Source organism: Mycobacterium marinum (assembly GCF_003391395.1).
Lineage (GTDB): Bacteria > Actinomycetota > Actinomycetes > Mycobacteriales > Mycobacteriaceae > Mycobacterium > Mycobacterium marinum.
On the sequence record NZ_CP024190.1, the window covers coordinates 3,339,309 to 3,800,681 of the forward strand.

317 protein-coding genes, 1 tRNA gene, 20 pseudogenes and 1 riboswitch (1 of these 339 cut by a window edge) are annotated in these 461,373 nt (G+C 65.1%); of the genes and pseudogenes, 134 read left to right on the top strand and 204 right to left on the bottom strand.

Translation table 11 applies throughout. The features are described 5' to 3' along the window. Positions 1 to 321: 321 nt before the first annotated feature. From CCUG20998_RS14030 to CCUG20998_RS14080, 11 genes are all read left to right on the top strand, one after another. The gene (locus tag CCUG20998_RS14030; protein ID WP_085981917.1) at positions 322 to 1,155 is read left to right on the top strand and encodes an MlaE family ABC transporter permease; all 834 of its coding nucleotides are present in this window, start codon (positions 322 to 324) and stop codon (positions 1,153 to 1,155) included. Positions 1,156 to 1,164: 9 nt separating this feature from the next. Continuing rightward, positions 1,165 to 2,019 carry an ABC transporter permease gene (locus tag CCUG20998_RS14035; RefSeq protein ID WP_050674544.1) on the top strand — a complete coding sequence of 285 codons (855 nt, stop codon included), beginning with the start codon at positions 1,165 to 1,167 and terminating at the stop codon, positions 2,017 to 2,019. A 4-nt stretch (positions 2,020 to 2,023) separates the two neighbouring features. Next, positions 2,024 to 3,409 carry an MCE family protein gene (locus CCUG20998_RS14040; protein ID WP_036455686.1) on the top strand — a complete coding sequence of 462 codons (1,386 nt, stop codon included), beginning with the start codon at positions 2,024 to 2,026 and terminating at the stop codon, positions 3,407 to 3,409. 75 nt (positions 3,410 to 3,484) lie between these two features. After that, complete coding sequence (locus CCUG20998_RS14045; RefSeq protein WP_020729123.1) at positions 3,485 to 4,513, top strand: virulence factor Mce family protein; 1,029 nt, start codon at positions 3,485 to 3,487, stop codon at positions 4,511 to 4,513. Further along, on the top strand, positions 4,510 to 5,793 hold the full coding sequence (locus CCUG20998_RS14050; protein WP_012394583.1) for a virulence factor Mce family protein: 1,284 nt from the start codon (positions 4,510 to 4,512) through the stop codon (positions 5,791 to 5,793). The genes CCUG20998_RS14045 and CCUG20998_RS14050 overlap by 4 nt, the downstream gene beginning before the upstream one ends. Beyond that, positions 5,790 to 7,073 carry a virulence factor Mce family protein gene (locus tag CCUG20998_RS14055; RefSeq protein WP_020729124.1) on the top strand — a complete coding sequence of 428 codons (1,284 nt, stop codon included), beginning with the start codon at positions 5,790 to 5,792 and terminating at the stop codon, positions 7,071 to 7,073. Before CCUG20998_RS14050 ends, CCUG20998_RS14055 begins: the two co-directional genes overlap by 4 nt. Positions 7,074 to 7,129: 56 nt before the next feature. Next, complete coding sequence (locus CCUG20998_RS14060) at positions 7,130 to 8,242, top strand: virulence factor Mce family protein (RefSeq protein WP_373167509.1); 1,113 nt, start codon at positions 7,130 to 7,132, stop codon at positions 8,240 to 8,242. Beyond that, positions 8,243 to 9,706, top strand: coding sequence for an MCE family protein (locus CCUG20998_RS14065; RefSeq protein WP_020729126.1), 1,464 nt, complete (start codon positions 8,243 to 8,245; stop codon positions 9,704 to 9,706). A 43-nt stretch (positions 9,707 to 9,749) separates the two neighbouring features. Beyond that, positions 9,750 to 10,313, top strand: a complete 564-nt coding sequence (locus CCUG20998_RS14070; RefSeq protein WP_020729127.1) for a hypothetical protein — start codon at positions 9,750 to 9,752, stop codon at positions 10,311 to 10,313. A 74-nt stretch (positions 10,314 to 10,387) separates the two neighbouring features. Beyond that, a complete protein-coding gene (locus CCUG20998_RS14075) occupies positions 10,388 to 10,882 on the top strand; it encodes a hypothetical protein (RefSeq protein WP_373145616.1) in 495 nt (164 codons plus the stop codon). A gap of 61 nt (positions 10,883 to 10,943) precedes the next feature. After that, positions 10,944 to 11,609 (top strand): CAP domain-containing protein, encoded by a 666-nt coding sequence (locus CCUG20998_RS14080; protein ID WP_020729129.1) that lies wholly within the window; start codon positions 10,944 to 10,946, stop codon positions 11,607 to 11,609. 80 nt (positions 11,610 to 11,689) lie between these two features. Here the strand turns inward: CCUG20998_RS14080 and CCUG20998_RS14085 are convergent, their stop codons facing one another. The 4 genes from CCUG20998_RS14085 to CCUG20998_RS14100 all read right to left on the bottom strand — a co-directional run bounded on the left by CCUG20998_RS14085 (position 11,690) and on the right by CCUG20998_RS14100 (position 13,783). Then, entirely contained in the window at positions 11,690 to 12,058 is a 369-nt protein-coding gene (locus CCUG20998_RS14085) for a DUF732 domain-containing protein (RefSeq protein WP_020729130.1), read from the bottom strand. 92 nt (positions 12,059 to 12,150) lie between these two features. Continuing rightward, positions 12,151 to 12,561 carry an NYN domain-containing protein gene (locus tag CCUG20998_RS14090; protein WP_012394591.1) on the bottom strand — a complete coding sequence of 137 codons (411 nt, stop codon included), beginning with the start codon at positions 12,559 to 12,561 and terminating at the stop codon, positions 12,151 to 12,153. Between the two features lie 77 nt (positions 12,562 to 12,638). Beyond that, positions 12,639 to 12,917, bottom strand: coding sequence for a hypothetical protein (locus CCUG20998_RS14095; protein WP_020729132.1), 279 nt, complete (start codon positions 12,915 to 12,917; stop codon positions 12,639 to 12,641). 173 nt (positions 12,918 to 13,090) lie between these two features. Further along, on the bottom strand, positions 13,091 to 13,783 hold the full coding sequence (locus CCUG20998_RS14100; protein WP_012394593.1) for a type VII secretion system ESX-1 target, MMAR_2894 family: 693 nt from the start codon (positions 13,781 to 13,783) through the stop codon (positions 13,091 to 13,093). A gap of 1,172 nt (positions 13,784 to 14,955) precedes the next feature. Here CCUG20998_RS14100 and CCUG20998_RS14115 point away from each other — a divergent pair. Further along, entirely contained in the window at positions 14,956 to 15,267 is a 312-nt protein-coding gene (locus CCUG20998_RS14115) for a PPW family C-terminal domain-containing PPE protein (protein WP_036455688.1), read from the top strand. Between the two features lie 156 nt (positions 15,268 to 15,423). After that, positions 15,424 to 16,623, top strand: coding sequence for a PPE family protein (locus tag CCUG20998_RS14120; protein ID WP_231389681.1), 1,200 nt, complete (start codon positions 15,424 to 15,426; stop codon positions 16,621 to 16,623). 159 nt (positions 16,624 to 16,782) lie between these two features. On the opposite strand, the gene CCUG20998_RS14125 is transcribed toward CCUG20998_RS14120, so the two are convergent. After that, positions 16,783 to 17,010, bottom strand: a complete 228-nt coding sequence (locus tag CCUG20998_RS14125; protein WP_020729138.1) for a hypothetical protein — start codon at positions 17,008 to 17,010, stop codon at positions 16,783 to 16,785. Between the two features lie 193 nt (positions 17,011 to 17,203). Between CCUG20998_RS14125 and CCUG20998_RS14130 the strand changes: the two genes are divergently transcribed. From CCUG20998_RS14130 to CCUG20998_RS14140, 3 genes are all read left to right on the top strand, one after another. Continuing rightward, positions 17,204 to 18,106: an NAD-dependent epimerase/dehydratase family protein gene (locus tag CCUG20998_RS14130; RefSeq protein ID WP_020729139.1), complete on the top strand. Its 903-nt coding sequence runs from the start codon at positions 17,204 to 17,206 to the stop codon at positions 18,104 to 18,106. Positions 18,107 to 18,284: 178 nt separating this feature from the next. Beyond that, positions 18,285 to 19,103 (top strand): hypothetical protein, encoded by an 819-nt coding sequence (locus CCUG20998_RS14135; RefSeq protein ID WP_012394596.1) that lies wholly within the window; start codon positions 18,285 to 18,287, stop codon positions 19,101 to 19,103. After that, a complete protein-coding gene (locus CCUG20998_RS14140; protein ID WP_020729140.1) occupies positions 19,100 to 19,837 on the top strand; it encodes a hypothetical protein in 738 nt (245 codons plus the stop codon). Before CCUG20998_RS14135 ends, CCUG20998_RS14140 begins: the two co-directional genes overlap by 4 nt. 111 nt (positions 19,838 to 19,948) lie before the next feature. On the opposite strand, the gene CCUG20998_RS14145 is transcribed toward CCUG20998_RS14140, so the two are convergent. Together CCUG20998_RS14145 and CCUG20998_RS14150 are read right to left on the bottom strand one after the other, a co-directional pair. After that, positions 19,949 to 20,215 (bottom strand): hypothetical protein, encoded by a 267-nt coding sequence (locus CCUG20998_RS14145; RefSeq protein WP_012394598.1) that lies wholly within the window; start codon positions 20,213 to 20,215, stop codon positions 19,949 to 19,951. 159 nt (positions 20,216 to 20,374) lie between these two features. Beyond that, positions 20,375 to 20,644, bottom strand: a complete 270-nt coding sequence (locus tag CCUG20998_RS14150; RefSeq protein ID WP_011740756.1) for an EF-Tu/IF-2/RF-3 family GTPase — start codon at positions 20,642 to 20,644, stop codon at positions 20,375 to 20,377. 64 nt (positions 20,645 to 20,708) lie between these two features. Between CCUG20998_RS14150 and CCUG20998_RS14155 the strand changes: the two genes are divergently transcribed. Further along, the gene (locus CCUG20998_RS14155) at positions 20,709 to 21,077 is read left to right on the top strand and encodes a hypothetical protein (RefSeq protein ID WP_036455689.1); all 369 of its coding nucleotides are present in this window, start codon (positions 20,709 to 20,711) and stop codon (positions 21,075 to 21,077) included. A gap of 31 nt (positions 21,078 to 21,108) precedes the next feature. Here CCUG20998_RS14155 and CCUG20998_RS14160 read toward each other — a convergent pair whose 3' ends face one another. Then, positions 21,109 to 21,942 (bottom strand): glycoside hydrolase family 16 protein, encoded by an 834-nt coding sequence (locus CCUG20998_RS14160; RefSeq protein ID WP_036455690.1) that lies wholly within the window; start codon positions 21,940 to 21,942, stop codon positions 21,109 to 21,111. Between the two features lie 68 nt (positions 21,943 to 22,010). Further along, complete coding sequence (locus CCUG20998_RS14165) at positions 22,011 to 23,024, bottom strand: NADP-dependent oxidoreductase (RefSeq protein ID WP_012394602.1); 1,014 nt, start codon at positions 23,022 to 23,024, stop codon at positions 22,011 to 22,013. A 98-nt stretch (positions 23,025 to 23,122) separates the two neighbouring features. Between CCUG20998_RS14165 and CCUG20998_RS14170 the strand changes: the two genes are divergently transcribed. From CCUG20998_RS14170 to CCUG20998_RS14180, 3 genes are all read left to right on the top strand, one after another. Next, a complete protein-coding gene (locus CCUG20998_RS14170) occupies positions 23,123 to 23,980 on the top strand; it encodes a class I SAM-dependent methyltransferase (RefSeq protein ID WP_036455933.1) in 858 nt (285 codons plus the stop codon). 309 nt (positions 23,981 to 24,289) lie between these two features. Then, the gene (locus CCUG20998_RS14175) at positions 24,290 to 24,496 is read left to right on the top strand and encodes a hypothetical protein (protein ID WP_020725404.1); all 207 of its coding nucleotides are present in this window, start codon (positions 24,290 to 24,292) and stop codon (positions 24,494 to 24,496) included. A 102-nt stretch (positions 24,497 to 24,598) separates the two neighbouring features. Continuing rightward, on the top strand, positions 24,599 to 25,645 hold the full coding sequence (locus tag CCUG20998_RS14180) for a M48 family metallopeptidase (protein WP_020729144.1): 1,047 nt from the start codon (positions 24,599 to 24,601) through the stop codon (positions 25,643 to 25,645). Between the two features lie 9 nt (positions 25,646 to 25,654). Here CCUG20998_RS14180 and CCUG20998_RS14185 read toward each other — a convergent pair whose 3' ends face one another. Together CCUG20998_RS14185 and CCUG20998_RS14190 are read right to left on the bottom strand one after the other, a co-directional pair. Further along, on the bottom strand, positions 25,655 to 26,809 hold the full coding sequence (locus CCUG20998_RS14185) for a serpin family protein (RefSeq protein ID WP_020729145.1): 1,155 nt from the start codon (positions 26,807 to 26,809) through the stop codon (positions 25,655 to 25,657). Between the two features lie 12 nt (positions 26,810 to 26,821). Continuing rightward, the gene (locus CCUG20998_RS14190; protein ID WP_020729146.1) at positions 26,822 to 27,517 is read right to left on the bottom strand and encodes a cutinase family protein; all 696 of its coding nucleotides are present in this window, start codon (positions 27,515 to 27,517) and stop codon (positions 26,822 to 26,824) included. Positions 27,518 to 27,649: 132 nt separating this feature from the next. Here CCUG20998_RS14190 and CCUG20998_RS14195 point away from each other — a divergent pair, with 132 nt between their 5' ends. The 5 genes from CCUG20998_RS14195 to CCUG20998_RS14215 all read left to right on the top strand — a co-directional run bounded on the left by CCUG20998_RS14195 (position 27,650) and on the right by CCUG20998_RS14215 (position 31,903). Then, entirely contained in the window at positions 27,650 to 28,069 is a 420-nt protein-coding gene (locus tag CCUG20998_RS14195; RefSeq protein WP_020729147.1) for an LLM class flavin-dependent oxidoreductase, read from the top strand. A 37-nt stretch (positions 28,070 to 28,106) separates the two neighbouring features. Next, the gene (locus CCUG20998_RS14200) at positions 28,107 to 28,337 is read left to right on the top strand and encodes a DUF167 domain-containing protein (RefSeq protein WP_012394608.1); all 231 of its coding nucleotides are present in this window, start codon (positions 28,107 to 28,109) and stop codon (positions 28,335 to 28,337) included. 43 nt (positions 28,338 to 28,380) lie between these two features. After that, complete coding sequence (locus tag CCUG20998_RS14205) at positions 28,381 to 28,731, top strand: hypothetical protein (RefSeq protein ID WP_020729148.1); 351 nt, start codon at positions 28,381 to 28,383, stop codon at positions 28,729 to 28,731. Positions 28,732 to 28,883: 152 nt separating this feature from the next. Beyond that, positions 28,884 to 29,747, top strand: coding sequence for an alpha/beta fold hydrolase (locus CCUG20998_RS14210; protein ID WP_081651015.1), 864 nt, complete (start codon positions 28,884 to 28,886; stop codon positions 29,745 to 29,747). A 359-nt stretch (positions 29,748 to 30,106) separates the two neighbouring features. Next, positions 30,107 to 31,903, top strand: coding sequence for a BCCT family transporter (locus tag CCUG20998_RS14215; protein ID WP_020729150.1), 1,797 nt, complete (start codon positions 30,107 to 30,109; stop codon positions 31,901 to 31,903). A 94-nt stretch (positions 31,904 to 31,997) separates the two neighbouring features. On the opposite strand, the gene katG is transcribed toward CCUG20998_RS14215, so the two are convergent. Both katG and CCUG20998_RS14225 read right to left on the bottom strand, forming a co-directional pair. Next, complete coding sequence (gene katG / locus CCUG20998_RS14220; RefSeq protein WP_036455691.1) at positions 31,998 to 34,229, bottom strand: catalase/peroxidase HPI; 2,232 nt, start codon at positions 34,227 to 34,229, stop codon at positions 31,998 to 32,000. A gap of 36 nt (positions 34,230 to 34,265) precedes the next feature. Then, a complete protein-coding gene (locus tag CCUG20998_RS14225; RefSeq protein ID WP_036455692.1) occupies positions 34,266 to 34,718 on the bottom strand; it encodes a Fur family transcriptional regulator in 453 nt (150 codons plus the stop codon). A gap of 329 nt (positions 34,719 to 35,047) precedes the next feature. Here CCUG20998_RS14225 and CCUG20998_RS14235 point away from each other — a divergent pair, with 329 nt between their 5' ends. Continuing rightward, on the top strand, positions 35,048 to 35,497 hold the full coding sequence (locus tag CCUG20998_RS14235) for a nitroreductase family deazaflavin-dependent oxidoreductase (RefSeq protein ID WP_011740210.1): 450 nt from the start codon (positions 35,048 to 35,050) through the stop codon (positions 35,495 to 35,497). Between the two features lie 221 nt (positions 35,498 to 35,718). Next, positions 35,719 to 36,534, top strand: coding sequence for a DUF1906 domain-containing protein (locus tag CCUG20998_RS14240; RefSeq protein WP_050674685.1), 816 nt, complete (start codon positions 35,719 to 35,721; stop codon positions 36,532 to 36,534). A gap of 33 nt (positions 36,535 to 36,567) precedes the next feature. Here CCUG20998_RS14240 and CCUG20998_RS14245 read toward each other — a convergent pair whose 3' ends face one another. Both CCUG20998_RS14245 and CCUG20998_RS14250 read right to left on the bottom strand, forming a co-directional pair. After that, positions 36,568 to 37,422 carry a sulfurtransferase gene (locus CCUG20998_RS14245; RefSeq protein WP_036455694.1) on the bottom strand — a complete coding sequence of 285 codons (855 nt, stop codon included), beginning with the start codon at positions 37,420 to 37,422 and terminating at the stop codon, positions 36,568 to 36,570. A 123-nt stretch (positions 37,423 to 37,545) separates the two neighbouring features. After that, positions 37,546 to 38,241 carry a DUF899 domain-containing protein gene (locus CCUG20998_RS14250; protein ID WP_020729155.1) on the bottom strand — a complete coding sequence of 232 codons (696 nt, stop codon included), beginning with the start codon at positions 38,239 to 38,241 and terminating at the stop codon, positions 37,546 to 37,548. A gap of 246 nt (positions 38,242 to 38,487) precedes the next feature. Here CCUG20998_RS14250 and CCUG20998_RS14255 point away from each other — a divergent pair, with 246 nt between their 5' ends. The 3 genes from CCUG20998_RS14255 to CCUG20998_RS14270 all read left to right on the top strand — a co-directional run bounded on the left by CCUG20998_RS14255 (position 38,488) and on the right by CCUG20998_RS14270 (position 40,953). Next, complete coding sequence (locus CCUG20998_RS14255; protein ID WP_020729156.1) at positions 38,488 to 39,351, top strand: cyclopropane mycolic acid synthase family methyltransferase; 864 nt, start codon at positions 38,488 to 38,490, stop codon at positions 39,349 to 39,351. Positions 39,352 to 39,884: 533 nt separating this feature from the next. Further along, positions 39,885 to 40,163 (top strand): hypothetical protein, encoded by a 279-nt coding sequence (locus CCUG20998_RS14265; RefSeq protein WP_012394618.1) that lies wholly within the window; start codon positions 39,885 to 39,887, stop codon positions 40,161 to 40,163. Positions 40,164 to 40,269: 106 nt separating this feature from the next. Next, positions 40,270 to 40,953: a class I SAM-dependent methyltransferase gene (locus CCUG20998_RS14270; RefSeq protein ID WP_012394619.1), complete on the top strand. Its 684-nt coding sequence runs from the start codon at positions 40,270 to 40,272 to the stop codon at positions 40,951 to 40,953. Here CCUG20998_RS14270 and CCUG20998_RS14275 read toward each other — a convergent pair. The 5 genes from CCUG20998_RS14275 to CCUG20998_RS14295 form a co-directional block, all read right to left on the bottom strand. After that, positions 40,934 to 42,010, bottom strand: a complete 1,077-nt coding sequence (locus CCUG20998_RS14275; protein ID WP_036455696.1) for an MMP endo-(1,4)-3-O-methyl-alpha-D-mannosidase — start codon at positions 42,008 to 42,010, stop codon at positions 40,934 to 40,936. The genes CCUG20998_RS14270 and CCUG20998_RS14275 overlap by 20 nt on opposite strands. Then, positions 41,997 to 42,755, bottom strand: coding sequence for a class I SAM-dependent methyltransferase (locus tag CCUG20998_RS14280; protein ID WP_020729158.1), 759 nt, complete (start codon positions 42,753 to 42,755; stop codon positions 41,997 to 41,999). Before CCUG20998_RS14280 ends, CCUG20998_RS14275 begins: the two co-directional genes overlap by 14 nt. Continuing rightward, on the bottom strand, positions 42,749 to 44,008 hold the full coding sequence (locus CCUG20998_RS14285; RefSeq protein ID WP_020729159.1) for an MMP alpha-(1->4)-mannosyltransferase: 1,260 nt from the start codon (positions 44,006 to 44,008) through the stop codon (positions 42,749 to 42,751). The genes CCUG20998_RS14280 and CCUG20998_RS14285 overlap by 7 nt, the downstream gene beginning before the upstream one ends. A gap of 164 nt (positions 44,009 to 44,172) precedes the next feature. Continuing rightward, positions 44,173 to 45,273, bottom strand: a complete 1,101-nt coding sequence (locus tag CCUG20998_RS14290) for an NAD(P)/FAD-dependent oxidoreductase (protein ID WP_020729160.1) — start codon at positions 45,271 to 45,273, stop codon at positions 44,173 to 44,175. Positions 45,274 to 45,438: 165 nt separating this feature from the next. Further along, positions 45,439 to 45,852, bottom strand: coding sequence for a VOC family protein (locus CCUG20998_RS14295; protein WP_036449986.1), 414 nt, complete (start codon positions 45,850 to 45,852; stop codon positions 45,439 to 45,441). A gap of 227 nt (positions 45,853 to 46,079) precedes the next feature. On the opposite strand from CCUG20998_RS14295, the gene CCUG20998_RS14300 reads away from it, so the two are divergent. After that, positions 46,080 to 47,408 carry a PPE family protein, SVP subgroup gene (locus tag CCUG20998_RS14300; RefSeq protein WP_020729161.1) on the top strand — a complete coding sequence of 443 codons (1,329 nt, stop codon included), beginning with the start codon at positions 46,080 to 46,082 and terminating at the stop codon, positions 47,406 to 47,408. Positions 47,409 to 47,760: 352 nt separating this feature from the next. Next, positions 47,761 to 48,084 (top strand): DUF732 domain-containing protein, encoded by a 324-nt coding sequence (locus CCUG20998_RS14305; protein WP_020725423.1) that lies wholly within the window; start codon positions 47,761 to 47,763, stop codon positions 48,082 to 48,084. A gap of 114 nt (positions 48,085 to 48,198) precedes the next feature. Here CCUG20998_RS14305 and CCUG20998_RS14310 read toward each other — a convergent pair whose 3' ends face one another. The 3 genes from CCUG20998_RS14310 to CCUG20998_RS14320 are packed head-to-tail and all read right to left on the bottom strand — an operon-like array spanning position 48,199 to position 51,125. Further along, positions 48,199 to 49,467, bottom strand: coding sequence for a cytochrome P450 (locus CCUG20998_RS14310; RefSeq protein ID WP_231389682.1), 1,269 nt, complete (start codon positions 49,465 to 49,467; stop codon positions 48,199 to 48,201). 42 nt (positions 49,468 to 49,509) lie between these two features. Further along, the gene (locus CCUG20998_RS14315; RefSeq protein WP_020729163.1) at positions 49,510 to 50,913 is read right to left on the bottom strand and encodes an NAD(P)/FAD-dependent oxidoreductase; all 1,404 of its coding nucleotides are present in this window, start codon (positions 50,911 to 50,913) and stop codon (positions 49,510 to 49,512) included. Next, the gene (locus CCUG20998_RS14320) at positions 50,910 to 51,125 is read right to left on the bottom strand and encodes a ferredoxin (protein ID WP_015355775.1); all 216 of its coding nucleotides are present in this window, start codon (positions 51,123 to 51,125) and stop codon (positions 50,910 to 50,912) included. The genes CCUG20998_RS14315 and CCUG20998_RS14320 overlap by 4 nt, the downstream gene beginning before the upstream one ends. 258 nt (positions 51,126 to 51,383) lie before the next feature. Here CCUG20998_RS14320 and CCUG20998_RS14325 point away from each other — a divergent pair. Then, positions 51,384 to 53,049, top strand: a pseudogene (locus tag CCUG20998_RS14325) (PecA family PE domain-processing aspartic protease). Between the two features lie 26 nt (positions 53,050 to 53,075). Here the strand turns inward: CCUG20998_RS14325 and CCUG20998_RS14330 are convergent. Together CCUG20998_RS14330 and CCUG20998_RS14335 are read right to left on the bottom strand one after the other, a co-directional pair. Continuing rightward, on the bottom strand, positions 53,076 to 53,717 hold the full coding sequence (locus CCUG20998_RS14330; RefSeq protein WP_020729166.1) for a cutinase family protein: 642 nt from the start codon (positions 53,715 to 53,717) through the stop codon (positions 53,076 to 53,078). Positions 53,718 to 53,821: 104 nt separating this feature from the next. Beyond that, positions 53,822 to 55,090 (bottom strand): YcaO-like family protein, encoded by a 1,269-nt coding sequence (locus CCUG20998_RS14335; protein ID WP_020729167.1) that lies wholly within the window; start codon positions 55,088 to 55,090, stop codon positions 53,822 to 53,824. 345 nt (positions 55,091 to 55,435) lie between these two features. Between CCUG20998_RS14335 and car the strand changes: the two genes are divergently transcribed. Further along, a complete protein-coding gene (gene car, locus CCUG20998_RS14340) occupies positions 55,436 to 58,963 on the top strand; it encodes a carboxylic acid reductase (protein ID WP_406682418.1) in 3,528 nt (1,175 codons plus the stop codon). A gap of 39 nt (positions 58,964 to 59,002) precedes the next feature. Here car and CCUG20998_RS14345 read toward each other — a convergent pair whose 3' ends face one another. Then, on the bottom strand, positions 59,003 to 59,551 hold the full coding sequence (locus tag CCUG20998_RS14345; RefSeq protein ID WP_020725429.1) for a thioredoxin family protein: 549 nt from the start codon (positions 59,549 to 59,551) through the stop codon (positions 59,003 to 59,005). A gap of 109 nt (positions 59,552 to 59,660) precedes the next feature. After that, complete coding sequence (locus CCUG20998_RS14350) at positions 59,661 to 60,290, bottom strand: nitroreductase family protein (protein ID WP_012394634.1); 630 nt, start codon at positions 60,288 to 60,290, stop codon at positions 59,661 to 59,663. A gap of 123 nt (positions 60,291 to 60,413) precedes the next feature. Between CCUG20998_RS14350 and CCUG20998_RS14355 the strand changes: the two genes are divergently transcribed. The 3 genes from CCUG20998_RS14355 (at position 60,414) to CCUG20998_RS14365 (ending at position 64,227) form a co-directional block, all read left to right on the top strand. Next, on the top strand, positions 60,414 to 60,959 hold the full coding sequence (locus CCUG20998_RS14355; RefSeq protein ID WP_020729170.1) for a MarR family winged helix-turn-helix transcriptional regulator: 546 nt from the start codon (positions 60,414 to 60,416) through the stop codon (positions 60,957 to 60,959). After that, positions 60,956 to 62,122 (top strand): DUF3179 domain-containing protein, encoded by a 1,167-nt coding sequence (locus CCUG20998_RS14360; RefSeq protein ID WP_240642801.1) that lies wholly within the window; start codon positions 60,956 to 60,958, stop codon positions 62,120 to 62,122. The genes CCUG20998_RS14355 and CCUG20998_RS14360 overlap by 4 nt, the downstream gene beginning before the upstream one ends. A gap of 140 nt (positions 62,123 to 62,262) precedes the next feature. After that, positions 62,263 to 64,227 (top strand): serine/threonine-protein kinase, encoded by a 1,965-nt coding sequence (locus CCUG20998_RS14365; protein WP_020729172.1) that lies wholly within the window; start codon positions 62,263 to 62,265, stop codon positions 64,225 to 64,227. A 207-nt stretch (positions 64,228 to 64,434) separates the two neighbouring features. On the opposite strand, the gene CCUG20998_RS28125 is transcribed toward CCUG20998_RS14365, so the two are convergent. Next, the gene (locus CCUG20998_RS28125) at positions 64,435 to 64,857 is read right to left on the bottom strand and encodes a hypothetical protein (RefSeq protein WP_051173365.1); all 423 of its coding nucleotides are present in this window, start codon (positions 64,855 to 64,857) and stop codon (positions 64,435 to 64,437) included. 88 nt (positions 64,858 to 64,945) lie between these two features. Here CCUG20998_RS28125 and CCUG20998_RS14375 point away from each other — a divergent pair, with 88 nt between their 5' ends. Then, positions 64,946 to 65,524 (top strand): cyclic nucleotide-binding domain-containing protein, encoded by a 579-nt coding sequence (locus CCUG20998_RS14375; protein WP_020729174.1) that lies wholly within the window; start codon positions 64,946 to 64,948, stop codon positions 65,522 to 65,524. 25 nt (positions 65,525 to 65,549) lie between these two features. On the opposite strand, the gene CCUG20998_RS14380 is transcribed toward CCUG20998_RS14375, so the two are convergent. Next, positions 65,550 to 67,259 carry a PPE family protein gene (locus CCUG20998_RS14380; protein ID WP_020729175.1) on the bottom strand — a complete coding sequence of 570 codons (1,710 nt, stop codon included), beginning with the start codon at positions 67,257 to 67,259 and terminating at the stop codon, positions 65,550 to 65,552. Positions 67,260 to 67,481: 222 nt separating this feature from the next. Further along, positions 67,482 to 67,694, bottom strand: a riboswitch (cobalamin riboswitch). Positions 67,695 to 68,080: 386 nt separating this feature from the next. Between CCUG20998_RS14380 and CCUG20998_RS14385 the strand changes: the two genes are divergently transcribed. Beyond that, entirely contained in the window at positions 68,081 to 69,070 is a 990-nt protein-coding gene (locus CCUG20998_RS14385; protein WP_020729176.1) for a 1-aminocyclopropane-1-carboxylate deaminase/D-cysteine desulfhydrase, read from the top strand. 271 nt (positions 69,071 to 69,341) lie between these two features. On the opposite strand, the gene CCUG20998_RS14390 is transcribed toward CCUG20998_RS14385, so the two are convergent. Continuing rightward, a complete protein-coding gene (locus CCUG20998_RS14390) occupies positions 69,342 to 69,812 on the bottom strand; it encodes a DIP1984 family protein (protein WP_011740221.1) in 471 nt (156 codons plus the stop codon). 172 nt (positions 69,813 to 69,984) lie between these two features. Here CCUG20998_RS14390 and hrpA point away from each other — a divergent pair, with 172 nt between their 5' ends. Then, entirely contained in the window at positions 69,985 to 73,926 is a 3,942-nt protein-coding gene (gene hrpA / locus CCUG20998_RS14395; RefSeq protein ID WP_020729177.1) for an ATP-dependent RNA helicase HrpA, read from the top strand. Positions 73,927 to 74,044: 118 nt separating this feature from the next. Beyond that, entirely contained in the window at positions 74,045 to 76,636 is a 2,592-nt protein-coding gene (locus CCUG20998_RS14400) for a PE family protein (protein ID WP_116269113.1), read from the top strand. A 59-nt stretch (positions 76,637 to 76,695) separates the two neighbouring features. On the opposite strand, the gene CCUG20998_RS14405 is transcribed toward CCUG20998_RS14400, so the two are convergent. Then, entirely contained in the window at positions 76,696 to 77,262 is a 567-nt protein-coding gene (locus CCUG20998_RS14405) for an FKBP-type peptidyl-prolyl cis-trans isomerase (RefSeq protein WP_373145440.1), read from the bottom strand. A 102-nt stretch (positions 77,263 to 77,364) separates the two neighbouring features. Further along, positions 77,365 to 77,754, bottom strand: coding sequence for a hypothetical protein (locus CCUG20998_RS14410; RefSeq protein ID WP_231389683.1), 390 nt, complete (start codon positions 77,752 to 77,754; stop codon positions 77,365 to 77,367). Between the two features lie 91 nt (positions 77,755 to 77,845). Here CCUG20998_RS14410 and CCUG20998_RS14415 point away from each other — a divergent pair, with 91 nt between their 5' ends. From CCUG20998_RS14415 to CCUG20998_RS14425, 3 genes are all read left to right on the top strand, one after another. After that, positions 77,846 to 78,817 carry an NAD(P)-dependent alcohol dehydrogenase gene (locus tag CCUG20998_RS14415; protein WP_015355760.1) on the top strand — a complete coding sequence of 324 codons (972 nt, stop codon included), beginning with the start codon at positions 77,846 to 77,848 and terminating at the stop codon, positions 78,815 to 78,817. Between the two features lie 192 nt (positions 78,818 to 79,009). Beyond that, positions 79,010 to 79,438 (top strand): cellulose-binding domain-containing protein, encoded by a 429-nt coding sequence (locus CCUG20998_RS14420; RefSeq protein ID WP_012394646.1) that lies wholly within the window; start codon positions 79,010 to 79,012, stop codon positions 79,436 to 79,438. A 245-nt stretch (positions 79,439 to 79,683) separates the two neighbouring features. Next, positions 79,684 to 80,493: a ParA family protein gene (locus CCUG20998_RS14425; RefSeq protein WP_231389684.1), complete on the top strand. Its 810-nt coding sequence runs from the start codon at positions 79,684 to 79,686 to the stop codon at positions 80,491 to 80,493. Between the two features lie 92 nt (positions 80,494 to 80,585). On the opposite strand, the gene CCUG20998_RS14430 is transcribed toward CCUG20998_RS14425, so the two are convergent. From CCUG20998_RS14430 to CCUG20998_RS14440, 3 genes are all read right to left on the bottom strand, one after another. Then, entirely contained in the window at positions 80,586 to 81,413 is an 828-nt protein-coding gene (locus CCUG20998_RS14430) for a DUF1906 domain-containing protein (protein WP_020729183.1), read from the bottom strand. 327 nt (positions 81,414 to 81,740) lie between these two features. Next, complete coding sequence (locus tag CCUG20998_RS14435) at positions 81,741 to 83,426, bottom strand: GMC family oxidoreductase (protein WP_020729184.1); 1,686 nt, start codon at positions 83,424 to 83,426, stop codon at positions 81,741 to 81,743. 247 nt (positions 83,427 to 83,673) lie between these two features. Further along, a complete protein-coding gene (locus CCUG20998_RS14440) occupies positions 83,674 to 84,024 on the bottom strand; it encodes a cupin domain-containing protein (protein ID WP_020729185.1) in 351 nt (116 codons plus the stop codon). A 332-nt stretch (positions 84,025 to 84,356) separates the two neighbouring features. On the opposite strand from CCUG20998_RS14440, the gene CCUG20998_RS14445 reads away from it, so the two are divergent. From CCUG20998_RS14445 to CCUG20998_RS28130, 8 genes are all read left to right on the top strand, one after another. Next, positions 84,357 to 84,563 carry an antitoxin MazE-like protein gene (locus CCUG20998_RS14445; protein ID WP_036455700.1) on the top strand — a complete coding sequence of 69 codons (207 nt, stop codon included), beginning with the start codon at positions 84,357 to 84,359 and terminating at the stop codon, positions 84,561 to 84,563. Next, positions 84,560 to 84,892, top strand: coding sequence for a type II toxin-antitoxin system PemK/MazF family toxin (locus CCUG20998_RS14450; protein ID WP_036455701.1), 333 nt, complete (start codon positions 84,560 to 84,562; stop codon positions 84,890 to 84,892). Before CCUG20998_RS14445 ends, CCUG20998_RS14450 begins: the two co-directional genes overlap by 4 nt. A 489-nt stretch (positions 84,893 to 85,381) precedes the next feature. After that, positions 85,382 to 85,840, top strand: a complete 459-nt coding sequence (locus CCUG20998_RS28935; protein ID WP_258036781.1) for an antitoxin Xre/MbcA/ParS toxin-binding domain-containing protein — start codon at positions 85,382 to 85,384, stop codon at positions 85,838 to 85,840. Next, entirely contained in the window at positions 85,841 to 86,395 is a 555-nt protein-coding gene (locus CCUG20998_RS14460; RefSeq protein WP_020729188.1) for an RES domain-containing protein, read from the top strand. It abuts the gene before it with no gap. A gap of 278 nt (positions 86,396 to 86,673) precedes the next feature. Further along, positions 86,674 to 86,907 (top strand): hypothetical protein, encoded by a 234-nt coding sequence (locus CCUG20998_RS14465; RefSeq protein ID WP_020729189.1) that lies wholly within the window; start codon positions 86,674 to 86,676, stop codon positions 86,905 to 86,907. Next, positions 86,897 to 87,208, top strand: a complete 312-nt coding sequence (locus CCUG20998_RS14470; RefSeq protein WP_020729190.1) for a type II toxin-antitoxin system PemK/MazF family toxin — start codon at positions 86,897 to 86,899, stop codon at positions 87,206 to 87,208. The genes CCUG20998_RS14465 and CCUG20998_RS14470 overlap by 11 nt, the downstream gene beginning before the upstream one ends. Before the next feature lie 511 nt (positions 87,209 to 87,719). Then, positions 87,720 to 88,391: a hypothetical protein gene (locus CCUG20998_RS14475; protein WP_020729192.1), complete on the top strand. Its 672-nt coding sequence runs from the start codon at positions 87,720 to 87,722 to the stop codon at positions 88,389 to 88,391. Positions 88,392 to 88,429: 38 nt separating this feature from the next. Then, positions 88,430 to 89,113: a hypothetical protein gene (locus CCUG20998_RS28130; protein ID WP_020729193.1), complete on the top strand. Its 684-nt coding sequence runs from the start codon at positions 88,430 to 88,432 to the stop codon at positions 89,111 to 89,113. A gap of 545 nt (positions 89,114 to 89,658) precedes the next feature. Here the strand turns inward: CCUG20998_RS28130 and CCUG20998_RS14490 are convergent. Next, positions 89,659 to 90,444, bottom strand: a complete 786-nt coding sequence (locus tag CCUG20998_RS14490) for a hypothetical protein (RefSeq protein ID WP_020729194.1) — start codon at positions 90,442 to 90,444, stop codon at positions 89,659 to 89,661. Between the two features lie 231 nt (positions 90,445 to 90,675). Continuing rightward, entirely contained in the window at positions 90,676 to 92,067 is a 1,392-nt protein-coding gene (locus CCUG20998_RS14495) for a HEPN domain-containing protein (protein WP_036455702.1), read from the bottom strand. Positions 92,068 to 92,359: 292 nt separating this feature from the next. On the opposite strand from CCUG20998_RS14495, the gene CCUG20998_RS14500 reads away from it, so the two are divergent. Both CCUG20998_RS14500 and CCUG20998_RS14505 read left to right on the top strand, forming a co-directional pair. Further along, positions 92,360 to 95,716 carry an NACHT domain-containing protein gene (locus tag CCUG20998_RS14500; RefSeq protein WP_020729196.1) on the top strand — a complete coding sequence of 1,119 codons (3,357 nt, stop codon included), beginning with the start codon at positions 92,360 to 92,362 and terminating at the stop codon, positions 95,714 to 95,716. Positions 95,717 to 95,825: 109 nt separating this feature from the next. Next, positions 95,826 to 96,140: a type II toxin-antitoxin system Phd/YefM family antitoxin gene (locus CCUG20998_RS14505; RefSeq protein WP_081651017.1), complete on the top strand. Its 315-nt coding sequence runs from the start codon at positions 95,826 to 95,828 to the stop codon at positions 96,138 to 96,140. Between the two features lie 22 nt (positions 96,141 to 96,162). Here the strand turns inward: CCUG20998_RS14505 and CCUG20998_RS14510 are convergent, their stop codons facing one another. From CCUG20998_RS14510 to CCUG20998_RS14565, 12 genes are all read right to left on the bottom strand, one after another. After that, complete coding sequence (locus CCUG20998_RS14510; RefSeq protein WP_020729197.1) at positions 96,163 to 97,569, bottom strand: hypothetical protein; 1,407 nt, start codon at positions 97,567 to 97,569, stop codon at positions 96,163 to 96,165. 76 nt (positions 97,570 to 97,645) lie between these two features. Next, positions 97,646 to 97,993, bottom strand: coding sequence for a helix-turn-helix domain-containing protein (locus tag CCUG20998_RS14515; protein WP_020729198.1), 348 nt, complete (start codon positions 97,991 to 97,993; stop codon positions 97,646 to 97,648). Then, the gene (locus tag CCUG20998_RS14520; RefSeq protein WP_036455703.1) at positions 97,990 to 99,093 is read right to left on the bottom strand and encodes a tyrosine-type recombinase/integrase; all 1,104 of its coding nucleotides are present in this window, start codon (positions 99,091 to 99,093) and stop codon (positions 97,990 to 97,992) included. The genes CCUG20998_RS14515 and CCUG20998_RS14520 overlap by 4 nt, the downstream gene beginning before the upstream one ends. Before the next feature lie 697 nt (positions 99,094 to 99,790). Beyond that, the gene (locus CCUG20998_RS14525; protein ID WP_020729239.1) at positions 99,791 to 100,627 is read right to left on the bottom strand and encodes a DUF3097 domain-containing protein; all 837 of its coding nucleotides are present in this window, start codon (positions 100,625 to 100,627) and stop codon (positions 99,791 to 99,793) included. A gap of 206 nt (positions 100,628 to 100,833) precedes the next feature. Then, positions 100,834 to 102,711, bottom strand: coding sequence for a PE family protein (locus CCUG20998_RS14530; protein ID WP_373167308.1), 1,878 nt, complete (start codon positions 102,709 to 102,711; stop codon positions 100,834 to 100,836). A 204-nt stretch (positions 102,712 to 102,915) separates the two neighbouring features. Beyond that, entirely contained in the window at positions 102,916 to 103,890 is a 975-nt protein-coding gene (locus CCUG20998_RS14535; RefSeq protein ID WP_085979822.1) for a patatin-like phospholipase family protein, read from the bottom strand. Positions 103,891 to 103,983: 93 nt separating this feature from the next. Further along, positions 103,984 to 105,054: an ABC transporter ATP-binding protein gene (locus CCUG20998_RS14540; RefSeq protein ID WP_012394701.1), complete on the bottom strand. Its 1,071-nt coding sequence runs from the start codon at positions 105,052 to 105,054 to the stop codon at positions 103,984 to 103,986. Between the two features lie 5 nt (positions 105,055 to 105,059). Then, positions 105,060 to 105,902: a carbohydrate ABC transporter permease gene (locus CCUG20998_RS14545; protein WP_012394702.1), complete on the bottom strand. Its 843-nt coding sequence runs from the start codon at positions 105,900 to 105,902 to the stop codon at positions 105,060 to 105,062. After that, complete coding sequence (locus CCUG20998_RS14550; protein ID WP_036455708.1) at positions 105,889 to 106,842, bottom strand: carbohydrate ABC transporter permease; 954 nt, start codon at positions 106,840 to 106,842, stop codon at positions 105,889 to 105,891. The genes CCUG20998_RS14545 and CCUG20998_RS14550 overlap by 14 nt, the downstream gene beginning before the upstream one ends. Beyond that, positions 106,839 to 108,155, bottom strand: coding sequence for an ABC transporter substrate-binding protein (locus tag CCUG20998_RS14555; RefSeq protein WP_020729243.1), 1,317 nt, complete (start codon positions 108,153 to 108,155; stop codon positions 106,839 to 106,841). The genes CCUG20998_RS14550 and CCUG20998_RS14555 overlap by 4 nt, the downstream gene beginning before the upstream one ends. 81 nt (positions 108,156 to 108,236) lie before the next feature. Beyond that, entirely contained in the window at positions 108,237 to 109,034 is a 798-nt protein-coding gene (locus CCUG20998_RS14560) for a ketosteroid isomerase family protein (RefSeq protein WP_020729244.1), read from the bottom strand. Next, positions 109,034 to 109,594 carry an isochorismatase family protein gene (locus CCUG20998_RS14565; RefSeq protein ID WP_020729245.1) on the bottom strand — a complete coding sequence of 187 codons (561 nt, stop codon included), beginning with the start codon at positions 109,592 to 109,594 and terminating at the stop codon, positions 109,034 to 109,036. The genes CCUG20998_RS14560 and CCUG20998_RS14565 overlap by 1 nt, the downstream gene beginning before the upstream one ends. Positions 109,595 to 109,689: 95 nt before the next feature. Between CCUG20998_RS14565 and CCUG20998_RS14570 the strand changes: the two genes are divergently transcribed. Continuing rightward, on the top strand, positions 109,690 to 110,505 hold the full coding sequence (locus tag CCUG20998_RS14570; RefSeq protein ID WP_020729246.1) for a DoxX family protein: 816 nt from the start codon (positions 109,690 to 109,692) through the stop codon (positions 110,503 to 110,505). Here the strand turns inward: CCUG20998_RS14570 and CCUG20998_RS14575 are convergent. From CCUG20998_RS14575 to CCUG20998_RS14585, 3 genes are read right to left on the bottom strand one after another with little or no spacing between them, the layout of a single operon-like run. Further along, entirely contained in the window at positions 110,502 to 111,017 is a 516-nt protein-coding gene (locus tag CCUG20998_RS14575; RefSeq protein ID WP_020729247.1) for a gluconokinase, read from the bottom strand. The two genes, CCUG20998_RS14570 and CCUG20998_RS14575, sit on opposite strands and share 4 nt — an antisense overlap. Beyond that, positions 111,014 to 113,014 (bottom strand): DUF7064 domain-containing protein, encoded by a 2,001-nt coding sequence (locus tag CCUG20998_RS14580; RefSeq protein ID WP_020729248.1) that lies wholly within the window; start codon positions 113,012 to 113,014, stop codon positions 111,014 to 111,016. The genes CCUG20998_RS14575 and CCUG20998_RS14580 overlap by 4 nt, the downstream gene beginning before the upstream one ends. A gap of 5 nt (positions 113,015 to 113,019) precedes the next feature. Then, the gene (locus CCUG20998_RS14585; protein ID WP_020729249.1) at positions 113,020 to 114,525 is read right to left on the bottom strand and encodes a carboxylesterase/lipase family protein; all 1,506 of its coding nucleotides are present in this window, start codon (positions 114,523 to 114,525) and stop codon (positions 113,020 to 113,022) included. A gap of 78 nt (positions 114,526 to 114,603) precedes the next feature. Between CCUG20998_RS14585 and CCUG20998_RS14595 the strand changes: the two genes are divergently transcribed. The 3 genes and pseudogenes from CCUG20998_RS14595 to CCUG20998_RS29275 form a co-directional block, all read left to right on the top strand. Further along, positions 114,604 to 115,284, top strand: a complete 681-nt coding sequence (locus tag CCUG20998_RS14595) for a hypothetical protein (RefSeq protein WP_036455709.1) — start codon at positions 114,604 to 114,606, stop codon at positions 115,282 to 115,284. 549 nt (positions 115,285 to 115,833) lie between these two features. Continuing rightward, entirely contained in the window at positions 115,834 to 116,697 is an 864-nt protein-coding gene (locus tag CCUG20998_RS14605) for a bestrophin family protein (protein ID WP_020729253.1), read from the top strand. Then, positions 116,625 to 116,810 (top strand): annotated as a pseudogene (locus tag CCUG20998_RS29275) (hypothetical protein); the annotation flags it as partial. The gene CCUG20998_RS14605 and the pseudogene CCUG20998_RS29275, both read left to right, overlap by 73 nt. Before the next feature lie 29 nt (positions 116,811 to 116,839). On the opposite strand, the gene CCUG20998_RS14610 reads toward CCUG20998_RS29275, so the two are convergent. The 3 genes from CCUG20998_RS14610 to CCUG20998_RS14620 all read right to left on the bottom strand — a co-directional run bounded on the left by CCUG20998_RS14610 (position 116,840) and on the right by CCUG20998_RS14620 (position 132,826). Next, positions 116,840 to 119,500, bottom strand: coding sequence for a sugar epimerase family protein (locus tag CCUG20998_RS14610; protein WP_020729255.1), 2,661 nt, complete (start codon positions 119,498 to 119,500; stop codon positions 116,840 to 116,842). 72 nt (positions 119,501 to 119,572) lie between these two features. After that, on the bottom strand, positions 119,573 to 132,136 hold the full coding sequence (locus CCUG20998_RS14615) for a type I polyketide synthase (protein ID WP_116269114.1): 12,564 nt from the start codon (positions 132,134 to 132,136) through the stop codon (positions 119,573 to 119,575). Positions 132,137 to 132,466: 330 nt separating this feature from the next. Further along, positions 132,467 to 132,826: a hypothetical protein gene (locus tag CCUG20998_RS14620; protein ID WP_081651020.1), complete on the bottom strand. Its 360-nt coding sequence runs from the start codon at positions 132,824 to 132,826 to the stop codon at positions 132,467 to 132,469. A gap of 156 nt (positions 132,827 to 132,982) precedes the next feature. On the opposite strand from CCUG20998_RS14620, the gene rbpA reads away from it, so the two are divergent. Further along, a complete protein-coding gene (gene rbpA, locus CCUG20998_RS14625; protein WP_011740265.1) occupies positions 132,983 to 133,318 on the top strand; it encodes an RNA polymerase-binding protein RbpA in 336 nt (111 codons plus the stop codon). Here rbpA and lnt read toward each other — a convergent pair. The 3 genes and pseudogenes from lnt to CCUG20998_RS14645 form a co-directional block, all read right to left on the bottom strand. Continuing rightward, positions 133,301 to 135,970 (bottom strand): annotated as a pseudogene (lnt, locus tag CCUG20998_RS14635) (apolipoprotein N-acyltransferase); the annotation flags it as partial. The gene rbpA and the pseudogene lnt overlap by 18 nt on opposite strands. A 289-nt stretch (positions 135,971 to 136,259) precedes the next feature. Further along, positions 136,260 to 137,864 carry an amidohydrolase gene (locus CCUG20998_RS14640; protein WP_020729260.1) on the bottom strand — a complete coding sequence of 535 codons (1,605 nt, stop codon included), beginning with the start codon at positions 137,862 to 137,864 and terminating at the stop codon, positions 136,260 to 136,262. A 156-nt stretch (positions 137,865 to 138,020) separates the two neighbouring features. Further along, positions 138,021 to 138,527 (bottom strand): annotated as a pseudogene (locus tag CCUG20998_RS14645) (FxsA family protein); the annotation flags it as partial. Positions 138,528 to 138,599: 72 nt separating this feature from the next. Between CCUG20998_RS14645 and CCUG20998_RS14650 the strand changes: the two are divergent. Then, complete coding sequence (locus tag CCUG20998_RS14650) at positions 138,600 to 139,310, top strand: dienelactone hydrolase family protein (RefSeq protein ID WP_020729262.1); 711 nt, start codon at positions 138,600 to 138,602, stop codon at positions 139,308 to 139,310. A 217-nt stretch (positions 139,311 to 139,527) separates the two neighbouring features. After that, positions 139,528 to 141,153 carry a DUF389 domain-containing protein gene (locus tag CCUG20998_RS14655; RefSeq protein ID WP_020729263.1) on the top strand — a complete coding sequence of 542 codons (1,626 nt, stop codon included), beginning with the start codon at positions 139,528 to 139,530 and terminating at the stop codon, positions 141,151 to 141,153. A gap of 22 nt (positions 141,154 to 141,175) precedes the next feature. Here CCUG20998_RS14655 and CCUG20998_RS14660 read toward each other — a convergent pair whose 3' ends face one another. The 4 genes from CCUG20998_RS14660 to cobN all read right to left on the bottom strand — a co-directional run bounded on the left by CCUG20998_RS14660 (position 141,176) and on the right by cobN (position 147,869). Beyond that, a complete protein-coding gene (locus tag CCUG20998_RS14660; protein ID WP_020729264.1) occupies positions 141,176 to 142,867 on the bottom strand; it encodes a threonine/serine exporter family protein in 1,692 nt (563 codons plus the stop codon). A gap of 40 nt (positions 142,868 to 142,907) precedes the next feature. Beyond that, a complete protein-coding gene (locus CCUG20998_RS14665; protein ID WP_020729265.1) occupies positions 142,908 to 143,786 on the bottom strand; it encodes a type 1 glutamine amidotransferase domain-containing protein in 879 nt (292 codons plus the stop codon). 10 nt (positions 143,787 to 143,796) lie between these two features. Continuing rightward, a complete protein-coding gene (locus tag CCUG20998_RS14670; protein WP_020729266.1) occupies positions 143,797 to 144,186 on the bottom strand; it encodes a PPOX class F420-dependent oxidoreductase in 390 nt (129 codons plus the stop codon). Positions 144,187 to 144,296: 110 nt separating this feature from the next. After that, complete coding sequence (gene cobN / locus CCUG20998_RS14675; RefSeq protein WP_020729267.1) at positions 144,297 to 147,869, bottom strand: cobaltochelatase subunit CobN; 3,573 nt, start codon at positions 147,867 to 147,869, stop codon at positions 144,297 to 144,299. Positions 147,870 to 147,925: 56 nt separating this feature from the next. Between cobN and CCUG20998_RS14680 the strand changes: the two genes are divergently transcribed. Continuing rightward, positions 147,926 to 148,126 (top strand): hypothetical protein, encoded by a 201-nt coding sequence (locus CCUG20998_RS14680; protein ID WP_015355697.1) that lies wholly within the window; start codon positions 147,926 to 147,928, stop codon positions 148,124 to 148,126. Between the two features lie 3 nt (positions 148,127 to 148,129). Here CCUG20998_RS14680 and CCUG20998_RS14685 read toward each other — a convergent pair whose 3' ends face one another. Continuing rightward, positions 148,130 to 149,671, bottom strand: a complete 1,542-nt coding sequence (locus CCUG20998_RS14685) for a molybdopterin-dependent oxidoreductase (RefSeq protein WP_036455712.1) — start codon at positions 149,669 to 149,671, stop codon at positions 148,130 to 148,132. A gap of 161 nt (positions 149,672 to 149,832) precedes the next feature. Here CCUG20998_RS14685 and CCUG20998_RS14690 point away from each other — a divergent pair, with 161 nt between their 5' ends. Further along, on the top strand, positions 149,833 to 150,660 hold the full coding sequence (locus tag CCUG20998_RS14690; RefSeq protein WP_020729269.1) for an SDR family oxidoreductase: 828 nt from the start codon (positions 149,833 to 149,835) through the stop codon (positions 150,658 to 150,660). Beyond that, positions 150,657 to 151,553 (top strand): oxygenase MpaB family protein, encoded by an 897-nt coding sequence (locus CCUG20998_RS14695; RefSeq protein ID WP_020729270.1) that lies wholly within the window; start codon positions 150,657 to 150,659, stop codon positions 151,551 to 151,553. The genes CCUG20998_RS14690 and CCUG20998_RS14695 overlap by 4 nt, the downstream gene beginning before the upstream one ends. Before the next feature lie 86 nt (positions 151,554 to 151,639). Here the strand turns inward: CCUG20998_RS14695 and CCUG20998_RS14700 are convergent, their stop codons facing one another. Continuing rightward, positions 151,640 to 152,386 (bottom strand): adenylate/guanylate cyclase domain-containing protein, encoded by a 747-nt coding sequence (locus CCUG20998_RS14700; RefSeq protein WP_020729271.1) that lies wholly within the window; start codon positions 152,384 to 152,386, stop codon positions 151,640 to 151,642. Positions 152,387 to 152,512: 126 nt separating this feature from the next. Here CCUG20998_RS14700 and CCUG20998_RS14705 point away from each other — a divergent pair, with 126 nt between their 5' ends. The 4 genes from CCUG20998_RS14705 (at position 152,513) to CCUG20998_RS14720 (ending at position 159,027) form a co-directional block, all read left to right on the top strand. Next, positions 152,513 to 155,722, top strand: coding sequence for an AAA family ATPase (locus CCUG20998_RS14705; RefSeq protein WP_038579833.1), 3,210 nt, complete (start codon positions 152,513 to 152,515; stop codon positions 155,720 to 155,722). Between the two features lie 85 nt (positions 155,723 to 155,807). Then, positions 155,808 to 156,917, top strand: coding sequence for a precorrin-3B synthase (cobG, locus tag CCUG20998_RS14710; protein ID WP_020729274.1), 1,110 nt, complete (start codon positions 155,808 to 155,810; stop codon positions 156,915 to 156,917). A gap of 17 nt (positions 156,918 to 156,934) precedes the next feature. Beyond that, on the top strand, positions 156,935 to 157,561 hold the full coding sequence (locus tag CCUG20998_RS14715; protein ID WP_012394735.1) for a precorrin-8X methylmutase: 627 nt from the start codon (positions 156,935 to 156,937) through the stop codon (positions 157,559 to 157,561). After that, positions 157,558 to 159,027: a precorrin-2 C(20)-methyltransferase gene (locus tag CCUG20998_RS14720; RefSeq protein ID WP_020729275.1), complete on the top strand. Its 1,470-nt coding sequence runs from the start codon at positions 157,558 to 157,560 to the stop codon at positions 159,025 to 159,027. Before CCUG20998_RS14715 ends, CCUG20998_RS14720 begins: the two co-directional genes overlap by 4 nt. On the opposite strand, the gene CCUG20998_RS14725 is transcribed toward CCUG20998_RS14720, so the two are convergent. From CCUG20998_RS14725 to bla, 4 genes are all read right to left on the bottom strand, one after another. Next, positions 159,024 to 160,250 carry a class I SAM-dependent methyltransferase gene (locus CCUG20998_RS14725; protein ID WP_020729276.1) on the bottom strand — a complete coding sequence of 409 codons (1,227 nt, stop codon included), beginning with the start codon at positions 160,248 to 160,250 and terminating at the stop codon, positions 159,024 to 159,026. The two genes, CCUG20998_RS14720 and CCUG20998_RS14725, sit on opposite strands and share 4 nt — an antisense overlap. A gap of 32 nt (positions 160,251 to 160,282) precedes the next feature. Then, positions 160,283 to 163,279, bottom strand: a complete 2,997-nt coding sequence (locus CCUG20998_RS14730) for an MMPL/RND family transporter (RefSeq protein ID WP_020729277.1) — start codon at positions 163,277 to 163,279, stop codon at positions 160,283 to 160,285. Further along, positions 163,276 to 163,707, bottom strand: coding sequence for an MmpS family transport accessory protein (locus CCUG20998_RS14735; protein ID WP_020729278.1), 432 nt, complete (start codon positions 163,705 to 163,707; stop codon positions 163,276 to 163,278). Before CCUG20998_RS14735 ends, CCUG20998_RS14730 begins: the two co-directional genes overlap by 4 nt. Positions 163,708 to 164,058: 351 nt before the next feature. Continuing rightward, a complete protein-coding gene (bla, locus tag CCUG20998_RS14740; RefSeq protein ID WP_036455713.1) occupies positions 164,059 to 164,994 on the bottom strand; it encodes a class A beta-lactamase in 936 nt (311 codons plus the stop codon). Positions 164,995 to 165,129: 135 nt separating this feature from the next. Here bla and sigC point away from each other — a divergent pair, with 135 nt between their 5' ends. Beyond that, complete coding sequence (sigC, locus tag CCUG20998_RS14745) at positions 165,130 to 165,684, top strand: RNA polymerase sigma factor SigC (RefSeq protein WP_020729280.1); 555 nt, start codon at positions 165,130 to 165,132, stop codon at positions 165,682 to 165,684. Positions 165,685 to 165,689: 5 nt separating this feature from the next. Here the strand turns inward: sigC and CCUG20998_RS14750 are convergent, their stop codons facing one another. Genes CCUG20998_RS14750 through CCUG20998_RS14765 form a run of 4 tightly spaced genes read right to left on the bottom strand, consistent with a single transcriptional unit; the run spans position 165,690 to position 169,079 of the window. After that, the gene (locus CCUG20998_RS14750; RefSeq protein ID WP_036455714.1) at positions 165,690 to 166,418 is read right to left on the bottom strand and encodes a cobalt-precorrin-6A reductase; all 729 of its coding nucleotides are present in this window, start codon (positions 166,416 to 166,418) and stop codon (positions 165,690 to 165,692) included. Beyond that, a complete protein-coding gene (gene cobM, locus CCUG20998_RS14755) occupies positions 166,415 to 167,164 on the bottom strand; it encodes a precorrin-4 C(11)-methyltransferase (protein ID WP_020729282.1) in 750 nt (249 codons plus the stop codon). Before cobM ends, CCUG20998_RS14750 begins: the two co-directional genes overlap by 4 nt. Next, positions 167,161 to 168,333, bottom strand: coding sequence for a precorrin-6y C5,15-methyltransferase (decarboxylating) subunit CbiE (cbiE, locus tag CCUG20998_RS14760; protein WP_020729283.1), 1,173 nt, complete (start codon positions 168,331 to 168,333; stop codon positions 167,161 to 167,163). The genes cobM and cbiE overlap by 4 nt, the downstream gene beginning before the upstream one ends. Beyond that, positions 168,330 to 169,079: a decaprenylphospho-beta-D-erythro-pentofuranosid-2-ulose 2-reductase gene (locus CCUG20998_RS14765; protein ID WP_020729284.1), complete on the bottom strand. Its 750-nt coding sequence runs from the start codon at positions 169,077 to 169,079 to the stop codon at positions 168,330 to 168,332. The genes cbiE and CCUG20998_RS14765 overlap by 4 nt, the downstream gene beginning before the upstream one ends. A 35-nt stretch (positions 169,080 to 169,114) precedes the next feature. Between CCUG20998_RS14765 and CCUG20998_RS14770 the strand changes: the two genes are divergently transcribed. The 3 genes and pseudogenes from CCUG20998_RS14770 to CCUG20998_RS28505 all read left to right on the top strand — a co-directional run bounded on the left by CCUG20998_RS14770 (position 169,115) and on the right by CCUG20998_RS28505 (position 170,040). Next, positions 169,115 to 169,525 carry a F420-dependent biliverdin reductase gene (locus CCUG20998_RS14770; protein WP_012394745.1) on the top strand — a complete coding sequence of 137 codons (411 nt, stop codon included), beginning with the start codon at positions 169,115 to 169,117 and terminating at the stop codon, positions 169,523 to 169,525. A gap of 201 nt (positions 169,526 to 169,726) precedes the next feature. Further along, positions 169,727 to 169,858: pseudogene (locus tag CCUG20998_RS29405) on the top strand (PPE domain-containing protein); the annotation flags it as partial. Between the two features lie 23 nt (positions 169,859 to 169,881). Further along, positions 169,882 to 170,040: a hypothetical protein gene (locus tag CCUG20998_RS28505; protein ID WP_231389720.1), complete on the top strand. Its 159-nt coding sequence runs from the start codon at positions 169,882 to 169,884 to the stop codon at positions 170,038 to 170,040. A gap of 23 nt (positions 170,041 to 170,063) precedes the next feature. On the opposite strand, the gene CCUG20998_RS14780 is transcribed toward CCUG20998_RS28505, so the two are convergent. The 3 genes from CCUG20998_RS14780 to CCUG20998_RS14790 form a co-directional block, all read right to left on the bottom strand. Next, entirely contained in the window at positions 170,064 to 171,533 is a 1,470-nt protein-coding gene (locus CCUG20998_RS14780; RefSeq protein ID WP_036455715.1) for a phosphoinositide-specific phospholipase C-related protein, read from the bottom strand. 350 nt (positions 171,534 to 171,883) lie between these two features. Next, entirely contained in the window at positions 171,884 to 172,720 is an 837-nt protein-coding gene (locus tag CCUG20998_RS14785; protein WP_231389688.1) for a hypothetical protein, read from the bottom strand. Further along, positions 172,720 to 175,062 carry a putative alpha/beta hydrolase gene (locus CCUG20998_RS14790; protein WP_020729288.1) on the bottom strand — a complete coding sequence of 781 codons (2,343 nt, stop codon included), beginning with the start codon at positions 175,060 to 175,062 and terminating at the stop codon, positions 172,720 to 172,722. Before CCUG20998_RS14790 ends, CCUG20998_RS14785 begins: the two co-directional genes overlap by 1 nt. Before the next feature lie 569 nt (positions 175,063 to 175,631). Here CCUG20998_RS14790 and CCUG20998_RS14795 point away from each other — a divergent pair. From CCUG20998_RS14795 to CCUG20998_RS29280, 4 genes and pseudogenes are all read left to right on the top strand, one after another. Beyond that, positions 175,632 to 175,937 (top strand): annotated as a pseudogene (locus CCUG20998_RS14795) (integrase core domain-containing protein); the annotation flags it as partial. Positions 175,938 to 176,450: 513 nt separating this feature from the next. Beyond that, on the top strand, positions 176,451 to 176,729 hold the full coding sequence (locus CCUG20998_RS29170) for a hypothetical protein (protein WP_321572214.1): 279 nt from the start codon (positions 176,451 to 176,453) through the stop codon (positions 176,727 to 176,729). Further along, positions 176,719 to 178,881, top strand: a complete 2,163-nt coding sequence (locus tag CCUG20998_RS27660; RefSeq protein WP_020729291.1) for a DUF5631 domain-containing protein — start codon at positions 176,719 to 176,721, stop codon at positions 178,879 to 178,881. The genes CCUG20998_RS29170 and CCUG20998_RS27660 overlap by 11 nt, the downstream gene beginning before the upstream one ends. A gap of 176 nt (positions 178,882 to 179,057) precedes the next feature. Further along, positions 179,058 to 179,162: pseudogene (locus CCUG20998_RS29280) on the top strand (hypothetical protein); the annotation flags it as partial. Positions 179,163 to 179,942: 780 nt separating this feature from the next. Here the strand turns inward: CCUG20998_RS29280 and CCUG20998_RS14830 are convergent. From CCUG20998_RS14830 to CCUG20998_RS14860, 8 genes are all read right to left on the bottom strand, one after another. After that, a complete protein-coding gene (locus tag CCUG20998_RS14830) occupies positions 179,943 to 183,305 on the bottom strand; it encodes an ATP-binding protein (RefSeq protein ID WP_020729293.1) in 3,363 nt (1,120 codons plus the stop codon). Further along, on the bottom strand, positions 183,298 to 183,993 hold the full coding sequence (locus tag CCUG20998_RS14835) for a DUF4194 domain-containing protein (protein ID WP_015355679.1): 696 nt from the start codon (positions 183,991 to 183,993) through the stop codon (positions 183,298 to 183,300). Before CCUG20998_RS14835 ends, CCUG20998_RS14830 begins: the two co-directional genes overlap by 8 nt. Further along, positions 183,990 to 185,435, bottom strand: a complete 1,446-nt coding sequence (locus tag CCUG20998_RS14840; RefSeq protein WP_020729294.1) for a DUF3375 domain-containing protein — start codon at positions 185,433 to 185,435, stop codon at positions 183,990 to 183,992. The genes CCUG20998_RS14835 and CCUG20998_RS14840 overlap by 4 nt, the downstream gene beginning before the upstream one ends. A 345-nt stretch (positions 185,436 to 185,780) precedes the next feature. Further along, a complete protein-coding gene (locus CCUG20998_RS28945; protein WP_258035696.1) occupies positions 185,781 to 185,912 on the bottom strand; it encodes a hypothetical protein in 132 nt (43 codons plus the stop codon). Positions 185,913 to 186,135: 223 nt separating this feature from the next. Continuing rightward, a complete protein-coding gene (locus CCUG20998_RS14845; protein WP_036455717.1) occupies positions 186,136 to 186,399 on the bottom strand; it encodes a hypothetical protein in 264 nt (87 codons plus the stop codon). Positions 186,400 to 186,405: 6 nt separating this feature from the next. Continuing rightward, positions 186,406 to 188,982, bottom strand: a complete 2,577-nt coding sequence (locus CCUG20998_RS14850; protein ID WP_020729297.1) for a WXG100-like domain-containing protein — start codon at positions 188,980 to 188,982, stop codon at positions 186,406 to 186,408. Positions 188,983 to 189,196: 214 nt separating this feature from the next. Then, positions 189,197 to 191,440 carry an alpha/beta hydrolase-fold protein gene (locus tag CCUG20998_RS14855; protein WP_036455718.1) on the bottom strand — a complete coding sequence of 748 codons (2,244 nt, stop codon included), beginning with the start codon at positions 191,438 to 191,440 and terminating at the stop codon, positions 189,197 to 189,199. 36 nt (positions 191,441 to 191,476) lie between these two features. Beyond that, positions 191,477 to 192,604: a M24 family metallopeptidase gene (locus CCUG20998_RS14860; protein ID WP_020729300.1), complete on the bottom strand. Its 1,128-nt coding sequence runs from the start codon at positions 192,602 to 192,604 to the stop codon at positions 191,477 to 191,479. 123 nt (positions 192,605 to 192,727) lie between these two features. Here CCUG20998_RS14860 and CCUG20998_RS14865 point away from each other — a divergent pair, with 123 nt between their 5' ends. Beyond that, positions 192,728 to 193,684 carry a 5'-3' exonuclease gene (locus CCUG20998_RS14865; RefSeq protein WP_020729301.1) on the top strand — a complete coding sequence of 319 codons (957 nt, stop codon included), beginning with the start codon at positions 192,728 to 192,730 and terminating at the stop codon, positions 193,682 to 193,684. A 12-nt stretch (positions 193,685 to 193,696) separates the two neighbouring features. Here the strand turns inward: CCUG20998_RS14865 and CCUG20998_RS14870 are convergent, their stop codons facing one another. The 11 genes from CCUG20998_RS14870 to dop form a co-directional block, all read right to left on the bottom strand. Then, on the bottom strand, positions 193,697 to 194,470 hold the full coding sequence (locus CCUG20998_RS14870; RefSeq protein WP_020729302.1) for a DUF4333 domain-containing protein: 774 nt from the start codon (positions 194,468 to 194,470) through the stop codon (positions 193,697 to 193,699). 106 nt (positions 194,471 to 194,576) lie between these two features. Continuing rightward, entirely contained in the window at positions 194,577 to 197,333 is a 2,757-nt protein-coding gene (locus CCUG20998_RS14875) for a DEAD/DEAH box helicase (protein ID WP_103654056.1), read from the bottom strand. 87 nt (positions 197,334 to 197,420) lie between these two features. Further along, a complete protein-coding gene (gene tatC / locus CCUG20998_RS14880; protein ID WP_085979824.1) occupies positions 197,421 to 198,311 on the bottom strand; it encodes a twin-arginine translocase subunit TatC in 891 nt (296 codons plus the stop codon). A gap of 105 nt (positions 198,312 to 198,416) precedes the next feature. Next, the gene (tatA, locus tag CCUG20998_RS14885) at positions 198,417 to 198,683 is read right to left on the bottom strand and encodes a Sec-independent protein translocase subunit TatA (protein ID WP_036455719.1); all 267 of its coding nucleotides are present in this window, start codon (positions 198,681 to 198,683) and stop codon (positions 198,417 to 198,419) included. A gap of 126 nt (positions 198,684 to 198,809) precedes the next feature. Further along, positions 198,810 to 199,778: a helix-turn-helix transcriptional regulator gene (locus tag CCUG20998_RS14890; RefSeq protein ID WP_020729305.1), complete on the bottom strand. Its 969-nt coding sequence runs from the start codon at positions 199,776 to 199,778 to the stop codon at positions 198,810 to 198,812. Positions 199,779 to 199,827: 49 nt separating this feature from the next. Next, entirely contained in the window at positions 199,828 to 200,826 is a 999-nt protein-coding gene (locus tag CCUG20998_RS14895) for a helix-turn-helix transcriptional regulator (RefSeq protein WP_020729306.1), read from the bottom strand. Between the two features lie 53 nt (positions 200,827 to 200,879). Further along, positions 200,880 to 202,238: a Pup--protein ligase gene (pafA, locus tag CCUG20998_RS14900; RefSeq protein ID WP_011740316.1), complete on the bottom strand. Its 1,359-nt coding sequence runs from the start codon at positions 202,236 to 202,238 to the stop codon at positions 200,880 to 200,882. Positions 202,239 to 202,295: 57 nt separating this feature from the next. Further along, positions 202,296 to 203,099: a proteasome subunit alpha gene (prcA, locus tag CCUG20998_RS14905; RefSeq protein WP_020729307.1), complete on the bottom strand. Its 804-nt coding sequence runs from the start codon at positions 203,097 to 203,099 to the stop codon at positions 202,296 to 202,298. Beyond that, positions 203,096 to 203,965 (bottom strand): proteasome subunit beta, encoded by an 870-nt coding sequence (gene prcB, locus CCUG20998_RS14910; RefSeq protein ID WP_036455720.1) that lies wholly within the window; start codon positions 203,963 to 203,965, stop codon positions 203,096 to 203,098. Before prcB ends, prcA begins: the two co-directional genes overlap by 4 nt. Further along, the gene (locus CCUG20998_RS14915; RefSeq protein WP_012394770.1) at positions 203,962 to 204,156 is read right to left on the bottom strand and encodes a ubiquitin-like protein Pup; all 195 of its coding nucleotides are present in this window, start codon (positions 204,154 to 204,156) and stop codon (positions 203,962 to 203,964) included. Before CCUG20998_RS14915 ends, prcB begins: the two co-directional genes overlap by 4 nt. A 173-nt stretch (positions 204,157 to 204,329) precedes the next feature. Continuing rightward, the gene (gene dop, locus CCUG20998_RS14920; RefSeq protein WP_020729309.1) at positions 204,330 to 205,838 is read right to left on the bottom strand and encodes a pup deamidase/depupylase; all 1,509 of its coding nucleotides are present in this window, start codon (positions 205,836 to 205,838) and stop codon (positions 204,330 to 204,332) included. Between the two features lie 296 nt (positions 205,839 to 206,134). Here dop and CCUG20998_RS14925 point away from each other — a divergent pair, with 296 nt between their 5' ends. Genes CCUG20998_RS14925 through CCUG20998_RS14935 form a run of 3 tightly spaced genes read left to right on the top strand, consistent with a single transcriptional unit; the run spans position 206,135 to position 209,268 of the window. Beyond that, positions 206,135 to 207,409 carry a DUF2314 domain-containing protein gene (locus tag CCUG20998_RS14925; RefSeq protein ID WP_020729310.1) on the top strand — a complete coding sequence of 425 codons (1,275 nt, stop codon included), beginning with the start codon at positions 206,135 to 206,137 and terminating at the stop codon, positions 207,407 to 207,409. A gap of 40 nt (positions 207,410 to 207,449) precedes the next feature. Next, positions 207,450 to 208,634 (top strand): SH3 domain-containing protein, encoded by a 1,185-nt coding sequence (locus tag CCUG20998_RS14930; RefSeq protein ID WP_181005709.1) that lies wholly within the window; start codon positions 207,450 to 207,452, stop codon positions 208,632 to 208,634. A 10-nt stretch (positions 208,635 to 208,644) separates the two neighbouring features. Further along, positions 208,645 to 209,268, top strand: a complete 624-nt coding sequence (locus tag CCUG20998_RS14935; RefSeq protein ID WP_020729312.1) for a hypothetical protein — start codon at positions 208,645 to 208,647, stop codon at positions 209,266 to 209,268. A 22-nt stretch (positions 209,269 to 209,290) separates the two neighbouring features. Here CCUG20998_RS14935 and arc read toward each other — a convergent pair whose 3' ends face one another. After that, positions 209,291 to 211,120 (bottom strand): proteasome ATPase, encoded by a 1,830-nt coding sequence (gene arc, locus CCUG20998_RS14940; RefSeq protein ID WP_020729313.1) that lies wholly within the window; start codon positions 211,118 to 211,120, stop codon positions 209,291 to 209,293. A gap of 297 nt (positions 211,121 to 211,417) precedes the next feature. On the opposite strand from arc, the gene lppK reads away from it, so the two are divergent. Next, entirely contained in the window at positions 211,418 to 212,065 is a 648-nt protein-coding gene (gene lppK, locus CCUG20998_RS14945; RefSeq protein WP_020729314.1) for a lipoprotein LppK, read from the top strand. Positions 212,066 to 212,073: 8 nt separating this feature from the next. Continuing rightward, positions 212,074 to 212,376: a DUF503 domain-containing protein gene (locus CCUG20998_RS14950; protein WP_012394777.1), complete on the top strand. Its 303-nt coding sequence runs from the start codon at positions 212,074 to 212,076 to the stop codon at positions 212,374 to 212,376. A gap of 12 nt (positions 212,377 to 212,388) precedes the next feature. On the opposite strand, the gene trmI is transcribed toward CCUG20998_RS14950, so the two are convergent. Next, the gene (trmI, locus tag CCUG20998_RS14955; protein WP_036455946.1) at positions 212,389 to 213,231 is read right to left on the bottom strand and encodes a tRNA (adenine(58)-N(1))-methyltransferase TrmI; all 843 of its coding nucleotides are present in this window, start codon (positions 213,229 to 213,231) and stop codon (positions 212,389 to 212,391) included. 73 nt (positions 213,232 to 213,304) lie between these two features. On the opposite strand from trmI, the gene CCUG20998_RS14960 reads away from it, so the two are divergent. After that, complete coding sequence (locus tag CCUG20998_RS14960; RefSeq protein WP_036455721.1) at positions 213,305 to 214,186, top strand: RecB family exonuclease; 882 nt, start codon at positions 213,305 to 213,307, stop codon at positions 214,184 to 214,186. Further along, positions 214,183 to 214,962, top strand: coding sequence for a thioesterase family protein (locus CCUG20998_RS14965; RefSeq protein ID WP_020729317.1), 780 nt, complete (start codon positions 214,183 to 214,185; stop codon positions 214,960 to 214,962). Before CCUG20998_RS14960 ends, CCUG20998_RS14965 begins: the two co-directional genes overlap by 4 nt. Before the next feature lie 20 nt (positions 214,963 to 214,982). Here the strand turns inward: CCUG20998_RS14965 and CCUG20998_RS14970 are convergent, their stop codons facing one another. The 3 genes from CCUG20998_RS14970 to CCUG20998_RS14980 all read right to left on the bottom strand — a co-directional run bounded on the left by CCUG20998_RS14970 (position 214,983) and on the right by CCUG20998_RS14980 (position 248,375). Continuing rightward, entirely contained in the window at positions 214,983 to 231,764 is a 16,782-nt protein-coding gene (locus CCUG20998_RS14970) for a non-ribosomal peptide synthetase (protein ID WP_116269163.1), read from the bottom strand. 118 nt (positions 231,765 to 231,882) lie between these two features. Next, positions 231,883 to 239,883, bottom strand: a complete 8,001-nt coding sequence (locus CCUG20998_RS14975; RefSeq protein WP_116269115.1) for a type I polyketide synthase — start codon at positions 239,881 to 239,883, stop codon at positions 231,883 to 231,885. Further along, entirely contained in the window at positions 239,880 to 248,375 is an 8,496-nt protein-coding gene (locus tag CCUG20998_RS14980) for a type I polyketide synthase (protein WP_116269116.1), read from the bottom strand. The genes CCUG20998_RS14975 and CCUG20998_RS14980 overlap by 4 nt, the downstream gene beginning before the upstream one ends. A 425-nt stretch (positions 248,376 to 248,800) precedes the next feature. On the opposite strand from CCUG20998_RS14980, the gene CCUG20998_RS14985 reads away from it, so the two are divergent. Further along, positions 248,801 to 250,402 carry a DHA2 family efflux MFS transporter permease subunit gene (locus CCUG20998_RS14985; protein ID WP_020729320.1) on the top strand — a complete coding sequence of 534 codons (1,602 nt, stop codon included), beginning with the start codon at positions 248,801 to 248,803 and terminating at the stop codon, positions 250,400 to 250,402. Between the two features lie 39 nt (positions 250,403 to 250,441). On the opposite strand, the gene CCUG20998_RS14990 is transcribed toward CCUG20998_RS14985, so the two are convergent. From CCUG20998_RS14990 to CCUG20998_RS15010, 5 genes are all read right to left on the bottom strand, one after another. After that, on the bottom strand, positions 250,442 to 251,821 hold the full coding sequence (locus CCUG20998_RS14990) for an FAD-containing oxidoreductase (RefSeq protein ID WP_020729321.1): 1,380 nt from the start codon (positions 251,819 to 251,821) through the stop codon (positions 250,442 to 250,444). Continuing rightward, entirely contained in the window at positions 251,818 to 252,300 is a 483-nt protein-coding gene (locus CCUG20998_RS14995; RefSeq protein WP_020729322.1) for a glycine zipper 2TM domain-containing protein, read from the bottom strand. Before CCUG20998_RS14995 ends, CCUG20998_RS14990 begins: the two co-directional genes overlap by 4 nt. A 116-nt stretch (positions 252,301 to 252,416) precedes the next feature. Beyond that, positions 252,417 to 253,271 (bottom strand): ATP phosphoribosyltransferase, encoded by an 855-nt coding sequence (gene hisG / locus CCUG20998_RS15000; protein WP_015356102.1) that lies wholly within the window; start codon positions 253,269 to 253,271, stop codon positions 252,417 to 252,419. A 2-nt stretch (positions 253,272 to 253,273) separates the two neighbouring features. Next, on the bottom strand, positions 253,274 to 253,555 hold the full coding sequence (locus tag CCUG20998_RS15005; RefSeq protein WP_011740335.1) for a phosphoribosyl-ATP diphosphatase: 282 nt from the start codon (positions 253,553 to 253,555) through the stop codon (positions 253,274 to 253,276). A 118-nt stretch (positions 253,556 to 253,673) separates the two neighbouring features. Further along, positions 253,674 to 256,025: a PE family protein gene (locus tag CCUG20998_RS15010; protein WP_020729323.1), complete on the bottom strand. Its 2,352-nt coding sequence runs from the start codon at positions 256,023 to 256,025 to the stop codon at positions 253,674 to 253,676. A 393-nt stretch (positions 256,026 to 256,418) separates the two neighbouring features. Here CCUG20998_RS15010 and CCUG20998_RS15015 point away from each other — a divergent pair, with 393 nt between their 5' ends. Further along, positions 256,419 to 257,858 (top strand): PPE domain-containing protein, encoded by a 1,440-nt coding sequence (locus tag CCUG20998_RS15015; protein WP_020729324.1) that lies wholly within the window; start codon positions 256,419 to 256,421, stop codon positions 257,856 to 257,858. On the opposite strand, the pseudogene CCUG20998_RS15020 reads toward CCUG20998_RS15015, so the two are convergent. Beyond that, positions 257,855 to 258,064: pseudogene (locus CCUG20998_RS15020) on the bottom strand (vitamin B12 dependent-methionine synthase activation domain-containing protein); the annotation flags it as partial. The gene CCUG20998_RS15015 and the pseudogene CCUG20998_RS15020 sit on opposite strands and share 4 nt — an antisense overlap. Further along, the gene (locus CCUG20998_RS28135; protein WP_038579880.1) at positions 257,977 to 258,204 is read right to left on the bottom strand and encodes a homocysteine S-methyltransferase family protein; all 228 of its coding nucleotides are present in this window, start codon (positions 258,202 to 258,204) and stop codon (positions 257,977 to 257,979) included. The pseudogene CCUG20998_RS15020 and the gene CCUG20998_RS28135, both read right to left, overlap by 88 nt. A gap of 208 nt (positions 258,205 to 258,412) precedes the next feature. Here CCUG20998_RS28135 and CCUG20998_RS15030 point away from each other — a divergent pair, with 208 nt between their 5' ends. Further along, on the top strand, positions 258,413 to 259,291 hold the full coding sequence (locus CCUG20998_RS15030) for a PAC2 family protein (protein WP_011740337.1): 879 nt from the start codon (positions 258,413 to 258,415) through the stop codon (positions 259,289 to 259,291). Positions 259,292 to 259,340: 49 nt separating this feature from the next. Here CCUG20998_RS15030 and CCUG20998_RS15035 read toward each other — a convergent pair whose 3' ends face one another. Genes CCUG20998_RS15035 through mshC form a run of 3 tightly spaced genes read right to left on the bottom strand, consistent with a single transcriptional unit; the run spans position 259,341 to position 262,726 of the window. Beyond that, a complete protein-coding gene (locus CCUG20998_RS15035) occupies positions 259,341 to 260,552 on the bottom strand; it encodes an FAD-dependent monooxygenase (protein ID WP_036455723.1) in 1,212 nt (403 codons plus the stop codon). A gap of 33 nt (positions 260,553 to 260,585) precedes the next feature. After that, a complete protein-coding gene (locus tag CCUG20998_RS15040) occupies positions 260,586 to 261,467 on the bottom strand; it encodes an SDR family oxidoreductase (RefSeq protein ID WP_020729329.1) in 882 nt (293 codons plus the stop codon). Between the two features lie 23 nt (positions 261,468 to 261,490). Continuing rightward, positions 261,491 to 262,726 (bottom strand): cysteine--1-D-myo-inosityl 2-amino-2-deoxy-alpha-D-glucopyranoside ligase, encoded by a 1,236-nt coding sequence (gene mshC / locus CCUG20998_RS15045; RefSeq protein WP_020729330.1) that lies wholly within the window; start codon positions 262,724 to 262,726, stop codon positions 261,491 to 261,493. Positions 262,727 to 263,105: 379 nt separating this feature from the next. On the opposite strand from mshC, the gene CCUG20998_RS15050 reads away from it, so the two are divergent. After that, entirely contained in the window at positions 263,106 to 264,722 is a 1,617-nt protein-coding gene (locus CCUG20998_RS15050; RefSeq protein WP_103654028.1) for an aldehyde dehydrogenase family protein, read from the top strand. A 28-nt stretch (positions 264,723 to 264,750) separates the two neighbouring features. Here the strand turns inward: CCUG20998_RS15050 and CCUG20998_RS15055 are convergent, their stop codons facing one another. The 6 genes from CCUG20998_RS15055 to CCUG20998_RS15080 form a co-directional block, all read right to left on the bottom strand. Beyond that, the gene (locus tag CCUG20998_RS15055) at positions 264,751 to 265,542 is read right to left on the bottom strand and encodes a 3'(2'),5'-bisphosphate nucleotidase CysQ (protein WP_020729332.1); all 792 of its coding nucleotides are present in this window, start codon (positions 265,540 to 265,542) and stop codon (positions 264,751 to 264,753) included. A gap of 111 nt (positions 265,543 to 265,653) precedes the next feature. Beyond that, the gene (locus CCUG20998_RS15060; RefSeq protein WP_036455724.1) at positions 265,654 to 266,469 is read right to left on the bottom strand and encodes an SCO1664 family protein; all 816 of its coding nucleotides are present in this window, start codon (positions 266,467 to 266,469) and stop codon (positions 265,654 to 265,656) included. Then, positions 266,453 to 267,040: a DUF3090 domain-containing protein gene (locus CCUG20998_RS15065; protein WP_011740344.1), complete on the bottom strand. Its 588-nt coding sequence runs from the start codon at positions 267,038 to 267,040 to the stop codon at positions 266,453 to 266,455. Before CCUG20998_RS15065 ends, CCUG20998_RS15060 begins: the two co-directional genes overlap by 17 nt. 87 nt (positions 267,041 to 267,127) lie before the next feature. Continuing rightward, a complete protein-coding gene (locus CCUG20998_RS15070) occupies positions 267,128 to 267,874 on the bottom strand; it encodes a histidine phosphatase family protein (RefSeq protein ID WP_020725561.1) in 747 nt (248 codons plus the stop codon). Further along, positions 267,871 to 268,701, bottom strand: coding sequence for an undecaprenyl-diphosphate phosphatase (locus CCUG20998_RS15075; RefSeq protein ID WP_036455725.1), 831 nt, complete (start codon positions 268,699 to 268,701; stop codon positions 267,871 to 267,873). Before CCUG20998_RS15075 ends, CCUG20998_RS15070 begins: the two co-directional genes overlap by 4 nt. 61 nt (positions 268,702 to 268,762) lie before the next feature. Next, entirely contained in the window at positions 268,763 to 269,065 is a 303-nt protein-coding gene (locus CCUG20998_RS15080) for a hypothetical protein (protein ID WP_020729335.1), read from the bottom strand. A gap of 110 nt (positions 269,066 to 269,175) precedes the next feature. On the opposite strand from CCUG20998_RS15080, the gene CCUG20998_RS15085 reads away from it, so the two are divergent. From CCUG20998_RS15085 to CCUG20998_RS15095, 3 genes are read left to right on the top strand one after another with little or no spacing between them, the layout of a single operon-like run. After that, positions 269,176 to 270,246: a YncE family protein gene (locus CCUG20998_RS15085; protein WP_012394799.1), complete on the top strand. Its 1,071-nt coding sequence runs from the start codon at positions 269,176 to 269,178 to the stop codon at positions 270,244 to 270,246. Next, complete coding sequence (locus CCUG20998_RS15090; RefSeq protein WP_011740349.1) at positions 270,243 to 270,506, top strand: DUF5703 family protein; 264 nt, start codon at positions 270,243 to 270,245, stop codon at positions 270,504 to 270,506. Before CCUG20998_RS15085 ends, CCUG20998_RS15090 begins: the two co-directional genes overlap by 4 nt. Positions 270,507 to 270,538: 32 nt before the next feature. Then, positions 270,539 to 271,621 (top strand): quinone-dependent dihydroorotate dehydrogenase, encoded by a 1,083-nt coding sequence (locus CCUG20998_RS15095; RefSeq protein ID WP_050674688.1) that lies wholly within the window; start codon positions 270,539 to 270,541, stop codon positions 271,619 to 271,621. 11 nt (positions 271,622 to 271,632) lie between these two features. On the opposite strand, the gene CCUG20998_RS15100 is transcribed toward CCUG20998_RS15095, so the two are convergent. The 3 genes from CCUG20998_RS15100 to CCUG20998_RS15110 form a co-directional block, all read right to left on the bottom strand. Continuing rightward, positions 271,633 to 273,021 carry an HNH endonuclease signature motif containing protein gene (locus tag CCUG20998_RS15100; protein WP_012394801.1) on the bottom strand — a complete coding sequence of 463 codons (1,389 nt, stop codon included), beginning with the start codon at positions 273,019 to 273,021 and terminating at the stop codon, positions 271,633 to 271,635. A gap of 125 nt (positions 273,022 to 273,146) precedes the next feature. After that, on the bottom strand, positions 273,147 to 273,674 hold the full coding sequence (locus CCUG20998_RS15105; RefSeq protein ID WP_011740352.1) for a YbhB/YbcL family Raf kinase inhibitor-like protein: 528 nt from the start codon (positions 273,672 to 273,674) through the stop codon (positions 273,147 to 273,149). A gap of 26 nt (positions 273,675 to 273,700) precedes the next feature. Beyond that, a complete protein-coding gene (locus CCUG20998_RS15110) occupies positions 273,701 to 275,056 on the bottom strand; it encodes a M20/M25/M40 family metallo-hydrolase (protein WP_012394802.1) in 1,356 nt (451 codons plus the stop codon). A gap of 149 nt (positions 275,057 to 275,205) precedes the next feature. Here CCUG20998_RS15110 and CCUG20998_RS15115 point away from each other — a divergent pair. Next, a tRNA-Leu gene (locus CCUG20998_RS15115) sits at positions 275,206 to 275,291 on the top strand. Between the two features lie 16 nt (positions 275,292 to 275,307). Here the strand turns inward: CCUG20998_RS15115 and CCUG20998_RS29285 are convergent. The 5 genes and pseudogenes from CCUG20998_RS29285 to CCUG20998_RS15135 all read right to left on the bottom strand — a co-directional run bounded on the left by CCUG20998_RS29285 (position 275,308) and on the right by CCUG20998_RS15135 (position 280,457). After that, positions 275,308 to 275,853 carry a recombinase zinc beta ribbon domain-containing protein gene (locus tag CCUG20998_RS29285; protein WP_349732944.1) on the bottom strand — a complete coding sequence of 182 codons (546 nt, stop codon included), beginning with the start codon at positions 275,851 to 275,853 and terminating at the stop codon, positions 275,308 to 275,310. Between the two features lie 178 nt (positions 275,854 to 276,031). Beyond that, a pseudogene (locus CCUG20998_RS29290) lies at positions 276,032 to 276,796 on the bottom strand (recombinase family protein); the annotation flags it as partial. 186 nt (positions 276,797 to 276,982) lie between these two features. Further along, positions 276,983 to 278,581, bottom strand: a pseudogene (locus CCUG20998_RS15125) (replication initiator). Further along, positions 278,578 to 280,015 (bottom strand): annotated as a pseudogene (locus tag CCUG20998_RS15130) (FtsK/SpoIIIE domain-containing protein). The pseudogenes CCUG20998_RS15125 and CCUG20998_RS15130 overlap by 4 nt, the downstream one beginning before the upstream one ends. A 97-nt stretch (positions 280,016 to 280,112) precedes the next feature. Then, positions 280,113 to 280,457: an SCO3933 family regulatory protein gene (locus tag CCUG20998_RS15135; protein WP_036455726.1), complete on the bottom strand. Its 345-nt coding sequence runs from the start codon at positions 280,455 to 280,457 to the stop codon at positions 280,113 to 280,115. Positions 280,458 to 280,730: 273 nt separating this feature from the next. Between CCUG20998_RS15135 and CCUG20998_RS15140 the strand changes: the two are divergent. Both CCUG20998_RS15140 and CCUG20998_RS15145 read left to right on the top strand, forming a co-directional pair. Then, positions 280,731 to 281,512 (top strand): annotated as a pseudogene (locus CCUG20998_RS15140) (helix-turn-helix domain-containing protein). 17 nt (positions 281,513 to 281,529) lie between these two features. Continuing rightward, positions 281,530 to 281,997, top strand: coding sequence for an NUDIX domain-containing protein (locus tag CCUG20998_RS15145; protein ID WP_020729352.1), 468 nt, complete (start codon positions 281,530 to 281,532; stop codon positions 281,995 to 281,997). 4 nt (positions 281,998 to 282,001) lie between these two features. On the opposite strand, the gene CCUG20998_RS15150 is transcribed toward CCUG20998_RS15145, so the two are convergent. Beyond that, on the bottom strand, positions 282,002 to 282,541 hold the full coding sequence (locus tag CCUG20998_RS15150; RefSeq protein WP_036455727.1) for an HD domain-containing protein: 540 nt from the start codon (positions 282,539 to 282,541) through the stop codon (positions 282,002 to 282,004). A 578-nt stretch (positions 282,542 to 283,119) separates the two neighbouring features. On the opposite strand from CCUG20998_RS15150, the gene CCUG20998_RS15155 reads away from it, so the two are divergent. The 5 genes from CCUG20998_RS15155 to CCUG20998_RS15175 all read left to right on the top strand — a co-directional run bounded on the left by CCUG20998_RS15155 (position 283,120) and on the right by CCUG20998_RS15175 (position 288,602). After that, on the top strand, positions 283,120 to 284,160 hold the full coding sequence (locus tag CCUG20998_RS15155; RefSeq protein WP_020729354.1) for a hypothetical protein: 1,041 nt from the start codon (positions 283,120 to 283,122) through the stop codon (positions 284,158 to 284,160). After that, complete coding sequence (locus CCUG20998_RS15160) at positions 284,147 to 284,809, top strand: hypothetical protein (RefSeq protein ID WP_036455730.1); 663 nt, start codon at positions 284,147 to 284,149, stop codon at positions 284,807 to 284,809. Before CCUG20998_RS15155 ends, CCUG20998_RS15160 begins: the two co-directional genes overlap by 14 nt. Before the next feature lie 101 nt (positions 284,810 to 284,910). Further along, the gene (locus tag CCUG20998_RS15165) at positions 284,911 to 285,381 is read left to right on the top strand and encodes a hypothetical protein (RefSeq protein ID WP_036455732.1); all 471 of its coding nucleotides are present in this window, start codon (positions 284,911 to 284,913) and stop codon (positions 285,379 to 285,381) included. A gap of 531 nt (positions 285,382 to 285,912) precedes the next feature. After that, positions 285,913 to 287,520, top strand: coding sequence for an ATP-dependent nuclease (locus CCUG20998_RS15170; RefSeq protein ID WP_020729360.1), 1,608 nt, complete (start codon positions 285,913 to 285,915; stop codon positions 287,518 to 287,520). Positions 287,521 to 287,612: 92 nt separating this feature from the next. After that, positions 287,613 to 288,602, top strand: a complete 990-nt coding sequence (locus tag CCUG20998_RS15175) for a UvrD-helicase domain-containing protein (RefSeq protein WP_161557092.1) — start codon at positions 287,613 to 287,615, stop codon at positions 288,600 to 288,602. Between the two features lie 74 nt (positions 288,603 to 288,676). On the opposite strand, the gene CCUG20998_RS15180 is transcribed toward CCUG20998_RS15175, so the two are convergent. The 3 genes from CCUG20998_RS15180 to CCUG20998_RS15190 all read right to left on the bottom strand — a co-directional run bounded on the left by CCUG20998_RS15180 (position 288,677) and on the right by CCUG20998_RS15190 (position 290,115). Then, entirely contained in the window at positions 288,677 to 288,994 is a 318-nt protein-coding gene (locus CCUG20998_RS15180) for a hypothetical protein (RefSeq protein ID WP_142399691.1), read from the bottom strand. A gap of 99 nt (positions 288,995 to 289,093) precedes the next feature. Further along, on the bottom strand, positions 289,094 to 289,363 hold the full coding sequence (locus tag CCUG20998_RS15185) for a hypothetical protein (RefSeq protein ID WP_036455737.1): 270 nt from the start codon (positions 289,361 to 289,363) through the stop codon (positions 289,094 to 289,096). A 191-nt stretch (positions 289,364 to 289,554) separates the two neighbouring features. Continuing rightward, positions 289,555 to 290,115 (bottom strand): hypothetical protein, encoded by a 561-nt coding sequence (locus CCUG20998_RS15190; RefSeq protein WP_036455739.1) that lies wholly within the window; start codon positions 290,113 to 290,115, stop codon positions 289,555 to 289,557. A gap of 138 nt (positions 290,116 to 290,253) precedes the next feature. Between CCUG20998_RS15190 and CCUG20998_RS15195 the strand changes: the two genes are divergently transcribed. After that, a complete protein-coding gene (locus CCUG20998_RS15195) occupies positions 290,254 to 291,777 on the top strand; it encodes a hypothetical protein (RefSeq protein ID WP_020729365.1) in 1,524 nt (507 codons plus the stop codon). A 324-nt stretch (positions 291,778 to 292,101) separates the two neighbouring features. Here the strand turns inward: CCUG20998_RS15195 and CCUG20998_RS15205 are convergent, their stop codons facing one another. The 5 genes and pseudogenes from CCUG20998_RS15205 to CCUG20998_RS15225 form a co-directional block, all read right to left on the bottom strand. After that, positions 292,102 to 292,437 carry a hypothetical protein gene (locus CCUG20998_RS15205; protein ID WP_103654029.1) on the bottom strand — a complete coding sequence of 112 codons (336 nt, stop codon included), beginning with the start codon at positions 292,435 to 292,437 and terminating at the stop codon, positions 292,102 to 292,104. A 717-nt stretch (positions 292,438 to 293,154) separates the two neighbouring features. Beyond that, positions 293,155 to 293,339, bottom strand: a pseudogene (locus tag CCUG20998_RS28510) (replication initiator); the annotation flags it as partial. Positions 293,340 to 293,387: 48 nt separating this feature from the next. Continuing rightward, the gene (locus CCUG20998_RS28950; protein ID WP_020729368.1) at positions 293,388 to 293,513 is read right to left on the bottom strand and encodes a hypothetical protein; all 126 of its coding nucleotides are present in this window, start codon (positions 293,511 to 293,513) and stop codon (positions 293,388 to 293,390) included. Further along, complete coding sequence (locus CCUG20998_RS15220; protein WP_012394842.1) at positions 293,510 to 294,325, bottom strand: phthiotriol/phenolphthiotriol dimycocerosates methyltransferase; 816 nt, start codon at positions 294,323 to 294,325, stop codon at positions 293,510 to 293,512. Before CCUG20998_RS15220 ends, CCUG20998_RS28950 begins: the two co-directional genes overlap by 4 nt. A 227-nt stretch (positions 294,326 to 294,552) precedes the next feature. After that, a pseudogene (locus CCUG20998_RS15225) lies at positions 294,553 to 294,908 on the bottom strand (integrase core domain-containing protein); the annotation flags it as partial. 80 nt (positions 294,909 to 294,988) lie between these two features. On the opposite strand from CCUG20998_RS15225, the gene CCUG20998_RS15230 reads away from it, so the two are divergent. Beyond that, positions 294,989 to 296,127, top strand: a protein-coding gene (locus CCUG20998_RS15230) for an IS3 family transposase (RefSeq protein ID WP_099052738.1) whose coding sequence is annotated in 2 segments (ribosomal slippage) — positions 294,989 to 295,259 and positions 295,259 to 296,127 — 1,140 coding nt in all. Because the reading frame shifts where the segments join, the coding sequence is not laid out codon by codon here. Positions 296,128 to 296,179: 52 nt separating this feature from the next. Here the strand turns inward: CCUG20998_RS15230 and CCUG20998_RS15235 are convergent. From CCUG20998_RS15235 to CCUG20998_RS15245, 3 genes and pseudogenes are all read right to left on the bottom strand, one after another. Then, positions 296,180 to 296,293: pseudogene (locus CCUG20998_RS15235) on the bottom strand (recombinase family protein); the annotation flags it as partial. A 243-nt stretch (positions 296,294 to 296,536) separates the two neighbouring features. Then, on the bottom strand, positions 296,537 to 296,917 hold the full coding sequence (locus tag CCUG20998_RS15240; RefSeq protein ID WP_050674716.1) for a hypothetical protein: 381 nt from the start codon (positions 296,915 to 296,917) through the stop codon (positions 296,537 to 296,539). A gap of 3 nt (positions 296,918 to 296,920) precedes the next feature. Beyond that, entirely contained in the window at positions 296,921 to 298,237 is a 1,317-nt protein-coding gene (locus tag CCUG20998_RS15245; protein WP_082220036.1) for a cytochrome P450, read from the bottom strand. A 71-nt stretch (positions 298,238 to 298,308) separates the two neighbouring features. Here CCUG20998_RS15245 and CCUG20998_RS15250 point away from each other — a divergent pair, with 71 nt between their 5' ends. The 3 genes and pseudogenes from CCUG20998_RS15250 to CCUG20998_RS15260 form a co-directional block, all read left to right on the top strand. After that, positions 298,309 to 298,902: a TetR/AcrR family transcriptional regulator gene (locus CCUG20998_RS15250; RefSeq protein WP_038582310.1), complete on the top strand. Its 594-nt coding sequence runs from the start codon at positions 298,309 to 298,311 to the stop codon at positions 298,900 to 298,902. 73 nt (positions 298,903 to 298,975) lie between these two features. After that, positions 298,976 to 299,854, top strand: coding sequence for a TetR/AcrR family transcriptional regulator (locus CCUG20998_RS15255; protein ID WP_319381973.1), 879 nt, complete (start codon positions 298,976 to 298,978; stop codon positions 299,852 to 299,854). 947 nt (positions 299,855 to 300,801) lie between these two features. Continuing rightward, positions 300,802 to 301,079: pseudogene (locus CCUG20998_RS15260) on the top strand (IS256 family transposase); the annotation flags it as partial. Between the two features lie 80 nt (positions 301,080 to 301,159). On the opposite strand, the gene CCUG20998_RS15265 reads toward CCUG20998_RS15260, so the two are convergent. The 8 genes and pseudogenes from CCUG20998_RS15265 to CCUG20998_RS29180 all read right to left on the bottom strand — a co-directional run bounded on the left by CCUG20998_RS15265 (position 301,160) and on the right by CCUG20998_RS29180 (position 327,426). Continuing rightward, entirely contained in the window at positions 301,160 to 301,390 is a 231-nt protein-coding gene (locus tag CCUG20998_RS15265; RefSeq protein ID WP_012394844.1) for an MbtH family protein, read from the bottom strand. A gap of 291 nt (positions 301,391 to 301,681) precedes the next feature. Continuing rightward, positions 301,682 to 304,540 carry an MMPL/RND family transporter gene (locus CCUG20998_RS15270; RefSeq protein WP_012394845.1) on the bottom strand — a complete coding sequence of 953 codons (2,859 nt, stop codon included), beginning with the start codon at positions 304,538 to 304,540 and terminating at the stop codon, positions 301,682 to 301,684. Continuing rightward, positions 304,537 to 304,944: an MmpS family transport accessory protein gene (locus CCUG20998_RS15275; RefSeq protein WP_020729374.1), complete on the bottom strand. Its 408-nt coding sequence runs from the start codon at positions 304,942 to 304,944 to the stop codon at positions 304,537 to 304,539. Before CCUG20998_RS15275 ends, CCUG20998_RS15270 begins: the two co-directional genes overlap by 4 nt. A 135-nt stretch (positions 304,945 to 305,079) precedes the next feature. Further along, positions 305,080 to 319,800 carry a non-ribosomal peptide synthetase gene (locus CCUG20998_RS28515; protein WP_479687394.1) on the bottom strand — a complete coding sequence of 4,907 codons (14,721 nt, stop codon included), beginning with the start codon at positions 319,798 to 319,800 and terminating at the stop codon, positions 305,080 to 305,082. A gap of 171 nt (positions 319,801 to 319,971) precedes the next feature. Continuing rightward, positions 319,972 to 325,730 (bottom strand): annotated as a pseudogene (locus CCUG20998_RS15285) (amino acid adenylation domain-containing protein); the annotation flags it as partial. A gap of 39 nt (positions 325,731 to 325,769) precedes the next feature. Beyond that, positions 325,770 to 326,219: an aspartate 1-decarboxylase gene (gene panD / locus CCUG20998_RS15290; protein WP_012394848.1), complete on the bottom strand. Its 450-nt coding sequence runs from the start codon at positions 326,217 to 326,219 to the stop codon at positions 325,770 to 325,772. Positions 326,220 to 326,462: 243 nt separating this feature from the next. Then, positions 326,463 to 326,726, bottom strand: coding sequence for an integrase core domain-containing protein (locus CCUG20998_RS29295; protein ID WP_081651028.1), 264 nt, complete (start codon positions 326,724 to 326,726; stop codon positions 326,463 to 326,465). Next, positions 326,665 to 327,426, bottom strand: a complete 762-nt coding sequence (locus CCUG20998_RS29180; RefSeq protein ID WP_420812035.1) for a DDE-type integrase/transposase/recombinase — start codon at positions 327,424 to 327,426, stop codon at positions 326,665 to 326,667. The genes CCUG20998_RS29295 and CCUG20998_RS29180 overlap by 62 nt, the downstream gene beginning before the upstream one ends. Here CCUG20998_RS29180 and CCUG20998_RS15305 point away from each other — a divergent pair. The 3 genes and pseudogenes from CCUG20998_RS15305 to CCUG20998_RS15315 all read left to right on the top strand — a co-directional run. Further along, the gene (locus tag CCUG20998_RS15305; protein ID WP_420812036.1) at positions 327,412 to 327,963 is read left to right on the top strand and encodes an IS30 family transposase; all 552 of its coding nucleotides are present in this window, start codon (positions 327,412 to 327,414) and stop codon (positions 327,961 to 327,963) included. The two genes, CCUG20998_RS29180 and CCUG20998_RS15305, sit on opposite strands and share 15 nt — an antisense overlap. Positions 327,964 to 328,272: 309 nt before the next feature. Continuing rightward, on the top strand, positions 328,273 to 329,214 hold the full coding sequence (locus tag CCUG20998_RS15310; protein ID WP_020729379.1) for an alpha/beta fold hydrolase: 942 nt from the start codon (positions 328,273 to 328,275) through the stop codon (positions 329,212 to 329,214). Between the two features lie 292 nt (positions 329,215 to 329,506). Then, positions 329,507 to 329,777 (top strand): annotated as a pseudogene (locus CCUG20998_RS15315) (PIN domain-containing protein); the annotation flags it as partial. A 249-nt stretch (positions 329,778 to 330,026) separates the two neighbouring features. Here the strand turns inward: CCUG20998_RS15315 and CCUG20998_RS15320 are convergent. The 21 genes from CCUG20998_RS15320 to CCUG20998_RS15420 form a co-directional block, all read right to left on the bottom strand. After that, positions 330,027 to 330,428 carry a membrane protein gene (locus tag CCUG20998_RS15320; RefSeq protein ID WP_012394851.1) on the bottom strand — a complete coding sequence of 134 codons (402 nt, stop codon included), beginning with the start codon at positions 330,426 to 330,428 and terminating at the stop codon, positions 330,027 to 330,029. A gap of 84 nt (positions 330,429 to 330,512) precedes the next feature. Further along, on the bottom strand, positions 330,513 to 331,307 hold the full coding sequence (gene wag31 / locus CCUG20998_RS15325) for a DivIVA-like cell division protein Wag31 (protein WP_103654143.1): 795 nt from the start codon (positions 331,305 to 331,307) through the stop codon (positions 330,513 to 330,515). 256 nt (positions 331,308 to 331,563) lie between these two features. Beyond that, positions 331,564 to 331,854 (bottom strand): YggT family protein, encoded by a 291-nt coding sequence (locus CCUG20998_RS15330; RefSeq protein ID WP_020725593.1) that lies wholly within the window; start codon positions 331,852 to 331,854, stop codon positions 331,564 to 331,566. Between the two features lie 177 nt (positions 331,855 to 332,031). Further along, positions 332,032 to 332,703, bottom strand: coding sequence for a cell division protein SepF (locus tag CCUG20998_RS15335; protein WP_012394853.1), 672 nt, complete (start codon positions 332,701 to 332,703; stop codon positions 332,032 to 332,034). Between the two features lie 64 nt (positions 332,704 to 332,767). Continuing rightward, on the bottom strand, positions 332,768 to 333,553 hold the full coding sequence (locus CCUG20998_RS15340; RefSeq protein ID WP_036455954.1) for a YggS family pyridoxal phosphate-dependent enzyme: 786 nt from the start codon (positions 333,551 to 333,553) through the stop codon (positions 332,768 to 332,770). Next, positions 333,550 to 334,257, bottom strand: coding sequence for a peptidoglycan editing factor PgeF (pgeF, locus tag CCUG20998_RS15345; RefSeq protein ID WP_036426505.1), 708 nt, complete (start codon positions 334,255 to 334,257; stop codon positions 333,550 to 333,552). Before pgeF ends, CCUG20998_RS15340 begins: the two co-directional genes overlap by 4 nt. A 91-nt stretch (positions 334,258 to 334,348) precedes the next feature. Next, complete coding sequence (gene ftsZ / locus CCUG20998_RS15350) at positions 334,349 to 335,509, bottom strand: cell division protein FtsZ (protein ID WP_012394856.1); 1,161 nt, start codon at positions 335,507 to 335,509, stop codon at positions 334,349 to 334,351. Positions 335,510 to 335,758: 249 nt separating this feature from the next. Continuing rightward, entirely contained in the window at positions 335,759 to 336,715 is a 957-nt protein-coding gene (locus CCUG20998_RS15355) for a cell division protein FtsQ/DivIB (protein ID WP_020725596.1), read from the bottom strand. Continuing rightward, complete coding sequence (gene murC / locus CCUG20998_RS15360) at positions 336,712 to 338,178, bottom strand: UDP-N-acetylmuramate--L-alanine ligase (protein WP_020729382.1); 1,467 nt, start codon at positions 338,176 to 338,178, stop codon at positions 336,712 to 336,714. Before murC ends, CCUG20998_RS15355 begins: the two co-directional genes overlap by 4 nt. Continuing rightward, positions 338,175 to 339,374: an undecaprenyldiphospho-muramoylpentapeptide beta-N-acetylglucosaminyltransferase gene (gene murG / locus CCUG20998_RS15365; RefSeq protein ID WP_020729383.1), complete on the bottom strand. Its 1,200-nt coding sequence runs from the start codon at positions 339,372 to 339,374 to the stop codon at positions 338,175 to 338,177. The genes murC and murG overlap by 4 nt, the downstream gene beginning before the upstream one ends. Next, positions 339,371 to 341,002, bottom strand: coding sequence for a putative lipid II flippase FtsW (ftsW, locus tag CCUG20998_RS15370; RefSeq protein ID WP_020729384.1), 1,632 nt, complete (start codon positions 341,000 to 341,002; stop codon positions 339,371 to 339,373). The genes murG and ftsW overlap by 4 nt, the downstream gene beginning before the upstream one ends. A gap of 6 nt (positions 341,003 to 341,008) precedes the next feature. Further along, complete coding sequence (murD, locus tag CCUG20998_RS15375) at positions 341,009 to 342,475, bottom strand: UDP-N-acetylmuramoyl-L-alanine--D-glutamate ligase (RefSeq protein ID WP_020729385.1); 1,467 nt, start codon at positions 342,473 to 342,475, stop codon at positions 341,009 to 341,011. A gap of 1 nt (position 342,476) precedes the next feature. Further along, entirely contained in the window at positions 342,477 to 343,556 is a 1,080-nt protein-coding gene (gene mraY, locus CCUG20998_RS15380) for a phospho-N-acetylmuramoyl-pentapeptide-transferase (protein WP_012394862.1), read from the bottom strand. After that, on the bottom strand, positions 343,553 to 345,130 hold the full coding sequence (locus CCUG20998_RS15385) for a UDP-N-acetylmuramoyl-tripeptide--D-alanyl-D-alanine ligase (protein WP_103654144.1): 1,578 nt from the start codon (positions 345,128 to 345,130) through the stop codon (positions 343,553 to 343,555). Before CCUG20998_RS15385 ends, mraY begins: the two co-directional genes overlap by 4 nt. After that, on the bottom strand, positions 345,127 to 346,746 hold the full coding sequence (locus tag CCUG20998_RS15390; RefSeq protein ID WP_103654145.1) for a UDP-N-acetylmuramoyl-L-alanyl-D-glutamate--2,6-diaminopimelate ligase: 1,620 nt from the start codon (positions 346,744 to 346,746) through the stop codon (positions 345,127 to 345,129). Before CCUG20998_RS15390 ends, CCUG20998_RS15385 begins: the two co-directional genes overlap by 4 nt. Before the next feature lie 359 nt (positions 346,747 to 347,105). Then, a complete protein-coding gene (locus CCUG20998_RS15395) occupies positions 347,106 to 348,899 on the bottom strand; it encodes a PE family protein (RefSeq protein ID WP_020729388.1) in 1,794 nt (597 codons plus the stop codon). Positions 348,900 to 349,149: 250 nt separating this feature from the next. Next, positions 349,150 to 351,225, bottom strand: coding sequence for a peptidoglycan D,D-transpeptidase FtsI family protein (locus CCUG20998_RS15400; protein WP_020729389.1), 2,076 nt, complete (start codon positions 351,223 to 351,225; stop codon positions 349,150 to 349,152). Next, on the bottom strand, positions 351,222 to 352,493 hold the full coding sequence (gene ftsL, locus CCUG20998_RS15405; protein ID WP_020729390.1) for a cell division protein FtsL: 1,272 nt from the start codon (positions 352,491 to 352,493) through the stop codon (positions 351,222 to 351,224). The genes CCUG20998_RS15400 and ftsL overlap by 4 nt, the downstream gene beginning before the upstream one ends. Next, a complete protein-coding gene (gene rsmH / locus CCUG20998_RS15410) occupies positions 352,490 to 353,677 on the bottom strand; it encodes a 16S rRNA (cytosine(1402)-N(4))-methyltransferase RsmH (protein WP_103654026.1) in 1,188 nt (395 codons plus the stop codon). The genes ftsL and rsmH overlap by 4 nt, the downstream gene beginning before the upstream one ends. Before the next feature lies 1 nt (position 353,678). Beyond that, positions 353,679 to 354,110: a division/cell wall cluster transcriptional repressor MraZ gene (gene mraZ, locus CCUG20998_RS15415; protein WP_020729392.1), complete on the bottom strand. Its 432-nt coding sequence runs from the start codon at positions 354,108 to 354,110 to the stop codon at positions 353,679 to 353,681. Between the two features lie 409 nt (positions 354,111 to 354,519). Next, positions 354,520 to 354,924 carry a DUF3040 domain-containing protein gene (locus CCUG20998_RS15420; protein WP_011741273.1) on the bottom strand — a complete coding sequence of 135 codons (405 nt, stop codon included), beginning with the start codon at positions 354,922 to 354,924 and terminating at the stop codon, positions 354,520 to 354,522. Between the two features lie 302 nt (positions 354,925 to 355,226). Between CCUG20998_RS15420 and CCUG20998_RS15430 the strand changes: the two genes are divergently transcribed. After that, positions 355,227 to 355,865: a GNAT family N-acetyltransferase gene (locus CCUG20998_RS15430; RefSeq protein WP_011741274.1), complete on the top strand. Its 639-nt coding sequence runs from the start codon at positions 355,227 to 355,229 to the stop codon at positions 355,863 to 355,865. Between the two features lie 149 nt (positions 355,866 to 356,014). Then, complete coding sequence (gene lppM, locus CCUG20998_RS15435; RefSeq protein WP_015356146.1) at positions 356,015 to 356,662, top strand: lipoprotein LppM; 648 nt, start codon at positions 356,015 to 356,017, stop codon at positions 356,660 to 356,662. 45 nt (positions 356,663 to 356,707) lie between these two features. On the opposite strand, the gene CCUG20998_RS15440 is transcribed toward lppM, so the two are convergent. Next, entirely contained in the window at positions 356,708 to 357,604 is an 897-nt protein-coding gene (locus CCUG20998_RS15440) for a mycobacterial-type methylenetetrahydrofolate reductase (RefSeq protein WP_012394871.1), read from the bottom strand. A gap of 285 nt (positions 357,605 to 357,889) precedes the next feature. Between CCUG20998_RS15440 and idsA2 the strand changes: the two genes are divergently transcribed. After that, on the top strand, positions 357,890 to 358,948 hold the full coding sequence (gene idsA2, locus CCUG20998_RS15445; protein WP_036455749.1) for a bifunctional (2E,6E)-farnesyl/geranyl diphosphate synthase: 1,059 nt from the start codon (positions 357,890 to 357,892) through the stop codon (positions 358,946 to 358,948). A gap of 4 nt (positions 358,949 to 358,952) precedes the next feature. Next, positions 358,953 to 360,533 (top strand): alpha-(1->6)-mannopyranosyltransferase A, encoded by a 1,581-nt coding sequence (locus CCUG20998_RS15450; RefSeq protein WP_036455751.1) that lies wholly within the window; start codon positions 358,953 to 358,955, stop codon positions 360,531 to 360,533. Between the two features lie 37 nt (positions 360,534 to 360,570). Here the strand turns inward: CCUG20998_RS15450 and CCUG20998_RS15455 are convergent, their stop codons facing one another. Next, entirely contained in the window at positions 360,571 to 360,975 is a 405-nt protein-coding gene (locus CCUG20998_RS15455) for an Rv2175c family DNA-binding protein (RefSeq protein ID WP_011741279.1), read from the bottom strand. Between the two features lie 150 nt (positions 360,976 to 361,125). Between CCUG20998_RS15455 and CCUG20998_RS15460 the strand changes: the two genes are divergently transcribed. Then, positions 361,126 to 362,361, top strand: coding sequence for a protein kinase domain-containing protein (locus CCUG20998_RS15460; protein WP_172607283.1), 1,236 nt, complete (start codon positions 361,126 to 361,128; stop codon positions 362,359 to 362,361). 64 nt (positions 362,362 to 362,425) lie between these two features. On the opposite strand, the gene idsB (CCUG20998_RS15465) is transcribed toward CCUG20998_RS15460, so the two are convergent. The 8 genes from idsB (CCUG20998_RS15465) to idsB (CCUG20998_RS15500) all read right to left on the bottom strand — a co-directional run bounded on the left by idsB (CCUG20998_RS15465) (position 362,426) and on the right by idsB (CCUG20998_RS15500) (position 370,656). Beyond that, positions 362,426 to 363,463, bottom strand: a complete 1,038-nt coding sequence (gene idsB, locus CCUG20998_RS15465; RefSeq protein ID WP_020729396.1) for a geranylgeranyl diphosphate synthase IdsB — start codon at positions 363,461 to 363,463, stop codon at positions 362,426 to 362,428. Between the two features lie 16 nt (positions 363,464 to 363,479). Beyond that, positions 363,480 to 364,646 carry a hydroxymethylglutaryl-CoA synthase gene (locus CCUG20998_RS15470; protein ID WP_020729397.1) on the bottom strand — a complete coding sequence of 389 codons (1,167 nt, stop codon included), beginning with the start codon at positions 364,644 to 364,646 and terminating at the stop codon, positions 363,480 to 363,482. 45 nt (positions 364,647 to 364,691) lie between these two features. Continuing rightward, the gene (locus CCUG20998_RS15475; protein WP_020729398.1) at positions 364,692 to 365,747 is read right to left on the bottom strand and encodes a hydroxymethylglutaryl-CoA reductase; all 1,056 of its coding nucleotides are present in this window, start codon (positions 365,745 to 365,747) and stop codon (positions 364,692 to 364,694) included. 23 nt (positions 365,748 to 365,770) lie between these two features. Next, positions 365,771 to 366,883 carry a phosphomevalonate kinase gene (locus CCUG20998_RS15480; RefSeq protein WP_020729399.1) on the bottom strand — a complete coding sequence of 371 codons (1,113 nt, stop codon included), beginning with the start codon at positions 366,881 to 366,883 and terminating at the stop codon, positions 365,771 to 365,773. Further along, entirely contained in the window at positions 366,880 to 367,890 is a 1,011-nt protein-coding gene (gene mvaD, locus CCUG20998_RS15485; RefSeq protein WP_020729400.1) for a diphosphomevalonate decarboxylase, read from the bottom strand. Before mvaD ends, CCUG20998_RS15480 begins: the two co-directional genes overlap by 4 nt. Further along, on the bottom strand, positions 367,887 to 368,870 hold the full coding sequence (gene mvk / locus CCUG20998_RS15490) for a mevalonate kinase (RefSeq protein WP_231389689.1): 984 nt from the start codon (positions 368,868 to 368,870) through the stop codon (positions 367,887 to 367,889). The genes mvaD and mvk overlap by 4 nt, the downstream gene beginning before the upstream one ends. A gap of 29 nt (positions 368,871 to 368,899) precedes the next feature. Further along, complete coding sequence (gene idi, locus CCUG20998_RS15495; protein WP_020725615.1) at positions 368,900 to 369,436, bottom strand: isopentenyl-diphosphate Delta-isomerase; 537 nt, start codon at positions 369,434 to 369,436, stop codon at positions 368,900 to 368,902. Positions 369,437 to 369,618: 182 nt separating this feature from the next. Then, positions 369,619 to 370,656, bottom strand: coding sequence for a geranylgeranyl diphosphate synthase IdsB (idsB, locus tag CCUG20998_RS15500; protein WP_020729402.1), 1,038 nt, complete (start codon positions 370,654 to 370,656; stop codon positions 369,619 to 369,621). Between the two features lie 613 nt (positions 370,657 to 371,269). Between idsB (CCUG20998_RS15500) and CCUG20998_RS15505 the strand changes: the two genes are divergently transcribed. Together CCUG20998_RS15505 and CCUG20998_RS15510 are read left to right on the top strand one after the other, a co-directional pair. Continuing rightward, positions 371,270 to 372,286: a terpene synthase family protein gene (locus tag CCUG20998_RS15505; RefSeq protein ID WP_020729404.1), complete on the top strand. Its 1,017-nt coding sequence runs from the start codon at positions 371,270 to 371,272 to the stop codon at positions 372,284 to 372,286. A 367-nt stretch (positions 372,287 to 372,653) separates the two neighbouring features. Beyond that, a complete protein-coding gene (locus CCUG20998_RS15510) occupies positions 372,654 to 373,655 on the top strand; it encodes a 3-oxoacyl-ACP synthase III family protein (protein WP_020729406.1) in 1,002 nt (333 codons plus the stop codon). A gap of 189 nt (positions 373,656 to 373,844) precedes the next feature. On the opposite strand, the gene CCUG20998_RS15515 is transcribed toward CCUG20998_RS15510, so the two are convergent. The 3 genes from CCUG20998_RS15515 to CCUG20998_RS15525 are packed head-to-tail and all read right to left on the bottom strand — an operon-like array spanning position 373,845 to position 376,688. Continuing rightward, positions 373,845 to 375,233 (bottom strand): class II 3-deoxy-7-phosphoheptulonate synthase, encoded by a 1,389-nt coding sequence (locus tag CCUG20998_RS15515; protein ID WP_012394885.1) that lies wholly within the window; start codon positions 375,231 to 375,233, stop codon positions 373,845 to 373,847. A gap of 48 nt (positions 375,234 to 375,281) precedes the next feature. Beyond that, entirely contained in the window at positions 375,282 to 375,761 is a 480-nt protein-coding gene (locus CCUG20998_RS15520; protein WP_020729407.1) for a polyadenylate-specific 3'-exoribonuclease AS, read from the bottom strand. A gap of 9 nt (positions 375,762 to 375,770) precedes the next feature. Beyond that, positions 375,771 to 376,688 carry a hypothetical protein gene (locus CCUG20998_RS15525; RefSeq protein ID WP_172607284.1) on the bottom strand — a complete coding sequence of 306 codons (918 nt, stop codon included), beginning with the start codon at positions 376,686 to 376,688 and terminating at the stop codon, positions 375,771 to 375,773. 40 nt (positions 376,689 to 376,728) lie between these two features. Between CCUG20998_RS15525 and CCUG20998_RS15530 the strand changes: the two genes are divergently transcribed. Next, positions 376,729 to 378,012 carry a glycosyltransferase 87 family protein gene (locus CCUG20998_RS15530; protein ID WP_103654024.1) on the top strand — a complete coding sequence of 428 codons (1,284 nt, stop codon included), beginning with the start codon at positions 376,729 to 376,731 and terminating at the stop codon, positions 378,010 to 378,012. Here the strand turns inward: CCUG20998_RS15530 and CCUG20998_RS15535 are convergent, their stop codons facing one another. The 5 genes from CCUG20998_RS15535 to CCUG20998_RS15555 form a co-directional block, all read right to left on the bottom strand. Next, complete coding sequence (locus tag CCUG20998_RS15535; RefSeq protein ID WP_011741292.1) at positions 378,013 to 378,744, bottom strand: lysophospholipid acyltransferase family protein; 732 nt, start codon at positions 378,742 to 378,744, stop codon at positions 378,013 to 378,015. Positions 378,745 to 378,831: 87 nt separating this feature from the next. After that, positions 378,832 to 379,221, bottom strand: coding sequence for a hypothetical protein (locus CCUG20998_RS15540; RefSeq protein ID WP_015356162.1), 390 nt, complete (start codon positions 379,219 to 379,221; stop codon positions 378,832 to 378,834). Next, positions 379,218 to 380,492, bottom strand: coding sequence for an ArsA family ATPase (locus tag CCUG20998_RS15545; RefSeq protein ID WP_181005681.1), 1,275 nt, complete (start codon positions 380,490 to 380,492; stop codon positions 379,218 to 379,220). The genes CCUG20998_RS15540 and CCUG20998_RS15545 overlap by 4 nt, the downstream gene beginning before the upstream one ends. Next, entirely contained in the window at positions 380,489 to 380,923 is a 435-nt protein-coding gene (locus tag CCUG20998_RS15550) for an SRPBCC family protein (RefSeq protein ID WP_011741295.1), read from the bottom strand. Before CCUG20998_RS15550 ends, CCUG20998_RS15545 begins: the two co-directional genes overlap by 4 nt. Before the next feature lie 96 nt (positions 380,924 to 381,019). Next, positions 381,020 to 381,409 (bottom strand): hypothetical protein, encoded by a 390-nt coding sequence (locus CCUG20998_RS15555; protein ID WP_011741296.1) that lies wholly within the window; start codon positions 381,407 to 381,409, stop codon positions 381,020 to 381,022. 209 nt (positions 381,410 to 381,618) lie between these two features. On the opposite strand from CCUG20998_RS15555, the gene CCUG20998_RS15560 reads away from it, so the two are divergent. Next, positions 381,619 to 383,421 (top strand): AMP-dependent synthetase/ligase, encoded by a 1,803-nt coding sequence (locus CCUG20998_RS15560; protein ID WP_020729411.1) that lies wholly within the window; start codon positions 381,619 to 381,621, stop codon positions 383,419 to 383,421. Between the two features lie 238 nt (positions 383,422 to 383,659). On the opposite strand, the gene pimB is transcribed toward CCUG20998_RS15560, so the two are convergent. The 4 genes from pimB to CCUG20998_RS15580 all read right to left on the bottom strand — a co-directional run bounded on the left by pimB (position 383,660) and on the right by CCUG20998_RS15580 (position 387,349). Further along, on the bottom strand, positions 383,660 to 384,817 hold the full coding sequence (gene pimB, locus CCUG20998_RS15565) for a GDP-mannose-dependent alpha-(1-6)-phosphatidylinositol monomannoside mannosyltransferase (RefSeq protein WP_103654023.1): 1,158 nt from the start codon (positions 384,815 to 384,817) through the stop codon (positions 383,660 to 383,662). A 71-nt stretch (positions 384,818 to 384,888) separates the two neighbouring features. Next, positions 384,889 to 385,701 carry a hypothetical protein gene (locus CCUG20998_RS15570; protein ID WP_036455959.1) on the bottom strand — a complete coding sequence of 271 codons (813 nt, stop codon included), beginning with the start codon at positions 385,699 to 385,701 and terminating at the stop codon, positions 384,889 to 384,891. Positions 385,702 to 385,759: 58 nt separating this feature from the next. Then, positions 385,760 to 386,920: a peptidoglycan hydrolase RipC gene (gene ripC, locus CCUG20998_RS15575; RefSeq protein ID WP_020729414.1), complete on the bottom strand. Its 1,161-nt coding sequence runs from the start codon at positions 386,918 to 386,920 to the stop codon at positions 385,760 to 385,762. A gap of 174 nt (positions 386,921 to 387,094) precedes the next feature. Beyond that, complete coding sequence (locus tag CCUG20998_RS15580) at positions 387,095 to 387,349, bottom strand: hypothetical protein (protein WP_012394895.1); 255 nt, start codon at positions 387,347 to 387,349, stop codon at positions 387,095 to 387,097. Positions 387,350 to 387,531: 182 nt separating this feature from the next. On the opposite strand from CCUG20998_RS15580, the pseudogene CCUG20998_RS15585 reads away from it, so the two are divergent. Continuing rightward, positions 387,532 to 389,463: pseudogene (locus CCUG20998_RS15585) on the top strand (DEDD exonuclease domain-containing protein); the annotation flags it as partial. Here CCUG20998_RS15585 and trpD read toward each other — a convergent pair. After that, positions 389,401 to 390,504 carry an anthranilate phosphoribosyltransferase gene (gene trpD, locus CCUG20998_RS15590; protein ID WP_012394897.1) on the bottom strand — a complete coding sequence of 368 codons (1,104 nt, stop codon included), beginning with the start codon at positions 390,502 to 390,504 and terminating at the stop codon, positions 389,401 to 389,403. The pseudogene CCUG20998_RS15585 and the gene trpD sit on opposite strands and share 63 nt — an antisense overlap. 150 nt (positions 390,505 to 390,654) lie before the next feature. On the opposite strand from trpD, the gene ctaE reads away from it, so the two are divergent. The 4 genes from ctaE (at position 390,655) to qcrB (ending at position 395,087) form a co-directional block, all read left to right on the top strand. Then, positions 390,655 to 391,266: an aa3-type cytochrome oxidase subunit III gene (ctaE, locus tag CCUG20998_RS15595; RefSeq protein WP_011741302.1), complete on the top strand. Its 612-nt coding sequence runs from the start codon at positions 390,655 to 390,657 to the stop codon at positions 391,264 to 391,266. 118 nt (positions 391,267 to 391,384) lie between these two features. After that, on the top strand, positions 391,385 to 392,224 hold the full coding sequence (gene qcrC / locus CCUG20998_RS15600; RefSeq protein ID WP_036455961.1) for a cytochrome bc1 complex diheme cytochrome c subunit: 840 nt from the start codon (positions 391,385 to 391,387) through the stop codon (positions 392,222 to 392,224). Then, a complete protein-coding gene (gene qcrA / locus CCUG20998_RS15605; protein ID WP_012394899.1) occupies positions 392,221 to 393,405 on the top strand; it encodes a cytochrome bc1 complex Rieske iron-sulfur subunit in 1,185 nt (394 codons plus the stop codon). The genes qcrC and qcrA overlap by 4 nt, the downstream gene beginning before the upstream one ends. Further along, on the top strand, positions 393,402 to 395,087 hold the full coding sequence (gene qcrB, locus CCUG20998_RS15610) for a cytochrome bc1 complex cytochrome b subunit (RefSeq protein ID WP_011741305.1): 1,686 nt from the start codon (positions 393,402 to 393,404) through the stop codon (positions 395,085 to 395,087). The genes qcrA and qcrB overlap by 4 nt, the downstream gene beginning before the upstream one ends. Before the next feature lie 444 nt (positions 395,088 to 395,531). On the opposite strand, the gene CCUG20998_RS15615 is transcribed toward qcrB, so the two are convergent. The 4 genes from CCUG20998_RS15615 to ctaC form a co-directional block, all read right to left on the bottom strand. Continuing rightward, entirely contained in the window at positions 395,532 to 396,170 is a 639-nt protein-coding gene (locus CCUG20998_RS15615; protein ID WP_020729418.1) for a DUF2561 family protein, read from the bottom strand. Next, on the bottom strand, positions 396,170 to 397,117 hold the full coding sequence (locus CCUG20998_RS15620) for an MmpS family transport accessory protein (RefSeq protein WP_012394901.1): 948 nt from the start codon (positions 397,115 to 397,117) through the stop codon (positions 396,170 to 396,172). The genes CCUG20998_RS15615 and CCUG20998_RS15620 overlap by 1 nt, the downstream gene beginning before the upstream one ends. A gap of 182 nt (positions 397,118 to 397,299) precedes the next feature. Further along, positions 397,300 to 397,719: a cytochrome c oxidase subunit 4 gene (locus tag CCUG20998_RS15625; RefSeq protein WP_011741308.1), complete on the bottom strand. Its 420-nt coding sequence runs from the start codon at positions 397,717 to 397,719 to the stop codon at positions 397,300 to 397,302. Positions 397,720 to 397,727: 8 nt separating this feature from the next. Next, a complete protein-coding gene (ctaC, locus tag CCUG20998_RS15630) occupies positions 397,728 to 398,831 on the bottom strand; it encodes an aa3-type cytochrome oxidase subunit II (protein WP_020729419.1) in 1,104 nt (367 codons plus the stop codon). Between the two features lie 396 nt (positions 398,832 to 399,227). On the opposite strand from ctaC, the gene asnB reads away from it, so the two are divergent. Then, on the top strand, positions 399,228 to 401,222 hold the full coding sequence (gene asnB, locus CCUG20998_RS15635; RefSeq protein ID WP_197720186.1) for an asparagine synthase (glutamine-hydrolyzing): 1,995 nt from the start codon (positions 399,228 to 399,230) through the stop codon (positions 401,220 to 401,222). Between the two features lie 12 nt (positions 401,223 to 401,234). Here the strand turns inward: asnB and CCUG20998_RS15640 are convergent, their stop codons facing one another. Beyond that, positions 401,235 to 402,209, bottom strand: a complete 975-nt coding sequence (locus tag CCUG20998_RS15640) for a carbohydrate kinase family protein (RefSeq protein ID WP_012394904.1) — start codon at positions 402,207 to 402,209, stop codon at positions 401,235 to 401,237. A 191-nt stretch (positions 402,210 to 402,400) separates the two neighbouring features. Here CCUG20998_RS15640 and CCUG20998_RS15645 point away from each other — a divergent pair, with 191 nt between their 5' ends. Further along, the gene (locus CCUG20998_RS15645) at positions 402,401 to 403,090 is read left to right on the top strand and encodes an Rv0361 family membrane protein (protein WP_020725631.1); all 690 of its coding nucleotides are present in this window, start codon (positions 402,401 to 402,403) and stop codon (positions 403,088 to 403,090) included. Positions 403,091 to 403,130: 40 nt separating this feature from the next. On the opposite strand, the gene CCUG20998_RS15650 is transcribed toward CCUG20998_RS15645, so the two are convergent. Next, on the bottom strand, positions 403,131 to 403,487 hold the full coding sequence (locus tag CCUG20998_RS15650) for an iron-sulfur cluster assembly accessory protein (protein ID WP_012394906.1): 357 nt from the start codon (positions 403,485 to 403,487) through the stop codon (positions 403,131 to 403,133). Positions 403,488 to 403,572: 85 nt separating this feature from the next. Then, positions 403,573 to 404,649, bottom strand: a complete 1,077-nt coding sequence (locus CCUG20998_RS15655) for a glycerate kinase family protein (RefSeq protein WP_085979909.1) — start codon at positions 404,647 to 404,649, stop codon at positions 403,573 to 403,575. A gap of 206 nt (positions 404,650 to 404,855) precedes the next feature. Here CCUG20998_RS15655 and CCUG20998_RS15660 point away from each other — a divergent pair, with 206 nt between their 5' ends. The 5 genes from CCUG20998_RS15660 to CCUG20998_RS15680 all read left to right on the top strand — a co-directional run bounded on the left by CCUG20998_RS15660 (position 404,856) and on the right by CCUG20998_RS15680 (position 409,618). Beyond that, the gene (locus CCUG20998_RS15660; RefSeq protein ID WP_373122734.1) at positions 404,856 to 405,515 is read left to right on the top strand and encodes a DUF3043 domain-containing protein; all 660 of its coding nucleotides are present in this window, start codon (positions 404,856 to 404,858) and stop codon (positions 405,513 to 405,515) included. Positions 405,516 to 405,543: 28 nt separating this feature from the next. Continuing rightward, positions 405,544 to 406,104 (top strand): bifunctional adenosylcobinamide kinase/adenosylcobinamide-phosphate guanylyltransferase, encoded by a 561-nt coding sequence (locus tag CCUG20998_RS15665; RefSeq protein WP_012394909.1) that lies wholly within the window; start codon positions 405,544 to 405,546, stop codon positions 406,102 to 406,104. Then, the gene (cobT, locus tag CCUG20998_RS15670) at positions 406,101 to 407,177 is read left to right on the top strand and encodes a nicotinate-nucleotide--dimethylbenzimidazole phosphoribosyltransferase (protein ID WP_020725634.1); all 1,077 of its coding nucleotides are present in this window, start codon (positions 406,101 to 406,103) and stop codon (positions 407,175 to 407,177) included. Before CCUG20998_RS15665 ends, cobT begins: the two co-directional genes overlap by 4 nt. Beyond that, positions 407,174 to 407,932, top strand: a complete 759-nt coding sequence (locus CCUG20998_RS15675) for an adenosylcobinamide-GDP ribazoletransferase (RefSeq protein ID WP_011741318.1) — start codon at positions 407,174 to 407,176, stop codon at positions 407,930 to 407,932. The genes cobT and CCUG20998_RS15675 overlap by 4 nt, the downstream gene beginning before the upstream one ends. A 189-nt stretch (positions 407,933 to 408,121) precedes the next feature. After that, positions 408,122 to 409,618, top strand: coding sequence for an MFS transporter (locus CCUG20998_RS15680; protein WP_103654126.1), 1,497 nt, complete (start codon positions 408,122 to 408,124; stop codon positions 409,616 to 409,618). Here the strand turns inward: CCUG20998_RS15680 and CCUG20998_RS15685 are convergent. Further along, entirely contained in the window at positions 409,610 to 410,716 is a 1,107-nt protein-coding gene (locus CCUG20998_RS15685; RefSeq protein WP_036455760.1) for a branched-chain amino acid aminotransferase, read from the bottom strand. The two genes, CCUG20998_RS15680 and CCUG20998_RS15685, sit on opposite strands and share 9 nt — an antisense overlap. A gap of 54 nt (positions 410,717 to 410,770) precedes the next feature. Next, entirely contained in the window at positions 410,771 to 411,874 is a 1,104-nt protein-coding gene (gene gcvT / locus CCUG20998_RS15690; RefSeq protein ID WP_103654125.1) for a glycine cleavage system aminomethyltransferase GcvT, read from the bottom strand. Positions 411,875 to 411,918: 44 nt separating this feature from the next. On the opposite strand from gcvT, the gene CCUG20998_RS15695 reads away from it, so the two are divergent. The 3 genes and pseudogenes from CCUG20998_RS15695 (at position 411,919) to CCUG20998_RS28525 (ending at position 415,095) form a co-directional block, all read left to right on the top strand. Beyond that, the gene (locus tag CCUG20998_RS15695) at positions 411,919 to 413,064 is read left to right on the top strand and encodes an adenylate/guanylate cyclase domain-containing protein (protein WP_103654124.1); all 1,146 of its coding nucleotides are present in this window, start codon (positions 411,919 to 411,921) and stop codon (positions 413,062 to 413,064) included. Positions 413,065 to 413,075: 11 nt separating this feature from the next. Next, positions 413,076 to 414,635, top strand: a complete 1,560-nt coding sequence (locus CCUG20998_RS15700) for a leucyl aminopeptidase (RefSeq protein ID WP_161965550.1) — start codon at positions 413,076 to 413,078, stop codon at positions 414,633 to 414,635. A gap of 114 nt (positions 414,636 to 414,749) precedes the next feature. After that, a pseudogene (locus CCUG20998_RS28525) lies at positions 414,750 to 415,095 on the top strand (aminopeptidase). A gap of 4 nt (positions 415,096 to 415,099) precedes the next feature. Here the strand turns inward: CCUG20998_RS28525 and CCUG20998_RS15710 are convergent. Beyond that, positions 415,100 to 416,884, bottom strand: a complete 1,785-nt coding sequence (locus tag CCUG20998_RS15710) for an SDR family oxidoreductase (protein ID WP_012394916.1) — start codon at positions 416,882 to 416,884, stop codon at positions 415,100 to 415,102. A 228-nt stretch (positions 416,885 to 417,112) separates the two neighbouring features. On the opposite strand from CCUG20998_RS15710, the gene sucB reads away from it, so the two are divergent. Both sucB and CCUG20998_RS15720 read left to right on the top strand, forming a co-directional pair. Then, the gene (sucB, locus tag CCUG20998_RS15715) at positions 417,113 to 418,879 is read left to right on the top strand and encodes a 2-oxoglutarate dehydrogenase, E2 component, dihydrolipoamide succinyltransferase (RefSeq protein WP_012394917.1); all 1,767 of its coding nucleotides are present in this window, start codon (positions 417,113 to 417,115) and stop codon (positions 418,877 to 418,879) included. A gap of 4 nt (positions 418,880 to 418,883) precedes the next feature. Next, positions 418,884 to 419,795, top strand: coding sequence for a TIGR01777 family oxidoreductase (locus CCUG20998_RS15720; protein ID WP_012394918.1), 912 nt, complete (start codon positions 418,884 to 418,886; stop codon positions 419,793 to 419,795). Between the two features lie 146 nt (positions 419,796 to 419,941). Here the strand turns inward: CCUG20998_RS15720 and CCUG20998_RS15725 are convergent, their stop codons facing one another. The 7 genes from CCUG20998_RS15725 to CCUG20998_RS15755 form a co-directional block, all read right to left on the bottom strand. Continuing rightward, positions 419,942 to 420,799, bottom strand: coding sequence for an ABC transporter permease (locus tag CCUG20998_RS15725; RefSeq protein WP_036455763.1), 858 nt, complete (start codon positions 420,797 to 420,799; stop codon positions 419,942 to 419,944). Further along, positions 420,796 to 421,761, bottom strand: a complete 966-nt coding sequence (locus CCUG20998_RS15730; protein WP_012394920.1) for an ABC transporter ATP-binding protein — start codon at positions 421,759 to 421,761, stop codon at positions 420,796 to 420,798. The genes CCUG20998_RS15725 and CCUG20998_RS15730 overlap by 4 nt, the downstream gene beginning before the upstream one ends. 139 nt (positions 421,762 to 421,900) lie before the next feature. Next, positions 421,901 to 424,810 carry an MMPL/RND family transporter gene (locus CCUG20998_RS15735; protein ID WP_116267928.1) on the bottom strand — a complete coding sequence of 970 codons (2,910 nt, stop codon included), beginning with the start codon at positions 424,808 to 424,810 and terminating at the stop codon, positions 421,901 to 421,903. Next, complete coding sequence (locus CCUG20998_RS28530; protein WP_258035725.1) at positions 424,807 to 424,977, bottom strand: MmpS family protein; 171 nt, start codon at positions 424,975 to 424,977, stop codon at positions 424,807 to 424,809. Before CCUG20998_RS28530 ends, CCUG20998_RS15735 begins: the two co-directional genes overlap by 4 nt. A 267-nt stretch (positions 424,978 to 425,244) precedes the next feature. Continuing rightward, positions 425,245 to 425,466 carry an MbtH family protein gene (locus tag CCUG20998_RS15745; RefSeq protein WP_020725647.1) on the bottom strand — a complete coding sequence of 74 codons (222 nt, stop codon included), beginning with the start codon at positions 425,464 to 425,466 and terminating at the stop codon, positions 425,245 to 425,247. A 291-nt stretch (positions 425,467 to 425,757) separates the two neighbouring features. After that, complete coding sequence (locus CCUG20998_RS15750) at positions 425,758 to 428,667, bottom strand: MMPL/RND family transporter (RefSeq protein WP_050674557.1); 2,910 nt, start codon at positions 428,665 to 428,667, stop codon at positions 425,758 to 425,760. Then, positions 428,664 to 429,092, bottom strand: a complete 429-nt coding sequence (locus tag CCUG20998_RS15755; RefSeq protein ID WP_036455767.1) for an MmpS family transport accessory protein — start codon at positions 429,090 to 429,092, stop codon at positions 428,664 to 428,666. The genes CCUG20998_RS15750 and CCUG20998_RS15755 overlap by 4 nt, the downstream gene beginning before the upstream one ends. Before the next feature lie 1,230 nt (positions 429,093 to 430,322). On the opposite strand from CCUG20998_RS15755, the gene CCUG20998_RS15760 reads away from it, so the two are divergent. Continuing rightward, positions 430,323 to 461,373, top strand: the 5' portion of a protein-coding gene (locus CCUG20998_RS15760) for a non-ribosomal peptide synthase/polyketide synthase (protein ID WP_116269120.1). 5,024 nt of this gene lie beyond the right edge of the window; the window shows 31,051 of its 36,075 coding nt (coding positions 1-31,051); the start codon lies at positions 430,323 to 430,325; the stop codon falls past the right edge of the window.

Below are 461,373 nucleotides of genomic sequence, written 5' to 3' on the forward strand. Positions count from 1 at the left end.
GATGTGGCCCGGCGCCGCATTCGACGGCGAAGTCAGCACCTGCCCAGAGCGCGCGAACGCCGCGGACATCCGCCACACTCAATCTCCCTCAAGCGCGCCTATCATTAGGGTACTAGCAAGATACATCAGTAGCCATAACTGGCATCTCGCTTCGATATTTGCGGATACTGCGGCTTCAAAGGCGCGTATTGTCTATGGACATGTGCAGCTTGTGCCGCGTACCCTCACCGATGTCACCCGTCCAACTCGACCTGTCCGGATGGTCAGCGTGAGCAACCCCACCCGAGGCCTCGGCATCAATGCCAGATGGTGCGCGACACCATGGTGACTCTGACCGATCGGGCGGCCAGCCCGGTAGCAGATCCGGTAGCCGACCCGGTCGCACGTCCGCTGGCCGGGTCGGTCACCAAGCCGGTCCGAGCGCTCGGCGACTTCTTCGCCATGACGCTCGACACGTTCGTGTCGATGTTCCGGCCGCCGTTCGCATGGCGTGAATATCTACTCCAGTGCTGGTTCGTGGCGCGGGTATCCACGCTCCCCGGGGTTTTGATGACAATCCCGTGGGCGGTGATCTCGGGGTTCCTCTTCAACGTGCTGCTCACCGATATCGGCGCCGCGGACTTCTCCGGCACCGGCTGCGCGATCTTCACCGTGGACCAGAGCGCTCCCATCGTCACCGTCCTGGTGGTCGCGGGCGCGGGCGCCACCGCAATGTGCGCCGATCTGGGTGCGCGGACCATCCGCGAGGAACTCGATGCGCTACGGGTGATGGGAATCAACCCGATCCAGGCTCTGGTGGTTCCCCGAGTGCTGGCCGCCACCACCGTCTCCCTGGCGCTGAGTTCGTTGGTGATCGCGACGGGACTCATCGGGGCATTCTTGTGTTCGGTGTTCCTCATGCATGTTTCGGCCGGTGCGTGGGTCACCGGACTCACCACACTCACTCACACGGTCGACGTCGTCATCTCGATGATCAAGGCGACCCTTTTCGGGCTGATGGCCGGGCTGATCGCCTGCTACAAGGGCATATCGGTGGGCGGCGGTCCGGCGGGCGTCGGCAGAGCGGTCAACGAGACCGTGGTCTTCGCGTTCGTGGTGCTGTTCGTCATCAACATCGTCGTGACCGCCGTCGGCATCCCGTTCATGGTGTCGTGAGGTGAAACCATGACAGTCAGCGCTTCGCGAAGCTCCCGCCATCGCCTGCGACGCACGGCGAAAAGCCTGGTGCGCGAGTGGAATCGGCTGGGTTCACAGATGCGGTTCTATGTCACCACGCTGACCGGGATCCCCGATGCGGTCATGCACTATCGCAGCGAGCTGCTGCGGGTGATCGCGCAGATGGGTTTTGGCGCGGGGACGCTCGCGGTGATCGGCGGGACGGTCGTCATCGTCGGGTTCTTGGCGATGACGACCGGCGCAATCGTGGCGGTGCAGGGCTACAACCAGTTTGCGTCGGTGGGTGTGGAAGCACTGACGGGCTTTGCGTCGGCCTTCTTCAATACTCGCGAAATTCAGCCGGGCACCGTCATGGTCGCGCTGGCCGCAACCGTCGGCGCCGGCGCCACCGCGCAGCTGGGTGCGATGCGGATCAACGAAGAGATCGACGCGCTCGAGGTGATCGGTATCCGCAGCGTCAGCTACTTGGCCAGCACCCGGGTGCTGGCCGGAGTGGTGGTGGCCATCCCGTTGTTCTGCGTCGGACTCATCACCGCATATCTGGCCGCGCGGGCTGGCACCACCGCCATCTACGGCCAGGGGTCCGGTGTGTACGACCATTACTTCAATACGTTCCTGCGTCCCACCGACGTGCTCTGGTCGTCCTTCGAAGTCGTCGTGGTGGCACTCATGATCATGTTGGTCTGCACCTTCTACGGGTACAACGCGCACGGCGGGCCGGCCGGGGTCGGCGAGGCCGTCGGCCGGGCCGTACGCGCGTCAATGGTCGTCGCCTCGATAGCAATCGTCATCATGACGCTGGCCATCTACGGCCAGTCACCCAACTTCCACCTGGCGAGCTAGTGGCATGGGTCGCGGGCCGGGAAAACACCGTCTGCACGATGCTTGGTGGACCGTGATCCTGTTCGCGGCGATCGTCGCGGCCATCCTCGTGACGACCGTGTCCTTCACCGGCACCTTGCGACCGTATGTTGCGGTCACCCTGACTTCGGAACGATCCGGGCTGGTGATGGACGCCGGCGCCAAGGTCATGTTACGTGGGGTGCAGGTCGGCCGGGTCCGTCAGATCGACAGCAACCATGGCGCCAGTCTCGAACTGGAAATCGACCCCGACCAGATCCGTTACATCCCTGCCAATGTGGAGGCGCAGATCAGCGCCACCACCGCGTTCGGCGCGAAGTTCGTCGACCTGGTGATACCGCCGACCCCGAGTCGCGCTCGGCTGGCTGCCGGGGCGGTATTGCATTCCAAGAACGTCAGCACCGAGATCAACACCGTTTTCGAGAACGTCGTCGACCTGCTCAACATGATCGATCCGCTGAAGCTCAACGCCGTGCTGAGCGCGGTGGCCGAAGGCGTTCGCGGACAGGGGGAACGCATCGGTCAGGCAACCACCGATCTGAACCAGGTGTTGCAGGCACTCAATGCACGTCGGGACACGCTGCGCCAGAACTGGCGGTCGCTGCGAGATTTCAGCAACACCTATGACGCGGCCGCGCGCGACATCTTGACGATCCTCGATGCGGCCAGCACCACCAGCACCACCGTGGTGGACCACGCGAGGTCGCTGGATTCCCTGCTGCTCAACGTGATCGGCTTGGCCGACACCGGGACCAATCTGCTCGCCAACAACCGAGAGAACCTGACCACATCGATCAATATCCTCGAGCCGACCACGAATCTGCTACTCAAGTACAACCCCGAATACACCTGCTTGCTACAGGGCACCAAGTGGTACCTCGACAATGGCGGCTATGCGGCCTGGGGTGGCGCCGACGGCCGCACCCTGCAGCTCGATGTCGCACTGCTGCTGGGCAATGACCCCTATGTCTTTCCCGACAACCTGCCGCTCGTCGCCGCAAAAGGCGGCCCCAGCGGAGCGCCGGGCTGCGGATCATTGCCAGATGCGACCAAGAACTTCCCGGTGCGTCAGCTCGTCACCGACACCGGTTGGGGAACCGGACTCGACATCCGGCCCAACCCCGGAATCGGGCATCCCTGCTGGGCCGACTACTTGCCCGTGACCCGCGCTGTGCCCCAGCCTCCTTCGGTGCGCCCCTGCCTGCCGGGGCCGGCGATCGGCCCCAACCCCGGGGGGCCGCCGTATGGAGCCGCGCTGTACGGCCCTGGCGGGGTGCCGCTATGGCCGGGGGTCCCGCCGGCTCCCACTGAGCCCGCACCGATACCCGAACCCCTTGCACCCCAGCAGGAGACGGGGACTCCATCACCATGACAGACCCATGACGGCACCGGGACGGCACCAGGGCGGCGCCGGTGCGTGCCAATCAAGACAAGCAGGGGAGTAGCAATGCGGGAAGACCTCAGAGGCGTCGTGATCCGCCTCGGCGTGTTCCTGACGGTCTGCGCGCTGACCGCCTTTCTGCTGGTCGCTGTCTTCGGTCAGGTGCGCTTCGGCGACGGCAACACCTACTACGCCGAGTTCAGCAATGTCTCCAACCTCAGAGAAGGCAAGCTGGTCCGCATCGCAGGGGTTGAGGTCGGCAAGGTCGAGAAGATCTCCATCAATCCCGATGCGACCGTGAAAGTCGAGTTCACCGCCGACAATTCGGTCACCCTCACCCAGGGAACCCAGGCGGTGATCCGCTACGACAATCTCTTCGGCGACCGCTATCTGGCACTCGAGGAAGGAGCCGGCGGGCTCACGATCCTCAAGCCCGGTCAGACAATTCCGTTGGCCAACACCAAACCGGCACTGGATCTCGACGCCTTGATCGGCGGCTTCCGGCCACTGTTTCGCGCCCTGGACCCCCACCAGGTCAATGCGCTGAGCGACCAACTGCTGCAAGCATTTCAGGGCCAGGGCCCCACCATCGGAACTTTTCTGGACCAGGCTGCGGCCGTGACCAACACATTGGCCGATCGGGATCAGCTGATCGGTCAGGTGGTCACCAATCTCAACGTGGTGCTGGGTTCGCTGGGGGGTCAAAGCGACCGGCTGGACAAGGCCGTGGCGTCGCTGTCGCAGCTGATTGCGGGGCTCTCCGCACGCCGAACCGACATATCCAACGCGGTGGCATACACCAACGCCGCGGCCGGATCGGTCGCCGACTTGCTCTCGCAAGCCCGCGCACCGTTTTCGAAGGCGCTGCACGAGACCGACCGGGTCGCGACCATCGCGCTGGCCGATCATGACTACCTCGACAATCTGCTCAACACGTTGCCGGACAGATACCAGGCGCTGGTACGGCAGGGCATGTACGGTGACTTCTTCGCCTTCTACCTGTGTGACGTCGTGCTGAAGGTCAACGGCAAAGGTGGGCAGCCGGTGTACATCAAGGTCGCCGGTCAGGCCACAGGTCGGTGCACGCCGAAATGAAGTCATTCGCTGAACGCAACCTACTGCTGGTCGGCACTGTGGGCATCCTTACCGCCGCTGGCGTCGTGGGGGGTGCCCTGCAATACCAGAAGCTCCCGTTCTTCGACCAGGGCACCAGCGTCTGCGCATACTTCGCCGATGTGGGTGGGTTGCGGACCGGCAACACGGTCGAGGTCTCCGGCTATCCCGTCGGGAAGGTGTCCAGTATCGAGCTCGACGAGCCCGGCGCCCGGGTCACGTTCAAGGTCGACAAGAACATCCGCCTCGGTGAGCGCACCGAGGCGGCTATCAAGACCAAAGGCCTGCTGGGTAGCAAGTTCGTCGAGGTGATACCGCGTGGAGAGGGCCATCTCACCGGCCCGATCCCGGTCGAGCGGACCATGTCGCCCTACCAGCTGCCCGACGCGCTGGGCGACTTGGCCAGCACCATCAGCGGATTGAACACCGGTCAGCTGTCCGAATCACTGGACACCCTGGCGCAGACATTTGCCGACACCCCGGCCGATTTCCGCAACGCGGTACAGGGAGTGGCCCGCCTCGCACGAACACTCAACCAGCGTGACGTGCAACTGCGCAGCCTGCTGGACAACGCGGCCAGAGCCACTGGCGTGCTGGCCAACCGCACCGATCAGATCGCGGGCCTGGTACGCGACACCAATGCACTGCTGGTGCAGCTTCGGACCCAAAGTGCGGCCCTGGACCAGATCTGGGCGAACATCTCCGCGGTAGCACGGCAATTGAAGGGCTTCATCGCCGACAACCGCCAGGAGCTACGGCCGGCGCTGGACAAACTCAACGGGGTGCTCGACATTGTCGAGGCTCGCAAAGAACGCCTGCAGCAAGCGATTCCGTTGATCAACACCTACGTCATGTCACTCGGCGAATCGGTGTCCTCGGGCCCCTTCTTCAAGGCCTACGTGGTCAACCTGCTACCGGGCCAGTTCGTGCAACCGTTCATCGGCGCCGCATTCTCCGATCTGGGGCTGGACCCGGCCACCTTGCTGCCCTCGCAGCTGACCGATCCGCCCACTGGGCAACCCGGCACCCCGCCGTTGCCGATGCCCTACCCGCGCACCGGTCAGGGCGGCGAGCCGCGGTTGACGCTGCCGGACGCGATTACCGGCAACCCCGGCGATCCGCGCTACCCATACCGGGAGCCACCGCCGGCTCCACCGCCCGGGGGCCCACCACCGGGGCCGCCCGCGGTCGCACCGCCGGGCTTGGCGTCCACCCCGGGACCGGTCCAGGTGCCGGCCCCGCAGCCGGGTGGTCCGTCATGACCACGAGGTTGCGGCGGACCCGCTCGGTGCTGGCAACCACACTCATCCTGGTGTTGGTCGCCGGAGTGATCGCGGCAATGCGCACCGCCGGGGACGCGACCCGAACGCTCGTGGTCGCCTACTTCGACAACAGCAACGGGGTGTTCGCCGGTGACGACGTCCTCATCCGGGGCGTGCCAGTAGGCAAGATAGTCAAGATCGAGCCGCAGCCGCTGCGGTCCAAGATCTCGTTCTGGTTCGACCGCAAGTACAAGGTTCCCGCCGACGCCAAGGCGGCGATCCTGTCGCCACAATTGGTGACGGGTCGGGCGATCCAGCTCACCCCGCCCTACTCAGGTGGACCCACCATGGCCAGCGGCGCGATCATCTCGCAGCAGCGCACCGCGGTGCCGGTGGAGTGGGATGACCTACGCAACCAGCTACAACGACTGACCGAGTTGCTCAAGCCCACCGAGCCGGGCGGCGTCAGCACGTTGGGTGCCCTCATCAATACCGCCGCGGACAATCTACGTGGCCAGGGATCCACCATTCGTGACGCGATTGTCGAACTTTCACAGACGGTTTCGACTCTCAGCGATCACCGGAATGACATCTTCTCCACCGTACGAAACCTGTCCACGCTGGTGTCTGCACTGCACGACAGTGCCGACCTGCTCGAGCAGCTCAACCACAACCTCGCCGCGGTTTCCTCGCTGCTGGCCACCGATCCGAACAAGGTCGGTCAGGCCGTGGAAGACATCAACGCGGTGGTCGCCGATGTGCAGAGCTTCGCCGCCGAGAACCGGGAGGCGGTCGGCACCGCCTCAGACAAGCTGGCGTCGATCAGCAACGCGCTGGTGGCCAGCCTCGACGACATCAAGCAGACCCTGCACATCGGGCCCACGGTGCTGCAGAACTTCAACAACATCTTTGAACCGGCCAACGGGGCGCTCACCGGCGCGCTGGCCGCCAACGACTTCGCCAACCCAATCTCTTTTCTGTGCGGTGCAATTCAGTCCGCCTCCCGCTTGGGCGGCGAACAGGCAGCCAAACTCTGCGTGCAATATCTGGCTCCGATCCTGAAGAACCGCCAATACAACTTTCCCCCGCTGGGGGAGAACCTGTTCGTCGGCGCCCAGGCCCGGCCCAACGAAGTCACCTACAGCGAAGACTGGATGAGACCGGACTACGTTCCGCCGCAGCCGGATATGCCGCCTGCGGAACCGCCAGCAGATGTGACTGTGGAACCCGACCCCGCCGCCGGGCTACGCGGCATGATGGTCCCGCCGGGAGGTGGCTGATGCGCGTCCGCCACCGGCGCCGGGTGGCGCTGCGTCTGGCCACAGTCCTGGTGACGATGGCTACCTTGGCCGCAGTATCCGGCTGCGGCTGGCGCGGTCTGAATTCGCTACCACTGCCGGGCACCGAGGGCAACGGGCCGGGTTCGTTTGTCATCCAGGCGCAGATGCCGGACGTCAACAACATCCAGCCGAACTCGAGGGTGCGGGTTGCCGACGTGACGGTCGGCCATGTGGCAAGAATCGAGCGCCAGGGCTGGCACGCGCTGGTGACGATCCGGCTGGATGCCGGCGTCGCGCTGCCGGCCAACGCGACCGCCCGGATCGGGACCACCAGCCTGCTCGGCTCTTATCACATCGAGCTGGCTGCCCCGAAACATGATGCACCGCAAGGCAGGCTGCGCGAGGGATCGCTGATTCCGCTGTCCCGCGGCGGAGCCTACCCGAGCACCGAGCAGACCCTGGCGGCGCTGTCGCTGGTGCTCAACGGGGGCGGGTTGGGCCAAGTCCAAGACATCACCGAGGCATTGAGCACCGCATTCCGCGGGCGCGAGCACGATGTGCGCAGCCTGATCGCACAGCTGGATAGCTTCACCGCGACCCTCGACGACCAATCCGATGACATCATCGAAGCCACTGAGAGCTTGAACCGGTTGGTGGGAAAGTTCGCCGAACAGCAGCCCGTCCTGGATCGGGCGCTGGCCACCATTCCGGACGCCCTAGCCGTGCTCAATGACGAGCGGGACAAGCTCGTTACGGCAGCCGACCAGCTCAGCAAGTTCAGCGCCCTGACCGCCGACTCGGTGAACAAGACCAAGGCCAACCTGGTCAGCGAACTGCGGCAGCTCGGACCGGTTTTGGAATCGTTGGCCAACGCCGGACCCAGCCTGACCCGGTCGCTATCACTGCTGGCGACCTTTCCCTTTCCGAACGAAACGTTCCAGAACTTCCAGCGTGGTGATTACGCCAACTTGACGGCGATCGTCGACCTCACGCTGAGTCGAATAGACCAAGGGCTACTGACCGGCACCCGCTGGGAATGCCACCTCACCGAACTCGAACTGCAGTGGGGACGCACCATCGGTCAGTTCCCGAGCCCGTGCACCGCCGGATACCGCGGAAACCCAGGCAATCCACTCACCGTGCCGTACCACTGGGACCAGGGGCCCTAGATGCATCTAGAGCGCCGCGTCATGATTCAGCTGACCATCTTCGCCGTAATCGCGCTGAGCGTACTGGCGATCACGTTCCTGCACTTCGCCAAACTGCCGGCCATGCTCTTCGGCGTCGGCCGCTACACGGTGACAATGGAGCTGACGAAGTCCGGTGGGCTGTACAGCTCCGGCAATGTCACCTATCGCGGCTCCGAAGTGGGCCGGGTGGAGTCGGTGCAGCTGACCGACACCGGGGTCGTGGCCGTCCTGTCGCTGAAGTCGGGCATCGACATTCCGTCCGACCTCAAAGCCGAAGTGCATAGCCAAACCGCCATCGGCGAAACCTATGTCGAGTTATTGCCCCGCAACGCCACCTCACCCCCGCTCAAGGACGGCGACGTGATCAGACTGGTCAACACCTCGGTTCCGCCCGACATCAACGCCCTGCTCAGCGCGGCCAACACCGCCCTGGGAGCCATCCCGCACGAGAACCTGCAAACCGTCATCAATGAGTCGTACACGGCCGTCGGCGGCCTCGGTCCCGAACTCTCCCGTCTGATCACGGGCACCTCCAACCTGGCGATCGACGCGCGCAAGAACCTCGACCCGCTGATCGCACTGATCGACCAGACCCCGCCGGTGCTGGATTCACAAACCCATAGCTCGGATGCGATAGCCGGATGGGCGTCGCACCTGGCCGCGGTCACCACCGAATTGCAGACCCACGACCAAGCCGTCGCCGCAACCATCGACAATGGCGGCCCAGCATTGGACGAGGTGAACTCACTGCTCGAACGGGTGCAAACCACCTTGCCGATCCTGCTTGCCAACCTCGTCAGCGTCGGCCAGGTCGCGCTGGCCTACCAGAACGACATCGAGCAGCTGCTGGTGGTGTTCCCGATGGCCATCAGCGCCGAACAAGCCGGAATCCTGGCCAACGTCAACACCAAACAGGCCTACCACGGCCAGTATCTGAGCTTTAACCTCAACCTCAACCTGCCACCGCCGTGCTCCACCGGATTCCTGCCAGCCCAGCAGCAGCGAGTCCCCACCTTCGAGGACTACCCGAACCGTCCGGCCGGCGACCTGTACTGCCGGGTGCCGCAGGATTCGCCGCTCAATGTGCGTGGGGCGCGCAATATCCCGTGCGAAACCGTTCCCGGCAAGCGTGCACCAACGGTGAAGTTGTGCGAGAGCAACGAACAGTACGCGCCGCTCAATGACGGCTACAACTGGAAGGGCGACCCCAACTCCACCCTTTCCGGCCAAGACATCCCACAACTCCCACCCGGCCCGCCGCCGCCTGCCGCCGCTGGGCCCGGGGAGGCTCCTCCGCCGCCCATCGCCGCCGCCGAGTACGACCCGGCCACCGGCACCTACACGGGACCGGACGGCCGCCAGTACACCCGGTCCGACCTGGCCCAAACCGCTCCGAAAGACCAGACATGGCAATCGATGCTGTTGCCACCACCGGTGCCCTGAAGCCAAGGGTGCACACGATCACCTCGATGGAACGGAGGGCCTCATGAGCGTGGTGACCAGTCCCGGACCGCCCCCAGACGAAGCACTCGAACACCGTTGCGCGGACTCCGCCGCCGAGAAGCACCGGTCCGCGCCGCTGCGCGCCACGCTCTTCGGCCTGGCCGTGGTTGTTGCATTGGCAGCGCCACTGGGGTGGTTTGGATTTCGCGTTCATCTAGCCGGTCAGGCGCAAGCCCGACAGGGTCAAGCTCTGCGAGTCGCCAGGCAGGTTGCGCTGAACCTGACGACCATCGACTGGCAACATGGCGATTCCGACGTGCACCGCATTCTGGACAGCGCGACGGGGGAGTTCTACGACGATTTCGCCGAACGCTCAAAGCCTTTCATCGAGGTCCTGCGGCAGGCCAAGGCCACCACGGTGGGCACCGTAACCGAGGCCGGACTGGAGTCGGAGACAGCCGACACGGCCCAGGCGCTGGTGGCGGTTTCGGTGCAGACCTCAAATGGCGGTGAACCCGACCCGATGCCGCGAATATGGCGGATACGCATCACCCTCGAGAGGGTCGACGACGGATTCAAAGCCGCCAAGGTCGGATTCGTACCGTGACCGCCGTCAGCCGGCCCGGCGCGGGCGAGTGCGGCGACACCGACACCGCGGGCAGCGGCGAACCACCGGCGGTGGTGCGGCGTCGACTTCGCTGGTGGCCGGTGATCGCCTACGGCCTGCTGCCCGCCCTGGCGCTCCTGCTGGCAGGCGGAACCGGGTTTGCGAAGTGGCAGGATTGCGCCGTTCGCGATGCGGCACAGGCACGTGCGGAATCCGTCCAGGCCGCCACCGCGGGGACCATCGCGCTGCTGTCCTACCGGCCTGACACCGTGCGGAGTGACATCGAGGCCGCACGAGCCAAATTGACCGGCGCATTCCTGAGCGACTACACATCGCTGACCCGCGATGTGGTCATCCCGGGGGCCAAACAGAAGGATATTTCTGCGGTGGCCACCGTGCCAGCCGCGGCCTCGGTGTCGGCAACCGGCGAGCACGCGATCGCTCTGCTGTTTGTGAACCAGACCATCATCGTGAGCCAGGACCCGCCCACCAGCACCGCATCCAGCGTTCGGGTCACCCTCGACAAGGTCGACGGGCGGTGGCTGATTTCGCGATTTGACCCGGTGTGAGTCGGCCAGACACGAGGGGGCGGACCGGTCACGAAGAGCCAGCATGGGAAGGAAGACGACAATGCGACACCGATACCTGATTCTGTCCGCATTGGTCGCCATGGTGTCCGGCGCTGCGCTGGGCATGCCCGCGGCGCGCGCCGACAACAAGCGGCTCAATGACGGAGTGGTCGCCAATGTCTACACCGTCCAGCATCAAGCCGGCTGCACCAATGACGTGAGAATCAACCCGCAGCTGCAGCTGGCCGCGCAATGGCACACCCTCGATGTGTTGAACAACCGCGACCTCGATGGCGACATTGGTTCTGACGGATCCGCACCTTCCGACCGCGCCAGCGCCGCCGGCTTCCACGGCCAAGTCGCCGAAACCGTGGCCATCAATCCTGCCCTGGCGATCAGCGGCGTGGAGTTGCTCAACCAGTGGTATTACAACCCGGCGTATTTCGCGATCATGTCGGATTGCGCCAACACCGAAATCGGGGTGTGGTCAGAGAACAGCCCGGATCGCACGGTCGTGGTGGCTATATACGGACAGCTCGACCGCCCGGTGGCGACACCACCGGTTACAGCGCCAACCGAGCCGCCGCCACCGGTGGCTTTGCCCGAGAACGTTCCGATCGACCCCAGCCCTGACTACGATGCCAGCGACGAGATCGAATACGGGATCAACTGGCTTCCCTGGATTCTGCGCGGGATCTACCCGCCGCCCGCCATGCCACCCGAATAGGCTAGGGGTGCAACACCTTCAGAAGTTGACTCGCACTTCTGCCCACGGCTGCCGTACCGGCGCCAACGTTGGGTCTCGAGTTACTCCGCCGGTGGCCGGTAGTTCGCCGCCGAGTTCCGCAGCTGCCAGACTTGCTCGGGGCAAAGGAGATTGACCGCGTAGGACACCAGGTAGTTGGCCGCGAACTCGTCGTTAGGGGTCACATCATTCTTTACGTCACCCATCACCTGGGCGTAACTTTGACCGCCACTGACCTTGTCGCAGATCCCGTGTCCGTAGCCGATCGCGTCATTGTTCGGAAAATCGTAGTGGCGCCGCACCATCACGTTGTAGACGTATTCCACTTCTGGTGCCGGCGCGGCATATGCTCGCGTGGCCATACCCATGGGGATCGTGCCCAGGGCAACTGTGGCGGCTGCCAAGGCAATCGGCCAACTGCGATGCGCCATGGCTGCCATCCTATCCAGCAACGACCGGCGGATAAACAGGATCTAGCAGGCCAATTTGGCGCTGACCACCCGGGCCGCTGGCGAACGCGGCCTCAGCGCTCGCCCCCATGCTTGGCACCACGCGGATCGATGAGGTCACGAAAACTTTCCGCCCGATAGGTTGATGCACCCAGTTTTGTGACCCGCTCGACCAATAGCTTGTCCGACGTCACCACCCGAACGTCGCGCGGTTGCGGTTCCGCTGCGACCCGGCGCACGATCTCGTCGTCAGCCGAGTTGGCCGCCGCCTTGGGCGCGTGCGCTACCTCGAGAACCGACGAGCAGATCGGCGTTGACGGAGGCCGCTCGAATATCACGGTGACGTCCTTTCCGCCGGCTCCGTCCTGCTCCGATGCCCAACGCTCGAGTCTGTGCACAAGCGCGACCATCGCGCCGTGGCGGTCCTTCCACCATCCGTCCGGCCGCGAGCCGATTACGTTCATGCCGTCGATGATCCAATGCACACTTCACCGTACGACGACGAGCGTGGGACGCGTCCGCCGAATCCTCGCCTAGCGATCTCGCGGCGGCGCGGAGCCCGTTACCACCATCTGCGTTTGCGGAACTTCCTGTTGATCTCGTTGCGGAATCGCTCAACATGCTGCTCGGTGGCCGCCGCTTCCATCGCACCGAGGGCATTGACGACCTCGAGGTGGGACAGGATCAGCAGGCCGTTCAACTGCTTGAGCCGTTCTGGGGTCGCCAGCGACTCTTCATCGTCGACGTAGATGAGCAAGAAGTCACGAAGCGCCTGGCTGCCGGTCATCCGCACCGGGACTTTCATGTTCCGCAGGATTGTGGCCATGTCGGGGTCGGTCACAACAGCCTCTCTTTCGCTTCCGGGACTAGCACGTCACAGCGCAAGCGTAGGAGACCGGCGCCCCGAAGTGTCTGTGGGCCAGCGCAGCATTCTCGACGGCTTGGCGACGGTCTTGAACTCACCACCGCAGCGCACAACAGTGCGCCGGCCCCGCGCTGGTTGCCGATGGCCCGCTACATCAAGCGTTCGACCGGGTGAGAGCCGCTCGCGTCCTCTCGCTGGCCCACGTCCGCCAGCCCGTTTTGTTCGCCCGCAGCCGCGGAGTCCTTACGTTCTTCTTCCTCGTCGGCGGGCCCGGTGGCTGATACCAGCCCTGGCTTGGATGCGCCGCCTGCCGACGAGCCTGCGCCCATCCCGCTGCCCATCGGCGCGGCACCACTCATCGCCGATGATCCCGCGTTGGCGGCCGCGGCCGCCATCGGCGAGGACTGCGACCCAATCAGTTGGGACACCAGCGGCTGGGCCGCGGGTCCCGCTTCGGTGGCAAACGCGCCGGCGCGCAGGCCCGCACCAGTTGCAAAACCAGAGCTGCCCGCGGCAGCGGGGTTGGACATTGCCGCGCCACGGAAGGTCAAGGCGTCCGCGGCAACGTCATCGGCGTCTCCGTACATGCGCGCGATGTCGCTGAGCGCGGTGCCGGTCCGCATCAACTCTTCTTGAGCCGCCACATTGGACGCCAACATCGTGGCCGCCTCCTGAGCAAAGGCCAGGACGGCCTGCGCCGAGACTTCTTCAGCTCCCGCCGGGATCAAACCGGTCAGCACAGTCATCGCTGCCGTGGTACCAGCACTGATGCCCTGGGTACCGATGTCGACCAGCTGAGAGCCAATGTCGCCTGCGGCCGGGTCGTGTGACATGGGATCCATTTGCACGCTCCTGTGTAATTGTGCGCTGCACGAATCGTTCGTGCCCTTGCAGTCCAACGACCAACTGATTCGTCGCGCGACTGTCGCCGCACACCCCGTCCCAGCTTTGCTGGACGATTGCTCAATTCTACGACGGACTGGACCACTAGCCAGCAGGTTTTCTGGATCAGGACGATTACCAGGGCCAACACCTGAGAACATGCAGGAAATTCACTGTGCCAAGTGTGACCGCTCCCGCAATTACGGGCGAATTGTCGTGTAAATCACCGCCGAGTGCCCGCCCTCGCCACCGAGGACGATCGGCACCGCCGGCCCCGGCGGGTTCGCGGGTGAGCGCAATGCACAGAACCAGGAAGCCACGGCTTACTCCGACTATCCACTCACAGGCGCTGCGGGTGCGCGACCGAACCATATGGTGGCCCAAGACCCAACAAGAACCTCGCAACCTGCAAGTTTCTCTCCCATATCAAAAGCCGGCTTCGCGTGGTAGAGACGATGGCGGTCATTCCGCCCAGCCCGGGACGAAATCGTCGCACCAGCCTTGCGCTCGTCCACCCTCGCGGACGTCACGCGGACGGTACCGGCCGCCGACCAGCGTGCGGCCAGCTCAATGGCCGTTGCACGCATCGCCCGCGGGTGCCCCGAATCCGACCAGCTCGCCGTCGGCAATGGCCCATTCACCCGCTTTCCGATAACGGGTTCCCGGCCTTTTCCGGTAATCGGAACCGGCCACGACTGGGTTCACTTCACCGGCACTTGCGAAATCCTCCGGGACAATCAACGGGCGCAAATAGTCGTGGCGATCACGGACACAATTCGACGGCCCACCGAGGTGTTTGGTCGTTGATCCCGACAGGTTCTTGCCCGGGCGATCCGCCGGTGCAGTAGCGCAGCCCGACAGTCACGTCACCGGATGCAAGCATCGCCGGCCAGATTCGCAAGCTGACACGCCGCCACGAGGCAAACCGACTGGTCAAAGCGGTGCTACGGGGTGACAAGACAGCCACCAGGAGAACCACTCCTGTCGTGTACATTCACTCCGTTCCGATGGGGTCGGCGACCAAGAGCGCGTTGTCCAGGACGCGGCCGCCGAGTCGCGCACGGACGAAGATCCGAAGGCGCCCAAAGACACGCCGGCCCGGCGATCGGTTGGATCTCCGACGGTTCGACAAGTGACCACAACCCGGCCGGCGTCGGCCGGGGTGAGCGATAGGGGTGCCGGGATGATGGGGCTCACCGGCATTGCCGACGGGGAGACTCTCGCCCATCCCGGCGGGTTGGTCGCGGTGGCCGCCAACCACGATGGCGATCCAAATGTGCCGATGCTGCCGGCCAGCTGGGCCGCACCTCCCGCCTGCCGCGCTAACGGTGCGTATCGCTACCGCCACGCCAACCGGGACACGCCATTGCGTCCCGAAATCCCCTCGCCGGAGACGCGCCGCAGCAAATGCGACCCGAAGGAACGCTACCGTACTGTATATTAGCCTTCTGCCGAGAACGCCCGATGGGCAACGAGTCAGGACAGCAAGTTATCGACGGCGTAGCAGCTGAGCCACAGAGGGGGATTGCGAAGTGACGTTGCGGTTGGGGCTTGCCGTCCCCTTGGAGACGACGGCTCGATGTGGATCGGGGGCAGCCAGATGTCGGTGACAGCGCTTTATGCCATGGCCTTGCCGCCGGAGTTGCACCGATTTCAACTGGAAAGCGGTGTGGGCCCTAGCCCGATGCTCGCCGCCGCCGGGGCCTACACCGCGTTGAGCACAGAACACGCCGCCGCGGCCACGGAACTGACCGCCCTCTTGGCCCAGGTGCAGGCCGACACCTGGCAGGGCCCAAGCGCAGGGCGGTATCAAGCCGCGCACCTGCCGTATGTGGCGTGGCTGGAAAAGACCAGCGCCGACTGCGCGCAAACAGCCGTCGCATACGAAAGTGCCGTTGCGGCCTATGAACTCACCCTGGCCACCACGCCCACCTCGGCCGAGCTGATCGCCAACCGCACTCTTCGCGGCGTACTGATCGCGACAAACTTCTTCGGGATCAACACAATCCCGATCGCCGTCAATGAGGCCTGGTATGCCGCGCAGTGGATCCGGACCGCGCTCGCGATGATCGCCTACGGCGCGGCCTGTGACGCGGCGGTGCTCTCGACACCACCCAACACCCCCGCACCGATGCTGCTGGCCCCCGGCGCCGGCGAAGCCGCCGCCGCAGTCGGCGGCGCCGAAGCGGCGGCCGTCGGCACGCTGGGGGGCATAATCACCGTCTTGCTCACCGCGCTGTTCAACATAATTTGGCGAATTATCGAGGCGATTATCAGCATCGTTATTGCAGCGTTTTCCTTAAGCCTTTCCGGAATCATACTTGCAATCCAGGTAGCGCTATTCGCCATTTACGTCGAAGTGTACATTGCTTTCTTCAGCTTTATTGGTTTTATCATCGCGAATCCGTGGCTCGTGCCGGCAGGTCTGCTGGCGCTACTCGCCCTTCCTCCGGCACTGGCCCTCGAAGTGGCGACCGCCATCGCCGTCCCGGTCAGCGTGCCGCTTGGTGTTGATCGGGCGGTTCATGACGCGCGGCTGGCGGAGGAGGACACGAAGGCATCCGATGGCGAATCGGCCCGGCGGTCGGTAGCATCATCGCTGGTCCGGGAAGTGCATGCACTGTCGCCGGCCGCCGTAGAGGTGAGCGACAGGGGCGCGGAGTCGATGGGATTTTCCGGGGCCGCCGGCAAGGAAACACTCCCGCGACCTGGTGGGTTGATCACCTTGGCAGGCGATCAGTGCGATGGCGATCCACGTGTGCCGATGCTGCCGGCCACCTGGGCAGCACATCCTGTGTGACCCGCTAAGGGCGGGTGTCCACGGGGGGTGCCGAACCAAAGCAATCAGAATCCGCGTGCGACGAGATCAACCACCGACAATAAAGGTCTAGTGGGCCGCGAGGATTCGTTTATCGGCCGCACCACATTTCCCAATCACCATTTCCCAATCACCGGGGGGCTACGGCCGCGACGGACCGGGCGCGCTGGTTGCTGGTGACGGGCCAGGGCCGCGTCCGCCTTCACCGCCCATCATGGGGCACTTGTTCATCATCGGGCCCGGAGCACTCTGACCTGTGGAGCCGGTGTCCCGATCGCCGCCACCGCCGTAACCGGCGGACCACGCCACGAAGAATCCGGAGAAGAAAACCACTGCGACGATGAACACGATGCCGGCAACGATTCCCACCCAAGCCGCGGCTTGAACAACACGGCTGGGTGGGCCAGGTTGTTCAGTCGCGCCTGTTGCGGGTTGCGACGGATCACTCATCTTTTCGATGATGTCGCGCCGAGAGCCGCACCGGTAGGGACCATCGACCCTTAACGCCCGCCGGCCGCGGCGCCTTGCGCCGGCTGCCCGCGCGGGCCCTAGCATCACCCTCATGCGCGACTCGAAAATACTGATCACCGGCGTGACCGGACAGGTCGCTAGTCCCGTTGCCCGGGCCCTGGCGGCAGCTAACGAGGTCTGGGGCATCGCTCGCTTTACCGATGCCACCGCGCGGGCAGACCTCGAGCAGGCGGGCATTCGTTGCCAAGCGGTCAACCTGGCCGCTGGTGACTTCACCGTAATTCCCTCCGACTTCGATTACGTCCTCAACTTTGCGGTGGCCAAGAGCGGCAACTGGGACAAGGACCTGGGAGCAAACGCCGAATCGGTCGGACTGCTGATGGCTCATTGCCGCGCCACAAAGGCCTTTCTGCACTGCTCATCCGCGGCCGTGTACGACCCGCCCGACAATGAACTGCGCACCGAAAACGCCGCTCTCGGCGACAACCACAAGTTCCTGTTCCCCACCTATTCGATATCCAAGATTGCCGGCGAGGTGGTCGTTCGGTCGATGGCGCGCGTTCTCGAAGTACCCGCCACCATCGCGCGCCTCAACGTCCCCTACGGCAACAACGGTGGGTGGCCGTTCTTCCACATGGAGATGATGCTGGCCGGAATTCCAATCCCGGTTCCGCCGGGTGGGCCGGCACGCTACAACCCGATTCACGAAGACGACATCATCGCGACCATCCCGAAGCTGTTCGCGGCGGCGTCGGTTCCGGCGACCACGGTCAACTGGGCCGGCGACCAGATCGTCAGCCTGCAGGACTGGTGCGGCTACCTAGGGACACTGATCGGCAAAGAGCCCGTTTTCCAGGAGAGCGACAGCGCATTGCGCCCAAATCCGGTTGACGTCACCCGGATGCACGAGCTCATCGGCAACACCGCCGTCGACTGGCACGACGGAATGCGGCGGCTGGTAGCCAAGTTCCATCCGGAGGCACCCGGGCTGTGAACCGCGTGCGGCAGCACTAGCGCCCGCCGCCGGAGCCACCCGGGGCCACCGAAGATCGCGGTCGAAGGGTGCCGCTGTGTCGGTCGGCTTTACCCCCGTGCTGCCGCGATAGTGTTACGCCGGCAACCCCGGTGGTGATGCGAAGGCCGCGCAGACCGGCCCGCGGGGAGGAGCACGGATGGGATCGGTGGCCGCAGAGCCCGTCGCTTCACCCGGCCGGCCCTGGCCGCGGGTGGTGGGTGCCCTCGCCCTAGCCGTCCTCGGTGCCTGCGGCGTGATGCTGCTGGCGGTGCCATCGCTGTCGGACACCACGGATTTGGCATCGCACAGCGATTGGGTCCTGGCGACCGCCTTACCAACCAGCACAGACTTCCCGCCAGATTGGGGATATTCACTGACCGGACGGTTGCAGCGTGCCGCTGCCAGCGATCCGGCGACGCTGAGTGTCCAGCCCGATGCGGGGCCCGCGGCGACCTACGAACCGGACATGTGTGGCGCGATACCCAAGATCCTCAATCACTCCGGGGATAGTTTGGCTGCCTACGTCCAAGTCGACCGATACGCCCAACTGTTTGTGCAGGATGCCCCCGCATCCGATTTCGCGGCGACCGGAGAGGGACGGGAGCACGGGCCCAACGCCCGTTTCGCGCTCTGGGTCAACTCGGACGCGGCGGAGCAGGTTGGAAATTACCAGCACTGGCTGGACCGCTGCGGCTCCTATCGGGTCACCAACTACTACGTCGACGGCCAGGTCAAAGACCGTCGCACCGTTAGCACCCAGATCCAGTCCCACGCAGCACGTGATGCCGACGCCGCCGTCACTGTCACCAGGACGTTCGCCACGATCGGCAGTCGCGACCCCGCATCGACCTACCAGGTCAGCTACTACGCGGTGCGGGGTGTGCTGCTGGAATGCACCATCTACATGGAGGGCGCCGAGCGGGATCTGGTGCAGCGGCTCGCCGACCAGACGCTGCGAAACCTACGGGCGTCATGACCAACTTGTCACGCCGGAGACCATGGGCGATCGCGGCGGCGCTGTGTGCGCTTGCGGTCGTGGGGGTGGTGATCACCGCCCCGGTCGTGGACCGGGCCTGGCCCGGTAATCGGGGCTCCGGCCCCGAGGCACTGGCCCCGGGACTGGCCGGTCTGAGCGACCAGAAACTGGCCGAGCTGCTGCCCACGCAGGCAGAGTTTCCGCCTCCGTGGACGGTCAGTGACATCAAGGAGCTCTCCGGCACCTTCGGCTATTTCCGATACCAGTTGTACGACGAGGGCCTCGGCTTTGATCCCGTCGAATGTTTCGCGGTGGTGGGCGTGGCTTCTACCGGGGCCTTCGATGCCGCTGAGGTGTTCGGCCACGACCCCACCGATCCAGCGGAGGTCGCCGACCGCAGAGACATCCGCGTCATGGTGGGCCGGGAGTTCGACCCGTCGGGATTCGATAAATTCATGGCCCTGGTGTCGCGTTGCCCGCGGTTCAGCAGCGCCGCTGCCGGTTCCTATGCGGTCAACATTCTGGAGAACACCCACCCCGCCGGGGCACCCCAGCGCTTCCGGTATTCGGTCACCACCACGATCCCCGGCGAGCCCACCGACACGACGCGGACCGACTACTACTCCTACGCCCGCACATCGGGGCTGATCCTGACCGGTATGGCCAGTACTGGCCACCAACAACCTTTCGACTCGATCTTCGAGACCACGCTGCAACGAATCACAAACCGTTGACTCGCCGAATCCCTCGGCGTGCGGCACCCGCCGAAAATCAGCGCCCCCGAAATGGGGAATCGTTCCGGACGGGCGTGAACCCGGTCCGAAACGATTCGCCCAACCCGGCTGTCAGAGATCCGGGTCAGATTCCTTGAAGTAGCGGGCCAAGAACCCGGCTGCGGCGATGGTGGCCACGGAGCCGACGACTGCCCACAGCACGAACTGGAAGGCCACCGCCCCCATGAACCAACCAAACGTCATCGACACGTAGAGCAGCCAAACCAACCGGAAGAAGGACCACGCCGCCAAGACTCCACAGCTGATTCCGATCGCCAGGCTTCGTTGCCGATCAACCCGGCTGATCTTCTCCTCGATGCTGGCGGGGACGATGTTCATCTGCGCTATTCCTTCCGTGGGGCGACGCCTCGGTGACGTCGTCGTTGGCACAAGTACAGATCGACGGGGTAGCTACCGATCCCAACAACGTCAGCCCGCGAGGGCATCGCCCCAGGCCAGGGGAGCGGGGCGAGGCTGCCCAGCAGCGCAGGTTCGGCGCTAGGCCAGGAATGCACCCGCCGCGGTGATGACGTCTCCCGCGGCCAGATCGCTCTTGGTGAGCTTCTTGAACAGCAGGCCGACGTTGTCCCCGGCTTTCGCCGTGTCCAGCTTCTTGCGGAATGCCTCGATGGCGTCGACTCGCACGCCTGAACCATCGTTGATTCGCACCTCGTCGCCGACCCGCAACTCGCCGTGTTCCACGCGCCCGGTAGCCACGATGCCCCGCCCCCGGATGAAGAACACGTCCTGAACAGTCATGCGAAACATGTGCGGCACGCTACCCGCCCGACGCCATCGACGGGTGTCGGCTGGCCACCGTACGCTGACCCGCATGGGTTGGCTGCAGCGAGCGCGCAGAGCCAGCGCCGGACAACGGGTGACGCGCGCGGACAAGGCCGCGGCTCATAACGCGGCCGCCGAACTAAACGCACTCACCACCGAGCGCGAGCGACTGCTGCGCGAGGGTCTGGAAGGCGTAGCAACCATCGTCAGCATTCGGCGCAATGTCGCGAGCACGACGTTGGGTTCTTGGCACGAGCTCGAATTGGACGTGGTACTGCCGCAGCAGGACCCATACCGCGCCATTCGGCGCATCGCGCTCGAACTGTCGAGCGCTCCACACCTCAGGGTTGGTCTGGACCTACCGGTCCGGGTTGACCCCACGGACCATTCCAAGGTCCTGATCGTCGCGCCGCTTTAGGCTCCCGAAGATACTCAGGTTCCCGGCGCGATCACCAGACGCGTACCCAGTCGACCAGCATCTGTGCCGGATAGCTGCCCGGTCTGGGATCCCCGCCGCCGGATCCGGCAACCGCGAGGTTGAGGACGGGGAACACGGTGTAGCCGGGATCGTTGAACGGCCAGTCAGGTAGCGAATGCGCCGCGACGGCGAAGTAGGGCTGCGCCCCCTCGGCGTAGTCCTGCCAGAACCGCATACCGGTCTCGTCCCATTGGCATCGCCAGGTGTGCCACCCGCTGTCCAACGCGACGTTGCGGGTCTTCCACTCCGAACCGTTTGCTTTCGCGTGGACAGTGGTGGCCGACGGCCAGCTCCCGTTGCCGTACCACTCGATGATGTCGATTTCGCCGCGATCCTGGTTACCCAGCCACCAGGCCGGCCAGCAGCCGGCGGTCAGACAGTCGAATTTGATACGGGCTTCCCAGGTATGGCCGATGCCGCCCCGCCACGGACTTTGGATCTTGCCGGCGTAGTAGGTGCCGCCGTCCTTCGCGGCTCGGATGACCAGATTCGACTTACCGTCCAGGAAGACGTTCTGCCGGTCGTCGCGGTACTGGCCGACGTTCTCGGGCCGTTCCCAGTACGTCGGGTCCTTCATCTCCTCGCGGGCTCGCGCCACCGTCCACTTCGACGAGTCGGGGGCAGAGCCGGCCGGACCATCGAATTCGTCGTGAAACAGGTAGGGGCCTGATTGGCCATTGGGCGCCGGCGCCAGAGGCATGTCCCGTCGAGACGAGTCGGCGCGGGCCGCCGGGACGGGCAGTGCCGCCCCGAGCACACCAAATCCGGTCATCAGCATCATCCGACGACGGTCCATCCCGGGCATAAGCCAGCGACGATAGCAGCCCGGCACCTGCTGCGCTAAAGCACGAACGGCGTCAACCGCTCAGTCGACTACTCGGATGTCCGCACGACGAGCTTGCCCACGTTGGTGCCGTCGAAGAGCATGTTGATCGCCGTGGGCAATTGTTCGAAGCCGGTCACCACCGTTTCCAGCGGCGTGAGCTTGCCCTGCGCGATCAGACCGGCGATCTCCGCGGTCGCCTCGGCCGCGCGGCCCAGGTGATCAAGAATGATGAAGCCCTGCAGTGTGGCGCGTTGGACCAGCAGGTTTCCGAACGCTCGCGGTCCGGGTGGCGGATCGGCGGAGTTGTATCCCGAAATCAGGCCGCACAGCGCTACCCGCGCGCGGACGTTGAGCCGCGCGAAGATCGCGTCCATGATGTCGCCACCGACGTTCTCGAAGTCGACGTCGATGCCGTTGGGTGTCGCGGCGACAAGCTGAGCTGCCCAGTCGTCGGCCCGATGGTCGACGGCCGCGTCGAAACCGAGCTGCTCAGTGAGCAAAGCGCACTTTTGCGGACCACCGGCGATCCCGACTACCCGCGCACCATCCGCCTTGGCGAGCTGGCCCGCCACCGAACCGACGGCGCCGGCCGCGGCGGATACGACGACTGTTTCGCCGGGCCGTGGTTTGGCGATCTCGCGCATCCCGATCCATGCCGTGAGCCCGGTCATCCCGAGTGCGCCGAGGTAGGCGCTGGGGGAGACGCCGTCGGCGACCTCGACCGGAAAGAGCGGCGTCGTGTCCGAGACCACCGCGTAGTCCTGCCAACCGACCAGACCTTGCACGGTCAAACCCACCGGATAATTCGGATTCCTCGACTCGACAACCTCGCCGAGCCCGGCCGCGCGCATGACCTCGCCAATGCCAACCGGGGGCAGATACGACGGCATGTCGTTGATCCAGCCGCGGTTGGTCGGATCCAGGGATATCCAGGTGACGCGTACCAGCGCCTCGCCATCGCCGATTTCGGGGATCGGGGCTTCGCTGAGCTCGAAAGTATTCGGACCGATGCGCCCAGTGGGACGTTCGCGAAGAAGGAATCGGCGGTTTCGATCGGGCATGAGCGCACGCTACCCCAGACCGATAGTGCGACATCGCGATCGGCACCATTCCGATTGGGGCGGTGGGTGGTTTCGTCTGCCGGTGCTATAACGCATACATGGCAGGCTTGGATTCCGGCGAAGGGCAAGTGATTACCCACGTCTCCGATACGGCCCGATGGACGGCCCTATATCGGGCCACCGAATCGGCGCGTCCGGATGCATTGTTCAGCGACCCCCTCGCCAATCGGCTTGCCGGAGAGCATGGCCGCGCTATCGTCGCCACAGTTCCGCGCACCACCCGTAACGGTTGGTGGCTCGTCGCGCGGACGAAAATCATTGACGACGCCATTGCCCGCGCGATCGCCAACGGTTGTGACCGGGTTTTGAACTTGGCTGCCGGCCTGGATACCCGGCCGTACCGGCTGGATCTGCCCGCCGAATTGACCTGGATCGAAGCGGATCTACCGCTGCTGTTGGCGGAAAAAGCACAGCTGCTCAGCGGCGAAACCCCGCGATGCCAGCTGACCCGCAGCGCCGTGGATCTAGCCGATCCAGCCGCTCGCGATGCCTTCTTCACCGAGGCACTGGCCGGTGCCGCCAAGGCACTTGTCCTGACCGAGGGCCTGCTGATGTACCTCGACGAACCGGACGTGATTGCCCTCTCTGAGGCGATACGACAACCCCAAGTGGGTTGGTGGATGCTTGATTTAGCCGGCCCTGCCCTCAAGAAAATGATGAACAAGAAGATGGCCGGCATGCTGCAGAACGCGCCGTTCAAGTTTGCACCCGACAACGGTTTGGCCTTCTTTGAAGGACTGGGTTGGCACGTAGCAGAGGCGGAATCCCTGTTTACGGCCGCGCAGCGGTTCCGCCGCCTGCCGATATCAATGCGCTCACTCGGGTGGCTTCCGCAGCCGAATCCGCGCCATCCGGGCCGCAGGCCCTGGAGCGCGGTTACGCTCCTTACTCAATGAGTACCTGAGAGACTCATTGAGTTCGGAGAACTGTCAATTAACGCCTGCGTGCATTTCGCAGTGATCCGCCGCTGCCCGGCCCGAACCGTTACCCGACCCTAAACAAGCAGGTCATTCGGGTTTTCCAGAGAATTTCGGGCGCTCGCCCAGACCCCGGCGGTTTGACGGAACCGTCAGGAATGCGTGGAATTCACGGCTAATTCTTATATTAAGACACGGTTTGATCACAGGTTTGCTGTCAATCCTTAACGGACAGGTGTTCGCGGCGTATGTACCGAACTCGGGTTGAACGAGAGGAGTTGACGAGCAGTGACGAATGCACCAGAGGCGGAGGTCATTTATCTGCAGTCACATCCGATGTGGCTTGCAGCTCGGCAGCGCGAAAATCAGCGCCTTGAAGAGATGCGCCGTCACCCCGCCTACCTGGGCCGTCAGCGTGCTGCCGCGATGGGAGTCGACGTCAGCAGCATGGGTAGCGCCGCCCGGGCATGGCCCAGCGCGGATTCGCCGGCCTGACCTCTCGCGCCCCACTTCGGCGCGGTCTGGGAATTCCTTTACTGCGAAATCGCGGTGGCACGGCGTCCGTATTCTGATACGGACTACCGAGGAGTTCGCGTCATGTCTCAGACACCGGCCACCACCCGCACCACTTTTGGCGGTATCAGCTCCAGGGCGTGGGAGCATCCGGCCGACCGAACCGCTTTATCGGCACTGCGCCATCTCAAAGGCTTCGACCAGATCCTGAAACTGCTCTCCGGAATGCTGCGGGAGCGCCAACACCGGCTGCTGTATCTGGCCAGCGCGGCACGAGTCGGCCCACGCCAGTTCGCAGACCTCGACGCACTGCTCGATGAATGCGTGGATGTCCTGGACGCGCCGACCAAACCCGAGGTCTACGTCACGCAGTCGCCGGTGGTGAATGCGTACACCATCGGGATGGACGCCCCGTTCATCGTGATCACCTCCGGGCTCTACGACCTGATGACCCATGACGAGCTGCGCTTTGTCGTGGGTCACGAGCTCGGTCACGCGCTATCGGGTCACGCCACCTACCGCACGATGCTGATGCACCTGATGCGGCTGGCGGGTTCCCTGGGCTTTCTCCCGATCGGCGGCTGGGCGTTACGCGCGATCGTGGCGGCGCTGCTGGAATGGCAACGCAAGTCCGAGCTGTCCGGGGACCGGGCGGGACTGCTCTGCTGCCAGGACTTGGACACCGCGATTCGGGTGGAGATGAAGCTGGCCGGCGGAAGCCGGTTGGACAAGCTGGACTCCGAAGCGTTCTTGGCCCAGGCCGCGGAGTACGAGCGATCTGGGGACATGCGCGACGGGCTGCTCAAGCTGCTTAACCTCGAACTTCAGACCCACCCGTTCTCGGTGCTGCGGGTCGCCGAATTGACCAAGTGGGTGGACGCCGGCGGCTATGGAAAGGTGATGTCGGGCAGTTATCCGCTGCGCGTCGACGATGGCCAATCCTCAATCGCCGATGACCTCGGCGAGGCCGCCCGCCACTACAAGGACGGGTTCGACCAGTCCGACGACCCGCTGATCAAGGGCATACGCGACGGTCTGGGCGGCATCGTGGACGGCGTGGGCCGGGCCGCCACCAGCGCGGCCGATTCGTTGGGCCGCAAGATCAACGAGTGGCGGCACAACCCGAAATAGCGGATCCGGCTACCCGGTTTGGACGGATCCGACTTCGGTGGGTTCGCTGACCCAGGCGGCGAAGACCGGCACACCGGCCCACGGATCGCGTCGCCGCCCGCCACCTACCACCGCCACCACCGCATAGGGATGACCGAAGCGCAGCGTCGCTGACCGCGACGGCAGCCGCGAAACCATCGCGCCACGCACAGCGATCGCGGTGACGGCCGCGGCCTCGAAGCCATACCGGCCGTAGCGGGCCACCGCGGACTGCCGGGCCCGCGTATCCGCAGTCCCCTTCAGCGCCACCGCCAGGGCTTGCCCGGCCGCACCGAAACCCAACGCCGGATCAGCGGTGAGGTCGTGATCCGACGACACCTGCCAAGCCGGCATCACCACCCGCACGTCGTCCTCGCGGCCACGGGCCCCCTCGGTGATCGTCCAGAATTCGCCGTCGCCGAGTGGCAGGTCGCAGAGCTCACGGCGACGCACCCGGGAGCCGGTCACTTCCCGGCAGGCGATGTCGTGCGCCGCCGCCAGCACGGCCTGAAACGATGTACCTCGACTCGCGATGACCGAGGTGACGTGCAATTCGCCGGTACCGACCGCGGTATGCACGCCGACAGTTCCCACACCCTCAGCATCGGCGAGGTAGGCGCTGTGGCCGGCGACCGTGAGCGCATCGCAAACCCGTTTGCTCCAGGGCGAGCGCAGCTGGCCGGCATCGGTGACGCCGAAGGGCCGCAACCAGCTGATCCGCGTGGCCAGAGCGCTGGCCAACACGGCCGCCATGCCCGACAAGTCGGCGGGGAAGCGCTCGATCATGCCATCGGTGTGGTTGCGTGCCCACGTGTCGGCTTGGGCCTGGCTGGGGATCGGCCCGATCTCCACTTCGGAGGGCATGCGGCCCGACCACAACCCCGCCAAGTCCGCTGGGCCCCACAGGGCCAACGCCGCGTTGATCACCTCGGGTGGCGCGACCATCAGGTCCTCCAGCGCCCGGTGCGCATGCTTAGCGTCAGTACCGAGGGCCTCTTCGAGCTGCTCGCGAGCGGCACCTCTGGCGACCGGCGCCACCAGCGCCAGGAGCAACCACGCACCCAGCGGTGACGCGACCGAGTGCAGACCCGCATGCACCCGACAGAAGCGGCGGGCATAGCGCGTGATCAGCGGCCCGACGTCCATGCCGCAGCGGGACTAGAGCTTGCCTGCGACGAAGTCGGCGGCCTCGTTGACCATGCCGTCCTGGATGTAGGCACTGGCGAGGTGCTGTGGCCAGTTCTGCTTCCACGTATTGGGGTCAGCGGGGCTGCAGACCGGGTCGGAGCCATGGCACAACTCGATGGTTCTGTCGTTGTAGAGCGGACTGAAGTTCGTGATGGGCCCCACCCACTGGCTGCCGTTGCCGAACAGCGCGACCGCGGCGATGTGCTGATCGGTGCCCGGCGGCAGCGGATTCTCGAATCCGAACGCCGACATCGGCACCGCAAGCACCACGTCGGTCACGGCCGCGCCGAGGGAATATCCGCCTAGCACCAGTCGGGTGTCCGGACAGCTGTTGACCATGTACTGGATGTGCCCGCTCATGTCGTTGGCACCGATGTCGACCTCGGTGTCGGCCGGATACTTCACGGCGTAGGACCCCATGCTTCTGCCGCCGACCTTGGAGCTCAGCGAGCTGATGAACGCGTTGCCCAGCACCCCGGGCCCCGGCGACTCGAATCTGCCCCGGGCGAAGACAACCTCCACCTGAGGGCAGTTCGCCGCATCGGTTGACGGCGCCGCACCGGGCGTTCCCGGCGGCAGCACCGCTGCGGCGATCGTTAGGGCCGCGGCTACCGCGACCGCCCCAACTCCAAATTGGACCGACCTACGGGCAAACAAAGCGCGCACAGGAAGATGTTAGCCACTTCGGCACCTGTTGGCAGGCTTTGAAGAATTGGCCCCCCACGCCATGCACCGCACTGCACTTTGATACTCAATGACCGCGCCGCACACACACCGCAACGGCCTAAATATCGCCGCATGCGGATATCGGTCGAGTTCCACCTGAGCTTCGAATACTCCGCACTGCAGCAGTTGCGGCAAGCCGCGGATCACTTTGGCTTCGAAGGAATTTGGGACTACGACCATTTTTGTGGGCCGGCAGAACTCGCCGAGCCGACGTTCGAGGGCTGGACGACGCTGGCCGCCATGGCAGCTGTTACCCAACGGACGAGGATCGTCCCTCTGGTAACCGGTGTGATCTATGGCCATCCGGCGATCCTGGCGAAAAGGGCAGTGACCGTCGACCACATCTGCGTCGGTCAACTCAACTTCGGCATCGGCGCCGGGTGGCACGAGGCCGAGCACTATGGTCCTGCCGTTCCGGCAGCCACCATCGCTAGGCCTACTCGAACGGTGCGCCGCCCTCGGTTGGCCAGCATGGCCTTCGGGCGCGGATGACGCATCAGCGGTTGGCCGGTCGGTAGCCTCACCAAGCATGACCGACATCGTCGTCGTCCGGGTCAAGCCGGGTAGTCGCAAAGGCCCCCTGGTCGAGACGGGTTCCGATGCCGAGTTAACCATCTATGTACGCGAGCGGGCGGTCGACGGTAAGGCCAACGAAGCCGCAGCCCGGTTGCTCGCCGCCCACCTTCAACTGCCGAGAAGCCGAGTTGAATTGGTGGCGGGGGCGACGTCGCGGTTGAAGCGCTTCCGCGTCGAGCGCTGATCGCCTTCGGGGGTCCGCCCACGCCGGGGACCACCGCGTTCACATGGTGGCCAAGGCGTATCTGCCCCGTGATCTCGCCGCGACGGCGGACAACGATGCTCAGTTCATGCCAGCGCTTGCCGTCACCTCAGTGCTGGTCATGGCGGCACTTTGCATCGGCTACCAATGCGGCCGCCGGGCCGGCTCAACCCGCTCGGGCCGGATCAGGCGCAGGCGCAGGACGGCACTGGCTGGCATGGCGTTCACGGTCATTGCGCTGGTTGTTGTCCGCCGCGCCCGGCGCAGCTTGCGGCGCCGACGCAATTCCATTTCCATACAGGTAGCGAAACATGTTGCCCCGCTGGGGCTTTGGGAAGCGCCGACGCGCGCCCTCAAGCAACTGCGCGGCTGCTAGCCCGCCCGAGTGCTCGACGCCGGCGCTTGGGCACCAATCCCGGGATGTGACACCCGCCCTAGCGCGACCTCAATTCAGCGGGATTGGTTATCCCCGTACGGCAGAACACACGTCAGGCCTACCCCCATTACCCGTCGACATAGGATGTTCCCATGGGGCGGTACGTTGAAAATCTGGGCGTCAGAATCTGGACGCAGAGTTTTGGGAGCCGTGCCGACAAGGCAATCCTTCTCATATCCGGCGCGATGGCTCCAGCTATCTTCTGGAACAGCAACTTCTGCGAGCGTCTCGCCGATCTAGGATATTTTGTCTTACGCTTCGACAGCCGTGACATCGGTGATTCAACGCATTTCCCCCCGGCAAGGGATGCCGACGCTGATCCGCCATACACCATCGATGAAATGGTTGACGATGTTCGAGCCATACTAGCCGACCATGATCTGAATACCGTTGTACTCATCGGACATTCACTCGGCAGCACCGTGGCTCAACTGTTCGCGGTCAAATACCCGGAACGGGTCGAGAAGCTGTTCTTGATGTCATCGCCGATAATCGCCACGGGTAACAACATATACGCCGAGACGGATAGCGAGACGCTCGCCGCCATGTGGCAAGTGCTGATGTCCAACAAGATGTACCCAGATTACAAACGTGGCAAAGAAGAATTTTTCAAAGTCTGGCGATACCTCAACGGCAGCTTTGAATTGGACACCGACTTAGCCGATGAATACACCAAGCGCCTCTATGAAACGGAAGTCATCGAGCCAGCATATAATCACACCAAGGTTCAGGTGGGCATCGACGACACCTGGACCGAGCTAAGCGAACTCGAAATCCCGATACACTTCATTTACGGCGAAAAGGACCAGTTGGCGTCGAACGTCGGGAATATACAGATCCTGACCAACTCCCTGCCGAACGCTCATCTGACCGTTCTCAAAGGTGCCGGCCACATGTACTTCCATAGACGCATATGGCAGCAAATACTGTCGGTCCTCACCGAGGCCCTGACCTAATACCGTTCGGCCCCGTCCCGTATCACCTGCCCTTTCGTTGCGACGACCAGGTGATATCGCGCGGCGACACCGGCAGTATCGATTGCGTTGCAAAACCACTCGGGGATGTGATAACCGCATCGGTAATTTCACCTGCACCCGACAACCTCCGGCCATCTCGGTAATATCAGCCCGGCAGAGTTCAAACTCTGAAGGTTCACCAAGAGGGTCTCCCTACTCGCGTGGCCGCTCGAACGGCGGTGACAGATCAGGCTCGCGAGCTCCGGCCGGAGGCCACTCGACACGCACGTTCGTCACGGTCGATTCGCGTTAGCCGCGAAGCGACGTCGGTGACCAGGACGTGCCTAGAAGGGAGTGTGATGGCGTTGCCCGACCTGCCCGATAACGATCCGGGTCGCCCGAATGTGGTTGCCGAGGCTTGGCGAAGTATCAAACCCTCGGTCTTCGTTCCGGCGTCATTGGTGATCGTGACCATGATCGCTGTTTCGGTCGTCTACGCGCAGACCGCCGCCAATGCATTCGTGAAGCTCAACGCCGCAATCACCGCTGGGGTCGGGTGGTGGTACATCCTGGTCGCCACGGCTTTCGTCGTGTTCGCGCTCTACTGCGGTATCTCGCAGATCGGCACCATCCGGCTCGGCAGCGACGACGAGGTACCCGAGTACGGCTTTTGGGCATGGCTGGCGATGCTGTTCAGCGCGGGTATGGGCATCGGTTTGGTGTTCTACGGTGTGGCCGAGCCGCTCAGCCACTACGCCCATCCACCTCAGTCCCGCGGCGTGCCCGCACTCACCGATGCGGCGGCCAACCAGGCGATGGCACTGACCCTGTTCCACTGGGGTCTGCACGCGTGGGCGATCTACGTGGTGGTTGGCCTCGGCATGGCCTACATGACCTATCGGCGGGGACGCCCCTTGTCGGTGCGGTGGCTGCTGGAGCCGGTCTTGGGGCGGCGCCGAGTCGAAGGCGTGCTGGGACACGCGGTCGATGTCGTTGCCATCGTGGGAACACTGTTCGGTGTCGCCACATCACTGGGCTTTGGCATCACCCAGATTGCCTCCGGCCTGGAGTATCTCGGCTGGATCAAGACGAACAACTGGTGGATCATCGCCATGATCGGCGCGATCACCGCCGCCGCGACGGCATCGGTGGTCAGCGGTGTCAGCAAGGGTTTGAAGTGGCTGTCAAACATCAACATGGCATTGGCGGCCCTATTGGCCCTGTTCGTGCTGTTACTCGGACCGACACTTTTCTTGCTGCAGTCCTGGGTGCAGAACTTGGGCGGCTACGCCCAGTCCCTGCCACAGTTCATGCTGCGCACCGCGCCGTTCTCGCACGACAGCTGGCTCGGCAACTGGACCATTTTCTACTGGGGCTGGTGGATCAGCTGGGCGCCGTTTGTCGGGATGTTCATCGCGCGGATATCGCGCGGGCGCACGATCCGAGAGTTCATTGGGGCGGTGCTGCTGGTACCCACCGTGATTGCCTCGCTGTGGTTCACCATCTTTGGTGACGCCGCGCTGTTGCGCCAGCGAAACGACGGCGACATGCTGGTCAACGGCGCCGTGGACACCAACACGTCGCTGTTCCGATTGCTCGGCGATCTGCCCATCGGCGTCATCACCAGCGTTCTTGCGGTGCTAGTGATCGTGTTCTTCTTCATCACGTCGTCGGACTCGGGTTCGCTCGTGATCGACATCTTGTCCGCGGGTGGCGAGCTGGATCCGCCCAAGCTGACCCGGGTGTACTGGGCGGTGCTCGAGGGGACCGCCGCCGCGATATTGCTGCTGGTTGGCGGCTCCGGGTCGCTGACCGCGTTGCAGACCGCTTCCATTGCCACCGCCCTGCCGTTCTCCATCGTCATGGTGGTGGCGTGTTACGCCATGCTAAAAGCGTTCCGCTTCGATCTACTCACCACGCCCAGGCTGCTGCATGTCACCGTGCCCGACGTGGTATCGGACGGCAACCGGCAGCGCCGCGACATCTCCGCGACCCTGGCCGGGCTTATCGCGGTTCGCGACGTCGATAGCGGTACCTGCAGCGTGCACCCCGACACCGGCGCGCTAACCGTCATAACTCCACCAGATCCGTTGGGCGGGCACATGTTTGACACCAGCGACCAAGACGGCCAAAGAAATCCAACATCGTCGGCGTAGGCCGCGAAGCCAACCGGCCGACGCCGGCCCTCGCAGTGGCCCCCGCGAGCTATTGGTTCACGGGGGTCACTACGAGTCAGCGATCGATACCGGACTACTCGAGATCGAACCGGTCGTTGTTCATGACCTTGGCCCACGCCGCGGCGAAGTCCTCAGCGAACTTCTGCTTGGCGTCGCTTTGGGCATAGACCTCGGCCAGTGCGCGCAGCACCGAGTTCGAACCGAACACCAGATCGTTGGCGGTGGCCGTCCACTTGAGCTGCCCCGAGGAGCGGTCGCACCCTTCGTAGACGTTCTCCGCCGCTTCCGAGGCCTTCCACTCCGTGCCCATATCGAGCAGGTTCACGAAGAAATCATTGGACAGCACGCCCGGCTTGTCGGTGAACACGCCATGCTTGGAGCCGCCGTGATTGGCACCCAGCGCACGCAACCCACCAACCAGCACCGTCATCTCCGGAGCCGTCACCCCGAGCCGATACGCCCGTTCGATCAGCAGGTGCTCCAGCGGAGCCTTCTCACCGACCCGGACATAGTTGCGGAATCCGTCCGCGCGCGGTTCGAGCACCGCGAACGACTCCACGTCGGTGTTCTCTTGCGATGCGTCGGTGCGCCCGGGGGAGAACGGCACCGAGACCTCGTGACCGCCATCCTTGGCCGCCTTCTCGACCGCTGCCGAGCCAGCCAACACGATCAGGTCGGCAAGCGAAATCTTCTTGCCGCCGGCCGCCGAGTTGTTGAAGTCCTGCTGGATTCCCTCCAGCACAGACAGCACCTGGTCGAGGTCTGCGGGCTCGTTGGATTCCCAGCTCTTCTGCGGTTCCAGACGCAACCGCCCTCCATTGGCACCGCCGCGCTTGTCGGTGCGCCGGAAGCTGCTCGCCGCCGACCATGCCGTCTTGACCAGCTGCGCAACCGTCAGGCCGGACGCGAGCACCTTGCTCTTCAGCGCCGCAACGTCCTTGGCGTCAACCAGCTCGTGGTCAACGTCGGGCACCGGGTCTTGCCAGAGCTGCGGCTCGGCAACCCAGGGTCCGAGGTAGCGGCTGACCGGTCCCATGTCCCGGTGCAACAGCTTGTACCAGGCCTTGGCGAACGCCTCGGTCAGCTCCTCCGGATGTTCCAGCCAGCGCTGGGTGATCCGCCGATAGATTGGGTCCTCGCGCATCGATATGTCGGTGACCAGCATCGTCGGGGCGCGCCCCGGCCCGCCGAACGGATCGGGGATCGTGCCTGCGCCGGCACCATCCTTGGCCGTGAACTGCCACGCGCCGGCCGGACTCTTGGTCAGCTCCCACTCGTAGCCGTAGAGCAGCTCCAGGAATCCGTTACCCCACTGGGTGGGGGTCGGGGTCCAGACGACTTCGAGACCGCTGGTAATCGCGTCCTTGCCCTTGCCGCTACCAAACGAGCTCTTCCAGCCAAACCCCTGCTGTTCGATCGGGGCAGCCTCCGGCTCGGGACCGACCAGGTCGGCGTCGCCGGCACCGTGGGTCTTGCCGAAGCTGTGGCCGCCGACGATCAGTGCGGCGGTCTCCTCGTCGTTCATCGCCATGCGGGCGAAGGTTTCCCGAATGTCATGCGCGGCGGCAACCGGATCGGGCTTGCCCTCGGGCCCCTCGGGGTTGACGTAGATCAAACCCATGGTGGTCGCGCCGTAGGGTTGGGCGAGGTCGCGCTTGCCCGAGTAGCGCTTATCGGTGCCCAGCCAGACGTCCTCTTCGCCCCACATGACCTCTTCGGGCTGCCAGACGTCCTCACGACCGAACCCAAAGCCGAAGGTCTTGAATCCCATCGAATCCAAGGCACAGTTCCCGGCGAAGATAATCAGGTCCGCCCAGGAGATCTTGCTGCCGTACTTCTGCTTGACCGGCCACAGCAGTCGGCGTGCCTTGTCCAGGCTGACGTTGTCCGGCCAGCTGTTGAGCGGAGCGAATCGCTGCATGCCCTGGCCACCGCCGCCGCGACCATCTTGGATGCGGTAGGTACCGGCGGCGTGCCAGCTCATCCGGATGAACAGGCCACCGTAGTGGCCATAGTCGGCGGGCCACCAGTCCTGCGAGGTGGTCATCACCGACATGACGTCGGCCTTGAGCGCATCGACGTCGAGCTTGGCGAACTCTTTCGGGTAGTCGAAATCAGCACCGAGCGGGCTGGCCTGAGACGGGTGCGGGTGCAGCATCGACACGTCGATCTGGTTGGGCCACCAGTCCCGGTTGGTCATCGGCGCGTGATCCTGCGGGGTGGGGGAGGAGATTGCGGGGCTTTCGCTTTCGCTATTGCTCTGGGTCGAGGTGTCGGGTTGAGGTGGGCGGCTATCGGATGACACAGCATTCCTTCCAGGGGTGGGTGAATCGGGCTGCGATCACGGCTGTGACCGGGGCATTGCGGTTGAACAATCGGGGCAGATGCCCCAATAAATGACTTCGGCCTCGTCGACAACGAAGCCATCCAGCACATTGCTGTCGTCCGAGGGGGCCAGACACGGAGCCTCACCGACGGCACAATCGATGTCGGCAATCGCTCCGCAGGATCGGCAGACGACATGGTGGTGGTTGTCGCCGACGCGGGATTCGTAGCGGGCGACCGATCCCGACGGCTGGATGCGACGGACCAGGCCCACCGAGGTAAGTGCGCCGAGCACGTCATATACGGCCTGCCGGGACACGTCGGGCAGGATTTCGCGAACCGCCGAGTAGATCGTTTCGGTGTCGGCGTGTGGGTGATCGCCCACGGCCTCGAGCACAGCAAGCCTCGGCCGGGTGACGCGCAGATCGGCCATACGCAGCTTCTCTGTGTAGTCCGCCGTTGACCCCACTTCGCCACTATGACTCGCTATCTTGAATCGGTCAAGAGTTTCCGCTCGCCATCAACGCACAATTGGGCCGGCGCGCTCAGCCCCTTGCTCCGGCACCTTCGGGCCCGCATCACACCGCGCCCTGCGACGGTCGCGCCCGTGGCCGATTGCCAGTTGAAAACGATTGCACAACAAGCACACTCAGACACCGGTGCCGCCACGCGGTCGCGCGCCGGCAGGGTTGACGACAACACCGTCAGGCCGCTCCGAACGCCGGCCATCTATCAGGTAGATTGATATCAGACACCCTGATATAGCTGGGGCCGCAATGTTCAGAGATGGGATCTGAAATGTCCAATCCGAAGCCACCGGCTTGGCTCAAGCCGATGAACAAAGCCATGGTGACCCTGCAGAAGATCGGCGTCGTCGCGGGCCCGGTACGGGTACTCACCGTGACCGGCCGCAAGACGGGGCTGCCGCGCAGCACCCCGGCAACCCCGTTCGTACTCGATGACTGCGTGTATGTGGTCGGCGGATATCCAGGTGCGGACTGGGTGCGCAACGCTCGCGCGGCCGGCAGCGGAACCGTTACCCGGGGACGCAAGAAGCAACAGGTTGTCTTCACCGAACTCACCGCAGCGCAGGCGGTTCCCGTGCTGGCCGCGTTTCCGCACAAAGTTCCTCGGGGCGTCGGCTTCTTCAAGCGCTCCGGCTTGGTGCGGCAAGGAACGGCCGAAGAGTTTGCCGCACTGGCCGGGCAGTGCGCCGTCTTCCGGCTCGACCCCACCGCGCAGAACTAGCCCTATCCACGAGCCTCGTCGCCGCCACCGCGGTGCCGGTTTCGGGCGATGTCGACCAAGATCCGCCCGGAAGTCCGCGCAGCGAGTCTCGCTTCCCGCACGAAATATTCTGGGCTGATTAACCTTTCGAGCCAGTTCGACTGCTCCGGCAAATGCACCTGGACGGAATGCGGTCGCCGCGGCACGACACCGAGGGAACCGGAATTTGGTACCATCGCGCGGTGCACAAACCGGCTGCACCGGGTAGCCGCATCGGGGTGCAATCGGTGTCCCGGCGCGACGTCCTCAAGGTATGCAAGTTTGCCTTGGCACCGGCTTTGTTCGGCCTCGGGACACTCGCCGAAAGCGTCGACGCACCCCGGGCCGCCGCCACCGGCGTGAGGTTGATCGACTTTGCCAAGCAGCGCATCTCACCAGAGCTGATCAAGTCGGCAGGCTATGACGGCGTCGTGAACTACGTATCCGAATCGCGCCCGGGAGCGAACTTCCAAGCAAAACCGATCACACGCGAATACGCCGACGGATTGCGAGCGGCGGACCTGCACATCGTCAGCAACTACCAGTACGGCAAGCCCGGTGGCTCAGCGCCGTCGGATTTCACCCGCGGCCGTTCCGGTGGTGTGCAAGACGCCCAGACTGCCCTGAGCCTGCACAGCGCGGCAGGGGGCACAGCGTCGGCCCCGATCTTCTTCAGTGTCGATGAAGACATCGACCCGCACACCTGGGACACCGCTGCCGTGGAGTGGTTCCGGGGAATCAACTCGGTACTCGGCGTCGAGCGCACCGGTATCTATGGACATTCCCGGGCCTGCGCGTGGGCGGTCAGAGACGGGGTGATCGGAAGCTCGACCACGCCGGAGCACCGGTGGGCATGGCAGACGAGGTCGTGGTCGCATGGTCAGCGCGAGCCCGCCGCGGTGCTGTATCAAGAGGTCGTCAACAGTCCCACACACCCAAGTCCGCTGTTAGGCGGGATACGTGTGGACGTGAACGAGGTCCTCGCCGCCGACTTCGGGCAGTGGGATCTGGCGCGGTGATCGGCTAGCGGAACCTGCGGGGTGGCCGCCGGTTCATTCGGTGCTGCGTTCCACGGGACGATTGGGATCCGAACACCACTCCGACCATGAACCCGGGTACAGCGCCGCGTCGCCGCCCGCGGCGACCAAGGCCGCCACGGTGACTGCGGCGGTGATGCCCGAGCCGCAGTAGGCGCCCATGGCGCCGTCCCGATCAATGCCGTATCCGGACAGGAGTTCGTCGAGCGCGCCGGTGTCCACAAACGTTCCGTCCGCGGTCAGGACGGCGCCGCTGGGAAGGTTCTTCGCGCCGGGAATGTGGCCGCCGACCGGGTCGATCGGCTCGACATCACCACGGAAGCGCTCGGGCGCGCGGGCATCGAGCAGTGTCGTGACTCCGGCGCCAACTTGGCTCGCCGTCAATGTCGGACGGCTTCCGACGTACAAATCCTCATACAGCACGGACACATTGCCGGCGCGGGGGTGAACGGCTCCCGTCTGCAAGTGCCCACCGGCGCGGCGCCACGCGCCCAGACCTCCATCCAGGATGCGCACATTCGCTACCCCTGCCGTGGTCAACAGCCACCATGCTCGGGCCGAACCGGCCCGGTTCCAGTCGTCGTAGACCACGACCAGTTCGTCCTGCTGCACTCCCCATCGGCGCGCGGCGATCTCGAGATTGCGCCCCGACGGTAGCGGGTGCCGGCCGCGCCCGGCGACGGTGTGGTCGCTGAGTTCCGCCTCGAGCGACACATACACCGCTCCCGGTAGGTGGCCGCGCAGGTAGGACGGGTGCCCGTCGGGTTCACCGAGCTGCCATCGCACGTCCAATATCGTCACCGGCAAGCCGGCCCGGATGTGGTCGGTCAACTCAGCCACAGAGATCAGCACCTGCCCTCTAGCCTGCACCTGTCCACCTCTTTCTCAGGAGTCTTCTGCGAGCTGGCGACACGCACCGATGAGCCTACGGATACCTCCCGAGTACCCGTCGCCGGTGCGACGAACGCACCGTCCCGACCCCGCGACCAGTGGCTAGGGGCCAGCAGTGTCGCCGGGGCCGTAGGCCAAGGCGATCTCGCGTGAGCCCAGCCAGCCCGAGTAGGTCGGTCGGGACGGCCATCCGGCGGGCGAATCCTGCCATTGCTCCTGGCGCCCCCACGGCAGCAGGTCGATCAGCCCGAACATGTAGCTGAGTTGCTCGGTGCCTCGACCGGTCGTATGCCATGTGCGGTAGACGGTGTCACCATCACGCAGTAACACATTGACCGCAAAGCCTCCGCCGGCCGGCGCATCCAGGTCAGCGGCGAACGAGCTCTCCGAGGACGAATACCACGGCATCCTGTTGCCCACCTTGTGCTTGTAGGCGAGCGCGTCGTTGATCGGCCCGGTCGTGACGATCACAAAACGCGCGTCATAGTGAGCCAGGAACTCCAGCCGGGTGAACTGCGACGTGAAGCCGGTACACCCGCCGCACTGCCACTCGGCGCCATCGGTCCACATGTGGTGGTAGACGATCAGCTGCGCGCGGCCGTCGAACACATCGACCAGCCGGACCGGCCCGTCCGCACCGATCAGCGTGTAGTCGGCCAGCCGCACCATCGGCAACCGGCGCCGCTGCGCGGCAATCGCATCCAGTTCGCGAGTGGCAGCCTTCTCGCGCTCGCGCAGTTCGTCGAGCGCGGCGCGCCAGGTCTGGTGATCAACGCTTGCTGGCAGGGCCTTTGCCATGGAATCCGCCTTTGATGTCGATGTTTGGTGATCACTTGTTATGACCGCCGCGGCGGCCGGAAGTCATCGCGCCAGGGCGGTCGATGTCCCTACGGTGGCTTTTCGCCGCGCGGTTCTGACGGATAAGTGCAGGCCAGCACCGAATCGGAGGTGGCCGTGTTTGCCGTTCTCGGCTGGCGGGAAACCCTGCAGGGGTTGGGGGACGGGAAATTTGGGGGGCCGGTGGGCCCGGAAAGGCACACAACCATGGCTCAACGGCTGGTACCGCATTTCGACGACGTCCAGGCGCATTACGACCTATCCGACGATTTCTTCCGACTGTTTCTGGATCCCACCCAGACCTACAGCTGCGCCTACTTCGAGCGCGACGACATGACACTTGAAGAGGCGCAGATCGCCAAGATCGACCTGGCGCTGGGCAAACTGGGCTTGGAGCCCGGCATGACACTGCTCGATATCGGCTGCGGCTGGGGCGCCACCATGCGTCGCGCGATCGAGAAATACGACGTCAACGTCGTCGGCCTCACCCTGTCCAATAACCAGGCCGCCCACGTGCAGAAATCGTTCGACCAGCTGGACACCGCACGCACCCGGCGGGTGCTGCTGAAGGGCTGGGAGCAGTTCGATGAGACCGTCGACCGCATCGTCTCGATCGGCGCGTTCGAACACTTCGGTCACGACCGCTATGACGACTTCTTTGCGATGGCGCATCGGGTCTTACCGCGCGGCGGGGTGATGCTGCTGCACACGATCACCGGCTTAACCCGAGAGCAGATCAGCGATCGGGGAATACCGATCTCGATTGACATGATCCGGTTCGTCAAATTCATTGTGACCGAGATCTTCCCGGGCGGCCGGTTGCCGTCGATCGACATGGTGCTGCAGCACGCGGGCAGGGCGGGCTTCACGCTGACCCGTCGCCAGTCGCTGCAGCCGCACTATGCCAGAACCCTGGCTCTGTGGGCTCAGGCCCTGTACGCCTACCGGGACGAGGCCATCGAGATTCAATCCGAAGAAGTTTATGAGCGCTACCTGAAATACCTGACCGGCTGCGCAGATGCCTTCCGCCGCGGTCACATTGACGTCAATCAGTTCACCCTGCAGAACTAGCCCGCGATCGGCGTGCCGGGCGCTGCATCTTCTCGAGGTCGGCGCGCCATCGCAGCTTGGACTACAACGACACGGTCAACGAACGGCCACAATTCATCACGATTGGCACACGGCACTGGCATCGCCTGACCACTGGTGCGACGGTGTTGCGGTGAGTGTTGACGTCGGCCGTTTCGAGTACGGCTCCCGCACGCAGTGGATGGACGCCCCGCCCCGGCGGTGTAAGCGTGGCCACTGGCTGCTTCCGGGGCACATGATCGTTGCGGTCATCCGATGCTCGTGTGGTCGGCACACCTGCTGGGAATGCGAGTGCGGCGCTGCCACGTATCGACCGGCGCTGACCCACTCTTGCACCATTGTCAGGGACGTGCATGCACCGCTAGATCCTTCTCAACTGGTCAGCTGAGGCAGTCTCTGCCCCTGCACCGCGGCGACGACGCCAGTAGCGTGCTAGGGGTTAGTCGAACCGAGCGTTTGCGACTGCGGCTTTTGGTCTATAGATAACGCATACCCCGAATTGAGGAAGGGCGACAATGCGGCTCATTGTGCCAACCACCGTAGCGACCGCAGCGCTGCTGTTCACCGGATGCTCTGCCTCCGAGATCGTCAACACCGGCGGTGACACCAAGTGCAAGGACTTCACCACGCAAGACGAGAAGAAACAGAGCGAAGAAGTCGGCAAGATGCTCAAGGACAAGAGCGGCAAAGACCCGACGAACCTCGAGATCTCGGCCACTCGTCTGTCCGCAATGACTTACTGCCAAACGTTGGGCAAGCCCGACACCAAGATCTCCGAAGCGCCACACGGCTAGCACCATCTTGGCCGGACGCCTGTCCAGGACGGGACGTATTGGCTATCACCCAGCAACCTGCGGGACCACGGCGTCACCAGAATTGGCGTGACGCTAGATTTTGGTGATGAGCAGCGACATCCCCAGTGCGGTGCAGCGAATCTTCGCGCTGGCCGACCAGGTGCCTGGATTCATGCCGGCCGATGAGGGGGAGGCGCTGTTCAACGCCGCGCTGCGGTACTTCAATGGCGGGCTCGGTGTGGAAATCGGGACCTACTGCGGCAAGTCCACCCTGTTGCTCGGCGCCGCGGCGCAACAATGCTCCAGCGTCCTCTACACCGTCGACCATCATCACGGCTCTGAGGAACACCAGCCCGGTTGGGAATACCACGACGATTCACTGGTCGATGAGATCACTGGACTGTTCGACACCCTTCCAACCTTCCGGCGCACGCTGGACTCTTCCGGCCTGGACGACCATGTGGTGACCGTCGTGGGCAAATCGCCGATCGTGGCCCGGGGGTGGCGATCACCCCTGCAGTTGCTGTTCATCGATGGAGGTCACACCGAGGCTGCCGCCGCGCAGGACTTCGAGGGCTGGGCCAGATGGGTGAGCCCAGGGGGAGCGCTCATCATCCACGATGTGTTCCCCAACCCCGCAGACGGTGGCAGGGCGCCGTACCACATCTACCGCCGTGCCATCGATTCCGGTCAATTTCAGGAGATTTCGGCAACCGGGTCACTACGGCTTCTCGAGCGCACTAGCGGGGGCCCCGGCGAACAGATCGAGGTTAGCGGCCGGGCCTGCTGACGACGCACTCGCAGTCGAAGTCGGTTTGCAGGCCCGTGGGCAGCGCATGCCCACGGAAGATGCCGGCACCCCGAGTGGTATTCGATAGCGCATCCGCGGCGAGGATCATCGCCGCAGCGGTCCAGGTGGTGCGTTCCTCGGGCCAACGCTTCCCGTCTGCGAAGACCAATCCCGTCCAGTAGGACCCGTCGTCTTCGCGCAGGTGCTGCATCGCCGCGAACTGTTCATGCGCCGCGGCGCGGTGACCGATGGCATCAAGCGCCAGCACCAGTTCGCATGTTTCGGCTCCCGTCACCCACGGCCGGTCGTCGACGCAGCGAATACCGAGGCCGCCGACAACAAAGTCATTCCAGCGGTGGTCAATTCTGGCGGCCGCCGCCGGTCCGCGTAGCGCACCGCCGAGGATGGGGTAGTACCAGTCCATCGAGTAGCGCTCCTTTTCAGCGAACGCCTCCGGGTGCGCGACGATGGCGTGGCCAAGCCGACCGAGCGCCAGTTCCCACTCCGGCTGGGGCTCCCCGACAAGAGCCGCCAGCGCCAGCGCACACCTCATGGCGTGAAAGATGCTGGCGCACCCGGTCATCAGGGCCTCCGTCAGTGGCCCGGACTCACTTCGAGCCCAACATATTTCGCCATTGCCCACCTGCAGGTCGATGACGAAGTCGATCGCCTTGCGCACCACCGGCCACATCGTGACGGCGAATGACTTGTCGCCGGTCACGAGCACATGGTGCCAGATTCCGGTCGCGATGTAGGCGCAGAAGTTACTGTCACTGTTTTCATCTTCGACAGTGCCCGTGCGGATTTGAATCGGCCATGACCCGTCGGCCCGCTGCGCGCGGCGACTCCAGTCGAATGCGGCGCGCGCCTGCTCGAGAAGTCCGGCAGCGGTGAGCGCCATCGCACACTCCACATGATCCCACGGGTCGGTGTGGCCACCCACAAACCACGGGATGGCGCCCGAGGGTTCTTGTGCGGAAGCAATGGATTGGGCCGTCTGCCGACATTGATCGCGAGTCAGGGCACCCGGCACCGCCGGCGGACTAGGCCGATGCAACTGAATGTCCCAAATCTGCTGGGCTTTGCGCCGATTCCCGCTTGTCGAAATACATCGCGACACTCTTACCCACCAGCGGATTGAGAACCGACTCGGCCATCCGCGTTACCCTGGGCCGCCGCATCAGATCCCACACCAGCAGCTTGTGATACGCGGCCACCAAGGGGTGGTCCGCATTCGACACACCGACAGCGCATTTCAGCCACCAGAATGGCGAGTGCAGCGCATGGGCGTGATGGGCGTGGGTCAAGGCCATTGGGTGGCGAGTGATCTTTTCGCGCAACTCGCTGGCCCGGTAGACCCGCACGTGGCCACCTTCGTTGCTGTGGTACTCGTCCGAGAGCAGCCAGCACACTCGCTCGGGAAGCCATCGCGGCACGCTAACCGCAAGGGTGCCGCCGACTTTGAGTACCCTGACCAGTTCAGCGATTGCTGCGTCGTCTTGTGGCACATGCTCCAGAATCTCGGACGCGATGACGCAGTCGAATGTTTCGTCCGGATACGGCAACGCAAGCGCGTCACCGAGAACCACTTTCGCCGATGCCGCGGCCGGCGCCTCACCCGTCTGAGCCATTGCAGCCAACATGGTGTCCACCGCACGCAGTTCTGCCGCATCCCGGTCGAAGGCGACGACATCGGCACCGCGTCGGTACGCTTCGAACGCGTGCCGGCCAGCACCGCAGCCCACGTCGATGACCGTGGCGCCAGGACCGATATCTAGGCGGTCGAAATCAACTGTCAGCATTGAGCATTGCTTTCAGGTGCGGTCGTTGTTCGCTCGATCGCAGCGGCATAGACTCGCACGGTTTGCGCGGCCACCGCTTCCCAGCTGAACACACCGAGGGCCCGCTGCCGCCCGGCTTCGCCGAGGCTGCGACGCTTGTCCGGAGAATCGAGAAGCTCGCCCAGCGCGTGGGTCAGCGCGCCGACATCGGCGGCCGGCACCAGCTGCGCGCAGGCACCGTCAGTGCCCAACACTTCGGGCAATGCTCCTACCCGGCTGGCGACTATCGGAGTTCCGCTCGCCATCGCTTCTACCGCGGGAAGCGAAAATCCCTCGTAGAGAGAAGGAATGCAGGCGACCTCAGCCGAAGCGAACAAGGCCGCTAGCTGCGCATCCGAGAGCCCGTTGCTGATGTGAACGATGTCGGAGACCCCCAGTTCGGCGATGAGTTTTTCGGTGGGGCCATTGGGTTCCACCTTCGCCACCAGCCGTAACTCAATCTCGCGGTTCACCCGCAGCTTGGCGACCGCGTGAAGCAGTGTGCTGACCCCTTTGAGGGGCGTATCGGCACTGGCGATCGCCATGACGCGGCCCGGTTTCCGTGGGCCGACTCCGGGCTCGAACAATTCGGTGTTGACGCCGAGTGGCACCACATTTAGCTGATCGGGCGAAACCCCGAAATCAGTGACGATGTCCGCGGCCGATGACGAGGAGACGGTCAGCAGGTGCGGCAGCTGGCGCGCCACCTGCTTCTGCATGGCAGAGAATCCATACCAGCGGTGCACCAAGGGTTTTCGCCACCATCGCGCGGCCGCGAGATCAAGCACTCTGTCCCGCGTGATGGGGTGATGGACGGTGGCCACCACCGGTAGCCCCATGGCGGCGATGCGGAGCAGGCCGGTTCCCAGGCTCTGATTGTCGTGCACGAGGTCGAAGTCGCCAATGCGATCGGCCAGCAGTCGGGCGACGCGCAGCGAGAAGGTTCGCGGCTCGGGAAAGCCCGCTGTCCACATGGTGAAGAGTTCCAGCAGGTCTATTGAATCGCGGATCTCGCTCGGATGCGGGACCCGAAACGGATCCGGCTCGCGGTAGAGATCAAGACTTGGCACTTCGGTCAGCCGCACCCGCGGATCAAGCAGCTCCGGATAGGGCTGCCCGGAAAAAACTTCGACGTCATGGCCGAGGTCCACCAACCCGCGGCTGAGATGACGCACATAGACACCCTGTCCGCCACAATGAGTCTTACTGCGATAGGACAACAGGGCAATTCGCATACTTAACTCTTCTCCACTGGTGAGCGGCCAGGGAAGCGCGCCAAGCCCAGGGCGGTCACCGAAGCCTCGGACACCGCGACAGCAAACTGGACATTTGTCCAGACTATAGTTCGATGAACTAATCGACGCAACGCGTGCAGACGCTGGCTCATGCCCGCCGGCCGCTACTGCGGGCTTCGCGAACCCAGCTGTGCCTCGGGCCGCAAGTCGTCGAACAGGTGGTCATCACCGGCGGCCGCGGCCAGCTCGCTGCCCAGCGCCGGTGCGTGCTTGAAAAGGTTGTGCCCGGCGATGAAGAAGATCCCGTCGCGCTGCCAGACCCCCACGCCGTCGGAACCCCACGGTAGCTCGGTGACCCAGCAATGCCGGATGTCGACGGGAGCGGGATCAAGCCCCGGCAAAGCGCGCTCAACGTAGGCATTGGCCCGCTCGCCTAGCCGGGCAAGCGCGGCGGGCGCCAGCAGGCCACCGCCGGGGGCGTCAACGTATTCGTTGAGTCCGACGGCGTAACGCCGGTTGCCTGCCTCCGCGGCCGCATAGATGCCGGTCTCACCGAAACTGGTGGCGCCGTCCTGCAGGCAGGCCAGCCGAGGTGGCGGTTCGCCGCGAACGCGATAGGTGAGACGCACGTGGGCGCCCTCGCGCACGGGTAGCGCTAGACCGACACCGCGAGCCAGCGCAGCGGTCCCGCGCCCGGCGCACACGACCAGGCGGCCATGCTCGGCAACCGCGCCGCCGGTGCGAACTTCGACCGTGCCGGCGGAGGTGGTGCGGACCAGCAGGACCTCGTCGGTGACCAACCGGTCAGCCAGCGCGGCCGTGAGCGCCGATATCGCCCGCGTGGTGCGAATCGCCCCACCGCGCTCGTCGAGCACCGCGACGCCGTCGAAGTCCGCGTAGATCGGTAGCCGACGGTGCAGTTCGTCGGTGCCGATCCGCCGCGCAGGGCAGTCGCCGACGGCCTCGAGCACACCCAACCGACGCTCGGCCACCGGGCCAATAGCCACTACTCCATCACTGCAGAGCAGTTCCACACCCAGGCGCCGCCCCCATTCGTCCCAGATCAGCCGGCTCCTTTTGGCGAGGGCAACCATGCGGGCATCGTCGTGGGCATGCCGAAAGATGCGCGACTCACCGCCTGATTGCCCGTGACCGGGCACCCCACGCTCGTAGACGGTCACCGAGATGCCGCCTAGGGACAGGGCGTAGGCGGTAGCCAGACCGACGATCCCGGCCCCGACAACCCCAACATCGGTGCAACGCACACTCCCAATCAACCACGACTGTCGAAGTTTGTCAGTCGGGCGACACCCGCCTCACCCAGGTGCCGACGACCTGGCAACGAATACGGCTGGCGCTGAAAAGACTTTCAGTGCCCGCGTTTTCGCCTCCGACGGCAGTCCGGCACGCTGCGCGCGAGGCCCGATTGGTCACTCGTAGTACCGGGCTTCGACCACATTGCCGTCCGGGTCTGCGAAGTAATATCCCTGCGGCGCCCATCCCCGGGCGCCATAGCTGCGGTTGAGCCGCGCACTGGTGTCCACACCGGCCGCCTGCAAGCGCTGATCGAGCGCGTCGTATTCGGCTTTCGTCATAGCCAGGCAGACGTGGTTGACCCGATGGCCGGCGCTGCCCGGGCCTCCGGTGAGGGTTTCGGTGTCGGCAACGCTATCCCGCGGCAGCAGGTCGATGATGGAGTCGGCAGAAACCCGCACACTCGGAAACGGTGCGTCTCCAGCCTCGAACTCGCTGACCCGTACCGGCGCAAGCCCCACCACTTGGGTGTAGAAATCCACGGCGGCACGGGGATCTGTCGTCCACAAAACGATGTGGTCCAGCCGCATCACCCTTGTCTACCCGGTCTATACCGCGATGACAAAGCACCGCGGATCCAGGCCATTCGGAATGCGCACCGGACCCCGGGGTTGACGGACCTGTCGTGTTTCAAGGACGTGTCATGTTCCTGGGAGGGCGGCCGTTAGCCGACTTGGTAGTGGCCGAGCAACCTAGGATGCCGTCACCGACGCCGCCAACACGCTGGCGTTCGCTAGACCGATCGGAGTGACACGAGATGGATTTCGCACTACTACCGCCAGAGATCAACTCTGCCCGGATGTATGCCGGTCCCGGGTCCGGGCCGATGCTGGCCGCCGCGGCGGCGTGGGACGGGTTGGCGGCCGAATTGCATTCGACGGCAAGCTCGTATCAGTTGGTGGTCGCGGGGTTGACTACCGGCCCTTGGGTCGGTCCGTCATCGGTGTCGATGGCTGCTGCCGCCGCCTCGTACGTGGCGTGGACCAGAATCACTGCCACCCAAGCCGAACAGGCGGCCAGTCAGGCCGCGGCGGCAGTGGCCGCCTATGAGGCAGCGTTCGCGGAGACGGTGCCACCGCCAGAGGTGGCGGCCAACCGCGCTCTGCTGATGATGTTGGTGGCAACCAACCTCTTCGGTCAGAACACCCCGGCAATCGCCAGTACCGAGGCGCAGTACGCCGAAATGTGGGCCCAGGATTCCGCGGCGATGTATGGCTACGCCGGCTCGTCGGCGTCCGCGACGCAGTTGACGCCTTTCGACTCACCGCCGTCGGACACCGCGCCCAGTGGGCTAGCGACGCAAGCGGCGGCGGTCGCCCAAGTCGCCGAGACGTCGGCGGGCAACGTGCAGTCCACCGTGGCGCGCACGCCGCAGGCGTTGGCCGCCGTCCCCAATACGCTCAACAGCCTGGCCGCACCGGCGGCGCTCCCAACGCTGACGCCGCTGGAGCTGCTGGATCTGTTGTCTGACCTCAGCGGGCTGTTCATCGACCCGGAAATTGGCGCAGCGGGACTTGGTGTCGACTCATTTGTCGGGATCACGGCCCTGCCTTACGACATCGTCGGCTATCTGATCGGTGTACACACCGACGACATCGTCAGTGGGTGGGCTGGGCTCGAGACCTGGCCAGGGCTGGCTTCGGTGCCACCAACCCCATTCCCGGCGGCGATCACCAACCTGGGCGGGTCGGCGATATCGGCGGGTTTGGGTGAGGCGAATTCCATCAGTGGGCTCTCGGTACCGTCAGCCTGGACCGTGTCGGCGCCGGCAATACGCACGCTTGCCCTGGAATTGCCCGGCACCAGCGTCGCGGCCGCCGCCGAAGCCTCTAGCGGCGGCCTATTGGGACAGATGGCATTGGCCAGTGTCGCGGGCCGGGCGATCGCCGGCACCGGCGGCCTGGGACGGCGAGACCGGCCCGGCGGCGCTACCACCCGTGATCAAACAGCGCCGCAGACCGGTGCGCCAACCGGGCCGATCACCAGCATTGCCGCTGAGCTACGTGAGCTGGCGGCCCTGCGCGATTCGGGGATCCTCACCGAGGAGGAGTTCACCGAGCAGAAGCAACGCCTGTTGCCGCACTGATCCCGGCAATCCGAACCCGGTGTTGATCGCCGCGCCGAAACCTCTTGCGGCCCAGCATGATTGCGGGCCGCCGCGGCCGAGAACGAACCGCAGGAAGTTCGGGTAAATGGCCGGCATTTCCCCGCGCCGAAATATGCGGTTTTCGACCGCCCGCCGCGTTCTGAACCAGCATTAAAACAATGCAGTAGCGAAATATATCCCAGGTTGACTCTGGAAATTTGGATAAGTATTAATGGGCAATAGTTTTGGATCTAGCGCGGCTAAGCCGGCGGGCTTAATCTGTTTCACGTACTGCGCACACTCGCTGACTCCGCATCGGATCTTTATCCCGGAAAGAAAGGACGGGCATGACATGTCTGCACGTCACTGGCTAGCCGCCTGCACTGCCCCTGTCGCGGTTGGTGCCGCGCTAGTATTCGGCACCGCTGTCGCCACGGCCGACGCGACCGATGACGCGTTCCTCGCCCAGATGCACAAGCTGGGGTTTACCTGGCCAGCGGGAGACGATTCCGACATCGTCTCCATGGGTCACCAGATCTGCGCTGACCGCATGAGCGGCAAGACGCCGGACGCGATAGCCCAGGACATTCACACGACCTTGGGCGAAAAAGGCATTACGTTCGCGGACGTGACATCCATGGTTAGCGCCGCGGAATCAACGTATTGCTCGGATTAGCAAATTGCAGCCACCGCCAACTGTGGCCGTAAGACACAAATAACCTAGCTATCCTTTTTTCTGACACGCCCTTGACTCCCTCGAGGCGCGCAACCGCTCACTGAGTCGTGCAATTTATTCGGTGATCGCTGCGAAATCCACCCACAAGTGGCGGGGCCCGCGAAATACCTGATTGTGCCGATACGGAGGCGGGTCGACCACCAGCTTGGGGGACTGCACCCGCCGCAGGAAGATCTCCAAGGCGAGGTTGACCTCCAACCGAGCTAGCGGGCCACCCATGCACGTGTGGATCCCGCTGCCCCAACCGAAATGCTCGTTGTCCTCGCGCAGCGGGTCGAACCGATTCGGGTTGTCGAATCGCCGCGGATCCCGGTTGGCCGCGGCGTAAATCAGGTGCACCGCCGAACCCGCGGGAATCACCGTTCCGCCGATCTCGATTTCATCGGTGGCGCTGCGGCTGGGGAAGAACTGCACCGCCGACTGCAGTCGCTGCACCTCTTCGATGGTGCGCGGAATCAACTCCGGGCGTTGGCGCACCAGATCCCACGAGCCGGGGTTTCGCAGCAGCGTCATCACACAGTTGGTGATGGTGTTGACCGTCGAGTCATGGCCGGCGACCAGCAACAGCAGGGCATTGGCGGTAGTCTCTGGCACCGACATCGGACCATCGGGTCCGTCGTCGTGCAGGAGCTTGGACAACAAGCCCTCGCCGGGGGTCTTTGCATAGCTGCGCACCAGGTCGCCCAAATAGTCCGTCAATGCCGCGGTGCTGACCCGGCCTTTCTCGGCCAGCACCTGTCCCTCCTCGGTGTCTCCCTCGGGGCCGAGGTCGGTGCCCGCCATGAAATCGAAGATCCAGGCGTGGAATTTCGGCTCGTCCTCGATCGGCACGCCGAGGATTTTGCAGATCACGGCGACGGGTATGGGGTACGCAAAGTCCTCGACGACGTCTAGACGGGTGCTACCGCGCGCGCTGGCCTGGTCCAGGAGGTCGTTGGCCAGCCGCACCACGAACGGCTCCATGCTGGGAATCAGGTCGGGGGAGTGGGGCGGGGCGAAATGACGCATCACCTGCCGGCGGGCCCGGTCATGATCGGGCGGGTCGGAGACGATGATGCTGGCATCTTGTCCGTAGGCCTGCACGTGTTCGCTGCCCGGTTCGGGCTGGGGGGCTTCACCACCGAAACCCGAAGGGCTTCGGGTGATGTCGGAGCTGATCCGCGGGTCATGAGCCAGGGCGAGCAGTTCGCGGTAGCCCGTGACAACATAGGTCTTCTCGGCAACCTTGGCCACCGGCGTCTTGCGCAACTCGTCGAAATAGGGATAGGGGTTGGGGCGGTTCTCGAACTTCATCGCCTCGGCCCAAGCGGTTTCGGCATTCATCGCCATCTCCTCACATCCTCATGTCACCAGTTGCGCAGCAAGTCAGCCTCGGCGGGGCCGGAATTCGGCACCCCGCGAGGTCGGATCGTGTCCGGTCAGCACCACATCGGGCATTGCGGTCGGTTCGCGTGGGTCCGGGAACCGGGCCGGCATCGGCTCGCAACCGACGGGGCAGTCATAGCCCGGCGGGGGCGGCGGGAAGGGGGCAGACTGCTCAATCAGGCTCGCGTAGTAGGGCAGCCACTTGCCGTGATCGAACGTGACCGCGCCGACGATGCGGCCACGGTAGCCGTATGCGGCCGCGAAGCGACGTTGTTCGATCGATCCCTGGGTGAATACGATCTCGTCGCCGAATGAGCACACGCCGACACTCTTGATGTTGACGCCGAACTGCCCCGACCAGAAAGAGGGCAGCGGCAGGTGCGGGCGCCGACCCATTTCCAGGCTGATCATGTTGTTGGCTGCCACCTCGGCACCGAAAACAGCGTTGTCCCAATGCTCTTGAGACATGAATTCGTACTCGTAGAGCACATGCGGGGCCCGCGCTACGTCTCCGGCGACGAAGATGTTGTCGGTCACCACTCCGTTGATGTCGAATGCGCGGCAGCCCGCATCGCAGGCCACCCCCCAGAACCCGCTTGCCAGTTGCGCGCCTTCGAGCCATTCGACGTTGCGGATCGAGCCCAGCGAGGCGACCACCACGTCCACGTCGAGCACGGTTCCATCGGAAAGGCGGGCCGCCCGGACGTGTCCTTCCGCGTCGCCCTCGAGGCCTTCTACCGCCACGCCGGTCCGCAGGTCGACTCCGGCGTCCAACTGCATCTTTGCCGCGATATCGCCGATCACACCGCCAAGCGCACCAACCAGTGGCGCCTTGCCACGCTCGGCCACCGTCACCGGGAGATCGAGATCCCGGCACACCGAAGCGATCTCCGACCCGACAAAACCCGAGCCGACGATGAGCACCCGGCGTGGCCGCCGTTTCAATGCCGCGGCCAGCTTCTCGGCGTCATCGCAAGTGCGCACCGTGAACAGCCCCTCGAGCGCAGCCTCCTGCGGGTTGAACCAGGGGCGCGCCCGGGTTCCGGTAGCGATCAGCAACCGGTCGTACTCCACCCGTTCACCGTTGGCCAACAGCACCTGGCGGGTGGACCGGTCCAGACCCACCGCCGCCACGCCCAACCGCCACTGCGCGTCAACCGGACGCAGCCGGGGCAGCTTGGTGTGATGTGCCGGCACCCAACCCTTGAGCACCTGCTTAGACAGCGGAGGCCGGTCGTAGGGTTCGTACTGCTCGTCTCCGATGATGGTGAGATGCCCCGCAAAACCCCTGTCCCGCAATGCTTCCGCAGCGCGTAGGCCAGCCAGCGAAGCGCCCACGATGACCACGCGTCCCTGGGCTTTGAAGGTGTCGACGAGTTGGCCGACCAACGACCCCGGGTTCATTTGGTGTCCCGATCTGCCGGCGGGTCCACCTCGAGGATGATCGCCTGCACCGGACACGACGCCGCCGCACGTAAAACCCGCTGCCGCTGGGAGTCGTCGGGGTTGGGGTCATATGCCAGCGCTTCCTCGCCGACCAGCTTGAATACCTCGGGCGCCAGCGGGACGCACTGGGCGTAGCCCTGGCACTTATTGAGATCGACCACCAATCGCATATCCCGACCCTTCGTCTCCGCCGCCTGGTGCCCTCGCGCGCAGAGACTACTGCGTCGCGGCCAACAAGCGCAGAAATAATCGCGATCGGTCGGCTTCACCTCGCACAAGCGGGTGGCCGAAGCCGGTCGATCGCGACCTCAGACCGGTGCGGGAAGGCGAATCGCGGTATGACCTGTGCGTAAAACCGGGGTGGGGAAGCGGGTATCTGGATACTCTTACTCGCAACAACATCAAGGGTTGATGCGGAGGGGAGCGGCGTGTCGCTTCTGGTGGTGGCGCCCGAGTGGCTGACATCAGCGGCTGCAGAATTGCAGAGCATCGAATCGGCGCTGAGCGCGGCGAATGCGGCAGCTGCCGTTCCGACCACGGGCCTGGCCGCCGCAGCGGCCGACGAGGTATCGACCGCGGTCGCGACGTTGTTTGCCGGATTCGGCCAGGAATACCAGGCGATCAGCACGCAGCTCAGCGCATTTCAACAGCAGTTTGCCCTGACCCTGAACTCATCGGCCGGGTCATACGCGGCCGCCGAGGCCCAGTCCGTGTCGGTACTGGACACGCTGGGACGCGACGTGTTCGGGGCGATCAATGCGCCCACCGAAGCGTTGCTCGGGCGTCCCCTGATCGGCAACGGAGCGAATGGGACCGCCACCAGCCCCAACGGGGAAGCCGGCGGGCTGCTCTTCGGCAACGGCGGCATTGGCTACTCCCAGACTGGGTCGGGGATAGTCGGCGGGGCCGGTGGTTCGGCCGGGCTGATCGGCAACGGTGGCGCCGGGGGCACCGGCGGTGCCGGCGCAACCGGTGGTGCCGGCGGCAACGGCGGATGGCTCTTCGGTAGCGGTGGAATCGGCGGGACGGGTGGCGCCAACGCCCTGGGCACCGGTGGGACAGGTGGACTCGGCGGCTCGGCGGGCCTGTTCGGCGGGGGCGGCAACGGCGGCGCCGGCGGCCTCGGCATCAGCGGGGATCTCGGGACGGGCGGTGCGGGCGGCACCGGCGGCTTCTTGCTGGGTGACTACGGGGTCAGCGGTGCGGGCGGTGACGGTCGTACCGTGCCGCTGGAGGTTGTCAACGTCACTGAACCGGTGGTCAACGTCAACGTCAACGGCGGACACAGCACCCCGGTTCTGATTGACACCGGATCCGCCGGACTGGTGATGCAAGTCAAGGATGTCGGCGGCCCACTGGGGCTACTGCGTATGGGGCTACCCAGCGGAATCAGCATGAGCGCCTACAGCGGGGGACTGACCTACCTATTCGCCACGTACCCCACCACGGTGGATTTCGGCAATGGAATCGTCACCTCGACCACCGGTGTCGACGTTGTCCTGTTCTCCATCCCGACGTCTCCGTACGCCTTGACGACTTGGCTCAACGCCTTGTGGAGCAATCCGTTGACCACCCCGTTCGACGCATACTTCCAGTCCGCCGGTGTCGACGGCGTGCTCGGGGTCGGCCCCAACGCGGTGGGCCCGGGCCCCAGCATCCCGACTCAGGCTCTGGGCGGAGGCCTGGGTCAAGGGTTGCTCATCGACATGCAGGGCGGCGAGCTCGTGTTCGGCCCCAACCCGCTGATCGGGCCCAATGTCGAGGTCACGGGAGCGCCGATTTCCACCCTGTGGGTCTCGGTGGACAGCGGTCAGCTGATCGCGGTTCCCTCGATCATCGATTCCGGTGGCGTGATGGGAACCATCCCATCCTCCGTGGTCGGCGGCTCCACCCTGCCGGCCAACACCAACATTCAGGTCTATGCCGATAGCAGCGGCTCGGACCGGCTCTACTATCAACACGAGCGACTACCAGCCGACGGTGATTTCGTCGGGCCTGATGAACACCGGGTTCCTGCCCTTCTGGATGCAGCCGGTGTATATCGACTACAGCCCGGCCGGTACCGGGACGACAGTCTTTGATCACTCCGTGTAGCGCGGTTGGGTGCCGCGGCGGCAAGTTCAGTTGAGCTTGCCGGCCGCGAATGAGGCCGCTTGGTCGGTCATCCCGGCCTGAATGTAGGAGACGTGCGCCATGATGTTGCCGCCGCCGGTGCAAATCGGGTCATCGGCGGCACACAAGTTGATCGTCTTGGCGCCATAGAGCGGGTTGATCGTCGGCAGCGGTTGACCGCCCCACAACATGCTCGAGAATCCGCTCGAGGGCTCACCGAAGAGGGCGACCGCCGCGACGTGATCGGCCACCGTGGACGGCATCGCGGTGCTGGCCAGATCGATTACCGTCGCCCCCTGCGAGTACCCGCCGAGCACGATCTTGGTGTTCGGGCAGTTAGCGACGGTGCCCTGGATGTGCGCGCTGGCATCGTCGGAACCGAGCGACGCGCTGGTGTGGTAGTCGTCGTTGGCCGGGTAGTTGACCGCGTACACGTCCACCGAGCGCCCGCCGACCTGCGAGGTCAGCGAATCGACGAAAGCCTGCCCGATGTTGCCGAGACCGGGTTCCTGGTGGGTGCCCCGGGCGAAAACTACCGCGACGTCGGAGCACGGGTCGGCAGTGGCGGTCGGACTGTAGATGGGCGCGCTCAGCACTCCCAAAGCCACCACCGCGGCACCAAGGATGCGAGCAAAACTGCGTGCGATCATTCCCAAATGCTTACACATCGGCGGCGGGGGTGCCGGTGGGGCCGGAGCTTCCGCACGTCAGGTCCCTAACTGCCGGTGCTGATGCCAGCGCCGTCAATGCGTTGTCAGCGGAGTCCGATGGCGGCCAGGCCCCGTTCGCCGGGGACCACGGCCGCGTCGGTGATCAGGTGGAAGTGCTCCAGGCCGGGTATATGGGTGTGGACTGCGGTGACCCCGTTGGAGCTGGCGTGTAGGTGCCGGAAGTAGGCAGTGAAGCCGCGCGAGTGCAACATCTGCAGCAACTGCTGTAGGTGCTGGTCTGGCGTGGACGCCACGAGGGTGTCGATAAATCCCGTCGCGGACATGGAGGTGGCGAACCTGCTGAGATCGAGCGCCATGGCGGCCTGTAACCCCGGATAGTCGGCCAGTTGACTTATCGCCAGCACACGTTTGGCGGCCTGGCCGGCTCCGGCCTGCTCTTGTTCGAGCTGGACTTGAACCAGCTCGGTTAGGGCCCGAAAGACCGAATAGTGCCGCGACAGCGAGGTTCCGCTACCCAGCAAATACTGGCCTCGGGAACCGGGGGAGTACGCCATGGTGCTGGGCACTCCCAAGTCGGTGGTGATGTCGATGAGCCAGACCTGGCGCCCGATTCGGTTCTGAACGCGGCACAGCAGCTCCAGCAGCTCGTTCGGCAGAGTTTCGGTTGCCAGCGCGACCGGCGCATCGGGTTCCTCGGCAACAAACGTTTTGGCCAGAAACAACGACAATGCGTCGCGCTCGATGGCCTCGTTTATCGCGTGCACGGTGGCTTCGGTGCGGCTCGTGCCGATCGCCGAACCGTTGTTGGACGAATAGCGCGCCACCGCTGTGTAGTCCGCGGTGTCGCCGACCTCGGCACGCCGTTCGGCGGTGGCCGCCTCCGCCCACCACGGATTGGACAGGAACTGCGGTATGGCCAAAGTGTCGCTGCCGTCGATGGTTTGATATCGCCGGCAGGCGATGTGGTTGTCGGGCTGGTCGGCGAGGATGGCCGCGTACGCTTCGCCGGATAGCGCCGAGTGTGCGATTTGCCCGCAGGGCAGTAACTCGATATTGAACGGGGTCAAGCTCTCTCGATGGATCAGGTAGTGCTCGAGCGCCTCGTAGAGGGCACCGACGCGCGCTTCGGCGACTTGGCCCTTGCCGAACCCGATGCCCTGCCGGGCTTGGCTATTGGTGTCGAACAACTCGCAGTGCCACGCGGTGGGATCACCCCCGTAGTAGCGGAACTGCGCCGTCAGGCCTAGCTCTTCGAGCAAACCCATCCCGTGGGCCTCGGACTCGGTAAGCGGTAGCTGTCGCTCACCGTGCTGGTGTCGGCCGTTGGCCGCGCTAGCCGCGATGGTCAACACTTGTCTTGCCCCAATGCATCGTGTTCACAGGAGATCTCCGACCTCCGAAGGGAGGCGCCTTTCCGGGCCCAGGTGTGCGAGCCCCTGAAACTCGGCCCGGAAAGGCGCGGTACGCGCTTTGAAACTTAGGTGCGCAGCAACTTCAGCACGGCCAGCTCAGCCGGCGTCAGCTTCGCCTCCGCGTCATCTACGGGCCGGAGCCAAGGCGATCGGGTTGGCCGAACTTTCATCCTCATCATCAATCTCCCTTCGGTGTATACCATACCCCCCCAGGGTAGTAGTATGGGCCTGCTACTTATCCGGGTCAACCTCCACGGGAGGTGAAATTTGTTGTCAATTACCTGTGTGGATACCCGTGCACAGCGGATCGCCCATCGCATCGAGCAGCTTTACTCCACCGATGCGCAATTCGCCGCCGCCCGGCCCAGTACGACGGTCGGTATCGCAATCAGCAAGTCCAGGTTGGGATTACGACAGATCATCCAGACGGTGATGGACGGATACGCGCAACGTCCGGCACTTGGGCAGCGGGCGACGCGCGTTGTTACCGATCCGAATACCGGGCGTAGCTCGGCGCAGCTGTTGGCGGAGTTCGAGACCATCACCTACCGGGAGTTGTGGAACCGCACCAATGCATTGACCAACGCATTCGCCGCCGAGGCACTTGCGGATCGCGGTCAGCGGGTCTGTGTGCTGGGATTCGCGAGCATCGACTACGCCACCATCGACTTGGCGCTGACGTTGCTCGGCGCGGTATCGGTTCCGTTGCCGACGAATGCGGCCCGCGCCCAGCTGTGCCATATCGTCTCCGAGACCCAGCCCAGCCTGATCGCCTCGAGCACCGAAAACCTGCCCGATGCAATCTCTTTGGTGCTGTCGCACCGCGCACCACACCGGGTGGTGGTGTTCGACTACCGCCCCGAACTCGACGCACACCGCGAAGCCCTCGAAGCCGCTCGCGCGCGCCTGGCCGCCATCCCGGTGACCGTCGAAACGCTCACCGCCATCATCGCGCGCGGTCGAACGGTGCGGCCGGCCGAGGCCTATTGCGGCACCCAGTCCGCTGATGCACCGGCGCTTTTGATCTATACCTCCGGAAGCACCGGGGCACCCAAGGGCGTCGTATACACCCGGAAGCGGGTGGCGGACTTCTGGCGCACCTCGAAAGCCGAGGTCGAACCGACCGAACAACGAACCGCTCCTTCGATCACCCTCAACTTCATGCCGATGAGCCACGCGAACGGCCGCCAGGTGCTCTACGGAACGCTGTCCAACGGCGGCACCGCGTATTTCACGGCCCGCAGCGACCTCTCGACGCTCTTCGATGATCTCGCGTTGGTCCGGCCCACCCAATTGGGCTTTCCACCGCGCATTTGGGACATGCTGTTGGAGAGGTTTGGGCGCGAAGTCGACCGTCGGCTCCGGGACGGCACAGCCGAGGGCGCCGACCCGGGCGCGCTGAAGGCTCGCGTGGCGGCCGACCTACGCCAGGTGCTGCTCGGCGGACGGTATGCGCTGGCGATGATGGGCTCCGCGCCAATCTCCGAGCAGATGAAAGCATCCGTCGAATCCCTGCTCGATCTGGACGTCATGGAGGGCTATGGCTCCACGGAAGCCGGAACGGTCATCATCAACAACGAGGTTCAGCGTCCCCAGGTGATCGACTACAAGCTGGTCGACGTTGCGGAACTGGGCTATTTCCTTACCGACCGGCCATATCCGCGGGGCGAACTGCTGGTCAAAACGCGGACACTGTTTTCCGGCTACTACCGGGACCCCGAAGACGGCGCCCAGGTCTTCGACCCGGACGGCTTCTACCGGACCGGCGACATCATGGCCCAAGTCGGCCCCGATCGGCTCGCCTACCTCGACCGGCGCAACAACGTGCTGAAGCTGTCGCAGGGGGAGTTCGTCGCGGTCTCGCGACTAGAAGCAATATTTGCCAATAGCCCGTTGGTCCGGCAGATCTTCGTCTATGCCAACGGTGCTCGCGCCTACCCACTGGCGGTAGTCGTGCCCACCGAGGACGCACAGTCGCGCCACGGTCGCGCCGAACTCAAGGCCGAGCTCCATACATCGCTGCACCGCGTTGCCATGTCGGCCGGTCTGGAACCCTACGAGATCCCACGCGACTTCATTGTCGAGACAACCCCCTTCACGCCGCAGAACGGCCTGCTCACCGCAATCCACAAGCTGGCCCGGCCGCACCTCACGCAGCGCTATGGCGCACGTCTGGAGCTGCTGTACACCGAGCTGGCCGACAGCCAGACCTGCCGGCTGCACCGATTGCGCCAAACCGGTGGGCGGCTGCCGGCGCTCGAGACCATCAGGCGTGCCGCCGGGGCACTGTTGGGCACGGCAACCACCGAGCCGCGGCCCGAGGCCCACTTCAAAGATCTGGGCGGGGATTCGGTATCGGCGGTGACGTTCTCCAACCTGCTACACGACATCTACGGTTTCGATGTTCCGGTCGGTGTGATCCTCGGCCCGGCAACCGATTTGCGAGCGCTGGCCAGCCACGTCGAGAGCCGGCGCGGTGCCGGATGGTCGGGGCCCAGCTTCGCGTCGGTGCACGCGCCGCGGGCGACCTCGGTGCACGCCGGCGACCTGAAACTGGCCAAGTTCCTGGACACCAAGACGCTCGCAGCTGCCACGAGCCTGCCCGCTGCCGAGGCCCGGGCACGGACGGTGCTACTCACCGGCGCAACCGGATTCCTGGGACGCTACCTGGTGCTGGAATGGCTGCGCCGGTTGCGGGCCGTCGGCGGCAAGCTGATCTGTCTGGTGCGCGCCGCGTCCGACGAACAAGCCCGGGTTCGGCTGGATACGGCCTTCGATAGCGGCGATCCGCGGCTGCTCGGGCACTTTCGGCAGCTCGCTGTCGACCGCCTGGAGGTCATCGCCGGCGATAAGAGCGAACCAGGTCTCGGTCTGGACGGCCGAACCTGGCAGCGACTGGCCGACACGGTCGACCTGATCGTCGACCCCGCCACGCTGGTCAACCACGTGCTGTCGTACCGGCAGCTGTTCGCTCCCAACGTGGCGGGCACCGCCGAGTTGCTCCGCCTCGCACTCACCACCAAACGCAAGCCCTATGCCTACGTCTCGACCGTCAGCGTGGCCAACCAGATCGAACCGTCCGCATTCACCGAAGACGCCGACATCCGGGAGATCAGCCGCACCCGAACCATCGATGACAGCTATGCCAACGGCTACACCACCAGCAAGTGGGCCAGCGAGGTGCTGTTACGTGAGGCTCACGATCTGTGCGGACTGCCGGTCACGGTCTTTCGCTGCGACATGATCCTGGCGGACACCAGCTACGCCGGCCAGCTCAACCTCGCCGATACCTTCACCCGGCTGATGCTCAGTGTGGCGGCCACCGGGATCGCGCCCGCCTCGTTCTACCGGCTGGGCCCCGACGGCAAACGCCAGCCCGCCCACTTCGACGGATTGCCCGTCGAATTCATCGCCGAGGCGGTGACCACCCTGGGGGCGCGGCGCCACGACGGGTTCCAGGTCCACCATGTGGCGAATCCGCACCACGACGGCGTTGGGTTGGACGAGTACGTCGACTGGCTAGTCGATGCCGGTTGCCCCATCCGGCGCATTCCGGACTATGACGAGTGGCTGAGTCGATTCGAGACGGCGCTGCACGCGCTGCCGGATCGCAAGCGTCGTCATTCACTGCTTCCGCTGCTGCAGAACTATCGAGAACCCGCCGAGCCGATCCGGGGCGGCATCGCGCCCGCACCACGGTTTCGCGGTGCGGTACGGCAGGCGAAAATCGGCCGCGACAACGACATTCCCCATGTCGGCCCGGCGATCATCGCCAAGTACGCCAGCGACCTGCAGCTTCTCGGCCTGGCTTGAGCGGCGAGCGCCGGGGCGAACCGGCAAATGGCGCCGTGCTCAGCGCCACTTGATGCCGCAGCCGATCGACGGCCGCTGATCGGGCTGCACCGCACGCCCCGCCAAGACCGCATCGACGGCGGCCCGGATGTCGGCGGCCGTCACCGGCAGGTCGTTGCGTGGGCGTGAGTCATCGAGTTGGCCACGGTAGACGAGTCGGCGCTCGCCATCGAACACGAAGGTGTCGGGTGTGCATGCCGCGGAGAAGGCGCGGGCGACGTCCTGGCTTTCGTCGTAGAGGTAGGGAAACGTCCACCCGTGCCGGCGAGCCTCGGCGGCCATCTGGTCCGGCCCGTCCTGGGGGTAGGTGACCGCGTCGTTGCTGGAGATGCCGACCATCGGCACACCCTGATCCGCCAGATCACGACCGAGCTGCGCGAGCCCGGCGGCGACGTGCTGGACATAGGGGCAGTGGTTGCAGATGAAGGTGACGACAAGCGCAGGACCGGTCAGCTCCTCGAGACTGACCGTGGCTCCGGTGGCCGGGTTGGGCAGTGAGAAGTGCGGTGCGGGGGTGCCCAGGGCAAGCATGGTGGATTCGATAGCCATGTCCGCCAGCGTAGGGCCAAGGGCGTAGCGCGCCACAGGGTTGCCGCGCCGCGGGTTCACGGATCCGATGCCCGGCGGATGGTCGCAATTCGGGTCCGGCGACCGGTTCCTACCGGAACGCTCGATTCCCGTATCTGTCCAGCGAAACGATCTCTGCGACGGGCCGGCGTGTGGTGGGCCCGTACTTACCGATCGGCCATCCAAGCGGCACCACCGCGCATGGCGTCACGTTCCACGGAAGGCCCAACGCACGCCGCGCCAGCACCGTGCTCCACAGCGGCACGGTGATCAGCCCCGCGCCCAGTCCCGCCGCACGCGCGGCCAGCAAGAGGTTCTGCACGGCGGGATAGATGGAACCGTAGGCGCTGCTGGTCGATATCCGCGGCCAGGGCGCGATGACGCCCCTGAGGCATGCCACCACGACAACCGGGATTTCTTCGAAGTGGTCCGCCTGCCATTGCACGGCCTTCTGCAGCCGCAGCATCTTCTCGTCGCCTCGGCGCGCGATGGAACGCCGGTAGATCGGGCCGAACAGTTGCATGGCGCGGCGATTGAGGCGGCCCAGTTTGGCGACCACCTCGCGGTCCTTGACGACGATGAACTCCCAGTTCTGCGCGTTGGAACCGGTCGGCGCCTTCATGGCCAGCTCCAGCAGATGCAGTACCAGCGAGTCGTCTACTGGGTCACTCTTGAGCCGTCGAATCGACCGTTGTGTGCGCATCGCGTCTTCCAGCGGCATGGTCAAAGGCTCTGCCTGCGTCATAACCCCGATTCCAGCACAACCAAGCCCCGGTAGCCGAGCATGCCGGAGCGATTGGGTGCGGTCTCGACGCCGCGCCCAATAATGATTAGGCTCCTAACTATGTCCGGGACGCGCAAGGTTCCTCAGCTGCCGCAGCCGATCGAGACCACCAGGCAAGAGACGCTGAAATGGGTCGCCGCGTCCGCACCCGGACTCGCCGTCGACGACGCGGAACTGGGCACCTCGTTGTTTGCCGGTTCGGTTCGGCTGGTGCGGACCGTCGACAGCCACCTGCAGCGGTACGGCCTGTCGTCCGGCCGGTTCGCGGTGCTCATCACATTGGGCGCGGCGCCAGAGGGCCGCCATACGCCCTCGGCGATCGCCGAACGCATCGCCGTACGACGACCCACCGTGACCGGGATCGTGAACGGATTGGAAAGCGCCGGACTGGTGCGCAGGAGCGCCGATCCGACAAGCCGGCGCAATCAGCTGGTGGAACTGACCGAGCGGGGGCGCCGGCTCGTCGCAGAAATCGCGCCCGACCATTTTGGGCGGTTAGCCGCGGCGATGGGGGAGTTCACGCCGGCCGAACGGGACACTCTGCGCGCCGCGATGGGCCTGCTGGACCGATTCGGTGAAGTCCTGCTCGACGAAAGGGATGCATGATGCTCGCGCTGCTCTACGTTCTGGCCCTGGTCGCACTCGTCGTCAGCACCGGCGCGTTCTATCTGACGCTCATCCCGGCTTTTCCCGCCCCCTGGGTCTACTACCACTACCGGGTGCGTAAGCCTGCGGTGTGGACTTTGTTCGCCGTGGGCGTTCTCGTCGTCGGGTGGGCGGCCCTTCGGCAGGGGACGTTTCCACTCGCCGCGCTGTGGCCTCTGCTGCTATTGGCGCTGGCAACGGTGTTCACCTACCGCCTGCACCAGGAAGTGGTGTTCCCCGCGGTGGACTTCCCGCCGATGGCACCGGATGCGCTGCGGCTGCCCCTGCACGACGACATGCAACTGGCCCTGATCGAGTACCAGGGAGTCAGCAAGGCTTACCCGCTCGACTATGTGATCCACCACCACATCGTCAACGACCGCTTCGGCGAGGCCACCGTTTCGCTGACGTACTGCGCCATGTGTCGCAGCATCATTCCGTTCGACGTCACCGACATCGGACCGCTGTTCGTCGGCTCCTTCAAGAACGCCAACATGATCGTCGCGGACCGGCGCACCAAGACGTTCTTCCAACAGGGCACCTTCAGCTCGATCGTCGGCCCGCTGCATCCGCACACGCTGAACATGATTTCGTTTCAGATCCTTTCCTGGGCCGATGTGAAACAGCTCGAGCCGCTCCCACAGGTTGTCGACGTCACCGAGAAGGATCTGCGGCCGTTCGAGCTGCCCATCCACGGAGTGTGGCGGCGGATCCTCGCCAGCCAGGCCACACCGGGATTGCGGCGCGAGGACCGCGATCAGTCGATGCCAGCCCGCACCCGGGTCGTCGGCGTTCTGGAGTCCGCAGGCCGCCCGAGCCCGGTCTATGTCAAGGACAAGCTGCTCGAGCATGGCGTGGTGAAGGACCCGGAGACGGGCTGCTACCTAGTCGCGGTGCACGGTGCCGTCAACGGTTTCCGGGCCCGCGTCGATGGACACGACGTCGCTCTGAGCCTCGGTGCGGACCTGCTGCTGCACGACAAGACCAGCGCAACAACCTGGGACCTCACCGGACACCGTGTTCGCGGTCGGCTCAATGCGAACCTCACGCCCATCGCGGTCTCCGACGAGTACTGGTTTTCCTGGAAGTACTTTCACCCCGATACCCAGGTGATCGACGTCTGAGCGCTCCGCGCGGGGCCCGCCGCACGGAGAACCCCACCCCGGCGGTCGAGATTGGGCCGTCCGTCGATGCCGCACCGGACCTGCCCGCGGGCCAATGACAGGCCACGGGCCGCGGCGGCCACCCGGCTAGGCTTTCGAATATGCCGCTGAACGAAGGTGACATTTTCGCCGGATACGTCATTCAGCGGCTGCTCGGCACCGGCGGCATGGGTGAGGTCTACCTCGCCCAGCATCCCCGTCTGCCCCGTCTGGACGCCCTCAAGATCCTGTCCCTCGACGCCACCGACGACGACGAGTTCCGCGCCAGATTCACCCGTGAAGCCGAGCTCGCGGCCACACTGTGGCATCCGCACATCGTCGGCGTGCATGACCGCGGCGAGTTCGACGGCCGGCTGTGGATCTCGATGGACTACGTGGACGGTACTGACGCCCGCCACCTGGTGGAACAGCGCTACCGGTCCGGAATGCCGCTGGAAGACGTCATCGAGATCGTGACCGCGGTGGCCGAAGCGCTGGACTTTGCGCATGAGCGTCGCCTGCTGCACCGAGACGTCAAACCGGCGAATATCCTGGTCACAGAGCCATCCGAGAGCGCCCGGCGCCGGGTACTGCTGACCGATTTCGGTATCGCCCGCGAAATCGATGACAAGCACCGTCTGACCGAGGCCCAAATGGCCATCGGCACCGTGGCCTACGCAGCACCCGAACAGCTCACCGGTAAGCCGCTTGACGGTCGCGCCGACCAATACGCGCTGGCGGCGACGGCCTTCCACCTGCTGGCCGGTGTGCCACCCTTCGATCACTCGAATCGCGCCGTGGTGGTCGGCCAACACCTCAACATGCCTCCGCCCCGGATCTCCAAGCGCCACCCCAAACTCGCGCACCTTGATGCCGCGTTCGCCAAGGCGCTGGCCAAGGATCCCGATGATCGGTATCCCCGGTGCATCGATTTCGCCAAGGCTCTTGCCGCGGGGCCCGGCAGCATCGCCGAGCACCAGGCCCGCCGCGGCGCCACATCCACCGAGCCGTTCGACGTCAACGCGGAGATGTCGGCCGAAGCGTTAGAACCCGCACGTCCGTCCGGCACGGCCCCGTCGGCGCATGCTCAGCCATACCCGTCAGAGGCAGGCGTGTCCACCGCTTCACTCGGTGCTGCCGACCAGCCCGTTGCCGGCAAGGCGCGTCACACCAAGCGGCTGGAGCGCATGACGGTGGACGGCACCGCCGTCTCGGTCCAGAAGCGACCGGCCGGACCCGAGCAGGATGAAGAAGTCTGGTTGTTCTGCGTGCAGCGCTACGAGTCGACCGGCGAACCACACACCGTCATTCCGGTCGAATTGCGCGGCACGTCAATCACCGGGCAACTCGCCAACGGCGACGCGGTCGGGGTCAGCGGAATCTGGGATGGCAGCACCCTGTTCGCCGATGCGGTCGTCAACTACACCGCCGCAAATCGGGGCCGACGGCGATCGTCGGCATTGAAGGTCGAGGGGGGCCTGAAAGAGGGCGAGGCCAGCGCACCGGCCAGACCCCCCGGTTCGAAGTCACGCAAAGGCCGGGCCTTCGCAATCGTCGCGGCGCTGCTGGCGATCGCGGCGATTGCGGTGGCCGCTGTCTTGACCCACGGGTTCGGGTTGTGGTCGACCAGCGAACCGGGTCCGGTGGTGAAAGCGCAGCAGGCCACCGTGTTCTCTCCGGGTGGTACACCCGATCATCCCGGGCAGGCCGGCCTCGCCATCGACGGCGACCCGAACTCGGCGTGGCCAACCGACACCTATGTCGATGCGACCCCGTTCCCCGCCTTCAAGCAGGGGGTGGGTCTGATACTGCGGCTTGCCAAGCCGACCGCGCTGAGCGAGGTGACCATCGACGTGCCCAGCACCGGGACCGAAGTGCAGATCCGTGCGGCCGGCAGCGCGACTCCGGCCAGCCTGTCCGACACCACTGCGCTGACGCCCAACGTGGCACTTCATCCGGGGCACAACCGCATCCGGGTGGACAGCACGACGAAAACGGCCAATGTGCTGGTGTGGATCAGCAAGCTGGGCACAACCAAGGGGGAGAGCCGTACCGCGATCTCCGACATCACGCTGCGCGCACGCTAATCCAGCACTCTCGCCCATGGCGGACCCGCCATGGCTATCTCGCCGATGGGCGCCCGCCGGCAGGACGGTTGAGAGCTGACCGGCGCTACTCGGCCTCGTCCGCCGGGCGCAGCACCGACGACGGTTGCAGTCTTCAGGTTGGTTTCAGATCGCCTGTGTATCAACACACATATGACAGGATTCGCGCACTTCACCGCAACGACTGCCCTAGTAATCGCCGGCTTCGGGGTAGTCGGTTCGGGTATGGCCACCGCTACCCAAGCCGGGGCAGCCATCGCCCAAGACAGCCCAATAATTGAACTGTCCGGTCTTGCGGAGTTCGGTCCCCAAGGACCCAACCCGCGCGACCCCGGCCCAGGTTGGCCAGGCGGACCGGGTGGACCGGGCGGACCGGGCGGACCCGGCGTGGGCGAGCTTGGGCCCGGCGGTCCCGGCGGACCGGGCGGACCCCCCGATCCAGCCGGACCGGGCGGACCCGGCGGCCCCGGCGGACCCGACGGACCACCCCCCGCTGGTCCCGCTGTCAACGGTCACGGGCTTGGCGGGCAGTCGCAGTCCCCAACCGCGGTGTAGGCGGTCCAACAACGAACGGATCCGTCGCGCACCGGAGCGGGCCGGGATCGTCGGCATGCCACCTGCAAAAATTCGTCCTCGTCTCGGGGCAAAACCCGCGTAGGCTCCACGATGTCAAGGACACATCGCAGGTCAGGGGCGCAGCATGGATGTCGACATCGAGAGCAACGCCGAAGATGCCCGTCGGCTACGCGAATTCTCCGCTTTCGACGCCTTCTCCGATGCTGAGCTGGAGCGTGTCGTGGAGGCGGCACAGCGCATTTCGCAGTCCGTGCCGTGGCCATTGATCCGCGAACAGACTCCATCAGATGCCTGCTACATCCTGCTCAGAGGGGAGGCCGGCGTCTACGTCGGCCGGGACCGCATCGCCGTACTAAGGCCCGGCGAAGTGATCGGTGAATCTGCACTTCGCCGTGGGAAACTGCGGTCTGCGACAGTAACGACAACCGGCCCGGCCGAGGTATTGCGAATCGGCCGCGACGATCTCGCCCGCCTGCTTGATGAGATTCCCGCACTGCGCGAGACCATGGAGGCCACCACCGCTCGGCATGTGCCGGTAGCCCAGCCGCCGAAGTCAAAACCCGAACGCTCACCGCTGAATGCCTCGGCGCCGACGGAAGTGGTCGAACGTTTCGAGCAGGCAGCCGCCGCTGCCGGGGTGAGCGTCGGGGCCGCGCTCGAGGATGCGCTCACCCAGTGGATCGACCGGAACCACAAGGCGTAGGCGGTCATCGACCCAGGTCTGCGGGCTAGTCCGGCGAGGGCGCCGGGTCGCCATCCCAGGTGCTCGGCATCGCAGGTGTTCGCGGGCCGTCGTCGTACCCGTCACCGGCCACCTTGATCAACCCGGCTGCGGTGCGGTCGCCGGATTTGCCGGCGACACCGGAGAACCCGAAAGTCCCCGCACTACCTGCCAAGCCGGACGCGGTGGTGATCCGCTCGCTGCCCGTCATCGAGTCGGGAGCCGTCTCCGATTCCAAATCCATGTACTCAAAGCCGCGGCCGAGCTGGCCGACCTTCGTGCGCCGGCGACGCTGCGAGCGAGCCGGCTCCGATGGGGCCGGCGCGACGACCGGCACCTCGGCACCATCGGGCCGCGGGGCCTTCTTGCGGGCGCTGGCACGTGCGGCGCTCTTGGCATCCGCGCCCAGGCCACCCACCATGTAGCCGAAATTCTCCATCCCCACTCCCAGACCAGCACCGCTTACCGGCGGTGGTGCGGTCGACGGCGGGGGCGGCGGGGCCTGCGTGAGGGTAAGGGTGCTCGCGTCCACGGGTGCTGGCGCCGGGGGAGTGGGCGGGACGTTGGGGGTTAGCGCGACCGGCGGAGCGGCGGGCGCGGCGACCGGTAGCGCCGGTGGCGGCACGGCGACCAGCGCCGCCAAACCCTTGGCACCAAGCGGCGCCAGCACCGCGCCGGCCGCCAACGGCACCAGCGGAGCGGCCAACATCGGCGCCAGCGCCGCGAGAAGCACAGCGGTCTGCTCCAGCAGGGTCTTCAGCAGCGCGATCGTATCGGTGATGATCGTGCCAATGGCTTCCACGCTGGTGAACAAGATGGTGAGGCCAATGGTCATGGGATTGCCCGACGCGAACGCGGCGGCAAGGTCGGCACCGATGAATGCGAACGTTTGTGACAGGAGGGTGACATACGTAGCAAAGTCCATCGGGTAGCCGAGGGCGAAGGCGATGTTGAGCGGGCTGAGGTAGGTGAGCGGATTGCCGAGGGTGAGCAGATACGGGTCAAATCCGGAGAACAGCGCCTGCAGGAAGGGGATGTTCGCCAGCCAATCGACGAACGGCTTGATCAACTTGTTGTAGAGGTCGACATACCCGATGTCGTTGAGCCATTGCAGAAACTGGCTTTGCCGGTCGGGAGGTAGCTCCGCTGCCTGTGCGGCGGCAGCCGCCGGCGCGGCGGCGTTCATGATCGGCGGGGCCGGGGCGGGCTGCGGCGCGGCAGCCACCGCCGTGGCCGAGACGTCCTGGTAGCCGCCCATGACCGCGGCGGCCTGAATCCACATCCGCACGTAATCGGCTTCGTTGACCGCGATTGGGATGGTGTTGATGCCGAAAAAATTCGTGACTACCAGCCCCGTATGGATCGTGTGGTTGGCCCCCAGCTCCGCCAAGGTCGGCATCGCCGCCAGGGCGGCGGTGTAGGCGGCGGCAGCGGTTTGCTGCTGACCGGCCATTGCAGCGCTGTTGGCGCTGGCCTGTATCAGCCACATCAGATATGGCACGTGGGCCGCCACGTAGATTTCGGCGGTCGGACCGTCCCACGCTCCGGCCTGTACGGCGGCGAGCAGAGCGGCCAGTTCCTCGGCCGCCTCGGCGTAGGTGATGCTCAGCGAAGTCCACTCGCCCGCGGCCACCAGCAACGAACCGGGGCCCGGGCCGCTGCTCAACAGGGCCGAATGCACCTCTGGCGGCGCCGCCATCCAGATCGGCGCGGTCATCGATCACCGCCAGCGAACCGATGCTCACCGATGTGAGGCGCGGCCGACATCCTGACGGTGTGGGCACGTGGGGCCATCAATAGTCCTCCGGTACGACGGGATGCCCGCGCCTGGTGAACCGTGGTAGCCGCTAGAGCCGATGAATGGCGCCGTCTGCCCGGCACCGTGTCTGCATACCTACGACCATCCGCCCAATCCACGAGGCGACGCGCGCCGAACACAACGTGCCCGGCGCAACTGGCAGGTCTTCGGACTCGCAGGCCCGCACCGACGATGGTGCTCCTACTAACCGTCGCTTCCCAGTCCCAGGCTGTGGGGCCAGTGCCGATGACGGTGTTCGTTCCTGCATACCGCTGCGGGACAGTCCCGGATTCCCACCGGGTTCCCTCTCACGACGAAGCCGCGAAAGCCTCCGCCGCTTGATGCCGACAACACTCAGAATGCCGCCAGCAAACCAGCTGCGCGGCTTAGATTACTCGACGCGCACGCTTTGGGCCCAACGCTCACACCTAAATCACAGCGGGAAGCCAGGCGGATAGGCGACGCTGATGCGGATTGAGATCCAAATGTAGATGGGGTGACCCCCCTCGGCGGCAGCATCAAATCCGTTCGAGGGGGAGCGGCTGGAACAGCCATGTTGGCGACGAGTTTGCTGAGGTTGGGTCACAACTGCCGTGACCGGGCTTCATATTCGCCGCCGCCGCGCTGGCATCGGTGATAATGGCCGAAGTGTGGACGTCCAATGATGCTGATGCTCGACCGGCCCAGAGGTGGCTGTTCGCGAGGTCACGGATGCGAGGCTCCCTAGGCCCGGTAGCCGCGTGAACGCCTACCTGCATCAGCGATTCCCCGAGCTGCGCACCACCCTCGAGCGCGTCACCCTCGGCGACGGTCCCACACCCGTGCGCCCCCTGTCCCATCTGATCAGCGCTTGCCCGTCGATCTGGATCAAAGACGACGGCGCCTACGGCAACGGGGGCTGGGGCGGCAACAAAGTCCGCAAACTGGAATGGCTGCTGCCCGAAGTAAGGCGCCAACGGCGAAGCACGATCCTGACCTTCGGTGGGCTGGGCACCAACTGGGGACTCGCGGCCACGCTCTACGCCGCCGAGCTGGGGATTCACACCGCTCTGGCACTCATTGACCAGCCGGTAGACGAGCATGTCGAAGCCCAGCTCGACCGCCTTCGGGCATCCGGTGCCGACATCTATCTGACGCGCTCCAAGGCCCGAACGGTGGCCGCCGCCCCGTACTTATACCTGCGCCACCGACGTCCCTACCTGCTACCGGCCGGCGGCTCCTCACCCCTGGGAGTCATCGGCTATGTCGAGGCAGCATTCGAACTCGCCGCGCAGCTTAGAGACGGTGCGCTGCCGACGCCATCGTCGATCGTCACCGCGGTCGGGTCTGGGGGTACGGTGGCCGGCCTGCACCTGGGCCTCGCGCTCGCCGGCCTGACCGATATTCAGGTGATCGGCGTCGTTGTCAACGACAAGCTGCGACTCGACCATCGATCGATCACATCGCTGGCTCGACGGGCCGCACGTCTGCTGCAAGATCGCGGCGCCAAGCTACCGTCCATCGACCTGCCTGCCGAGCGGCTGACCCTGCTGCGCGACTGGCTGGGGCCCGGTTACGGCCACCCGACCAGCCAGGGGACTCTGGCACTGAAACTCGCGCGCGAATCCGAGCATCTCGATCTCGAACCCGTCTACACGGCCAAAGCGATGGCCGCCCTGCTCGACCTGACCACCAGCGGCCGGCTGCCAGTGGGACCGACGCTCTACCTGCACACCAACGGGCCGCGGTAGCGCGCACCGGGGTGCCGTGTTGCACCCCGGTGCCGCCCGCACTGCTACGCCAAGGTGGGTGCCCCTTACCCGCCCTCGCCATCACGGATCTGCACGTGGTGATGTGCTGTGTGCTGTGCCCTATCACCGGTGCGCAATGCTGGGCTGCGATGTCAAGGAGGGAATCGAACCCTCTGCGCTGCCCTCCGCGCGCCAGCAGAGACCGGACTTTGCCCGCCGATCTTGGGCTTGTGCACGCCTCCGCGACAACTATCTGCTCCACCTCGGCCCGCTAATCCAGCAGCTCGACCTCCCAGTTGGACTGTTGGATCCGAACATCGAGCTCACGAAGTTCGCGGGCGAGCTCGTCGGCCTGGGCGCGCAGTTCGGCAACGGGCAGGGCCGGCAGCATCTTGAGCTCGGACCGCAGTTGGCGCGAGTAGGTGGGCTGGTTGCTACCGGCGGCCGCGTCCGCGGCGGCGGTGAGCACGTAGTGACGCAGACGCAGGGCGTCTCGGCGGGCCAGCGCGTCGGTCAGCGTGCCGTCCGCGCCGATCGCCGTGGCGGCGTTGGTGCGGTTGATGCGCCGGATCAGCGTCTCGTACTCATCCAGCGTCTCGCCGGCTTCGGCGAGCAGAGCCGCGGCATCCTCGGCCGGTTCCTCGCCTTCTTGATAGCGGGCGTTGCCCACGATGCGCGTGCGCAGCTGCTCGACCCGCCGCGCCGCGTTCGCGCGCAGCGATAACGCCTCTGCCAGCTTCACAATCCCTGCTCCTCAGTTCGTCAGCCCAAGCGCCGGCTCTCGCCAAGGCCCGGCCGCAAGCCCTTAGCATGATGGCTCCAAATCAGGTAGCTGGCAACGAATTTTCGGTGGCCGGTCAGATCCGCGGACCGCGCTATCGAGGGGCCACGCGGCACCGCCTACCCTGACCGGAGTGGCCGATCTGTCCGTTGCGCAGCTGCGCAGCCGTCTCGACGGTCTGAGCACCCGTGACGCCGTGCGTCTGGGCAGGCGCCTGAAGGGGCTTCGCGGCGCCAAGCCGGAGAAGCTGCAGCAGCTGACCGAGCAGATCGCTGTCCAGATTTCTGCGGCCGAGGTGCTGATTGCGACGCGACAAGCCGCCGTTCCGGCGATCACCTACCCCGACCTGCCGGTCAGCGAGCGTCGCGAGGAGATCGCCGAGGCGATACGGGCGAACCAGGTGGTCGTCGTCGCGGGGGAGACCGGGTCGGGCAAGACCACCCAGCTACCGAAAATCTGCCTGGACATCGGCCGCGGGGTCCGCGGGACGATCGGACACACCCAACCTCGGCGGCTAGCCGCCCGCACGGTCGCGCAACGCATCGCCGACGAGCTGCAAACCCCGCTGGGCGACGCGGTCGGATACGCCGTCCGGTTCACCGACCAGGTCAGCGAGCGCACCCTGGTCAAGTTGATGACCGACGGGATTCTGCTCGCCGAGATCCAGCGCGATCGACGCTTGCTGCGCTACGACACGCTGATTCTGGATGAGGCCCACGAGCGCAGCCTCAACATCGATTTCTTGCTCGGATACCTGCGCGAGCTGCTGCCGCGCCGCCCGGACCTGAAGCTGATCGTGACGTCGGCGACGATCGAGCCGCAACGCTTCGCCGCCCACTTCGGTGGGGCGCCGATCATCGAGGTGTCCGGACGGACCTACCCGGTCGCGATTCGGTACCGGCCGTTGGAGGTTCCCGTTTCGACGGGGTCCCCGGAAGACTCCCGCGACCCGGACGACCCGGACCACGAAATCGTCCGCACCGAGACCCGCGACGAGGTGGAGGCGATCGTCGACGCGGTCCACGAACTGCAAAACGAAGCCCCCGGAGACGTCCTGGTTTTCCTGTCCGGGGAGCGTGAGATCCGCGATACGGCCGAGGCACTCAGCGGCCTCGAACACACCGAGGTGCTTCCGCTGTATGCCCGGCTGCCGACCGCCGAGCAGCAGAAGGTGTTCGCGCCGCACACCGGGCGCCGCGTCGTGCTGGCAACCAACGTGGCCGAAACATCGCTGACCGTGCCGGGCATCCGCTACGTCGTCGACCCGGGCAATGCTCGCATCTCGCGCTACAGCCGCCGCCTCAAGGTGCAGCGGCTACCGATCGAACCGATCTCCCAGGCGTCCGCCGCGCAGCGGGCCGGCCGATGTGGTCGGGTTGCCCCCGGCATCTGCATCCGCCTCTACTCCGAGGACGACTTCGCCGCCCGACCGCAATACACCGACCCGGAGATACTGCGGACCAACCTGGCCGCGGTGATCCTGCAGATGGCGGCGCTGCAGCTGGGCGAGATCGAGAACTTCGGATTTCTCGACCCGCCGGATCGGCGCAGCGTTCGCGACGGCGTACAGCTGTTGCAGGAACTCGGCGCCTTCGACCCAACCGGCGCGATCACCGATCTCGGCCTTCGCTTGGCGAGGCTGCCGGTTGACCCCAGGCTGGGCCGGATGATTCTGCAGGCCGGGATGGAGGGGTGTCTGCGTGAGGTCCTGGTCCTTGCCGCGGCGCTGACGATCCCTGATCCGCGGGAAAGACCAACCGACCGCGAAGAGGCAGCCCGCCAGAAGCATGCCCGATTCGCCGACGAGGACTCGGACTTCATGTCCTACCTCAACCTCTGGAGGTACCTCGGCGAGCAGCGAAGGGCTCTGTCACGCAGCGCTTTCCGGCGGATGTGCCGCACCGAGTTCCTGCACTACCTGCGCATCCGGGAGTGGCAGGACTTGGTCGGACAGCTGCGCAGCATCTGTCGCGACCTCGGCCTAGCCGAGTCAGGACCGCAATCGGATGATCCGGCCGAGCCCGCCCGGGTGCACGCGGCGCTGCTGGCCGGGCTGCTCTCGCATGTTGGGATGCGCCGTGAAGACGGCCGGGAGTATCTGGGTGCGCGCAACTCGAGGTTCGTTCTGGCGCCCGGATCGGTGCTCACCAAGCGACCGCCACGCTGGGTCGTGGTGGCCGAGCTGGTCGAGACCAGTCGCCTCTACGGGCGCATCGCCGCCCGCATCCAGCCGGAAGTGGTCGAGCGAGTTGCGGGGGAGTTGGCCCAACGCGGCTACAGCGAACCGCACTGGGACGCCAAGCGCGGCGAGGTGATGGCCTACGAACGGGTGACGCTGTACGGTTTGCCGCTGGCCGCGCGCCGACGCGTGGGGTACTCGCGGGTCGAGCCCACGGTGGCACGGCAGCTGTTCATCCGCCATGCGCTCGTGGAGGGCGACTGGCAGACTCGTCATCACTTCTTTGCCGACAACGCGCGGTTGCGAACGCAACTCGAAGAACTGGAGGAGCGGGCCCGCCGACGCGACCTGCTGGTCGATGACGATGACGTCTATGAGCTCTACGACGCCCGCATCCCCGCCGAGGTCGTCTCCGCACGGCACTTCGACACGTGGTGGAAAAAGCAGCGCCACCAGACGCCGGATCTACTCACCTTTACCCGAAATGAGCTGCTGCGCAGCGATGATCCTGCCGACACCGATCGGCCGGACGCCTGGCAGACCGACGACGCGGCACTGCCCCTGACCTACCGGTTCGAGCCCGGCGCCGCCGATGACGGCGTCACGGTGCACGTGCCGGTCGACGTGCTTGCCCGCTTGGGGGACGACCAGTTCGCCTGGCAGGTGCCGGCGTTTCGCGAAGAACTGGTCACCGAGCTCATCCGCTCACTCCCGAAAGACTTGCGCCGCAACTTCGTTCCGGCCCCCGATGCCGCCCGGGCGGTGCTGGCCGGGATCGACCCGGCCAAAGAGCCGCTACTGCAGGCATTGCAGCGCGAACTACGCCGTCGCAGCGGCGTTTTGGTACCCATCGATGCCTTCGACCTGACCAAGCTGCCACCGCACCTGCGGGTGAATTTCGCCGTGGAATCCGCCGATGGCACCGAGGTCGCCCGCGGCAAGGACCTCAAGGCGCTGCAAGCCGAGCTGGCGGCCCCCGCCCAGCGGGCGGTCGCCGACGCGGTTGCCGGCGATCTGGAACGAAAAGGGTTGCGCGCCTGGCCCGATGGCGTGGACGAACTGGCGCGCGTCGTCGAGCGCAGCGTCGGCGGGCGGGCCGTGCGAGGGTTCCCGGGGTTCGTCGATCAAGGCTCGCACGTGGACCTGCGAGTGTTCGCGACGGCGGCCGAACGTGACCATGCGATGGCACCCGGCACCCGGCGACTGGTGCGGCTCGGTGTGGCCGCACCGCTGAAAGCCGTCGAACGCCAGCTGGACCCACGCACCCGCCTGCTGCTCGGGACCAACCCGGATGGTTCGCTGACCGCGCTGCTCGCCGACTGCGCCGACGCGGCGACCGACGCACTGACACCGGGGCTGGTATGGACGCGGGCCGAGTTCGCCGCCTTGTGCGCCAACGTGGCGAAAGCGCTGGTCCCGATGACCATCGACATCGTGGGGCGCGTCGCGAAGGTACTCGCCGCCGCGCAGGAGGTGCAGCTCGCCTTGCCCGCGAAGCCACCGTCGGCGCAGACCGACGCGATCGCCGATATCCGCGCCCAGCTGGACCGGTTGGTTCCACCGGGCTTCGTGGCCGCAACCGGGCGGGCACATCTCGGCGACCTCGCCCGCTACCTGATCGCGATCCGTCGACGCCTTGACCGGTTGCCGCATGCCGTTGCGGCCGACCGGGACCGGATGGAGCGGGTACAGGCCGTTGTGGAGGCCTACGACGAACTTGTGCACACGCTGCCGCTGGCACGGGCCAGCGCCGCCGACGTCCGCGACATCGGCCGCCAAATCGAGGAGTTGCGGGTGAGCCTGTGGGCCCAGCAGCTCGGCACCCCGCGTCCGGTCAGTGAACAGCGGATCTACCGGGCGATTGACGCCGTGCACCACAGCGACACGGAGCGCTGAGTTCGCGCCGGAATCCGAAGCGAAAGTGGCCCGCATCACAATAGGCTGTTGCTGACCCGAGCTCGTCGAAACCAGCCGGGAACCCCCCGGCTGGTTGTGAGCCTTCTGGAGGTTCGACATGACCGCGCTGACGGCGGTTCCGGAAATCGTGGTACAGGCGGCCACCGAGCTAACGAACATAGGTTCTTCGGTCAACACCGCCAACGCCATGGCGACGACGCAGACCACAACCATCGTCGCCGCGGCCCAAGACGAAGTATCAGCGGCGATCGCGGCGCTGTTTTCTGTTCACGGTCAGACCTATCAGCAGTTGAGCGCGCAGGCGATAACTTTTCACGAGCAGTTTGTGCGGACGCTGAGCAGCGCCGGAGGCGCCTACGCAGCTGCGGAGGCCGCCAACACCGGACCGCTTCAGCAGCTGTTGGAGGCGATCAATTCGCCGGTACAAGCGTTGACCGGGCGGCCGCTGATCGGCAATGGCGCCAACGGTGCGCCGGGCACCGGCGCCAACGGTGGCGATGGCGGCTGGCTGCTCGGCGATGGCGGCGCCGGCGGGTCGGGCGCCACCGGCCAAGTGGGAGGTAACGGCGGGGCGGCCGGGCTGCTGGGATCGGGAGGTGCGGGCGGGGCCGGGGGCGGCTCCACGGTCGGTAACGGTGGTGCCGGAGGGGTTGGGGGGGCCGGGGGCTGGTTGTCGGGTAGTGGCGGAGTCGGCGGGGCAGGTGGGGCGACCAGCGACGTTGGCGCGGTCGGCGGGGCCGGCGGCGATGGCGGGGCCGGGGGTCTGCTGGGTGCCGGCGGAACCGGCGGGGCAGGCGGAGCGGGCCGTCTCGGGAGTGGCGCGACCGGCGGGGCCGGAGGAGCCGGGGGAGCCGGGGGGCCGTGGGCCGGACTGGTCGGTGCGGGCGGAGGCGATGGCGGCATCGGCGGGATGGGACAAGACAATGGCGGAGCCGGCGGGACGGGTGGCAGCGCTGGGGTGCTCGGTGGCCCAGGCGGGGCCGGCGGCACCGGCGGATACGGCGGTGTGACAGGCGGCAGCGGTGGTTCCGGCGGTGACGCCGGCGGGATGTTCGGCGTGCGGGGGCTATTCGGCACCGGTGGGGCGGGCGGGACCGGAGGATTCGGCAGTACATCCGGGGCGGCCGGGGGGACCGGCGGTGACGGCGGGTTGTTCTTCTCCAGCGGCGGGGCCGGCGGGGAAGGCGGTGCCGGCGCGACCGCCGGCCCGGGTGGGGGCGGCGGGGCCGGCGGATTGCTGTTCTCCGACGGCGGCGTCGGCGGAGTCGGCGGCTCCAGCACCGGCGGTGTTGGGGGCCAGGGGGGAACGGGAGGCCGGGCGGGCCTGCTGATCGGCAACGCAGGCGCCGGTGGCGCGGGTGGCGAAGGTACGGCGGCTGGAGGCGACGGCGGTAACGGCGGCAACGGAGTGCTGATCGGTAACGGTGGCAACGCCGGTACCGGCGGAGCGGGTCCGAGCAACGGTGGCAATGGTGTCGGCGGTACCGGTGGTGTGCTGCTGGGGGCCGACGGATTCAACGCCCCGGCGAGCAGCTCACCGCTGCACAGTTTGCAGCAACAAGCGCTGACCGCGGTCAATGCCCCCATTCAGGCGGCCACCGGGCGCCCGCTGATCGGCAATGGAGCCCCGGGGGCTACCGGCAGCGGCGCGAGTGGGTCGCCCGGGGGTTGGTTGCTTGGTGACGGCGGGGCCGGCGGCTCCGGAGCTGCCGGCTCGGGTATCGCCGGTGGTGACGGCGGGGCAGCCGGGCTCATCGGTACCGGCGGCACCGGCGGCGCCGGCGCTGGCTCGGCCTCCGATGACGGCGGCGGCGGCGGCTCCGGTGGGGCGGGCGGGTGGCTATCCGGTACCGGCGGGGTCGGCGGGGTCGGCGGATTCTCACTGACCGGCGGTACCGGCGGGAGCGGCGGGGCCGGCGGGGCCGGCGGGCTGTTGGGTGCGGCCGGGCTGGGCGGTGCCGGCGGGGCTGGCGTCAACGGAGACGGTGGTGGCGGCGGGAGCGGCGGGGCCGGCGGCCTACTGGGTGGGCTGGTCGGCGCCGGTGGCGGCGACGGCGGGACCGGGGGAGCCAGCGAGTCGGCAAACGGCGGGGCCGGCGGGGCTGGCGGCCATGCCGGAGCGTTCGGCGGGCCCGGCGGTGCGGGCGGGAGCGGCGGATTTGGCGATGCGACTGGGGGGATTGGTGGCACCGGCGGCAATGCCGGGATGCTGTTCGGCAGCGGCGGGGCCGGCGGTGACGGTGGATTTGGCCTGGGTGTCGTGGGTGGGCACGGCGGGGACGGCGGCAACGCCGGCCTGTTGTTCTCCAGTGCGGGATCTGGAGGATTTGGCGGTTCCAGCACGAAAACCGCTGGTGACGGCGGGATGGGCGGGGCAGCCGGGTGGCTGGGCTTCGGTGGGGCCGGTGGAGCCGGCGGGTTCGGTGGCGTGGTCGGTGCAGGCGACGGGGGCTCGGGCGGCAACGGCGGTGCCGGCGGTCAATTGTTGGGAATCGGCGGGGCCGGAGGGGCCGGCGGACAGTCGCTATCGAGCGGCGTTGGAGGCGACGGCGGCACTGGCGGCAACGCCGTGCTGATCGGCAACGGCGGCAACGGCGGCAACCGCGGCAACGTTGGAACCGGCACCCCCGGCGCCGGTGGGTCAGGTGGGGTCCTGCTAGGCGACGAAGGGCTCAACGGCTCGCCCTAGTCGAGGCAACCAAACGACTGGGACCGCCAACTCAGGTCGCACGGCCCGCGGGCCGCGAATCAGTTCGAGGCGCTGAGGACCTTGATCGCGAAGACCAGTGTGTCGCCCGGACGGATGCCAGCGCTGGGCTGGCCGTCGGGGTAACCATCGGCGGAGGTCATTGCGACGGCAACCGTGGAGCCGACTTTTTGTCCCGCGATGGCCTTTTGGAAGCCCGGCACCACCCCATTGAGCGGGAAGACGACCGGGGCACCCCGTTCGTAGCTGCTGTCGAAGACCGACCCGTCGCGCCCATTGACGCCCATGTAGCAGACGGAAACCCTCGCCGTACCCGGGACCACGGGGCCGTCGCCGGCTTGCAGCGTATGCACCTGGGTTTGATTCACGCTGAACGGGGTCGACACCTTCACGACTGGAGCCGCCGTCTCGGTGGATCCGGTGACGGCAACGCTGCCGGTGGCCCCGTTGAGCGTCCACTCCGGCGTCGCGCCACTGGACGGCGCCGCGGTTGGACACGAAGCGGCGGCGGTTGCCGTTCCCGATGCGGCGAGCGGAACGCCGATTGCCGCGACGCAGGCGGCAAGTACAGCGGAGGAATAAACCCGGAAGGACTTCACGGCGCTCAGGCTACAGCCACTGGTCACCGCCCCAATTGGTAGCCCTGCCATAGCCGACCAGGCGAAGCGGCGGCGCCACGCGGCGCATTGAGCTGTGCCCTTTGGAACCGCTCAGAAATGGCTGGGATTAGCGGGGTTCATCGGGCTCATCGGATTTGCCGGGTTCATCGGATTTGCCGGATTTGCCGGGTTCATCGGGTTTACCGGATCCATCGGGCTCGCGGGGTTGAGAGGACTGTTCGGCCCATACGGGCCGAGGTTGCATAGGGCATCCGCATTCGCCATGCAATCCGCAGGGTCAAACGGGTTGACCGGGTCCGCGCTGGCGGGGGCGGCAGCAATGAGGGCAGATGCGGCGCAAAAAGCGCCTATTTCCAATACTTTTCCAAAGCCACGGCGGGCACCAGAAAACGTCGTCAACCTCATCGAAATAATCCTTCTTTCTCTAGCGCCATCAATGGTACCGAGGAAAACGATGCATATCGCACGGCGATCTTCCATGCCGTAAGTCCCGCCGGCGCCTGACCGACCCGAGACCCGGGGACCGGTCCGGTGTCACCGGTAGGGAACCCGTTTCACTAGCCTCTGGGGCATGAAGGCCATGGCGCAGCGAACGTGGAATCCGGCAGAACCGCTAGAACTCATCGAGCTACCCACGCCCGAACCGAAAGCCGGCGAAGTCCGGGTACAGGTCCAGGCGATCGGGGTCAACCCGGTCGACTGGAAAATGCGCAGCTCGGGCCCCCTGCGGCTGGCGGCACGCCTGATCGGACCAAAGCCACCGGTGGTGGTGGGGGTGGACTTCGCCGGAGTGGTCGAGGCGGTCGGTCCGGGCGTGACGCGCGCCGCCCCGGGAGACCGGGTGGTGGGCGGCACCAACTTCTCGCGTGGTCAGCGCGGCTCTTACGCCGACACCGTACTGGTGCGCGAGGACCAGCTCTGCCGCGTCCCGGACACGGTGGACATCGCAGTGGCGGCCGCCTTGCCCGTGGGCGGTGTCACCGCCTGGATGGCGGTCGTGGAGCTGGGCCGCATCCGGCAAGTGCCACCCGCCGACCGGCGGGTGCTGGTGCTGGGTGCCTCCGGGGGCGTGGGCCAGCTGGCCGTGCAGATCGCCAAGCTGCAGGAGGCCTTCGTGGTCGGCGTGTGCTCGACAAAGAACGTCGAGATGGTCAAGGACCTAGGGGCCGACCTCGTTCTGGACTACAACCAGGGCGACGCACTGGCGCAGGCCAAGCCGCATGCCCCATTTCACGTCGTGATCGACTGCGTGGGCAGCTACTCCGGCGCCGGGTGTCGGGCTCTGCTGTCTTCGCGCGGTCGCCACATCATGGTGGCCGGCGACGAGCCCAGCTCCGCCGTGCAAGTGGTGGTGCCCCCGTTCAAATCCAAGGCAATCCTGGGCAGACCCAACGGCGCGCGGCTGGAACCGCTGGTGGATGCTGTGGCCGCCGGCAAGCTGCGGGTGAGCATCGCCCAGAAGCTCCCACTCACCAGCGCCGAGGAGGCCCACCGGCTCAGCCAGACCAGCCGCATGACCGGGAAACTGATCCTCGAGCCCTGAGATCGTCTGCCGGGCACTTTGACTGTGCCGACGGTCAGTTGCGCGACAGTGCGGGGCCAATGCGGGGCACCCCGGGGCCCGACGAGTGCGGCGACGCCAACATCTCATGACGGTTTCGGTTGCGCAAAGGTACTGCAGCCCACCCGCGACGCAACGGCCAATATCGCTTTGATGTCTCTAGTGTTGGCTGTCATGGCCAGACTGGACAGCTTCGTGAAGCGCTGGCGTACAGCGCTTCACGTCACCCTGTTGGCGTTGATGGTCGCCATCCCCGGACTCGCCATTAGCCCCGAGGCTCACGCAGCCGCGGCCACGGCAACGTTGACGGTGGAACATACGTGGCAGACCGGCTTCATCGCGCGCTTCGCGATCACCAACGCGAGCCTGGTACCGATGAGCGACTGGCGGCTTGAATTCGACTTGCCGGCGGGAGAATCCATCTCGCACGCGTGGAATAGCACCGTCGCGCAATCCGGCACGCACTATGTTGTGAGCCCCGCGAACTGGAATCGCGTCATTGCACCTGGCGGTTCAGCTACCGGTGGATTCCGAGGAGTGTTGCTCGGCACGTACTCGCCACCGACCAATTGCATGCTCAACCGACAATATCGTTGCTCCTAGGAGCACTCCGAGGTCCAGAAGTCATCAGCCCTCGCGATGCGCCGGTGCAGCATCGGCGCTGGATGTGCCATGTCCCGCCTGGGCGTCCGACCGAAGCCGCCAAGTTGAGCTCGATGATCGGCTGTGCAGAATTCCGGCAACCTATAGGCTAACTACCGCGCGCGATGTCTGGCCATAGCGCGAACGTGACGGAGGGATGTAGCGCAGGTGAGTCAGGCACTCGGCGGAGGCACGCAGTGGTAGCCGTGTCGGCGCTGGTGCTTTCCGGCAAGGGCGGAACAGCGAAAACGCTTTGGCAGATGATGCTGGCAGGGGAAGCGTCGCGAGCCGGGATCTCGACCTTGCTGGTCGACGCAGACCCAGAGCGGAATCTGTCTAATCACTTTGGGGTGTCGCAGCATTCAACCGGCTTGGGTTCCGTCCTAGAAGATGCCGGAATCGACTTTTGGGGCAAGCCCGACCAGGGCGCCAAGCGGATACCCGAAGAGATTATTGAAACCGCATGGCCCTCGGTGGATTTGGTGCCCGCCGGCGCTTCGTTAGGCCGCGTCGCGGGCATAGGCGTATCGGACACCGGGTTGTTGCGACGCATCTTTACAGTTGCGGGGATATTCGACCGCTATGAACTTCTGCTGATCGACACCGGCGGTCGCACCGGCTCTTTGGAAGCGCTGGCAATGCATCTAGGTGATGTGGCATACGCGCCGATCACCCCAACCCTCGATGCGGTACGGAAAGCCAAGGAGGCGCGGAACAGGGTGGAAAGTGTCCAACGAACACATCCACTCAGATGGTGCGGTGTTGTCTTGTCCGCCTTCGACAGTCGGATCGGCATCGAGCGGTCGATCCGGGAAAAGGCGTACCGCGAGTTTGGCGACGAAGTCCGCGCCGAGGTGCCGCGCCGTGCCGTCATAAATGAGGCTTTCCAAGGCGGCACGCGGCTCGGTGATTGCCACGACACCATCGCGACCAATCTCGCGCGAGTCTTCCAAGACTTCCTGGAACGCGACCTGTTGGGTCGACCCGCTAGTACGCCCCCGAACGTGCAGCCCTGACGAATCGATGGTTGGCGCAATAACACCGGTGAGGCTCTTGGGGTCTGTATCTCGCACGCGATGATGCCGAGCTCAGCGAACGCCAGCAGCGGCTATCGCGCATCGCCAGTCCGATGCCCCTGATGGAGGTTCCACTGTCCGCAGTCCGGTGCCAGAACGTCGTTGACGTCGACTTCGAATCCGCCGACCCGCGGGCCAGGACTGGACTTGGTGCTCACGACGCGCTGGTAGAGAACGGCGGCCGGGTAGATCCGATGGCCGGACCAGGCTCGAGTTTGCCAGGCCCACCGGCGGCCGGGTGTGCCCGAAGACCCGATAACACCATCGGCCGCGGCCCACTGACACACATCGATTCCTCCGTAAACCCCGGTACGTTGAACCCCAAGAACCGAGTTGATTCCGCGAAACCATTGCAGCGCAACGCGGTTCCAGGTATCGCGATTGATGTCCTCGTCGACCGTGAAGAAGATCGGCGCACCTTGGCCGCCGCCCGCGGCGGTGTGCAGCTGCCAGGCGGTGCGCGCATCCGCGACGCCGCCGGCATAGCCCCGCGTGAAGTCCGACGGCGCTGACCCACCCGGTTTGCCGTATTGGTAGTTACTGACTATCACCAAGCCCGCGGCCGTCAGTGAATCGGCGTAGCGCCGGGTAATCGGCTTAGCGCCAAACGATGAGCCGGGCCGCGACAGCGAAACGTAGTTGACCACACCGCTGTAGCCGGCAGCTCGGATCTGCTGCGCCGGAATCTGCTGCGCGGCGAAGTCGATCAGTCGAGGGGGAGCGGCGGCGGCCGCGGTGGGCATGCCGCAGGCCGCCGATGCGGCACCGAGCCCGGCCAACGCAGTCGTGTAGCGCAGCGCGTCGCGCCGGGAAATCGCTCGCAATCGAACAGCACTGGGCGGCAGGGGCAAATTGTGCATCGCGCGATGTTAACGATGTGACTGCTGTTGCCGATAGACCTGCGCCAGCCGAAACGCGGGTGCGTTCCCAAATGGATACCAAGCGGTGACCGTTCGGCAATGGCCACGCCGAATGAGAACGCCTCGGCGTGTCGTTGGTGGGGCCGTCGACGTACGCTTCAGCTTGCGGCTACTGGTAACCCGCCATCTTCGGTCTCTGCATAGTCATTCGGCCCAAGTGTCCGAATAGTCTCGAGTGTGCGTCCAAAGTGCGGCCAACGCCCGCGACTCCGAGCTGCCAAGTGATGCTTGGGAGTGGCGGTTGGCGACCACGCGGTATTGACCGACTCATCCCAGGATCGCCCGCGCTGCGCGCTCTGCGACCAACATGACTGGCGCGTTGGTGTTCCCGGAAGTGATGGTGGGCATCGCCGACGCATCAGCCACTCGAAGACCGGCGACGCGGTACACGCGACAGTCGGTGTCGAGCACCGTGGCGGCCGACCTCGGCCTACCGCGTGCGTCAAAGGCTCCCATCGCGCAGGTGCCCACTGGATGAAAGATAGTTGTGCCGAGTTCGCGGGCCGCCTTCTGCAGGTCTTCGTCGCTCACCAGTTGCGGGCCGGGAAGCAACTCTTCTGGGCAGTAGCGGGCCAGCGACGGTGCCGCCATGATCTGCCGGGTCATCCGGAGGCCGCGCACGGCTAGTTGACGATCCTGGTCGGTGGACAGGTAATTGCAGAGGATCTTTGGCTTGGTCAGCGGATCTCCACTGGCTATGCGCACGTGGCCACGCGAGCTGGGTCGCAGATTGCACACCGAGGGAGTGATCGCTCCGAAACGGTGCAGGGGTTCGCCGAATTTCGGCAACGACAAGGGCTGCACATGCCACTCCAAATCGGGACTGGCCAGCGCGGGTTCGCTTTTGGCGAAGGCGCCCAGCGTGGAGGGCGGCATGGTCAAGGGCCCCGATCGCAGCAGTAGGTACTGAAGTCCCATGCCTGCACGGCTGATCCAATTCCGGTACAGCGTGTTGACGGTCCGGGCGCCCCGGACCCGGTAGATCGTTCGCAGCTGCAGGTGGTCCTGGAGGTTTTCACCCACTCCCGGCAGGTCGACGGCCACCGGCACTTGATGCTCGGTAAGCAGCCCGGCCGGGCCCAGACCCGAGGCCTGCATCAGCTGCGGCGACCCGATCGCTCCGGCGCTCAGGATCACCTCTCGGCGGGCTTGGACGTCGACGATTTGGCCATCTTTGAGCAGCCGCACGCCGGTGGCGCGGTGCTGAGCTGTGGTCCAGGCACCGCGACGCTGATCTTCGTGAACCTGGTTGTCCACCAGTAGCTTTAAGGCCTGAGTCTGGGTGTAGATGGTGAGATTAGGCCGGTGGGCGACGGGATGCAGGAAAGCATCGGCCATCGACCAGCGCCGGCCACGCCGTTGGTTGACATGAAAGTACGCACTACCGGCGTTGTCTCCCCGGTTGAACTCGTCGATCGGGGCAATGCCCACCTGGGCAGCAGCGGCCTGCCAGGCGTCGAGGATCTTCCAATGCACTCTTGGCCGCTCGACGCGAATCTCGCCACCGGCGCCGTGCCAGTCGTCGGCTCCGCCGAAGTAGTTTTCCAACTTCTGGTAGATCGCCAGTGTCTCGCCGGAGCTGTCCGGGCCGCCCCAAAGCCATCGGTCGTCGCCGGTGGCCTGCGCCCATAGGTCGTAATCGCTGGCCTGTCCGCGCATGTGGATCATGGCGTTGATCGATGAGCAGCCGCCGATCACGCGCCCCCGTGCGTAGTGAATGCTGCGGCCGGCCAGACCCGGGTCAGCCTCGGTCGTGAAGCACCAGTCGGTGCGGGGGTTGGCAATTGTGTACAGGTAGCCCACCGGCACCTTGATCCAGAACCAGTTGTCCTTGCCGCCGGCCTCGATCAAGAGCACACGGTGATCAGGGTTGGCGCTGAGCCGGTTGGCGAGCAGGCAGCCCGCACTGCCTGCTCCTACGATGATGAAGTCGAATTCGGCGACCGGGCTCATTGCGGCATCGGTCCTCCATCTCATGCGTGTTCTAGTGTCACGCGAAGACAGCCCTATCCGACGCCAGTCGGAACGGCTGTCCGGCATCAGTCTTGTCATCCGGCAACTGCAGAATGCCATCTTCAGAGACATGGTCGTAGCGCGACTGTCTCGACGGTGTCCTCATCTTCGTTGCAGCGGACGTCACCGATCGGGGTTGTATCCGAGGACGTCACGCTCAACGCCCCCTCAGGATGCCCGTCCCCACTCAAACCTCGTCGGTGGGCGGCGCCGGAATGCGGTCGTAGGCGCCAACCCCCTGGACGATCAGGTAAGTGGCCAACTCGGCCCCGTTGTTCCGTACAACATGGGGCCGCCCAGGTCGGACCCGGAACTCGACTCCGGGGGCTAGCTCGATCCGCTCGACCGGATCCCGGGTCTCGACCTCGACGTTGCCGGTGATGCCGACGAAATAGTCCACGATCTGACTGTGCAGGTGCCATGGCAGCACCCCGTGCGGCGCCAGGGTGAAGCGGCTGACGCGAAGGTCGGGCGTCTCCATGACAACGTCGACGGCGGCAACACCGCCGCCATACTGGGCGAGCTCCTGGTCTGGCATGCCAGCCTCCATTCACTGGTTGTGCCGGATGACCGCCGCATGGTAGCTGGGTCACCCATGGCCGCGAAAGGAGTGCAGCGAGACCGCGAGCAACAAACGCCATCTTGCGTGAGCAACCGGGTACTTGCCGAGCAAACCGCAGCGGTCGCCCCAGGCCGACTCGGCAAAAGTGTCGGGTTGCTAAGCCTCGACGAAATGCGCAGTGCTGACGACCATCTTCAGGTAGCTCAGGCGAACCGTCGAGCGGGAGCTGTGGCATGGATGTCTGTTTGCTGCCCGGCCGATCTGACTATCCGGCCGCGCAGATCATGCGTTACATGTAACACGGCGGCATGGCGGTTAGGGACAGGGTCGGCGAGTACCGACGGCGGATGCGGGAGCGGGGCCTGCGGCCGCTGCAGGTCTGGGTGCCTGACGTGCGCACTGAGAGTTTTGCTGCCGAGGCGCATCGTCAGGCTTCGTTGGTCGCACGAGCGGACGAACGCGGCGATGATCAGGACTTCATTGAGGCCATCTCGACGCCATGGGATGAGGAGTGAATAGAGGGGAGATCTGGACCGTAGCGGGGGGCGTCTACGCGACCAAACCGCATCCCGCGGTGATTGTTCAGGATGATCTCTTTGATGCCACGAGTTCGGTGACGGTTGCTCCGATGTCCAGCACCCTGTTGGATGCGCCGTTGATGCGCATCCGAATAGCCGGCGGAGACGGCCGGTTATCCGGACTTGATCACAACAGTGACGTGATGATCGACAAGCTCACAACCGTGAAAAGGTCGAACGTCCATGCCCGAGTCGGTCGGCTGACAGCGGAGCAAGTCGTCGAGGTCGAGCGAGTGATGATGGCATTCCTCGGCCTTGCGCGATAGGCGAGTATCCGTTCCTGACGAGCTTGAATACGGAGGGCTGATCAATAGGTGAGAGTGCTGCTTCTCGATACCGACATGGCCGTCGATGCGGCGAAAGCCAGCTTCGATTCCACGCCACCATAGAGACGTACATGCGTCAGACCACTACGAGTATCAGGTTTGGCGATATTCGCACGCTGCGCGAATAACCAACTTACTACTGGTAACCCGCCATATTCGATTCCGCCGTATTCCTCCCGACACGCAGCGATGCATCACTTGAGATGTGGTGGCGGAGCGGCACTGATCGCCGGCGTGGCTGCAGCCGGATCAACCGGAGAGTCCCTGCAGAGGTTTGAGGCAACTTAGTTCGCTGAAGCGTGTGCGATCGTCTGGTGCATCAGTGATCCTTCGGTTTGCTCGGATCGAGTGGCGAGACTTCCCGCCTACGCTGGGGCCCAGTTGGTCGTCACGTTGCAGCCCACGAAAAAAATTGGGTACAGTGATGATATGGCTACAAAGAAGGCTGGCGGCGCTAAGAGTGCGTCGAAGAAGGTGGCCGTCAGAGCTCCGGTGAAGAGGGCGCCCACAGCAAAGGCGGCCGCAGTGGGGGCCCGGAAGGGCCGGGTGGCGGCTGATGATCCCCTGTCTGAACATCGGGTCCTGTACCTCGCGAACGTGTTCTCGCGTGCACAGCTGGCGAAGTTGATTGGCGTCAGCCCATCGCAGACCTCCCGATGGGCATCAGGCGAAGAGCGTCCTGGCCCCGCCGCAGCTCCGGCGCTAATTGATCTAGAACATGTGTATTCGCGCGCGCGCTTGGTGTGGGGTGGCGACTCAGCGCGTATCTGGATGGAAAGCGCTAACGCCTTCCTCGGGGGAGCCCGACCGCTTGATGTTCTAATAACCGAAGGAGCCTCTCGGGTCCTTCAAGCGCTTGACGCAGAGATGTGGGGCGGGGCGGCGTGAGTGCTGGTATATCGCGTCTTTCCCTACCTTGAAGCGGCTCCGCTTGGCGAGCCGGGGCATCCTCTCTATGAGCACCGCCCGCAGCGCGGTGGCCGGGCTGACCACCCCGACTATTACGTGTGGTACGTGGCCCGCCAATCCGAAGCCGCGTGCGGCGAGGCGTTCGGCAACCTGTCGCGCTGGATCGACTCAATGTTCGATTTTCCGGCAGTGCCCGGTGCACGGAAGACTCTCGGACTGTATGAACTGCCCGACGATCTGCGCGTTTGCGACCTTGATGATCCGCACCGCCTAGTAGAGCTAGGGCTTCGACCGACACAGATCGTCACTCGCAACCTGGCAGTCACTTCGGAGTGGGCGCACCGGATCTGGTCGCAGCGTTCTCCTGCCATTGATGACCGAAAATGGCAGGCGGTGCAGTGGTGGTCCTTCCACCGGCCGACTTGGACCGTCATCGCCAGCTGGGAACGGCCCAAGCTCGTCGAACTCGAGCATCTGAACCTCGACCATCCAGCCGTTGTCGCGGCAGCCAAGAGCCTCAACCGCCCTCTATAGACAATCTGGCTCCGGAAGGGATCTGCGACCTAGCTGACGCCGCCAAGGGCTTACCGGCGTATTCATCATCGTCGTCAACGACCGAAAACCGTTGGACCGCGGGGTAATACGACGAACTTTGCTGGTAGCCCGCCATATTCGATCCCGCCGCATTCCACTTGAATCGAGCGCGACGCGGGCACCGGGCAGGACTGGTGCTACTGGGGTTGCCGCTGCCAGGAGAAAAACCGCTCATGTGACCCCAGCGATCGTCTTACAAAATGTCGTACACTGTTGCAATGGCTGACACCATCACCTTCAGGCCCGACGAAGACACAACGAAGGCGCTGGAGGTCTTGACCAAAGATGGAACTGCCGTGTCCGTAGCCGTTCGATCTGCTCTTATCGATGCCGCACGACGGAAGGCCAGCGCGGCGATTCGTGCCGAGGCGGAAAGGCTTGCTGAAGACGAGTCCGACCGCGCTGAGGCCATGCAGGTGCTCCGCGACATGGAGACGTTGCGTGCGTGGTGAGGTCTTTCAGTTGCGTGCCCCGCGGGGGAGTCGCGGTCACGAGCAGTCCGGTTCCCGCTACGCCGTAGTAGTCCAGTCAGATCAACTGCCCTTGTCGACCTGGCTGGTTGCACCAACATCCACGTCGGCTCGCGCCGCGAGCTTTCGTCCCGAAGTTGAAATCGCCGGCGTGAACACCCGAGTGCTTGCCGAACAGGCCGCCGCGGTCGACCCGGGCCGGCTCGGCACGAGCGTCGGGTTCCTGAGCTTCGATGAGATGCGCCGCGTTGATGCGGCACTGCGCATCGTCCTCGATCTATGAGTATCCGGCAGCCTCTCTATAGCCAATGGATACGAGGCTTTTTGGCCGACGCGGCGGGTGACGGCCGCTCGCCACCGGCATGGCGGGCGAAAAGTCCTGCAAAGCAGCCGAAACGACGGGAGGAGCGGTGGCGACAAACAGGTCAGGCGTTGATTCATCTGATGCAATATGCAGTGGTTTACTGGTAACCCGCCGTATTCGATTCCGTCGTATTCAGCACCGATGCCGGCCGCAATCGCTCCGGATGCACCGAGGGAGGTTCGGGCCCCGTTTGCAGTGCAGATGCCGCCACGGCCACTCTAGATCGGGGCTGGGGAATGTTTGCTACCACCGGCCCGCGAGATCCCTTGACCCGACTCGGTGGGTTCTGCAGCATATTCGCGTGGGATCACTGGATAGTGCGTATGCAAAGGCGAGACGGGCGCAGGAACACCTCGCCACACTGCGAGCGTCGGTAGACGAGTACCGAGCGTCCGAACCCCACGAATTCGTGCGGGAGGTTGTCGATCACATGTTTCAGCCTGAGCTGGTGGTCGTCAACTTTCGGGTGAACGTCAAGCAGCCACCCCCGGAGAACTGGGGACTCATTGTTGGCGACATCCTGACCAACCTTCGAGCAGCGCTCGACCACGCCCTGTTTGGCCACGCAGCAGCCAGGCAAACGTTGACCGCGGCGCAGGAGCGTGCGCTGCAGTATCCACTGATCGCGAAGGCTTCCGAATGGGCAGGTGCTCAGGCCAAGCTCGCACCGCTCACGGAACCGGCTGTGCTGCAGGTCATCGAAGACTCCCAACCATTTAAGGCGCAGAAACCCGATTGGCATTCGTTCGCTCTGCTCAACGGACTGGTCAACCGTGACAAGCACCGCCAAGTGCGTGTGGTCAGCTACAGCAACGAAGCTTTCGACATCACTAGCACGACTGGCGACGTCGAAAGGGTCGATAACAAGCCGCGCGAGATGACGGATGGGGCGCTGGTCGCTTCTGTGACCCTCCGCCGTCCCTTGCGGAAGCCGGGCGATTCACCCGCCGATGTATCGGTGCCTCTGAACGTTGAGTTCGGGTACACCGAAAACATCGAACTCCCCACAGTGGCCGAGCAGAAGTCGGTCACTGTGGTCATGCCGATTTTGGTGGACCACGTGATCGAGACGCTGGACAATCTGAAAGCCGCTGGCGCGTAGCGCAGCTTTGTATTTTCTCGTGACCCGGGGAGGATCAGGTGTTCGAATACCGGCTGACGGCAGGTGTGCACCACGTGTGGCAGCTCAGTCGGGACGGCGCCGTCCTCGACGACGAACTCCAGACGCTGAGCGAAGTAGAAGACGCTGTCGACGACGCGGTCGACAGCTACTGCCGTGAGCATGACGTGACCGTGTCGCTGGTTCGTGGCGGCGACGGCCGGCGTGACGTCACCATGACCCATGGGGCGGCGCTGTCCTTCACGTGGGTCGTCGTCGCGCTCGAATGCCGTTGCGAAGACTGCGGCGCAGATACCTGGGACGAGACCTACAAGGTCGACGAGGTTTTGTGGGCCACTGCCGGGGACCCCAGCGGGTTTCTGTGCATCGGTTGCCTCGAGGGGCGACTGGGCCGGGCCCTGACTCCCGACGACTTCGCCGACGACGAACGCGCCGAACAGGCCCGCCGTCCGACGTCGCCCCGACTACGACAAAGACGAGAACACCCGCGACCTCCGCGGCCAGACATAACCTTTCACGCGCCGATTGCGCCGGTCGACCTGCGCGCCTTCAACGAAGTCGGCGAGGCATATGAGATCGTGGCCTGCCCGGAATGCCTTCCCTGGCGTGCCGAAGTGGTCACCGACCCGCAGACCAACGAGATCCTGGTCCGCGAGTGGCACGCGGTCGAATGCACCCTGTTCCGGGAGCTTATCGCCGATTGACCTTTGGGTTCCCGCCCACGGGTAATGGGTAGTGGCGGCGGGCAACCAAGCAGCCGAAACGTCGAAAGACACTCGATTGAACCGGCACCTGACAAGGATGGGTTTGAGCACATTGGGTGCCATCCACCCAAAGCTGCTGCCGCCGAGGGATTTTCGCCAAAACTTGCCGAGGCGTTAGGCGAGAGTCGCACGGCACCGTCGTGATTCATCTGATGAGAAGCGACGGTGGACTATCGAAAGTGCCGTAAGCCGTTGGCGTCGAGAGATCGGGCGCACCAGGGGAGGGTTGCTCGAAATGAGCGCAATGCGTGTTGAACACCGTACTAGGCGCGTACTGGTATACCCGCCATTTCCGTCGTGTCCTCCCGCTATGCGGCCTGAATGGGCATCGGGGATTAGGCCGTCAGGCGCCATCATCTTGAGAGACTTAGTCGGGATACCGCATAGATCCGCGGCTTCTGAAAGTTTCGCCCAGGTTTTGCATGGGCACGGGGCGATTGGTACAGAACTACTGGTGGCTTCGCGGCTGGCCCTGAACTGCTGGGCTATCGGTTGCCGCGAAAATTGATATCGACGAAGTTTGCCGGCGCGTGGCGTTGGTGGTCCCACGCGAATGCGAGAGTCTTGCAGGTATTCTCGAACTGGGAGAACATCCGTATTCCATCGGGTCGGTGGTGGGCCACCGCGCCGTTGCCCGCTTCAAGTTTTCCGGCAGCGAACGTGAATGTAAATGCTCCGAGCGTCATGTCTCCGGTGAGGAAGGTGTCGTCTCGGACCTCGATTTTGGTTTCCATGGCCGTCGTGTACTGACGTACGAAGCTTTTCGTGAGGCTCCGAATGTACAGGCCCCACCCCCGAGGTAGTAGTCCGTCCCGAAATAGATAATGCATGAACATCTTTTGTTCGCGCTTGTCTCGCATGCTGGTGGGTGCAGTCTTGGCCCCGGTGGTCATGCCCCACAGAGCCTTGAGCATCCATCGTTCGAAGAGCTCGCCGCTGACGAGGTTGAATTCGTTGCCGTGAGGGTCGGGGGGACGAATCTGTGCGAGTTGGAAGCGCTCAAGCGTCCGATAGACCTCGAGCGCGGCGTCGTCGAACTTATGCAGGGCGTTATTGTGTCTGTTACACAACATCTTCGAGCCCATCGTGGTGATCGGAAGGCTAGTTGGCGTCGGAGAGCCCTGTTGCCAGTAGGTATTGCTGGCTGTCACGGTAGTGCCGTCGCCGATGTCTTTGAGAATGCCCTTACTTAGCGGGTGCTCAAGGGTCAGTCTGGCGTCGCAGTCGTTGGTGCTGGCGGCATAGCAGCGGCGATGGCCGAATCCGGTCACGGGTCCGGACAGGCGTGGCTGATAGGAGGGTAGGCGCCACTTTCCAGTCGGTCGGTGGAGGTGACAGTCTTCCGATGGCAGGCCAGATTCGCAGGGACACAGTGCGTTACACCATGCGGCGGTACTTCCATCGTGATGGAACGGCACTGGTCGCACCGCGGGAGTGAAAGGCTTCACCACGGGCGAATCGTGCCCTTGTTAGCGGGCGGTGCGGCCGTTAGTGGCGCGCGCCTATCGTCGTGCATATGCGGTTCCCTTCAGGAATTCGCGGACGTTGGTCTGATGATGGTTGTATGCCGACGACCGCCGATAGGCTTCGCCGATATCGCTCGCATCGACTTGCGCTTGAAGGAGTAGAACGGTGCGCAGTACCCATTGCAGCGAGTAACTCGCGGCTATCAGGGCGTTGATGAATTGATCGTGAGCGTCACGATCGTCGTGGGTGCCCCGGTGGGCAAGGATGTTGCGCACGGAGTGGATCGCGGCCGGCCAGTCTGCGAACTCGGCGACGATGCCCGGTACCGCGGCGACGGCGGTGTCCACCAGGTCGTCCATCATGGTGCGAAACGTGGACTCGTTGATGTGACCGAACGCGCTGTCCATAGCTTCGCCGAACGCCGTGAGGTCCGCCGCCGTCAGCGCGGAACTGTCGCCGCGATCGGCGGTACGAACCGACTCTAGAGCTGCGGCGCGCGCTGCCTTTCGTGCTGCTCTGAGGTCGGATTTGGACAGTGCGGGTATGCGTCGTTTGTCTCGATAGATTCGGCGATGTAGGCCCTCGGCGACGGACGCGAGGGTGAGCACGGCGGTCTGTACGGCCACTCCGCTGAAGTCGTCGACGACGACGGCGTCGAGCCCGTTGCTGCGTTGTCGAAAGTCGATCCAGAGGGCGCAGCGCTCGGGGGTGAGGTACGAGGCATCGAATAGTTCATGGTGTCCGGTTGGCGTCGGCTCCTCGTGTCGGTGCACCCGGAGCAAGGGGCCGTCGGTGGACTGTCGAACCGATAGTTCCACGGTGTCGGCAGGGTTGGAGGTGAGGAGAGTCGCCAGCGTCTCGATGGGGTGCAGGACCGACCGGTCGTAGTCCAGGACGCTCATCGGCTCGGCGGGAATGAACTCAATCCAGTGATTGCTGCCCTCGGTCACGGAAATGAGATGGCCGCCTCCGAGTGTCTCGGCGCGTCCGTCGCGGTGCCGCAGCCAATTAGGGCCGGTGAGGCGAAATCTGCAGGTAGAGAATTCCTGCTCGCGGCCAACGTGTACGTCGAGGATGGCGTGTCGGATTGTGCCGAACCGTTGGCGGTACTGCGGTGGAAAGGTGCCACTGGGATCTCTCATCCCGCCCTGCGCGCCGACCAGCGATACCCGTTGCCCGTTGTCGAGCACCCCGTGAATGTCGCGCGGGGACCAGTCGGCCACGTGATCGTCCGAGTCGCCGCTGTGGATGACGGTGGTTCCACCGTGCGGGGACACTTCGACGCGGTAAGCACGTTCTTGGAAGATCGGTCCTAGCGTCTCCATTACGGGTGTCGGCGCAATCGTTAGTTGGCCCCGAACCTGGCGCTCGGGCGTGTCGATCTGCCAGAACGTCCCGTCTACAGGCCCCGTCTTTGCTGACTGCATCCCTTTAGTTTGCGCCGCCAACACATGACCGAGCCGACACACCCCGTGGTCGTGAGCTCTCAGCCGCCAACGACCGTATTGGTCGCGCTTTCGAAGCAGTCGCGACCGCACAATACGACGCGTGCACGGTGAAGCTTGGGCTCTGACGATCTCGGCACTCAAATTGCGGTACGACATGCACGCGCGTTGAGTTGCCGAATCGAACCGGTGTCTCCGGGTTCAATAGGCATTGAGTGTTCGGAGTCCCGACGGCAGTACCGGCACGATCGGGGTGAAGCAGAGGAGTCAGCCCATGCCCGAGAGCCGACACCGCTACCTCTACGAGCGCCTGGGCGACCACGACTTCCAGCAGCTCGTTAACGCCCTGCTCGCCGCCCAGTTCCCCAACTTCACCCCGATGGCGCTACGCCAGGCCGACGGCGGCATTGATGGGCAGCGCAAGCTCGACCCGTCGACGGTGTTGATTTATCAGGTCAAGTGGTCCGTGTCCGGCTCGGAGAAGAACCCCGTCAGCTGGCTGGACGCCGTCGTGAAAAAGGAGCTGGACAACCTCCGGAGACTGTCGGAGGAAGGTGTGCGGCACTACGTCCTGGTGACCAACGTGCCGAGCACCGCCAAGCCCGGGACCGGTACCTTCGCCCAACTGAATAACAAGCTGGATGCGTACGCCAAGGAACTCGGCTTCGAAGAGATCACGTGCATCTGGCGCGAGGCGCTCAACTCATGGCTCGACAACTCCGAGGACTCGATCAAGTGGGCCTACGCCGACATGCTCGCCGGGTGGGATCTCATCCGGTTCCTCGTCGCCGAACAGGTCGGAGCCACCAAGAACCAGGCGGACCGCAAGCTGATCCGGCAGGTCGCCGCGTCGCAGTGGGACGACGACCAGCGGGTCAAGTTCAGCCAAGCTGAGGTGGACCGGAAGAGGATGGTGGACCTCTTCGTCGATGTCACAGCGGAGTTGGTGCACTCGCCGGAGAGAACCCGAGTGCGATCACTCTCATCGACCGAACTCGGCGGCGCTGCGCATCACCTGCTACAAACGCCAGCGCCCTTCACCTTAGTGCGAGGCGCCCCCGGGCAGGGCAAGTCCACCCTCAGCCAGTACATCTGCCAGGTGCACCGCAGCGCGTTCGTGCCCGAGTCGGAGCGGCCGAAGACGCTGCCTGCGTTGGAAGAGCCGCGGTTTCCGATCCGGTTGGACTTGAGTGACTACGCGCTGTGGCTCTCCGGCAATGACGTGTGGGATAACTCCGACGAACGCAAACCCAAGAGGGAGAAGGCGCGCAAGGGCGAGAAGGCAACCGTCGAGTGCTTCATCGCCGACCTGATGACGCACGAGAGCGGCGGTATCACCGCCACCGCCGACACGGTGCAGGGGATCTTCGAGCGAGTTCCCAGTCTCGTCGTGCTCGACGGACTCGATGAGGTTGGAAGTGCCAACATCCGGCGTCGGATCGTCAACGAGATCAACGCGTTCGCCAGCCGGGGGAAGGCGTACACCGAGCCACTCAAGGTGGTCGTCACCACGCGCCCCAGTGCCGGTGAGCTTCCGGAGCCTGCGCCGGACAAGTTCGAGATCATCACGCTGAACCAGCTCACCGGCGAACAACGAGCCGACTACTTGCGCAAGTGGTGCGCCGTCCGAGGGATCAGGAGTAAGGACGGCCGCGCGCTGCGCAGGAGCTTCCAAGAGAAGAGCCGCGAGCCGTACATCCGCGAACTTGCAGGGAACCCGATGCAGCTGACGATTCTGCTGGATCTTCTCCACCAGCAGGGCGCAGCCACACCCACGCAGCGGACCGACCTCTACGACACGTACGTCGACCTCCTCCTCGCCCGCGAGGCGAACAAGCACCCCAAGGCCGTCAAGGACCACAAGGAGGAGCTGCTCGAGATCATCCCGTTCCTCGGCTGGTACCTGCACGCGCACACCGAGGAGTCGCAGATCAACGGTCGCATGAGCATCAACGACTTGAAGGCGGCGATGCGCCACTTCCAGCGCACCTACGGCAACCAAGAATCGATCGTCGACGAGCTCTTTGAGGGCGTCAGCGACCGCCTGTGGGCCCTGACCAGCCAGGTGGACGGCACCTACGAGTTCGAGGTGCTCTCGCTCCGTGAGTACTTCGCCGCCCGATTCCTGTACCACAACGCCGGCGAGGACAACCCGCACTTCGACAGCACAACGGTTTTGCGGGAGCTCCTACGCCGCCCGTACTGGCTGAACACCGCCAGGTTCTACGGCGGCAACGCGAAGGGCAGCGACGTCTACGTACTGGCCGCCGGCATCGAACAGGAACTGTCGCAGACGTCGGCCTCCGCGTCGTACCTCGCCGCGTGGGCACTGCTGACCGACGGTGTATTCCAGCGCCGGCCGCATGAGGCGCGCAAGGTGTTGACGGCACTCTGCTCGGATCCGGGGGTGGAAGTCCTCCTTGCCGCGCTCGACCGCCGGGACATCACGCCCCTGCCCGAGCTGCCCAACCCCACGGAATCCGGTGCCGACCCGACTTGGTCGCGACTGACGACATTGGTCAGCAAAAACCCCGGTGACAGCGCCAACCCCCAGCGCGTGCGGGTGCTTCGAGAGCTACTCAACCAGCGCAGTGAGTTCGGGAAGTGGTGGTACGAGCAGCTCACAGCAGCGATCGGCACAGGCCAGCAGAACGCGTGGCTGGCGATCGGGGCCTGCTGCGAGGCCGGCGCGGGAACCACCGCGGACTTCAACAACATGGACCTGTCCGACGGCGCCGCGGAACTCTTCCTCAGCACGGGCCTAACTCCGGAGCCCGGAAGTTCCTTCGAGGAGGCGCTGCTCACCGCGGTATTGAACGGCGAGTGCCCGTGCGTCACCTCGACCTGCTCCATGCCGGCGCAAGTCGCCGTGGCTCTGACGCCTGGTGAGTTCTTCACCAGTTCCACGACCGGGTTCATCTCCGGCGACGACCGGCAGAAGCGTCGTCGAGCTGAGGCGGTCAACCAACTCAGGAAGGCCCGTTCACCGTGGGAGGAGGTCGCCAAGAAACGCGCGTTCAGGTCCGGCTACAAGAACAGCACCTTCCCGTGGGCGGATACCGCCGCCGCTATCCACGAGCGCGTCGAACGCTGTTGGATCTCCTCGGAGATCGCGATCATCGGCGCTGCCTCACCGTTCGGGCTCGCGTACAGCAAGCACGCGGGGGCAACGGCATTCGGGTCCGCAGGTCACCCGTCCGAACTTCTTGGTCGGACACGGGCAGGTAGCGGGAACGTCGGCTGGTGGCGCGAGCAGTTGGAGACTGTCGACGATGACCTCGGCCGAGCGGAGTGGGCGTTGGCGCTGTGGTGCGTCGCGTCCGGCTCGGTCGTATCCGAGCTGCTGCCTGAACTCACGGACGTTCTCGGACAGCTCCCAAGCTCGCGGCGGCGGATTGTCCTACGCGCAGCAGAGCAGATCGCACGCTTCGGATGGCTGGAGAAGCGCCCGGTCACCGGCGACACAACCGACGCCGAGCTGGACACACTCAATCGCCTTCGGGCACCGGCACCAAAGGCGAACCCAGTAGACAGCTTAGGCACGGGTGGTCAGACGGCTTTGCCTTCGCTTCTCAGCGTCGCCCGCTCAGAACAGTGGCTCAAGGTGGACACGGCGGCCGCCTACCGCTAATCGAGGTAGCGCCCAGTGATTTGTCGTTGCAGGCAAGTTTCGTCGGCGAGACAATTGCTCAGGGCGTACCGCCCAGAAGATGGGATAGCGGATTGCAGGAGGGGGGACAATGCTGTCAGTTAGTGCTCGAGTTGCCGCGCAGAGCTTGGGTCGGCTGGTCGATCAGGTGCGTGACTCGGGGGAGCCGGTGATGATCTCGACGCCGGGCGGGGCAAAGGCCATTCTGATGCCTGTCGATGAATTCGAGTCGTTGCAAGAGACTTTGCATGCGTTGACGCAGCCCGGGCTTGTAGAGGGACTGGCGCAGGCCGATAGAGATTATGCAGCGGGCCGGACCATAAGTGGGGAAGAACTCCGCGCGCGGTATGGGCTTCCCGAGCGCAAGCCGAGACGTAAGGGTTCAAGGAGTAAGGGAACGCCGTGAATGTTGCTCGGGAACAACAGATTTAGGGCTGGATGTACTCCGCCCAGGTGTTGCCGGCTTCGGCCGCGTGTTTCTGGGTGACTTGATCGCTGTAGCCGAGCATTTCGGCGATTAGGGGAGCGGGGATCTCGGAGACGAGTGTTTGTAGGGCGGTGTTGCGTGCTCCCTGCAGGTTGATGCCGAGCCGTCGCAGCCGCTGCATGATGGCCTGCGGGTCAATGTGTCGGCCGGGTCGGCTGCTGGTGAAGAGCCAGGGCGATCCGATGGCTCCACCGCCGGTGCGCAGGTTGGGGCGGTGGCGAAGGTGGTAGTTGAGCTGGGAGGCGAATGGTTCCGGGACGGGGACGGGGTCTTTGCCCAACGCGATGCGGGTCTCTCCGTCAGCTTGGGAGATCGCCGTGGTCTGCAGCGCGGCGACCTTGGTGAGTGGTTGGGCGTAGAGCAGGAGCAGCACGCCGGCGACGCGGTAGGGCAGACTTTCGGAGTCGCCGGTGAGCAGTTCTTTGAGCCAGGCCAGTCGTTGATCCTGCGTGATTGTGGGGGTCGTTCTCGCCGCTCGGAAGCCGATCTGCACCGCGACGTTGAGCTTGCTTTTCTTGGCCCAGATGAAGAATGTTCGGATCAGGTGGCGGGTGGTCGGGCCTGATGCGAGGTATTCATCGACGTCTTGTTGTGTGCAGTTGGCGATGGTGCGCAGGTGGGTCTGTTCTAGCCAGGTGAGAAACTTAATGGTCTCGGTGATTTCTTGTTTCGCGGAACGCTTTGGCCCATCCGAGGATTGGCCGGGTTTCGATTCACTGCGGAGCCGTCGGAGATGGTGCCAGGTCGCGAACTGTTCGACCGGGGCGCGAACAGCGGGGGAGTCGATAGTGTCGAGTTTGTCGGCTAGCCAGATTTCGAAGCGGGCCAGGTGTTCGTCGCGTTGTGGGAGCAGTCCGTGGTGTTGCAGCAGGCTGCGCAGGTGATCGATATGGCGGCCGGATCCTGCAGCGGTCAGGCCGTCGTGGGTCAGCGGTATTGCGCCGGAGGTGATCCCGCCGAGCAGCTCCAGTACTTGGATATTGCGTTTCCAGGTCAGGATGCTTTCGGGTCGGTCAACGCCACAGAGCACTTCGATCAGCGTTTGCATGGCGGCGAGGTCGGCGGGATGGTGCAGCAGAATTTTGCACAGGTCCTCGCGCAGGGCGCAGCGGGCGCACAGGCCGGAGCGGTAGATCTCGCCTTCGCCCTGGCACGTTTTGCAAGTGAAGTTGCCAGGGATACCGGCGCAAGTCAGGCAGACCGGGCGAGAGTCGATCCGGTCGCAGCGGCCGGGTAAGACGCCATCGTGTCCACAGATGGGACAGATGCCGTGGGTGCGCATCGCGGTGTAGAAGCAGCTGTGGCAGAGCTGATCTCCGGGCCAGTAGACCCGCAGCTTGTTGGCCATGCGGTGGCATCGGCTGCATTCGAGGGCGCCGGTAGTGACGCGTGGTCGCCCGCGGGTGATGGATCGCGGTGTGGGGTTAATCGTTGCCATCGGTGATGACTCGTGCTCGTCGGGGTCGGATGGACTTGTTGAGTTCGACGACGTTGGGTGGTGCAGTTGTGCCCGAGGCGGTCTTCTTCTTGCGAGCGTCGGTGGCCGTGACGGTGACGAGGTCTTCGACGCCGCAGCCGAGGATGTCACACAGTGCCGCCATCAACTGCAGGGCGACGCGTTCGGGGCGTTGGTGCACGATGCGGTAGACCTGGGGCCGGGACAGCTGTATTCCGCGTTCAGCAAGACGGGGGATGAGGTCGGTGCTGTTGTGCATGCCGTGCGCGGCCATCAGCTCGGCGAGGCGCCAGGTGTAGTCGACGTCGCGTTTCACGACGTCTCCTCTCCGAAGGAGAGGGCATCTTTGATGGTCCGGTCCAGGACGCGGCGCAGGGTGCGGGTGCGGAAGTCGCTCGAGACGCCGGTATAGAGCGATGTGGTGCTGGCGTATTCGTGGCCGGCCTGGTCTTGGACGAACTTGGCGTCCCAGCCGTCTTCAATGAGGTGGGTGATGTAGGAACGCCGGAACGAGTGCAGATCCAGGCCTGAGGACAGCTCGAGGTCGTTGCAGTACCGCCGGAATCTGCGCAGCAGGGTTCGTTCTGCGACCAGGGCGCCGCGCTCACTGGGGAACAGGTCGATGCCGTCGTCGAGGTAGGGCTGCCCGTGAGTGAGCCAGTCACTGATGATGTCTGGTGTCCAGTCGAAGACCGTGAGCACGGTGCGGCGTTTGGGCGGGGAGCCCTTCTTGGCCTTGCCGTAGCGGACCTTCACCACGCCGTAGCGGCCGAACTCCGGTGCGTGCGGGTTGCGGGAGAAGTCGACGGTCTGCAGGTGCCGCAGCTCGTTGAATCGCACTCCGTAGGAGTAGGCGACCTTGAACATCACGGCATCGCGGTAGGCCGGCAGCCAGCCCTTCTTCTTGGTGTTGGCGATCAGCGTCACCTGATCGTCGGCGTGGTCGAAGAAGTCCTGAAGCTCTTGTTTGGTGAATGGGCGCTTCTCAGGACTCTGTTCGTTGTCCTGAACGTGGGGGGCGGTGTTCCAGGCGAAGAACACCTGCGCTGGGTGTGTGCCGAAACGTTGCTCGCAGACTCGGTCCCAGCCGTAGTCGGGGTCGGCGATGTAGGAGCAGAACAGCCTCAGGCCGTTCTGATACCCGCGGATCGTCGACTGCGCGCGCCCTTTGATGCCGCGGAGGTCGGCGAAGAATTCCTCGACGATGGCCGGCGTCCACGACCACGGGTACTCGTTGGTGTGCGCGATGAACCGGCGAACCAGGCCGATACGGCCGTCGATCGTGTCGTGGTCGAGGTTGCGGCACAGTTGCTGGTTGCGCCAGCCGTCCAGCATTTCCTCGACCGTTTGGACCTCGGGATGCAGCAGCGGAACGGAACCAACCAGGAACACGCGACCGCTCTTATCGACGGGCAATTCGGCCTCCTGAGGCGTCTCATCTGATGCATCATTGAATCATCTACTGAATCATTACCACATCGGCGCTGGTAGGTCCATCGCGAAACGAACGTTGATAGGCGCGTGTCGCGACAACTACACCGGAAGAAGGTGGTGAGAACCTGGCGCAATCCACTAAACCCGTTGGCGTCGAGGCGCTTTGGGCTACTTGACCCAGAGCTGCGGGTGAGGGCCGCTCGGAACGGCCGTGATTCATCAGATGAAAACGGCGTACTTAACTTGACATAATGTCGCTTATCGGCACATTGGGTGGCATATGGAGATCGCCACACACCGATCTCGCCGTCGACGGCTGCTTAGGTTTGCTAATCGCTTCCTTAAAGACTGTGGCGCAGAACACAATGCCGGTGGAATCCGCTGCGGGCGGTTCTAGCGGGAGCCAGCGTGCGAGATCGCCGGCGTCGCGCCGCGGTTTTGCCATCGTGCGTGACGGACCGTCACCGGCCGGATGCTGGGCCAGGCCCAACGGCTCGTGCACGAATGCGCAGCCTGCCCTCGCACCGGAGCGCGAAATGAAATCACGGCGATCATTTTTCCCGCGGCGTGCCATCAATGCGCGAGCTGCCAGAGGATGGCCAGCTCGTGCCACCAGCTCCGCGGCACGCACCCGGTCCGTCCTCGGCGCGACGGACAATGGCGCCGCAGTGGGCGGCGGTCACACGCCAGGCGCGGTCACGAAGTCGATGAGTTCTTCCACCCGGCCGATCAACGCCGGTTCCAGATCGTTCCAGTCCCGCACCTTGGAGCGGATGCGCTGCCAGGCGCTGGCGATGTCCGCCTGATCGGCATGCGGCCAGCCGAGCGCCTCACAGATGCCGTGCTTCCACTCGATGTGTCGCGGCACATTCGGCCACTGCTTCAGACCAAGCCGCTGCGGCTTCACGGCTTGCCAGATATCGACATAGGGATGACCAACGACCAGGGTGTCGCAACCACCCGGTCCCTGGCGTACCGCCTCGGCTATCCGTGCCTCTTTCGAGCCGGCGACCAGGTGGTCCACCAGAACACCCAGCCGACAGTCCGGACCGGGTCTGAAGTCGGCAACGATTTGGACCAGGTCGTCAACGCCGCCGAGATATTCGACGACGACGCCTTCGATGCGCAAGTCTTCGCCCCAAACCTGGGATATCAGTTCGGAATCGTGGCGGCCCTCGACATAGATCCGGCTCGCGCGGGCAACTCGGGCACGCGTCCCCGCGACCGCGACGGAGCCCGATCGCGTCCGGCCCGGGCCGGACGGGGCGGGCCGCTTCGGCGCGGTGAGAATCACCGGGCGACCGTCAATCAGATAGCCCGGGCCGAGTGGAAATCCGCGGGTTTTGCCGTGCCGGTCTTCGAGATCGATGCGGCCGTATTCGACGCGGACCACCGCACCCACGTAGCCCGACTGTGCGTCCTCGACCACCATGCCGAGCTCCACCGGGTGCTCAACGGATCGGGGTTTGCGTCGCGCTCCCGCGGCCAGCACATCGGTTCCATAGCGATCCACCACGCGGCAATAGTAGGAAACCGGACGGGCGATCGTCGCTGCGGCGCGCCGGTTAGACCTCGAAAATCGCTGCGCTGGAAACATTTTGCACGATGTCGGGCAGCTGATGACGGGTTCGGAAGCTAGCTCCTGGAAAAGCGGGATCCGCGCCGGTGGCCGCTGGTCTGGGCACAACAGGTTTGAGGCAGCGCACCCGCAATCGGCTACCCCTACCCGTTCTGCCCGGCCGAGCCGATCAGTCCTCCCCTGCCACCGGAGCCGCCGGCCGCCGGCGGGACACCGGCTCCGCCGTTGCCGCCCGTACCGATCAGGAGCGCGGCATTGCCACCATTGCCGCCGGCACCGCCGGTGCCCGCACTGCCGCCGGTTCCGCCGGCCCCGCCGGCCCCGCCGTCGCCACCGTCACCGCCGTTGCCGAATAACAGTCCGCTTGACCCGCCCTGGCCGCCGACACCACCGTCACCACCGGCGAAGCCGGTTCCACCCACGCCGCCGTCCCCGGCGTTGCCACCGGCGCCACCGTTGCCGAACAGCAGGCCGCCGCTACCGCCGATGCCGCCGTCGCTGCCGGCACCCCCGGATTCCTGGAGTTCGTTGCCGAAGCCGGTCCCACCGGTGGCCCCGTTCCCACCAGCCCCGCCGTTGCCGATCAGCATCGCGGCTCCGCCCTGGCCCGCCACGCCTTCGAAGCCGCTGCTTCCGCCGCTGCCGGCATTGCCACCATTGCCGCCGTTGCCGTAGAGCAGCCCGCCCTGACCACCGGAACCGCCTGTTTCGCCAAACTGAACGCTGAGGCTACCGGCCCCCACGTCACCGGCGTTGCCACCGTCGCCGCCGTGACCGATCAACCCCACGCCATCGACGCCGATCGGTCCGAGCGTTATGTTGCCAACCCAGCCGCCCTCGCCGCCAAGGCCGCCGAAGCCCGCGAAACCTTTGGCGCCAGCGTCGCCGCCCTGACCTCCATTACCACCGGCGCCGCCATTGCCCAGTACCAAACCACCCGCACCGCCATCCCCCGCGGAGCCGCCATTGCCGCCGCTACCGCCGAAGATGCTTGCACCCCCTAGCGTGGACCCGGCGGCTCCCTTTCCGCCGCTACCGCCGGCTCCGCCGTTGCCGATGACCCCCGCGTCGCCGCCCCCACCGGCGAGTCCGGCGCTGCCGCCGGTGGCACCGTTCATGACACCGGCTTGGGTTTCGTCGCTGCCGCCACCGCCGCCACTGTCCCCGCCATTTCCGGCGTTACCGATCAGCCAGCCACCGTGGGCACCGGAGCCGCCATTGCCGCCAGCGCCTCCGACACCGCCCAAATCCGAGCTTGTTGTGGCGCCGGTCGCTTGTCCACCCACACCGCCGAGGCCCCCGCTACCGCCGTTACCGAACAAGAGCCCGGCGTGACCGCCCGAACCCCCGGCACCGCCGGCGCCGCCGTCCAGGCCCGCTGGGACAGTTCCCGATGCCGTGGCGTTGCCCCCGGCACCGCCGATGCCACCGTCTCCACCGTGGCCATAGATCCATCCACCGGCGCCGCCGTTGCCGCCGGCACCGCCCGCGCTGCCGGCTTGACCGCTCGCGCCGTCGGCACCGGTGCCGCCCAGGCCGCCGTTGCCACCGCGGCCCCACAGCCCGGCCGAACCGCCGCTACCGCCATTCTGGCCGACCCCTCCGGACCCGCCGTTGCCCCCGTTGCCGATGAGCCAGCCGCCATCGCCGCCGTTTTCGCCGGTCCCCGCCGCCCCGTCGGCGCCATTGCCAATCAGTGGACGCCCGGTCAGCGCCACTGCGGGGGAATTGATCAGGTCGAGCACAGCTTGCTCGACCGTCTGCAACGGTGACGCGTTGGCCGCCTCAGCGGCGGCATATTGCGCGGCTCCACTACTCATCAGCTTGACGAACTGCTCGTGCAATGCCAGCGTCTGAGCGCCGAGCGTCTGATATGCGTTCCCGTGCGCTTCGAACAACGCCGCAATGCCCGCCGAAACTTCGTCGGTGCCCGCCGGCAGTAGCCCCGTTATGGGAGCCAACGCGGCCGCATTGGCCTGGCTGATCGTCGAACCAATAGTTGCCAGATCGTTGGCCGCCATCTCAACTACCGCGGGCACCACGGTGACCTGCAAGATCGACACCTCCCAGTGACTTTTCGTCGCCGGTCGCGACAAAGTGATCCACGACACACTCGGAATTGGTGCAAATGGTACGTTCGTCCGAGGCAAGTTGGGCGGCATTGACCAAAATCGCTCCGCCGATATCCGCTGAGTCCTCTCGGCCAAGCGCGCCGGGGCAAGACGCTAGGGCGAGGGCGCGGCAGGACTCCCGCACTCAGTCAGGTAGTCGGCGTAATTCCAACTCTGCAAAAACTTGCGGCCCGCCTGTAATCCGCGCCGGTAGAGCGCATCCCGTTGTTCGGACGTGATGTCGAAGTCGATCGGGCTCACGCCGTCAGCCGGTACGAAGATGGTGCGTTGCACGGTACATGGATCGTCGATGTAGGCGTTGTCCTGATTGCTCACCAGCGTCTCAATCGCGGCGATTCCCAATGACACTGGACCGTGCACCGGACGGGTGGGAGGAATTCCCGGGCGCGCCGACAGCCGGATTCCGAAGGTCGGCCACCGCGGTTCGCCGTCGGCACGATCGAACAGTGCCACCGGAAAATTGGACAGCAAACCACCGTCGACCCAAGTAGCTCCGCGCACCCGAACGGGTTCGAAGACGAAGGGGATGGCCGAGGAGGCGTGCACCGCCCGCGCCACCGAAAATTCGTCCGGGTCAAGGCCATAGGAGTCCAGATCCCACGGGATGCGGACCAGCCGGCGCCGGGACAGATCACTGGCGGTGACCACCAGCGACCAGGCGAACTGCTCGGGCTGCTCGCCGGTGCGCAGATCGCCAAAAGTGTGCACGCCAAGATCGGCGAGTAAGCCGGCGAGCAGCTGCTCGAGGTACGCGCCTCGATAGACCCCGTCGGACACCAGCAGCGAGAGCCCGCCACCGATCAACGGAATATGCCCGATCAGGTTACGGTCAAGGAACTTCCGGTAATCGAGGGTGCGCATGATCTCCGCGAGCCGCGACAGCGGTTCACCGGCGGTCTGCAAAGCGGCGACCATCGCAGCGACAATGGCACCCGCACTGCTGCCCGCGACACGCGGAAACTCGTAACCGGCCTCGGCCAAGGCATCCACCGCACCGACCAACCCGATGCCGCGGACCCCGCCTCCTTCGCACACCAGATCGACACGCGCTGCGCTCACGGGCGCCAGGGTAGCCCGATCGAGTCGATTTGCCGGTAGGCGGCGCGCCGGACGACGGAGGGTTCCGGCGCCGGGGCATGAACCCGATCGGAACGCTGCGGCTCAAGCGATACGGCGGCCGTCGACGGTAAAGAAGTGCAATTGCGCCGGTTGTGGATACAGCCGCACCCGACTACCCCGCTCGGGCGGGTTGCTGCCATCCGCTCTAGCCACAACGGATTGATCGATCATCGCGCCGCCGTTGATGATCCGACCGTAAAGGTAGGCGTCGGCGCCGAGCTCTTCGACCACGTCAATTTCCATTTCGACTCCGAGGTTGCCCACTTCGAAGTGCTCGGGCCGGACTCCGACGACGACCTCGGGTGCCGGCACGGTCACCTCCCTGGGTAGCTGAATCAACCAATCCCCCAGCAACACTGACGAATCGACGATCGGCAGGATGAACATGTTCATGGCCGGCGATCCGATGAATCCGGCGACAAACACATTGTCGGGCCGGCGGTAGAGTTCACGCGGGGCCGCGCATTGTTGTAGTACGCCGTCGCACAGCACCGCAACACGATCGCCCATGGTCATGGCCTCTACCTGATCGTGGGTCACGTAGACGGTGGTGGTACCCAACTGCCGTTGCAGTCCGGCGATCTGGTTGCGGGTTTGCACCCGCAGCTTGGCATCAAGATTCGATAGCGGCTCGTCCATCAGGAACACCTGGGGGCGGCGCACGATAGCGCGCCCCATCGCTACTCGCTGGCGCTGGCCGCCCGAGAGGTCTTTGGGCTTGCGATCGAGATAAGCCTCGAGATCGAGCAGCTTCGCTGCCTGAAGGACCCGGTCGCGGATCTCGGCCTTGGGGGTCTTGGCGACCTTCAGCGCAAATCCCATGTTTTGTGCCACGGTCATGTGCGGGTACAGGGCATAGTTCTGGAACACCATCGCCACGTCGCGACTCTTCGGATCGACATTGGTGACGTCGCGCTCAGCGATCCGGATCCGCCCGGCATCTACCCTTTCCAATCCGGCCAGCATCCGCAGCGACGTCGTCTTGCCGCAGCCGGACGGACCGACCAGCACCACGAATTCTCCGTCGTCGACCTCGAGATCAAGGCTGTCGACGGCCGGACGGTCCGCACCCGGGTATCGACGTGTTGCCCCCTCGAAACTCACCGAAGCCATCCGGGTTACCCGCCCAGTCCAGTCACGGCGATACCACGGATGAAGGCGCGTTGCGCGACGGCGTAGACGACCACCAGTGGCAACAGAATCAGCATCGATGTTGCCATCAGTACCGGCCACCGAGCCACGTACTCTCCCTGCATCCGCACCAGACCGAGGGTTAACGTGGCGATGCTGTCGCGCTGGACCATCAACAGGGGCCATAGGAAGTCGTTCCACACATTGACCCAGGTGAGTACACCGAGCACCATCACCGCTGGCCGGGCGTGCGGCAGCAGGATTCGCCAGTAGATCTGCCACGGCGAACAACCATCGAGAGTCGCGGCCTCCTCCAAGTCGCTCGGCAGCGTCCGGAAGAACTGGCGCATCAGATAGGTCCCGAACGCGCTACCAAACAGTCCCGGCACGATCATCGCCCAGGGCGTGTCCACCAAGCCCACCGTTCGCATCAGGATGAACTGCGGAATCACCGTCACGGTGAGCGGCACCATCAAGGTGCCCAGGTAGAGGACGAAAAGTGTGTCGCGGCCTCGAAACTCGAGTCGCGCAAACGCATATCCGGCCAGTGAGCAGAAGAAGATCTGCCCGGCGGTGACGCAACCGGCATAGAGCACGGTGTTGAAGAACATTCGCCAGAAGGGCATCAAGGTGAATACCTCAGCGTAGTTGGACCACTGTGGGTCCGACGGCAACAATCTCGGCTCGCTGACCTCACCGCTCTTCTTCAGTGAGCCGGACAGGGCCCACAGAATCGGAAACAGAGCACACCAGGCGATCGCGATCAGCGCCGCATAGAGGGCGACAGCACGCACAATCTTGCGCTGCACCACCCGGTCAGCTGAGCCCACTAGACGCCTCCCACGACCGTCGCCGGGTGATCCGGAGCTGCAGCACGGTCAACACCAGCAAGATGGCAAAGATCACCCAGGCCAGCGCGGACGCATATCCGAACTCCAGGAACGAAAAGGCGTGCTGAAAGAGCATGATGCCCAGCACATAGGTTCCCGTTTCCGGTCCGCCGTTGGGACCGGTGAGGACGTAGACGAGGTCGAACGCCTGGAAGGCGTGAATGATCGAGATGACAACGACGAACGACATTGCGCCACGAATCAGCGGGACCGTGATGGACACGAACTGCCTGATCTCGCCCGCGCCATCGATTTTGGCGGCCTCGTAAACGGTCTCGGGGACGCCCTGCATCGCGGCCAGCAAGACGACGGTGGCGAACGGGACACTTCGCCACACGCTGACCAGACACAGCGAGACCATGGCCCATCTGGGTTCGATCAACCACGGGACGGGACCGACTCCGATCCAGCCGAGGATGATGTTGAGTAGCCCGTTGTTGGTATCGAAGACGAACTGCCACACGACCGCCATCACCACCGACGAGATGGCCAGCGGCAGGAAGACGATTGTCCGAAAGACACCGATTCCGGGCACTTTTCGGTTCAGCACAGCAGCCACCACGAGGCTGATCAGAACGGTCGGCACGACGGTTCCCGCGGTGTAGACCACCGAGTTCCGCAGGGCGATCAGAAACAACGGGTCAGACGTGAACAGCTTGGCAAAGTTCTGCAAACCGACAAAGGTGGGAGCGCGGAACAGGTCCCAGTTCTGAAGGCTCATGTAGAGCGAGAATCCCAGCGGGAACAACAGGAACATCGCAACGGCCGCCAGATTTGGAGCCACGAACATGCGGCCGGCCCACGAGCGGCGTTGCCAGCGGCGCGACCGGCCCGTTTCGGCGCCAGGTTCTGGCGTGCTGCGCGTGTCGATGGACGTCATGGGCTGCGCAGCACTTCGTCAAGGGCCCGCGACATGCCGATCAACGATGTCGCGGGCCGAGATCCGCGCAGAACCGGGCCGAAGTTGCGATCCATCAAGGCGTGGACCTTCGGCCACGCCGGTGTGATCGGTAGCCCCTGTGAGTGGCCCGGCCCCGCGGTGAGCACAGCCAGATTGTCAACCCTGCGGTGGGCTTTGACGAACCCGGCCGAGTTGAGCGCGGACCCCAGCACAGGGACGAACAGATCGGTCTCGCCGATCAACGCCTGCCCGGCCGGACCGGTGGCGAACTTGACGAACTCCCAGGCTTGTTCTTTGCGTGCACTGCTGGCCGCAATCGCCAGGCCGGTGGCGCCGATGTTGGAGCACGCAGCGCGCCCGTTGGGACCCAACGGCAACGCGGTGACGTCGAACTCCAACCCGTCGGCGCGGTCGAAGGTCTGGTATCGCCAATGGCCGCCCAGGGCCATCGCCGCCTTGCCCAACGAGAAGAGGTCGGTGGTGGCTATCGACTGCAGCTCCGATGCGGTGGGGGCCACCTGGTGCTTGGCGGACAGGTCCGCGTAGAACTGCACGGCCTCGATGAAAGCGTCGTCGTCAAAATTGAGGTGGGTCGGATTCATCCGCGGAGTCGACCACGGTACGCCATTGTTCAACGCGAACAGCCCGGCCGAAAGCGGCGGCACAAACGTGTCGACAAATCCCCACTGCGTGACCCGGCCCGCGCCGTCGCGCTTGGTGAGCGCGCGGGCCGTGTCCAGAAACTCGGCGAAGCTCCAGGGCTGGTCCCAGCTGGTCGGCGGAGGTGGCACACCGCCGTCCGCGAAGAGCCCTCTGTTGTAGAACAGGAAGTTTCCCGACCACTGCTCGGGAAACGCGTACTGACCCCCGTTGTAGGCGAAGGTGTCATACAGTGCCCCGATGCTGTCCGCGGCCAGCTCGTCGGCGAACTTCTGGTCCCGCGCCAGCATGGTGTTCAGATCCAGGAACACGCCTCGATCGGCCAGTTCGGCGTAACTCAATTCCCACGCCATCAATACATCCGGACACTTGCCGCCGGCACAAAACGTCGATATCTGCTGCAAGGCCCCCGGACCTGACAACAACGTCCGCACCTTGATGTCGGGATGACTGCGCCCGAACGCGTCGACAACCCGGATCCGGGCGTCCGCTTCCTCAGGATTCGCCGCGAAAAAGAACGTCAGGGCGTCATCGTCGGAAGCGCAACCGGCCGCCACCGGTGCCAGGGCCGCTGCGGTGAGTAATCCAGCACCCCGCAGCAGCTCCCGGCGCCGCAGCGGCTTGTCGAACATTTCGCTCCCGATGGTGGCCCCGGCTCCAACGCCGACGGTATCTAGGTCCTTAGTACCCGCGTTGCGCCGGATAGGCCGCGATCAGCTCGGGAAGTAGCGGACTCGGTGGATTTCATTGCCTCGCCAGGGCAACTCGGCGAACATGATGCCCCGCCCGTGATCAGTGACAACTGACACCGTGACGGTGGATCCGGATCCGATCATCTTCGACCAGGTGGCCCGACGAAGCTGCTCGATGAGTTCAGCCAGCTCCAGCACATCGTCGTCACCCAAAGTTATTGTGGCCGTGTCCGATAGGGTCCGCGTTGCGGCCTGGCTGTCGCCACGAACGACGGCGTCGAGGAAGGTCGACACCAGCGCTTGGTGACGCGCACCCGACCGCCGGAATCCGGTCATGAAACCCGCGGTCCCGCGCAACCCCTGATTGCCCAGTAAACCCCGGGAGAGCATGAGTGCGGGCTTGGCTACCTGCGCTCCCCCGCGCAGGAACTGCAGCATCATCGCCGGCAGGTCCCAATACGCCCGCAGCACGGCGATCTTCCATTCGTCGCTGGCCTTTCGCAGGTCGTAGCGAAGAAAGGCGGGGACGAACATCGTGACGCCCGCAGCCATTGCCACCTCGAGTTCGACATCGCGCAGCACCACCGTGCCGCAGACGATGTCGAGGTCCCGGTGGAACTTGATGTCTCGTGGACCGATGAACGTGTCGAAGAACCGGCCGATCTGTTCATGCCCCACGTGTGGCATCGACCCCACTGGGTCTTCGACGCGGCCGTCGCTGGTGAACAGGCTCACCCAGCCGGCGCGATCGTGAGCCGCGGCGGCCCGTGGCGACCGCTCGACGGCGGCCAGGAGATCGTCGCGCTTGGGTAGGGCCATTACCGGCTCCCGACCAACGCGACCCCGGCGGTACGCATCCCGGCCAGCGCCACCTCGGTTGTCTCGGCCGAAATGCCCGCGGTCAGGTCCAGCAGCACCCGGGTAGCGAAGCCGGCCCGAACCGCGCCTTCGGCGGTCTGACGCACGCAGTGGTCGGTGGCAACGCCAACCACGTCGACCGCATCGATACTTCGCTGTCGCAGCCAGTCCTCCAGCGTCGTGCCGTGGTGATCCACGCCCTCGAATCCGCTGTAGGCAGCGCAGTAGGCGCCCTTTCGGAACACCTCCTCAATCGGGGCGACGTCCAGATCCGGACAAAACTGGGCGCCGGTACTGCCGGCACGACAGTGCGGCGGCCACGACGATGAGTAATCCGGGGAATCCGAGAAGTGAGCACCAGGATCGATGTGAAAGTCCTGGGTGGCCACCACCCGGTCATATCCGGGGCCACCAGCCAGATAGTCGTTGATCGCGCGTGCCACGAGGTCAGCGTTGTGCACTGGCAGCGCGCCGCCGGCGCAGAAATCGTTCTGCAGATCGACGATGATCAACGCTCGCACAGCGTCCACCATATCGCCAGCGGGACGTGGTCACCGCGCGGCGGGACAAACCGGCCGTGGGTTTGTTCGCCGGCGCAGCGGGTAATACGAGAGTCATGTTGATCCGCAGAATCGCACGACCCATGCTGTCGGCGGCGTTCATCGGCCAGGGCGTCGAGTCGCTGTTGAACCCCAAGCCGGCGGCGCAGGCCGCCGCACCCGCGGTGGCGGGTTTGCGTACCCTGCCGGAACCGATGGGCAGCAGAGTTCCGGCGGATCCCGAAACCGTCGCCCAGATCAACGCCGCCGTGCAGATCGGCGGTGGTCTGCTCCTGGCGACGGGCCGGTTGCCGCGCCTGGCCTCCGCTGCGCTGGCATTGACCGTGGTACCGGGAAGCCTTGGCGCCCACATGTTTTGGAACGAGCCAGACCCGGACCGCAAAGCCCAGAAGCGACGGGAGTTTCTCACCGACGTAAGCCTGCTCGGCGGACTGATCATCGCGTCCGCCGATACCGCGGGCAGGCCGTCATTGGCCTGGCGGGGCCGGCGGGCCGCAGAGCAGCTGTCCGGCGCGGTGTCTTCGGCTCTACCGGGGTCTGACGACGTGCGGCTGGAGTCCGAGTTGGGCGACAAGATCGTGCATGGCATACAGGCGGGAGCCGAGCGCGGCCGCGAGCTGGCCAGCACCGCAGCGGAGAAGAGCGCCCCCTATGCGGAAGCCGCGCTGGAACGCGGCCGCGAGCTGGCCAGCACCGCAGCGGAGAAAGGCGCCCCGCTGGCCGAGGCGGCACGCAGGCGGGGCGAGCGCCTGGCCCACAGCGCCCGCGTTCGCGGGGCTGAACTTGCCGAGACCGCACGCCACCAAGGCACCCACCTCGCCGACACCGCGCGTGCGCGGGTCGAGGCCCCGGTTAGGGGCCGTCGGCACTAGCCACTGGCCAGGAACGCCTCGACGATCGAATCGACATCGCCGCCCACACCGTCGATGTCCACGGTTACACCTCGCTCGTCGTCACCGAGCGGCTCCAATGTGTCCAGTTGGGAGCGCAGCAGGGTGGCCGGCATGAAGTGATCGGACCTGGCGGCCAAACGGCGGCCGATCAGTTCTGCGGAACCGCTCAGATGCAGAAACGCAACCTGCGGACAGTTCTCCCGCAGCGTGTCGCGGTACCGGCGCGCCAGCGCCGAACAACTGATCACGCCCCCGCCGGGATGGTCGGCCAACCAGCGCCCGACCCGCCGCAACCAGGGGCGGCGATCATCGTCGTCAAGGGGTTTGCCGGCGGCCATCTTCGTGACGTTCGCTTGCGGGTGCAAGGTGTCGGCCTCCATGAACGGCACCCCAAACCGCTGTGACAGCGCCGCCGCTACCGTCGTCTTTCCTGCCCCGCAGACACCCATCACCACGATCGGTGACGGCTTTGGCGACGGGTGAACGCTCACACCTGGTTGCGGTTCCATTCCATCCACCCGACGCCGCTGCGACCATCCGTGGTGACCACAGCGACCCACGCGCGCGGGAAATGGCTCACGCGCCAGTCGGAAGCATTCAGGCGTACCGGCGCGTGGGCACGTACGTCGATATTCGCCGTGATATCACCCGGTTTCAGAATCAACGTCGTGTTCTGCGGTAAGCCGTTGCTGCCGAAGGCTTCCCGAAAGTTCACGGCCTGCAGCTCGGTGAGGTTCCCGCCGGAATCCTGAACATAGCCGACGCTGAAGGCGGGAGTGCCCGGGAGCTGGATGTTCACCCCATGCAGGTGGGTTCCGTCGTCGAGATGCAGCGCACTCCACATCCAGTCCATGCTCCACCAGTCGCGCACGCCCCAGGAATGGTCACGCTGTCCGGGGACCGCATCGACGCGATAGTGCGTCCCGTCGACGGTCACGGTACCCGCTACCGTGCAAGGGATCTCGTAACGCGACGTCAGCCGGTATCGGTAAGGGACTCCGTTGGTTGTCCAGACCAGGTTCATCGTTACCTCGACCGGATCCCCGGGCTCCCCGCGCAGCAACGCTGACGGGTCCTCGTATGCCTGGCCTCGCGCCCGCAGCTGCACCGCATAGGTCTGCAGCGGTGCCGTGGCATGGTGGCGCAGCTCGATATCACCGGTTCGCACCGCCCACGGGTCATCGGGCAGCGCAACCTCGATGTCGGCAACCGCCACGGTCGCCATGTCGGGCCCGCACAGCAACGCGTGTACCCACGCCTTCTGCTGGTTCGCTATTCGGCCGAGACGAAACCAGCCGCCCAACCCCTGTGCGGCATCAACGAAATCGGCGTACCAGCTTTCACTCCAGAGCGGCTCATCGGTGGGCTCGTGCGCCATTTCGTCTTGCTCACCCGGGCACAACGGTTCCGGCGGTGCCGCATCCGGCAGCGTGGCCAGGGCGTCGGTGTCCAGAACGTGTTCGCAGTGGCGGTGCAGCATCGTCATGAACAGCCGATCGCCCCGGTCGGTCCGTTCCACCAGCATCGATGACACGATCGCCATCATCACGCCGAAAAAGCTCTGCCGCCGTACCTCGTCGGCGACTTGCTCGAGCGTGATCGGCGCTTGCGGGCCCAACGCATCGTGATAGGTCCGCAGCAGGTCGTCGTAGTGCGCGCGCCGCTCGTTCGGCTGCAGGGCACAGCCCAGGAAGTAGGCCAGATCTGTCAGAGCCGGGCCCCAAGATACGGTCTGCCAGTCCACCACTGTCAACGGCCGCTCGGCACCGGCGGCGCCGAAAAGCAGGTTGTCCAAACGGTAGTCACCGTGCACCAAGCCCTGGATTGCGCCTCGGGAGGACTCCTGAGCCAGGTAGCCGTCGAACGCCGCCACCAACCGTTCACACACCATGCGACTTCGTGGGTCGATCTGCTCGCCGTAGCGGTCGAGGAACCCCGCGTACAGCCCGTTGACCATGGCTTGGTTCAGCGGCGAATCACGGTTGAGCCATGGCGCTTCGGCCAGTGCCGCGTCACCGAGCAGCGGAGCGTGCAGCCGCCCCAGCTGACTGACCGCGAGCTGCGCCTGTGCGACCGTGGCACCGGCAATCTCGTCGCCGACCAGCGCTGGCCCCGCATCACCGAGCAACAGGTCGAATGCGCCCGTTTGGGCGTCGACGGCGGCGTGATAGCACGGCGCTATCGGCCCACCCAGACGCGGCGCCACTTCGGCGTAGAAGCGAACTTCGCGTTCGTAGAGCCCCAGCGCCTGGCCGGTCTGGCGGCTCATCGGATCGGTGGCCGCGACCTTGAGCACCACCGATGACGGACCGCCGGGCACCGCGTAGGTGAGCTGGACGCGGTAGCACTCGCTCATCTGGCCGGTGCCGATCCGCTCGACGGTGAATTCGGTGACGTCCCCGGCGCCGATCTTTTCGGTCAGCCACGACGCGGTGAGGTCGCCGGGTTCTTCGATGATGCCCGCGTTCTGGTCGCCCTCGTCGTTCATGACGTTCACCGCGCCAGCGAGAAGCCGTCCCACGCCAGCCTGCGATGCTGGTGCGGATCGATCTCGACGCGACTCTTGCGGTCGATCACCATGACCGCACGACGCGTGTGCGTGTAGGCCGGCCAGTCCTCGCCGGGCGTACCGGTCTGGCTGAACGAGCGCCAGCGCCGGATCACCTCGTCGCTGACCCGCAGCGCGTGTCTGCGGTCGGCGGCGGCGGTCAGTAGCGCGCCGAACCTGGTTCGATAGATGTCGAAGACGGCGAACAACTCGGTCGTATGCGTGGCCCCGAACCCGGACCAGCGCAATGTCCGTGGCGCGTAGTCATAGCGATAGAGGTACGTGGGAGCGTGCGCTCCTTGGGCTTCGGCGATCTGCCAGGCCGCGGCGTTGAATGCGAAATCACCGCCCAGCTGGATGCAGGCAGCGGACTCCGGATAGTTCGGGTAGGCCGCGGTGATGCGTTCACGGGTGGCCGGTTCGGTGTCGGCGAGCAACTCGTCGATCATCGCCTTGTTGGTCGGCAGCATTTTGAGGAACCGGGTGAACAGGCGGCCCTCGTCGGCGTTGGTGCCGACGATGAGCGGCACTTTGTGTGATTGCCCGGCGCGCATGGCCTCGACGGGGTCCAGCGGCAGGCAGTCATCACCGAAGGTGGGGCCGATTGGGAAGGCGCCCAAGCGTTTCTGCATGCCCTGATCGATCAGCCGGTGCTGGGTTTGCACCAGTTGGGCCGCGCTCGCCCGCATCAGCGCGCTGGCGGCGTCGTGCTTGCGCGCGCCGAGCAGTTGGGCAAAGCGTGTCGCGAATTCGGCCGCGATTTCCCGGGGACGCACCATACCGGCGGCCGGACTCTCCGAGATCGCCCGGGCGAAAAGACCTTTGGCCGCCGGAACCGCCAGCAGCGTGGCGGTGATATGCGCGCCCGCGCTTTCCCCGAAGATGGTGACGTTGTCCGGATCACCACCGAACTCCGCGATGTTGTCCTGAATCCACTGCAATGCCATCACCAGGTCGCGCAGGTACAGGTTGCCGTCGATGGCGATGTCCGGTGTCGACAGCGAAGACAGATCCAGACACCCGAGCGCGCCCAGCCGATAATTGACCGAAACATAGACGCAGCCTCGCCTCGCCAGTGCCGCGCCGTCATATATCGGAGTCGCCGAGCTGCCCAGGATGTAGCCCCCACCGTGGATGAAGACCATGACCGGCAGCGGTCGATGCGAGGGGGCTTCGGGTGCGACGACGTTGAGGGTCAGGCAGTCTTCACTCATCGGCTGGTATTTGCCCAGGCCGAGCATGGTGTAGCGGCGCTGCTGAGGCGAGCAGTGAGTGAACCCATGACAGTGGCGGACACCCGACCAGGGCTGCGGGGGCCGCGGCGCGCGGAACCGGAGCGGGCCGATCGGAGCCCGCGCGTAGGGGATGGACCGCCAGCGGTGCACGCCGTCGCGAGTGAAGCCTTCAACGATGCCGGTGGCCGTGCGGGCGCGGACGGTGCGCTCATGCATAACCCGACGTTAGCGGACCCGAAACGCACACGGCGTGCGTACCACTTGAAATCCCCTCAGGGCGGCTAGCCTGACGGGATGCGAATCGCCGCGCTAGTCGCAGTACCGTTACTGGTTGCCGGGTGCGCACATGACGTCGACAGCGACTCGGGTCGTTCGCAGACCAGCACCCCGGCGACGCCGAGCAGTAGCGTTCCTTCCTCGACTAGCAAACTTCCCGCAGCGTCGAAGGTGCCGTCGGCCGGGGCGCCGGTCTCCGAGGTCATTGCCTGGATAGAGGCTGGTCACGCCGCTGATCCGGCGCGATATCACAGTGTGACGCGAGAGGATGTCACCACCGAGCTCGGCGACGATGTCGCATTCAGCGCCCAAGGCGGCAAAGTGTCCTGCCTGACCGACACCAAGCACACCGGTGACGCGATGGCCTGCCTGGTCAGCCTGACCAACCCATCTCCCCCACCCCCCACCGCCTACGGCGAATGGAAGGGCGGCTGGGTCGATTTTGACGGCACCAACTTGCGGGTCGGGGCCTCCCGAGGCGACCCGGGACCATTCACCAACGGCAACGGGCCCGAGTTGGCCAACGGCGATTCCCTGTCGTTCGGCGACTACCGCTGCCGCGCCGATCAGGCCGGCGTTTTTTGCGTCAACTACGCCCATCAGTCCGCCATTGAGCTCAGCAGCGCCGGCGTCGAGCCGTTCGGTTGCCTGCGGTCGGTGCCGCCACCCGACGGTGTGGGCGCCGCGTTCAGCTGCTGAGGCGTGCCTGTCGCCCGTGCCGCCTCGGCAATTGCCAGTGCAATGGAAAGGTAGCCCCTCCTTGGCGGGCGACGCGGTGGGGCCGACGACTTGCCCGACTGTGGCGGGTTTGTAGACATATCAACACATTTCACCTCGCGGTCTCGCCCGCATCGGCCAGCTACGGTTGACGTCGTCACCTGATTTGCGCAGTCTGGGTGCGGGGATCCGGCGGCGATGCCATGCCGAATTGCTTCCGCTTCCACAAGGTGGCCCCGTTGGTCGGCACCCGCACCTGAGGCGGGCCGGTGGGCATCGTCGGATTTCCGCCGCTCAGGATGGCGGTTCGCTCACCGCTCCCAACCTCGACTTCCGCAACACGTCCGGCGCCGCCGACGCGGAAGCAAAGTGTTGCGCCAGACATCGAAATCTGGAAGCATCCGGCGGCGGTGCGATAGGGGCATGATCCGCGGTTGGAGTGCGCCGTAACCGTCGCCATGGATGCCCTCACGAAGAACCCCCGCGCCCGCGCCTGCAGAGCCCGTCTATCCCAACTACGCGAAGTAGATCATGATCGAATACGACTCGCACAAATGGCTGGACCACTTTTTTGACATCCGCGGCTCGCTGGTCCGGGAGATCAGCGGTCGGGTCTCCCTATGTGTCGCGTGGTCGGCGGCAGTTGTCGCCTTTCACAACTATGTCGCTCCGGTCGGCATGCCGTTCCAGCTGCACACCCTGATGGGCCTCGCTCTCGGTCTCCTTCTGGTTTTCCGCACCAATTCCAGCTATGACCGCTTCTGGGAGGGGCGCAAACTCTGGGGAGGCATCGTGAATGAAACACGGAACCTCGTCCGGAGCGCCAGCGTATATATGAAGGGGGATTCGGCGCTGGTGGCCCGGCTCACCCGATGGACAGCCACCTTTGCCTGGGCTTGCATGCACCGTCTGCGCGGTACCGAAGGCCTCGGGCCACAAATCACCGAACTTCCGCCCGCCGAGGCGCAGGAGGCGCTCGACGCCCAGCATCCCGCTCTCGCTGTCGCCGGCAACATGTCCGATTGCCTCCGGGAGGCGCGCGAGCGCGGCCTGATCTCTGACATCATGCTCACGTCGATGGACCAGAACATTCAGCTCCTGGTCGACTATCTCGGCGGCTGCGAACGAATTCGCAAGACGCCCATGCCCTTCGCCTACGCCGTTCACCTGCGCCGGGCGCTTGTACTTTATTGCTTCACCCTTCCCTTCGCCATGGTCGAGACCTTCGGCTGGACCACCATTGTCGACGTCCTGATCATCGCCTACACGTTCTTCGGCATCGAGGAAATCGCCGTCGAGATCGAAAGCCCCTTCGCGAATGACGCGAACGACCTACCCCTCGAGGAAATCTGCGAAACCATCCACAAGAACGTCTACGCCCAGGCGGGCATTTAGCAGCTCGCGTGCCCGAGGGGCTTCAACGCATGGCCCGCCGGGCCGGCTGGCGGGTCAACAACGAGCGCATCCGCGAGCTCTGGCGCGAGGAGGGGCTGCGGGTTAGCGCCCGGGTGATTTCAGTGGACTACTAACTCGCCGCCTAGCCCAAATCAGCGGGATCGCTCTGCGTAACCGATGAATCGCCCTCGGCCGCCAGTTCGAGCACTTGGATCTCCCCGGTGGTGCCGTCGACCTCGATGAGCGCGCCCGGCGGCAAGAACCGGGTGGCACCCTGGGCGTCCACCACACAGGGAAACCCGAACTCGCGGGCCACCACAGCCGCATGCGACATCGGGCCACCCAATTCGGTGACGACGGCCGCCGCGTAGCAGAAGGCAGCCGTGTAGCCGACGTCGGTGACCTCGGCGACCAGAATTTCGCCCGGCTCTAGTTCGTCGATGGTCTCCGGACGCACGATCCGCACCCGGCCACGCACCCGTCCGCCGCAGACGCCGACTCCGCGCAAGCTGCCCCCGGCCGTTAGCGCCGCCGCCGAGGCGGTCGACGGCTCCCACTTCCCACTGAACACCGTGGGTGGGACGACGGCGGTCAGCCTGCGTTGTTCTGCGCGGCGGCGGGCCACCAACTCGGCCACGTCCGCGGGCAGTGCGTCGAGTTCGTCGACCAAGAGGTAGAAGACATCGTCGGGGGCGTGCAGCACACCGGCCTCGGCCAGCCGGCGCCCATGCTCGCGCAGCAGGGCGCGCAGCACCCAGATCGCGCGAACCATCTTGTCTCGGCGCGCTTCCCGGTCACGCAGTTGACGTGCGGCCAGCACCGCAATCGGCTTGGCCTGCAAGGGAATCGACGGCTGCGGCGGCTGCGGCACCGAGGAGGTGCTCAATGTCTTGGCCACCATGCCGACCAACAATTCCGGGTTGTCGGCGTAGCTGGTCGACATCATCTCGACTTCCGCCGGACCGCGGTGCCCAATCAGCGAAAGCTCTTGGCGCACTGCGTCGTAGAAGTGCGGCGCCGCCACCGCCAGCTTGCCGAGGCGGTCCCCGGGTTCGGACAGCAGCCGAATCACGGCTTCGTCGTGGCGCGCCGCGGCCACCAGGCGCTGTACCGCTTCCACCGAACGGGCGCTGACCAGTTCGGGCCCCGCGGCCGGGGCGGTGTCGCGGCCGCTCACGGCGCGCAACAGCACGTTGAATGCGGCACAGAGCATGAAGGAACCCGAAGCCAGCACCCAGCCGTGCACCACGTGGTCGCGGGCCAGCAGAATCAGGCTCAGCAGGCGCCGATCGTCAAGCGTGGTGACATCGCCCCCGGCAAGCTGTTCCAGGCGGTCGACATCGGCGATGAAATCGTTGGTGTCCAAGGCCGAACCGGCGCTCAGGCCGACCAGGTTGACGCCGAAGACGCCGATATTGCGGACGGTGCGCAGTTGCCGGCGCACGAAGCTGGATTCTGACGGTGGGCGTTCCTCGCCGAAGATTGGCAGCGAGCCCATGCTCGGGCCGAAGAACCCGCTGTTGCTGACGATCATCGCCGGCTTGGCGAATGGCACTGTCTCGGCCATGAAGTGCGCCGATGTAATGGCGCCGTAAAGCCGGTGGGCGAACACCGCGACGGTGCGCATTGCGATCTCGCGCTGAATCACTCCACCTGGCCGCAACCGTTCGGCAATACCGACGCCGCCCGCACGCAGGCCACGCACGGTGACCGATGCCGATGAGGGCGAGAACGGACCGGGCAACGCTTCGGACAGATTGGTGGCCAGAAACGTCGGGAAACGCGGATCGATAGGTGTGTCGAACTCCCCGTTGACGCCTTCCGGGCCCGCCAGCCGGGGAACCACACCGTCTTGCGCGGGAGCGTCGACGGCGGGCAGGTCCTGGATGTTGGCGAGTCGCCAGGGCAGCGATACCACCCGTCTGCCCAACGAGACTCGGCCACGCACGGCCAGCGCGAAGTCCTCGACGGACTCCTCGGCGGTGAAGGCCGGCTGGAACTTCCATTCATCGTGCAGCCGCGCGGTGTCCATCACGGGAACGGCATGCACCAATTGGAATTCGGCGACCGACCCAAGGCGGCGAAGCGCCGCGCCGACCGGCAGGATGGGGCGTCGCAGTGCCGTGGCGATCTCGCGCAACGTGGGCAGCCCCGGGGCGGCCAGATTGACCGGACCGGTGCCCGCACCGACGTCCGATACCGCGCGCGTCAGCAGCCGAAGTACGTCGTCGAGGTGCACCACCTGCAGTACGTCATCTGCCGAACCGTCGGGGAACGCCGGCAGAGCAAACAACCGGCGCACCCAGTTGTCGATGTTGCGCCCGACGATGAGCGCCGAACGCACGGCAACCCATTGCGCACCGGACTCCTGCAGCATCTGCTCGACGTCCGCCTTGTGCCGCCCCTCGGCCGAAGCTGGCGCCACCGCACCGTGTTCGGTGGCCGGCATCGGCAGACCCGGCCGGTAGACGTGGGGGGAGCTGGTGAACACGATGCGGCCGGTACCGCAGGCTGCCATCGCATCCAAGACGTTGCGGGTTCCGTCGATGTTGATCTGCTGGCTGATCCGGCCGTCCGGACCCGGGTTCCTGGCCCATGCGCAGTGGGCGACCACGTCCGCGCCCGTGATCGCGCGCCGGACCGCGGCCGCGTCGCGGATATCGCCGGCAACGAAGTCCGCCTGACTCGGCCAGCTGTCGGGCCGCCGGCGCGAAATCCCGACGACTTCGTGGCCCTGGCTGAGCAATCGGGAGGCCAGGCCACGGCCCAGTACCCCGCCGGCCCCGGTGACCGCGACCCTCACTGAGTTTCCTCGCTAGTGAGCACCGCTCCTCCTCATCGCTTTACTCTGCACCCCTGCGGGTGCGGCTCATGTCTACTCGTCGTCGTTCATGAACGCCGCGTTGACCAAGGCGTCGAGGTCCATGTCCGCTAGATCTTCCTCGCTGGTCTCCGCGGTCACCGCGGCCTGCCCATTGCCGCCGGTCTCATTTGCCAACGCGAGCAACAGTTCCAGCACCCCGGCTTGGCGCAGGCGCTTGACCGGAATCGAGGCGACCACCCGCTGCAGTTCGGCTTCCCCGGGTGCCTCGGCCGTGGTGTCGCTTTGCGGCGACGAGCCGACCAGTTCCCGGTGCATGTAACCGGCCAACGCGGCGGAGTTGGGGTAGTCGAAGATGAGCGTGGGCGAAAGCGCCAGCCCCGTCGCCGACTTGAGTCGGTTGCGCATCTCGACCGCGGTCAGCGAATCGAAGCCAAGTTCCTGGAAGGCACGGTCCGGGTCGATCGCGTCCGGGCTGGAGTTGCCCAGCACGGTCGCGATGTGAGAGCGCACCAAGTTCAGCAAGATGGCGTGCTGCTCATCTTCGGGCAGTCCTTCGAGGCGTTGCAGCAGAGCCGATTTCGACTTCGCCGCGGCCAGTGAATCATCGACCTGACGTCGAGTGGGCGCGTTGATCAGATCAACGAACATCGGCGGCAGGGTCCCGCCGTCGAACTTCACCCGCAATGCGGCAAAGTCGATGTGGGCGGGCAACATGAATGGTTCGCCGAGGACCATTGCGGTGTCGAGCAATCCGAGCGCTTCATCGGAGGACATGGCCACGATGCCGTCTCGGGCGAACCGCTTCAAGTCGACCGCTGCCAATCCGCCGGTCATGTTGCTGGCCTGATCCCACAGACCCCACCCCAGCGAAATCGCCGGCAGGCCGTGCGCTTGCCGGTGTACGGCCAGCCCATCCAGGAACGAGTTGGCGGCCGCGTAGTTGCCCTGGCCCGACGAACCCACCAGGCCGGCCATCGACGAAAACATCACAAACGCGGACAAATCCATGTCGCGGGTGAGCTCGTGCAGGTTCCACGCCGCATCCACCTTTGCCCGCAGCACCGTTTCCATGCGCTCGGGCGTCAGCGAGGTGACCACCGCGTCATCCAGCGCCCCAGCGGTGTGAATCACGGCGGACAGCGGGTGCTGCACCGGAATATCGGCAATCAGCTTGGCCAGCGCCGCCCGGTCGGCGGCGTCACAGGCGACCACCTGGACTTGGGCGCCAAAGGCGCTCAACTCCTCGGCCAGCTCCGCGGCCCCCGGAGCGTCTGGACCACGCCGACTGACCAGGACCAACTGACGCACCCCGTGGTGAGCCACCACATGGCGGGCCAGCGCCGAGCCTGCCATCCCGGTGCCACCGGTGATGAGTACCGTGCCTGCCGCCCACGCGTCGGGCATGGTCAACACGACCTTGCCGACATGGCGGGCCTGGCTCAGGTAGCGCAAGGCCGCCGGCGCGCGCCGCACGTCAAATGTCGTCACCGGAAGAGGCCGCAGCACATCCTCGCTGAACAGCGCGGCGAGCTCGGCGAGGATCTGCGCGATGTGATCCGGCCCCGCCTCGAAGAGGTCGAAGGCCCGGTACCGCACACCGGTGTGCTGTTGGGCGACCACCGCGGCCTCGCGGATGTCGGTCTTGCCCATCTCCAAGAAGACACCGCCGGGGGCAACCAGCCGTAGCGACGCGTCGACGAATTCGCCCGCCAACGAGTCGAGCACCACGTCCATGCCGCGCCCGCCGGTGGCCGCCCGGAACTTGTCCTCGAATTCCAGGCTGCGTGAGTCACCGATGTGGTCCTCGTCAAAGCCCATGGCCCGCAACGTGTCCCACTTGCCCTTGCTGGCCGTGGCGAATACCTCGAGACCCCAGTGCCGGGCCAGCTGCACGGCCGCCATGCCGACGCCACCGGTGGCCGCGTGCACCAGGATCCGCTGTCCGGGCTGCACCGAGGCCAAGTCCCGCAGCGCGTAGAAGGCGGTGGCGAACACGACCGAGGTGGTGGCGGCCGCGGTGTCAGACCAACCCGCGGGGATCTTGACCAGCAGCCGGTGGTCGGTAATGGCGATTGTCCCGGTGCCTTCCGGGAACAGACCCACGACCCGGTCGCCCACCGCGAAACGCCCGTCTGTCGAGGCGGTTTCGACGACAACGCCGGCACCTTCCACGCCCATCGCCGCGTCCGGGTCGGGGTAGAGACCCAGCGCGATCATGACGTCGCGGAAGTTTGCGGCCATCGCCGACAAGGCGACCCGAACGTGCCCCGGTTGGAGCGCGGCGTCGGCGTCGGGAATCGGTTCCAGGCGCAGGTTTTCGAACGTGCCCGCGGTGCTCATACCCAAGCGCCACGGGCCATCACCCGGTGGCACCAGCAGGCCGGCAACCGCGCGGCTGCCGTGTACCCGCGCGGTGTACACCTCGCCGTTGCGCCACAGCACCTGCGGCTCGCCGGCGGCCAACACCGCCGCTACAGCATGTTCGTCAAGTTCCGCATCGGTGTCGACCAACACGATTCGACCGGGGTGCTCGGTCTGTGCCGAGCGCACCAATCCCCATACCGCCGAGCCTGCCAGATCGGTGACATCCTCGTCCGGCAGCGCCATCGCGCCGCGCGTGGTGATGACCAATTGCCCTGCCCCATCACGGGACAGCCAGGATCGCAGCACCTCGAGCACGGCGGCGGTGGCCGCATACACACCCGCCACCACCTCACCGGCCTGAGGCACGGACTCGAACACCACCGAGGCCCCGGGGTCGTCATCGCCTTCGGACTCCGCTGCGCCCCAGATACGTACCGGCACAGGCTGCAACTCGGCCGAGGGCTGCGCCGTCCAATCCACCCCGAACAGGCGATCGGGTCCGGCCCCTGATACCGCAGCCCGCAGCTGCTGATCGGTCACTGGCCTTGCCAGCATCGACGCAACCGAGAGCACCGGTAGTCCTAGCCCATCGGACAATTCGATGGAGACCGCGGATGGCCCCGCGGGCGCGATGCGCGCCCGAACCGCCGAGGCTCCCGCGGCATGCAGCGTCACGCCCTGCCAGGCGAACGGAACCAGGACCGAACCCTCGGGGACCCCGAAATCGTCGGCGCCATCGGAAGCCAGTATCACCGCGTGCAACGCGGCGTCCAGCATCACCGGATGAATACCGAAGCCGGACACCGATACCCCGGCGTCGGCGGGCAAGGCAACCTCGGCGAACACTTCGTCGCCGCGACGCCACATCGCATTCAGGCCACGGAACGCCGGGCCGTAGCCGTACCCGCGTTCGGCCAACTGCTGGTATCCGTCGGCGTTTTCCACCTCGACGGCGCCGACCGGCGGCCACGTCGACAGATCGGTGGCCGGCTCCGGCGAACCAGAACCCAGTGAGCCCTCGGCGTGCAGTACCCAGTCCGAGCCGGCGTCGCCACGCGAGTACACCGACACCGCGCGGGCACCGGAGTCATCGGGGCTACCGACTACCACCTGTACCGCGACCGAGCCCCCGGACGGCAGTACCAGCGGTGCGGCCAGCGTCAGTTCGTCGACCACTCGACAGCCCACCTCGTCGCCGGCGCGAATGGCCAGCTCGACGAAGCCGGCACCCGGGAAGATCACCACACCGCCGACGGCGTGGTCGGCCAGCCAGCCCTGCGCCGCAAGCGACAAGCGGCCGGTGAGCACCACGCCGCCCGATGCGGGGAGCTCCACCACCGCGCCCAGCAGTGCGTGTTCGCCGGCCTGCAGCCCCAAGCCGGCCGCGTCGGCGGCAACTGCATCCCCCGAGAGCCAGAACCGTCGCCGCTCGAAGGCATAGGTCGGCAACTCCACAAAGTTGGACTGCCCCACCACGGCTCGCCAGTCCACGGCGGTGCCGGCGACGAATACCCCTGCCACGGCGCTCACCAGGCTCACCGGCTCCGGTCGATCCTTGCGCAGCGCGGAGGCCGTGGCCACCGGGTTGGTCACCGCAGCATCGGAGAGCACCTCTTCGATCGATGCGGTAAGACCGCTGCTGGGGCCAACTTCCAGGAATCGGGCGGCACCGGCTGACTGCGCGAAGCGGATGCTGTCGGCGAACCGCACCGCATCCCGGACGTGACGCTTCCAGTAGGCCGCCGAGCCGAAGTCCTCTCCGGCCAGCTGCCCGGTCAGGTTGGAAATGATCCCGATGGTGGGCGCACCGACCGTGAGTTCACCGGCCACCGTTGCGAATTCGTCGATCATCGGATCCATCAGCGGCGAGTGGAAGGCATGCGAGACGGCTAGCCGGTGCACCCTGCGGCCGTCGGCGCGAAGCTGCTCGGCCACGGCGCTCACCGCGTCCTGGGCGCCCGAGATCACCACCGACGCCGGTCCGTTGATGGCCGCGATGCTGACCTGGGCACCGAGTAGGGGCAGAACTTCCTCTTCGGTTGCCTGCACGGCAATCATCGCGCCACCGTCGGGCAGCGCCTGCATGAGCCGGCCGCGCGCGGCCACCAGCACCGCCGCATTCTCCAGCGACAAGACACCGGCGACGTGGGCGGCCGACAATTCACCGACCGAGTGCCCCATCACGAAATCGGGTCGCACACCCCAGGACTCCAGCAGCCGGTACAACGCGACTTCCATGGCGAACAGCGCCGGCTGGGCGAACTCCGTTGTGTTGAGCAGATTTTCGTCGTGGCCCCAGATGACCTCACGCAGTGGGCGCAACAGATGGCGGTCCAGCTCTCCGACAACGGTGTTGAACGCCTCGGCGAAGACCGGGTATCCGGCGTGCAGGCCCATGCCCATTCCCAGCAGCTGGGAGCCTTGGCCGGGGAAGACGAACACCGTCTTACCCGCGGCACCAGCCACACCCCGAATCACCGAAGCCCCACCGAACTCATCACCGGCCAACTCATCCAACCCGGCCAGCAACCCATCCCGATCAGCCCCAAGCACCACCGCACGATGCTCAAAGGTCGACCGACCCGCCAACGACCACCCCACATCAGCAACATCAAGCTCATCGTGAGACCGCACATGCGCCGCCAACCGCGCCGCCTGCGCCCCCAACGCCGAACCCGACTTCGCCGACACCACCCACGGCACCACCGGCACCGCACCACCAGAGGACCGACCGACCTCAACCCGAGGAGCAGCCTCCACAATCACATGCGCATTAGTGCCACTGATCCCAAACGACGACACCCCCGCACGCCGAACCCGATCCCCCGCCGACTCGGCCGGCCACGGCTGCGCCTCGGTCAACAACTCCACCGCACCCGCCGACCAATCCACATGCGGAGACGGCACATCCACATGCAACGTCGCAGGCAACACCTCATGGCGCATCGCCTGCACCATCTTGATCACACCCGCAACCCCCGCCGCGGCCTGAGTATGACCCATATTCGACTTGATCGACCCCAACCACAACGCTTTTCCAGCCGCCCCAGCCGACCCACGATCCTGCCCATAGGTCGCCAACAACGCCTGCGCCTCAATCGGATCACCCAACGTGGTCCCAGTCCCATGACCCTCGACCACGTCAACCTCAGCCGCACTCAACCCCGCATTGGCCAACGCCGCACGCACCACCCGCTGCTGCGACGGACCATTGGGAGCCGTCAACCCATTGGAGGCCCCATCCTGATTCACCGCCGAACCACGCACCAACGCCAACACCGGATGCCCCAACCGCTGCGCATCCGAAAGCCGCTCCACCACCAACATGCCGCCGCCCTCGGAGAACCCGGTGCCGTCGGCCGCGCCCGCGAAGGCTTTGCAGCGTCCATCCGCTGACAATCCACGCCAACGACTGAATTCAACGAAGATGTCTGGGGTGGCATTGATGGTGACGCCGCCGGCCAGCGCCAGATCACACTCACCGGACCGCAGCGACTGCACCGCCATATGCAACGCCACCAACGACGACGAACACGCCGTATCCACCGACACCGCCGGGCCCTCCAACCCCAGCACATAAGCCACCCGACCCGAAGCCACGCTGGAGAGCTGCCCGGTCAGACGGAAGCCTTCGACGGGTTCGGCAGCGAACATGCCGTAGCCCTGCGTCATCACCCCGGCGAACACACCGGTGGCGCTGCCACGCAAACCGCCCGGCTCAATCCCGGCGCGCTCCAGTGCCTCCCAGGACAGCTCCAGGAACATCCGCTGTTGCGGGTCCATCGCCAGCGCCTCACTGGGCCCAACACCGAAGAAGGCGGGATCGAAATCACCGACTCGGTCTACGAAACCGCCGGTGCGGGTGTAGCAAGCGCCGGGCACGTCAGGATCCGGGTTGAACAGGCCGGCCAGATCCCAGCCTCGGTCGGCCGGGAAGTCAGACAGCACGTCGCGACGGGCCATCAGCATGTCCCACAGGTCGTCCGGCGACTCGATGCCACCGGGGTAGCGGCATGACATGCCGACGATCGCGATCGGATCGTCACCGGTGACGCGTACGGCCGGGGTGTGCTTGACCTCTTGCGGGGCACCAGCGAGTTCGGCACGAATGTAGTTGGCCAAACCGTTGGGGGTTGGGTAGTCGAAGATCAACGTCGGCGAAAGCGATAGTCCGGTAACCGTTTTGATCCGGTTACGCATTTCGACGGCGGTCAGCGAGTCAAAGCCCAGCTCCTGGAACGCCTTGTCCGGGTCGATGGCCTCGGGCGTGATGGTGCCCAGCACGGTGGCGATGTGCGACCGCACCAAGTCCAGTACCACGGCGTGCTGCTCGGGCTCCGGTAGTCCGTGCAGGCGATGTGCCAGCGCGGATTTCGATTTCGCCGCGGCCAATGCGTCGTCGACCTGACGCCGGGTCGGAGCGCTGACCAGATCACTGAACATCGGCGGTACCGCCACCGCGTGAGCGCGCAGTGCGGCCAGATCTATCCGGGCCGGAGCCAGGAACGCCTGGTTGACGATGAGGGCGGTGTCGAACAGTTCCATTGCCTCATCGGAGGACAGCGCCAAGACACCCTCACGACCCAGCCGGGCCCGGTCGGCGGCATCCATTCCACCGGTCATGTCGCTGGCCTGATCCCACAGGCCCCAGCCCAGCGAAATGGCCGGCAAGCCGTGCGCCCGTCGGTGTGCGGCCAGGCCGTCGACGAACGTGTTGGCCGCCGCATAGTTGGCCTGGCCCGAAGATCCGACCACGCCGGCCATTGATGAAAACATCACGAACGCAGAAAGATCCAGATCACGAGTCAACTCGTGCAGGTTCCACGCGGCATCGACTTTGGCTCGCAGCACCGTGTCGACACGTTCGGGGGTCAGCGAAGAAATCACCGCGTCATCAAGCACACCACCGGCGTGGACCACGGCGGACAGCGGCCGCTGCGCGGGAATCTCGGCGATCACCTTGGCCAGCGCCGGACGGTCGGCCGCGTCACAGGCCACCACCTCGACCTGTGCTCCGGCAGCGCTCAACTCGGCTACCAGCTCGGTGGCCCCCGGTGCGGCGGGGCCCCGCCGGCTGATGAGCACCAGATGGGCCACGCCGTGGTGGGCCACCAGGTGCCGCGCGAGCGCCGAACCCGCCATGCCGGTTCCACCGGTGATCAATACCGTTCCGCCACCCAGCGCACCACCTTGGTCGGCAGGCATGGTCATCACGACCTTGCCGATGTGGCGGGCCTGGCTCAGGTAGCGCAACGCCGCCGGGGCGCGCCGCACGTCGAAGGCCGTGACCGGCAGTGGCCGCAGCACTCCGGCGTCGAACAGCCCGGCCAGGTCGAGCATGTACTGGTGCATGCGCGGGCGACCGGGTTCGAACAGGTCGAATGCGCGATAGCGCACGCCCGGATATTCCTGGGCGATGACGCCGGGGTCGCGGATGTCGGTCTTGCCCATCTCCAGGAACACCCCGCCAGGGCCCAGCAGGCGCAGCGAAGCATCCACGAATTCGCCGGCCAGCGAGTCCAGCACTACATCGACGCCACGGCCGCCGGTGACCTCGCGGAATTTCTCCTCGAATTCCAGGCTGCGCGAATCCGAGATGTGGTCTTCGTCAAAGCCCATGGCCCGCAAGATGTCCCATTTGCCCTTGCTGGCGGTGGCGTACACCTCCAGACCCAGGTGCCGGGCCAACTGCACGGCGGCCATGCCCACCCCGCCGGTCGCGGCGTGGACCAGTACCCGTTGACCTGGCTGGACATTGGCCAGGTGCACGAACGCGTAGTAAGCGGTGGTGAAAACGGCTGAGATTGCGGCCGCTTCGGCGTAGGACCAGTCGGCGGGCTTGGGTAGCAATAGCCTGACGTCGCCGGCCACCAACGTGCCGCTGCCGTCCGGGAAGAATCCGTATACCGCATCGCCGACCGCGAATTCGGTTACGTCCGGCCCGATTTCGACGACAACGCCGGCACCTTCGCCGCCGATCAAGGCGTCGTGGGTGAACATGCCCAGCGTGATCATGATGTCGCGGAAGTTGGCGGCGATGGCGCGCATGGCCACCCGCACCTGGCCCGGGCCCAGCGGCGCGCCGGCGCCCGGAACCGGCTCCAGCTGCAGATTCTCGAAGGTGCCCGCGCTGCTCAGCCCCAACCGCCACGGCCCGTCGGCAGGCGGCACCAGGATGCCGTCTGCGGCGCGGCTGGCGTGCACCCGCGCCGTGTAGGGCTGCCCGTTGCGCAGCACTACTTGTGGTTCGCCGACCGCCAGGGCCGTCGCTACCGCCGCAGCGTCGACCGCAGCGTCGGAATCAACCAGGACCAGCCGGCCTGGGTTCTCGGTCTGCGCCGAGCGCACCAATCCCCATACCGCCGCGCCGGCCAGATCGGTGACGTCCTCGCCGGCCAGCGCCATGGCGCCCCGGGTGGCCACCACCAGCACACCCGAATCATGTTCGGTCAGCCACGACTGCACAGCCGCCAGCGCCTGATGGGTGCGCTGATAGGTCCCGCTGAGCGGATCGCCTTCAGCTGCAACGGATTCAAAGAGTTCATAGGCGGGTGCCGCATCGGTGGCGGCAACCGTCATAGGCGTCCAGACCACCTCGAACAGCCGGTCTGGACCGGATGCGGACACCACGGCGCGCATCTGCTGCTCGGTTACCGGGCGGGCCACCATCGCCTTGACCGAAAGCACCGGCAGACCAAGATCGTCGGCGAGTTCCACCGAGACCGACGAGGGACCAACCGGCGCGATCCGTACCCGCACCGCCGCGGCCCCCGCCGCGTGCAGAGACACGCCCTGCCAGGAGAACGGCAACACCAGCTCCGCGTCGGGATTGGCGATCACCGCGGTGTGCAGCGCGGCATCCAGCAGCGCCGGGTGCACGCCGAAACCGCTGGTAGATCCGGCCGCCTCGGGCAACCGGACTTCGGCGAACAGCTCCTCGCCACGCGCCCACATCGCAGTCAGTCCACGGAACGCGGGCCCATACCCGTACCCACGTGCATCCAGCCGCTCGTACCCGTCTGCCACGTCGACCGCGATGGCTCCGGCGGGGGGCCAGGCCGACAGGTCGGCCGCGGGCTGGGCGGAGTCGGCGCCCAGGGTTGCCTCGGCGTGGCAGACCCACACCGAGCCGGCGTCGGTGTCGGTGCGGGAGTAGATCGACACGCTGCGCTCCGCCGAATCGGCGGCGGCACCGACGACCACCTGTACCGCAACCGAACCCGATGCCGGGAGTACCAGCGGCGTGCGCAGTGTGAGCTCGTTGACCACCGAGCAGCCGACTTCGTCGCCGGCCCGGATTGCCAGCTCGACAAACCCGGTGCCGGGAAACACCACTACCCCCGATACCGCGTGATCGGCCAGCCAGCCGTGCGCGCCGAGCGCCAGGCGGCCGGTCAACACGACACCGCCCGATTCCGGAAGCTCCACGACAGCGCCCAACAGCGCATGCCCGCCAGCGCTCAACCCCAGTCCGGATGCGTCGACGCTGACGCCCTCTCCGGAGAGCCAAAAGCGCCGCTTCTCAAACGCATACGTGGGAAGCTCGACCAGGCCGGCACCGTCGAGCGGGCCGCGCCAGTCCACATTCACGCCGGCCACGAAGGCCGCGGCGGCCGACGCCAGGAATCGCTGCAGCCCACCGTCTTCCCGACCCAAGGTGGGCACGACGATGGGGTCGGCACCGGAATCGGCCGCGCAGTTGCGGTAGGTGTCCTCGATACCGGCGATCAGCGCGGGGTGCGGGCTGGATTCGATGAAGGTGCGGTATCCGTGGCCGCACGCGCTGCGCACGGCCTGGTCGAACTGCACCGTCTGCCGGATGTTGCGATACCAGTACTCGGCATCCAATTCTGCTGTGTCCAAGCGACTTCCGGTCACCGACGAGAAGAACGCGGTCCGCGACGAAAGCGGCTCGATCCCGGCCAGAACTTCGGTCAGCTGGCCTTCGATCGCCTCCACCTCGACCGAGTGCGACGCATAGTCCACGTCGATGCGACGGGTGCGCAGCTCCCGGTCCGCGCACTGCGGGATCAGTTCCTCGAGCGCTGCCACCTCGCCGGAGACCACTACGGCCGAGGGGCCGTTGATGGCGGCGATGCTGACCCGATTGCCAAAGGGCTCCAACAACTCCCGCGCCTGTTGCTCGCCACAGGCCACCGACACCATGCCGCCCGGTCCGGCCAGTCCGACAAGCAGCTTGCTGCGCAGGGTGACCACCTTGGCGGCATCGCGCAACGACAGCGCACCGGCCACGTATGCGGCAGCGATCTCGCCCTGGGAGTGCCCGATGACGGCATCCGGGCGCACCCCGACCGACTTCCACAGTTCGGCCAGCGACACCATCACCGCAAACAGCACCGGCTGCACGACGTCGACCCGGTCAAGCCCGGGCGCCCCCGCAGCGCCGCGGAGCACGTCGAGCAGCGACCAGTCGACGAACTCCGCGAAGGCCTGGCCGCATGACTCGATGTGGCGCGCGAATACCGGTGCGGTGTCGAGCAATTCGATACCCATGCCGATCCACTGGGAACCTTGGCCGGGGAAGACGAACACCGTCTTACCCGCGGCACCAGCCACACCCCGAATCACCGAAGCCCCACCGAACTCATCACCGGCCAACTCATCCAACCCGGCCAGCAACCCATCCCGATCAGCCCCAAGCACCACCGCACGATGCTCAAAGGTCGACCGACCCGCCAACGACCACCCCACATCAGCAACATCAAGCTCATCGTGAGACCGCACATGCGCCGCCAACCGCGCCGCCTGCGCCCCCAACGCCGAACCCGACTTCGCCGACACCACCCACGGCACCACCGGCACCGCACCACCAGAGGACCGACCGACCTCAACCCGAGGAGCAGCCTCCACAATCACATGCGCATTAGTGCCACTGATCCCAAACGACGACACCCCCGCACGCCGAACCCGATCCCCCGCCGACTCGGCCGGCCACGGCTGCGCCTCGGTCAACAACTCCACCGCACCCGCCGACCAATCCACATGCGGAGACGGCACATCCACATGCAACGTCGCAGGCAACACCTCATGGCGCATCGCCTGCACCATCTTGATCACACCCGCAACCCCCGCCGCGGCCTGAGTATGACCCATATTCGACTTGATCGACCCCAACCACAACGCTTTTCCAGCCGCCCCAGCCGACCCACGATCCTGCCCATAGGTCGCCAACAACGCCTGCGCCTCAATCGGATCACCCAACGTGGTCCCAGTCCCATGACCCTCGACCACGTCAACCTCAGCCGCACTCAACCCCGCATTGGCCAACGCCGCACGCACCACCCGCTGCTGCGACGGACCATTGGGCGCCGTCAACCCATTGGAGGCCCCATCCTGATTCACCGCCGAACCACGCACCAACGCCAACACCGGATGCCCCAACCGCTGCGCATCCGAAAGCCGCTCCACCACCAATATGGCGCCACCCTCGGACCAGCCGACCCCGTCGGCCGCGCCCGCATAGGCTTTGCTGCGCCCGTCCGGCGCCAGCCCGCGATGCCGACTGAACTCCACGAAGACCGTCGGGGTGGCATTGACGGTGGCACCGCCGGCCAGCGCCAGATCACACTCACCGGACCGCAGCGACTGCACCGCCATATGCAACGCCACCAACGACGACGAACACGCCGTATCCACCGACACCGCCGGGCCCTCCAACCCCAGCACATAAGCCACCCGACCCGAAGCCACGCTGGAGGTCATGCCCGTCAGGCGGTAGCCCTCGATCTCCTCGGCGAACATGCCGTAGCCCTGGACGATCAGTCCGGCGAACACACCGGTGGCGCTGCCGCGCAAGCCGGTCGGATCGATGCCGGAGCGCTCCAGTGCCTCCCAGGACAGCTCCAGCAGCATCCGGTGCTGCGGGTCCATCGCCAGCGCCTCACTGGGGGCGATACCGAAAAAGCCGGGATCGAAGTCGGCCACGCCGTCGACGAAGCCGCCGGTGCTCGCGTAGGACTTGTGCGGCGTGTCCGGATCCGGGTCGAATAGGTCGGCCAGATCCCACCCGCGGTCGGTGGGAAAGTCCGACATCACGTCGCGGCCCTCGGCCACCATCTGCCACAGGCCTTCGGGGGAATCCACCCCGCCCGGGAAACGGCATGACATTCCGACGATCGCGATCGGCTCACTCGACCGCTCCAGCAGCGCACGATTGGTGCGCTTGAGGCGCTCAACCTGGACCAGCGCTTTGCGCAACGCTTCGGTCGCATGCTGAAGTTGATCAACCATTACTGACCTCGCCTAACCCTCATCTAGCAATTGGTCGTCGACCGCCGGCCTTCGCCGGATCACGGAAGTTGCTGCACGAAGCGATGTCGCTGCATTTTCGACCACCGTCGTGCTGCGTTCCGACCGAAGAATGTCGCTGGTGAGTATCGCCAACTCCGGCAAGATTTCAAAACGTCCAATACTCCCAGCTATTTGCGAAACGGGCGGGCGCCAATGCGGCCGGATAACCCGTGGGCTGGATTTCCGTTGCACTGTGGTCCCGTATACCCCTGCGTACACCAGGCCCGCCGTCCATGGCGCGACTTTACCCGGCGCGCCGAGGCCAAACGGTCAGACACCCACTCGGCGCCAGCCGTCGGCGGCCCTGGCGGCCCGCAGCAGCTCGTCGCACAACTCACGCAGCTCGTCGACGCCGGCTCCCTCGTCAAGCGCGGTGGCGACGTCCTCGGCTGCGCATCGCACCTGGTAAACGCGATCCGACAGGTCGGCCGCCTCGTCCGCCGACAACACCACGGCATCGGCCGGCAGCGCCAATGCGGCCCCCGCATCGCCCCGGGTCATCATGGCCCGTTGCTCGTAGGCCCGCTGCCGGCATGACTGCCGGCAGTACTGACGACGACGGCCCATACCCGCGTCGGTGACGTCACGGCCGCACCAGCGGCATGGTTGAGGGCGAGGACGACGACTCACGCCTGCCGACTTTAGTCGGCCTCGCTCGACGCACTCGGTATCATTAATGGTCGCGTCGTGCGCCCGGGAACTATGTAGCCGGTCGCGACGTTTGGCAATCGGAAAGAATCACCAGTACGGAGCCCACCAGCTCGATGATCCGGAGGAGTAGCGGCGATGGCTGATCGTGTCCTTAGAGGCAGTCGATTGGGGGCCGTAAGTTACGAAACCGACCGCAACCACGACCTCGCCCCGCGTCAGATTGCTCGGTACCGCACCGAGAACGGCGAAGAGTTCCAGGTGCCGTTCGCCGACGATGCCGAGATTCCCGGCACCTGGCTGTGCAAGAACGGCATGGAAGGCACCCTGATCGAGGGTGATCTGCCGGAGCCGAAGAAGGTCAAGCCGCCGCGCACGCACTGGGACATGCTGCTCGAGCGTCGCTCGGTCGAAGAGCTCGAAGAGCTGCTCAAGGAACGTCTTGACCTGATCCGGTCGCGTCGCCGCGGCTGATGCCGCGGCCGGACCGCCGGCTAGCTGTGGTCGTGGGTGTGGGCGCGGTCGCCCCCACCCTCAGAACCCGCGAACCTGCCCTTGACGCCCCACCGGGTGACTTTGAACAGCGCCTCGCGGATGTTGGACCCGCTCATCTTCGATACACCGATCTCGCGTTCGGTGAAGGTAATGGGAACCTCGACGACGACGAAGCCGCTGTTCACGCTGCGCCAGGTCATCTCGATCTGGAAGCAGTAGCCCTTGGAGTCGACGCTGGCGAGGTCGATCTTCTCCAGCACCTCACGGCGGTAGGCGCGGTAGCCGGCGGTGATGTCATGCACCCCAATGCCGAGCGCGAGCCGCGAATAGGTGTTGGCCGTCTTGGACAAGGCCAGGCGCCGCCACGGCCAGTTTCGTACCGTGCCCCCGGGGACATAGCGCGAACCGATGGACAGGTCCGCACCGGCGTCGACGGCGTCCAGCAGGCGGTGTAGCTGTTCGGGCGCGTGGCTGCCGTCGGCGTCCATCTCGACCAGCACCGAGTACCCCCGGCTCAAGCCCCAGGCGAACCCTTCCAGGTAGGCAGCACCCAGGCCGTTCTTGGCCGTGCGATGCAGGACATGAATGCGATCGGGATCGGCGGCGACCAGCTCGTCGGCAAGCCGCCCGGTGCCGTCGGGGCTGTTGTCATCGACGATCAGCACGTGTACGTGCGGGCACGCGTCGACCACCCGCCGATGGATCAGGGGCAGGTTCTCCCGCTCGTTGTAGGTGGGAATGATCACCAGGGTGCGCTCGCTGGGACGAGGTCCCGGGCTCTGGGGCGCAGGTTGGCCGGTGGTCATGTAGCTCCTTATATGTCGCCCGAAATCAGGTTGAGTGGTGGCCGCCCGCCTCAGGCGGGGTGCCGGTTGCTGTCTGCAGGTCGTCCTCGGATTCGTTCCGGGACGCCGCGCCCGAGTCGTCAGCTTCGTCCTGGGGCGCATCGGACTGATCAGCTTCGCCCGCGGGCCCGGACCGCCGACGCGTCGGACGCGGGAACCACCCATTGTGCCGCATCGCGACCAGAATCAGCACGCCAGCCGCCCCTACCATCAGCCATTGCAGGATCGGAGCCCAGCGTGTTGCCGGGGTGAGTCTGGTCTTGAGACGGACCTGTATGTCCAGATAAGCGGGCTCGAAGAAATCGGTCCGAACCAGCTCGCGACCGTCTGGCGCTATCACCGCGCTGATTCCGGTGGTGCCGGCGACCACCACATATCGGTCGTGTTCGACGGCCCTCACCTTCGCAAAGGCCAACTGCTGCTCGCTCATCGTCTTGTTGAACGTGGCGTTGTTGCTGGGCACGGCCAGCAGTTGGGCCCCGTTTCGGACGGCCTTTCGCGGAGCCCTGTCAAAGATCACTTCCCAACAGGTCGACACGCCCACCGGTACGCCTGCGATGTTCACCACATCCGAACCCGGCCGGGGTACGAAGTGCCCGGCCCGGTCGGCATACCCGGAAAGATGCCGGAACAGCCACGGCATGGGCAGATATTCGCCGAATGGCTGCACGATTTCCTTGTCGTGGCGGTCGCCCGGTCCGGTGGTGGGATTCCAGACCAGCACGGTGTTGGTGTACTCCGCGTTCTCCGAGTTCTTCTGGCTGCTGCCCGGAGCGTCGAGCACCGTACCGACCAGGATCGGCGCTCCGATCGCCACGGCGGCCTTCGAGATCTGCTGCGCAGCGTCGGGGTTGATGAGTGGATCGATATCCGAAGAGTCCTCCGGCCAGATGACGAACTGCGGCTGCGGAGCTAGGCCGGCTCGGACGTCCTCGGCCAGCTCGAGTGTCTCGCGGACGTGGTTGTCCAGGACCGCGCGACGCTGCGCATTGAAGTCCAGACCCAGCCGGGGCACGTTGCCCTGGACCACCGCGACGGTGATGGTGGGTTCTCCGCCGGATCCCGCACCGGCGTGGCGCACCTGCGGCCACACAATGACCGCGGCGAACAACACCAGACAGACGGTGATACCCGGCAGCAGGACCGCGGGGGGCTTGGCCGGCTCGGGGTCGGCCTGCGGAGCGGCCGGGCTGCCGGTGCGCCACCACTTCTCGATCTCCAGGGCGATAGCGGCAAAGCTGGAGCCCACCAGCACTACCCCGGTGGACAGCAGCGGCACACCGCCGAGCTGCGCCAACGGCAGCAGCGGCCCGTCAACCTGGCCGAACGCCACCGATCCCCAGGGGAAACCGCCGAACGGAACGATCGACTTCAGCCATTCTTGTGCGCCCCACAGCACCGCGAACCAGATCGGCCAGCCCGGCAATCGGCGCACCACGACCGCCGACAGGCCGAACAAACCCGGGAACAGCGCCGAGGTGGTGGCCAGCACCAGCCAGGGCACCGGCCCCACCAACGTCCCGATCCACGGCAGCAGCGGCACGAAACAGGCCAACCCGAACACGAATCCATAGCCCAGCCCACCGACAGGGGTGGTGGCTGGGTGCATCAGCACCCAGGTCAGCAGCGCCACCGAGACGATGGCAGCCCACCACCAGTTGGTGGGCGGGAAGCTGGCATACATCAGGAATCCGGCGACAAGCGACACCACCAACCGCACCAGCCGCGGGCGAGTTGCGGCCCACAGGCCGGGCAGTCGAGCCGCCGCTCCGGCGCCAAATGCCACCAGCCCTTGGCGCGCGGCAGTTCCGAGCCGAACGGCAGCGCTCGGCCCGGCGCTCACCTGCGTGGTCTCGGCCTCGGTCTCCGAATCCTGCACCTCGTCCTGCGCCTCGTCCTGCTCGTCGGCGAGATCGTCGGCGATCGCGGCGTCATCGCCCGGGTCAGCGGTATCGGCGTCGGGCTCTCGTCCATCGCCTAGCTGACCTGTTTGGTCAACGCCGGGCTCAGGTTGCACAACCTCCGGATTGTCCTCTTGAGCATCCACAGGCAGCCTTTCGCGACCGAGCCAGTCCCTAGCCATAAATGACCGCACCTCGATGCACGGTTTGACGACACCGCGGCAGCGGATCCGCCGGATCCAGCCGCGGCAGCGCGGGCACGCGCGACCGCGGGTCGGTAGACCAACGCTGGACGGCATCGCGGGGTGCGCTCACGGTCAGAGCGCCGGCGTCCCACACGGCGTACGAAGCGGGCGCCCCGGGAACCAGGGTTCCGGTCTTTCCGTCCCGCACGCCCGCGGCCCGCCAGCCGCCGCGCGTTGCTGCCGCGAACGCCGCCCGCGCTGACACCGCGCTGCCCGCGGTGTGGTGGTTGACCGCCGCACGCACGCTCGCCCAGGGGTCAAACCCGGTGACGGGTGCGTCGGAACCAAACGCGAGGGGCACGCCTTGGGATGCTAACAGCGCAAGCGGATTGAGCAGGCGAGCTCGCTTCGGACCAAGGCGCCGGGCGTACATGCCCCCAGCGCCTCCCCACAGCGCGTCAAAGTTTGGCTGCACGCTGGCGATGATGCCCCACGCGCCCAGCTTCGCCGCCTGTTCAGCGGTGACCATCTCGGCGTGTTCCAAGCGGTGGCCGCAACGAGCCACGGAGACCACCCCGAGGTCGGCCACGACCCGCTCGAACGCGTCGACCACTGTCGCGACGGCGGCATCACCGATGACGTGAAATCCTGCGGTCACTTCCGCCTCGGTGCAGGCTCGCGCGTGTGCTTCCACCGCTGGCCCGTCGAGGTGGCAGGTTCCGACGCAGCCGGGCTGATCGGCATAGGGCTCATGCAGCCAGGCGGTGCGCGACCCGAGCGCCCCGTCCACGAAGAGATCACCGGCCAGGCCGCGCGCGCCCGTTTCGGCCATCAGCGTGCGCGCCTGGGCGGCAGTGGTGACCGCCTCACCCCAGTAGCCGATCACCTCGACACCGTGCGGCAGGGCGGAGAGCTGCAGCCAGTCGTCGAGGCCACCGATTTCGGGGCCGCCGCACTCATGCACCGCGACGATGCCGGCGGCCGCCAGCGACCCCAGCGCCGCGGTCCGCGCCTCGGCGAGCTGTGGTTGGGTCAGCAGATCGCGGGCGCGGGCGCGGACCAGGTGGTGGGCTTCGCCGGTCAGGGGCCCCTGCTCGGTGAACCCGGCGGCCTCCGACAGCTGCGGGACCAGCCGGCGCAGGCCCGAGGAGGCCAGCGCGGAATGGACGTCGACTCGAGCCAGGTATGCGGGCCGCTCACCGAGCACCGCGTCGAGTTGAGCGGTGCTGGGCGCGATGTGCTGCGGCCATGCCGACTCATCCCAGCCATGGCCCCACAGCGGCTGGCCCGGGTGCGCCGCGGCGTGGTCGGCAGCCAACTGCAGGCACTCCGCCAGTGAGCTCGCGGGCCGCAGGTCCAGCCCACTGATCGTCAGACCGGTCGCGGTCAGGTGGATGTGGCTGTCCACGAACCCCGGCGCAACCAATCCGCCGTCGAGATCCTCTACCTGCGCATCGGGGAACTGGTTGCGGCCGACGTCGTCGCTGCCCAGCCAGGCAACGGTATCGCCGCGCACCGCCATGGCGGTGGCGTCAGGATGCGTCGGGCTGTAAACCCGGCCGTTGACCAGCAGCTTGGTGGAAATCCGCGTCACACCGCAAAACTACGTGGGCGGGCCGGCCAGCTACCTGGCACCCGGCGCCGAGCGGTGGCGCGTCGAGGTACGCACGTTTCCGAAACTGTCGAAGCGAGTGAAGCCGTTGAATCGATCGAAACCATCGAAATCATCGAATTCGTCCAATTCGTCGACCTCGACCACCGCCCGCGGCAAGGTCGGCGGCTCACCATCGATGACGTCGATAACCTCGCCGTCGATGAAGTCGCGCTGCTCACGGGCGTTGCGGCGGTTGAACGCATCAGCCATGCTCGCCGCCGCGGCGCCGGTCAGCGGCACCCGTCGCAGCAAACCTCGCACCGCGATAGCGGTCAGGCCGGGACGGGCTGCGGCCCGGATCGGCGGGGCCAGCAGCAACAACCCGAACACGGTGGTGACCAGGCCGGGAACCAGCACCAGCCCGGTGGCCACGGCAACCAGCGCGCCGTCGCTGAGCACGCTTCGCGGTTCCTGCAGGCCGGAGCGCAACTGCCCGAGCTGACGGCTCAGCTGCCAGCCGCCCATTGGGGCCCAGAGCACCAACCCCAGGACGAAGCTGGCCAACAGCACCAGAACTGCCCAGGCGAACCCGATCGCTGCCGTAAGCCCAATCAGTGCCATGAGCTCGACAACGGCGTAGATGAGAATTAGCCGACCTACCATGTGACGCCAACGTATGGGAACTGCGCCCGAGTTCCGCGTACGGTCGCAACACGGCTGCAGTTAGATGACGCTATGACGACGATTGATATCGACACCCCCGCCGGACCAATCGACGCACTGCTGGGCGTTCCCACGGGAGAGGGTCCGTGGCCGGGGGTAGTCGTGGTCCACGACGCGATCGGTTATGCCCCCGACAACGAGGCGATTTCCGAGCGCATCGCCGCGGCAGGCTACCTGGCGCTGACTCCCAACATGTATGCGCGCGGCGGCCGCGCTCGTTGCATTACCCGCGTCTTCCGCGAGCTCTTGACCAAGCGGGGCCGCGCGCTCGATGACATCTTGGCCGCCCGCGACCACCTATTGGCCATGGCCGAATGCTCCGGCCAGGTCGGCATCGCGGGCTTCTGTATGGGCGGTCAATTCGCCTTGATCCTGTCACCCAAAGGCTTTGGCGCATCGGCACCGTTTTATGGCACCCCGCTGCCGCGCCACCTCAGCGAGACGCTCGACGGGGCGTGTCCGATCGTGGCGAGCTTTGGCAACCGCGACCCGCTGGGCCTGGGCGCACCCAGCCGGTTACGCGAAGTGACCCAGGCCAAACAGATCCCCGCCGACATCAAGGGCTATCCGGGTGCCGGGCACAGCTTCGCCAACAAGCTTCCCCGACAACCGCTGCTGCGCATCACCGGCTTCGGCTACAACGAAGCCGCGACCGAAGACGCGTGGGGCCGGGTCTTCGCGTTCTTCGGCGAGCACCTGGCCGCCGGGACTTCGCGGGGCTGAGCACCGCCAGAGCGGTTGGCGTTCGGCCCGCGGGCGTCGGTGCGAAATCGCCAGCGCGAGGTTGCATTACGGCAAACGCCGCGGCGTGTCGCTGCCCGAAAACCCGGCAAATTGTCACACTGCCGGTATGTTTCGTCCCTCAACAGACGATCACCGCCAGCAAAGTGGCTGGTGCAGAGTGAGATCCGCACCCCGACCGCGATAGGCGACCCGACTGATGACGGTGGAGCTGCCCCCCAAACCGATGCTGACCGAAATTCCCGGCCGCAGCGCCGTGGGCGAGTCCGATGACCGGGCCACAACCGACCCCAAGGGCAGGGCGGTTCCCTGGCGACCAAAGCTATTGCCGGTCGAGGACCGTCGCTCGATCATGGACACGCTGATGGTGACGCTGTCGGGCGGGGCGCTGTGGCGCTTCGCGGCCCTGATGGTCCTGTCCAGCATGGTCGCCTCGATCGGCCTGCTACAGAATTCCGCGGCCGTCGTCATCGGTGCGATGATGATCGCCCCCTTGATGGCCCCGATCATGGGGATAGCCGCCTGCCTGATCATGGGATGGGGACACCGGCTGCTGCGTGGACTGGCGCTGGTAGCGGTATCGGCCATGGTTGCCGTCGGGGTCGGATGGATCACCGCCACGTTGCTGCCCGCGACCGGCACCGGTCTGCCCAGCGAGGTTGTCGCCCGCTCCAGCCCGGACATCCGCGACCTTCTGGTCGCGATGGGTGCCGGCGCGGTCGGAGCGCTGGCCACGGTGCACAAGAAGATCTCTGCGGCCCTGCCGGGCGTCGCGGTCGCCGTCGCGGTCGTTCCCCCGCTGGGCGCGGCCGGTGTCCTGCTCGGGCGCGGACAGCCACAGTTGGCCCGCGGTGCCGTCATCCTGTTTTCGACGAACCTCGTCGGCATCGTGGTGATGGCGGCGGTGGTCTTCCTGCTGAGCGGACTGGTCCCGCTCCGCAAGTTCCGCACCCACCGCCGCCAGATCGTTGCGTCGCTGGGTTTGGCGGCGGTCAGCGCCGTGGCGGTTGCCACGATCCTCACCCCGCGGTTCATCGCGCTTACCGGCCACGCCCGTGATCTCGAGATCGCCACCCAAACGCTGACCGACATGCTCAGTCCGGGCAGCGTGCTCAGCCACATCACCGCCACGGGCAGCACGGTCCGAGCCGACATCACCAGCCCCACCTCGCCCCCACCGGTGCAGACCGTGGCCGCCAGTCTCAGCCGGGCCCTGGGGCACCCAGTCACCGTGGAGTTGAGCTGGATTCCGGTGCGCGATCCCGAGCACAGTCGCCCGGACACACCCCAGCCACCGCTGAACGAACTGGGCCCGGTGATCCGAAGCTGGCTGGGTGCTCAGTCGTTGACCCTGCAAGGGCTCAGCTACGAGTCGGGGACGCTGGTGGTTTCCACCGCCGGGCCATTTCCACCGAAACGGGCCGAGGAGCTGACGTCGCTGATCGACTCGCGGTTCAACTACCGCATCCCGATCAGCCTGGCCTGGACTCGCACCTCAGGCCCAGCCAAGTCCGATGGCACTCAGGCCGCGCTGGATACCGCGCGCACAACCGCGACCGCCTGGGCCGCCAAGAGACCGGACGTCGCGGTGTTGAGCACCAATGGCACCGCCAGCGCCATCACCATCACCCTGATCGGCCAAACCCAACCGGAAGTCGACTCGTTGGAAGCCGACCTGCAGACCGCCCTGCCGCAGTCCACCATCACCATCCAATGGATTTCCGGCGGCGTGCTGGTCGTCGCCACGCCCACCCCCGAACCCACGCCGGCTCCGGCACCAGAGCCCGATCCGACGCCCGCAAAGGTGTCCGCCTCGACGCGCTGACCGAGACGGCCGGCGAGGACGGCTAGGACTCGTCCCGGTGACCACCGTGACCGCCGTGACCGCCGTGCCCCCCGGTTCGGTCGTTGTCCTCGGCGGCGTCGGAGTGGTCGGTCGACGCCGGCTCGAGCGCGACACTTCGCGATTGTTGGCCGCGGGTGTTGGTCGACTGCGCGTTCTTGGTCGGTTCCAGGCGCACCACTCGGCCGACGGCCCGACGTAGTCCGGGCGGACCCTCGATCCGCAACAAATGACCGATCCGTCCGGCGCGATACCGCAGTGGTGAGCCGACGAACTCACCCAGCACTACCCCACTGCCCAAGGCGAGCGCGGTCGCCGCCGCCGACAACAACTGGCTTTGCGCCTCATCGAAATGCGAGTCGGCAGCGAAGTAGAAGACAGCGCGGAAAACCGCCAGACCGGGCAGCATCGGCACGATGCCCGCTGTGGCGGTCACCAGCGCGAGGGCTTGACGGCGAATGGAGATCAGGGTCGCCAGAAAACCGACCCCGACCGCAGCGATCCCGGTGGCGATCACCTGACCGAAACCGGCTGTGCCAAGACCGATCAAGACCAGGTCGGCGAGTCCGGCCGCGAACCCGGCGGTGACGGCCGACCGCAGCGGCGCGTAACTCGCCACGGTCAGGCATGCCCCGGCCAGCATGGCTCCGAGCACCGTGAGCAGGATCGGCAGCGGCCCCTGCGGAACGACGAACCCGCCACTCCCATGGACACGCAGCTCGATCTCGACGCCCGCGGTCTTGGCGATCTGCAGGCCGGCAAGGATGCCGACGACGATTCCCGACGTCAGGAACAATGCCTCGCCGATCCGGGCAACCGCGGTGACCATGTAGCCGGTTATCGCGTCCTGCATCGCACCGACCAGCGTCAATCCGGATAGCAGCATCACGATCCCGGTGGCCACCAGGGCCGCCAGCCCCTCACCGGTGAACAGATAGGCCGCCACCGCGACCAAGGTCGCGACGGCCGCTCCGGTCACCCGCTGGAAGAAGTACGGGGTCCCGATCCGGTTCAGCACCCGGCCCAGTCGATCGATCGTCGCGGCGGTCAGCGCGGCGATGGCGCAGGTCCGCCAGTTGGCTCCCAGCATCATGGCGATGCCGAGGGAAAAGCCCGCCCAGCAGACGGTCGCCAGCCAGCGCGGGTATGGATGCGGCCGTTGGGTCAACTCGTCCATGGCTTCGTGTGCCTCGTCGACGGTGACCCCACCGGCAGTGATCTCCTGGACCAGCCGGTCCAGTTCGGCCAGCCGGGTGAAGTTGGTGGAGCGGGTCCGCACCGAGCGCACGATGGTGACCGGCGCACTCTCCGCGGTCGGCAGGGCCGACACGATGATCGTGGTGACCGTGATGTCGACGACGCAGTCGGTGATCTGATACGCCTGAGCCACGTCGTTGGCGGTGGCGACGACGTCGGCGGTACCCGAGCCGGAGGACAACATCACCTCGGCTAGTCGAATGGTGAGGTCCAAAACCTTGCGGACGTGCTGATCACCCATACCGCTCGAGGTCCGGCTGCGCTGTCCGGCGACAGGCACCGGGTCGCGCCGCCCGCGCAGCGCGATCCGCAGCCCGCGCCGCGAGCCGGCCACGCCATCCAATCGATCCTGCACCCCAGGCAGGATACTGATTTTTGAGGGTGAACCTCGGACCGCGAACACAACCGCCACGACCGTCAGCGGGGCCAGCCCGCCCATGGTGGCCGTCCGTAGCTCGAGTCCGCCGCGCTAGCGCAGGTCAAGACCCCGCATCGGGGTGCGGCGAGCTCAATTTCCGCGACAACACCTGCGCAAACGTGTGCGTATCACCTGGCCAGCGCGCTGACACGTAGCCGCCGTCATCGACCACAAACGCCGGCCGCGAGTCGGTCGCGGTGTCACGCACCATGCCGGAAGTCTTGAGCCACCGGTGCGGGGCAGTGCGAGCAACATCACAGAATTCGGTGGGATCTTCAAGCGCGCGGGTGACTTCCGCCTGCACCGACATGTATCCGCGGGCCTGGCCCGGCTCCTCGGTATAGGTGCGGTAGTAATCGGGATCCCAGCGGCGGGTGCGGCGGGTGAGCTGCCAGGCCCGCCGCTCCAACGCCCAGGTCAGTGCGGTCGTCCGGCGCCCGTAGAGCACCGATCTGCCGGTAGCCGGATCGATGCTGCGAGCGGCGAGCAAGACGCCATGACAGATCGCGGCCACGATCCGCCCACCCGCAAAGGCCTCTACCACCAGCCCCTGCAGTGTCTGGCTGTCGATGTAGCTGCGCATTCCGCGGGCCCGGTGCCCGCCCGGAAGCAGCAGTGCGTCGACCCCGGCCAGAGTGGCTTGTGCCCAGTTGAGGGGGTGCTGGAACTCGACCGACTGCCGCATCAGTGCATAGCAGCGGCGACCGTCTTTGTTGGCTCGAAGCATCCGACCCATGAGCGAGACGGAACCCAAGATGGGAAGCGCCGACCAGATGTCCAAACCTCGGCCGCTCACCATGATGTCGTCGGCGATCCCCGCAGCACCGCTTTCGGTGGCAAAAATGACCCGATGGCCGTCTTGGGTCAGCACGCGCCAGCTGACCGCAACCTCGGTGGGGTCGAAATCACGGTCCGGGATCGGAATCAGGACGGTGCCCATGCGGTCGGCCCTAGGCCACCCTGAGCTCGAGTCCGACGTTGTTGTCCATGCCGCCGCGCAGTTTGCTGAATAGGTTGAAGACCTTGCCCACGATGCCGTAGCGCTTGCCGATCGCGTCGTACACGGCCGCCGTTTGCGACTTGTCCAGGATGGCGGCGGTGCCTTCGACGGCCTCGCTCTTCGGGCGACCGCGCATGTCGCAGATGGCCAGCGTGACCCGCGGTGTGTTGCGGATCCGCTTGACCTTCCACGACTTTCCCTCGGTGATCACCAGCAGGCGGTCACCTTGGTCACCGTCCAAAGCGGCCCAGACCGGCACCGGCTTGGGCCGGCCGTCCTTGGTGAAGGTGGTGAGCAGGATGTATTGCGCCTTGGCCAGGTCAGCGAACGTGGGTGTCACGCTGTCAACCTACCGCGGGCCGGTTCCCCTAGCTCGCGAGCAGACACAGAATCGCACTCGGAGGGCTAGCCGAGTGCGATTCTGTGTCTGCTCGCGCCGGGGGCGGGGGGCTACCCCTCCAGATCACCCTCGGTTTCCAGTAGCGCCTGGCGCAGACCGTCGAGCGTCTCGGGCTGCGGCTGAGCCCACATCCCGCGCCCGGCCGCCTCCAGCAGTCGCTCGGCCATGCCGTGCAGCGCCCAGGGGTTGGACTCCGTCATGAATTTGCGGTTCTCCGGGTCCAGCACATAGCGCTCGGTGAGCTGCTCATACATCCAGTCGGCCATCACCCCGGCGGTCGCGTCGTAGCCGAACAGGTAATCGACGGTCGCCGCCATCTCGAAGGCGCCCTTGTAGCCATGCCGGCGCATGGCGGCCATCCAGCGGGGATTGACCACCCGCGCCCGGAACACCCGGGTGGTCTCCTCCGACAGTGTTCGGGTGCGGATCGCGTCGGGGCGGGTGTTGTCGCCGATGTAGGCGGCCGGCGCTTGGCCGGTCAGGGCACGCACGGTGGCCACCATGCCGCCGTGATACTGGAAGTAATCGTCGGAGTCGGCGATGTCATGTTCTCGGGTGTCGGTGTTCTTGGCGGCCACGGCGATGCGCCGGTATTGGCGGTTCATGTCGTCGACCGCTTCGCGGCCCTCCAGGTCGCGTCCGTACGCGAATCCGCCCCAGGCGGTGTACACCTGCGCCAAGTCGGCGTCGTCGCGCCAGTTGCGGCTGTCGATCAGCTGCAGCAGCCCGGCGCCATAGGTTCCCGGTTTGGAGCCGAAAATCCTTGTGGTGGCTCGCCGTTGGTCGCCATGCTGAGCCAGGTCGGCCTGCGCGTGCGCGCGTACGTAATTGTCTTCGGCCGGCTCATCGAGTTCGGCCACCAGCCGCACGGCATCGTCGAGCATCGTCACCACGTGCGGGAATGCGTCGCGGAAGAAGCCGGAGATCCGCACCGTCACGTCGATGCGCGGCCGGCCCAGCTCGGCCAGTGCAATGGGAGTCAGGTCCACCACGCGCCGGGACGCCTCATCCCATACCGGCCGAACGCCCAGCAGCGCGAGCACTTCGGCGATGTCGTCACCGGCGGTGCGCATCGCCGAGGTGCCCCACACCGACAGCCCTACCGACTGCGGCCACCGCCCGTGGTCATTGCGGTATCGAGTCAGCAGTGAATCCGCTAGCGCCGCACCGGCTTCCCAGGCTAGCCGGGAGGGTACGGCCTTGGGGTCCACCGAGTAGAAGTTACGTCCGGTCGGCAAGACGTTGACCAGACCGCGCAACGGCGACCCCGACGGACCCGCGGCAATGAAGTGTCCGTCCAGGGCCCGTAGCACCTGGTCGATCTCGGCTTCCGTCCCGGCCAGCCGCGGCACCACTTCGGTAGCGGCGAACCGCAGCACCGCCGCCACCTCGGGATTGTCGGTGATCTGTTCGACGGCAGCGCAATCCCAGTCCGCGGCCTGCAGCGCGGCCACCAGACCACGGGCGGCCGCCTCGATCCGGTCCACTGCCGCACGCTCGTCGGTGCCGTCCTCGGCCAGGCCGAGTGCCTGGCGCAAACCGGGTAGCGCCTGCGCACCGGCGAACAGCTGGCGGGCCCGCAGAATGGCCAGCACTAGATCGAGTTCGGTCTCCTCCGTTGGCTTTTGCCCGAGGATGTGCAGGCCATCGCGGATCTGGACATCCTTGATCTCGCAGAGCCAACCATCGACATGCAGCAGCATGTCATCGAAGCAGTCCTCTTCCGGGCGCTCGGTCAGCCCTAGGTCGTGGTCCATCTTGGCGGCCCGGATCAGCGTCCAGATCTGCTGACGGATGGCCGGCAGCTTGGCCGGGTCCAGCGCCGCGACGTTGGCGTGCTCATCGAGCAACTGCTCCAGCCGGGCGACGTCACCGTAGGTTTCGGCGCGGGCCATCGGCGGGATGAGGTGATCGACCAGAACCGCGTGTGCCCGCCGTTTTGCCTGGGTCCCCTCACCGGGGTCGTTGACCAGGAACGGATAGATCAACGGCAGATTGCCCAGCGCGGCATCGGATCCACACGCCGCCGACATGCCCAGCGTCTTGCCCGGCAACCATTCCAGATTGCCGTGCTTGCCCAGGTGCACCACCGCATGAGCCCCGAAGCCCGCATCCAGCCAGTGGTAGGCGGCCAGATAGTGATGACTCGGCGGCAGGTCCGGGTCGTGGTAGATCGCCACCGGGTTTTCCCCGAAGCCGCGTGGCGGCTGCACCATCAACACCAGGTTGCCCGACTGCATCGCGGCGATGACGATTTCGCCATCCGGATCATTGCTGCGGTCGACGAACAGCTCCCCCGGCGGCGGACCCCAATGCTGGGTCACCGCATCGGTCAGCTCGGATGGGAGCGTGCCAAACCAGCGCCGATAGTCCTTGGCGGATACCCGGATCGGGTTACCGGAAAGCTGACCTTCGGTGAGCCAGTCCGGATCCTGGCCGCCGCGCTCGATCAGCGCGTGGATCAGCGCGTCGCCATCGGCCGCTTCGACACCGGGTAGCTCGCCCACCTGGTAGCCACGTTCGCCCATGGCTCGCAGCAGCGCCACCGCGCTGGCGGGGGTGTCCAAGCCGACCGCGTTGCCGATGCGCGCATGCTTGGTCGGGTAAGCCGAGAACACCAACGCGACCCGTTTGTCGGCGGGGTCAACGCCGCGCAGTCGCGCGTGCCGCAGCGCCAGGCCCGCGACCCGGTCGCAGCGCTCCGGATCGGCGACATAGGCGATCAGGCCGTCGTCGTCGATCTCCTTGAACGAGAACGGAACTGTGATGATGCGGCCGTCGAACTCCGGTACCGCGACCTGAGTCGCGACGTCGAGCGGGGACAGTCCGTCGTCGTTGGCGCACCATTGCGCCCGCGGGCTGGTCAGGCACAGCCCCTGAAGGATCGGAATATCCAGGGCCGCGAGGTGTTCCACGTTCCAGCTGTCGTCATCGCCGCCGGCGGATGCGGTTGCCGGCTTGACCCCACCGGCGGCCAGCACGGTGACCACCATGGCATCGGCACTACTCAGCGTTGTCAGCAGCTCCGGCTCGGCGGTGCGCAACGAGGCGCAGTACACCGGAAGCGCACGTCCGCCCGCGGCCTCGATCGCCGCGCACAACGCCTCCACATAGGCGGTGTTGCCGGCCAGGTGTTGCGCGCGGTAGTACAGCACGGCAATGGTGGGACCGGTGCTGCCGGCATCCGGTCGCCGCAGCACCCCCCAGGACGGGATGGCAACCGGCGGGCCGAAACCAACGCCCGTCATCAGCACGGTGTCGCAAAGGAACGAGTGCAACTGGCGCAAGTTGTCCACGCCCCCCTGCGCCAGGTAGATGTGCGCCTGCAGCGCGATACCCGCCGGGACCGAGGAGCGGTCCATCAACTCCGCGTCGGCGGCCTGCTCGCCGCTGACCATGACCGCGGGGACGCCGGCGGCCAACACGGCCTCGATGCCGTCTTCCCAGGCCCGGTAGCCGCCGAGAATCCGCACCACCACGATCGCGGCGTCGGTTAGCAGGTCCGCCAGCTCCAGCTCGGACAGCCGTGCCGGGTTGGCCCACCGATAGGCCCTGCCGCTGGATCGGGCACAGATCAGGTCGGTATCCGACGTCGACAACAGCAGGATGGTCGGCTCAGCCACCAGTCATTCGTACCGCAGCGCCCTCATGGCGACGAATCGGCACGTAGGGTTCCCATATGAGCAGGGGTTTCGTCGTTACCTTCGCGGTCGGGCTGATCATCGCGCTATTCGGGTCGATCTGGGCGCTGCAGGGATTCGGAGTGCTCGGCGGCAGCCCGATGAGCAACACCACCACCTGGTCTGTCATCGGGCCGATCACTGCGCTGGTCGGCATAGTGATCGCGGTGATCAGTTGGCGCAGGATGTCGTCTAAATAGACCTCACTTGTCCACCACGGTGAAGGTCACCGTGTGCCAGCCGGTAGCGCCATCGGGAACCGGATCGGCCCGATCTTCGGTTTGCACCGCCCCGGTGTTGTCGATGGCCCGCACAGTAATGGTGTGAGTCCCAGGGCTTTTGGCCTGCCAAGGCAAACTCCACAACCGCCACGTCGCATTGGAATAACTCGCGCCCAGTTCAGCGCGCTGCCACCCGCCGTCCCCGATACGGACCTCCACGGCCCGCACGCCACGATTCTGCGCCCATGCGACACCGCCGAACACCACGGGCCCCACCGGCACCTTCTGACCTCTTTTCGGCACATCGATCCGCGACTCGGTCTTGATCGGCGCCCGCGCCGCCCAGCCCTGCCGCGTCCAGTACGCCTTGGCCCTGTCGAACCGGGTCAGCTCCAGCTCGACCACCCATTTGGTTGCCGACACGTAGCCGTAAAGTCCGGGCACCACCAGGCGGGCGGGGTAGCCATGCTCGACCGGCAGGGGCTGGCCGTTGAGGCCCAGCGCCAGCAGCGCTTCACGGCCGTCGGTGAGGGCCTGCACCGGAGTACCGGCGGTGAACCCGTCGATTGAAGTCGAGAGCACCATATCGGCGTCTTTGTGCACACCGGCGGCCGACAACAGATCCGCGACCCGGTATCCCGTCCAGATGCCCGTTGAAATGAGGTTTCCACCAACGGGATTGGATACGCAGGTCAGTGTGGCCACCGTTTCGACCACGTCGAATTGGGCGAGGTCGTCGAACGTGTAGCTGATTTCGCGGTCCACCATGCCGTGAATGCGCAGCCGCCAGTCACCGCGGCTGAGTTGCGGCACAACAAGTGCGGTGTCGATCCGGTAGAAGTCGGCGCTAGGTGTGATGAAGTCCGGGAGCGCAACACCTTTCGGTTGCACATCGGCCGGTATTGGCGGCGCCGTTGTTCCTGGCTGTGGAAGGGTGAAGGCCTTGCGGTCGGCCGCCACCGAATGCGCCAGGCGCGCGAGGACCGCACCCGTCACCCCGGTGACGACTCCGAATCCCAGCAAGCCCAACATGATCAACCTGCGCCTGCCGGCATCCGACTGGTCGCCGCTGCCGTTCGGATCCTCTGCGTCGGGCCAGAACCGGCGCATCAGCACGCGCAGCAGCAGCACACCGCAGGCGGCGCCGGCGATGGTGGGAATCGTGTCCAGGAGGGTCCCACCCTGGCGCGACAGCACGGCGGCGCAGCCGAGAACACCCGCCGCGGCGATCACGGCGCTGCCGAGCGGGCGGCGCTGGGTCTCGAGGGTCCCGGCCAGCGCCGCCAATGTCGCGATCACTACGAGCACCACGATGGCCAGGAAGGGTTTGTCCAGTGGACCGAGGGCCTGGATCGCCCACTCTTTGATCGGCCCCGGGGTGATATCGATGACCGCAGAGCCGACCGCCGTGCGTGCGTCGGCGCGCGTCCCAAACGGGATGCTGACCACCTGGGCGACACCGAGCGCGACGGACGCAGCGGCAACCCCGGCAAGCATCCGCTCGTTCGCCGAGGGCCCCACCATCCCAGCGACTCTACTCGCGCCGCTCGCTGCCAGCGCAAAAGTTCCGCCGCACAAGCAAACCAGCGCATTCGGCACGTTGCGTCGGCCACTGGCGGCGCCGATGCGGATCCCTCCGTTGATGTGGGTTCCTGGGGACAGTCGCCAAGTCGTACCGTGTAGCGATGACATCTTCGGTTGCCGGAAAAGTCGTCGCCATCACCGGTGGGGCTCGCGGAATCGGTCTGGCTATCGCCACGGCGCTACAGGGCTTGGGCTCCAAAGTCGCGATCGGCGACATCGATGAGTCCACGGCCAAATCATCCGGCGACCGGCTCGGGCTGCCGCTGGCCTGCGGATTGGATGTGACAAACCGGCAGTCGTTCACCGCTTTCCTCGACACCGTCGAGGACAAGTTGGGGCCACTGGATGTCCTGGTGAACAACGCCGGTTTGATCTCGGTGGGCAGCGCGGTCGATGAGCCTGACGATGCCACTCACCGCCTGTTCGACGTGAACGTCCACGGCGTCATCCTCGGCACCAAGTTGGCCACGCAGCGGATGCTGCCCCGACGCCGCGGGCACGTCATCAACATCGGCTCGGTGGGCAGCATGCTGCCCACCGAAGGCATCGCAACCTACTGCGCCACCAAGCATGCCGTGCTCGGCTACACCGACGCGGTCCGAATGGAAAACCGCGGCAAGGGAGTCCATTTTTCGGTGATCATGCCGACGCTGACCAATACCGAAATGGTCGCCGGTGTCGGACATGCGAAGGGCTTCAAGAATGCCGAGCCGGAAGACGTCGCGCGGGCGGTCGTCGGCGTGATTGCGAAGCCGGAACCCCATGTGGCCGTGCCTCGTTCGCTGGGTGTGACGCTGTGGGCGCAGCGTCTGATGCCGTTGGGCCTGGCGGAGGCGCTTGGCCGCGCGCTGGGGTCCGGGCGCGTTTTCACCACCGATCTGCGACGCGACCAGCACGACGTCTACACCCGGCGGACCGGCATTTCGTGACCCCGGTGAACGCTCGCGTCGACCTGGGGCCCGAGTCGCTGCTCTGGCGCTGGGCGGGCGACATGCGAATCGCTTTCGAGGGCGGTACGGCGGGTCTGATGCAGACGATGCATCCCGCGATCGGCCAAGGGCTCATCGACCACTCGAACTTTTTCGACGATCCGGTCGACCGGGTATTCCGTTCACTGCCCGGCATTCTCGGCACCATCTACGACGGACCCGACGCGGACGCGACCGGGATCAGGGTGCGCGACTTCCACCGCGACATCAAGGGCCAACTGCCCGACGGGCAGCGCTACCACGCACTCAAACCCGAGACGTACTGGTGGGCACACGCCACCTTCCAGATGATGGTGCACCGGCTCGCCGAGCACTGGGATGTCCACCGGCTGACCGATCGCGAACGCGAACGCCTTTACCTCGAGGGCTGCGAATGGTACCGGCGATACGGCATGACCGACTCGGTGCTGCCCCCGACGTTGGCTGATTTCAACCGTGAATACGAGCGCTACTGCACCGAAGTGCTGCAGCCCAACGCTGCTTCGGATTTTCTGATCGAGTTCATCCAGCGCACGGCGATCCCCGACATGAGCACCTCGCCGGATTATCCGAGCACTCCGCTGCTGCGCCCGATCATGGACGCCCTGCTGCCCACGATGCCGGTTCGCACCGCGCTGGCAACGCCGATGCGCCTGGTCATCTTTGGCGGTCTGCCTCCGGTTGTGCGGGAGCGCTTCGGGATTGGGTGGTCCGGCGTCGACGAGGCAAGCTATCGCGCGTTGCGGACCACCATCAAACAAGGTTGGCGCACCGTGCCCGCGTCGCTGAAGTGGCACGACACCGCGCGCCGGAGCTGGCTTCGTGAGCTGGGCCGCATTCCACGCCGGTTCTAGCCGGGGGCAGCGCAGCACCGTGCTTCGCCGGGACCGACCACCCGCGACAACCGCTAGTTGCCGATCTGGGCTCCGCCGTTCCCGATTTACCCGGTCCGCTCCCCCAGCACTCGAAAGTGGGTGATCGGCGCATCGATTTCCGCCATGGCCACAGCTGCGCACCCCTCCAAGTCGAAATGGTCACGCACCAGGGCCGCAACGGTGTGCGAGACCACCGCGGCGCCCGGCGGCGCCTGGCCGGACACCCGGGTAGCAACGTTGGCGGCCAGCCCGTAAACGTCGTCTCGAGTGATGTCGGAATACACCAGCCCGCGATGTACCCCGGCTCGCACGGCGATGCCCACGCCGAATCGGCGTTGCGCGTAGTCGCTGAGCTTGCTGACCTCTCGGGTGATCTCCAAGCTCGCCCGCACGGCACGGTGCGCGTCGTTGTGCTGCCCCGCCCGATGCCCGAAAACCACCAGCAGCCCATCCCCCTTGGTCGAGGCGATGCGCCCGTCATGGCGGTCCACGATTCGCTGGACCAGATCGCGGTAGCCGCCCACCAGTAGCCGATACGGTTCGGGATCTAGCCGGGTCGACAGCACCGTGGAGTCGACCAGGTCGGCGAACACGATCGTCAAGCGCCGGATCTTGCCCCCGTCGCCCGGGGCCGCCGCCAGCACGCCCTGGGCCTCGATGTTTCCTCGTTCGACCGCCAGCACCTGCTGCGCGAGGGCATCAGCCACACCACGGTCGCCCCGGTTGAGGGCCAGCACGGCGCGGTCCAGCAGCTCGTCGAGCGACCCAGCGGCGCGGTTGGGTTGCTCGGGGCGCGGCTGACCCTCGCTCACGCCAATATCGTGTCACCTACCCGCATCGGCGTGAAGTAGCGCGATCGGGCACCCGGCGTGGGAGCAGCGCGGCCCGGGGCATTTTCCTTCCCCGATCACCCGCCGACGGTGACACGATTGTTGGCGATGCCCGACTCCAGGCCGCGCGGTGCGGCGAACGACGACGTCGACCATCCTGCTGGGACGTCGATCGATGAATTGCTGGATCAGGCGGTAGCGGCGATCAACCGTGGTGATCGAGGTGCCGCCAGTGAGCTGGCCGGGCAGGTGCTTGCCGTCGACTTGGGCAACGCCGATGCCGAGGATCTGCTGACGCTGCGCAGCACCGGCGGTGAGATCCGCCGCTTGACCATCCTGTTCGCCGACCTGGTCGATGCCACCATTCTTTCGACCCGACTGGAGCCCGGTAGCTACGGGCTGTTGGTGGGCCGCTATCGAGACCTGGTGCTGGACATCGTGAACCGGTTTGGCGGCCACATCGGCTCGCCGAAGGGCGAGGGGCTGCTGGCGGTATTCGGCTACCCCCAAGCCCATGAGGATGATGCGCGCCGCGCCGTGTGGGCGGGTTTGGAAATCAGCCACCAGGTGGCCCGCCTCGGTGAACAGCTGCGCCGCCGCGTCGGGAGTCAGCTTGCGGCCCGGGTGGGGATTCATCGCGGGCTCGTCTATCTGGACACCGGCCAAGACGACGTCTACGGACTCGGTGCCAACCTGGCCGCGCGCGTGGCGGGCCTGGCCCCGCCCGGAGCGGTCGTGGTCTCCGACGTCGTTGCGCCGTTGCTTCAGGGCGCCTTCGAGCTGCTGCAGTGCCCGGCCGCGGCGGTCAAGGGAGTCGTGGAGCCGATCGCGCATCACCGGGTACTGGGCGAGCGGGAGACTCCTGCCAGATCCACGCGGGGGCCCCTGGTGGGGCGCGACCGCGAGGTCGCGCGGCTGCAAGAGAACTGGGCAGATGTTCAGGCCGGCACTCGCGCCACTGCCGGGCTGGTGTTGTGGGGCGAGCCGGGGATCGGGAAGTCCCGGTTGGCGGCCGCGGCCGCCGGGATCGCCGAGAACTCGGGGGCGGTGGTGCTGGAGTTGGCTGGATCGTCGCTGCACACCGACGCCGGTCTGCACCCCATCCGCACCTTGCTGGAACATCGCAGCGGCATCAGCCGGCTCACCCCGCAGGACGAGCGGCTACGGCTGCTGGAAGCCGAGGTCAGCGCTCGTGGCCTGGATCCGCTGAGCACGGTGCCGCTGTTGGCGCCGGTACTGAGCATCGCGCCCGAGTACGGATATCAGCCGGCGCCGGCCGAAGGCCGCCGGCTCTACGAACTGATCAAGCAAGCGGTGCAGGACTATGTGCTGGCCAGTGTGGGTGATCGCGCCGGACTGGTGATTGCCGAAGACGCGCACTGGTTCGACCCGTCGACCATCGAGATGCTCGGCTCATTGCTGGCCAACGGAACCGGTCGACTACTGCTGGTAATCACCGGACGCCCCGGAGACTGGCTTCCGCGGCAGTGGCCGGTCGAAGTGATCGAGTTGAAGCCATTGACCCAGGAACAGACCGACACCCTGATCGACGCTCTGGATCCCGGCCTGTCCTCAGACGATCGCGCGGCGATAGCTGGCCGTTGCGACGGCGTGCCGTTCTACATCGAGCAGGTCGTCACCGGCCTGCGCACCAGCGGAGTTCCGGAGGGCCTCTACGAGCCCCTGCTGGCCCGGCTGCGCGCGAGCGCCAACGTCGTCCCGGTCGTGGAGGCCGCCGCGCTCATCGGCCGCCACCTGGATCGTGGCTTGTTGACCTCGGTGGTCGACCTGAGTGACGAGGCGCTCGACGATGTCCTGGGCGAACTCGAGGATGCGCAGGTGTTCGAGCCGTGGGGTACCAACGGCTGGCGATTCCGCCACGAGTTGCTTCGCGAGGTGGCCGCGGAGTTGGCACCGCCCAGCGTGCGCCGCGAACTGCATTCCAAGGTGGCCAACGCCTTGATCGGCGGGGCGGGCGGCGAACCCGACTGGCAGCTGGTGGCCGCACACTACGAGCGGGCCGAGAACCACGGCGGGGCCGTATCGGCGTACCAGCGGGCATCCACCGCTGCCAGACGCCGCGGCGCCGTCGGCGAGGCCCGCGGCTACCTGACAAACGCACTCACGCAGATCGATCGACAGGGGGCCGAGCGCGCCCGCGATCTGCGGGAGATGGCGGTGCGGCTGGAACGGGGGTTTCTCGCCAGCGTTGCCGAGGGCCCGCTCAATCGCGCCACCGCGACCGACTTCGAGTGCTGCCTGCGGTTGGGCGGGGCCGAGGTCCGTGATGACGAGGTCTTCGAGACGTTGCTCGCCCTGGCCGGGTATTACTTCGCGGTGGGCGACCTGGCCCGCTCTACCGGAGTATTCGAGGCGTTACGCGCTGGCCTCACCGATGGGCGGGAGTTCTTCGGGTTGTTGATCAGGATCTGTCTCGGTATCGCGGCGTGGCTGCGCGGTGCGTTTGCCACCGCGGGCCCGCAGATACAGTGCGCCGCCGAGGAGTTGCTGGCCGCAGACCAGCACACAATCGAGGCCATGTGGTTCGCGCCGACAGATCCGCTGACCATGGCACACGGTGTGCTGGCTCTCGATCGGATCGCCCACGGCGATCTGCGCGCGGCACAGGCCCAGGTTGCTCAGGCCGCCCGGCGGGCTGACGGACTCAGCTTCCCGCACGGGCCCTTCAGCGTCGGCTTTGCGCGGTTCTTCGAGATTTGGGTGGACGTCGAAGCCCACCGGTTCGACCACGCCGCGGCGGCGGCCTTCGGCCTGATCGACCACGCCCAGCGGCACGGGTTCGAGGTGTGGGCGCTGTGGGGTAGGGCGCTGCGGGCCACGGTCGACGCGCTGGCATCGATTGGGTCGGATGACCCGGCCGTGATCGGCGCGAGCATCGCGCGCGCAACCGAATTGGTGCAGACCGTTCGCGCGGCCGGTTTGACGGTGTACATCACCCTGTTCGAGGGTGCACTCGGGCAGGCGCTGGCCGCCGCTGGGCATCGCGAGCAGGCCCGCGCCCGCTTGGAAGAGGCGATCGCGCTGGGCCGTAGCACCGAAATGTGCTTCTACGAAGCCGAATTGTTGCGGCTGCGCGCCCATACCCAGGACGACCCCGCCACCCGTAGGTCGGAGCTGGCCGCCGCCCTGGACCTTGCCCGCCGACAGGGCACCCCGCTCTACGAATTGCGCGCCGCACTTGATGATTTCGAACTACGCGGGGGGCCCGCCCGCCAGGCGCTCGTGGAAGCTTTCAACCGGATGCCCACCGATAGCCCGCTGCCCGAACTGGCGCGTGCTCGCCGCATGCTGGCCTGAGCCGCTGCGTGGGTGACCCCACTTTCGGGGCCGCACCCGGAGTCGGTTGATACGGCGCTCTTGCTGCGTCCCGTACCGTGAGCAGGTGACCCGTGCGCGTGATGCCGACGCCTGTCCGGGTGCGCTGCAGGTGCATCAGGCCGCCGACGGCGCTCTGGTCCGGGTTCGGTTGCCCGGCGGCCGGCTCACCGCCGACCAGTTGGCGGCGCTTGCCCGCGCCTCCAACGAGTTGGCATCGGCAACGCTGGAGCTGACCGCCCGCGGCAACCTGCAACTGCGCGCGATCACCAACGTGATGGCGGTGGCCGACGCCATTGCCAATGCCGGGCTGTTGCCGTCACCCACCCATGAGCGGGTCCGCAATATCGTGGCCTCGCCACTGTCTGGCCGCGTCGGCGGGCTGGCCGACGTGCAGTCGTGGGTCGGCGAGCTGGATGCCGCGATTTGCGCCGAACCCCTGCTGGCGCAATTGGGCGGCCGGTTCTGGTTCAGCATCGACGACGGGCGCGCCGATGTGTCCGGGCTGGGTGCCGATGTGGGTGTGCACGTGTTGGCAGACGGATGCGCGGTGCTGCTGGACGGGCGTGACACCGGTGTCCGGCTGGCCCCCGACGACGTGGTGCCAACCCTCACGGAGCTGGCCGTGAGATTCACCCAGATGCGCGGAAAATCCTGGCGGGTAAACGAATTGATCGATCCGAGCGTCCTGGTTCCCGGCGCCGCGCCGGGCTCGCGATTTCCGGCCGTCACCAAGGCTCCGGTGGGCTGGATACCGCAACAGGACGGCCGCGTCACGCTGGGCGCTGCGGTGCCGCTGGGGATTCTGCCCGCCCGCGTCGCGGAGTTCCTCGCCGCGATCGAAGCTCCGATAGCGATCACCCCGTGGCGATCGGTGCTGGTATTTGATCTCGATGAAGCCATCGCCGACACCGCACTGCGGGTGCTGGCACCGCTGGGGTTGGTGTTCGACGAGAACTCTCCCTGGCTCAACGTCAGCGCGTGCACCGGCAGCCCCGGCTGCGCCAGCTCGGCCGCCGATGTTCGGGCCGATGCGGCGCAGTCGGTGCGTATCGAAGCCGCAGCTTCCGGGGTGCACCGGCACTTCGTCGGCTGTGAACGAGCGTGCGGGAGCCCACTGGCGGGCGAGATAGTGGTAGCCACCGCGCAGGGCTACCGGCTGCTGCGAAAAGCCTGACGTCTTAGGGTGAGCGAGTGCTCGACTACATCCGTGACGCCGCGGAGATCTATCGACAGTCGTTCGCGACCATCCGCGCCGAGGCCGATCTGAGTCGGTTTCCCGCCGATATCGCACGGGTGGTGGTGCGGCTGATCCATACCTGCGGGCAGGTCGATGTCGCCGAGCACGTGGCCTACACCGCTGATGTGGTCACCCGGGCCGGGACCGCGCTACGCGATGGCGCCCCGGTGTTGTGTGATTCCTCGATGGTGGCGGCTGGGATAACCGTCGCACGGCTGCCCGCCGACAATCAGGTGGTGTCGCTGGTCGCCGATCCCAGGGCGGCCGGGCTGGCCGCGCGTCGCGAGACGACCCGCTCGGCCGCCGGGGTGGAGCTGTGGGCGGATCGGCTGGCCGGCGCGGTACTGGCGATTGGCAACGCACCCACCGCCCTGTTCCGGCTACTCGAGTTGATCGACGAGGGGGCGCCAGCACCGGCCGCGGTGCTGGGCGGTCCGGTGGGCTTCGTCGGCTCGGCCCAGTCCAAACAGGAACTCATCGACAGGCCGCGCGGCATGTCCTATCTGGTGGTAGGTGGCCGCCGCGGCGGTAGCGCCATGGCCGCGGCCGCCGTCAACGCGATTGCGAACGACAGCGAATGACCGATCGGGGCACACTGTGGGGTGTCGGGCTGGGGCCCGGTGATCCAGAGCTGGTGACGGTCAAGGCCGCCCGGGTGATCGGCGAGGCGGATGTGGTGGCTTACCACAGCGCCCGGCACGGCCGCAGCATTGCCCGCGGCATCGCGGAACGGTATCTGCGGCCCGGCCAGATCGAGGAGCATCTGATCTATCCGGTGACCACCGAAACCACCGATCATCCCGGCGGTTACGCCGGCGCGCTCGAGGACTTCTATGAGCAGGCCACCGAGCGCATTGCCGCGCACCTCGATGCCGGGCGCAACGTGGCGCTGCTCGCCGAGGGAGACCCGCTGTTCTACAGCTCATACATGCACCTGCACACCCGGTTGACCCAGCGGTTCGACGCCGTCATCGTGCCGGGGGTGACCTCGGTGAGCGCCGCCTCCGCGGCGATCGCCACCCCGCTGGTGGCCGGCGACGAGGTGCTGTCGGTGCTGCCCGGCACCCTGCCGGTTGCCGAGCTGACCCGTCGCCTCGCCGACGTCGACGCGGCCGTGGTGCTCAAGCTGGGACGTTCGTATCACAATGTCCGCGAAGCACTTTCGGCTTCCGGCCAGCTCGATGACACGTTCTACGTGGAGCGAGCCAGCACGCCGGGGCAGCGCGTGTTGCCAGCCGCCGACGTCGACGAAGCCGGCGTGCCCTACTTTTCGCTAGCCATGCTTCCTGGCGGCCGCCGGAGCACGGCGGTCGCCGGCACCGTTGCCGTGGTCGGATTGGGCCCCGGCGACACGGACTGGATGACGCCACAGAGCCGCCGGGAGCTGGCACGGGCGACCGACCTGATCGGCTATGGCCCCTACCTGGACCGGATTTCGGTCCGTGACGGCCAGCGGCGTCATCCCAGCGACAACACCGACGAACCCGCCCGAGCCCGGCTGGCCTGCTCGCTGGCCGAGCAGGGGCGCGCGGTGGCGGTGGTGTCTTCTGGCGACCCGGGCGTGTTCGCAATGGCCACTGCCGTGCTCGAGGAGGCCAAACAGTGGCCGGGGGTGCCGGTTCGGGTCATTCCCGCGATGACGGCGGCCCAGGCCGTGGCCAGTCGGGTCGGCGCCCCGCTGGGACACGACTACGCGGTGATCTCGCTGTCGGACCGGCTCAAGCCGTGGGAGGTGATCGCGGCACGCCTTGGCGCTGCCGCCGCGGCGGACCTGGTGCTGGCGATCTACAACCCGGCATCGAAGACTCGGACGTGGCAGGTCGGCGCGATGCGAGAGCTGCTGCTGCAACATCGGGACCCAGGCACTCCGGTGGTGATCGGCCGCAATGTTTCCGGACCCGATGAGGATGTCCGCGTGGTGCGCCTGGCCGACCTGAACCCAGCCGACGTCGACATGCGCTGCCTGCTGATCATCGGCTCGTCCCAAACCCAGTGGTATGCCGTTGATTCGACCGACCGGGTGTTCACGCCCCGCCGCTACCCCTAGCCGGCTGGGCCGGTATTGAGCGCCACCGCAATGAAATCCAGCCGCCACAGCGACTTGAAGAGGTGGCGGCCGAACTCTTCGAGTTCGGCGATGCCGCCCCCGGGGCCCTCGCCGCTTTGCGCGACACCGGCCGCGATTTCTCCAATGGTGCGACGGCCGTCGACGTTGCGTAAGAAGGCCAGCTGCTCTGGCTTGGGCGTCATCTGGAAACCGGGCCAGATCATTTCGTTGCCCGATACCGCACAGCGCGTCCGCAGCACCGGAACGTAGTCCAACGCGTCTGCGGCCGAAAAGTCAATCGTGTACGACTCTTTGGGCCGATCCGGGTGGCAGGCCATGAACAGATGGACGCCGTTCAATGTTTCCACGCGCTCCATCACCGACCACAGTTTCGGCTCCGGCAACGCGTTCACCGCCGCATAGAACTTGCTGTTGGGCACGAAGAAGTCGTGCGGATAGTACGGTGTCTTCTGAAACCAGCCCTGGAATACCAGTCCGGCGTCCGCGACGAGGTCGACGCACTCCTCCACGGTGTAGCTGCGTTGGCGGCCGTGCAGAAAGGTATCGACCAGGGCGGCATCGGAGGTCAGGTCCCGAGCCTTTTTCAGATAGTTCTGAACCGGATGGTAGGGCGGCATCAGAGCGATGGCTTCCTTGACCATCGTCACCGAAGCGTCGTCCTGGCCCAGACCCAGGTCGCGGAAAACCGAATCCAGCAGATCGACGCCGATGCGACCGTACTTGCCGTACAGCATCGCCGCGACCACTCCATCGGAGCGCAGGCAACCGGCCAGCGCCTTCATTCCGGTCAGCGGATCTGCCATGTGGTGCAGGACGCCGCTGGATACCACGAGATCGAAGTCACGTCCCAGCGTGCGCAGGTCTTCGATTGGCAGCAAATGCAACTCGAGGTTGGTCAGCCCGTACTTGTCTTTCAGATACTGCTGATGATCCAGTGAAGTCTGACTGACATCGACGGCGACGACCTTCGCCGATCGATTCGTGAACGCGAAAATAGCTGCCTGGTTGGTTCCGCAGCCGGCGATCAAGATATCGAGATCGGGCTGGTATGCCCGGTCCGGCCACAGAATCCGGTGGGAGTACACCGGATCGAACCACTCCCAGTTGGCTGAGGTCCATGCCGGCAAATCCTCGATGGGATGCGGGTAGACCCACCGCTGGTACTGACGAGAGACGATGTCGGCACGCGGATCGTCGTTCACTTCGGCGCTGGCTCCTTCGGTTGTCGGGCCAGCTAACGAGCGCTCCCGTCAGCACCGCCCGTCTCCGGCGCCGGTGCAGCTGCTGGGACAGTGGCCGGATCGCCGTTAGAACGTTCAGGCGAACCACCGTATCCAGCCGGCTGGGAAGTCGCCACATCTGTGGGCTCGCCCAGCAGCAGGGAACGAACCAGCCGGCGCGGCCCGAAGGGGCGCAGCATGTAGCTGGCCGGGCGCGGCCGCACTCGCAGCGGCCACCAGAACCAGCGTCCGAGCAGCGCGGCCACCGATGGAGTCATCAGCGAGCGCACGATCAGGGTGTCGAACAACAGGCCGAGACCAATCGTGCTGCCGGCCTGGCCAATCGAGCGCAGGTCGCTGGCAACCATGGACAACATGGTGAAGGCGAACACCAGTCCAGCCGCGGTCACCACCCCGCCCGTTTCGCCCATCGAACGAATGATGCCGGTCTTCAGTCCTGCGCCTATCTCTTCCTGGAAGCGCGAAACGAGCAGCAGGTTGTAGTCGGATCCGACCGCCAACAGAATGATCACCCCGAACACCGGCGCGATCCAGTTCAAGTCCAGGCCCAGGATGTGCTGCCAGACCAACACGGACAGCCCGAATGCGGCGCCCAACGACAGCAACACCGTTCCGACGATCACCAATGAAGCCACCAAGGCCCGGGTGATGATCACCATGACCACGAAGATCAACGTCAGCGCCGCGATTCCCACGATCAGGATGTCGTACTTGGAACCGGTTTGGATGTCGTTGTAGATCGCCGCTGTCCCGGTGAGATAGAACTTGGCGTCGGCCAGCGGCGTCCCCTTCACCGCTTGGCGCGCGGCATTGAGTTCCGGCTTGACCGCCGCGATACCTTTCGGAGTTGCCGGGTCGGAGTCGTGGGTGATGATGAAGCGCGCGGCCTTACCGTCCGATGACAAGAACAGTTTCAGACCCCGCTGGAAGTCAGGGTTGTCGAACGCTTCCGGCGGCAGATAGAAGTAGTCGTCGGCCTTGGAAGCGTCAAACGCCTGGCCCATCGCGCTAGCGGTGTCGGTCATCCGCGACATCTGTGTGACAAGCCCCGAGAAGCTGCTGTGCAGGGTGAGCAGCGTGCCTCGCATGGAGGTTGCCACCGCGATCATCGACGGGAACTCGGCCTGCATCCGGGGCAGGATCGAGTCGACGTCGTTCATGTCGCCGATCAGCGCGTCCATGTTCTCGCTGAACTTGTCGACGCCGTCGATGGCGTCGAAGACCGATCGCGACGCCCAACAGACCGGGATGTTGAAGCAGTGCTGTTCCCAGTACAGGTAGCCGCGGAACGGTCGCGCGAAATCATCGAAATCGGCCAGATGATCCCGCATTTCGTTGAGCGTGACCCGCATTTCGCCCATGTCGCCGACCATCCGGTGCGTCGTGCCGCTCATCTGACCCAGCAGACCCTGCATGCGCTGCATCGAGGCGATCATGGCGCCCAGGTCGTCGCTCATCTTGAGCATGTCGGCCGTGCGCTCTTTCATGAACTTCAGATTCTGTTGTATCGGCAGCGCTTGCATGCTGACCTGGAACGGAATCGACGAGTGCTCGATGGGGCTGCCCAGGGGCCTGGTGATGCTTTGCACCCGCGCGATACCCGGTGCCCGGAACACCTCCTTGGCGATCCGGTCCAGCAGAATCATGTCCGCCGAATTACGCATGTCATGATCGCCCTCGATCATCAGGATGTCGGGATTCAGTCTCGCCGCACTGAAATGCTGCTCCGCGGCGACGTACCCAACGTTGGACGGCAAGTTACGCGGGATGTAGTAGCGATCGTTGTAGCTGATCTTCATGCCCGGCACGACCATCATCCCGACCAGGGCAATCAGCAGTGACGCCACGAAGACCGGCCCAGGCCAGCGGACGGTCGCGGTACCGATGCGCCGCCAGCCGCGGACCTTGATCATCCGTCGCGGATCGAGCAGGCCGAACCGGGTGGCCACCGCGACGATGGCCGGCGCCGCCGTCAGCGCACCGGCAATGACAACCAACAACCCCAACGCAGAGGGGATGCCCAGTGCCTTGAAGTAGGACAGCCGCGCCAAGTGCAGACAGAATGTTGCGCCGGCGATCGTCAGCCCCGAGCCCAAGATCACGTGATAGGTGCCGCGGAACATCGAATAGTAGGCCGTCTCGCGATCTTCACCGGCCTGGCGTGCCTCTTGGTAACGGCCGATGAGAAATATCGCGTAGTCGGTGCCCGCCGCGATTGCCAGCGATGACAACATGGCCACGACGAACGTCGAGAACCCCAGCAAATGGTGGTGCCCGAGCAGTGCGATGACTCCCCTCGCGGTGCCCATCTCGAAACCGACCATCGCCAACACCAGCAGCACCGTGCTGACCGAGCGATAGACGATGAACAGCATGATCATGATGACCACGCCGGTCACGCCCATCATCTTGAACATGCTCTTGTCGGCGGCCTCGTTCATGTCCGTGGTCAAAGCCGCCGGACCGGTGATGTAGACCCGCATTCCGTCAGGTGGCGGTGACCGGTCCACGATGGCGCGCACCGCGTCGACAGACTCGTTGCCCAGGGTGCTGCCTTGGTTTCCCGCGATGTTCAGTTGCACGTAGGCGGCTTTGCCGTCGCCACTTTGAACACCCGCGGCCGTGATTCGGTCCGCCCACAGGTTGTGGACGTGCTGGACGTGTTCGGTGTCGGCCTCCAGCTTTTGCACCAGGCCGTCGTAATAGCGGTGTGCGGCGTCGCCGAGTTCCTTGTCGCTCTCGAGGACGATCATCACGATGCTGTCCGAGTCAGACTCGTGGAACGTCTTGCCGATGCGCTTGGCGGCGATCATCGCGGGCGCATCTTGCGGCGACATCGTCACCGCGTTATCCCTTGCGACAAACTCGATTTGCGGCACGAAGACATTGACCGCGATGGTCAGCAACAGCCAGATCAGGATGATCGGTATCGCGAACGCGCGCACCATCCGCATGAATCGGGGGCGGTCGTTGCCGCTCTTGCCGCTCATGCTGCTTTCACCAAGCAGAAGGTCTGGGCGTGGTGTCCCTGCGCGGATTGCTCGTCCTTGACGTCACCGTTGACGGTGATGCGACAACCAATGCTGTCGCTGTTGCCCTGCGCCACGATGTTGGCGATGATCGCCGGGATTGTCGTCGTGATCGTGCGGGTCCAGGGCAGGGTGCTGAAATCCGCTTCCTCGGGCTCGGCGTTCTTGTTCAGATAACTCACGCTGCCGGCCGTACCACTTGGCCCAAAAACCTCGTAGGTCACTTGTTTTGGGTTGAACGGCACGATGGTCTCCACGCTGCTGCCGGCCGACGAGAAGATCTCGTCGGAGCCGAACACACCCCGAAGACGATCGACCGCTGTGCCCCCGATGGCGACCGCGATAACAACAACGATCGGCACCCACGCCCGCTTCAGAAAGGTGAACACTTACGTTTCCCTTCGCTCATGGCCCCTAGCCACCGAATTAGTCTGGCTCGCCCGCTGTCGCGTGGAATAGGGCCATTTGCCCCTGCGAGCGGTGGTCATCAGGCCCAAAGAACGCCCCGCCCTGACCACGTCAACACCACTTTCAGCGCCCCACGCATGCCCGCACGACACGGGACGATCAGTTGCTGACATGCGCCAACTCACCCGTCCCCTCCTTCGCTCACGACATCCGTCCGACGACCATTTATACCATACCCCGTAGGGTATATCTGAAGGCCGGCGGAGCGAACCAAGACGATGCCAATACATGCGGCTAGCGCACGCCGCCGGCCAATTCAGGCAAATACAGGCTCAGGCAGACCACTGTGCGAGAACGTCGGCCACGCACTTGGCCGCGTCGGCTACCAGCGGATCACACCAGGGGGCCTCGGGGCCGCCGCCGACTCGATCGGTCATGATCGCCACCACGTAGGGCGTGCCACCCGGTGACCACACCACCGCGACGTCATTGGCCCGTCCGTATTCGCCCGAGCCGGTCTTGTCGATCACCCGCCAGTCAGCCGGGAATCCGGCCCTGATCCGCTTGGCACCGGTGGTGCTGCGCCCCAACCAGTCGATCAGCTTGTCGCGCTTCTCGGGGGGCAACGCGTCACCGAGAACCACCTGTTGATAGTCCATAGCGATCGCATGGGGGGTGGTGGTGTCGCGCACGTCTCCGGGCGGATTGCGGTTCAGCTCTGGTTCCATCTGATCAAGCCGGCTTACCGAGTCACCCAGGCTCCGCAGGTACTCGTTGAAGGCCGCGATACCGCCGATGTCCTGGAACAACAGATTGGCCGCGGTGCCGTCGCTGTAGCGAATCGTCGCATCGCACAGCCCGCCGATGCTCATCCCGGTTTCCAGATGCTGCTCGGTGATCGGCGACGTCGACCGGATATCGGCACTGTTGTAGGTGATCACCGTGTCGAGATGGGCAATCGGATACCGGTGCAGGACCGCGGCACCGAGCAACCCCTTGAACGTGGAGCAGAAGGCGAATCGTTCATCGCCGCGATGCTCGACCGCCGCCGTCGCGCCGGTTCCCGGCACGTACACCCCCAGTCGTGCCTCGTACTTCTGCTCGAGTTCAGCAAAGCGGCTTTCGAGGTCCGGGCTGGGCACCGCCATCGTCGAGGCCATGTGTTGATCACTGGCCGCTTTGGCGCATGCCGAAAGCGGGAGCAACGCAGCCATCGCCGCTAGCAACTGACGCCGGTTTACCGCCGACCGCGGGTTTGAGGGACGCATATCGCGAACGAGTGTGCCACGATCCCGGTTTCAGCGTGTCGCTTCCCCGGCGCTGCGGCGTGGGGCGGCCCCGCCGCGGCGCTCTACGACGGCCGGTCGTAGGGCGCTGCACCTGCCCGGCTAAGGTATTTGCCCATGACCACGTCACCGGACGACGAGGCCGTCACAGCATTGGCTCTGGCGGCCGCGGATGGTGACGCGCGCGCATTCGAAGCATTCATCAAAGCCACCCAGCACGACGTGTGGCGTTTTGTGGCCTACCTGTCGGACGCGGGCAGCGCCGACGATCTGACCCAGGAGACCTTCCTGCGCGCCATCGGCGCCATCCGGCGGTTCGGCGGGCGGTCCAGCGCTCGAACCTGGCTACTGGCGATCGCACGGCGGGTGGTGGCCGATCACATCCGCCACCTGCAAGCACGGCCCCGCGCCGCACACGGGGTGGACCCCGAGCTGCTCCTTGACCGTGGACGGCGCGCTCGCGGCTTCGAAGACCTGGTGGAAGTGACCACGATGATCGCCCAGCTGACCTCCGATCAGCGGGAGGCGCTGCTGTTGACCCAGCTGCTGGGCCTGTCCTACACCGACGCCGCCGCCGTGTGCGGCTGCCCGGTGGGGACCATCCGGTCCCGTGTCGCCCGGGCGCGCGACGCGCTGCTCGCCGACAACGAGCGCGACGATCTAACCGGCTGACGTAGCTAGCGCAGGCGCGCGACCCAAGCGGCGGCCTCCTCGACCGTGCCGACACTGCTCACGCCCGCCGGTAGCCGCGGTCGCGCCACCATCACCACCGGGACATCGAGTGCGGCAGCGGCGTCCAGTTTGGCGCGGGTCATGGCGCCGCCGCTGTTCTTGGTGACCAGTGCGTCGATCCGGTGTTCACGCAGCAGCCTCACCTCGTCGTCGTAGTGGTATGGCCCCCGGGAGAGCACCAGCTGGTGACGACGCGGCAACGAGGCGCCGTCAGGCGCGGTGACCGCGCGAATCAGAAACCATGCGTCGCTGTCGATGAAGGCCGCCGTGCCGGATCGGCCGGTGGTCAGAAATATCCGCGAGAACCGTTGTTGTGCTACCGATTCCGCCGCTTCGACGTCGGATCTCACCACCAGGGCCGCCCCGGGATCCCACGGTGGGCGAGCCAAGACGATGTGGGGTAAAGCCAGTTCGGCACAGACTTGGGCGGCGTGGGCGGTCATGGTCGCCGCGAACGGATGGGTGGCGTCCACCACGGCGTCGATGCGCTCGTCAACGAGCCAGCGTCGCAGCCCGTCGACACCGCCGAACCCGCCGATGCGCACCGGGCCAACCGGCAGCGCGGGGTCGGGCACCCGCCCGGCCAGCGAGCTGACCAGGTCGACCCGCGGATGTAGCCGGGCGGCCAGAGCGCGCCCCTCGCTGGTGCCGCCGAGCAGCAATAGCCGCGTCAATGCGCCCCCCGGCGGGCCACCGAGTACAGGTAGCTGTCGGTGAAGCCGTCGGCCGCCAGCACGTCGCCCACGACGATGACCGCGGTCTTGGTGATGTTGGCGTTGTGCATCTGTGCGGCGATGTCGGACAGCGTGCCGCGCAGCACGGCCTGTTGCGGCCAACTGGCGAAAGCGACTACCGCGGCGGGTGTTTCGGGTCGGTAGCCTCCGGCCAGCAGTTGCGGGACGATGGCATCGATCTGCGCGGCGGCCAGGTGTAGCACCAGCGTGGCGCCGGGCTTGGCCAGGGCAGCCAGGTCCTCCCCCGGCGGCATCGGGGTGGACAGGGTGGAAATCCTGGTCAACGTGACGGTCTGCGACACCCCGGGCACGGTGAACTCCCGCTTGAGTGCGGCCGCGGCAGCGGCGAACGCCGGTACGCCCGGAACGATTTCGTAGCCGATGCCCAGCGCGTCGAGTCGGCGGCACTGCTCGGCCAGCGCGCTGTACAGCGACGGGTCACCCGAGTGCAGCCGGGCCACGTCGTGGCCGGCGGCGTGAGCGGCGGCGAGTTCGGTGATGATCTGCTCGAGGGTGAGCGGACCGGTGTCGACGACTTTCGCCTCAACCGGACAGTAAGCGAGTAGGTCATCGGGCATGATCGAGCCTGCGTACAGGCACACCGGGCAGCTTTGGAGCAGCCGCTGACCACGCAGCGTGATCAGATCCGCCGCCCCCGGCCCGGCGCCGATGAAATAGACCGTCATCGCTTGGTCACCGCCCATTGGGTGACCGGCATCTGCGGGCGCCAGCCGGTGAAGCCGCCCAGCGGCTCGCCCTGATAGTGCTGGAACCGTCGCAGCTGGCCGCCGAGGCGCGAGTGCGCGTGCACCAACGCGGCTTCCGACTCCGCGGTGACCACGTTGGCGACCAGGCGCCCGCCCGTGGGCAGGTGGCCCAGGCAACTGTCGAGCAAACCGGGCTGGGTCAGGCCACCGCCGAGGAAGATCGCCGATGGTTCGGCGGTGCCCTCGAACGCCAGCGGCGCTTCGCCGCGCGCATCGATGCTAACCCCGAAGGACACCGCGTTGGATTCGATGTTGGCCCGGCGCCGCTCGTCACGCTCGAAAGCCACCGCGGTGCAGCCCGGCCAGCTGCGGCACCACTGGACGGCGATGCTGCCCGAGCCCGAGCCGACGTCCCATAGTCGCTCACCCGGCCGCGGCGCCAGGGCCGCCACGGTCAGCGCGCGGATGCCGTGTTTGGTGATCTGGCCGTCGTGAGCGAAGGCGTCGTCGGGCGGCGCCAGTACCCGCGCCTCGGGCAGATAGCGGATGGCGATGACGTTGAGGTCGTCAACGTCGACGGGGGCGTCGGCGGCCCACTTTCCGGCGGTGCCGTGGCGGTGCCGCTCGGCCGGACCGCCGAGCTGTTCGAGCACGCTGAATTCGGAGTCGCCACGGCCGTGCGCGTGCAGGAGCGCCGCCAGCTGCGAGGGCGTGGTCTTGCTGTTGGACAAGACGATCGCCTGCCCGCCGCGGCGTAGCGCGGTGTGCGGCGGCGCGGTGACCAGGCTGATCACCTCGGTGTCATGCACGTTCCAGCCCATCCGGGCGCACGCGAGCGTCACCGCGGAAACGTGCGGCACGACCCTGACGTGTTCGGAGCCGAACAGCCGGATGAGGGTGCCGCCGATGCCGTGCATCAGTGGATCGCCGCTAGCGACAACGTGGATGTCGGGTCCATCGGCGGGCAGTTGTTGCAGCGCCGGCAGCATCGGCGAAGGCCACTCACGACGGCTGGCGGTGACCGTCTCATCGAGCAGGTCAAGCTGCCGTTTGGAGCCGTAAATTATTGTGGCTCTTTGCAGTTCGCAGCGCGACGCATCGGATAGCCCGGGCATGCCGTCGGCGCCGATACCGACCACGACGATCATCGCGGCATCTTTCGCCACACGAATTGCGGCAGTAGCCGCAGCACGAAGAACATCGGTCGCAGCGCCCACGGAATCCAGACGGTGCGCCGGCCTTTGGCCAGCGCCCGCGTGGTGGCGGCGGCCACCTGGTCCGGGGTGCTCGATAGGGGTGCGGGGGCCATACCCTCGGTCATCCGCCCGATGACGAAACCGGGCCGCACGATCAGCAACCGCACCCCGGTGCCGTGCAGCGCGTCGGCCAATCCGCTGGCGAAGCCGTCCAGGCCGGCCTTGGCCGATCCGTAGACATAGTTAGCGCGACGTACCCGCGCCCCGGCCACCGAGGAGAACACCACCAGCGCCCCGCGCCCGGCGGACCGCATCGCCGCCGCCAGGTGGGTGAGCAGACTGATCTGAGCGACGTAATCGGTGTGCACAATGGCGATGGCATGCTCGGCGTCGCGCTCCGCACGCGCCTGATCACCCAGAATCCCGAAAGCCAGCACCGCGGTACCGATCGGCCCGTGATCGGCGACGATCGAGGCAACCAACGGGCCGTGGCCGGCCACGTCGTCGGCGTCGAACTCGCGGGTGTGCACCGCCGCCGCACCGGCGGTCTTCAGGGCGGCGACCTGCACGTCAAGCCGGTCGGCGCCCCGCGCCGCCAGTATCACCGTCGCCCCCGGAGCCAGCCGGCGCGCGAGTTCACTGCCGATCTCGCTGCGACCGCCGAAAATTACCACCGGACCTGCGCTCGTGTCGTCCACGGCTGCGATTATCACCTGCGCTAGCGTGGGTAGCGATGGCCAAGACGACTACCCGGCTTACCAATGACGCGCTGGCGTTTCTCTCCGAGCGCCATTTGGCCATGTTGACCACGCTACGGGCCGACAACTCACCTCACGTGGTGGCGGTGGGGTTCACCTTCGATCCCCACACCCACATCGCACGCGTCATCACCACCGGTGGTTCCCAGAAGGCGGTCAACGCTGACCGGGGCGGGATCGCTGTGCTCAGCCAGGTAGATGGTGCGCGGTGGCTGTCACTGGAAGGCAATGCCCTGGTGAACAACGACCTCGACGCTGTGCGTGACGCGGAATTGCGTTACGCACAGCGCTATCGCACCCCCCGGCCCAACCCGCGACGGGTGGTCATCGAAGTCGAGATCCAGCGGGTGCTGGGGTCCTCGTCGCTGCTTGACCGCGGCGACTAGCCCACTCCCCCGTCGACGTCGTCATGACGCGGGGGTCACTCAGAAACCACCGGCGGCTGTCAGACGCAGTTCGTGAGCGGATCAGCCCGGATTTCGGAAACCAAGTTTCTGCCCCTGCGGCAAATGGGCTTTCGTGATCGCCGAATTGGCGACTCGCATCGGTGTGCACGGGGGAAGGCTTCACTGGGAATGAATTACGTTATGCGGGCGCCTGAGATCAATTCATTGTTGATCTATTCCGGCGCGGGTTCGGGACCGATGTTGCAGGCGTCGGCGGCCTGGGCTGGGTTGTCCGATGAATTGGGCGCGGCGGCGCAGTCTTTCCGCTCATCGATCGCGAACCTGGCATCGGAGGCGTGGCGGGGTCCGGCGTCGGCGCTGGCGGCGGCGGTTCCAACGTCGGCTTCTTCAACTCGGGTAGCGGTGGCTACATCTCCGGTTTCATGAACTCCGGCAAGTACGATTCCGGCGCCATCAACACCCGCACGGGGCAATCGGGATTCTTTGGCCGTTAGGGCCGCTGACCACCCTGCGCGCGTCAGGTTCCCGGCGAGAGGGTGTATTGCACCCACGCACCCCCGACCGAGCTGGACACGGCGTGCAACCGGGCGTTCTGATCACCGGATCGGGGCAGTGCAAAATCGGCCCCAGCGGCGGTGCAGGCCAACGGAGCACCCGCGAACGTGACGGCCGTCGAGGTCACCGCCCATGTTCCCGCCGCGGTCACGCAGGCCGCGGGGTGCGGGTCGGTACACGGCGCCGACACCCAACGTCCGTCCCGGTCCTGCAAGGTGCACTCGCCGGCGCCGGCGCGAGGTTCATCTGGTGCCCAACTCCACAGCGACGCCTGGATCCGTCCGTCCTCTGGCAGCAGCTGGTCGAAGCCAAACAGATTGACGCCGCAGTCGGTCATGGCTTTGGCTTTCGCCGGTGCGAGTGCTTCCGGATCCGTCGGCGGCCGGGTCGGTTTGACCAGGGCGGAGACCAAAGTGGAGTCCTCGTAGTAGCGGACCAGTCTGGAGGCATAGGTGCCCGCGCCGTAGGTGGCGTCGCAAGCCGGGTAGGCCCGGTAGCCGGAGGTGGAGCCCTTCTCCACCTCGACACCGTCCCAGTTGAACACATCCGACGCCCACCCGGATGCACACGAGCCGACCACCACAACCTGCGCACCAGATGCGCGAACGTCATTGCGCGACAGGTTAAGCGGCAGCCGCACGCAGCCGTCTGCGGCGCGCTGGGCCGGGTTGGGTCGGTAGATGAGGCTGCTGCCGTCCGGACGACGCAAGACACCCTCAAGGGTGCCAACCGCCGAGGCGTACGCGCGCGCGTCCTTCAACTCGTCTTCGAGGTAGAGCAGGATGACCTGATCGGAATGTGCCGGCGTGCCGAGCCAGTTGGCGATTTCGGGTAGCACGTTGCCAAAGGCCGGTTCGGTGGTGCAGCCCAGGTTGGCCTTGTCCGGTCCGAGCCCGTGACACACCGTCACCCCACGTCCGCCGACGAGGTCGAGCCGCCGGATGTAGTGCAGGTCCAACTCCAGCGCACGGACGTCGATGTCGAGCTGCTGCGCCAGCGACAGCTGTTGGTTCGAGTCGGCATGCGAGGGCGTGAAAGACTCGCTGAGGCTGTTGAACGAGTTGTGGGTGCCCAGCCACTGGGCCTGCCGTAGCGGCAACGCGTCCTGCAGCGCGTACTGGAACTGCGCCACGCGGTGGACCCAAGATTGCAGGTAGACGTCCCGTGCGGCCTGAGTTACCTTGTGCGCCAATGGCAGAACACAGTGCGCGTCGGCTATGCCGACCCGGCGGCATTCGGCGCCGAACGCATCGGTGGCCTTGCCGAGCGCAACACACGGGACCGCGATGGGGCTGATGGCGTCGCACGGCGCGGTTGGCGAGGGCGGAGCCACCACCCCGGAGGTATCGGCGGCCACCGGCGGGATGGTCGTCAACATCACCCCGAACACGCCGATGACGACGGCGCCCTTCATCCATCGGCTGCCGGGCATGCGCTACCTTGACACGCCAGCGCGCCGACATCGAGAGATGTTGTCGAAGTGTTGCAAGGACGGTTGGAAGGTGTAAGCGGAGTTCTGAGCCGACCTCGGTAGTCCCGGAACTGTCTTCTCCGCCTTGGGCGCCACCGTCCCGTCGTCTCAGCTCAGTGGCCCTACCTCAACCGAACCGGACTCATCGGTGCACACGCACGCCACCACAGCGGGCCAAGCGGTCACGTCGATACCGGGTTCAGCCGTCCACACCAGGGTGAAATCGTCCAGCGCCGCAGGCCAGCCCGCGGCGGCGCCGCAGGCGTACTCGTCGAACCTTCACCCCAAAAACGCTGCGAGGCTTGCCTTTCTCATGCATTCGCGCTCACTGACGGCCAGCCAGGAGACGCCGGTAGGGTCGGAAACAACGACCGATCATATTCCTCGCCGGACACAAAGTCGGGGTGCGGGGGCGCCTTCGCGAGACAGGTGTCTTGGTCTTCGATAACATGCGGCCAGTCCGACCCTACTCCAGATCGAGCGAACCACCCGCCCTGGTGGCTGGTGATCCTCCAACCGGCGAAAACATCGACCGACGGCGCGCGCGCCGGCCCCTGCTGGGCGGGCAGCGGCAGAACAGGCTTGGCCGGAGCCGTCATGGTGATCCGCAAGCTTTCGATACCCTTGTACGGGTCCGGCCCAACAGCACGCGGTGCGTACCTTCGGCCAAAGCGACCTTCGCTGGCGGCGCCGAACGTGTATTCGCAGACTATTACCGTGATGTCGCGACCGGACGCCGTCACCGACAGAATGTGTTCGCGCTGGGTGCCCACCCACGGGCGCTGCGGGTAGTACTTCCTGGGCCACAGATACTGTGTGCCGATCGGATCATCGATGGATTTGTTGGGATCAACCGACTGCCTAAAACCCGGATACAGATACTTGTCATCGTTCATGATTGAGGCCAGCACAAACGACTCGGTGTAGGCGCGAACCACCACCGCCGGCCACGCGGTCACGTCGATACCGGGTTCGGCCGTCCACACCATGGTGAAATCATCCAGCGCCGCAGGCCAGCCCGCCGGTGGCGCCGCAGACGTACTGGCCGAACCCTCACCCGAGCGCCCACCCGAACCGCATCCGCCGACCAACAGCACAGCAACCGCCAAAAATGCTGCGAGGCTTCGCAACTCGGATCGGATTCGCATCACTTCCTGCCCTGATCGGGGTGCGGGACACCGACGATATCGTCGTAGCGGCTGACCAACGCCGTATCCGGGGACAAGCTCTCGCTGGGTGGCCTGGGTTCGAGCGACTGCGACAAAGCGGGACCAATGACGTTGCTGTATTGACCGGGGGTAACGCCTTGCGGCTCAAGTTCTTCCAGCGTCGCGATGCGCCCGTTGGGGTGGTCGTCGTCGTAGACGATGTAACCGGGCGGCAACCCGGTGACGGTATGTCCCGTTCCGAGCATGGCGTTGAGGATCTCCTGGTCGGCCATGCCCAAAGACATGGGCTGTATCGGATTTTCGGTCGGCGGGGTCGGCGCTGGCCCGAGGATGCCATTTTCCAGGTTCTGGCCCAGGACGCCGATGGTAGGACCAGCGATGCGGCCGACCCCGGGGACAAAGCCACCAGCTGCGGTGAGACCTTGTAAGCCCGTTTCATACGCCGATTTCTTGGACTGGTATTCCGAGACACCCTGGTGATAGCCATTGTCCTCGTTGGCTTGAAAGGCGTTGTGTGTGCCGACGTCGACCAGCGCCCGCAACGTTGCGGCGTCGTACAGATGCTGGTTGTAACCCGAATGCGTGGGATCAGCGGCAAAGGCGCCCTCGTGAAGCACAGCCTGCGCGTATGCCTGCCCGTTGAAGTACTGGGCGGCCTCGTTGTCGCTGCTCAGCACCGAGAAGACACCCTTGGCCACCGGTAGCGCACCAGACAGGGTTTCACTGTCGAGCGGTTTCCCGAATCCGGGTAATCCCCCAGATGTCTCGGCGATGTTGTTGACGTAGGGCCCCAGCCCGTGGGCCATGTCGCGGACCAAATTCGGGTTCACTTGGCCAAGGGTGTGGTTCCCCGGAAGATGCAGCAACTCCTGCTGGTTGCGGCCGATGTATGAACTGTAGGCGTGGGCGGTGTCGGCGGCGATCCCTTCCTCCGGCCCTTGCACCACCGCCGGATCTCCGGTCCACGAAAACAGCGACCCAACACCTTGGCCGTTGTCTTTCCAGTAATGGTGGGTGATGTTTTTCAGGAACTTGTCGTGGTCGGCGCCGGTGATGGTGTCATGCACCACCTGGTGATCCGGCGAGACCGCCGAGAGGACATTGGAGACCGCCGGGTCCAAAGCGGGATCGCGTTCGACGTCTTGGCCCTGGCTGGCAGGGTCGGCATGCCAGATCGGCGTGTCCATCATGACCAATGCCTTGTGAATCATTGCGCGATCCAACTCGGTATTCGTCTGAAAGCCCCTGTCCCCGTCCTTGACGACACCGGCGATGTCGTTCATTTGATGTGTGAAGAGCACTCCCGGCGAATTCAACGCCTGCTGGACACTTTCAGGCAATTGCGTAACACCACCTTTTACCGTGTCGGAACCCTGCTTGGCCCCGACGGTCAGCGGAGTCTTGGGGAAGCTGATATTCGGGTTGCTCATCAGCTGCCAAGAATCGGCGATCATGGCCCTTTGTGCGCCCAGGCGCTGCTCTGTGGCCGTGAGCGCCCCAACGGACATGCCGTGTTCTTGAGCTTGCAACTGGCTCAACACCGAGGCCTGCTCGGCGGTCAACGGAACCTTGCCCGCCAACTGATCGGGGGTGATAGAACCCAGTACAGCATTGACTCGTCCAGCCGCACCTTGGTCACCAGCGAGTGCATCATGGACGTCTTGTTCAGCTTGTTCAGCCGACTCAGGCTCGTGATTGTCGGCGCCCCAAATCCGAGCGGGGTCCAACCCGTCGACAGCCAGACTTTTCTCCGCGGTTCTCAGGAAATTTGAATACCCGTCGCGGATCGAATTCAGCTCAGCCAGGGCAGCCTGGGTGTCGCGAATCGCGTCGTCTTCGCACGCGTGCATGAAAGCATCCAGTGCTGCCTTGTCCTCAGCGGTGAGCTGGTGGTTTCTCTCAAGCATCACTGCCTGGCCGATCTCATCATCGAGTTGCCGCAGCTGACCCTCGAGTCCAGCGATCTTCCCACTCGAGGATCGCTGCACCTCGGCCAAGGCGGCGGCGATGTTTTCCAGATCCACCCCGATCTTGGGTAATTCCAGAGACTGGGCGCCCAGCGACTGGGCAACTCTCTGCACCTCAGCGGAGTCGTTGATCGGGTGCTCGCCGTTCTGCCGATTCCAGGCTTCCTCGAAGCGGCGCCGGGCCTGATCAAACGCGGCGTCCGCCTCCGCGGTGCACCGGCCGGCAGCATGAAACGCCGCCCCCAGGTCCGAAATCTGCGCCGGGCGACCCGCTTGAAGGCTTTGATCTATCGCCCACGGATCACCACCGGCTTCGGCGATCAGCAGAGGGATGCCTATGTAGCGAAGCTGCACTGCACCCTCCGGGGTTTTGGGTCATCCATATCGGCGAAAACGTACCGGCTCCTGCCTCGTGGCGCCGCTGATGACGACTCTTCGGCAGCCACCCGGGCCACCGGCGGTGGACATCTTACGGAGTCGACGCCGGAGGGAGCCACGCGCGAATTCTGCCTTACGGCATGAGTTGTCGCCATTCACTCGACGCTCCTGCACTCCGGAGAAGGGACTGCGGAAGCATCGGCCCCCTCGCGCACTCCTGGAGGTGTGGCAACCACATCTGTCATCGACATCGACGCAGCCCAACAGCCACGAGAGTGCGCATAGGCCGCGACAGGAATGGCCTCACCCAGGTCACGGCCACCACCCGCTACCCGAACGGCGGGCCCCACCTCGCTCCGAGACATGGCCGGAAGGTGCCCTGTCGGCCGTTGCCGTCTTACTCGGCGTCCCTCTGGATTCACCGTCAGCGGAGCAACGCGCGGAATTCTCACGTGCGGCGCTAGAACCGGTATTCCCCCCGGTCTCAAACGGCGGCAAAAGGGGCGCCACGGCCGCGTTGCCAGCACAATCAACCGATCCACGGGGGTAGCCACCATCGCAGCAATACATTCGTCCACGCTCTGGCCCGCCACGACATGGTCGGCGGGGGCGGCGCCATGGGTCGCGTCCAGGCCGCCGGCGACAACGCCGCTATGGAGTCGTTTTTCAGCCTCCTGCGAAAGAACGTGCTCGGTCGCCGCCGCTGGGAAACCCGCGAGCACCTGCGCATCGCGATCGCTACCTGGACCGAAACGCACCTACCACCGCCGCCGTCGGCAAGTCGCTCTTGGCCGGTTGCCCCCGTCAGATTCGAAGCAATCATGATCAGCCGCGCCACCCAGGCCGCGTAACCGAAGCTGCCGCCTATCAGTGCGGCAGACCCACCCGCCGATATCTCCACACGGGCGAGTGAGTTGCCCCATGCGCGTATCCAATCCACGATTGGACCGCAAGATCAGCGCCAGCGACGGGAGGCTCATATCATGGCTGACGACATGTCAGCTCGATTCTGGCTACCACCACCGCCGACGCATCCTCGCGAAGGTCATCAACGACGACCCATGCTCCACTCACGGCAGCACATTTACGGCAACGAATAGCCTTGTGGCGTGACTACTAACCCCCCACCCGCCGCGCAATGGGTACCGAACTATCCCCCCCAGCCGGTAGCAAGCCCGCGCACGTGGCCACTCGTCGCCCTGGCCATCATCGCCATAGTGGGTGTTGTGCTCGGGGCCGCAGCACTAGTTGTGGCACTCACGCGCCCAGGGAACGCAGGATCCGCCCCCCCTAACACGAACCCATCACCGTTTACCCCGGCGGAAACCGCTTCCGCGCACCGGAAGTTGTGTGACATTTATGGATTGGCCGCTCGTCAAGTCCAGATAGAAACCAATGGCGACAACCCAGCGCTTGCATCTGCCGCCGGCGTCAACGCGGCTGTGATGCTGGAACAAGCGGTAAGTCAAGCTCCGGCGCTCGCGCCGGGCGACCGTGATGCCGCCCTTGCTCTGGCCGAGGCGTACACGAGCACCAATGCCATGGGCAGCTACTTGCAGTTCAACGATCCTGCGCTTCAAGCAGCGATTAGTGACGTCAACGTCAAAGATGCGCGCATGAAGGCGTTGTGCAGTGGGGGCTGACCTCCCGCCCGGCAGATGGTCAGCATGGCTGGTGGGTGCTTGGTGGCCCGCGCCACCAGTAGCTCCCGCGAACGGTGTTACTCATTGGCGCCAGGCGGGGGAACACAAGGACAACGAGGCGCGCGACCTACAAAACGAACGATCGCGGTTAGCCGTAAATCGCGGACGCACCGCCGACGATTTGACGGGCCGCTACTGGCGAGGCGAACAACGCCTTGTCACGATCAGCGACCAGTGCAAGGTCAAGAGTCGGCAGAGTGATCGCGTCGCCGATGCAGTTGCGAATTTGCGTGACCGATTAACCGACATCGCTCATTCGGGCAATGAGGATATCGATCGCATTCTGTCCGGCATTAGACCGATCGAAGCAAAAGTTGCGGCAGTGAATGCCGTCATCGCTCAGAGCAACGCAGATGCCGCCAGCGCGGGGGCAACCGCAATATCCAACATCATCGACGCAACTCAGAGCGTGCTTGACGCAACGATCGGCGGCAGCGCGCGAACATGGCTGCAAGCGCACGATGTGAATCTCGATGAGCCGCCGCCGTCCCGGCCGTTCTCTGCCGAAAACGTCAAACTTCCCTCGCCGCCTGCGTTCGCATACGGCGGCCCCCGGACGCCGGGGGCCACATCGGGTACCGATACGCCAGTTGACCCACCACCAGCGCTCGCATACGGCGGTCCGTTGACACCATCAGGCACATCCGGAGGGGATACACCATCCGGCTCACTGCCAGCGTCACCATACGGGGGGCCCCAGGGGCTACAAAATCCCTTTCCACCGGGCAACACCCCACCACCACTAGCACCACCGCCCCTCCAGCCCGGTGCCCCCGCGGTCGGCGTCGGAGGCCCATCAATCCCCGGCGTCTCGACACCTGCGGCGTCTGCTCCCCCTTTATCGCCACAGTCCCTGGCACAGTCTTTTACAAATGGAATGTCGACGGGCGCCCCGGCGGCAGCCGGTGCGAACTCCATATCTGCCGGCGCAATGACCGCGGCCACCGAGCCCCCGCCCCCGACGACCGCTCCCCCGGCGGCGCCGCTCATACCCCCCTCGACCGTCCCAGCCACTGGTGCGGGTTTCACCCATGTTCCAGACGCAGGCCTTGGTGCGGCCCCCACAAGCCCTCCGCCCGTGGCACCACCGACCAGCGACATGACCGGCGGCGTGACGACCGTAGCCCCGATGATGGCCGGCGGCCCGGTCACTGGATCGGTAGCACCGGCGGTCGGGGCGCCCGCGGGGCCGCTGCCCGCCTACGGCTCTGATCTGCGTCCACCGACCGTTGCGCCGCCAGCCGTCCCTTCAGCACCGACCGGCCCAGTGTCAGGCGCGCCGGTGGCCTCACTCTCATCGTCGCCGTCCGCCGGTGGGTCGATGGTGTCACCGGTCGCAAAATCCGCCGCCCACGATGCCGCCCAGGCTCAAACGACGAGCGGGCCGACGTCGATGGCCGGCGCGACTGCCGCTGCCGCCACCGGGGCGGTGACTGGCGACTCAGCGAAACGATCTGCCGAGCAGCAACGCTTGCGTCGCATCGTCGATGCGGTAGCCCGTCAAGAACCGGGACTATCGTGGGCCGCCGGACTACGCGACGACGGACGAACCACGCTGCTGGTCACCGACCTTGCTGGCGGTTGGATTCCACCCCATGTTCGGCTGCCCTCGCACGTGACCCTGTTGGAACCGGCCACGCGGCGCAGTGATATCGGCGCGGTCGACTTGCTGGGTGCGGTCACCATCTCGGCAGTGCACCAACCGCACGGCTACATTGGCGAGCCGGGAAGAGACGCGCCGAAACTGGCCGGGGACCGCGCGGCGCGGATCGCTCCCGAGATCGACGAGCTCGGGCCAACGCTGGCCGAGCACGTGCGTCGCCGCGACGGCTTGCCCCGGGTTGCGCAGGTGGTGGCGGTGGCCGCCGCACGCAATTACGGGGTGCCGGACAACGAGGCGGAGTTGCTGCGCGACAGGGCCAGCGACATTCACCGTTCGGTTCTGGCGGCATACCCGCACCATGATTTGGCCGAGGCCACCGATTGGATGCTGCTGGCAGCCATTGACGCCCTGATCGACGGCAACCGCACGGGAGCGAACTATCACCTAGCCTGGGCAATGGCGGCGATGTCAATGAGGAGACCCACATGACCATCAACTCCGTTCCGGAAAGCTATGGCCACGCGACAGGCATGCCGGCGCCGATACCGCTGGCACCCGGACCTGTCCACCCTGGCGGAACGTCACCGGTTGATGCTGCGATGGCGGGATTTGGCATGGCCACCAACGCCGATCTGGGACCCGTAAACGGCGAGATCGCCGCCGATGATGCCGATCGTCGAGCCCACGCGGCCGATGCCGCGGCGAAGTTCCCGGCGAATGAGGCCGATGCCGCCCAACAGTTCCAAGGCGTGGGCGCCGACGGAATGGCCCAAATGATCCCGCAGATGGCATCGGGCATCGGCGGTGCGCTCAGCGGTGCGCTCGGCGGTGTGCTCGGCCCGCTGACGCAAGTACCCCAGCAGGCGCTGCAGGCCGGGCAGGGCGCGCTGCAGCCGCTGATGGGCGCGCTTCAGCAATCCGCCGGCGTTGAGGGCTTGGAGGCCGCGGACGGGGCCAGGCTGGTCGACAGTCTTGAAAGCGAACCCGGTCTTGGCGGCGGCGGAGCTGGTGAGCTCGGCACAGGCGGCGGTGGCGGTGGCGGTGGCACCATCCCGACGGGCTATCTGGGCCCGCCGCCGGTGCCGACGTCATCGCCGCCCACTACTCCTGCCGGGGCGCCGACCAAGCCCGCATCGACGATGTCCACGGGTGGCACACCGTCGAGCTCCACACCGATGGGGGCGACCGGCATGCCCATGATGCCGCCGGGCGCAATGGGTGCCGGCGGCACCGGGGGCAGCAAGGAAAAGCCGGCCGAAAAGCGGGTGACCGCCCCGGGCGTGCCCAATGGCCAGCCGGTCAAAGGCCGCTTGACGGTTCCGCCGAGCGTCCCGGTCAAATCCGTCGACGGCAAACCACCCGTGGTCACCCGATCGACGCGGCGAATCCTGCTCCCTGATCGCAACGAAATCGGACGCAATATCTCCGATGAGAAGACGGACGGCAGCGAGTAACGACGCGGCGTCAGCGTTCGACCCGGTTTGCGCGCAGACCGATGCGTGAAGATCCGCGGAGCGCCACAACCAGCCACCGAACCAGTCCGGTGTGCCTCACACCCCGGCTGGTACCCGTTCCGCCGTCTTGCGCATCTCTTGTCGCAGCGACGTGAACTCCGAGATCGTCCTGGTCGCCACCGACGCCACCGGTCGCGCGTTGCCGCCGGTGGGTTCGGTTTTGGACACCATCACCACGCTGTCGATGTAGGGCTCGATGGTGGTGGCGTTCTGCACCGTCGCGACGATCACCAGCTGGAAGCCGAACTTGCGGAATGCGTGCAGCGCCTGCTGCGCGAATTGGGGGTCGGACTTCGAGAACGCCTCGTCGAGCATCAGCTGCGCGAAAACCGGTTTGTTGTTGTCACTTTCGGGGCTGGCCAGGTTGAAGCTCAGCGCGCCGGCGAGGCAGAACGCCATCAACTTCTCCTGCTCGCCACCGGAGTTGTCGCCGGCGTTGCTGTGCGTGCGGATCAGTTCCTCGGTGTCGACGTCCCATTCGGCGCAGTCGAACGTGAACCGGTTGCGCACGTCGAGCGCGTCGCGCGTCCACGCCTTGTCCTCCGGCGCCGTGGAGGCCAGCCGATTGCGTAGTCGGAGGATGTCGGCGTACTGGTCGAGGATCGCCTGCTTGTCGCCCAGCCCGACCTCGGCGATGCGTCGCGAGATGGACCGCACGATCTGGGTCAGCTCATCCACCGCTACCAGGTGCCGCGGGGTCGCCCGCAGCGTCAGCCTGGTGCCACGGTTGAACTCCACCGCCGCCAAACCCGTGTTGACGCGGTCGATCTGGCCGCTGATCCGTCGCGCCTCCTGCTCGGCGACGCGGTGCAGCGTGAGGATCGCATCGGGCGCCTGCTCGGTGACCAGCCGCATCATCCGCTCGTAGGCTTCGGGAAGTTCGCGTTCGTCAATGTGACGGCACAGCGCGACGTAGTCGTGCACGCGCTCGTCAAAATCGTCGGAGTCATTCGGAATCGCGTCGGGGAACGACGTGTCGAACGTGTTCAGGATGCGGGCCAATTCGTCATAGGAGCGACGGCGGCTTTCACGCAGTTGTTCACGTTCCTTCTTGATCGCGGCGAACAGCGCATCGCGGTGAGGTTCCGGGTCGAGCAGCTCTAGCGCGACGGGCAGCTGTGCGGCGTAGCGCTGCAGCAGCTCTGTCAACGGCTCGGACACGAACGCCGGGGACAGCCGCTCCTGTAGCTCCAGCAGCCGGGTGCGCCGCTCGTCGAGGCTGTCGCGGCGGGTCTGGATCGCGCCGCGGCGCGTCATCAGTTTCTGAATCTGCGACCAGCATTCGTCGGCGCGGGCGTTGAGCGCCTCGATGTCGGGATTGTCGGCCATCAGCAGTTCGTACTGCTCGCGCAGCCGCTCGGCATGCCCGTCGGCGGTCTCGGTGTCGATCTGACTCCATTGCGGGTATTGCTCGCAGATCGCCTTGCACGCCGCCGCCCGGTCGCGCCACTGCTGGCGCTGGGCGGCGATGTCGTCGGCGGTGCGGCGGGCCTTCTGATAGGCCTCCTCGGCGGCCGCCAGCTCAACGGTCAGCGCGTTGATCTTCGCGGTGACGTCGCCCTGGTAGAGGTACTCGGACAGCTTGACCGGTCGCCGGTCATCCTTGACGGCCAGCCGGTCGGAGTCCTTGTACAGCCCCGTGTCGGTGACCGCGCGGCGGAACCGCGAGAATACGTCGGGGGTATCGACGCACACGTGGTCGCCGGCTCCGGTGATGACATCGACAGCTTCGGCGGCACAAAGATGCTTCGGATCGACGGGGAAAAGCTTGCCCGCCAACGTGTTCGGCTCGGGCTCAGCAGGTTCGGCGCCGAGGAACTTCGCCCGCACGTGGTGCAGCTGCAGTCGGCCCCGCATGTCGGTCTCGTTGACGAACCGCAGCACCTTCTCCCAATGCTGGTCGGGCACCAGTAGCCGCAGGCCCACCCCGCGCAGCACCTTCTCGACAGCGAGGCGCCAGCGGGTCTGGCCGGGCCTGAGATCCAGCAGTTCGGCGATGTAGGGCAGCTCGGTGGCGTCGACTTTGATTGCAGCGCAGATGTGGTCGCGCATCGCGAGCGCGAACTCCGGCAGCGCCGAACCGACGTGTTCGACGCGCTTGAGCTCCTTGGCGACATCGTCGCGGGCGATGCGGGCAGCCTTCTGCGCGTACTCGGCGTCGGTGGATGCCTCTCGGTTTCGTTCGACCTTGGCAAGCAGTTCGGTGGCCTGCGCGAGCAGTTCCTCGCGAAGGTTCCAGAACTCGTCTGCGGTGTCGGGTATTTCGATACCCTGGGCGGCCAGCATGTCCTCGTAGGTCGTTCGGCGGCGCTCCACCTGCTCGGCCTCGGTCTCGGCGGCGGTGACCTGCGATTGCAGCGGAGCGATGTTCGCGCTGGAACCGCTGATCTGCGCGTTGAGCGAATCCGCCTCGGCCTTGGCCAGATTGAGGCTGCGGGTAACGTCCTCGTATTCGTTCTCGAGCTGGTCGACGGTGCCGTCGAGCGTGGCGATCTGGGCGGGACATTGCGCAAGCCGGGCGTGGTCGGTGTAGGCGCGCACCATCGGCGCGTCGACGAGGTCGATGATGCCGAGGTCGGAGGACTCCGAGGCGTAGCGCTGCTGGATCTGTTCGATATCGCCCAGGATCTTGCGTTTCTTCTGCGCAACGGCCAGCAGTTCGCGAGCCTCGACCAGGGGGTCGATCTGCTTGAGCGCCTCGGGCAGCCGGGCCAGGCTGTCGGGTTCGTCGAGCATGAATTCGCGGACGAATTGCTCCAGCCCACCAACGCTTTTCAGCGACTTGGCCTTACCGAGCAGCTGCTGGGCGGCGTCGGACGCGCGAATGCCGATCGCCGCGTAGAGCTGAGCGAGGTACTGCGATTCGACCTTGGTGGAAAACCGCCAGTCTTCTTTGAAGACTCCTGCGTCGAAACGGCCGGAGGCCCAGCGGTTGCAGACTTCCTCGATGTCGAGGTCACCGTCACCGAGCACGAAGCGGCTCGACGAGTCGTTGCGGGACTCGCCCGTCAGCCATTTGAGCACCAGGCCGGTGACGGTGCGGCCGGAGTCACTGGCGTAGGTGACGGCCACGGCCGACCAGGCGGTGCCGTCGCCGCGCAGATACATCACCCGGCTGGTGCCGCCGTCGCTGCGCTGGCCCCAGGCGCCGCGGACGTACTTGTCGACAGTCCGGCGCCCGGCGCTGGATCCCGCGGCGGTGTTGTCTCCGGACGCGTTGAAGTTGCGGCGGTTGAACGGCAGGAATCCCAGCGAAATCGCATCCAGCAGTGACGATTTGCCGCTGCCGGAGGCTCCGGCGATGAGTGCGCCGCCTACACTGAACGGGATCGAGTGGTAGCCGTCGAACACGCCCCAGTTGATGACCTGCAGCCGAGACAGGTGGAACTGTTCAGTCACCTTCGGGTTCTTCTTCCTCTGCTGGCGCACCGCCGTTGAGCAGCTGCTCGAACTGCTGCTGCAGCTCGGTGATCACCGAGGCAGTCATCACGGCGGTGATGACGGGGCTGATCGTGTAGCTGTCCTCGTCGTCGCGGGTCTTGCGCAGGATCTCTAGGCCGGTCAGCCGGGCGATGGCGCCGTCGATGCGGCCGGCGAACGAGACCGCGTCGCGGTCGGTGTCGTTGAGCACCCCGGAGAATAGGCCGTGCATCTCCTCACGGCTGATCAGGACGGTCTGCCCACCGGAGGCACGCATCATCTGGGCCAGGTGCAGGGCAAGGATCGAGTCGTAGGTGCCGAGCGGCTCGCGGCGTAAAAGCTTGATTCCCCTCGCAGACTCGTAGCGGGCCTGTTCGACGAAGGCGACATCGGCGGCGTCGACGATGCGCAGCAGCAAGTCGAGTTCGGAGAGCCGGACGGCCAGGTCCTTGCGGTATTCGAGCACCCAACTGTAGACGTCGGCGTCGGCTTCGGCGCTGATGTAGCGGCGGGTAAGCAGGTGCTGCAGGGCCCAGCAGGCCCGGTCCGGCAGTTCGGAGACGTCGCCGTCGAAGCGCGGCCGGCGCTGAACGGGTGGGCGGGCGTTCTGGTCGACCTGAGGGAGTGAGGAGAAGTCGATGTCGACTTCATCGTCTTGGAGGGTCACGTGCTGGCTCCGGCGATGGTGTTGATGGGTTCGGTGAATGTCAAACGAGGTACCGCGATTTCGAGGTCACGGCCGTCCAGGGAGCGGAAGCGGACGGCGGTCGACTCGGCGGTGTCGGGGTTGGGCTGTTTGAGGGCCCAGGACCACAGCACGATGACGTGGCCCAGGTAGGCGGTGTCGAGCATGGCGACGGCGTCGGGTAGCGCGACAGGCCCCGCGGTGATCGCGTGGTTGAGCATGTCGGACATCGCGGGCGCGTCGACCTGGGTGGTGAAGGCGGCGAAGCTGGTGAGGTCGACCTCGGTGTCGCCGGGTTTGGCGGGCTTGGGGTTGGACAGGTCACCGATCCGGAAGCCGAGGGCACCGACGGAACTGATGGCGTGCCGCGCCAGCGGGACCTCGATGTCCAGGCGGGAGTCGGTGAACGACGACTTGAGCAGGGCGCGGGCTGCGGCGATGGCTTCGTTGAGTTGGCGGGCGACACCGCGGCTCTGTTCCATGGTGCCGAACGCGGTGAAGCGTTTGACGCGCTGGGCGCAGCGCTGCTGGATGCGCTCGACTTCGTCGATCTGATGGCCGACGAGCTCGAAGAAGCCGGCCATGACCTTGCGCAGGGCCGGGTCGAGGGTGGGCAGGGCGTCGGCGACGGCGGCGACGTCGGCCTCGAACTCGGCGCGTTGGTCGGGGTCGTTGATCATGCGCAGGAAGGCGCGGTGGGAGTCGCGGCCCTGGGAGTCCCATGCGGCCTGGTAGTCGCTGTACATCTGGCGTTGGCGGTCGCGGTACTCGGCGTTGGAATCGATGGGTTCATCGAGGGCGGAAGTGGCCCGCTCGATCATCGTGCCGTACTGGCCGATATCGGTGATCAGGCGTTCCATCTGCAGGGCGATCGCCCGGGCCTCGTCGTAGCAGTCGGTGACATCGGTTTGGGGACGCTGGCCGGCATCGAGCTGGTCAAGCTCCTCGTGGAGCGCGGCGATTTCGGCTTCGATGTGTTTGCGGATGCGGGCGGGATCGTTATCCACTTTGACGGCCACTTGCTTGAGGCGCGCGGCGATGCCCGTAATCGAGCCGCCGGTGGCGATGGTGTCCTGGCGGCGCAAGCCGCGGAGAAAGTCCAGCGCCCGGCGAGCGTCCTGGGTCAGATAGCAGACATTCTGGCCGTGGCGCTCGTCGACGATGCGGTGCAGCCAGCCCTGCGCGGCCCAGGACTTGATCAGGGCGAGCCCGGGCTGCGGATCGTTGACGTCTTCGAGGTCGCGCTCGAGCTGTACGACGAGCTCAGTCTCAGACAGCGCCCCGTCGCTGAGGTGGCGCTCCATGAGCATCGCGTAAAGGCTGAGGTTGGTGGTGGCGAGCAGGCGAATGGCGCGAGAACCCTGCAAGTCGCGATTGAGATCGAGCAGCTCGGTCGCCGACAGTCCCGCGTTGTCGTCGTGCATCTGCGTCCTCGATCTGTAGTTGGTCGGACGCCTCAACATAGGGCAAGAGGGCGACATCTCTGGTGTCGGCCCAGTCCGTGTCGGGCGGGATTTTCGTCACCGCGCATGTTTACCGACGTCAGCGGAATGTTCGCTCTCCCAAGGCTTGCGCCGACTCGGCGAACTTGTGGTGTCTCTGTGGATTGTGAGGCCTGTGGTGCTTTCGGGGTGTGCCCGCCAGCGCGCACCAAGCCCGGCGTTCGTCGGCACACCAGCTGAGCGTCACCGTGACGAACCTCCCGGTATGCCCGGCGGCGCGCGTTGATCGATGGCAACAGAGATGGACCCGTGTTGTTGGACGGCGGGTTAGGTGGCGCCGGCGCAGGCGTCGGGGGCCAGGAACGCAGCAAGCTTTGCCTCGGCGCCGATATCAAGGTAATTCGGTAGCCCATCGGCCACCCCGATGGCAACGACCTCCACCGCAAAATTCGCCAACATCTACCAAAGTCAATGGCACGTATTATTCATCCCATATTCAACCCATCAGAAGGGCACGACCGAATGTCCACAGAGGCCCTTCTCGCGCCGCTATCGCAATGCACCAAAATTCCCTTCAAACCAATGTCAGGGCAAATGAGTCTTCGAATCTATCCTTATGTTGATGAATTGATCCGCTCATGACTTCAATGCAGGTCCGACCAATGCCCAGAAAGGCACCACATCACACCGGCGTCCCCCTGTTGCTGCCAGGCCGCTGCAGGAGCAAGTCATCGTGTTCACGGCGCCGACAAGCCTCGATGAAGGCAATTGCCGCCGAGCTGTCGCGCAAGAAATTATCGTATTGGTCTCGAGTAAGCTCGTAATACTCCTCGTAGTCAACGATCCCGTTGCTGACCGGTATCGATGCGTAGTACCGGCCGGAAGTGGATTCGATGCCAATCGAGTATCTGTCTTCTCGTGAAAAATATGTGTCATCAAACTTCATTCGATCTCATTTCTCCTCGAAGACATCCGTCACAGTGTAGTCACCCTTGGGGATTTTTCCGCCGTCCACAACCGCCTCTGAGGCGCCAGTGGGCAGGCGCCCTCCCGGAATCCATTGTTCGTTGGCACCCGCTTCATTACCGGAAGGAATCCGGAGGTTAAATTGCCGAGGATCCTCTATGTCGATCCTGACGATCTGGTTTGAGTCGAGAAATCCCTCGGGCAAGCCCAATTCTTCCTCCATAAGACGCAAGTCACCGCCCGTGCCCGCGATCATAGCGTCGGCTTCGCTTTTTGGCATTACAAATGAGGTGCCGTCGCGTTGCGCGATCCCATATTTATCGAGGTTGCTTTCCGGCATAAAGCGGGTCGCGCCGTCGGTGAATCTGTCGAGATGCCCCTGAATATATTCGGGTGATAAGTACTCGGATGGGTCGGGGCGACTCCCCTTTGGCATCGCGATGATTTCGTCACGCTTCTCCGCGCTCAATCCGTGACCTGACACATCGTCCCCGTGGGCATCACCTCCATCTGCAGTCCCATGAGCCGTGCCGTCGCGCGGTGGTTCAGCCTGGCGAGCGCCGTGGGACGCGTCGCCCGGTCCATGTGGACCACCGCCGTGCGGGGGCAATCCATGCGGATGTCCCCCGGACGGACCGGCGTCGCCAAGCCCGTGTGGAACACCGCCGTGCGGCGCTGATAGCTCGGCCGGGCGACCCGCGCCGGTCATCACGTGGGCCTCGGGCGCGGCCGGTATTGCGGCCGGTGCCGAATGCGCGCCAGCAGGTACCGGCCCAGCGGCAGCGCCGACGGGAACACCCGGCGCTCGTGCCGGTTCACCCACGTGCGGGGTGACCGGCGACACCCGCTCACCCGGCGTCACCGCCGTTGCTGCTGGATGAGATCCGGCCACTGGCGCCGATGCCGGGTCATGCGGGCCGAACGCAGGTTCGGACCTGCCAGGGACGACCGAACCGGGCGCCCCGGAAGGCGCCTCGAGGGCCGGCTTGCCGGGCGGCACCGATTCCACTGGACGCGGCGTCGGCTCGGCCGGGGCACCTGCCGGCTTCGGGGGCGGCAGGGCCACCGGGCGACCGCCGACGGGGGGATCAGCCTTGGGTAGATCACCGCCCAGATTTGCCAGATCCTCGGTCAGACCACGACCGGTCCTGCCGATGTCGCCCAGTGTGCGGCCGGCGCCCGCGAGGTCACCAACCTCACCGGCCAGTCGACCACCCCGACCGACTGCCGCAGCGGCATCGGCCGCCTCGCCACCAACCTCGGCTGCCCGCGCGGCTCCCGCAGCGCCCTTGGCACCCGCGCCGGCTCCCCCGGCTCCCGGAACAAATAGTGTCGCGACGTCGAACAAGTTTCCCCCGAAACCCAGTCCCGGCCGATCGCGGCGCCAATCCTCAAGGTGGAGAAGTCCTTTGACCATCTCTTTGTCCGCGGCGACTGCCTCCTCAGGGTTAAGCAAGTGGTTGATCAATCCCGTCTTGGTCATGGCCTTCCAGGTTTCCGCCGCCCCCTGCGGGTCGATCAGGAAACGTTGCGGGTTGAGCTGCTCGATGCCTTCCACCATCCCGACAGCGGCTTTGAAAACTCCTTCCTGCGTATTGGTGTAGGTGTCGAACACGGTCGCCAGTGGATTGCCGACGTCTTGACCGAGGAACTGGGTGAGCTGACCGCGCACGTAGCGCTGCATTCCCACCACCAAGCCGTCGATGGCCTGCATCCCTTGCTGCATCAGCTGCTGTTGAGCGCGGGCCTGACGCCCCAGGTTGTTCAGCACGGCCTGGATGTCCTTGGCGATCTCTTTGATCTCGTCGAGCACATCACCCTCGAAAATGGCCACCACCTGATTCCACAGCCCCGAGACGGACCCGAATCGATCCAACAGATCCCGGATCGCGTCCTGGGTGTCGGCCACCTCATCGGCGAAATCGTCGAGCGCGCCGGCCAGTTTCTGGCACTGTGCCCCCACCCCGGCCAGATCGGAGCCGATGGCCGATAGGACCTGCTTAATCTGTGCGCCTTCGGGAATCTCTTGTCCGGCCACCACCGATTTCGGAGAGTTCAGTGCGCCCTGCACGCCGTTGAGGGCCGCCGCGAATTCGCGCCAGTGCCCCGCGGCCGCGTGCAAACCCGCGACGTCCCCGTTGGGCCACAGGTCACCGACGAAAGCCTCGACCACCGACCACAACGCCGGAGCAAGCACCCCGGAACCCAGCGTCCCCGGCGCTCCGGGAGCCGTGAACTGCGCCGGTTCCGACGGCGCAGGCAAGACGCCGGCTCCCCCGCCCAGCGTCGAGGCCGCCTCGGCAGCCGAGTAGTTCGACGCGGAGAGCTGAATCTTGGCGCCGTTGTGGCGCAAAGCGTTGATCCCGGCCCCCGCCGCTTTCACCAACGACTCCGCCGCGTCCTGATAAGCCAGCCCGAACACCTCGCCGGCCGCATCCTGACCGGTGTTGGCCGAAAAGCCCGTGGTCAGCGAGCTCAATGCCGCCGCCAAGGCATCGCCCGCGGCCGCCACAGCACTGCCGGCACCCGACAGCGCCTCGGGATCAACCGACAACGGAGCCACGCCCGGATTTTTGCCCAAAGCGCCGCGTCGCGGTATTCACCCTGTTTTTGCGCGCTAAATCTAGCGACGCCCGGTGGGGAGCACCAGCCACCAGTCCACAGCCCCTAGCAAGGGGTGCGCGGACAACGCGTGGCCGATGACGTCAACGCCAAGGACGCCAAAATGAAGGCCCGCTGCGCCGGCGGCTAGCCGACCCATCACCAGCCGCGACGCGTCAGCTACGCGTCAACGTAATGCTATGCCGCCCAACAGGAACCGACACCGTCGTACCTACTGGCTGATCATCCAGCTTCACCTCCACCCCGGCGGGCAACGCGCCAAGCGTGATCTGTGCGGCGGTGTCGGTAGCCACCTGAATCGTCGATGACGGCAGCGAGGCCAACCCCGCGCGCTTGACGTCGACGGTCAGGCTGGCCACCCCGGTGAGCCGCAGGGTGAGATACGGCAGCTCGTCCACGGGCCCTCCCACCTGCCAATCCAGCTCGGTGTAGAGCCCGGGTGTGGGATCGAAATGCGGAACGAAACCGCGATGGCGCCGAATGCTGTGCATCGGGTCCGGTCGGGCATAGGAACGGGCATCGACCTCGGCGGTGGCCCCGCGGCGCGCCGTCACCGCGGGGTCGGCGGTCAGCTCCGACAACCACCACACCTGGTGCGGCCCGATCCCCAAATCGGCCCGCACCAACTGCGGATACCACGCAAACGTGATGTGCCCCGGATCCGCTTGGCGCAGGCCGGTTCCCATGTGCGCGATCGGATCGTTGAACTTGTCCTGCAGGATCCAGGCGATGTGGTCTTCGAACGGATAGACGGTAAATCGGTGCCGGTAGCCGAGGCGGTCCAGCTCGAGCACCTGCTCGGCCACCGACGGGAACGGCACCAGCTCGTCGAGCAGGCCATGGGCCATCAAAAGCGGCAGCCAGCGCGCGTTGCCCAGTAGCTCCCAGCTATCGCCCTCCCGGGCGCAGGGCGAGTCCAGGTTGAAATCGGCCGGGATGTCGACGTTGGGCACCAAGCGCACCCCACACGTCGGCGGCCCGGCCAGCACAACTGTCTGGGCAAACACCTCGGGATAGGTCAAGCCCAGCTTGTAAGCGCCGTAGCCGCCCATCGAATAGCCAGAAACCACCGTGCGGTTGGGATCGGTCCCCAACTGCTCGGCCACCCGCGCCCAGACCTCCCACACGTCGAGTTCACCGGCGCCGAAGTACCAAGTGGACGGACCACGCGCCAGCGGGGTGACCACCACCGAGCCTCGGGTTTCGCAAACCTCATGCAGCAGGCGCGGATCGATCGAAGCGAACTGGTTTTGCCCCAGCGCAAGCGAATGCAGCAGCAAGGTAAGCGGCATCGCGCGGCCGGGAGCATAGGTCGAGGGCAAGCACACCGAGTACGGCTGCACCCGGCCCAGAAACTGCGGATCGGTGTCCAGAACGTTTCCCGCAGCCACACCCTGCCCGAGCTCCACCGAGGACACATACCAGCGCGTCGAGGGACCGGTGATCACCGGTTCGGGTGCGGTTTCGCGGCCTGCCAACTGGTCCCACGCCACGGCTACCCCGAATTCCGAAACGTCACCACTGGTCAGCGCGGCAGCTTGGGCCTCGTCGGACCAGAAGTTCAGATGCGGCTGCTCCTGATCGTGGGTGCGAAACGCCACGTTGTAGACGTTGGGCTGGCCCGGCAGGGCACCCCGTTCGGCGGGCACGTCGGCGAACCCGTCCCCCGCCGCGTTAGCCAATCCGGCGGCCAGCCGAACCGTCCAAGTCCCCGACGGCTCCACCACCGACCGCGGCACCCGCGCCAGAAACGACCGTGCCGGCAGGTCGACGCTGTGTTCGACGGGAGTCTGCACGTGCGTGACCAGATCGATCAGCCGGGCGCTGCGCCCCGAGATCAGCAGCGCCATGTCGATGCCCTCCGAGCGCACACCGGCCCCAGCCGGCCAGTCCGCTGACGCGCTACGGCTGCGATCGGTGTCGAAGGTGAACAGCGCGACTGGCACGGTGGCGTCCTGCAGCGTGTTCCAGTCGACGCGCCACCAGGTGTGCGTCTCGGTGAGCCCGATCGCCACGCGAAAAATGTCGGCGCCGTTGCCGGCCGCTGGACCATCGGGATAGACGTAAGTGCCCCGCGGCGGCGCCTGGATCTTCAGATCGCCGACCGGCAGACCCGTCGCGCCATGATCGTCGTAGATGAAGTCGGTCCAAAACAGCGCCCCGCCGGCCAGGCGAGCGGCGCCACACGTACGCGGGAATTCCTCGCCGAACGGCCATCCCGCCGGTACCGGAAGCGTCGGCTCAGGCCGTCGCGCGGCCGGTGGCACCCCCTCGGGCATCCCGTCGACCACGATGAGTTCGGCCGGGGGTGTCGGCGAACGTTGCCCCACGGGCACCACGGCCTCGGCAACGCTACGCGCGATACGAAAAGGAAGCAGCGCTAGATCCACCAATGACACCCCGCCAACCTACTTGGCGCAGCCGACATCTGGACGCTAAGACACCGGCACCACCATCAGCTCGTGCGGCCGATTGTTGACCGATAGCGCACCGTTTTCGGTAACCACCACGATGTCCTCGATGCGGGCTCCCCACCGGCCCGGAAAGTAGATGCCCGGCTCGACCGAGAACGCCATGCCCGCGACCAGCGGCAACTCGTTGCCGGCGACGATATAGGGCTCCTCATGCACACACAGCCCGATACCGTGTCCGGTGCGGTGCACAAAGTATTCGGCCAATCCGGCGTCGGCCAGCACGCCACGGGCGGCAGCGTCGACCTGTGCCGCCGTAACCCCCGGACGGACCGCATCAACGGCCGCACGCTGAGCCCGCTGCAGGGTCGAATACTGTTGTGCCACATCAGGACTAGGGTCGCCGATGCTGTAGGTTCGGGTCGAGTCCGAGTAGTATCCGGGCTCGTATGTCCCCCCGATATCGACCACGACGATGTCGCCGACCTGCAACTTTCGGTCCGAATATCCGTGGTGCGGATCGGCGCCATGTGGACCGGATCCGACGATGACGAATGCCACTTCCGAATGCCCCTCGGCGACAATCGCTTCGGCAATGTCGGCGGCAACCTGTGCCTCGGTGCGGCCGGGCACCAGAAACTCCGGTACCCGGGCATGCACCCGATCAATGGCGGCGCCGGCCTTGGCCAGCGCGTCCACCTCGGCCGCCTCCTTGACCATCCGCAGCTGACGCAGCACATCGGTAGCCAATACCGGCAGCACCCCCAGCGCATCGGCCAGCGGCAACAAGTGCAAGGCCGGCATCGAATCGGTAACCGCGATAGCTGCGGGCGCACCCCCCAACGCCTCGGCCACCAGCTGGTACGGGTCATCGCCGTCGACCCAATCGCGCACGCACACGCCCAAATCCGATGCGGCCGACTCCTTGAGCGACGCGAGCTCCAAGCGCGGCAAGACGATGGTCGGCACCCCAGAAGCGGGCAACACCAGCGCGGTGAGCCGCTCGAACGTATCGGCGCGCGAGCCGATGAGATAGCGCAGGTCATAGCCCGGAGTGATGACCAGACCGGCCAGGCCGGCCTGCTCGGTCGCGGCCGCCGCCGCGGCCAAACGTCGCGCGTACACCGCGGTGTCGAATCGCCCAGAATCCATGCCAGCCAGGCTAATGCCCGGCGACTGGCGGATGCGCGGTTGCCCAGCTCATCCTCACCCGCTGCGCGCCCACATCGTCGCCAGGGTGACCGCCCCCGCACCGGCGCTGGCAGGATAGCCCGCATGCCTGCACCCCTGCTGTTGCTGGATGGAGCCAGCATGTGGTTCCGCTCCTACTTCGGCGTTCCTTCGTCGATCACCGCTCCGGATGGCCGGCCGGTCAACGCCGTCCGCGGATTCATCGACTCGATTGCGGTGGTGATCACCCAGCATCGGCCCAGCCGGCTGGCGGTCTGCCTGGACCTGGACTGGCGCCCGCAATTCCGGGTGGACCTCATCCCGTCCTACAAGGCGCACCGGGTCGCCGAGCCCGAGCCCGCCGGACAGCCCGACGTCGAGGAAGTGCCAGACGAGCTGACTCCGCAGGTCGACATGATCATGGAACTGCTTGACGCCTTCGGAATCCCGGCCGCGGGCGCAGCGGGTTTTGAAGCCGACGATGTGCTGGGAACGCTGGCAGCCCAGGAACAGCAGGACCCGGTGGTCGTGGTCAGCGGGGACCGCGACTTACTGCAGGTCGTGGCCGACGACCCGGTCCCGGTTCGGGTGCTCTACCTGGGCCGCGGGCTGTCCAAAGCCACGCTGTTCGGGCCCTCCGAGGTCGCCGAACGGTACGGGTTGCCCGCGGAGCGGGCCGGGGCGGCCTATGCCGAGCTGGCCTTGCTGCGCGGCGACCCCTCCGATGGCCTGCCCGGGGTGCCCGGGGTCGGTGAAAAGACCGCGGCCACCTTGCTGGCCCAGCACGGCTCGCTGGATCGGATCGTGGCCGCCGCGCACGACCCCAAGTCCACGATGGCCAAGGGTGTGCGGACGAAACTGCTTGCGGCCTCGGCCTATATCGATGCGGCCCGCTCGGTAGTACGGGTGGCCACCGATGCGCCGGTCACCTTCACGACGCCCACCGACGCGCTGCCGCTGGTTGCCGCCGACCCTCAGCGCACCGCCGAGCTGGCTACCGAATATGGCGTCGGATCGTCGATCGCGCGACTACAGAAGGCTCTGGACGCGCTGCCTTCGTGACGCTTCCGACCGCTATTGCGGTCGGCCGACCTCGTAGGTGCCCTTGTTGTCCTGGAAAGTCACGGTCACGTGCTTGGATGCGCCGTCGATGCTGACGGTGCAATCGAAGGTGGCACCCTTCTTGACGGTGGGGTCGGTGCCGTCGTTGCACTTGACGTCTTTGACGTTCTTGGCGCCGTAGCCATTGGTCTCATCGGTCAGAACCTGCTGCACACCGGCATTGGCCTTGCTGACGTCGAGCTTGGTAGTCACGAAGAATCCCGGCACCCAGAACCCGAGCACCAGAATGACGACCACGAAGAGCAGCGCAATTCCGCCGACCACCCCGCCGATGAGCGCCATCGAGCGCTTGGATCCCTGACCCGGCTGGTCGTACGGGCTGAATTGGCCCGGGTACTGGCCCGGCTGACCGTATTGCCCCGGTTGCCCCGGCTGCCCCGGCTGGCCCGGCTGGCCATATTGGCCGGGCTGGCCATATTGACCGGGCTGGCCATATTGGCCGGGCTGGCCGAACTGTGGAGGCGCCCCGAACTGGGTGGGTTGGGAACCGAAGTCGGACTGCCCATAGCCGGGTGCGGCCGGGTACTGCTGCGGATAAGCCGGCTCGACAGGTTGCTGGTACTGCTGGTAGTCAGCGGCCGGATACGACGGCGGTTGCCACGACCCTTCCTGGCCTGGCTGCTGCCAAGGCGATCCGGCAGCCATGGTCGGGTCTGAGGAATGGTCACCGCCCTGGCCGGGTGGTTGCCACGACTGTCTAGGATCTGGTCCCTGCGGTCCGCTCATCGTTTCTCCTCAGTTCGTTCGTCTGTCCTGGCCACGAACTGGCCCCAAGTGTCCTCTGGTGGTCCTGCGATCACATTTCCGGATCTAACCGTAGCTGCGGCCCAGCCTACCCGGCGTCAACTGCGACGACGCCGCGCCGGATGTCATTGATCGCGCGCTTTGCGGCGGCCCGCACTTCGGGGTCCGGGGCGGCATTGCGCACCTGGTCAAGCAGGTCGAGCACCTGGCGGCACCAGCGCACGAAATCCCCCGCTGACAAGGGAGAACCGGGGCCCTCGATGTCCGCGGCGGCCAATGCCGCCGACAGGTCCCCGGTGCGCGCCCAGCGATAAACGACGTTGACAAAGCCATCGTCGGGTTCGCGGCTTTGGCCGATCCGGTGCGCTTGTTCGTCGGCACGCAGCGCCACCGACAGCCGCGACGTCTGGATGAGCGCCTGACGCAACCGCGGCGTCGGCGCCTCGACCCCGGGACGGCCACCGCCACCGTCACTGCCGCGCGTTTCGTAGAGCACGCAGGACACCACCGCCGCCAGCTCCGGCGGCTTCAACCCCGCCCACGCGCCGGTGCGCAAGCACTCGGCCACCAACAGATCACTCTCGCTGTAGATCCGCGCCAACAAGCGGCCATCATCGGTGACCCGAGGATCATCGGCTGGGCCGTGGATGTACTCACGCTCGGTGAGCAGGCCGACGATCCGGTCGAACGTGCGAGCCAACGAATTGGTGGCGGCGGCGACCTTGTTCTCCAGCTGCGCGTTGTCCCGTTCGATGCGCAGGTAACGCTCGGCTTGACGGATCTGGCTTTCGACTCCGGGCGCGTTGTGGCAGGGATGCCGGCGCAGTTTTTCGCGGAGCGACGCCAGATCGGGATCGTGCGGCGCTCGCGTCTTCTCGCGGCGGGCCGCCGGCGCCGTCATACCCGCGGCGGCCGACCGCAGTGCCGAGGCCAGATCGCGGCGGACCCGCGGCTGGCGATGTTCGACACGCTTGGGCAGTGTCATCGATCCGACCGGCGGCGACTCGCCGGTGTAGTCGGCCGACGAAATCCGCCCAGCCCACCGGTTTTCGGTCAGCACCAACGGCCTCGGGTCGGAGCTGTCGCGGGCGGATTCCAGCACCACTGCCAGCCCGCCACGGCGTCCGTGCGTGATGGTGATGATGTCTCCCTTGCGCAGCGCGGCCAGCGCTTCGCTGGCCTCCTGCCGACGCTGCAGCCGGGATGCACGGGCCTGGGATCGCTCCATCTCGGTCACCCGCGCACGCATCCGGGCATAGTCCAGGATCGGCGCGTCGGGCCCACCGAGCTCGGCGGCCAGCTCGTCGAGCATCTCCTTGCCCCGCTCAATGCCGCGGACCAGGCCCACCACGGATCGGTCGGCCTGGTACTGGGCGAACGATTGTTCCAACAGCCGATGCGCCTGCTCCGGGCCCATGTGCTGCACCAGGTTGATCGTCATGTTGTACGACGGGGCAAACGAACTGCGCAGCGGGAAGGTGCGGGTCGAGGCCAGCCCGGCCACCGCCGACGGATCGGCGTTTTCGTCGGTGGGATGCCAGAGCACGACGGCGTGGCCCTCGACATCGATACCGCGACGACCGGCGCGCCCGGTCAGCTGCGTGTACTCCCCCGGCGTCAGCGGGACGTGCTGCTCACCGTTGAACTTCACCAACCGTTCCAGCACCACGGTGCGCGCGGGCATGTTGATGCCCAGCGCCAAGGTCTCGGTGGCGAAAACGGCTTTGACCAAGCCGGCGGTGAACAGTTCCTCAACGGTGTGCCGAAACGCCGGCAGCATCCCGGCATGGTGGGCGGCCAGGCCGCGCAGCAGCCCCTCGCGCCACTCGTAGTAGCCCAGTACCGCCAGGTCGTCGTCCTCCAGATCGCCGCACCGGTGATCGATCACCTCGGCGATTTGGGCGCGTTCCTCCTCGCTGGTCAGCCGCAGCGGTGAACGCAGGCACTGCTGGACCGCCGCATCACAACCAGCCCGGGAGAACACGAAGGTGATCGCCGGCAACAGACCCGCCGAATCCAGGGTCGCGATGACGTCCGGGCGGGGCGGCGGGCGGTAAAAGCGCGGCCGGCCCCCTCTGCCGTATCCGCCGCGTCCAGACCGACGCGGCTCCCAGTCCGACATCCGATCCGCCTCGCGGCGATGCGCGATGTGGCGCAACAGGTCCGGGTTGACGCGCGCCTGACGACTCGAACCCGCCGGTTTGTCGGCCTGGTAGTCGAACAGGTCGAACAGGCGCTTGCCCACCAAGACGTGCTGCCACAGCGGTACCGGCCGATGCTCGTCGACCACCACGGTCGTGTCGCCCCGGACGGCTTGGATCCAGCCGCCGAACTCCTCGGCGTTGCTCACGGTCGCGGACAGACTGACCACCCGCACCTCGTCGGGCAGATGCAGGATCACCTCCTCCCACACCGGGCCCCTCATCCGGTCGGCGAGAAAATGCACCTCGTCCATCACCACGTACGACAGCCCCGGTAGCGCGGGAGAATCCGCGTAAAGCATGTTGCGCAGCACCTCGGTGGTCATCACGACCACGGGCGCGTTTGCGTTGACCGCCAGATCACCGGTCAACAACCCGATCTTGTCGCGGCCGTAGCGCGCCGTCAGATCGGTGTGTTTCTGGTTGCTCAGCGCCTTGAGCGGCGTGGTGTAAAAGCACTTGCCGCCCGAAGCCAGCGCCAGGTGCACCGCGAATTCGCCGACCACCGTCTTTCCCGCGCCCGTCGGGGCGCACACCAGCACGCCGTGCCCACCTTCCAGGGCAGCACAGGCGCGCCGTTGGAAGTCATCGAGCGCGAAGGGTAAGTCGGCGGTGAACCGGGCTAGCTCGACCAGCTCTGTCACGCGGCCGCCCGAGGGCGCGAGGGTGCGCAGTTGCACGGCCAGTGCGGCGTGTCGCTGTCGCGACACGCACGCTCGCGGCGAGGTGGCCTAGGTGATGTCGTCATGGGATCCGCCGGGGGCCGACGGCGTCGGTATCGGCTCGGGCTCCTCGATTGACGATGCTTCGTCATCGGCAAGCAACACCTCGCGCTTGGCTTTGCGCTTGTCGTGCAGCCGGGCGATCTGAATGGCGAACTCGAGCAGCACCGTCAGGGCCACGCCCAGTGCCGTCATCGAGAACGGATCCGATCCGGGCGTGAACACCGCCGCGAACACGAACATGGCAAAGATCAGACCGCGCCGCCAGGACTTGAGCCGCTGGTAGGTCAACAGACCAGCCATGTTGAGCATGACGATCAGCAGGGGGAATTCGAAGCTGACCCCGAACACCACCAGCAGATTGATCAAGAAGCCGAAATATCGGTCGCCAGACAGCGCCGTCACCTGCACGTCGCTGCCGACGGTGAGCAGGAAGCTCAACGCTTTGGAGAGCACCAGGTAGGCCAGCACGGCGCCGGCCACAAACAGCAGCGCCGCGGGGATGACGAACGCCACCGCGAACCGGCGTTCCTTCTGGTAGAGCCCAGGGGTGATGAACGCCCACAGCTCGTAGAACCAGATCGGGCACGCCAGCACGATCCCGGCCGCCATCCCGACCTTGAGCCGCAACATGAACTGGTCGAACGGTGCGGTGGCCAACAACCGGCACTGCCCGTCCGCGCTGATATCCGCTCGCGCCGACTGCGGCAACGAGCAGTAAGGCTGACGCAGCCATTCGCCCAGACTTTCTAGTCCGAAGACCGGATGTGAGTACCAGATGTACCCGAAAATCGTCGTGAGCAGGATCGCGGCCAACGAGATCAGCAACCGGGTACGCAGCTCGGTCAGATGATCGACCAGCGACATCGTGCCGTCAGGATTGACGCGGCTACGCCGCATCCGAGGATTGAGTCGTTTGAAGAGAGCCCCGGCGCGTGCTGAGGCCCGAAAACCGTTCACCACGGTAGGTCAGTAAAGCTCAGGCAACCCGACGGTGCTGCCGGCCTAGGCAGGCCGCGCCTCGGTCTGATCCTGACCTGTGGCCGCTGCAGGGTCGATCCGCTGCGACTGCACCGGCGTGGGGTTTGCCGTGTTGGTCTCGATAGCAGAGGGTTCCGGTTTGGTCTCGCTCTGCATTTCCCGCATCTCCGACTTGAAGATTCGCATCGACTTGCCCAGCGAGCGCGCCGCATCGGGAAGCTTCTTGGCACCGAACAGCACGATCACCACCACAGCGAGGATCGCCCAATGCCACGGACTAAGACTGCCCACTTTGATTACCTCCAGACGTCAACCCCCGATGCTACCGCAGTAGGGGCTGCTCGCCCGGCTAGGCAAACAACACTCCGTGCCGCGCGCCGCGGGTACGGGCCGCACATCGACGGCTTGAATTCGGCCTTAGGCCAGCTCGGCGGCCTGATACGCGTTTAGGGCAGTCGCCGCGGCGGCCCGCACACGCTGCGCTAGCGACTCGGGCTCCAGCACTTGCACCGTCGACCCGAAGCCCAGCATCAGACGGGTCATCCAATCCTCAGAGGCGTAGGTCATGGCTACCTCGCAGGATCCATCGGCGAGCTGGCGCAGCTCCCGGATCGGGTAGTACTCGAACATCCACGACGCCGAGGGCGCCACCCGCAGCGTCGCCGACGGCAGTGCCGGGTCGCCGTCGAACAGCGACGTGTCGGGGGGCGCCTGCACCGCGGGCTCCGGCGGCATCGCGGGTTCACCGAGTTCGACGGCGTCCACGATCCGGTCGAAACGAAACAGTCTGACCCCTTCGGACTCGCGTGACCAGGCCTCCAGATAGCTGTGGCCGCCGACCAACAACACCCGGATGGGATCGACGGTCCGGGTGGTCAGCGTGTCGTGCGATGCGGAGTAGTAGTCGATGGTCAACGCGCGCTTGTCGAGCACGGCGGAGCGCACCGCGGCAGCGGCGGGGCTCTCCAACGGAGCGGGCTCGTCGACCGCCGACAGGGTGCTGCTATGCCCGGCCGCGCCGGCCGCCGCCGCGATCTTGGCGATCGCGCTGCGCGCGGCCTGCGGGTCGACCACGCCTGGGATGTCCGCCAGCGCCCGCAGCGCCACGAGCAGGCCGGTGGCCTCCGGTGAGGTGAGTTTGAGTGGACGGTCGATGCCGGCCGAGAACGTCACCTCGATGGTGTCGCCGGAGAACTCGAAATCGATCAGATCTCCAGGGAAATAGCCGGGCAGGCCACACATCCACAGCTGGTTGAGGTCCTCCTCCAGCTGTTTGGCCGACACGCCTAGCTCGGCGGCGGCCTCAACGCGGGTGATCCGCGGGTTGGCTTGGAAGTACGGCACCATGTTGAGCAGCCGCACCAGCCGAGTGGATACGGGACTCATCAGCGCCGCTCCTTCTCATCGCTTCGCCGCGCATCCTCGTCGGCGGGGTTCACGCAAGCGCCTCTTCGACCCCGGCCAGCGCCCGCAGCCGGGCCAGCACATCCTCGCGCAGCGCGGGCGGCTCGAGCACGATGGCGTCGGCACCGTGACCGGTGATGTCGCGGGCCAGCCGATCGCTGGATCCGATTTCGAGTTCTATGACTTCGCCGTCGCGGCCGGCCAGTCGCCGTGGCCCCATCGACCGTCCGGCACGCCGCAGTGCGGTGGCACGCCCGTCGGCGACCCATACCGTGGCCTGCATGCCGGTCGGTGACTCAGCGACGGTCCGGGCGACAATCTGTCGCAGATCCACGTCCTCGGGCACCTTTGCCTCCCCGGGCGCACCGACCGGTGCGACATCGGCGCCGATCCGCGACAGCCGGAAGGTGCGGGTGGCTCCCCGGTCGCGGTCGTGGCCCACGAGATACCAGCGCCCCTTCTCGGTCACTACCCCCCAGGGCTCGACGGTGCGGGTGACATAGGGCTCGTGGCGGGACGCCCGGTGCGGGAACCGCACCGCCTGACCGGAGTCAATGGCCGCCAACAAAATTCCGAGGACGTCCTCGGAGCCGCGCAAACCCGGCACCCCGGCCGGCGAGGCAATGGCCACCGGCGCGTCGGGATCGACGTCGACCCCGGCGGCCCGCAGCTTGAGCAGCGCGCCCTGGGTGGCTGTGATCAGCTCAGGGGACTCCCACAGTTGGGTGGCCACCGCGACAGCCGCCGTTTCATCGGGAGTCAACTCGACCGGCGGCAGCGCGTACGCGTCGCGGTTGATCCGGTAGCCCTCGGTGGGATCGGTGCTCGATACCCTGCCAACCTCGAGCGGGATACCCAGGTCACGCAGCTCGTTCTTGTCGCGCTCGAACATCCGCGAAAACGCCTCAGCGGTCGGGCTGTCCGAATAGCCCGCCACGCTAGACCTGACCTTCTCCGCGGTGATGTAGCCACGAGTGGACAGCAAAGCGATGACCAGATTCACCATCCGCTCGACTTTGGAAGTCGCCATTTACACCAACCTAGATTTGCCCAGCTTCACCGATCACCCGCGCGCGGGTGCGGTTACATGCTCGCGATCAGCCGCTTGACCCGCTCGTCGACCGCCCGGAATGGGTCCTTGCAGAGCACCGTGCGCTGCGCCTGGTCATTGAGCTTGAGGTGCACCCAGTCGACGGTGAAATCACGACCAGCCGCCTGTGCGGCGCTGATGAACTCACCGCGCAGCCTGGCGCGGGTGGTTTGTGGTGGGTTGTCGACGGCGTCGGCGATTTCCTCGTCGGTGGTGACGCGTGTCGCCAGGCCCTTGCGCTGTAGCAGATCGAAGACGCCGCGCCCGCGCTTGATGTCGTGGTAGGCCAGATCAAGCTGGGCGATCTTGGGGTCCGACAGCTCCATATTGTAGCGGTCCTGGTAGCGCTGGAACAGCTTGCGCTTGATCACCCAGTCGATCTCGGTGTCGACCTTCGCGAAATCCTGGCTTTCGACGGCGTCAAGCTGGCGGCCCCACAGATCAACGACCTGCTCGACCTGTGCGTTGGGCTCCCGGGTTTGCAGATGCTCGACGGCGCGGGAGTAGTACTCCCGCTGAATGTCGAGCGCACTGGCCTGACGCCCGCCGGCCAGCCGAACCGGACGCCGACCGGTGACGTCGTGGCTGACTTCACGGATCGCACGGATGGGGTTGTCCAGCGAGAAGTCGCGGAACGGCACTCCCGCTTCGATCATCTCCAGCACCAGCGACGCGGTGCCCACCTTGAGCATGGTGGTCGTCTCGCACATGTTGGAGTCGCCGACGATCACGTGCAGACGCCGGTACTTCTCCGCGTCGGCGTGCGGCTCGTCGCGGGTGTTGATGATCGGACGTGAGCGGGTGGTCGCGCTCGAGACGCCCTCCCAGATATGTTCGGCGCGTTGGGACAGACAAAATGTTGCGGCCTTGGGGGTCTGCAACACCTTTCCTGCCCCACAGATCAGCTGACGAGTGACCAGGAACGGCAGCAACACGTCGGAGATCCGGGAAAACTCGCCGGCCCGCACGATCAGGTAGTTCTCGTGGCAACCGTAGGAGTTGCCGGCCGAGTCGGTGTTGTTCTTGAACAGGTAGATGTCGCCGCCGATGCCCTCGTCGGCCAACCGCTGCTCGGCGTCGACCAGCAGGTCTTCGAGCACCCATTCACCGGCCCGGTCGTGGGTAACCAGCTGCACCAGGCTGTCGCATTCGGCGGTGGCGTATTCCGGATGGCTGCCCACGTCGAGGTAGAGACGCGCGCCGTTGCGCAGGAATACGTTGGAGCTGCGCCCCCAGGACACCACCCTCCGAAACAGGTACCGGGCGACCTCGTCAGGGCTCAGCCGGCGATGACCGTGGAAGGTGCAGGTGACACCGAACTCTGTCTCGATGCCCATGATTCGTCGCTGCACGTAATCGAGGGTACTGGTTGTCGCACCGCAGCGGTGCGCAGCCGCACCGGCGGGGCGCTAATCAGCCGAATCGGCGTCGGATTTTTTGTCCGTTTTCTTGTCGTCTTCGGACTCTTTGGGCTCGTCTGACTCGGCAGATTCCTTGGAATCCCGCTCCTGCAGCAGTGTTTCGAGGGTCGAGCGAGTCAGCCGGCGAAACGCACGCCGCGGCCTGTTGACATCCAGGATGGCGGCTTCAAGGCTGGATACCCCGAGTACGGGCTGGTCATTGCTGGAATTCTCGGCGCTACCGGCGCGTAGCGCCTCCACCGCGATACCCAGCGCGTCCGGCAAATCGGCGTTTTCGGTAAAGGTGTTTTTGAGCGCCGTGGTGATCGGCTCGGTGGTGCCGCCCATCACCACAAAATGCGGCTCGTCGGCGATCGATCCGTCGTAGGTGATCCGGTAGAGCTCGGGGGCCCTCGTTTCCCCGTAGTGCGCCACCTCAGCGACACACAGTTCGACCTCGTAGGGCTTGGCCTGCTCGGTGAAGATGGTGCCCAGCGTCTGTGCATACACGTTGGCCAGCTGGCGTCCTGTGACGTCGCGACGGTCGTAGGCGTAACCGCGGGTATCGGCGAACTGAATCCCGCCCCGGCGCAAGTTGTCGAATTCGTTGAACTTGCCGGCGGCCGCAAAACCCACCCGGTCGTAGAGTTCGCTGATCTTCTGCAGCGATCGCGACGGATTCTCCGCAACGAACAGCACACCGCCGGCGAAGGCCAGCGCCACCACGCTCTTGCCGCGCGCAATACCCTTTCGCGCGAGCTCGCTGCGCTCGCGCATCGCCTGTTCAGGCGAGATGAAGTACGGGAAACTCACTTCTCACCGCCGTCGGGGCCGAAAGTATCAGCGCGTGAACGACTTCCGATGACCTCTCGGGCCAGTTCGGCGATACGGCGCTCGGCGACGTCAACCGCTCCATCGACGTCAATGGTGACCGCAGTCGGGTAAATCCCGCGGACCAGGTCCGGTCCACCGGTGGCCGAATCGTCGTCGGCGGCGTCATAGAGCGCCTCGACGGCCACCCGCAGCGCGGAATCGGCGTCGGTGACTTGCGCGTACAACTTCTTGATCGACGACTTGGCAAAGATCGAACCCGAACCCACCGCTTGATAGCCCTCTTCCTCGATGTTCCAGCCGCCGGCCGCGTCGAACGAGACGATGCGACCAGCGGACCTCGGGTCGGACGCGTGGATGTCATAGCTTGCCAGCAGCGGCAGGGCCACTAATCCCTGCATCGCGGCAGCCAGGTTGCCACGCACCATGATGGCCAGCCGGTTGACCTTGCCGGCGAACGTCAGCGGCACGCCCTCGAGCTTTTCGTAGTGTTCGAGTTCCACGGCGTAAAGACGCGCGAACTCAACGGCGATCGCGGCCGTGCCGGCGATGCCGGTGGCGGTGTAGTCGTCGGTGATGTACACCTTGCGCACATCGCGCCCGGCGATCATGTTGCCCTGCGTCGAGCGCCGGTCCCCGGCGATCAGGACACCACCGGGGTACTTCAAGGCGACGATGGTGGTGGCGTGCGGCAACTGGTCACCGACGGCACCCACACCGCTCTTGACGCTCGCAGGCAATAATTCCGGCGCCTGGCGGCGGAGGAAATCAGCGAAAGATGATATGTCTACAGCTGATCCGGAAACGGCCGAATTTATGGACAGGCGATCAGGCAACGGCCAGGTCACTGGCCGCCCTTTTGGACGTACGCACGAACGAAGTCCTCGGCATTCTCCTCGAGCACGTCGTCGATCTCGTCAAGCAGATCGTCGGTGTCTTGAGCTAACTTCTCGCGGCGCTCCTGGCCCGCGGCCGTGGTGCCGGTGACGTCTTCGTCATCGCCGCCACCACCGCCACGTTTGGTCTGTTCCTGAGCCATCGCCGCCTCCTGCTTCGTCATGGCCGATTAGATGCCGCGGGGGACGTGACACACGCCCCCGCCGACCCTTTCCCTAACAGTACCGGCCAGCCCCGACCTTTCCGGGTTGAAGCCCTATATGTCGGGCTATGCCGTCAGCATCTCGCATCACGTGACTGCCGCATCGAGAGCCCTCACCTGGTGAGTTGTTCCACCAGCTCGACGGCGCTGTCCACCGAATCCAGCAGCGCTCCGACATGCGCCTTGCTCCCGCGCAGCGGTTCCAGCGTAGGGATACGCACCAGCGAATCCCCACCCAGATCGAAGATCACCGAATCCCAGCTCGCCGCGGCAATATCGGCACCAAACCGGCGCAAGCATTCACCGCGGAAGTACGCGCGAGTGTCGGTGGGCGGGTTCTCCACGGCCTCGAGCACCTGGTGTTCGCTGACCAAGCGCTTCATCGATCCGCGCGCCACCAGGCGGTTGTAGAGCCCCTTGTCCAGCCGGACGTCGGAGTACTGCAGATCGACCAGGTGTAGGCGGGGTGCCGACCAGTTCAAGTTCTCCCGCTGACGAAAACCTTCGAGCAATCGCAGTTTGGCCGGCCAGTCCAAAATCTCGGCACAATCCATCGGGTCGCGCTCGAGCTGGTCGAGCACGCCCGCCCAGGTTTCCACGACGTGGGAAGCCCGGGGATCAGGGTCGCGACTATCGACCAGTTTCGCCACCCGTTCGAGGTAAATCCGTTGTAATGCAAGAGCGGTCAGTTCACGGCCGTCGAGAAGCGCCACTGCCGTCCGCAGCGAGGGATCACGGCTGATGGCGTGCACCGCGTGTACCGGGCGGGCCAGCGCCAAGTCGGTCAAGTCGATGCCGTGCGCCGGACCATCCTCGATCAGATCGAGCACCAGCGCAGTGGTGCCGAGCTTCAGGTAGGTCGACGTCTCAGACAGGTTGGCGTCGCCGATGATGACGTGCAGCCGGCGGTACCTGTCGGCGTCAGCGTGCGGTTCGTCGCGGGTGTTGATGATGCCGCGCTTGAGCGTGGTCTCCAAGCCAACCTCGACCTCGATGTAGTCGGATCGCTGGGACAGCTGGAAGCCCGGCTCATCACCGGAGGGCCCGATGCCGACCCGGCCGGAGCCCGTGACCACCTGTCGAGACGCCAGAAAGGTCGTCAGACCGGCAATGATGGCCGAAAACGGGGTCTGCCGGCTCATCAGGTAGTTCTCGTGCGATCCGTAGGACGCGCCCTTGCCGTCGACGTTGTTCTTGTACAGCTGCAGCTTCGCGGCACCGGGGACGCTGGCGACATGGCGGGCCGCGGCCTCCATCACCCGCTCACCGGCTTTGTCCCAGATCACCGCGTCGAGCGGATCGGTGCATTCGGGCGCCGAGTACTCGGGGTGTGCGTGGTCGACGTACAGCCGCGCCCCGTTGGTCAGGATCATGTTTGCCGCGCCGACCTCGTCAGCATCCACCACCGGCGGTGGACCCGCGGAGCGGCTCAGGTCGAAACCCCGAGCGTCGCGCAGCGGTGATTCCACCTCGTAATCCCACCGGGTCCGTTTGGCGCGCTGGATGCCGGCGGCCGCGGCATAGGCCAGCACCGCCTGCGTCGAAGTGAGGATCGGGTTGGCGGTCGGGTCCGACGGCGACGAGATGCCGTACTCGACCTCCGTTCCGATAATCCGTTGCATGCCTAGAGCCTAGGCCCGCCGACCCAGACCATCTCGGCGGCCCGTGCCGCGGGCGAGGTGGGCGTCCCCGGGCCGGCAAGCCGCGCTTTGACAGCAACCTCCGCAATTCGTGATACAAGTTGCCCGCACGCCTAGTGGTGCGGGCCGCGCGGGGTTGATACGGTCTCGGCTGACCGTCGCATCGAGTCCCTCGGAGAATCTACGTTGACGTTAAAAGTCTTGCAGCCGTTGCTATTTCCGATGAGTTTGCCAACTTCTCCGCGCACCGCCGGCGCGGCTACCCCAGGCGGCCAACGGTGAGCCCGAACCCTTTTCAGCAAGGACAGGACGTCACCGACCTGATTCCGGCCGGGCCGCTGCTCGACGGTGGGATTGCCTTCACATTCGCCATCTATTACCTGCCCATGCCTGCCGCAGACCCCTTCGACACCTTGGATGAACTGCTGGCGAACACATCCGCCGGATTTCACCAGGTGGAGTCCATCAGCGGTGACGAGACGGAGCCGACGGTATGTGCCTTCGTCAATATCGATCCGCGTAACGACTATCCCCCGCCGGATCCGGAATTTGTTGAACTCTTCAACTACGGAGTCGGCCCGCAGCTGGCCATCGCTCTACAGTCCACCCAGGCCGCGTTCATCCTCAACTTCAGCTGCCCGATTGAGCAGGCTCGGGATTGTCTTCGTGCCGCACAGCAGCTAACGGGTAGCCTCGCGGCCGCCACCGGCGGCCTGATTTGGGATGCCGAAACTAGACAGATATTCACGCCGGCCGCCTGGCAGGAAATCAGGGTCGATCGATGGACCAGACCAACCCCAGATGTTGACGACCATACGATCATTCACGCCTACGAGATCAATGGCCAGATGCGAGTCGTCACGCTGGGAATGGCGAAGTTTGGGCTGCCCGACGTAGTGGTAAACCAGGTGCCGCGGTCGGTATGCAGCAACGTCGGACAGCTCGTGAGCGCGTTCTGCCAGGCGATCGCTGATCGGCCCGTTGTCGAACGTCCCGGAGAATTCGATCTGGATTACCGGCGTTTGAGGCCCAACGCGACCGGGGCCGCGCCGCTCACGGTGAGAATGGGCGAGCACCACGACGGCGACCCGGTGAACCGGCTACTCGAGATCACCTTCGACCGAGGGCCGGGCCAGGACGCTCCGGCCCGTCGGCACGCGATTCTCTGCGCCGCGTTCGACTCCGGAGCTTCGATCGTTCCCGCTACGCACAACGACGCATTGGCAGCCGCCAGCCGATCCGCGCGAGCAAAGCTGCCCGCGCTGCGCGCCGCGTTCAACGAAGGGCTGCCGCCCGGCGAGTTTATGCAAGTCAAGGCTCCTTTTGAGGGCCCGGACGGCACCCGGGAGTACATGTGGGTGGACGTAGTTACGTGGAACGGCGACGAGATCACGGGACCGCTGGCCAACAAACCGTTCAACATCGCCGGTCTGCACCCCGGGCAGGTAGTAGTGGTCGCGCAGTCCACCGTCTTTGATTACAAGCACAAACGCAGTGACGGCACGATCGACGGGAATGAAACCGAAAAGCACATCATCAGCACGTTGAACTAGCACAGCAGCAACGGTTGGCCGCCGCTAGGGTTGAGCCGGCATGAACCCTTCCCCGCACCGCGCTCCGGCACGCCGAGACCCGTCGAGTGCCGCGGCGGAAAGCTGGTTTCTGGAACGGGGCTTGCCCGCGGTGCTGACCCGGCGGGCCCGCTGGCGGCGGCTGTGGTCACGGTCTGCCCCGGTACTGGCCGCGTACGCGACACTGCACTGCTGGACGCTCCCGATTCTGCTGATCACCCACGGCGACGAGGTCGTCATCGATGGGCAACCGACCCCCCGCGAGTGGGTGCTGGTGACCCTGGTCGCGATCGCACCGGTCTTGATCACGTTGGTCGGCTGGCTGGTGTCGCGACTGTCCGACAGCCGGAAGCGTTCGGTGGCGGCGACCGTGGCGGTCAGCCTGGTGGCAATCGTCCTGATCGTTGAAACCTCGGTGTCTCATCTGCCGGACGCGGCCCTGGCCGCGGTGATGGTGCTGTTGCTCACCGGTAGCGGTGTCGGATCGGTCACCGGATGGTCGGTCCGAATGACGCTGTCGCACCTGGCGACGATCGGCGCCCTGGCGGTTCGGGCCTTGCCGATCGTTCTGCTGACCACGTTGGTCTTCTTCAACAGCAACATCTGGCTGATGGCCTCCACAATCAGCGCGGAGCGGCTGGCCGTGGCCATCGCATTTCTGGTCGGCATCGCGAGCGTATTCGTCATCTCCACCACCGCGGAGCGGATCAAACCCATGCTGCAGGCACCGACCGTGCAGCCCAAGAACTGCCAGGAACTGGCCGACACCCCGTTTGCGGCGATGCCGGATCCGCCGACCAGCCTGCCACTGACCCGAGCCGAGCGGGCCAATGTGGTCTTCGTGCTCACCGCCCACCAGTTGGTGCAGATCATGGTGGTGGCGATGCTGACCGCCACCATCTACGTGATCCTCGGGCTGATCGTGCTCAGCCCAGCCCTGCTCCAGGAATGGAGCCACAACGTGTCCAGCAATGCGACCGTGCTGGGCCTGACCGTGCCGGTGCCGGATTCGTTGGTCCATCTCTGTCTGTTCATTGGCGCGTTGACGTTCATGTACATCAGCGCCCGCGCAGTTGGTGACGCCGAATACCGTGCGACATTCGTCGACCCGCTCATCGAGAACCTGCACATCACCTTGATCGCACGCAGCCGCTACCGCGCCAACAACGATGGCACCGATGTTGACGCCAGTCCCGGCGGTGATTAACTTCACGCTGGTGTCCGTACCCGAGCAGGTAGAAGACTTATCCGGGAAACGCTACGGCGAGGTGCTTCTCGTCGAAATCGGTGAATCCGGTCCACAAGCCACCGTCTACAACAGCTTTCCGCTCAACGATTGCCCCGCTGAACTGTGGTCCGCCCTGGACGCGCAAGCCCTGGCCGCCGAAAACGGGGTGGCCGCAGCCCTGCTCAACGGGCCCCGCTACTGGCTGATGAACAGCATCGAGAAGGAGCCCCAGGGGCTGCCGGAGACCAAGACATTCGGCGGAATCGAAATGCTCAAGCAGGCAACCGTGCAGATGTCGTCGATGAGCCCCGCCCCCTACACCGTCAATCGGGTGAACCGTCACACGGTGTTTGTCTTCAACGCCGGCGAAGAGATCTACGAACTCATCGACCCGGGTGGACAACGCTGGGTAATGCAGACCTGGAGCCAGGTGGTGGACCCCAACCTTGCCCGCGCCGACCTACCCGGCCTGGCCACACGACTGGACCTACCAGAAGGATGGTCCTATGAGCCGCGCGTGCTGGCCGAGATAATGCGGGTGGACACCACCGACCGCCCCGCGCACGTGACGCAGGACGACCTGTCCAACAGCTACTCGCTCGAGGTCGACTGAGCCTCTTACGGGTAGCCCCCCCTTACAGGTACTGGCCGAGGTTGGACTCGGTGTCGATCGCGCGGCTGGCGCTCGACGACTTGCCGGTCACCAGGGTGCGGATGTAGACGATCCGCTCGCCCTTCTTACCCGAGATCCGTGCCCAGTCATCGGGGTTGGTGGTGTTGGGCAGGTCCTCGTTCTCGGCGAACTCGTCGACGATCGAGTCGAGCAGGTGCTGAATACGCAGGCCTGGCTGGCCGGTCTCGAGCACCGACTTGATCGCATTCTTCTTGGCTCGGTCGACAACGTTCTGGATCATCGCCCCGGAGTTGAAGTCCTTGAAGTACATGACTTCCTTGTCACCGTTGGCGTAGGTGACCTCCAGGAACCGGTTGTCGTCGATCTCGGCGTACATCCGATCGACGACCTTTTCGATCATCGCCTTGATGCATGCCGGGCGGTCGCCCTCGAACTCGGCAAGGTCGTCGGCATGCACCGGCAGCGTCTCGGTGAGGTACTTCGAGTAGATGTCCTGTGCCGCTTCGGCGTCGGGCCGCTCGATCTTGATCTTCACGTCCAGTCGCCCTGGCCGCAGAATGGCCGGATCGATCATGTCCTCGCGGTTGGAAGCACCGATGACGATGACGTTCTCGAGTCCCTCCACCCCGTCGATCTCGCTGAGTAGCTGCGGAACCACCGTGGTCTCGACATCGGAGGAAACCCCGGTGCCGCGAGTACGGAAGATCGAGTCCATCTCGTCGAAGAACACGATCACCGGTGTGCCCTCGGAGGCCTTCTCCCTGGCCCGCTGGAAGATCAGCCGGATGTGACGCTCGGTTTCACCGACGAACTTGTTCAGCAGCTCGGGGCCTTTGATGTTGAGGAAGTACGACTTCGCCTCGCGAGAGTCATCACCGCGGACCTCGGCCATCTTCTTGGCCAACGAGTTGGCCACGGCCTTGGCGATCAGTGTCTTGCCGCAACCAGGCGGGCCGTAGAGCAGCACGCCTTTCGGCGGGCGCAGCGCGTACTCCCGGTACAGCTCCTTGTGCAGGAACGGCAGCTCGACCGCGTCACGAATCTGTTCGATCTGGCGTGTCAGGCCACCGATGTCCTCGTAGCTGACATCGGGCACCTCTTCGAGCACCAGATCCTCGACCTCGGCCTTGGGGATGCGCTCAAAGGCGTAGCCAGCCTTGGTGTCGACGAGAAGCGAGTCACCCGGACGCAGCTTGCGCGGCTTCGTGTCGTCGTTGAGCGCGTCGGGAAAACCATCCGGCAGGTCCTCGGCAACCAGCGGCTCAGCCAACCAGACGATGCGTTCCTCGTCCGCGTGGCCGACGACCAGTGCCCGATGGCCATCAGCGAGCACCTCCCGCAAGGTGGAGATCTCGCCGACCGATTCGAACGTGCCGGCCTCTACGACGGTCAGGGCCTCATTGAGCCGAACCGTCTGGCCCTTCCGCAGCGACGAAACTTCGATGTTGGGCGAGCAGGTCAGGCGCATCTTGCGGCCGGAGGTGAACACGTCGACCGTGTCGTCGTCGTGCGTCGACAGCAGAACGCCATAACCGCTGGGCGGTTGCCCCAACCGGTCGACCTCTTCGCGCAGCGCCAGCAACTGCTGTCGGGCTTCTTTAAGAGTTTCCATTAATTTGGAGTTGCGGGCGGCGAGCGAGTCGATGCGGGCTTCGAGCTGATGCACATCGCGGGCAGACCGCGCCGTGCCTTGCGGCCCAACCGCGCTCTCGAGTTGCTCACGCAGCACCGCGGCTTCACGCCGCAGCTGTTCTAATTCGGCAGCATCATTGCTGGACAAGGGGGTGTCATCGGGTGTCCCGAATGCTTCAGAACGCTCTGAATCAGCCATGTTGCGCTCCTTTCCCACACCAGGAATGGTGCAGCGGATACCCCAACGCTACCGGCGATCGCGGCTTCATGTGCGGAACCAAATGCCGTTGAAAAGTTACAAGTTGAAGTCCACTGGTAATCTCGGCTACCACTTGGGCCGACAGAAAGGAGCGCCGCGACGTGAAATCCCTAGCCACAGCCGCTGCGGTCCTGATGCCGATGGGCGCCGCGCCCGAGGGTGTGATTTGCACTCCATCTTCGCGAGTGTCGTCTTCGCGAACTTCCCTGAAACGCCGATAGCCGACCCCGCCGCTGGATGCACCGAAACCGCCGCTTGGCCGTCACCGCCATCACCGCCATCACCGCCGTGGCGACGTTGGGGGTCGCGGGGTGTTCACCGTCACCGGACAACGCCGAGAACTCGACGTCGACCGTGGCACCACCGCCACCGGCCGCACCCAGTGCCCTGCCGGTCCCACCATCCGCTCCGCTGCCACCCCCCGAAGCCCTAGTCGATGTGTTGTCCCGGCTCGCCGATCCGAACATTCCGGGAGACAAGAAACTGGACCTGGTTGAGGGTTCAACCCCGGACACCGCTGCGGCCCTGGACCGGTTCACCACCGCCGCCCGAGATGGCGGGTACCTGCCGATGAACTTCGCTGCCAACGACCTCGCATGGTCGGCGACCAATCCGTCCGATGTGGTGGCAACCGTCGTCGTCACCACCGCCCAACCGGAGAATCGCGAGTTCACGTTCCCGATGGAGTTCACGCCGATCCACGGCGGGTGGCAGCTATCCCAGCGAACCTCGGAGATGCTGTTGGCTCTCGGCAATTCCCGGACATCCCAGACATCTAGTCCTGGCACTGCCCCCAACCCAGAACCTGCCCCGGTCGAGCCGGCCCCCGAAGAAAGCCCACCAGCGACTGGGTCTGTCGCCCCGTCTTCGAGTCCTCCCGGCTGAGTCTGCGGATGTGGATCGGCTGGCTGGAGTTCGATGTGTTGCTGGGCGACGTGCGATCACTCAAACAAAAGCGGTCGGTGGTCCGCCCGGTTGTCGCGGAGCTCAGGCGCAAGTTCGCCGTGTCGGCCGCCGAGACCGGATCACTCGAGCTGCACCGACGGGCCGGAATTGGGGTCGCCGTGGTGTCCAGTGAGCGCAGCCATGCCGTTGATGTCCTCGACGCGGCCGAACGCCTGGTAGCCGCGCACCCCGAGTTCGAACTGTTGTCGGCGCACCGCGTCCTGCACCGCAGCGAGGACTGGCTCGGTTAGGCCTGTTCCCGGCTAGCCATCGCGCCCCTCGCGTTTGCGCCCCAGTGGCGCGGGGGCTACCGCACCCGGCGCCAGCCGGCGTGCGGCGACCAGAAACGCGGTGTGTCCGCGCATGGAATGCTGCGGCCGTACGGCCAGCCCGACAACGTTCCAGCCCCGCTGCAGGGTCTCCCACGATCTCGGCTCTGTCCAGCACTGCTGGGTCCGCACGGCCTCGACAACCTTGGACAGCTGGGTCACCGTGGCCACGTAGATCATCAACACGCCACCGGCGACCACCAGCCTGGAGACCGAGTCGAGCACCTCCCACGGCGCCAACATGTCCAGCACTACCCGGTCGATCGAGCCGTCGGGCAGCTCCGAGTCGGCGATATCGCTGATGATCAATTGCCAGTTGTCGGGCGCCTCGCCGTAGAAGTTGGTCACGTTGCGACGAGCATGCTCGGCATGATCGGCGCGCTGCTCATAGGAGATCACCTGCCCCTGCGGCCCGACCGCTCGCAGTAGTGACAGGGTGAGTGCCCCGGATCCGGCGCCCGCCTCGAGCACCCGGGCACCGGGAAAGATGTCGCCCTCGTGCACGATCTGCGCGGCGTCCTTGGGGTAGATCACCTGGGGCCCGCGGGGCATCGACATCACATAGTCGACCAGCAACGGGCGCAGCACCAGAAACTGCGCGCCATTGCTGGACTTGACCACGCTGCCTTGCTCCAGGCCGATGATCACGTCGTGCGCGATCCGGCCACGATGGGTATGGAACTCCGCGCCCGGAGTGAGGGTGATGGTGTAGTGACGCCCCTTGGCGTCGGTGAGCTGAACACGTTCGCCGACGTGAAACGGACCGGTCGCTGACACGTCGTCTAGGGTGCCAGCTGACGCGCCGTAGCCGGTGTCCGGGGTTGTCGGTGCCCAGTCATAGGCTGCGAATATGACGGACCAGCCGGGCTCCGTGGCGAGCGTGTACATCCGACCGGCGCTGTCGCCGTCACGGGCCGCCGATTTCAAACAGTGCCCGCTGCTGTACCGGTTTCGAGCGATCGACCGATTGCCCGAGAAACCGTCAACGGCGCAGCTGCGAGGCTCTGTGGTACATGCCGCCCTCGAGCAGCTCTACGCTCTACCCGCGGTGCAACGCGGCCCGGACACCGCCCGGTCACTGGTGGAATCCGCCTGGGAGCAGGTGATCGCCGGTGAGCTAGACCTTGCCGGAGAGCTGGCACCCGACCAGCAAGCCCAATTGCTCGAGGATGCCCGTGCACTGTTGTCGGGCTACTACCGGCTGGAAGATCCGAGGCGATTCGACCCGCAGAGCTGCGAGCAGCGCGTCGAGGTGGAGCTGGCAGACGGCACGCTGTTGCGCGGCTATATCGACCGGATCGACGTCGCCGCTACCGGTGAGTTGCGGGTGGTCGACTACAAGACGGGCAAGGCCCCGCCTGCCGCCCGGGCGCTGGCGGAGTTCAAAGCCATGTTCCAGATGAAGTTCTACGGAGTAGCGCTGTTTCGGTCGCGGGGCGTGTTGCCCTCCCGACTGCGGTTGATCTATCTGGCTGACGGGCAGGTGCTGGACTATTCGCCGGATCGTGATGAGCTGCTTCGCTTTGAGAAGACCCTGATGGCCATCTGGCGTGCCATCCAATCGGCGGGACAGTCGGGCGACTTCCGCCCCAATGCGTCGCGGCTATGCAATTGGTGCCCGCACCAGCAACACTGTCCCGCTTATGGCGGGACACCACCGCCGTATCCCGGGTGGCCGGATCGCCCGCCCGCCGAAGCGGTTTCGTGCTCCGCAATCGAGCCCACGCCATGAACGGTTGCTACTACCGCCGCCTGCCCGGGGCCGACGGCGATTACCAGATGTTCGACTCGACCGACTTCACCCGCAGCAATTGGGATCCCGACATTCAGCACGGCTCTCCCCCGTTGGCGCTGCTGACCAAACTGATCGAAGAACTGTCGGCGGGATCGGGTTTGCGGATCGGCCGGCTCAGCCTGGACATCCTCGGGGCGATTCCGGTGGCTCCGGTCCGGGCCCGGGCTTGGGTGCAGCGCCCGGGGTCGCGGGTCGCCATGATGGTTGCGGAGATGGTGGCCGATCGCGTGCTGGCCCGGGTGACCGCGTGGCTACTGGCGGTCAGCGACACCACCGACGTCGCATCCGACCGGTATCCCCCGCTGGTGGAGGGACCGGCGCAACCCCGTCCGGCCGCCTTTGCCGGGGTCGGTGGCTACTTCGACGCGCTCAGCTGGCGCCCGCAGGACACCGAAGGACAACCCGCCGCGGTGTCCTGGTTCAGGCCGACGGCTCACATCGTCGACACCGATCCGGCGTCACCGCTGCAACAGCTGGCCGCCGTGGTCGACTGCGCCAACGGCGTCGGAGCGATCCTGGATCCCAACCGGTTTCTCTTCATGAACACCGATACGGTCGTTCATCTGCACCGACTTCCGACCGGCACCGATTTCGCGTTGCGCGCTCGCGCCTCCGTCGGGCCAGATGGCCTGGGAGTGACGACGGCTGAGATTTTCGATAAGACCGGATTTGTGGGGACGTCGGCGCAGACGCTGCTGGTGCGGCGCCGGTAGTCCGGCGGCGCAACGTCGGCTCAAGCTTCTAATAGTTTCTTGAGTTGTTCGCCGTACATGCTGAGCGATTCGGCGGTCAGCATCTCATGGTGTGTGCAGTCGACGGAGTACGTTGTAATGTCGCCGGCAATATAATTTCGCCAATTTTGCAGTTGCGACGAATCACTCATTTGTCCACTACGCCCAGCGAGAAATATGGTCATATCGCCGTCGAACACGTCGGGCTTGTGTTCCAGGAGATACGACTGGACCGCTTTGGCATTTCGGGCTGCGAAGTCAAATATTCCGCTGGGCAGAGCGGTAAAGTCCACCACTTCTCGCAGTTGGTTAATCAGCTGCTCCGCTTGCTCTCGAACAGCCGCGTGGTTAGGCCGCGAGCTGCCGTCCACGATCTGATCATCTTCAACCCCAAGGTTTCTCAATGTACTGCCGAGCAGTTGCGGCGGATCCAACAGGATCAACCGTTGCACCACACATCCGCGTCGGTGAAGTTCGATGGCAAGCTCGTGAGCCACGACGCCACCAAAAGACCAGCCGAGGAGGTTATAGGGTCCGGCAGGGTAGGCCGCTTGAAGCCTGTCCGCATAGTTTGCCGCCATGCTGCGAATCGATTCGGGTTCAGCTTCGCCATTTTCCGCGATTTGGTTAATGCCGATTATCGGGCAGTCCAAATAGTTTCCCAAAGCCCGATAAGACCAGCTGAGCCCGAGGCCATCATGAATACAGCACAACGGAACACCCGTGTCCTCCTTGAGGATCTCGACCGGGACTACTTCCATTCCGTTGTCACTTGTGTGCAGTCGCTGACTCAAGATTCTCACTGAGGGCGCGTCGCGCAAGGTGCGCGCCGGAAGTTCAAGACCGAGGGCTTTGTTGACCTTGGCGATCACCCGCAGCGCAGAGAGTGAGTCTCCACCCAGTTCAGAAAACGAGTCCTCAACCCCCACCCGCTCCAACCCCAACACCTCGGCATAAATACCCGCCAAAATCTCCTGCACCGGCCCCACCGGAGCCCGATAACGATCACCATCGCCATACTCCGGCGCCGGCAAAGCCCGCCTATCCAACTTCCCATTAACCGTCAACGGCAACCCCGCCACCACCACCACCGCGGCCGGCACCATATACCCCGGCAACCGCTGCCCCAACACCCCACGCACCACCACCGGATCCACCGCCCCCGTCACATACCCCACCAACCGCCGATCACCACCACGATCCTCACGAACAACCACCACCGCCTGACCCACCCCATCAACAGCACCCAACGCCGCCTGAACCTCACCCAACTCAATCCGATACCCACGAACCTTCACCTGATCATCAACACGCCCCCGATACTGCAACTGCCCATCCCGACCCCAACACACCAAATCCCCCGTCCGATACATCCGCTCACCAACACCCCCAAACGGACACGCCACAAACCGCGACCCCGTCAACGACCCCCGCCCCCAATACCCCACACCCACCCCAACACCAGCCACATACAACTCCCCCACCACACCCACCGGCACCGGCCGCAACCACCCATCGAGCACAAAAAAGCCCAGATGCCCCAACGGCACCCCAATCGGACTCACCGCACTCTCAGCGTCAGCGCCAACAATTTCACGCACCGAGGCATGCACCGTCGTCTCAGTCGTGCCATACAAATTGATCAACCGCGCCACCCCCGGACGCCGCGCCAACCACACCCCCGCACGCTGAGGCTCAAACGCCTCCCCCGCCAAAAGCACCGCCTCAACCCGTAACTCACGCCCCAAACCAGACCGGACCGCAACAGCACCCTGCAACGCATAAAACGCCGACGGCGTCTGACTCAAAACACTGACCCGCTCAGCCACCAACAACGCGAGGAAATCCTCAGGCGAACCCACCACCTGCTCGGGCACCACCACCAACCGCCCACCACTTAACAACGCCCCCCAAATCTCACACACCGAAACATCAAAGGCATACGAATGCCACTGCGACCACACCCCCGCCACCGGCACACTCGAGGCCAACGACTCCACCAACGCGACCACATTGCGATGACTAACCGCCACACCCTTAGGAATGCCGGTGGTCCCGGAGGTGTAGATCAGATACGCGATGTCATCAGCAGCCGGTGCCACCAAACCCGTACCCGCACAAGCCTCAACACCCGCATCAGCAACATCGACGACCACACAACCGCACTCATCCAACCCCGCAGCCCACCCACCGGTAGTCACCACCGCCACCGGCCCAGCATCAGCAACCATGAACCGCACCCGCGCCGCCGGCAACCCCGGATCAATCGGCACATACGCCGCCCCAGTCTTTAACACCGCCAAAATCGCGGTCACCGCCTGAGCACAACGACCAAACACCAACGCCACCCGCTGCCCCGGACCCGCACCCAAACCCACCAAAAAACGCGCCAACCGATTCGAGGCCTCATCAAGCTCGCCATAGGTCAGGCTCTGACCCTCAAAACTGAGCGCCACCGCATCCCGATCACGGACAACCTGAGCATCAAACAACGCCGGAATCGACACCCTCACCGGCACCGACGCACCCAACACCGCCCGATTACCCCACCCATCCAACCGAACACGCTCCACCGAATCCAACACATCCAACGACGAAACCCGCACCCCCACATCACCAGTCATCGCCACCAACACCCGCCCCAACCGCTCGATCAGCATCTCGATACTGCCCGCATCAAACACATCAGTACGAAACTCCACCCCCCCACCAATCCCAGCGGGCTCCCCAGCCTCGGTCCAACGCTCAGCCAGCGAGAACAGCGCGTCGGTGCGGGCGGTGCGCGTGTCTACCGGCATCGGGGTGACCTCTACGTCCCCCAACACCAAGCCCTTGGCCGGGTTATCTTGTTGCCCTGGGAAGTTCAGCCAGGTCAACACCACCTGGGCAAGCGGGGAGTGGGTCAGACTTCGGTTTGAGTTGAGCCGCTCCACCAGTACCTCAATGGGCACGTCTTGATTCTCGTAGGCATCAAGACTGCTCGCTCGCACCTGCGCCAGCAGATCCGCAACGGTGGGATCAGCCGACATATCAACCCGCAACACCAACGTGTTGTGGAATAGGCCCACTAGATCGTCGAGTGCGGGGTCGCGCCGTCCGGCGACCGGAACCCCTACCGCCACCTCAGAACTCGCACTGATCTTGGCCAACACCACCGCCAACGCCGCCTGAACCACCATGAAACTGGTCGCATTATGCTCACGAGCCACCCGAGCAATCTGCTGCTGCAACCCCACCGACCAATCAATACCCACCCTGCCACCACGATGATCAGCCACCGGCGGATAAGGCCGATCAGTAGGCAACGCCAAACGCTCCGGCATCCCCGCCAAAACCCGCTGCCAATAAGCCAACTGAGCAGCAATCGGGCTACCCTCATCCCCAATATCACCCAACCGCGCACGCTGCCACAACGTGTAATCGCCATACTGCACCGCCAACGGCGCCCAACCCGGAACACACCCCGCACAACGAGCGGCATAAGCCACCCCCAAATCACGCGCCAGCGGAGTCATCGACCAACCATCACCAGCAATATGGTGCACCACACACACCAACACATGCTCATCCGCACTAACACGGAAAAGCACCACACGCAAAGGAATCTCAGTCGCCAAACTAAACGCATAACCAGCCACCGCAGCAACGGCCTCACCCAACCGCCCTACCGACCACCCACCCGCATCAACAACCCGCCACCCAAAATCAGCCCGCTCAACAGCCACCACCACCTGCTGGGGCACACCCCCCACCGCAGGAAACACCGTACGCAAACTCTCATGACGGCCCACCACATCCACCCACGCCGCACCCAACGCATCAACATCCAAACCCCCACCCAACCGAAACGCCGCCGCCATGTTGTAAACCGCCGACGGCCCCTGCACCTGCTCCAAAAACCACAACCCACTCTGAGTAAACGACAACGGCACCACCGCAGGCCGCGGCCCCGCCACCAACGGCACCACCGGCACCACCGAACCCGAAACCCCACCCACACACGACGCCAACCCCGCCACCGTCGGCCACTCAAACAACACCCGCACCGACAAATCAACACCCAAACCAGCATTAACCGCAGCAATCAACCGCATCGCCGACAACGAATCCCCACCCAACTCAAAAAACGAGTCCTCAACCCCCACCCGCTCCAACCCCAACACCTCGGCATAAATACCCGCCAAAATCTCCTGCACCGGCCCCACCGGAGCCCGATAACGATCACCATCGCCATACTCCGGCGCCGGCAAAGCCCGCCTATCCAACTTCCCATTAACCGTCAACGGCAACCCCGCCACCACCACCACCGCGGCCGGCACCATATACCCCGGCAACCGCTGCCCCAACACCCCACGCACCACCACCGGATCCACCGCCCCCGTCACATACCCCACCAACCGCCGATCACCACCACGATCCTCACGAACAACCACCACCGCCTGACCCACCCCATCAACAGCACCCAACGCCGCCTGAACCTCACCCAACTCAATCCGATACCCACGAACCTTCACCTGATCATCAACACGCCCCCGATACTGCAACTGCCCATCCCGACCCCAACACACCAAATCCCCCGTCCGATACATCCGCTCACCAACACCCCCAAACGGACACGCCACAAACCGCGACCCCGTCAACGACCCCCGCCCCCAATACCCCACACCCACCCCAACACCAGCCACATACAACTCCCCCACCACACCCACCGGCACCGGCCGCAACCACCCATCCAGCACAAAAAAGCCCAGATGCCCCAACGGCACCCCAATCGGACTCACCGCACTCTCAGCGTCAGCGCCAACAATTTCACGCACCGAGGCATGCACCGTCGTCTCAGTCGTGCCATACAAATTGATCAACCGCGCCACCCCCGGACGCCGCGCCAACCACACCCCCGCACGCTGAGGCTCAAACGCCTCCCCCGCCAAAAGCACCGCCTCAACCCGTAACTCACGCCCCAAACCAGACCGGACCGCAACAGCACCCTGCAACGCATAAAACGCCGACGGCGTCTGACTCAAAACACTGACCCGCTCAGCCACCAACAACGCGAGGAAATCCTCAGGCGAACCCACCACCTGCTCGGGCACCACCACCAACCGCCCACCACTTAACAACGCCCCCCAAATCTCACACACCGAAACATCAAAGGCATACGAATGCCACTGCGACCACACCCCCGCCACCGGCACACTCGAGGCCAACGACTCCACCAACGCGACCACATTGCGATGACTAACCGCCACACCCTTAGGAATGCCGGTGGTCCCGGAGGTGTAGATCAGATACGCGATGTCATCAGCAGCCGGTGCCACCAAACCCGTACCCGCACAAGCCTCAACACCCGCATCAGCAACATCGACGACCACACAACCGCACCCATCCAACCCCGCAGCCCACCCACCGGTAGTCACCACCGCCACCGGCCCAGCATCAGCAACCATGAACCGCACCCGCGCCGCCGGCAACCCCGGATCAATCGGCACATACGCCGCCCCAGTCTTTAACACCGCCAAAATCGCGGTCACCGCCTGAGCACAACGACCAAACACCAACGCCACCCGCTGCCCCGGACCCGCACCCAAACCCACCAAAAAACGCGCCAACCGATTCGAGGCCTCATCAAGCTCGCCATAGGTCAGGCTCTGACCCTCAAAACTGAGCGCCACCGCATCCCGATCACGGACAACCTGAGCATCAAACAACGCCGGAATCGACACCCCCACCGGCACCGACGCACCCAACACCGCCCGATTACCCCACCCATCCAACCGAACACGCTCCACCGAATCCAACACATCCAACGACGAAACCCGCACCCCCACATCACCAGTCATCGCCACCAACACCCGCCCCAACCGCTCGATCAGCATCTCGATACTGCCCGCATCAAACACATCAGTACGAAACTCCACCCCCCCACCAATCCCAGCGGGCTCCCCAGCCTCGGTCCAACGCTCCCCCACAAAAAACGCCAAATCGATCCGCGCAGAACCGGTATCCACCGGCAACGCAGTCACCTGCACGTCACCCAACACCAACCCCGAACCCGGATCACTAAGCTGCCCCGGGAAGTTCTGCCACGCCAACATCACCTGAACCAGCGGATGATGAGTCAAACTACGCACCGGGTTCAGCCGCTCCACCAACACCTCAAACGGCACGTCCTGATGCTCGTAAGCATCAAGACTGCTCGCTCGCACCTGCGCCAACAGATCCGCAACGGTGGGATCAGCCGACATATCAACCCGCAACACCAACGTGTTGACAAACATCCCCACCAACTCATCAAGCCCACGATCACCACGCCCAGCGACCGGAACCCCCACCGCCACCTCAGAACTCGCACTGATCTTGGCCAACACCACCGCCAACGCCGCCTGAACCACCATGAAACTGGTCGCATTATGCTCACGAGCCACCCGAGCAATCTGCTGCTGCAACCCCACCGACCAATCAATACCCACCCTGCCACCACGATGATCAGCCACCGGCGGATAAGGCCGATCAGTAGGCAACGCCAAACGCTCCGGCATCCCCGCCAAAACCCGCTGCCAATAAGCCAACTGAGCAGCAATCGGGCTACCCTCATCCCCAATATCACCCAACCGCGCACGCTGCCACAACGTGTAATCGCCATACTGCACCGCCAACGGCGCCCAACCCGGAACACACCCCGCACAACGAGCGGCATAAGCCACCCCCAAATCACGCGCCAGCGGAGTCATCGACCAACCATCACCAGCAATATGGTGCACCACACACACCAACACATGCTCATCCGCACTAACACGGAAAAGCACCACACGCAAAGGAATCTCAGTCGCCAAACTAAACGCATAACCAGCCACCGCAGCAACGGCCTCACCCAACCGCCCTACCGACCACCCACCCGCATCAACAACCCGCCACCCAAAATCAGCCCGCTCAACAGCCACCACCACCTGCTGGGGCACACCCCCCACCGCAGGAAACACCGTACGCAAACTCTCATGACGGCCCACCACATCCACCCACGCCGCACCCAACGCATCAACATCCAAACCCCCACCCAACCGAAACGCCGCCGCCATGTTGTAAACCGCCGACGGCCCCTGCACCTGCTCCAAAAACCACAACCCACTCTGAGTAAACGACAACGGCACCACCGCAGGCCGCGGCCCCGCCACCAACGGCACCACCGGCACCACCGAACCCGAAACCCCACCCACACACGACGCCAACCCCGCCACCGTCGGCCACTCAAACAACACCCGCACCGACAAATCAACACCCAAACCAGCATTAACCGCAGCAATCAACCGCATCGCCGACAACGAATCCCCACCCAACTCAAAAAACGAGTCCTCAACCCCCACCCGCTCCAACCCCAACACCTCGGCATAAATACCCGCCAAAATCTCCTGCACCGGCCCCACCGGAGCCCGATAACGATCACCATCGCCATACTCCGGCGCCGGCAAAGCCCGCCTATCCAACTTCCCATTAACCGTCAACGGCAACCCCGCCACCACCACCACCGCGGCCGGCACCATATACCCCGGCAACCGCTGCCCCAACACCCCACGCACCACCACCGGATCCACCGCCCCCGTCACATACCCCACCAACCGCCGATCACCACCACGATCCTCACGAACAACCACCACCGCCTGACCCACCCCATCAACAGCACCCAACGCCGCCTGAACCTCACCCAACTCAATCCGATACCCACGAACCTTCACCTGATCATCAACACGCCCCCGATACTGCAACTGCCCATCCCGACCCCAACACACCAAATCCCCCGTCCGATACATCCGCTCACCAACACCCCCAAACGGACACGCCACAAACCGCGACCCCGTCAACGACCCCCGCCCCCAATACCCCACACCCACCCCAACACCAGCCACATACAACTCCCCCACCACACCCACCGGCACCGGCCGCAACCACCCATCCAGCACAAACAACGCCGCCCCCGACACCGGCGAACCAATCGGCGGCGCCCCCGACCCCGCCACCAACGGCGCACTCAGCGCCACCCACATCGTGGTTTCGGTCGGACCGTATTCGTTGATCATCAGCCGCCCGGGTGCCCACCGATCCACCACCTCGCCGGGGCAGCCCTCACCACCTACCAGTAATGCCACCGACTCCAGCCCCTGCGGCGATAACACCCCCGCTGCGGTCGGTGTCTGACTCAAAACGGTGACCCGCTCCGCAATCAGCAACGCGTGGAAGTCTTCGGGGGAACCCGCCACCTGCTCGGGTACCACCACCAACCGGCCCCCGTGCAACAAAGCGCCCCAGATCTCCCAACCTGAGATATCGAAGCTATAGGAGTGCCATTGGGTCCAGACTTGCTCCGGTCCCCACGGCACACCCGCGTCCGCTGATGCCACCAGTTGAGTGACGTTGCGGTGGGTGATCGCCACTCCCTTGGGGGTGCCGGTGGTCCCGGAGGTGTAGATCAGATACGCGATGTCATCAGCAGCCGGTGCCACCAAACCCGTACCCGCACAAGCCTCAACACCCGCATCAGCAACATCGACGACCACACAACCGCACTCATCCAACCCCGCAGCCCACCCACCGGTAGTCACCACCGCCACCGGCCCAGCATCAGCAACCATGAACCGCACCCGCGCCGCCGGCAACCCCGGATCAATCGGCACATACGCCGCCCCAGTCTTTAACACCGCCAAAATCGCGGTCACCGCCTGAGCACAACGACCAAACACCAACGCCACCCGCTGCCCCGGACCCGCACCCAAACCCACCAAAAAACGCGCCAACCGATTCGAGGCCTCATCAAGCTCGCCATAGGTCAGGCTCTGACCCTCAAAACTGAGCGCCACCGCATCCCGATCACGGACAACCTGAGCATCAAACAACGCCGGAATCGACACCCCCACCGGCACCGACGCACCCAACACCGCCCGATTACCCCACCCATCCAACCGAACACGCTCCACCGAATCCAACACATCCAACGACGAAACCCGCACCCCCACATCACCAGTCATCGCCACCAACACCCGCCCCAACCGCTCGATCAGCATCTCGATACTGCCCGCATCAAACACATCAGTACGAAACTCCACCCCCCCACCAATCCCAGCGGGCTCCCCAGCCTCGGTCCAACGCTCCCCCACAAAAAACGCCAAATCGATCCGCGCAGAACCGGTATCCACCGGCAACGCAGTCACCTGCACGTCACCCAACACCAACCCCGAACCCGGATCACTAAGCTGCCCCGGGAAGTTCTGCCACGCCAACATCACCTGAACCAGCGGATGATGAGTCAAACTACGCACCGGGTTCAGCCGCTCCACCAACACCTCAAACGGCACGTCCTGATGCTCGTAAGCATCAAGACTGCTCGCACGCACCTGCGCCAACAGATCCGCAACGGTGGGATCAGCCGACATATCAACCCGCAACACCAACGTGTTGACAAACATCCCCACCAACTCATCAAGCCCACGATCACCACGCCCAGCGACCGGAACCCCCACCGCCACCTCAGAACTCGCACTGATCTTGGCCAACACCACCGCCAACGCCGCCTGAACCACCATGAAACTGGTCGCATTATGCTCACGAGCCACCCGAGCAATCTGCTGCTGCAACCCCACCGACCAATCAATACCCACCCTGCCACCACGATGATCAGCCACCGGCGGATAAGGCCGATCAGTAGGCAACGCCAAACGCTCCGGCATCCCCGCCAAAACCCGCTGCCAATAAGCCAACTGAGCAGCAATCGGGCTACCCTCATCCCCAATATCACCCAACCGCGCACGCTGCCACAACGTGTAATCGCCATACTGCACCGCCAACGGCGCCCAACCCGGAACACACCCCGCACAACGAGCGGCATAAGCCACCCCCAAATCACGCGCCAGCGGAGTCATCGACCAACCATCACCAGCAATATGGTGCACCACACACACCAACACATGCTCATCCGCACTAACACGGAAAAGCACCACACGCAAAGGAATCTCAGTCGCCAAACTAAACGCATAACCAGCCACCGCAGCAACGGCCTCACCCAACCGCCCTACCGACCACCCACCCGCATCAACAACCCGCCACCCAAAATCAGCCCGCTCAACAGCCACCACCACCTGCTGGGGCACACCCCCCACCGCAGGAAACACCGTACGCAAACTCTCATGACGGCCCACCACATCCACCCACGCCGCACCCAACGCATCAACATCCAAACCCCCACCCAACCGAAACGCCGCCGCCATGTTGTAAACCGCCGACGGCCCCTGCACCTGCTCCAAAAACCACAACCCACTCTGAGTAAACGACAACGGCACCACCGCAGGCCGCGGCCCCGCCACCAACGGCACCACCGGCACCACCGAACCCGAAACCCCACCCACACACGACGCCAACCCCGCCACCGTCGGCCACTCAAACAACACCCGCACCGACAAATCAACACCCAAACCAGCATTAACCGCAGCAATCAACCGCATCGCCGACAACGAATCCCCACCCAACTCAAAAAACGAGTCCTCAACCCCCACCCGCTCCAACCCCAACACCTCGGCATAAATACCCGCCAAAATCTCCTGCACCGGCCCCACCGGAGCCCGATAACGATCACCATCGCCATACTCCGGCGCCGGCAAAGCCCGCCTATCCAACTTCCCATTAACCGTCAACGGCAACCCCGCCACCACCACCACCGCGGCCGGCACCATATACCCCGGCAACCGCTGCCCCAACACCCCACGCACCACCACCGGATCCACCGCCCCCGTCACATACCCCACCAACCGCCGATCACCACCACGATCCTCACGAACAACCACCACCGCCTGACCCACCCCATCAACAGCACCCAACGCCGCCTGAACCTCACCCAACTCAATCCGATACCCACGAACCTTCACCTGATCATCAACACGCCCCCGATACTGCAACTGCCCATCCCGACCCCAACACACCAAATCCCCCGTCCGATACATCCGCTCACCAACACCCCCAAACGGACACGCCACAAACCGCGACCCCGTCAACGACCCCCGCCCCCAATACCCCACACCCACCCCAACACCAGCCACATACAACTCCCCCACCACACCCACCGGCACCGGCCGCAACCACCCATCCAGCACAAACAACGCCGCCCCCGACACCGGCGAACCAATCGGCGGCGCCCCCGACCCCGCCACCAACGGCGCACTCAGCGTCGTATAGATCGTGGTTTCGGTGGGGCCGTAGCCGTTGATCATCAGCCGCCCGGGTGCCCACCGATCCACCACCTCGCCGGGGCAGGCCTCCGATCCCATCAACAACGCCACGGAGTCCAGCCCCTGCGGCGATAACACCCCCGCTGTGGTTGGTGTCTGACTTAGGACGGTGACCCGCTCGGCCACCAGCAACGCGTGGAAGTCTTCGGGGGAACCGACCACCTGCTCGGGTACCACCACCAACCGCCCACCACTTAGCAACGCCCCCCATATTTCCCACACCGAAACGTCGAAGCTGTAGGAAACCCATTGGGTCCAGACTTGTTCGGGTCCCCGTGGCAGGCCGGCGTCCGCTGATGCCACCAGTTGAGTGACGTTGCGGTGGGTGATCGCGACTCCCTTGGGGGTGCCGGTGGTCCCGGAGGTGTAGATCAGATACGCGATGTCATCAGCAGCCGGTGCCACCAAACCCGTACCCGCACAAGCCTCAACACCCGCATCAGCAACATCGACGACCACACAACCGCACTCATCCAACCCCGCACCCCACCCACCGGTAGTCACCACCGCCACCGGCCCAGCATCAGCAACCATGAACCGCACCCGCGCCGCCGGCAACCCCGGATCAATCGGCACATACGCCGCCCCAGTCTTTAACACCGCCAAAATCGCGGTCACCGCCTGAGCACAACGACCAAACACCAACGCCACCCGCTGCCCAGGACCCGCACCCAAACCCACCAAAAAACGCGCCAACCGATTCGAGGCCTCATCAAGCTCGCCATAACTCAGGCTCTGACCCTCAAAACTGAGCGCCACCGCATCCCGATCACGGACAACCTGAGCACCAAACAACGCCGGAATCGACACCCCCACCGGCACCGACGCACCCAACACCGCCCGATTACCCCACCCATCCAACCGAACACGCTCCACCGAATCCAACACATCCAACGACGAAACCCGCACCCCCACATCACCAGTCATCGCCACCAACACCCGCCCCAACCGCTCGATCAGCATCTCGATACTGCCCGCATCAAACACATCAGTACGAAACTCCACCCCCCCACCAATCCCAGCGGGCTCCCCAGCCTCGGTCCAACGCTCCCCCACAAAAAACGCCAAATCGATCCGCGCAGAACCGGTATCCACCGGCAACGCAGTCACCTGCACGTCACCCAACACCAACCCCGAACCCGGATCACTAAGCTGCCCCGGGAAGTTCTGCCACGCCAACATCACCTGAACCAGCGGATGATGAGTCAAACTACGCACCGGGTTCAGCCGCTCCACCAACACCTCAAACGGCACGTCCTGATGCTCGTAAGCATCAAGACTGCTCGCACGCACCTGCGCCAACAGATCCGCAACGGTGGGATCAGCCGACATATCAACCCGCAACACCAACGTGTTGACAAACATCCCCACCAACTCATCAAGCCCACGATCACCACGCCCAGCGACCGGAACCCCCACCGCCACCTCAGAACTCGCACTGATCTTGGCCAACACCACCGCCAACGCCGCCTGAACCACCATGAAACTGGTCGCATTATGCTCACGAGCCACCCGAGCAATCTGCTGCTGCAACCCCACCGACCAATCAATACCCACCCTGCCACCACGATGATCAGCCACCGGCGGATAAGGCCGATCAGTAGGCAACGCCAAACGCTCCGGCATCCCCGCCAAAACCCGCTGCCAATAAGCCAACTGAGCAGCAATCGGGCTACCCTCATCCCCAATATCACCCAACCGCGCACGCTGCCACAACGTGTAATCGCCATACTGCACCGCCAACGGCGCCCAACCCGGAACACACCCCGCACAACGAGCGGCATAAGCCACCCCCAAATCACGCGCCAGCGGAGTCATCGACCAACCATCACCAGCAATATGGTGCACCACACACACCAACACATGCTCATCCGCACTAACACGGAAAAGCACCACACGCAAAGGAATCTCAGTCGCCAAACTAAACGCATAACCAGCCACCGCAGCAACGGCCTCACCCAACCGCCCTACCGACCACCCACCCGCATCAACAACCCGCCACCCAAAATCAGCCCGCTCAACAGGAACCACCACCTGCTGGGGCACACCCCCCACCGCAGGAAACACCGTACGCAAACTCTCATGACGGCCCACCACATCCACCCACGCCGCACCCAACGCATCAACATCCAAACCCCCACCCAACCGAAACGCCGCCGCCATGTTGTAAACCGCCGACGGCCCCTGCACCTGCTCCAAAAACCACAACCCACTCTGAGTAAACGACAACGGCACCACCGCAGGCCGCGGCCCCGCCACCAACGGCACCACCGGCACCACCGAACCCGAAACCCCACCCACACACGACGCCAACCCCGCCACCGTCGGCCACTCAAACAACACCCGCACCGACAAATCAACACCCAAACCAGCATTAACCGCAGCAATCAACCGCATCGCCGACAACGAATCCCCACCCAACTCAAAAAACGAGTCCTCAACCCCCACCCGCTCCAACCCCAACACCTCGGCATAAATACCCGCCAAAATCTCCTGCACCGGCCCCACCGGAGCCCGATAACGATCACCATCGCCATACTCCGGCGCCGGCAAAGCCCGCCTATCCAACTTCCCATTAACCGTCAACGGCAACCCCGCCACCACCACCACCGCGGCCGGCACCATATACCCCGGCAACCGCTGCCCCAACACCCCACGCACCACCACCGGATCCACCGCCCCCGTCACATACCCCACCAACCGCCGATCACCACCACGATCCTCACGAACAACCACCACCGCCTGACCCACCCCATCAACAGCACCCAACGCCGCCTGAACCTCACCCAACTCAATCCGATACCCACGAACCTTCACCTGATCATCAACACGCCCCCGATACTGCAACTGCCCATCCCGACCCCAACACACCAAATCCCCCGTCCGATACATCCGCTCACCAACACCCCCAAACGGACACGCCACAAACCGCGACCCCGTCAACGACCCCCGCCCCCAATACCCCACACCCACCCCAACACCAGCCACATACAACTCCCCCACCACACCCACCGGCACCGGCCGCAACCACCCATCGAGCACAAAAAAGCCCAGATGCCCCAACGGCACCCCAATCGGACTCACCGCACTCTCAGCGTCAGCGCCAACAATTTCACGCACCGAGGCATGCACCGTCGTCTCAGTCGTGCCATACAAATTGATCAACCGCGCCACCCCCGGACGCCGCGCCAACCACACCCCCGCACGCTGAGGCTCAAACGCCTCCCCCGCCAAAAGCACCGCCTCAACCCGTAACTCACGCCCCAAACCAGACCGGACCGCAACAGCACCCTGCAACGCATAAAACGCCGACGGCGTCTGACTCAAAACACTGACCCGCTCAGCCACCAACAACGCGAGGAAATCCTCAGGCGAACCCACCACCTGCTCGGGCACCACCACCAACCGCCCACCACTTAACAACGCCCCCCAAATCTCACACACCGAAACATCAAAGGCATACGAATGCCACTGCGACCACACCCCCGCCACCGGCACACTCGAGGCCAACGACTCCACCAACGCGACCACATTGCGATGACTAACCGCCACACCCTTAGGAATGCCGGTGGTCCCGGAGGTGTAAATCAGATACGCGATGTCATCAGCAGCCGGTGCCACCAAACCCGTACCCGCACAAGCCTCAACACCCGCATCAGCAACATCGACGACCACACAACCGCACTCATCCAACCCCGCAGCCCACCCACCGGTAGTCACCACCGCCACCGGCCCAGCATCAGCAACCATGAACCGCACCCGCGCCGCCGGCAACCCCGGATCAATCGGCACATACGCCGCCCCAGTCTTTAACACCGCCAAAATCGCGGTCACCGCCTGAGCACAACGACCAAACACCAACGCCACCCGCTGCCCCGGACCCGCACCCAAACCCACCAAAAAACGCGCCAACCGATTCGAGGCCTCATCAAGCTCGCCATAGGTCAGGCTCTGACCCTCAAAACTGAGCGCCACCGCATCCCGATCACGGACAACCTGAGCACCAAACAACGCCGGAATCGACACCCCCACCGGCACCGACGCACCCAACACCGCCCGATTACCCCACCCATCCAACCGAACACGCTCCACCGAATCCAACACATCCAACGACGAAACCCGCACCCCCACATCACCAGTCATCGCCACCAACACCCGCCCCAACCGCTGCACGAGGTCGGCGACCCCAAGACCCGTCTCGGGAGTGAGCACGCTGAGCGCGTCGCCCGTCGCTGCGATCATCAGCGTCAGCTGGTCCCTCGCAAATTCGGCGGTCACGGTCACCGGGAAATGCGTCGGACTGTGCGCAGCCACCCGGCGGAACGTCGCCGCCCCGACGGGAACATCCTTGCCAACGGCCAAGCCACCGGTCGGGAAGTTTTCGAATACCAGCAACGTGTCGAACATCTCACCGACACCGGCCGCCTGACGCAGCCACGCATGACTGAAGTAGGCATATTCACGCACCAGTGCGGTATCTCGCCGCACCGCCGCGCATAGGTCGGCGATGACTGCTTGCGGATCGAGTCGGACGCGCAGCGGCACGGTGTTGATAAACAGACCGACCATTGACTGCACGCCGGCCAGCTCAGAAGGCCGTCCCGACACCGCAATCCCGAAAACCACATCGTCACGACCGGTCAGCGCCCCTAACACCAACGCCCACGCCACCTGCACCAGCGAATTCACGGTGACGCCACGACTGCGAGCACCATCAACCAGCCGAGCCGTCACTTCCGCGCCCAGACATAACTCAATACGCTGGGGCTCCTCGGCCACCTGCCCACCCTGGCCACCGGCCAGCGCCCGCGACAACATGGTGGGCGCCGACAGTCCAGCCAGGTAGTCACGCCAAAACTGTTCACCGGACTGCGAATCCCAGCCGCCCAGCCAGCCGAGGTAGTCGCGAAATGGCCGCGGCGGCGCCGCAAGCACATCGATGGCCCCACCCGCCCGATACAAAGCGAAGAGCTCGTTGACAAACACCGCCAGCGACCAACCATCGATCACAATGTGATGGGCGGTGATGACGAATCGCCAACGCTCGTTAGGCAACTCGACAAGCAGAAACCGCATCGTCAGACCACGTTCGAGATCGAATCCCGACCGTTGCTCATCGGCCTCCAGCGAGGCCACCTCTTCCGGCGTCGCGACCACCTGCCGCCACGACAGATCCACGTCACTGGGCACAACCTGCACCGGATGAGGCAGTTTGCCTTGGACGAAGCGGGCCCGCAAATTCGGATGGCGATGCATTGTGGCGATCGCGCAGTTGCGAAGCAATACCGTGTCCAGCTGACCGAACACGTCAAAAGGCGCCGCGATCGTGTACGGATCGTCAGCCGCTGACTTGGTGAACATGGCCAGCGCGAACAGCCCCTGCTGCAGCGGAGTCAGCGCCATCACGTCCTCGACGCCGACCAGTCCGCCGGCTGTCTGGCCTCCATCGCGCTGATCACCGGTTCTCGCCAGAATGTCCGATAGCTCGGCTAATTCGGCTGCCGACAACCCCGACATGCCCATCGGCGGACAAGAGCCATCATCGACAACGCCTACAACACCACCGTCGTCAACGTCCCCGCGATCGGCTGATCGCCTGCCATCGAGGATCTTTCGATCAATCTGCTTTCCACTCTCACCGGCCAACTGAATCACCACCCAGATCAGAAAACGACTTGTCAACCCCAACCCGCTCCAGCCCAAACGCTTCGGCCTGGATACCAGCCAGGATCTCTTCGACCGGCCCCTCCGGAGCCTGGTACCGGGGCCGAGCCTGCTCAGCCCCGCCCACCACATCCAATGACGAAATCCGCAGCCCCGCATCAGCAGTCATCGCCACCAACACCCGACCCAACCGGTCCGCGAGGTCGGCGACCCCAAGACCCGTCTCGGGAGTGAGCACGCTGAGCGCGTCGCCCGTCGCTGCGATCATCAGCGTCAGCTGGTCCCTCGCAAATTCGGCGGTCACGGTCACCGGGAAATGCGTCGGACTGTGCGCGGCTGCCAGATGGAAGGTCGCCGCTCCGACGGGGACGTCTTTGCCGACGGCCAAGCCGCCGGTCGGGAAGTTTTCGAATACCAGCAACGTGTCGAACATCTCACCGACACCGGCCGCCTGACGCAGCCGCGCATGACTGAAGTAGGCATATTCACGCACCAGTGCGGTGTCTCGCTGCACCGCCGCGCATAGGTCGGCGATGACTGCTTGCGGATCGAGTCGGACGCGCAGCGGCACGGTGTTGATAAACAGACCGACCATTGACTGCATGCCGGCCAGCTCAGAAGGCCGTCCCGACACCGCAATCCCGAAAACCACATCGTCACGACCGGTCAGCGCCCCTAACACCAACGCCCACGCCACCTGCACCAGCGAATTCAGGGTGACGCCACGACTGCGAGCACCATCAACCAGCCGAGCCGTCACTTCCGCGCCCAGACATAACTCAATACGCTGGGGCTCCTCGGCCACCTGCCCACCCTGGCCACCGGCCAGCGCCCGCGACAACATGGTGGGCGCCGACAGTCCAGCCAGGTAGTCACGCCAAAACTGTTCACCGGACTGCGAATCCCAGCCGCCCAGCCAGCCGAGGTAGTCGCGAAATGGCCGCGGCGGCGCCGCAAGCACATCGATGGCCCCACCCGCCCGATACAAAGCGAAGAGCTCGTTGACAAACACCGCCAGCGACCAACCATCGATCACAATGTGATGGGCGGTGATGACGAATCGCCAACGCTCGTTAGGCAACTCGACAAGCAGAAACCGCATCGTCAGACCACGTTCGAGATCGAATCCCGACCGTTGCTCATCGGCCTCCAGCGAGGCCACCTCTTCCGGCGTCGCGATCACCTGCCGCCACGACAGATCCACGTCACTGGGCACAACCTGCACCGGATGAGGCAAGTCACCGTAGATGAATCGGGCTCGCAGATTCGGATGGCGATACAACATCGATGTAGCGCAGTTGCGAAGCAATGCGGTGTCCAGCTGCCCGAGCACATCAAAGGTCGTCGCGATCGTGTACGGATCATCGACCGGGGACTCGCTGAACATGGCCAGCGCGAACAGCCCCTGCTGCAGCGGGGTCAGCGCCATCACGTCCTCGACGCCGACCAGCGCAGCGCCTGCCTGGTCTCGATCGCGCTGGTCACCGGTTCTCGCCAGAATGTCCGATAGCTCGGCTAATTCGGCTGCCGACAACCCCGACATACCCATCGGCGGGCAAGACAGGCCCGCGTCTCGAAGATCAGCGATCGGAATGGTTTCTAGAGCATTTCGCAGTTCGTCGTCGGGATCAGCAGGTGACGGCCTCGATCCGCCATCTGTTGGGGCATCATTGTTTTCGCCCAGTCGCTGGCTCAGATACCCCGCTAGTAGCTGGGGAGTGGGATAGTCGACGATCAAGGTGGGTGGCAACGCCAGCCCAGAGATGATCTTGAGTCTGTTGCGCAACTCCAGATCCGTCAGTGAGTCCAGTCCCAGGTCCCGGAACGTGTGCTCGGGGTCGACGTCGTCGCCGTTGGGGCGACCCAACACCGCGGCCGCCTGCTCACAGACCATCTCGATGAATGCAACTCTCTGGCGCTCCGGAGCCAGGTCGTTGAGTCGTTGGGTCAAAATCGATTTGGCAGCCATGATGTTGTTGTCGACGCGGCGTCGCACTGGACGGCGAATCAGATCGTTGAACAGCGGCGGCAGCTGGGAAGTGATGGTGGGGTTAGCCAACGCGGCCTCGTCGAGTCGGGAGGTCACCACGGTGGGGTGATCAAGAACTAGTGCGGCATCGAAGAGTTTGATGGCCTGCTCCGCCGAGATCGCCCGCATCCCGATACGGGTCATCCGGTCCACATCGCGACCACGCAAATGCGCGGTCATCGTGCTGGATTGTTCCCACAACCCCCATGCCAGCGAGGTGCCGGCCAGCCCGGTAGCGCGCCGATGCGCTGCCAACGCATCGAGGAATGCGTTGCCAGCGGCATAGTTGGCCTGTCCTGGGGCCCCCAGGGTCGCCGCGATCGACGAACACAACACAAAAGCCGACAGCCCCGAATCCCGGGTGGCCTCGTGCAGATTCCAAGCGCCGTCCACCTTGGCCCGCAACACCGCATCCACCCGCTGCGGCGTCAACGAAGTGATCAACGCGTCGTCGAGTGTCCCTGCGGCGTGAATCACCGCGCTGAGCGGCGGACACTGCTCGGGTAGCTGACTCATCAGCCGTGACACCGCGGCTGGATCTGCGACATCACAGGCGACCACCCGTACCGCGGCCCCCGCCGCGGTCAGTTCGTCGACCAACTCGCGGGCCCCCGCGGCCGCATCACCGCGCCGGCTCACCAACACCACATGCCTCACCCCATGGCTGCTGACCAGATGGCGAGCCAAAACCGCTGCGACCATCCCAGTCCCCCCGGTGATCAAAACCGTGCCCGCCGCCAGCGCATCGGGCAACAAGGTGGGCATGGTCAATATCACCTTGCCGATATGACGCGCCTGGCTGACAAACCGGTACGCGGCCGGAGTGCAGCGCACATCCCAGGTCTTGATCGGCAGCGGATGCAACGCCCGAGCCTGAAACAACTCCAGCAACGCACCTAACATCGCCTGGATGCGCACCGGGCCAGACTCCAGCAAGTCAAACGCGCGATAGGTCACACGGGGATGGTTCTGGGCAATCGTGCGTGGGTCCCGGATATCAGTTTTGCCCATCTCGACAAAGCGGCCACCACGGGCCAGCAACCGCAGCGAGGCATCGATGAACTCCCCGGCCAGCGAGTTGAGCACCACGTCGACGCCGCGGCCGTCGGTGACCGCCAAGAACTTGTCTGCGAAGTCCACCGTGCGCGAATCACCGATGTGGTCATCGTCAAACCCCATGCGCCGCAGGATGTCCCACTTACCGCGGCTGGCCGTGACAAACACTTCCAGTCCCCAATGCCGGGCCAGCTGCACCGCGGCCATGCCCACCCCGCCGGTCGCGGCATGCACCAACACCGACTCCCCAGACCGCACACCCGCCAGATCCGACAACCCGTACCAAGCCGTCAAGAACGCCACCGGCACTCCTGCGGCTTGCGCCAACGACCACCCGCTCGGCAACTTGACCAGTAGGCGCTGATCGACGACGGCCTCAGGCCCGGCCACCCCTACCAGTCCCATCACCTGGTCACCAACACTCAACCTGCGCACGTGGTGGCCGACCTCGACCACCACGCCCGCGCCCTCCCCGCCCAGCGGCGGGGCCTGCCCGGGGTACATCCCCAACACCACGAGTACATCCCGGAAATTGACCCCCGCCGCGGCCACCGCTACCCGCACCTGCCCCGGCCCGAGCGGCGCCTGCGCCTGTGGGTTCGGCTCCATCACCACGCCGGCGAGCGTGCCTTCGCCGCCTGCGGCCAGCCGCCACTGCTGGTGGGCGGGGAGGACGAGGGTTTCCTCCACCGCGGCAAGACGCGCCGCGTGCACCCTTCCGGCACGCACCATGAGTTGGGGTTCTTTGGTGGCCAGCAACCCCGCCAGGTCGACCACGGCAGTATCGGTGTCGATCAGGACGATCCGGCCGGGGTGTTCGGTTTGTGCTGAACGGACCAAACCCCAGACGGCCGCTCCGGCCAGATCGGTGATGTCGTGTTCCGCCGATCCCACGGCGCCATGAGTCGCGATCACCAGCGTCGCCGACCGATCGCGGGCCAGCCAGCGCTGTAACACCTCGAGCGCGGCGTGGGTGGCGCGATAAGCCTGATCGGGCACCCGTCCACCGGCCGGCTCGCAACGCCACAGCACCACATCGGCTTGACCGGCGGCGTGATCATCATCGGCCGCCACATGGTCCGCCCACTCCAACACCACCGGTCGATGACCACCGCTCGTGGACTCCACCGTGATCGGTGACCACGCCAGCTCCAACAACCCTTGATCGGTCTCGCGCGCTGCCGCGCTCAACGCGGCACGTAGTTCGGCGATGCCGACCGGGCGCACTGCCAACGAGGCTGCCGATAGCACCGGGCCTCCCGCGCTATCGGCAAGCTCTATCGAGACCGTCCCAGAGGCACTGGGAGTGATCCGCACCCGCAACCGCTCGGCACCACCCGCATACAAAGACACCCGCTGCCAGGAATACGGCAACACCGCTTCAGCGTTGCCGGCGCGCGACCCGCCGAAATCCAAGGCGCCATACAACCCCGCGTGCAGCGCCGCATCCAACAAAGCCGGATGAATCCCGAACCGGCCCGCTTGAGCGCTGACTTGCTCGGGTAGGGCGACTTCCGCGAACAGCTCCTGGTCGCGCCGCCACAACGCGGTGCACCCGCGAAACGCCTGACCATACTCAAAGCCACGCGCCGCGAGCTGCTCATATGCATCGGAGATTTCCACCCTCACGGCACCGGCCGGAGGCCACTCCGACACCTCCGCCAGCGGCTGCAGGACGTCAACGTCCAGCACACCCTGGGCATTGAGCAGCCACCCGGAATCGGGGCGATCGGCATGCGAATACACCGTCACCGAGCGGCTCCCGTCACCACCGTCGGGGGCGACCACCACCTGCACCTGTACCGGTACGTCGTGGCTCAACACCAACGGAGCAACCATCGTCAACTCCCGCACCAGGGTGCAGCCCACCACGTCACCGGCACGGATCACCAACTCCAAAAACCCTGTGCCTGGGAACAACATCACCCCCAGCACCGCATGGTCGGCCAGCCAAGGTTGAGCGCTCAGCGATAGGCGTCCGGTGAGAATCACCTCCCCCGAATCGGGATGCTCGACTGCGGCGCACAACAAACCGTGCCCAGCCTCACCCAACCCCAAACCCGCAGGATCGACCGATCCTGTTGGGGCCGGCGGCAACCAGAACCGCTGCCGCTGGAACGCATAGGTTGGCAGTTCCACCAACCGCGCACCCCAGCCGGCGTACACCGCCCGCCAGTCCATCCCCACCCCAGCGACATGGGCCTGGCCGGCAGACATCCAAAACCGACCCAACCCGCCATCGTCGCGTCCCAGCGTGGGCACCACCACCACGTTCTTCGCGGCGTCTCCCGTCTCGTCTGCCAAGGTCTCCTCAATTGCATTGAGCAACAACGGATGCGCACTGGCCTCCACAAACACCCCGTAGCCCTGCGCGCCCGCGGCCCGTACTGCCTCCGCAAACTGCACCGTCTGGCGAATGCTGCGAAACCAATACCCGCCATCCAGTTCCGCGGTATCCATCAACCCGCCGGTGACCGTCGAGAAGAACGACGTCGAACTCGGCCGCGGCTCGATGCCTGCCAATGCCTCCATCAAAGGCCCAGCGATCGCATCGACCTGAGCCGAATGCGACGCATAGTCGACCTCGATGCGGCGAGCCCGAACACCCTGGGTCTCAGCGAGGTCCATCAGCTCCAACACGGCATCGACCCGACCCGAGATCACCACCGCAGAAACTCCATTGATGGCGGCAAGGTCGAGCCGATCACCGAAGCCGGCCAGCAACTGCGCTGCCCGCGCCACCCCACAGGCCAGCGACGCCATCGCCCCGGCACCGGCCAAATCCACCAACAGCCGGCTACGCAGTGCCACCACCGCCGCGCCATCTCGCAGCGACAACGCCCCGGCCACACATGCCGCCGCGATCTCCCCCTGCGAATGACCGATCACCGCATCCGGTGTCACCCCCACCGAACGCCACAACTCGGCCAGTGACACCATGATCGCCCACGACAGCGGCTGCACCACATCGACTCGATCCAGCCCCGGCGCCCCCGCTACCCCGGTTACCACATCCAATAGCGACCACGAGACAAACTCCGCTAGCGCCTCACCGCAGCGGCGCATCCGCTCGGCGAACACCGGTGATTCGTCAAATAACTGGCGGCCCATCCCGGTCCACTGGGCGCCTTGGCCGGGGAACACCAGCACCGTTTTGCCCACCGCCGCGGCCTGACCCACCACCACACCAGCACCCGGCTCACCGCGCGCCAGCCCGGTCAACCCCGCCAGCAACGCCTCCCGATCCCGACCAACGACCACCGCGCGATGCTCAAAGACGCAACGCTGCGCCAGCGACAACCCCACATCAACGGGATCGAGGCCATCATCACCACCGACACGACCCAACAACCGACTCGCCTGAGCCACCAACGCCTGCCTCGACTGAGCCGACAACACCCACGGCACCACAGACGCCCGCACCACCGACTCGACCGAGCCCACACCCTGCCCGCAAACCCCTGACACACCGCCACTTTCGGCCACCTCAGGCAACGCCTGCTCAACAATCACATGCGCATTAGTGCCACTAATCCCAAACGAAGACACCCCAGCCCGACGCGGACGCCCCGGCACACCCGGCCACGACCTCGCCCGACTCAACACCTCAACCGCCCCCGCCGACCAATCCACCTGCCCCGAGGGCTCATCAACATGCAACGTCTGCGGCAGCAACCCATGACGCATCGCCTGCACCATCTTGATCACCCCGGCCACCCCCGCCGCCGCCTGAGCATGACCCATATTCGACTTGATCGAACCCACCCACAACGGCCGACCCGGCTCACGATCTTGCCCATAAACCGCCAACAACGCCTGAGCCTCAATCGGATCCCCCAACCTGGTACCCGTCCCATGAGCCTCAACCACATCCACATCCGCAGGCCCCAACCCCGCACCAGCCAACGCCGCCCGAATCACCCGCTGCTGCGCCGGCCCATTCGGAGCCGTCAACCCATGAGAAGCCCCATCCTGATTCACCGCAGACCCACGCACCACCCCCAACACCACACGACCCTGCCGACGCGCATCCGAGAGCCGCTGCAAGACAAGCACTCCCGCACCCTCACCCCACCCCACCCCATCCGCAGCCTCCGCAAACGCCTTACACCGCCCATCCGGAGCCAACCCCCGCTGCCGAGAAAACCCCACAAACACCGACGGCGTCGCCATCACCGTCACCCCACCAGCCAACGCCAGATCACACTCCCCCAACCGCAACGACTGCACAGCCTGATGCACCGCCACCAACGACGAAGAACACGCGGTATCCACCGACACCGCCGGCCCCTCCAACCCCAACACATACGCCACCCGCCCCGAAGCCACACTGGATGTCGAGCCCGTCAGCCCGTACTCCCCCACGTCCAGGCCGGCCCCGATGCCATACGCCTGCGCGAAGATCCCGGTGAACACCCCCGTCGCGGTGCCCCGCAGCGATCGTGGGTCAATCCCGGCCTGTTCCAGGGCTTCCCACGACACCTCTAGCAAGACCCGCTGTTGGGGATCCATCGCCAGCGCCTCGCGCGGGGCGATCCCGAAGAACCCGGCATCAAAGCCGGCCGCATCCTCCAAGAACCCGCCCACCTGGCAATACGTCTTACCCAGTGCATCCGGATCCGGATCAAACAACCTCCCCGCATCCCAGCCCCGATCACCCGGAAAATCCGAAATCACATCCCGGGCCGACACCACCATGTCCCACAACGAGTCCGCCGAATCCACCCCACCCGGAAACCGGCACCCCATTCCCACGATCGCCACCGGCTCTGTTGCGCGGTACTCGGAGGTGCGCAGCTGTGCGCGCAGGTCGTTCAACTCGCCAGCAACCCGTTTGACGTATTGAAGGAGCTTCTGGTGCTTTGTGTCCGCGCTTTCAACGCTCATAGCCCTGGCCCCTTTTCAAGATTCGCGAGCTCGGAGTCGACTAGCAGGAACACCTCGTCAAGTGTCGAAGCGGCCTGGATCCGCTCGTCTAGGCGATGCTCTTCGTCGGTGATTGTGCTCAGGAGGGCGCGCAAGCGATCGGCCACTCGGTGCTTGTCGCCGGCCTCGATGGCCGGCAGCGTTTCCTCGACGTTGTTCAATGCTTCTTCCAGTGGTGAGAGACCCTTGGTGGCAATTCCGATGAGTTCGGCGATGAGCCCCGCCAGCGCGGTGGGCGTGGGATGGTCGAAGACCAAGGTGGGCGACAGGCCGAGCCCGGTAACGGTTTTCAGTCGGTTGCGCAGCTCCACGGCGGTGAGTGAGTCGAACCCCATGTTTTGAAACGTGCTGGCGGGGTTGAGGTCTGTGGCACTGGGGTGCCCGAGCACCGCGGCCGCTTGGGTGCACACCAGGTCAACCAGTAGGTCCTGCTGCTTCTCGGGTTTGAGCCCGTACAGGCGTTGAGCGAAACCTGCTGTGGACGAGGGGGTGTCGTTGTCGACGAGGCGGCGCAACGGACGCTTTATCAGCGTGCTGAATAGCGGCGGCAGCGTGCTACTCAGGGTGTGGTTTGCCAGCACGGCGTGGTCGAGGTGGGCGGCCAGCACGGTGGGCTGGCCAACCGCCAGTGCGGCATCGAATAGTTGCATGGCTTGCTCGGGGCTGATGGCGGCCAGCCCACTACGGCGTATCCGGGCCATGTCGCGGTCGCTCAAATGCGCGGTCATGGTGCTGGACTGTTCCCATAGTCCCCACCCCAGCGACATACCCGGCAGCCCGCCGGCCCGCCGGTAGGCGGCGAGGCCGTCAAGGAATGCGTTGCCGGCCGCGTAGTTGGCCTGCCCCGATGATCCGACGGTAGCCGCGATCGAGGAACACAACACAAACATCGACAACCCCAAATGACGAGTGGCCTCATGCAGGTTCCAGGCGCCATCCACTTTGGCCCGCAACACCGCATCCACCCGATCTGGTGTCAAAGAAGCGATTACCGCGTCGTCAAGGGTGCCGGCGGCATGAATCACCCCGGTTAACGGCGGATGGCAGGTGGATACGTGATCCAGCAACCGCGTCACCGCGGCCCGATCGGCCACGTCACAGGCGACCACCGCCACCGCTGCACCGGCCGCGGCCAAATCGGCGACCAACTCTTCTACACCCGCGGCCGCGTCCCCACGCCGGCTAGCCAACACCACATGCTTGACCCCATAGCTGCTGACGAGATGGCGCGCCAAAACCGCTGCGACCATCCCAGTTCCACCGGTGATCAACACCGAGCCCGCCGCGACCGCATCCGATATCTGGGTGGGCATGGTCAGCACCACTTTGCCGATCTGGCGGGCCTGGCTGACAAACCGGTATGCGGCCGGCGCACAGCGCACATCCCAGGTTCTGGTCGGCAGGCTCTCCAATGCGGATGCCTCAAACAGGGTGTGTAGCTGACCGAGCATCGGTTGGATGCGCGCCGGGCCGGCATCCATCAAGTCAAACGCCTCGTAGATCACACCGGGATACTCGACGGCGATCTGCTGCGGATCGCGGATATCGGTCTTACCCATCTCGATGAAGCGCCCGCCTGGAGCCAACAACCGCAGCGAGGCATCGACGAACTCACCGGCCAGCGAATTGAGTACCACATCCACCCCGCGGCCCCTGGTCGCCGCCAAGAACTTCTCGGCAAACTCCAAGCTACGCGAATCCCCGATTCGGCTGTCGTCAAAACCCATGGACCGCAGCGTGTTCCACTTGCCTCGACTAGCTGTTACGAAAACCTGCGCCCCCCAGAGGCGAGCCAATTGCACCGCAGCCATTCCCACCCCGCCGGTGCCGGCATGCACCAACACCGACTCCCCAGCCCGCACCCCCGCCAGGTCGGCCAACCCGTACCAGGCGGTCAAGAACGCCACCGGCACACCGGCGGCCTCAGCCAATAACCATCCACTGGGCACCCGCACCAGCAGCCGCGCATCCACCACCGCCAACGGCCCCACGCCGGCGATTAACCCCATCACCGCGTCTCCGACACCCACACCGCTGACCTGCGGGCCGACCTCGAGCACCACCCCGGAACCCTCACCACCGAGCACTGGCTGCGCACCGGGATACATCCCTAAGGCCATCAAGACATCCCGGAAATTGACGCCGGCCGCGGCCACCGCCACCCGCACCTGCCCCGGCTCCAGCGGTGCCTGCGCCGGTGGACAGGGCTGCACCACAATGTCAGCCAGCGTGCCGCCGCCACCGGTACCCAGCTGCCAGGCCGATTGCCCGACCGGCACCTCCAGCGGGGCCTCGACCGGGCGCAACCGCGCGCAGAACACGCTGTCGCCGCGTACCACCAGTTGGGGTTCCCGGCTGGCTAGCAGCACACCTAGATCCGGTGTGTTGGGGGTGTCGATGTCCACCAGCACAATGCGGCCCGGGCTCTCGGCTTGTGCCGAACGCGCCAATCCCCACACCGCCGAACCGGCCAGATCGGTGATCGCCTCACCGGGTAGTCCCACCGCGCCATGGGTCACCACCACCAAGCTGGCTAGCTGATCCTGAGCCAGCCAGTACTGCAACACGGATAGGGCAGCATGGATGCGCGCATACACCGAGCCCACCACATCGGTTTCGGCAGTTCGGGACTCCCACACCACCGCCACTGCGCGACCACCAACGCCATCAGCGGCCGCAGCTGCGCCAGCGGTAAAGTCAGCCCAGGACAACACCGTTTGATGGCCCCCACCATCAATAGCCCCGTACGCCGGCGATATTGGTGACCACGCCAGCTCCAGCAGTCCCTGCGCGGGCCGACCGACCGCGGTGGCGGCTCCGGCGTGTAACTGTTCGGCACTAACCGGGCGGGTCACCAGTGACCCCATCGTCAGCACCGGCAGCCCCGCCACATCGGCGCATTCCACCGCGTACCCAACCTCGCCCACCGGGGCAATACGGGCCCGGATCCGTTTGGCGGCCGCGGCATGCAGGGATATCCCTCGCCATGAGTACGGCAACCGGGTGTCACCGCTATCGACGGCCACTGCGGCCGCCTGCAGCACCGCGTCCAACAGCACCGGATGGATGCCATAACCGTTGATCCCCAACTCGGCATCGGCCGGGATGGCGACCTCGGCATAAACCTCTTTGCCGCGTCGCCAAATCGCCTCTATTCCGCGAAATGCCGGCCCATACCGATAGCCAAGTTGTGCCAGCCGTTCATAGGCGTCCGACACCCGCACTGCCTCCGCACCGCTGGGCGGCCATACCGAAAAATCCCCCGACGCAGGCATCGGGTCGACCCCTAGCGCACCCTCGGCGTGCTGTACCCAGGCCGCATCGATGTGATCGGCACGCGAATACACCGACACCGTCCGCCGACCCGAGCGCTCGGCCGCGCCCACTACCACCTGCACCTGTACCTCGGAGCCGTCCGGCACGATCAGTGGGTTCGTCAACGTCAGTTCATCGATGGCCGCGCAGCCGAGCTGATCCCCGGCTCGGATCACCAACTCCACAAACCCGGTGCCCGGCAATAGCACCAGCCCGCCTATCACGTGATCGGCCAACCACGGCTGGGCCCTTTGCGATAGGCGTCCGGCCAGAATCACCTCCCCCGAATCGGGGTGCTCAACCACCGCATCCAGCAGCGGGTGCCGTGGGTTTCCCGACCCCAGCTCGGCCGCGCCAACCGACCCGGCTAAATGTGGCGTCAGCCAAAACCGCTGTCGCATAAACGCATAGGTGGGCAAGGACACCCGACGGCCACCCCAGCCCAGGAAAACCGCAGGCCAGTCCAGCCGCGCGCCACTGGCAAACAGTTGAGCGGCTGCGTCCAGCAGCGAATCCGGCTCGGGCCGCTTCTTGCCCAGCACCGCCACCACCGTTGCCGCTACCGAGCCCAGCGACTGTTCGATGGCGGCAGTCAACCCAGTGCCCGGACCGGCCTCGACGAAATGGGTCGCCCCCTGGGCGCGGGCACATGCCACGCTGTCGCTGAAACGCACCGGTCGGCGGATGTGCTCGCGCCAGTAGGCCTTCGAGCCGTACCCGGGTCCGGCTAGCTCGCCAGTCAGATTGGAGATCACCCCGATCCGCGGCGCCTCCACCGTGACCCGACCGGCAATCTCCGCGAATTCCTCAACGATGGGTTCCATCAACGGTGAATGGAAGGCGTGCGACACCGCCAATTGCTGTACCCGGCGGCCGCGAGCTGCCAGCTGATCCGCAATCGTCATCACCGCAGCCTGCGCACCCGAGATCACCACCTGCTCTGGGGCGTTGATGGCCGCAATGCTCACAGGGTGGGCAGATTCGGCAAGCAACGGGTCCACTTCTTGCTCGCCGACGCCCAAGGCAACCATGACCCCGCCGGCCGGCAGACCCTGCATCAATCGGCCCCGCGCAGCCACCAACATCGCCGCGTCCGCCAAACTCAGCACCCCGGCCACGTGGGCTGCCGACAGCTCCCCCACCGAATGTCCCAACACGAAATCCGGGCGAATTCCCCAGTGCTCCAACAACGCCCATAGTCCGACCTCGAGGGCGAACAACGCCGGCTGCGCGAACTCGGTGCTGTCCAGCAACCCCTTGTCGGTTCCCCACATCACCTCGCGCAGCGGCATCGGCAAATGCTGATCCAGTTCGTCAACCACCGCGTCAAAGGCTCGGGCGAATGCCGGAAATTGCCCATGTAGCCCGCGGCCCATCCCGGTCCACTGGGCGCCTTGGCCGGGGAACACCAGCACCGTTTTGCCCACCGCCGCGGCCTGACCCACCACCACACCAGCACCCGGCTCACCGCGCGCCAGCCCGGTCAACCCCGCCAGCAACGCCTCCCGATCCCGACCAACGACCACCGCGCGATGCTCAAAGACGCAACGCTGCGCCAGCGACAACCCCACATCAACGGGATCGAGGCCATCATCACCACCGACACGACCCAACAACCGACTCGCCTGAGCCACCAACGCCTGCCTCGACTGAGCCGACAACACCCACGGCACCACAGACGCCCGCACCACCGACTCGACCGAGCCCACACCCTGCCCGCAAACCCCTGACACACCGCCACTTTCGGCCACCTCAGGCAACGCCTGCTCAACAATCACATGCGCATTAGTGCCACTAATCCCAAACGAAGACACCCCAGCCCGACGCGGACGCCCCGGCACACCCGGCCACGACCTCGCCCGACTCAACACCTCAACCGCCCCCGCCGACCAATCCACCTGCCCCGAGGGCTCATCAACATGCAACGTCTGCGGCAGCAACCCATGACGCATCGCCTGCACCATCTTGATCACCCCGGCCACCCCCGCCGCCGCCTGAGCATGACCCATATTCGACTTGATCGAACCCACCCACAACGGCCGACCCGGCTCACGATCTTGCCCATAAACCGCCAACAACGCCTGAGCCTCAATCGGATCCCCCAACCTGGTACCCGTCCCATGAGCCTCAACCACATCCACATCCGCAGGCCCCAACCCCGCACCAGCCAACGCCGCCCGAATCACCCGCTGCTGCGCCGGCCCATTCGGAGCCGTCAACCCATGAGAAGCCCCATCCTGATTCACCGCAGACCCACGCACCACCCCCAACACCACACGACCCTGCCGACGCGCATCCGAGAGCCGCTGCAAGACAAGCACTCCCGCACCCTCACCCCACCCCACCCCATCCGCAGCCTCCGCAAACGCCTTACACCGCCCATCCGGAGCTAACCCCCGCTGCCGAGAAAACCCCACAAACACCGACGGCGTCGCCATCACCGTCACCCCACCAGCCAACGCCAGATCACACTCCCCCAACCGCAACGACTGCACAGCCTGATGCACCGCCACCAACGACGAAGAACACGCGGTATCCACCGACACCGCCGGCCCCTCCAACCCCAACACATACGCCACCCGCCCCGAAGCCACACTGGTGGCGGTGCCAGTCATGGCATATCCATCCGCGCTGTCTGAACCGCCATCCCCATAGGGCTGCGCCCAGGTGCCCACGAATACCCCGGTAGCGCTTCCCCGCAGCGCCTTTGGGTCAATCCCGGCGTCTTCCAACGCCTCCCACGACACCTCTAGCAAGACCCGCTGTTGGGGATCCATCGCCAGCGCCTCGCGCGGGGCGATCCCGAAGAACCCGGCATCAAAGCCGGCCGCATCCTCTAAGAACCCGCCCACCTGGCAATACGTCTTACCCAGTGCATCCGGATCCGGATCAAACAACCTCCCCGCATCCCAGCCCCGATCACCCGGAAAATCCGAAATCACATCCCGGGCCGACACCACCATGTCCCACAAGGAGTCCGCCGAATCCACCCCACCCGGAAACCGGCACCCGATACCGACGATGGCCACCGGGTCTGCCGGAAGCGCCACTGCGCCAGCGTCACTCGCCGCATGATGCCCCAACCGTTCTCGCACTCGACGCTGGTGACGTGTCTTTTCACCTAGGCTCAGGATCTGGACCAGATCTCCAACCGTGGGATGGTTGAAGATGTCTACGGGTTGCACGTCTTGGCCCAGCACCTGACTTAGCCGCGACGCCAACTCGGTGACTCCGATCGAGTTGAGGCCCTGATCCCCCAGCGATCGATCGATGTCCACACTGGCCGCGCCGATACCCAAGACCTCGGCCGCCTGCCCGCACACCACCGATAGCAGCTGCTCGGTCCTGGGCGCGGCGCCAACGGGTTCATCGTCTGTGCGGCGGTCCACCAGCAGCGCTTGGGCTTGCAGGGTGCCGTCGAGAAAGCGGGCGCGGCACCGCGAGCGCTGCACCTTGCCGCTGGTCGTCTTGCTCACGCTCCCCGGCGGCCCCAGCACTACCACCCCACAGCGCAGCTGGTGGTCTTTCAACACCGCCGCCCGGATCGCCGCCACTACCCCTGCGAGCAGGTCGGGCGACCCGTCGGTGCGCACCTCGACCAGCACCGCCAGCGTCTCGCTGTTGCCGTCCGCTACGGCGAAAGCCGCGAACCCGCCCGGCCTGATCGCGGGGTGGCAATCTCGCAGGCTGTCCTCAATGTCTTGCGGATAGATGTTGCGCCCCGCCAGGATCAGCAGATCCTTGATTCGCCCACACACATACAGCTCACCGTCGTGCAGAAAGCCCAAATCCCCCGTTCGCAGGTAGCCGCGGCCACCCTCGACCCCGGCTAACGCAGCCTGAAACGTGGCACGGCTTTTCGCTGACAATCCCCAGTAGCCGGCGGCTTTGCTCGGCGAGTCCGCCCAGATCTCCCCCACCTGTCCCTCGCCGAGTGGAACACACAGCTCGGGGTCCACGATGCGCACATCCACGTCATCGGTTGGCTGCCCGCAGCCCATCAGGACCTGGGCATCGGGAGCGTCGCTAGGAACCGCTAGCTGCCGCGTTTCCAGCTGGCAGCGATCCACCCGCAGGCTCGAGCGCCCGGACACGGTGATGCCGACGGTGTGTTCCGCAAGCCCGTAGCACGGACAGAAGGCTTCCCGGCGGATCCCTGAGGCGGCAAAGGCTTCAAAGAAGCGGCGGGTGGTGTCCTCGCGCACCGGTTCCGCGGCACTCACTATCACCTGCAACGGGCTCAGATCCCAGCCAGCGCGCTGCTCGGCAGTGGTCTTGCGCATCGCCAACTCGAATCCGAAGTTGGGTGCGACAGTGACGGTGGCGCGAACCCGGTCCATGACCTCAAACCACAAGGCAGGGCGCTGGATAAAGCTCATCGGCGACATCATGGTGAGGTCGAAATTGCCGGCCAACGCGCTCAGAATGCCGCTGATGAGGCCGAAGTCGTGGTACGGCGGCACCCAGAAGACAGCCCGATGGCCCGGGCCGAGTCCGATGAAGCGGCGGTTGAACTCGGCCTGATGCACCACGTTGCCATGGGTGATGACCACACCCTTGGGGTCCGATGTTGAACCCGAGGTGTACTGCAGTAGGGCAGGCGTCTGCGGGCTGGGGGCCCACTCTGAGATCGCCTCACTCACGGCCCGCGGGGCGCCCGTTCCGCGCCCACTGGCCCCCCGCGATGTCACGTGCCAGGGAAGGGCATTCCGCCAGTCCTCATCGAAGGCCGTCCCCACCGGAGCGGCCACGTCTAGCTGCCGAGCGTCGGCATAGTGGTGGCTGGTCAGGACCGCTGTTGCGCCGCAGTCGAGTGCCACCCGCCGGAAGGCTTCGCCGGACTTTTGTGGGTTGATCGGGTCCGGGGGGAACACCGGCACCGCGATTACCCCGGCCGCCATGCACCCCAGCAATCCACACACGAAGTCCAGACCGGGCGGATACACCAAGACCGCCCGATCTCCGGGCGCCAAGCCGCAATCCTGCCGCACGAACTGGGCAACCTTATTCATTTCGGTCACCACATCGGCGCGACTCATCGATTCGGTGACCAGGCCTCGATCATTCACAAAAGAGAGGGCAGCGGCGTCTGGGATTTGCGTTCCCAGTTCCCGAACCCGGTCCAATATCAATGACATGATCGCCCCCTACAGTGGCGTGAAAAACCCGGTCGACCAAGCCGACAATCTATCACCAACTATCGGACAAATTCGCCCGCATCTCCACTCGAGGAATAAATAAACAAAGGATGAATTTCTACCTTTCCAACGAACCCGTCACCCCAGCGAGAAATTCATCACCGGGTTAATTGATCCTTGGGCCACTTCGGATTTGGGCTGCGTCTTTGACGCCGTTTTGATACTGTCGACTGGCTGGCGGCTCGTCATCGATTTCACGCGCGAACCGCGCGAACCCGATGCAGCCAGGGCGTGGGAAATCGTTGCCTTTTGAGAAGTATTTTCGCGGATAAGACAACTCTCAGTGAATTCACCAGAGCATGAATAACAATTTTCGAACTGATCGGGGCTGCGAAAGCAACCCGTGCCGTACAAGGTGTCTCGCGATGGAGCCCTGCGGGGCCGATGCACGCGCCACTGCGACGCAGCTGGGCCCGACTCCAGACAACTATCCCGACCGGCTCGACTGGCCGACCATCCGAATTGCGGGCGTGTGCCTGATAGCCGCGATCATGGCGAACCTCGACATCAGCATCGTCACCGTCGCGCAACGCACCTTCACCGTGGCATTCCATTCCACCCAGGCCACTGTCGCCTGGACCGTGGCCGGCTACATGCTTGGAATGGCCACCGCTACGCCAATGACAGGGTGGGCGGCCGACCGATTGGGCGCCAAACGGCTGTTCATGGGCGCGGTTGCGACGTTCACGCTCGGCTCAATGCTGTGTGCGAGCGCCCCGAACATTGGGCTACTGATCACATTTCGCGTGGTGCAGGGTATCGGTGGGGGCGTGCTGGGGCCGCTGGTCCTCGCCATCGTGACCCACCAGGCGGGCCCAAAGCGGCTCGGCCGCCTGCTCGCGGTAGGGGCCATTCCCATGCTGACTGCCCCGATGTTGGGACCGATTCTGGGTGGTTGGCTGATCGACTCGTACGGCTGGCAATGGATTTTTCTGATCAACGTGCCGGCCGGCCTGTTGGCATTCGGCCTTGCCGCGATCCTCGTCCCGGAGGATCCACCGAAACCGTCCGAACGCTTCGACTTCATCGGCATGCTACTGCTGTTGCCCGGCATCGCGATGCTCTTGTTGGGAGTATCAGCAATCCCAGGGTCGGGCACGGTAACCGATCACCGCGTGTGGGTACCGGCGATCAGCGGTGCGGTGTTGATTACCGCGTTCGCCCTGCACGCCTGGTATCGAACGGATCACCCGCTAATCGATCTGCGGTTGTTTACCGACCGAGTGGTCCGGCTGGCCAACCTGGCGCTGCTGTTGTACGTCGCCGGGGCGGCGGGTGCCAGCCTGTTACTGCCGAGCTACTTTCAGCAACTGCTACACCAGACTCCAATGCGGTCCGGGCTGATGATGGTCCCTATCGGATTCGGAGCCATGCTGACCATGCCGCTTACCGGCGCCTTCATGGACAGCCGCGGTCCACGCAAGGTGGTGCTGATCGGACTCACTCTGATTGCCACCGGAACGGGCACATTCGTCTTCGGAGTCGCCAACGAGGCAGATTATCTGCCCACGCTGCTGGCCGGCCTGACCGTCGCCGGTATGGGCTTGGGCTGCACCGGACTGCTGCTCGCCGCGTCGGTAATGCGAGTCCTGGCCCCGCATCAGATCGCCCGCGGATCGGCGCTGATCAGCGTCAATCAGCAGATATCCGGCTCGATAGGTGCGGCACTGATGTCGATGATCCTGACCAACCAGTTCTGCCGGAGCCACACCATCTCGACAGCAAACAACATGGCGGTGTTGCGCGAGAACGCCGAGCGCCACGTCGTGCCGATTGCCCCCTCGGCGGTACCGGCGCGAGCGGTTGGCCCCGATTTTTTGGTCGAGTTGCAGCATGACCTTTCGCATGCCTACACGCTGACGTTCGCGGTGGCCGCCGTCCTCGGGGCGCTGGCGTATTTTCCCGCGGCGTTCCTACCGACAAAGCCAACAACGATTGCGCCAGGAGAAGTCGATGTCCCGGGGTGAAACCCGCTGTGCCCCATCCCGCTGCGCTGATGATCGCCACTAGACCAGCGGCGCCATCTCCTGCAACATCGTGGGAACGAGTTCGCTGACCGTGGGGTGGATATGCATCGTTCGTGACAACGTGGTGTAGGGCGCTTTGGCCGACATCACGTCGAGGATCGCGTGAATGGCTTCGTCACCGCCCACGCCAAAGATCGTCGCTCCCAGGATCTCGTCGGTGTCCGCGTCGACGACCACCTTCATGAAGCCTTGCGTCTCACCCTTTTCCACGGCCCTACCGACCCTGGTCATCGGCCGCTTGCCGACCAACAGCTTGCGGCCGGTCGCCTGGGCCTGAGCAACACTCATCCCGGCCCGACCCAGCGGCGGGTCGATGTAGAGGGCGTAGGTGGTGATGCGATCGCTGACCCGGCGTGGGTCGTCATCGAGCAGATTGGCCGCAACGATCTCGAAATCGTTGTACGACGTGTGAGTGAAGGCGCCCTTGCCGTTGCAGTCGCCCATCGCCCAGATGTGGTCGACGCTGGTCTTGAGCTGGTCGTCCACCACGATGTAGCCGCGGGCGTCGGTCTGCACCCCGGCGGCCTCCAGCCCCAGGTCATCGGTGTTGGGCCGACGCCCCACCGCGAGCAATAGATGACTGCCCGCAATGGGGACCGCGCCCGCGCAGGGAGTCAGCTCGAAGCCGCCAACGCTACTGTCGCGCTTAGTGATTCGCACGTCGTCGGCACCAACGACAACGTTGATGCCTTCGGCCTCCAGGATCTCTCGGATGGTGGCCGAGACGTCCTCGTCCTCGCGGGAAGCCAGCCTCGGTCCCCGCTCGACGACGGTGACCGGAGCACCGAAACGACGGTACATCTGGGCGAACTCCAGCGCGATATAGCTGCCGCCGACGATGACCAAATGCTCTGGCAGCGTGTCGAGTTCGAGGATGGACACGTTGGTCAGGAAATCGATGTCGGCAAGCCCCGGGATGTTCGGAGCCACCGCGCGGCCACCGACGTTGAGGAATATCCGGTCCGCACTCAACAGGTCGTCACCGACCCGCAGGGTGTGCGGATCCTCGAATCTGGCGTGCCCGCGGAACACGGTGCAGCCGTTCATGCCGTCCAGCCAATCCTCGACACCCTTACGGTCGGCGAGCATGATGCCGTCTTTGCGTGCCTTGACTTTGGCCATGTCCACGCTGATGAGGCCGGTACCGACACCGTATTCGGCGCCACGGCGGGCCAATTGCGCGGCGTGCGCACTGGCGACCAGCGTCTTGGTCGGGATACACCCGGAGTTCACGCAGGTACCGCCGACATGCTTGCGCTCCACGATCGCAACGCGCTCGCCCGCGGCGGTCAGCCGACCCACTAATGGCGGGCCGGCCTGGCCGGCACCGACGACTATCGCGTCGTAATGCTGTGTCACAGGGCGGCCACTGTCGCAACGATGGCAAAACCACCCAGGACAGCGATCGAATCCTCCAGCAGTGCGACGGGCAGATCGTGGCCGCCGCGCGCGGCCACCAACTTGGTGCGCGCCTGGTAGCCACCCAGGGTGCCCAGGACGGCGCCGATGATTCCTGCCCCGAGCCCGCCCCACCGATAACCCCACGCCGTGCCGATGACTGCACCGGCGAAGGCACCCAAGATGATTCGAACCGCGAACACCGGTGGCGCGGTGCGCGGCGGGGTCTTGGGGAGCTTGTCGTTGACCAGCTCGCCAACCGCGAGGACCGACAGGATGACGACCGTGATGAGGTTGCCCACCCAGGACGCCCATGTTCCATGAAGATTGATCCAGCTCAAGAACGCGGCCCAGGAGACCACGGCTGGAGCCGTCATCGACCTCAGGCCAGCGACAACGCCGATGAGCAGAGCCAGCAGCAGAACAACAAAGTGCGTCACAACGATCCCTCCTGGGACAGACGAACAGCCTGGCGACGTGAAGGGGAATGCCCATGCAACTAGCGGGCAATCGGCCCTAGCGGGACGCTAACACAGCAACGCCCCATAGCACATGCTCAGAACCGACAGAACCTGATATCGGAAGCCAGAATGGCTTTGGCCCCGATGGCGGCAAGTTCGTCCATGGTGCCGTTGACATCGCGGCGCGGCACCAATGCCCGCACTGCAACCCATTCCGGGTCGGCGAGTGGGGCGATGGTCGGCGACTCCAGGCCAGGGGTGATCAAGGTGGCCTTGTCCAGCACCGCGCGCGGGCAGTCGTAGTCCAGCATCAGGTATTGCTGGCCGAAGACCACGCCTTGCACCCTGGCGACCAGCTGATCGCGGGCCTCGACCTGGGCCGCGCCGTCGCGGCCGTTCCCCTCGATCAGCACCGCCTCCGAGTCACACAGCGGCTCACCGAATGCGACGAGATTGTGCAACCGCAGGGTGCGGCCCGAGCCCACCACATCGGCAATGGCATCGGCCACACCCAGCTGCACGGAGATTTCCACCGCCCCGTCGAGTCTGATCACCGTTGCTTCAATACCCTTGGCGGCCAGATCCTTTCTGACCAGATTCGGATACGCGGTGGCGATCCGCTTGCCAGCGAGATCGGCCATCGTCCAATCTCGCTGGGCGGGGCCGGCGTAGCGGAAACTCGACGACCCGAATCCCAGCGCCAAGCGCTCGCGCACCTGCGCATCGGAATCGTGGACCAGATCACGTCCGGTGATCCCGAAGTCGAGCTGTCCCGAGCCGACGTAGATGGCGATGTCTTTGGGCCGCAGGAAGAAGAACTCGACGTTATTCGCCGGGTCGATGACCGTCAGGTCTTTTGGATCGGTGCGCCGCCGGTAGCCGGCTTCCGCCAGAATCTCCGTGGCCGGTTCGCTCAGGGCGCCCTTGTTGGGAACCGCCACCCGCAACATGCTCACAGCTTCCGGTACACCTCGTCGAGAGACACTCCGCGCGAAATCATCAACACCTGGGTCCAGTACAGCAACTGGCTGATCTCCTCGGCCAGCGCCTCGTTGGATTCATGCTCGGCGGCCAGCCAGACTTCGCCGGCTTCCTCCAGAACCTTCTTACCCAAGGTATGCACCCCGGCATCCAGCGCCGCCACCGTGGCGCTGCCGGGCGGCCGCGTGCGGGCGCGGTCACCGAGTTCGGCGAACAGATCCTCGAAGGTCTTCACGGCCAGCGATTGTTTCATGCCTCACCAGGCAAAGTCACGGCGGTTTCACCTGGCGGCCGAGTTACCCCATCAGTGGCATGCCCACCGTCGGCCACTTTGACCACCTGGTGCTGCCGCAGCCCAGCCGCCGGCTTGCTCAGACAACACCCGGCGCGCCGCCACCACCGCCGGTACCGCCGCCGCCGCCGGTCTGGCCGGTCGGGGGATCGCCGTCGTCACCATCGCCGCCGACGCCGCCTGGGGCGCCGCCAGTGCTGGTCGAGCTGGCGCCGCCGCCACCGCCGTCAGCACCGCCGCCACCCTTACCGCCGATGCCGCCCACGCTGTCGATGGCATCGCCACCCGCGCCGCCTTGACCACCGCCGCCGCCCATACCGCCGGTCCCGACGACTCCGTCACCGCCGCCGCCGCCCATACCGCCCTCGCCGCCGGCGCCGCCGGCGCTGGGCTCGGCGTTTTCGGTGTCGTCCCCGCCGGTGCCGCCATTTCCGCCGGAACCGCCGGCCCCGCCGGAACCGCCGGTGATGCCCTGGCCGCCGGCACCCCCTTGTCCGCCGTTGCCGCCGACGCCACCGCCACCGCCGAGCGAGTGGCCGACGGGCTGGGTATTGCCGTCACCGCCGGATCCGCCATTACCGCCGGCACCGCCGTCACCGCCGGGCCCGAGCGTGCCGATGCCACCGTCGCCTCCGGCGCCGCCGTCACCGCCATTACCCGCGTCGTTGGTCTGAACTGCGGAACCCCCTGTCCCGCCTTTGCCGGCGGATCCACCGTTACCGCCGTCGCCACCGGTGGTGCCCTGCCCGCCCTTACCGCCGGCACCGCCGTCACCGCCGCGGCTCCCGACTGCACCATTTGCGGCGTCGCTGCTGCCGGCATTGCCGCCCATCCCGCCGTGACCGCCGGCCCCCCCGACGCCGTTTGTACCGTTGCCGCCGTCCCCACCGACACCGCCGGCTCCACCGGTCCCGCCTCCCCGCCCTGAATTGGCCACAGCATTCCCGCCCTCGCCCCCGTCGCCACCGTTGCCGGCAGCACCACCGGTGTCCCCGTCACCCCCGTCGCCCCCGCGACCACCGGCCCCGCCGCCGCCACCACCTTTGCCGTCGACGTAGGCGCCGTGACCGCCGTCCCCGCCGTGGCCACCCGCACCACCGACACCGTCGGATCCGGCCTGACTCCCGGCGCCACCCGCACCGCCTGCGCCACCACCCCCGCCGGCGCCGCCCTTGGAGCCCGCCTCACCATCGAGAAGGCCGTCGGCGCCCCGGGCCCCGTGACCACCGGCGCCCCCGGTGCCGCCGGCGCCGCCGACACCATCAGAACCCACCTGGCTCCCGCCGCCACCCGCACCACCGGCACCGCCAGCCCCGCCGCTGCCGCCCAAGTAACCCGACTCACCATCGAGCACCCCATCCGCACCCCGAATACCATCACCGCCACGACCACCGTTACCGCCACCGCCGCCAACGCCATCAGAACCCGACAAGATCCCGGTGCCGCCCACGCCACCAGCACCACCTGCACCGCCGTTGCCGCCCGCGGTGCCCGACTCACCATCGCCGACCCCGTCGGCGCCACGAGCTCCGTTGCCGCCGATCCCGCCGTGGCCGCCATCGCCGCCCACCGCGAACAGTCCGCCGCGGCCACCCGATCCCCCGGCCCCACCGGCGCCGCCGTCCAGCGCGGCCGGGCTACCCACGACACCATCGCCGCCCGTCCCGCCGCTCCCACCGAAACCACCGCGCCCGAACAGTCCCGCACTGCCGCCGCCGCCGCCGGTGCCGCCGGATCCGCCTGGCGTTCCCTCGCCGCCGTGCCCACCGTCGCCACCGCTTCCGACCAGTGACAGCGCCCCGGCGCCACCCCCCTGGCCGCCCACTGCACCCAGTCCACCGGCCCCACCGGACCCGCCGTTGCCGAACAGCAGCCCGCCGGTCCCGCCTGCACCTCCCGCCGCGAGTGCCCCACCGGCACCACCGATGCCACCGTTACCGATCAATCCGGCAGATCCGCCGGCACCGCCGGCAACCCCGGCGCTTGCGCTGTTGTCGTAGCCGTTGCCCCCGTTGCCGTAGAGCAAACCCCCGGCACCTCCGTTGGGGGCCGATGCGGTGCCGTCAGCGCCGTCGCCGATCAGCGGGCGGCCGAGCAGCGTCTGGCTGGGCAGGTTGACCAGGTCAAGCAGCTGCTGCAGCGGTGACGCGCTGGCGGCCTCGGCGAGCGAATAAGAAGCGCCACCGGCGCCGAGGGCTCGAACGAATTGGTCGTGATACGCCGACAACTGGACACTAAGCGATTGATATTGCTGGGCGTGGCTGGAAAACAGCGCCGCTATGGCGGCCGAGACCTCATCGGCAGCGGCGGGCCAAAGCGCGGTGGTCGGAACCGCGGCTGCCGCATTGACCGTGCTGACAATCGAGCCGACGCCGCGCAGTTCCGTTGCCGCCGCCGCCAACTCGTCCGGCGCCACCGATAAGTACCACATCGCTACGTCACCCACTCATCGCACAACATATGTCGAGCGCTCGGCAAACTAACCACTGACACGGTCGTCTACGACTACCATTTCCATCGGCAACTTTTGGAGCATTCCCTGGCGTTCATAGGACTTTCAAATATGTCGCACAAATATTTCCGCAAGCGGCAATATTCAACCGCGATCAAATACCCAGGCACCACCCCTTTGGAGGGGGGGACTTCAGCTAACCCGACCCGAGGCGCGCGGCGACCCCGCCCAAACCGGGCAAGCCGACTGACCCACCCTCGACCGGGCCGCGCCGACGCCGACCACACCCCAACCTGCGCCCGCCCCCTCGCTACATTAGGCTAACCTAAAATAGGTTAGCCTTACTTTATTCTGCGATGGAGGAGGCGGCTCATGACCTTCCCGATCTGGTTCGCGCTTCCCCCCGAGGTGCATTCGACCCTGCTCTCCACCGGTCCGGGCCCCAGCGCACTGTTGGCGGCGGCAGCAGCATGGCGCGCCCTCGCCGCGCAATACACCGACATTTCGGACGAACTCACCCAGCTGCTCGCGGCCGTGCGGACCGGTTCCTGGGACGGGTCGACGGCCGAGCGATTTGTCGCGGCGCACCAACCGTTTCTCGATTGGCTGGCCCAGGCCGCCGCGGTAGCCAACGCGGCGGCCAACGCCCACGAATCCGCGGCCGCCGGATATACCTCGGCCTTGGCGGCCATGCCCACCCTCGCCGAGCTGGCCACCAACCACGCTGTGCACGGCGCATTGATGGCCACCAACTTCTTCGGGATCAACACCATCCCGATCGCGTTCAACGAATCCGACTACATGCGGATGTGGGTCCAGGCCGCCATCACCATGGCCGGCTATCAGGCTGTCAGCCAACACAGCGTGACGGCGACGCCCCGGACTTCGCCGTCACCCCAGATCATGACGGCCGACGCCGCCCCCGCCGCGACCAGCTCCATGCCCGACCCAGTGAAAATCATCCTCCAAGCGCTTCAGGGCTTCCTGAATTTCCTGCGCAACCTGGCAGCCGAGACGCTCTCGGGGCCGTTGGAAAAATTTGTTGTCCACGTTCTGGACTCATTCATCTCATTCGCATCCGGGTCGGTGTTCAAGTTCGTCGCATACGCGGTGCTAGACCCGATGATCTACTTCGGCCCTTTCACCCCGGCAATCAGTCCGCTCGGGCTACCGGCCGTGACTGTAGGGCTGGCCGGGCTTGCCGGCATCAGCACCCCACCACAAACGGCGCCACCCCTGCCCGGCGGTGCGCAGTCCGGACCGCCGAGCCATCAGATCTCACCCGCGACCACCGGCGTCGCCGTTGCCAGCGTTAGCACCGGCGCTACCGTTGCCGGGTCGACTCCCACTGCGCACGCGGCCGCCGCGCCATCGGGCCCCTCCTCCGCTGGACCCGTTGCCGCCCAGAGCTTTTACGCCGTCCTCGGCCCCGACGGCGGCGGGCGCACTCCGACGACAAACGGCAAAGCGCTTGCCGGTGCCGCCGCCGACGCCGTGGCACCGGCCGCCAGACTGCCCGGCGACCAGGCCCGAGCCGCCTCCCGCAGAGCCCGGACGGCACAAAAACGCCTACGCCAGTACCGCTATGAATTCCTTGACGCCGACGGATACCCGACCACGGTGGACCCACCAGCAGCGGAGCCAAGCGCCGTCAGCGAACACGGCGCGAATGCGTATGGATTTTCCCGAGAAATCTCCAAAACAATTGCTGGACAACCGGATAGGCTCACCGTGGGCAGGGAAACCAGATTCGCCGAAACCACAACGCTACCCATGCTGCCACGCACCTGGACCGATGCCGACCCCTGCTAGACATTGGAGTACTTCGCCTCAGGGTGGTGCAGCACAAAGGCGTCCGTCGACTGCTCGGGGTGCAACTGCGGTTCTTCGGACAAGGTCACGCCGATGCGTTCGGGCTCCAGCAGCTTCATCATCTTGGCGCGATCCTCCAGATCGGGGCAGGTGCCGTAGCCGAAGGCGAAGCGGGCACCTCGATAGCCGAGCTTGAAGTAGTCCTCGCCGTGCCTTTCTCCGAGAGGTCCCTGATCTCGTCGGCGATGTCGTAGTCGCCGAGGTTGGACAGGTTGCAGCCGAAGGTGTTGGTCTCTACCGCGTCAGCACCGGACTCGAAATAGTTCCGGTGGATGGTTTCCAGCACGTCAGGGCGGGTTTCGTTGAGGATCTCGCTGCAGCACGAGGAGATCAGTGTCGTAAGGGGGGCCTGCCAGCGGCAGTCACACAGCAAAAATAGTGGCGCTATGCAATTCCCTCAGCCATTGACAGCGACCGACCGATTGCGCCTGCGATATCCGGCCGGTCAGGAGGCATGCGCTCAGCTAACCCGCTCGAGGCCTTAGGCTGACCAGATGACCCCGTCCGATGCCAGCCGAGAGCTGCCCGAACTACACAAGACCGTGGTTGTGGCGGCGTTTGAGGGCTGGAACGACGCGGGCGACGCCGCCAGCGACGCGGTCGGACACCTTGCCGCCATCTGGAACGCGACTCCCATCGTGGAGATCGACGACGAGGCCTACTACGACTATCAGGTGAATCGGCCGGTCATCCGACAGATCGACGGGGTTACCCGGGAGCTGGAGTGGCCAGCGATGCGGATCTCGCACTGCCGCCCACCCGACAGTGACCGCGATGTCGTATTGATGTGCGGGTTGGAACCCAACATGCGCTGGCGCACATTTTGTGCGGAGCTGCTGGCGATCATCGAGAAACTCAACGTCGACACCGTCGTGATCCTCGGGGCCTTGCTGGCCGATACGCCGCATACCCGCCCGGTCCCGGTATCGGGCGCGGCCTACTCGGCCGAGTCGGCGCGGGTCTTCGGTCTGGAAGAAACGCGCTACGAGGGCCCCACCGGCATTGCGGGAGTGTTTCAGTACGCGTGTGTGGCGGCCGGGATCCCGGCGGTGACGTTCTGGGCGGCGGTGCCGCACTACGTATCGCACCCGCCGAACCCCAAGGCCACGGTGGCGCTGTTACGCCGCGTCGAGGACGTGCTCGACATCGAGGTACCGCTGTCGAGCCTGCCCGCCCAAGCCGAGGTGTGGGAGCAAGAGATCACCGAGATGACCTCTGATGACGACGAGCTGGCCGAGTACGTGCAGACGCTGGAGAAGCACGGCGATGAAGCGGTCGAAATGAACGACGCGCTGGGCAAGATCGACGGGGACGCACTGGCCGCCGAATTCGAGCGCTATCTGCGGCGCCGCCGGCCGGGTTTTGGACTCTAGCCCGCCGAGCTCTAGCCGGTCTGTCCCAGTCAGCGCCGCTGCGGCAAACCTAGTTGGGCGCAATCGGGCTGTCGGAGTCTGACATCCCCTGGCGCAGCATGGCTATGACGGCGGTGGGCTCACCGGCCAAGGATGTCTCAACGAATCGGTTGATCAGCGGGCGCCAGGTGAAGCGCAGCCCGGCGCGGCGAATCGAGAGCTGTGAGGACGACGGCGACAGCATCCAGCCGGAGGCCGCGCGCGCGCTTTCCTGCTTCTGCTCGACCGTCGGACGCCAAAGCCGCTCGTAGAAGTCCAGCGCGCGCTCCACCGATGACGTTCTGCGCAGCTGCTCGGACAGCACGTATGCGCCGGCCAGCGCCAGCGAGGCACCCGGCCCGGTCAGCGGCGACACCGCCGAGCACGCGTCGCCGACCAGGACCACACGGTTGGTGCTCCAGCGCGGCATCTCGACCTGTGCAACCTGCCCGAAGTAGATGTCCCCCGATGGCGGGCATCTCTCGAGCACCTCGGGCACCAGCCAGCCCATGCCCGCAAATCGGTCCCGTAGCGCCGCACGGGCGTCGGGAGGCGGTTCGGGATCGGCAGCGCGATAGGCCGCAAAGACCGCCGTCTGGCCATTACGCAGGGCGTAGAGACCCAGTTGCCGGTCGACGGTGTCGGTGATGACGACGTGATCGCCGGCCGTGTCGTCCATGTCAGAGGCGTCGAAGACGAAGGCCGCGAAATGAAATCCCAGGTAGCGCAGATATTGCGCTTCGGCGCCGAACGCCAGTGCCCGCACCGTGGAGTGGATCCCGTCGGCGCCGACCAGTAGATCGACATCGAGGCGCGCACCGTCGTCCAGGGTCACCACCGCGCGATCGTCGCCGTGCGTCACCTCCGACACCGAGGTACCGAACCGCAGGTCGACATTGGTCGGAAGGTTGTCCAGCAGGACCTTGTGCAGATCGGTTCGGGTTATCCGGCACAGCCTGTCTTCGAGTGCCTTGGCGATGCGCCCGTAGGGCAGACCGGCTCGACGTCGGCCCAGCTCATCGACCAGGCCGGTGTCACCGATGGAATAGGAGACGTCCCGAATCGCGTCCAGGATGCCAATCGCATCGGCCGCCTCGTATCCAGCTCCGAACAGGTCGATCATGGCGCCCTGAGTCGGCGGACCGGGTGAGCGCTCCACGAGCACGACCTCGGCACCCAGCGCCGACATCCGCTCCGCCAGTGCCAGCCCCGCGATGCCGGCGCCGCAAACAGCCACCCTCACGGCGTCACCGACTTCCTTCTGCGCAGCCCGCGGCTACGGCTTTTCCAAGCCCTGGTTGTAGGCACTGGTGGAGCGCCCGAGCGCCGCCACCTCAGCGTCCAGCCTGGGCAGTAGCTCGGCTGTGGCCTTGCGGACGGGCAGTTCACCCAGCGACGTCGAGAGCACAGGTTTGAGCCAGCGGAACAGTCCCACCCAATCCGGGCAGTAGATACGGGTCTTGCGACCTTCGATGCCCTTGACGAAGGCGGCCGCGCACTTGTTCACCGAGGTGGTCCTGTTCAACGGCCAGGGCAGCCTGGACAGCAGCTCAGCAAACGCGGGCAGGTCGCCCTTGGTGTCACGAACCAAAGCGGTGTCGATCCACGACATGTGCGCCGACCCGACGCTGACGCCACGGTCTGCGACTTCCAGTCGAAGCGCGTTGGCGAAGATCTCGACCGCGGCCTTCGACGCGTTGTACGGCGCCAGCCCGGGAGATGCCGCGTAGGCAGCCAGCGAAGAGACGATCAGCACGTAGCCGCGGCGTTCGATGACCGCCGGCAAGGTGGCACGCACGGTGTGAAAAACACCGATGACGTTGACGTCCAGCACCCGCTTGAATGCCTCCGGATCCACCTGCAGCACCGAACCGTAGCTGGCGATGCCGGCGTTGGCCATCACGATGTCGATGCCGCCGAATTTCTCGACGGCCTGATTGGCGGCCGCCTCCATGGCGGGCAGATCGCGTACGTCGGCAACCACGGTGAGCACTCGGTCGTCTCCGCCGAGTTCGGCCGCAATCGTCGCCAGCTCGGCCTCGCTCAGATCCGTCAGCACCAGTTTGGCGCCCATGTTGTGGAGGCGACGGGCGACCTCTGCCCCAATGCCGCGAGCACCGCCCGTGATGAAGACGACTTTGTCCTGCACCGATGTCATGGCCGAAAACGTACCACCGTGGGCTACAGGTCTACCCCCAGCAACGCATCGATGGTGCTGGCCACCAACCTTGGCGCTACCTCGTCATGGCCTCCGTAGTCGAGCGCATCGGTGGCCCAACCATCGAGTGCCGCAATCGCTTTGGGGGTGTTCAGATCGTCGGCCAGATACTGGCGCAGCCGGGCCACAACCGCCGCCGCGTCTGGACCGGCCGGCAATGTCGTCGCGGCGCGCCAGCGCTGCAGCCGACCGACCGCCTCATCGAGCACCTGCTGGGACCAGAACCGGTCGGCCCGGTAGTGCCCGGCCAGCAGCCCCAGCCGGACCGCCGCCGGGTTGACTCCCTCGGCACGCAACCCCGATACCAGCACCAGGTTGCCGCGGCTCTTGGACATCTTGTGTCCGTCCCAGCCAATCATGCCGGCGTGTACGTAGTGCCGCGCGAATCGCCGCTCGCCCGTGACGCATTCGGCGTGCGCGGCGGTGAATTCGTGGTGCGGGAAGATCAGGTCGCTGCCGCCGCCCTGAACGTCCAGACCGCTGCCCACGCGGCTGAGTGCGATGGCCGCGCATTCGATGTGCCAGCCCGGCCGGCCGGGGCCGAACGGTGACGGCCAACTGGGCTCCCCGGGTCTCGCCGCGCGCCAGAGCAGAGCGTCGAGCGCATCGTTCTTGCCTGGTCTGCCCGGGTCACCGCCACGCTGCTCGAACAGGCCGAGCATGGTGTCGCGGTCGTAGCCGGACTCGTAGCCGAATTGCAGTGTGGCATCGGAGCGGTAGTAGACGTCGGGATGTTCGCCGTCCAGGACGTAGGCGGCGCCGGAAGCGAGCAGTTTCTCGACGAGCTCGATGATTTCGGCAACCGCCTCGGTAGCCCCGACGTAGTCGTGGGGCGAGAGGACCCGCAGCGCCGCCATGTCCTCGCGGAACAGCGCTACCTCCTGGGCGGCCAGGTCACGCCAGTCGACGCCGTCACGGTCGGCTCGCTCGAACAGCGGATCGTCGACGTCGGTGACGTTCTGCACGTAGCGCACCTCATGGCCGAGATCCAGCCACAGACGATGGATCAAGTCGAATGCCAGATAGGTCGCGGCGTGGCCCAGATGCGTCGCGTCATAGGGCGTGATCCCGCAGACGTACATGGTGGCCGTGTTTCCCGGCGCCACCGGACGCACTTGCCGGTCAGCGGTGTCGTAGAGCCGGAGTTCCGGCCCACGCCCCGGCACGATGGGAACCGGTGCAGACGACCAAGATTGCATGCCTCGACTCTAGGCGGGGCGACGATGCGGCCCGCGGTGCGGGCCGAGGAGGAGCCCGGCCATCGGGCTCACGCGGGGCGACGATGCGGCCCGCGGTGCGGGCCGAGGAGGAGCCCGGCCATCGGGCTCACGCGGGGCGACGATGCGGCCCGCGGTGCGGGCCGAGGAGGAGCCCGGCCATCGGGCTCACGCTGGGCGACGATGCGGCCCGCGGTGCGGGCCGAGGAGGAGCCCGGCCATCGGGCTCACGCGGGGCGACCCACGTTCCAGCGCGGCCCGGCGATCACGCGCAGCCGGGCAAACGCGGAGATACTGGCCGCTGGGCATTGCCGAGGGGTTCCGCGCTTGTTCAAAATGGGCTCTGCAAACCCGGAAATTTGTGGTCTGCTGGGTACCGTACGAACAGCTCCGGTTGGCGCCGGCGGCAAAGGCGGTGGCAGTGATGATGGATACGACAAATCAGGCAAACCCGGCCGAAGCCGACACCCGCGATGAAGTGGTGGTCAAATGTCCGGCCACCGGCGAGATCGTCGGAACCGTCCCAGTCACAACGGTCGATGGCGTTGCGGCGGCGGCGGCACGGCTACGGGCCGCACAACCCGAGTGGCAGCGATTGGGTGTGTCCGGCCGCGCGTACTGGCTGGGCAGATGGCGCGATTGGATGCTCGACCACCGCGATGATCTGCTGACGCCGCTGCAGCTGGAAACGGGCAAGTCCTGGGGTGACGCGGGTATCGAGATCGCCACCGTGCAGGTCATCAACTACTGGATCGACAACGCCGCAGAGTTTTTGGCCGACCAGCCGGTGCGCCCATACGGCGCAGCCAACGCGGCCAAGAAGCTGACCATTGTCTACGAGCCGTATCCCCTGGTCGGCGTCATCACCCCGTGGAACGGTCCGTTGTCGGTACCGCTGCTCGACGTTCCCGCCGCCCTGTTGGCCGGATGCGCCGTGCTGTCCAAGCCCTCGGAATTCACGCCATTGGCCTGGCAGCACGCGGTGGAGGGGTGGAAGCAGATCGGTGCACCGGACGTGCTCGATGTGGTCTTCGGTTTCGGAGAAACCGGTGCGGCCCTCGTCGACGTCGTTGATTACGTGATGTTCACCGGTTCGGTGGGCACCGGGCGCCGGATCGCCGTCGCCGCGGCCGAACGGTTGATCCCGTGCGGGCTGGAACTTGGCGGCAAAGACGCGATGATCGTCTGCGCGGACGCCGACATCGACAGGGCGGTCGATGGCGCGGTTTGGGGCGGATTCGCCTACACCGGCCAAGTCTGTATTTCGGTGGAACGGATCTATGTCGAGGCCCCGGTATTTGACACGTTCGTGAGCAAATTGGTGGCCAGGACAGCGCAGCTGCGTCAGGGCATGGATGCCGGGCATGACTATTCGTGCGAAATAGGCTCGATGACTACCGCGCAACAACTCGAGATCGTGTCTCGACACGTCGACGACGCGGTCCGCAAGGGCGCGAAGGTTCTCATCGGCGGCAAAACGCGTGATCCCGGCGGGGACGGGTTGTTCTACGAACCGACGGTGCTGGTCGATGTCGACCATGACATGGACTGCATGCGTGAGGAGACATTCGGCCCGACCTTGCCGGTGATGAAGGTGCGCGACGTTGCGGAGGCGATCGAGAAAGCCAACGATTGCCGATTCGGGTTGTCCGGCAGCGTCTGGACACGCGACAAAGCAAAGGCAATTGACATTGCCCGGCGCCTGAATACCGGCACCGTGAACATTAACAATGTGATCACCGGCATCTTTCAAATTGGGGTTCCGATGGCCGGCAGGAAAGAGTCGGGGTTGGGCACCCGCTCCGGCGGCGCCGAAGGCATCCGCAAGTACTGCCACCCCAAGAGCATCGTCGCCGAGCGGGTCGCGATGAAAAAGGAGTTGCTCTGGTACCCCTATAGCCGCAAGAAAGGCAGCTTCGCGGAGAAGGTGATCAGAATGCTGTCGGCCAGAGACTGGCGGCGTCGACTAGGTCGGTAGGACGGGGCCGATCCAACCGGTAGCGGTTTTACCGCCACACCTGTCGGATGGCATCGAGCAGCACAGGCGCCAGCTCGGGGCGACACATCACGAAATCGGGCAGGTAGGGGTCCAGCTGGTTGTACCGAAGCGGCGACCCATCCAATCGGGATGCGTGCATGCCGGCGGCCATCACCACGCCGGCCGGCGCCGCCGAGTCCCATTCCCATTGGCCTCCGGCGTGCAGATAGGCATCGGCTTTGCCCTCGATGAGGGCCATCGCCTTGGCGCCGGCCGAACCAATGGCGACTGGTTGGATGGCCAGCGTCCGACTGACGTGATAGAGGACTGCCGGCGGACGGGTGGTGCTGACCGCCACCCGAATGACATCCGGCACCCCGACCGGTGCGGCGTCGGCGGTCACCGTGTCGCTGCGGAAAACGATGTTGCCGCGGGCCGGCAGTGACACGGCAGCATCGGTGATCTCGGGCCTGCCGTTGGCGCGACGCTGCCACAACGCGACATGAACCGCCCAGTCGTCCCGGCCACGCGTGGAGAACTCGCGGGTGCCGTCCAGCGGATCGATGATCCACACCCGATCAGACTTCAGCCGCACCAGGTCGTCGTGAGCTTCCTCACTGAGCACCGCGTCACCGGGCCGCTCCGCCCGTAGCCGCCGTAGCAGCAGGGAGTTCGCCTGGAAGTCACCGGCGTCACCAAGCGCCCATGGATGGTCGAAACCAACCTCTTCCCGCACGGCCAGCAGCAATTTCCCAGCGTCCACCGCGAGGTCGGCAGCCAGCTCCGCATCGGTCAGGTGGCGCGCGGGCGGGTGGCTCACCGCACAAGTATCGCCGAGTTGGCACGCGCGCTCATGCCGGACCAAACACGTCGCACCCACAACGGCGATCAGGAACGGTCAAACGCGCCGCATCGGACTCCCGACGACCTTCTAGAAGGCCGGCCACGGTATTGGGCGGTGGCGGTCCGGTCCAGGCATCACGGGATTGTCCAGCAACATCTCCGCCCGCCTGCCCAGAGCGACAATCTCGGCACGGGTGATCAGGCCCGCCAGCGTCTCGCCCAGCTTCCCACGCAGATCATCGATGAACCCGGCAACCGTCCGCAGGGTCTGATCATCGATCGGCTTGCCCGCCCAGCCCCACAACACTGTCCGTAGCTTGTCCTGGACATGCATGCTCACGCCATGGTCGACCCCGTACACCCGGTCGTCGACGCCATAGAGGATGTGCCCGCCTTTGCGGTCGGCATTGTTGATCAGGACGTCGAACACCGCCATCCGCCGCAACCGGACATCGTCGGCGTGCATCAGGATGACCTCGTCGCCGGAGTAGTCGTACGCGCGAAGGACCGGCAGGTAACCCGGTTGCGGCTTGCCGCAGGGAAACAGGTCGACCAGGTCGGGCCCGGGCCGGGGATCGGCGCCAACCGCGTCACCGGGTTGCTGTACCCACAGCTGCAGCATCCCGGGCCCGGCGGGTCCGTCTCGAATCACGGTGTAGGGCACGATGTTCCAGCCCAACTGGGCCGAAACGTGATATGCGCTGAGTTCGCGGCCGGCCAGGGTGCCATCAGGAAAGTCCCATAGCGGCTGTTCACCCGAAACCGGCTTGTAGACGCAGTGCACGGTGTTGTCGCCGAGGGTGGATTCGCACAGGAAAGTGGCGTTGCTGGCCGAACGAATACGTCCGAGGACCGTCAGCTCGCCGTCCCGCACTACCTCGCGTTCATCATTCCTCGGGGTCATCGCTGGACCCGAGCAACACATCGCGCCGATAGCCATTGGTGCGCGCACAAATATGTCCCTCGGGGTCCAGCGGCTCGTCGCAGAGCGGACACGGCGGGCGCCCCGCCGAGATGACCCGGTTGGACCGGGTGGCGAACTGCCGCGCCGACTCCGGCGTCAGGAAGACCCGCACCGCGTCGGGACCCTCGTCGGTGTCATCGAGCACCACCGAAGCGTCGAACTCCGCGTCGGTGACCGCCAACAATTCGACGACCACGGTCTGAGCTTCCGAGTCCCAGCCCAACCCCATGGTCCCGACCCGAAATTCGGCGTCCACCGGCATGATCAGCGGATTTAGATCGTCAACCTCGGCGGGTTCCGGGGGAACCGGTGTGCCGAACCTGCGGTTGACCTCGAGCAACAACGCGCCGATGCGCTCGGCGAGGACCGCGACCTGCTGCTTCTCCAAGACCACCGACACGACTCGTTTGTCGTGCACCGCCTGGATGTAGAACGTGCGATTTCCGGGCTGACCAACAGTCCCGGCCACGAATCGGTCGGGTGTACGGAATACGTGAATTGCGCGGGCCATGGCACCTCCAAAATACCGTGCAGATGGCGTTGTCGTGGGATTCGCAGGGGGTCCGCACCGCTAAACCACAGCGGTGGGACCGCTCCCCTAGTCGGTCGAGCCGCCGACCACCGCGTCTCCGGACGGCACGCCACCGACTGACTCAGTCTGAACCTTGTCGGGCTCTTCGTCTGGCTTGTCCGGCGCCGCCTTCGGGGGAAGGCCCGCGCGCAGTCCTGCGGACAGCCGCGCACCGGTGTGGTTGACATGCAGCACGAACGGCCGTAGCTGGGTGTAGCGGATCACGCTCGCCGATGCGGGGTCGGCGGTCACCCGCTGGAAGCTATCCAGGTGCATACCGTAGGCATCGGCCACCACCGCTTTGATGACGTCGCCATGGGTACACGCCAGCCAGAGCGCATCGCCCCCATACTCCTCGGCCAGCCGTCGATCGTGTTCGCGAACGGCGGCCACCGCCCGCGCCTGCACCTGCGCCAAACCCTCGCCGCCCGGGAACACCGCGGCACTGGGGTGCGCCTGGACCACTCGCCACAGCGGCTCGTTGACCAGCTCAGCGATCTTGCGGCCGGTCCAGTCCCCGTAGTCCACCTCGGCGAGTCGCTCTTCGACCAGCGGCTCCAGACACAGCGCATCGGCCAGCGGCTCGACGGTGGTGCGGCACCTCAGCAGCGGGGAGGACACCACCGCACGGACCGGCAGATCACCGATCCGGTCGATCAGCCCCGAGGCCTGCTGGCGCCCTTTGTCGTCAAGGTCGACCCCTTCGGAACGACCGGCCAGAATGCCTGCGGTGTTCGAAGTGGACCGGCCGTGGCGCAACAGGATGACGGTCATGTCGCCGCGACCGTACCGGTAGCCAGCAGAATCAGCACCACCACGCCAACCACCACCCGGTAGCCAACGAACCAATACATGCTGTGGCGCAGCAGAAACCGCAAGAACCATGACACCGCGGCGAGGCCGACCACAAAAGCGATGAGGGTGGCGACCAATAGCTGCGGACCGGTAGCGCTCATGCCCTCGGTCACGGGGTGGAAGGCATCGGGCAGGGAGAACAACCCGGACGCGAACACCGCCGGTATGGCGAGCAGGAAGCCGAACCGGGCGGCCAACTCACGGTCTAGCCCCAGAAACAGGCCGGCGCTGATGGTCGAGCCGGACCGAGAAACCCCAGGAACCAGCGCCAGGGTCTGGGCAACCCCGACCACCAGGCCATCGCGCCAGGTGAGCTGTTCGACCTGACGGCTCTGGCGGCCCAGGTATTCGGCAAGCGCGATTACCCCAGAGAACACCACCAGCGCCGTGGCCACCACCCACAGGTTTCGCACGCCCGACCGAATCTCGTCCTTGAACAGCAGCCCCAACACACAGATTGGGATGGTTCCGATGATGACGTACCAGCCAAGGCGATAGTCCGCGTTGCGATGCGACTTGACCACCAGACCGTCGAACCAGGCCCGCAGGATGCGCACGATGTCGCGGGCGAAGTAGACAAGTACGGCGGCTTCGGTGCCCAGCTGGGTGACCGCAGTGAAAGAAGCACCGGCATCGTCGCTGAAGAAAACCCGCGACACCACAGCCAGGTGTCCCGATGAGGAAACCGGCAAGAATTCGGTCAGACCCTGCACGACAGCCAACGAGATGACTTGCCACCAGGACATCGCCGCAACTGCAGACACGACGACGACCGTACCTGGTGCGAGAGCCCGTTATGGGATGTGACTAGTGCGACGCAGGCAGGGCATGCGTGACAGAATCACGCACCGCCGCCGCCAGGCTGCGCTCGTCGGTGAGGTCGATATCGACCAAGCCGCGGACTGACCGTGCGACGACGTCTTCGGCCTGCGGAACCGGCCCGGTCAGACGGGGTCGGTAAATTTCGACAACGAGCGAGCGGTGTTCGATGCGGAAGGAGAAACTGTGGCCATCTCCGACTTGCCCGTACCCACTGGCGAAAATGCCCGTCAACATGTCTTCGATCGCAAACCCTTTTTCTGCGGTCTGCCGGTCAGCAGCGACGGTCATGCCCAGACAATACCTCGTCAGAAATACTTTCCGTGGGCAACATGACGAGATTGGATGCGACAACGTTCCTTAAAATTTCGAGTCCATGGCCGACATTCAGAGGGTAGACGTTGCTGCGAAATCATAGAAAACCACTTCAGCGCTATTTTTACGCACCAGTCATTTTGCTGACCCTGCTGGCCCTGTTGACGGGCTGTTCGTCGGGCCCGCTGCAATCGGCGCCGCCCACGATCGAACCCGCGCGGCCGGCCGTGTCTCCGCCGATTTCTCAGCCTCCGGCAGGTGTGGTTCGGCCGCTGGGCGGGCATCCGCAGGCGGCGGTGTACGACGTCGACTCCGGCAGGTTGGCCGTTCTGAGCCCGGGTTCGGACGCATCGGCGCCGGCCAGCATCAGCGTGTTCACTCAGGAGCAAACCCCAGCTCGACCAATCACACTTCCCGGGCCCGCAACCGGGTTGACCGGTGACGGCCACGGCAAGGCCTACGCGTCTGCCCGTGGCGGCTACTTCGTGGTGGACCTGCCCAGTGGGGGCATATCGCAGGTCAGCGTGGCCGATTCGGCAGGCACCGAATTCACCGCGATCGCACGCCGGATGGACGGGAAGCTGGTTTTGGGCACCGCCGACGGCGCCCTGTACACCCTGGCTTCACCGCAAACCCACGCCTCCGCCGGCACCGCCCAGGTCCTCAGCCGGATCAAGATCTTCGCCCGCGTCGATGCGGTCGTGACGCAAGGAAACACAGCCGTGGTGTTGGACCGCGGACAGACTTCGGTGACGACGATCGACGCCGACGGGCGCGCCGAACAGGCACTACGCGCCGGCGATGGGGCGACCACCATGGCCGCCGACTCGCTGGGGCGAGTGCTGGTCGCAGATACCCGTGGCGGCCAATTGCTGGTGTATGGCGTTGACCCGCTGATCCTGCGCCAGGCCTACCCGGTACCACAGGACCCGTACGGGCTAGCGGGGTCGAATCAACTGGCCTGGGTGTCCCAGACCGCGGCGAACCTCGTTATTGGTTACGATCTCAGCACCGGAATACCCGTGGAAAAGGTGCGTTACCCAACCGTGCAGCAACCCAACTCGTTGGCCTTTGACGAAGCGTCAGGCACCTTATTCGTCGTGTCCGGATCAGGCGCTGGGGTACAGGTCATCGAGCATGCGGCAGGTGTCCCTTGACCAGCAGTTCCGTGTCGCGGCGGGGCCAGTTGCCCGCCGGCTGGGCCACCGACATGTCGGACGAGTATGAGTGGGCGCCGCTGCGCCTGCCGCCGGAAGTGACCAGGCTCAGCGCATCCACCCGGCTGTCCATCGAGGCCGAGTATCGCGGCTGGGAGCTGACCCGGGTGCGTCTCTACACCGACGGCAGCAGACGTGTGTTGTTGCGTCGCAAGAAGTCTCGTCTGGATAGCCCGATGCCCGACCAGTCGGAACTGTGACGGTGGCCAACCCGCACCAGGACGGGTCTCGAATGTACGGCTTGCTGCGTAGGCTGCTGTTCCTGCTGCCGCCCGAGCGCGTGCACAAGTTGGTTTTTGCCGTGCTGCGCGGCGCCACCGCGGCCACACCGGTACGGCGGATGTTGACGCGATGGCTGGGCCCGACCGACCCGGTGCTGGCTTCTACCGTGTTTGGGGTGCGATTTCCCGGCCCGCTCGGACTGGCCGCGGGGTTCGACAAGGACGGCACCGGACTGGACACCTGGGCCGCGATGGGCTTCGGCTATGCCGAAGTCGGCACGGTCACCGCGCACCCGCAGGCCGGCAACCCGGCCCCACGGCTGTTCCGGTTGCCCGAGGACCGAGCGCTGCTCAACCGGATGGGATTCAACAACCACGGCGCGGGCGCACTCGCAATCCGGCTGGCCCGCCACCATCCCGAGGTACCCGTCGGGGTCAACATCGGCAAGACCAAGACCACCCCGGCCGACCAGGCGGTTGACGATTACCGGGCCAGCGCCAGACTGGTCGGCCCGCTGGCGTCCTACCTGGTGGTCAACGTCAGCTCCCCGAACACACCGGGATTGCGGGATTTGCAGGCGGTGGAGTCACTACGGCCCATCCTGGCCGCCGTGCTGGCCGAAACGTCGACACCGGTGCTGGTGAAGATTGCGCCCGACCTCTCCGATTCCGACGTCGACGAGGTCGCCGACTTGGCCGTCGAGCTTGGCCTGGCCGGCATCGTTGCGACCAACACCACCGTGTCGCGCGATGGGTTGCTGACCCCTGGCGTCGGCCAACTCGGCGCGGGCGGCATTTCCGGGCCGCCGGTGGCAGAGCGCTCACTCGAGGTGTTGTGCCGGCTCTATCAGCGCGTCGGCGATCGACTGACCCTGATCAGTGTGGGCGGCATCGAAACCGCCGAGGATGCCTGGGACCGAATTACCGCCGGTGCATCGTTGCTGCAGGGCTATACCGGCTTCATCTACGGCGGGGGCCTGTGGTCCAAGCACATTCACGACGGCATCGCCCGCCGGCTACACCAGGGCGGTTTCGGCTCACTGCACGAAGCGGTCGGCTCCAACGCCGCCGAGCGGGGACGTCCGCCCAGTTAGGAGCGACGGGCTTACGCCGCCCCGTGACCCTCGTCGTCATCGTCGGCGCTGTCGCGGAGCAGTTTTTCCGGGTGGTGGTAGGTGTTGGTTCTTGGCTGTCCGTGGTCAAGGTGCGGCGGTGGGAGCCATTCGGTATCGCCGTGAGCGTTCTTGCGGGTGCGCCAGCCTTGCTCGAGCAATTTGTGATCCGGGCCGCAGGCCAGGGTGAGTTGGTTGATGTCGGTGCGCCCGCTGATGGCCCATGCGGCGACATGATGCACCTCGCACTGATAGCCCGCCACGTCACAGCCCGGGCGGGTACAACCGCGATCTTTGGCGTAAAGAACGATCCGCTGCCCCGGTGTAGCCAACCGTTTGGCGTGATAGAGCCCGATCGCCTCACCCCGATCAAACACCGCCAGATAGTGATGCGCGTGACGAGCCAACCGGATCACATCCGACATCGGCAGCAACGTGCCCCCACCGGTCAGCCCCCTGCCCGCGGCGGCCTCCAACTCCTTCAGCGTGGTCGACACGATGATCGACGCCGGCAACCCGTTGTGCTGCCCCAGCTCTCCCGACGCCAACACCGCCCGCAACGCCGCATTAAACCCGTCATGTTGACGTTGACCCACACTGCGACTGTCACGATCAGCGGCGTCGGGCGACACGGGCCCATCCACCACCGCGGCCTCATCCTCGGGGTTACACATCCCCGGTGCGGCCAGCTTGGCCCACACCGCCTCCAACCCAGCGCGCGCCTCCGGGGTCAGCCACCCGCTAATGCGCGACATCCCGTCCAACCCCTGCCTACCCAGGCTCAGACCACGCCGCCGCGCCCGGTCCTCATCGCTATGGCGACCATCAGGATTGAGGCAATCCATCAACCGCCCCGCCAACCTGGCCAACTGATCAGGACGAAACTGGGTAGCCAGCTTCGCCAGATGAGCCTCGGCCCTGTCCCGGGTTCCCACGTCGACGCCAGCAGGTAGCCGCCGAAAGAAGTCACGAATCACCCGGACGTGCCCCTCCCCCACGACCCCCTGCCGCAAAGCCGCGGCCGTGGCCGTCAACACCGGCCCCACCGGCTGACCGCTCAACGCGCGCCGCGGGCCCACATCGGCAGCCTCAGCCACCCGCCGGCCCGCCTCGCTGCGGGTGATCCGCAACCGACTGGCCACCACCGCCGCCAGCCGCCCACCCAACTCCGCCTCACCAGCCTGCTCATCAAGCTGGTTGAGCAACGCATACTGGGCCACCGGCAACCGACGCGCCACCACCTCCAACCGCTCCAACACCCGCAACCGCTCCGGAGTCGTCAACGCCTCGAACGACACCTCAACCAACGCATCGACCGCACGATCGAGCCGGTCCAGCGTCGCGACCACCGATTCCCGATCCGAACATCCATTCGAATGCATGTTCGAATACTATCGGCGCACACCGACAGAACTGCCACACCGGCGTTGATGCCGATCAGGTGGCCGGATCAAGGATGGCGTGGTCTACCCGACCCGAAACCGCCGTGCCCGCGCGGGCCTGACGGCTATGTCTGTTCGTAGGTCCCGTGGATGACCGCGCGCGCGATTGCGTGCTGGAACAGGTTGAATCCCAGGAAGGCAGGGCTGGCGTCCTCGCTGAGTTCGAGCTTGTCGACGTCGACCGCATGCACCGCGACGTAGTAGCGGTGCACACCGTGCCCGGCTGGCGGCGCGGCGCCGATGTAGCGCCGCATGCCCGCGTCGTTGACCAAGGCGAGCGCACCCCCCGGCAGTTCGCGGCCGTCGCCGGCTCCGGCAGGCAATTCGGTGACGTCGGCGGGCAGGTTGGCCACCGCCCAATGCCAGAACCCGGACAGGGTGGGGGCATCGGGGTCATAGACGGTCACCGCGAAGCTGCGCGTCCCTTCGGGGAATCCCGACCAGCTCAGTTGCGGGCTGACATCCTCCCCGCCCGCTCCCATGATTCCGCTGACTTGTGGTGTGGCAAGCGGCTGCCCGTCGGTGATCGAAGCCGAGGTCAGGCTGAATGAAGGCAGTTTGGGTAGCGCGTCGTACGGGTCTGGCGATGTCATGGTCAGTCCTCTCCTGTGCTTTCCGACTAGCAGTGTGTCAGGAAGTGTGTCAGTACCTCGGTGCCGAACCTGAGCGCGTCGATGGGCACCCGCTCATCGACACCGTGGAACAGCGCGGCGAAATCCAGTTCCGGCGGCAACCGCAGCGGGCTGAAGCCAAAGCAGCGAATACCCAAGCGAGCGAAGGCTTTCGCATCGGTCCCACCGGACAGCATGTAGGGAACCGTTCGGCCGTCGGGATCGACCGACAGCACCGCGGCATTCATGGCATCGACAAGGTCCCCGTCAAAGCTGGTCTCATAGGACGCCAACTCGCTTATCCACTCCCGGCTCACATCGGGGCCGATCAGTTCGTCGACTTCGGCCTCGAATGCCGCCTGACGGCCTGGCAGGACGCGACAGTCCACCACCGCCTCCGCCGTCGCCGGGATGACGTTCGCCTTGTACCCGGCTTTGAGCATGGTCGGATTCGCGGTATCGCGCAGCACCGCCTTGAGCATGCGAGCGATCGGGCCGAGTTTGTCGAGGGTCCCTTCCAGGTCCGGTGAGCCGGGGTCGAGTTCGAGCCCGGTCTCCTCGCTCACCGCGTGGAGAAACTGGGCGACGGTGTCGGTGATCACGAGCGGAAACTGGTGACGGCCCAGCCGGGCTACCGCCTCGGCGACCGTGGTGACTGCGTTGTGGTCGTGCACCATGGAGCCGTGGCCCGCCCTCCCCTGGGCCGTCAAGCGCATCCACAGGATTCCCTTTTCGGCGGTCTCGACCAGGTACAGCCGGCGTTCACCCCCGTCCCGGCGCGGGACGGTCAGGGAAAAGCCGCCAACCTCGCCGACCGCCTCGGTGACACCGTCGAATAGATCTGGGCGGTTATCGACGAGCCAGTGCGCACCGAAGTGGCCACCGTGCTCCTCGTCGGCGAGGAAGGCAAAAACCAGGTCGCGAGGTGGCACGATCCCGGCTCGGCGGAAATGCCGGGCAACCACGATCATCATGCCGACCATGTCCTTCATGTCGACCGCGCCGCGGCCCCAGACATAACCGTCTTCGATCGCGCCGGAAAACGGGTGCACGCTCCAATCGGCGGCCTCGGCCGGCACCACGTCCAGATGGCCGTGGATCAGCAAGGCGCCCCGGGAGCTGTCCGCGCCCCGAAGACGAGCGAACACGTTGCCCCGGCCCGGTGCACCGGATTCAACGTATTCGGTCTGGTAGCCGACCTCTGCGAGTTGTTCGGCTACCCAGCGGGCGCACTCCGCCTCGCCCTTGGTGGTCTCAGGTTCGCCGGTATTGGTGGTGTCGAACCGAATCAATCTGCTGACAACCTCGGCAACGTCATCGCGCGAGTCGGTTGAAGTCCCGGTCTCCCCATTCTTTTGGGTCACAGTCACCTTTCCTACCACCCTCGGCTCAGCCGCTGACGCCGCCCGCACATTCAGGTTGCCGCAACCCCACCAACGGGCCGACGTCCGGCCAAGTTGGGTCCAGCCGCACCCATCCGATAGCCTTAGCTGCCGACCGATGCGGTTGGTTTGTCCGAGTGGCGGAATGGCAGACGCGCTAGCTTGAGGTGCTAGTGCCCTACTAATGGGCGTGGGGGTTCAAGTCCCCCCTCGGACACATCCGGCGACACGACTCAGGTCGGCCGTCGCCTTGATTTGTCGCAGATGGGGATCGTAGTCAAGGCGGAGTCCCAGGCTCGCGTACACCTGTGCGCGTTCCGCCCCGGTTGCCTCACCAAGCACGGCTGACAGCCCGCCCAACTCCTCGACCAATTCGCTGATCTGCGCGGCAGACATGGCGCGCGGTCTTTCAGCTCGCTCGAGGCGGGCTGGCGCAGCAAGGCGGCGTACCCAGTTCCCGCTTCCGGGTCCGCATCCTGCCCGCATGCGAGGTCTTCCGGATCGGCCAGGGTGGCGATCCATTCGTAGAGTCGCGCTGTCACCTCGTCTTCACGGAGGTAGCCGGTGCGCGGGTGATCGCTGAGGTCTGCAGGTACAGAGCGCGACGTACCTAGTGCACAGCCGTAGAGGATGCGGGTCGTTCGCTTCCCGACAGGGGCGGCGCCCTGCATCCGCCGTCCACACGCCGCGCAGAACAGCAGCCCACGCAGCGCATAAGGCACCGTCGATTCTCTGCGGCAGGCCAGGACCGCGCCGCGCCTGTGTCCGAAGACGAACATCCTGACCCAATTCGTCCGGGATCAGCGCTTCGTGTGTGCGGTGGTCCGATGAGATCCAGTCGGTTCTGATCACGCCGCCGCATCTGTGTCTCGTACCCTGCGGCGACATCGTCAGGGTTGACGAGGACCTCGTATTTCTCCTGTTGCCCCGAACGCGGACCCTGGATATGTCGGGTTGTCGAGTATGGCGCGAATCGCCGAATGCGACCAACCGCTGCGGGTCACGGTGACGATTCCGCACCTGGTCATACTGGCTCGGTGGCGGCACACCATCGTCGGTGAGCTGTTGCGCGATGTAACGCAGACCCGTGCCGTCGGCATACATGCGGTAAACCCGCTCGACCACCGAAGATGTTGCAGGGTCGGGTTCGAGGCGGTGAAGCCGCTGCCCAAGACTTGCCTTGGCAGGGTTCGGGTGGGGGCCGCCATCGACGAGCCGATAACCGCAAGGCGGTCGACCACCGAGATATCTGTTCGTGTCCTGCGCGAGTGCTGACATCGCCGTACGGACCCGCATCTGTATTCGAGCGCGCTCCCCCTTGCTCATGCCGCCGAAAAGCGTCATCACTAGGTCGTGTGCCTCAGAGCCAGGATCGACCGCTCCGCCAACCTCGGGCACCCACAGGCCGACGCCGTAGTGCGTGGGCACGGGGAAAGTGAGCGCGAATTGCGGCCCGTAGAACGCACGGGCGGGTTCCCCAATCACCACGGCATCGAAGTCACGGCGACTAGACGAAACATCGGACAGAAGACGCGACGCCTCTGGTCGGCGCTTCCACGGCAACGAACGACTCTGGTCCACGTCGAAGTAGTCAACGGCGAGAACCCCGCCGTGAGGAGTGATTAGGTCTAATGCCCGCCGCTTCTGCCAGCTGCGGCTCGCCTCTGGGTCCTGAGCGTCCTCGGTGCTCACTCGGCCATAGAAGGCGAACCTGAGGCTCACGCCACTTCCCTCCCTGATCCAGAATTCCGCTCCTGCACAGCCAGTATGACGTGTACCAACGCGCGGTTGGTCTCGCGCAGAAGTCGGTAATCATCGGGCATATCGATTTCAACACTCCCCTCAGACATGGTTAACGCATCGTTTCGACCGCCACGCTCGGATCGAGGACGTCCGGTTCGGGACTTGTCAGTCATCGCGTCCCCAGGCTGAGTCCCATTGTTCTTCGCGGGCTTGGCGACGCGCTTCCAACAGTCCGGCACGGCGGGTGTCGATGCGTTGGAGCGCAGCGGCGTACACGAGAGTGCGGTCACCGAGCGTGGCGTGTCCGGCGCGGTCGAACTCCCACAGCGTGTCATCGCGTTCCTCGGTCGGATCGAGTAGCGAATGATATTGCGGTGAACAGTCTTTGGCGGCATGTTGTCGAGTCCAGGTGGCGCGGATGGCGCGGAGCGCGCCCATGGTGATGGAGTACTGGCGGGATTTGGTGGTGATATGTCCCCGGTAGCCCAGCGTGTGCAGCCGGCGCCCGATCCCTGCCAAGTCATCTATGCCGACGTTTTGAGCTTGATCTGCCAGTTTGGCGACGGTCGTCAGGATCGCCCGGACGTGGTCGGTGACGTCAAGGTCCGCGATGGCTTCTGCGGAGAGACGGCGAGCGGCGACACCGAAGTCGTGTAACCATTTGGTGACTTATTTGGCCAGGTATCCGGCGATGAGGCGCGGCGACGGCCCACGCATGCCCACGTCCGATTCTGATTCTGTCAGGAACGTGTGGTTTTGAGTCCCCACCGGCTGGGCATCGATCTGCGTGCCGAACCGGACCATCAGCGTCCCGGCATCATCACACGTGTTGGGGTTGTCGCATTGCCGGCTGGTGTCCGGGTGCTGGACTTTAAGGGTGACGGTGCGGGCAGCCTGCTGGATGAGAGTGGCGAGTTCGGCGGCAGATATCGGCGGCTCCCAGGTGGGGCCGGTTGCCGAATGGGACTCCCCACCACCACAAGTGGCGGCGGGGCCGTAATCATTGTGGTCACGTGAGCCGTCGGTGGCGGTACTGGCGTGGCCTTCGTGTGGGTCGAGGCGGATAAGGGCGTGAATGTGGGGTATGGCTCGGGCCTGCATTTCTACGACCTTGACGAAACTCGTTTTGACCGAGCTCGGGTCAACGCCCTGGCTTTTCAGGTGTTTGGTCAGATTGCGGCGTAAGCCGATGGTGAAGCGTCGCCACAGTTCGGGCAGGTGCCACGTGAACAGGACGTGCCCGGCGTAGTCGTAGCACTCAACACACAACGGCTGCCCTATTCGGGCGTCGGTATGTTCGTGGATAGCGTTGCACCACAGTGGTTTTCCGTGTGGGCACCGCTTATCACCACCCACCTTCTTGTAGTCCCGACATTTGCCCCCCGAACTGCTATGTACTCCACCAAAGCCGGGCGCGGTGAGCGTCATGAACACTTGCGGGCGAACGGCTACCTCCGGCGTGACGTTATGGCGGCCTCCGGTGGTCCCGGCGGCGACGAGTTGCCAGGTGTCGCGGGCGTACGGGTCTGAGCACGAGGGGCAGACGGTGGCCCGGCGGTTATTGCACCGCACCCACACGATTCTTTCGCTGCCGAATTCATCGGTACCGGTGAGTTGAATCGGGTTGGCGCAGTAACCGACTGATCCGGCTCGCCGCCACCAGGTGTCGAATCCTGGCGAGCAGGCGCGACGCAACATTTCGGTGATCACACGGTGGTCGTCGAAACCGTCGGAAACACCCGGCAATTGGACTGGACCGTTCATGGTTTGGCTTCGCCTGCGCCGTCGCTGACATTGCGCTCGGATTCCGTGCGATGACCGTCGGGTGGTGTGAAACGGTTGGCGAGATCGGCGATGTCGGGGTCGGTGACGTTGAACGCTCGGACCCGTTGCGGTTCAGCCGTCCCGTCGATCATCATGTAGCCCACACCAGGAGTTGCGTCGGGGATGAGGTCGCATTCCGCGCCCGCGTCGCGTGCGCCCTGCCCGAGTATCATTGCGTCTGGCTGGCTTCGGTCAGCCGTAGTCCGATGCGTACCGTGAACAGCTGTCGCACCGGCAACGTGTCTTTGGACGGGTCCTGAATCGCGGCAATCAGGCTGATGCCCACTGCCCGGCCCTGCGACAGCAGCAGCCCGAGGAGATGTTCGATCTCGGTGCGCGTTTTGCGGTCAGTGACGTACGCCGTGAGCGCCGCCAATTCGTCGATGATTACGACAACCAGCGGCTCCGACGGGGTTGGCGTGTGCAGGCGGGTGTGCCCTCGCAGGCGGTTTGCTCGCAAGTGCATGACCGCAGCCAATTTTCGGAGTAGTTCCAGGGTGTTATCGGCAGCGTCGTGAGAGAACACGGCGAAGAGGGGGGCCCCGGCGGCGAGCTCCATACCGCCCTTCGGGTCGATAACGCACAGCCGTACTTGTCCGGACCTTACGGACGGCGCGAGACCGGCGATGAGCGACCACAACACCGACCCTTTACCCGCTCCGGTGGCGCCCGCGACAAGCACGTGGTGACCGAGCACGGGGACAAACCACCATCGGTGCGTGTCGGTCATCCCAACCGCAACGGCCGCCAGGTTCACATTGCCGTTGGCCGCCCGCCGTGGCAGCGGAATAGGTTGAGCTAAAAAGTCGTAACGGGTGATCGTCATCCGCAGCTCGCCGGGCACAGTGGCACAGATGGTCAATCGATCTGCGCGCCACACCGCGGCGAGCTCGTGTACCCGCTTCTGCCAATCGTTGACCGACTGGCCTGTGACCACGCGCAGTCGACTGTGTCGCTGTGCTTGCCGATGCAGATCGAGCGCAGGCGCGGGGTCAGCGTACGGTCACGCTCGCAGTCGCGGGTCGTAAGGCCGTTGAGAGCGCACACCGACTCCCAATTGCGGGTGTAGCGCCACCACGCCAGGAATCGCTGCCGGACCGGCTGGGCAATCCAGGCATCGAAGGAACGTGCGTCAACTGCCGCCCATGTGCCGTAACCGGCGACGAGGGCGACGCCGGTGAGCATCCCGGCACCGAAGCCGTAACGCAGTGTCATTCCAAGACTGACGAACGTAGGGATGCTCAGGGCGGGGAAGAGGATCGCCAACCACAGAAGGCAGCCGACCGCTTTGATGCACCAGAACAGAGCGGCGAACCAGTCATCGTTGGATTTCTGTATTTCATTGCGGGACTCGTGGTTTGATGAGTCGAACATCGAAGTTCCTTTCCGAAAATTAGTCGACCGGCCGAGCTGCCCACCCGGACCTAACCGCGATAGCCGGGTAGGCAGCCCGCCGACTCGGTGCAGAGGGCTAGGTGTGGGCGGCAGAGCCAGGCGCCTTGGCTGGCGACCCGTCAGCCGTCTGCGTAATCGCTTCGGCGCGGTAGGCGATACCTGAGCGGCCGTCCTGTGACCACGGCACTGCGACCAAGCCCCTAACGGTGACGGCACGCCCAGCGGAAACCTGTGGCTCGCCGGCCACGGTGACCGAAATGACCTCGCCGCCCGACTCGTCGAGCGCCATGACTTGCACGAGCCACAGGGGCACGCCCGTGGCTTTGTCTATGCGGGGTCTTCCGGTGTCGAAATTCACCCGCTGTTCTGGTGCACGCGTGCATGTGAACGACACCCCAGTTGTGTCGATTCGCAACTTCATCGCTTCGTCCGTCCTAATCCTGATCGCGCCCGATCGAGCGCATGCCTCAGTTCACGGGGACAAATCGGACATCGCTATGGACATCGCCGGACATCTTGGACGTGGCCCGAGACATTTCCGACACGAACGGGCCATCGGCCGGACACGTCGGTGCAGATCGTTCGACCGGGGCGCCTCGCCTTCTTCGGCCGGTAGGCTGACGCGGTCAGGGCCGCGCAGACAGGAAGGGGCGGCCGCGGAGATCATGAATACGATTCGCGCCGTCGTCGGCTGATGATTCCGAACGAAGTGCTTAGGGATCGGATACGCGGCAAGAGTTTGTCCGATCGACGATTCGCCGACGCGGCCGGTGTGTCACTCAAGACCGTGCAGCGCTGGCTCGCGGACATCGATCACAAGGTTCGCGAAGACAACGCCCGCCGGGCCGCGGATGTACTTGGCTGCACTCCGCATGATCTATGGCCGCAGCAATACGCTCGATCTTCTCCGGACTTCCCCTCCGCCAACAGGGCCACGCCGTTCATGTCGACGGTGTATCCCACTCGTACACAGATGCCGATCAGCGTTTGGCAACAGCATTTCGCCAACCCGCAGCACCCAGTCGACATCCTGGTACTCGCCGCGACGTTCTTGTTCGACACCCTGGACGGCTTCGTCGACACACTCGTTGACGCGGCGGGTCGTGGTGTCGGCGCCCGAATGCTCGTCGGCGACCCCGACGGACCCAGCCTGACTCTTCGGGGGGGAAGAAGAGAACATCGGTGAAGCGGTCGTCGCCAGGTGCCGCAACCACCGTCGAGTTGCTCGCTTCGTGGGTGTCGACACCTGGGCTGCAGATCCGGACTCACCAAACGACTCTCTATTCGTCGATCTTCCGAGTGGACGACCGCATCGTCGTGAACATGCACATCTATGGCTCGCCGGGTCGCAGCAATCCGGTCATGGTGTTCACGCGATCCGATGAGCCCGGGCTTTGGACGACGTTCGAGCAGGCATTCGATCGAGTCTGGGACAACGCCAAACCGCTGACTGACCGAGGTCAATCTTTACCGTAGAAGGGGCTTATTTGCTCATGCGTACCGACTACTACGACGACCCCGACGCTCCTAGACCTAACAGCGTCGTTCCGTCCGCATCAGCCATCGTCACCGATGAACTCGGCCGCATTCTGCTGATCAAGCGGCGAGACAACGAACTTTGGGCACTACCTGGCGGCGGGCACGATATCGGGGAGACCATCGAACAGACGGCCATACGCGAGGTCAAAGAAGAAACCGGCCTCGACGTCGAGATCGTGTCACTCAGCGGTATCTACACCAATCCTGCGCATATGGTCGCTTTCTCCGACGGTGAAGTCCGCCAGCAGTTTTCGCTTTGCTTTACGACGCGGCAGACAGGTGGAACCTTGGCCATTGACCACGAGAGCACCGATATTGCGTGGACGAGCCGCGACGACATCGCGACGCTCAATATGCACCCATCGATGAGGCTTCGGATCAACCACTACCTCGAAGCCCGAACGACTCCCTACCTTGGATGACGGGTCACGAGACCCAGGCTCGGACCCGGTCGACAGCCGCCAGGAGGTCCCTGTGCGTGGAATCGACCGCCCGATGGACTGGGTCATCCGGTCCGTAGCGCTGCAGTACCTCGGGCAACCGGTCGCTCGGCGACACTGCCGACCCGTCGGGACCGGTCGTCAGATCGCAGAAGGTCAACGCATCCAGTAGCTGTTGCGGTGGCGCGGAGAACGCTGATATGCCGTTAATCCCACGTTCGCGTGCTTCGGCTGGCGCGCCCGAGTGGAAGGCGACCAAGGAGACCACCAGCTCGTCGAAGCCTTCCCGGCGCGCAAACGCGGCGCCGTCGACCGGGTGAAAGCCTGTGGACCGCACCGACGGCGCATAGCCGATGTCGTGCAACCATGCTGCCGCCACCAGGCAATCCCCACTGGCTGCGTCGAAATGCCCGCGGAGCCCGTCGGCAGTCGCTGCGACCCCACGCACATGTGTGAGCCGAGCCGGCAGGACCCTAAGTCGTGATTCCGCGGCGACCCGCGCCCGCGTCCGCTGCGGCGAACTCATAATGTCCACCCTAGCGATCCGGCGCTGATCGAGATGCTCGACGAAAGTGTGCGTCCACCGGAAGAGATCTCCCACGACGTTCCGCCTGGTCGCCGCGCAGACATCAGGCTTTTTGTTTCGGCGAACGCTCGTCGACAACCGAGACTGACACGCCGCCGATACGAAGACAAGCTAAAGATATGAGTGTCCGGACCGTCGTACAACTCGTCTACACGAAACGCGAGAGCGCGTGGTGAGAAGTGTCCCTGTTGATATGAAGAGTCGGGGTGATGGGAGGTGAATCCGTCTTTAAGCGGACTCATGCCATACACGCGCAGTTCCCCCTGACCGAGTTGCTGTATTGCCGGCCGCAAAGCACACAGCTTCGTGGTGGCGGCTCCCGTCCGCCGCCACCAAAGCCTGATGTCTGCGCGGCGACCAGTCAGAAGCCGCCGTGATCTGCGGTGTGAGAACTTTCTTTACTGGTATCAAGGCGCCGTGATGCAGCATGCACCACGAATTGATCTCAGATGGCAGGAACCTTCGCTGATCTGCTTGATCGGGGAACTTCAAGGTCCTTGGCTGCTTACGCTTGCACCGTGGCTGACCTGGACGTGATGATTTTCACCTTCACTGAGACCGAAGCCGAGGCCGTCAAGTCGCTCCTGCAGAAGTACCTCGACACGGGCCCGGCGGATTCGACGTTATGGAGAGCTGAGGTCCTGGGCGAACGGATCATCGTGGGGACCCTCGCCGACGACCGAACCGTACGAATCGAACACAAGTCGCTGCGGGCCCAAGGCAATGTCACCGCGGCGGGTGAGCTCACTCGCGCCGCCTACGACGATGAGAAGGTACACGGGGAGTTCGCGGACTACTACATCTTCTACGCCTGTTGCGGAGCGCTCGACGGGAAACTAATTGGCCAGATCTTCCGCATTTCGAGCGTCTCGTACATGTCGCTGGGCTCCGTCAAGAGACATCACGGCCAGGTCGTTGACGCCACCACACCCAAGCAGGACGCCACACTCAGGCAGGTAGCCGAGCTGACGGAGCATGGAGCCGACCCGCTGCTCGTCAAGCAGCGCCCTCCGGCTGCGGTCGGCACGACGATGCATGCGCCGATCGACGCCGTCACCGAGACGGTGAAGCTGAAGAACAAGTGGATCGTGCGAACGTACCCAGGCGAGCAGCCGCCACTGGGTTCGATCGAGCTGCCTACGGGATCACCAACCGCACCAGGACGTCTTCGACTTCTGGATCTTCCTGACGCCTCTGTACTGGCTACAGACAAGGTCATCGAAATCCCGCCGGCGAAGACTGCACCCACCCCCAGACGAACCCCACCGGATGGCCCGATCTTCAACGCTGGGGAATGGACATACGGCGAGACCCTGGCCCACTGCAGGGAGTATGTGAAAGGCAACGTCCTGATTGATATGGAGACGTTCGGAATCGCCTCCGCGATGGAGGCGCTACGTCTAGAGAACAATGTGCTCGTATTGCGCGTCGTCACCGACGCTCTGACCAACAAGGCTGACCAGCCCGATTACGACCAGCTCGCCCTCCTTCAGCGTCAGCTTCCCGCACTAGATGAGGTGCTAGCGATTATCATGGGAACCACTGATGACGCCGGATGACACGCTTGACGCCCAGGTCCGCCGTATGCGGGCAGGCATTGTTTACGCCCCGAGCAGCGACGACTCGGGGTCATGGTGGCCTGTGCTGGCTTCCATCGTGTCGATGGCAGCCGCCGAGATGGAAAACCAGACCGATCGGCTGAACCGGTTCTCGATGCCGCTCCTGCCCACGGACAGCTCCGATGTGCGGGCGAACGCGACGGGGTCAGCCCAGCGTTTCCTCAGCCAGCTCCGTTCCGACTATCGGCGAGTCGCCCTCCCAAGGGTGAGCCTCGCTGAAGTGGAACGGATGAGGAACTGGGGCAAGTGGGCCGACGAACTCAAGAAGGCCAACATCAACAACTGCTCAGTCGCGATCCTCGCCGTGGGCCAGTATCTGGCCTCCGACCGATCGGGAAACCTTTGGATCGCTTTGGACCCATGGATCTCCGACACAGATTTCTCCAACGAAATGTGGTGGTACGTAAGCATGTTCGGCGAGGTCATCGGGCCAGTGGTCCAACTAGCACTTAATGGCACCGACGAGCTCGACGAGCTTCCGAAGTGGGCCGGTGAGGTTGGGGATGAGTGGTGCAAACGGTTCCTGAAGGCTGGCGCCCACGAGCTGCGATCGGACGAGCAACCCGTCGCGGCGCACTCCTACGCGTAGGTAACCACTCCACGCTGCAGCTTGCAGGCGCTTAAAGACGCCCAAACTCCTAGCGCGGGTCCAATCCGTGGCAGACGAGATCACACCGGGATGGCGCAACCATGGGGAACGGCAGTGACGATCTACAGAAACACATCAGTGACTTTATCGTTGCAGTCCACGGTTTCCTGGCAAGGAATGATGTGCTAGAGCATCGCAGGTCCGGGATCGCGATGCCGAAGGCATTCGACATGGAGGACTTTCGACGGTGGGCGCGCGAATACGTCGGAACATTAGATCCGGCGGTCGCCGCGTGGCACGAACCGCTAGAAACGAACGCCGCCGCAATCCTCGAGTTGACAAGCGATGCGCGCCTCACCGAGCCCGTCCGCAAGTTGAGGCTGCTCATAGAGCAGAACGTTGCCGCTAATCGCATGGTGTACGCCGAGGCCGAGAACGCCGCGGACCTCATCGATGCCGTCAAATTGGCAGCGAAAGCGCTGAAAACCCTTGGAGTAGAAAGCCAAACACGCTTAGTGCATATCAGGACCGCTTTGCAGGAACTGAAAACCGTAGTAGAGACTCCACGATGAGCGGCGTGCGCAGGCGGGTGGACAGGGATTTGGCTCACAATTGAACACCGGTGACACCAGTGGCCCTGCATATTCGATTCCGTCGTATTCGTTGCGCTGTTGTTGCGAACACCGCGGAAGTCGGTGGCGGTGGTGTGCGCCCTATCGGTGTGGCTCGGGATCTGCATGTATGGGCGAGTTTGTTGGAGCGACATCGCCTGGAGCCTCCGGCGTAAGACTGCTCCAGAGTCGGCGCTGCGACCTGACAGCCACATAGCCCGCGCTCACGCTTTCCAGCGCCGCGTCTTGACGCTGGCACCGACCGCCAACTGGGCCACCGGCAAATTCTCTTTTCTTCCATCCGCGTCATCGACGGGTCTGGTATGTCGCGAGCCGGCGCGTTCCACATGCGGCCCGCTTCTCTGTCCCGACTTAATAGGTGTGTCAAAACGTATCCGTTTGCTGCGCGCTTGAGATAACCTCCTCAACAACCACCACGGCTTCATGGCGATTACTTCAATTGATAGGGCGGAATGAGATGATGGACATCATATGATTACCCGTGTTGTTATTAATAGCTACCGCCTTTTCGACAACTTCGACTGGGAGCCAAATCTCGGTACGAATATCATTGTGGGTGATAATGAGGCTGGTAAGTCCACGCTGCTCGAGGCCATTGCGCTGGCACTTACTGGAAGACTGAATGGCAGGTGGGCTCAAGAGGAGTTGAACCCTTACTGGTTCAATCAAGAACAGGTTAAGCGGTACTTCGATTCGCTCAGCACTACCTCACCGTTACACCCGCCCGAGATCCTCATCGAGCTGTATCTGACGAATGACGATGACAATCTGCAGCCACTCTTAGGTGTCCATAATTCACGTCAAGATAAGTTGCCGGGCGTCCGGATCCATATATTCCCTTCGGCCGAATATGCAGAAGAGTTCGCGGACTACATGAAGGCCGACGACCGCCCCGACATACTGCCGACGGAGTGGTACACCGTGGAGTGGAAGAACTTCTGCGATGAAAAGCTCACACGGCGACCCAAGCACCTCGGTGTTGCAGTCGTTGACTCGCGCACGATCCGATCAACGGCCGGCGTCGACTATCACACCCGCGAGATGCTCTCCGACTTCATTGAGCCCAAGGAGCGCGCTGCCGTCGCGATTGCACACCGAAGCGCTCGTCACGTCATCAGCACCCAGACGCTCGCTCCGGTGAACGAGCGAATCGCCGAGAAGAATAAGACGTTGCACGACAAGGCAATTGGACTGCACATGGATCAGTCCGCGAACGCGTCTTGGGAGAACAGCATCGTCCCACAGGTCGCCGACGTCCCGTTTGTGATGGCAGGTCAGGGGCAACAAGCCTCGATCAAGGTGGCGCTGGCTATGAGCCGATCCGCCGAGACGACAGCGTATGCACTGGTTGAGGAACCCGAGAATCATCTATCCCATACGAGTCTCACCAAGCTCGTATCACGTATCGAAGAGCTTGCCGGGAGTCGACAGATCTTCCTGACCACGCACAGCTCATTCGTCCTGAACCGACTTGGGCTCGATAAATTAGTGCTATTGCACCGCGGTACGAAGGCGGCCATCGAGGCCCTTCCTCCTGACACTGTGAAGTACTTCAAACGCCTCTCTGGTTACGACACCATGCGCCTCGTACTTGCCGACAAGGTTGTATTGGTCGAAGGCCCGTCCGACGAAATGGTTTTCGAAAAAGCATTCCGCGCCAAGCATGATGGCAAACGTCCAATGGAACTTGGCGTCGACGTCATCTCGATGGCGGGTGTCTCTCTCAAGCGCGGTCTGCAGCTCTGCGCAGCGTTGAAACGGCAGATTGCAGCAATCCGTGATAACGATGGGAAGCCTGCCGACCATTGGCGTAAGCCGCTCGAGGGGTTGCTAGAGGCCGGCGTACGCGAGGTGTTCATCGGCGATCCGGCCGATGGGAGAACGCTTGAACCGCAGCTACTGAAGCTGAACGACGAGACGACGCTTCGGTCCCTCCTTGATATCACGGACGACGATAACGACACCGTCGAGTGGATGTCTTCTCACAAGACGGAATGGGCGCTCACGCTCGATGAATCGGATGATGTGGAACTCGAATATCCTCAATACCTCAAGGATGCAGTCGATTTCGTGTCATGAATACTGCCACGCTTGCGGTCGCAGGATCGCGGAAGACACAGTCGATCGTCGACGCGTGTGCGACCGGTCCCGCTGGCCGACGACGCCTGGTTTTGACGTACACCCTAACTGGACAGCGAGACCTTGAGCGCCGCCTCAGCGCTGCTTGTAATCCGACAAATCTTCCAGAGGTCTCGGGGTGGTACGCCTTCCTGCTTCGCCACTGGATCCGTCCATTTCTGCCGCTCAAGTATCCAGGACGGCGGCTGGCCGGACTAAATTTCGAAGGGGTGCCTGCGAGTCGACCCGATGGCGTTGTCATCGCCTCCGGAGCCGCTCGCTATTTAGATGCGGAATCGCGTGCCTACAGACGGTTTCTGTCGAAGCTGGCTGTCGATGTGGCGAAAGCGGCTGAGGGAACGGTCATTACACGCCTGCAACGAATCTATGACGAGATCTATGTGGATGAAGTTCAGGACATGACAGGCTACGACCTCGATATGCTCGAACAACTGCTCAAATCGACGAGCACGATCCACCTCGTCGGCGACCTTCGTCAGTCGGTGTTCGACACCAACCCTCAAGATCCCCGACTGCCGGAATTCCGCGGCCTAAAGATGATCAATTGGTTCCGACAACAGGAGGAGTCTGGCCGCCTACAGATCAAGTTCTCATCGACCACCTGGCGCTCCGTCCAATCGGTAGCCACCTTTGCCGATTCACTTTTTGATGCTTCTTGGGGTTTCGGGGCAACCGTCTCCGCGCAGACGGCAACGTCCGATCATGACGGTGTCTTCGTGGTTGCACCTGAGCATCTGGGTGCTTATCTGGACCGCTACAAGCCGGTATGCCTGCGGCAAACAGTAGCGACGCCTGTCCCGGGTGGTGTTAGCGCGACCAACTTTGGGATCTCGAAGGGGCTAACGCACGAACGCGTTCTCATCTTCCCGACCGGACCGATGAAGACCTTCCTCAAGCACGGCAGGCTGCTCGCGCCTCGCTCGGCGTGCGGTCTCTACGTCGGGGTGACGCGCGCTGTCTTCAGTGTCGCGTTCGTGGTGGAAAAGCCCGACAAAAGTGGCCTCCAAGTATGGCAGCCCTAAAACCGGGACCGACCCATATGCAGGCCGATGACCCTTGCGGCCCAGCAGAGCCGGAACAGACGAGTGCGTTGAACTTAGTGGGATCCACGCAGGCGCTGCTCCAAGGACGACCAGTAGCGGTACCCGTCAAACCACTCCCCGATCGTGTCCAGATCGAACTCCGAAGAGTCGGCCCGGCGGCCCCACCGGTAGCCGTCCATCGCCTGGTGGTACTCAAGGTGGTGCGGACTGCATACCGGCACGATCGGCCATTCGTCGCTGTCGGGGAACCGCGACTTCGGTGCTAGCCGCAGTAGATGAGTACCGGGCTGACCGCATCTGTAGATCAGGCACGGCATCGGCTCCGGCACGGCGGCAGGTAGATCGCCCCGATCCCACTGGAACCCGCTCATCTTCTGATGCCAGGCCGTGTGATGGGGCTTGCAGAGCCGGAGGTAGGGCCACCGATCGGCCTCGCGGAATCCGAACACATTCCGGGGTGCAAAGTGGTGCTACTCGTAGCCCATTGTCGTACAGCCCTGGACCACGCACACTGGAATGCCGTCGATCCCGGACTCGAAGTACTCCACTCGCTTGCCGCGTTCGATCAGGTCGTTGAACGCTTTGGCGCTCAGGTGTCGGATGCGGCGCCCGCAGTCCGCGCAGCACAGGTCGTAAGTCGGCACCCCGCTGCGCTTCGTGCGGCGTCCGAGGAAGACCGTCGCCTCATCCTGGTCCCGGCTTGTGGCCGCGGGCAGGACGGTCGTGTCCCGACGTGACACCCGCGCTGGAACATGCAGTAAGGCCGATCGCCGGCGGCGGACAGGCAGAAATCCGGGCAGGTCACTTGAGCGAGGACCAGACGATCGCGGAACCACTCACCTCATCCACTATGGCACGAGTCCATCCTGACCAGCGCCTCCCGCACTGGGCTGCCCGTGGGCATTTACACGTGGCGGCTCCGCCGGAGTGCTTACACCTGAATCGGCGTGTGGTTTGCTGCGTTCAGTGCCGCGAACAGCTTGATCTGTCGGCGCATCGACATCGGCTGCCGCTCGATCGCCGCCAGGCCGTCCAGCAGCACGTTCATGTGCCCGAGCACTTTCTCCAGCCACGGCCTCAGCACGTTGCACTTGATCTCGTCGACGTGCGGGATGAAAGCAGTGTCGTTCCTTGGTGGGTGGTGCGCTACTGCGAGCGCCGCGAGAGCGCTATCGATGGACTTGATGACCACCGCGATCTGCTCGGGCCTGGGCACCATGAACCGGTGCTTGTTCGCGGTTAGATACGTTTGTAGTTCGTCTAGATCTGCCTCTACGGGGCTTCCGGGAAGTAGGCCTCGATCCACGTTGTCGACTGCTCGCACTAAACGGAACTGCGAATGGAGCCGCCGTCGCAGTTCAATACGCAGAGCTGCCTGGCGTTCACTGAAAGGAGCGCTCCTCGCATTGTCATTGGCGCGGGTGGTCAGCCAGATACCGAAAGCGGTCATGACCAGGCCCAAGACGGTTGAGATGACGGTGAACGTGTTCATGTTGCGGAGTGTACGGAGGCAGCGTGCACGCACCCGACGTGTGAAACGACCACGGTAGTCCGACGCCCAAAATTGGACATCTCATCAATCGATAACGTTGCGATGTCAGCCACGACGCAAATCGGAAGGCCACAACACATGCCAAGAGAAGAGGTCGAGCTCGTGCTTCCAAGCGTCCTCTTCGGAGGGGATTTGCGCGGCTTCCTCGATTACCTGGGACTGCATGGCCGGTCGCTCGGCAGCGACCGATGGGCCGTCTGGCCGAACAACGACAAGGTGTTCATCAGCCATTACGGCCTGGCCGACGACACCGAATTCGTCAACCGCTTCGACCACTTGAAGAACATGCCGTTGGCATCCCCACACCTCGACGACCCCGATACCGTGGCCCGCTTCGCCGAGATGGAGAAACAGCTTGCCGAGCGCATGTCTGGGGGATCAGACATCGCCGCACTCTTTCGTGGCATCCAGGCGAATATCATGAAATGCGCGACCCACGAGGAGCTGATCGCAACAGTCGAGCAGATGTGCGCGACCCTCGCAGTACTCCCGTTCGAATCAACCAACGAACTCTTGTTTGCCGGCCTATCCGCTCACTTGGTAATTGCAACAGACCTGCTCATTCATCGAGTTCGATTGCCTGCCATACTGTTCCGCTTCGATCAAGACCCCGATGCCATGAACACAATCGCCAGTCTCGGCGACGAAGGCGGGTACTTCGCGTCCTCGACAAAGTGGTTCCATGACATCATCAGCGCATCCCACTACTTCGGCCCGCTGCTCGGCTGCCTTGCTCCGGGCTTCTGGTGCATCCCGACGGGACGTCCGCCGGCTGCGATCCTCTTCTCCTTGGGAACCGGGATCGCAGGATATCGGCACACGCCGATGGAACCGATGCAGTTACTGCCTGCCGAAGGCAAAGACGAGCCTGTGCCGATCGAGAATCCGACCCCAGAATCATGCCGGGTCGCAATTTCATGGTGGACCAACCGCCTCAACCAAATGTTCGGATATCTCTGCGACCCAACAGCTTTCAGCAACAAGCATGGTATCTACGACCCTTATGAGCACCAACACTGGCTGCTTACATTCGGCCAAGTCTTCGAACTTACTACCGCGATACAAACCTTAAGCCGCAACTATGCCGCACAGCGCGCATTGATGAATACGCTGCTCGACAGTTACGCGGACAGAATTATCGACTGCGATTTCGAGAAGCTCTGCACATACGACCACGCGAAGGCAACGGCCGAGCATGTGCGATCCAAGATGCCAGAATCCGTTGCAGCGCTTCTTATGCCACTTGTCGATAGGGCAGTCGAGGGTCTTCGTCGAGTACAGGACGGATTCTTCTTCCGGGAGCAACGCGGCGACAGGAACGTGGTCACATGGATTCCCGGCAGCAATCGTGGACACCACCGCGAACCGCCACGAGCAGCAGCGATCCTACTGAAGCTGTACCGAAACGCCACACATGGCTTCGGCGGCATTCGGCGACCGCAGAGTGACAAGGACCTGATCGCCGAGCGACTGCTCGCACACCACACAGGCGAGACACCAGACGACTTGGTTTTTCTGCCCTTCCTGTACCTCCTCGACACCTTGTGCGCACCCGCTAGAGTCCGTGAAACGATCGTGAAGCGAGCTCGCATCAGAGACTAAGCGTGCAGTATCACCCGGTTGGCGCGGACGAGCGTTTGCCTGCGTCGAAACCCCATGGTCGATTATGAGCGCACCATCAGGCGTTTGAGTGGGTAAAGGTACCGTGAAATCCCCACGGGATGTGGTGGCGCAACCACACTGGCGAGCCGAGATTGACCTGACCGGTCATGCGGCGAACGTCATGCCATGGGCTGTCGAATCGGACGAGTTCGACGGCACCGTTGCAAACGCCCGAGCCGCCGCCGCGTACCGGCGAACACATGCGGCACGACGTGTTTCTGCCCGACGATCTCGCACATGTGGGGACGATGGCCCGCACGGCGGTCAACCACCCAGTTCAAAGACCTCAATCCGTGTCGTAGGTGGACAAGTCCCCCCTCGGACACATCCGGCGACACGACTCAGGTCGGCCGTCACCTTGACCCGTCGCAGGTAGGGGTCGTAGTCAAGACGCAAACCTAGGCTTGCGTACACCTGTGCCCTTTCCGCCCCGGTCGCCTGACCAAGCACGGCTGACAGGCCGCCCAACTCCTCGACCAATTCGCTGATCTGCGCGGCAGACATGGCGCGCGGCCTTTCAGCTCGCTCAAGGCGAGCCTTCAGCTCGTCGCGCTCCGCCGTGCGGCGACGCAGTGCAGCGGTCAAGTCCTCCACGGCCACACCTAGACTCTAGGGCGGTAACCAAAGCAGCAACCTTGGCATTCGCCTCGCGAAGCTGGCGTTGCATGCCGGCGTAGCCAGTACCGGCTGCCGGGTCGACGTCCTGCCCGCGTGCGAGGTCTTCCGGATTGGCCAAGGTGGCGATCCATTCATCAAGTCGCGCAGTCACCTCGTCTTCACGAACCATCAACTGACCAGCGAACACATTGGTACGAGCGTTAGCGTGAGACACAAGGACCTCCTACGGGTGAATGCCAGACACATCCACTCCGTCAGGAGGCCCTCCCACTTTCAAAGAGCACGCCGTTAACAAACCTCCCGGATCACGACAACTGGGAGATGCGACGCTTCGGGCCTCCGCTTCCACGGCAGCGAACGGCTTTGTCCCACATCGAAGTAATCACCGATGAGGACCCCGCCATGCGGAGTGATCAGGTCGACGGCCCGCCGTTTCTGCCAGCTTCGACTCGCCTCTGGGGCTTGAGCGTCCTCCGTGCTCACTCGCCCATAGAAGGCGAACCTCAGACTCACGCCACTCCCCTCCCTGATCCAAACATCCGGTCCCGTACAGCCAGTATGACCTGCATCAGCGCACGGTCGGCGTCCTGCGGAAGGCAATAGTTCTCGGGTACAACCATTTCAACACCTCCGTCCGACACGGCCGATGCGGCGATTCGACCGTCACAATCGGTGCTAGCACCGGCTGCTCGGGAACTGTCAGCCATCGCCGCCGTTGGGCGGATCTGTCTGTTGGCTGGGGCCTTGGCGACGGGCTTCCACCAGTCCTACGCGGCGGGTATGGATGCGTTGCAGGGCAGCGACGTAAATGAGGGTGCGGTCGCCGGGGCGGGTGGGGAGCCGGCATGGTCAAACTCCCACGCCACCAGCTCATCGCCATCGGCACAGCCGAAATCGAGCACAACGTCTCTCGCGTAGCCCGCAGCCGTTCGCTAGAGCGGCCGGCCGGGACATCCGTGCGCCGACCCGCTCTGGGCGACACGTTCGGCGGTCAACGTACCGGAGAAGCCGGTGGCGCCGTATACGACAATGCCGAACTCGCGCTCAGCTGGGTTCATCGGGACGCCGCGAAATCCTTGGTGAAGCAGTACATCCGGTACGAGAGTTCCCCGCCTTCCAGGTAGCGGGACAGCTGCCTGCCTACCGCGCGGTCCGCGAAACGCAGGAAGGCTGGCAGATTGCGATCGACCAGCACCCGTGACGTGTGTGAATTCTTCTCGATACCGCGCACCACCTCGGCATTGATTTCCCGTTGCGAGAGTTGCCGCAGCGGGCTGCCGGCCAGGTCAGCCTCCCATTCGGCGATCTCATTGCTGGGGCGCAGGTCGGTGTACAGGAGGTATCCTCCCGGGCGCAGGACGCGCACTACCTCGGCGAGGAAACGACTAAAGTGCGGGTAGCAATGCGAGGCTTCGACATTGAGTACCACGTCGAAGGATTCGTCCTCGAAGGGCAGGTTTTCGGCGTCGCCCCGCACGAAATCCAAACCGGGGAGGTTGTGTCGTCGCTGGCACAGCTTGATGCCGGCCCGGTTCAAGTCCAGCCCCGTGTAGGAGGCCGGATGCAGGGTGCGCGTGAGGTAGGAGGCTCCGCCGCCGTGGCCGCAACTGACCTCCAAGACCCGCTTGCCGCTCAGCTCCACGTGGGTGGCCGTGCGGTGGTACATGTTGATGTGGTCTCGGTTGGGCTCGTCGGATACCTCCAACGTCAGGTCTATCGGCGGATCTTCCTCATAGGCCCAATTGAGGAATGCAATTTTGTCGGCACCGAGCCCGCGCGTCATCAGCGGGTACCAGTACCGCCAAACTCTCTTGTAGATCGAGGTGCTTCCCATGCGGGCGAGGAGGCGGTGGGCGGGGCTGAAGGCCATAGGCAGAAAGTATGGCAGACACCAGACATGAAAGCGCTCAAATACATCCCAAACCGGCCTGCGAGGCCGGAGGTGGTAAAAGCCGCCGATTCCGAAGCGCCGATCAAAGTCTCGATCGAATGCCGACGTGCGGAAATTGAGAACCACTCGGTTCTGCCGCGCCGGATCGCCGCGGTAAGCGCTGTGACCGGACCCCATTGAATTGATCCACGGCGAACGAGAGTCGTTCATTGGTGTTTACAGGTGGCAGCGTAGTCGGCGGGGGCTTGGTATCCCAGGGCTGAGCGGCGGCAGTGTCGGATGTAGTCGTGTTTCCAGTCGCTGATGACCACCCAGCCTGGGGCAGGGACCAGAAGTTGTTGATGTTGAGGCATTCGTCACGGATGCGGGAGTTGAATGATTCGACGTAGCCGTTTCGCCAGGGCTCACCGGGTGGGATGAAGTGCGGGCCGACATGTTCGTTGGCCCAGTCGGCCATTGCTGCACAGGCTAATTCGGGTCCGTTGTCGCATCAGAGTACGGCCGGGTAGGTGCCGCGCTGGGCGGCGATGCGGTCGAGTTCGTCGATGAGGTCATCGCCGGTGTGAGGTGGGCCCGTCGTAATGGTCCAGTCGTTGTGCGGCTCTGTTGCCCGGTGTTCGGGCAGGAAGAATCAGCGACGACATGGCATTGAACAGGCGCCGGCGCCATACGCCGGATCAGATCATTCGCAAGCTCGCCGAGGGCAACAAACTCCTTGCGTCGGGCCAGGAACTCAACGAGGTGTGCCGACACCTGGAAATCGCTGAGTCGACGTGGCATCGCTGGCTTGCCCAGTACGGCGGCATGAAAGCCAACGACGCCAAACGGCTCAAAGAACTCGAGGCGGAAAACGCCCGGTTGAAGAAGCTGGTGGCCAACCAGGCCCTCGACATTGACATGCTGCGGGAGATTTCGGCGGGAAACTTCTGACCCCGAACCGCAAGCGCCGCGCCGTGATGGTGCTGCGCGAACGGTTCGGGGTGTCTGAGCGCCGAGCCTGCACGGTCGTGGGCATCCACCGTTCTACGATGCGCCTGACGCCGCGACCGGTCACCGCTGAGGAAGCCGAGTTGCGTGTTTGGCTGCGCCGATTCTCCACGGGCCGGCCTCGCTGGGGGTGGCGACGGGCAGCCAAGATGGCGCGGCGGGCCGGCTGGAAGGTCAACAACAAGCGCATCCGCCGGCTGTGGCGCGAGGAGAGCCTGCGGGTCCCGCAGCGCCGCAAGAAGAAGCGTCTGACCGGCATTGGTGTCGCCGTTGGCGCGATGTCACCGATTCGTCCGAACGTCATCTGGGCGATGGACTTCCAGTTCGACACGACCGCCGATGGCCGCATTGTGAAGATGTTGAACGTGATCGACGAGTTCACCCGCGAAGCACTGGCGATCAACGTCGATCGCTGCATCGACGCCGACGGCGTCGTCGGGGTCTTGGACCGCCTCGCCCGCCAGCGAGGCGCGCCGGCCTACGTGCGCTTCGACAACGGCCCCGAGTTCGTGGCCCGGGCCGTCAAGGATTGGTGCCGGTTCAACTGCGCCGGTTCGCTCTTCATCGATCCCGGCTCGCCGTGGCAGAACGCCTGGATCGAGTCGTTCAACGGCCGGCTACGCGACGAACTGCTCAACGCGTGGCGTTTCGACTCGCTGCTGGAAGCCCGCGTGATCATCGAAGACTGGCGCTGCGACTACAACGCCAACAGACCCCACTCCGCCCACGGTGAACTCACCCCAACCGAGTTCGCCCTACAGTGGACCACGACCCACCAACCCCAAGCCGTATAGCGACTGGACCACCAAACCCGGTGCAAACCCGTTGTCCCCCTCAGCCTTTGGCCGATCCGCAGAGCTTGTCGGTGAAGACGCGTTCCGCGTCCACACCGGCGCCGGTGAGCGCGGTGAGCTGGCCGTCGAGGTCTTGGCCAGCTGTGCTGACCCGTGCATAGCCCATCGCGTCATGAAATGGACCGTCTCGCTAGAGGTACCGACAGCGAGGATATGAGACGCGCGGTGTGAAACAGGAAACAAGACATCGCGACCTGGGCCGATAGGTCGGCGAAGTGGTGCTGGGGTGGGTGTCTCTTTTCATGAGACACAGAACGACCGGCGCGTTAGCCGTCGACAGGTCGCCGGCTGGTTCCCGGCGTTCCCCGATCGTGTCCTCGTTGGCTTCTTCTGGTGAGCGGTGTGTCGGTCAGTGCCGGCGGCGGTGGCGGATCGCTTCGCGCATCTCTTCCCGGGTTATGTCGGGGTCACGGGGACCGGTGTCGGGGTGCAGGACCCTTTCTTCGCGCATGATTTCCCGTTGGACCTCTTTGTCACTGGAGTGAATCGGCGCGTCGGCCGCCGGTCGATCGTCAGGATAGTCGGCGTCGAAGGCGAGGACCCCATCCTCTGTCGCCGCCGGTTGGGTGTCGCGCTGCTGTCGTGCGCGTAGCATGTCGGCGGCCAGCAGCACCAACCCGATCACGCCCGCGCCGATGCAGACCCAGGCGATGAGTTCGGTGTCGGTGACGACCGCGGTCATCAGTGCGGCCAGGGCGATGATGGCCATCACCAGTGCGATGATTGGCATCGGTCATTCCCCTCGAAGGTCCGGGGGTTCGGTCGTTGCCGGGCGGGCGCGGTGACCGTGGCAGGCGAACTCGGTTGTCGCAGTGTGCGCGCGCTTATCAGTGGGGGCGCTGACTGCGGTCTGAGCGTGGTTAATCGGCGACCAGGTGATGGGCAGCGACAGATAGCCCCGGATGGGGCCGGATCGTAGCCGTTGGGCGGAATCAACATCGACGTCCCAGTCGGGCACCCGCGCGAGGAAGGCCCGCAGGGCGCTGCGGGCCTCCATGCGGGCCAGGGCGGCGCCGAGGCAAAAGTGGACTCCGCGACCGAATGCCACTTGGTGTTCGGGTTTGCGGTCGATGTCGAACGCATCCGGGTTGGCAAACACGCGTTCGTCGCGGTTGGCTGACCCGAACAGCAGCAAAACGGTATCGCCGCGGCGCATTGTCGTGTCGTGCAGTGTGATGTCGTGGGTTAGGGTTCGGGCGAGTCCTTGGGCGGGGGAGTCGTAGCGGAGTAGTTCTTCCACGGCGGCGCCGAGCAGTGTGGGGTCGCCAACGAGCCGATGGCGGGTTTCGCGGTGGTGGGCCAGCACCACCGCGGCGTTGCCGAGCAGGTTGCTGGTGGTCTCGTGGCCGGCGATGAGCAGCAGCAGGCAAAACCCGAGCAGCTCGTCGTCGGTGAGCTGCTTGCCGTCGATCTCGGCGCGCACCAGTGCCGACATCAGGTCTTCGCGCGGCCTGCGGCGGCGTTCGGCGAGGAAGTCGGCGAAATAGGCATACACCGCCGCGGCGGCGGCCAGGCCTGCACCGGTGTCGCCGCGGATGGGGTTGGACTGGACCAGGGCAGCCGACCAGCCCCGGAACTGTTCGCGGTCCTCGCGGGGCACGCCGAGCAGATCAGCGATGACGATCGCCGGCAAGACACCGGCGAAATCTTGCACAAAGTCGGCCCTACCGGAGCCGTCGAGCTGGTGGCACAAGTGGTCGGCGAGATTCTCGACGGTGTCGTTGAGGGCGCCGATGCGCCGCGGGGTGAATGCTTTGCTCACCAACGCGCGTAGCTGATCGTGGCGGGGCGGGTCCATCAGAATCATCATGGGCAGAAACGAGTCGATGAAATCCGATCCCGGTGGGGTCGGGAACACGCCGTCGACCGAGGAGTAGCCGTGGTGATCCAACAGCGCATTCGTCACGTCGCGGTGCCGACTGAGCACCCAGGTGTTGGCGCCTGCGGCGCGATACACCGGGGCCTCGTCTCGCAGCAGCCGGTAGGTGGGATAGGGGTCGTCGATGATGTCGGGGTCGAACGGGTCGTAACGAATCTGCACCTGTGGCATCGGCAACTCCATACCTCGAATACAGGACTATAGTCTATACTAGGAGTCTAAACTCAATGAATAGGAAGTCAATGCGCGAGGTCCCTGCCCAGATAGCCGAACGGCTTCCCGCCGCCGCCGCTCTGTTCGCCGAGCGCGGCCTCAACGACACCAAGATCGAAGACGTCGCCGCCGCCACCGGCATCGCTAAAGCCACCCTGTACTACTACTTCGCGGGTAAAGAAGACATCCTGACGTTCCTGCTGGAAGACGTCCTACACCAACTGACCGACGAGGTGAGCACCATCGTGGGCGCAGAGGGCACCGGCATCGACCGCCTCCACGGCGTGATCACCGCACAGCTTCAGATGATGGCGCAGCGCCCCGCCGTTTGCCGCGCGCTGATCGGAGAGCTCGGTCGCGCCGCGCGCATACCGGTCATCGCCGACATGATCAGCGCCGCCTACCTAGAACCCGTCGAGGCCCTGCTTCGCGCGGGGGCCGCCGACGGCTCCCTGGTCGCTGTCGACAACCCGAGGGCTGCAGCCATCGCGCTGTTTGGTGCCGTTACCACCAGCGCCCTCACCGTCCTCGTCACCGATGACGCATTCGACGAGGACCTCATCGCCCGCGCCATCGACGATGTGGCATTCACCGGCCTGCGACCAGGAAAATCCCGACAATAAATGACCCCAGCAAATCCGAGGATCATCGCCGCGCCCATCGCAACAGCCGGACAGAACGACTCGTGCGCACTCGGTGCGAGCCGAACTTGGCCACCAGGCCCAACCCCGCTCAGGGCTGCGTCGCCCGACAACCACACCCATAGGCCGGCTTCCACCGGCCCCGTCGCCAACACACCTTGCCCAGTTTCATAGGCCCGTTGAGTTCAGGAAGGAGATCACCACGGTTTCGAGGGGGCCCGGGCGGCCCCGCGCAGCGAAAGCTGGAGAGACGCGTGAACGCATCATCCGGGCGGCGCGTGAAGTCTTCAGCGAAGTTGGTTACGACGCCGCCACTTTTCAGGAAATCGCAATTCGAGCAGATCTCACGCGGCCGGCCATCAATCACTACTTCAAGAGCAAACGCCTGCTCTATCGCGAGGTAGTTGCGCAGACCAACGCAACAGTCGTTCGTGAAAGTGCTCAGAAGGTGTTCGAAGCCAATACGTTCACAGAACAGCTAGACGCCATCGTCGAGGGCGCGATGACGTGGTTCGCCCAGGACCGCTCGGCGGCGACGTTTCTGATCACCTCAATACTGGAGTCGCGGGGTCACCCCGAGTTGTATCAAGATGAGCACGACGCGGTGAGGAACACCCGCGCGTTCCTCGCTCGGATGATCAACGAAGCGATCCAGCGCGGCGAAATCGCTCCCGCCAGCGACACCCCCGTGGAGTCGTTGGTGGAGCTGATCATCGCGATGATGTGTGGCTTGGGCTTCTATGCCGGTTTCGTCGGCACGCACGAAGACCTCGAGAACATCACCCCCTCCTTTTCGCCAGCTGATTTCCGGAAGGCTGTGGGAGCGCGTATCGCGCGGCGAATTCGGCTCGACCGGCCCACACGCCGCACACGCACGTCAGCGCGAATAATCCACCAAAACGATTGCAGCGCAATTGTTTCCGATACACTGTAAACCGAATCAGCCTGGGTGCGAATTTCTAGAAATCCGACCATTGCGCAGGACATCAGCGACGGTGTTCTTCTGGTTAGGGGCCTGGCGGACCTTTTGTCGATGTGTTCGCGTCGGTTGGTGTGGGTGGGCGCTGGCGAAGTTACCGGCGGGAGGTCGAGTCGAGCAAGACCCAACTCTGCCCACGGCCAACTCACCCCCACTCAATTCGCCCTACAATTGACCACGACCCACCAACCCAAGCCGCATAGCGACTGGACCACCAAACGGGTCACCTTCAGGTGCTATGCCGCTTCCCCGTTGCCATGATCTTGTCGAGCCTTCCTGCCCACAGCGTGGGCCGCTGCAAGGCTCTCATAAGCCATGGATCCCAATCGGGTTCAGGCCAGCTATTTTCGACAGCGTGCGCCGGAAACCGCTGACGTCGCAGTAATTCCGGCATTCGCGCTTCAACATGTCTACAGAAATCAGCAATGGTCGCCCTGGGCGATGCCATGAGCAATGATCAGAACCTGTGCGTGCGAAGCGATGTCGCGTGTGTGAGTGAACTCGTGAGTAGGAGGTCGGTGGTGCCGGTCGCGTAGTTCTCGGTTGGTGTTCGTGACCGATCCCCGCTCCGACGTGCGTCGACTGGTCCTGCCTGGTGCGAAGCCCAGGGAAGGAACCTAAAGGCCTCCGTTTCCATCCGGAGGAGCGACCGGGAGGGGAAGGCCGGACAGGCGAACGTAAGTGACCCCTTGATGACGCCTGGTTATTTGAAGCTCGGGCAGACGGGATGGGAAACCGGTTGGGAGGACCTGGCCAGCCACGGCGCACCAATGCGCCAGGGCTACCGGACATGAGCTTTGGCGAGGGGGCGTGAAAGTGGGCGCGCCTTCCCGTGGATGACCTGAAAGTCCAGAAACTCTGATCAAGACCGGCGTTGGCGCGCTGGTTGGGAAGTTACGCCCGTGCTCACCGTAGTTCACGATGCCGCGGAGGCCAACGACACGGCCGCCGATCATCGGTCGTTGCTCGATGAGATCGTCCGCGACGGTGCTCGGCCGATGCTGACCGCCGCACTGCAGGCCGAGGTCGCCGCCTACGCGGCCCGGTTCGCCGACCAACTCGACGAGACGGCCACCGCCTGGTGGTGCGCAACGGCTATCACCAGGAGCGCGAGGTGCTGACCGCGGCGGGCGCGGTCAAGGCGCACGCGCCGCGGGTCAAGGATCGTCGTGTAGATGCGCAAGCCAAATATCCAGCCGCCCCGCGTCAGCGGAAGGGCGCGCTCACCAATGTCCATCCGACCGGCGCGGACCCGATGACCTACGCTTCAACGGGCCGGTCCTGAGCTAACCTCTCGCGCAGACTCTTCGGCCGGATATCGGGCCAGTTCTGTTCCACGTAGTCCAGACACGCAGCGCGCGCTGCCTCACCGAAGACCACCCGCCAGCCCGCCGGTACCTCAGCGAATGCCGGCCACAGGCTGTGTTGCTCCTCGTCGTTAACCAAGACGAAGAAGGTGCCGTTCTCGTCGTCGAATGGATTGACGCTCACGGTGCTTCCATCCCCTATTTCTCGCTACTTCAACTCGAAAATTGCGTTCAGACTATCCAGCGCCGAGTGGCCGGTCCGGTTCGGCTGATGTGTGTGTCGTAGTTGGCGTTATGCAAGCTTCCTCGGCACATTGTATCCGTGTTCGGTATCTCACCGAGCTTTTTCCGGTAATCCCTGACGACATGGACACCACTACGCGTTCGCACAGAGGGGTCAATCGGGGTGCGGTGCACCTATGGGTCGATTATCGAACTAGCCAGTCCGCCATATGATTCGGCCTCCATTATCGGATCAGGCTTGCGGCCGCACCGGCCGTGCCCGAGCGGGTCGGGTCCGTACATTGATCGGCCACCAGAACCACCGGCCGAGCAGCGCCGCGATGGAGGGCACCATGAACGACCGCACGATCAGCGTGTCAAACAGCAGGCCGAGCCCGATGAACGTCCCGATCTGACCGATGGTGCGCAGATCACTGACCACCATCGAAGTCATCGTAAAGGCGAATACCAGACCTGCCGCCGTCACTACACTGCCTGCTCCACCCATCGCGCGGATGATCCCCGTCTTCAGCCCGGCCGGCATCTCCTCTTTGAACCTGGCCACCATCATCAGGTTGTAGTCCGCGCCGACCGCCAACAGGATGATGACAGCCATCGACATCACCATCCACTGCAGCGGCAGACCCACGATGTACTGCCACAGTAGAACCGAGAGTCCAACGGATGCGCCCAGCGATAGCAGCACCGTGCCCACGATCACCATCGCGGCGACCAGACTCCTCGTGATCAACAGCATGATCGCGAAAATCAGGCAGACCGTGGCGATCACCGCGATTACAAGATCGTATCGAGTACCTTCCGACAGGTCGTGGTAAACCGAGGCAGTTCCGCCCAGTGACACCTTGGCATTCTCCAGCGGGGTTCCCTTGAGCGCCTCGATCGCCGCCAATTTGATCGGATCCACCCGCGATATCCCTTCTGCCGACGCCGGATCACCGCGGTGCGAGATGATCATCCGCAATGACTTGCCGTCCGGCGAGATGAACAGATCCATCGCGCGCCGGAAGTCGGGATTGTCGAAGACCTCAGACGGCAGGTAGAAGGAGTCGTCGTTGCGCGCCGCGTCGAAAGCCTTACCCATTTCGGCTGCGCCGTGGCTCAATTCGTCCATCTGGCGGTACATGCCGGACATGGTGCTGTGCATCGTCAGCATCATCTGCTGCATGCTCTCCATGGTTGCGATCATGGGGGGGAACTGCGCGATCATCTCCGGTATCAGGGCGTTCAAGTCGGTCATACCCTTGATCATCCGATCCATCTGGTCGGTCATCGCGTCGATCCCGTCGACGGAATCGGACACCGACCGCAGAGCCCAGCACACCGGGATGTCGAAGCAGTGCGGCTCCCAGTGGAAGTAGTTGCGGATCGGTCGGAAGAAATCCTCGAAATCCGCCAGACTGTCCCGCGCGTCGCGAACGGCGGTCTGCATGTCATCCATGTCGACGACGAGACCGTCGCCCACTCCGGCCATTCGGGACATCGAAGCCTGCATCCGCTTCATGATCGCCACCGTGTTGCCCAACGACTCGGCCTGAGCTTTCATATCGTCGATGCGGTCAAACATCAACTTCATGTTCTGTTGTAGACCGACGCCCTGCATACTCATCATGAAGGGTATCGAGGTGTGCTGGATCGGTGCACCATCCGGCCGGGTGATCGCCTGCACCCGCGCAACACCTGGCACGCGGAAAATGGCTTTGGCGAGCTTGTCGATCACCAGGAAGTCAGCCGGGTTGCGCAGGTCGTGGTCGGCCTCAACCAGCAGAACCTCAGGATTCATCCGGGCCGCCGAGAAGTGCTGCTCGGCGGCCGCATAGCCCGCATTGGCCTCAATATCGCCGGGGATGTATCGGCGATCGTTGTAGCTGGGTTGGTAGAACGGCAGTGCTATCAGTCCGACCAGGGCCGCCGCCAGTGACGCGAGCAGAATCGGTGCGGGCCACCGCACCACCGCGGTTCCGATGCGCCGCCAGAAGCGAATTCGTATGGCGCGCTTGGGCTCCAGCAGGCCGAACCGACTGGCGACGGTGACCGCAGCCGGGCCCAGGGTCAACGCAACACTCAAGGCCACCAGCATGGCTACTGCGGTCGGCACGCCGAGGCTCTGCAAATACGGCATTCGGGTCAGGCTCATACACAACGCGGCGCCGGCGATCGTCAGCCCCGAAGCCAACACAACGTGCGCAGTGCCGTGCCACATCTCGTAGTACGCCGATTCGCGGTCGACCCCCGCGGCGCGCGCTTCCTGGTAGCGGCCGATCAAAAAGATCGCGTAGTCGGTCCCGGTCGCGATAGCCATGGCGACCACGAGGTTGACCGCGAACGTTGACAGCTCGACGACCCCAAGATAGCCGATCACGGCGGCGACACCGGTCGCCGCCGACAGCTGAATACCGACCACACCGAGCAGCACCAGAACGGTTGGGACCGACCGGAAGAAGAACAACATCAGCACGATGATCACCGTGAACGTAGCAATCTTGATCGTTCTGACCGTGCGTTCAGCAGAGTGGATCAGGTCCGCCTGCAGTGCCGCCGGACCGGTGACATACACCTTCACACCGGGCGGCGGCGGGCGCGCATCCACAGCCGCCCACACCGCCCCGACCGACTCGTTGGCCAGTGTGTCGCCGATGTTCCCGGAGAGATACAGCTGAAGGTAGGCGGCCTTGCCGTCCGGGCTCTGAGCGCTGCCTTCGGTCAGCGGATCACCCCAGAAGTCCTGGACATTCTGGACGTGGGCGGTGTCGGCCCGCAGTCGCGTCACCAGGTCGTCGTAGTACTCGTGAGCATCGGCCCCCAGCGGTTGTCGACCCTCGAGGAGGATCAGCGCGACGCTGTCGGACCTGGACTCGCCGAACACCCGGCCCATCTCCTTTATCGCCTGCAGTGACGGGGCGCCGGCGGGATTCATCGACACCGAGTTATCGGCCGCGACTTGTTGAAGCGAAGGAACCAGGATGTTGATGAGGACGATGATCGCCAGCCAACCCAACATGATCGGGATCGCCAGGCGACGGATCCAGCGCGCCAGCAATGCGGGCTCGGTGCGCACCTCTCGCGACGATGGGCGAAACACCCGGGTGATCACGCGGACTTCGCAATGCAATACACGTATGCACTCACGGCACTGGAGGTCCGTTCATCCTTGACCTCGCCGTCAGACGAGATACGGCAGCCGAGGAAATCGCTGTTTCCCTGCGCGATGATGTTGGCCACCATCGACGGTGCGTCCGTTTCGACCTCAATCGACCAGGGCAGTGCGACGTCGTTGAGCTGCTGAGCTTCGCCGGCCGGGTCCATGTAGTTGATGTCGGCGATGGTGCCTGGTGCGCCGAAGATCTCGTATCGCACGCGCTTGGGGCCCGAGCTGCTGACGTTACCCGCGGGCGTGCTATCAGCGTAGGTCGGCAGCTGCTGCGAGCCGAACATCCCGCGAACCCGCGACACCGCGAAACCACCGACGGCAAACACCACCGCCAACACCAGCGGCAACCACGCTCGTTTCAGAACGGTGACGATCTCAGTACCCCCCGCGTGGCCCGGCTGGCATCAAATGAGGCTACCTGAGCGGATTTCCCCTTCGTCGTAGTGCCGCACGACACAGTCATGGCGACGGTTCTATCGGATTCATGCTTTTAGCATCTGATCTAGAATCCGGCCGATCATAGCCATTGGCCCGGGCAGATCCATGCCGGCATGTTCGCCTTCAATGTAGTGTGCAGAAACATTTCCCTTCAAGTGAGGTGACCATTCCTCCAGATATTGCTCCCTCGACCACTTCTCGTCGATCGTGGGTATGAACAATACAGCAGGGCCTTCATAAATTGGCGATACAAAGTCGTTCAATATTTCTATTGTATTCTTCGTCATCACAGCAAGCGTTTCCGCGAATAATTTATATTCAGGACTATCGACCGAAATATTTTCATCACGCTCTTTGGCCCAGGCCTCCAGCGCACTGTGAAAACCACTTTCAGAGGCGACCTCGGATTCAGATAGCGCTACCCGGGTATTCTCATTTGCCGGTGCGGAGGCGATCAGTGCCAACAGTGCGACTTCGTGTCCGCGGTTCTGGAGCTCTGCCGCTATTGCATGGGCCACGACCCCCCCAAAGGACCAACCCAACAGGAAGAACGGACCCTCTTTCTGGATATCTAATATTCGCTCAAGGTAGTCATTCACCATGGTGCGCACCGATGCGGTGAACTCTGCCGTGTGATAAAAATTCCATGCCTGAAGTCCGTAGATCGGCCGGTCATCGACGTGGTCGAGGAGCCCACGATAAGACCAGCTCAGTCCGAATGCCGCAGAGGGGCACCAAATCGGTGGTCTAGTTCCACTCAGGCGAATTGGCAATACCATCGCAAACGGGTCCACAAATTCGGATTCGCATCCTTGGGAGAGCCATTCGGCTAGCTCGGCAACGGTAGGAGCGTTGAACACCGCTGGGATGGGAACCTCAACGTTGAGCTCCGCGCGGATCCGCGCCACCAACCGCGTCACCGACAGCGAATGCCCACCCAGATCGAAAAACCTGTCATCGATGCCCACCTGAGCGACGCCGAGTACCTCGGCGAACAAGCCCGCCAACACCGCTTCACGCTGATCACGCGGTCCGCGGTAGGCCGCCGTGCTGGTGAACTGCGGGGCCGGCAGCGCGCGCCGATCCAGCTTGCCGTTCGCCGTCAACGGCAACCCCTCCACCACCATCACCGCCGCCGGCACCATGTACTCCGGCAACCGCTCCCCCACCCACCGACGCACCTCGTTGGCCAACTCGATCGCCGAGGGGTCATTGACGTAACCGGCCAAAGAACCGATCGGCGCGCCGGACAGATACAGATCCGACAACGCGGGCAGCGGTTGAGCATCAAGCGAATCGACGAGCAACACGTCCATCAGACCGGGAGTCGAGGAGAAGGTCACCGCGACGCTGTATCCGGCTTCTCGCCCAAGCTGATGCAAGTGATGTGGCAACACCGCATCCGACGGGGAAAGGTCTGCACCTATCTGGCTGACCAGCACGCGGTCACCGGCCTGGGCCAGCGCGTGAGCCATCGCCACATCCGGCCATACCGCCTCGTGGGGTATCCCGCTAACCCGCAACCCCGCCGGGCGGTGCTCCTGCAAATACTCACCCAGCGCAGCCGGACCGCCAAACCGTTGCCACGGCAAGGCCGAAAGACCCGCCAACGACCGAACCCCTACCGGCCCTTTACGCAGCACCACCTCATAGCGGTAACAGCTGAGCTCGTTGACCGCCTGCATCCGCTTGAGCTGTATGTCCACCGCCGCGATATCGGGCAGATACTGCGGCAGGGCGGAAAAGAATTCCGGCGCCAACAACAGTTCTTGCTCGGCAAGCATCTCCCTACGCACCCGCTCACGCATCACCGCGGCAGCATCGTTGGCCCCGGCGGTGCCGGTGCACAGCACCTTGGTGGTAAACGCCCTCAACAACCCCAGACTGCGCACATCACCGATAAACAACGCCCCGCCCGGCGCCAACAACCGCATCGCCACCGCCAGCACATCAAGCAGATACCCCGCGCTCGGGAAGTACTGGATCACCGAGTTGAGCACCACCACGTCGAAATGGCCCGCCGGCAACCCCTCGGCGCTATCGGCAGGCTGCACCCGTAACCGCACCCGATCACCCCACGGCCGCGACGCCACCGCCGCCTGCAACATCTCAATCGTCGACGCAGAAAAGTCGGTACCCCAATACTCCACACAGTCGGGGGCAAGCTGGGCAAGCAACAACCCCGTACCGACACCGATCTCCAAGACCCGCCCCGGACTCAACCCCACGATCCGCTCCACCGCGGCCGCACGCCATTCACCCATCTGTTCCAGCGGGATCGGCGCCCCCGTATAACTGCTAACCCAGCTCCGGAAGTCCTCCCCCAACACCGCCGGCACCTGCGACGTCAACCCCGAATACACCCCGCCCCACACCTGTCCCCACTGCTGCACCAGCCCGGCCTCTCGCGGTGCCTCGCGCGCGAGCGTCACCTCCCGATCGGGCACGATATAACCCACCAACTGCTTCTCGCCGATGCCCCCACCGGTATCGGTGGTGGTGGTATGGGTGCTGACCGCTGCCTGGGCCACCCGCGGATGAGCCGCTAGCACCGCTGCAATTTCACCTGGTTCAACGCGGAACCCGCGGATCTTGACCTGATCATCGGCGCGGCCCACAAACTCCAACACCCCTGAGCTGTTCCAGCGCACCAAATCCCCGCTGCGATACATCCGCGACCCAGCAGGCCCGAACGGACACGCCACAAACCGCTCCGCGGTCAACCCCCCCCGACCCCGATACCCCTGTGCTAGCTGCGCACCGGCGATATACGCTTCACCAGCCACCCCCACCGGCACCGGACACAACCCCGCATCCAACACAAACACCTGACAGTTCCACTGCGGAGCACCGATCGGCACACTGTGAACATCAGAGGGGCTGGTCCTCCAGGTGGTGGTTGTCACCGCCTCGGTTGGCCCGTACGCATTGTGCAGTGCTGCATCGCATACGGTGGTGAATGCTTGTGCTGTTGTTGGTGGTAGCGCTTCGCCGATCACGAACACATCGCGCAGTGATACCAACGCATCGTGGGGTGCTGAGGCGCAAAACACCGACAGCATTGATGGCACGAAGTCGGTCAGCGTGACCCCGCGCGAATGTATCGTTTTCGCTAGATATTGGGGGTTCCCCTGCTCATTCGGGGCGGCCAGCATGATTTGGGCACCTGAGATCAGTGGCACAAAATAACCCCACAGCGACACGTCGAACGTTGCGGCTGTCTTCTGCAGATACACATCTTTGGGTCCGACTGCATAGTGAGCGCGCATCCACAGCACGTGATTGACGATGGCGGCGTGGCTAACAGCCACACCCTTGGGTTGGCCCGTGGAGCCCGACGTGAACATCACATAGGCGGTATTGTCCGGGCGCAATGACCTCACCCGATCGGCATCGGTGATGGGATCGGCCGAAAACCCTGAGACATCAACCTGATCGATCTCGATCACGCGCGCACCGACCGCTGCATCAAAACGATCACCGGATGTGGTTAGCACGCACACCGGATCAGCGGTTTTGATCACATACCCGTTGCGTTGGCTGGGCTGGTTCGGGTCAATCGGCACGAACGTCGCACCGGCCTGCACGACTGCATACATCCCCACCACCAACTCAATGCTGCGACGTATCGCCAACCCCACCACCGCCTCCGGTCCCACACCGGCAGCAATGAGGAACCTGGCCAAACGGTTGACCCGCGCAGCCAACTCGCGATAGGTCAGTGTTTGGTGGTCGTCGTGGAGAGCGGGGGCGTCGGGTGTGCGGGTGGCTTGGGCGCTAAACAGTTCGGCGATGGTGGTTTCGGGTATGGCGGTGGCGGTGTCATTGCACTCGACCAGCAGCCGTTGACGTTCGGCAGGGTCGATGATCTCGATCAGATCGATCCGTTGTTGGGGGTTGGTGGTGACGATGTCGAGGATGTGGAGGTAGGAGGTGGCGAACTTTTCGATGGTGTCGCGGTCAAACAGGTCGGTGGCGTATTCGATGGTCCCGGCGAGTGGTTGGGGGTCTTTGGTGGGCGAGGGCAGATCGACCAGATTGATGAACAGATCAAACTTGGCGGTGTGGGTGGGTGCGGACAGCACTTCGATGCCCAGCCCGGGGAAATCGATGGCGGGAAGGGGGTTGTTTTGGAACGCGAACGATACTTGGAACAGGGGGTGATGCGCGGTGGAGCGTGACGGGTTGAGCAGTTCCACCAGCCGCTCGAACGGGGCGTCTTGGTTCTCGTAGGCGGCCAACGCTTTATCGCGGACCTGTTCGAGTAGTTCACCGAAGCTCGGGTTGCCGGAGGTGTTGACCCGCAACACCCAGGTGTTGACGAAAAACCCGATCAGATCGTTGAGCGCATCATCGGTACGTCCGGCGATCGGCCCGCCGATCGTCAAGTCGTCACCGGCTCCGAGTTTGTGCAGCAGCACCATCAACGCGGCTTGCAGCACCATCGAGGTGGTGGTGCCGCTCTGGCGGGCCAACGCCTCGATACGTGTCCGCAGTCCCGCGTCGATGTTCAACGCGACCTGGTCGCCGCGGAATGATTGTTGTGGGGGGCGGGGTCGATCGGTGGGCAGCGCAATGTGTTTGGGTGCATCAGCCAGTTCGGCGCGCCAATAAGCGAATTGGTGGGACAAGACGCTGTCGGGATCGTCCTCGCTGCCCAGGACCTCTTGTTGCCACAGAGTGTAATCGGCGTACTGCACCGCCAGCGGCGCCCAATCCGGGGCCCGCCCAACAAGACGCGCGGTGTAGGCGGTGGCCACATCGCGGGCTAACGGCACCAACGAAGCCCCATCGGCGGCGATATGATGAATCATCACCACCAACACATGCTCGGTGGGCGACACCCGCAACAACTCGGCCCGGATCGGGATTTCGGTGGCCAAATCGAGCCGATACCCCACAGCATCGATCGCCGCCGCAGCCAACCCCTGCGCAGCCACCTCGGTCACCACCACCGGCACATCAACATCCTCGACAGCCAAGACCTGCTGGCACGGAATACCGTCGCTCTCAGTGAACAGGGTGCGCAGACTCTCATGGCGGGCCACCACATCAACGATCGCCGCGCACAGCGCCACAGCATCGATCTCGCCGGTCAACCGCACCGCCAACGGAATGTTGTAGGTCGCCGACGGACCCTCATATTTATGCAGGAACCACAACCGAGTCTGGGCATAGGACAACGGCAACCGCGCCGGACGCTCCCGCGCCACCAACGCCGCACGCACCCGCGCACCGCCATGCACCGAAATCCATTGGGCGAGTTCAGCGACGGTGGGGGCGTTAAACACCGCCCGGATGGGGACTTCGACGTTGAGTTCGGCGCGGATCCGGGCGACGAGCCGGGTGACCGATAGTGAGTGTCCACCGAGGTCGAAAAACCGGTCATCAATGCCCACCTGAGCGACGCCGAGGACCTCGGCGAACAAGCCCGCCAACACCGCTTCACGCTGATCACGCGGTCCGCGGTAGGCCGCCGTGCTGGTGAACTGCGGGGCCGGCAGCGCGCGCCGATCCAGCTTGCCGTTCGCCGTCAACGGCAACCCCTCCACCACCATCACCGCCGCCGGCACCATGTACTCCGGCAACCGCTCCCCCACCCACCGACGCACCTCAACAGCCAACTCGGCATACTCATCGGCTGCGCCGGATGCGATCTCGGGGCCGGCGTCGGTTACTGACTCGGCCACGATGTAGCCCACCAACTGCTTGTCGCTGATGCCCTCAAGACCACCCGAGGTGCTGTAGGCGGCGACTGCTGCCTGAGCCACCCGCGGATGAGCCGCCAGCACCGCCTCGACCTCACCCGGTTCAATCCGAAACCCGCGGATCTTGACCTGATCATCGGCGCGGCCCACAAACTCCAACACCCCCGAGCTGTTCCAGCGCACCAAATCCCCGCTGCGATACATCCGCGACCCAGCAGGCCCGAACGGACACGCCACAAACCGCTGCGCGGTCAACCCCACCCGACCCCGATACCCCCGCGCCACCTGCGCACCGGCAACATACAACTCACCAGCCACCCCCACCGGCACCGGACACAACCCCGCATCCAACACAAACACCCGCACATTGCCCAACGGGCCACCAATCGGGGAGACGCCGCGCTCGGCGTCCTCGCTGGTGAGCTCCAGATACGTGGTATGCACCGTCGTTTCGGTGATCCCGTACATGTTGATCAAGGCCGGCGCCTGCTCACCCTGCCCCGGATACCAACCCCGTAACCGAGACGGGTCTAGCGCCTCCCCACCGAAAACCACCATCCGCAATGCGGAACTCTCTGCGCTAGCCGGAAGTTCGCGCTGCACACGGATCAATTCATAAAACGCCGACGGCGTCTGACTGAGCACCGTGATGCGCTCATCGACCACAAGCTGCCACAGTTCTCGCGGTGATCGCACCACCTCCCACGGCACCACCACAGCCTGGGCTCCGTGCAGCAGCGCTCCCCACAACTCCCACACCGAGAAGTCGAACGCCGGCGAATGACACCACGCCCACACATCGGTGTCGGTCAAACCACGCCACCACCCGAAACCGGTAAACAATGCCACCACGTTGCGGTGGGTGATGGCCACGGGTTTGGGGTGTCCGGTGGATCCGGAGGTGTACATGATGTAGGCCAGGTTGTCCGGTCCTGGCCCCAGGCTGTCCTGGTAGCAGTACCCGGGGGTGGCCTCGATCCCGCGGTCGGAGACCTCGGTGGTGTCGAGGGTGGTGTCGAGGATCAGCACAGCGACACCCGTGTCGGGCAATGTTGGGGCGGTGGGGGTGTCAGTGATCAGCAATTGGGGAGCGGCGTCGCTGAGAATGTAGGCGCTGCGCTCGCTGGGATAGTTCGGGTCGATCGGCAGGTACGCAGCACCGGTTTTCGCGATCGCCAGCAACGCAACCACCAACCGAGCCGAGCGGGGCAAAGCCACCGCAACAATAACTTCCGGACCTGCCCCACGAGCGGCCAAACCACGGGCCAAATCGGATGCCCGAACATCGAGTTCGCGGTAGGTCAGCGTCTCCAGATCATCGTGGACCGCCGCCGACTCGGGAACGCGAGCAACCTGCGCGCCAAACAGTTCCGCGATGGTGGTTTCGGGGATAGCGGTGGCGGTGTCATTGCACTCGACCAGCAGCCGTTGACGTTCGACAGGATCGATGATCTCGACCAGATCGACCCGTTGTTGGGGGTCGGTCGTGACGATGTCGAGGATGTGGAGGTAGGAGGTGGCGAACTTTTCGATGGTGCCGCGGTCAAACAGGTCGGTGGCGTATTCGATGGTCCCGGCGAGTGGTTGGGGATCTTTGGTGGGCGAGGGCAGATCGACCAGATTGATGAACAGATCAAACTTGGCGGTGTGGGTGGGCGCGGACAGCACTTCGATGCCCAGCCCCGGGAAATCGATGGCGGGAAGATCGTTTTGGAACGCGAATGATATTTGGAACAGGGGGTGATGCGCGGTGGAGCGTGATGGGTTGAGCAGTTCCACCAGCCGCTCGAACGGGGCGTCTTGGTTCTCGTAGGCGGCCAACGCTTTATCGCGGACCTGTTCGAGTAGTTCACCGAAGCTCGGGTTGCCGGAGGTGTTGACCCGCAACACCCAGGTGTTGACGAAAAACCCGATCAGATCGTTGAGCGCATCATCGGTACGTCCGGCGATCGGCCCGCCGATCGTCAAGTCGTCACCGGCTCCGAGTTTGTGCAGCAGCACCATCAACGCGGCTTGCAGCACCATCGACGGGGTCGTGCCGCTCTGACGGGCCAACGCCTCGATACGTGTCCGCAGTCCCGCGTCGATGTTCAACGCGACCTGGTCGCCGCGGAATGATTGTTGTGGGGGGCGGGGCCGATCCGTCGGCAACACAATATGTTTGGGCGCATCAGCCAACTCGGCACGCCAGTAGTCGAACTGCTGGGACAAGACGCTGTCGGGATCGTCCTCACTACCCAGGACCTCGTGTTGCCACAACGTGTAATCGGCGTACTGCACCGCCAGCGGCGCCCAATCCGGGGCCCGCCCAACAAGACGCGCGGTGTAGGCGGTGGCCACATCCCGGGCTAACGGCACCATCGAAGCCCCATCGGCGGCGATATGATGAACCACCACCACCAAAACATGCTCAGTGCTCGACACCTGCAATAGCTGGGCCCGGATCGGGATTTCGGTGGCCAGATCGAACCGATACCCCACGGTGTCGGCGGCCGCCGTGATCAACTCGTCAGAGGTCACTTCGGTGACGGTCACCGGCACGTCGAGGTCTTCGGCCAGCAGGACCTGTTGGCAGGCGATGCCGTCGGTTTCGGTGAACAGGGTGCGCAGACTTTCATGGCGGGCCACCACATCAACAATCGCCGCGCACAGCGCCGCAGCATCGATCTCGCCGGTCAACCGCACCGCCAACGGAATGTTGTAGGTCGCCGACGGACCCTCATATTTATGCAGGAACCACAACCGAGTCTGGGCATAGGACAACGGCAACCGCGCCGGACGCTCCCGCGCCACCAACGCCGCACGCACCCGCGCACCGCCATGCACCGAAATCCATTCGGCTAGCTCGGCAACGGTAGGAGCGTTAAACACCGCCCGGATCGGAACCTCAACGTTGAGCTCCGCGCGGATCCGCGCCACCAACCGCGTCACCGACAGCGAATGCCCACCCAGATCGAAAAACCGGTCATCAATGCCCACCTGAGTAACCCCGAGGACCTCAGCAAACAACCCCGCCAACACCGCTTCACGCTCATCACGCGGCCCCCGATACACCGCCGCACCACTAAACTGCGGAGCCGGCAACCCCCGCCGATCCAGTTTCCCGTTCGCCGTCAACGGCAACCCCTCCACCACCATCACCGCCGCCGGCACCATGTACTCCGGCAACCGCTCCCCCACCCACCGACGCACCTCAACAGCCAACTCGGCATACTCATCGGCTGCGCCGGATGCGATCTCGGGGCCGGCGTCGGTTACTGACTCGGCCACGATGTAGCCCACCAACTGCTTGTCGCTGATGCCCTCAAGACCACCCGAGGTGCTGTAGGCGGCGACTGCTGCCTGAGCCACCCGCGGATGAGCCGCCAGCACCGCCTCGACCTCACCCGGTTCAATCCGAAACCCGCGGATCTTGACCTGATCATCGGCGCGGCCCACAAACTCCAACACCCCCGAGCTGTTCCAGCGCACCAAATCCCCGCTGCGATACATCCGCGACCCAGCAGGCCCGAACGGACACGCCACAAACCGCTGCGCGGTCAACCCCACCCGACCCCGATACCCCCGCGCCACCTGCGCACCGGCAACATACAACTCACCAGCCACCCCCACCGGCACCGGACACAACCCCGCATCCAACACAAACACCCGCACATTGCCCAACGGGCCACCAATCGGGGAGACGCCGCCTTCGGCGTCCTCGCTGGTGAGCTCCAGATACGTGGTATGCACCGTCGTTTCGGTGATCCCGTACATGTTGATCAAGGCCGGCGCCTGCTCACCCTGCCCCGGATACCAACCCCGTAACCGAGACGGGTCTAGCGCCTCCCCACCGAAAACCACCATCCGCAATGCGGAACTCTCTGCGCTAGCCGGAAGTTCGCGCTGCACACGGATCAATTCATAAAACGCCGACGGCGTCTGACTGAGCACCGTGATGCGCTCATCGACCACAAGCTGCCACAGTTCTCGCGGTGATCGCACCACCTCCCACGGCACCACCACAGCCTGGGCTCCGTGCAGCAGCGCTCCCCACAACTCCCACACCGAGACATCGAACGCCGGCGAATGACACCACGCCCACACATCGGTGTCGGTCAAACCACGCCACCACCCGAAACCGGTAAACAATGCCACCACGTTGCGGTGGGTGATGGCCACGGGTTTGGGGTGTCCGGTGGATCCGGAGGTGTACATGATGTAGGCCAGGTTGTCCGGTCCTGGCCCCAGGCTGTCCTGGTAGCAGTACCCGGGGGTGGCCTCGATCCCGCGGTCGGAGACCTCGGTGGTGTCGGGGCTGGTGTCGAGGGTGGTGTCGAGGATCAGTACAGCGACACCCGTGTCGGGCAATGTTGGGGCGGTGGGGGTGTCAGTGATCAGCAGTTCGGGAGCGGCGTCGCTGAGAATGTAGGCGCTGCGCTCGCTGGGATAGTTCGGGTCGATCGGCAGGTACGCAGCACCGGTTTTCGCGATCGCCAGCAACGCAACCACCAACCGAGCCGAGCGGGGCAAAGCCACCGCAACAATGGCTTCCGGACCTGCCCCACGAGCGGCCAAACCGCGGGCCAAATCGGATGCCCGAACATCGAGTTCGCGGTAGGTCAGCGTCTCCAGGTCGTCGTGGACCGCCGCCGACTCGGGAACGCGAGCAACCTGCGCGGCAAACAGTTCCGCGATGGTGGTTTCGGGGATTGCGGTGGCGGTGTCGTTGCACTCGACCAGCAGCCGTTGACGTTCGACAGGATCGATGATCTCGACCAGATCGATCTGTTGTTGGGGGTTGGTGGTGACGATGTCGAGGATGTGGAGGTAGGAGGTGGCGAACTTTTCGATGGTGTCGCGGTCAAACAGGTCGGTGGCGTATTCGATGGTCCCGGCGAGTGGTTGGGGATCTTTGGTGGGTGAGGGCAGATCGACCAAAACGATGGCCAGGTCGAATCTGGCGGTGTGGGTGGGTGGGTTCAGTATTTCGATGCCCAGCCCCGGGAAATCGATGGCGGGAAGATCGTTTTGGAACGCGAATGATATTTGGAACAGGGGGTGATGCGCGGTGGAGCGTGATGGGTTGAGCAGTTCCACCAGCCGCTCGAACGGGGCGTCTTGGTTCTCGTAGGCGGCCAACGCTTTATCGCGGACCTGTTCGAGTAGTTCACCGAAGCTCGGGTTGCCGGAGGTGTTGACCCGCAACACCCAGGTGTTGACGAAAAACCCGATCAGATCGTTGAGCGCATCATCGGTACGTCCGGCGATCGGCCCGCCGATCGTCAAGTCGTCACCGGCTCCGAGTTTGTGCAGCAGCACCATCAACGCGGCTTGCAGCACCATCGACGGGGTGGTGCCGCTCTGACGGGCCAACGCCTCGATACGTGTCCGCAGTCCCGCGTCGATGTTCAACGCGACCTGGTCGCCGCGGAATGATTGTTGTGGGGGGCGGGGCCGATCCGTCGGCAACACAATGTGTTTGGGCGCATCAGCCAACTCGGCACGCCAGTAGTCGAACTGCTGGGACAAGACGCTGTCGGGATCGTCCTCACTACCCAGGACCTCGTGTTGCCACAACGTGTAATCGGCGTACTGCACCGCCAGCGGCGCCCAATCCGGGGCCCGCCCAACAAGACGCGCGGTGTAGGCGGTGGCCACATCGCGGGCTAACGGCACCATCGAAGCCCCATCGGCGGCGATATGATGAACCACCACCACCAAAACATGCTCAGTGCTCGACACCTGCAATAGCTGGGCCCGGATCGGGATTTCGGTGGCCAGATCGAACCGATACCCCACGGTGTCGGCGGCCGCCGTGATCAACTCGTCAGAGGTCACTTCGGTGACGGTCACCGGCACGTCGAGGTCTTCGGCCGGCAGGACCTGTTGGCAGGCGATGCCGTCGGTTTCGGTGAACAGGGTGCGCAGACTTTCATGGCGGGCCACCACATCAACAATCGCCGCGCACAGCGCCGCAGCATCGATCTCGCCGGTCAACCGCACCGCCAACGGAATGTTGTAGGTCGCCGACGGACCCTCATATTTATGCAGGAACCACAACCGAGTCTGGGCATAGGACAACGGCAACCGCGCCGGACGCTCCCGCGCCACCAACGCCGCACGCACCCGCGCACCGCCATGCACCGAAATCCATTGGGCGAGTTCAGCGACGGTGGGGGCGTTGAACACCGCCCGGATGGGGACTTCGACGTTGAGTTCGGCGCGGATCCGGGCGACGAGCCGGGTGACCGATAGTGAGTGTCCACCGAGGTCGAAAAACCGGTCATCAATGCCCACCTGAGCGACGCCGAGGACCTCGGCGAACAAGCCCGCCAACACCGCTTCACGCTGATCACGCGGTCCGCGGTAGGCCGCCGTGCTGGTGAACTGCGGGGCCGGCAGCGCGCGCCGATCCAGCTTGCCGTTCGCCGTCAACGGCAACCCCTCCACCACCATCACCGCCGCCGGCACCATGTACTCCGGCAACCGCTCCCCCACCCACCGACGCACCTCGTTGGCCAACTCGATCGCCGAGGGGTCATTGACGTAACCGGCCAAAGAACCGATCGGCGCGCCGGACAGATACAGATCCGACAACGCGGGCAGCGGTTGAGCATCAAGCGAATCGACGAGCAACACGTCCATCAGACCGGGAGTCGAGGAGAAGGTCACCGCGACGCTGTATCCGGCTTCTCGCCCAAGCTGATGCAAGTGATGTGGCAACACCGCATCCGACGGGGAAAGGTCTGCACCTATCTGGCTGACCAGCACGCGGTCACCGGCCTGGGCCAGCGCGTGAGCCATCGCCACATCCGGCCATACCGCCTCGTGGGGTATCCCGCTAACCCGCAACCCCGCCGGGCGGTGCTCCTGCAAATACTCACCCAGCGCAGCCGGACCGCCAAACCGTTGCCACGGCAAGGCCGAAAGACCCGCCAACGACCGAACCCCTACCGGCCCTTTACGCAGCACCACCTCATAGCGGTAACAGCTGAGCTCGTTGACCGCCTGCATCCGCTTGAGCTGTATGTCCACCGCCGCGATATCGGGCAGATACTGCGGCAGGGCGGAAAAGAATTCCGGCGCCAACAACAGTTCTTGCTCGGCAAGCATCTCCCTACGCACCCGCTCACGCATCACCGCGGCAGCATCGTTGGCCCCGGCGGTGCCGGTGCACAGCACCTTGGTGGTAAACGCCCTCAACAACCCCAGATTGCGCACATCACCGATAAACAACGCCCCGCCCGGCGCCAACAACCGCATCGCCACCGCCAGCACATCAAGCAGATACCCCGCGCTCGGGAAGTACTGGATCACCGAGTTGAGCACCACCACGTCGAAATGGCCCGCCGGCAACCCCTCGGCGCTATCGGCGGGCTGCACCCGTAACCGCACCCGATCACCCCACGGCCGCGACACCACCGCCGCCTGCAACATCTCAATCGTCGACGCAGAAAAGTCGGTACCCCAATACTCCACACAGTCGGGGGCAAGCTGGGCAAGCAACAACCCCGTACCGACACCGATCTCCAAGACCCGCCCCGGACTCAACCCCACGATCCGCTCCACCGCGGCCGCACGCCATTCACCCATCTGATCCAACGGGATCGGCGCCCCCGTATAACTGCTAACCCAGCCCCGGAAATCCTCCCCCAACACCGCCGGCACCTGCGACGCCAACCCCGAATACACCCCGCCATACACCTGTGCCCACTGCTGCACCAGCCCGGCCTCTCGCGCCGCGTCGCGCGCGAGCGTCACCTCCCGATCGGGCACGATGTAGCCCACCAACTGCTTGTCGCTGATGCCCTCAAGACCACCCGAGGTGCTGTAGGCGGCGACTGCTGCCTGAGCCACCCGCGGATGAGCCGCCAGCACCGCCTCGACCTCACCCGGTTCAATCCGAAACCCGCGGATCTTGACCTGATCATCGGCGCGGCCCACAAACTCCAACACCCCCGAGCTGTTCCAGCGCACCAAATCCCCGCTGCGATACATCCGCGACCCAGCAGGCCCGAACGGACACGCCACAAACCGCTGCGCGGTCAACCCCACCCGACCCCGATACCCCCGCGCCACCTGCGCACCGGCAACATACAACTCACCAGCCACCCCCACCGGCACCGGACACAACCCCGCATCCAACACAAACACCCGCACATTGCCCAACGGGCCACCAATCGGCACCGACCCGCCATCGAGTCCATCCGCGGCAGTAATCGGATACATCGTCGCGGCAACGGTGCCCTCGGTAGGCCCATAGGCGTTGACAATGGTCAGCTGTGGATGGGCGACCAGCACCTTGCCGACTGCCACCGGCGACAGCACATCACCGCCGGTGACCAGGTGATCCATCTGCTCAAGGCAGTCCGGGGTTTCGTCCGCCAACTGATGCAACAATGCGGTCGGCACGAACATAGATGTCACGCCGCGGTCGGTGATGAGCCACCGTAGGGCCGCCACGTCCATTTGGCCCGCCCACACCACCAGAGCATTGCCCCTGAGTAGCGCCGGCCACACCTCAAGCACCGAGGCGTCAAACCCTGGCGACGCGGCCATCGCGACCCGGCCCTGCGCAGCTCCTTGCAGCCAGCCGCACAACACCGCCATATTAATCACGTTGTGATGGGTGATGGCAACGGCTTTGGGGTGTCCGGTGGATCCGGAGGTGTACATGATGTAGGCCAGGTTGTCCGGTCCTGGCTGCGGGCAGTCCCGGTCGCGGTGCGCGGGGGTGGCCTCGATCCCGGTCTCGGCGCCATGGTGCGCAACCTCGCTGGTGTCGAGGATCAGTACAGCGACACCCGTGTCGGGCAATGTTGGGGCGGTGGGGGTGTCAGTGATCAGCAGTTCGGGAGCGGCGTCGGTGAGAATGTAGGCGCTGCGCTCGCTGGGATAGTTCGGGTCGATCGGCAGGTACGCAGCACCGGTTTTGGCGATCGCCAGCAACGCAACCACCAACCGAGCCGAGCGGGGCAAAGCCACCGCAACAATGGCTTCCGGACCTGCCCCACGAGCGGCCAAACCGCGGGCCAAATCGGTTGCCCGATCATCGAGTTCGCGGTAGGTCAGCATCTCCAGGTCGTCGTGGACCGCCGCCGACTCGGGAACGCGAGCAACCTGCGCGGCAAACAGTTCCGCGATGGTGGTTTCGGGGATTGCGGTGGCGGTGTCGTTGCACTCGACCAGAAGCCGTTGACGTTCGGCGGGGTCGATGATCTCGACCAGATCGATCTGTTGTTGGGGGTTGGTGGTGACGATGTCGAGGATGTGGAGGTAGGAGGTGGCGAACTTTTCGATGGTGTCGCGGTCAAACAGGTCGGTGGCGTATTCGATGGTCCCGGCGAGTGGTTGGGGATCTTTGGTGGGTGAGGGCAGATCGACCAGATTGATGAACAGATCAAACTTGGCGGTGTGGGTGGGTGGGTTCAGTATTTCGATGCCCAGCCCGGGGGAGGACTCGATGGCGGGAAGAGGGTTGTTTTGCAGCGCGAATGATATTTGGAACAGGGGGTGATGCGCGGTGGAGCGTGATGGGTTGAGCAGTTCCACCAGCCGCTCGAACGGGGCGTCTTGGTTCTCGTAGGCGGCCAACGCTTTATCGCGGACCTGTTCGAGTAGTTCACCGAAGCTCGGGTTGCCGGAGGTGTTGACCCGCAACACCCAGGTGTTGACAAAAACCCGATCAGATCGTTGAGCGCATCATCGGTACGTCCGGCGATCGGCCCGCCGATCGTCAAATCGTCACCGGCTCCGAGTTTGTGCAGCAGCACCATCAACGCGGCTTGCAGCACCATCGACGGGGTGGTGCCGCTCTGACGGGCCAACGCCTCGATACGTGTCCGCAGTCCCGCGTCGATGTTCAACGCGACCTGGTCGCCGCGGAATGATTGTTGTGGGGGGCGGGGCCGATCCGTCGGCAACACAATGTGTTTGGGCGCATCAGCCAACTCGGCACGCCAGTAGTCGAACTGCTGGGACAAGACGCTATCGGGATCGTCCTCACTACCCAGGACGTCGTGTTGCCACAACGTGTAATCGGCGTACTGCACCGCCAGCGGCGCCCAATCCGGGGCCCGCCCAACAAGACGCGCCGTATACGCGGTGGCCACATCCCGGGCTAACGGCACCATCGAAGCCCCATCGGCGGCGATGTGATGAACCACCACCACCAAAACATGCTCAGTGCTCGACACCTGCAATAGCTGGGCCCGGATCGGGATTTCGGTGGCCAGATCGAACCGATACCCCACGGTGTCGGCGGCCGCCGTGATCAACTCGTCAGAGGTCACTTCGGTGACGGTCACCGGCACGTCGAGGTCTTCGGCCGGCAGGACCTGTTGGCAGGCGATGCCGTCGGTTTCGGTGAACAGGGTGCGCAGACTTTCATGGCGGGCCACCACATCAACGATCGCCGCGCACAGCGCCGCAGCATCGATCTCGCCGGTCAACCGCACCGCCAACGGGATGTTGTAGGTCGCCGACGGACCCTCATATTTATGCAGGAACCACAACCGAGTCTGGGCATAGGACAACGGCAACCGCGCCGGACGCTCCCGCGCCACCAACGCCGCACGCACCCGCGCACCGCCATGCACCGAAATCCATTGGGCGAGTTCAGCGACGGTGGGGGCGTTGAACACCGCCCGGATGGGGACTTCGACGTTGAGTTCGGCGCGGATCCGGGCGACGAGCCGGGTGACCGATAGTGAGTGTCCACCGAGGTCGAAGAACCGGTCATCAATGCCGACCTGAGCGACGCCGAGGACCTCGGCGAACAAGCCCGCCAACACTGCTTCACGCTGATCACGCGGTCCGCGGTAGGCCGCCGTGCTGGTGAACTGCGGGGCCGGCAGCGCGCGCCGATCCAGCTTGCCGTTCGCCGTCAACGGCAACCCCTCCACCACCATCACCGCCGCCGGCACCATGTACTCCGGCAACCGCTCCCCCACCCACCGACGCACCTCGTTAGCCAACTCGATCGCCGAGGGGTCATTGACGTAACCGGCCAAAGAACCGATCGGCGCGCCGGGCAGATACAGATCCGACAACGCAGGCAGCGGTTGAGCATCAAGCGAATCGACGAGCAACACGTCCATCAGACCGGGAGTCGAGGAGAAGGTCACCGCGACGCTGTATCCGGCTTCTCGCCCAAGCTGATGCAAGTGATGTGGCAACACCGCATCCGACGGGGAAGGGTCTGCACCTATCTGGCTGACCAGCACGCGGTCACCGGCCTGGGCCAGCGCGTGAGCCATCGCCACATCCGGCCATACCGCCTCGTGGGGTATCCCGCTAACCCGCAACCCCGCCGGGCGGTGCTCCTGCAAATACTCACCCAGCGCAGCCGGACCGCCAAACCGTTGCCACGGCAAGGCCGAAAGACCCGCCAACGACCGAACCCCTACCGGCCCTTTACGCAGCACCACCTCATAGCGGTAACAGCTGAGCTCGTTGACCGCCTGCATCCGCTTGAGCTGTATGTCCACCGCCGCGATATCGGGCAGATACTGCGGCAGGGCGGAAAAGAATTCCGGCGCCAACAACAACTCTTGCTCGGCAAGCATCTCCCTACGCACCCGCTCACGCATCACCGCGGCAGCATCGTTGGCCCCGGCGGTGCCGGTGCACAGCACCTTGGTGGTAAACGCCCTCAACAACCCCAGATTGCGCACATCACCGATAAACAACGCCCCGCCCGGCGCCAACAACCGCATCGCCACCGCCAGCACATCAAGCAGATACCCCGCGCTCGGGAAGTACTGGATCACCGAGTTGAGCACCACCACGTCGAAATGGCCCGCCGGCAACCCCTCGGCGCTATCGGCAGGCTGCACCCGTAACCGCACCCGATCACCCCACGGCCGCGACACCACCGCCGCCTGCAACATCTCAATCGTCGACGCAGAAAAGTCGGTACCCCAATACTCCACACAGTCGGGGGCAAGCTGGGCAAGCAACAACCCCGTACCGACACCGATCTCCAAGACCCGCCCCGGACTCAACCCCACGATCCGCTCCACCGCGGCCGCACGCCATTCACCCATCTGATCCAACGGGATCGGCGCCCCCGTATAACTGCTAACCCAGCCCCGGAAATCCTCCCCCAACACCGCCGGCACCTGCGACGCCAACCCCGAATACACCCCGCCATACACCTGTGCCCACTGCTGCACCAGCCCGGCCTCTCGCGCCGCGTCACGCGCGAGCAACGCCTCCCGATCGGGCACGATGTAGCCCACCAACTGCTTGTCGCTGATGCCCTCAAGACCACCCGAGGTGCTGTAGGCGGCGACTGCTGCCTGAGCCACCCGCGGATGAGCCGCCAGCACCGCCTCGACCTCACCCGGTTCAATCCGAAACCCGCGGATCTTGACCTGATCATCGGCGCGGCCCACAAACTCCAACACCCCCGAGCTGTTCCAGCGCACCAAATCCCCGCTGCGATACATCCGCGACCCAGCAGGCCCGAACGGACACGCCACAAACCGCTGCGCGGTCAACCCCACCCGACCCCGATACCCCCGCGCCACCTGCGCACCGGCAACATACAACTCACCAGCCACCCCCACCGGCACCGGACACAACCCCGCATCCAACACAAACACCCGCACATTGCCCAACGGGCCACCAATCGGGGAGACGCCGCCTTCGGCGTCCTCGCCGGAGAGCTCCAGATACGTGGTATGCACCGTCGTTTCGGTGATCCCGTACATGTTGATCAAGGCCGGCGCCTGCTCACCCTGCCCCGGATACCAACCCCGTAACCGAGACGGGTCTAGCGCCTCCCCAGCGAAAACCACCATCCGCAATGCGGAACTCTCTGCGCTAGCCGGGAGTTCGCGCTGCACACGGATCAATTCATAAAACGCCGACGGCGTCTGACTGAGCACCGTGATGCGCTCATCGACCACAAGCTGCCACAGTTCTCGCGGTGATCGCACCACCTCCCACGGCACCACCACAGCCTGGGCTCCGTGCAGCAGCGCTCCCCACAACTCCCACGCCGAGACATCGAACGCCGGCGAATGACACCACGCCCACACATCGGTGTCGGTCAAACCACGCCACCACCCGAAACCGGTAAACAATGCCACCACGTTGCGGTGGGTGATGGCCACGGGTTTGGGGTGTCCGGTGGATCCGGAGGTGTACATGATGTAGGCCAGGTTGTCCGGTCCTGGCCCCAGGCTGTCCTGGTAGCAGTACCCGGGGACGGCCTCGATCCCGCGGTCGGAGACCTCGGTGGTGTCGAGGGTGGTGTCGAGGATCAGCACAGCGACACCCGTGTCGGGCAATGTTGGGGCGGTGGGGGTGTCAGTGATCAGCAATTGGGGAGCGGCGTCGCTGAGAATGTAGGCGCTGCGCTCGCTGGGATAGTTCGGGTCGATCGGCAGGTACGCAGCACCGGTTTTGGCGATCGCCAGCAACGCAACCACCAACCGAGCCGAGCGGGGCAAAGCCACCGCAACAATAACTTCCGGACCTGCCCCACGAGCGGCCAAACCACGGGCCAAATCGGATGCCCGAACATCGAGTTCGCGGTAGGTCAGCATCTCCAGGTCGTCGTGGACCGCCGCCGACTCGGGAACGCGAGCAACCTGCGCGCCAAACAGTTCCGGGATAGTCGCCTCGGGGATAGCGGTGGCGGTGTCGTTGCACTCGACCAGCAGCCGTTGACGTTCGACAGGATCGATGATCTCGACCAGATCGACCCGTCGCTGCGGTTCGGCGCTAACTGCGCGCAAAAATGAAACCAAGTGATCCGCTAAACGGATCAGGTCCTCGTTGGCGTACAGCAGTCCATTTCCATCAATTTGGATGTAAACACTGCCGGGCTCTCCGTTGTTGAGTTCGCGCGCATCGTAATATATAGAAATTAGTAGATCGTCGCAGGCCCCAAAAGATCCGTCCCGAAAAGCCCCATGACTATCAGGAAGCTCGTGTGTCTCGGAAAAAAAGGGCAGCACGTTGATAACCGGCCCAAATTGACTTCTTTGCATTTGAAGGCGCCCGATATCCCGAATTTCCGTTACCGGATAGCGGGAATGCCTGAGTACTGAGCTGATCTCTCGACCAAGAACACTTGCGAAGTTTGAAAATCCGACACCGGATGGGACATTTACTCGCACCGGAACGGTATTCGACAGCAGGCATGGCGTTTTCCGTGCGATACCGAACCTATTAGCGACCGCCAGTCGAACCGAAAACTCGGACGTTGATGACAATCGGCTAAGACATCCGGCCACCGCGGCAATGAAAAAAACGGGCAGCAACGTGCCGGCGCCATCAGCGGCAGCATGCAAGCGCCCCGGAACCTCTCCAGTCAGAATCGTGCTGTAGCGCAGGGTTGCCGCGCGCGGCGCAGTTGGGCGCCGAATGGCATTCAGCGGCTCCGGCCATGCGCGCGTGTAACTAGTCCAAAATTCTTTATCGGAAGTATATCTTTCAGAGAGTTTATAACGCGAATCATATTCGGCGACCGCCTCGGGGCTACAATACGCAGATCGAGGAATGCTGCTGCCTGATTTCAACGCTGTATATATTTCGGCTACCCGCCGTACGGCAATGAGTGTTGAAAATCCATCGCAAACAATATGGTGAACTACCAAAAAGACAAAATGGCGTAGCTCATTTAGCTTGATCAGTCCAGCTCGGCCCAATAGGCCATGACTTAGATCGAAGGAGGTTCCTCTTATTTCTAAAATGATGCTTTGAGCAGCGGCATCCGGGTCGGGTGCATCACTGACGTCGAAGAATTCCGGTTCCCACGATTCCGGGCCGCACAATACTTGATGAAGCCCATCCTGGTCTTCAAGAAATCGAACACGCAGCGTATGCGCCTCACGACCGTGGTGGCGCAATGCTACAGCCATCATATCGTGATCTATTGGACCGGATACCTCGAAGCAGATAGACACATTATTGGGTAGATCCGGAACCAATTTCTGCGCAAACCATAAAGCTTCTTGCGCAGATGAGGCTCTAACTCTATCCACCAACATCACCACCTCATGCACCAGTCGAAAATGATTAGGAACGGCTCACAGCGCATCGGCGGCGCCGAACAGGTCCCGACCGGAAATTGGTCCGGAAACCGACTCGGCTAGAGCGCCGGGGACGGGCTGCGCCGGATCGGACCCCAGTCCAACAATGCTGTTGACCGCGTCGACGTGCACCACCTTCGCCGAATGGCCACAACGCTCCTCTTCGCCAACGATGAGGTACGACATGATGATGACCAGATCGCCCGGCGCAATAAGATGTGCTGCCGCGCCATTTATTCCGACGACACCGGAACCCCCAGGACCCGCGATCGCGTAGGTGACCAGTCGCGCTCCGTTGGTGATGTCGAGGACGTGGACCTGTTCGCCTTCAACAATCCCGGATGCCGCCATGAGGTCGGCGTCGAGAGTGATCGATCCAACGTAGTTCAAGTCGGCCTGTGTGACGGTGGCGCGATGAATCTTCCCTCCAAGGACCGTCCGCTGCAATCTGACTCCTCAGTGAATTGACCATCGTTTCGGGCTCACCGGTCACGAATACGTTTGTTCCACAAATGCCGCCGCGACACCAAAATGTCTGTCGGCTCAGCGGCCACTACGTCGGTTAAATCCCCCTGTCCCCGAATCGACGGAGCTGCTGTCCACAAACCGGGTCGGCGGCAGCCGAATACTGACTAGAGCGCGGCAAGGTGGGTCCCAGTCATCGTCGCAACACATGATGGCCTGGCGAGTCTAGCAAGAGGGTGAAAAGCTCGGCGGGACTTCGGTTGACGGGGCCCCAGCTTCCGGGCCGACTTCTATGAGAGCTTTTGGTTGGTGGTTTCCCGGTGCATTTTGGAAGGCCTTGGCGGTGAGGTCGTTCAATGCGCTGTGAGGTCGGTCGGTGGTGCATTCGGTGCACCAGTCCTCGGCGAGAACCTGGGCTTCGAGCAGACTACCGAAGGTTTCGGAGGTCAGGAATTCGTCGCGAAAGCGCCCGTTGAAGGATTCGCAAATGCCCGTTTTCCCACGGTGCGCCGGATTCGATAAGAACGGTGCCTACCGCGCCGAAGCGAGCCCAATCAGCCAGGGCGTGACTGGTCAGTTCGGGTCCGTTGGCCATCCGGATGTGTTCGGGCTTGCGGCCCGTGGTCAGGATCAGCCCATCAGAATGATCGGTGGTCTGATCGGCGTTCCAGGATCGTCGTGGCCGGGTGGCCAACGCCTCGCGGGTGAACTCGTCAATGACGTTGCAGAAGCGCAGCTGAAGGCCATCGACGGTCAGGTCGTGCTGATAGTCCAGCGCCCACACATGATCGGGGCGGGCAGCGACCCTGGCGCTGTGGCCCCCGCGCCAGGGCCCAGGCGCATGCACTTGCGGGTCTTCGGCCGACGTTGCAGCCGTTCGTCTTTCCACAATCGGTGCGTGCGTTTCGGATTGACTACCAGGCCTGGTGGTTTCCAGGGACGATCGCAACTCTTCTCTAGATTCTGGAGGTTGTGTTGGCATCGTCGCGTCGGGTGAAGAAGGGGCCAGGGCGTCGCCCATCGCCGCACCACCGTGCGGAGAGCACGTCAGCATCGGCAACGAGTGGACACGAACAGCGAGCTCCGCGCCGTGATCGGCGAGCTGCTTGCTCAGCGGTGGAGCCCGCAACAGATCAGCCGTCATCTCCGGCTGCGCTTCCCCGACGACCCGTAGATGCGGCTGTGCCACGAAAGCATCTACCAAGCTGTGTATCAACCGAATTCGTGTTTCCTGCACCCCTCGCGTTTGGCACCGCACCGACGCTCACCGTTGCGCACCGGTCGAGATCACCGCCGAGCACACCACCGCCAACAGCGCCGGCGCGGCCGTTTCCAACAGCCGATGCTGACCATCCACGACCGGCCGTTCCCGCCCGTCGACCGATCAGAGGCAGGGCACCGGGAGGGTGACCTCATCATCGTTGACAACCACCACTCAGCGATCGGCACGCTAGTCGAGCGTCAGACCCGAATGCTACGACTGCTACACCTGCCCCGCGCCCACTCCGACTCGCTCCACGGAGCCCTGGTAGCCCGCATACAGGATCTGCCGACGGCTCTCATGCGGTCTATCACCTGGGACCAGGGCACCGAGATGGCACGCCATCTGGCACCACGAAGAAGCGCGGAGCGCCGGTGTACTTCTGCGATTCCCGATCACCCTGGCAACGGGGTAGCAACGAGAACACCAACGGACCGCTGCGCGACTACTTCCCGAAGGGCGTGACGCCTATCAGTCACCCGCCAGCGCACCTGCAGGCCGTCGAGGACGACCTCAATCACCGTCCGCTTCGAGACCGTTGTCCCGCCGACCTATTCGCCGCCCTGATAGCCTCGCAGAATCCGCCGGTGTTGCGACGTTGACTTGAAACCACCCCGTCGTCAACAGGAACTCTGCGTTCCACACGGACACTTGCTTCCCCTCCCGACAACACCGGCGCGTTGCCAGGCCAGGACGCCCTTGGTACCTTGCACCACCAGCGGCGGCTCAGCTGCTTTGCAGCCGTGAGTCGACGATCTGAAAGGCAGGCGATAGATGATCAATCGGGAGAGCACGGACGAGATCGGCAGCGATTCTTCGAGCCCGACCGTTCTCGACGTGCAGGGTTCCGGTGTGCAACCGCCGGTGGCCACTCGAGTCCGCCGGGCGTTCTGGCTGCTGGAGCGCTTCGCCCCCGCATTGGGGTCGCGGTGGGCGACCGAGCTGTGGTGCACCCCGCCGGTCCTGGAGTCAAGTTTGCGCATGCCGCCCGGCGTTCCGCCCGGCCAGCCACTGGAAGCGCACTGGAACGGGCATCGCATCGTCGGGGAAGCCTGGGGCGAGGGGCCACCGGTCTATCTCGTGCACGGCTGGGGCGGGCGTCGCCCGCACCTCGGCATGTTCATCAAACCTCTCGTCAAGTCCGGTCATCGCGTCATCGCGTTCGATCTGCCCAGCCATAACGAGTCCGATCCGGGCGCACTGGCACCGGGTCGCACCACCGCCATCGAGTGCGCCGAAGCGGTTGCCGCGATCATCCGAGAGCACGGGCCGGCCCGCGCTGTCGTCGCCCACTCACTCGGGGCCAACGCGACCGTATTCGCGGCGGCGTGGGGCACGACGGTCGGGCGTTTGGTGTTTCTCGCGCCAATGGGAGAGTTCCCGATCTATCTGGATCTCTTCGCCGCGCGCCACGGCTTCGGCCGACGGATACGCGCCGGCCTGCAGCGCCGTCTTGAACGCCGCATCGGCATGCCTTTAGAGGACACCAACATGGTCCGGGTGGCCGCCCGGACCGACTATCCGCCGATGCTGCTCATCCACGACCCCGATGACCCCGAGACTCCATATGCGACGAGCGAGAAGATTGTTGCGTCCTGGCCAGGCGCGCGTTTGATGACGACACGGGGACTCGGCCGGCTGGCGCATTTCCGGATCCTGAGGCACAGCCCCGCGATTCGCGCGGGCGTCGAATTCATCGGTCCCGCACGGGTTTAAGCATGCCGGGGGAACCCTGCCCGATCGGGGTTATCGCTGGTCGTCGGGGCGGCGTTGTCAGGCTGTGTGAATGCCGTGCTGATGCACAGTCGGCGCACACGATCCGGTAGATGGTCGCGGTCGGCGGTTACAGCGGCGACGTTGTGTGCGGTGCGGGCCCCCTCATCAGGATGACGATGATCGCGCACATCAGGGCGACGGCGTCCTGGCCGCGGACGAATCGGCGTATCGGCCCGTTGCCACCCCACCTCCGCTCGATCGAGTTCGGGCTGGTGGTGAGGTCGTCATCACCGACCTAACCGAATCCGAGCTCGCCGAAGCCGAGCGTGACTGGGAGGACTTCTGGGCCGCCACCCGCCCCGTCGAACACACCACGACGGTTGAACACCACGCCGACCACCTCGCCCGCGCCCATGCGTTACGCGGAGCCCAGGCTGTCCATCTGGCCAGCGCGTTGGCAGTCGGCGCCCCAGGCCTGATCATCGCCGCATGGGACCGACGCCTCCACACCGGAGCCCAAGCCCCCAGGTGCCGAGTAGCCCCCCGCCCAACTCGACCCCTAGCCCACCGCCCCGATATCGGAGTGACTCAACCCCAGCACGGACGACGATCAGGTACCGATTCGCCAGGTCTCGACCCGTGTCGCAGTTCAGGTTCGCGACAGTTCAGGTTCGCGACAACGGAACCCAACAAATCTCGGCAGGCGCGGTAAGCATCACAGCATCAGCTTCTCGAAGTAGTCGGACAGGCTCAATCCGAGCCAATAAGCCGCACTAGCCAACAGGATCGGGCTCGAGCCACGGCATGGCGCGCTATTCGGCGCTGTCGTCACGCTTAGCGTCGGCGGACACCGTCGATTCTTCCGCAGTATCGGCGTCCTCTTGGCCCTCGGTGTCCTCTGGGCCCTCGGTGTCCTCGGAGCCCTCTTCGGCGTCCTCGACATCTTCGGCGGCCGGTTCCGCCTCGGCGTCATCGTCAGGGTATTCGACGTAGTCGGCCTCGCCGTCGGCATCGGCTGGTTGTTCGGCCTCATCCTGGTCTTTGCTGGCCGCCTCACGTTGCTGACGCTCCCTGAGGGCGTCAACGATCAGCAAGACCACACCCAGTGCACTGGCGCCGATGCACACCCACGCCACCAGCTGATTGCTGGTGACCACCGCGAACACCAGCGCAACGAGCCCAATGAGGGCTAAAACGAGGGCAATGATCAGCATCGGTCATCCTCCGGCCGGCGGGCAGCGACTGCCAAAACCTACCAGGGTTTGCGCGCCAGCCGGCCAGCCCGGCCCGTGTCCCGGCTAGTTGTTGCCCCGGTTGAATTGCTCGAACCCGCCGGCGTCCGCGCTCGAATCGACCGGCGCGGCCGATCCGCGCTGACCGAGCTCCTCGAGCTGGGACTCCAGGTAGGTCTTGAGACGAGTCCGGTATTCGCGTTCGAATGTCCGCAGTTGCTCGAGGCGGCCTTCCAGCACGGTGCGCTGCTGGTTGATGGTGCCCATGATCTCGGAATGCTTGCGCTCCGCATCGGCCTGCAGGGCGTCCGCCTTCTCCTGGGCCTGCCGCAACTGGCTCTCCGACCGGGCCTGCGCATCCGCTAGCATCCCATCGGCGCGCTGCCGGGCTTCGGTGACCGTTGTCTCGGCCGTGTGCCGGGCCTCGCTGAGGATTTGGTCGGCGTTGGCGCGGGCGTCGGACAGCATCTTGTCCGATTCGGCCTTAGCTGTGCTGGTGAGGCGGTCGGCGGTGTCTTGCGCCAGGCTCAGCACCCGGGCCGCCTTCATGGCCTGTTCCTCGTTGGTTGCGGCCGAGGCCACAGGCGCAGCGGGCTTTGCCGGCTCGGGCTCCGGCTCGTACACGGGCATGGCTTGGGTGGGCTGAGCGGTCACAGCAGCCCCGTCGCCAGCACCCGCGGCCAGCTCCTGGTCCAGCTCGGCGATCCGTTGACGCAGATCCGAATTCTCTTCGATCAGTCGAGTGAGCTCGTTCTCCACCAGGTCAAGGAAGGCGTCGACCTCATCTTCGTTGTACCCGCGCTTGCCGATAGGCGGCTTACTGAACGCCACATTGTGGACGTCGGCAGGTGTAAGCGGCATTGTTTGTCCCCTCAAGTTCCTGGACGGTCAAACGATCTGGAAAGTGTAGAACGAACTGGCAGCAGTCGCGCAACTGCCGTCCATCCTGTCACACCAGACTCGGCGGTTGCCGATTGGACTAATAAATAAGGACCAATTTCAAACTCTCAGGCAAATAAATCACATTCCTTAGATTTGAAAATCATGCCGGCCAAACTTGTCGCCAAATCGTGGCCGAACCGTCTCTCAACTAAGTCCAAATGGCGGCAGGGGCCACTCAGGCGGCGGCACCGAATGCCAGCTGCATCCCGATGAAGGCCACCAGCAGCAGCACCATGATGGAGAGATCGAAGCGCACCGCGCCGATGGTCAGTTGCGGGATCAGCCGGCGCAGCAGCTTCACCGGAGGATCGGTGATCGACATGATGATCTCGAGGATCACCACCGTGAAACCGGTGGGGCGCCAGTCACGACTGAACGAACGAATGAACTCGACGACAACCCGAGCGATGAGCAGCAGCCAGAAGATGAACAGCGCAAACCCGAGAATCTGGAAAAACAGCACCAACGAGAGCCTGACCTTACCGATTCGGATACGAGGACGCCGCCCGTGCGGTCGGCAAGCGCAAGCCTACCGACCAGCCCAACGGCACACATCGCATAGGTTCACCGCAGCCGGCCCCGACGAGCGGACAGCCCGTCAGGCCGAGCTGCGACCTGCCGGGCTGAACAGCAGCAGATTTGTCTATTGGTAAGCGTAGAAGCCGGTTTCGGCGATCCGACGACGCTCCTCCGGGGTTACGTCCACGTCTGCGGGCGAGAGCAGGAAGACCTTGGTGGCAACCTTGTCGAACGATCCGCGCAGCGCGAAGGCCAAACCGGCCGCGAAGTCGACCAGCCGCTTGGCGTCGGCGTTGTCCATCGACACCAAGTCCATGATCACCGGCGTGCCGTCGCGGAACCGCTCACCGATGGTGCGTGCCTCGCTGTAATCCTTGGGGCGCAGTGTGGTGATCTTCGACAACGGATGACCTTCCTCGAACATCATCGCCATCCGGCGCGGGTCCATCGCCAGCGAGCCGCGGGTGGGGTTGCGCAACCACGACCCGAAGCGCGGCCGGGCCATATCGGCCCGGTCGAACTCGCGCGGCTGGAATCGCGCTTCATCGGGGTATCCACCCCGATAGCCGCCCGGCGGTGGATAGTCGGCCGGCTCGCCGCGCAAATCGGCGCGCATATCGGCACGAGGATCGCGGCGCGGGTCTTCGAAATCGCGCCCTTCATAACGACCGTAATCATCCTCGAATCGAGGACGCGAATAGCCGCGGGAAGGCCCGCGGTCGTCGTAATACTCGTCGTCGTAATCCTCCATCGGAGCCATACCGAAGTAGGCCTTGACCTTGTGCAGAGTGCTCATCGCTGACCCCTTCTAGCCCTGGGATATTTGTTGTCTGTGATGAAGGTGTGACTACAGTGACTTTTCACGGTGACCGTAACCGCCGCGAACCCAATAGCGCGGTACCGACACGCACACACGTCGATCCATGTTTCACGGCGATCTCGAGGTCATCGGACATACCGGCGGAAAGTCGCACCGCCGTAGGGAACGACTCGAGCACTCGACTGTGTTCGGATTGCAGCCGCTCAAAGGCCTTTTCCTGGTCCCAATCGCGGGGCGGAACACCCATCAAACCGATCAGCTCGAGGCTCTGCGCATCGCTGACCTGGGCGCAGATCCGGTCCACCGCACCGGGGTCGGTCATGTCGACACCGCCGCGGGAGACGTCGCCGTCAAGGCTCACTTGGACATACACGCGCAACGGATTGCCGCGCCGACGATCGGCTATCGCCGTGGTTATCGCTCGGTCCAGCGCTGTCACCAGTTGGGGGGTGTCGATCGAGTGAGCGGTGTGCGCCCAGTTTGCTAGCGAACGGACCTTGTTCCGCTGAATCTGGCCCACCATGTGCCAGTGAATCCCCCGCGATCCCGACCGCATGGGAGCGGAAAACATCCGGGCCAGCTCGGCGACCTTTGCCGAAGCCTCCTGGTCCCTCGACTCCCCCACGGCTCGGCAACCCAGTCGCGCCAAGATGGCAACATCGGTCGCCGGGAAGAACTTGGTAATCGGCAGCAGCTCAATTTCACTGACCTTGCGCCCCGCCGCCTCGGCGGCCGCGGCGAGTCGCGACCGCACCACCGCCAACGCGTGCGTCAGTTCTGACTGACGCTCCCCGTGCGCTGAAATGTCCACGACCATCGCGGTCATTCCATCCACACCAGCGACGCCAGCCGCCCCGTGGGCGCACCGCGTCGATGGCTGAAAAGGGTCGGGTCCGCCACCGTGCAACGGGGGTCGACATCGATGGACTTCACACCCAAGTCCCCCAGCTGGCGGGCAATTCCGGCGCGCAGGTCCAGCGCGGCCGTCCCGGCAGCACTGGTGGTCCGGCTGCCCGGCAACGCCGCCTCGACCTCGTCGGCCATCGCCGCGGGAACTTCGTAGTTGCGCCCGCTGGCCGCCGGACCCAGGAATGCCGAAATGTCGCCGGGCTGCGCGCCCAGCGCCTGCATGGCCTCCACCGTGCGCGCCACGATGCCGCGCTGTGCGCCCACCCGGCCGGCATGGACGGCCGCGGTGACGCCCGCCCGCGCGTCGGCCATCAACACCGGCACGCAGTCGGCGGTCAGCACCGCCAACGCCAGGCCGGGAACCTTGGTCACCAACGCGTCGGTGTCATCGAAAGCGTTGTCGCGCGGCGCGTCGACCACCTCAACCCGGTCACCGTGGACCTGGTTCATCCACACCACTCGTTCGGTGGGCATACCGATGGTGGCGGCCAGCCGGGCTCGGTTGGCCGCCACGGAGGCCGGGTCATCACCGACGTGGTCACCGAGGTTGAAGGAGTCGAACGGCGGCTTGGACACACCGCCCTTCCGAGTGGTAGTCACCCGGCGGATTCGAACGCTCACCCCACCAGTATCCGGATTCGACTGCCGACCAGGCTGCGGCGCGGTCCGGCCGCGGCCGGTTTGTCGCGTTCTGGCAAGCAAATTGAGACCCTCAACGGCGCATGAAGGGTGGCACATCGACGTCGTCGTCATCGCCGCCAATGCTCAACGTCGCGCCATTGGTATGCAGCGGCACGCTGACCGCGTCGACCGGCTCGAACAACGTCGAGCTGAGCTTGCCCGCCTTGGCCGACTCGATCCGATGCGCGCCCCCGGTCTCCCCGGGTGCGGCGCCGGTCGCGCCCGCCACGGGCTTGCGGCCCGGTCCACTGGCGTCGAAGCCCGCTGCGATCACGGTCACCCGCACCTCGTCGCCCAGCGAATCGTCGATGACGGTTCCGAAGATGATGTTGGCGTCTGGGTGGGCGGCATCCTGTACCAATGACGCCGCCTCGTTGATCTCGAACAGGCCCAGGTCGCTGCCACCGGCAATCGACATCAGCACGCCCTGGGCGCCCTCCATCGACGCTTCCAACAGCGGCGAATTGATGGCAATTTCGGCGGCTTTGAGTGATCGACCATCGCCCCGGGCCGACCCGATGCCCATCAGTGCGGTACCGGCACCAGACATGATGCCCTTGACGTCGGCGAAGTCGACGTTGATCAGGCCTGGCGTGGTGATCAGGTCGGTGATGCCCTGCACACCGTTGAGCAGCACCTCGTCGGCGCTACGGAACGCGTCCATCAGGGATACGGCGGCGTCCCCCATCTGCAGCAGCCGGTCATTGGGGATCACGATGAGGGTGTCGCAGCTTTCCCGCAAAGCCGCTATACCGTTCTCCGCCTGGTTGCTACGGCGCTTGCCCTCGAAGGAGAACGGCCGGGTCACCACGCCTACGGTCAACGCACCAAGCTTGCGCGCGATGCTGGCCACCACGGGCGCACCGCCGGTGCCGGTGCCACCACCTTCGCCGGCGGTGACGAACACCATGTCGGCGCCGCGTAGCAGCTCCTCGATTTCATCCTTGGCGTCTTCGGCGGCTCGGCGTCCGACCTCTGGGTCGGCACCGGCGCCGAGTCCCCGGGTCGAGTCACGGCCGACGTCGAGCTTGACATCGGCATCGCTCATCAACAACGCCTGCGCGTCGGTGTTGATCGCGATGAACTCCACGCCTTTGAGGCCCTGTTCGATCATGCGGTTGACAGCGTTGACGCCGCCACCACCGATACCAACGACCTTGATGACAGCCAAGTAGTTATGCGGGGGGGTCATCATTCGTCTTCCTCCCTGACGGGCTCAGTTCTCCTGCGGTGTGTCTGCTTGCAAAACCCTCAACCTCAACCATAGAGTTAGAGTTATGTCAAGTAGTTCCGCGTAACCAGAACCGTATGGGTACGACGGGAACTAGCCGTGCAGGCGCGCCGACGCGTCATGCGCATTTTTTTGTGCCCTACCGCTGAGCGCGGCGTCAGGTCGGGCGCCGAATGCGAATCGGGTCGGGCTCTCGCGGCGGGTTGCGGACTACTTCACGGTCGGCAGATCGGGGCTGGACACGTCGTAAGTCCGCCCTGGCTGCGTCAATAACGCCGCTAGCTTCTCCGCCTTCTCCTCGGCACGATCGGTGGTCCCCCAGATCACCACTCGCCCGTCGGCGAGCGTCAGAGTGATCGATGACACAGACGGAGCAGCGATCCGGCCCACTTGGCCGGCGACCTCGGGACGCAGCGCGGTCAATACCTCCAACGCAGCCAGCGTGGCGGGATCGGTCGGACCCGGATCATCGACGTCGAGGTAGGGCAGCGCGGGTGGCGGCGGACCGGTCGCAAAATCCACCCCGTCGCGGTCGAACAGGTGCGGGCCGTCCGGGAAATCCTTCACCACCAGCGGCACCCGCTCCACAATGGTGATCCGGAGCGCCGATGGGTATTGGCGCTGCACCCGCGCACTGGCCACCCGACGGATCGTCGCTACTCGGTCGGCGACATCTTTGGTGTTGATCTGCAGTAACGGGGTCCCGGTCGGCACACTCGCCGCGCCGAGCACTTCCTCGCGGGTCACCGTGCCGACCCCCGTGACTACGACATCGCGAGCCGACATCGCCGGGGTGAAGTAGAGCACCAGCCCCAACCCCACACCCACCACCACCAACGCCACGGTGGCCAGCAGCATTTTCAAGCCGCGAACGACGCCACGAGCGACCGGCTGAGGTTCCTTGGCGACGTGGCCGCGAGCGCGCCGCTTGGCGTCGCGCCGAGCCTCCTCGATCGCGATCGCGCGAGCCTCGGCGGCACGGCGTTCGGCGCGTTCACGACGGGCGCGACGGCGTGGTCCCTCGAATTCGTCCTGATCCTCGGCTTGGTCCGCGGCCTCCTGCGGCTCCTGAGAATCGATGGCGATCGGTACGGTGGCCGGTTCGCGCTCGTCGTCCAGGTCGTCGGCGACCACGTCGGTCGATCGGCCGTCGCTAGCTTCGGTCACTGCAACACTCCTGGCCGTCCGGGTTCACTGCGATCGGCTCGCATCCGCAGCGCGGCCACGATCTCCGGTCCGAGCAGGGTGACATCTCCGGCACCCATGGTGACAACGACGTCGCCCGGTCCCGCGGCCGCGGCCACCACCTCCGCCACCGCAGAAAAGTCACGCAGATAGCGGACCGGCACGGTGACATGCTCGGCGACACTGGCTCCGCTGATCCCAGTCAGCGGTTGCTCGCGCGCGGCGTAGACGTCGAGCACGAACACCTCGTCAGCGGCATCCAGAGCGCTGCCGAACTCGGCGGCGAAAGCCTTTGTCCGGGAATATAGATGTGGCTGAAATACCACCAGTAGACGACCACTGCCACTTTGGCGAACCACCGAGCGGACCGCGCCCAGGGTCGCCCTGACCTCGGTCGGATGGTGCGCGTAGTCGTCGAAAACCCGCACCGACTCCGCCGTCCCGACCAGTTCGAATCGCCGACGCACCCCCTCGAAACCGGCCAGGCCGTCGAGCACCTCGCCGACCGGGGCGCCGACCTCGATCGCTGCCAGCAGGGCACCCAGGGCATTGAGCGCCATGTGCCGCCCGGGCACCGAAAGCCGCATCGAGCGTGGGTCCGCCTCGCCTGCCAGCTGGATCTGCGCAACCGCTCCGGTGCCCCGCTGTTCCCACGACACCAACGTCGCGGCCAACGCGGCCCCGGCATGTCCGGCCGATCCGTAGCGCAGCACCCGAATGCCCAGCTCGGCGGAGCGTTCGGCCAGCGCCGCCGAGCCCGGGTCATCGGCACAGACCACCAGCGCTCCGCCGGGGGCGAGTCGCTCCACGAAAGCGTCGAACACCCCGACATAAGCCTCGGTGCTGCCATAGAAGTCCAGGTGATCGGCCTCGATGTTGGTCACCACGGCGACGTGGGGGGTGTATTCCAACAGCGAGCCGTCACTTTCGTCGGCTTCGGCGACAAAGTAGTCGCCGCTGCCGTGGTGGGCGTTGGTGCCGGCCTCACCGAGTTCACCGCCCACCGCGAAGGAGGGGTCGCGGCCACAATGCTGCAACGCAACGATGACCATCGAGGTCGTGGTGGTCTTGCCGTGTGTGCCGGTCACCATCACGGTGGTGCGCCCGTCCATCAGCTTGGCCAACACAACCGGTCGCAGCATTACCGGCACGCCGCGGCGGCGGGCCTCGACCAGCTCCGGATTGGTCTTGGGGATGGCGGCGTGGGTGGTGATGACCGACGTAACACCACCCGGCAGCAAGTCCAGTGCGGACGCGTCGTGCCCGATCCGGATCAGCGCGCCGCGTGCCCGCAACGCGTGCACACCCCGCGATTCCTTGGCGTCAGAGCCCGACACCAAACCACCGCGGTCGAGCAGGATGCGGGCGATGCCCGACATCCCCGCTCCCCCGATGCCGACCATGTGCACCCGTTGCAGTTCGGGCGGCAATTGCTCGGCGGTCATCGTCGCCCTCCGACAGCTCGTCGCCGTGACGGAGCCAGACGCGCGATGTCCAATGCCGCCTGAGCCACCTGCGCCGCCGCGTCGCGGTGTCCGACCTGCGCGGCGGCCGCCGTCATCGCCGCCAGTCGCGGCGGGTCGGTGAGCAGGCCGGTCACTTCGCGAGCTACCAGCGCCGGCGTGAGATCGGCATCGGCAACCACCATGCCGCCGCCGGCGTTGACCACCGGGAGCGCATTGAGCCGCTGCTCGCCGTTGCCGATCGGCAGCGGAACGTAGATCGCCGGCAGTCCGACGGCCGATACCTCGGCTACCGTCATCGCACCGGAACGGCATATCACCAGGTCAGCAGCGGCGTAGGCGAGGTCCATCCGGTCCAGATAGGGCACCGCGACGTAAGGCGGGTCATCTTGGCCGGGGGTACGTGGCTCTAGGAGCTCTAGGACGTTTTTTGGCCCGTGCGCGTGCAGCACCGAAACACCCGACGCGGCCAGCTCGGCGGCAGCGGCAGAAACCGCCTTGTTGAGTGACACCGCGCCCTGCGATCCGCCGAACACCAGCAACACCCGGGCGTCGTCGGCGAAGCCGAAGTGAGCCCGCGCTTCCGCTCGCAGAGCCATGCGGTCAAGGGCGGTGATCGCTGCCCGGACCGGCACTCCGACTACCTCGGCACCCCGTAGCCCCGAATCCGGGACCGCCGAGAACACCCGGTCCGCGGTCCGTAGACCGACCCGGTTGGCCAGCCCTGCCCTGGCGTTGGCTTCATGAATCACGACCGGGATCCGGCGCCGTAACCCGGGGATGCCGCGGGCGGCCAGGTAAGCGGGCAGCGCGACGTAGCCACCGAATCCGATGACAACGTCGGCATCGACCAAGTCGAGCACCGCCCTGGTCTCCCGGACCGCTCGCCACACCCGGGGTGGAAGCCGGGCCAGGTCGCCGCTGGGTTTGCGCGGCAGCGGCACTGGCGTAATCAGCTCGAGGTGATAACCGCGCGCGGGCACCAACCTGGTTTCCAGACCGCGCGATGTTCCCAAAGCGGTGATTCTGACATTCGGTTCCAGGACGCTGAGCGCATCGGCCACGGCCATCGCGGGCTCCACATGGCCGGCGGTGCCGCCACCGGCGAGCACAACCGACAACGCAGGACCGTGATTTACCCCGAGCCCGCCAGTCGGCTCCCTGACCGTGTCATTCACCCGTAACGCTGACCTTCCAATGCACGAACCCGCCCACTATGACGCTGACCGGCGTAGCGCTGCCCAGCCCCCTGCTGCCCGGACCGAGCGCCCGGCCGATCTGGTCTGCGGGGCAACGCTGGCCGCAGCGGCTCCTCGGCGAGCCGAGTCGCCGCCTTGGGAGCCTTCCGCGCCGCCGCCTGCTTGGCCGGTGGCCGGGCAGCTGGTGGCTGCACGCGCTTACGGTCGCGGAACACCTCGAGGCGGGTTGGCGCATACGGCTTGGGTAGCGGGAGCCGCAGCATCCGATTCACTCTATCGTCGCGGCCCGCCCGCAACGCGGCAACCGCCTCCGGCTCGTGTCGTGCCGCGTTGGCGATGATGCCGATCATCGCAAGGGTGGTGGCCGTCGATGTCCCGCCGGCCGAAATCAGCGGCAGCTGCAACCCGGTGACCGGCAACAGGCCGATCACGTAGCCGATGTTGATGAACGCCTGGCCCAACACCCACAGCGTCACGGTGGCGGTCAACAACCGCAGAAACGGATCGGCCGAGCGGCGTGCTATCCGCATTCCGGTATAGGCGAACAGCCCGAACAGGCCGAGCAGTCCCAGCGCTCCGACCAGGCCCAGCTCCTCGCCGATGATCGCGAAGATGAAGTCGTTGTGGGCGTTGGGCAGGTAGTTCCATTTGGCCACGCCCTGGCCCAGACCGTCACCGAAGATGCCGCCGTGGGCCAGCGCAAACTTCGCCTGCCGCGCCTGGTAGCCCGAGTCTTGGGGATCGTTGTCGGGGTCGAGCCAGGAGCGCACTCGGTCCGACCGATAACCCGCGGTCATCGCCAGCACCCCCGCCGAGACAACAACGGCCGCAAATGAGCTCATGAAAACGCGCAGCGGCAAGCCCGCGTACCACAGCAGGCCCAGCAAGATGATGCCCATCGATACCGTCTGCCCGAGGTCGGGCTGAGCCACGATCAGGGCCAGCGCGATCACCGCTGCCGGGACCAGCGGAATCAGCATCTCGCGCAGGGATGCCCGCTCCATGCGGCGGGTCGCCAGCAGGTGCGCACCCCAGACGGCGAATGCCATCTTGGTCAGCTCAGAGGGCTGCATCGAGAAGCCGGCCACCACGAACCATCCCCGAGAGCCGTTGGCTTCCTTGCCGATTCCCGGGATCAGCACCAGCACCAACAGCACGATGGTGAAGGCAAAGCCGGAGAACGCGATGCGCCGCAAAAAGCTCACCGACATGCGCAGACCGACGTAGCAACCGACCAGGCCTACCCCCGTCCACAGGACCTGCTTGCCGAAGATCACCCATGCCGATCCGTCGTCGTCATAGGACCGCACGCCCGAGGCCGACAGCACCATGATCAGTCCGAGGGTGGTCAGCAATGCAGCAACCGCGATGATCAGGTGAAACGACGTCATGGGCCGACCCAGCCAAGCACCGAAACGGGTGCGCGGACCCCGCTCCTCGGAGTTGGTTTGCCCCTTTGCGGCCTTGGCGCTCGCGTCAGCGTCTACCGGCTGCTCGGCAGCGGAGTCAGCCGAATCCGCTAACTCCGGGTCCGTGTCGGCCTGCAGGTCGGCATTCTCGGTATCGGTCTTGCCCCGGCGTAACAGCCGGGTCAGCGCGCTGGCCACTCCCGCCTACCGGACCGCGGCGCGCACGGCCGCCGCGAAGGCGTCGCCGCGATCGCCATAGCTGGTGAACTGGTCAAATGAGGCGCCGGCCGGTGCCAGCAGCACCGTGTCGCCAGACCTGGCCATATTGCGAGCCGCCGCCACCGCGGCACGCATCACGCGAGCGCCGAGGGAACCCCCAACATCGTCAACTTTTGTAACAGAAGCACCACACGCCTCACCCATATCAGCATCCTCGCTTGTCACAACCTGGACAACGGGGACATCGGGCGCGTGTCGTGATAACGCCTCGGCAACCTCTGCGCGATCTTGGCCGATGAGCACCGCTCCGACCAGCCGCGACGCCATCCGGGCCACCTCCGCGTCCACGGATGCGCCCTTGAGCAGTCCGCCAGCCACCCACACCACCCGTGGATAGGCCAGTACCGATGCCTCGGCAGCGTGCGGGTTGGTGGCCTTGGAGTCGTCGACGTAGGTGATGCCGTCAACGACCTCCACAACTTCGCTGCGGTGCCGGCCAACCTGAAACGAGGCGACCGCGTCGGCGATCGCATCGGCCGACACCCCCACCGTGCGAGCCAATGCGGCCGCGGCCAGGGTGTCGAGGACTCCCACCGGTCCCGGCACCGGGATAGAGGAGGCCGGCAACAGCACCAGATCGTCGGAGAAGGCCCGGTCGACGAGATGGCCGTCGCGCAGGCCCAACTCCCCGACCGCCGGCGCACCGATTCGGAAGCCGACGCGTACCGGGGCCGGCGCGGTGTCGCGCAGCGCGGCCGCGCGGCTGTCGTCGAGCCCCACCACCGCCACCCGACCGGTAAGCACCCGCGCCTTGGCTTCGGTGTAGGCCGCCATCGTGCCGTGCCAGTCGAGGTGATCTTCGGCGATGTTGAGGACCACGCCGGCCTCGGGCCGCAGCGATGGCGCCCAATGCAACTGGAAGCTCGACAACTCCACGGCCAACAGGTCCGCGGGCTCCTCGAGCACGTCCAGCACCGGGCTGCCGATGTTTCCGCACAGAACGCTGCGGTGTTGGCCGGCCACCAGCATGGCGTGCAGCATCGAGGTCGTAGTGGTCTTGCCGTTTGTCCCGGTCACCACCAGCCAGCGGCGCGGCGGTCCGTAGCAGCCCGCGGCATCCAATCTCCAGGCCAGCTCCACATCGCCCCAGATGGGCACGCCGGCGGCCGCGGCCGCGGCCAGCACGGGCGTGCTCGGCTGGAAACCGGGACTGGTAACTACCAGGGCATATCTTGATTCCGGGCTGGCTTCGGGCTGCGCCAGCTGCTGCACGGCGACCGACGGGTCCACGGTGGCGACCCCGCTCTCGGCGAAGGGACGCAGCATCGCCGGATCGTCATCACACATCGTTGGTATCGCACCGAAGCGGGTCAGTGCGGCCAGCACCGCGCGGCCGGTCACCCGGGCGCCGGCGACCAGCACCGGTGCGCCCGGCACCAGCGGGTCCAGCATCTCAGGCACCGATCGCGGCCAGCCATTCACCGTAGAACAGGGCCACGCCCAGACCACAGGTGATGGCGGTGAGCAGCCAGAAACGAATGATCACCGTGGTTTCGGCCCACCCGACCAGCTCGAAGTGATGGTGGAACGGCGCCATTCGGAATACTCGGCGCCCGGTGGTGCGGAAGGTCAGGATCTGCAGCACCACCGAGGTGATTTCCGCGACGAACAGCGCCCCCAACACCACCGCCAGGATCTCGGTGCGGCTGGTTACCGAGAGTCCGGCGATGATGCCGCCCAGCGCGAGGGATCCGGTATCGCCCATGAAGATCTTGGCGGGAGCGGCATTCCACCACAGAAAGCCGATGCAGGCACCGGCGGTCGCGGCGGCAATGAGCGCCAGGTCCAGCGGATCACGCACGTTGTAGCAGCCCAGCCCGGGTGCCGTGACACAGGCGTTGTGGTCTTGCCAGAAGGTGATCAACACGTAGGCGCCGGTGACCATCGCCATGCACCCGGCCGCCAGCCCATCGAGCCCGTCGGTGAAGTTGACCGCGTTCGACCAGGCGCTGACAACGAGCACGCAGAACAGCACGAACAACGCCGGCGTCAAGGTGACGGTGGCGATCTCGCGCACATAGGACAGTTCGGCGCTGGCCGGCGCCAACCCGGCCGGATTGCGGAACTGCAACACCAGCACCGCGAACAGCACGGCGGAGGTGATCTGCCCCACCGTCTTGGCCGTCTTGTTCAGCCCCAAGTTGCGTGACCTGCGGAGTTTGATCAAGTCGTCGAGGAATCCGACGCCGCCCAGCGATGTCGCCAGGCCCAGCACCAGCAGACCCGATGCGGTGATTCCTTCGCCGTCAAAAGCCAGGCCGGCGAGGTGGGTACCGAAGTAGCCCGCCCAGATGCCGGCCAGAATCGCGACTCCACCCATCGATGGTGTTCCGCGTTTGCTGTGGTGGCTCGGTGGGCCGTCCTCACGGATCTGGTGACCAAATCCCTGCTTGGTGAACAGCCGGATCAAGGCCGGTGTCAGCAGGATGGAAACCGCCACCGCGATGGCGACGGCGATCATGATCTGTCTCATGAGTGCGCACTCCCGCGGTCTTGACCGCCTGCGTCTGCGCAAGCCAGCGCGTCGGCCAGCTCACCCAGGCCGGCCGAGTTCGAGGCCTTGATCAGGACGACATCTCCGGGTTGGATCTCCGCGCGCAACAATGCCAGGGCAGCGTCGCGGTCTGGGACGCTGACCGCCTCCGTGCCCCACGAACCCTCCATGACCGCTCCGTGGTACATGGCGCTCATCGACCTCCCAGTTCCCACGACAACGAGTCGAGACACATCTAAGCGCACGGCGAGCCTGCCGATGTGATCGTGCTCGGTTATCGCGTCCGCGCCGAGCTCAGCCATCTCGCCCAGCACTGCCCAACTGCGCCGACTTTGAGGCCGGACACCGGGCTGACTCGCGGTGGTCGACTCCGCCTCACCGCGGGCGATCCACGCCAGCGCCTGCAGCCCGGCGCGCATGGAATCCGGGTTGGCGTTGTAGGCGTCATCGATCACCGTCACCCCGTCCGGCCGGGTGCTCACCTGCATCCGGTGCCGCGACACGGGCCCCGCCTCGGCGAGTGCGGCCGCCACCTGCGACACGCTCGCGCCGCATTCGAGGGCCACCGCGCCGGCGCACAACGCGTTGGAGACCTGGTGGTCTCCGTACACCCCGAGTCGTACCTGGGCCGCGGCGTCACCGGCGTGCATGGTGAACTGCGGCCGGGCCAGCCGATCCAGCGAGACCGGTCCCGCCCAGACATCACCGGGACCGGGCCAGCCGGCTCCGGTGGCGGTGGCTCTACCCACCCGAACCACCCGGGCGGCAGTCACCTCGGCCATGGCCGCCACAGCCGGGTCATCCGCGTTGAGGATGACCACCCCGGATGCCGGGACGGCTTGCGGCAGCTCAGATTTGGTTTGGGCAATGATCTCGCGAGAACCGAACTCCCCCAGGTGTGCGGTGCCGACGTTGAGCACCACCCCAATAGCCGGTGGTGCCACCTGTGCCAGCGCGGCGATATTGCCGGGATGGCGTGCCGACATCTCCAGAATCAGGTAGTCGGTGCTGCGGGTGGCACGCAGCACGGTCCAGGGATGCCCGAGTTCGTTGTTGAAGGACCCGGGTGGTGCGACGACCTCACCCAAAGGTTTGAGCACCGCGGCCACCAGATCCTTGGTCGATGTCTTGCCCGACGACCCGGTGATCCCGATGATGGTCAGTCCGCCGGCCACCAGCTCCGCGGCCACCGCCTTGGCCAACTTGGCCAGGGCGGCCAGCACGGCCGCACCCGACCCGTCGGCGTCGTGCTCGAGCACCCCGGTCAACGCGTCGGCGGTCACGTCCGGCTCGGGTGAAACCACGATCGCCGGGACCCCGACGGGGCGGGCTGCGAGCACGGCGACGGCACCGGCCGCGACCGCCGACGCCGCGTGATCGTGTCCGTCGGCACGCGCGCCGGGCAGGGCCAGAAACAATCCGCCCGGGCCGACCGCCCGCGAATCGAACTCAACGGTCCCGGTGACCCGGCGTTGCTCAGCCTCTTGCGGCGAGATGTCGACCAGCGTCCCCCCGACAATCTCGGCGATCTCGGCGACGGTGTAGTCGATCATGTGCAGGACTCCAGCGCCTCTAAGGCTCGGGCCAGTTCCACCCGGTCGTCGAACGGACGCACTTCTGCGCCGCCACGCTGCCCGGTTTCATGCCCTTTACCCGCAATCAGCACCACGTCACCGGTGCGCGCCCAGTCGACCGCGTAGCCAATCGCCTCACCTCGGTCGGCAATCTCAACCACCTGCGCCGCCCCGCCGCTTTCGGCTGCCCCGGCCACAATCGTGCGTCGAATTGCCCCGGGATCCTCACCACGAGGATTGTCATCGGTCACAACGACCAAATCGGCGAGCTCCGCGGCGATGCGCCCCATCGGTCCACGCTTGCCAGGGTCACGATCACCGCCTGCCCCGAAGACCACCGCCAGCCGGCGCTGCGGATTCCGCAGGGTGCTCAGCACCTCCCGCAGCGCGCCGGGTTTGTGCGCGTAGTCCACCAGCGCCAGGAAGTCCTGACCGCGGTCCACCTGTTCCAGGCGCCCAGGCACCCGGGTTTCCCGCAACCCTGGCGCAGCCTGCTCCGGCGAGACCCCGACAGCATCCAGAATCGCCAGCGCCAGTAGGCAATTGGCCACGTTGTAGTGTCCGGGCAACCCAATGCGCACCCGATGCCCCACGCCGGCAGGATCGAGCGCGGTGAATTCTTGCCCTCCGGCCCCCACCGGGGCCACATCGGTTGCGCGCCAGTGGGCCGGCTGACCTGTGGCGCTGACGGTGATGGCGGCACCGGCTCTATCGGCCATCGCACGACCGGCCTCGTCATCAATGCAGACGACCACGCTGTGGCCACGCAGCGCCGAGGCAGGATCGAACAGCAATGCCTTGGCTTCGAAGTAGTCAGCCATCGTGGGGTGAAAATCGAGATGATCGCGCGACAGATTGGTGAAGCCGCCGACCGTGAACCGGATGCCATCCACCCGGCCCAGGGTCAGCGCGTGACTGGACACCTCCATCACCACCGTGTCCACCCCGCGTTCGACCATCGCCGCCAGCATTGCCTGCAGGGCGGGCGCTTCGGGGGTGGTCAGGGTGCTGGGTATGTCGGCGCCATCGATGCGGATGCCGATGGTGCCGATCAGGCCGGCGACCCGCCCGGCGGCCCGCAAACCAGCCTCCACCAGATAGGTCGTGGTGGTCTTACCCGACGTTCCGGTGATACCGACAACGGTCAGCCGGTCGGACGGGTGTCCGTACACCAGCGCGGCGGCCTCACCCAGTACGCCGCGGGGCGCGGGATGGACGAGTACCGGCACGGTGCCGGGCACACAACCCAGCGCGGATATCGCCGTCACCCCGGCAGGGTCGGTGAGCACCGCGACGGCACCGCGCTCGATCGCGTCGGCGGCATGGCGTGCCCCGTGGGTGGCAGATCCTGCCAGCGCCGCGAACAGATCGCCTGGCTGCACCGCCTGAGCGCGCAGCGTCATGCCCGTGATCAGCGTGTCCGGGACGGCCGCGGCTCGATGTGGGCCATCGGCGAGCACCGCTCCGACTTGAACTGCCAGCTCAGCCAGCGGCACACCTGGGCCGGCGCTGGGGCGCAACACCGACTCCACCTCGCTCACCACCTCCGTCCGACGGCCGACACCGGGAGAAACCGGTCGGCCATGACCGGCCATGACACCCTACCCAGTCGCGCCCGGTAACGACGCGGTGCCGTACCCACACGGCGCCGCGCCGGCTGCCCAACTCTGGGTTGACCCGCAGTGACAGCCCAGCTCACAGCGGACATCTGAACCCGCCGTTCCCGACCGCCGGAGCCCGAGCCTAGGTCCAGCACCGCGACGAACAGCTCGTGATCGGCCGCAACCCGGCGGGGCGGGGCCGACAATCGCGCTCACGCCGGTTCCTGGGCGCTACCTACTGAGGCGCACGACACCCCGATAAACAGCGGCTAGGCCACATGAAAGCCGACCAGCAGCAGACGGCGGCGGCGCAATCAGCACCGGCAAGCCGCCGACAGGCACATCAGCGCACGTCAGCCCTGGGCACCGGGCGAGCCGAATAGTCGACCGCCTCGCCCGCCGAAACCGCCGGTCGCTGGCGGCAGGCCTAACCCGCCGGCGCCGCCGGACCCGCCGCTACCGATCCAATCGGCGTTGCCACCGTCGCCGCCCAGCCCGCCAGCCGCGCTGCCGTCCCCACCGTCGCCGCCGGCCCCGCCATCACCCATCATCCCGGCTGCTCCGCCGCCACCACCGTTGCCGCCGGCACCGCTAGCGCCGGTTCCGCCAGCCCCTCCGGACCCGCCATTGCCATACAACGACCCGCCATTCCCGCCGGCACCGGCATGTGCACCGAGTCCGCCGGACCCGCCGGCGCCGCCGGACCCGCCGTTACCGATCCAATCGGCGCTGGCACCGTTGCCGCCCAGGCCGCCAGCGCCAGTACCGCCCCCTCCGTTGCCGCCCGCCCCGCCGGCCCCGCCATCGCCGATTAACCCGGCTGCCCCGCCGCCGCCACCAACCCCGCCCGTACCGCCGATGGTGTTACCTATACCTCCGACGCCACCGGTCCCACCACTGCCACCACTCCCGAACAGTTTCGCCGCGCCTCCGGTTCCGCCGGCCCCACCCACACCACCGATGCTGTTGGTGCTGGCGTGATTTGCGCCTCCGGTACCGCCGACCCCACCGGCCCCACCGCTACCGATCAGCCCACTGGTACCGCCGGCCCCTCCGTTCCCACCGACACCGGGAATGCCGGAGCCTTGCAAGAGCCCTCCCCCGGTACCGCCGGCCCCACCGGCCCCACCGTCGCCGTAGAACAACCCGCCATTTCCGCCAGCCCCGCCATTTCCGCCGACCCCGCCGTCCCCAACTGGTGCGGTAGCGGTACCACCGAAGCCACCGTGGCCGCCGGCCCCGCCATTGCCCCACAACCCGGCGTTTCCCCCGTACCCTCCGGCAGCGCCATTCGGAGTGCCTTTAGCGCCGAAAATCTGATTATTCAGCCCGGCGTCACCACCGCCGCCGCCATTGCCGAAAAGCAGCCCACCATGTCCGCCGTTACCACCGGCCCCCTCCACAGACCCCACCGTGAAGAAACCGGGACGCCAGGTATCGCCGCCATCGCCGCCGGCTCCGCCGTCACCCCACAGCCCAGCGTTGCCACCCGCACCACCAACCCCGCCCGCCGTGTAGTAAGTCCCAGCGGCGGCCCCGCCTTGCCCGCCGGCCCCACCGTTGCCGTAGAGCCATCCACCGTTGCCCCCGGCACCCCCAGCCCCTCCGGCCCAGCCACTGCCTCCCGCCCCGCCATTGCCGATCAGCCCCGCCGCGCCCCCGCTACCACCTGCCGCAGCGGTGGCGCCGCTGGTGTAGCTGTAGCCGTCGCCACCATTGCCGTACAACAACCCCCCAGCCCCACCATTAGGGCTGGCCGCGGTTCCCGCCGTCCCATCACCGATCAATGGGCGCCCCAACAACGCTTGCGTGGGCGCATTGACCGCCCCCAACACACCCTGCTCAACACCCTGCAACGGCGATACGTTGACCACCTCCGCGGCCGCATACGCGCCCCCCGCATTGGTCAACGCCTGCAAAAACTGGGCATGAAACGCATTCGCCTGAGCGCTGAGCGTCTGATAAGCCTGGCCATGACCGGAAAACAACGCCGCCATCGCCACCGACACCTCATCAGCACCCGCTGCCAACACCCCGGCCGTCGGGGCCGCCACCGACATATTGGCCGCCTGCAGGCTCGACCCGATCACCCCAACATCCGACGCAGCCGCGGCCAGTGCCTCCTGAGTTACCGACACGAAAGACATCGCTAAATCCCCTCACGCAAGTCCGATGCCGGTTAGCGGGCGACCCGGATGGACAGGTCGACCGAGTTCTGACATCACGCAATTCCCGATTGCCAGAACGTTACATTCAATGCCAAATGTAAACCGCAGTTTCAGATATTTGACTGATTCCAGTGAGGCATGGCGGCCAGCATTCTCCCTAGCGGTCGCGACACGAGCCGGCGCACCTAGGCGTTGCGCTGGTTCAGTGGTGGGTCTCGGCAGCAGGTTCCTAGGTGGCCTGCAGCAGCAGGGGCGGCCCCGGGTCCGCGGACAGCGGCACATTCTCGCGCTGCATCAGCCACGCAGCGATGTTGTGGAACAGCGGCGCCGACGAGTGACCGGCGGTTCCATCGGAGTTGCGTTCCGGGTTGTCCAGCATCAGGCCGATGACGTAGCGAGGATTGTCGACGGTGGCCAGTCCCGCGAAGGTGATCCAGTACACGTTGTCGAAATAGCAGCCACATGCCGGGTTGATCTGCTGCGCGGTTCCGGTCTTGCCCGCCATCTGGTAGCCCGGCACCGCGGCGGCGGTTCCGGTGCCCTGCTGATAGCCCATCGGGTCGCGCTGGACGACCGCGCGCAGCATCTCGCGCACGGTTTGAGCGGTCTGCGCCGACACCACCCTGATGCCCTCGGGCCGTGGCTCTTCGGTACGCGTTCCGTCGGCGGCGATGGTCGCCTTGATGATCCGCGGCGGTATCCGCACCCCGTCGTTGGCAATCGCCTGGTACATGCCGGCCATTTGCAGCAGTGTCATCGAAAGCCCTTGGCCGATCGGCAGGTTCGCGAACGTGCTGCCCGACCACTGGTCGAGCGGCGGCACCAGGCCGGCGCTTTCGCCGGGCAATCCGACACCGGTGCGCTGGCCCAGACCGAACTTGCCGACCATGTCGTAAAAACGTTCCGGGCCGACCCGCTGCGCGAGCATCAAGGTGCCCACGTTCGAAGACTTCCCGAACACCCCGGTCGTGGTGTAGGGCATGACACCGTGACCCCAGGCGTCGTGCACGGTAACGCCGCCCATTTGGATCGTGCCGGGCACCTGTAGCACTTCGTCGGGGGTGCTCAGCCCGTACTCGATGACCGAGGCCGCGGCGATGATCTTGTTTACCGAACCCGGCTCAAAAGGCGATGACACCACCAGATTGCCGAGTTGGCGGTCGCCCTGGCGGCCGATGTCTTGAGACGGGTCGAAGGTGTTGTCGTTGGCCATGGCAAGGACTTCGCCGGTCTGGGCGTCCAGGACCACCGCCGAGGCGTTGCGGGCTCCGGACAAGTTCTTCGCCTGCTGCACCTGTTGCTGCACGTAGAACTGGATGTCGTTGTCCAGGGTCAGCTGGACGGTGGACCCGTGCACCGCTTTGTGCCGGTTGCGATAGCTGCCGGGGATGACGACGCCGTCCGATCCCCGGTCGTAGGTCACCGACCCGTCGGTGCCGGCCAGCACCGCGTCAAGCGAGTCCTCCAGGCCGAGCAGACCATGGCCGTCCCAGTCGATGCCGCCGACGATATTGGCCGCCAACGATCCACCCGGGTATTGGCGCAGATCCTGGCGCTCCGAACCGACTTCGGGATACTTGTCGGTGATCGCGCTGGCGATAACCGGATCGACGGCGCGTGCCAAATACACGAACGACTCGTTGCTCTGCAGCTTCTTGAGCAGGGTGGGTGCATCGGGCTTGTTGTTCAGCTTGCCCGCAACGTCCTTCGCGATGTCCTTCAGCCGCTGCTGGGGGTCGGGCGCGGCCGGAGACTTCAGCTTGGCCTCCTCCAGCTGCTTGCGAATCCGCTTCGGCTGGAATGTCAGCGCACGTGCCTCGATGGTGAAGGCGAGCCGATCGTTGTGCCGGTCGACGATGGAGCCGCGCAACGCGGCTTCGACGTCGGTGACCTTCAGCTGACCAGCCGCCTGCGCGCGCAGGTCCTCGGCATTTGATACCTGCAGAACGAACAGCTGGGTCGCCGCCACCAGCATCAGCACCAAGATCACCGCGTTTCCGGCTCGGTGCCGAAACACGAATGAAGCGCCGCGGCTGGCGACTTCCACCGCCTGGCGGGTGCGCCGCTCCCGTGCCGACCTGCCGGGCGGGGCGACCTCAGTGCGCGCCGCCGGACGGGTCTTCTTGGCCTGTTTGGCTTGGGGCAGTCGCTTCGGTTCACGAGCCTGCTTGGGCGAGCGGTCGGCCCGCGTCTTACCGGACGACCTGGGCTGGCGCGGTTCGTGGGCGCTGTGCGCCTTGCCCGAGACCCGCCGTGACCGCGAGGACTGCGACGGACGAGCCTGCCGCGATTCGCCGCGGCTCACCGTGACACCCCTGGCGCCGCAGCAGCGGCTGGACCGGGCTGTACACCGCTAGCCGGAGCCGGAAGCGCTGGCACCGGCGCCGGTACCCCCGCCTGAGGAGCCACCGGAAGCCCGGCCGTCCCCGGCACCGGCGCAGCCAGTGAGGCCTGCGGGGCCACGGGGACGACCGCGACGGGCGGCGCCGTGACCGCTGGCACCGGTACCGGCACCTCAGCGGGCACCTGAGCGGGCACTGGTGCGGGCAGCACGACCGGAGCCGGGGGAACTTGGACCGCCCCGGCCGGTGGTCCTGGCAACTGGCCCGGCCCGGTGACCGGACCCGCAACGCCAGGCAACTGGCCGGGAAGCGGCACCGGCCCCGGCGCCCCGGGTACCTGACCCGGTATCTCGATCGGGGGCTGGCCCGGTAGGTGGTTGGTGCCGGCGCCAAGGGTCGACGAACCGTCTGGAGTGCGCGGCAACAGTTGCGGTCCCGTTCTGGGGAGCAACGCCGGATCGTCGGGACCCGGCATTACCCGCACCGGAACCTCGGGCGGCAACGCGGCCGGCTTCGGGGGCGCCGGAGGACCTTCTTCGGGCAGCTTGCTGTTCAGCGGTGGCGGGGGTACACCATCAGCCGGCTTCGGGGTACCCACTACCACCCAGTTTCCGTCCGGAGCCTGAACCAGATGGGCGGTATCCCGGGTGGGGATCATGCCCTGTTTGCGGGCCGCTTCGGCCAACGCGGGCGCGGATTCCGCTTCGCGTACATCGCGTTCCAGCGATTCCTTCTGCTGCTGCAGCATCCGGGTCCGCTCCCGAGCATGGCTGAGCTGATACGAACGCTCGGCCGCGTCGGTGGACAGCCACAAGGTGAGCCCCAGCCCCACCCCGAGCGAGCCGATCACCAACACCACAAACGGAACCCTGCTGAGCAGTGCGTGGGGACGCAGGTCCATCGAGGCCAGCCGGACCGCCATCCGCTCCGTCAGCTTGGGCCGGACGACCTTGGGTGCCTTGGCTTTCCGAGCCTTGGCCCGCGCTTTGGCTTGCCCGGTGTTCTTCGGCCGCGCCGGGCGCTCCGCGGGCCGCGGCATGGGTGTGGTCTGCGGTCCCGACATCGGGATCCGGGCCTCCCGGTTGGGCGCTTTCTTCTTTCCGGCCCGACCACGGCGCGACGCGTCAGCCGGTGTGCGCCTGGTGGTACGGGCGACCGAACCGTCGCGTCCGCCGCCACGATCACCGCTCTGGCGTTTTCCAGGCACCCGAGCCTCGCGCTTCGCCTTCATGACTCGCCCTTCCCGGTTCCTTGTCGCGGTAGTGCCTCGAGCTCAAGCCGTTCCAACGCCCGCAATCGCACGGGCGCGCTGCGCGGGTTGCGTTCCACCTCGGCCGCATCCGCGCGTTCGGCGCCGTGGGTCAACGAGCGGAATCGCGGCCCATGGCCGGGAAGTTCAACCGGAAGGTCCATCGGTGTGCGCGAGGCGACCGCGTCGGCGAACACCCGCTTGACGATCCGGTCCTCCAGAGATTGATAGGCCATGACGACAATCCGCCCGCCAACGGCAAGCGCGTCCATTGCGGCGGGGACGGCACTACGCAAGGAGCCCAGCTCGTCGTTGACCGCAATTCGCAGCGCCTGGAAAGTGCGCTTGGCCGGATGTCCGCCGGTACGCCGCGCCGCAGCCGGAATCGCCTCGTAGAGAAGAGCAACGAGTTCCGCGGTGGTGGTGAACGGCTTGTCGGCGCGCCTGCGGATGATGCGGGCCGCGATGCGGCGCGCGAACCGCTCCTCGCCGTAGCGGTGCAGGATATCGGCCAGTGCCGCCTCGTCGTAGGTATTGATGATGTCGGCCGCCGACAGCGCTGACTGCGGATTCATTCGCATGTCCAGCGGGGCGTCCTTGGCATAGGCGAAGCCTCGCTCGGCCTGGTCGAGCTGCATCGACGAGACGCCCAGGTCGAATAGCGCGCCGTCGATCGATTGCGCTGCGCCATAACCCAGTTCGGTCAACGCCGAGGCCAGACCGTCGTAGCGCGTGTGCACCAGCGTGACCCGGTCGGCAAAGCGCGCCAATCGAGTCCGGACGATCTCGAGGGCACTGGGATCACGGTCGAGCCCGATCAGTCGCAAACCCGGCAGCTCCGTCAAGAACCGCTCCGCGTGCCCACCCGCGCCGATTGTGGCGTCGACCAGAACCGCCTCCGACCCGTCCGCGTGGTGGCGAGTCAGCGCGGGCCTGAGCAGCTCGACGCAGCGTTGCGCCAGGACGGGAACATGGTGAAAGTCATTGAAGCCGGGTTCCGTCGGGCCGTCAGCCACCGCGACACCTCCCCTGGTTGGGGCCGGGCAATCCTCGCCTACCAGGCGCAATGCCCCTGCACCGAGGTCCCTGTCCGAAGGCACGAACCTGGCGTTGGGGAAGTACGCCAGGGTCGGTTCGGGCAGAGACCACGGTGCACGGACATGCACCTCAGAAAATGTCGCCGAGTGCTTCATCGCTGGCCGCGGAGAAGTTCTCTTCATGGAGTTGCTGGTAGTCGTGCCAGGCTTGCGCATCCCAGATTTCGAGATAGTCAACCGCTCCGATCACCACGCAGTCCTTGGTGAGGCCCGCATAGCGGCGGTGGTCGGCCGACAACGTGATGCGGCCCTGACTGTCGGGATGCTGTTCATCGGTGCCGGCGGCGAGATTACGCAGGAATGCTCGCGCTTCGGGATTACTGCGCGGCGCCTTGCTGGCCCGGCGAGCCAATTGCTCGAACTCCGACCGGGGATAGACAGCAAGGCTGTGATCTTGGCTCTTGGTGACCATCAACCCCCCTGCCAACGCGTCGCGAAACTTGGCCGGCAGCGTTAGCCGCCCTTTGTCATCGAGTTTGGGCGTGTAGGTGCCGAGAAACACTAGGCCACCTCCAGCCAGAGTCACTCGGCTCACCCGAACACTTCAGCCACCATACCCCACAATCCCCCACTTCGCCCCATTGCCAGGGTGTCGCACCCATGTTTTTCCACTGATCTGCCACTTCGGGATGAAGTCCTACCGCCACCACCCCCCATACAGAGGGTCTACGGAGCGGCAAAGCCGCATTTCAGAGGCATGCAGGCCAAAATTGGCGCCAAGTGGGGCCAAGTGGGGCATATGCGACACGCCGATCGGTCACAGGTGGGGATCGGTACGGACTACCCGCCGTAATTGCCCAGTTCGTGGGTGCGCACGCGGCAATGGGTAAACCCGCACCGGGCAGCCCAGCGCACCGCGGCACAAAAAAAGGGGGCGGCCGTGGGCCGCCCCGTCTTGTTCAGATCTTCGCCTACTCGTCGAAACGGCGGCGGAACCGATCCTCCATACGACTGGTGAACGAGCCGCCCGACCCCTTGCCGCGGCGCTGACGCGATGTGCCAGACGCCGGCCGGGAGTGATCCACCCGACCCGACAACCGCGGGCCAGAAATGGCGAACACCACGCCGCCAAACATGACGACGAAGCCGAACACACTCAAAATCGGGAAGCTTCCGATCATCGTGGCCTTGAACGCCACACCGGAGACCAGCATCGCCAGACCGATGACGAACAACGCCGCGCCCTGTAACCGCCGGCGCGCTGTCGGTGCACGGAAACCCCCGCCACGGACGCTCGAGGCGAATTTGGGGTCTTCGGCGTAGAGAGCGCTCTCGATCTGCTCGAGCATCCGCTGCTCATGATCGGAGAGTGGCATTCGTCCCTCCTTGCCGACAGCCGTCACGTAACTACCGATAGCAACGCGGATGCCCGTTGTGCGGGCAACTAACTCAGATGATACGAGCTGAATCCGTGCGGTACCACTGGTTCGCCGGCGATTCTATCCTGGCGTCATCAATGCGCACGAATGGGTGGGAGTACCGCTGCGATGCAACCCATCACAATTGCCCCGTCGACTCCGGGTCGATCACCATCCAACCGCTCGCTGAGCTACTGGCGCGTGGTCAGATACTGGTGCTGAAGCATCGCACCAAATAACCACGAGGAGGGCAGCCCGCGTTGACGATCTTCGTCATTGATCTGCCGCCGGACGAGATGGAGCGCCGCCTCAGGGAGGCCTTGACGGTCTACGTCGACGCGATGCGCTACCCCAGAGGCACCGAAAACCAGCGCGCTGCCATGTGGCTGGAACACGTCCGACGCAGCGGCTGGAAGGCGGTGGCCGCGGTTGACGTACCGCAAACACAGCCATCAACGCAGCTCCCCGACATCATTGGCGCCGATCCCAACCACGAGTTGCCGGCCGCAGATCTGGCCAACGCTCCGATGGTCGGGGTGGCCTACGGCTATCCCGGAGCACCCGGTCAATGGTGGCAACAGCAGGTCGTTTTGGGCCTGCAGCGCCGCGGTTTTCCGATGCACGCGATCGCTCGGGTGATGAGCAGCTACTTCGAGCTAACGGAGTTGCATATCCATCCGAACGCCCAAGGCCGGGGCATCGGAGAGGCGCTCACCCGTCGGCTTCTGGCCGGCCGCGGCGAGGAGAGCGTCTTGCTCTCCACTCCGGAAAGCAATGGCGAGGACAATCGAGCGTGGCGGCTGTATCGGCGGCTGGGATTCACCGACATCCTCCGCGGCTATTACTTCGCCGGCGATCCGCGCGCATTCGCGATCCTGGGCCGCGCGCTTCCCCTGTAGGCCCCGGCGGCACCCGAACCGGCGGACAGGTTGCCGTACCACCCCACCGGGTCTGGCACGATGACCAGGTGCGTGCCAGCTCTCCCCCACTTTCAGCCCCAGCAGCCCCAGCGTTGCGCGCCCGACGACGGCGGTTGCTGGCAATCGCAATGCTGTTGATGCTGGTGCCGCTTGCCACCGGGTGCCTGCGGGTCCGAGCGTCGATCACCATCTCGCCCGAGGACCTGGTGTCCGGGGAGATCATCGCGGCGGCAAAACCGAAGAACAACAAGGACACCGGGCCCCAGCTGGACAGCGACAACGTCGCGTTCAGCCAGAAGGTCGCGGTTTCCAACTACGACAGCGACGGCTACGTGGGATCGCAGGCGGTGTTCTCCGATCTCACCTTCGCCGAACTGCCTCAGCTGGCCAACATGAATCCCGACGCCGCCGGAGTGAACCTGTCGCTGCGCCGCAACGGCAACATGGTGATTCTCGAGGGCCGCGTCGATCTGACGTCGGTGACCGATGCCGATGCCGAGGTCGAGCTGACCGTTGCGTTCCCTGGCACCGTGACGTCCACCAACGGCGATCGCATCGAGCCCGAAGTGGTGCAGTGGAAACTCAAGCCGGGTGTGGTCAGCACCATGAACGCTCAGGCGCGCTACACCGATCCCAACACCCGGTCCTTCACCGCGGCAGGCATCTGGCTCGCCATCGCGTCGTTCGCCGCCGCCGGGGTGGTGGCGGCGCTGGCTTGGGTCAGCCGGGACCGCTCCCCGCGCTTCACAGCCCCCGGCGATCAGCCGCCAAGCTAAGCGCGCTCGACTCGACGCCGCCGGGGCCCGGTGCCGCAGAACGGGCTAGCCGTGTGTGTCGGGCGCCCAGTAGGCGAGCATTTCCGCGAAGGTCTGGAAAGCGGCCGGAGACACCCCGTAGGTCGCCTCGAAATGGATGCTGAGCGGGAAGCCCAGACCGACGACGCCGTCCATTATCCGCTTGTACAGGTCGACCATGAGCTGGCGCTTCTGAGCAGGTTCGCTCGCGGCCAGGCGCTTGACGAACTCCTGTTCCGCGGCCACCGCAGGGTTGCCGGGATCCTGGATCAGCCAGTTGATCAGGCCGACGCGGCTTTCGACTTTCGGGATGAAGCCAAACGAGAGCAGCAGCTCGGGCCGGTGGTCGGTGCTGTCGGCAAATTCGGTGAGGAACTTGACGATGGCGTCCGAATACAGCAGCTGGGTCATGCCGTAGGTGGCGCCCTGGTTGCACTTGAAATTGAGCCGGCCTTGTTCGCCGTCGCGGGTGGGAATCACGATCACACCGCGGTTGGGCAGCAAGTCACGATAAATCGACAACGCGTCGGTGGGTGCAACCCCGGAGCCTTCCCCGTCGTTCATGGTGCGCGGCACGCCGACAAAGACCACGCCCTCCATACCGGCGTCAGACAAATCCACCAGCCGGCGACGCAGGGCCGCTTCGTCGGTAAACGCGGTTACTTGCGTACACAAGCCGTTGATCCCCGGCATTTCGGGTTTGATGATCTGCCAGAAGTCGAGCACGTCGAGCTTCTGCTGCATCGGCACCGGCCGATCGTCGTCTTCGGCGATCATCCCGGGGATCATCACGTGCCGCAGACGGCCGTCCAGCCCGAAGTCCGCCGAGTACTGCACCACTTTGCGCGCATCTTCCAATGCCCGTTCCTTGCCGCCATCGACATTGGGCGGCACCAGCTCGAGCGCGATCGTGCGTAGGGTCACACAGCTCCCCTTTGTTTTGACGATTATTCTCTGCCCGTTGCCAGGCGGCGCCACACCGCGCACAGGGGATCCGGGTCGCGCGGAGCCGCAAAACCCAGGTCACTTCCAACAGCATAGGTGTGGGTTAGTCAGTTAGGCGAAGCAACTTGTGGGGTCAACCCGCGCCGCAACCCTAAAAGACCAACACCCGCCGCCTGCGCTGTGGCCTAATACACTGTCGGGCCAGAGACAAGCCGAGCAGAAAGGGGCGCCGCGCTGAGCGTCGACGCATCGGCAACCGAAGAGCTGGCCGGCGCCATCACCGACCAACTGCGACTGTACTTGCGTGATCGTCGCAGCCAGGCGGCCTACATCGGTGACGACTACGGCGCCTTGACGGCATGGCTGGAAGAGTTCGTGCTCTCCGGGGGCAAGCGGCTAAGGCCGATTTTCGCTTATCGGGGCTGGCAGGCCGTGACAACCGAGGATCCCGACCCGGATCTACTGTTGTTGTTTTCTGCGCTGGAGCTGCTACATGCCTGGGCGTTGATACATGACGACGTCATCGACGCCTCGTCAACGCGGCGCGGCCGGCCAACGGCCCACATGCACTTCGCGGCGCTACACCGGGACCGGAACTGGCTCGGCCCAGCACAGCAATTCGGGATCTCGGCAGCGATCCTGATCGGCGATGTGGCACAGGCCTGGGCCGACGACATCATTTCGCGGGTTTCCCAGTCAAGCCTGTCACCCGACGCGCAACGGCGGGTCCAGCGCGTCTGGTCGGATATCCGCACCGAGGTGCTGGGCGGGCAATACCTTGACATCGTGGCCGAAGCCAGCGCGGCCGATTCCATTACGTCGGCAATGACTGTCGCGACCTTCAAAACCGCCTGCTACACGGTCTCGAGGCCGTTACAGCTGGGGGCGGCCGCGGCCGCCGACCGGCCCGATGTCCAGGAGGCGTTCCACCAGTTCGGAACCGATCTCGGAGTCGCGTTTCAGCTGCGCGACGACGTGCTGGGGGTGTTCGGCGACCCGGCAGTGACGGGAAAGCCATCCGGCGACGACCTGAGGTCGGGAAAGCGCACGGTGTTGATCGCCGAGGCGGCCGCGCTGGCGGACAGGTCGGACCCGAAGGCCGCCAACTTGTTGCGGTCCGCGGTCGGCAGTGAGCTCACCGACTCGCAGGTGGGCGAGCTGCGCGAGGTGATCGTGCGGGTCGGGGCCCTTGCGGCCGCCGAGAACCGGATCGCCGGGCTCACCCGGCGCGCACTTGCCACACTCGAGTCCATACCCATCAATGCCAGCGCCAAAGCCGGCTTGTCCGCGCTGGCCCGGACGGCCACGGACCGGTCGGCCTGAACCAATGACCAGTCCAACACCCACTCCGGAAGCCCTCTCTGTGACAAAAATGTCTGTTAGGCAAAGCCTTTCGCGGATTCGAGAGTTTGCGTCCTCCCCCCAGGCCGGGCCTGCGCGGCTGGGGCTGCTGGGTGCGGTGCTGATCACCGTCGGCGGGCTGGGAGCGGGCAGCATCCGCCAGCACGATCCACTGCTGGAATCCATCCACATGTCCTGGCTGCGCTTCGGTCACGGGCTGGTGCTGTCATCGATCGTTTTGTGGCTGGGCGTTGGTCTCATGCTGATCGCCTGGCTGCGATTGGGGCGAGGGGTCCTCGCCGGCCAAGCCAGCGAGTTCACCATGCGGGCCACCACGGCGTTCTGGTTGGCGCCCCTGTTGCTTTCGGTGCCCATCTTCAGCCGGGACACCTACTCCTACCTCGCCCAGGGGGCACTGCTCCGCGACGGCCTGGACCCCTACGCCGTCGGCCCGGTTGCCAACGCGAATTCGCTGCTCAACGACGTAAGTCCGATCTGGACGATCACGACCGCACCGTACGGTCCGGCATTCATCCTGGTGGCAAAGGTCGTCACCATGATCGTCGGCAACAACGTTGTCGCAGGAACCATGCTGCTGCGTTTGTGCATGCTGCCCGGGTTGGCCCTACTGATCTGGGCGACCCCGCGCCTGGCTCACCGTCTCGGGGCCGACAGCCCAACCGCAATGTGGATCTGTGTTCTCAACCCATTGGTCCTGATTCATCTGATGGGCGGGGTGCACAACGAGATGCTGATGGTGGGCCTGATGGCCGCCGGTATCGCATTAACCCTGCAGCGCCACCACGTTGCGGGTATCGCGCTGATCACGGTCGCCGTCGCGGTCAAGGCGACGGCCGGGCTGGCACTGCCCTTCCTGTTCTGGGTATGGATGCGCCACCTACACGAGCGCCGGGGTTATCGGCCGGCTCATGCTTTCCTGGTGGCCGCCGCCGCCTCGCTACTGGTTTTTCTTGCCGTGTTCTCGGTGTTGTCCGCGGTGGCCCGGGTGGGGCTCGGGTGGCTCACTGCGCTGGCCGGTTCGGTCAAGATCATCAACTGGCTGACCCTGCCGACCGGGGCGGCCAACCTGATCCATGCCCTGGGCAGGAACTTCTTCACGCTCGACTTCTACACCTTGCTGCACGTCACCCGACTCATCGGAATCGCGATCATCGCCGTATCGCTCCCGCTGCTGTGGTGGCGGTTCCGGCGCGACGACCGGGCCGCATTGACCGGCATCGCGTGGTCGATGCTCATCGTGGTGCTGTTCGTACCAGCCGCCCTGCCTTGGTATTACTCCTGGCCGCTGGCCGTCGCGGCGCCGCTGGCGCAGTCCCGGCGATCGATGGCGGCCATCGCCGGGATTTCGACCTGGATCATGGTGATCTTTAAGCCCGACGGATCACACGGGATGTACTCCTGGCTGCACTTCTGGATCGCCACAAGCTGCGCACTTGCCGCCTGGTACGCGCTCTACCACGCGCCCGACCTGCGCACCCGGCCTGGCGAGACACCGGCCGACGAGCCCGCGGCGCCCCTCGATATGGGCACCAAGGACCCTCAGTAGGGCTCAGCGAGCCTCAGGAGGCCTGGATCGAGCCTTCTTAGTAGGCCATGGCCTGCGCGCGGCGGACGACTTCACGAGCCTGGTGAGCATGGAGCGCGTCGACGGGGCGCGCGTTGCTCACCGCGTCGCGTGAGCCGTCGCGTGTGACGGTCAACGACGGGTCCGGCGTAAACAACCACCGGATGATCTCGGTGTCGTGGTATCCGCCGTCATGCAGGATCGTCAACAACCCTGGCAAGCTCTTGACCACCTGACCTGAGCTGGTGAAAAAGACCTGCGGCACGACCACACCCCCCTCGCGCCGCACCGCAACAAGGTGACCTTCGCGCAACTGCTGATGCACCTTGCTGACCGGAACGCCGAGAAGTTCGGCGACCCGAGACAGGTCATAGGTTGGTTCGTCGGGGTCCAGGACGTCGTCGCCGGCCGGAATACTGCCCACCGCGCCAGTGTAGAACCTGGCAAGCTGGCGGGTGTGCGCGTTGCGGCTACGTTGCGCCCTGCGATTCGCGGCGCAACCTAGGATGGCTCAGTGGCTCGAGCTGAATTCCCCGGCTCCTTCGCAGACCGTGTCGGCCCGCATCGGGGCCGAATTGAAGCCGGGATTGGGGACCAATTGGACGGCGCGCTGTTGGATGGCCGTTACCTGGTCGGGGCCAGGATCGCCAGCGGCGGAACCTCGACGGTCTACCGCGGCCTGGACGTTCGCCTCGATCGCCCGGTCGCGCTGAAGGTGATGGACTCCCGCTATGCGGGCGATCAGCAATTCCTCACCCGCTTTCAGCTCGAGGCCCGCACGGTCGCCCGGCTGAAGAACCCCGGCTTGGTCGCCGTCTACGACCAGGGCTTAGATGCGCGGCATCCATTTCTGGTGATGGAGCTCATCGAAGGCGGCACCCTGCGGGAGCTGCTGAGCGAACGTGGCCCGATGCCGCCCCATGCCGTCGCGGCGGTGCTGCGCCCGGTGCTTGGTGGACTGGCGACCGCGCACCGAGCCGGCTTGGTCCACCGCGACGTCAAGCCGGAGAACATCCTGATCTCCGATGACGGTGACGTGAAAATCGCGGACTTCGGGCTGGTCCGTGCCGTCGCAGCGGCTGGGATCACCTCCACCAGCGTCATTTTGGGCACCGCAGCCTATCTGTCCCCGGAGCAGGTCCGCGACGGCAACGCCGGCCCCCGTAGTGACGTCTACTCCGCCGGCATCCTCACCTACGAACTGCTCACCGGCGCTACGCCGTTCACCGGTGACACGGCGTTGTCCATCGCGTATCAACGACTCGATCATGACGTGCCGCCCGCCAGCGCTGTGATCACGGGCGTTCCAACACAGTTCGATGAATTTGTGGCGTGCGCTACCGCCCGTGACCCGAGTGAACGGTACGCCGACGCGATCGAGATGGCGGCCGATCTGGACGCAATCGTGGAGGAGCTGGCGCTGCCCGAATTCCGGGTGCCGGCACCGCGCAACTCGGCACAGCACCGGTCGGCGGCGCTGCAGCACAGCCGAGTCAACCAACACCGGCCCTTCGAGGCCTCCGCGCAAGTCTCGGCCTCTCCGCACGGCCGCCAGCCGACGCGCGAGCTCCCCCGAGAACCCGAGAATCACAACGAGCCCCCCGGCTCCGACTTCGATGACGAATCCGACGAGTATGAATACGAGCCGGTGTCAGGGCAGTTCGCCGGAATCTCCATGAACGAATTTGCCTGGGCACGACAGCATGCCCGTCGCACCGTGCTGATCTGGGTAGCGGTGGTGCTGGCAATCACCGGGATGGTTGCGGCCGCGGCGTGGACGATCGGCAGCAACTTGAGCGGACTGCTGTAGTCGCGCAACACCACTGAGCGAGTTTCCTACGCCGGCGATCCGCTGACCACCCAACACCGCCTGATCACCTATCGCGACCGATCACCAGTTGCGCCAAGCCGATCAGATCAGCCGAGCCTAGCTGGTCAGGCAACGCGGCAAGGGCGGCATCCATGAGTTCATCGGCATGCCGCCGGGCTGCCTTGCGCCCCCCTGCGGCTTCGATCAGTTCGCTCGCCCACGCCACATCATTGGCCGTCATCGGCTCCGTAGACCGATACAGCTCAGCCAGTTTGAGCGCCGCCGAGGAGCCGGACTCCAACGCCGCAATCACCGGCAGAGTTTTCTTGCGGCGGGCCAGATCGCTGCCGACCGGCTTGCCGGTGACAGATGGATCTCCCCAAATGCCGACGATGTCGTCGAGGATCTGAAAGGCCAGCCCCAGGTGGTAGCCGAACTCCCGCATCGCCGATACCGTCAACGGATCCGCACCCGCGGTCAGCGCCCCCAGCTCACAGGCACACCCCATCAATCCCGCGGTCTTCCCGGCTGCCATCCGCAAGTACCCGTCGACCGTTACCCGCTTGGGCGTCTCGAAGTCACCATCATCGACCTGGCCGACACGCAAGCCCAGAAACGACGACTCCAACGTCGCGATCGCGGCCATGGCAACCTCGGGCGCCAACATCTCGGCCAATACGCGACTACACAAGACGTGTAGCGCATCTCCGAGCATGATCGCGCTGGTTTCTCCCCAGACCGTCCATACCGTCGCCCTGCCGCGGCGAGTGACATCGCGATCCATCACGTCGTCGTGAACCAGCGAGAAATTGTGCATCAACTCCACCGCCGCCGCCACCGGAGCCGCCGCACTCGCGTCACCGCAAGCGGCGGCTGCCCCGACCACCAAAGCGGCCCGCGTCGCCCGCCCTGACCAACCACCCGTCCCGGATCCGTTGACATCCCACCAGCCCAAGTGATACCCGGCCATGGTTGCCAACGGCTCAGCCAACCAGCCCACGGCTACCCGCATTACCGGATCGCACTCGCGCCGAGCCCGCGACAGCAGTATCCGACCCGCATCCGGTGGCGCATCTGGAACATCAGCCATGCCGAGCGACATCGACCACCTCCTCACATCAGACTGCGCCGTACATCCGTTTGTGCTCGGAGATCGCTGTCAGCCGGAACGGGCGGGAGGTTTCCACCGGCAGGCTGTGGTGGTTGCCGTTGGTGGGCAGCGTGAGGTTGTGCAGTCTGCGATAGTGCTCATAGCTCAGCGGGATTCGCGTTTCCAGCGCTGCGCGGTGCTGATCGGTGCGTAGATGTTGTTGGTATCCGGGAGTGACGGTTCCGGCGAATAGTTCGGCTACACAACCTGATCCGTAGCTCAGCATCGCTATCGGCTGATCTGAGAGGTCGTCCGCTTGATCCAGCAGCGCCGCGAGGGCCAGATACAACGATGCGGTGTAGCTGTTGCCGATCCGCCGGTTGTACTCGACGGTGTTGCCGACCGCCGCCTGGACCGCGGCGTCGCTGGCATCTTCACCGGCTTCTGCGGCCAGTTGTTTGTGTGCCTTGTACGCCATTTTCGTGAACGGTTGGTGGTAGCAGAAAGCCGCGAATTCGCCGAAGGCTCTACCGCCGCGTTCGGTGTAGTCTTTCCACGCGCCCGATGCCGCCTCCATATATGCGGTGACCGAAGCCTTTCCGTCGACCAACGCAGTGCTGCGATAGTTCGGTCTCCAGAAGTCCATGATGTCGGCGGTATAGATTCCGGTGGGCTCCTCCAGCCGCAGCAGCGCGGGGTCTGCCGAAACCAGCATCGCCGCGGCCGCTGCACCTTGGGTGGGCTCGCCCGGGCTGTCGAGGTCGTAGCGGGCCACATCGGCTGCGATGACCAATACCTGCTGGGTCGGGTCGCGGTGTACGAGTGCCAGCGCGAGTTGCAGAGCACCTGTCGCCCCGTAGCAGGCTTGCTTGACTTCGAGTACGCGGGCGCTCGAGGGTAGGCCGAGCAGGGAGCTCACCCAGATTCCCGCCGATTTGGACTGATCGACGCCGGTCTCGGTACCGATGACTATTGTCCGGATCTTTTGGCTGCCATGCCGTTTGATGATCGGGTCGGCGGCCGCGGCGGCCAAAGTGACGATGTCCTCATCTGGTGCGACGATGCTCATCTGCTGTTGGCCCAGACCGACGAGGTATTTGTTCACGTCCACGCCGTGGTGTTCGGCCAGGGTTGCGTGGTCGAGTACGTAATGCGCAGTGGCTATTGATAGGTCGTGAATTCCGATCGAGACCATGATGGATGTTCCTTTCCGGTGTTGCGGTTTTGGGGTTGTCTGCTGTTAGGCCGTCGATGGTTTGCGTTCGTATGTGGTGTGCGCGCGCATGAGTTCGCCTGGGTTGGTTTGGGCGGCCATGAGTGACAGTTCGCCGCACAGCACGGTGGCCGCGCAGATTACGGCGAGCCGGCGTGCGTTGGCGCCGGGGGGCCGTTGTTCGCGGCATCCCAGCTGGGCGAGGTTGTCGGTGACGAAGTCCAGGTCTTTACCGTTGCCTACGGTGCCGACGATCAGGTTGGGAATGGTGCAGGAGAAGTACAGATCGCCGTCGCGGTCCTCGGCGTGTGTTACGCCTTGGGAGCCTGCGATGATGTTGGCGGCGTCTTGGCCGGTGGCGAGGTAGAAGGCCAGCAGCATGTTGGCGTAGTGCGCGTTGGCCGATCGGATGGTACCGGCTTGCAGGGTGCCGATGAGGTTCTTGCGGATGTTGAGCGCGGTGATCGCTGCCGCGCTGGTGTGCAGGTGCTGTTCGACGAGGTCGCGGGGAATCACGATCTCGGTGACCACGTTTTTTCCGCGGCCTAGGATGCCGTTGATCGCGGTCGGCTTTTTGTCGCAGCACATATTGCCCGAGATCGATCCGTATTCCATCTGGGGATAGCGGGTCAGGATATGTGCGATCAGGTGGTCGGCCGCTAGTGTGGCCATGTTGTGGCCGCTGGCGTCGCCGGTGCGGAACTCGAATCGAATGAACAGTAGGTTCGCGGTGATCTGCGGGTGCATCCCGATCAACTCGGCGAAGCGGCTTGTTTGTCCGACAACCGCTGCTAGCTCTGCGAATTCGGTCTGCAGTTGGCGCGCGGTGTTTTTTGCGACGGCGGCATCGGGGGCGATCAGCAGGATCGACCTGGTCATCTTCTCGTCGATCAGGGTTGTGACAATGCCGTTTTCGGTCAGACGGGACAGTTTGGCCCCGCGGCCAACGGACGGCCATACCGGTGATTCATAGGTGGCCAACGGTGCATGGGCGCTGAATTGCCCTTCGCTGCCCGAGATCTTGATGGGCCCCACCCAGCGTAGGGGGACATGCACCGAGAGCTGCTCCTGTTGTGTGGTCATTTGTGGTTACCTCTTTCGGGCTGTTAGAAGGATGTTGTTGTTGGAAGAGCAATATCGGCGGCGTTCACCGTTGGTGGGGCTATGTCGACGTCGAGGGGGCGGATGCCCGCGTGCAGCCAGCTACGGCCAAGCCCGGCCACATCGACGGAGCTTCCTGCCAATGCAATCCCGCAGTCGCCACCTCCAGCACCGGAGGGTTTAGCGGCTGCGCCGCTGGTTTCTGCTGCGGCGCACAGCGCGTTGAGCCGCTCAGTAAAGATGCCCATTGCAGTAGCGCGGTCCAACTCGCACAGCAGATTCCGGAACTGACGCACATGCTCGCCGAGTCCCGCGCCAGCGGGCGCAGACCCGCAGCAGGAGGCCGTCGCAGGTGTCAGCAGGCCAATGGCGGCGTCGACACATTCTTCGGAAGACTCGCGGAACCGGCGCACAATCTCGTCGCGGGTTCGGTCGCCGGATGCCAGCCTGCCGATCCGGGCCGTGGTGGCCGCGGGAGCGCCCGTCCACCCGACGAGCAGACGTTCAGGCGGCGGCGCGACCGCGGCGATGACGTGGCCGGGCCATTCGGCGTGAACCGCCGAATGCAGGTCCGCGGCGGCGAGTTCGACGATGGCTTGGCGATCCGGGGAGCGGTAGGACAGCCAGCCTCCGAACACCGCCGCAGCCACGTCAACACCGGAGCCAGAGGTCGTCAGGCGCGCGGTCGCGATCAACGCAAGCCGGAATAAGGTCGTCCGGTCTACCGGGGCGCCCCATGCGGCGGTAACCGCATCAATCACCGCCACGGTGACAGCCCCACTGGAACCTAGGCCCAGCTTCACGCCACGCTCATGCAGCTGCGAGGTGATCGTCAGTCCGACGCCGCGGTCCGGGCAGTCCAGCCACTGGCGCGCGATGGCCACCGCGGATGCGATATGCGGCAGCTGCCGGGCTGCGACGGATCGGTCAGAATCCAAATCCACAGTGCCAGCTATCAGCTCGCTACTGACGGCGACCCCGCCACCGATGCCCAGATCCGCGGCCTGGACAGTGACATAGCGGTCCATCGCAGCGACCAGCGCGCCACAGCCAGGCTCGACGACCGCGAACTCGCCCAGAATGACCAGTTTGCCCGGTGCTTTTCGGATGCTGTTCACCGCGTGGCCTTCTCTACAAGAGCCACCCCGGGCCCCGGATGGGCCACCACCACCGTCTGGACCTGACTCAGCTCCTTCAGCGAGGCCGCGATGAGTGGCGCATCATCGCGCGAGCAGAGCACCTTCACGTTGGGACCGGCGTCCATCGTCAGGTAGGCCGCGATGCCGTCGCCGCGCATCGCGACGACCCGGTCGATTACCTGTAGCGAGGCCGCACTGATGTATCGAACAGCGGGCCGGGCGGCCAGCATGGTGGCGTGCATGCCCATCGCGTTGGCCTCGGCGATCGCACCGGCGCCGTGCAAGTCGCCGGCGGCAAGCGCGGCCTGCATCGCGTGCAGGTCATCACCGCTGGCGTCAGCCCAGGCTCGATACAGCGGAGAAGTCTTGACGGTCTGGCTCATTGCCGCCCGGCTCGAGATCTGCTTGGCCCCGGCCTCGACCACAACGGCCACCAACGCTAGATCAAGCGCGACATCGATTGGCTCGGCATAGGATTGGGCATCACCGTCGGCTCCAATCGCGGCACCGGCGTGCCACACCGAGAACCCGCCGAACACCGAACGACTCGCCGAGCCTGAACCACGACGCGCCAGCCGGGACAGTTCCCGGACATCGGTGTCCAACCCGTAGGCCGCACACGCAGCGGCGGCCAGCGCGGCGAAGCCACTCGCCGATGAGGCCAACCCAGCTCCGGTGGGCCCCGCATTGTGGGTATCAACGATCGCCGGGGCCCGCGACTTCACCCGCACTCGCAGCAGATCCAAGAATTCGGTAACTCGGGTCGAAAAAGCCTCCGGCGCCGGCTTCCCGGCCATCATCACGATATCCGGACCAACTCCACCGCCGGTGGGCCCGACCTCGACGGTGGTCGTAGTCGGGAAGATGTCCAGGGTCATCGACAGGCTCGAGGTCATCGGAAGCATGAACTCTTCGTCGCGCTTGCCCCAGTACTTGATCAGCGCGATGTTGGGATGAGCGACCGCGGTCGCCGCTGCTGCGCTCACGGCGCAACCTCGCGACCCGATGCGCTCGCGGTGAGCCGTCCGGCGAAGGAGTCGAGCGCGACAGCCCAGGTAGCCACCGCGCCGGCCTTACGCATTGCCTCACCGATGACTTGCGCGTGGACCCAATCGCGGGCAAGTGCGAGCGCGCATCCGCCGCGACCGCTGCCAGTGAGTTTGGCGCCCATTGCGCCACTGGTGTTGGCCGCCTCGATGAGACCCTCCAGCCGCGGCGTGGACAGGTTCAGCCCGCGGAGCAGGTCGTGGTTGCGAGCCATCGCTGCCCCGAGTGCGGTGAGATCGCCTTGCTGCAGGTCGATGGCCGCGCGACCGACCAGAGCATCGAGTTGCTCGACGAGCCAGTCCCGACGAGCCAAGCCGTCTCTGTCGGCAGTCAAGATTGCCGCGACCTCAGCGACGGAGTCTTTGGTCGCGCTGATCTCGCCGCTGTCAGCCACCACAAACACCCCTACCGGCGCCGGGCTCACCGGCCGGACAGCCCCCCGGTGGAACACAATGGGCCCGTCAGCGCCGGTAGCGGCCGCATCCACCCCACTGGGTGTTCCGTGCGCGGTTCGCTCCCTGGACTGAACCAGCTCATAGATCTGCATGGCGGTCAGCTTGCGCTCGAAAAGGTCGGCAAGCGCCAGCACCACCGCTCGCACCACCGCCGCGCTCGACCCCAACCCACGCCCGCATGGCACGACGTGCGACACCTCGACAACCACGCCTGACGCGACTGCGGCTGGCACGTCGAACCGTTCAGCGAAGTCTGAGATCAGCGACGCCATGTCTAGGCCCATCGACCCCACCGTTGGCTGCCGGACCGGGGTTGGTGCCGGGCCCCGGTGTGCGGTCGCCGTCTCGACCAATATTGGGATCGGAATGGCCAGTGCGGCCGCCCCATGCACCACCAGGTGCTCGCCTAGGACGATCGCTTTCCCGGTCGCCGTTCCCACACCCGATCTCGAACGTGCCTTCATCGCGGGATGACTCACTTGTTGCCCTATCGCTAGTAGATCTCTTGCGTGAACTGGGCGAAAGCGACTCGGGCGGCGCCTAATACGGTGAGGAACCAACCGGAGAAACTATCCGCTTCGAGCAGCTGGGCCAGTTCGGCCGCGGTCACCATGCGCACTTCCGAGACCTCGTCGGGGTCCGGTTGTGGCGGACCCGAGATTCGCCCCACGTACAGGTGGTTGAACTCATGCTCGACCAGACCTGTCTGCGCATCGGCGTGGCGATACGTCACCGTCCCTGCCGGTACGAGTTCGACGTCGAGCCCGAGCTCTTCGCGCACCCGGCGCTGCGCGGCCACCCGCGGGCTCTCCCCAGGAAACGGGTGTCCGCAACACGCGTTCGACAGGACTCCTGGCCAGTGATACTTGCCCGCGGCACGGCGCTGCAGTGCCATTCGCCCGGACTCATCAAATAGAAACACCGAGAACGCGCGATGCAGCAGCCCCGGCGCTTCATGCGCAGCGATCTTCTCAGCCACACCCTGCGTGACGCCACCGGCATCAACCAACTCCAACATGATCTCCGGCATTTCAAGCAGTCCTTTCAGCGTGGTCCGGCAAATCCCCGGAAGCAGTTCCCCATCGCCGCATCGTCGCGGCCTACCAAATCGTCAACCGCTACTGAACTGCTGGCCGCTTACCCGACAACCAAGAAGTGCAGCAAGGGGGCCTCTCGGGCCGTTCTGATTTCATTTCGGCTCGGTGTAAGAAGTCACCGGTCGCGGGCAATGACCAATTGCGTCAACGCAATCAGATCTTCTGATCGCGCCGAGTCAGGTAGTGCCGCCAGCGCGGCACCGATGCATTCATCGGCCTGCCGCTCGGCGGCTTTGCGGCCCCCCGCGGTCTCCACCAAGTCGATCGCCTGCCGCACTTCATCGGCTGACATCGGCTCTTCAGCCCCATAAAGCTGCGCCAAGCTAGCCGCCGCCTCCGTACCAGAGCCCAAGGCGGCGACCACCGGAAAAGTCTTCTTGCGGCGGGCCAGATCACTACCGACCGGCTTACCGGTGACATTCGGATCTCCCCAGAGACCCATCACATCATCGACGATCTGGAACGCCAAGCCCAGTTGGAAACCGAACTGATGCATCGCCGTCACCGTGGCAGGATCCGCATTCGCGGCCAACGCCCCTAACGCACAGGAACAACCCATCAATCCCGCCGTCTTGCCGGCCGCCATTTCCAGATAGCCATCAACGCTCACCGACTCGCGTGTCTCAAAGTCACAATCTTCGAACTGGCCATCGCACAAAGTCACACACGAGGATTCCAACCTCATAACGGCGTTCGCCGCAACCTCAGGCTCCAACATCTCAACCAACACACGGCCAGCCAACGCGTGCAACGCATCTCCGAGGACAATCGCATTGGTCTCACCCCACACCGCCCATACCGTCGCCCTACCCCGGCGAGTGGCATCGCGATCCATCACGTCGTCATGAACCAACGAGAAGTTGTGCATCAACTCCACCGCCGCCGCCACAGGAGCTGCGGCACGCGCATCACCACACGCCGACGCCGCCCCAAACGCCAACGCCGCCCGAATCGACTTGCCAGACGAACCATCTACCGGCACCCCATTGACGTCCCACCAGCCGAGGTGATATCCGGCCATCTTGGCCAACGGCTCACTCAACCACCCCACTGCTGTCCGCAAGACCGGATCGCATTCTTGCCGAGCATTTTTCAGCAGCGCCCGAGCTGCGTTCGGGGTCGCATTGGCAACATTGACCATGCCCAACGACATCGACCAACTCCTCACATCAGAAGAAACCTGTCCGCGAACCACAAGCGGTGACGAGCAGTGTCCGGTACCGGTCTCAACAACTTCTCAATGAGCTGACCTGCGGCGCTCGTTGGACCGCAGAAGCATGTCGATCCGGTAGGGATCAGCCGAATACCCAAGTGCGATCTGGATTTAACATGTACGTAATAGATGTCTGGGTGAGTCGATTAGGACCGACGCCCAGCGCCGCTCGCCTCCCCCCGGGACGCATGCCAGCCGCCCCAGATGCGGCCATCGCGGCCGCGGGGCGGAACCCGCAGGCAGGTGCGTTTTGGTACCCATATTCAGGATGCGACGCCGGCGGCGATGAGAGTGCGAGACTTCGTGAAGATGTCGCTCTTGCAGGGATTTAACTCCGCTCAGCCGCTCGCCCGGCCTCGATCACACACGCCCGAAGGGCTCGCCATTCACATCGCACCTTGCGACGCCGAAACATCAAGCTGCCCAGCTTGATCACACTCCTTTCGCGGCGAGACACTCCGCCACGGTTCAAGATCCGTTGAGAATCCATTGAGGACGGGTCTGTTCAATCAGCGGCGGAACTTCCCAGTAGCGCAACGGAAATGGACTCCAAGTGAACGTTATTGACTTCCCCCAGGTCGACTTGGGTACCGAGGCGACAATCAGCCCCGATGTCGACAACGCAGGGGAACACCTGAAGACATGGTCTCGTGCCACAGGCATCGTCCTCGACGGCCCCAACGGTGACGCCTTCGATGCACTCGCGCAGCATCGCCTGGCGGCATGGACCTATCCGGCGGCAACCGGTGCGGAGCTTGATCTGATGGCGGACTGGATCGGTTGGCTCTTTGCCTTCGACGACGTTTTCGATGAATCGATAGACGGCTGCGATCAGGACTTTGCCATTGCGACGGCGGCGGCCACCAACACCGTCTACACCGGGCTGCCCTCAGCACCCCCGAGCCCAGTAGTCAGGCCCTATGTGGTGGCGTTGGAGGATCTTTGGGAGCGGACCACCCAGGGCATGCCGGCGTACTGGTGCAGACGACTGGCCAACGACATGGTCGATTACGTCAACTCCTACCGAAGCCATGCCCTGATCAACGCATCACGCATTGCGCTCGACGAACAGTCATATCGAGCCCACCGGCTGATCTCCAGCGCAGTATTCATCACGCTCGACCTCGGCGAAGCCGCCGCTAGACGTGCCCTATCGGAGTCGCTGTTGGTGCACCCATACATACGGGCCGCTCGCGAAGCCGCCAACAACATCGTGTCCTGGAGCAACGACCTCTACTCCGCGCCCAAAGAGCTCAGTCTGGGCGACCTGTGCAACTACGTCGCCGTCCTGCAGTCTCAGGATGATCTCACGACTGCGCAAGCAGCCGACCGGGTCAGTCAGTACCTGCACGAGGAGATCGCGCGCTTCGATCAAACCAAACAGCTCATCCACACCCACCTCATCCCACGCCTGCCAACCGAAGATCAACAAGGCGTGATCTCCATGCTGGATACCTGCAGCAACTGGATAACCGGCAACGTGGCGTGGTCATTGGAGACCGCACGCTACGCATCGCGCGCCATCGACATGGAGCGCGAAAAGGAAGTGTTCGGGGACTTGCGAACCTAGGACTCGCATTAACTCCCAGGGGCCGCGGCGAACATCAGCACACGAAAAGGCGCGGCCGTGAGCGAAAAGAAACTGGCGACTGTTGGTTCAGCCGGGTAGTTCACGGCCGGCGTCTTGGCCGCGGTCGTCCGCAGGACAACACCAAAATCCAAGACCCCAAATCAACTCGACCACAACTGCATCCACGGTGACCGGGCCAGCGCCATCCACACGCTGTCAACGGTCACCCATTCGACACTGATCTCGCAATAACTTCCACAACAATTTCCTGGAGGAGATCATGGAGCACCGTCCCGAATGCTGCTGTGGTTGCGCGCTCGCGCAAATGCCTGCTCCCCCAGAGGAATCTGTGCCCTTACCGCCCACAGTGGGCATACTAGGCACCGGCGCATTCGTACCGCCGCGCGTCGTCACCAACAACCAGGCAGGTGCCAGCGCCGGCATCGACGATGCCTGGATATTCGCCCGAACTGCGATCCGGACCCGACGCTGGGCCGACCCGGAGCAGGCCACCTCGGATCTGGCCGTCCAGGCCGCCGAACAGGCCCTCGCCAACGCCGCAATCAACGCCGGGCAGCTCGGAGCGGTCATCGTCTCGACCTCCACACCCGACCAACCCCAGCCACCCACGGCCGCCTTTGTCCAAAATGCGCTGCACGCCAACAGCGCATACGCCTTCGACACCAATGCGGTGTGTAGCGGGTTCCTGTTCGCCATCAACACCGCACACGCGCTGGCCCAACGTGACAGCATCCACGTGCTGGTCATCGGAGCAGACGTCTACTCACGCATCCTTGACCCCACCGATCGAAAAACGGTCTGCCTGTTCGGTGACGGCGCCGGTGCTGTGGTGGTCGGACCCACCACAGCCAGCTCGAGGCACCTGCGCATCGTCGACACCGAACTGCACACATTCACCCAGCACATCAACCTGATCGGGGTGCCCGGCGGCGGCAGCCGCCAGCCCCTGACCACGGCTACTCTCGACGCGGGACAGCACTACTTCCACATGGACGGTCGAGGCGTCCGCGACTTCGTCACCACCACGGTCCCGGAGCAAGTCCGCAAATTCTTGGCGCGACATCACCTCGCTGTCGAGGACATCGACCACCTGGTGATGCACCAAGCCAATGGCCGCATGCTCGATGAGATCTACTCGCTACTGGACCTGCGTAACGCCACATGCCACCAAACCATCGACCGATTCGGCAACACCGGTTCGGCATCGATCCCCATCACCCTGCACCACGCCTACCCCGAGCTGCACGGCAATATCCTGTGCATCGGTTTCGGAGGGGGGATGGCCGCCGGTATCACGCTGCTGGCCGCGGTGTCGGGCAGCGCGGGTGATGTGGGCGCTCACAAGTAGCGCGCGCTGCGCCACCGGACCGCCCCCGACCGGGGTGACGATCCGGGAGCGTCGCGATCCTGCGCACGCCTGGTCACGAACAGGCGCGCGCCGCACCCGGGTAGCCGAGCCCAGCGCCGCGGGCTGACCGTCCGAAATTCGGACGGTCAGCAGCGGTCATCCCATCGGAAAGCCCACCGCCAACGGCGGTTAGTCGCGCAGCATTTCGGCGACCAGGAAGGCCAGTTCCAGTGATTGTTGGGTGTTCAGTCGTGGGTCGCAGGCGGTCTCGTAGCGCCCGGATAGGTCGGAGTCGGAGATGTCTTGCGCGCCGCCCAGGCATTCGGTGACGTTCTCGCCGGTGATCTCGACGTGGATACCACCCGGGTGGGTTCCCAGGCCGCGATGGACCTCGAAGAATCCCTGTACCTCATCGACGATGCGGTCAAAGTGGCGGGTTTTGTAGCCGGTGGATGACTCGTGGGTGTTGCCGTGCATCGGATCGCACTGCCAGATCACCTGGTGACCGGCGGCCTGGACCTTCTCCACGATCGGCGGCAGCAGATCACGGACCTTGTTGTTCCCCAACCGACTCACCAGCGTCAGCCGGCCCGCCTTGTTATGCGGATCCAGCCGCTCGACATACTCGACAGCCAGCTCCGGAGTCATCGTCGGGCCGATCTTGACCCCGATCGGATTGGCGATCACCTCCGCAAAAGCAACGTGGGCACCATCGAGTTGACGGGTCCGCTCACCGATCCACACGGTATGGGCGGACAAGTCATACAACTGCGGCTCACCGTTTTCCCCCTCACCCAACCGCAACATCGCCCGCTCATAATCGAGCACCAAAGCCTCATGACTGGCGTAGATCTCAGCGGTCTGCAGATTACGGTCGGCCACCCCACAGGCACTCATAAACCGCAGGCCCCGATCGATCTCGTTGGCCAGCGCCTCATAGCGCGCCCCCGCCGGCGAGGTCCGCACAAACTCGCGGTTCCAATCATGAACCAAATGCAGCGACGCCAACCCCGACGACGTCAACGCCCGCACCAAGTTCATCGCCGCACTGGCATTGGCGTAGGCACGCACCAGCCGCGACGGATCATGCTCGCGCGCAGCAGCATCGGGCGGAAAACCATTGATCATGTCACCGCGGTAGGACTTCAACCCCAACGCATCAGTATCGGCCGAGCGCGGCTTGGCGTACTGCCCCGCAATCCGAGCAACCTTGACCACCGGCATGCTCGAGCCATAGGTCAGCACCACCGCCATCTGCAACAGCGTGCGCACATTGCCCCTGATATGCGGCTCGGTGTTATCGGTAAACGTCTCCGCGCAATCCCCACCCTGCAGCAAAAACGCCTCACCACGAGCGACCTGCGCCAGCTGCTCCTGCAACCGGATGATCTCCGAAGGCACCGTCACCGGCGGCACACTCTCGAGCACCTTACGCATCGCCGTCGCCTGATCGACCGGCCAGCTGGGCTGCTGAGCAGCCGGCTTAGCCAACGCAGCATCCAACCGCGCCCGCAACTCATCAGACAACGGCGGCAACGACGGCAGCTGGTCAATCGGAATATCGACGGTCCAGTTCATCGGTACATGGTAACTGGGCATTGTTGCGGGCTGATGGGCCGAACGTTGCTAGCGGTCGGTGATGATCAAAAACCTTCGCAATTGATCACGGGCATCGACCAGCGCGTCGTGGGCATCTCGGGACCGCGGGGGTAGCCGCGGGCTGCCGCGATCCTCCCACAGCTGCCGCAATTCCCGGGTGAAACGCGGTATCGCCTTCGGCAGGCCCGGCATCGGACCCCACAACTGACACAGCGCGACGTGATCGTAGGCCCCGACCCAGGCCCATAGTTCGATCCGCTCGCCGCTGTCCACACCGAGGAACTCCTCCAGGTCCAGGCGGATCTGGCGGCGCGAACGCCACACCTGCGAGGCGGGTGACGGCAGTTTGGTCAGCACATGGGCACGAACCCAACTTCCAGCCCGTTCCGGATCGAATTCTGTGGAAACGGCGTAGTACTCACGGCCGTCCTCGGCGACCACGCCGATCGAGACCAGTTCGATGGTGCGGCCATCCTCGATGAACTCGGTGTCATAGAAGTACCGCATCGCCGCAGCCTATACGGAGGTCAATAACGGCTCGGTGCCCTCGGGTGGCGGCGCGGGGTGAACGTCGCGATCCAACTGCGCCTCGACGGCGCGCTCGTCGGGCAGCCGAGGGGTGCCGGCGATCGCGCACTGCAACCAGAGCTTGACCCGCACCACCGGGCGGCGCAAGGTGCGCTCGCGCTGCAACGCTCGCCGCATCTTGTCCGGTTTCGCGGTATAGCGCCACCGGGCCCAAGGGGCATGCGGCCGCGACAGCCGGATTGCACCGATGACCAGCAACACCACGATGAACATGCCGAGCAACCCGGTCCACACCTTGCCCTTGATCAGCACCACCGTTGCCAGCGGCAGCGTGAGCACCAATCCGCCGACCACCACCGCACGCGGGAGCACCGAATCGCTACCGGACCAGATCGTCGGGAAGAACATCAGGGGATGCAAACCCAGGGTCAGCAGGCCCGCCACCGCTACCGCCGCAAAAACCGCGTCCACCGAGGTACGGCCGTCTTCCTCCCAATAGACATCGGACAGATGCAGGATCAACGCATACTCGTCGAGCACCAGTGCCGCGCCGATCCCAAAAAAAGTTGCCGCCACGCTGAGTTCGGGTTCACGTCCGTTGACAGCCAGCGTCACCAAGGTCAGCCCGGAGATCATCACCAGCACCACCCCGAACGTCACATGGTGGACATGCACCGACCCGAGGTGCACATTGCGGGGCTGCCACCACCTGGGCGGCGGGCCATCGTCTGGGCGCCCACGGATGACGCGCACGAAGGTGCGGGTCACAAAAAACGTCAGGATGAAGGCAACCAGGCAGCACAAAAGCGGCAATCGGCCGCGGTCGACAATGTCATGCTGCAGCCAATAGAACACCTCAAAAAAGTTACGCCCACCGACGAATGCAGGTCGGCAGCCTCGCTGCAGCGGTGTCCGGCCGTCCGGTAACGATTAGGCTGTCGGGGAAATGAGTACATGGAGGTCGCCCGACGTGGGCAGTCGACTCGGGCGGTTCTCGGTTTGGTGCCTGCTCTGGCTGGTAGCGGCCGCGGCACTGGGATACGTGGTCTGGCGGTTGTTCGGGCACATCCCGTACCGCATCGACATCGACATCTATCAGATGGGCGGTCAGGCCTGGTTGGACGGGCGCCCGCTCTACAGCGGCGACGTGAAGTTCCACACACCAATCGGACTGGACCTGCCGTTCACCTACCCTCCGCTGTCGGCGGTGGTGTTCAGCCCGTTTGCCTGGTTACACATGCCGGCGGCCAGTGTGGCGATCACATTCTTGACGTTGGTGGTGCTGATCGCGTCGACGGTGGTGGTGCTTACCGCTCTGGATGTGTGGCCCGACTCCGAGCAGCTGCCCGGCCCCGCGTGGCTGCGCCGGTTGTGGTTGGCGGTCATCATCGTTGCCCCGGCTTCGCTCTGGCTGGAGCCGATCAGTTCCAACTTCGCTTTTGGCCAGATCAATGCCGTGCTGATGACCTTGGTGATACTCGACTGCTTCCCGCGTCGCACACCGTGGCCACGGGGGCTGTTGCTCGGCTTGGGGATCGCGCTGAAGCTGACTCCGGCCGTGTTCCTGCTCTACTTCCTGCTGCGCCGCGACAACCGGGCGGCGCTGACGGCGGTGGCGTCTTTCGTGGTCGCCACGCTGGCCGGTTTCGCGCTGGCCTGGCGCGACTCATGGGAGTACTGGACCGACACCTTGCTGCACACCGACCGGATCGGTTCCGCGGCGCTCAACACCGACCAGAACATTGCGGGCGCACTCGCCCGCCTACCGATCGGCGAGCATGCGAGCCACCTGATGTGGGTGTTGCTGTCTTTAGGGGTACTCGCGGTGACCGTCTGGGCGATGCGGCGCGTCCTGCGGGCCGAAGAACCGAGCCTTGCGGTGATCTGTGTCGCCTTGTTCGGCCTGGTGGTTTCCCCAGTGTCGTGGTCGCATCACTGGGTTTGGATGTTGCCGGCGGTGGTCGTGACCGGGGTGCTGGCCTGGCGGCGGCGCAACGTCGCGCTGGCGGTGGTCACCATTGCCGGATTGGCGCTGATGCGCTGGTCACCGATCGATTTGCTGCCCAAACACCGCGAGGCGACCGCGGCCTGGTGGCGTCAGCTGGCCGGCATGTCTTACGTGTGGTGGGCGTTGGCCGTGATCGTCGTGGCCGGACTGACGGTCACCACCCGGATGACGATGCAGCGTCCGGCGGAGCCGGGTCGAACCCCGGTGCCGGCCGCGCGCTGATTATCCGGCGGCGGTTTCGGGAATCCGTACGGCGTCCCCGGACCCGTCGTCATCCCCCTTGCCGCCGTTCTTGATGCTGGCGGCGTAGATGTCGACGTACTCCTGGCCCGAGAGCCCCATCAGCTCGTACATCACTTCGTCGGTGACGGCCCGCTCGATGAAGTGGTTGCCGGCCAGACCCTCGAACCGCGAGAAATCCATCGGCTTGCCGAAACGAACGATGACGCGGCCGAAGCGCAACATCTTGCGTCCCGGCGGGTTGACGACATTGGTGCCGATCATCGCCACCGGGATGACCGGAACTCCGGTGTGCAGCGCCAGCCGAGCCAGGCCCGTCTTGCCTTTGTAGAGGCGACCGTCGGGCGAGCGGGTGCCTTCTGGGTACATGCCCAGCAGCTTGCCCTGGCGCAGCAGTCCCGCGGCGGTTTCCAGTGCGGCCTGTGCCGCGTCGGAATTGGTGCGGTCGATCGGCACCTGCCCGGAGACGCTGTAGAACCAGCGGTTGATCCAGCCTTTCACGCCGGTACCGGTGAAGTATTCGGCCTTCGCCAGGAAGGTGATCCGACGACGCACGACCAACGGCAGGTAGAAACTGTCGGCCACAGCGAGGTGATTACTGGCGAGAATAGCCGGCCCGGAGCTCGGGATGTGTTCCAGCCCTTCGACTTTCGGCCGCCCCAGCAGGGTAAAGAGCCAGCCCATGAAGATGTACTTGAATAGGTAGTACCACATGGCCCTCCCTCTCACCCGCATCGGAATGATGTCTGCGCCAACTGTACCCATCGGCGATAGGTACGACCACCTCCGTAGGTTGGTCGCTTACTCTTGCAGAGTAATCGGGATCGCCTGGTAGCGCGTCTTCGCATCGGCGTTCGCCGACCCGTTTTCGGGGGCGCTCTCACTGCTGAGGCCCCCGCCGGGCGGACCATCCGGCGGCGGTTTCGCCGATCGGTCGATGTCGTCGACTATGGCGCGAATCACGTTGAGCAACGCCACACTGTGTTCGGCGATAACCGTCGTCAACGGGTGCTGCTCACCATTGACCAGCGCAGCGAGTGCACACAGCGGGCACCACACCTGTTGGCACTTGCCGGTCGCTCCGCCCGATGCCATGGCGGCCGCGGCGCGCAGTGCAGGATCCACGCCATCAAGGATCGCCTGGGCGAGTTTGCGCAGTTCAGGACCAACTTCGGTATGGGGCCCAGTCACGTCGGCCACACCTCCGGATCTGGTCGAAATCGAATGGTCAGCTCACCGCCAGACAGGCGCGCGTCCAGCACGATGCACCTCCGCAATACGGAGGCCAACCGCACCCTGCGCCGCATGCCGCCGGCACTGATGATCAGGTCGTCATCAGCTCGGCCCAGTGTCAACGAACCGGGATCGAGCTGGGGCAACGCTAGCCGCAGACGATATACCGACCCAAGGCCGGACCCGGACTCGAGGTCAACAATAGGACGCAGCGGCCCCGGCGGCGCGCTTCCGCGGCGCCGGCGGGCGCCATCAAGCAGCCCACCGAGGGCCTTGGGTCCGATCGGCTCGCCGGCCGCATGCGCAACCAGCACCAGCGCCACATCGCCAATGGTGGCGTCGAGTTCCTCGAGAACGGCACGCTGCTCGGAGATGCGTTCGGCATACCAGTAGAAGGCGGGGTGGTCGGGCAGACTGCGGTACTCGTATGCCTCGTCCCGCACCAGAACCTGATTGACGAGTAATTCCTCGACGCGGACGCCCATCAGGGCCAACGATCCCAGCGTGCGCGTCGCCTCCGCTGCGACCACCCGCTCAGGAGTCAGCACCAGATGCGCGCCGACCAGAGAACCATCCGTCAGCAAAGTGCTGAGTCGATCGACGCTGGCGCTGGTTCGCTCCAGCAGCTCCACCAGCGCTGCCGAGCGGGCATCTTCGATCGCGAGGCTGAGCCGGCGATGCCGCGGCCACGCGCGCTCGACGTACAGGGAGAAGGTGGCGGGGAGGGTCAACATCCGCAGGGCGTCCGCGGTCGAGGCGCAGTCGACCACGATGCGGTCCCAACGTCCACTGGCCGCGAGCTCACCGACCGCGTGCAGACCGAGCACTTCCTGGACTCCGGGCAGCGCGGAGAGCTCCTCGGGAGCAATGCTGCCCAGCTCCGAATCCGGAAATCGCCCGTTGAGGGCATCGACAACGTCTCGCCAGCGGTCTTCGAGCAACGCCAGGGTGTCCAGCGCTAGGGCATCCAAGAACCCCCCGCCGGTGTCGACCTGACCGGTCTCGAGATCGGCAAAAACACGAACCGGCTCGCCGGAGCCCGTCGGCGCAACCGCAATGCCCAGCACATCACCCAGCGAGTGCGCCTGATCGGTGGATACCACCAACACCCGCTGACCAGCAGTGGCGTCACAAACCGCGGTGGCGGCCGCCAAAGTGGATTTTCCTACCCCGCCTTTGCCTACGAAGAGACTGATCCGAGCCGGGGTGGGCGCAACAGGATCACTCAGCCCTCAACTCGTTTCTTCAGATCTTTTAGGGCTCCGTCGATCAGCCTGCGCTCAGCCTTGCGCTTGAGCATTCCGATCATCGGAATGGCCAGATCAACCGACAACTCGTAGGTAACGTCAGTACCAGAGCCTTTGGGCGCCAAGTGATACGAACCTTCAAGGGCCTTCAGCAGCGAGCTGGACTGCAGGGTCCAGCTAAGCGATTGACGGTCGGCCGGCCACTCATAGGCCATGATCAGGGTGTCCTTGAAGATGGTGGCGTCCATCAACATCCGGGCCAACATCGGATAGCCGTCGTCATCGGCCTCGAGGATTTCGACTTCCTTGTACTCGGAGATCCATTCAGGGTAGGCCTCGATGTCAGCGATCGCTTTCATCACCTCACCCGGCTCCGCGTCGATGTAAATCGTCTGCGTCGTCTTGTCCGCCACCTGACCACCTTTCTCTGCCCCCGCACTCGATGTTTTTTCCCGGGGACACGGCCTTCCGGCAGAAACGGTACTCCCCGAAGCGCTACCTTGACCCGGCTAAATTACCGGAGAAACTCCGATCGGGCGTGTCTGCTCCAACGTCGTTTTCACCTCGAACGCCATCTTCTTGCCCGCCACCCGGCGCTGATGCGTCATTTTCGCCAGCTTCATCCGGGCCAACTCCCAAGCCGTCACTCCAGTGGGTTCAGCATGCAGGAAATAGTGCAGCACGACCCCGTCCAACGACGGCTCGAGCCAGATCTCCATCGTGCCGGTCAAGGCCCCGGTAACCGCCCACCTGATTCCCTTGTCGGCGCGGTCCTCGGTGACCTGCAGCCACAGATCGGGCCACCACCGGCTCCAGCTTGATCGATCCGCGACCGCGGCTCCGACCCGTGCGCCATCCGCGGCGATATACGTCTCATCCGCGATCTGGATGCTGTTCATGGCCACAGCTTCACACACCCACCTGAGGGGGGCTGGCACCACCCCGCAGGTGCGGAACCCGCGCGCGCGGGCAATCGCAGTGAGAATCCGAACCGGGCGCCAACCAGGCGCCTCCATGCTGCGCGAATGCTGCGATTAGGCTGTGAGCAGGCAGTCCGCCCGCAAAATGGCAATCAACGCCACAACAGGTGTAGCGAGGTCGAAACGAAGTGCGTCAGTACAGTGTCCCCGCCCGTTTTTCCGTCGACGAGCGCGACAACGTCGCGGCCATGGTTTTCGAGCACGAGCGCGATGATCCCGACCACATCATCTATCAGCGCCAGATCGACGGTATCTGGACCGATATCACCTGCGCCGAGGCGGCCCGGCACGTTCGTTCTGCAGCATTGGGTTTGATCGCACTCGGAGTCCAGGCCGGTGACCGGGTGTCCATCTTCTCGGCCACTTGCTACGAGTGGGCGATCCTGGATCTGGCGATCCTGGCGGTGGGCGCTGTCACCGTGCCCATCTACGAGACATCGTCTGCCGAGCAGGTGCGCTGGGTGCTGCAGAATTCAGAAGCCGTGCTGGCGTTCGCCGAGACCGACGCGCATGCCGCAATGATCGCCGAGCTGACCGGTGACCTGCCCGCCCTGCGCCGCGTCCTGGTTATCAACGGTTCGGGTCCCAAGGCGCTCGAGCAGCTCGCCGAGGAGGGTGGGTCGGTTGACCGGGCCGAGCTGACGGCGCGACTCGATGCGCTGCGCTCCTCGGATCCGGCAACCCTGATCTACACCTCAGGCACCACCGGGCGGCCGAAGGGCTGCCAACTCACCCACTCCAACCTGCTTCACGAGATTCGCGGCACGCAGGAGTCCCTACCCACGCTGGTGTGCCCCGGGCAGCGGTTGCTGGTCTTCCTGCCGCTGGCCCACGTGCTGGCCCGGGCACTTGCCTTGTCGGCCTTCGCCAGCAAGGTGACCGTCGGATTCACCAGCGACATCAAGAATCTGCTGCCACTGTTTGCGGTGTTCAAACCCACAATTGTGGTTTCGGTGCCGCGGGTCTTCGAGAAGGTCTACAACACCGCGGAACAGAACGCCGCCAACGACGGCAAGGGGGCGATCTTCAAACTCGCCGCGCAGACGGCGGTCGATTGGAGTCGAGCCGTCGATGACGGCCGCCCGGGGTTGCTGTTGCGCGCCAAGCATGCGCTGTTCGACCGGCTCGTGTACCACAAGTTGCGCGCGGCTCTTGGCGGCGACTGCCACGCGGCGGTCTCCGGTGGGGCACCGCTGGGCGCGCGACTTGGTCACTTCTATCGCGGGGTCGGCCTAACCATCTACGAGGGCTACGGGCTGACCGAGACCAGCGCGGCAGTCACGATCAACCAGATTGACGCTATCAAGATCGGGACGGTCGGAAAACTGGTGCCCGGCAACAGTTTGCGAATCGCCGACGACGGCGAGTTATTGGTACGCGGCGGCGTGGTGTTCAGCGGCTACTGGCGCAACGAACAGGCCACCGACGAGGCATTCACCGACGGCTGGTTCCGGACCGGCGACCTCGGCGCAATTGACGACGACGGCTTCCTGAGCATCACCGGCCGCAAGAAGGAGCTCATCGTCACCGCGGGCGGTAAGAACGTCGCCCCCGCGGTGCTAGAGGATCAGCTACGGGCGCACCCGCTGATCAGCCAGGCGATGGTGGTCGGGGACGCCAAGCCGTTCATCGGCGCACTGATCACCATCGATCCCGAGGCGTTCGGCGGTTGGAAGCAACGCAACAGCAAGGCCGACCATGCGGCGGTGCGCGACCTGGCCGAGGACCCCGACCTGGTTGCGGAGGTGGATGCGGCCGTCAAGGAGGCCAACTTGGCGGTGTCCCACGCCGAATCGATCCGCAAATTCCGAATTCTGCACGTCGATTTCACCGAGGACACCGGCGAGTTGACGCCAACGATGAAGGTAAAGCGCAACGTGGTGGCCGAAAAGTTCTCCGTCGAGATCGAGGCGATCTACACCAAGGATTAGTCCAACGCGCCGCCGGCGGCTCCGCCGGCGGCGCGCATGAGCGGATCGCCCGACTCCTCCTCCGGCCTCACCGGCCGGCATCGTCGCCGCGCACCACCCCAATCGCCCGACTCCTCCTCCGGCCTCACCGGCCGGCATCGTCGCCGCGCACCACCCCAATCGCCCGACTCCTCCTCCGGCCTCACCGGCCGGCATCGTCGCCGCGCACCACCCCAATCGCCCGACTCCTCCTCCGGCCTCACCGGCCGGCATCGTCGCCGCGCAGAAGCTCGGCGAGGCGGGCCGCCAACGTGTCCCAGCGCCACTGAGACGTCACCCACTGCCGGCCGGCGTCACCCATCCGGGCCGCCCGGTCGCGATCGGCCAACACCTCGATGACCGCGCCGGCGACCTTGTCCACCGAGTTGCCGTCAACCACCAGCCCGGTCTTGTTGTGCTGCACCGTTTCCGGCGCTCCACCAGATTCACCCGCAATGACCGGCACGCCGCTGGCGGACGCCTCGAGAAAGACGATGCCCAAGCCCTCAACGTCCATACCAGAGCCCCGAGTGCGGCACGGCATCGCGAACACGTCGGCCATCGCGTGATGGGTCGGCAGCTCCTCGCCCGGCACGCCGCCGGTGAACGTCACATGCTCATCCACCTCGCAGTCCCGCGCCAGCTTGCGCAACGTCTCCAGGTAGGGGCCGCCTCCGACGATTACCAGCGCCGCCCCGTCGACCCTCCGGCGGATCGCGGGTAGCGCCTTGATCAGGGTGTCCTGGCCCTTGCGCGGCACCAGCCGCGACACACACACCACGGTGGGCCGCTCCCCCAGCTGGTAGCGCTTGCGAAGTTCGGCGCGGGCGGCCGGGTCCGGCCGAAACCGGTCGGTGTCGACTCCGGGCGGCAAGTATTCCAATGAAGCCGCGGGCCCGAAGGCCGGCGCGAATCGCGAGCGCGTGTAGCGACTGACGAAGGTCACAATGTCGGTGGTGTCCCCGATTCGACGCAGTACCGACCGCGCGACGGGAAGCATCGACCAACCCACCTCGTGACCATGCGTGCTGGCCAGCACCCGGGTCGCACCAGCCTGCCTCGCACGCGGCGCCAGCAGAGCCAACGGTGCGGCCGCACCGAACCACACGGTGTCGATGTCGTGCTGGGCGATCAGCCGGCGCACCCGGCTGTCGACTGTCGGAACGGGCAGCATCAGCGTGCTGGGATGGCGTACCACCCGATAGCCCGCGGCCCGGGCCACGTCGTCATACCCCTGCGCACCCTTCCATTGCGGTGCATAGACCGTTATGGAATGCGACCCGGCCTCAACGAGGCGACCGACGAACTCGCTCAGATATGACTGGATGCCGCCGCGACGGGGCGGAAAGTCGTTAGTTACCAGCAGGACCCGACTCATCAGGGCCAATCTAGCCTGGCCACGATGTGGACTATCCAGCGGTCTTTGCCACGCGTTGGATCGTGCTCGAATCAGGACGAGACGCTCATCCATTGCTGCCAGCCGGCGAGCAGCCCGGCAGCATCCGTGCCGAGCACCTCGAGCGCGGCTCGCGGCAAGTCCGAATGCCCTGGACCGCAGGCGGCCAGGTAGAGGTCGCGCAACTTGGTCGTGCCATAGGTGTCGGCCACAAATCGGGTAAACCACCATGCTCGGTCATACGCTCGCGAGCGCGCCGGCCCGGGAATGTCGAGGTCGTCGTCTGACGGCAGAGCTGCGGGTGGGGCCTCAGCCGGCCGGGAAGTGGTCGGCCGCGCGACGAAATCGGCCACCCCCTCGGTCAACCACCGCGGCGCGTCAAGTGCCGTGTCAACGCGGGCCGCGTAGTGAAAAAGCTCGTGGGTCAGCACTATTCGCAGTGCCGTGGCGCTCATCTTGACCGCGCCTGGTGCGAACACAATTCGTTGGCCAGCCACCGCCCGGCTGCCAGGATCGAAGCGCTCGGCCACAGTCACCGCCGCGATGTCAGCCCATTGGGACGCCGTACCGCCGCCCGCCGCCGTTCGGAATTGTTCGTCTGAACCGGCGGCCACCACCGAGATTTCGCGGGCCCAGTCGGTGCCCCAGAAGGCCACTACCGCATTGACCGCGGCGTGGATGTCCGCCCCGACGCGCGACAACAGTAGGTCGGAGTTCGCGCCGCCGAGGTTGATCAGCCGCACGGTCCGATCTCCGATGACAACCGGCGGCGGGCCAGGATCCTCAGCAGACGCTAGTGACCGCTGTGGCGCACTATCCGGATGACGCGTTACGGCGGCAGCCGTTACCAACTCGATGACAAATATGCACGCCAGCGCAATCGAAAACCATCGGGATCGATGCCGCAGCACCGTGGCAGAGCCGTCAGTAGCGGCGCGCGTCGTAGATCGGTCCCGAGGAATTCATCGGCACCACCCGCACCGGTACACCGTAGGTGGACGAATGGACCATCAGTCCGTCACCGATGTAGATGCCGGCATGTGACGCGTCGGAGTAGAAGGTCAGGACGTCGCCTGGCTGCAGGTCCGACAGCGATACCGGTTGACCTCCATGGGCCAGCGCCTGGCTGGAGTGAGGTAGCGCGATGCCGGCTTGCTGGAAGGCCCACATGACCAACCCGGAGCAGTCGAACCCACCTGGAGCGGCACCGCCCCACGCGTAGGGCGTCCCAACTTGGGTTAGCGCCGCCTGCACCACGGCCGCGCGGTCGCCGCCGGCACCGTCTGGCGGCGTGAACGGCATCGCGGACACTCCACCGGGCGGCGGGGCCTCACCCGGCACCGGTGCGCCCGCTGGCGGCGGTCCACCTGGCGGTGTGCCCTCCGGCGCCGGCCCGGGGGCACCTGGCAATCCGGCGGGAACCTGTCCTGGATCGGCGAGCGCGGTGCGCTGGTCCGGAGTCAATGCCAGGTACTGCGACTTGACGACCGCGATCTGGACCTGCAGCTGGCTCTGCTTGTGCTGCAGATTTGCCCGCACGGCCGCAGCTTGTTCGGCGGCGGACTTGGCATCGGCGGCCGACTTCTCGGAGGCCTGCTCAGCCTCGGCGGCCTGCTCCCTGGCGGTCCGGAAACCCGACATCTGGGTGGCCATCTGGTGCGCCATCACGCGCTGCATCGACAGGCCGTCGATCAGCAGCTGCGGGGACGGAGCCGTCAGAATCGTGTCCATACCGTTGGCGCGACCGCCCATGTAAGCGGCCGCCGCGACCTTGTTGACCGCGGTCTGGAACGAGGCCAGCTGCCCCTTGGCAGCGTCCAGCGCGGCCTGGTCGTCAGTGAGCTTGTTTTCAGCGGCCTGCTGAGCCGCCAGCTTCGCGCCCAAGTCGAGCTCTGCGCTGTGCATCGCTTCGGTGGTTTGTTCCGCCTGCCGAGATAGCTCGTTTAGCTTTGCCAGCGCGTCCTCAGCCGGGTCCGCCATCGCACCCGCGGCGACGAAGCCGGACAACGCGGTGAAGCTCGCTAACGAACCGATGGCGGACCGCCGGATAACGCGCGCAGTCAATTGCCTACAGTCGAGCCTCAAGATTTTGCTTCCTTAAACTGCCATCGGCGATGTGCCGTCGAGCCGGTTTAGGTCTCAAATAGGTTACGAAATGATATCGGCGTTTGTCCAAACGGGAGAGTTAAGAAAATAGCAAGATTTCTGTAGTTTTCATGTGGGAGCGCGTCTTTGCGCGATCACCACCATACATAACTTCTACGCGACGCCAGTCGCTCGGTTACGGCGGATTGGGACCAGCCGTAACCTTGGCGCCAGCCCGGCATCCGCGAGGGCTTCCAGCGCCACGCGTTCGTCGTACATCAACTCGTCGGGGACCCCGAGCAAGACGCTGACTACACAGTCGCGGCACGCGGGCCCGCGGACCGCGCAGTCATCACAATCAATCACCACCGGATCGCCCGGTTCGGCCCCCGCACCGCTTTTGCTGTCGGTTCCGCTGGTGTGTGCCATTTGGGGTCGGTCCTCTCGGTAGTGTCTTGCGCTCACTGTCAACTGAGCCGAACGCTAACCGGCGCCACCGACAGATCTGGTCCTGCCGAGATCCGGCAGCACTCCCTGACAGCCGGTGCGAGTGTCTGCGCGCGCCGGGTGGGAACCGGCGAATGTCGGTGCGAGTGCCTAACGTCACGGCCATGGGTGTGACGGGTGGAACTCAGCTGAGTCTCACCGGGCTCGATCCGGCCGCCTTTGCGGACATCGCCTTACCGGGCACCGACCTCACTGACCCGGCGGCCGCCCAGGCAGACGACGTGTCGCTGCGCGAAACCACCTTCGTGGTCGTGGACCTGGAGACCACCGGCGGACGAGCGACGGGCACTGAAGCATCGCCGCCGGACGCCATCACCGAGATCGGGGCCGTCAAGGTACGTGGTGGCGTGATCCTGGGCGAATTCGCGACCCTGGTCGACCCGCAACGCAGCATCCCACCCCAGATCGTGCGATTGACCGGAATCACCACGGCCATGCTGTGTGATGCCCCGACGATCGACTCCGTCCTGCCGATGTTCTTCGAGTTCGTTGGCAACTCGGTCCTGGTCGCCCACAACGCCGGGTTCGATATCGGGTTCCTGCGGGCGGCCGCAGGGCGCTGCGACATCGCGTGGCCGGGATCGAAGGTGCTGTGCACGGTCCGGCTGGCTCGCCGAGTGCTCAGCCGCGAAGAAGCACCCAGCGTGCGGTTGGCCGCTTTGGCGCGCTTGTTTTCCGTCGCCACCCAACCCACACACCGCGCCCTCGACGACGCGCGCGCCACTGTCGAGGTGTTGCATGCCCTGATTGAGCGGGTGGGCAACCAGGGCGTGCATTCCTACGCCGAGCTGCGTGCATACCTACCGGGCGTGACGCCGGCACAGCGTCGCAAGCGAGTGCTCGCCGACGGGCTGCCGCACCGCCCGGGGATCTATCTGTTCCGAGGGCCATCGGGCGAAGTCCTCTATGTGGGCACCGCGGTCGACTTGCGCCGCCGGGTCAGTCAGTACTTCAACGGCGCCGATTCTCGGGGCCGGATGAAGGAGATGGTCGCCCTGGCCGGCGCCGTCGACCATGTCGAGTGCGCACATGCCCTCGAGGCCGGAGTCCGTGAACTGCGGATGCTTGCCGCGCATGCACCGCCGTACAACCGTCGATCGAGGTTCCCGCACCGTTGGTGGTGGGTGACGCTCACCGACGAGGCGTTTCCCCGCCTATCGGTAGTTCGTGCTCCCCGGCATGACCGCGTTGTCGGCCCGTTTCGGTCGCGCACCGACGCGACAGAAACGGCGGCCCTGCTGGCGCGCTTCACCGGTGTCAGAACCTGCACCAAGCGGCTGGCCCGCTCGGCACTGCATGGTCCGGCTTGCCCAGAGTTGGAGGTGTCGGCCTGCCCCGCCGCGCGCAACGTCACCGCCGAGGGGTACGCCGACGCGGCCAAGCGTGCGGCCGACTTGATCGAGGGAGTGGATAACACCGCACTGACCGCGGCCGTGCACCAAGTCAGCGACCTGGCCGAGCGGCACCGCTATGAGAGCGCGGCACGGCTGCGCGACCACATCGCCACAGCTGTCGAAGTGCTCTGGCGTGGCCAACGGCTGCGCGCGCTGGTAGCCCTGCCCGAGCTGGTCGCGGCCGCTCCCGATGGCTGCGGCGGCTACCAGTTCGCGGTGATCCGCCACGGCCAGCTCGCAGCCGCCGGTAATTCCCGACGTGGGACACCGCCGATGCCGGTGGTCGACGCCCTCCACGCCGGAGCGCAAACGATCTTGCCGGCACCGGCGCCACTCGGCGGCGCGCTGGTAGAAGAGACCGCGCTGATTGCCCGCTGGCTGGCGACCCCGGGAGTGCGGATCGTGCGAGTCACCGGCGCTGAGCACACTGCCGACCGTGCGGAGTCCGCCGGCTGGACTTCACCGCTGAGATCAGCCGGACCGTGGGCGGCATGGGCGGCTGCGGCGCGTTCGGCGCGGCTAGCCGCAGAGCAGGTTAGCCAAGGAGATCCGCGTGGTCGCCCGGATGGCGGCCGGCAATCAGACGTGCTGGCTGAAGCGCACCCATCGCGCGAGCAGTTGCTCGGCCGCACCGCTGTCGATAGCCACCGCGGCGCGTTGCAGCCCGTCCTGCCAGGCGGGGAGCCATTCAGCGCGGCTGGATAGCCCGGCATGAGCAACGATCGCACCAGCCGCATTGAGCACCACCGCGTCCCGGACAGGCCCGGCTGCACCGCCCAAGACAGCGCGCGCCTCGGCCGCGTTGGCCTGCGGGTCTCCGCCGAGTAGCTGGCTCAGTTCAGCACGCGCGAACCCGAAATCTCCCGGGTCGAAAGTCAACTTGTCGACCGTTCCCGCCTGGACACGCCAGATCGTGCTCGTCGTAGTCGTAGTCAGCTCGTCGAGCCCGTCGTCGCCATGCACCACCAGCACACTGGACCCACGCGTGGCGAACACACCGGCCATGATCTCGGCGAGATCGGCGAAAGCACAGCCAATCAATCCGGCCCGCGGCCGCGCCGGATTAGTCAGCGGGCCAAGGAGATTGAACACGGTGGGCACCCCGATTTCACGACGTACCACCGATGCTTGCCGATAGGACGGATGAAACTGCGGCGCGAAACAGAACCCGATCCCGATCTCGTTGAGGCTGCGCGCGACCTGGTCGGGCCCCAGGTCTATGCGCACCCCAAGGGCCTCCAGGGTGTCCGCGCCGCCGGCCAACGACGAGGCGGCTCGGTTGCCATGCTTGACCACCGGCACACCCGCGGCGGCGACCACGATGGACGCCATAGTGGACAGGTTCACCGTGTTGACCCCGTCGCCACCGGTGCCGACGATGTCGACGGTGTCGTCGCGGATCAAGTCGGCCGGCATCGGACGCGCGTAGGCGAGCATCACGTCGGCCAGCTCACCGACCTCGCCCGCGGTGGGAACCTTCATCTTCATGGCGACGGCGAAAGCGGCGACCTGGGCGGGCCGCGCGTTGCCGCTCATGATCTGCTCCATGGCCCAGCCCGCCTGACCCGGCTCCAAATGCTTGCCCTCCGTTAGCCGGCCGAGCAGCTGCGGCCACGAGGACGTCGGTATGGGTGCGGCCGCCGAGTGGTCGGCCGCGGATGAAGCTTCGGATGACAGCACCACGCGCCCGATAGTCCCATGCGTCCGACTACCTCCTATCGCCCGCCCACCGGTTGGCCGCGACCGGCGCAAACGCAGCGCCGACGCGACTCGCGGAAGCGAATTTCAGCCCCGGGTAGAGTTCGACAACTACAAAGCGTCATACTTGCGGATGTGACGAGTGCTGTAGGGACCTCGGGTACTGCCATCACGTCGCGCGTGCATTCGCTGAACCGACCAAACATGGTCAGTGTCGGCACCATAGTGTGGCTTTCCAGCGAGCTGATGTTCTTTGCTGGGTTGTTCGCTATGTACTTCACCGCGCGCTCGCAAGCCGGCGGGAAGTGGCCGCCACCGCCCACGGAGCTGAATCTCTATCAGGCCGTGCCGGTGACGTTGGTGCTAATCGCGTCGTCGTTCACCTGCCAGATGGGGGTGTTCGCGGCCGAGCGCGGCGACGTGTTTGGGCTACGCCGCTGGTATGTGATCACCTTCCTGATGGGTCTGTTCTTTGTCCTGGGCCAGGGCTACGAGTACTACCACCTGGTGACTCATGGGACGACCATCCCCGGCAGCGCCTACGGAAGCGTGTTCTATCTGGCCACTGGCTTCCACGGGCTACACGTCACCGGCGGTCTGATCGCGTTCATATTCCTGCTGGTGCGGACCGGGATGAGTAAGTTCACCCCGGCCCAGGCAACCGCCAGCATCGTCGTCTCCTACTACTGGCACTTCGTCGACATCGTGTGGATCGCGCTGTTCACCGTGATCTATTTCATTCGATAGCAGCTGGCAGCCCCCAAACAGGCACGATCAGGAAACGAACAGGAGAGCTCAGTTGAAGAAACTGGGATTCACCCGATCCGGTGGCAGTGAGCCGGTTGCCCGGCGACTCGTCGGGGCGCTGCGCGGCCCGCGTAGTCACCGATCAGAACAGCGAACTAGTCGCGCACGACGGCGTCTTCATCGCCGGTTATCGGGTGGGCTGCTGCTGTTGATAGCCCTGACCATCGCTGGCGGCGTGGCGGCCGTACTCACACCCGTCCCGCAGGTAGCCGTCGCCGACGAGTCTTCCGCCGCACTGCTTCGCACCGGCAAGCAGTTGTTCGACACCTCATGTGTGTCTTGCCACGGCGCCAACCTGCAAGGCGTGCCCGACCACGGCCCCAGCTTGATCGGAGTCGGCGAGGCGGCCGTCTACTTCCAGGTATCGACGGGCCGGATGCCAGCCATGCGCGGCGAAGCGCAGGCACAGCGCAAAGAGCCGATTTTCGATGAGGCACAGACCGACGCTCTTGGCGCGTTCGTGCAAGCCAACGGCGGTGGCCCCACCGTGGTGCGCAACCCCGACGGCAGCCTTGCGATGAAGTCGCTGCGCGGAGATGATCTGGGCCGCGGCGGTGATCTGTTCCGCCTCAACTGCACCTCCTGCCACAACTTCACGGGCAAGGGCGGGGCGCTGTCCTCCGGCAAGTTCGCGCCGGATCTGGGGCCCGCCAACGAGCAGCAGATCCTCACCGCGATGCTGACGGGTCCGCAGAACATGCCGAAGTTCTCCGACCGTCAGCTGTCATTCGACGCGAAGAAGGACATCATCGCCTACGTTCGCAACGCCGCCGAGGAGCGGCAGCCCGGCGGCTACGGACTCGGTGGATTCGGTCCCGCACCTGAGGGCATGGCGATATGGATCATCGGTATGGTCGCCGCCATTGGGCTGGCACTGTGGATTGGGGCGCGATCATGAGCGACGGCTCAACGGAAACCGGCGTCTCGCGCGAGCCCGACGAGGCCGCGCTGGCCGAAATGTCCCAGCAAGAACTGCTGGAGCTGGGCGGCAGCATCGACGGCGTGCGCATCGCCCACAAGGAACCTCGCTGGCCGGTAGAGGGCACCAAGGCGGAGAAGCGCGCGGAGCGCGGCGTGGCCCTCTGGCTTTTGCTGGGTGGGTTCTTCGGCCTGGCACTGCTGCTGGTCTTCCTCTTCTGGCCGTGGGAGTACAAGCCGAGCGGAGACAAGGGCAACCTGCTCTACTCCCTTGCCACCCCGCTGTACGGGTTGACCTTCGGGATGTCCGTGCTGGCGATCGCGATCGGCGCGGTGCTTTTCCAGAAACGCTTTATCCCCGAAGAGATCACCATCCAAGATCGCCATGACGGCGCCTCCCGCGAGGTAGACCGCAAGACGGTGGTGGCCAACCTCGCCGACGCCTTCGAAGCCTCCACGATCGGACGGCGCAAGATGGTCGGCGCGTCGTTGGGCGTGGGTCTGGGCGCGTTCGGGCTCGGCACCTTGGTTGCGTTTGCCGGCGGCCTCATCAAGAACCCGTGGAAGCCGGTGGTCCCCACCGCTGACGGCAAGAAGGCGGTGCTGTGGACCTCGGGCTGGACCCCGCGGTTCCACGGCGAGACGATCTATCTGGCGCGAGCCACCGGACTCGGTGACGGGCCTCCGTACACCAAGATGCGCCCCGAGGACTTGGACGCCGGCGGGATGGAAACGGTGTTTCCCTGGCGGGAGTCCGACGGCGACGGCACCACCGTGGAATCCCACGAAAAGCTGCAGCGGATCTCAATGGGCGTCCGCAACCCCGTGATGCTGATTCGGATCAAGCCCACCGACATGCACCGCGTGGTGAAGCGCCAAGGCCAAGAGAGCTTCAACTTCGGAGAACTCTTCGCCTTCACCAAGGTCTGCTCTCACCTGGGCTGCCCGTCTTCGCTGTATGAGCAGCAGTCCTACCGAATTCTGTGCCCGTGTCACCAATCCCAGTTCGACGCGCTGCATTTCGCCAAGCCGATATTCGGCCCGGCCGCGCGTGCGCTGGCGCAGTTGCCTATCACAATCGACACCGAGGGATATTTGGTCGCCAACGGCGACTTCATCGAACCCGTTGGACCGGCATTCTGGGAGCGCACAACATCATGAGCCCGAAACTCAGTCCGCCGAAGATCGGTGATGTCCTAGCCCGCCAGGCCGAGGACATTGATACGCGCTACCACCCCGCGGCAGCGCTGCGCAGACAGTTCAACAAGGTCTTCCCGACGCACTGGTCGTTCCTGCTCGGCGAGGTCGCGCTGTACAGCTTCATCGTGCTGCTGATCACCGGCGTGTACCTGACGCTGTTCTTCGATCCGTCCATGATGGACGTCACCTACAACGGCGTCTACCAGCCGTTGCGCGGCGTGGAGATGTCGAAGGCTTACGCGTCGGCACTCGACATCTCCTTCGAGGTGCGTGGCGGCTTGTTCGTCCGCCAGGTACACCACTGGGCGGCACTGATGTTCGCCGCGGCGATCATGGTGCACTTGGCACGTATTTTCTTCACGGGCGCATTCCGGCGGCCACGTGAGGCCAACTGGATCATCGGTTCGTTGCTGCTGATCCTGGCCATGTTCGAGGGATACTTCGGCTACTCACTGCCTGACGACTTGCTGTCCGGCATCGGTTTGCGGGCCGCGCTCTCCTCGATCACGCTGGGGATGCCGGTGATCGGCACCTGGCTGCACTGGGCGTTGTTCGGCGGCGATTTCCCCTGCGGTGGTGTGGGCGACGACTGCACCGCGGCGGGCTACATCATCCCGCGCATGTACTCCCTGCACATCCTGTTGCTGCCGGGAATCATCCTGGCGCTGATCGGGATGCACATGGCCTTGGTGTGGTTCCAGAAGCACACCCAGTTCCCCGGCCCGGGCCGCACCGAGCACAACGTCGTCGGTGTCCGAGTGATGCCCGTGTTCGCGGTCAAGTCTGGTGCGTTCTTCGCGGCCATCACCGGTGTGCTGGGTTTGATGGGCGGTCTGCTGCAGATCAACCCGATCTGGAATCTGGGCCCCTACAAGCCGGCCCATGTTTCGGCAGGGTCGCAGCCCGACTTCTACATGATGTGGACCGAAGGCCTGGCCCGTATCTGGCCGCCATGGGAGTTCTACTTCTGGCACCACACCATTCCGGCACCGGTGTGGGTCGCTCTGATCATGGGTCTCATTTTCATGCTCCTGATCGTCTACCCCTTCCTGGAGAAGCGGTTTACCGGCGACTACGCGCACCACAACCTGCTGCAGCGGCCGCGTGACGCTCCGGTTCGTACCGCAGTCGGAGCGATGGCGATCTCGTTCTACATGCTGCTCACGCTGGCGGCGATGAACGACATCATCGCGCTGAAGTTCCACATCTCGTTGAACGCAACGACGTGGATCGGACGTATCGGCATGGTGATTCTTCCGCCGTTCGTCTACTTCATCAGCTACCGGTGGTCCATCGGACTGCAGCGCAGCGACCGTGCGGTGCTCGAGCACGGTATTGAGACCGGCATCATCAAGCGGCTGCCGCACGGTGCCTACATCGAACTGCACCAGCCGCTCGGTCCGGTCGACGAGCATGGTCATCCGCTTCCGCTGGACTACCAGGGCGCTCCATTGCCCAAGCGAATGAACAAGCTGGGCTCGGCGGGATCGCCGGGTAGCGGTAGCTTCCTGACCGCCGATCCGGCATCGGAGGACGCGGCACTGCGCGAGGCGGGTCACGCCGCCGAACACCGTGCTCTGACAGCGTTGCGCGAATACCAGGACAGCCTCAACGAGACGTCCAACGGCGAGGGCGATCACTAGCCTCGACGGGTAGCAACCACTGGCCAGGCCCGGTTCCCCAAGCGGAGTCACCTCGACCCGCTTTCGGGAGCCGGGCTATTGGCGTCTTTGGGCCTGCTACTTGGTTCTATGGCGTCGCGCTAGGTGGCCGTTGGGGCGGCGCCAAGTGGGTTTCCCAATAAACCCACTGAACCGATTGAACCCAATGAACCCATCATGGCCACCGGCACCCGCTGGCCCGGACCGCGAGTAGGCCATCCGCCAACCATCGCTCGTCCGTGGGGAATTCGTGCCCTCAGCCGGTCCCCGACTGCGCTACACCAGCACCGGTCGAGATAGCCAACACCTCTCCCCTCCCCCACCCGGCATCCGAGGCATCTCAGGCGTCTGAACCACGACAGCCATAGGGGCGAACGCCGGGGCAGTCGCCGGCTGGTGCCTGACCGAGACCTATCCGGCCGAGATCTATTTGACCGAGACGCGACGCAACTGGCGAACGTAGAACCACTCGATCGCCGGCATTCCTGCGGTCACGATCCCAGCCAGCCCGTAGGCGACCCAGGACGCACCGTCGTGACCGACCGCCATCAGATTGGTCGCTGCGCCAACGGTAATCAAAGCAATCCCTATCGTGCCGACCAGGGCCACGGTGCCACGCAACCAAACGCGGTCCACCGCCTCGCTAGACCACTGGGTGCCCTCCGAGCGCCCATTTGCGTGATCCCGACGCGCGCTACGGTCGGCGGCTCGCATCGTGGCGTTGGCCGTCCGCAACGGCTGCCCGCCCGTTCTACGCAATGGCACCGAGGTGACCAGCGGTCCAGTCTCGGCCATCCGTCGCGCCCGCAACAGCATCGGGACCGCCCCGACGATGATCAATGCCGAGACGACGATGACCGTGTACAACACCCAACTGCTGTGCGAGTCCTTCGATATCTTCTGTACGCCCCGGCCAAGATCGGCCAACGCGACCACGGCGGCCACACCTACGCCCACCAGCGCCAGCCAGACCGCCGCACACGCCCCGATGAGAATTCGGTCGACGACTTCGGGAGCGACAACGCCTTCCGGTCCACGCCGGTACGCGGAGTATTTACCGAGCATCAGCAGCTCGTCTGCGGTGCGTCGTTGCTGTTGGACGACAGCACCGTCCCGTCACTGGTGGTGATCGAGCAGTTGAGCCTGCTCACCCGGAACAGGCTGGAGGCCTCCACAGAGCCCACATCGGACTGCGAAATCGGAGTGACGGTCATCGACCAGGGGATATACACGTTGTGCTGGGTCCTTCGCCGGCCTGAAGCGTCCACATAAGTCACCGAAATGATGTCACCGGGTGCCTTGGTACCGGTCACCGAATAGGTAACTTGCCGCGGCCCCGCAGGAGTCGTCGTGGTGGGTGGCGGCGCAGCCGCCGGTGTCGTCGGAGTAGTAGCCGCCGGTGGCGGCGCCGCAGAGGTCTCCGGAGGCGGAGGCGGCGGGGGTGGAGGTGTCACCGTCACTGTCTGCGTCTCCGTCGCTGTCGGAATCTCGGTACTAGGCGGTGGCGGCGGAGGAGGCGGAGGGGGCGGCGGCTTGGTCGTCGTGATTTCGTCCTGTACCGGCGGTACCGATGACGTGGTTGCGGGATTGGCGAGCTTCGTGGAATCGGTGCGCGTCACCAGCAGCGACACCGATGCCACCAGTGCTATGGCGGCCATTATGGCCGCCACCCCAACCACCCAGGGCCAGCGTGGCGTGCTTGGCTCATCCTCTTCGTCGAGCGAGTCGTCGTAGCCGTCATAGTCGTAAAGACTGAGATCTGCCGGCAGGTAGGCCCCGCTGATGAATTGCTCGGACTCCGGCGCCGAATAGGCCCGTGAATACGCTTCCGATTCCTGCGCGGGGTCTACCGGCTCAATCTGGCCGCTCTCGCTGACGGGTTCGAGTTCGCCGCCTGCAAGAGCGTCGTCTGGCTCATCGTCGGTGTCGCCAAAGGGTTCCAGTTCAGCGCTGGAATCGCCAGCTGGGTCGGGTTCGTCAGGTTCCCATCCCGGCGGATTCGGCCCGCTCATGTTTGCCTACCCTGTCCAAACTGACTCACCAAAGCGCGGTGCTCCGCAGCTGCATCTGTGCACGCCCGCTCGGTGCATTCTCACTGTGCATCAAAACCCTACCCAACCGGGTAGCTCACAGAAGTCTTGGCTAACTGGCCACTGATCAACTGATGCTCTGATTGTGACCTTCCCGGCTCGAATCAGTGCTTCTCAGGACCCACGTAGTACTCGAAGACCAGACCGGCCGCCGATCCCAGGATGAACACCACGCCGGCGACGATCAGCCACGGAAGCCACAATGCGATGCCGGTCGCGGCCACCGAACCGGACAAAGCCACCATGATCGGCCACCAGCTGTGCGGGCTGAAGAAACCCAATTCCCCTGCCCCATCGCTGATTTCAGCGCCTTCGTAGTCCTCAGGCCGGGTATCGAGCCGGCGAGCCACGAAGCGGAAGAAGGTGGCCACGATCAAGGCCATACCACCGGTCAGCGCCAGCGCCGTGGTGCCGGCCCACTCGACCCCACCGGTAGCGAATATGGAGGTCACGACACCGTACAGCACCGCCGTGACGACGAAGAACGCGGCGACGAACTCAAACAGCCTGGCTTCAATGTGCATTGAGTGTCCTAACCTACGGGCATCGGGGCCTGTTGGCCCCGCCGGGTCTCGAACGGGTGGGTGGTAATCGCCAGCGGTGGCTGGTTGATCGCCTGCAACGCCTCGGCATTGGTCTTTCCGGCAATACGCTGCTGCAAGTAGGCCTTGAAATCGTTAGGGGCCACAACGCGAACTTCGAAGTTCATCATCGAGTGGTAGGTGCCACACATTTCCGCGCAGTGCCCGACGAACGCTCCGGTCTTGGTGATCTGCTCGACCTGGAACCTGTTGACCGAGTTATTGGCGGCCGGGTTGGGCATCACGTCGCGCTTGAACAGGAATTCCGGCACCCAGAAAGCGTGGATCACGTCGGCCGAGTTGAGCTGGAATTCGATCCGCTTGCCGGCGGGCAACACCAGAACCGGAATCTCGGACGTGGTTCCCAGCGTTTCGACCTTGTCGAAGTTCAGGTAGGTGCGGTCCTCGGTGTTACGTCCGGCCACCGGCCCGACCAGTTCCTCGCCGTGCTCGTCCTTGCCTTCCGGCTTGGATTCCATGGCACGCTTACGCGCCTCATCGGCACCGTCGTAGGTCAGGGTGTGGTCGTGGAAGTCGACCTTTTGGTAGCCGAACTTCCAGTTCCACTGGAACGCCGTGACGTCGACAACAACCTCTGGGTCATCGGCCAGGTGCAGCATCTTTTCCTGCACCACAACGGTGAAGTAGAACAGCACCGAGATGATGAGGAACGGCGTGACCGTGAGGACCAGCTCCAGCGGCATGTTGTAGCCGAACTGGCGCGGGAAGTCGGTGTCGGTCTTCTTCTTCCGGTGGAAGGTGGCCGACCAGAAGATCAGGCCCCACACAATGACACCGACCACCAGGGAGGCGATCACCGCGCCGATCCACAGCTCCCGGTTGACGTGTGCCTCCGGTGTGATGCCCTCAGGCCAGCCCAGGGCCAGCGCTTCAGACCAGCTGCAACCGCTCAGGGTGACGGCCAGCAAACCCAGCGCGCCGGCCAGCCCCGCTAGCCGAGCGATCCGCCGCGCGGCACCGCTGCGACCAACGGAATTGCTCTGAGAATTGCACGGCGACAAGCTTTGCGAACGACCTGGCTCGCGAGGTGTCACGTTGCGCCTCCTGTATCACAAGCTGGGCCGACCGGTGCTGGACGCCGCGTCTGGCGGAATTCGTCGGCTCACTCGGATTCGAATACTACGCAGCGTAGACCACGCCGCTCGCGCGGGCGACGATGCGGGCCAAAACTCGTCCGGCGCGCTGCGCTCCAACCGGGTCGAAACCTGTGTTTGCCACGGTGGACGCGCATGGGCGCGGCGAGTGGCCGACGCGACCGGCCCCGGCGCGCGGCACCGGTGGCCGGGCGAGGATTCCACGCGAGACCGCCCGCGTGGGTGCGCGTCGGGCACCGTGAATGGGCGGCAACCATCCGGGCCCGCCACCCGCAGATGGCGACCCGCCGGGCTCGACCCCCACAAGCTTCGCCAATTGCGGCATACTGGGGCGCCGTGTGTGGACTGCTGGCCTTCGTTGCGGCCCCGGCCGGCGCTGCCGAGACGCAAGGCACCGATACTCAACTCGCCCAGGCCGACCAAGCCGCGCTGGCCGCGCGAGCCGACAGCGCAATCGCGGGCGCGTCGCACCTGATGCGCCACCGCGGCCCCGACGAGCCCGGCACCTGGGCAGACCCCGATGCCGACGGTTCGGTGGTGTTCGGGTTCAACCGGTTGTCCATCATCGACATCGAGCATTCGCACCAACCGCTGCGATGGGGGCCACCCGAAGCTCCTGACCGCTATGTCTTGGTGTTCAACGGCGAGATCTACAACTACCTCGAACTACGCGAGGAACTGCGCACCGAGCACGGCGCCACCTTCGCCACCGATGGTGATGGTGAGGCCATCGTCGCCGGTTACCACCATTGGGGTGCCGACGTGCTGGGGCGACTCCGCGGCATGTTCGCCTTCGCGCTGTGGGACACGGTCACCCGCGAACTGTTCTGTGCCCGCGATCCGTTCGGCATCAAACCGCTGTTCATGGCGACCGGACCGGGCGGCACCGCGGTGGCTAGTGAGAAGAAGTGTCTACTGGACCTGGTCGACTTGGTGGGATTCGACACTGAAATCGACCACCGGGCGCTACAGCACTACACAGTCCTGCAGTACGTCCCCGAACCCGAGACACTGCATCGCGGAGTCCGACGGCTCGAATCGGGCTGCTACGCGCGCATCCGGCCCGGGTGCAACCCCGTGGTCACCCGTTACTTTGTGCCGCGGTTTGCCGCCACACCGATCACCAGCGCCACCGAGCGGGCGCGCTACGACGAGATCACCGCGGTGCTAGAGGACTCGGTGGCCAAACACATGCGCGCCGACGTCACTGTCGGTTCGTTTCTGTCAGGCGGGATCGACTCCACGGCCATCGCGGCGCTGGCCATCCGGCACAATCCGCGGCTGATCACCTTTACCACCGGCTTCGAACGCGAGGGTTTTTCCGAGCTCGACGTGGCGGTGGCCTCGGCCGAAGCCATCGGCGCCCGCCACATCGCCAAGGTGGTCAGCGCGGAGGAATTTGTGGCCGCGTTACCCGAAATTGTCTGGTATCTCGACGAGCCGGTCGCCGACCCGGCGCTGGTACCACTGTTCTTCGTGGCCCGCGAGGCCCGCAAGCACGTCAAGGTGGTGCTCTCCGGGGAGGGCGCCGACGAGCTGTTTGGCGGATACACGATCTACCGCGAGCCGCTCTCGCTGAAACCCTTCGACTATCTACCCCGGCCGCTGCGACGGTCGATGGGCAAGGTCTCCAAACCCCTGCCCGAGGGTATGCGCGGAAAAAGCCTGCTCCATCGCGGCTCGCTGACGCTCGAGGAGCGCTACTACGGCAACGCCCGAAGCTTCTCCGACGCCCAACTGCAAGATGTGCTGCCCGGATTCCGGCCGCAGTGGACACACACCGATGTGACCGCTGCGGTCTACGCCGGGTCAGCGGGCTGGGACCCGGTAGCCAGAATGCAGCACATCGATCTGTTCACTTGGCTACGCGGCGACATTCTGGTGAAGGCCGACAAGATGACGATGGCCAATTCGCTCGAACTGCGGGTGCCATTCCTGGATCCCGAGGTGTTCGCCGTCGCCGCCCGATTGCCGCTGCAGGCCAAAATCACCCGCACCACCACCAAGTACGCGCTACGGCGCGCATTGGAGCCGATTGTCCCGGCACATGTGCTGCACCGACCCAAGCTCGGGTTCCCAGTCCCGATCCGGCACTGGTTGCGCGCCGGCGAACTGTTGGAGTGGGCCTATGCGATGGTCACCACGTCGCAGGCGGGTCACCTGATCGACCTGGCAGCGGTCAACCGGATGCTCGACGAGCACCGCACCGGCGCCAGCGATCACAGCCGCCGGCTGTGGACCCTGCTGATCTTCATGCTGTGGCACGCGATCTTCATCGAGCGCAGCATCACACCACAGATCAGCGAGCCCCAGTATCCGGTCGAGCTCTAGCTCCTCGCCGCGCTAAGCCAGGACAGCAGTGATCTCGTTGGCGGCGTCGTCACCGTAGGCCTCGGCCAGTCGGGCGGTCGCGACCTGGCGGTCCCACTGCCATTCCTGGGTGCCGGTGGATTCCAGCACCAGAACGGCCACCAGCGAACCCAACTGCGCGGCGCGCTCCAGGTTCAAACCCGCGCTGCGGCCGGTCAAGAAGCCCGCGCGGAACGCGTCACCGACGCCGGTGGGGTCGGTCTGGCTGGTTTCGGGGACGACGCCAACGTGAATGCTGGTGCCGTCGGGCTCCACCAGATCCACGCCCTTGGGGCCCAATGTCGTCACTCGCAAGCCGATCTGGGCCATCACGTCGGCCTCGGACCAGCCGGTCTTGGACAACAGCAGGTCCCACTCGTAGTCGTTGGTGAACAAATAGGTGGCACCGTTGATGAGCCGTTTGATCTCATCGCCCGACAGCCGTGCCAGCTGCTGCGAGGGGTCAGCGGCGAATGCCAGTCCTAGCTGGCGGCATTCCTCGGTGTGCAAGAACATCGCCTCGGGGTCGTTGGCGCCGACAATCACCAGCTCCGGGGTACCGACGGCCGATACCACGTCGGCGAGCTTGATGTTGCGCGCCTCAGACATGGCGCCCGGGTAGAACGACGCGATCTGCGCCATGTCGACATCGGTGGTGCAGGTAAATCGGGCCGTGTGCGCGGTCTGCGAGATCAGCACATGGTCGCAGTTGACGCCGTGGGCTTTGAGCCAATCGCGATAATCGGCGAAGTCGGCGCCTGCGGCGCCGACCAGCGCCACGTCACCTCCGAGCACACCGATGGCAAAAGCCATATTTCCGGCCACCCCGCCGCGGTGCACGACAAGGTCGTCGACGAGGAAGCTGAGTGACACCTTGTGCAGATGCTCGGGCAGCAGCTGTTCGGAAAAATGGCCTGGGAACCGCATCAGATGGTCGGTCGCAATCGAACCGGTTACCGCAATCGTCACAAAATCTCCGTCCTATTCACGCGAGGTCGTCTAGCCTCTCACAATTATCGGCGTCAGGGCCCGCCCCGTCGCGTCGACAGCCGTCGGCAAGTATTGCGCTAGCCTGCCTAGGGAACTCATCAGCTTTGCCGGAATCCCGCGCTGGCGGCAGCCCCGCCTGTCGTCCCGTCCACCACCGTAGGAGAACCACGATGGCCGGTCCGCACCCGTCGAACCCCGCCGTCAGCACGGAGGGACCGATGCCATACCCGGAGAACGGGCCCAACGAGCCCCTTGAGTACCCCCATGACCTGGGCGGCGCCGAACCGGCATTCGGTGCTCCGCCGGCCGATGGCCCGCCGCGACTGCCGGTTAGCTACCCAGGCCTGCCTCCGGCGCCGGGCGGATACCGGAATCGACGTCCCAGACGGCTGCTGATCGGCACTTTGCTGGCGCTGGCGCTGGTGGGTGCGCTCACCGCGACGATTGTCTACGGGGTTCGCACCAACGGGACCAACAGCAGCGGCACGTTGTCCGAAGGCGCAGCCAAGACCGCGATTCAGGGCTACCTGAACGCCCTCGAACACCGCGACGTTGACGTCATCGTCCGTAACGCCTTGTGCGGGATCTACGACGGGGTCAAGGACAAGCGCTCCGATCAGGCGCTGGCCAAACTCAGCAGTGACGCCTTTCGCAAGCAGTTCTCCCAGGCCGACGTGACGTCGATCGACAAGATCGTCTATTGGTCGCAGTATCAGGCCCAGGTGCTGTTCACGATGCAGGTGACGCCGGCCACCGGTGGCCCGCCCAAGGGCCAGGTACAAGGCATCGCACAGCTGCTCTTTCAGCGTGGCCAGATCATGGTGTGCTCGTACGTGCTGCGCACTGCCGGGCAGTACTGACCAGGCCGCAGCGGCGGCCCGGTCAGGTGCGACTAGCTGCTCAGTTAAAGGAATCCCCGCAGGCGCAGGACCCGGTGGCGTTGGGGTTGTCGATGGTGAAGCCCTGCTTCTCGATGGTGTCCACGAAGTCGATCGACGCACCTTCGACGTAGGGCGCGCTCATCCGGTCCACCGTCAAGGTCACGCCACCGAACTCCGCGGTCAGGTCGCCGTCGAGGGCCCGATCATCGAAGAAAAGGTTGTAGCGCAAGCCTGCGCACCCGCCCGGCTGCACCGCGATCCGCAGCGACAGGTCGTCACGTCCCTCCTGGTCGAGCAGGGATTTTGCCTTGGCGGCGGCAGCCTCGGTCAGGATTACGCCGTGGGTCTTTGCGTCCGACTCGTTCTGCACGGTCATTGCTTCTCCTACATGCTTCGTCGTTGGGTGGGCCCGCCCGGCTGAAATCCAACCGGGGTCTGCCACAGGGGGAAGCCCAGTCCTATTAACGGTACCCCGCAGGTCCCCGATTCCCGAGTCGTGCGGCAACCTCAGATGACAAACCCATCAGCTGGTTCGCCGCGTCAGCCAGTGCCAGGCGTACCGAACCCGCATAGTCGGCGATGGACAACGCGGACATGATCCCGGCCAGGCGGATCGTGGATTTGTCCAGGTCCACCTGTCCCGCCAGCACGATCACCGGAATGCCCAGCGGCCGCGCCGCGGCAGCAATCTCACCGACCACCTTTCCGTGCAGCGATTGTTCGTCAAACCGCCCCTCCCCGGTGACGATGAGCTCGGCGTCGGCGAGGTCGTCGGCAAGATGCGTGAGCTCAGCGATGATCGCGGCTCCGGACTCGCATCGACCCCGCAGTGCAAGTAGCCCCGCCCCGATTCCTCCGGCGGCCCCGGCCCCTGGCTCGGCACTGACCGCGCGTCCGGCCGCCGCGTCCAGCTCAACCGCCCATGCCGCCAGGCGCCCCTCCAGCACGCTGATGGTGGCCGCGTCAGCACCCTTCTGCGGCGAGAACACCCTTGCCGAACCCCACGGGCCCAACAGCGGGTACTCGGCGTCAGAGGCGGCAATCAGCTCTATTCCGGCCAGCCGATCGCGGGCCGCATCCAGGCCGCCGAGCTCGGTAATCATGCCGTGGCCACCGTCGGTGCACGCGCTGCCGCCCAACCCCACCACGATGCGCCGCGCTCCCGCGGCCAGCGCCGCATCAATGAGCTGGCCCACTCCGCGGCTGTGGGCCGCCAACGCGGTTTCGGGCGACGGCGGACCACCCAGCAATGAGAGACCACAGGCTTGGGCGCATTCCAGGTAGGCGGTCGCCGAAGATCGCTCAAACACCCACTCCGCACTGACCGCGGTGTCCAGTGGCCCGGACACCTGCAGCTTCCGGACGCCACCCAGCCGGCTGCGCAGCACATCGATGAACCCCGGACCACCGTCGGATTGTGGGGCCACGATAAAGGAGTCATTGGGTCGTGAGCGGGTCCAGCCGGTGGCAATGACCGCCGCGGCTTCAACAGCCGACAGGCTTTCGCCATAGCAGTCCGGGGCCACCAGGACCCGCATCGCGGGCAGCTGGATCCGGCCGGGCCCGAGGCCATCGGCGGCAGCATCCGAGGCGAGGGAGCCGTTCATCACAAGCAAGAGTAGGGCCAACCGCTACACCGGCGCTGGGTAACACCGGCACAATTCCGGGGACTGGGCTCTCGCGAAGTAACCTGTCGGTTGTGAAGCTGCTGGGCCGCAAGAAAGACCATGACGAAGGCGCCGACATTTCGGCCGCAACCGACCACGCCGACGAGTCGGCGGCGAACTCCGGGGATACCTCATCATCGGCAACTTCTCGCGGACCGAAGACGACCGGCCCCAAGGGCCGGCCCACACCGAAACGCAACGACGCCACGCGATCCAAGAAGGGCCCGGTCGTTCCGGCGCCTATGACCAGCGCAGAGGCCCGGGCCCGGCGTAAGAAGCTGGCCCGGCCCAAACTCAGTCGCGAGGAGCGCAAGGCGGAAAAGGCGGCCGGCCGGGCCCGGATGGCCGAACGCCGGGAGCGCATGATGGCCGGCGACGAGGCATACCTGTTGCCCCGCGATCAAGGGCCGGTACGCCGGTACGTCCGCGATGTGGTGGATGCCCGGCGCAACCTGCTCGGTCTGTTCATGCCGTCTGCGCTGGCGCTGCTCTTCGCCATGTTCGCCGTCCCGCAGCTGCAGCTTTACATGTCGCCGGCAATGCTGGTGCTGATGGCGCTGATGACCATTGACGGCATCATTTTGGCCCGCAAAGTCAGCAACCTGGTCGACGTCAAGTTCCCGAACAACACCGAAGGCCGTTGGAAGCTGGGCCTGTACGCGGCCGGCCGCGCGTCTCAAATGCGCAGGATGCGGGCGCCCCGGCCCAAGGTCGAGCGCGGCGCCAGTGTCGATTAGTACTCACCGGAAAGCTGTTTGACCACTCATGCGCACACTGGTTCTCGGTGGGATCAGGTCGGGCAAGTCCCGCTGGGCAGAGGAGACCATTGCGGACTCGCTTACGCCCGAACAGCCGGTCCGTTATCTGGCCTCCGGACCGGCCACCGACTCCGACTCAGCCGCATCGCAGGACTGGGATCAGCGCGTCGCCAGGCACCGCGATCGCCGGCCCGGACACTGGTCAACGGTCGAAACTGACGACATCACGACCCAATTGCGGCAAGTGCCGGACACGCCCACTCTCGTCGACGATCTCGGTACGTGGTTGACCAGCGCCATGGACAGCCACCGCGCCTGGGAGGGCGGCTCCCCACCGGCCGCCCTGCAAGACACCATCGACGACATGCTGGCCGCCGTCGGCGAATTCGGATCGACGCTGGTCCTGGTCAGCCCGGAAGTGGGGCTGACCGTGGTGCCGGCGACCGCATCCGGGCGCCGGTTCGCCGACGAGTTGGGCACCCTCAACCAGCGAATGGCGGCACTGTGTGACCGCGTGGTGCTGGTGGTGGCCGGCCAAGCCGTCCCGATCAAACCGTCGCGCGCATGATCGGGTTCGCACCGATCTCAGCACCCGACGCCCTCGCCGAGGCGGCAGCGCGGGCTCGCCAGGACGCGCTGACCAAGCCGCGGGGTGCGCTGGGGAGGCTCGAGGACCTGTCTGTGTGGGTCGCCTCGTGCCAGGGCCAGTGCCCGCCGCGGCAGTTCCAGCGCGCCCGCGTGGTGGTATTCGCCGGTGACCACGGTGTCACCCGGTCCGGGGTGTCGGCCTATCCCCCGGATGTCACCGCCCAGATGGTCGCCAATATCGACGGTGGCGGAGCCGCCATCAACGCGCTTGCCGACGTCGCGGGCGCCACGGTACGGGTGGTGGATCTGGCTGTCGACGCGGAAGCGCTCTCGGAGCAGATCGGCGCCCACAAGGTGCGGCGCGGCAGTGGTGATATCGCCACCGAGGACGCATTGACCGACGACCAGACCGCCGCCGCGATCGCGGCCGGTCAGCAGATCGCCGATGCCGAGGTCGACGCTGGCGCCGACCTGCTGATCGCCGGTGACATGGGAATCGGTAACACCACCCCGGCCGCGGTCCTGGTGGCGGCGCTGACCAACACCGAGCCGGTTGCCGTGGTCGGCTTCGGAACCGGAGTCGACGATGCGACCTGGTCACGCAAGACCGCGGCGGTACGCGATGCGCTGTTTCGGTCCGCGCGAGTGTTGCCTGACCCCGTCGCGTTGCTGCGCTGCTGCGGCGGCGCGGACCTGGCCGCCATGGCGGGCTTCTGCGCGCAGGCCGCGGTCCGGCGTACCCCGCTGCTGCTCGACGGCATGGCAGTCACCGCGGCAGCGCTGGTCGCCGAACGCCTGGCCCCCGGCGCCCGGCAATGGTGGCAAGCCGGCCACCGCTCCACCGAACCCGGCCATCAGCTGGCACTGACGGCGCTGGCGCTGGACCCAGTGGTGGATCTGCGAATGCGGTTGGGCGAAGGCACCGGCGCCACCGTTGCCCTACCGGTGCTGCGCGCCGCCGTGGCAGCGCTGTCATCGATGGCGACCTTCGCCGAAGCCGGGGTGTCCACGGCGTGCGACGACGCCGGCGCCACCGAGCCACCTGAATCGTGATTCGTTCGCTGGCAACAGCGCTCTCCTTTGGCACGGTCATACCCGTCCCTGCCTCGGTCGCCGCACCGATGGGGCGCGGGGCGATGACGGCACTGCCGGTTGTCGGCGTCGTGCTGGGCGGACTTGCCGCCGGCGTCACGTGGTCCGCATCGCTGGTGTTCGGCCCGGTCAGCCCGCTGCCCGGACTGCTCGCGGTGGCGGTGCTACTGCTGGCCACCCGCGGTCTGCACATCGACGCCGTCGCCGACACGGCTGACGGGCTCGGCTGCTACGGGCCACCACAACGGGCCTTGGCCGTCATGCGCGACGGTTCGACCGGACCGTTCGGGGTGGCCGCGGTCGTGTTGGTCATTGCCGTGCAGGGGTCGGCGTTTTCGACACTGAGCGCGGCAGGCAGCCGCGGAATCGCGGGCATCGCCGTGGCGGTCTTTGCCGGCCGGGTCACCGCGGTACTGGGCTGCCGGCGGTCGGTACCGGCGGCCGCGGGCAGTAGCTTGGGCTCTCGGGTCGCCGGCACCCAGCCCATATCGGTGCTGGTGGCGTGGCTTGCTGTGCTGCTGTTCGCTTCGCTGGCCGCGGCTCCGCGGCCATGGCAGGGCCCTGCCGCGGTGGTGGCCGCGGTCTGCGCCGGCACCCTGCTGATCAGGCATTGTGTCCGACGGTTCGGCGGCATCACCGGCGACGTGCTGGGTTGCGCGATTGAGCTAGCCACCACGGTGACTGCCGTGGTGTTGGCGGCTCTGGTACGTTTGTAGAAGCTGAAAACGCTAGATTGGTGCCAAGTTGGGTTGGTCAGATTCCGACCAACCAGCATTTTTTGAGCCGGTCCGCAGGACTAATGGAGATTCCTCCGATCGGTGGACACGGGATTGCACCGGCAATATCTGATTAATGTCCGATTAGTGGACCCTATTTTGGATCACGCGGACGTAAAGTCTCTTGACATGACCGCATCACGGCTGGTCGGCTCGAACCCCAGAACCCCGTTCGGACGACTGGTAACCCAGGGTAGCTTCTACTCGGCGGGGATGCAGATGGGCAGCGGCGCCGTGGTTCTGCCGGTCATTTGTGCGCATCAGGGACTTACTTGGGTGGCCGGGCTGTTGTTTCCGGCATTCAGCATCGGCGCGATTCTGGGCAACTCGGTCTCCCCGTTGATTTTGCAGCGCTTCGGCCAGTACCGGCACTTGCTGATGGCCGCGATATCGGCGAGTGCCGCAACCCTGATCCTGGCCAACGCCGCAGTTCCCTGGACCGGCGCGCTGGTCGCCGCGGTTTTCTTCGTGACCGCGACCGCCAGCGGTGTCGTCGCCGGGGTTTCCGGTGTCGCCTACACCGACATGATCTCCAACAAGTTGTCCGTGTTGCGCCGCGGCGAGCTACTGCTCACCCAAGGGGCCGTCGGATCGCTGTTGGCCACCGGCGTCACGTTGGTGATTGTGCCGAGACTGGCCCACGGTGACGAGATGGCGCGCTACCACGATCTGCTCTGGCTGGGTGCCGCGAGCATGATTGTCGCCGGCGTTGCGGCGCTGTTCGTCGGTCCGATGCGGTCAGCGTCCAGCGCACCCACCGTCCGGTTGCCGCTGCGCGATATCTACCGTCAGGGCTTCGAGATCGCCCGCCGCGAGCCATGGTTCCGTCGGTATGCGACCACCTATCTGTTGTTCGCTCCCATCAGCCTGGGTACCACGTTCTTCAGCCTGCGCGCCGCCCAGTCGAGCGGCAGCCTGCACGTCCTGGTGATCCTTTCGAGCATCGCGTTGGTTATCGGTTCGCTGCTGTGGCGAGCGGTGAACCGCCGGTTCGGCGTGCGCGGCATGCTGTTGGGTAGCTCGCTGTTCAGCATCGCCGCCGCGTTGGTGTGCATCGTCGCCGAGCTGTGCGGCCAGTGGACCCAGATGTGGGCATACGGCACGGCGTTCCTGCTGGCGACCGTCGCCGCCCAAACCGTGGTCGCGGCCTCCATTTCGTGGATCAGCATGTTTGCTCCCGAACAACACCGCGCGACGCTGATCTGCTTTGGAGCGACCTTGGCCGCGGTGGTGTCCACGCTGCTGGGAGCCGTACTGGGTGAACTCGCGCAGCGGCACGCAACCATCGGCCCAGTCCTCGTCTCGCTGACCTTGGCCATCATCGCCGCCGTCGCCAGCCTGCGCGCCCCGGGACTAAGCCAAACGACCGAAGCGCAGAGTCAGCTCGTCGAGAAGGCCCCGATGCGCCGGCTGAGTCGGGCCAGGCGGGGTGCACACCGCCTGGTCACCGGCACCGCTCCGGGGCTGGGTCTGGCACTGACCCGCCACACGGCGCCAGACCGCCGCGGCCGGTACCCAAGCCTGCGCCGGGCACATCGCCGGCCGGCGCCATCCCCGATCCGGCCGGGCTGCCACGCCAGCGCGCACCGGCCCGAGCCCGGCAACCTCGCAACAGTCCTAACTTAGCCGCGACATCCAGCCGTGGGTGTCGGCAAAAGTACCCCGCTGGATCCCGGTCAACGTGTCACGCAACGCCATTGTCACCTCGCCAGGTTGACCGTCGGCGATGGTGAACTCGCCGTCGCCGTACTTCACCCGCGAGACCGGGGTGATCACGGCTGCGGTACCGCACGCGAAAACCTCGGTGATCTCGCCGGCCGCCGCCTTCTTCTGCCACTCGGCGATGTCGATCTTGCGCTCCTCCACCGCGAATCCGGCGTCAAGCGCCAACTGCAGCAACGAATCCCGGGTGATGCCGGGCAGCAGCGAGCCGGATAGCTCTGGGGTTACCAGTCTGGCCGACCCCCCCTTGCCGAGCACGAAGAAGATGTTCATCCCACCCATCTCCTCGACGTAGCGCCGTTCCACGGAATCCAGCCACACCACCTGGTCGCAACCGTTCTCGGTGGCTTCGGCCTGAGCCAGCAGCGACGCGGCGTAGTTGCCGCCGAACTTGGCGGCGCCGGTTCCTCCGGGGCAAGCACGCACGTAGTCGGTCGACACCCAGACGCTGACCGGATTGATACCGCCCTTGAAGTACGCGCCGGCCGGCGAGGCAATCAACAGGTACCGGTACTGCTTGGCCGGGCGCACCCCGAGTCCCGGCTCGGTGGCGATGATGAATGGCCGCAGGTAGAGCGCCTCTTCGCCACCGGCCGGCGGCACCCAGACGTTGTCGACGGCGATGAGTTGGGTCAGCGATTCGATGAACAGCTCTTCGGGCAGCTCGGGAATCGCCATCCGCCGGGCCGAGGAGCGCAAGCGCGCCGCATTGGCCCAGGCCCGAAACGACACAATCGAGCCGTCCGCCCAGCGATAGGCCTTGAGCCCTTCGAAGACTTCCTGCGCGTAGTGCAAGACGATCGCCGACGGGTCCAACTCGATCGGGCCGTAGCCGATGACCCGCGGATTGTGCCAGCCCACCCCCTCGTCGAAATCGATCGACACCATGTGGTCGGTGTGATAGCGGCCGAAGCCGGGGTCAGCCAGAATTGATACGCGCTCAGCCTCGGTGGCCGGATTTGTCGCGCGCGTCACGGTGAACTGTTGGGACCCCCTGGTCATGGCCACGATTGTATATCGCTGTGCCAACTGGTTTTTGCCACGTGATTGGGCGCCTTACCGCGTCTTGGCCTCAACGAAGGGCGGACGCACCACTTCGCACTCGACGGCACGGCCTCGCACGTCGACGGTGATTTGCTGGCCGTCTTCCACACCCGCGTCGGTGTCAATCAGCGCAAGCGCGATACCGATCTGCAGGGTTGGCGAGAACGTCCCCGATGTGGTGACCCCGACCGGGGTGGAGCCGTTTAACACCGTCAGGCCCGGACGCAACACACCGCGGCCGACCATGCGCAACCCCCGGAGCAAGCGGCGCGGGCCGGCCGCTTTCTCCGCCAACAACGCTTCCCGGCCAAAGAACGCGTCCTTCTTCCAGCCGATCGCCCACCCACATCGGGCCTGCAACGGCGAAATGTCGAGCGACAGTTCATGCCCGTGCAGGGGGTAGCCCATTTCGGTGCGCAGCGTGTCGCGCGCGCCCAGGCCGGCCGGCTCACCGCCCACTTCGGCAACGGCGGCCGCCAGGGCGTCGAAGACCACGCCGGCGGACTCCCACGGTGGTAGCAGCTCATAGCCGTGCTCGCCGGTGTACCCGGTGCGGCAGACCCGAACCGATACCCCGTTGTACGACGAGTCGGCATAGCCCATGTAATCCATCTCAGTGGGCAGGCCGAGCGCGGCCAGCACCTCGGTCGAACGCGGCCCCTGCACCGCCAGCACCGCGTAGGAGCGATGCAGGTCGGTGATGGTCAAATCGCTCGGTGCCGCCGCCTGCAAGGCTGCGACCACCGCGGCGGTGTTGGCGGCGTTGGGCACCAGGAAGATTTCGTCGTCGGCAACGTAGTAGGCGATCAAGTCGTCAATCACGCCACCGGATTCGTTGCAGCACAAGGTGTATTGCGCCTTGCCCGGCCCGATGCGGCGTAGATCGTTGGTAAGCGCGGAGTTGACGAACTCCGCCGCACCCGGCCCGCGAACCAGTGCCTTACCCAGATGGCTGACGTCGAACAAGCCGGCGGCGTTGCGGGTGGCATTGTGCTCGCTGACCGTCCCGGCGTAGGACACCGGCATCAGCCAGCCGCCGAATTCGGCGAAGCTTGCGCCCAGCGCGCGGTGGCGGTCTTCCAACGGTCCCTGCATCAACTCTGGCGCGTCACTCACGGCGTCTCACCCTAATCGGTCCGGCTGCTGGCACACTTGGGCAGGTGTCCGGTTCTCCCGACCCCCTCGACTTCGAGGCGCTCGAAGCTGCCGGAATCGCTAACCCCCGGGAGCGGGCCGATCTGATCAAGTACCTCGATGACCTTGGCTTCACCCTCGAGGAAATGGCCGAGGCCGAACGGCGGGGACGGCTATTCGGCCTCGCCGGCGATGTCCTGCAATGGCCAGGCCCCCCGATCTACACCCTGACGGCCGCCGGCGAGCAACTCGGGCTATCTGCCGACGACATCGCTCACATCTGGGCCCTGCTAGGTCTCACCGTCGCCGGTCCCGACGTACCCACCCTGAGCCAGGCCGACGTCGATGCGCTGGCAACCTGGCTCGCCGTGAAATCGGTGGTGGGTGAGGACGGCGCGTTCGGGCTGTTGCGGGTGCTCGGCGCGGCCATGGCCCGGCTGGCCGAGGCCGAATCCACGATGATCCGCGCGGGGACACCGGACATCCAAATGACGTACACCAATAACGAACTAGCCACGGCGCAGGCCTACCGCGCGGTCGCCGAGTTTGTCCCCCGCATCGGCACCCTGATCGACATCGTGCACCGCCATCACCTGACCAGCGCCCGGACTCACTTCGAAGGCGTCACTCGTGATGCATCAGCCAGCGTGGTGTGCGGCATCGGTTTTGCCGATCTGTCGAGCTTCACGGTATTGACCCAAACGCTGACGCCGACGGAGCTACAGGGCCTGCTCAACGAGTTTGGCGCGGCCGTAGCCGACGTGGTGCACGCCGACGGGGGCCGGGTGGTGAAGTTCATCGGTGACGCGGTGATGTGGGTTAGTTCGACACCACAACGGCTCGCGCAGGCGGCGGTCGACCTGGTCCACCACCCCAGAGCACGCGAAGAAGGATTGCAGGTGCGGGCCGGACTTGCCTACGGCACCGCACTGGCCATCAACGGGGACTACTTCGGCACGCCGGTCAACTTGGCCGCGCGTCTGGTGGCGGCCGCGGCGCCGGGACAAGTCCTAGCCGACGCGGCGTTGCATGACCAACTGCCGGATTGGCCCACGATCCCCCAGGGCCCATTGACGCTCAAGGGATTTGACGACCCGGTGAATGCATTCGAACTGCAAGGCAGCGCCGATCGACCAGACGGTGGGCAAGCAGGCCCGCGCTGCGGTGACTAGGGTGATTGCCCGTGACCGCCGAATCGGGTGACCAAATCCCCACCGTCCATGTCGCCACCTCGTTGCCGAAGCGTGGTGTGAGTTCATCCGTGCTGATCGTGCCGGTCGTCTCGACCGGCGACGATGAGCAGTCCGGCGAGCGGCCAGGCGCCGTCGTCGCCTCCGCGGAGCCATTCCTGAGCGCGGATGCGATCGCCGAGATCGAGGCGGGCCTGCGGGCCCTGGACGCTACCGGCGCCAGTGACCAGGTGCACCGGCTCGTGGTCTCGTCGCTTCCGGTGAGCAGCGTGCTGACGGTGGGCCTGGGCAAACCCCGCTATGAGTGGACACCGGACGCGGTGCGTCGTGCCGCCGGCGCTGCCGCGCGGGCGCTCGGCACTGCGAAGACAGTGGTGACCACGTTGGCGGACTTGCCCGGCGACGGTGTCTGCGCTGCGGCCATCGAGGGTCTGATCCTGGGCAGCTATCGGTTCAGCGCCTTCCGTAGCGCCAAGACGGCCCCCAAAGACGCCGGGCTGCATAAGGTCACCGTGCTGACGACGGCCAAAGACGCCCGGAAGCACTGCGCGCACGGTGCAGCCGTGGCAACCGCCGTCGCCACCGCCCGCGACCTGGTGAACACGCCGCCCAGCCACCTCTATCCCGCCGAGTTGGCGCGACGGGCAAAAGTTCTGGGCGAGTCGGTCGGACTCGAAGTCCAAGTGCTCGACGAGAAGGCGCTGCAAAAAGCCGGATACGGCGGGCTGGTCGGTGTCGGTCAGGGCTCGTCCCGCCCGCCGCGGCTGGTGCGGTTGACCCACCGGGGATCGCGGCTGGCCAAGAACCCCAGACGGGCCAAGAAGGTCGCCCTGGTCGGCAAGGGAGTGACCTTTGATACCGGCGGGATCTCGATCAAGCCGGCCGCGTCGATGCATTACATGACCTCGGACATGGGTGGCGCGGCCGCGGTGATCGCGACCGTCGCGCTGGCGGCCCAGCTGGAGTTGCCGATCGACGTGATCGCCACGGTGCCGATCGCCGAAAACATGCCTTCAGCCACGGCACAGCGGCCCGGCGACGTGCTGACGCAGTACGGCGGAACCACGGTCGAGGTGCTCAACACCGACGCGGAGGGCCGGCTGATCCTGGCCGATGCCATCGTTCGGGCGTGTGAGGACAACCCGGACTATCTGATCGAGACCTCGACGTTGACCGGAGCCCAGACCGTGGCCTTGGGTGCGCGTATCCCCGGAATCATGGGCAGCGACGAGTTCCGCGACCGGGTCGCGGCAATCTCCCAACAGGTGGGTGAGAACGGTTGGCCCATGCCGCTGCCGGACGAACTCAAGGACGACCTGAAATCCACGGTGGCCGACCTGGCCAATGTCAGCGGGCAGCGCTTTGCCGGCATGTTGGTCGCCGGGGTGTTCTTGCGGGAGTTCGTCGCCGATGCGGTGGACTGGGCACATATCGATGTGGCCGGCCCGGCGTACAACACCGGTAGCGCCTGGGGCTACACGCCCAAGGGAGCCACCGGCGTGCCGACCCGCACCATGTTCGCGGTGCTCGAGGACATCGCGGCTAACGGCTGATCCCGCAGCGCGAAGATCGCGAAACTCCAGCCACCGCAAACACCGCTGGTCTAGCCAAGGCGCACAGCGGTTAGGCCGGTCGCCCACGGCGATACTGCGGCCCATGGCCGGACTGTGACTGTGCGACGGTTGATCATCGCCGTAGCCGCCGTGCTCTTGGTGGCTGGCGCGATTGGGCTGTTGGTGCCGGTGACGGCATCCAAGGGCGACGGCGGCTCCGTGTCTTGCGGCAGCGGGCTGGCGGCTGACCCGTCCGCAGCGGGGAACGCCAACGACAGCAATGGCGCCAACATACCGATCCCCAACCAGGTCATCCCGCACACCGACGTCGTCGCGCAATGTTCAGTCGGCGGTGTCCCGCAGGGGCATGTGGGCGATACCGCTGGCGGTCATCGGGGCCGTCGGAATAGCCGGCGCGGTGCTCGCGCGGCGGTCCGAAGGTGCAGCGGCGAGCGTCTGACGCGTCAGATGACCCGCATGCGTGCGGTGCTTCGCAGCGCCGGGGGCAGCACTCGGGAAATGCCGTAGAGCGCGTAGGCCTCCGGAGCTACCGGCCGGATCGGCTTGTTCTTCTTGACGGCGGACACAATCGCTTTGGCGACCTTGTCCGGCCCATAGCTGCGCAGCGCAAACATCTTGTCGATCTGTCCACGCCGGCCGTCCACTTGGTCGCCGCCTTTGCCGGGCGGCGCGTCGAAGCGGGTGGTGTTGACGATATTGGTGTTGATGACGCCGGGACAGATGGTGGTCAGGCCGACATCGGCCGCATCGAGTTCGGCACGCAGACAGTCCGAGAACATGAACGTCGCCGCCTTTGAGGTGCAATAGGCGCTCAATGACTGCAGCGGGGCGTATGCGGCCATCGACGACACATTGACGATGTGGCCTCCGGTACCGCGCTCAACCAGACGCTGACCGAAGGCTCGGCAGCCGTTGACCACACCACCCAGGTTGACGTCGAGCACCCGGTCGAACTGCTCTGCGGGAGTGTCCAGGAACCTCCCCGCCTGGCCGACGCCGGCGTTGTTGACGACGATGTCGGGCAGCCCGTGCGTGGCGCTGACCTGATCCGCGAACGCCTCGACCGCCTCGGTGTCGGATACATCGAGCACATAGGGGTGGGCAACACCACCGCGCGCGGCGATTTCGGCGGCGGTGTCCTTCACGGTGGCCTCGTCGATGTCGCTGAGCACAACTTCGGCGCCCTCGCGCGCGAACGCGAGGGCGGTTTCCCGGCCAATTCCGCTGCCCGCCCCGGTGACCGCCACCAGGGTGTCACCGAAGTACTTGCGGGGACGGCCAACCTGGGCCCGCAGCAGTGCGCGGCTCGGGGGCTTGCCGTCAACCAGGTCGGCGAAGTCGTGCACCGCTGCCGCCATCACCTGCGGATGCGACATCGGCGAAAAATGACCTGCTTTGATGTCGCGGCGCCACAACCGCGGCACCCAGCGCGCGGTTTCGTCGTACCCGTAGGGCCGCACGTAGGGGTCCTTGGTGTTGACGATGAGTTGCACCGGCACGTCGATGACCGGCACGCCGCGTGTGCGCGACTGCCGGGAAAAGGCCCGAAAGTAGTTAGCCGGATAGGTCTTCACCGAGTTGGCGGCATCGCTGGCCAAGTTGTCGGAATGGTGAATCCGGTCGAGCGGAAGGTTGTCGACCATGTTGCGCCGAACCGAGGCACGCGACAGCGTCGCCCGCAACACCAGCGGGGCCAACACCGGCACCGAGAACAGCGCCATGTAGCTCAACCGCAGCGCCTGGGTGAGTGCGCGAGCAAAGGTCTTTGGCCGCCACGGCTGGCGCAGGCCGCCGAATATGTAGTTGACCAGCTGGTCCTGGCTCGGGCCGGACACCGACGTGAACGACGCGACCCGGTCGGCCGCGCCGGAGCGGGTCAAGTACTCCCAAATCGCCACCGAGCCCCAGTCGTGACCCAGTACGTGCACCGGCTGGCCGGGGCTGAGCGCTTCGATGACGGCGGCGAAGTCGTCGGCCAAACACGCTGTGGTGTAGGCAGAAACGGCCTTGGGGGCCGACGACAGGCCGACACCGCGATTGTCATAGCGCAGAATCCGGAACCGTTCGGCCAAACGCGGAACGACCCCGTCCCACAACACGTGAGAGTCGGGAAAACCGTGCACGAGCACCACCGTCGGGCCGTCGGGGTTGCCCTCTTCATAGACAGCGATCCGCACGCCACCAGCGCTGTCGACGAACTGCTGGGGTGCTTGTCTTGTTGCCGACATCGGACCTCCGCCCACCTGCGACTTGTTATGCCAATCAGTCGCCACACCGTAGCAAGCGCCATACACAAGCCCCGCGGGCCAAGCGCCACGCCCTGGGTGCGAGCCGACCAAGCGACAGTGACAGGATAGGTTTCGAGATCAACTTGGGTTCCGTACCTGGTGCACGACTGTGTGGTAAGCCAGAGGTCGGCCTATGCCTACCGACGACCGATCTAGGAGTCAAAAACGATGGCCTTCTCAGTCCAGATGCCGGCACTCGGTGAGAGCGTCACCGAGGGAACCGTCACCCGGTGGCTCAAGCAGGAGGGCGACACCGTCGAGATCGACGAGCCACTGGTTGAGGTTTCCACCGACAAGGTCGACACCGAAATTCCCTCGCCGGCCGCCGGTGTGCTGACCAAGATCGTCGCCAAGGAGGACGACACGGTCGAGGTCGGCGGTGAGCTCGCCATCATCGGCGATGCGGCCGAGAGTGGCGGCGGCGATGCGCCGTCCCAACCGGAGCCCGAGGCCGAGCCCGCCGCGGCGGCACAGCCCGAACCGGAGGCCGAGCCCGAGCCGCAACCCGAAGCCAAACCCCAATCCGGAGGCTCGTCGGCTGCTGGTGGCGACGCGACCCCGGTGCTGATGCCCGAACTGGGCGAGTCGGTGGCGGAGGGCACCGTAACTCGCTGGCTGAAGAAGGTCGGGGATTCGGTTCAGGTCGATGAAGCGCTGGTGGAGGTGTCTACCGACAAGGTGGACACCGAGATCCCGTCACCGGTGGCCGGCGTCCTACTCAGCATCACCGCCGAGGAGGACGACGTCGTCCAGGTCGGCGGCGAGTTGGCACGGATCGGCTCCGGATCTGCGGCCGCCGCACCGCCCGAGTCCAAGCCGGCCCCCGCCCCCGAGGCCGCCCCCGAAACCAAGGCCGCTCCTGAGCCCAAGGCCGCGCCCGAGCCCAAGCCGGCTCCCGAGCCCAAGGCGGCTCCCGAGCCCAAGCCTGCGCCCGCGGCAACGCCGCAGCCCGCGGCCGCCCCGGCACCGAGTGCGGGCGACGGCACCCCCTACGTGACTCCCCTGGTCCGAAAACTGGCCGAGGAGAACAACATCGACCTCGACTCGGTGACCGGCACCGGTGTCGGCGGTCGCATCCGCAAGCAAGACGTGTTGGCCGCTGCCGAGAAGAAGAAAGAGCGACCAGAGGCCAAGCCAGCGGCTGCTCAGGCTTCGGCTCCCGCCTCGCCTTCGAAGGCGGCAGCCCCGGCTGCGGCCGCGGCGCTGGCACACCTGCGGGGCACCAAGCAGAAGGCCAGCCGGATTCGGCAGATCACCGCGATCAAGACCCGCGAATCCCTGCAGGCAACCGCGCAGCTCACTCAGACCCATGAGGTCGACATGACCAGAATCGTGGCGCTGCGGGCCCGGGCCAAGGGGTCCTTTGCCGAGCGGGAGGGTGTGAACCTGACCTTCTTGCCGTTCATCGCCCGTGCCGTGATCGACGCCCTCAAGATCCACCCGAACATCAACGCCAGCTACAACGAGGAAACCAAGGAGATCACCTACTACGACGCCGAGCACCTCGGGTTCGCCGTCGACACCGACCAGGGCCTGCTCTCCCCCGTGATCCACAACGCCGGCGATCTGTCGTTGGCCGGGCTGGCCCGGGCGATCGCCGACATCGCCGGTCGCGCTCGATCGGGCAACCTCAAGCCCGACGAGTTGTCCGGCGGCACCTTTACCATCACCAACATCGGCAGCCAGGGCGCCTTGTTCGATACCCCGATTCTGGTGCCGCCGCAGGCCGCCATGTTGGGTACCGGGGCGATCGTGAAACGACCGCGAGTGGTCGTCGACGACACCGGCAACGAATCGATCGGCGTCCGCTCCGTGTGCTACCTCCCGCTGACCTACGACCACCGCCTGGTCGATGGTGCTGATGCGGGACGTTTCCTCACCACCATCAAGCACCGCCTCGAAGAGGGAGCTTTCGAGGCCGACCTGGGGCTCTGAGAGCGTGGGCAAAGCCGTTGTCGCCATAGCGGGTTCGTCTGGATTGATCGGCTCGGCGTTGGCAGCGGCACTACGCGCGGCCGATCACCGCGTGCTTCGGATCGTGCGCCGAACTCCGGCCAATTCCGAAGAGCTGCACTGGAACCCCGAAAGCGGCGAGTTCGATCCCGACGCACTCACCGATGTCGACGTCGTCATCAACCTGTGTGGCGTCGGCATCGGCCGCCGCCGTTGGTCAGGCGCGTTCAAACAGAGCCTGCGCGATAGCCGGATCACACCCACCGAAGTGCTCTCCAGCGCCGTCGCCGACGCCGGCGTGCCCACCTTGATCAACGCCAGCGCGGTGGGCTACTACGGGGACACCCGCGACCGGGTGGTCGACGAAAACGACCCAGCCGGAATGGGATTTCTCGCCCAGCTGTGCGTGGACTGGGAAGCCGCCACGCTACCCGCCCAATACGCCGGCACCCGGGTCGTATTGGCGCGCACCGGCCTGGTGCTGGCCCCGGCGGGAGGCACCCTACGCCCGTTGCGCCCGGCGTTCTCAGTGGGACTCGGCGCCCGGCTGGGCAGCGGCCGCCAGTACATGGCATGGATCAGCCTTGAAGACGAGGTGCGCGCGCTGCTGTTCGCCATCTCCAACCCGACGTTGTCAGGCCCGGTCAACATGGCTGGGCCCGCGCCGGTAACCAATGCCGAATTCACCACCGCCTTCGGACGCGCGTTAAACCGCCCAACCCCGTTGATGCTGCCCGGTTTCGCGGCGCGCGCCGCCCTCGGCGAGTTCGCCGACGAAGGCCTGCTGATAGGCCAACGCGCCATCCCCACCGCACTCGAGCAAGCCGGTTTCCAGTTTCACCACAACACAATTGGTGAAGCGTTGAGCTACGCCACAGCCCGCCGCGACCAGATCTAGCACAACTCCGGACCCCGCGAGCATGCTCGGCGGAACCCACCACCAGGGCGGGCCAGGCGCCAAGTCACCCCACCGACTACTGCGCAAACGGACCGATCGGCCCCTGCGCGTCATGCCGAAGACACGCAACCAGCTCAACAGCAGGGCTAAAGGGAAGTGCGGCGGATATAGGCGCGAATGGCGATAGGAGCCAATAGCGCGGTCAGAACTATCGAATAGATCAGCGTGGACAATGCCGGATGATGCAGTGGCAATTGCGCGCTTGGTGGCGCCATTGGCTCATCGATGGTGAGCTTGCGCAATGCCAGCGCCAAGGATGAGAGCGGATTCCATTCGGCAATCACGCGCAGCGCGTGCGGCATAGGCTGTGTCGGCACAAAGCAGTTCGATATGGAAATAATTGGCAGCGTTATCAAGAACACCGCAGCACCAACCACCTCCACAGTCCTGACCATCAAGCCAACCACCATGCCCAGCCACATAAACCCGACACCGAAAACTAATACCAGCACGAAAGCCAGCACAGCATCGGCTAGGCTGCCGTGCATCCGCCACCCAATGAGCATGCCACTAATACCGATCAGAATGTATACGATCGCCGCGTAGAGCAGCGAGACCAGGCCGCGCGCGATCAACGGCGCGGAATTAGATATTGGAAGCGAACGGAATCTGATAAAGACGTCATTTTCGACATCCGCAGAGATCGCCGCCCCCACAAGTATTATTGTCGCTACTATCGCCTGCGCCTGGATACCCGGCAACAGGTATTCACGGTAGTGCGGTGCCGCGTTTTCGCTGATCGATCGTCCAACAATAAATGTGAAGAACAACATGAACGCAATGGGCTGCAATAGCAACTGCATGAGCGTCTCTGGCCTTCGCCTGACTCTAATCAGGTTACGCTTGAGCATTACCCATACCTGCCACGCAACGCTAGAACTATGCGCCTCGGGCCGACGCACAGTTTGACGATGACTTGTGGATACATCCCGGAAAACGATCATGCCGAGTCCCCCTCCGAAGAACTGCCGTGATGCCCAGTCAACAACACGAAAACGTCGTCAAGACTCGGCCGCGTAAGACGGATATCCTCGATGGGCGCCGCGTATTGGTGCAACATCCGGGCGACGTCCGAAAGGTCCAACAACCCGTGGGTCGCGACCGTGATTCGACGGGCGGAGATGTCGACGCGCACCTCTTTGGCGCCCGTTCGCAGGAACGCCGCGACATTGGCAACATCCTCGGTGCGCGACACAGTCACGACAATGCTTGCGTCACCCGCCTTTTGCTTGAGCTCAAATGGAGATCCCTCTGCAATCACCCTGCCCTTGTCTATCAGGACAATATTGTCGGCAAGCCGATCGGCTTCCTCCAAGTATTGGGTGGTCAGTACCAGCGTGAGGCCATCGTCGACCAACGTGCGCAAAACTTCCCACAGCTGGATGCGACTATGCGGATCCAGCCCTGCAGTTGGCTCATCCAGAAACAACACCTGGGGCCGGGCCAGCAGGCTTATCGCGACATCGAGACGCCGCCGCATTCCGCCGGAGTAGGTATCGACACGTCGATCAGCAAATTCGGCGATCGAGAATTGGTCTAGCAGCCGATCGGTCAGTGACGCCAATTCCTTACGGCGGATCCCGCGCAAGCTGCCGATCATGTTGATGTTCTCTCGAGCAGTCAAGAGACCGTCGAGAGTGGCTTCCTGACATGTCAATCCGATTTCTCTGCGCACCGACTCGGGAGCGGCGCACACATCGTGGCCGGCGACCCACGCGGCGCCGCTTGTCGGCCTGGTCAACGTAGCCAGCATCCTCACCGTGGTGGTCTTGCCAGCACCGTTTGGGCCCAGCAGACCAAGAACACCGCCTGGAGGCACCGCAAAGCTGATGCCGTCGACCGCCGTGACTGAACCGCGCCTTTTGACGAGGTCGATCACCTCAACCGCTGACTGGGATCGCCGCATAAGTTTCTCCTATAACAACGCGTCGCTAGGTGCTGAAGACCATGTCCTGATGCTGTCATCGATCCCAACGCGGCCGATGTCGGTGGACAACGCGGGAACGACACATGACTGAACCTCGATTTTTTTCAGAGCACCCGGGTCAGGGTGTGCTGGTGGTCAGGTTGGTGGTGGGTTGTGATGGTGTGGGTGATGGCCATGGTTGTGGGATGGGTCGGGGTCGGACGTGGTGGGGCCACCAGAACCAGCGGCCCAGCAGGACGGCGATGGAGGGGGTCATCAATGCGCGGACCACGAACGTGTCGAACAGCAGTCCCATGCCGATGGTGGTGCCGATCTGGGCGATGACGGTCAGGTCGCTGACTGCCATGGAGATCATGGTGAAGGCGAACACGAGTCCTGCCGAGGTGGCCACCGATCCGGTGGCTCCTACGGTGCGAATGATCGCGGTGTTGATCCCGGCGTGGAGTTCTTCTTTGAGGCGTGAGACCAGCAGCAGGTTGTAGTCGGCGCCGACGGCGAGCAGGACGATGACTGACATCGACAGGACCAGCCAGTGCAGTTCGATGCCGATCAGGTGTTGCCATAGCAGCACCGATAACCCCACTGAAGCGCCCAGTGATGCCGCCACGCTGCCCACGATCACCAGGGCCGCGATCGCGCTGCGGGTGATGTTGAGCATGATGAGGAAGATCAGACTCAGTGCCGCGATGGCGGCGATCAGCAGGTCGTAGTTGTTGCCATCGTTGATGTCTTTGATGACGGCGGCGGTGCCGGCGAGGTAGACCTTGGAACCTTCTAGAGGTGTGCCTTTGATGGCTTCGGTGGCCGCTCGTTTGATCGCTTGAGTACGGGCCATCCCTTCAGGCGTCATCGGATCGTTCTGGTGGGAAATGATGAAGCGCACCGACTTGCCATCCGGGGAGATGAAGTTCTTCATCGCGCGCTGGAAGTCTTCGTTGTCGAAGACTTCTGGGGGAAGGTAGAACGAGTCGTCGTTCATCGAGGCGTCGAACGCCTTACCCATGGCGTTGGTTTTGTCCGATGCGGCCGCCATCTGGTCCAGCATGCTTTTCTGGGTGGCGTACATGGTCAACGCCATGGCTTTCATGTTCCGCACCGTCTGGGTCATTTTCGGCATGAGTGCAACCATCTGCGGCAGCAACTCATCAAGGCGTTCCATCTCGGGCAGGATCTCCTGCAGGTCGCCGGTCATGAGATCCACACCATCGATGGCATCGAATATCGATCGCAGCGACCAACAGACCGGGATATCGAAACAATGCGGTTCCCAGTAAAAATAGCTGCGGATCGGATGGAAAAAGTCTTCGAAATTGGCGACCGCATCACGCAGCTCTTCCACATCGACCACCATCGATTTTGTTTTGGTGACGAGTCGGTGAGTGGTCTCTGCCATCTCAGCAGCAGTGCTGGTCATCTGCTCCATCGTGTCGATACTGGTCTGCATCTCATCGGCCTGCGCTAACAGATCAGCCATCCGGTCCTGCTGATAATGCTGATTCAGCTGCATAAAAGAACCCTGCGCACCAATCATGAACGGGATCGAGGTGTGCTTGATCGGTTTCCCGTCCGGACGGGTGATGACCTGCACACGAGAGATCCCCTCAACCGCAAAAATCGCCTTGGCGATCTTGTCGATCACCAGCAAGTCAGCCGAATTCCGCAGATCGTGATTGGATTCAACCAGCAGCACATCCGGATTCATCCGCGCCGCACCAAACCCCCGCTCAGCGGCGGCATACCCAATGTTGGCGGGTACGTCCTTCGGCAGATAATTGCGGTCATCGAAACTAGCGCGATAGCCCGGCAAGACCAACAAGCCCCCCAAAGCCAACACACTGGCCGTAATCAGAATCGGCCCCGGCCACCGCGCAATAGCCGCACCCAGTTTGCGCCACCTGCGCACCCGCAACTGCCGCCTCGGTTCCAACACCTTGCCAAACCGACTCGTCACCGCAATAAGCGCCGGCCCCAACGTCAACGCCGCCAACACCCCGACCGTCATACCCACAGCCAACGGAACACCCAGCGTCTGCAAATACGGCAACCGGGTAAAGCTCAAACACAACGTCGCCCCCGCGATCGTCAGCCCCGAACCCAACACCACATGGGCCGTCCCACCAAACATCGTGAAAAATGCCGACTCACGATCCTGCCCCGCACTACGCGCTTCCTGATAGCGACCCACCAGAAAGATCGCATAATCAGTACCCGCAGCAATCACCAACGTAACCAACACATTCGTCGAAAAGGTCGAAAGCCCCACCAGCCCGTGATAGCCAAGCAACGCCACCACACCCCGCGCCGCAGCCAACTGCAGCACCACCATCACCAAAACCACCAACGCCGTCGTGACCGACCCATAGATCACCAACAACATGACAACGATCACCCCAATAGTGACCAACTCGACGAGCCGCATGCTGCGGCTGCCAACCGTCTGCTGATCAACCATCAGCGCCGCAGACCCGGTAACAAAGGTTGTGACGCCGTCCGGAGCCGGTGTGCTGTCGACAATGCGCTGGACGGCTTTCACTGATCTGATGGACCTTGCGTGCCCCTGCAGCCCCATCAGATTCACTTGGACGTAAGCAAACTTCCCGTCGGAGCTTTCCGCGCCAGCTTCGGTGACGGGATCACTCCAATAATCCCGCACACCGACCACGTGCTCTTTGTCTGCTCTGAACTTCCTGACTAGATCGTCGTAGTAGGCATGGGCATCTTCGCCAAGCGGTTCCTTACCTTCCAGCACAAGCATGATCGCGCTGTCGGCTTTGTGTTCGGTGAATAGCGCATTGATTTTATTTGCCGCGATTATCGATGGGGCGTCCGTAGGGGAAGACGAGACCGCACGCATCTCCCCGACCACTTCCAATGAAGGCACGGCGACGCCGAGAGCCACAATGAGGGCTATCCATACGGCGATGATCGGTAACGCTAGCCGACGGATCATCCGCGCCAACAATGGCCGCGCCCCATCACCGGGAGCCAATACGCCCCCGCCACACTGGTCAACTGAAACAGAACTCATCCGGCCTTCACCAGACAAAAGGTCTGCGCATTTACACCGGTCGACGTACGTTCATCCTTGACCTTGCCATCAATAACAATGCGACAACGTATCGTCGAACCATCACTTTGGGCTAGCAATATCGGGGCCGTTGGCAGACTGTTCAAACCAATCTGCCGTGACCACATCGCCCTGGCCCGCCCGCGACCGGATAAGTCGCCATCGAGGCCGTCGCTAAACACGACTACATCACATCCCGCCAAAGCGGCCACACACAGCCGCCATCGTTGTGAACGCGCCCCCCATGCTGAATTCCGCATCTGCAAATTGCAGAAACTCCCCGGATTCACACCATTCCCCTTCGAGAGATTCACACGCTGCTAGCGTTAGAACATGCGGGCGCTCGCGGCGCATGGACAGACGGAATCCCGATCAGTCCATGCGCATTTCTCGAGCTATCCTTGACCAGAAGCAAGTTTTTCCCGCAGACTCTTCGGCCGAATGTCCGTCCAGTGCTGGTCCACGTACTCCACGCAGGAAGCACGACTCGCTTCCCCGAAAACTACGCGCCAACCAGCTGGAACATCAGCGAAAGTTGGCCATAGGCTGTGCTGTTCCTCGTCATTGATGAGGACGAAGAACATGCCATCTTCATCATCAAAAGGGTTGTCGCTCATGATTTTCATTTCCTTCCCGGTCAACGTGCTGCATAACGAAATCGCTTATGGCCTTCATAATGGCTTCCACCACCGCAGACTACGATACCTCACCCGCTAGTTGTTCTCAGTTTAAATGGATCGAAGCGGATAAGAATCTGCAATGAATAATAGATGTTCCAACTGGCCATGACGGCTTTATCAGTTCAGGGCAGAAGCTCCGACTGCAACTATTCTGATGACATTATCCTAATGGGTCATACGACGCTGGGTACCTCCACTTGTTCGATCCCCGCATAACAGCGGGACGGGTCAGGGTGTGCTGGTGGTCAGGTTGGTGGTGGGTTGTGATGGTGTGGGTGATGGCCATGGTTGTGGGATGGGTCGGGGTCGGACGTGGTGGGGCCACCAGAACCAGCGGCCCAGCAGGACGGCGATGGAGGGGGTCATCAATGCGCGGACCACGAACGTGTCGAACAGCAGTCCCATGCCGATGGTGGTGCCGATCTGGGCGATGACGGTCAGGTCGCTGACTGCCATGGAGATCATGGTGAAGGCGAACACGAGTCCTGCCGAGGTGGCCACCGATCCGGTGGCTCCTACGGTGCGAATGATCGCGGTGTTGATCCCGGCGTGGAGTTCTTCTTTGAGGCGTGAGACCAGCAGCAGGTTGTAGTCGGCGCCGACGGCGAGCAGGACGATGACTGACATCGACAGGACCAGCCAGTGCAGTTCGATGCCGATCAGGTGTTGCCATAGCAGCACCGATAACCCCACTGAAGCGCCCAGTGATGCCGCCACGCTGCCCACGATCACCAGGGCCGCGATCGCGCTGCGGGTGATGTTGAGCATGATGAGGAAGATCAGACTCAGTGCCGCGATGGCGGCGATCAGCAGGTCGTAGTTGTTGCCATCGTTGATGTCTTTGATGACGGCGGCGGTGCCGGCGAGGTAGACCTTGGAACCTTCTAGAGGTGTGCCTTTGATGGCTTCGGTGGCCGCTCGTTTGATCGCTTGAGTACGGGCCATCCCTTCAGGCGTCATCGGATCGTTCTGGTGGGAAATGATGAAGCGCACCGACTTGCCATCCGGGGAGATGAAGTTCTTCATCGCGCGCTGGAAGTCTTCGTTGTCGAAGACTTCTGGGGGAAGGTAGAACGAGTCGTCGTTCATCGAGGCGTCGAACGCCTCGCCCATGGCGTTGGTTTTGTCCGATGCGGCCGCCATCTGGTCCAGCATGCTTTTCTGGGTGGCGTACATGGTCAACGCCATGGCTTTCATGTTCCGCACCGTCTGGGTCATTTTCGGCATGAGTGCAACCATCTGCGGCAGCAACTCATCAAGGCGTTCCATCTCGGGCAGGATCTCCTGCAGGTCGCCGGTCATGAGATCCACACCATCGATGGCATCGAATATCGATCGCAGCGACCAACAGACCGGGATATCGAAACAATGCGGTTCCCAGTAAAAATAGCTGCGGATCGGATGGAAAAAGTCTTCGAAATTGGCGACCGCATCACGCAGCTCTTCCACATCGACCACCATCGATTTTGTTTTGGTGACGAGTCGGTGAGTGGTCTCTGCCATCTCAGCAGCAGTGCTGGTCATCTGCTCCATCGTGTCGATACTGGTCTGCATCTCATCGGCCTGCGCTAACAGATCAGCCATCCGGTCCTGCTGATAATGCTGATTCAGCTGCATAAAAGAACCCTGCATAGCAATCATGAACGGGATCGAGGTGTGCTTGATCGGTTTCCCGTCCGGACGGGTGATGACCTGCACACGAGAGATCCCCTCAACCGCAAAAATCGCCTTGGCGATCTTGTCGATCACCAGCAAGTCAGCCGAATTCCGCAGATCGTGATTGGATTCAACCAGCAGCACATCCGGATTCATCCGCGCCGCACCAAACCCCCGCTCAGCGGCGGCATACCCAATGTTGGCGGGTACGTCCTTCGGCAGATAATTGCGGTCATCGAAACTAGCGCGATAGCCCGGCAAGACCAACAAGCCCCCCAAAGCCAACACACTGGCCGTAATCAGAATCGGCCCCGGCCACCGCGCAATAGCCGCACCCAGTTTGCGCCACCTGCGCACCCGCAACTGCCGCCTCGGTTCCAACACCTTGCCAAACCGACTCGTCACCGCAATAAGCGCCGGCCCCAACGTCAACGCCGCCAACACCCCGACCGTCATACCCACAGCCAACGGAACACCCAGCGTCTGCAAATACGGCAACCGGGTAAAGCTCAAACACAACGTCGCCCCCGCGATCGTCAGCCCCGAACCCAACACCACATGGGCCGTCCCACCAAACATCGTGAAAAATGCCGACTCACGATCCTGCCCCGCACTACGCGCTTCCTGATAGCGACCCACCAGAAAGATCGCATAATCAGTACCCGCAGCAATCACCAACGTAACCAACACATTCGTCGAAAAGATCGAAAGCCCCACCAGCCCGTGATAGCCAAGCAACGCCACCACACCCCGCGCCGCAGCCAACTGCAGCACCACCATCACCAAAACCACCAACGCCGTCGTGACCGACCCATAGATCACCAACAACATGACAACGATCACCGCAAAAGTGACCAACAAGATAAGCCGCATACTGCGGTCACCCGCGATCTGCTGATCAGCAAGCACAACCGCAGGCCCCGTCAGAAATGCATTGACCCCGTCCGGCCCCGGCATATCGCGCAGCGCGCCCTGCACCGCTGCCACCGATTCGTTGGCAAGCGCTTCGCCCTGCGTCCCATTGAGGTAAACCTGCGCATAGACAGACCGACCGTCGTTACTTTCAGCGCCAGGAGCGGTCAATGGATCACTCCAAAGGTCCTGGACATACTGGACGTGCCGTGTATCCGCTTTCAGTTTGGCAACTAGTTCTTTGTAGTACTTGCCCGCACGCACATCGAGCGGCTCAGCGCTTTCCAATAGCAGCATGGCCACACTATCGGTGTGGTGCTCATGGAACATCGCTCCTATTCGCTGTATCGCGATGACGCCGGGGGCGTCACCTGGACTCAACGACACCGAACGCACCCGTCCGACGGTATCTAGCTGTGGCACAAAGATATTCAGGGCCGCGATAACAGCTATCCATACGGCGATGATCGGTAACGCCAACCGACGGATCATCCGCGCCAACAATGGCCGCGCCCCATCAACGGGAGCCAATACGCCCCCACCACACTGGTCAACTGAAACAGAACTCATCCGGCCTTCACCAGACAAAAGGTCTGCGCATTTACACCGGTCGACGTACGTTCATCCTTGACCTTGCCATCAATAACAATGCGACAACGTATCGTCGAACCATCACTTTGAGCTACCAATATCGGCGCGACCGACGCTGCTGTCGCCGTGACAGTCATCGTCCACGGCAACGTTATGTTGTTGAGGTCACGCGGTATCGCATCCGGGTCGAGGTAGTTGATATCCGCATAGGTTCCCGAACCAGACACCTCATACGTCACCCTTTTCGGGTTGTGGGGATCTGGATCTTCGCCGAAGATCACCGGGGTAACAATCACCGGAACAGCACCGAAATAGGTGCGTATCCGCGCCACGAGCGCCGTGGAACTGACGATGACCAAGACCATAATAATAGGTATCCACCACCGCCTCAGCACCGACAACATAGAATACCTAAGCGCTTCTTCTAGTGTTGCTACGCATCATTACCACGAGTAACCATATCTTCCACCGCCATTTTCAAGCATTCCCCATTATTCCGAGTTTTTCGATGGATACAGATGGAGAACAAATTAACAGGTTATTGATCGCAAGTTGTCCGGAATCAATTTCCTTGATTGCGGCAATAAATTGTAAAAACAATTTCGCTATCAACAAAGTCGTAAGCCGCGATCGACAGCCGTCCGGCTGAATCTGAACCATGCCTGGAGAATGCCCCAATAAACTGCGCGTCGCCAATTTCGGTCGCCTGGGAATCGATTCACAGTGCATGCTGGTCTACTTTCGAATCTAACCACAGTTGCGCCCGTGGCTACACTACCCGCACCTAACTGTCCGGGGCACATCTTCGGGACACGAGTCAGCGGTGCGTGAGCCACAGGGTAGCGGCGAGCCTTCGCGTTTGAATAGCCCAATTCCAACCTGCTCCCGCCGAACTAGCTGGCTCTTTGGACCAGGAGATGGGCAGCTTCTGCGGCGCCTCTCAGCGCAACCCGTGATGCGTGGCGACTCGGCCCAGACCGTCTGCCGAGCCCGCCCGAACGCGGCTCTCAGAATGAACATGCAGGTCAAGGCGCCTGTCAACAGAGCTCCGGATCCAGTAAGGCCTAGCTGCACACCCACCCGGCCCTCGCCAACCCGCCGGATCCTGTTGGCGCCCCATCCCGGCGCCGAGGGACATAGCCGCCCGAGCTCCAAACGTGACACACCAGCGTCTCAAATGCACGGCCGATGTCTCTTTCGTGAAGATCGCGTCCCATTCTTTTGATTCGGCTTGGCCACTGCTGAATCTCGAAATATGCTGAGCTTCTTCCGCAGGTGCCGGAAACCATGGACGGGCCCGATTCGCCGCCCGGGTGAGGTAGATGATCGCTTTGTTCACTGTGCCGGGGGCTTGTCATCGGTCAAGATCTCGACCGGCATCTCCTTTTGAATTCAATATATCGGGACATGGTGTCCTTCATATCCCCAGTAGTCCCACCCCGGTGATCGCCGACACCAGTAGCAACTAGGCAGTAGTACCGACAACCGCGATGGGTGCAACACGATCAAGCAGGAACTCCCCATCATCCCGGGATGTCGATAATTGCCATCTTTCCGGTGCGCAGCCGCGGACCATTATATGCAGACAGGGAATCGCTAAGCAATTTGCTGTGACCAGCGCCGGAGGTTGATCAGTGAGGGGCGGGGCAAAGGCTGTATTTCATTTAACCCGGGGGCAGCTGGGCATCTGGCTCGATCAGCAGGTTAATGACGCAGGTGCGCGTTGGAACCTGGCAAATCTTGTTGTGCTCGATGGCGCGATTATTCCTGATGTTTTGACCAAGGCACTGCGATTGGCAGTGCAGGATTCAGATTCACTGAGAGCTGTTTTTTACGAAAACGATGGTGAGATATTTCAGGAAATCCTGCCCAGCCAGGATTTCGACGTGCCGTTCTACGACCTCCGCGCCTTCGACGATCCGGTCAAGGAGGCCTACCACCGCGCGTTGTTGATTCGGAACAAGCCGATGCCGCTCGACCAGCCCCTGTATAGATACGCCATATACCAAACCAGAACAGACGAATTCTATCTGTATGCCGGTTTCCACCACCTCGTCTGCGATGGATTCGGGGCGATGGTCCACTGCAACCGGCTTGGGATGATCTACTCCGCCCTGGTCGCCGAGGAGCCGGTTCCCCCGAATTTTGTCGGCTCACTACAGGACCTCATCGCCCTCGAAACCGCCTACGCAGACTCACCCGACTATCACCGCGACCACAAGTACTGGGCCGAGCATCTGCCCGCAGACACCGACGTCGATTACCGCTTCATCAACACCAACAACCGCAGCACCGTGAGCGGTGGCGTTTCCGTGCCAGTGCGGCTAGATCCCGCAGTCGTTGCCGCAGTCCAAGAATCATGCCGAACGTTGGGGGTGCGCCGATCGGCGATATTGACTGCTGCGTGCGCGCTGCTGGTTGGGAAGTGCTGCGGTCACGGCTCGGACATTGTGCTCGATTTCCCGGTGAGCAGACGAGTTCAGCCCGAGTCGTTGACCTTCACCGGGTTGATGGTGGGTACCGTCCCGCTGACGTTGGCCGGCACGCCCGCGGAAAGTGTGGCCCAGTTCTGCAGACACACGCATTCCCAGATCCAGGCCGCGGTAGAGCATCAGCGGTTCCCGGTGGAAACCCTCACGAGACAGCAGCAGTCGCCTACACCGGGACACACCGCCTCCAGAGTGGCAGTCAATTTCATCCCGAGTACCGCCTCGCACCCGTTCGGGCAAGCCCCGGCATCGGCGGTGTGTGTCGCCTTCGGTGGGGCCAGCGGCTTTAGCGTTTTCTTCCAAAACAACGGTCACGAGCTACTGGTGAGCACCGAGGGTGCCGCCGACTCAGAATCAGACTTTGCTACTACCCACATATTCGTGCGACGTTTGGAACAGGTCTTGGTGGCGATGACCACCGAGGCTGATCAGTTGGTGTCCGGCATCGATCTGCTCACCGACAGCGAACACACTCAACTGCGCACCTGGGGCAACCACCCCACCCTCACCAACCCACCGGCCACCACGGCGGTGTCGATTCCCGCCGCCTTCACCGCCCAAGTCGCCGCTCACCCCCACGCCCCGGCCCTCACCTTCGAAGACCACACCTGGACCTACCAACAACTCGATACGGCCAGCACCCAACTCGCCCACCACCTCACCACCACCCACGGGGCTCGAGCGGGTGCGGTCGTCGCGCTGCTGCTCCCGCGCAGCGACCACGCCATCCTCGCGATCCTGGCCATCCTCAAAACCGGGGCCGCCTACCTCCCCATCGACCCCCACCACCCCCACGCCCGTATCGCGTTCATGCTCACCGACACCACCCCCACCGCGGTACTGACCACCACCGAACTGACCACCCACCTCCCCACCAGCAGTGGTTTTCCGGTGATCACCCTCGACACCCTCACCAACCTCGATGACCACCCCACCACCCCACTACCCCCACCCAACCCCCACGACCTGGCGTATCTGATCTACACCTCCGGCACCACCGGAACCCCTAAAGGCGTGGCCATCACCCACCACAACGCCACCACCCTGACCACCACCCTGACCCCACAACTGGGCCCCACCACCAACCAGGTGTGGTCGCAATGCCACTCCTACGCCTTCGACTACTCCGTCTGGGAAATCTTCGGCGCCCTACTCACCGGAGGGCGGGTCGTGGTCGTGCCCGAACACGTCGTCACCTCACCCGAAGAGCTGCACCACCTACTGGCCACCGAGCAGGTCACCGTCCTCAGCCAAACCCCCTCAGCGTTGGCGATGTTGGCGCCGACGACTTTTGATGTTGAGACGGTGATCGTCGCAGCCGAGGCCTGCCCAGCAAAGCTGGTCGATCAGTGGGCGCCGGGGCGCGCCCTGCTCAACGCCTATGGCCCCACCGAAACCACTATCTATGCGACGGTCAGCGTCCCCCTGCACGCCGGCGAGACGGTGGTGCCCATCGGCGCCCCGGTACCTGCTGCGGGGTTGTTTGTGCTCGATCGGTGGCTGCGTCCGGTGCCTCCCGGGGTGGTGGGTGAGTTGTATGTCGCCGGTGCTGGGGTGGGTGTGGGGTATTGGCGCCGGGGTGGGTTGAGCGCGACCCGGTTTGTCGCATGCCCGTTCGGGGCGGCCGGGTCGCGGATGTATCGCACCGGCGATCTGGTGTGTTGGGGCCCTGATGGGCAACTGCAATATGTGGGCCGCGCCGATGAGCAAGTCAAAATCCGTGGCTACCGCATCGAATGCGGCGAAGTCACCGCCGCCCTGACCACACTCGACCCCATCGAACAGGCGGTGGTGATCGCCCGCAACGACGCCCCCGGCCAAACCCGGCTGGTCGCCTACTACACCACCACCAGCGGGACCAGGCTCGACACCACCGACATCCGCGCCTCCTTGAGCCAGGTGCTGCCGCCGTATATGGTTCCGGCCGCCTTCATCGAGATCGACCAACTACCGTTGACGGTCAACGGCAAACTCGACCGCCGCGCCCTGCCCGCCCCCGACTACACCACCACCGAGGCTTATCTCGCCCCGCAGGGACCGGTGGAAGAAGTCCTGGCCAGCCTCTACACCCAAATCCTGGGTGTGGACCGCATCAGCGCCGCCGACTCCTTCTTCGAACTCGGCGGGGATTCCCTGTCGGCGATGCGTTTGATCGCCGCCGCCAACACCACCCTGCACACCGGCCTGCGCGTTGCTGATGTGTTCGAAGCCCCCACCATCACCGCCCTCGCCGAGCGTGTCGGGGCGGACCCGGTCGCTCAGCTGCCATTGATCGCCGGCCCCCGCCCGCCGCGGGTGTCGTTGTCGTTTGCCCAGTCCCGATTGTGGTTTCTTGAGCAGCTTCAAGGCCCCTCGGCGGTCTACAACATCCCGGTCGTCCTGCACCTGCACGGCCCGCTGGACACCGAGGCACTCCGGGCCGCACTCACCGATCTGATCACCCGCCACGAAACCCTGCGCACCCGCTTTCCCAGCATCGACGGCACCGGCTACCAAGACATCCTCACCCCCAACCAAGCCGAAATCTTCTGGCAGGTGGTGGATGCCCAGGGTTGGACACCCCAACACCTGCACACCGCTATCGACGAAGCCACCAACTACCACTTCGATCTAGCCGCCGAGATCCCGATCCGCGCCACCGTCTTGCACACCGCACCCCACCAGCACGTGCTGGTACTGCTGATCCACCACATCGCCGCCGACGGCTGGTCGCTAGGCCCGCTCGCCCGCGACCTGAACACCGCCTACACCGCCCGCACCGCCGGACACCCACCGGCCTGGGTGCCGCTGCCGGTGCACTACGCCGACTACACCCTGTGGCACCACCAACTCCTCGGCGACCCCCACGACCCCACCAGCCTGCTGGCCACCGACCTGGCCTACTGGCAGCACACCCTGGCCGGACTCCCCGAACACCTGCCCCTGCCCACCGACCGCCCCTACCCCCCGATCGCCGACTACCGCGGCGCCAGCCACCAATTCAGCTGGCCCCCCGAACTAACCACCGCAATCCACACCCTGGCCCACACCCACCACGTCTCGGTCTTCATGGTCATCCACGCCGCCCTGACCGTGGTCCTAGCCACCCTCGCCGACACCAACGACATCGCGATCGGTGTCCCGATCGCCGCACGCACCCACCCCCACCTCGATGAACTGATCGGGTTCTTCGTCAACACCCTGGTGCTACGCACCCACACCCACCCCGCAGACACCCCCACCGACCTACTCGCCCACATCCGCGACCGCAGCCTGACCGCCTACCAACACCAACACGTCCCCTTCGAACTCCTTGTCGAACACCTCCAGCCCACCCGCTCCCGCACCCACCACCCCCTCATCCAGGTCATGCTCGCCTTCCAAAACCACCCCTGGACCCAACACGACACCACCGGCGCCGAAATGCGCCTGGGTGAAGCCAGCATCAGCCCCTACCCCGTCGCCACCCACACCGCCCGCATGGACCTGGTCATCTCCCTGACCGAACACCCCACCACCCCCAACACAGCACCGACCCTGACCGGCACCATCGAATACCGCACCGACGTCTATAACCCCACCACCATCAACACCCTGGCCACCCGCCTGCACCACACCCTGCACGCCTTCACCACCCACCCCGACCAACCCCTGCACCACCTCGACCTCCTCACCGACACCGAACACACCCACCTGCGCACCTGGGGCAACCACCCCACCCTCACCGCTCCCACCACCACGGCGGCGATCTCGATTCCCGCTGCCTTCACCGCCCAAGTCGCCGCTCACCCCCACGCCCCGGCCCTCACCTTCGAGGACCACACCTGGACCTACCAACAACTCGATGCGGCCAGCACCCAACTCGCCCACCACCTCACCACCACCCACGGGGCTCGAGCGGGTGCGGTCGTCGCGCTGCTGCTCCCGCGCAGCGACCACGCCATCCTCGCGATCCTGGCCGTCCTCAAAACCGGGGCCGCCTACCTCCCCATCGACCCCCACCACCCCCCCACGCGTATCGCGTTCATGCTCACCGACACCACCCCCACCGCGATCATCACCACCACCGAACTCGCCCAACACCTCCCCCACACCCCAGCCGTCGCCACCATCACCCTCGACACCCTCACCCTCGATGACCACCCCACCACCCCACTGCTCCCACCCGACCCCCACGACCTGGCGTATCTGATCTACACCTCCGGCACCACCGGAACCCCCAAAGGCGTGGCCATCACCCACCACAACGCCACCACCCTGCTCACCCAACTCGATCTCGACATCCCCACCGGCGGGGTGTGGTCGCAATGGCACTCCTACGCCTTCGACGTCTCCGTCTGCGAAATCTTCGGCGCCCTGCTCACCGGTGGGCGGGTCGTGGTCGTGCCCGAACACGTCATCACCTCCCCCCACGACCTGCACCACCTCCTGGCCACCGAACACGTCAGCGTGCTCAGCCACACCCCCTCCGCGTTCTACGCACTACAAACCATCGACGACACCACCCACCACAACCCCACCCAGCCACCACTCGCCCTCACCGCCGTGATCCTCGCCGGTGAAGCCTTCGCCCCCACCCGTGCTGCGGCATGGCTGTCCCACCACCCCCACACCCGACTGATCAACATGTACGGCACCACCGAAACCACCGTGCACGCCACCCTGCGCGACATCACCGAACACGACACCACCAACGACACCAGCCCCATCGGCACCCCCCTGCACCACCTGGCCTTCGCCGTCCTCGACAGCTCGCTGCGCCCGGTCCCACCCGGAACCGTGGGTGAGTTGTATGTCGCCGGTACCGGGGTCGGTGTCGGCTATTGGCGCCGGGGCGGGTTGAGCGCGGCCCGGTTTGTCGCATGCCCCTTCGGAGCGGGCGGGTCGCGGATGTATCGCACCGGTGATCTCGTGTGTTGGGGCCCTGATGGGCAACTGCAATATGTGGGCCGCGCTGATGAGCAAGTCAAAATCCGCGGCTATCGCATCGAATGCGGCGAAGTCGCCGCCGCCCTGGCCGCACTCGATGGGGTGGATCAGGCGGTGGTGATCGCCCACGACGCCTCCGGCCAAACCCGGCTGGTGGCCTACTACACCACCACCGGTGGCGGTGGGATCGATACGGCTTGGCTGCGTGACCGCCTAAGTGAGGTGTTGCCGGCGTATATGGTTCCGGCCGCCTTCATGGTGATCGACGAACTACCACTAACGGTCAACGGCAAACTCGACCGCCGCGCCCTGCCCGCCCCCGACTACACCACCACCGAGGCTTATCTCGCCCCGCAAGGCCCGGTCGAAGAAGTCCTGGCCAGCCTCTACGCCCAAATCCTCGGCGGTAGTGACCGGGTCAGCGCCGCCGACTCCTTCTTTGTTCTGGGCGGGGATTCGCTGTCGGCGATGCGTTTGATCGCCGCCGCCAACACCACCCTCAACACCAGTCTGCGCGTTGCTGATGTGTTCGAAGCCCCCACCATCACCGGGCTCGCCGAGCTGGTGGGCACCACCACCACGACCACACAGCAGGCGGTGCCGGCGTTGATCGCCGGCCCCCGCCCGCCGCGGGTGCCGTTGTCGTTTGCCCAGTCCCGGCTGTGGTTTCTTGAGCAGCTTCAAGGCCCCTCGGCGGTCTACAACATCCCGGTCGTCCTGCACCTGCACGGGCCCCTGGACACCGAGGCACTCCGAGCCGCACTCACCGATCTGATCACCCGCCACGAAACCCTGCGCACCCGCTTCAGCACCACGAGCGAGGGGATCGGCTACCAAGACATCCTCACCCCCAACCAAGCCGAAATCTTCTGGCAGGTGGTGGATGCCCGCGGGTGGACACCCCAACACCTGCACACCGCTATCGACGAAGCCACCAACTACCACTTCGATCTAGCCGCCGAGATCCCGATCCGCGCCACCGTCTTGCACACCGCACCCCACCAGCACGTGCTGGTACTGCTGATCCACCACATCGCCGCCGACGGCTGGTCGCTGGGCCCGCTCGCCCGCGACCTCGACACCGCCTACACCGCCCGCACCGCCGGACACCCACCGACCTGGGTGCCGCTGCCGGTGCACTACGCCGACTACACCCTGTGGCACCACCAACTCCTCGGCGACCCCCACGACCCCACCAGCCTGCTGGCCACCGACCTGCACTACTGGCAGCACACCCTGGCCGGACTCCCCGAACACCTGCCCCTGCCCACCGACCGCCCCTACCCCCCGATCGCCGACTACCGCGGCGCCAGCCACCAATTCAGCTGGCCCCCCGAACTAACCACCGCAATCCACACCCTGGCCCACACCCACCACGTCTCGGTCTTCATGGTCATCCACGCCGCCCTGACCGTGGTCCTAGCCACCCTCGCCGACACCAACGACATCGCCATCGGTGTCCCGATCGCCGCACGCACCCACCCCCACCTCGATGAACTGATCGGGTTCTTCGTCAACACCCTGGTCCTGCGCACCCACACCCACCCCGCAGACACCCCCACCGACCTACTCGCCCACATCCGCGACCGCAGCCTGACCGCGTTCGAACACCAACACGTGCCCTTCGAACTCCTTGTCGAACACCTGCACCCGACCCGCTCCCGCACCCACCACCCCCTCATCCAGGTCATGCTCGCCTTCCAAAACCACCCCTGGACCCAACACGACACCACCGGCGCCGAAATGCGCCTGGGTGAGGCCCGGATCAGCCCGTATCCGGTCGCCACCCACACCGCCCGCATGGACCTGGTCATCTCCCTGACCGAACACCCCACCAGCCCCGACACAGCACCGGCCCTGACCGGCACCATCGAATACCGCACCGACGTCTATGACCCCACCACCATCAACACCCTGGCCACCCGCCTGCACCACACCCTGCACGCCTTCACCACCCACCCCGACCAACCCCTGCACCACCTCGACCTCCTCACCGACACCGAACACACCCACCTGCGCACCTGGGGCAACCACCCCACCCTCACCGCTCCCACCACCACGGCGGTGTCGATTCCCGCCGCCTTCACCGCCCAAGTCGCCGCTCACCCCCACGCCCCGGCCCTCACCTTCGAGGACCACACCTGGACCTACCACGACCTCGATACGGCCAGCACCCAACTCGCCCACCACCTCACCACCACCCACGGGGCTCGAGCGGGTGCGGTCGTCGCGCTGCTGCTACCACGCAGCGACCACGCCATCCTCACCATCCTGGCCATCCTCAAAACCGGCGCCGCCTACCTCCCCATCGACCCCCACCACCCCCCAACGCGTATCGCGTTCATGCTCACCGACACCACCCCCACCGCGATCATCACCACCACCGAACTCGCCCAACACCTCCCCGACACCCCAGCCATCGCCACCATCACCCTCGACACCCTCACCCTCGATGACCACCCCACCACCCCACTGCTCCCACCCGACCCCCACGACCTGGCGTATCTGATCTACACCTCCGGCACCACCGGAACCCCCAAAGGCGTGGCCATCACCCACCACAACGCCACCACCCTGCTCACCCAACTCGATCTCGACATCCCCACCGGCGGGGTGTGGTCGCAATGGCACTCCTACGCCTTCGATGTCTCGGTCTGGGAAATCTTCGGCGCCCTGCTGCGCGGAGCCCGCCTGGTCGTCATCCCCGAACACGTCATCACCTCACCCCACGACCTCCACCACCTCCTGGCCACCGAACAAGTCACCGTCCTGAGCCACACCCCCTCCGCACTCGCCCAGCTCTCACCACAAACCCTCGATACCGCCACGGTGATCGTCGCGGGCGAAGCCTGCCCACCCGACCTAGCCCAACGCTGGGCTAGCGGTCGCGCCCTGCTCAACGCCTACGGCCCCACCGAAACCACCATCTACGCCACCATCAGCAACCCCCTACAACCCGACGCCGACCTGGTCCCGATCGGCGCCCCCGTGCCCGGCGCCGGGGTATTCGTGCTCGACAGGTGGTTGCGCCCGGTGCCGCCGGGGACCGTGGGTGAGTTGTATGTGGCCGGTACTGGGGTGGGTGTGGGGTATTGGCGCCGGGGTGGGTTGAGTGCGGCCCGGTTTGTGGCATGCCCGTTCGGGGCGGCCGGGTCGCGGATGTATCGCACCGGCGATCTGGTGTGTTGGGGCCCTGATGGGCAACTGCAATATGTGGGCCGCGCTGATGAGCAAGTCAAAATCCGTGGCTACCGCATCGAATGCGGCGAAGTCGCCGCCGCCCTGGCTGCCCTCGACGGGGTGGATCAGGCGGTGGTGATCGCCCGCAACGACGCCCCCGGCCAACCCCGGCTGGTCGCCTACTACACCACCACCGGTAACGCGGGTATCGATACGGCGTGGCTGCGTGACCGCCTAAGTGAGGTGTTGCCGGCGTATATGGTTCCGGCCGCCTTCATGGTGATCGACGAACTACCGTTGACGGTCAACGGCAAACTCGACCGCCGCGCTTTGCCCGCCCCCGACTACACCACCACCGAGGCTTATCTCGCCCCGCAAGGACCGGTGGAAGAAGTCCTGGCCAGCCTCTACGCCCAAATCCTCGGTGTGGACCGCATCAGCGCCGCCGACTCGTTCTTCGAACTCGGTGGGGATTCCCTGTCGGCGATGCGTTTGATCGCCGCCGCCAACACCACCCTGCACGCCGGTCTGCGCGTTGCTGATGTGTTCGAAGCCCCCACCATCACCGCCCTCGCCGAGCTGGTGGGCACCACCACCACTACACAGGCGGTGCCGGCGTTGGTCGCGGGTGAGCGCCCGCCGCGGGTGCCGTTGTCGTTTGCCCAGTCCCGGCTGTGGTTTCTTGAGCAGCTTCAAGGCCCCTCGGCGGTCTACAACATCCCGGTCGTCCTGCACCTGCACGGCCCGCTGGACACCGAGGCACTCCGGGCCGCACTCACCGATCTGATCACCCGCCACGAAACCCTGCGCACCCGCTTTCCCAGCATCGACGGCACCGGCTACCAAGACATCCTCACCCCCAACCAAGCCGAAATCTTCTGGCAGGTGGTGGATGCCCAGGGTTGGACACCCCAACACCTGCACACCGCTATCGACGAAGCCACCAACTACCACTTCGATCTAGCCGCCGAGATCCCGATCCGCGCCACCGTCTTGCACACCGCACCCCACCAGCACGTGCTGGTACTGCTGATCCACCACATCGCCGCCGACGGCTGGTCGCTGGGCCCGCTCGCCCGCGACCTGAACACCGCCTACACCGCCCGCACCGCCGGACACCCACCGGCCTGGGTGCCGCTGCCGGTGCACTACGCCGACTACACCCTGTGGCACCACCAACTCCTCGGCGACCCCCACGACCCCACCAGCCTGCTGGCCACCGACCTGGCCTACTGGCAGCACACCCTGGCCGGACTCCCCGAACACCTGCCCCTGCCCACCGACCGCCCCTACCCCCCGATCGCCGACTACCGCGGCGCCAGCCACCAATTCAGCTGGCCCCCCGAACTAACCACCGCAATCCACACCCTGGCCCACACCCACCACGTCTCGGTCTTCATGGTCATCCACGCCGCCCTGACCGTGGTCCTAGCCACCCTCGCCGACACCAACGACATCGCGATCGGTGTCCCGATCGCCGCACGCACCCACCCCCACCTCGATGAACTGATCGGCTTCTTCGTCAACACCCTGGTGCTACGCACCCACACCCACCCCGCAGACACCCCCACCGACCTACTCGCCCACATCCGCGACCGCAGCCTGACCGCGTTCGAACACCAACACGTGCCCTTCGAACTCCTTGTCGAACACCTCCAGCCCACCCGCTCCCGCACCCACCACCCCCTCATCCAGGTCATGCTCGCCTTCCAAAACCACCCCTGGACCCAACACGACACCACCGGCGCCGAAATGCGCCTGGGTGAAGCCAGCATCAGCCCCTACCCCGTCGCCACCCACACCGCCCGCATGGACCTGGTCATCTCCCTGACCGAACACCCCACCACCCCCAACACAGCACCGACCCTGACCGGCACCATCGAATACCGCACCGACGTCTATAACCCCACCACCATCAACACCCTGGCCACCCGCCTGCACCACACCCTGCACGCCTTCACCACCCACCCCGACCAACCCCTGCACCACCTCGACCTCCTCACCGACACCGAACACACCCACCTGCGCACCTGGGGCAACCACCCCACCCTCACCGCTCCCACCACCACACCCGCGATCTCGATTCCCGCCGCCTTCACCAGCGTGGTCGCCGCTCACCCCCACGCCCCGGCCCTCACCTTCGAGGACCACACCTGGACCTACCACGACCTCGATACGGCCAGCACCCAACTCGCCCACCACCTCCTGAACTACGGCGCTGGGCCGGGTGCGGTCGTCGCGCTGCTGCTCCCGCGCAGCGACCACGCCATCCTCACCATCCTGGCCATCCTCAAAACCGGGGCCGCCTACCTCCCCATCGACCCCCACCACCCCCCAACGCGTATCGCGTTCATGCTCACCGACACCACCCCCACCGCGATCATCACCACCACCGAACTCGCCCAACACCTCCCCCACACCCCAGCCGTCGCCACCATCACCCTCGACACCCTCACCCTCGAGCACCACCCCACCACCCCACTACCCCCACCCAACCCCCACGACCTGGCGTACCTGATCTACACCTCCGGCACCACCGGAACCCCCAAAGGCGTGGCCATCACCCACCACAACGCCACCACCCTGACCACCACCCTGACCCCACAACTGGGACCCACCACCAACCAGGTCTGGTCACAATGCCACTCCTACGCCTTCGACTACTCCGTCTGGGAAATCTTCGGCGCCTTACTGGGCGGCGGCCGTCTGGTCGTCGTGCCCGAACACGTCGTCACGTCGCCCGAAGAGCTGCACCAGCTCCTCATCACCGAGCAGGTCACCGTCCTCAGCCAAACCCCCGCCGCGTTTTACGCACTGCAGGCTGTGCACACCACCCTGGCTGAACAGGGCCAGAAACTGGCGGTCAAGACGGTGGTATTAGGTGGTGAAGCCTTTACCCCCGCCCGCGCGGGGGCATGGCTGTCTCAACAGCCTCACACCCGGCTGATCAACATGTACGGCATCACCGAAACCACCGTGCACGCCACCCTGCGCGACATCACCGAACACGACACCACCAACGACACCAGCCCCATCGGCACCCCCCTGCACCACCTGGCCTTCGCCGTCCTCGACAGCTCGCTGCGCCCGGTCCCACCCGGAACCGTGGGTGAGTTGTATGTCGCCGGTACCGGGGTCGGTGTCGGCTATTGGCGCCGGGGCGGGTTGAGCGCGACCCGGTTTGTCGCATGCCCGTTCGGGGCGGCCGGGTCGCGGATGTATCGCACCGGCGATCTCGTGTGTTGGGGCCCTGATGGGCAACTGCAATATCTGGGCCGCGCTGATGAGCAAGTCAAAATCCGTGGCTATCGCATCGAATGCGGCGAAGTCGCCGCCGCCCTCACCACACTCGACGAGGTGCAGCAGGCAGTCGCCATCGCCCGCGAAGACACCCCCGGCCAACCCCGGCTGGTGGCCTACTACACCACCACCAGCGGGACCGGGCTCGACACCACCGACATCCGCGCCTCCTTGAGCCAGGTGTTGCCGGCGTATATGGTTCCGGCCGCCTTCATCGAGATCGACCAACTACCGTTGACGGTCAACGGCAAACTCGACCGCCGCGCCCTGCCCGCCCCCGACTACACCACCACCGAGGCTTATCTCGCCCCGCAAGGCCCGGTGGAAGAAGTCCTGGCCAGCCTCTACGCCCAAATCCTCGGCGGTAGTGACCGGGTCAGCGCCGCCGACTCCTTCTTTGAGCTCGGCGGGGATTCGCTGTCGGCGATGCGTTTGATCGCCGCCGCCAACACCACCCTGCACGCCGGTCTGCGGGTTGCTGATGTGTTCGAAGCCCCCACCATCACCGCCCTCGCCCACCGAATCGCCACCACCACCACCACGACCACGCAGCAGGCGGTGGCGGCGTTGGTCGCGGGTGAGCGCCCGCCGCGGGTGCCGTTGTCGTTTGCCCAGTCCCGGCTGTGGTTTCTTGAGCAGCTTCAAGGCCCCTCGGCGGTCTACAACATCCCGGTCGTCCTGCACCTGCACGGGCCCCTGGACACCGAAGCACTCCGAGCCGCACTCGACGATCTGATCACCCGCCACGAAACCCTGCGCACCCGCTTCAGCACCACGAGCGAGGGGATCGGCTACCAAGACATCCTCACCCCCAACCAAGCCGAAATCTTCTGGCAGGTCGTGGATGCCCGCGGGTGGACACCCCAACACCTGCACACCGCTATCGACGAAGCCACCAACTACCACTTCGATCTAGCCGCCGAGATCCCGATCCGCGCCACCGTCTTGCACACCGCCGACCACCAGCACGTGCTGGTACTGCTGATCCACCACATCGCCGCCGACGGCTGGTCGCTGGGCCCGCTCGCCCGCGACCTGAACACCGCCTACACCGCCCGCACCGCCGGACACCCACCGACCTGGGTGCCGCTGCCGGTGCACTACGCCGACTACACCCTGTGGCACCACCAACTCCTCGGCGACCCCCACGACCCCACCAGCCTGCTGGCCACCGACCTGGCCTACTGGCAGCACACCCTGGCCGGACTCCCCGAACACCTGCCCCTGCCCACCGACCGCCCCTACCCCCCGATCGCCGACTACCGCGGCGCCAGCCACCAATTCAGCTGGCCCCCCGAACTAACCACCGCAATCCACACCCTGGCCCACACCCACCACGTCTCGGTCTTCATGGTCATCCACGCCGCCCTGACCGTGGTCCTAGCCACCCTCGCCGACACCAACGACATCGCCATCGGCGTCCCGATCGCCGCACGCACCCACCCCCACCTCGATGAACTGATCGGCTTCTTCGTCAACACCCTGGTGCTACGCACCCACACCCACCCCGCAGACACCCCCACCGACCTACTCGCCCACATCCGCGACCGCAGCCTGACCGCATACCAACACCAACACGTGCCCTTCGAACTCCTTGTCGAACACCTGCACCCGACCCGCTCCCGCACCCACCACCCCCTCATCCAGGTCATGCTCGCCTTCCAAAACCACCCCTGGACCCAACACGACACCACCGGCGCCGAAATGCGCCTGGGTGAAGCCAGCATCAGCCCCTACCCCGTCGCCACCCACACCGCCCGCATGGACCTGGTCATCTCCCTGACCGAACACCCCACCAGCCCCGACACAGCACCGACCCTGACCGGCACCATCGAATACCGCACCGACGTCTATGACCCCACCACCATCAACACCCTGGCCACCCGCCTGCACCACACCCTGCACGCCTTCACCACCCACCCCGACCAACCCCTGCACCACCTCGACCTCCTCACCGACACCGAACACACCCACCTGCGCACCTGGGGCAACCACCCCACCCTCACCGCTCCCACCACCACACCCGCGATCTCGATTCCCGCTGCCTTCACCAGCGTGGTCGCCGCTCACCCCCACGCCCCGGCCCTCACCTTCGAGGACCACACCTGGACCTACCAACAACTCGATGCGGCCAGCACCCAACTCGCCCACCACCTCACCACCACCCACGGGGCTCGAGCGGGTGCGGTCGTCGCGCTGCTGCTCCCGCGCAGCGACCACGCCATCCTCGCGATCCTGGCCGTCCTCAAAACCGGGGCCGCCTACCTCCCCATCGACCCCCACCACCCCCCCACGCGTATCGCGTTCATGCTCACCGACACCACCCCCACCGCGATCATCACCACCACCGAACTCGCCCAACACCTCCCCCACACCCCAGCCGTCGCCACCATCACCCTCGACACCCTCACCCTCGATGACCACCCCACCACCCCACTACCCCCACCCGACCCCCACGACCTGGCGTACCTGATCTACACCTCCGGCACCACCGGAACCCCCAAAGGCGTGGCCATCACCCACCACAACGCCACCACCCTGCTCACCCAACTCGATCTCGAAATCCCCACCGGCGGGGTGTGGTCGCAATGGCACTCCTACGCCTTCGACGTCTCCGTCTGCGAAATCTTCGGCGCCCTGCTCACCGGTGGGCGGGTCGTGGTCGTGCCCGAACACGTCATCACCTCCCCCCACGACCTGCACCACCTCCTGGCCACCGAACACGTCAGCGTGCTCAGCCACACCCCCTCCGCGTTCTACGCACTACAAACCATCGACGACACCACCCACCACAACCCCACCCAGCCACCACTCGCCCTCACCGCCGTGATCCTCGCCGGTGAAGCCTTCGCCCCCACCCGTGCTGCGGCATGGCTGTCTCAACAGCCTCACACCCGACTGATCAACATGTACGGCACCACCGAAACCACCGTGCACGCCACCCTGCGCGACATCACCGAACACGACACCACCAACGACACCAGCCCCATCGGCACCCCCCTGCACCACCTGGCCTTCGCCGTCCTCGACAGCTCGCTGCGCCCGGTCCCACCCGGAACCGTGGGTGAGTTGTATGTCGCCGGTACCGGGGTCGGTGTCGGCTATTGGCGCCGGGGTGGGTTGAGCGCGGCCCGGTTTGTGGCATGCCCGTTCGGGGCGGGCGGGTCGCGGATGTATCGCACCGGTGATCTGGTGTGTTGGGGCCCTGATGGGCAACTGCAATATGTGGGCCGCGCCGATGAGCAAGTCAAAATCCGTGGCTATCGCATCGAATGCGGCGAAGTCGCCGCCGCCCTGGCCGCACTCGATGGGGTGGATCAGGCGGTGGTGATCGCCCACGACGCCTCCGGCCAAACCCGGCTGGTGGCCTACTACACCACCACCGGTGGCGGTGGGATCGATACGGCTTGGCTGCGTGACCGGTTGAGTGAGGTGTTGCCGGCGTATATGGTTCCGGCCGCCTTCATGGTGATCGACGAACTACCGTTGACGGTCAACGGCAAACTCGACCGCCGCGCCCTGCCCGCCCCCGACTACACCACCAGCGCGCAGGCTTATCTCGCCCCGCAGGGACCGGTGGAAGAAGTCCTGGCCAGCCTCTACGCCCAAATCCTCGGCGGTAGTGACCGGGTCAGCGCCGCCGACTCCTTCTTCGAGCTCGGCGGGGATTCGCTCTCGGCGATGCGTTTGATCGCCGCCGCCAACACCACCCTGCACGCCGGTCTACGCGTTGCTGATGTGTTCGAAGCCCCCACCATCACCGCCCTCGCCGAGCTGGTGGGCACCACCACCACTACACAGGCGGTGCCGGCGTTGATCGCCGGTGAGCGCCCGCCGCGGGTGCCGTTGTCGTTTGCCCAGTCCCGGCTGTGGTTTCTTGAACAGCTTCAAGGCCCCTCGGCGGTCTACAACATCCCGGTCGTCCTGCACCTGCACGGCCCGCTGGACACCGAGGCACTCCGGGCCGCACTCACCGATCTGATCACCCGCCACGAAACCCTGCGCACCCGCTTTCCCAGCATCGACGGCACCGGCTACCAAGACATCCTCACCCCCAACCAAGCCGAAATCTTCTGGCAGGTCGTGGATGCCCGCGGGTGGACACCCCAACACCTGCACACCGCTATCGACGAAGCCACCAACTACCACTTCGATCTAGCCGCCGAGATCCCGATCCGCGCCACCGTCTTGCACACCGCACCCCACCAGCACGTGCTGGTACTGCTGATCCACCACATCGCCGCCGACGGCTGGTCGCTAGGCCCGCTCGCCCGCGACCTCGACACCGCCTACACCGCCCGCACCGCCGGACACCCACCGACCTGGGTGCCGCTGCCGGTGCACTACGCCGACTACACCCTGTGGCACCACCAACTCCTCGGCGACCCCCACGACCCCACCAGCCTGCTGGCCACCGACCTGGCCTACTGGCAGCACACCCTGGCCGGACTCCCCGAACACCTGCCCCTGCCCACCGACCGCCCCTACCCCCCGATCGCCGACTACCGCGGCGCCAGCCACCAATTCAGCTGGCCCCCCGAACTAACCACCGCAATCCACACCCTGGCCCACACCCACCACGTCTCGGTCTTCATGGTCATCCACGCCGCCCTGACCGTGGTCCTAGCCACCCTCGCCGACACCAACGACATCGCCATCGGCGTCCCGATCGCCGCACGCACCCACCCCCACCTCGATGAACTGATCGGCTTCTTCGTCAACACCCTGGTGCTACGCACCCACACCCACCCCGCAGACACCCCCACCGACCTACTCGCCCACATCCGCGACCGCAGCCTGACCGCCTACCAACACCAACACGTCCCCTTCGAACTCCTTGTCGAACACCTCCAGCCCACCCGCTCCCGCACCCACCACCCCCTCATCCAGGTCATGCTCGCCTTCCAAAACCACCCCTGGACCCAACACGACACCACCGGCGCCGAAATGCGCCTGGGTGAAGCCAGCATCAGCCCCTACCCCGTCGCCACCCACACCGCCCGCATGGACCTGGTCATCTCCCTGACCGAACACCCCACCACCCCCAACACAGCACCGACCCTGACCGGCACCATCGAATACCGCACCGACGTCTATAACCCCACCACCATCAACACCCTGGCCACCCGCCTGCACCACACCCTGCACGCCTTCACCACCCACCCCAACCAACCCCTGCACCACCTCGACCTCCTCACCGACACCGAACACACCCAACTACACACCTGGGGCAACCACCCCACCCTCACCGCTCCCACCACCACGGCGGCGATCTCGATTCCCGCCGCCTTCACCAACATCGTCGCCACCCACCCCCACGCCCCGGCCCTCACCTTCGAGGACCACACCTGGACCTACCACGACCTCGATACGGCCAGCACCCAACTCGCCCACCACCTCCTGAACTACGGCGCTGGGCCGGGTGCGGTCGTCGCGCTGCTGCTCCCGCGCAGCGACCACGCCATCCTCACCATCCTGGCCGTCCTCAAAACCGGGGCCGCCTACCTCCCCATCGACCCCCACCACCCCCCAACGCGTATCGCGTTCATGCTCACCGACACCACCCCCACCGCGATCATCACCACCACCGAACTCGCCCAACACCTCCCCGACACCCCAGCCATCGCCACCATCACCCTCGACACCCTCACCCTCGATGACCACCCCACCACCCCACTACCCCCACCCAGCCCCCACGACCTGGCGTATCTGATCTACACCTCCGGCACCACCGGAACCCCCAAAGGCGTGGCCATCACCCACCACAACGCCACCACCCTGCTCACCCAACTCGATCTCGACATCCCCACCGGCGGGGTGTGGTCGCAATGGCACTCCTACGCCTTCGATGTCTCGGTCTGGGAAATCTTCGGCGCCCTGCTGCGCGGAGCCCGCCTGGTCGTCGCGCCCGAGGACGTCATCACCTCACCCGAAGAGCTGCACCAGCTCCTGGCCACCGAACAAGTCACCGTCCTGAGCCACACCCCCTCCGCACTCGCCCAGCTCTCACCACAAACCCTCGATACCGCCACGGTGATCGTCGCGGGCGAAGCCTGCCCACCCGACCTAGCCCAACGCTGGGCTAGCGGTCGCGCCCTGCTCAACGCCTACGGCCCCACCGAAACCACCATCTACGCCACCACCAGCAACCCCCTACAACCCGACGCCGACCTGGTCCCGATCGGCGCCCCCGTGCCCGGCGCCGGGGTATTCGTCCTCGACAGGTGGCTGCGCCCGGTTCCGCCCGGGACCGTGGGTGAGTTGTATGTGGCCGGTACTGGGGTCGGTGTCGGCTATTGGCGCCGGGGTGGGTTGAGTGCGGCCCGGTTTGTCGCATGCCCGTTCGGGGCGGCCGGGTCGCGGATGTATCGCACCGGTGATCTGGTGTGTTGGGGCCCTGATGGGCAACTGCAATATGTGGGCCGCGCCGATGAGCAAGTCAAAATCCGTGGTTACCGCATCGAATGCGGCGAAGTCACCGCCGCCCTGACCACACTCGACCCCATCGATCAGGCGGTGGTGATCGCCCGCAACGACGCCCCCGGCCAACCCCGGCTGGTGGCCTACTACACCACCACCAGCGGGACCGGGCTCGACACCACCGACATCCGCGCCTCCTTGAGCCAGGTGTTGCCGGCGTATATGGTTCCGGCCGCCTTCATGGTGATCGACGAACTACCGTTGACGGTCAACGGCAAACTCGACCGCCGCGCTTTGCCCGCCCCCGACTACACCACCAGCGCGCAGGCTTATGTGGCGCCGCAGGGGCCGGTGGAAGAAGTCCTGGCCAGCCTCTACGCCCAGATCCTCGGTGGTAGTGACCGGGTCAGCGCCGCCGACTCCTTCTTTGATCTGGGTGGGGATTCGCTGTCGGCGATGCGTTTGATCGCCGCCGCCAACACCACCCTGCACGCCGGTCTGCGCGTTGCTGATGTGTTCGAAGCCCCCACCATCACCGCCCTCGCCGAGCTGGTGGGCACCACCACCACTACACAGGCGGTGCCGGCGTTGATCGCGGGTGAGCGTCCGGCGTTGGTGCCGTTGTCGTTTGCCCAGTCCCGGCTGTGGTTTCTTGAGCAGCTTCAAGGCCCCTCGGCGGTCTACAACATCCCGGTCGTCCTGCACCTGCACGGCCCGCTGGACACCGAGGCACTCCGGGCCGCACTCGACGATCTGATCACCCGCCACGAAACCCTGCGCACCCGCTTCAGCACCACGAGCGAGGGGATCGGCTACCAAGACATCCTCACCCCCGAACAGGCCGACATGAGCTGGCAGGTGGTGGATGCCCAGGGTTGGACACCCCAACACCTGCACACCGCTATCGACGAAGCCACCAACTACCACTTCGATCTAGCCGCCGAGATCCCGATCCGCGCCACCGTCTTGCACACCGCACCCCACCAGCACGTGCTGGTACTGCTGATCCACCACATCGCCGCCGACGGCTGGTCGCTGGGCCCGCTCGCCCGCGACCTCGACACCGCCTACACCGCCCGCACCGCCGGACACCCACCGGCCTGGGTGCCGCTGCCGGTGCACTACGCCGACTACACCCTGTGGCACCACCAACTCCTCGGCGACCCCCACGACCCGGCCAGTCTGCTGGCCACCGACCTGGCCTACTGGCAGCACACCCTGGCCGGACTCCCCGAACACCTGCCCCTGCCCACCGACCGCCCCTACCCCCCGATCGCCGACTACCGCGGCGCCAGCCACCAATTCAGCTGGCCCCCCGAACTAACCACCGCAATCCACACCCTGGCCCACACCCACCACGTCTCGGTCTTCATGGTCATCCACGCCGCCCTGACCGTGGTCCTAGCCACCCTCGCCGACACCAACGATGTGGCGATCGGTGTCCCGATCGCCGCACGCACCCACCCCCACCTCGATGAACTGATCGGGTTCTTCGTCAACACCCTGGTGCTACGCACCCACACCCACCCCGCAGACACCCCCACCGACCTACTCGCCCACATCCGCGAGGACAGCCTGACCGCATACCAACACCAACACGTCCCCTTCGAACTATTGGTCGAACACCTGCACCCGACCCGCTCCCGCACCCACCACCCCCTCATCCAGGTCATGCTCGCCTTCCAAAACCACCCCTGGACCCAACACGACACCACCGGCGCCGAAATGCGCCTGGGTGAAGCCAGCATCAGCCCGTATCCGGTCGCCACCCACACCGCCCGCATGGACCTGGTCATCTCCCTGACCGAACACCCCACCACCCCCAACACAGCACCGGCCCTGACCGGCACCATCGAATACCGCACCGACGTCTATGACCCCACCACCATCAACACCCTGGCCACCCGCCTGCACCACACCCTGCACGCCTTCACCACCCACCCCGACCAACCCCTGCACCACCTCGACCTACTCACCGACACCGAACACACCCACCTGCGCACCTGGGGCAACCACCCCACCCTCACCGCTCCCACCACCACACCCGCGATCTCGATTCCCGCCGCCTTCACCGCCCAAGTCGCCGCTCACCCCCACGCCCCGGCCCTCACCTTCGAGGACCACACCTGGACCTACCAACAACTCGATACGGCCAGCACCCAACTCGCCCACCACCTCCTGAACTACGGCGCTGGGCCGGGTGCGGTCGTCGCGCTGCTGCTCCCGCGCAGCGACCACGCCATCCTCACCATCCTGGCCATCCTCAAAACCGGGGCCGCCTACCTCCCCATCGACCCCCACCACCCCCCCACGCGTATCGCGTTCATGCTCACCGACACCACCCCCACCGCGATCATCACCACCACCGAACTGACCACCCACCTCCCCACCAGCAGTGGTGTCCCGGTCATCACCCTCGACACCCTCACCCTCGATGACCACCCCACCACGCCACTGCTCCCACCCGACCCCCACGACCTGGCGTATCTGATCTACACCTCCGGCACCACCGGAACCCCCAAAGGCGTGGCCATCACCCACCACAACGTCACCACCCTGCTCACCGACCTGCAGCTAGACATCGCTATAGACGGTGTCTGGTCGCAATGGCACTCCTACAGCTTCGATGTCGCGGTCCTGGAAGTCTTCGGGGCCCTGCTCCATGGTGGGCGGCTGGTCGTGGTGCCCGAACAAGTCGTGCATAGCCCCCCAGACCTGCACCAACTACTCATCGACGAACACGTCAGTGTGCTCAACCACACCCCTTCGGGGTTGGGGGCGCTGAGCCCCCAAGGCCTCGACGAAGTCAGCGCTGTCATCTTGATCGGTGAGGCCTGCCCAGCAGAGCTGGTCGATCAGTGGGCCCCGGGGCGAACCCTGATCAACGCCTACGGCCCCACCGAAGCCACGATCTACCTCACCGCCGCACCGCCGCTGCACGCCGGCGCCACTGTGGTGCCGATCGGCGCACCCGTGCCCGGGGCCGGGGTGTTCGTCCTCGATGGCTGGCTGCGTCCGGTTCCGCCGGGGACCGTGGGTGAGTTGTATGTCGCCGGTGCTGGGGTGGGTGTCGGCTATTGGCGCCGGGGTGGGTTGAGTGCGGCCCGGTTTGTCGCCTGCCCGTTCGGGGCGGCCGGGTCGCGGATGTATCGCACCGGTGACCTGGTGTGTTGGGGCCCTGATGGGCAACTGCAGTATCTGGGCCGCGCCGATGAGCAAGTCAAAATCCGTGGCTACCGCATCGAATGCGGCGAAGTCGCCGCCGCCCTGGCCGCACTCGATGGGGTGGATCAGGCGGTGGTGATCGCCCACGACGACGCCCCCGGCCAACCCCGGCTGGTCGCCTACTACACCACCACCGGTAACGCGGGGATCGATACGGCGTGGCTGCGTGACCGGTTAAGCGAGGTCCTGCCGGCGTATATGGTTCCGGCCGCCTTCATGGTGATCGACGAACTACCACTAACGGTCAACGGCAAACTCGACCGCCGCGCCCTGCCCGCCCCCGACTACACCACCAGCGCGCAGGCTTATGTGGCGCCGCAGGGACCGGTGGAAGAAACCCTGGCCAGCCTCTACGCCCAAATCCTCGGCCGTAGTGACCGGGTCAGTGCCGCCGACTCGTTCTTTGAGCTCGGCGGGGATTCCCTGTCGGCGATGCGTCTGATCGCCGCCGCCAACACCACCCTGCACACCGGTCTACGCGTTGCTGATGTGTTCGAAGCCCCCACCATCACCGCCCTCGCCGAGCGTGTCGGGGCCGACCCGGTCGCTCAGCTGCCATTAATCGCCGGCCCCCGCCCGCCGCGGGTGCCGTTGTCGTTTGCCCAGTCCCGATTGTGGTTTCTTGAGCAGCTTCAAGGCCCCTCGGCGGTCTACAACATCCCGGTCGTCCTGCACCTGCACGGCCCGCTGGACACCGAGGCACTCCGGGCCGCACTCGACGATCTGATCACCCGCCACGAAACCCTGCGCACCCGCTTCAGCACCACGAGCGAGGGGATCGGCTACCAAGACATCCTCACCCCCGAACAGGCCGACATGAGCTGGCAGGTGGTGGATGCCCAGGGTTGGACACCCCAACACCTGCACACCGCTATCGACGAAGCCACCAACTACCACTTCGATCTAGCCGCCGAGATCCCGATCCGCGCCACCGTCTTGCACACCGCCGACCACCAGCACGTGCTGGTACTGCTGATCCACCACATCGCCGCCGACGGCTGGTCGCTGGGCCCGCTCGCCCGCGACCTGAACACCGCCTACACCGCCCGCACCGCCGGACACCCACCGGCCTGGGTGCCGCTGCCGGTGCACTACGCCGACTACACCCTGTGGCACCACCAACTCCTCGGCGACCCCCACGACCCGGCCAGCCTGCTGGCCACCGACCTGGCCTACTGGCAGCACACCCTGGCCGGACTCCCCGAACACCTGCCCCTGCCCACCGACCGCCCCTACCCCCCGATCGCCGACTACCGCGGCGCCAGCCACCAATTCAGCTGGCCCCCCGAACTAACCACCGCAATCCACACCCTGGCCCACACCCACCACGTCTCGGTCTTCATGGTCATCCACGCCGCCCTGACCGTGGTCCTAGCCACCCTCGCCGACACCAACGATGTGGCGATCGGTGTCCCGATCGCCGCACGCACCCACCCCCACCTCGATGAACTGATCGGGTTCTTCGTCAACACCCTGGTCCTGCGCACCCACACCCACCCCGCAGACACCCCCACCGACCTACTCGCCCACATCCGCGAGGACAGCCTGACCGCGTTCGAACACCAACACGTCCCCTTCGAACTCCTCGTCGAACACCTCCAGCCCACCCGCTCCCGCACCCACCACCCCCTCATCCAGGTCATGCTCGCCTTCCAAAACCACCCCTGGACCCAACACGACACCCCTCTGGCCCTGGGTGAGGCCCGGATCAGCCCCTACCCCGTCGCCACCCACACCGCCCGCATGGACCTGGTCATCTCCCTGACCGAACACCCCACCACCCCCGACACAGCACCGGCCCTGACCGGCACCATCGAATACCGCACCGACGTCTATAACCCCACCACCATCAACACCCTGGCCACCCGCCTGCACCACACCCTGCACGCCTTCACCACCCACCCCGACCAACCCCTGCACCACCTCGACCTCCTCACCGACACCGAACACACCCAACTACGCACCTGGGGCAACCACCCCACCCTCACCGCTCCCACCACCACACCCGCGATCTCGATTCCCGCCGCCTTCACCAACGTCGTCGCCACCCACCCCCACGCCCCGGCCCTCACCTTCGAGGACCACACCTGGACCTACCACGACCTCGATACGGCCAGCACCCAACTCGCCCACCACCTACTGAACTACGGCGCTGGGCCGGGTGCGGTCGTCGCGCTGCTGCTCCCGCGCAGCGACCACGCCATCCTCACCATCCTGGCCATCCTCAAAACCGGGGCCGCCTACCTCCCCATCGACCCCCACCACCCCCCCACGCGTATCGCGTTCATGCTCACCGACACCACCCCCACCGCAGTACTGACCACCACCGAACTGACCACCCACCTCCCCACCAGCACCGGCACCGGCAGTGGTGTTCCGGTGATCACCCTCGACACCCTCACCAACCTCGATGACCACCCCACCACCCCACTGCTCCCACCCGACCCCCACGACCTGGCGTATCTGATCTACACCTCCGGCACCACCGGAACCCCCAAAGGCGTGGCCATCACCCACCACAACATCGCCAGTTGGATCAGCTCCCTGCATCAGCGGGGCATCTACGGGTCGGGGGCCCCCCAGCACAGCTGGTCGCAATGCCACTCCTACGCCTTCGACTACTCCGTCTGGGAAATCTTCGGCGCCCTGCTCGGCGGCGGACGGGTCGTGGTCGTGCCCGAGGACATCATCACCTCACCCGAGGACTTCCACGCCCTGCTCGTCACCGAGCAGGTCAGTGTTCTCAGCCAAACCCCCGCCGCACTCCAGAACCTGCCACCAGAAGGACTGGAAAACACCACCCTCCTCACCGGAGGTGAGCCCTGTCCTGCTGACCTACTAGATCGCTGGGCACCAGGGCGGATCATGCTCAACGCCTACGGCCCCACCGAAACCACCGTGGCAGCCACCATCACCGCCCCGCTGGTGGCAGGGACCCCGGTGGTGCCGATCGGCGCCCCCGTGCCCGGGGCCGGGGTATTCGTGCTGGATGGGTGGCTGCGTCCGGTGCCGCCGGGGACCGTGGGTGAGTTGTATGTCGCCGGTACTGGGGTGGGTGTCGGCTATTGGCGCCGGGGTGGGTTGAGTGCGGCCCGGTTTGTGGCATGCCCGTTCGGGGCGGGTGGGTCGCGGATGTATCGCACCGGTGACCTGGTGTGTTGGGGCCCTGATGGGCAACTGCAATATGTGGGCCGCGCTGATGAGCAAGTCAAAATCCGTGGTTACCGCATCGAATGCGGCGAAGTCGCCGCCGCCCTGACCACACTCGACCCCATCGATCAGGCGGTGGTGATCGCCCGCGACGACGCCCCCGGCCAACCCCGGCTGGTCGCCTACTACACCACCACCGGTAACGCGGGGATCGATACGGCGTGGCTGCGTGACCGCCTAAGTGAGGTGTTGCCGGCGTATATGGTTCCGGCCGCCTTCATGGTGATCGACGAACTACCGTTGACGGTCAACGGCAAACTCGACCGCCGCGCTTTGCCCGCCCCCGACTACACCACCAGCGCGCAGGCTTATGTGGCGCCGCAGGGACCGGTGGAAGAAGTCCTGGCCAGCCTCTACGCCCAGATCCTCGGCGGTAGTGACCGGGTCAGCGCCGCCGACTCGTTCTTTGAGCTCGGCGGGGATTCGCTGTCGGCGATGCGTTTGATCGCCGCCGCCAACACCACCCTGCACGCCGGTCTGCGGGTTGCTGATGTGTTCGAAGCCCCCACCATCACCGCCCTCGCCCACCGAATCGCCACCACCACCACCACGACCACGCAGCAGGCGGTGGCGGCGTTGGTCGCGGGTGAGCGCCCGCCGCGGGTGCCGTTGTCGTTTGCCCAGTCCCGGCTGTGGTTTCTTGAGCAGCTTCAAGGCCCCTCGGCGGTCTACAACATCCCGGTCGTCCTGCACCTGCACGGGCCCCTGGACACCGAGGCACTCCGAGCCGCACTCGACGATCTGATCACCCGCCACGAAACCCTGCGCACCCGCTTCAGCACCACGAGCGAGGGGATCGGCTACCAAGACATCCTCACCCCCAACCAAGCCGAAATCTTCTGGCAGGTGGTGGATGCCCGCGGGTGGACACCCCAACACCTGCACACCGCTATCGACGAAGCCACCAACTACCACTTCGATCTAGCCGCCGAGATCCCGATCCGCGCCACCGTCTTGCACACCGCACCCCACCAGCACGTGCTGGTACTGCTGATCCACCACATCGCCGCCGACGGCTGGTCGCTGGGCCCGCTCGCCCGCGACCTCGACACCGCCTACACCGCCCGCACCGCCGGACACCCACCGGCCTGGGTGCCGCTGCCGGTGCACTACGCCGACTACACCCTGTGGCACCACCAACTCCTCGGCGACCCCCACGACCCCACCAGCCTGCTGGCCACCGACCTGGCCTACTGGCAGCACACCCTGGCCGGACTCCCCGAACACCTGCCCCTGCCCACCGACCGCCCCTACCCCCCGATCGCCGACTACCGCGGCGCCAGCCACCAATTCAGCTGGCCCCCCGAACTAACCACCGCAATCCACACCCTGGCCCACACCCACCACGTCTCGGTCTTCATGGTCATCCACGCCGCCCTGACCGTGGTCCTAGCCACCCTCGCCGACACCAACGACATCGCCATCGGTGTCCCGATCGCCGCACGCACCCACCCCCACCTCGATGAACTGATCGGGTTCTTCGTCAACACCCTGGTGCTACGCACCCACACCCACCCCGCAGACACCCCCACCGACCTACTCGCCCACATCCGCGACCGCAGCCTGACCGCGTTCGAACACCAACACGTGCCCTTCGAACTCCTTGTCGAACACCTGCACCCGACCCGCTCCCGCACCCACCACCCCCTCATCCAGGTCATGCTCGCCTTCCAAAACCACCCCTGGACCCAACACGACACCACCGGCGCCGAAATGCGCCTGGGTGAAGCCAGCATCAGCCCGTATCCGGTCGCCACCCACACCGCCCGCATGGACCTGGTCATCTCCCTGACCGAACACCCCACCACCCCCAACACAGCACCGACCCTGACCGGCACCATCGAATACCGCACCGACGTCTATGACCCCACCACCATCAACACCCTGGCCACCCGCCTGCACCACACCCTGCACGCCTTCACCACCCACCCCGACCAACCCCTGCACCACCTCGACCTCCTCACCGACACCGAACACACCCAACTGCGCACCTGGGGCAACCACCCCACCCTCACCGCTCCCGTCACCACACCCGCGATCTCGATTCCCGCCGCCTTCACCAACATCGTCGCCACCCACCCCCACGCCCCGGCCCTCACCTTCGAGGACCACACCTGGACCTACCACGACCTCGATACGGCCAGCACCCAACTCGCCCACCACCTCACCACCACCTACGGGGCTCGAGCGGGTGCGGTCGTCGCGCTGCTGCTCCCGCGCAGCGACCACGCCATCCTCACCATCCTGGCCATCCTCAAAACCGGGGCCGCCTACCTCCCCATCGACCCCCACCACCCCCACGCCCGTATCGCGTTCATGCTCACCGACACCACCCCCACCGCGATCATCACCACCACCGAACTGACCACCCACCTCCCCACCAGCAGTGGTGTCCCGGTCATCACCCTCGACACCCTCACCCTCGATGACCACCCCACCACGCCACTGCTCCCACCCGACCCCCACGACCTGGCGTATCTGATCTACACCTCCGGCACCACCGGAACCCCCAAAGGCGTGGCCATCACCCACCACAACGTCACCACCCTGCTCACCGACCTGCAGCTAGACATCGCTATAGACGGTGTCTGGTCGCAATGGCACTCCTACAGCTTCGATGTCGCGGTCCTGGAAGTCTTCGGGGCCCTGCTCCATGGTGGGCGGCTGGTCGTGGTGCCCGAACAAGTCGTGCATAGCCCCCCAGACCTGCACCAACTACTCATCGACGAACACGTCAGTGTGCTCAACCACACCCCTTCGGGGTTGGGGGCGCTGAGCCCCCAAGGCCTCGACGAAGTCAGCGCTGTCATCTTGATCGGTGAGGCCTGCCCAGCAGAGCTGGTCGATCAGTGGGCCCCGGGGCGAACCCTGATCAACGCCTACGGCCCCACCGAAGCCACGATCTACCTCACCGCCGCACCGCCGCTGCACGCCGGCGCCACTGTGGTGCCGATCGGCGCACCCGTGCCCGGGGCCGGGGTGTTCGTCCTCGATGGCTGGCTGCGTCCGGTTCCGCCGGGGACCGTGGGTGAGTTGTATGTCGCCGGTGCTGGGGTGGGTGTCGGCTATTGGCGCCGGGGTGGGTTGAGTGCGGCCCGGTTTGTCGCCTGCCCGTTCGGGGCGGCCGGGTCGCGGATGTATCGCACCGGTGACCTGGTGTGTTGGGGCCCTGATGGGCAACTGCAGTATCTGGGCCGCGCCGATGAGCAAGTCAAAATCCGTGGCTACCGCATCGAATGCGGCGAAGTCACCGCCGCCCTGGCCGCACTCGACGGGGTGGATCAGGCGGTGGTGATCGCCCACGACGACGCCCCCGGCCAAACCCGGCTGGTCGCCTACTACACCACCACCGGTAACGCGGGGATCGATACGGCGTGGCTGCGTGACCGGTTAAGCGAGGTCCTGCCGGCGTATATGGTTCCGGCCGCCTTCATGGTGATCGACGAACTACCGTTGACGGTCAACGGCAAACTCGACCGCCGCGCCCTGCCCGCCCCCGACTACACCACCAGCGCGCAGGCTTATGTGGCGCCGCAGGGGCCGGTGGAAGAAACCCTGGCCAGCCTCTACGCCCAAATCCTCGGCCGTAGTGACCGGGTCAGCGCCGCCGACTCGTTCTTTGAGCTCGGCGGAGATTCGCTGTCGGCGATGCGTTTGATCGCCGCCGCCAACACCACCCTGCACACCGGTCTACGCGTTGCTGATGTGTTCGAAGCCCCCACCATCACCGCCCTCGCCGAGCTGGTGGGCACCACCACCACTACACAGGCGGTGCCGGCGTTGGTCGCGGGTGAGCGCCCGCCGCGGGTGCCGTTGTCGTTTGCCCAGTCCCGGCTGTGGTTTCTTGAGCAGCTTCAAGGCCCCTCGGCGGTCTACAACATCCCGGTCGTCCTGCACCTGCACGGCCCGCTGGACACCGAGGCACTCCGAGCCGCACTCACCGATCTGATCACCCGCCACGAAACCCTGCGCACCCGCTTCAGCACCACGAGCGAGGGGATCGGCTACCAAGACATCCTCACCCCCAACCAAGCCGAAATCTTCTGGCAGGTGGTGGATGCCCGCGGGTGGACACCCCAACACCTGCACACCGCTATCGACGAAGCCACCAACTACCACTTCGATCTAGCCGCCGAGATCCCGATCCGCGCCACCGTCTTGCACACCGCACCCCACCAGCACGTGCTGGTACTGCTGATCCACCACATCGCCGCCGACGGCTGGTCGCTAGGCCCGCTCGCCCGCGACCTGAACACCGCCTACACCGCCCGCACCGCCGGACACCCACCGGCCTGGGTGCCGCTGCCGGTGCACTACGCCGACTACACCCTGTGGCACCACCAACTCCTCGGCGACCCCCACGACCCCACCAGCCTGCTGGCCACCGACCTGGCCTACTGGCAGCACACCCTGGCCGGACTCCCCGAACACCTGCCCCTGCCCACCGACCGCCCCTACCCCCCGATCGCCGACTACCGCGGCGCCAGCCACCAATTCAGCTGGCCCCCCGAACTAACCACCGCAATCCACACCCTGGCCCACACCCACCACGTCTCGGTCTTCATGGTCATCCACGCCGCCCTGACCGTGGTCCTAGCCACCCTCGCCGACACCAACGACATCGCCATCGGCGTCCCGATCGCCGCACGCACCCACCCCCACCTCGATGAACTGATCGGCTTCTTCGTCAACACCCTGGTCCTGCGCACCCACACCCACCCCGCAGACACCCCCACCGACCTACTCGCCCACATCCGCGAGGACAGCCTGACCGCATACCAACACCAACACGTGCCCTTCGAACTCCTTGTCGAACACCTCAACCCGACCCGCTCCCGCACCCACCACCCCCTCATCCAGGTCATGCTCGCCTTCCAAAACCACCCCTGGACCCAACACGACACCACCGGCGCCGAAATGCGCCTGGGTGAAGCCAGCATCAGCCCCTACCCCGTCGCCACCCACACCGCCCGCATGGACCTGGTCATCTCCCTGACCGAACACCCCACCAGCCCCGACACAGCACCGACCCTGACCGGCGCCATCGAATACCGCACCGACGTCTATGACCCCACCACCATCAACACCCTGGCCACCCGCCTGCACCACACCCTGCACGCCTTCACCACCCACCCCGACCAACCCCTGCACCACCTCGACCTCCTCACCGACACCGAACACACCCAACTACACACCTGGGGCAACCACCCCACCCTCACCGCTCCCACCACCACGGCGGCGATCTCGATTCCCGCCGCCTTCACCGCCCAAGTCGCCGCTCACCCCCACGCCCCGGCCCTCACCTTCGAGGACCACACCTGGACCTACCAACAACTCGATGCGGCCAGCACCCAACTCGCCCACCACCTCCTGAACTACGGCGCTGGGCCGGGTGCGGTCGTTGCGCTGCTGCTCCCGCGCAGCGACCACGCCATCCTCACCATCCTGGCCATCCTCAAAACCGGGGCCGCCTACCTCCCCATCGACCCCCACCACCCCCCCACGCGTATCGCGTTCATGCTCACCGACACCACCCCCACCGCGATCATCACCACCACCGAACTGACCACCCACCTCCCCCACACCCCAGCCATCGCCACCATCACCCTCGACACCCTCACCCTCGATGACCACCCCACCACCCCACTGCTCCCACCCGACCCCCACGACCTGGCGTACCTGATCTACACCTCCGGCACCACCGGAACCCCCAAAGGCGTGGCCATCACCCACCACAACGCCACCACCCTGCTCACCCAACTCGATCTCGACATCCCCACCGACGCGGTCTGGTCGCAATGGCACTCCTACGCCTTCGACGTCTCCGTCTGCGAAATCTTCGGCGCCCTACTCGGCGGAGGGCGGGTCGTGGTCGTACCCGAACACGTCATCACCTCCCCCCACGACCTGCACCACCTCCTGGCCACCGAACACGTCACCGTCCTCAGCCACA

Excerpts from the sequence above, each read along its gene's own strand:
- CCUG20998_RS14030 (WP_085981917.1), top strand. The coding sequence starts at position 322 with ATGGTGACTCTGACCGATCGGGCGGCCAGCCCGGTAGCAGATCCGGTA.
- CCUG20998_RS14035 (WP_050674544.1), top strand. The coding sequence starts at position 1,165 with ATGACAGTCAGCGCTTCGCGAAGCTCCCGCCATCGCCTGCGACGCACG.
- CCUG20998_RS14040 (WP_036455686.1), top strand. The coding sequence starts at position 2,024 with ATGGGTCGCGGGCCGGGAAAACACCGTCTGCACGATGCTTGGTGGACC.
- CCUG20998_RS14045 (WP_020729123.1), top strand. The coding sequence starts at position 3,485 with ATGCGGGAAGACCTCAGAGGCGTCGTGATCCGCCTCGGCGTGTTCCTG.
- CCUG20998_RS14050 (WP_012394583.1), top strand. The coding sequence starts at position 4,510 with ATGAAGTCATTCGCTGAACGCAACCTACTGCTGGTCGGCACTGTGGGC.
- CCUG20998_RS14055 (WP_020729124.1), top strand. The coding sequence starts at position 5,790 with ATGACCACGAGGTTGCGGCGGACCCGCTCGGTGCTGGCAACCACACTC.
- CCUG20998_RS14060 (WP_373167509.1), top strand. The coding sequence starts at position 7,130 with ATGGCTACCTTGGCCGCAGTATCCGGCTGCGGCTGGCGCGGTCTGAAT.
- CCUG20998_RS14065 (WP_020729126.1), top strand. The coding sequence starts at position 8,243 with ATGCATCTAGAGCGCCGCGTCATGATTCAGCTGACCATCTTCGCCGTA.
- CCUG20998_RS14070 (WP_020729127.1), top strand. The coding sequence starts at position 9,750 with ATGAGCGTGGTGACCAGTCCCGGACCGCCCCCAGACGAAGCACTCGAA.
- CCUG20998_RS14080 (WP_020729129.1), top strand. The coding sequence starts at position 10,944 with ATGCGACACCGATACCTGATTCTGTCCGCATTGGTCGCCATGGTGTCC.
- CCUG20998_RS14085 (WP_020729130.1), bottom strand. The coding sequence starts at position 12,058 with ATGGCGCATCGCAGTTGGCCGATTGCCTTGGCAGCCGCCACAGTTGCC.
- CCUG20998_RS14100 (WP_012394593.1), bottom strand. The coding sequence starts at position 13,783 with ATGGATCCCATGTCACACGACCCGGCCGCAGGCGACATTGGCTCTCAG.
- CCUG20998_RS14120 (WP_231389681.1), top strand. The coding sequence starts at position 15,424 with ATGTCGGTGACAGCGCTTTATGCCATGGCCTTGCCGCCGGAGTTGCAC.
- CCUG20998_RS14130 (WP_020729139.1), top strand. The coding sequence starts at position 17,204 with ATGCGCGACTCGAAAATACTGATCACCGGCGTGACCGGACAGGTCGCT.
- CCUG20998_RS14135 (WP_012394596.1), top strand. The coding sequence starts at position 18,285 with ATGGGATCGGTGGCCGCAGAGCCCGTCGCTTCACCCGGCCGGCCCTGG.
- CCUG20998_RS14140 (WP_020729140.1), top strand. The coding sequence starts at position 19,100 with ATGACCAACTTGTCACGCCGGAGACCATGGGCGATCGCGGCGGCGCTG.
- CCUG20998_RS14145 (WP_012394598.1), bottom strand. The coding sequence starts at position 20,215 with ATGAACATCGTCCCCGCCAGCATCGAGGAGAAGATCAGCCGGGTTGAT.
- CCUG20998_RS14150 (WP_011740756.1), bottom strand. The coding sequence starts at position 20,644 with ATGTTTCGCATGACTGTTCAGGACGTGTTCTTCATCCGGGGGCGGGGC.
- CCUG20998_RS14155 (WP_036455689.1), top strand. The coding sequence starts at position 20,709 with ATGGGTTGGCTGCAGCGAGCGCGCAGAGCCAGCGCCGGACAACGGGTG.
- CCUG20998_RS14160 (WP_036455690.1), bottom strand. The coding sequence starts at position 21,942 with ATGCCCGGGATGGACCGTCGTCGGATGATGCTGATGACCGGATTTGGT.
- CCUG20998_RS14165 (WP_012394602.1), bottom strand. The coding sequence starts at position 23,024 with ATGCCCGATCGAAACCGCCGATTCCTTCTTCGCGAACGTCCCACTGGG.
- CCUG20998_RS14170 (WP_036455933.1), top strand. The coding sequence starts at position 23,123 with ATGGCAGGCTTGGATTCCGGCGAAGGGCAAGTGATTACCCACGTCTCC.
- CCUG20998_RS14180 (WP_020729144.1), top strand. The coding sequence starts at position 24,599 with ATGTCTCAGACACCGGCCACCACCCGCACCACTTTTGGCGGTATCAGC.
- CCUG20998_RS14185 (WP_020729145.1), bottom strand. The coding sequence starts at position 26,809 with ATGGACGTCGGGCCGCTGATCACGCGCTATGCCCGCCGCTTCTGTCGG.
- CCUG20998_RS14195 (WP_020729147.1), top strand. The coding sequence starts at position 27,650 with ATGCGGATATCGGTCGAGTTCCACCTGAGCTTCGAATACTCCGCACTG.
- CCUG20998_RS14200 (WP_012394608.1), top strand. The coding sequence starts at position 28,107 with ATGACCGACATCGTCGTCGTCCGGGTCAAGCCGGGTAGTCGCAAAGGC.
- CCUG20998_RS14205 (WP_020729148.1), top strand. The coding sequence starts at position 28,381 with ATGGTGGCCAAGGCGTATCTGCCCCGTGATCTCGCCGCGACGGCGGAC.
- CCUG20998_RS14210 (WP_081651015.1), top strand. The coding sequence starts at position 28,884 with ATGGGGCGGTACGTTGAAAATCTGGGCGTCAGAATCTGGACGCAGAGT.
- CCUG20998_RS14215 (WP_020729150.1), top strand. The coding sequence starts at position 30,107 with ATGGCGTTGCCCGACCTGCCCGATAACGATCCGGGTCGCCCGAATGTG.
- CCUG20998_RS14235 (WP_011740210.1), top strand. The coding sequence starts at position 35,048 with ATGTCCAATCCGAAGCCACCGGCTTGGCTCAAGCCGATGAACAAAGCC.
- CCUG20998_RS14250 (WP_020729155.1), bottom strand. The coding sequence starts at position 38,241 with ATGGCAAAGGCCCTGCCAGCAAGCGTTGATCACCAGACCTGGCGCGCC.
- CCUG20998_RS14255 (WP_020729156.1), top strand. The coding sequence starts at position 38,488 with ATGGCTCAACGGCTGGTACCGCATTTCGACGACGTCCAGGCGCATTAC.
- CCUG20998_RS14265 (WP_012394618.1), top strand. The coding sequence starts at position 39,885 with ATGCGGCTCATTGTGCCAACCACCGTAGCGACCGCAGCGCTGCTGTTC.
- CCUG20998_RS14270 (WP_012394619.1), top strand. The coding sequence starts at position 40,270 with ATGAGCAGCGACATCCCCAGTGCGGTGCAGCGAATCTTCGCGCTGGCC.
- CCUG20998_RS14280 (WP_020729158.1), bottom strand. The coding sequence starts at position 42,755 with ATGCTGACAGTTGATTTCGACCGCCTAGATATCGGTCCTGGCGCCACG.
- CCUG20998_RS14285 (WP_020729159.1), bottom strand. The coding sequence starts at position 44,008 with ATGCGAATTGCCCTGTTGTCCTATCGCAGTAAGACTCATTGTGGCGGA.
- CCUG20998_RS14295 (WP_036449986.1), bottom strand. The coding sequence starts at position 45,852 with ATGCGGCTGGACCACATCGTTTTGTGGACGACAGATCCCCGTGCCGCC.
- CCUG20998_RS14300 (WP_020729161.1), top strand. The coding sequence starts at position 46,080 with ATGGATTTCGCACTACTACCGCCAGAGATCAACTCTGCCCGGATGTAT.
- CCUG20998_RS14305 (WP_020725423.1), top strand. The coding sequence starts at position 47,761 with ATGTCTGCACGTCACTGGCTAGCCGCCTGCACTGCCCCTGTCGCGGTT.
- CCUG20998_RS14310 (WP_231389682.1), bottom strand. The coding sequence starts at position 49,467 with ATGAATGCCGAAACCGCTTGGGCCGAGGCGATGAAGTTCGAGAACCGC.
- CCUG20998_RS14315 (WP_020729163.1), bottom strand. The coding sequence starts at position 50,913 with ATGAACCCGGGGTCGTTGGTCGGCCAACTCGTCGACACCTTCAAAGCC.
- CCUG20998_RS14320 (WP_015355775.1), bottom strand. The coding sequence starts at position 51,125 with ATGCGATTGGTGGTCGATCTCAATAAGTGCCAGGGCTACGCCCAGTGC.
- CCUG20998_RS14330 (WP_020729166.1), bottom strand. The coding sequence starts at position 53,717 with ATGATCGCACGCAGTTTTGCTCGCATCCTTGGTGCCGCGGTGGTGGCT.
- CCUG20998_RS14345 (WP_020725429.1), bottom strand. The coding sequence starts at position 59,551 with ATGGCTATCGAATCCACCATGCTTGCCCTGGGCACCCCCGCACCGCAC.
- CCUG20998_RS14350 (WP_012394634.1), bottom strand. The coding sequence starts at position 60,290 with ATGCCGCTGGAAGACGCGATGCGCACACAACGGTCGATTCGACGGCTC.
- CCUG20998_RS14355 (WP_020729170.1), top strand. The coding sequence starts at position 60,414 with ATGTCCGGGACGCGCAAGGTTCCTCAGCTGCCGCAGCCGATCGAGACC.
- CCUG20998_RS14360 (WP_240642801.1), top strand. The coding sequence starts at position 60,956 with ATGATGCTCGCGCTGCTCTACGTTCTGGCCCTGGTCGCACTCGTCGTC.
- CCUG20998_RS14365 (WP_020729172.1), top strand. The coding sequence starts at position 62,263 with ATGCCGCTGAACGAAGGTGACATTTTCGCCGGATACGTCATTCAGCGG.
- CCUG20998_RS28125 (WP_051173365.1), bottom strand. The coding sequence starts at position 64,857 with ATGCCGACGATCCCGGCCCGCTCCGGTGCGCGACGGATCCGTTCGTTG.
- CCUG20998_RS14375 (WP_020729174.1), top strand. The coding sequence starts at position 64,946 with ATGGATGTCGACATCGAGAGCAACGCCGAAGATGCCCGTCGGCTACGC.
- CCUG20998_RS14380 (WP_020729175.1), bottom strand. The coding sequence starts at position 67,259 with ATGACCGCGCCGATCTGGATGGCGGCGCCGCCAGAGGTGCATTCGGCC.
- CCUG20998_RS14400 (WP_116269113.1), top strand. The coding sequence starts at position 74,045 with ATGACCGCGCTGACGGCGGTTCCGGAAATCGTGGTACAGGCGGCCACC.
- CCUG20998_RS14410 (WP_231389683.1), bottom strand. The coding sequence starts at position 77,754 with ATGGAAGATCGCCGTGCGATATGCATCGTTTTCCTCGGTACCATTGAT.
- CCUG20998_RS14415 (WP_015355760.1), top strand. The coding sequence starts at position 77,846 with ATGAAGGCCATGGCGCAGCGAACGTGGAATCCGGCAGAACCGCTAGAA.
- CCUG20998_RS14420 (WP_012394646.1), top strand. The coding sequence starts at position 79,010 with ATGGCCAGACTGGACAGCTTCGTGAAGCGCTGGCGTACAGCGCTTCAC.
- CCUG20998_RS14430 (WP_020729183.1), bottom strand. The coding sequence starts at position 81,413 with ATGCACAATTTGCCCCTGCCGCCCAGTGCTGTTCGATTGCGAGCGATT.
- CCUG20998_RS14435 (WP_020729184.1), bottom strand. The coding sequence starts at position 83,426 with ATGAGCCCGGTCGCCGAATTCGACTTCATCATCGTAGGAGCAGGCAGT.
- CCUG20998_RS14440 (WP_020729185.1), bottom strand. The coding sequence starts at position 84,024 with ATGCCAGACCAGGAGCTCGCCCAGTATGGCGGCGGTGTTGCCGCCGTC.
- CCUG20998_RS14445 (WP_036455700.1), top strand. The coding sequence starts at position 84,357 with ATGGCGGTTAGGGACAGGGTCGGCGAGTACCGACGGCGGATGCGGGAG.
- CCUG20998_RS28935 (WP_258036781.1), top strand. The coding sequence starts at position 85,382 with ATGGCTACAAAGAAGGCTGGCGGCGCTAAGAGTGCGTCGAAGAAGGTG.
- CCUG20998_RS14465 (WP_020729189.1), top strand. The coding sequence starts at position 86,674 with ATGGCTGACACCATCACCTTCAGGCCCGACGAAGACACAACGAAGGCG.
- CCUG20998_RS14475 (WP_020729192.1), top strand. The coding sequence starts at position 87,720 with ATGTTTCAGCCTGAGCTGGTGGTCGTCAACTTTCGGGTGAACGTCAAG.
- CCUG20998_RS14495 (WP_036455702.1), bottom strand. The coding sequence starts at position 92,067 with ATGCAGTCAGCAAAGACGGGGCCTGTAGACGGGACGTTCTGGCAGATC.
- CCUG20998_RS14500 (WP_020729196.1), top strand. The coding sequence starts at position 92,360 with ATGCCCGAGAGCCGACACCGCTACCTCTACGAGCGCCTGGGCGACCAC.
- CCUG20998_RS14505 (WP_081651017.1), top strand. The coding sequence starts at position 95,826 with ATGCTGTCAGTTAGTGCTCGAGTTGCCGCGCAGAGCTTGGGTCGGCTG.
- CCUG20998_RS14510 (WP_020729197.1), bottom strand. The coding sequence starts at position 97,569 with ATGGCCAACAAGCTGCGGGTCTACTGGCCCGGAGATCAGCTCTGCCAC.
- CCUG20998_RS14530 (WP_373167308.1), bottom strand. The coding sequence starts at position 102,711 with ATGGCGGCCAACGATCTGGCAACTATTGGTTCGACGATCAGCCAGGCC.
- CCUG20998_RS14540 (WP_012394701.1), bottom strand. The coding sequence starts at position 105,054 with ATGGCTTCGGTGAGTTTCGAGGGGGCAACACGTCGATACCCGGGTGCG.
- CCUG20998_RS14550 (WP_036455708.1), bottom strand. The coding sequence starts at position 106,842 with ATGACGTCCATCGACACGCGCAGCACGCCAGAACCTGGCGCCGAAACG.
- CCUG20998_RS14555 (WP_020729243.1), bottom strand. The coding sequence starts at position 108,155 with ATGTTCGACAAGCCGCTGCGGCGCCGGGAGCTGCTGCGGGGTGCTGGA.
- CCUG20998_RS14560 (WP_020729244.1), bottom strand. The coding sequence starts at position 109,034 with ATGGCCCTACCCAAGCGCGACGATCTCCTGGCCGCCGTCGAGCGGTCG.
- CCUG20998_RS14570 (WP_020729246.1), top strand. The coding sequence starts at position 109,690 with ATGTTGATCCGCAGAATCGCACGACCCATGCTGTCGGCGGCGTTCATC.
- CCUG20998_RS14580 (WP_020729248.1), bottom strand. The coding sequence starts at position 113,014 with ATGAACGACGAGGGCGACCAGAACGCGGGCATCATCGAAGAACCCGGC.
- CCUG20998_RS14585 (WP_020729249.1), bottom strand. The coding sequence starts at position 114,525 with ATGCATGAGCGCACCGTCCGCGCCCGCACGGCCACCGGCATCGTTGAA.
- CCUG20998_RS14595 (WP_036455709.1), top strand. The coding sequence starts at position 114,604 with ATGCGAATCGCCGCGCTAGTCGCAGTACCGTTACTGGTTGCCGGGTGC.
- CCUG20998_RS14605 (WP_020729253.1), top strand. The coding sequence starts at position 115,834 with ATGATCGAATACGACTCGCACAAATGGCTGGACCACTTTTTTGACATC.
- CCUG20998_RS14615 (WP_116269114.1), bottom strand. The coding sequence starts at position 132,136 with ATGGTTGATCAACTTCAGCATGCGACCGAAGCGTTGCGCAAAGCGCTG.
- rbpA (WP_011740265.1), top strand. The coding sequence starts at position 132,983 with ATGGCTGATCGTGTCCTTAGAGGCAGTCGATTGGGGGCCGTAAGTTAC.
- CCUG20998_RS14650 (WP_020729262.1), top strand. The coding sequence starts at position 138,600 with ATGACGACGATTGATATCGACACCCCCGCCGGACCAATCGACGCACTG.
- CCUG20998_RS14655 (WP_020729263.1), top strand. The coding sequence starts at position 139,528 with ATGACGGTGGAGCTGCCCCCCAAACCGATGCTGACCGAAATTCCCGGC.
- CCUG20998_RS14660 (WP_020729264.1), bottom strand. The coding sequence starts at position 142,867 with ATGGGCGGGCTGGCCCCGCTGACGGTCGTGGCGGTTGTGTTCGCGGTC.
- CCUG20998_RS14665 (WP_020729265.1), bottom strand. The coding sequence starts at position 143,786 with ATGGGCACCGTCCTGATTCCGATCCCGGACCGTGATTTCGACCCCACC.
- CCUG20998_RS14680 (WP_015355697.1), top strand. The coding sequence starts at position 147,926 with ATGAGCAGGGGTTTCGTCGTTACCTTCGCGGTCGGGCTGATCATCGCG.
- CCUG20998_RS14685 (WP_036455712.1), bottom strand. The coding sequence starts at position 149,671 with ATGGTGGGGCCCTCGGCGAACGAGCGGATGCTTGCCGGGGTTGCCGCT.
- CCUG20998_RS14690 (WP_020729269.1), top strand. The coding sequence starts at position 149,833 with ATGACATCTTCGGTTGCCGGAAAAGTCGTCGCCATCACCGGTGGGGCT.
- CCUG20998_RS14705 (WP_038579833.1), top strand. The coding sequence starts at position 152,513 with ATGCCCGACTCCAGGCCGCGCGGTGCGGCGAACGACGACGTCGACCAT.
- CCUG20998_RS14720 (WP_020729275.1), top strand. The coding sequence starts at position 157,558 with ATGACCGATCGGGGCACACTGTGGGGTGTCGGGCTGGGGCCCGGTGAT.
- CCUG20998_RS14730 (WP_020729277.1), bottom strand. The coding sequence starts at position 163,279 with ATGAGCGGCAAGAGCGGCAACGACCGCCCCCGATTCATGCGGATGGTG.
- bla (WP_036455713.1), bottom strand. The coding sequence starts at position 164,994 with ATGCGTCCCTCAAACCCGCGGTCGGCGGTAAACCGGCGTCAGTTGCTA.
- sigC (WP_020729280.1), top strand. The coding sequence starts at position 165,130 with ATGACCACGTCACCGGACGACGAGGCCGTCACAGCATTGGCTCTGGCG.
- cobM (WP_020729282.1), bottom strand. The coding sequence starts at position 167,164 with ATGACGGTCTATTTCATCGGCGCCGGGCCGGGGGCGGCGGATCTGATC.
- cbiE (WP_020729283.1), bottom strand. The coding sequence starts at position 168,333 with ATGATCGTCGTGGTCGGTATCGGCGCCGACGGCATGCCCGGGCTATCC.
- CCUG20998_RS14770 (WP_012394745.1), top strand. The coding sequence starts at position 169,115 with ATGGCCAAGACGACTACCCGGCTTACCAATGACGCGCTGGCGTTTCTC.
- CCUG20998_RS14780 (WP_036455715.1), bottom strand. The coding sequence starts at position 171,533 with ATGCCCGGCAGCCGATGGATGAAGGGCGCCGTCGTCATCGGCGTGTTC.
- CCUG20998_RS14785 (WP_231389688.1), bottom strand. The coding sequence starts at position 172,720 with ATGCGAATCCGATCCGAGTTGCGAAGCCTCGCAGCATTTTTGGCGGTT.
- CCUG20998_RS14840 (WP_020729294.1), bottom strand. The coding sequence starts at position 185,435 with ATGCACGACGACAACGCGGGACTGTCGGCGACCGAGCTGCTCGATCTC.
- CCUG20998_RS28945 (WP_258035696.1), bottom strand. The coding sequence starts at position 185,912 with ATGTTGGCGAATTTTGCGGTGGAGGTCGTTGCCATCGGGGTGGCCGAT.
- CCUG20998_RS14845 (WP_036455717.1), bottom strand. The coding sequence starts at position 186,399 with ATGAAGTTTGATGACACATATTTTTCACGAGAAGACAGATACTCGATT.
- CCUG20998_RS14860 (WP_020729300.1), bottom strand. The coding sequence starts at position 192,604 with ATGGATTCTGGGCGATTCGACACCGCGGTGTACGCGCGACGTTTGGCC.
- CCUG20998_RS14865 (WP_020729301.1), top strand. The coding sequence starts at position 192,728 with ATGCCTGCACCCCTGCTGTTGCTGGATGGAGCCAGCATGTGGTTCCGC.
- CCUG20998_RS14870 (WP_020729302.1), bottom strand. The coding sequence starts at position 194,470 with ATGAGCGGACCGCAGGGACCAGATCCTAGACAGTCGTGGCAACCACCC.
- tatC (WP_085979824.1), bottom strand. The coding sequence starts at position 198,311 with ATGCGGCGTAGCCGCGTCAATCCTGACGGCACGATGTCGCTGGTCGAT.
- CCUG20998_RS14890 (WP_020729305.1), bottom strand. The coding sequence starts at position 199,778 with ATGAGTCCCGTATCCACTCGGCTGGTGCGGCTGCTCAACATGGTGCCG.
- CCUG20998_RS14895 (WP_020729306.1), bottom strand. The coding sequence starts at position 200,826 with ATGGCGACTTCCAAAGTCGAGCGGATGGTGAATCTGGTCATCGCTTTG.
- CCUG20998_RS14915 (WP_012394770.1), bottom strand. The coding sequence starts at position 204,156 with ATGGCTCAGGAACAGACCAAACGTGGCGGTGGTGGCGGCGATGACGAA.
- dop (WP_020729309.1), bottom strand. The coding sequence starts at position 205,838 with ATGCAACGGATTATCGGAACGGAGGTCGAGTACGGCATCTCGTCGCCG.
- CCUG20998_RS14930 (WP_181005709.1), top strand. The coding sequence starts at position 207,450 with ATGAACCCTTCCCCGCACCGCGCTCCGGCACGCCGAGACCCGTCGAGT.
- arc (WP_020729313.1), bottom strand. The coding sequence starts at position 211,120 with ATGGCTGATTCAGAGCGTTCTGAAGCATTCGGGACACCCGATGACACC.
- lppK (WP_020729314.1), top strand. The coding sequence starts at position 211,418 with ATGCACCGAAACCGCCGCTTGGCCGTCACCGCCATCACCGCCATCACC.
- CCUG20998_RS14950 (WP_012394777.1), top strand. The coding sequence starts at position 212,074 with ATGTGGATCGGCTGGCTGGAGTTCGATGTGTTGCTGGGCGACGTGCGA.
- CCUG20998_RS14960 (WP_036455721.1), top strand. The coding sequence starts at position 213,305 with ATGACGGACCAGCCGGGCTCCGTGGCGAGCGTGTACATCCGACCGGCG.
- CCUG20998_RS14965 (WP_020729317.1), top strand. The coding sequence starts at position 214,183 with ATGAACGGTTGCTACTACCGCCGCCTGCCCGGGGCCGACGGCGATTAC.
- CCUG20998_RS14970 (WP_116269163.1), bottom strand. The coding sequence starts at position 231,764 with ATGTCGGGGTTGTCGGCAGCCGAATTAGCCGAGCTATCGGACATTCTG.
- CCUG20998_RS14975 (WP_116269115.1), bottom strand. The coding sequence starts at position 239,883 with ATGAGCGTTGAAAGCGCGGACACAAAGCACCAGAAGCTCCTTCAATAC.
- CCUG20998_RS14980 (WP_116269116.1), bottom strand. The coding sequence starts at position 248,375 with ATGTCATTGATATTGGACCGGGTTCGGGAACTGGGAACGCAAATCCCA.
- CCUG20998_RS14985 (WP_020729320.1), top strand. The coding sequence starts at position 248,801 with ATGGAGCCCTGCGGGGCCGATGCACGCGCCACTGCGACGCAGCTGGGC.
- hisG (WP_015356102.1), bottom strand. The coding sequence starts at position 253,271 with ATGTTGCGGGTGGCGGTTCCCAACAAGGGCGCCCTGAGCGAACCGGCC.
- CCUG20998_RS15005 (WP_011740335.1), bottom strand. The coding sequence starts at position 253,555 with ATGAAACAATCGCTGGCCGTGAAGACCTTCGAGGATCTGTTCGCCGAA.
- CCUG20998_RS15010 (WP_020729323.1), bottom strand. The coding sequence starts at position 256,025 with ATGTGGTACTTATCGGTGGCGCCGGACGAGTTGGCGGCGGCGGCAACG.
- CCUG20998_RS15015 (WP_020729324.1), top strand. The coding sequence starts at position 256,419 with ATGACCTTCCCGATCTGGTTCGCGCTTCCCCCCGAGGTGCATTCGACC.
- CCUG20998_RS15030 (WP_011740337.1), top strand. The coding sequence starts at position 258,413 with ATGACCCCGTCCGATGCCAGCCGAGAGCTGCCCGAACTACACAAGACC.
- CCUG20998_RS15040 (WP_020729329.1), bottom strand. The coding sequence starts at position 261,467 with ATGACATCGGTGCAGGACAAAGTCGTCTTCATCACGGGCGGTGCTCGC.
- mshC (WP_020729330.1), bottom strand. The coding sequence starts at position 262,726 with ATGCAATCTTGGTCGTCTGCACCGGTTCCCATCGTGCCGGGGCGTGGG.
- CCUG20998_RS15060 (WP_036455724.1), bottom strand. The coding sequence starts at position 266,469 with ATGACCCCGAGGAATGATGAACGCGAGGTAGTGCGGGACGGCGAGCTG.
- CCUG20998_RS15065 (WP_011740344.1), bottom strand. The coding sequence starts at position 267,040 with ATGGCCCGCGCAATTCACGTATTCCGTACACCCGACCGATTCGTGGCC.
- CCUG20998_RS15070 (WP_020725561.1), bottom strand. The coding sequence starts at position 267,874 with ATGACCGTCATCCTGTTGCGCCACGGCCGGTCCACTTCGAACACCGCA.
- CCUG20998_RS15075 (WP_036455725.1), bottom strand. The coding sequence starts at position 268,701 with ATGTCCTGGTGGCAAGTCATCTCGTTGGCTGTCGTGCAGGGTCTGACC.
- CCUG20998_RS15080 (WP_020729335.1), bottom strand. The coding sequence starts at position 269,065 with ATGACCGTCGCTGCTGACCGGCAGACCGCAGAAAAAGGGTTTGCGATC.
- CCUG20998_RS15095 (WP_050674688.1), top strand. The coding sequence starts at position 270,539 with ATGTACGGCTTGCTGCGTAGGCTGCTGTTCCTGCTGCCGCCCGAGCGC.
- CCUG20998_RS15100 (WP_012394801.1), bottom strand. The coding sequence starts at position 273,021 with ATGCATTCGAATGGATGTTCGGATCGGGAATCGGTGGTCGCGACGCTG.
- CCUG20998_RS15105 (WP_011740352.1), bottom strand. The coding sequence starts at position 273,674 with ATGACATCGCCAGACCCGTACGACGCGCTACCCAAACTGCCTTCATTC.
- CCUG20998_RS29285 (WP_349732944.1), bottom strand. The coding sequence starts at position 275,853 with ATGTTCGTCTTCGGACACAGGCGCGGCGCGGTCCTGGCCTGCCGCAGA.
- CCUG20998_RS15135 (WP_036455726.1), bottom strand. The coding sequence starts at position 280,457 with ATGAAGTTGCGAATCGACACAACTGGGGTGTCGTTCACATGCACGCGT.
- CCUG20998_RS15145 (WP_020729352.1), top strand. The coding sequence starts at position 281,530 with ATGCGTACCGACTACTACGACGACCCCGACGCTCCTAGACCTAACAGC.
- CCUG20998_RS15150 (WP_036455727.1), bottom strand. The coding sequence starts at position 282,541 with ATGAGTTCGCCGCAGCGGACGCGGGCGCGGGTCGCCGCGGAATCACGA.
- CCUG20998_RS15160 (WP_036455730.1), top strand. The coding sequence starts at position 284,147 with ATGACGCCGGATGACACGCTTGACGCCCAGGTCCGCCGTATGCGGGCA.
- CCUG20998_RS15165 (WP_036455732.1), top strand. The coding sequence starts at position 284,911 with ATGGGGAACGGCAGTGACGATCTACAGAAACACATCAGTGACTTTATC.
- CCUG20998_RS15170 (WP_020729360.1), top strand. The coding sequence starts at position 285,913 with ATGATTACCCGTGTTGTTATTAATAGCTACCGCCTTTTCGACAACTTC.
- CCUG20998_RS15180 (WP_142399691.1), bottom strand. The coding sequence starts at position 288,994 with ATGAGCGGGTTCCAGTGGGATCGGGGCGATCTACCTGCCGCCGTGCCG.
- CCUG20998_RS15190 (WP_036455739.1), bottom strand. The coding sequence starts at position 290,115 with ATGAACACGTTCACCGTCATCTCAACCGTCTTGGGCCTGGTCATGACC.
- CCUG20998_RS15195 (WP_020729365.1), top strand. The coding sequence starts at position 290,254 with ATGCCAAGAGAAGAGGTCGAGCTCGTGCTTCCAAGCGTCCTCTTCGGA.
- CCUG20998_RS28950 (WP_020729368.1), bottom strand. The coding sequence starts at position 293,513 with ATGAACCCAGCTGAGCGCGAGTTCGGCATTGTCGTATACGGCGCCACC.
- CCUG20998_RS15220 (WP_012394842.1), bottom strand. The coding sequence starts at position 294,325 with ATGGCCTTCAGCCCCGCCCACCGCCTCCTCGCCCGCATGGGAAGCACC.
- CCUG20998_RS15240 (WP_050674716.1), bottom strand. The coding sequence starts at position 296,917 with ATGCCAATCATCGCACTGGTGATGGCCATCATCGCCCTGGCCGCACTG.
- CCUG20998_RS15245 (WP_082220036.1), bottom strand. The coding sequence starts at position 298,237 with ATGCCACAGGTGCAGATTCGTTACGACCCGTTCGACCCCGACATCATC.
- CCUG20998_RS15250 (WP_038582310.1), top strand. The coding sequence starts at position 298,309 with ATGCGCGAGGTCCCTGCCCAGATAGCCGAACGGCTTCCCGCCGCCGCC.
- CCUG20998_RS28515 (WP_479687394.1), bottom strand. The coding sequence starts at position 319,800 with ATGCTGACCTACCGCGAACTCGATGATCGGGCAACCGATTTGGCCCGC.
- CCUG20998_RS15305 (WP_420812036.1), top strand. The coding sequence starts at position 327,412 with ATGCGGCTGTGCCACGAAAGCATCTACCAAGCTGTGTATCAACCGAAT.
- CCUG20998_RS15310 (WP_020729379.1), top strand. The coding sequence starts at position 328,273 with ATGATCAATCGGGAGAGCACGGACGAGATCGGCAGCGATTCTTCGAGC.
- CCUG20998_RS15320 (WP_012394851.1), bottom strand. The coding sequence starts at position 330,428 with ATGCTGATCATTGCCCTCGTTTTAGCCCTCATTGGGCTCGTTGCGCTG.
- wag31 (WP_103654143.1), bottom strand. The coding sequence starts at position 331,307 with ATGCCGCTTACACCTGCCGACGTCCACAATGTGGCGTTCAGTAAGCCG.
- CCUG20998_RS15335 (WP_012394853.1), bottom strand. The coding sequence starts at position 332,703 with ATGAGCACTCTGCACAAGGTCAAGGCCTACTTCGGTATGGCTCCGATG.
- CCUG20998_RS15340 (WP_036455954.1), bottom strand. The coding sequence starts at position 333,553 with ATGACCGCGATGGTCGTGGACATTTCAGCGCACGGGGAGCGTCAGTCA.
- ftsZ (WP_012394856.1), bottom strand. The coding sequence starts at position 335,509 with ATGACCCCCCCGCATAACTACTTGGCTGTCATCAAGGTCGTTGGTATC.
- murC (WP_020729382.1), bottom strand. The coding sequence starts at position 338,178 with ATGACCGCCGAGCAATTGCCGCCCGAACTGCAACGGGTGCACATGGTC.
- murD (WP_020729385.1), bottom strand. The coding sequence starts at position 342,475 with ATGCTGGACCCGCTGGTGCCGGGCGCACCGGTGCTGGTCGCCGGCGCC.
- mraY (WP_012394862.1), bottom strand. The coding sequence starts at position 343,556 with ATGAGACAGATCATGATCGCCGTCGCCATCGCGGTGGCGGTTTCCATC.
- CCUG20998_RS15385 (WP_103654144.1), bottom strand. The coding sequence starts at position 345,130 with ATGATCGACTACACCGTCGCCGAGATCGCCGAGATTGTCGGGGGGACG.
- CCUG20998_RS15390 (WP_103654145.1), bottom strand. The coding sequence starts at position 346,746 with ATGGCCGGTCATGGCCGACCGGTTTCTCCCGGTGTCGGCCGTCGGACG.
- CCUG20998_RS15395 (WP_020729388.1), bottom strand. The coding sequence starts at position 348,899 with ATGTCTTTCGTGTCGGTAACTCAGGAGGCACTGGCCGCGGCTGCGTCG.
- ftsL (WP_020729390.1), bottom strand. The coding sequence starts at position 352,493 with ATGAAGGCGAAGCGCGAGGCTCGGGTGCCTGGAAAACGCCAGAGCGGT.
- CCUG20998_RS15420 (WP_011741273.1), bottom strand. The coding sequence starts at position 354,924 with ATGCCACTCTCCGATCATGAGCAGCGGATGCTCGAGCAGATCGAGAGC.
- lppM (WP_015356146.1), top strand. The coding sequence starts at position 356,015 with ATGCTGTTGATGCTGGTGCCGCTTGCCACCGGGTGCCTGCGGGTCCGA.
- CCUG20998_RS15450 (WP_036455751.1), top strand. The coding sequence starts at position 358,953 with ATGACCAGTCCAACACCCACTCCGGAAGCCCTCTCTGTGACAAAAATG.
- idsB (WP_020729396.1), bottom strand. The coding sequence starts at position 363,463 with ATGTCGCTCGGCATGGCTGATGTTCCAGATGCGCCACCGGATGCGGGT.
- CCUG20998_RS15470 (WP_020729397.1), bottom strand. The coding sequence starts at position 364,646 with ATGGTCTCGATCGGAATTCACGACCTATCAATAGCCACTGCGCATTAC.
- CCUG20998_RS15475 (WP_020729398.1), bottom strand. The coding sequence starts at position 365,747 with ATGACCACACAACAGGAGCAGCTCTCGGTGCATGTCCCCCTACGCTGG.
- mvk (WP_231389689.1), bottom strand. The coding sequence starts at position 368,870 with ATGAAGGCACGTTCGAGATCGGGTGTGGGAACGGCGACCGGGAAAGCG.
- idi (WP_020725615.1), bottom strand. The coding sequence starts at position 369,436 with ATGCCGGAGATCATGTTGGAGTTGGTTGATGCCGGTGGCGTCACGCAG.
- idsB (WP_020729402.1), bottom strand. The coding sequence starts at position 370,656 with ATGTCGTTGGGCATGGTCAATGTTGCCAATGCGACCCCGAACGCAGCT.
- CCUG20998_RS15515 (WP_012394885.1), bottom strand. The coding sequence starts at position 375,233 with ATGAACTGGACCGTCGATATTCCGATTGACCAGCTGCCGTCGTTGCCG.
- CCUG20998_RS15520 (WP_020729407.1), bottom strand. The coding sequence starts at position 375,761 with ATGCGGTACTTCTATGACACCGAGTTCATCGAGGATGGCCGCACCATC.
- CCUG20998_RS15530 (WP_103654024.1), top strand. The coding sequence starts at position 376,729 with ATGAGTACATGGAGGTCGCCCGACGTGGGCAGTCGACTCGGGCGGTTC.
- CCUG20998_RS15535 (WP_011741292.1), bottom strand. The coding sequence starts at position 378,744 with ATGTGGTACTACCTATTCAAGTACATCTTCATGGGCTGGCTCTTTACC.
- CCUG20998_RS15555 (WP_011741296.1), bottom strand. The coding sequence starts at position 381,409 with ATGAACAGCATCCAGATCGCGGATGAGACGTATATCGCCGCGGATGGC.
- pimB (WP_103654023.1), bottom strand. The coding sequence starts at position 384,817 with ATGAGTCGGGTCCTGCTGGTAACTAACGACTTTCCGCCCCGTCGCGGC.
- CCUG20998_RS15580 (WP_012394895.1), bottom strand. The coding sequence starts at position 387,349 with ATGGCACACACCAGCGGAACCGACAGCAAAAGCGGTGCGGGGGCCGAA.
- qcrA (WP_012394899.1), top strand. The coding sequence starts at position 392,221 with ATGAGCGACGGCTCAACGGAAACCGGCGTCTCGCGCGAGCCCGACGAG.
- qcrB (WP_011741305.1), top strand. The coding sequence starts at position 393,402 with ATGAGCCCGAAACTCAGTCCGCCGAAGATCGGTGATGTCCTAGCCCGC.
- CCUG20998_RS15615 (WP_020729418.1), bottom strand. The coding sequence starts at position 396,170 with ATGCTCGGTAAATACTCCGCGTACCGGCGTGGACCGGAAGGCGTTGTC.
- CCUG20998_RS15620 (WP_012394901.1), bottom strand. The coding sequence starts at position 397,117 with ATGAGCGGGCCGAATCCGCCGGGATGGGAACCTGACGAACCCGACCCA.
- CCUG20998_RS15625 (WP_011741308.1), bottom strand. The coding sequence starts at position 397,719 with ATGCACATTGAAGCCAGGCTGTTTGAGTTCGTCGCCGCGTTCTTCGTC.
- CCUG20998_RS15645 (WP_020725631.1), top strand. The coding sequence starts at position 402,401 with ATGGCCGGTCCGCACCCGTCGAACCCCGCCGTCAGCACGGAGGGACCG.
- CCUG20998_RS15650 (WP_012394906.1), bottom strand. The coding sequence starts at position 403,487 with ATGACCGTGCAGAACGAGTCGGACGCAAAGACCCACGGCGTAATCCTG.
- CCUG20998_RS15655 (WP_085979909.1), bottom strand. The coding sequence starts at position 404,649 with ATGCGGGTCCTGGTGGCCCCGGACTGCTATGGCGAAAGCCTGTCGGCT.
- CCUG20998_RS15665 (WP_012394909.1), top strand. The coding sequence starts at position 405,544 with ATGCGCACACTGGTTCTCGGTGGGATCAGGTCGGGCAAGTCCCGCTGG.
- cobT (WP_020725634.1), top strand. The coding sequence starts at position 406,101 with ATGATCGGGTTCGCACCGATCTCAGCACCCGACGCCCTCGCCGAGGCG.
- CCUG20998_RS15680 (WP_103654126.1), top strand. The coding sequence starts at position 408,122 with ATGACCGCATCACGGCTGGTCGGCTCGAACCCCAGAACCCCGTTCGGA.
- CCUG20998_RS15685 (WP_036455760.1), bottom strand. The coding sequence starts at position 410,716 with ATGACCAGGGGGTCCCAACAGTTCACCGTGACGCGCGCGACAAATCCG.
- CCUG20998_RS15710 (WP_012394916.1), bottom strand. The coding sequence starts at position 416,884 with ATGTCGGCAACAAGACAAGCACCCCAGCAGTTCGTCGACAGCGCTGGT.
- sucB (WP_012394917.1), top strand. The coding sequence starts at position 417,113 with ATGGCCTTCTCAGTCCAGATGCCGGCACTCGGTGAGAGCGTCACCGAG.
- CCUG20998_RS15725 (WP_036455763.1), bottom strand. The coding sequence starts at position 420,799 with ATGATCGTTTTCCGGGATGTATCCACAAGTCATCGTCAAACTGTGCGT.
- CCUG20998_RS15730 (WP_012394920.1), bottom strand. The coding sequence starts at position 421,761 with ATGCGGCGATCCCAGTCAGCGGTTGAGGTGATCGACCTCGTCAAAAGG.
- CCUG20998_RS15735 (WP_116267928.1), bottom strand. The coding sequence starts at position 424,810 with ATGAGTTCTGTTTCAGTTGACCAGTGTGGCGGGGGCGTATTGGCTCCC.
- CCUG20998_RS28530 (WP_258035725.1), bottom strand. The coding sequence starts at position 424,977 with ATGTGGTCACGGCAGATTGGTTTGAACAGTCTGCCAACGGCCCCGATA.
- CCUG20998_RS15745 (WP_020725647.1), bottom strand. The coding sequence starts at position 425,466 with ATGAGCGACAACCCTTTTGATGATGAAGATGGCATGTTCTTCGTCCTC.
- CCUG20998_RS15750 (WP_050674557.1), bottom strand. The coding sequence starts at position 428,667 with ATGAGTTCTGTTTCAGTTGACCAGTGTGGTGGGGGCGTATTGGCTCCC.
- CCUG20998_RS15755 (WP_036455767.1), bottom strand. The coding sequence starts at position 429,092 with ATGTTGTCGGTGCTGAGGCGGTGGTGGATACCTATTATTATGGTCTTG.